At 60.3% G+C, this 422,236-nt stretch carries 392 protein-coding genes, 9 tRNA genes and 1 pseudogene; 236 read left to right on the forward strand and 166 right to left on the reverse strand.

Annotated elements, in window-relative coordinates:
- Window positions 1-532 precede the first annotated feature (532 nt).
- From WNY80_RS03275 to WNY80_RS03385, 23 genes are all read left to right on the forward strand, one after another.
- The gene (locus tag WNY80_RS03275; protein ID WP_269386589.1) at window positions 533-898 is read left to right on the forward strand and encodes an NADH-quinone oxidoreductase subunit A; all 366 of its coding nucleotides are present in this window, start codon (window positions 533-535) and stop codon (window positions 896-898) included.
- Window positions 889-1,464 (forward strand): NADH-quinone oxidoreductase subunit B, encoded by a 576-nt coding sequence (locus WNY80_RS03280; RefSeq protein WP_342885907.1) that lies wholly within the window; start codon window positions 889-891, stop codon window positions 1,462-1,464. The genes WNY80_RS03275 and WNY80_RS03280 overlap by 10 nt, the downstream gene beginning before the upstream one ends.
- A gap of 11 nt (window positions 1,465-1,475) precedes the next feature.
- A complete protein-coding gene (locus WNY80_RS03285) occupies window positions 1,476-2,078 on the forward strand; it encodes an NADH-quinone oxidoreductase subunit C (RefSeq protein ID WP_342885908.1) in 603 nt (200 codons plus the stop codon).
- A gap of 11 nt (window positions 2,079-2,089) precedes the next feature.
- Window positions 2,090-3,280, forward strand: a complete 1,191-nt coding sequence (locus WNY80_RS03290) for an NADH-quinone oxidoreductase subunit D (RefSeq protein ID WP_342885909.1) — start codon at window positions 2,090-2,092, stop codon at window positions 3,278-3,280.
- An 84-nt stretch (window positions 3,281-3,364) separates the two neighbouring features.
- Entirely contained in the window at window positions 3,365-4,516 is a 1,152-nt protein-coding gene (locus tag WNY80_RS03295) for an NADH-quinone oxidoreductase subunit E (RefSeq protein WP_342885910.1), read from the forward strand.
- 9 nt (window positions 4,517-4,525) lie between these two features.
- A complete protein-coding gene (gene nuoF, locus WNY80_RS03300; protein ID WP_342885911.1) occupies window positions 4,526-5,833 on the forward strand; it encodes an NADH-quinone oxidoreductase subunit NuoF in 1,308 nt (435 codons plus the stop codon).
- Window positions 5,834-5,911: 78 nt separating this feature from the next.
- Window positions 5,912-6,772: a hypothetical protein gene (locus tag WNY80_RS03305; RefSeq protein WP_342885912.1), complete on the forward strand. Its 861-nt coding sequence runs from the start codon at window positions 5,912-5,914 to the stop codon at window positions 6,770-6,772.
- 107 nt (window positions 6,773-6,879) lie between these two features.
- Window positions 6,880-8,961: an NADH-quinone oxidoreductase subunit NuoG gene (nuoG, locus tag WNY80_RS03310; protein WP_342885913.1), complete on the forward strand. Its 2,082-nt coding sequence runs from the start codon at window positions 6,880-6,882 to the stop codon at window positions 8,959-8,961.
- 14 nt (window positions 8,962-8,975) lie between these two features.
- Entirely contained in the window at window positions 8,976-10,022 is a 1,047-nt protein-coding gene (nuoH, locus tag WNY80_RS03315) for an NADH-quinone oxidoreductase subunit NuoH (RefSeq protein WP_342885914.1), read from the forward strand.
- Between the two features lie 58 nt (window positions 10,023-10,080).
- A complete protein-coding gene (nuoI, locus tag WNY80_RS03320) occupies window positions 10,081-10,566 on the forward strand; it encodes an NADH-quinone oxidoreductase subunit NuoI (RefSeq protein WP_342885915.1) in 486 nt (161 codons plus the stop codon).
- 143 nt (window positions 10,567-10,709) lie between these two features.
- Window positions 10,710-11,324 carry an NADH-quinone oxidoreductase subunit J gene (locus tag WNY80_RS03325; RefSeq protein ID WP_342885916.1) on the forward strand — a complete coding sequence of 205 codons (615 nt, stop codon included), beginning with the start codon at window positions 10,710-10,712 and terminating at the stop codon, window positions 11,322-11,324.
- 26 nt (window positions 11,325-11,350) lie between these two features.
- Entirely contained in the window at window positions 11,351-11,659 is a 309-nt protein-coding gene (nuoK, locus tag WNY80_RS03330; protein ID WP_047029814.1) for an NADH-quinone oxidoreductase subunit NuoK, read from the forward strand.
- A 7-nt stretch (window positions 11,660-11,666) separates the two neighbouring features.
- The gene (gene nuoL, locus WNY80_RS03335) at window positions 11,667-13,652 is read left to right on the forward strand and encodes an NADH-quinone oxidoreductase subunit L (RefSeq protein WP_342885917.1); all 1,986 of its coding nucleotides are present in this window, start codon (window positions 11,667-11,669) and stop codon (window positions 13,650-13,652) included.
- On the forward strand, window positions 13,652-15,163 hold the full coding sequence (locus WNY80_RS03340; RefSeq protein ID WP_342885918.1) for an NADH-quinone oxidoreductase subunit M: 1,512 nt from the start codon (window positions 13,652-13,654) through the stop codon (window positions 15,161-15,163). Before nuoL ends, WNY80_RS03340 begins: the two co-directional genes overlap by 1 nt.
- 20 nt (window positions 15,164-15,183) lie before the next feature.
- Entirely contained in the window at window positions 15,184-16,626 is a 1,443-nt protein-coding gene (nuoN, locus tag WNY80_RS03345; RefSeq protein WP_342885919.1) for an NADH-quinone oxidoreductase subunit NuoN, read from the forward strand.
- A gap of 18 nt (window positions 16,627-16,644) precedes the next feature.
- Window positions 16,645-17,388, forward strand: coding sequence for a biotin--[acetyl-CoA-carboxylase] ligase (locus WNY80_RS03350; protein WP_342885920.1), 744 nt, complete (start codon window positions 16,645-16,647; stop codon window positions 17,386-17,388).
- A 133-nt stretch (window positions 17,389-17,521) separates the two neighbouring features.
- Window positions 17,522-19,189 carry a ribonuclease J gene (locus WNY80_RS03355; protein ID WP_342885921.1) on the forward strand — a complete coding sequence of 556 codons (1,668 nt, stop codon included), beginning with the start codon at window positions 17,522-17,524 and terminating at the stop codon, window positions 19,187-19,189.
- A gap of 10 nt (window positions 19,190-19,199) precedes the next feature.
- A complete protein-coding gene (mce, locus tag WNY80_RS03360) occupies window positions 19,200-19,604 on the forward strand; it encodes a methylmalonyl-CoA epimerase (protein ID WP_342885922.1) in 405 nt (134 codons plus the stop codon).
- A gap of 11 nt (window positions 19,605-19,615) precedes the next feature.
- Window positions 19,616-19,897 carry a DUF1467 family protein gene (locus WNY80_RS03365; protein ID WP_342885923.1) on the forward strand — a complete coding sequence of 94 codons (282 nt, stop codon included), beginning with the start codon at window positions 19,616-19,618 and terminating at the stop codon, window positions 19,895-19,897.
- Window positions 19,898-20,003: 106 nt separating this feature from the next.
- On the forward strand, window positions 20,004-20,237 hold the full coding sequence (locus tag WNY80_RS03370) for a hypothetical protein (RefSeq protein WP_342885924.1): 234 nt from the start codon (window positions 20,004-20,006) through the stop codon (window positions 20,235-20,237).
- A 484-nt stretch (window positions 20,238-20,721) separates the two neighbouring features.
- The gene (gene proS / locus WNY80_RS03375; RefSeq protein ID WP_342885925.1) at window positions 20,722-22,065 is read left to right on the forward strand and encodes a proline--tRNA ligase; all 1,344 of its coding nucleotides are present in this window, start codon (window positions 20,722-20,724) and stop codon (window positions 22,063-22,065) included.
- Window positions 22,066-22,092: 27 nt separating this feature from the next.
- The gene (locus tag WNY80_RS03380; protein WP_342885926.1) at window positions 22,093-23,388 is read left to right on the forward strand and encodes a lipoprotein-releasing ABC transporter permease subunit; all 1,296 of its coding nucleotides are present in this window, start codon (window positions 22,093-22,095) and stop codon (window positions 23,386-23,388) included.
- Entirely contained in the window at window positions 23,381-24,082 is a 702-nt protein-coding gene (locus WNY80_RS03385) for an ABC transporter ATP-binding protein (protein WP_342885927.1), read from the forward strand. The genes WNY80_RS03380 and WNY80_RS03385 overlap by 8 nt, the downstream gene beginning before the upstream one ends.
- A gap of 66 nt (window positions 24,083-24,148) precedes the next feature.
- Here WNY80_RS03385 and WNY80_RS03390 read toward each other — a convergent pair whose 3' ends face one another.
- From WNY80_RS03390 to WNY80_RS03400, 3 genes are all read right to left on the reverse strand, one after another.
- Window positions 24,149-24,550 (reverse strand): ACT domain-containing protein, encoded by a 402-nt coding sequence (locus WNY80_RS03390; RefSeq protein ID WP_342885928.1) that lies wholly within the window; start codon window positions 24,548-24,550, stop codon window positions 24,149-24,151.
- A 205-nt stretch (window positions 24,551-24,755) separates the two neighbouring features.
- Window positions 24,756-25,301, reverse strand: coding sequence for a YaeQ family protein (locus WNY80_RS03395; RefSeq protein ID WP_342885929.1), 546 nt, complete (start codon window positions 25,299-25,301; stop codon window positions 24,756-24,758).
- A gap of 183 nt (window positions 25,302-25,484) precedes the next feature.
- A complete protein-coding gene (locus tag WNY80_RS03400) occupies window positions 25,485-26,162 on the reverse strand; it encodes an alpha/beta hydrolase (RefSeq protein WP_342885930.1) in 678 nt (225 codons plus the stop codon).
- Window positions 26,163-26,406: 244 nt separating this feature from the next.
- On the opposite strand from WNY80_RS03400, the gene WNY80_RS03405 reads away from it, so the two are divergent.
- The 7 genes from WNY80_RS03405 (at window position 26,407) to sufA (ending at window position 33,615) form a co-directional block, all read left to right on the forward strand.
- Window positions 26,407-27,579, forward strand: coding sequence for a cysteine desulfurase family protein (locus WNY80_RS03405; RefSeq protein WP_342885931.1), 1,173 nt, complete (start codon window positions 26,407-26,409; stop codon window positions 27,577-27,579).
- A 154-nt stretch (window positions 27,580-27,733) separates the two neighbouring features.
- Complete coding sequence (gene sufB / locus WNY80_RS03410; RefSeq protein ID WP_342885932.1) at window positions 27,734-29,203, forward strand: Fe-S cluster assembly protein SufB; 1,470 nt, start codon at window positions 27,734-27,736, stop codon at window positions 29,201-29,203.
- Between the two features lie 120 nt (window positions 29,204-29,323).
- Window positions 29,324-30,079: a Fe-S cluster assembly ATPase SufC gene (gene sufC / locus WNY80_RS03415; protein ID WP_342885933.1), complete on the forward strand. Its 756-nt coding sequence runs from the start codon at window positions 29,324-29,326 to the stop codon at window positions 30,077-30,079.
- Window positions 30,080-30,122: 43 nt separating this feature from the next.
- A complete protein-coding gene (gene sufD / locus WNY80_RS03420) occupies window positions 30,123-31,394 on the forward strand; it encodes a Fe-S cluster assembly protein SufD (protein WP_342885934.1) in 1,272 nt (423 codons plus the stop codon).
- Window positions 31,387-32,625 (forward strand): cysteine desulfurase, encoded by a 1,239-nt coding sequence (locus WNY80_RS03425; protein ID WP_342885935.1) that lies wholly within the window; start codon window positions 31,387-31,389, stop codon window positions 32,623-32,625. Before sufD ends, WNY80_RS03425 begins: the two co-directional genes overlap by 8 nt.
- A gap of 104 nt (window positions 32,626-32,729) precedes the next feature.
- Window positions 32,730-33,119 (forward strand): SUF system Fe-S cluster assembly protein, encoded by a 390-nt coding sequence (locus tag WNY80_RS03430; protein WP_342885936.1) that lies wholly within the window; start codon window positions 32,730-32,732, stop codon window positions 33,117-33,119.
- 106 nt (window positions 33,120-33,225) lie between these two features.
- Window positions 33,226-33,615, forward strand: a complete 390-nt coding sequence (gene sufA, locus WNY80_RS03435; protein ID WP_342885937.1) for a Fe-S cluster assembly scaffold SufA — start codon at window positions 33,226-33,228, stop codon at window positions 33,613-33,615.
- A gap of 97 nt (window positions 33,616-33,712) precedes the next feature.
- Here sufA and WNY80_RS03440 read toward each other — a convergent pair whose 3' ends face one another.
- Window positions 33,713-36,268 carry an FAD-dependent oxidoreductase gene (locus WNY80_RS03440; RefSeq protein WP_342885938.1) on the reverse strand — a complete coding sequence of 852 codons (2,556 nt, stop codon included), beginning with the start codon at window positions 36,266-36,268 and terminating at the stop codon, window positions 33,713-33,715.
- Between the two features lie 333 nt (window positions 36,269-36,601).
- On the opposite strand from WNY80_RS03440, the gene WNY80_RS03445 reads away from it, so the two are divergent.
- From WNY80_RS03445 to WNY80_RS03475, 7 genes are all read left to right on the forward strand, one after another.
- Window positions 36,602-38,542, forward strand: a complete 1,941-nt coding sequence (locus WNY80_RS03445) for an autotransporter assembly complex family protein (RefSeq protein ID WP_342885939.1) — start codon at window positions 36,602-36,604, stop codon at window positions 38,540-38,542.
- A gap of 1 nt (window position 38,543) precedes the next feature.
- Window positions 38,544-42,734, forward strand: coding sequence for a translocation/assembly module TamB domain-containing protein (locus WNY80_RS03450; RefSeq protein ID WP_342885940.1), 4,191 nt, complete (start codon window positions 38,544-38,546; stop codon window positions 42,732-42,734).
- 140 nt (window positions 42,735-42,874) lie between these two features.
- The gene (msrB, locus tag WNY80_RS03455) at window positions 42,875-43,324 is read left to right on the forward strand and encodes a peptide-methionine (R)-S-oxide reductase MsrB (protein WP_342885941.1); all 450 of its coding nucleotides are present in this window, start codon (window positions 42,875-42,877) and stop codon (window positions 43,322-43,324) included.
- Window positions 43,325-43,831, forward strand: coding sequence for a peptide-methionine (S)-S-oxide reductase MsrA (gene msrA, locus WNY80_RS03460; RefSeq protein WP_342885942.1), 507 nt, complete (start codon window positions 43,325-43,327; stop codon window positions 43,829-43,831).
- A gap of 113 nt (window positions 43,832-43,944) precedes the next feature.
- Entirely contained in the window at window positions 43,945-44,442 is a 498-nt protein-coding gene (locus WNY80_RS03465; protein ID WP_342885943.1) for a TlpA family protein disulfide reductase, read from the forward strand.
- A 52-nt stretch (window positions 44,443-44,494) separates the two neighbouring features.
- Window positions 44,495-45,973 carry a YdiU family protein gene (locus tag WNY80_RS03470; RefSeq protein ID WP_342885944.1) on the forward strand — a complete coding sequence of 493 codons (1,479 nt, stop codon included), beginning with the start codon at window positions 44,495-44,497 and terminating at the stop codon, window positions 45,971-45,973.
- A gap of 88 nt (window positions 45,974-46,061) precedes the next feature.
- Window positions 46,062-47,276, forward strand: coding sequence for a cation:proton antiporter (locus tag WNY80_RS03475; RefSeq protein WP_342885945.1), 1,215 nt, complete (start codon window positions 46,062-46,064; stop codon window positions 47,274-47,276).
- A gap of 17 nt (window positions 47,277-47,293) precedes the next feature.
- On the opposite strand, the gene WNY80_RS03480 is transcribed toward WNY80_RS03475, so the two are convergent.
- Complete coding sequence (locus tag WNY80_RS03480) at window positions 47,294-47,512, reverse strand: alkylphosphonate utilization protein (protein WP_339758983.1); 219 nt, start codon at window positions 47,510-47,512, stop codon at window positions 47,294-47,296.
- A gap of 87 nt (window positions 47,513-47,599) precedes the next feature.
- On the reverse strand, window positions 47,600-48,349 hold the full coding sequence (locus tag WNY80_RS03485; RefSeq protein WP_342885946.1) for a metallophosphoesterase: 750 nt from the start codon (window positions 48,347-48,349) through the stop codon (window positions 47,600-47,602).
- A gap of 336 nt (window positions 48,350-48,685) precedes the next feature.
- Here WNY80_RS03485 and WNY80_RS03490 point away from each other — a divergent pair, with 336 nt between their 5' ends.
- Window positions 48,686-49,015 carry a DUF6481 family protein gene (locus tag WNY80_RS03490; RefSeq protein WP_342886297.1) on the forward strand — a complete coding sequence of 110 codons (330 nt, stop codon included), beginning with the start codon at window positions 48,686-48,688 and terminating at the stop codon, window positions 49,013-49,015.
- A gap of 356 nt (window positions 49,016-49,371) precedes the next feature.
- Here the strand turns inward: WNY80_RS03490 and WNY80_RS03495 are convergent, their stop codons facing one another.
- The 8 genes from WNY80_RS03495 to WNY80_RS03530 all read right to left on the reverse strand — a co-directional run bounded on the left by WNY80_RS03495 (window position 49,372) and on the right by WNY80_RS03530 (window position 60,269).
- Complete coding sequence (locus WNY80_RS03495; protein ID WP_342885947.1) at window positions 49,372-50,106, reverse strand: DUF5677 domain-containing protein; 735 nt, start codon at window positions 50,104-50,106, stop codon at window positions 49,372-49,374.
- A gap of 7 nt (window positions 50,107-50,113) precedes the next feature.
- Window positions 50,114-53,911 carry a vitamin B12-dependent ribonucleotide reductase gene (locus WNY80_RS03500; protein ID WP_342885948.1) on the reverse strand — a complete coding sequence of 1,266 codons (3,798 nt, stop codon included), beginning with the start codon at window positions 53,909-53,911 and terminating at the stop codon, window positions 50,114-50,116.
- Window positions 53,912-54,633: 722 nt separating this feature from the next.
- Window positions 54,634-55,134 carry an NUDIX hydrolase gene (locus WNY80_RS03505; RefSeq protein ID WP_342885949.1) on the reverse strand — a complete coding sequence of 167 codons (501 nt, stop codon included), beginning with the start codon at window positions 55,132-55,134 and terminating at the stop codon, window positions 54,634-54,636.
- 253 nt (window positions 55,135-55,387) lie between these two features.
- Complete coding sequence (locus tag WNY80_RS03510) at window positions 55,388-57,106, reverse strand: methyl-accepting chemotaxis protein (RefSeq protein ID WP_342885950.1); 1,719 nt, start codon at window positions 57,104-57,106, stop codon at window positions 55,388-55,390.
- A complete protein-coding gene (locus WNY80_RS03515) occupies window positions 57,103-57,438 on the reverse strand; it encodes a hypothetical protein (protein ID WP_342885951.1) in 336 nt (111 codons plus the stop codon). Before WNY80_RS03515 ends, WNY80_RS03510 begins: the two co-directional genes overlap by 4 nt.
- A gap of 445 nt (window positions 57,439-57,883) precedes the next feature.
- Window positions 57,884-58,381 (reverse strand): xanthine phosphoribosyltransferase, encoded by a 498-nt coding sequence (gpt, locus tag WNY80_RS03520; RefSeq protein ID WP_342885952.1) that lies wholly within the window; start codon window positions 58,379-58,381, stop codon window positions 57,884-57,886.
- A gap of 200 nt (window positions 58,382-58,581) precedes the next feature.
- The gene (locus WNY80_RS03525; protein ID WP_342885953.1) at window positions 58,582-59,424 is read right to left on the reverse strand and encodes a universal stress protein; all 843 of its coding nucleotides are present in this window, start codon (window positions 59,422-59,424) and stop codon (window positions 58,582-58,584) included.
- 83 nt (window positions 59,425-59,507) lie between these two features.
- Entirely contained in the window at window positions 59,508-60,269 is a 762-nt protein-coding gene (locus WNY80_RS03530) for a competence/damage-inducible protein A (RefSeq protein ID WP_342885954.1), read from the reverse strand.
- Window positions 60,270-60,459: 190 nt separating this feature from the next.
- Between WNY80_RS03530 and wrbA the strand changes: the two genes are divergently transcribed.
- Together wrbA and WNY80_RS03540 are read left to right on the forward strand one after the other, a co-directional pair.
- Window positions 60,460-61,059: an NAD(P)H:quinone oxidoreductase type IV gene (wrbA, locus tag WNY80_RS03535; RefSeq protein ID WP_342885955.1), complete on the forward strand. Its 600-nt coding sequence runs from the start codon at window positions 60,460-60,462 to the stop codon at window positions 61,057-61,059.
- A gap of 143 nt (window positions 61,060-61,202) precedes the next feature.
- Window positions 61,203-61,289, forward strand: a tRNA-Leu gene (locus WNY80_RS03540).
- A gap of 84 nt (window positions 61,290-61,373) precedes the next feature.
- Here the strand turns inward: WNY80_RS03540 and WNY80_RS03545 are convergent.
- Window positions 61,374-62,876, reverse strand: a complete 1,503-nt coding sequence (locus WNY80_RS03545; protein ID WP_342885956.1) for a methyl-accepting chemotaxis protein — start codon at window positions 62,874-62,876, stop codon at window positions 61,374-61,376.
- Between the two features lie 89 nt (window positions 62,877-62,965).
- The gene (locus WNY80_RS03550) at window positions 62,966-64,420 is read right to left on the reverse strand and encodes a TrkH family potassium uptake protein (protein ID WP_342885957.1); all 1,455 of its coding nucleotides are present in this window, start codon (window positions 64,418-64,420) and stop codon (window positions 62,966-62,968) included.
- 134 nt (window positions 64,421-64,554) lie between these two features.
- On the opposite strand from WNY80_RS03550, the gene ilvA reads away from it, so the two are divergent.
- Window positions 64,555-65,769, forward strand: a complete 1,215-nt coding sequence (ilvA, locus tag WNY80_RS03555; RefSeq protein ID WP_342886298.1) for a threonine ammonia-lyase IlvA — start codon at window positions 64,555-64,557, stop codon at window positions 65,767-65,769.
- Here ilvA and WNY80_RS03560 read toward each other — a convergent pair.
- The 5 genes from WNY80_RS03560 to WNY80_RS03580 form a co-directional block, all read right to left on the reverse strand.
- A complete protein-coding gene (locus WNY80_RS03560; protein WP_342885958.1) occupies window positions 65,762-66,730 on the reverse strand; it encodes an alpha/beta fold hydrolase in 969 nt (322 codons plus the stop codon). The genes ilvA and WNY80_RS03560 overlap by 8 nt on opposite strands.
- 157 nt (window positions 66,731-66,887) lie before the next feature.
- Window positions 66,888-67,205, reverse strand: a complete 318-nt coding sequence (locus tag WNY80_RS03565) for a PilZ domain-containing protein (RefSeq protein ID WP_342885959.1) — start codon at window positions 67,203-67,205, stop codon at window positions 66,888-66,890.
- Window positions 67,206-67,565: 360 nt separating this feature from the next.
- Entirely contained in the window at window positions 67,566-67,874 is a 309-nt protein-coding gene (locus tag WNY80_RS03570) for a PilZ domain-containing protein (protein ID WP_342885960.1), read from the reverse strand.
- 180 nt (window positions 67,875-68,054) lie between these two features.
- A complete protein-coding gene (locus WNY80_RS03575; protein WP_342885961.1) occupies window positions 68,055-68,372 on the reverse strand; it encodes a PilZ domain-containing protein in 318 nt (105 codons plus the stop codon).
- Between the two features lie 148 nt (window positions 68,373-68,520).
- Complete coding sequence (locus WNY80_RS03580) at window positions 68,521-70,512, reverse strand: bifunctional 2',3'-cyclic-nucleotide 2'-phosphodiesterase/3'-nucleotidase (protein ID WP_342885962.1); 1,992 nt, start codon at window positions 70,510-70,512, stop codon at window positions 68,521-68,523.
- Window positions 70,513-70,720: 208 nt separating this feature from the next.
- Here WNY80_RS03580 and WNY80_RS03585 point away from each other — a divergent pair, with 208 nt between their 5' ends.
- Window positions 70,721-71,023: an HlyU family transcriptional regulator gene (locus WNY80_RS03585; RefSeq protein ID WP_342885963.1), complete on the forward strand. Its 303-nt coding sequence runs from the start codon at window positions 70,721-70,723 to the stop codon at window positions 71,021-71,023.
- A 61-nt stretch (window positions 71,024-71,084) separates the two neighbouring features.
- On the opposite strand, the gene WNY80_RS03590 is transcribed toward WNY80_RS03585, so the two are convergent.
- On the reverse strand, window positions 71,085-71,831 hold the full coding sequence (locus WNY80_RS03590; protein ID WP_342885964.1) for a siderophore-interacting protein: 747 nt from the start codon (window positions 71,829-71,831) through the stop codon (window positions 71,085-71,087).
- Window positions 71,832-71,911: 80 nt separating this feature from the next.
- On the reverse strand, window positions 71,912-72,376 hold the full coding sequence (locus WNY80_RS03595) for an Lrp/AsnC family transcriptional regulator (protein ID WP_342885965.1): 465 nt from the start codon (window positions 72,374-72,376) through the stop codon (window positions 71,912-71,914).
- Between the two features lie 167 nt (window positions 72,377-72,543).
- On the opposite strand from WNY80_RS03595, the gene ald reads away from it, so the two are divergent.
- Window positions 72,544-73,662 (forward strand): alanine dehydrogenase, encoded by a 1,119-nt coding sequence (gene ald / locus WNY80_RS03600; protein WP_342885966.1) that lies wholly within the window; start codon window positions 72,544-72,546, stop codon window positions 73,660-73,662.
- 87 nt (window positions 73,663-73,749) lie between these two features.
- On the opposite strand, the gene WNY80_RS03605 is transcribed toward ald, so the two are convergent.
- The 6 genes from WNY80_RS03605 to WNY80_RS03630 all read right to left on the reverse strand — a co-directional run bounded on the left by WNY80_RS03605 (window position 73,750) and on the right by WNY80_RS03630 (window position 78,331).
- Window positions 73,750-74,250, reverse strand: a complete 501-nt coding sequence (locus WNY80_RS03605) for a DUF1203 domain-containing protein (RefSeq protein WP_342885967.1) — start codon at window positions 74,248-74,250, stop codon at window positions 73,750-73,752.
- A gap of 70 nt (window positions 74,251-74,320) precedes the next feature.
- The gene (locus tag WNY80_RS03610) at window positions 74,321-74,902 is read right to left on the reverse strand and encodes a GNAT family N-acetyltransferase (protein ID WP_342885968.1); all 582 of its coding nucleotides are present in this window, start codon (window positions 74,900-74,902) and stop codon (window positions 74,321-74,323) included.
- A gap of 1 nt (window position 74,903) precedes the next feature.
- The gene (gene sseA, locus WNY80_RS03615) at window positions 74,904-75,767 is read right to left on the reverse strand and encodes a 3-mercaptopyruvate sulfurtransferase (RefSeq protein WP_342885969.1); all 864 of its coding nucleotides are present in this window, start codon (window positions 75,765-75,767) and stop codon (window positions 74,904-74,906) included.
- Window positions 75,768-75,925: 158 nt separating this feature from the next.
- The gene (locus tag WNY80_RS03620; protein ID WP_342885970.1) at window positions 75,926-76,297 is read right to left on the reverse strand and encodes a hypothetical protein; all 372 of its coding nucleotides are present in this window, start codon (window positions 76,295-76,297) and stop codon (window positions 75,926-75,928) included.
- A gap of 265 nt (window positions 76,298-76,562) precedes the next feature.
- On the reverse strand, window positions 76,563-77,294 hold the full coding sequence (locus WNY80_RS03625) for an alanyl-tRNA editing protein (protein ID WP_342886299.1): 732 nt from the start codon (window positions 77,292-77,294) through the stop codon (window positions 76,563-76,565).
- Complete coding sequence (locus tag WNY80_RS03630) at window positions 77,294-78,331, reverse strand: cysteine synthase A (RefSeq protein ID WP_342885971.1); 1,038 nt, start codon at window positions 78,329-78,331, stop codon at window positions 77,294-77,296. The genes WNY80_RS03625 and WNY80_RS03630 overlap by 1 nt, the downstream gene beginning before the upstream one ends.
- 272 nt (window positions 78,332-78,603) lie before the next feature.
- On the opposite strand from WNY80_RS03630, the gene WNY80_RS03635 reads away from it, so the two are divergent.
- Together WNY80_RS03635 and WNY80_RS03640 are read left to right on the forward strand one after the other, a co-directional pair.
- Window positions 78,604-79,248 (forward strand): ChrR family anti-sigma-E factor, encoded by a 645-nt coding sequence (locus WNY80_RS03635; protein WP_342885972.1) that lies wholly within the window; start codon window positions 78,604-78,606, stop codon window positions 79,246-79,248.
- An 85-nt stretch (window positions 79,249-79,333) separates the two neighbouring features.
- A complete protein-coding gene (locus WNY80_RS03640; protein ID WP_342885973.1) occupies window positions 79,334-80,137 on the forward strand; it encodes an SDR family NAD(P)-dependent oxidoreductase in 804 nt (267 codons plus the stop codon).
- Between the two features lie 9 nt (window positions 80,138-80,146).
- Here WNY80_RS03640 and WNY80_RS03645 read toward each other — a convergent pair whose 3' ends face one another.
- The 6 genes from WNY80_RS03645 to WNY80_RS03670 all read right to left on the reverse strand — a co-directional run bounded on the left by WNY80_RS03645 (window position 80,147) and on the right by WNY80_RS03670 (window position 86,843).
- Window positions 80,147-81,505 carry an MFS transporter gene (locus WNY80_RS03645; RefSeq protein ID WP_342885974.1) on the reverse strand — a complete coding sequence of 453 codons (1,359 nt, stop codon included), beginning with the start codon at window positions 81,503-81,505 and terminating at the stop codon, window positions 80,147-80,149.
- 145 nt (window positions 81,506-81,650) lie between these two features.
- A complete protein-coding gene (locus tag WNY80_RS03650) occupies window positions 81,651-82,901 on the reverse strand; it encodes a cyclopropane-fatty-acyl-phospholipid synthase family protein (protein WP_342885975.1) in 1,251 nt (416 codons plus the stop codon).
- A gap of 36 nt (window positions 82,902-82,937) precedes the next feature.
- On the reverse strand, window positions 82,938-83,789 hold the full coding sequence (locus tag WNY80_RS03655; protein ID WP_342886300.1) for a DUF1365 domain-containing protein: 852 nt from the start codon (window positions 83,787-83,789) through the stop codon (window positions 82,938-82,940).
- Between the two features lie 2 nt (window positions 83,790-83,791).
- Window positions 83,792-85,132, reverse strand: coding sequence for an FAD-dependent oxidoreductase (locus tag WNY80_RS03660; protein ID WP_342885976.1), 1,341 nt, complete (start codon window positions 85,130-85,132; stop codon window positions 83,792-83,794).
- On the reverse strand, window positions 85,129-86,589 hold the full coding sequence (locus WNY80_RS03665; RefSeq protein ID WP_342885977.1) for a deoxyribodipyrimidine photo-lyase: 1,461 nt from the start codon (window positions 86,587-86,589) through the stop codon (window positions 85,129-85,131). The genes WNY80_RS03660 and WNY80_RS03665 overlap by 4 nt, the downstream gene beginning before the upstream one ends.
- Before the next feature lie 179 nt (window positions 86,590-86,768).
- A tRNA-Asn gene (locus WNY80_RS03670) sits at window positions 86,769-86,843 on the reverse strand.
- A 172-nt stretch (window positions 86,844-87,015) separates the two neighbouring features.
- Here WNY80_RS03670 and WNY80_RS03675 point away from each other — a divergent pair.
- Window positions 87,016-87,318: a hypothetical protein gene (locus WNY80_RS03675; RefSeq protein WP_342885978.1), complete on the forward strand. Its 303-nt coding sequence runs from the start codon at window positions 87,016-87,018 to the stop codon at window positions 87,316-87,318.
- A 26-nt stretch (window positions 87,319-87,344) separates the two neighbouring features.
- Here WNY80_RS03675 and WNY80_RS03680 read toward each other — a convergent pair.
- Window positions 87,345-87,418, reverse strand: a tRNA-Cys gene (locus tag WNY80_RS03680).
- A 202-nt stretch (window positions 87,419-87,620) separates the two neighbouring features.
- Between WNY80_RS03680 and WNY80_RS03685 the strand changes: the two genes are divergently transcribed.
- The 6 genes from WNY80_RS03685 to WNY80_RS03710 all read left to right on the forward strand — a co-directional run bounded on the left by WNY80_RS03685 (window position 87,621) and on the right by WNY80_RS03710 (window position 97,005).
- Complete coding sequence (locus WNY80_RS03685; protein WP_342885979.1) at window positions 87,621-88,295, forward strand: protein-L-isoaspartate O-methyltransferase; 675 nt, start codon at window positions 87,621-87,623, stop codon at window positions 88,293-88,295.
- A gap of 183 nt (window positions 88,296-88,478) precedes the next feature.
- Window positions 88,479-89,831, forward strand: a complete 1,353-nt coding sequence (locus tag WNY80_RS03690; RefSeq protein ID WP_342885980.1) for a TolC family outer membrane protein — start codon at window positions 88,479-88,481, stop codon at window positions 89,829-89,831.
- Window positions 89,832-90,012: 181 nt separating this feature from the next.
- Window positions 90,013-90,846, forward strand: coding sequence for a DUF2497 domain-containing protein (locus WNY80_RS03695; protein ID WP_342885981.1), 834 nt, complete (start codon window positions 90,013-90,015; stop codon window positions 90,844-90,846).
- 357 nt (window positions 90,847-91,203) lie between these two features.
- Complete coding sequence (locus tag WNY80_RS03700; protein ID WP_342885982.1) at window positions 91,204-94,017, forward strand: valine--tRNA ligase; 2,814 nt, start codon at window positions 91,204-91,206, stop codon at window positions 94,015-94,017.
- Window positions 94,018-94,496: 479 nt separating this feature from the next.
- Window positions 94,497-96,221, forward strand: coding sequence for a dihydroxy-acid dehydratase (ilvD, locus tag WNY80_RS03705; protein WP_342885983.1), 1,725 nt, complete (start codon window positions 94,497-94,499; stop codon window positions 96,219-96,221).
- Between the two features lie 37 nt (window positions 96,222-96,258).
- The gene (locus tag WNY80_RS03710) at window positions 96,259-97,005 is read left to right on the forward strand and encodes a tetratricopeptide repeat protein (protein WP_342885984.1); all 747 of its coding nucleotides are present in this window, start codon (window positions 96,259-96,261) and stop codon (window positions 97,003-97,005) included.
- A gap of 66 nt (window positions 97,006-97,071) precedes the next feature.
- On the opposite strand, the gene WNY80_RS03715 is transcribed toward WNY80_RS03710, so the two are convergent.
- Genes WNY80_RS03715 through erpA form a run of 3 tightly spaced genes read right to left on the reverse strand, consistent with a single transcriptional unit; the run spans window position 97,072 to window position 98,608 of the window.
- Window positions 97,072-97,434, reverse strand: a complete 363-nt coding sequence (locus tag WNY80_RS03715; RefSeq protein ID WP_342885985.1) for a hypothetical protein — start codon at window positions 97,432-97,434, stop codon at window positions 97,072-97,074.
- A gap of 3 nt (window positions 97,435-97,437) precedes the next feature.
- Window positions 97,438-98,220, reverse strand: a complete 783-nt coding sequence (gene xth, locus WNY80_RS03720) for an exodeoxyribonuclease III (protein ID WP_342885986.1) — start codon at window positions 98,218-98,220, stop codon at window positions 97,438-97,440.
- A gap of 52 nt (window positions 98,221-98,272) precedes the next feature.
- Window positions 98,273-98,608: an iron-sulfur cluster insertion protein ErpA gene (erpA, locus tag WNY80_RS03725; protein WP_342885987.1), complete on the reverse strand. Its 336-nt coding sequence runs from the start codon at window positions 98,606-98,608 to the stop codon at window positions 98,273-98,275.
- A gap of 139 nt (window positions 98,609-98,747) precedes the next feature.
- Between erpA and WNY80_RS03730 the strand changes: the two genes are divergently transcribed.
- The 14 genes from WNY80_RS03730 to WNY80_RS03795 all read left to right on the forward strand — a co-directional run bounded on the left by WNY80_RS03730 (window position 98,748) and on the right by WNY80_RS03795 (window position 115,339).
- On the forward strand, window positions 98,748-99,953 hold the full coding sequence (locus WNY80_RS03730) for a deoxyguanosinetriphosphate triphosphohydrolase (protein WP_342885988.1): 1,206 nt from the start codon (window positions 98,748-98,750) through the stop codon (window positions 99,951-99,953).
- Window positions 99,954-100,018: 65 nt separating this feature from the next.
- The gene (argS, locus tag WNY80_RS03735) at window positions 100,019-101,779 is read left to right on the forward strand and encodes an arginine--tRNA ligase (protein WP_342885989.1); all 1,761 of its coding nucleotides are present in this window, start codon (window positions 100,019-100,021) and stop codon (window positions 101,777-101,779) included.
- A 60-nt stretch (window positions 101,780-101,839) separates the two neighbouring features.
- Window positions 101,840-104,944, forward strand: coding sequence for an SPOR domain-containing protein (locus tag WNY80_RS03740; RefSeq protein ID WP_342885990.1), 3,105 nt, complete (start codon window positions 101,840-101,842; stop codon window positions 104,942-104,944).
- Window positions 104,945-105,064: 120 nt separating this feature from the next.
- Window positions 105,065-106,081, forward strand: a complete 1,017-nt coding sequence (nagZ, locus tag WNY80_RS03745; RefSeq protein ID WP_342885991.1) for a beta-N-acetylhexosaminidase — start codon at window positions 105,065-105,067, stop codon at window positions 106,079-106,081.
- An 87-nt stretch (window positions 106,082-106,168) separates the two neighbouring features.
- Window positions 106,169-106,972: a ScpA family protein gene (locus tag WNY80_RS03750; RefSeq protein ID WP_342886301.1), complete on the forward strand. Its 804-nt coding sequence runs from the start codon at window positions 106,169-106,171 to the stop codon at window positions 106,970-106,972.
- 68 nt (window positions 106,973-107,040) lie between these two features.
- Entirely contained in the window at window positions 107,041-107,727 is a 687-nt protein-coding gene (gene scpB / locus WNY80_RS03755; RefSeq protein ID WP_342886302.1) for an SMC-Scp complex subunit ScpB, read from the forward strand.
- A gap of 32 nt (window positions 107,728-107,759) precedes the next feature.
- A complete protein-coding gene (locus WNY80_RS03760) occupies window positions 107,760-108,881 on the forward strand; it encodes an ABC transporter ATP-binding protein (RefSeq protein ID WP_342885992.1) in 1,122 nt (373 codons plus the stop codon).
- A gap of 39 nt (window positions 108,882-108,920) precedes the next feature.
- Window positions 108,921-109,124 (forward strand): twin-arginine translocase TatA/TatE family subunit, encoded by a 204-nt coding sequence (locus WNY80_RS03765; protein ID WP_342885993.1) that lies wholly within the window; start codon window positions 108,921-108,923, stop codon window positions 109,122-109,124.
- Between the two features lie 41 nt (window positions 109,125-109,165).
- A complete protein-coding gene (tatB, locus tag WNY80_RS03770; protein WP_342885994.1) occupies window positions 109,166-109,870 on the forward strand; it encodes a Sec-independent protein translocase protein TatB in 705 nt (234 codons plus the stop codon).
- Window positions 109,867-110,706, forward strand: a complete 840-nt coding sequence (gene tatC / locus WNY80_RS03775; RefSeq protein ID WP_342885995.1) for a twin-arginine translocase subunit TatC — start codon at window positions 109,867-109,869, stop codon at window positions 110,704-110,706. Before tatB ends, tatC begins: the two co-directional genes overlap by 4 nt.
- 81 nt (window positions 110,707-110,787) lie before the next feature.
- The gene (serS, locus tag WNY80_RS03780) at window positions 110,788-112,071 is read left to right on the forward strand and encodes a serine--tRNA ligase (RefSeq protein ID WP_342885996.1); all 1,284 of its coding nucleotides are present in this window, start codon (window positions 110,788-110,790) and stop codon (window positions 112,069-112,071) included.
- A gap of 25 nt (window positions 112,072-112,096) precedes the next feature.
- Window positions 112,097-112,855, forward strand: coding sequence for a 5'/3'-nucleotidase SurE (gene surE / locus WNY80_RS03785; protein WP_342885997.1), 759 nt, complete (start codon window positions 112,097-112,099; stop codon window positions 112,853-112,855).
- A gap of 3 nt (window positions 112,856-112,858) precedes the next feature.
- Window positions 112,859-113,512 carry a protein-L-isoaspartate(D-aspartate) O-methyltransferase gene (locus WNY80_RS03790; RefSeq protein ID WP_342885998.1) on the forward strand — a complete coding sequence of 218 codons (654 nt, stop codon included), beginning with the start codon at window positions 112,859-112,861 and terminating at the stop codon, window positions 113,510-113,512.
- Between the two features lie 282 nt (window positions 113,513-113,794).
- On the forward strand, window positions 113,795-115,339 hold the full coding sequence (locus WNY80_RS03795; protein ID WP_342885999.1) for a peptidoglycan DD-metalloendopeptidase family protein: 1,545 nt from the start codon (window positions 113,795-113,797) through the stop codon (window positions 115,337-115,339).
- Window positions 115,340-115,418: 79 nt separating this feature from the next.
- Here the strand turns inward: WNY80_RS03795 and WNY80_RS03800 are convergent, their stop codons facing one another.
- Window positions 115,419-116,288 (reverse strand): ATP-binding protein, encoded by an 870-nt coding sequence (locus tag WNY80_RS03800; RefSeq protein ID WP_342886000.1) that lies wholly within the window; start codon window positions 116,286-116,288, stop codon window positions 115,419-115,421.
- Between the two features lie 308 nt (window positions 116,289-116,596).
- Here WNY80_RS03800 and yajC point away from each other — a divergent pair, with 308 nt between their 5' ends.
- The 6 genes from yajC (at window position 116,597) to WNY80_RS03830 (ending at window position 122,418) form a co-directional block, all read left to right on the forward strand.
- A complete protein-coding gene (gene yajC, locus WNY80_RS03805) occupies window positions 116,597-116,926 on the forward strand; it encodes a preprotein translocase subunit YajC (RefSeq protein WP_342886001.1) in 330 nt (109 codons plus the stop codon).
- A gap of 93 nt (window positions 116,927-117,019) precedes the next feature.
- Window positions 117,020-119,590, forward strand: coding sequence for a protein translocase subunit SecDF (secDF, locus tag WNY80_RS03810; protein WP_342886002.1), 2,571 nt, complete (start codon window positions 117,020-117,022; stop codon window positions 119,588-119,590).
- A 3-nt stretch (window positions 119,591-119,593) separates the two neighbouring features.
- Window positions 119,594-119,980 (forward strand): Mth938-like domain-containing protein, encoded by a 387-nt coding sequence (locus tag WNY80_RS03815; protein WP_342886003.1) that lies wholly within the window; start codon window positions 119,594-119,596, stop codon window positions 119,978-119,980.
- Between the two features lie 2 nt (window positions 119,981-119,982).
- Entirely contained in the window at window positions 119,983-120,849 is an 867-nt protein-coding gene (locus WNY80_RS03820) for a phytoene/squalene synthase family protein (protein WP_342886004.1), read from the forward strand.
- A gap of 140 nt (window positions 120,850-120,989) precedes the next feature.
- Window positions 120,990-121,451, forward strand: a complete 462-nt coding sequence (locus WNY80_RS03825) for a hypothetical protein (RefSeq protein WP_342886005.1) — start codon at window positions 120,990-120,992, stop codon at window positions 121,449-121,451.
- Entirely contained in the window at window positions 121,444-122,418 is a 975-nt protein-coding gene (locus WNY80_RS03830; RefSeq protein ID WP_342886006.1) for a sterol desaturase family protein, read from the forward strand. The genes WNY80_RS03825 and WNY80_RS03830 overlap by 8 nt, the downstream gene beginning before the upstream one ends.
- A gap of 56 nt (window positions 122,419-122,474) precedes the next feature.
- On the opposite strand, the gene trmFO is transcribed toward WNY80_RS03830, so the two are convergent.
- The 4 genes from trmFO to WNY80_RS03850 form a co-directional block, all read right to left on the reverse strand.
- Window positions 122,475-123,908: a methylenetetrahydrofolate--tRNA-(uracil(54)-C(5))-methyltransferase (FADH(2)-oxidizing) TrmFO gene (trmFO, locus tag WNY80_RS03835; RefSeq protein WP_342886007.1), complete on the reverse strand. Its 1,434-nt coding sequence runs from the start codon at window positions 123,906-123,908 to the stop codon at window positions 122,475-122,477.
- A gap of 110 nt (window positions 123,909-124,018) precedes the next feature.
- On the reverse strand, window positions 124,019-124,165 hold the full coding sequence (locus WNY80_RS03840; RefSeq protein WP_342886008.1) for a DUF1127 domain-containing protein: 147 nt from the start codon (window positions 124,163-124,165) through the stop codon (window positions 124,019-124,021).
- Window positions 124,166-124,460: 295 nt separating this feature from the next.
- Window positions 124,461-124,604 (reverse strand): DUF1127 domain-containing protein, encoded by a 144-nt coding sequence (locus tag WNY80_RS03845; protein WP_342886009.1) that lies wholly within the window; start codon window positions 124,602-124,604, stop codon window positions 124,461-124,463.
- A gap of 430 nt (window positions 124,605-125,034) precedes the next feature.
- Complete coding sequence (locus WNY80_RS03850) at window positions 125,035-125,175, reverse strand: DUF1127 domain-containing protein (RefSeq protein WP_342886010.1); 141 nt, start codon at window positions 125,173-125,175, stop codon at window positions 125,035-125,037.
- 270 nt (window positions 125,176-125,445) lie between these two features.
- On the opposite strand from WNY80_RS03850, the gene WNY80_RS03855 reads away from it, so the two are divergent.
- The 4 genes from WNY80_RS03855 (at window position 125,446) to tig (ending at window position 129,000) form a co-directional block, all read left to right on the forward strand.
- Entirely contained in the window at window positions 125,446-126,558 is a 1,113-nt protein-coding gene (locus WNY80_RS03855; RefSeq protein ID WP_342886011.1) for a DUF2157 domain-containing protein, read from the forward strand.
- A complete protein-coding gene (locus WNY80_RS03860; protein WP_342886012.1) occupies window positions 126,555-127,163 on the forward strand; it encodes a GDYXXLXY domain-containing protein in 609 nt (202 codons plus the stop codon). Before WNY80_RS03855 ends, WNY80_RS03860 begins: the two co-directional genes overlap by 4 nt.
- Before the next feature lie 150 nt (window positions 127,164-127,313).
- Window positions 127,314-127,398, forward strand: a tRNA-Leu gene (locus WNY80_RS03865).
- A gap of 180 nt (window positions 127,399-127,578) precedes the next feature.
- Complete coding sequence (tig, locus tag WNY80_RS03870; protein WP_342886303.1) at window positions 127,579-129,000, forward strand: trigger factor; 1,422 nt, start codon at window positions 127,579-127,581, stop codon at window positions 128,998-129,000.
- A 132-nt stretch (window positions 129,001-129,132) separates the two neighbouring features.
- Here tig and radC read toward each other — a convergent pair whose 3' ends face one another.
- The 4 genes from radC to phaC form a co-directional block, all read right to left on the reverse strand.
- Window positions 129,133-129,996: a DNA repair protein RadC gene (gene radC / locus WNY80_RS03875; protein WP_342886013.1), complete on the reverse strand. Its 864-nt coding sequence runs from the start codon at window positions 129,994-129,996 to the stop codon at window positions 129,133-129,135.
- Entirely contained in the window at window positions 129,993-130,820 is an 828-nt protein-coding gene (gene map / locus WNY80_RS03880) for a type I methionyl aminopeptidase (protein ID WP_342886304.1), read from the reverse strand. The genes radC and map overlap by 4 nt, the downstream gene beginning before the upstream one ends.
- 46 nt (window positions 130,821-130,866) lie before the next feature.
- Entirely contained in the window at window positions 130,867-131,589 is a 723-nt protein-coding gene (sfsA, locus tag WNY80_RS03885; protein WP_342886014.1) for a DNA/RNA nuclease SfsA, read from the reverse strand.
- 90 nt (window positions 131,590-131,679) lie between these two features.
- Window positions 131,680-133,515, reverse strand: coding sequence for a class I poly(R)-hydroxyalkanoic acid synthase (gene phaC, locus WNY80_RS03890; RefSeq protein WP_342886015.1), 1,836 nt, complete (start codon window positions 133,513-133,515; stop codon window positions 131,680-131,682).
- A 163-nt stretch (window positions 133,516-133,678) separates the two neighbouring features.
- Here phaC and WNY80_RS03895 point away from each other — a divergent pair, with 163 nt between their 5' ends.
- From WNY80_RS03895 to recJ, 5 genes are all read left to right on the forward strand, one after another.
- The gene (locus WNY80_RS03895; RefSeq protein ID WP_342886016.1) at window positions 133,679-134,200 is read left to right on the forward strand and encodes a hypothetical protein; all 522 of its coding nucleotides are present in this window, start codon (window positions 133,679-133,681) and stop codon (window positions 134,198-134,200) included.
- A 78-nt stretch (window positions 134,201-134,278) separates the two neighbouring features.
- Complete coding sequence (locus tag WNY80_RS03900) at window positions 134,279-135,499, forward strand: LL-diaminopimelate aminotransferase (protein ID WP_342886017.1); 1,221 nt, start codon at window positions 134,279-134,281, stop codon at window positions 135,497-135,499.
- Window positions 135,500-135,587: 88 nt separating this feature from the next.
- Window positions 135,588-136,910, forward strand: coding sequence for a homoserine dehydrogenase (locus WNY80_RS03905; RefSeq protein WP_342886018.1), 1,323 nt, complete (start codon window positions 135,588-135,590; stop codon window positions 136,908-136,910).
- Window positions 136,911-137,105: 195 nt separating this feature from the next.
- Window positions 137,106-138,092 (forward strand): class II fructose-bisphosphatase, encoded by a 987-nt coding sequence (gene glpX, locus WNY80_RS03910; RefSeq protein ID WP_342886019.1) that lies wholly within the window; start codon window positions 137,106-137,108, stop codon window positions 138,090-138,092.
- Between the two features lie 195 nt (window positions 138,093-138,287).
- Entirely contained in the window at window positions 138,288-140,087 is a 1,800-nt protein-coding gene (gene recJ, locus WNY80_RS03915; protein ID WP_342886020.1) for a single-stranded-DNA-specific exonuclease RecJ, read from the forward strand.
- A 266-nt stretch (window positions 140,088-140,353) separates the two neighbouring features.
- Here the strand turns inward: recJ and WNY80_RS03920 are convergent.
- From WNY80_RS03920 to WNY80_RS03930, 3 genes are all read right to left on the reverse strand, one after another.
- Window positions 140,354-140,428, reverse strand: a tRNA-Glu gene (locus WNY80_RS03920).
- A 156-nt stretch (window positions 140,429-140,584) separates the two neighbouring features.
- The gene (locus tag WNY80_RS03925) at window positions 140,585-141,664 is read right to left on the reverse strand and encodes a D-Ala-D-Ala carboxypeptidase family metallohydrolase (protein ID WP_342886021.1); all 1,080 of its coding nucleotides are present in this window, start codon (window positions 141,662-141,664) and stop codon (window positions 140,585-140,587) included.
- 343 nt (window positions 141,665-142,007) lie between these two features.
- Window positions 142,008-142,448 (reverse strand): VOC family protein, encoded by a 441-nt coding sequence (locus WNY80_RS03930; protein WP_342886022.1) that lies wholly within the window; start codon window positions 142,446-142,448, stop codon window positions 142,008-142,010.
- Between the two features lie 190 nt (window positions 142,449-142,638).
- On the opposite strand from WNY80_RS03930, the gene WNY80_RS03935 reads away from it, so the two are divergent.
- From WNY80_RS03935 to WNY80_RS03970, 8 genes are all read left to right on the forward strand, one after another.
- A complete protein-coding gene (locus WNY80_RS03935) occupies window positions 142,639-143,214 on the forward strand; it encodes a cold-shock protein (RefSeq protein WP_342886023.1) in 576 nt (191 codons plus the stop codon).
- 7 nt (window positions 143,215-143,221) lie between these two features.
- Complete coding sequence (locus tag WNY80_RS03940) at window positions 143,222-143,689, forward strand: DUF192 domain-containing protein (protein WP_342886024.1); 468 nt, start codon at window positions 143,222-143,224, stop codon at window positions 143,687-143,689.
- 81 nt (window positions 143,690-143,770) lie between these two features.
- Window positions 143,771-143,847, forward strand: a tRNA-Pro gene (locus WNY80_RS03945).
- Between the two features lie 88 nt (window positions 143,848-143,935).
- Window positions 143,936-144,241 carry an ETC complex I subunit gene (locus WNY80_RS03950; RefSeq protein WP_342886025.1) on the forward strand — a complete coding sequence of 102 codons (306 nt, stop codon included), beginning with the start codon at window positions 143,936-143,938 and terminating at the stop codon, window positions 144,239-144,241.
- A 42-nt stretch (window positions 144,242-144,283) separates the two neighbouring features.
- Window positions 144,284-144,360, forward strand: a tRNA-Arg gene (locus WNY80_RS03955).
- Window positions 144,361-144,598: 238 nt separating this feature from the next.
- Entirely contained in the window at window positions 144,599-145,228 is a 630-nt protein-coding gene (locus tag WNY80_RS03960; protein WP_342886305.1) for a helix-turn-helix transcriptional regulator, read from the forward strand.
- 18 nt (window positions 145,229-145,246) lie between these two features.
- On the forward strand, window positions 145,247-145,678 hold the full coding sequence (locus WNY80_RS03965) for a response regulator (protein WP_342886026.1): 432 nt from the start codon (window positions 145,247-145,249) through the stop codon (window positions 145,676-145,678).
- A gap of 36 nt (window positions 145,679-145,714) precedes the next feature.
- Window positions 145,715-147,937, forward strand: a complete 2,223-nt coding sequence (locus WNY80_RS03970) for a PAS domain S-box protein (RefSeq protein WP_342886027.1) — start codon at window positions 145,715-145,717, stop codon at window positions 147,935-147,937.
- A 36-nt stretch (window positions 147,938-147,973) separates the two neighbouring features.
- Here the strand turns inward: WNY80_RS03970 and WNY80_RS03975 are convergent, their stop codons facing one another.
- The gene (locus tag WNY80_RS03975) at window positions 147,974-149,161 is read right to left on the reverse strand and encodes a cystathionine beta-lyase (protein ID WP_342886028.1); all 1,188 of its coding nucleotides are present in this window, start codon (window positions 149,159-149,161) and stop codon (window positions 147,974-147,976) included.
- 348 nt (window positions 149,162-149,509) lie between these two features.
- Between WNY80_RS03975 and WNY80_RS03980 the strand changes: the two genes are divergently transcribed.
- The 4 genes from WNY80_RS03980 to WNY80_RS03995 all read left to right on the forward strand — a co-directional run bounded on the left by WNY80_RS03980 (window position 149,510) and on the right by WNY80_RS03995 (window position 153,832).
- Complete coding sequence (locus WNY80_RS03980) at window positions 149,510-150,532, forward strand: amino acid ABC transporter substrate-binding protein (RefSeq protein ID WP_342886029.1); 1,023 nt, start codon at window positions 149,510-149,512, stop codon at window positions 150,530-150,532.
- A gap of 142 nt (window positions 150,533-150,674) precedes the next feature.
- Window positions 150,675-151,883, forward strand: coding sequence for an amino acid ABC transporter permease (locus WNY80_RS03985; RefSeq protein WP_342886030.1), 1,209 nt, complete (start codon window positions 150,675-150,677; stop codon window positions 151,881-151,883).
- Between the two features lie 3 nt (window positions 151,884-151,886).
- The gene (locus tag WNY80_RS03990; RefSeq protein ID WP_342886031.1) at window positions 151,887-153,020 is read left to right on the forward strand and encodes an amino acid ABC transporter permease; all 1,134 of its coding nucleotides are present in this window, start codon (window positions 151,887-151,889) and stop codon (window positions 153,018-153,020) included.
- A gap of 14 nt (window positions 153,021-153,034) precedes the next feature.
- A complete protein-coding gene (locus WNY80_RS03995; RefSeq protein ID WP_342886032.1) occupies window positions 153,035-153,832 on the forward strand; it encodes an amino acid ABC transporter ATP-binding protein in 798 nt (265 codons plus the stop codon).
- A gap of 156 nt (window positions 153,833-153,988) precedes the next feature.
- Here the strand turns inward: WNY80_RS03995 and WNY80_RS04000 are convergent, their stop codons facing one another.
- Both WNY80_RS04000 and WNY80_RS04005 read right to left on the reverse strand, forming a co-directional pair.
- Entirely contained in the window at window positions 153,989-155,164 is a 1,176-nt protein-coding gene (locus WNY80_RS04000) for an FAD-dependent monooxygenase (RefSeq protein WP_342886033.1), read from the reverse strand.
- Between the two features lie 33 nt (window positions 155,165-155,197).
- The gene (locus tag WNY80_RS04005) at window positions 155,198-155,443 is read right to left on the reverse strand and encodes a zinc-finger domain-containing protein (protein WP_342886034.1); all 246 of its coding nucleotides are present in this window, start codon (window positions 155,441-155,443) and stop codon (window positions 155,198-155,200) included.
- A gap of 178 nt (window positions 155,444-155,621) precedes the next feature.
- Here WNY80_RS04005 and WNY80_RS04010 point away from each other — a divergent pair, with 178 nt between their 5' ends.
- Both WNY80_RS04010 and WNY80_RS04015 read left to right on the forward strand, forming a co-directional pair.
- Window positions 155,622-156,413: an alpha/beta fold hydrolase gene (locus WNY80_RS04010; protein ID WP_342886035.1), complete on the forward strand. Its 792-nt coding sequence runs from the start codon at window positions 155,622-155,624 to the stop codon at window positions 156,411-156,413.
- Entirely contained in the window at window positions 156,413-157,303 is an 891-nt protein-coding gene (locus WNY80_RS04015; RefSeq protein WP_342886036.1) for an alpha/beta hydrolase, read from the forward strand. The genes WNY80_RS04010 and WNY80_RS04015 overlap by 1 nt, the downstream gene beginning before the upstream one ends.
- Before the next feature lie 4 nt (window positions 157,304-157,307).
- On the opposite strand, the gene WNY80_RS04020 is transcribed toward WNY80_RS04015, so the two are convergent.
- A complete protein-coding gene (locus tag WNY80_RS04020) occupies window positions 157,308-158,114 on the reverse strand; it encodes an enoyl-CoA hydratase-related protein (protein ID WP_342886037.1) in 807 nt (268 codons plus the stop codon).
- A gap of 173 nt (window positions 158,115-158,287) precedes the next feature.
- Between WNY80_RS04020 and cysE the strand changes: the two genes are divergently transcribed.
- Both cysE and WNY80_RS04030 read left to right on the forward strand, forming a co-directional pair.
- Window positions 158,288-159,112: a serine O-acetyltransferase gene (gene cysE, locus WNY80_RS04025; protein WP_342886038.1), complete on the forward strand. Its 825-nt coding sequence runs from the start codon at window positions 158,288-158,290 to the stop codon at window positions 159,110-159,112.
- Between the two features lie 116 nt (window positions 159,113-159,228).
- The gene (locus WNY80_RS04030; RefSeq protein ID WP_342886039.1) at window positions 159,229-159,435 is read left to right on the forward strand and encodes a DUF3126 family protein; all 207 of its coding nucleotides are present in this window, start codon (window positions 159,229-159,231) and stop codon (window positions 159,433-159,435) included.
- Here WNY80_RS04030 and WNY80_RS04035 read toward each other — a convergent pair.
- The gene (locus WNY80_RS04035; protein ID WP_342886040.1) at window positions 159,428-160,165 is read right to left on the reverse strand and encodes a hypothetical protein; all 738 of its coding nucleotides are present in this window, start codon (window positions 160,163-160,165) and stop codon (window positions 159,428-159,430) included. The genes WNY80_RS04030 and WNY80_RS04035 overlap by 8 nt on opposite strands.
- A gap of 105 nt (window positions 160,166-160,270) precedes the next feature.
- On the opposite strand from WNY80_RS04035, the gene WNY80_RS04040 reads away from it, so the two are divergent.
- Window positions 160,271-160,606, forward strand: coding sequence for a hypothetical protein (locus WNY80_RS04040; RefSeq protein WP_342886041.1), 336 nt, complete (start codon window positions 160,271-160,273; stop codon window positions 160,604-160,606).
- A 168-nt stretch (window positions 160,607-160,774) separates the two neighbouring features.
- Window positions 160,775-161,302: a gamma carbonic anhydrase family protein gene (locus WNY80_RS04045; protein ID WP_342886042.1), complete on the forward strand. Its 528-nt coding sequence runs from the start codon at window positions 160,775-160,777 to the stop codon at window positions 161,300-161,302.
- Between the two features lie 200 nt (window positions 161,303-161,502).
- Here the strand turns inward: WNY80_RS04045 and WNY80_RS04050 are convergent, their stop codons facing one another.
- The gene (locus WNY80_RS04050) at window positions 161,503-162,093 is read right to left on the reverse strand and encodes a transglutaminase-like cysteine peptidase (protein ID WP_342886306.1); all 591 of its coding nucleotides are present in this window, start codon (window positions 162,091-162,093) and stop codon (window positions 161,503-161,505) included.
- Between the two features lie 516 nt (window positions 162,094-162,609).
- Here WNY80_RS04050 and WNY80_RS04055 point away from each other — a divergent pair.
- A complete protein-coding gene (locus WNY80_RS04055; protein WP_342886043.1) occupies window positions 162,610-163,593 on the forward strand; it encodes a DUF2156 domain-containing protein in 984 nt (327 codons plus the stop codon).
- A 176-nt stretch (window positions 163,594-163,769) separates the two neighbouring features.
- Here WNY80_RS04055 and WNY80_RS04060 read toward each other — a convergent pair whose 3' ends face one another.
- Together WNY80_RS04060 and WNY80_RS04065 are read right to left on the reverse strand one after the other, a co-directional pair.
- Window positions 163,770-164,285 (reverse strand): PilZ domain-containing protein, encoded by a 516-nt coding sequence (locus WNY80_RS04060; protein ID WP_342886044.1) that lies wholly within the window; start codon window positions 164,283-164,285, stop codon window positions 163,770-163,772.
- A gap of 183 nt (window positions 164,286-164,468) precedes the next feature.
- Entirely contained in the window at window positions 164,469-165,095 is a 627-nt protein-coding gene (locus tag WNY80_RS04065) for a PAS domain-containing protein (protein ID WP_342886045.1), read from the reverse strand.
- 340 nt (window positions 165,096-165,435) lie between these two features.
- Here WNY80_RS04065 and WNY80_RS04070 point away from each other — a divergent pair, with 340 nt between their 5' ends.
- Window positions 165,436-166,158 carry a rhomboid family intramembrane serine protease gene (locus tag WNY80_RS04070; RefSeq protein ID WP_342886046.1) on the forward strand — a complete coding sequence of 241 codons (723 nt, stop codon included), beginning with the start codon at window positions 165,436-165,438 and terminating at the stop codon, window positions 166,156-166,158.
- Window positions 166,159-166,428: 270 nt separating this feature from the next.
- Complete coding sequence (locus tag WNY80_RS04075; protein ID WP_342886047.1) at window positions 166,429-166,857, forward strand: CBS domain-containing protein; 429 nt, start codon at window positions 166,429-166,431, stop codon at window positions 166,855-166,857.
- A 120-nt stretch (window positions 166,858-166,977) separates the two neighbouring features.
- On the opposite strand, the gene WNY80_RS04080 is transcribed toward WNY80_RS04075, so the two are convergent.
- The 3 genes from WNY80_RS04080 to folE form a co-directional block, all read right to left on the reverse strand.
- Window positions 166,978-167,889 (reverse strand): patatin-like phospholipase family protein, encoded by a 912-nt coding sequence (locus WNY80_RS04080; protein WP_342886307.1) that lies wholly within the window; start codon window positions 167,887-167,889, stop codon window positions 166,978-166,980.
- Between the two features lie 175 nt (window positions 167,890-168,064).
- Entirely contained in the window at window positions 168,065-168,514 is a 450-nt protein-coding gene (hisI, locus tag WNY80_RS04085) for a phosphoribosyl-AMP cyclohydrolase (RefSeq protein ID WP_342886048.1), read from the reverse strand.
- A 28-nt stretch (window positions 168,515-168,542) separates the two neighbouring features.
- Window positions 168,543-169,145, reverse strand: coding sequence for a GTP cyclohydrolase I FolE (folE, locus tag WNY80_RS04090; protein ID WP_342886049.1), 603 nt, complete (start codon window positions 169,143-169,145; stop codon window positions 168,543-168,545).
- Window positions 169,146-169,431: 286 nt separating this feature from the next.
- On the opposite strand from folE, the gene WNY80_RS04095 reads away from it, so the two are divergent.
- The 3 genes from WNY80_RS04095 (at window position 169,432) to thrS (ending at window position 172,385) form a co-directional block, all read left to right on the forward strand.
- Complete coding sequence (locus WNY80_RS04095) at window positions 169,432-169,881, forward strand: iron-sulfur cluster assembly scaffold protein (protein WP_342886050.1); 450 nt, start codon at window positions 169,432-169,434, stop codon at window positions 169,879-169,881.
- A complete protein-coding gene (gene yidD, locus WNY80_RS04100) occupies window positions 169,881-170,222 on the forward strand; it encodes a membrane protein insertion efficiency factor YidD (protein ID WP_342886051.1) in 342 nt (113 codons plus the stop codon). Before WNY80_RS04095 ends, yidD begins: the two co-directional genes overlap by 1 nt.
- A 159-nt stretch (window positions 170,223-170,381) precedes the next feature.
- Window positions 170,382-172,385 (forward strand): threonine--tRNA ligase, encoded by a 2,004-nt coding sequence (thrS, locus tag WNY80_RS04105; protein WP_342886052.1) that lies wholly within the window; start codon window positions 170,382-170,384, stop codon window positions 172,383-172,385.
- A gap of 234 nt (window positions 172,386-172,619) precedes the next feature.
- Here the strand turns inward: thrS and WNY80_RS04110 are convergent, their stop codons facing one another.
- On the reverse strand, window positions 172,620-173,549 hold the full coding sequence (locus WNY80_RS04110) for a hypothetical protein (RefSeq protein WP_342886053.1): 930 nt from the start codon (window positions 173,547-173,549) through the stop codon (window positions 172,620-172,622).
- 105 nt (window positions 173,550-173,654) lie between these two features.
- On the opposite strand from WNY80_RS04110, the gene WNY80_RS04115 reads away from it, so the two are divergent.
- Together WNY80_RS04115 and WNY80_RS04120 are read left to right on the forward strand one after the other, a co-directional pair.
- Window positions 173,655-174,233, forward strand: coding sequence for a nitroreductase (locus WNY80_RS04115; protein WP_342886054.1), 579 nt, complete (start codon window positions 173,655-173,657; stop codon window positions 174,231-174,233).
- 5 nt (window positions 174,234-174,238) lie between these two features.
- Window positions 174,239-174,853, forward strand: a complete 615-nt coding sequence (locus WNY80_RS04120; protein WP_342886055.1) for a flavin reductase family protein — start codon at window positions 174,239-174,241, stop codon at window positions 174,851-174,853.
- Between the two features lie 6 nt (window positions 174,854-174,859).
- On the opposite strand, the gene WNY80_RS04125 is transcribed toward WNY80_RS04120, so the two are convergent.
- Entirely contained in the window at window positions 174,860-175,759 is a 900-nt protein-coding gene (locus tag WNY80_RS04125) for a CoA ester lyase (RefSeq protein WP_342886308.1), read from the reverse strand.
- Entirely contained in the window at window positions 175,759-176,214 is a 456-nt protein-coding gene (locus WNY80_RS04130) for a MaoC family dehydratase (RefSeq protein ID WP_342886056.1), read from the reverse strand. Before WNY80_RS04130 ends, WNY80_RS04125 begins: the two co-directional genes overlap by 1 nt.
- A gap of 340 nt (window positions 176,215-176,554) precedes the next feature.
- On the opposite strand from WNY80_RS04130, the gene WNY80_RS04135 reads away from it, so the two are divergent.
- On the forward strand, window positions 176,555-177,694 hold the full coding sequence (locus WNY80_RS04135; protein WP_342886057.1) for a DUF2336 domain-containing protein: 1,140 nt from the start codon (window positions 176,555-176,557) through the stop codon (window positions 177,692-177,694).
- 12 nt (window positions 177,695-177,706) lie between these two features.
- Here the strand turns inward: WNY80_RS04135 and parE are convergent, their stop codons facing one another.
- Complete coding sequence (parE, locus tag WNY80_RS04140; RefSeq protein ID WP_342886058.1) at window positions 177,707-179,785, reverse strand: DNA topoisomerase IV subunit B; 2,079 nt, start codon at window positions 179,783-179,785, stop codon at window positions 177,707-177,709.
- A 97-nt stretch (window positions 179,786-179,882) separates the two neighbouring features.
- Here parE and WNY80_RS04145 point away from each other — a divergent pair, with 97 nt between their 5' ends.
- The 6 genes from WNY80_RS04145 to WNY80_RS04170 all read left to right on the forward strand — a co-directional run bounded on the left by WNY80_RS04145 (window position 179,883) and on the right by WNY80_RS04170 (window position 186,129).
- Entirely contained in the window at window positions 179,883-180,755 is an 873-nt protein-coding gene (locus WNY80_RS04145) for an alpha/beta hydrolase (protein WP_342886059.1), read from the forward strand.
- A gap of 136 nt (window positions 180,756-180,891) precedes the next feature.
- Window positions 180,892-181,338, forward strand: a complete 447-nt coding sequence (locus WNY80_RS04150) for a transporter (protein WP_342886060.1) — start codon at window positions 180,892-180,894, stop codon at window positions 181,336-181,338.
- Window positions 181,335-182,348: an NAD(P)-dependent oxidoreductase gene (locus WNY80_RS04155; RefSeq protein WP_342886061.1), complete on the forward strand. Its 1,014-nt coding sequence runs from the start codon at window positions 181,335-181,337 to the stop codon at window positions 182,346-182,348. The genes WNY80_RS04150 and WNY80_RS04155 overlap by 4 nt, the downstream gene beginning before the upstream one ends.
- 149 nt (window positions 182,349-182,497) lie before the next feature.
- The gene (locus WNY80_RS04160) at window positions 182,498-183,856 is read left to right on the forward strand and encodes an aspartate aminotransferase family protein (protein ID WP_342886309.1); all 1,359 of its coding nucleotides are present in this window, start codon (window positions 182,498-182,500) and stop codon (window positions 183,854-183,856) included.
- Between the two features lie 307 nt (window positions 183,857-184,163).
- Window positions 184,164-185,069 (forward strand): hypothetical protein, encoded by a 906-nt coding sequence (locus tag WNY80_RS04165; RefSeq protein ID WP_342886062.1) that lies wholly within the window; start codon window positions 184,164-184,166, stop codon window positions 185,067-185,069.
- 16 nt (window positions 185,070-185,085) lie between these two features.
- A complete protein-coding gene (locus tag WNY80_RS04170; RefSeq protein WP_342886063.1) occupies window positions 185,086-186,129 on the forward strand; it encodes a TAXI family TRAP transporter solute-binding subunit in 1,044 nt (347 codons plus the stop codon).
- 98 nt (window positions 186,130-186,227) lie between these two features.
- On the opposite strand, the gene glnA is transcribed toward WNY80_RS04170, so the two are convergent.
- The gene (gene glnA, locus WNY80_RS04175) at window positions 186,228-187,637 is read right to left on the reverse strand and encodes a type I glutamate--ammonia ligase (RefSeq protein ID WP_342886064.1); all 1,410 of its coding nucleotides are present in this window, start codon (window positions 187,635-187,637) and stop codon (window positions 186,228-186,230) included.
- 60 nt (window positions 187,638-187,697) lie between these two features.
- On the reverse strand, window positions 187,698-188,036 hold the full coding sequence (locus tag WNY80_RS04180; protein WP_047029994.1) for a P-II family nitrogen regulator: 339 nt from the start codon (window positions 188,034-188,036) through the stop codon (window positions 187,698-187,700).
- 382 nt (window positions 188,037-188,418) lie between these two features.
- On the opposite strand from WNY80_RS04180, the gene WNY80_RS04185 reads away from it, so the two are divergent.
- Window positions 188,419-189,882 carry an NAD(P)H-hydrate dehydratase gene (locus tag WNY80_RS04185; protein WP_342886065.1) on the forward strand — a complete coding sequence of 488 codons (1,464 nt, stop codon included), beginning with the start codon at window positions 188,419-188,421 and terminating at the stop codon, window positions 189,880-189,882.
- Window positions 189,883-189,899: 17 nt separating this feature from the next.
- Here the strand turns inward: WNY80_RS04185 and WNY80_RS04190 are convergent, their stop codons facing one another.
- Together WNY80_RS04190 and WNY80_RS04195 are read right to left on the reverse strand one after the other, a co-directional pair.
- Window positions 189,900-191,552, reverse strand: a complete 1,653-nt coding sequence (locus WNY80_RS04190) for a Na/Pi cotransporter family protein (RefSeq protein WP_342886066.1) — start codon at window positions 191,550-191,552, stop codon at window positions 189,900-189,902.
- 230 nt (window positions 191,553-191,782) lie between these two features.
- Window positions 191,783-192,523, reverse strand: coding sequence for a helix-turn-helix transcriptional regulator (locus WNY80_RS04195; RefSeq protein ID WP_342886067.1), 741 nt, complete (start codon window positions 192,521-192,523; stop codon window positions 191,783-191,785).
- 323 nt (window positions 192,524-192,846) lie between these two features.
- On the opposite strand from WNY80_RS04195, the gene WNY80_RS04200 reads away from it, so the two are divergent.
- Window positions 192,847-194,061 carry an MFS transporter gene (locus WNY80_RS04200; protein WP_342886068.1) on the forward strand — a complete coding sequence of 405 codons (1,215 nt, stop codon included), beginning with the start codon at window positions 192,847-192,849 and terminating at the stop codon, window positions 194,059-194,061.
- 116 nt (window positions 194,062-194,177) lie between these two features.
- The gene (locus WNY80_RS04205) at window positions 194,178-195,467 is read left to right on the forward strand and encodes a DUF2254 domain-containing protein (RefSeq protein WP_342886069.1); all 1,290 of its coding nucleotides are present in this window, start codon (window positions 194,178-194,180) and stop codon (window positions 195,465-195,467) included.
- A gap of 73 nt (window positions 195,468-195,540) precedes the next feature.
- Here WNY80_RS04205 and WNY80_RS04210 read toward each other — a convergent pair whose 3' ends face one another.
- The 4 genes from WNY80_RS04210 to uvrA form a co-directional block, all read right to left on the reverse strand.
- Window positions 195,541-196,311 carry a glucose 1-dehydrogenase gene (locus WNY80_RS04210; protein ID WP_342886070.1) on the reverse strand — a complete coding sequence of 257 codons (771 nt, stop codon included), beginning with the start codon at window positions 196,309-196,311 and terminating at the stop codon, window positions 195,541-195,543.
- A 107-nt stretch (window positions 196,312-196,418) separates the two neighbouring features.
- On the reverse strand, window positions 196,419-197,219 hold the full coding sequence (locus WNY80_RS04215) for a DUF72 domain-containing protein (protein WP_342886071.1): 801 nt from the start codon (window positions 197,217-197,219) through the stop codon (window positions 196,419-196,421).
- Between the two features lie 215 nt (window positions 197,220-197,434).
- A complete protein-coding gene (locus WNY80_RS04220; RefSeq protein ID WP_342886072.1) occupies window positions 197,435-197,920 on the reverse strand; it encodes an Hsp20/alpha crystallin family protein in 486 nt (161 codons plus the stop codon).
- 166 nt (window positions 197,921-198,086) lie between these two features.
- Window positions 198,087-201,008 carry an excinuclease ABC subunit UvrA gene (gene uvrA / locus WNY80_RS04225; RefSeq protein WP_342886073.1) on the reverse strand — a complete coding sequence of 974 codons (2,922 nt, stop codon included), beginning with the start codon at window positions 201,006-201,008 and terminating at the stop codon, window positions 198,087-198,089.
- Window positions 201,009-201,416: 408 nt separating this feature from the next.
- Here uvrA and WNY80_RS04230 point away from each other — a divergent pair, with 408 nt between their 5' ends.
- The 4 genes from WNY80_RS04230 (at window position 201,417) to WNY80_RS04245 (ending at window position 203,401) form a co-directional block, all read left to right on the forward strand.
- Entirely contained in the window at window positions 201,417-201,950 is a 534-nt protein-coding gene (locus WNY80_RS04230; RefSeq protein ID WP_342886074.1) for a single-stranded DNA-binding protein, read from the forward strand.
- A 60-nt stretch (window positions 201,951-202,010) separates the two neighbouring features.
- Window positions 202,011-202,436, forward strand: a complete 426-nt coding sequence (locus tag WNY80_RS04235; RefSeq protein WP_342886075.1) for a cupin domain-containing protein — start codon at window positions 202,011-202,013, stop codon at window positions 202,434-202,436.
- A gap of 65 nt (window positions 202,437-202,501) precedes the next feature.
- Entirely contained in the window at window positions 202,502-202,915 is a 414-nt protein-coding gene (locus WNY80_RS04240; RefSeq protein WP_342886076.1) for a VOC family protein, read from the forward strand.
- Window positions 202,916-203,008: 93 nt separating this feature from the next.
- Entirely contained in the window at window positions 203,009-203,401 is a 393-nt protein-coding gene (locus tag WNY80_RS04245) for a hypothetical protein (RefSeq protein ID WP_342886077.1), read from the forward strand.
- 34 nt (window positions 203,402-203,435) lie between these two features.
- Here the strand turns inward: WNY80_RS04245 and WNY80_RS04250 are convergent, their stop codons facing one another.
- Window positions 203,436-203,738 (reverse strand): DUF1905 domain-containing protein, encoded by a 303-nt coding sequence (locus WNY80_RS04250; protein WP_342886078.1) that lies wholly within the window; start codon window positions 203,736-203,738, stop codon window positions 203,436-203,438.
- A gap of 3 nt (window positions 203,739-203,741) precedes the next feature.
- A complete protein-coding gene (locus tag WNY80_RS04255; RefSeq protein ID WP_342886079.1) occupies window positions 203,742-204,371 on the reverse strand; it encodes a MarC family protein in 630 nt (209 codons plus the stop codon).
- 198 nt (window positions 204,372-204,569) lie between these two features.
- Here WNY80_RS04255 and gyrA point away from each other — a divergent pair, with 198 nt between their 5' ends.
- From gyrA to WNY80_RS04275, 4 genes are all read left to right on the forward strand, one after another.
- Entirely contained in the window at window positions 204,570-207,422 is a 2,853-nt protein-coding gene (gyrA, locus tag WNY80_RS04260; RefSeq protein WP_342886080.1) for a DNA gyrase subunit A, read from the forward strand.
- A gap of 310 nt (window positions 207,423-207,732) precedes the next feature.
- A complete protein-coding gene (locus WNY80_RS04265) occupies window positions 207,733-208,149 on the forward strand; it encodes a VOC family protein (protein ID WP_342886081.1) in 417 nt (138 codons plus the stop codon).
- Window positions 208,150-208,330: 181 nt separating this feature from the next.
- On the forward strand, window positions 208,331-209,032 hold the full coding sequence (locus WNY80_RS04270) for a YafY family protein (protein ID WP_342886082.1): 702 nt from the start codon (window positions 208,331-208,333) through the stop codon (window positions 209,030-209,032).
- A 96-nt stretch (window positions 209,033-209,128) separates the two neighbouring features.
- The gene (locus WNY80_RS04275; RefSeq protein ID WP_342886083.1) at window positions 209,129-209,500 is read left to right on the forward strand and encodes a VOC family protein; all 372 of its coding nucleotides are present in this window, start codon (window positions 209,129-209,131) and stop codon (window positions 209,498-209,500) included.
- 92 nt (window positions 209,501-209,592) lie between these two features.
- Here the strand turns inward: WNY80_RS04275 and WNY80_RS04280 are convergent, their stop codons facing one another.
- Together WNY80_RS04280 and WNY80_RS04285 are read right to left on the reverse strand one after the other, a co-directional pair.
- Window positions 209,593-209,718 (reverse strand): hypothetical protein, encoded by a 126-nt coding sequence (locus WNY80_RS04280; RefSeq protein ID WP_342886084.1) that lies wholly within the window; start codon window positions 209,716-209,718, stop codon window positions 209,593-209,595.
- A gap of 119 nt (window positions 209,719-209,837) precedes the next feature.
- Window positions 209,838-210,620 (reverse strand): transglutaminase family protein, encoded by a 783-nt coding sequence (locus WNY80_RS04285; protein WP_342886085.1) that lies wholly within the window; start codon window positions 210,618-210,620, stop codon window positions 209,838-209,840.
- Window positions 210,621-211,128: 508 nt separating this feature from the next.
- Here WNY80_RS04285 and WNY80_RS04290 point away from each other — a divergent pair.
- The 8 genes from WNY80_RS04290 (at window position 211,129) to tgt (ending at window position 216,029) form a co-directional block, all read left to right on the forward strand.
- Window positions 211,129-211,341 (forward strand): hypothetical protein, encoded by a 213-nt coding sequence (locus WNY80_RS04290; RefSeq protein ID WP_342886086.1) that lies wholly within the window; start codon window positions 211,129-211,131, stop codon window positions 211,339-211,341.
- A 117-nt stretch (window positions 211,342-211,458) separates the two neighbouring features.
- On the forward strand, window positions 211,459-211,599 hold the full coding sequence (locus WNY80_RS04295) for a hypothetical protein (protein ID WP_342886087.1): 141 nt from the start codon (window positions 211,459-211,461) through the stop codon (window positions 211,597-211,599).
- A 34-nt stretch (window positions 211,600-211,633) separates the two neighbouring features.
- Complete coding sequence (locus tag WNY80_RS04300; RefSeq protein ID WP_342886310.1) at window positions 211,634-211,894, forward strand: DUF1488 domain-containing protein; 261 nt, start codon at window positions 211,634-211,636, stop codon at window positions 211,892-211,894.
- Between the two features lie 140 nt (window positions 211,895-212,034).
- Window positions 212,035-212,532, forward strand: a complete 498-nt coding sequence (coaD, locus tag WNY80_RS04305; RefSeq protein WP_342886088.1) for a pantetheine-phosphate adenylyltransferase — start codon at window positions 212,035-212,037, stop codon at window positions 212,530-212,532.
- Window positions 212,533-212,629: 97 nt separating this feature from the next.
- Entirely contained in the window at window positions 212,630-213,196 is a 567-nt protein-coding gene (locus WNY80_RS04310; protein ID WP_342886089.1) for a peptidylprolyl isomerase, read from the forward strand.
- Between the two features lie 36 nt (window positions 213,197-213,232).
- Window positions 213,233-213,748, forward strand: a complete 516-nt coding sequence (locus WNY80_RS04315) for a peptidylprolyl isomerase (protein ID WP_342886090.1) — start codon at window positions 213,233-213,235, stop codon at window positions 213,746-213,748.
- Between the two features lie 71 nt (window positions 213,749-213,819).
- The gene (gene queA, locus WNY80_RS04320) at window positions 213,820-214,896 is read left to right on the forward strand and encodes a tRNA preQ1(34) S-adenosylmethionine ribosyltransferase-isomerase QueA (protein ID WP_342886091.1); all 1,077 of its coding nucleotides are present in this window, start codon (window positions 213,820-213,822) and stop codon (window positions 214,894-214,896) included.
- Window positions 214,893-216,029 (forward strand): tRNA guanosine(34) transglycosylase Tgt, encoded by a 1,137-nt coding sequence (gene tgt, locus WNY80_RS04325; RefSeq protein WP_342886092.1) that lies wholly within the window; start codon window positions 214,893-214,895, stop codon window positions 216,027-216,029. The genes queA and tgt overlap by 4 nt, the downstream gene beginning before the upstream one ends.
- Window positions 216,030-216,177: 148 nt before the next feature.
- On the opposite strand, the gene WNY80_RS04330 is transcribed toward tgt, so the two are convergent.
- Window positions 216,178-216,510 carry a hypothetical protein gene (locus WNY80_RS04330; protein ID WP_342886311.1) on the reverse strand — a complete coding sequence of 111 codons (333 nt, stop codon included), beginning with the start codon at window positions 216,508-216,510 and terminating at the stop codon, window positions 216,178-216,180.
- 225 nt (window positions 216,511-216,735) lie between these two features.
- Between WNY80_RS04330 and WNY80_RS04335 the strand changes: the two genes are divergently transcribed.
- Window positions 216,736-216,993 carry a hypothetical protein gene (locus tag WNY80_RS04335; RefSeq protein ID WP_342886093.1) on the forward strand — a complete coding sequence of 86 codons (258 nt, stop codon included), beginning with the start codon at window positions 216,736-216,738 and terminating at the stop codon, window positions 216,991-216,993.
- A gap of 52 nt (window positions 216,994-217,045) precedes the next feature.
- A complete protein-coding gene (locus tag WNY80_RS04340; protein WP_342886094.1) occupies window positions 217,046-217,237 on the forward strand; it encodes a hypothetical protein in 192 nt (63 codons plus the stop codon).
- Window positions 217,238-217,282: 45 nt separating this feature from the next.
- Here WNY80_RS04340 and greA read toward each other — a convergent pair whose 3' ends face one another.
- The 6 genes from greA to WNY80_RS04370 form a co-directional block, all read right to left on the reverse strand.
- Entirely contained in the window at window positions 217,283-217,765 is a 483-nt protein-coding gene (gene greA / locus WNY80_RS04345; RefSeq protein ID WP_342886095.1) for a transcription elongation factor GreA, read from the reverse strand.
- 204 nt (window positions 217,766-217,969) lie between these two features.
- On the reverse strand, window positions 217,970-218,404 hold the full coding sequence (locus tag WNY80_RS04350; protein WP_342886096.1) for a DUF4864 domain-containing protein: 435 nt from the start codon (window positions 218,402-218,404) through the stop codon (window positions 217,970-217,972).
- Between the two features lie 170 nt (window positions 218,405-218,574).
- Window positions 218,575-219,612 carry a zinc-binding dehydrogenase gene (locus tag WNY80_RS04355; RefSeq protein WP_342886097.1) on the reverse strand — a complete coding sequence of 346 codons (1,038 nt, stop codon included), beginning with the start codon at window positions 219,610-219,612 and terminating at the stop codon, window positions 218,575-218,577.
- A gap of 9 nt (window positions 219,613-219,621) precedes the next feature.
- Entirely contained in the window at window positions 219,622-220,587 is a 966-nt protein-coding gene (locus tag WNY80_RS04360) for an NADPH:quinone oxidoreductase family protein (protein WP_342886098.1), read from the reverse strand.
- A 6-nt stretch (window positions 220,588-220,593) separates the two neighbouring features.
- A complete protein-coding gene (locus WNY80_RS04365; RefSeq protein WP_342886099.1) occupies window positions 220,594-221,838 on the reverse strand; it encodes an acyl-CoA dehydrogenase family protein in 1,245 nt (414 codons plus the stop codon).
- Between the two features lie 24 nt (window positions 221,839-221,862).
- Window positions 221,863-222,522, reverse strand: coding sequence for a TetR/AcrR family transcriptional regulator (locus WNY80_RS04370; protein ID WP_342886100.1), 660 nt, complete (start codon window positions 222,520-222,522; stop codon window positions 221,863-221,865).
- A gap of 190 nt (window positions 222,523-222,712) precedes the next feature.
- Between WNY80_RS04370 and WNY80_RS04375 the strand changes: the two genes are divergently transcribed.
- The 7 genes from WNY80_RS04375 (at window position 222,713) to mmsB (WNY80_RS04405) (ending at window position 230,068) form a co-directional block, all read left to right on the forward strand.
- The gene (locus tag WNY80_RS04375) at window positions 222,713-223,546 is read left to right on the forward strand and encodes an SDR family oxidoreductase (protein WP_342886101.1); all 834 of its coding nucleotides are present in this window, start codon (window positions 222,713-222,715) and stop codon (window positions 223,544-223,546) included.
- Between the two features lies 1 nt (window position 223,547).
- Window positions 223,548-224,573, forward strand: coding sequence for a phosphotransferase family protein (locus WNY80_RS04380; RefSeq protein ID WP_342886102.1), 1,026 nt, complete (start codon window positions 223,548-223,550; stop codon window positions 224,571-224,573).
- A 3-nt stretch (window positions 224,574-224,576) separates the two neighbouring features.
- On the forward strand, window positions 224,577-225,353 hold the full coding sequence (locus WNY80_RS04385; protein ID WP_342886103.1) for an SDR family NAD(P)-dependent oxidoreductase: 777 nt from the start codon (window positions 224,577-224,579) through the stop codon (window positions 225,351-225,353).
- A 103-nt stretch (window positions 225,354-225,456) separates the two neighbouring features.
- Window positions 225,457-226,956 carry a CoA-acylating methylmalonate-semialdehyde dehydrogenase gene (locus tag WNY80_RS04390; RefSeq protein WP_342886104.1) on the forward strand — a complete coding sequence of 500 codons (1,500 nt, stop codon included), beginning with the start codon at window positions 225,457-225,459 and terminating at the stop codon, window positions 226,954-226,956.
- A 42-nt stretch (window positions 226,957-226,998) separates the two neighbouring features.
- Window positions 226,999-228,147 (forward strand): acyl-CoA dehydrogenase family protein, encoded by a 1,149-nt coding sequence (locus tag WNY80_RS04395; RefSeq protein WP_342886105.1) that lies wholly within the window; start codon window positions 226,999-227,001, stop codon window positions 228,145-228,147.
- Window positions 228,144-229,166 (forward strand): enoyl-CoA hydratase/isomerase family protein, encoded by a 1,023-nt coding sequence (locus WNY80_RS04400; RefSeq protein WP_342886106.1) that lies wholly within the window; start codon window positions 228,144-228,146, stop codon window positions 229,164-229,166. Before WNY80_RS04395 ends, WNY80_RS04400 begins: the two co-directional genes overlap by 4 nt.
- A gap of 47 nt (window positions 229,167-229,213) precedes the next feature.
- A complete protein-coding gene (mmsB, locus tag WNY80_RS04405; protein ID WP_342886107.1) occupies window positions 229,214-230,068 on the forward strand; it encodes a 3-hydroxyisobutyrate dehydrogenase in 855 nt (284 codons plus the stop codon).
- 73 nt (window positions 230,069-230,141) lie between these two features.
- Here the strand turns inward: mmsB (WNY80_RS04405) and WNY80_RS04410 are convergent, their stop codons facing one another.
- Entirely contained in the window at window positions 230,142-232,460 is a 2,319-nt protein-coding gene (locus WNY80_RS04410; protein ID WP_342886108.1) for a methyl-accepting chemotaxis protein, read from the reverse strand.
- Window positions 232,461-232,930: 470 nt separating this feature from the next.
- Here WNY80_RS04410 and hmgA point away from each other — a divergent pair, with 470 nt between their 5' ends.
- The 7 genes from hmgA to maiA all read left to right on the forward strand — a co-directional run bounded on the left by hmgA (window position 232,931) and on the right by maiA (window position 239,475).
- Window positions 232,931-234,262, forward strand: a complete 1,332-nt coding sequence (hmgA, locus tag WNY80_RS04415) for a homogentisate 1,2-dioxygenase (RefSeq protein WP_342886109.1) — start codon at window positions 232,931-232,933, stop codon at window positions 234,260-234,262.
- 183 nt (window positions 234,263-234,445) lie between these two features.
- Entirely contained in the window at window positions 234,446-235,456 is a 1,011-nt protein-coding gene (locus WNY80_RS04420) for a fumarylacetoacetate hydrolase family protein (RefSeq protein WP_342886110.1), read from the forward strand.
- A gap of 9 nt (window positions 235,457-235,465) precedes the next feature.
- Complete coding sequence (locus tag WNY80_RS04425) at window positions 235,466-236,416, forward strand: MBL fold metallo-hydrolase (RefSeq protein ID WP_342886111.1); 951 nt, start codon at window positions 235,466-235,468, stop codon at window positions 236,414-236,416.
- A 48-nt stretch (window positions 236,417-236,464) separates the two neighbouring features.
- Window positions 236,465-238,072 carry an FAD-dependent oxidoreductase gene (locus WNY80_RS04430; protein ID WP_342886112.1) on the forward strand — a complete coding sequence of 536 codons (1,608 nt, stop codon included), beginning with the start codon at window positions 236,465-236,467 and terminating at the stop codon, window positions 238,070-238,072.
- 3 nt (window positions 238,073-238,075) lie between these two features.
- Window positions 238,076-238,270, forward strand: a complete 195-nt coding sequence (locus tag WNY80_RS04435) for a DUF2783 domain-containing protein (RefSeq protein ID WP_342886113.1) — start codon at window positions 238,076-238,078, stop codon at window positions 238,268-238,270.
- A 16-nt stretch (window positions 238,271-238,286) separates the two neighbouring features.
- On the forward strand, window positions 238,287-238,829 hold the full coding sequence (locus WNY80_RS04440; RefSeq protein ID WP_342886114.1) for a VOC family protein: 543 nt from the start codon (window positions 238,287-238,289) through the stop codon (window positions 238,827-238,829).
- A gap of 10 nt (window positions 238,830-238,839) precedes the next feature.
- Window positions 238,840-239,475: a maleylacetoacetate isomerase gene (gene maiA / locus WNY80_RS04445; RefSeq protein WP_342886115.1), complete on the forward strand. Its 636-nt coding sequence runs from the start codon at window positions 238,840-238,842 to the stop codon at window positions 239,473-239,475.
- A gap of 37 nt (window positions 239,476-239,512) precedes the next feature.
- Here the strand turns inward: maiA and WNY80_RS04450 are convergent, their stop codons facing one another.
- The 7 genes from WNY80_RS04450 to WNY80_RS04480 all read right to left on the reverse strand — a co-directional run bounded on the left by WNY80_RS04450 (window position 239,513) and on the right by WNY80_RS04480 (window position 246,123).
- Window positions 239,513-240,100 carry an NAD(P)H-dependent oxidoreductase gene (locus WNY80_RS04450; RefSeq protein WP_342886116.1) on the reverse strand — a complete coding sequence of 196 codons (588 nt, stop codon included), beginning with the start codon at window positions 240,098-240,100 and terminating at the stop codon, window positions 239,513-239,515.
- Window positions 240,100-240,681 (reverse strand): NAD(P)H-dependent oxidoreductase, encoded by a 582-nt coding sequence (locus tag WNY80_RS04455; protein WP_342886117.1) that lies wholly within the window; start codon window positions 240,679-240,681, stop codon window positions 240,100-240,102. Before WNY80_RS04455 ends, WNY80_RS04450 begins: the two co-directional genes overlap by 1 nt.
- A gap of 10 nt (window positions 240,682-240,691) precedes the next feature.
- Window positions 240,692-242,089: an FAD-binding oxidoreductase gene (locus WNY80_RS04460; RefSeq protein WP_342886118.1), complete on the reverse strand. Its 1,398-nt coding sequence runs from the start codon at window positions 242,087-242,089 to the stop codon at window positions 240,692-240,694.
- A 3-nt stretch (window positions 242,090-242,092) separates the two neighbouring features.
- The gene (locus tag WNY80_RS04465; RefSeq protein WP_342886312.1) at window positions 242,093-243,397 is read right to left on the reverse strand and encodes a cytosine deaminase; all 1,305 of its coding nucleotides are present in this window, start codon (window positions 243,395-243,397) and stop codon (window positions 242,093-242,095) included.
- An 18-nt stretch (window positions 243,398-243,415) separates the two neighbouring features.
- A complete protein-coding gene (locus WNY80_RS04470) occupies window positions 243,416-244,270 on the reverse strand; it encodes an ABC transporter permease (protein ID WP_342886119.1) in 855 nt (284 codons plus the stop codon).
- On the reverse strand, window positions 244,257-245,042 hold the full coding sequence (locus tag WNY80_RS04475; RefSeq protein WP_342886120.1) for an ABC transporter ATP-binding protein: 786 nt from the start codon (window positions 245,040-245,042) through the stop codon (window positions 244,257-244,259). The genes WNY80_RS04470 and WNY80_RS04475 overlap by 14 nt, the downstream gene beginning before the upstream one ends.
- Window positions 245,043-245,112: 70 nt before the next feature.
- Window positions 245,113-246,123 (reverse strand): ABC transporter substrate-binding protein, encoded by a 1,011-nt coding sequence (locus tag WNY80_RS04480; RefSeq protein WP_342886121.1) that lies wholly within the window; start codon window positions 246,121-246,123, stop codon window positions 245,113-245,115.
- A 283-nt stretch (window positions 246,124-246,406) separates the two neighbouring features.
- Here WNY80_RS04480 and WNY80_RS04485 point away from each other — a divergent pair, with 283 nt between their 5' ends.
- Both WNY80_RS04485 and WNY80_RS04490 read left to right on the forward strand, forming a co-directional pair.
- Window positions 246,407-246,799, forward strand: a complete 393-nt coding sequence (locus WNY80_RS04485; protein WP_342886122.1) for a RidA family protein — start codon at window positions 246,407-246,409, stop codon at window positions 246,797-246,799.
- 11 nt (window positions 246,800-246,810) lie between these two features.
- A complete protein-coding gene (locus WNY80_RS04490; RefSeq protein WP_342886123.1) occupies window positions 246,811-247,605 on the forward strand; it encodes a creatininase family protein in 795 nt (264 codons plus the stop codon).
- A gap of 18 nt (window positions 247,606-247,623) precedes the next feature.
- On the opposite strand, the gene WNY80_RS04495 is transcribed toward WNY80_RS04490, so the two are convergent.
- From WNY80_RS04495 to WNY80_RS04535, 9 genes are all read right to left on the reverse strand, one after another.
- Window positions 247,624-247,986 carry a hypothetical protein gene (locus WNY80_RS04495; protein ID WP_342886124.1) on the reverse strand — a complete coding sequence of 121 codons (363 nt, stop codon included), beginning with the start codon at window positions 247,984-247,986 and terminating at the stop codon, window positions 247,624-247,626.
- A 345-nt stretch (window positions 247,987-248,331) separates the two neighbouring features.
- Window positions 248,332-248,646: an antibiotic biosynthesis monooxygenase gene (locus WNY80_RS04500; protein WP_342886125.1), complete on the reverse strand. Its 315-nt coding sequence runs from the start codon at window positions 248,644-248,646 to the stop codon at window positions 248,332-248,334.
- Window positions 248,631-248,864 (reverse strand): hypothetical protein, encoded by a 234-nt coding sequence (locus WNY80_RS04505; protein ID WP_342886126.1) that lies wholly within the window; start codon window positions 248,862-248,864, stop codon window positions 248,631-248,633. Before WNY80_RS04505 ends, WNY80_RS04500 begins: the two co-directional genes overlap by 16 nt.
- Window positions 248,865-248,868: 4 nt before the next feature.
- Window positions 248,869-249,852: a TonB family protein gene (locus WNY80_RS04510; protein ID WP_342886127.1), complete on the reverse strand. Its 984-nt coding sequence runs from the start codon at window positions 249,850-249,852 to the stop codon at window positions 248,869-248,871.
- Window positions 249,849-250,253: a biopolymer transporter ExbD gene (locus WNY80_RS04515; protein ID WP_342886128.1), complete on the reverse strand. Its 405-nt coding sequence runs from the start codon at window positions 250,251-250,253 to the stop codon at window positions 249,849-249,851. The genes WNY80_RS04510 and WNY80_RS04515 overlap by 4 nt, the downstream gene beginning before the upstream one ends.
- Before the next feature lie 8 nt (window positions 250,254-250,261).
- Window positions 250,262-250,606: a biopolymer transporter ExbD gene (locus tag WNY80_RS04520; protein WP_342886129.1), complete on the reverse strand. Its 345-nt coding sequence runs from the start codon at window positions 250,604-250,606 to the stop codon at window positions 250,262-250,264.
- 31 nt (window positions 250,607-250,637) lie between these two features.
- On the reverse strand, window positions 250,638-251,279 hold the full coding sequence (locus WNY80_RS04525) for a MotA/TolQ/ExbB proton channel family protein (protein WP_342886130.1): 642 nt from the start codon (window positions 251,277-251,279) through the stop codon (window positions 250,638-250,640).
- Window positions 251,276-251,731 carry a hypothetical protein gene (locus WNY80_RS04530; RefSeq protein WP_342886131.1) on the reverse strand — a complete coding sequence of 152 codons (456 nt, stop codon included), beginning with the start codon at window positions 251,729-251,731 and terminating at the stop codon, window positions 251,276-251,278. The genes WNY80_RS04525 and WNY80_RS04530 overlap by 4 nt, the downstream gene beginning before the upstream one ends.
- 18 nt (window positions 251,732-251,749) lie before the next feature.
- Window positions 251,750-253,873: a TonB-dependent hemoglobin/transferrin/lactoferrin family receptor gene (locus tag WNY80_RS04535; RefSeq protein ID WP_342886132.1), complete on the reverse strand. Its 2,124-nt coding sequence runs from the start codon at window positions 253,871-253,873 to the stop codon at window positions 251,750-251,752.
- Window positions 253,874-254,097: 224 nt separating this feature from the next.
- On the opposite strand from WNY80_RS04535, the gene WNY80_RS04540 reads away from it, so the two are divergent.
- The 7 genes from WNY80_RS04540 (at window position 254,098) to WNY80_RS04570 (ending at window position 260,950) form a co-directional block, all read left to right on the forward strand.
- On the forward strand, window positions 254,098-254,289 hold the full coding sequence (locus WNY80_RS04540; protein ID WP_342886133.1) for a hemin uptake protein HemP: 192 nt from the start codon (window positions 254,098-254,100) through the stop codon (window positions 254,287-254,289).
- Between the two features lie 8 nt (window positions 254,290-254,297).
- Window positions 254,298-255,371: a ChuX/HutX family heme-like substrate-binding protein gene (locus WNY80_RS04545; protein WP_342886134.1), complete on the forward strand. Its 1,074-nt coding sequence runs from the start codon at window positions 254,298-254,300 to the stop codon at window positions 255,369-255,371.
- Entirely contained in the window at window positions 255,368-256,285 is a 918-nt protein-coding gene (locus tag WNY80_RS04550; protein WP_342886135.1) for an ABC transporter substrate-binding protein, read from the forward strand. The genes WNY80_RS04545 and WNY80_RS04550 overlap by 4 nt, the downstream gene beginning before the upstream one ends.
- A complete protein-coding gene (locus WNY80_RS04555; protein ID WP_342886136.1) occupies window positions 256,275-257,366 on the forward strand; it encodes an iron ABC transporter permease in 1,092 nt (363 codons plus the stop codon). Before WNY80_RS04550 ends, WNY80_RS04555 begins: the two co-directional genes overlap by 11 nt.
- A gap of 1 nt (window position 257,367) precedes the next feature.
- The gene (locus WNY80_RS04560; RefSeq protein WP_342886137.1) at window positions 257,368-258,162 is read left to right on the forward strand and encodes a heme ABC transporter ATP-binding protein; all 795 of its coding nucleotides are present in this window, start codon (window positions 257,368-257,370) and stop codon (window positions 258,160-258,162) included.
- A gap of 243 nt (window positions 258,163-258,405) precedes the next feature.
- Window positions 258,406-259,554: an NADH:flavin oxidoreductase/NADH oxidase gene (locus tag WNY80_RS04565; protein ID WP_342886138.1), complete on the forward strand. Its 1,149-nt coding sequence runs from the start codon at window positions 258,406-258,408 to the stop codon at window positions 259,552-259,554.
- Between the two features lie 112 nt (window positions 259,555-259,666).
- Window positions 259,667-260,950 (forward strand): flavin-dependent oxidoreductase, encoded by a 1,284-nt coding sequence (locus WNY80_RS04570; protein ID WP_342886139.1) that lies wholly within the window; start codon window positions 259,667-259,669, stop codon window positions 260,948-260,950.
- 70 nt (window positions 260,951-261,020) lie between these two features.
- Here the strand turns inward: WNY80_RS04570 and WNY80_RS04575 are convergent, their stop codons facing one another.
- A complete protein-coding gene (locus WNY80_RS04575) occupies window positions 261,021-261,668 on the reverse strand; it encodes a hypothetical protein (protein ID WP_342886140.1) in 648 nt (215 codons plus the stop codon).
- An 84-nt stretch (window positions 261,669-261,752) separates the two neighbouring features.
- Window positions 261,753-261,828 (reverse strand) — tRNA-Lys (locus tag WNY80_RS04580).
- A 320-nt stretch (window positions 261,829-262,148) separates the two neighbouring features.
- On the opposite strand from WNY80_RS04580, the gene WNY80_RS04585 reads away from it, so the two are divergent.
- Complete coding sequence (locus WNY80_RS04585; protein WP_342886141.1) at window positions 262,149-262,898, forward strand: cytochrome c biogenesis CcdA family protein; 750 nt, start codon at window positions 262,149-262,151, stop codon at window positions 262,896-262,898.
- Window positions 262,899-262,931: 33 nt separating this feature from the next.
- Here the strand turns inward: WNY80_RS04585 and WNY80_RS04590 are convergent, their stop codons facing one another.
- On the reverse strand, window positions 262,932-263,861 hold the full coding sequence (locus WNY80_RS04590) for a DMT family transporter (protein WP_342886142.1): 930 nt from the start codon (window positions 263,859-263,861) through the stop codon (window positions 262,932-262,934).
- Window positions 263,862-263,968: 107 nt separating this feature from the next.
- On the opposite strand from WNY80_RS04590, the gene glmU reads away from it, so the two are divergent.
- The 3 genes from glmU (at window position 263,969) to WNY80_RS04605 (ending at window position 268,067) form a co-directional block, all read left to right on the forward strand.
- Window positions 263,969-265,348: a bifunctional UDP-N-acetylglucosamine diphosphorylase/glucosamine-1-phosphate N-acetyltransferase GlmU gene (gene glmU / locus WNY80_RS04595; RefSeq protein WP_342886143.1), complete on the forward strand. Its 1,380-nt coding sequence runs from the start codon at window positions 263,969-263,971 to the stop codon at window positions 265,346-265,348.
- A gap of 111 nt (window positions 265,349-265,459) precedes the next feature.
- The gene (gene glmS, locus WNY80_RS04600; RefSeq protein ID WP_342886144.1) at window positions 265,460-267,286 is read left to right on the forward strand and encodes a glutamine--fructose-6-phosphate transaminase (isomerizing); all 1,827 of its coding nucleotides are present in this window, start codon (window positions 265,460-265,462) and stop codon (window positions 267,284-267,286) included.
- Window positions 267,287-267,386: 100 nt separating this feature from the next.
- Window positions 267,387-268,067, forward strand: a complete 681-nt coding sequence (locus tag WNY80_RS04605) for a DUF502 domain-containing protein (RefSeq protein ID WP_342886145.1) — start codon at window positions 267,387-267,389, stop codon at window positions 268,065-268,067.
- Window positions 268,068-268,072: 5 nt separating this feature from the next.
- On the opposite strand, the gene recG is transcribed toward WNY80_RS04605, so the two are convergent.
- Window positions 268,073-270,190, reverse strand: a complete 2,118-nt coding sequence (gene recG, locus WNY80_RS04610) for an ATP-dependent DNA helicase RecG (protein WP_342886146.1) — start codon at window positions 270,188-270,190, stop codon at window positions 268,073-268,075.
- Window positions 270,191-270,283: 93 nt separating this feature from the next.
- Between recG and WNY80_RS04615 the strand changes: the two genes are divergently transcribed.
- From WNY80_RS04615 to WNY80_RS04630, 4 genes are all read left to right on the forward strand, one after another.
- A complete protein-coding gene (locus WNY80_RS04615; RefSeq protein WP_342886147.1) occupies window positions 270,284-270,607 on the forward strand; it encodes a succinate dehydrogenase assembly factor 2 in 324 nt (107 codons plus the stop codon).
- Window positions 270,604-274,119: a transcription-repair coupling factor gene (gene mfd / locus WNY80_RS04620; RefSeq protein WP_342886148.1), complete on the forward strand. Its 3,516-nt coding sequence runs from the start codon at window positions 270,604-270,606 to the stop codon at window positions 274,117-274,119. Before WNY80_RS04615 ends, mfd begins: the two co-directional genes overlap by 4 nt.
- 79 nt (window positions 274,120-274,198) lie before the next feature.
- Window positions 274,199-275,317 (forward strand): metallophosphoesterase, encoded by a 1,119-nt coding sequence (locus WNY80_RS04625; protein WP_342886149.1) that lies wholly within the window; start codon window positions 274,199-274,201, stop codon window positions 275,315-275,317.
- Between the two features lie 219 nt (window positions 275,318-275,536).
- On the forward strand, window positions 275,537-276,838 hold the full coding sequence (locus tag WNY80_RS04630) for an MFS transporter (RefSeq protein ID WP_342886313.1): 1,302 nt from the start codon (window positions 275,537-275,539) through the stop codon (window positions 276,836-276,838).
- Window positions 276,839-276,923: 85 nt separating this feature from the next.
- Here WNY80_RS04630 and WNY80_RS04635 read toward each other — a convergent pair whose 3' ends face one another.
- Entirely contained in the window at window positions 276,924-277,607 is a 684-nt protein-coding gene (locus tag WNY80_RS04635) for a DsbA family oxidoreductase (RefSeq protein WP_342886150.1), read from the reverse strand.
- 35 nt (window positions 277,608-277,642) lie between these two features.
- Window positions 277,643-279,466 carry an extracellular solute-binding protein gene (locus WNY80_RS04640; RefSeq protein WP_342886151.1) on the reverse strand — a complete coding sequence of 608 codons (1,824 nt, stop codon included), beginning with the start codon at window positions 279,464-279,466 and terminating at the stop codon, window positions 277,643-277,645.
- A gap of 301 nt (window positions 279,467-279,767) precedes the next feature.
- On the opposite strand from WNY80_RS04640, the gene WNY80_RS04645 reads away from it, so the two are divergent.
- Window positions 279,768-280,376 (forward strand): invasion associated locus B family protein, encoded by a 609-nt coding sequence (locus tag WNY80_RS04645; protein ID WP_342886152.1) that lies wholly within the window; start codon window positions 279,768-279,770, stop codon window positions 280,374-280,376.
- A 95-nt stretch (window positions 280,377-280,471) separates the two neighbouring features.
- Here WNY80_RS04645 and hspQ read toward each other — a convergent pair whose 3' ends face one another.
- On the reverse strand, window positions 280,472-280,801 hold the full coding sequence (gene hspQ / locus WNY80_RS04650; protein WP_342886153.1) for a heat shock protein HspQ: 330 nt from the start codon (window positions 280,799-280,801) through the stop codon (window positions 280,472-280,474).
- A gap of 135 nt (window positions 280,802-280,936) precedes the next feature.
- On the opposite strand from hspQ, the gene WNY80_RS04655 reads away from it, so the two are divergent.
- Window positions 280,937-281,902: an AEC family transporter gene (locus tag WNY80_RS04655; protein WP_342886154.1), complete on the forward strand. Its 966-nt coding sequence runs from the start codon at window positions 280,937-280,939 to the stop codon at window positions 281,900-281,902.
- A gap of 86 nt (window positions 281,903-281,988) precedes the next feature.
- Here the strand turns inward: WNY80_RS04655 and WNY80_RS04660 are convergent, their stop codons facing one another.
- A complete protein-coding gene (locus tag WNY80_RS04660; protein WP_342886155.1) occupies window positions 281,989-283,224 on the reverse strand; it encodes a UbiH/UbiF family hydroxylase in 1,236 nt (411 codons plus the stop codon).
- A 92-nt stretch (window positions 283,225-283,316) separates the two neighbouring features.
- Here WNY80_RS04660 and WNY80_RS04665 point away from each other — a divergent pair, with 92 nt between their 5' ends.
- From WNY80_RS04665 to WNY80_RS04700, 8 genes are all read left to right on the forward strand, one after another.
- Window positions 283,317-284,249, forward strand: coding sequence for a DUF2182 domain-containing protein (locus WNY80_RS04665; protein WP_342886156.1), 933 nt, complete (start codon window positions 283,317-283,319; stop codon window positions 284,247-284,249).
- A gap of 28 nt (window positions 284,250-284,277) precedes the next feature.
- Window positions 284,278-284,895, forward strand: a complete 618-nt coding sequence (locus WNY80_RS04670; RefSeq protein ID WP_342886157.1) for a DUF1326 domain-containing protein — start codon at window positions 284,278-284,280, stop codon at window positions 284,893-284,895.
- A 25-nt stretch (window positions 284,896-284,920) separates the two neighbouring features.
- Window positions 284,921-285,655, forward strand: a complete 735-nt coding sequence (gene pcsA / locus WNY80_RS04675; RefSeq protein WP_342886158.1) for a phosphatidylcholine synthase — start codon at window positions 284,921-284,923, stop codon at window positions 285,653-285,655.
- 45 nt (window positions 285,656-285,700) lie between these two features.
- Window positions 285,701-286,675, forward strand: coding sequence for a quinone oxidoreductase (locus WNY80_RS04680; RefSeq protein WP_342886159.1), 975 nt, complete (start codon window positions 285,701-285,703; stop codon window positions 286,673-286,675).
- Between the two features lie 331 nt (window positions 286,676-287,006).
- Window positions 287,007-288,551, forward strand: a complete 1,545-nt coding sequence (locus tag WNY80_RS04685; RefSeq protein ID WP_342886314.1) for an ABC transporter ATP-binding protein — start codon at window positions 287,007-287,009, stop codon at window positions 288,549-288,551.
- On the forward strand, window positions 288,541-289,626 hold the full coding sequence (locus WNY80_RS04690; RefSeq protein WP_342886160.1) for an ABC transporter permease: 1,086 nt from the start codon (window positions 288,541-288,543) through the stop codon (window positions 289,624-289,626). The genes WNY80_RS04685 and WNY80_RS04690 overlap by 11 nt, the downstream gene beginning before the upstream one ends.
- Window positions 289,626-290,546 carry an ABC transporter permease gene (locus WNY80_RS04695; RefSeq protein ID WP_342886161.1) on the forward strand — a complete coding sequence of 307 codons (921 nt, stop codon included), beginning with the start codon at window positions 289,626-289,628 and terminating at the stop codon, window positions 290,544-290,546. Before WNY80_RS04690 ends, WNY80_RS04695 begins: the two co-directional genes overlap by 1 nt.
- A gap of 51 nt (window positions 290,547-290,597) precedes the next feature.
- Entirely contained in the window at window positions 290,598-291,677 is a 1,080-nt protein-coding gene (locus WNY80_RS04700) for a BMP family ABC transporter substrate-binding protein (RefSeq protein ID WP_342886162.1), read from the forward strand.
- A gap of 94 nt (window positions 291,678-291,771) precedes the next feature.
- Here WNY80_RS04700 and WNY80_RS04705 read toward each other — a convergent pair whose 3' ends face one another.
- Both WNY80_RS04705 and WNY80_RS04710 read right to left on the reverse strand, forming a co-directional pair.
- A complete protein-coding gene (locus WNY80_RS04705) occupies window positions 291,772-292,890 on the reverse strand; it encodes an acyltransferase (protein WP_342886163.1) in 1,119 nt (372 codons plus the stop codon).
- Between the two features lie 104 nt (window positions 292,891-292,994).
- On the reverse strand, window positions 292,995-294,383 hold the full coding sequence (locus WNY80_RS04710) for an aspartate aminotransferase family protein (protein WP_342886164.1): 1,389 nt from the start codon (window positions 294,381-294,383) through the stop codon (window positions 292,995-292,997).
- A 148-nt stretch (window positions 294,384-294,531) separates the two neighbouring features.
- On the opposite strand from WNY80_RS04710, the gene WNY80_RS04715 reads away from it, so the two are divergent.
- On the forward strand, window positions 294,532-295,908 hold the full coding sequence (locus tag WNY80_RS04715) for a glutamine synthetase family protein (protein ID WP_342886165.1): 1,377 nt from the start codon (window positions 294,532-294,534) through the stop codon (window positions 295,906-295,908).
- A 187-nt stretch (window positions 295,909-296,095) separates the two neighbouring features.
- Window positions 296,096-297,313 (forward strand): 5-aminolevulinate synthase, encoded by a 1,218-nt coding sequence (hemA, locus tag WNY80_RS04720; protein ID WP_342886166.1) that lies wholly within the window; start codon window positions 296,096-296,098, stop codon window positions 297,311-297,313.
- A gap of 190 nt (window positions 297,314-297,503) precedes the next feature.
- On the opposite strand, the gene WNY80_RS04725 is transcribed toward hemA, so the two are convergent.
- Window positions 297,504-297,863, reverse strand: coding sequence for a metalloregulator ArsR/SmtB family transcription factor (locus tag WNY80_RS04725; RefSeq protein WP_342886167.1), 360 nt, complete (start codon window positions 297,861-297,863; stop codon window positions 297,504-297,506).
- Window positions 297,864-298,234: 371 nt separating this feature from the next.
- Between WNY80_RS04725 and WNY80_RS04730 the strand changes: the two genes are divergently transcribed.
- Window positions 298,235-303,688 carry an alpha-2-macroglobulin family protein gene (locus tag WNY80_RS04730; RefSeq protein ID WP_342886168.1) on the forward strand — a complete coding sequence of 1,818 codons (5,454 nt, stop codon included), beginning with the start codon at window positions 298,235-298,237 and terminating at the stop codon, window positions 303,686-303,688.
- Window positions 303,685-305,796, forward strand: coding sequence for a penicillin-binding protein 1C (pbpC, locus tag WNY80_RS04735; RefSeq protein ID WP_342886169.1), 2,112 nt, complete (start codon window positions 303,685-303,687; stop codon window positions 305,794-305,796). Before WNY80_RS04730 ends, pbpC begins: the two co-directional genes overlap by 4 nt.
- Window positions 305,797-305,826: 30 nt before the next feature.
- On the opposite strand, the gene WNY80_RS04740 is transcribed toward pbpC, so the two are convergent.
- Window positions 305,827-306,762: a LysR family transcriptional regulator gene (locus WNY80_RS04740; protein ID WP_342886170.1), complete on the reverse strand. Its 936-nt coding sequence runs from the start codon at window positions 306,760-306,762 to the stop codon at window positions 305,827-305,829.
- A 165-nt stretch (window positions 306,763-306,927) separates the two neighbouring features.
- On the opposite strand from WNY80_RS04740, the gene chvE reads away from it, so the two are divergent.
- From chvE to WNY80_RS04805, 13 genes are all read left to right on the forward strand, one after another.
- Complete coding sequence (chvE, locus tag WNY80_RS04745) at window positions 306,928-307,992, forward strand: multiple monosaccharide ABC transporter substrate-binding protein (protein ID WP_342886171.1); 1,065 nt, start codon at window positions 306,928-306,930, stop codon at window positions 307,990-307,992.
- 94 nt (window positions 307,993-308,086) lie between these two features.
- Window positions 308,087-309,607 carry a multiple monosaccharide ABC transporter ATP-binding protein gene (mmsA, locus tag WNY80_RS04750; RefSeq protein WP_342886172.1) on the forward strand — a complete coding sequence of 507 codons (1,521 nt, stop codon included), beginning with the start codon at window positions 308,087-308,089 and terminating at the stop codon, window positions 309,605-309,607.
- 4 nt (window positions 309,608-309,611) lie between these two features.
- Window positions 309,612-310,835: a multiple monosaccharide ABC transporter permease gene (gene mmsB / locus WNY80_RS04755; protein WP_342886173.1), complete on the forward strand. Its 1,224-nt coding sequence runs from the start codon at window positions 309,612-309,614 to the stop codon at window positions 310,833-310,835.
- A gap of 59 nt (window positions 310,836-310,894) precedes the next feature.
- Window positions 310,895-312,637, forward strand: a complete 1,743-nt coding sequence (araD, locus tag WNY80_RS04760; RefSeq protein ID WP_342886174.1) for an L-arabinonate dehydratase — start codon at window positions 310,895-310,897, stop codon at window positions 312,635-312,637.
- Window positions 312,634-313,575 (forward strand): Gfo/Idh/MocA family oxidoreductase, encoded by a 942-nt coding sequence (locus WNY80_RS04765; RefSeq protein WP_342886315.1) that lies wholly within the window; start codon window positions 312,634-312,636, stop codon window positions 313,573-313,575. The genes araD and WNY80_RS04765 overlap by 4 nt, the downstream gene beginning before the upstream one ends.
- Window positions 313,576-313,676: 101 nt before the next feature.
- Entirely contained in the window at window positions 313,677-314,594 is a 918-nt protein-coding gene (locus WNY80_RS04770) for a dihydrodipicolinate synthase family protein (protein WP_342886175.1), read from the forward strand.
- An 87-nt stretch (window positions 314,595-314,681) separates the two neighbouring features.
- Window positions 314,682-315,302, forward strand: coding sequence for a glutathione S-transferase (locus tag WNY80_RS04775; RefSeq protein WP_342886176.1), 621 nt, complete (start codon window positions 314,682-314,684; stop codon window positions 315,300-315,302).
- Window positions 315,303-315,507: 205 nt separating this feature from the next.
- Window positions 315,508-316,410, forward strand: a complete 903-nt coding sequence (locus tag WNY80_RS04780; protein WP_342886177.1) for a LysR family transcriptional regulator — start codon at window positions 315,508-315,510, stop codon at window positions 316,408-316,410.
- A 91-nt stretch (window positions 316,411-316,501) separates the two neighbouring features.
- A complete protein-coding gene (locus WNY80_RS04785; RefSeq protein WP_342886178.1) occupies window positions 316,502-318,556 on the forward strand; it encodes a hydantoinase/oxoprolinase family protein in 2,055 nt (684 codons plus the stop codon).
- On the forward strand, window positions 318,553-320,181 hold the full coding sequence (locus WNY80_RS04790) for a hydantoinase B/oxoprolinase family protein (RefSeq protein ID WP_342886179.1): 1,629 nt from the start codon (window positions 318,553-318,555) through the stop codon (window positions 320,179-320,181). The genes WNY80_RS04785 and WNY80_RS04790 overlap by 4 nt, the downstream gene beginning before the upstream one ends.
- Window positions 320,182-320,352: 171 nt before the next feature.
- The gene (locus WNY80_RS04795) at window positions 320,353-320,928 is read left to right on the forward strand and encodes a TRAP transporter small permease (protein WP_342886180.1); all 576 of its coding nucleotides are present in this window, start codon (window positions 320,353-320,355) and stop codon (window positions 320,926-320,928) included.
- Window positions 320,925-322,232 carry a TRAP transporter large permease gene (locus WNY80_RS04800; RefSeq protein WP_342886181.1) on the forward strand — a complete coding sequence of 436 codons (1,308 nt, stop codon included), beginning with the start codon at window positions 320,925-320,927 and terminating at the stop codon, window positions 322,230-322,232. Before WNY80_RS04795 ends, WNY80_RS04800 begins: the two co-directional genes overlap by 4 nt.
- 27 nt (window positions 322,233-322,259) lie before the next feature.
- Window positions 322,260-323,294, forward strand: a complete 1,035-nt coding sequence (locus WNY80_RS04805) for a TRAP transporter substrate-binding protein (RefSeq protein WP_342886182.1) — start codon at window positions 322,260-322,262, stop codon at window positions 323,292-323,294.
- Window positions 323,295-323,390: 96 nt separating this feature from the next.
- Here WNY80_RS04805 and WNY80_RS04810 read toward each other — a convergent pair whose 3' ends face one another.
- A complete protein-coding gene (locus WNY80_RS04810) occupies window positions 323,391-323,723 on the reverse strand; it encodes a hypothetical protein (RefSeq protein WP_342886183.1) in 333 nt (110 codons plus the stop codon).
- A 214-nt stretch (window positions 323,724-323,937) separates the two neighbouring features.
- Between WNY80_RS04810 and WNY80_RS04815 the strand changes: the two genes are divergently transcribed.
- From WNY80_RS04815 to WNY80_RS04885, 15 genes are all read left to right on the forward strand, one after another.
- Complete coding sequence (locus tag WNY80_RS04815; RefSeq protein WP_342886184.1) at window positions 323,938-324,705, forward strand: GntR family transcriptional regulator; 768 nt, start codon at window positions 323,938-323,940, stop codon at window positions 324,703-324,705.
- Window positions 324,706-324,725: 20 nt separating this feature from the next.
- Window positions 324,726-325,751 (forward strand): SIS domain-containing protein, encoded by a 1,026-nt coding sequence (locus tag WNY80_RS04820; RefSeq protein WP_342886316.1) that lies wholly within the window; start codon window positions 324,726-324,728, stop codon window positions 325,749-325,751.
- The gene (gene nagA, locus WNY80_RS04825) at window positions 325,751-326,917 is read left to right on the forward strand and encodes an N-acetylglucosamine-6-phosphate deacetylase (RefSeq protein WP_342886185.1); all 1,167 of its coding nucleotides are present in this window, start codon (window positions 325,751-325,753) and stop codon (window positions 326,915-326,917) included. The genes WNY80_RS04820 and nagA overlap by 1 nt, the downstream gene beginning before the upstream one ends.
- Complete coding sequence (locus tag WNY80_RS04830; RefSeq protein WP_342886186.1) at window positions 326,914-328,416, forward strand: FGGY-family carbohydrate kinase; 1,503 nt, start codon at window positions 326,914-326,916, stop codon at window positions 328,414-328,416. The genes nagA and WNY80_RS04830 overlap by 4 nt, the downstream gene beginning before the upstream one ends.
- 102 nt (window positions 328,417-328,518) lie before the next feature.
- Complete coding sequence (locus WNY80_RS04835; RefSeq protein ID WP_342886187.1) at window positions 328,519-329,259, forward strand: GntR family transcriptional regulator; 741 nt, start codon at window positions 328,519-328,521, stop codon at window positions 329,257-329,259.
- Window positions 329,256-329,984: an SIS domain-containing protein gene (locus WNY80_RS04840; RefSeq protein ID WP_342886188.1), complete on the forward strand. Its 729-nt coding sequence runs from the start codon at window positions 329,256-329,258 to the stop codon at window positions 329,982-329,984. The genes WNY80_RS04835 and WNY80_RS04840 overlap by 4 nt, the downstream gene beginning before the upstream one ends.
- Window positions 329,985-330,025: 41 nt before the next feature.
- Window positions 330,026-331,306, forward strand: coding sequence for an extracellular solute-binding protein (locus WNY80_RS04845; RefSeq protein WP_342886189.1), 1,281 nt, complete (start codon window positions 330,026-330,028; stop codon window positions 331,304-331,306).
- A 17-nt stretch (window positions 331,307-331,323) separates the two neighbouring features.
- Window positions 331,324-332,199 (forward strand): sugar ABC transporter permease, encoded by an 876-nt coding sequence (locus WNY80_RS04850; RefSeq protein WP_342886190.1) that lies wholly within the window; start codon window positions 331,324-331,326, stop codon window positions 332,197-332,199.
- Entirely contained in the window at window positions 332,196-333,023 is an 828-nt protein-coding gene (locus WNY80_RS04855; protein WP_342886191.1) for a carbohydrate ABC transporter permease, read from the forward strand. The genes WNY80_RS04850 and WNY80_RS04855 overlap by 4 nt, the downstream gene beginning before the upstream one ends.
- 17 nt (window positions 333,024-333,040) lie before the next feature.
- A complete protein-coding gene (gene ugpC / locus WNY80_RS04860) occupies window positions 333,041-334,126 on the forward strand; it encodes a sn-glycerol-3-phosphate ABC transporter ATP-binding protein UgpC (RefSeq protein WP_342886192.1) in 1,086 nt (361 codons plus the stop codon).
- A gap of 378 nt (window positions 334,127-334,504) precedes the next feature.
- Window positions 334,505-335,686, forward strand: a complete 1,182-nt coding sequence (locus WNY80_RS04865) for an integrase arm-type DNA-binding domain-containing protein (RefSeq protein ID WP_342886193.1) — start codon at window positions 334,505-334,507, stop codon at window positions 335,684-335,686.
- A gap of 3 nt (window positions 335,687-335,689) precedes the next feature.
- The gene (locus WNY80_RS04870) at window positions 335,690-336,526 is read left to right on the forward strand and encodes a hypothetical protein (protein ID WP_342886194.1); all 837 of its coding nucleotides are present in this window, start codon (window positions 335,690-335,692) and stop codon (window positions 336,524-336,526) included.
- Window positions 336,469-336,690, forward strand: coding sequence for a helix-turn-helix domain-containing protein (locus WNY80_RS04875; protein WP_342886195.1), 222 nt, complete (start codon window positions 336,469-336,471; stop codon window positions 336,688-336,690). Before WNY80_RS04870 ends, WNY80_RS04875 begins: the two co-directional genes overlap by 58 nt.
- Window positions 336,690-336,929: a hypothetical protein gene (locus WNY80_RS04880; RefSeq protein ID WP_342886196.1), complete on the forward strand. Its 240-nt coding sequence runs from the start codon at window positions 336,690-336,692 to the stop codon at window positions 336,927-336,929. The genes WNY80_RS04875 and WNY80_RS04880 overlap by 1 nt, the downstream gene beginning before the upstream one ends.
- Window positions 336,922-337,431, forward strand: a complete 510-nt coding sequence (locus WNY80_RS04885) for a hypothetical protein (protein ID WP_342886197.1) — start codon at window positions 336,922-336,924, stop codon at window positions 337,429-337,431. The genes WNY80_RS04880 and WNY80_RS04885 overlap by 8 nt, the downstream gene beginning before the upstream one ends.
- Window positions 337,432-337,740: 309 nt before the next feature.
- On the opposite strand, the gene WNY80_RS04890 is transcribed toward WNY80_RS04885, so the two are convergent.
- Window positions 337,741-338,439 (reverse strand): endonuclease/exonuclease/phosphatase family protein, encoded by a 699-nt coding sequence (locus WNY80_RS04890; protein ID WP_342886198.1) that lies wholly within the window; start codon window positions 338,437-338,439, stop codon window positions 337,741-337,743.
- A 115-nt stretch (window positions 338,440-338,554) separates the two neighbouring features.
- Between WNY80_RS04890 and WNY80_RS04895 the strand changes: the two genes are divergently transcribed.
- The 5 genes from WNY80_RS04895 (at window position 338,555) to WNY80_RS04915 (ending at window position 347,223) form a co-directional block, all read left to right on the forward strand.
- The gene (locus WNY80_RS04895) at window positions 338,555-340,123 is read left to right on the forward strand and encodes a class I SAM-dependent DNA methyltransferase (RefSeq protein WP_342886199.1); all 1,569 of its coding nucleotides are present in this window, start codon (window positions 338,555-338,557) and stop codon (window positions 340,121-340,123) included.
- Window positions 340,120-341,301 carry a restriction endonuclease subunit S gene (locus tag WNY80_RS04900; RefSeq protein ID WP_342886200.1) on the forward strand — a complete coding sequence of 394 codons (1,182 nt, stop codon included), beginning with the start codon at window positions 340,120-340,122 and terminating at the stop codon, window positions 341,299-341,301. The genes WNY80_RS04895 and WNY80_RS04900 overlap by 4 nt, the downstream gene beginning before the upstream one ends.
- 194 nt (window positions 341,302-341,495) lie before the next feature.
- Window positions 341,496-342,197, forward strand: coding sequence for a hypothetical protein (locus tag WNY80_RS04905; protein ID WP_342886201.1), 702 nt, complete (start codon window positions 341,496-341,498; stop codon window positions 342,195-342,197).
- 3 nt (window positions 342,198-342,200) lie between these two features.
- A complete protein-coding gene (locus WNY80_RS04910) occupies window positions 342,201-345,620 on the forward strand; it encodes a DEAD/DEAH box helicase family protein (protein WP_342886202.1) in 3,420 nt (1,139 codons plus the stop codon).
- A 1,147-nt stretch (window positions 345,621-346,767) separates the two neighbouring features.
- Window positions 346,768-347,223 carry a hypothetical protein gene (locus WNY80_RS04915; RefSeq protein ID WP_342886203.1) on the forward strand — a complete coding sequence of 152 codons (456 nt, stop codon included), beginning with the start codon at window positions 346,768-346,770 and terminating at the stop codon, window positions 347,221-347,223.
- A gap of 287 nt (window positions 347,224-347,510) precedes the next feature.
- Here the strand turns inward: WNY80_RS04915 and WNY80_RS04920 are convergent, their stop codons facing one another.
- The 10 genes from WNY80_RS04920 to WNY80_RS04965 all read right to left on the reverse strand — a co-directional run bounded on the left by WNY80_RS04920 (window position 347,511) and on the right by WNY80_RS04965 (window position 358,418).
- Window positions 347,511-349,019 (reverse strand): multicopper oxidase domain-containing protein, encoded by a 1,509-nt coding sequence (locus WNY80_RS04920; protein ID WP_342886204.1) that lies wholly within the window; start codon window positions 349,017-349,019, stop codon window positions 347,511-347,513.
- 58 nt (window positions 349,020-349,077) lie between these two features.
- On the reverse strand, window positions 349,078-350,478 hold the full coding sequence (locus WNY80_RS04925; protein ID WP_342886205.1) for a multicopper oxidase family protein: 1,401 nt from the start codon (window positions 350,476-350,478) through the stop codon (window positions 349,078-349,080).
- Between the two features lie 99 nt (window positions 350,479-350,577).
- Window positions 350,578-350,862 (reverse strand): copper-binding protein, encoded by a 285-nt coding sequence (locus WNY80_RS04930; RefSeq protein ID WP_342886206.1) that lies wholly within the window; start codon window positions 350,860-350,862, stop codon window positions 350,578-350,580.
- 39 nt (window positions 350,863-350,901) lie between these two features.
- On the reverse strand, window positions 350,902-351,384 hold the full coding sequence (locus tag WNY80_RS04935) for a cupredoxin family protein (protein ID WP_342886207.1): 483 nt from the start codon (window positions 351,382-351,384) through the stop codon (window positions 350,902-350,904).
- Between the two features lie 39 nt (window positions 351,385-351,423).
- On the reverse strand, window positions 351,424-352,791 hold the full coding sequence (locus tag WNY80_RS04940; RefSeq protein ID WP_342886208.1) for a copper oxidase: 1,368 nt from the start codon (window positions 352,789-352,791) through the stop codon (window positions 351,424-351,426).
- Window positions 352,792-352,812: 21 nt separating this feature from the next.
- Window positions 352,813-354,327, reverse strand: coding sequence for a TolC family protein (locus tag WNY80_RS04945; protein ID WP_342886209.1), 1,515 nt, complete (start codon window positions 354,325-354,327; stop codon window positions 352,813-352,815).
- A gap of 307 nt (window positions 354,328-354,634) precedes the next feature.
- On the reverse strand, window positions 354,635-355,039 hold the full coding sequence (locus WNY80_RS04950; protein ID WP_342886210.1) for a hypothetical protein: 405 nt from the start codon (window positions 355,037-355,039) through the stop codon (window positions 354,635-354,637).
- 102 nt (window positions 355,040-355,141) lie between these two features.
- Window positions 355,142-355,555 carry a cytochrome c gene (locus WNY80_RS04955; RefSeq protein ID WP_342886211.1) on the reverse strand — a complete coding sequence of 138 codons (414 nt, stop codon included), beginning with the start codon at window positions 355,553-355,555 and terminating at the stop codon, window positions 355,142-355,144.
- On the reverse strand, window positions 355,552-355,947 hold the full coding sequence (cueR, locus tag WNY80_RS04960) for a Cu(I)-responsive transcriptional regulator (protein WP_342886212.1): 396 nt from the start codon (window positions 355,945-355,947) through the stop codon (window positions 355,552-355,554). Before cueR ends, WNY80_RS04955 begins: the two co-directional genes overlap by 4 nt.
- A gap of 68 nt (window positions 355,948-356,015) precedes the next feature.
- Window positions 356,016-358,418: a heavy metal translocating P-type ATPase gene (locus WNY80_RS04965; RefSeq protein WP_342886213.1), complete on the reverse strand. Its 2,403-nt coding sequence runs from the start codon at window positions 358,416-358,418 to the stop codon at window positions 356,016-356,018.
- Between the two features lie 147 nt (window positions 358,419-358,565).
- Here WNY80_RS04965 and WNY80_RS04970 point away from each other — a divergent pair, with 147 nt between their 5' ends.
- On the forward strand, window positions 358,566-359,042 hold the full coding sequence (locus tag WNY80_RS04970; RefSeq protein ID WP_342886214.1) for a DUF305 domain-containing protein: 477 nt from the start codon (window positions 358,566-358,568) through the stop codon (window positions 359,040-359,042).
- A gap of 510 nt (window positions 359,043-359,552) precedes the next feature.
- Here the strand turns inward: WNY80_RS04970 and WNY80_RS04975 are convergent.
- Window positions 359,553-359,642, reverse strand: a tRNA-Ser gene (locus WNY80_RS04975).
- Between the two features lie 311 nt (window positions 359,643-359,953).
- Window positions 359,954-360,187 carry a hypothetical protein gene (locus WNY80_RS04980; RefSeq protein WP_342886215.1) on the reverse strand — a complete coding sequence of 78 codons (234 nt, stop codon included), beginning with the start codon at window positions 360,185-360,187 and terminating at the stop codon, window positions 359,954-359,956.
- Window positions 360,188-360,396: 209 nt separating this feature from the next.
- Between WNY80_RS04980 and WNY80_RS04985 the strand changes: the two genes are divergently transcribed.
- From WNY80_RS04985 to WNY80_RS05025, 9 genes are all read left to right on the forward strand, one after another.
- Window positions 360,397-360,792, forward strand: coding sequence for a hypothetical protein (locus WNY80_RS04985; RefSeq protein ID WP_342886216.1), 396 nt, complete (start codon window positions 360,397-360,399; stop codon window positions 360,790-360,792).
- A 252-nt stretch (window positions 360,793-361,044) separates the two neighbouring features.
- Window positions 361,045-362,019 (forward strand): septal ring lytic transglycosylase RlpA family protein, encoded by a 975-nt coding sequence (locus WNY80_RS04990; protein WP_342886217.1) that lies wholly within the window; start codon window positions 361,045-361,047, stop codon window positions 362,017-362,019.
- Between the two features lie 215 nt (window positions 362,020-362,234).
- Entirely contained in the window at window positions 362,235-363,335 is a 1,101-nt protein-coding gene (locus WNY80_RS04995) for a D-alanyl-D-alanine carboxypeptidase family protein (protein ID WP_342886317.1), read from the forward strand.
- Between the two features lie 125 nt (window positions 363,336-363,460).
- Window positions 363,461-364,141, forward strand: coding sequence for a dTMP kinase (gene tmk / locus WNY80_RS05000; protein ID WP_342886218.1), 681 nt, complete (start codon window positions 363,461-363,463; stop codon window positions 364,139-364,141).
- The gene (locus WNY80_RS05005; RefSeq protein ID WP_342886219.1) at window positions 364,138-365,157 is read left to right on the forward strand and encodes a DNA polymerase III subunit delta'; all 1,020 of its coding nucleotides are present in this window, start codon (window positions 364,138-364,140) and stop codon (window positions 365,155-365,157) included. The genes tmk and WNY80_RS05005 overlap by 4 nt, the downstream gene beginning before the upstream one ends.
- A gap of 112 nt (window positions 365,158-365,269) precedes the next feature.
- Window positions 365,270-366,814 (forward strand): methionine--tRNA ligase, encoded by a 1,545-nt coding sequence (gene metG / locus WNY80_RS05010; protein WP_342886220.1) that lies wholly within the window; start codon window positions 365,270-365,272, stop codon window positions 366,812-366,814.
- 5 nt (window positions 366,815-366,819) lie between these two features.
- Window positions 366,820-367,602, forward strand: coding sequence for a TatD family hydrolase (locus WNY80_RS05015; protein ID WP_342886221.1), 783 nt, complete (start codon window positions 366,820-366,822; stop codon window positions 367,600-367,602).
- Complete coding sequence (locus tag WNY80_RS05020) at window positions 367,599-368,423, forward strand: MBL fold metallo-hydrolase (protein ID WP_342886222.1); 825 nt, start codon at window positions 367,599-367,601, stop codon at window positions 368,421-368,423. Before WNY80_RS05015 ends, WNY80_RS05020 begins: the two co-directional genes overlap by 4 nt.
- Window positions 368,424-368,614: 191 nt before the next feature.
- A complete protein-coding gene (locus WNY80_RS05025) occupies window positions 368,615-370,429 on the forward strand; it encodes an EAL domain-containing protein (protein ID WP_342886223.1) in 1,815 nt (604 codons plus the stop codon).
- 37 nt (window positions 370,430-370,466) lie between these two features.
- Here the strand turns inward: WNY80_RS05025 and WNY80_RS05030 are convergent, their stop codons facing one another.
- Together WNY80_RS05030 and WNY80_RS05035 are read right to left on the reverse strand one after the other, a co-directional pair.
- Window positions 370,467-371,555 carry a CaiB/BaiF CoA-transferase family protein gene (locus WNY80_RS05030; protein WP_342886224.1) on the reverse strand — a complete coding sequence of 363 codons (1,089 nt, stop codon included), beginning with the start codon at window positions 371,553-371,555 and terminating at the stop codon, window positions 370,467-370,469.
- Window positions 371,556-371,812: 257 nt separating this feature from the next.
- The gene (locus WNY80_RS05035) at window positions 371,813-372,748 is read right to left on the reverse strand and encodes a hypothetical protein (RefSeq protein WP_342886225.1); all 936 of its coding nucleotides are present in this window, start codon (window positions 372,746-372,748) and stop codon (window positions 371,813-371,815) included.
- Between the two features lie 240 nt (window positions 372,749-372,988).
- Between WNY80_RS05035 and WNY80_RS05040 the strand changes: the two genes are divergently transcribed.
- Complete coding sequence (locus tag WNY80_RS05040) at window positions 372,989-374,473, forward strand: carboxypeptidase M32 (RefSeq protein WP_342886226.1); 1,485 nt, start codon at window positions 372,989-372,991, stop codon at window positions 374,471-374,473.
- Window positions 374,474-374,517: 44 nt separating this feature from the next.
- On the opposite strand, the gene WNY80_RS05045 is transcribed toward WNY80_RS05040, so the two are convergent.
- Together WNY80_RS05045 and WNY80_RS05050 are read right to left on the reverse strand one after the other, a co-directional pair.
- Entirely contained in the window at window positions 374,518-375,426 is a 909-nt protein-coding gene (locus WNY80_RS05045) for a DMT family transporter (RefSeq protein ID WP_342886227.1), read from the reverse strand.
- A gap of 123 nt (window positions 375,427-375,549) precedes the next feature.
- Window positions 375,550-375,990, reverse strand: coding sequence for a MarR family transcriptional regulator (locus WNY80_RS05050; RefSeq protein WP_342886228.1), 441 nt, complete (start codon window positions 375,988-375,990; stop codon window positions 375,550-375,552).
- Between the two features lie 225 nt (window positions 375,991-376,215).
- Between WNY80_RS05050 and WNY80_RS05055 the strand changes: the two genes are divergently transcribed.
- The 4 genes from WNY80_RS05055 to tmpT all read left to right on the forward strand — a co-directional run bounded on the left by WNY80_RS05055 (window position 376,216) and on the right by tmpT (window position 378,448).
- Window positions 376,216-376,653, forward strand: coding sequence for a YqaA family protein (locus tag WNY80_RS05055; RefSeq protein ID WP_342886229.1), 438 nt, complete (start codon window positions 376,216-376,218; stop codon window positions 376,651-376,653).
- Between the two features lie 70 nt (window positions 376,654-376,723).
- Window positions 376,724-377,092: a CidA/LrgA family protein gene (locus WNY80_RS05060; RefSeq protein WP_342886230.1), complete on the forward strand. Its 369-nt coding sequence runs from the start codon at window positions 376,724-376,726 to the stop codon at window positions 377,090-377,092.
- On the forward strand, window positions 377,085-377,801 hold the full coding sequence (locus tag WNY80_RS05065; protein WP_342886231.1) for an LrgB family protein: 717 nt from the start codon (window positions 377,085-377,087) through the stop codon (window positions 377,799-377,801). The genes WNY80_RS05060 and WNY80_RS05065 overlap by 8 nt, the downstream gene beginning before the upstream one ends.
- 11 nt (window positions 377,802-377,812) lie before the next feature.
- Window positions 377,813-378,448 (forward strand): thiopurine S-methyltransferase, encoded by a 636-nt coding sequence (gene tmpT, locus WNY80_RS05070; protein WP_342886232.1) that lies wholly within the window; start codon window positions 377,813-377,815, stop codon window positions 378,446-378,448.
- Between the two features lie 66 nt (window positions 378,449-378,514).
- Here tmpT and WNY80_RS05075 read toward each other — a convergent pair whose 3' ends face one another.
- From WNY80_RS05075 to WNY80_RS05105, 7 genes are all read right to left on the reverse strand, one after another.
- Window positions 378,515-378,742, reverse strand: a complete 228-nt coding sequence (locus tag WNY80_RS05075) for a formate dehydrogenase subunit delta (RefSeq protein WP_342886233.1) — start codon at window positions 378,740-378,742, stop codon at window positions 378,515-378,517.
- The gene (gene fdhD / locus WNY80_RS05080; RefSeq protein WP_342886234.1) at window positions 378,732-379,577 is read right to left on the reverse strand and encodes a formate dehydrogenase accessory sulfurtransferase FdhD; all 846 of its coding nucleotides are present in this window, start codon (window positions 379,575-379,577) and stop codon (window positions 378,732-378,734) included. Before fdhD ends, WNY80_RS05075 begins: the two co-directional genes overlap by 11 nt.
- A gap of 33 nt (window positions 379,578-379,610) precedes the next feature.
- Window positions 379,611-382,496, reverse strand: coding sequence for a formate dehydrogenase subunit alpha (fdhF, locus tag WNY80_RS05085; protein ID WP_342886235.1), 2,886 nt, complete (start codon window positions 382,494-382,496; stop codon window positions 379,611-379,613).
- 5 nt (window positions 382,497-382,501) lie between these two features.
- Window positions 382,502-384,073, reverse strand: a complete 1,572-nt coding sequence (locus WNY80_RS05090) for an NADH-quinone oxidoreductase subunit NuoF (protein ID WP_342886236.1) — start codon at window positions 384,071-384,073, stop codon at window positions 382,502-382,504.
- Window positions 384,070-384,549, reverse strand: a complete 480-nt coding sequence (locus tag WNY80_RS05095; RefSeq protein ID WP_342886237.1) for a formate dehydrogenase subunit gamma — start codon at window positions 384,547-384,549, stop codon at window positions 384,070-384,072. The genes WNY80_RS05090 and WNY80_RS05095 overlap by 4 nt, the downstream gene beginning before the upstream one ends.
- A 94-nt stretch (window positions 384,550-384,643) precedes the next feature.
- Window positions 384,644-385,540: a LysR family transcriptional regulator gene (locus WNY80_RS05100; RefSeq protein WP_342886238.1), complete on the reverse strand. Its 897-nt coding sequence runs from the start codon at window positions 385,538-385,540 to the stop codon at window positions 384,644-384,646.
- A 126-nt stretch (window positions 385,541-385,666) separates the two neighbouring features.
- Window positions 385,667-386,026, reverse strand: coding sequence for a helix-turn-helix domain-containing protein (locus WNY80_RS05105; RefSeq protein WP_342886239.1), 360 nt, complete (start codon window positions 386,024-386,026; stop codon window positions 385,667-385,669).
- Window positions 386,027-386,179: 153 nt separating this feature from the next.
- On the opposite strand from WNY80_RS05105, the gene WNY80_RS05110 reads away from it, so the two are divergent.
- Window positions 386,180-386,887: an MBL fold metallo-hydrolase gene (locus tag WNY80_RS05110; RefSeq protein WP_342886240.1), complete on the forward strand. Its 708-nt coding sequence runs from the start codon at window positions 386,180-386,182 to the stop codon at window positions 386,885-386,887.
- Between the two features lie 11 nt (window positions 386,888-386,898).
- Here WNY80_RS05110 and WNY80_RS05115 read toward each other — a convergent pair whose 3' ends face one another.
- The 5 genes from WNY80_RS05115 to cysG are packed head-to-tail and all read right to left on the reverse strand — an operon-like array spanning window position 386,899 to window position 391,225.
- Complete coding sequence (locus WNY80_RS05115) at window positions 386,899-387,234, reverse strand: 2Fe-2S iron-sulfur cluster-binding protein (RefSeq protein ID WP_342886241.1); 336 nt, start codon at window positions 387,232-387,234, stop codon at window positions 386,899-386,901.
- Window positions 387,235-387,251: 17 nt separating this feature from the next.
- Window positions 387,252-387,743, reverse strand: a complete 492-nt coding sequence (locus WNY80_RS05120; RefSeq protein ID WP_342886242.1) for a DUF934 domain-containing protein — start codon at window positions 387,741-387,743, stop codon at window positions 387,252-387,254.
- 21 nt (window positions 387,744-387,764) lie between these two features.
- Window positions 387,765-389,435: a nitrite/sulfite reductase gene (locus WNY80_RS05125; RefSeq protein ID WP_342886243.1), complete on the reverse strand. Its 1,671-nt coding sequence runs from the start codon at window positions 389,433-389,435 to the stop codon at window positions 387,765-387,767.
- 10 nt (window positions 389,436-389,445) lie between these two features.
- Window positions 389,446-389,769, reverse strand: coding sequence for a DUF2849 domain-containing protein (locus WNY80_RS05130; protein ID WP_342886244.1), 324 nt, complete (start codon window positions 389,767-389,769; stop codon window positions 389,446-389,448).
- A gap of 10 nt (window positions 389,770-389,779) precedes the next feature.
- The gene (gene cysG / locus WNY80_RS05135) at window positions 389,780-391,225 is read right to left on the reverse strand and encodes a siroheme synthase CysG (RefSeq protein ID WP_342886245.1); all 1,446 of its coding nucleotides are present in this window, start codon (window positions 391,223-391,225) and stop codon (window positions 389,780-389,782) included.
- A 178-nt stretch (window positions 391,226-391,403) separates the two neighbouring features.
- Between cysG and WNY80_RS05140 the strand changes: the two genes are divergently transcribed.
- From WNY80_RS05140 to mazG, 3 genes are all read left to right on the forward strand, one after another.
- Window positions 391,404-392,006, forward strand: coding sequence for a nucleoside deaminase (locus tag WNY80_RS05140; RefSeq protein WP_342886246.1), 603 nt, complete (start codon window positions 391,404-391,406; stop codon window positions 392,004-392,006).
- Window positions 392,007-392,020: 14 nt separating this feature from the next.
- Window positions 392,021-392,437 carry a GFA family protein gene (locus WNY80_RS05145; RefSeq protein ID WP_342886247.1) on the forward strand — a complete coding sequence of 139 codons (417 nt, stop codon included), beginning with the start codon at window positions 392,021-392,023 and terminating at the stop codon, window positions 392,435-392,437.
- Window positions 392,438-392,680: 243 nt separating this feature from the next.
- Complete coding sequence (gene mazG, locus WNY80_RS05150; protein WP_342886248.1) at window positions 392,681-393,502, forward strand: nucleoside triphosphate pyrophosphohydrolase; 822 nt, start codon at window positions 392,681-392,683, stop codon at window positions 393,500-393,502.
- A 33-nt stretch (window positions 393,503-393,535) separates the two neighbouring features.
- Here mazG and hflX read toward each other — a convergent pair whose 3' ends face one another.
- The 9 genes from hflX to dusB all read right to left on the reverse strand — a co-directional run bounded on the left by hflX (window position 393,536) and on the right by dusB (window position 405,912).
- Window positions 393,536-394,954 carry a GTPase HflX gene (gene hflX, locus WNY80_RS05155; protein ID WP_342886249.1) on the reverse strand — a complete coding sequence of 473 codons (1,419 nt, stop codon included), beginning with the start codon at window positions 394,952-394,954 and terminating at the stop codon, window positions 393,536-393,538.
- Window positions 394,929-395,177 carry an RNA chaperone Hfq gene (hfq, locus tag WNY80_RS05160; protein ID WP_152008829.1) on the reverse strand — a complete coding sequence of 83 codons (249 nt, stop codon included), beginning with the start codon at window positions 395,175-395,177 and terminating at the stop codon, window positions 394,929-394,931. The genes hflX and hfq overlap by 26 nt, the downstream gene beginning before the upstream one ends.
- Before the next feature lie 383 nt (window positions 395,178-395,560).
- Complete coding sequence (locus tag WNY80_RS05165) at window positions 395,561-397,030, reverse strand: hypothetical protein (protein WP_342886250.1); 1,470 nt, start codon at window positions 397,028-397,030, stop codon at window positions 395,561-395,563.
- Between the two features lie 4 nt (window positions 397,031-397,034).
- Window positions 397,035-398,411 (reverse strand): Trk system potassium transporter TrkA, encoded by a 1,377-nt coding sequence (gene trkA / locus WNY80_RS05170; RefSeq protein ID WP_342886251.1) that lies wholly within the window; start codon window positions 398,409-398,411, stop codon window positions 397,035-397,037.
- Window positions 398,412-398,465: 54 nt separating this feature from the next.
- Window positions 398,466-399,830, reverse strand: a complete 1,365-nt coding sequence (locus WNY80_RS05175) for a sigma-54 dependent transcriptional regulator (RefSeq protein ID WP_342886252.1) — start codon at window positions 399,828-399,830, stop codon at window positions 398,466-398,468.
- Window positions 399,820-402,078, reverse strand: coding sequence for a PAS domain-containing sensor histidine kinase (locus WNY80_RS05180; protein WP_342886318.1), 2,259 nt, complete (start codon window positions 402,076-402,078; stop codon window positions 399,820-399,822). Before WNY80_RS05180 ends, WNY80_RS05175 begins: the two co-directional genes overlap by 11 nt.
- Before the next feature lie 201 nt (window positions 402,079-402,279).
- A complete protein-coding gene (gene ntrC / locus WNY80_RS05185; RefSeq protein WP_342886253.1) occupies window positions 402,280-403,731 on the reverse strand; it encodes a nitrogen regulation protein NR(I) in 1,452 nt (483 codons plus the stop codon).
- Window positions 403,732-403,735: 4 nt separating this feature from the next.
- The gene (locus WNY80_RS05190; RefSeq protein WP_342886319.1) at window positions 403,736-404,890 is read right to left on the reverse strand and encodes a nitrogen regulation protein NR(II); all 1,155 of its coding nucleotides are present in this window, start codon (window positions 404,888-404,890) and stop codon (window positions 403,736-403,738) included.
- A 5-nt stretch (window positions 404,891-404,895) separates the two neighbouring features.
- Window positions 404,896-405,912 carry a tRNA dihydrouridine synthase DusB gene (gene dusB, locus WNY80_RS05195; protein WP_342886254.1) on the reverse strand — a complete coding sequence of 339 codons (1,017 nt, stop codon included), beginning with the start codon at window positions 405,910-405,912 and terminating at the stop codon, window positions 404,896-404,898.
- Window positions 405,913-406,118: 206 nt separating this feature from the next.
- On the opposite strand from dusB, the pseudogene ispF reads away from it, so the two are divergent.
- Together ispF and WNY80_RS05205 are read left to right on the forward strand one after the other, a co-directional pair.
- A pseudogene (gene ispF / locus WNY80_RS05200) lies at window positions 406,119-406,610 on the forward strand (2-C-methyl-D-erythritol 2,4-cyclodiphosphate synthase); the annotation flags it as partial.
- Window positions 406,607-407,161, forward strand: coding sequence for a CinA family protein (locus WNY80_RS05205; RefSeq protein WP_342886255.1), 555 nt, complete (start codon window positions 406,607-406,609; stop codon window positions 407,159-407,161). The pseudogene ispF and the gene WNY80_RS05205, both read left to right, overlap by 4 nt.
- Here WNY80_RS05205 and WNY80_RS05210 read toward each other — a convergent pair.
- From WNY80_RS05210 to eno, 13 genes are all read right to left on the reverse strand, one after another.
- The gene (locus tag WNY80_RS05210; RefSeq protein ID WP_342886256.1) at window positions 407,137-407,598 is read right to left on the reverse strand and encodes a type II toxin-antitoxin system RatA family toxin; all 462 of its coding nucleotides are present in this window, start codon (window positions 407,596-407,598) and stop codon (window positions 407,137-407,139) included. The two genes, WNY80_RS05205 and WNY80_RS05210, sit on opposite strands and share 25 nt — an antisense overlap.
- Before the next feature lie 4 nt (window positions 407,599-407,602).
- A complete protein-coding gene (lipA, locus tag WNY80_RS05215) occupies window positions 407,603-408,580 on the reverse strand; it encodes a lipoyl synthase (protein WP_342886257.1) in 978 nt (325 codons plus the stop codon).
- Between the two features lie 27 nt (window positions 408,581-408,607).
- On the reverse strand, window positions 408,608-408,886 hold the full coding sequence (locus tag WNY80_RS05220; RefSeq protein WP_342886320.1) for a GlsB/YeaQ/YmgE family stress response membrane protein: 279 nt from the start codon (window positions 408,884-408,886) through the stop codon (window positions 408,608-408,610).
- The gene (locus tag WNY80_RS05225; RefSeq protein WP_342886258.1) at window positions 408,886-409,137 is read right to left on the reverse strand and encodes a hypothetical protein; all 252 of its coding nucleotides are present in this window, start codon (window positions 409,135-409,137) and stop codon (window positions 408,886-408,888) included. Before WNY80_RS05225 ends, WNY80_RS05220 begins: the two co-directional genes overlap by 1 nt.
- Entirely contained in the window at window positions 409,134-410,579 is a 1,446-nt protein-coding gene (lpdA, locus tag WNY80_RS05230) for a dihydrolipoyl dehydrogenase (RefSeq protein ID WP_342886259.1), read from the reverse strand. Before lpdA ends, WNY80_RS05225 begins: the two co-directional genes overlap by 4 nt.
- Window positions 410,580-410,654: 75 nt before the next feature.
- Complete coding sequence (locus WNY80_RS05235) at window positions 410,655-410,891, reverse strand: YdcH family protein (RefSeq protein WP_342886260.1); 237 nt, start codon at window positions 410,889-410,891, stop codon at window positions 410,655-410,657.
- An 87-nt stretch (window positions 410,892-410,978) separates the two neighbouring features.
- Window positions 410,979-411,620 carry an SGNH/GDSL hydrolase family protein gene (locus WNY80_RS05240; RefSeq protein ID WP_342886261.1) on the reverse strand — a complete coding sequence of 214 codons (642 nt, stop codon included), beginning with the start codon at window positions 411,618-411,620 and terminating at the stop codon, window positions 410,979-410,981.
- Between the two features lie 39 nt (window positions 411,621-411,659).
- The gene (locus tag WNY80_RS05245) at window positions 411,660-412,208 is read right to left on the reverse strand and encodes an HdeD family acid-resistance protein (protein WP_342886262.1); all 549 of its coding nucleotides are present in this window, start codon (window positions 412,206-412,208) and stop codon (window positions 411,660-411,662) included.
- Between the two features lie 34 nt (window positions 412,209-412,242).
- Window positions 412,243-413,571: a pyruvate dehydrogenase complex dihydrolipoamide acetyltransferase gene (locus WNY80_RS05250; protein WP_342886263.1), complete on the reverse strand. Its 1,329-nt coding sequence runs from the start codon at window positions 413,569-413,571 to the stop codon at window positions 412,243-412,245.
- Window positions 413,572-413,586: 15 nt separating this feature from the next.
- Window positions 413,587-414,966 (reverse strand): pyruvate dehydrogenase complex E1 component subunit beta, encoded by a 1,380-nt coding sequence (locus WNY80_RS05255; protein WP_342886264.1) that lies wholly within the window; start codon window positions 414,964-414,966, stop codon window positions 413,587-413,589.
- 14 nt (window positions 414,967-414,980) lie between these two features.
- A complete protein-coding gene (pdhA, locus tag WNY80_RS05260) occupies window positions 414,981-416,018 on the reverse strand; it encodes a pyruvate dehydrogenase (acetyl-transferring) E1 component subunit alpha (protein ID WP_342886265.1) in 1,038 nt (345 codons plus the stop codon).
- A gap of 146 nt (window positions 416,019-416,164) precedes the next feature.
- The gene (locus tag WNY80_RS05265; RefSeq protein WP_342886266.1) at window positions 416,165-416,473 is read right to left on the reverse strand and encodes a septum formation initiator family protein; all 309 of its coding nucleotides are present in this window, start codon (window positions 416,471-416,473) and stop codon (window positions 416,165-416,167) included.
- A gap of 169 nt (window positions 416,474-416,642) precedes the next feature.
- The gene (gene eno, locus WNY80_RS05270) at window positions 416,643-417,917 is read right to left on the reverse strand and encodes a phosphopyruvate hydratase (RefSeq protein ID WP_342886267.1); all 1,275 of its coding nucleotides are present in this window, start codon (window positions 417,915-417,917) and stop codon (window positions 416,643-416,645) included.
- A gap of 591 nt (window positions 417,918-418,508) precedes the next feature.
- Between eno and WNY80_RS05275 the strand changes: the two genes are divergently transcribed.
- A complete protein-coding gene (locus WNY80_RS05275) occupies window positions 418,509-420,440 on the forward strand; it encodes a methyl-accepting chemotaxis protein (RefSeq protein WP_342886268.1) in 1,932 nt (643 codons plus the stop codon).
- A gap of 418 nt (window positions 420,441-420,858) precedes the next feature.
- On the forward strand, window positions 420,859-422,236 hold a 1,378-nt coding region (locus WNY80_RS05280), incomplete at its 3' end, for a methyl-accepting chemotaxis protein (protein ID WP_342886269.1).

Here is a 422,236-nt window from a genome sequence, read left to right on the forward strand (position 1 = left end):
TCGCGATTCGACCGTCGGGATGTCGACTGACGCCTGAATCTGCGTCGGGCAGAGGCTTTGTGCGGAGGAGACGGTTCCCTGGTTCTTCGCAAGCCCAACTTCTGCAGATCCGAATCGCGCCGGGGATGCGGCCGCGCTGGAAACGCTTCTTATCCAGTCAATGAATAGTGTGCGGGGAATCGCGACCTGCCGTGATGCGGCCCGGACCAATGCCGATTGGCTGGCAGAGGTGTTTTGCCGCGGGCTGAACCACGGCCGATTTGTGCGCGCCAGGTGATTCTTTCCGGAACGGCTGAATGTTCCTGCGTTCGCGCGAAATGGGAAAATGTGTTGCCTAACGACGGCGCAGCGAAACATTGAGTGGCGAAAGGTCCTACTATCTGATCAAATGCTTCGTGTGCTCTTGCGCCAGCTGGCGGGCTGCGCTAACCACGCCGCGTTGCAACATGATCAGCCGCACAGGTGAGGGGCCGGCTCCAGACCTTCGGGTAAGGCAGGGGCTTCGACTGTGACGGATACAGGAACGGACGTCATGACGGAACTTCTGGGCGCTTATGTGCCGATTGCCATTTTCATCGGTCTGGCTTTGGTTATCGGTCTGGCTTTGCTGATCGCGCCTTTCGCGATCGCCTACAAAAATCCCGATCCGGAAAAGCTCTCGGCTTACGAGTGCGGCTTCAATGCATTTGATGACGCGCGCATGAAATTCGATGTGCGGTTTTATCTGGTCTCGATCCTGTTCATCATCTTCGATCTCGAGGTTGCATTCCTGTTTCCCTGGGCGGTGTCGTTTGGCGATATCGGCTGGATGGGTTTCTGGTCGATGATGGCGTTCCTGGGCGTGCTGACGGTCGGCTTTGTATACGAATGGAAAAAGGGAGCCCTGGAATGGGAGTGAGCAACGCACCATTGGTGGCGCCTGCGCCCAAGGGAATCATTGATCCCAACACCGGAAAGCCGGTGGGCAGCAACGATCCGTTTTTCGGCGAAATCAACAACGAGCTGGCCGACAAGGGCTTCCTGGTCACTTCAACCGATGAGCTGATCAACTGGTCGCGCACCGGATCGCTGATGTGGATGACCTTCGGCCTGGCCTGTTGCGCCGTCGAGATGATGCAGATGTCGATGCCGCGCTATGACGCGGAGCGATTCGGCTTCGCGCCACGCGCCTCACCGCGCCAGTCCGACGTGATGATCGTTGCCGGCACGCTGACCAACAAGATGGCACCGGCGCTGCGCAAGGTTTACGACCAGATGCCGGAACCGCGCTACGTGATCTCCATGGGCTCCTGCGCCAATGGCGGCGGCTACTATCATTATTCCTATTCGGTGGTGCGCGGCTGCGACCGGGTGGTGCCGGTGGATATCTATGTTCCAGGGTGCCCGCCAACGGCCGAGGCGCTGTTGTACGGTGTGCTGCTTCTGCAGAAGAAGATTCGCCGCACCGGCACGATCGAGCGATAGGAGAGCGGACGATGAGCCAAGCCCTGCAAGAACTTTCCGACTATCTCTCGGAAGTCAAAGGCGATCTGATCGACCGCACCGAGCTTGCCTATGACGAGCTGACGCTGATTTCCGAGCCGGGTCATCTGATCGAGCTGATGACGTTTCTGCGCGACGACGCGCAATGCCAGTTCGTCAGCTTCATCGATATCTGCGGTGTCGACTGGCCGGGTCGGGCGGATCGCTTCGATGTGGTCTACCACCTGTTGTCGCCACGTCAGAATTTCCGCATCCGGGTCAAGATCATGACTTCGGAAGATGTGCCGGTGCCGTCGCTGACGCCGGTGTTTCCGGGCGCCGACTGGTTCGAGCGCGAGGCCTATGACCTCTACGGCATCCTGTTTACCGGCCATCCCGACCTGCGCCGCATCCTCACCGACTACGGTTTCGAGGGGCATCCGCTGCGGAAGGATTTCCCGCTGACCGGGTTTGTCGAGGTTCGCTACGATGACGAAGTCAAGCGAGTCGTCTACGAGCCGGTTGAGCTGAGGCAGGAATTCCGCAATTTCGATTTTCTCTCCCCCTGGGAAGGCACCGACTACGTGCTTCCGGGCGATGAAAAAGCCAAGGGTTGAGGACGGGTACCATGAACGAACACAACGTCCGTAACTTCAACATCAATTTCGGTCCGCAGCACCCGGCTGCGCACGGAGTGTTGCGGCTGGTGCTGGAACTCGACGGCGAGATTGTCGAGCGGGTCGATCCGCATATCGGGCTGCTGCACCGCGGAACCGAGAAGCTGATCGAAGCCAAGACCTACACGCAGGCGATTCCGTATTTTGACCGGCTCGACTACGTCGCACCGATGAACCAGGAGCACGCGTTCGCGCTGGCTGTCGAGAAGCTCGCAGGCGTGTCGGTGCCGAAACGCGGACAGCTGATCCGGGTTCTCTATTCGGAAATCGGCCGGATCCTGTCGCATTTGCTCAACATCACCACGCAGGCTCTCGATGTCGGCGCGCTGACGCCGCCTCTGTGGGGCTTTGAAGAGCGCGAAAAGCTGATGGTGTTTTACGAGCGCGCCTGTGGCGCGCGGCTGCATGCGGCCTATTTCCGTCCAGGCGGTGTGCATCAGGACCTGCCGCATGAACTGGTCGAGGATATCGGCAAGTGGTGCGATCCGTTCCTGAAGACCTGCGACGATATCGAAGGCCTGCTGACCGACAACCGGATCTTCAAACAGCGCAATGTCGACATTGCAGTGGTCAAGCTTGACGATGCATGGGCCTGGGGTTTCTCGGGCGTCATGGTTCGTGGCTCGGGCGCGGCATGGGATTTGCGCCGTTCGCAGCCTTATGAATGCTATTCGGAACTCGATTTCGATATTCCGATCGGCAAGAACGGCGACTGCTACGACCGCTACCTGATCCGCATGCAGGAAATGCGCGAGTCGGTGAAGATCATGAAGCAGTGCGTCGAGCAGTTGCTGGGCAAGGAAAAGGTCGGGCCGGTTTCTGCGACCGACGGCAAGATCGTGCCGCCGAAGCGCGGCGAGATGAAGCGCTCGATGGAAGCGCTGATCCACCATTTCAAGCTTTACACCGAAGGCTACCGGGTTCCCGAAGGCGCTGTCTACACGGCCGTCGAGGCGCCGAAAGGCGAGTTCGGCGTCTATCTTGTATCTGACGGTTCCAACAAGCCTTACCGCTGCAAGATCCGTGCGCCCGGATACGCGCATTTGCAGGCGATGGATTTCGTTTGCCGCGGCCACCAGCTGGCCGACGTGTCGGCGGCTCTGGGTTCGCTGGATATCGTGTTCGGGGAGGTCGACCGATGAGAGCCTCTCACAGGTTTTGCGTCCATGACCAGGTCGCCACTCGGCGAAATCCAATAGGCCGGAAATAAGACAGAAGAGTACATCATGTCCGTTCGTCGACTTGCCGAAGATAATGTCCAGCCAGCGGAATTCGCCTTCAACCGCGAATATGCCGCCAAGGCGAAGGTATGGATCAAGAAGTATCCGAAAGAGCGCGCTCAATCGGCGGTGATTCCGCTTTTGATGCTGGCCCAGGAACAGGACGGCTGGGTGACCAAGCGAGCGATCGAGACGATCGCGGACATGCTGGGCATGCCTTATATCCGTGCGCTGGAAGTGGCGACATTCTACACCCAGTTCCAGCTCAAGCCGGTCGGCACCCGGGCTCACATCCAGGTTTGCGGCACCACGCCGTGCATGTTGCGCGGCTCTGAAGCGCTGATGGATGTTTGCCGCAGCAAGATCCATCCCGAACCGTTCCAGCTTAACGAAAGCGGGACGCTGTCGTGGGAAGAGGTCGAGTGCCAGGGTGCCTGTGTGAACGCTCCGATGGTGATGATCTTCAAGGATTCGTTCGAGGATCTGACGCCTGAGCGCCTGGCCTATATCATTGACCGGTTCGAGGCCGGCCGTCCCGAGGACGTTCGTCCCGGTCCGCAGATCGACCGGATCTATTCGGCTCCGGCTGGCGGGCTGACAAGCCTCACCGAAGAAATCAAGCCGGGCAGCAAGGGCGGGGCGAAAGCATCGTCGGCCAAGGCCAAGTCGCCTGCTGCAACAAAGGCCGCCCGTCCGAAATCTCCGGCCACGCAAACCGCGACCAAGTCTCCGGCCAAGGCAAAAGCCAACGTGAAGGCCGATGCGAAGACAGCCACGGATGCGCCGAAACAGCGCGCTGCGTCCAAGGCCTCTGCCACGGTCAAGGCCGCCCCGGCGAAGGCTGCGGCCAAGCCGGCTGCTGCCGTTGCATCCGTCGATGACAAGAACCGCCCGGCAGGCATTGCCAAGCCGGCTCAACCGGATGATCTGAAGATGATTTCCGGTGTCGGACCGAAAATTGAAGGGACCCTGAATTCGCTCGGGATCTACACGTTCGCGCAAGTTGCGAAGTGGAAGAAGGCCGAGCGCGAATGGGTGGACGGATACCTGAACTTCAAGGGTCGCATCGACCGCGAGGACTGGGTCAAGCAAGCCAAGGCGCTGGCCAAGGGCGGCGAGGCCGAGTACATCAAGGTCTTCGGCAAGAAGCCGCGATAGAGGTGAATGATGTTAGCTGACAAAGACCGGATTTTCACCAATATCTACGGCGTTTACGACAAGTCGCTGAAGGGTGCGATGGCGCGTGGCCATTGGGATGGAACCAAGGGCATCCTGGAAAAGGGCCGCGACTGGATCATCAACGAGATGAAGGCCTCGGGCCTTCGTGGTCGCGGCGGGGCAGGGTTCCCGACCGGGCTGAAATGGTCGTTCATGCCCAAGGAAAGCGACGGCCGTCCGCACTATCTCGTCATCAATGCCGATGAGTCCGAGCCTGGCACCTGCAAGGACCGCGACATCATGCGGCACGATCCGCATACGCTGATCGAAGGCTGCGTGATCGCCGGTTTCGCGATGGGCGCGCATGCCACCTACATCTATGTGCGCGGTGAATACATGCGCGAACGCGAGGCGCTGCAGGCGGCGATCGACGAGTGCTATGACGCCGGCCTCCTGGGCAAGAATTCCAAGCTCGGCTACGACATGGATGTCTATGTGCATCACGGCGCCGGCGCCTATATCTGCGGCGAGGAAACGGCGTTGCTCGAAAGCCTCGAAGGCAAGAAGGGCCAGCCGCGGCTGAAGCCGCCATTCCCGGCCAATATGGGTCTTTATGGCTGCCCGACCACGGTCAACAATGTTGAATCGATTGCTGTCGCGCCGACCATCCTGCGCCGTGGCGGGGCCTGGTTCGCAGGCATCGGACGTCCCAACAATACCGGCACCAAGCTGTTTTGTGTCTCGGGTCACGTCAACACGCCGTGCACCGTGGAAGAGGCGATGTCGATTCCGTTCCGCGAACTCATCGATACCCATTGCGGCGGTATTCGCGGTGGCTGGGACAATCTGCTGGCGGTGATCCCGGGTGGTTCATCTGTGCCGATGGTTCCCGCAGCCGACATCATCGACACGCCGATGGATTTCGACAGCCTGCGCGATCTCAAGTCCGGTCTTGGTACCGCGGCGGTGATCGTCATGGACAAGTCGACCGATGTGGTCAAGGCCATCTGGCGGTTGTCGGCGTTCTACAAGCACGAGAGCTGCGGCCAGTGCACGCCGTGCCGCGAAGGCACCGGCTGGATGATGCGGGTGATGGAACGCATGGTCAAAGGCAATGCGCAGAAGCGCGAAATCGACATGCTGTTCGATGTCACCAAACAGATCGAAGGCCACACCATCTGCGCGCTTGGCGATGCGGCGGCATGGCCGATCCAGGGCCTGATCCGGCATTTCCGTCCCGAGATGGAAGCGCGGATCGACCAGTACACACGCAATGCCGTTCAGAGCCGCAATGTGCGGCTTGAAGCGGCGGAATAAGAGGTCCGTAACATCGGACCCGGTATGACAGGAAACGTCACAAGGGACGAGAACCAACACACGACTTAGGAGAGACTGATGTCGATGTTTTCTTTTCCCACCGATATGAACATGAGCGAGATGATGAAACCGGCGAGTGCCATGACAGACTGGACCAAAGCGGCAGACTTCCCTGTCTCGCCGCTGATGGTCTATCCGTTGGGTGCGGCGGCTGCGGCCACCGCGGTCGGTTTCGGCATTGCAGGTCAGATGACCGGAATGATGATGGGTGCCATGCAGGCAGCCATGCAAAACCAGAACGCGCTGCTGGGCGCACATCCGGATTTGAGCTGGATGGTGCCGACGCTGGCCGAGGATCTGGCGCCTGAAGAGGGCGAGGCTTCGGCTGCTGCAGACGTCAAACCGGCAGCGAAGGCGGAATCTGCGGATATCGTCGAGTTGAAGCCGGCGCCAAAGGCCGCGCCTGCCAAGGCAAAAGCCAAGGTGAGCGCTGCCAAAACGGCAAAGGCAAAAGCGGCGCCCGCGAGAAAGACGGCTTCGAGGACTGCAGCTCCGGCAAAGGATGCCGCGGTTGCTGTGGTCGAGAAGCTGAAGTCTGACGCCGAGGTTGCCGCGGCTGTGGCCGGTGAGCAGATGCCGGTGTCGGCTTCCGCACAGGCTGTGCCGGCCAAGGCGCTGGAGCCGGAAGATTTGCGCCGTCCGGCGGAAATCGAAAGGCCGGAAACGCCTGACGATCTCAAGCTGATCTCCGGTATCGGCCCGAAACTCGAGCAGGTGCTCAACGGGCTCGGCATCTGGACGTTTGAACAGATCGCGGCCTGGCAACCCGAAGAGGCGGCCTGGGTCGATGATTATCTGCAGTTTGGCGGCAGGGTGGAGCGTGACGGCTGGATTTCGCAGGCCGGTACGCTGGCAAAGGGCGGAGCAACCGCTCGATAGGAATGCAAAGCCGGGCGGTCTGACCGCTGCCCGGCGAAACACAATCAGGTCCCGTTGAGGGATGGTACGCGGTCGCTAGGACCGTTCGCAAAGGTAGGACTGCTTGCATGGCCAAGATCAAGGTTGATGGAAACGAGATCGAAGTGCCGGATCACTACACGCTGTTGCAGGCGTGTGAGGAGGCCGGCGCGGAAGTGCCGCGGTTCTGTTTTCACGAACGGCTGTCGATTGCCGGCAATTGCCGGATGTGCCTGGTCGAGGTGAAGGGCGGACCGCCCAAGCCGGCCGCATCCTGTGCCATGGGCGTGCGCGATCTGCGTCCCGGCCCGAACGGCGAGACGCCGGAAGTGTTCACCAACACGCCGATGGTCAAGAAGGCACGCGAAGGGGTGATGGAGTTCCTGCTCATCAATCATCCGCTCGACTGCCCGATCTGCGATCAGGGTGGTGAATGCGACCTGCAGGACCAGGCCATGGCGTTTGGCATGGACAATTCGCGCTATGCGGAAAACAAGCGCGCCGTCGAAGACAAATATATCGGACCGCTGGTCAAGACGATCATGAACCGCTGCATTCACTGCACGCGCTGTGTTCGCTTCACCACGGAAGTTGCGGGCATTTCCGAACTCGGCCTGATCGGCCGTGGCGAGGATGCCGAGATCACCACCTATCTCGAACACGCGATGAGCTCGGAACTTCAGGGCAATGTGATCGATCTTTGCCCGGTCGGTGCGCTGACCTCGCGGCCCTACGCCTTCCAGGCGCGTCCGTGGGAACTCAACAAGACCGAATCCATCGACGTGATGGACGCAGTCGGTTCGGCGATCCGGGTCGATACCCGTGGCCGCGAAGTGATGCGGGTGATGCCGCGCGTCAACGAGCAGGTCAACGAGGAGTGGATTTCCGACAAGACCCGCTTCATCTGGGACGGATTGCGCACGCAGCGCCTTGACCGGCCCTATGTGCGCCGCAACGGCCGGCTGGAAGCAGCAAGCTGGGGCGAAGCCTTCGGCGCCATCTCCACGGCGGTTGCCGGCGCCAAGCCGGAGCGCATCGGCGCGATTGCCGGTGACATGGCGACGGTTGAGGAAATGTACGCGCTCAAGGCACTGATCAGTTCGCTGGGCTCAACCAGCATCGATTGCCGCCAGGATGGCGCAGCGCTCGATCCGTCGCTTGGCCGCGCCAGCTACATCTTCAATCCGACCATCGAAGGCATCGAGGATGCGGATGCGATCCTCATCATCGGTTCCAATCCGCGCCGCGAGGCCGCGATTATCAATGCGCGTATTCGCAAGCGCTGGCGGATGGGCGAACTTCCGATCGGCCTGATCGGCGAGCAGGCGGATCTGCGTTACGGTCATGAGTATCTCGGTGCCGGTCCGGAAACGCTGAAGGATCTGGTCGACGGAACCAACAAGTTCGCCGCCAAGCTGAAGCGCGCCAAGAAGCCGATGATCATCATCGGGCAGGGCGCACTGGCACGCGGTGACGGCGCAGGCGTTCTGGCCAATGCGGCCAAGCTCGCCGAAGCGGTCGGTGCGGTGAAGGGCGACTGGAACGGCTTTGCGGTGCTGCACACGGCGGCAGCACGTGTCGGCGGCCTCGATCTCGGCCTGGTGCCGGGTGAGGGCGGGCTCGATGCGGCCAAGATGCTGACCGATACGGACGTGCTGTTCCTGCTTGGCGCGGACGAGTTGGACTTCACCAAGAAGACCGCCGGCTTTACCGTCTATATCGGCACCCACGGCGACAATGGCGCCCATCATGCAGATGTGATCCTGCCGGCTGCGACCTACACGGAGAAATCCGGTACCTATGTCAACACAGAAGGCCGGGTGCAGCTTGGCAACCGCGCTGCGTTCGCTCCGGGCGAGGCGCGCGAAGACTGGGCCATCCTCAGGGCGCTATCGGACGTTCTGGGCAAGAAACTGCCCTATGATTCGCTCGTCGCATTGCGGGCTGCGCTCTATGCCGAGTATCCGCATTTTGCGGAAATCGACATGATTTCCACCGGCGACAGCAGCGCAATTGCCGCAATTGCGAAGAAAGCGGGCCGGATGAACAAATCGGCGTTTGCGTCTGCGGTCAAAGACTTCTATTTGACCAACCCGATCGCACGCGCTTCTGCGGTGATGGCTGAATGCTCGGCCTTGGCGAAGACCGCCAAGGCAGTGGCGGCGGAATAAGGGCGGGAAACACCATGGACGGTTTCATCACAACTTATGTCTGGCCAGGGGCCATCATGCTGGCGCAGTCGCTGCTGGTGCTGGTGGCGCTGCTGCTGTTCATTGCCTACATCCTTTACGCCGACCGCAAGATCTGGGCTGCCGTGCAGCTACGCCGCGGCCCGAACGTGGTCGGTCCGTGGGGGCTGTTCCAGTCTTTCGCCGACCTTCTGAAATTTGTCTTCAAGGAACCGGTGGTTCCGTCGGGCGCCAACAAGGGCGTGTTCCTGCTGGCACCGCTGGTCGCCGTGACCCTGGCGCTGGCGACATGGGCTGTCATTCCTTTCGACGCAGGATGGGTGATCGCCGATATCAATGTCGGCATCCTGTTCGTGTTCGCGATCTCCTCGCTCGAGGTCTACGGCATCATCATGGGCGGCTGGGCTTCGAACTCGAAGTATCCGTTCCTCGGTGCGCTTCGTTCGGCTGCGCAGATGGTGTCCTACGAAGTCTCGATCGGTTTCGTCATCGTGGCGGTGTTGCTGTGCGTCGGTTCGCTCAACCTGACCGACATCGTGATGGCGCAGGCCGACGGCATCGGCACCCGGATCGGACTGCCCAATTCGCTGTTTGACTGGCACTGGTTCGCGCTGTTCCCGCTGTTCATCATCTTCTTCATCTCGGCGCTGGCCGAAACCAACCGTCCGCCCTTCGATCTGCCGGAAGCGGAATCGGAACTGGTCGCCGGCTTCATGGTGGAGTATGGCTCGACGCCCTACATGATGTTCATGCTCGGCGAGTATGCGGCGATCGTGCTGATGTGTGCGCTGACGACGATCCTGTTCCTTGGCGGCTGGCTGCCACCGCTTGACGTGTGGTTCCTCAACTGGGTTCCGGGCATCATCTGGTTCGTGCTCAAGGTCTGCCTGGTGTTCTTCATGTTCTCGATGGTGAAGGCATTCGTTCCGCGCTACCGCTATGACCAGCTGATGCGTCTTGGCTGGAAAGTGTTCCTGCCGATCTCGCTAGGCATGCTGGTGATCGTGGCCTTCGTTCTCAAGCTGACGGGGACCGCGCCGTGATCATGACCACCTGTTTTTCCATCCGGCTGATGCAGCCAAGCAAGAGCGGAGACTGACCATGTTGGCTCAAGCCGCAAAATCGCTGTTCCTGAAGGAATTCGTTGGCGCGTTCTTCCTGTCGATGCGCTATTTCTTCGCGCCGAAGGCGACCGTGAACTATCCCAACGAAAAGGGGCCTGTCAGCCCTCGTTTCCGCGGTGAACACGCACTTCGCCGCTATCCGAACGGCGAAGAACGCTGCATCGCCTGCAAGCTGTGCGAGGCGATCTGCCCGGCACAGGCGATCACGATCGAAGCCGGTCCGCGGCGCAATGACGGCACGCGGCGCACGGTGCGCTACGACATCGACATGGTGAAGTGCATCTATTGCGGCTTCTGCCAGGAAGCCTGCCCGGTCGACGCGATCGTCGAGGGACCGAATTTCGAATTCGCGACGGAGACACGCGAAGAACTCTACTACGACAAGGACCGGCTGCTCGCCAATGGCGATCGCTGGGAACGGGAAATCGCTCGCAATATCGCGATGGATTCGCCCTACAGGTAAGACACCGGAGCGGCGTACCAATCGGGCGCGCCGTTTTGAAATCACATGCGGGGGCAGGGGATGGCTTTGGCCAGTCCAGCCTCAATTCGGGGCGGGAACACGGGGTTCCTGTCACTCGGGGGAAAGACGAAAAGGCGCCGATCATGGGTCTGCAGGCTCTGTTTTTCTATTTGTTTGCCTTCGTGGCAGTGGCATCCGCCTTCATGGTGATCGCGGCGCGCAATCCGGTGCATTCCGTTTTGTTCCTGATCCTCACCTTCTTCAACGCGGCGGGGCTGTTTCTGCTCACCGGCGCCGAGTTCCTGGCTATGATCCTGCTGGTGGTTTATGTCGGTGCGGTTGCGGTGTTGTTCCTGTTCGTCGTCATGATGCTGGATGTTGACTTCGCGGAGATGAAGTCCGGGGCACTTGAATATGCACCGATGGGCGCGCTTGTCGGGATCATCCTGGCGGCCGAGCTGATCATCGTGCTGGCGGGCAACGCGTTTCATCCGGCAGCGGCAGGCAGCGGGGCCAGTCCGATACCGGCACTGAGCGAACGCACCAATACCCAGGCGCTCGGCGATGTGCTCTACACCGACTACATCTTCTACTTCCAGATCGCCGGCATGGTGCTTCTGGTGGCCATGATCGGCGCCATCGTGCTGACGCTCAGGCATCGTGAACACATCAAGCGGCAAGACATCAACCAGCAGGTTGCCCGGACACCGGAGACCGCCGTCGAGGTGGTCAAGGTCAAGCCCGGCCAGGGCATTTGAACGCGGCGACGTGAAGGAACTATCGCATGGAAATCGGACTCTCCCATTACCTGACTGTCAGCGCGATCCTGTTCACGCTCGGTATCTTCGGGATTTTCCTGAACCGGAAGAACGTGATCGTCATCCTGATGTCGATCGAGCTCATCCTGCTTGCCGTCAATCTGAACATGGTGGCGTTCTCGATGCATCTCAATGACATCGTCGGGCAGGTGTTCGCGCTGCTGATCCTGACGGTGGCCGCAGCGGAAGCGGCGATCGGGCTCGCCATTCTCGTCGTCTTCTATCGCAACCGCGGCTCCATTGCCGTGGAAGACGTCAACATGATGAAGGGCTGAGAGAGCCATGTACCAAGCTATCGTCTTTCTTCCTCTCATTGGCGCACTGATCGCGGGCTTCGGTGGCCGTGCCATCGGCGCCAAGGCGTCGGAGTATGTCACAACGCTGTTCCTGATCGTCGCCGCCCTGTTGTCATGGGTGGCCTTCTTCCAGGTTGCCATGGGGCACGGCGAGACTGTGCGCGAACCGATCATGCGCTGGATCGACTCGGGCTCGTTCAATGTCGAATGGGCACTCCGGATCGACACGCTGACCGCGGTGATGCTGGTGGTGGTCAACACCGTGTCCTGCCTGGTCCATGTCTATTCGATCGGGTACATGCACCATGACCCGCACCGTCCGCGGTTCTTCGCCTACCTTTCGTTCTTCACCTTTGCCATGCTGATGCTGGTGACGTCGGACAATCTGTTGCAGATGTTCTTCGGCTGGGAAGGGGTTGGCGTGGCCTCCTATCTGCTGATCGGATTCTGGTACAAGAAGCCGTCCGCAAATGCCGCCGCAATGAAGGCGTTCATCGTCAACCGCGTCGGTGACTTCGGCTTCCTTCTGGGTATTTTCGGGCTGTTCGTGCTGTTCGGTTCCGCCTCGTTCGACGCCATCTTCGCCGGCGTCGCGGATTATCTTCCGGCTGAAGGCGCGGAGCAGGGTGATGCCGTGATCACGCTGTTCGGAATGCATCTCGACAAGGCTCATGCGCTGACCGGTGTCTGCCTGCTTCTGTTCATGGGCGCGATGGGCAAGTCGGCCCAGTTCCTGCTGCACACCTGGCTGCCCGACGCGATGGAAGGCCCGACGCCTGTGTCGGCTCTGATCCATGCCGCGACCATGGTGACCGCCGGTGTGTTCCTCGTCGCGCGCATGTCACCGGTGTTCGAGCATTCGCCGGACGCGCTGACATTCGTGACCTGGATCGGTGCCATCACCGCGTTCTTCGCCGCGACCGTCGGTCTGGTGCAGAACGACATCAAGCGGGTGATTGCCTATTCGACCTGTTCGCAGCTGGGCTACATGTTCGTGGCACTCGGCATCGGCGCCTATGGCGGCGCGGTCTTCCACCTGTTCACGCACGCCTTCTTCAAGGCGCTGCTGTTCCTTGGCGCCGGCTCGGTGATCCATGCGGTTTCCGACGAGCAGGACATGCGGCGGATGGGCGGACTTCGCAAGAAGATCCCGGTCACCTACTGGATGATGATCATCGGCACGATCGCGCTGACCGGTGTCGGCATCCCCGGCACGATGATCGGTACCGCGGGCTTCTTCTCCAAGGACATCATCATCGAATCCGCCTATGTGGCGCACAATTCCGCAGCCGGTATCGCCTTCGGGCTGCTGGTGATCGCGGCGATGTTCACGAGCTTCTATTCCTGGCGGCTGATCTTCATGACGTTCCATGGCAAGCCGCGCGCATCGTCAGACGTGATGCATCACGCCCATGAATCACCTCCGGTGATGCTGGTGCCGCTGTTCATCCTGGCGGTGGGTGCGTTGCTGGCCGGTGTGGTGTTCAAGGAGTATTTCTTCGGCCATGAATATGCCGAGTTCTGGAAGGGCGCGCTGTTTACAGGCCCTGAGAACGAAATTCTCGAGGAATTCCACCACGTGCCGTTGTGGGTCAAGCTGAGCCCGTTCGTGGCCATGCTGCTTGGACTGGTAACGGCCTGGTACTTCTATATCCGCTCGCCTGAAACGCCGAAGCGGCTGGCCGAGGACCACCAGATGCTCTACCGGTTCCTGCTCAACAAATGGTATTTTGACGAGCTTTACGATTTCATCTTTGTCCGCCCTGCAAAATGGCTCGGCACCTTCCTGTGGAAGCAGGGTGATGGTCGCGTCATTGATGGTTACGGCCCGAACGGCGTTGCCGCACGGGTGCAGGACATCACCGGCCGGGTTGTCCGGCTGCAGACCGGATATCTTTACCACTACGCCTTCGTGATGCTGATCGGAATTGCAGCGCTTGTCACATGGATGATGCTCGGGAGTGCATTCTGATGACCGATTGGCCTCTTCTGTCAGTTGTCACCTTCATACCGCTGATTTGCGTGTTGTTCCTTCTGCCGATCAAGGATGATACCGAGATCGGACGGCGCAACATTCGCCAGGTCGCGCTTCTCGGTACGACCGCGACCTTCGTGATGTCGCTGTTGATCTGGGCGAGCTTCGATGTGAGCGACCCGGGCTTCCAGATGGTGGAAGCCATCGACATGCCGGGCGCGATGTTCTCCTACGCGATGGGTGTCGACGGCATCTCGATGCTGTTTGTCATCCTGACAACGTTCCTGATGCCGCTGTGCATCCTGGCAAGCTGGAAATCGGTCGAAACCCGCGTGCGGGAATACATGATCGCGTTCCTGGTGCTCGAGACCATGATGATCGGCGTGTTCTGCGCGCTCGATATCGTGCTGTTCTACGTGTTCTTCGAGGCCGGCCTGATCCCGATGTTCATCATCATCGGCGTGTGGGGCGGCAAGCGGCGCGTCTATGCCAGCTTCAAGTTCTTCCTCTACACGCTTGCCGGTTCGGTGCTGATGCTGCTGGCGATCATGGCGATGTACTGGGATGCAGGCACAACGGACATCCGTCTGCTGCTGGCACACAATTTCCCGGAATCGATGCAAACCTGGCTATGGCTGGCGTTCTTTGCCTCGTTCGCGGTGAAGATGCCGATGTGGCCTGTTCACACCTGGTTGCCCGACGCCCACGTCGAGGCGCCGACGGCGGGTTCGGTGATCCTTGCGGGTGTCCTGTTGAAGCTCGGCGGTTACGGGTTCCTGCGGTTCTCGCTGCCGATGTTCCCGCTCGCCTCGGCCGATTTCGCACCGTTGATCTTCACGCTGTCGGTTGTTGCGATCATCTACACCTCGCTGGTGGCGCTGGTGCAGGAAGACATGAAGAAGCTGATTGCCTACTCGTCGGTTGCGCATATGGGCTTTGTCACAATGGGTATCTTCGCGGCCAACGCGCAGGGCGTGCAGGGTGCGATCTTCCAGATGCTGAGCCATGGTTTGGTGTCGAGTGCGCTGTTCCTGTGTGTGGGCGTGGTCTATGACCGTATGCACACCCGTGACATCGCGGCCTATGGTGGCCTGGTCAAGAACATGCCGAAATTTGCCGTGGTGTTCATGCTCTTCACCATGGCCAATGTCGGGCTGCCGGGCACATCGGGCTTTGTCGGCGAATTCCTGACACTGATCGGTGTGTTCCAGGTCAACACCTGGGTGGCACTGTTTGCCGCCACCGGCGTGATCCTGTCGGCATGCTATGCGCTGTGGCTCTACCGCCGCGTGATATTCGGCGCGCTGGAAAAGGAAAGCCTGAAGGCAATGCTCGACCTGTCGGGCCGCGAGAAGGCGATCCTGTATCCGCTTGTCGCGCTGACAATCTTCTTTGGTGTCTATCCGGCACCGATCTTTGATGTGACGGCAGCCTCGGTTGACGCACTAATCAACAATTACACGGCTTCGCTGCAGGCAGCGCGCGACCTTGCGCTGTCGGTTAACTGAGCTACGGAGACTGCGGGACCATGACGCCAGAAATTCTCACTTCGAGCCTACAGCTTTCCGTACCCGAGCTCATGCTGGCCGTCGGCGCCATGGTGCTGCTGATGATCGGCGTGTTCTCCGGCGAGAAATCGGTGACGATGGTCAACGGTTTGGCGGTGGCGCTCTTGATCATGGCAGGGCTGGTGCTGGTGCTGGTGACCGGCAATGGCGAGGCCTTCAACGGTGCATTCCTGTCCGATCCCTTCGCCCGCTTCATGAAGGTGCTGGCGCTGATTGGCGCGATCACCGCAATGGTGATGACCGTCGGTCACGCCAAGGCGGAGCGGATCGACAAGTTCGAGCTGCCGGTGCTGTTCGTGCTGGCGACGCTGGGCATGATGCTGATGATCTCGGCCAACGACATGATCGCGCTCTACATGGGGCTCGAGTTGCAGTCGCTGGCGCTTTACGTGGTGGCGGCAATCAACCGCGACAGCCAGCGCTCGACCGAAGCCGGCCTGAAGTATTTCGTCCTAGGTGCGCTGTCGTCGGGCATGCTGCTATATGGCGCTTCGCTGGTCTACGGCTATACCGGTCATACCGGGTTTGACGAGATTGCCGCGGCTATTTCCGGTGGCGAGCGTTCGCTCGGCCTGATCTTCGGCCTGGTCTTCCTGCTTGCCGGCGTTGCCTTCAAGATCTCGGCCGTGCCGTTCCACATGTGGACGCCGGACGTCTATGAAGGCGCGCCGACGCCGGTCACCGCATTCTTTGCGGCTGCACCGAAGGTCGCGGCCATGGCGCTGTTCGTGCGCATCGTCATTGTCGCCTTCGAGCCGGTGACGCTTGACTGGCAGCAGATCGTGGTGTTCATCTCGATCGGTTCGATGGTGCTTGGCGCCTTTGCCGCAATCGGGCAGAAAAACATCAAGCGGCTGATGGCCTATTCTTCCATCGGTCACATGGGCTTTGCGCTGGTCGGGCTTGCCGCGGGCAGCCAGGCCGGTGTTCGCGGTGTGATCCTCTACATGCTGATCTACATGGTCATGACGCTGGGCACCTTCGCCGTCATCCTCGCCATGCGGCGCAAGGAGGACGGCAATGTCGAGCAGATCGACGATCTGGCAGGCCTGTCCTCGACCAACCCGTTCATGGCGCTGATGCTGACCATCCTGATGTTCTCGCTCGCAGGCATTCCGCCGCTGGCAGGCTTCTTCGGCAAGTACTTCGTCTTTGTCGCGGCAATCGAGGCCAAGCTCTATGGCCTCGCCATCATCGGCGTGCTGGCTTCGGTCGTGGGTGCCTATTACTACCTGCGGATCGTCAAGATCATGTGGTTTGATCAGCCGAACGGTTCGTTCGTGCCAGTTGCCGGTGAACTCAAGCTGGTGTTCGGCATTTCGGGACTGTTCGTGCTGTTCTACGTGGTTGTCTCCAATCCCCTGGGCCTTGCTGCCGACGTCGCCGCGAAGACATTCTTCTAAGATGCCGCGGCGGGCTGCATGACGGGGCCGGATTTCCGGCACATCGAGCTGGGGGATGTCGCGTCCACCAATCTCGAGTGCATGGAGCGGGCGCGGGCAGGCGATGCCGGTCATTTGTGGATCACGGCAGAGCGCCAGACCGGCGGCCGGGCGCGCCGGGGCCGGAACTGGGTCTCGGAGCCGGGAAACCTCTATTCCTCGTTGCTGCTGATCGATCCAGCTCCCTGGGAAGCCCTTGCCAGTCTGCCTCTGGCCGTCACCCTGGCCGTTCATGATGCGATTGCTTCGGTGCTGCCTGGCGAGGCGGCCGAATCGCTCAGGATCAAGTGGCCGAACGACATGCTGATTGACGGGCAAAAGACTTCCGGCATTCTGATAGAGGCTGAACAACTGGCTGATGGCCGCAGGGCGGTCGTCATCGGCTGCGGCGTCAATGTGGCGCATTTCCCGGAAGCCAGCCTGTACCCGGCAACCTGCCTTGCAGATCAGGGCAGTGCGGTCACGCCGCAGGATTTGTTCGCGCGGCTTGTGGTATCGATGGATCGTACGCTGAATGACTGGGATCAGGGGCGTGGACTGGCGGGCATCCGCGATGCCTGGATCGAACGTGCCCAGGGCATCGGCAAGCCGGTGACAGTGAATTTGCCAGACCGCCAAATCCATGGTCTGTTTGACGGAATTGACGATGAAGGCAGGCTGATGCTTGCAATGCCGGACGGGAGTAGACAGATGATTGCTTCGGGCGACGTGTTTTTCTCTTGAGAGAGCATGATTTTCACCTTGATCCGGTTCCGGATTGAGATGAAAACCATGCACCACCTTTGGGTTCTGCGCCGATTTAATGCCCCACATCCGGTGGCCGGCGCAGCAGTGATATGATCAGACAGGACAATTGATGACTAAAGACCAGGATCTCGTATTCGTACCGCTGGGCGGCGTTGGCGAAATCGGCATGAATCTCGCCCTTTACGGCTACGGTTCGCCCAAGCAACGTGAATGGATCATGGTGGATTGCGGCGTCACCTTTCCGGGGCCCGAGCTTCCGGGCGTCGATCTGATCCTGCCGGACATCGATTTCGTCAAGAGCCTGGGAAAGCAGCTCAAGGCGATCATCATCACCCACGCCCATGAAGACCATTACGGCGGCCTGGCCCAGATCTGGCCTCGGCTCAATGTGCCGGTCTTTGCCTCGGCCTTTACCGCAGGAATGCTTGAAGCCAAGCGCGCCTATGAGAGAACCCGCGCGGAAGTGCCGATCACGGTGTTCAAGGCGGGTGAGAAATTCACCGCAGGCCCGTTCGAGATCGAGCCGGTGGCCGTCAACCATTCGATCCCCGAGCCTTTCTCGCTGGCGATCCGCACGCCGCTCGGCAAGCTCATTCATACCGGTGACTGGAAGATCGACGCCACGCCGTCGCTCGGACCGCTGACGGACGAACACCGTTTCCGGCAACTGGGCGAGGAGGGCATCCTTGCCATGATGTGCGATTCGACCAACGCCATGCGCGAGGGGATTTCGCCATCCGAGAAGGAAGTCAGCGCCGGCTTGCGCGAGGTTATCGAACAGGCCGAAGGCCGGGTGGCGATTACCACGTTCTCCTCCAATGTCGGCCGTATCCGTTCCATTGCCGAAGCTGCGCGTGACGCGGGCCGCGAAGTTCTTCTGCTCGGCAGCTCGATCAAGCGGGTTGTCAACGTGGCGACCGAACTTGGCATGATGGAGGGCATCCCCGAGTTCCTGGCCGAAGACGAGTATGGCTACATTCCGCGTGACAAGGTTGTTGTCATCCTGACTGGTAGCCAGGGAGAGCCGCGTGCGGCGCTTGCCAAGCTGTCGCGTGACGAGATGCGCAATGTGGCACTGACCTCCGGTGACACCGTGGTGTTCTCGTCGCGCGCGATTCCGGGCAACGAGAAGGGCATCATCGACATCAAGAACGGGTTGATCGAGCAAGGGATCAAGATCATCACCGATGCAGAGGCCCTGGTTCACGTGTCGGGTCATCCGCGCCGCAGCGAACTGGTGCAGATGTACGAATGGGTCAAGCCGAAGATCCTCGTGCCCGTGCATGGCGAGGCGGCTCACCTGACCGCCCAGGCCGAACTGGCGCGGGCATCGGGAATCGAAATCACGCCGCGCGTGCGCAACGGTTCCATCCTGCGGTTGGCGCCGGGTATTCCGGAAGTCATCGGTGAAGCCCATCACGGCCGCATCTACAAGGATGGCCAGCTGATTGGCGATTATGACGAGATGGGCATCTCGGAACGCCGCAAGCTGTCGTTCGCGGGCCACGTGGCGGTCAATGTCGTGCTGGATCACCGGCTCGAGTTCCAGCGTGATCCGGTGGTCTCTGCCATCGGCCTGCCGGCATTCGATGCCGATGGCGATGACATGGAAGATATCCTCTATGATTCCGTGCTGGGTGCGGTCGAAAGCATCCCGCGTGGCCGGCGCAAGGACACAGACGGCGTGCGCGAGGCAATTCGCCGCTCTGTTCGTGCCGCCGCAAACGAGGTATGGGGCAAGAAACCTGTGGTGACGGTCTTCGTCAACAAGGTGTGAGGAAACGATCATGCTCGGACGCCTGAACCATGTCGCAATCGCTGTGCCGGATCTTGCCGCGGCAAGCGCCCAGTACCGGACCATGCTGGGCGCAGAGGTGACAGATCCGCAGGCATTGCCCGAGCATGGCGTCACCGTGGTCTTCATCGTGTTGCCGAACACCAAGATCGAGCTTCTCGAGCCGTTGGGGGAAGGATCCCCGATCGCGGCGTTTCTGGAAAAGAACCCCTCGGGCGGCATGCATCATGTCTGCTACGAGGTGGAGGACATCCTGGCAGCGCGGGATCATCTCAAGGCCGAGGGTGCGCGGGTGCTGGGTAATGGCGAGCCCAAGACCGGGGCTCACAACAAGCCGGTGTTGTTCCTGCATCCGAAGGATTTCAACGGTACCCTGATCGAACTCGAGCAGGTTTGAGGAGCGCGACAATGGGTTTTGGAACAGGCTTTGCGATCTACTTCATCATCTGGTGGGTGGTTCTGTTTACGGTGCTGCCGTTCTCGGCCCGCAGCCAGGCCGACGAGGGGGAAGTGACCTTGGGCACGACGCACAGTGCGCCGGCCGATTTTCGCTTCGGACCGATCTTCTGGCGCACGACGCTTATCTCGGCTCTGGTCTTCGGTGCCTATTTTCTCGTCACAGTGGTCGGCGGCTATTCGCTTGACGACCTGATCGCGCTGTCACCTGACTTCAAGCCTGCCGGCAACTGAGCCTGCTTGGCCCGGCGGGCGTCTTCTGCTTTCAAATCGCTCCGATGGAACTTTGCGTCCGTCCCTCCGTTGACGAGGGAACGCAACTGATCCACGGAGCTTTTACATGTCCACAAATCTGAACAAGACGGCACGGCTTACAGAGGCAGACCTCGCCCAGGACAAGATGGGTGACAATTCCCTGCAGGGCGACGACCAGGGAAATGTCCGCAACCAGCGCCAGGCCGTGCCTGACGTGAAGAAGAAACCCGATGACAGCGTGATCGAGAGTCTTGAGAAAATGGACAAGGATGTTCGCGCCGAAAAGGAACTCGGCAAGGGCGCACGCAAGCAAGGTTGAATGGTTTGGAATTGCCCGATTGGCCCGGTTTTCCGCAAGGAAGGCCGGGTTACCGGTGCAGGGATACTGCCGGCAAAAGCAACTTTCAGAAATCAGGTCAAAAAAAAACAAGGCATGAAGCCTTGTTATGCAGGTGTCGCGTGATCTGTTTCCCGGTTGCCCGGGGGCTGCGAACAAAGCGCGCCTGAGATCCTATCCTCCCAAGACTTTGACCGCGAATTGGGCAGCACCCAGTGGGTTTTGCCTCTTTAGTGAGCTTTATTTAGCCCAACAAAGCGGGCTTGTCACGCGTTTTGTGAAGACTGTGTGGCAGCTATTCCAATTTATGACTTGGATGTAGCGCAACATGCTCCTGACGGGCTGCGGAACGGGTTTTCTTTGCCTGGCGAAGAGGTTATGAACGCATGAGTCCTGACCTACGTCACGCCGACCCTCATTTTGCCCGATTCAGCCATCAAGGCTTGAAGCCAAACCGGATCATCCCATGCGTCTGTCCAAATACTTTCTGCCCATTCTCAAGGAAAACCCCAAGGATGCCGAAATCGTCTCCCACCGCCTGATGGCGCGTGCGGGCATGATCAAGCAGCAGTCCGCAGGGATCTATACCTGGTTGCCGCTCGGAAAGCGGGTCCTCGACAAGGTTTGCAATATCGTCCGGGAAGAGCAGAACCGGGCAGGGGCCATCGAGATCCTGATGCCGACCATACAGCCTGCAGACCTGTGGAAGGAAAGCGGCCGCTATGACGATTACGGCCAGGAAATGCTGCGCATCAACGATCGCAACGACCGCGAGATGCTTTACGGGCCGACCAACGAGGAAATGGTCACCGACATTTTCCGCTCCTACGTCAAGTCCTACAAGGACTTGCCGCTCAATCTCTATCATATCCAGTGGAAGTTCCGTGATGAACGCCGGCCCCGTTTCGGCGTCATGCGCGGCCGCGAATTCCTGATGAAGGACGCCTATTCCTTCGATCTCGATTACGAGGCGTCGAAGGCTGCCTACAACAGGATGTTCGTTTCTTACCTGCGCACATTCGAACGCTGCGGGCTCAAGTCGATCCCGATGCGCGCCGATACCGGGCCGATCGGCGGTGAACTCAGCCATGAATTCATCGTGCTGGCGGAAACCGGCGAAAGCCAGGTTTTCTGCCACCGCGACTTCGAAGATTTTGCCGTGCCTGGCGCGGACATGAATTACGACGACGCGGCCGCCGTTTCCGCCGTGGTGGAGAAGTGGACGACGCCGTTCGCGGCCACCGACGAGATCATGGAAAAGGAAGAGTGGGCGCGCGAGGCCTGGGACGGGCTTGGCGAGGATGCACGCGTCTCCGCCCGCGGCATCGAAGTCGGCCACATCTTTCACTTCGGCACCAAGTATTCCGAGCCGATGAACGCATTCGTCCAGGGCGCCGACGGCAAGCAGCATTTCGTATCGATGGGCTCTTACGGCATTGGTCCGTCGCGGCTGCTGGGCGCCATCATCGAGGCATCGCATGATGAAAACGGCATCATCTGGCCCGAAGGCGTGGCGCCATTCGATATTGGCCTGATCAACATGAAGCCCGGGGATGCTGCCTGCGACGCAGCCTGCGAAAAGATCGAGACGGCACTCGAGAATGCCGGGCTCGAGGTGCTTTACGACGACACCGACGAGCGCGCCGGGGCGAAGTTTGCCAAGGCTGATCTTATCGGCCTGCCGCTGCAGGTCATCGCCGGACCGCGGTCGGTTGGCGAGGGCAATGTGGAAATCAAGGTCCGGGCGACCGGCGAGCGGGAAACGCTCTCCATCGAAGACGCCATCAACCGCCTCGCGCAAGCCCGCTAGGCCAAGGATGGGCCAAAGGAAAAACCTATGACCGATCCGCAAACCGACGTCATCGCTGCCACCCCCGCGGCCAAGCCTTTTTCGGCATTCGAACGGATGGTTGCCTGGCGCTACCTGCGGTCGCGGCGCAAGGAAGCATTCATTTCGGTGATTGCCGGGTTTTCCTTTGTCGGCATCATGCTGGGTGTCGCAACGCTGATTATCGTGATGTCGGTGATGAACGGTTTCAGGGGCGAATTGATCACCCGGATTCTCGGAATCAACGGTCACATGGTGGTGCAGCCGATCGATCGTCCGCTTGATGATTACGCGGCACTGGCGACGCGCTTCAAGGCGGTTGACGGTGTTCTCAATGCGATCCCGCTGGTCGAAGGCCAGACGCTGGCGTCGGGAGCGGGCGGGGCAGGAACCGGCGCGCTGGTGCGCGGTATCCGGGCGGAAGACCTGCAATCGATGAAGATCGTTTCGGACAATATCCGCTCAGGCGACTTGGTTGGCTTTACCGCCGGCGAGGGCGTGGCGATCGGATCGCGCATGGCCCAGTCGCTGGGGCTGGGTGCGGGGGATCTGATTACCCTGGTGGCGCCCGAGGGCGATGTGACGCCCTTTGGCATGACACCCCGGGTGAAGGCCTATCCGGTTTCGGCGATTTTCGAAGTTGGCATGTCGGAATATGATTCCTCGATCATCTACATGCCGCTTGAAGAGGCGCAGCTCTATTTCAATGCCGAAGGGCTGGTGCAGTCGATCGAGATCTTTGTCGACAAGCCGGACGAAATCGACACAATTCGTCCGCTGATCGAGGCGGCAGCAGAGCGGCAGGTCTTCATCACCGACTGGCGGCAGCGCAACCAGACGTTCTTTTCCGCCCTGCAGGTCGAACGCAACGTGATGTTCATGATCCTGACGCTGATCATCCTGGTTGCGGCGCTCAACATCGTTTCGGGGCTGATCATGCTGGTCAAGGACAAGGGGCGCGATATCGCCATCCTGCGCACCATGGGGGCGACGTCCGGATCGGTGATGCGGATCTTCTTCATGACCGGTGCCGCGATCGGCGTGACCGGCACTTTCGCCGGCTTCGTGCTCGGCGTGGTGGTCTGTCTCAATGTCGAGAGCATAAGGCAGTTCTTCTCCTGGCTGTCGGGGACGACCCTGTTCAATCCGGAACTCTATTTCCTCAGCCAGCTGCCGGCCGACATGGATACGGGCGAAACCATCGTCGTCCTGGTCGTGGCGCTGGCACTGTCGTTCATCGCGACCCTGATCCCGTCCTGGCGGGCATCCAGGCTCGATCCGGTACAGGCGCTGCGTTATGAGTGATGGCATGGGCAACGGGGCGCATCCTGTTCTGCAGATGATCGGCGTCAGCCGTCACTTCGTGCAGGGCGAAAACCAGATTTCGATTCTCGACCAGGCGGACTTCACCCTGGCCGCCGGCGAAACGGTTGCGCTGGTGGCCCCTTCGGGCACCGGCAAATCCACGCTGCTGCACCTGGCGGGCCTGCTTGAGCATCCCGACGAGGGCGATGTGCTGGTCAATGGCGTGCCCTGCGGTGGACTGTCCGACGACCGGCGAACCGCGATCCGGCGTTCCGAGATCGGATTTGTCTACCAGTTCCATCATCTGTTGCCGGAATTCACCGCGCTTGAAAACATCATGATGCCGCAGCTGATTTCCGGGCTGCCGAAAGCCGACGCCAGGGAACGGGCCGAGCAATTGCTCGACTACATGCGCATCGGCCATCGCGCCGACCACCGGCCTGCGGAATTGTCCGGCGGTGAACAGCAGCGCGTGGCGATCGCGCGGGCGGTGGCGAACGCGCCGCTGGTGCTTTTGGCCGACGAGCCTACCGGCAATCTCGACCCGGAAACCGCAGGCTACGTGTTCGAAGCGCTCGATGCGCTGGTGCGCCAGTCGGGGCTGTCCGCCGTCATCGCCACCCACAACCACGACCTCGCCAGCCTGATGAACCGCCGGGTGACGCTGCATGACGGCAAGGTGGTGGAGGTTTAGGGGCGTTGGGTCTGGTGACGGGTTGAGGATATCCGGGCTTTGGATCGTTTCGGGATGCTTCCGGGGCTAAGCGGTAGATCCCGACATTTGCTGCAAAACACTCATGGCATCGTGCTCACGGCCATCCGGAACAAACAGGTGATCGTGGAAAAAGCCCGAGACGGGATTCACACCCATTTCATGTTTTGCGAGCTCCGAAGCAATCCGGGCCATGAAGCCCACCGCTTCCAGCGACGAATGAATGTTCAGCGTTATCATCCGGCAGGGGAACTCGTATGGTAATGCATGCGCCTCCGCTTCGGATTTCAGTAAAATAAGGGTGGTGCCTTCGGCCTCTTCGAAGACCATGCGAGGCGTGAGATTTGCCGGGCGTTGGTCAGATGGAACTGTGACAAAGACATACAGGCCTTCGACCAAAACGGCCGAAAGCGATCTGATGAGTTCGTCCAGGTTTGTCTCGCCGGTCATGCTTCGTCCGATCAGATGATTGGCCGAACCTTAGCATAATGCGGATTGATGGCCATCATATTGGCTTGGTGGTTTTGAGCGCCCATATGGAGGCTCTCGACGTTGCAACGCAGCTTCTTAAGTGCGGACATTGGTAAAGCCACACCTGATCTCGATGGGTGCCACCGAGCAGCTCAAGCCCATTTTTATACCAGAAACCCGCGAGTTATGCGGCGCTCTTCCATTTTGACGGGGTGACGTAAACGATGCTGTCACCAGCACTCACCATCACTTCGCCATCCTGAATGTTTACCTGAAGGGTCATTGCGCGGCTTGCCAGTTTTGCCAGTTCGCCCGTGTCTTTCTCGGAAAAATTTATCACGTGGAGATTGTCAAAACGGGAGGTGGTATTCTTGATCTTGTCCCACCACATCTCCGCCGTCCTGCCGCCGTAAGGATAGACGACCACCTTGCCGGCCTTGCCACAGGACTGGCGCACCATTTTTTCGCTGGGAAGCCCAAGGGCCACCCACACATCTAGTTCACCGCTGAGGCTTTTCTGCCAAATGTCCGGTTCGTCATCGGTTGAAAGGCCCTTCGTCATTTCCAGATGCTCATGGGCATTCAGCGCGAAAGCTACAATACGCAGCATCAGCCGCTCATCCGTCTCCGAGGGGTGTTTTGCAACGGTCAGCTTATGGGTGTCGTAGTAGTGACGATCCATGTCGGAGACTGAAAGTTCGACTTTATAAATGGTGGCATTTTGCGCCATGATATGTCCCAAAATTCAAAGATCAGGATGCTTACTGCGTCTGATGAGATTGTGAAAGTGGATAAAAAGCCACGAACAAAAGGGGACGGGATCAGGCCCTGCCCCAATACCAATTCCACGCATGTAAAAAGGGCATGGCGGATTTCTCTACCATGCCCTTTGCAGTCTGTTTTGTCGTTGGGGTCAGCGCAGGCGCTTGGCTGCTGTCTCGGGGACCAGTTCGCCGGCCAGGCGGCGGTCGAGATAGTCCTCGCATTCGGCCATCAGTTCATCGACCTTGCCGGTGAAGAAGTGGTTCGCACCCGGCATTGTCTTCTGGGTGATGAGAATGCCCTTCTGCAGCTTGAGCTTTTCGACCAGGCCGTTGACGTCCTTCTCGGGCGCGACCTTGTCGGCGTCGCCGTGAATGATCAGTCCCGATGACGGGCAGGGGGCCAGGAACGAGAAGTCATAGGTGTTGGGCTGCGGTGCAATCGAGAAGAAGCCCTCGATTTCCGGCCGGCGCATCAGAAGCTGCATGCCGATCCAGGCGCCGAAGGAATAACCTGCGACCCAGCAGCTTTTCGAATCCGGATGCAGGCTCTGCACCCAGTCAAGCGCACCGGCGGCATCGGAGAGTTCGCCCGCACCGTGGTCGAAGTCGCCCTGGCTGCGGCCGATCGAGCGGAAGTTGAAGCGAAGCGTGGTGAAGCCGCGCTGCTGGAACATGTAGAACAGGTTGTAGACGATCTGGTTGTTCATCGTGCCGCCGAACTGGGGGTGCGGATGCAGAATGATGGCGATCGGGGCGTTCTTTTCCTTGCCCGGCTGGTAGCGGCCTTCGAGACGTCCGGCGGGTCCGTTGAAAATGACTTCAGGCATTGATACTCCATGCATGGGCTGGGTTCGCTCGGCCTGCCGTCCGTTTGGAGAGGCTGGCGGGCGGTTGGATATCGCTTCCGCGGCCTTGACTGGCGCGGGGCGGCTCCGTAGAACCTAGTTTAGAATCGTTCGAAACTGCAGCGTTGTCGCTGAAAGTTTGTGTGTCTTACGGCATTGGGCACAGAAAATTCAAGAAAAATGCGCCTGCCATGGTGGCCGGCGTCATCCGCAGGCGAAGAGTACGATGGCCAAGGGGCGTCTCTATTTCGATTACAACGCGACTGCGCCGCTTCTGGCGGTGGCACAGTCGGCGATGGTCGATGTGATGCAGCTGCCCGGAAACCCATCCTCGGTGCATGCGGAAGGCCGCAAGGCCCGCGCGGTTGTCAGCAATGCGCGCGAATCCGTGGCGCGGCTGTGCAATGTTTCCGCAGCACAGGTAATTTTCTGTTCGGGCGCGACGGAAGCTGCCAATCATGTTCTGACCCCGGATTACCGGATGGGCCGTTCGCCGGTTCGGGTGTCGCGGCTGTTCGTCTCGGCGGTTGAGCATCCCGCAGTTCTCGAAGGCGGGCGTTTTGCCGCAGAGCAGATCACCGTGCTTCCGGTCGATGCGCAAGGGCGGCTCGATCTCGATGCGCTGGAAGCTGCTTTCGCCGGGCATGATCAGGCAAGCGGGCAGGCGATGCTGGGGCTGCAGCTGGCCAACAATGAAACCGGCGTGATCCAGCCGGTCCGTGAAGCTGCCGACATCGTCAAGGCCCATCACGGGCTGATGGTTGTCGACGCGGTACAGGGTGCTGGCCGCATGGCGCTTTCGCTTGAAGCACTCGGCGCGGATTTCCTGATCCTGTCAGGCCACAAGATCGGCGGCCCCAAGGGCATTGGAGCGCTGGTCAGTGCCGGCGAAACGCTGATGCCCGCGCCGCTGTTGCGCGGCGGCGGCCAGGAAAAAGGCCATCGCGGTGGAACCGAGAACCTGATTTGCATTGCAGGTTTTGGTGCTGCGGCGGATGCCGCGCGTGAAGCTCTGGATGATGTCGGGCGGATTGCCGCCCTGCGTGACCGCCTGGAAGCCGGGGTGCGCGATCTCGCGCCTGACGTGATCCTGCATGGCGAGGCGGTGAACCGGCTTGCCAACACGAGTTTCTTCTCGCTGCCGGGCCTGAAGGCGGAAACGGCGCAGATTGCCTTCGACATGGAAGGCGTTGCAGTTTCGGCCGGTGCGGCCTGTTCGTCGGGCAAGATTGGTTTGAGCCACGTGCTTGCAGCCATGGGTGCGGATGCCGATCTTGGTGCTATCCGGGTCTCACTTGGCGGTGAGCACACAGAAAATGACGTTGAGCGGTTCCTTGAAGCGTTCAAAGCGATTAATACCCGGCGGCTGGCCCGCATGAGTGCGCAGGTCGCCGCCTGACGCGGCGAGACGAATTTCCGTTCGCGAGACAGGAATTTTCGCGAATGACATAGCGTGGACAGATGTCCCGCCCTACATAGTGGTGAGCCATGAATGGCACATCACAAGACGTTAACAAGCTGCCGGCCTTGACCCGGCGAGATTGGAGAGCGCCATGCCTGCTGTGCAGGAGACCATTGATCAGGTCCGTCAGATCGACGTTGACCAGTATAAATACGGTTTCGAGACCGTCATCGAAAGCGACACGGCTCCGAAGGGTCTCAACGAAGACACCATCCGGATGATTTCGGCCAAAAAGAACGAGCCGGAATGGATGCTCGAATGGCGTCTTGATGCCTTCAAGCGCTGGCTGACGCTGGAAGAGCCGACCTGGGCGCGTGTCGACTATCCGAAGATCGATTTTCAGGACATTCACTACTACTCGGCGCCCAAGGGCACGGCCGGACCGAAGTCGATTGACGATGTCGATCCGGAGCTGCTCAAGGTTTACGAGAAGCTCGGCATTCCGTTGCGCGAACAGGAAATCCTGGCCGGCGTTCAGCAGTCGAAAATCGCAGTCGACGCCGTGTTCGATTCGGTTTCGGTGGTCACCACCTTCAAGGAAGAGCTGTCCAAGGCCGGCGTGATCTTCATGTCGATCTCGGAAGCGATGCGCGAGCATCCGGAACTGGTGCAGAAGTATCTCGGCACCGTGGTTCCGGTGACCGACAACTACTACGCCACGCTCAATGCGGCGGTGTTTACCGACGGGTCGTTCGTCTACGTGCCCAAGGGTGTGCGCTGCCCGATGGAATTGTCGACCTATTTCCGCATCAACGAGAAGAACACCGGCCAGTTCGAGCGCACGCTGATCATCGCAGAAGAGGGGGCATACGTGTCCTACCTCGAAGGTTGTACAGCGCCGCAACGCGACGAGAACCAGCTGCATGCTGCCGTTGTCGAACTGATCGCGATGGATGACGCCGAGATCAAGTACTCGACGGTTCAGAACTGGTATCCGGGCGACAAGGACGGCAAGGGCGGGATCTACAATTTCGTTACCAAGCGTGGCGATTGCCGTGGCAAGAACTCCAAGATCTCTTGGACCCAGGTCGAGACCGGATCGGCGATCACCTGGAAGTATCCGTCCTGCATCCTGCGTGGCGACAATTCGCGCGGCGAGTTCTACTCGATTGCGGTGTCGAACGGCTACCAGCAGATCGATTCGGGGACCAAGATGATCCATCTTGGCAAGAACACCTCGAGCCGGATCATCTCCAAGGGCATTTCCGCCGGGCATTCGTCCAACACCTATCGCGGCCAGGTTTCGGCCCACCGCAAGGCGTCGAATGCGCGCAATTTCACCCAGTGCGACAGCCTGCTGATCGGCAATGACTGCGGCGCACACACGGTGCCCTATATCGAGGCGAAGAACTCGACCGCACAGTTCGAGCACGAAGCCACGACCTCGAAGATTTCCGAAGACCAGCTGTTTTACTGCCTGGCCCGAGGCATTCCCGAGGAAGAAGCCATCGCGCTGATCGTCAACGGCTTCGTCAAGGAAGTCATCCAGGAACTGCCGATGGAGTTCGCCGTTGAAGCGCAGAAGCTGATCGGCATCTCGCTCGAAGGCAGCGTGGGCTAGTCAAGGCCGCCGGATCCGCGGGTGCCTGACCGGCAAGGTCAGGGCATCCGCCGGCAGCTTCGCAGTTTTTATCGCCGCTGGCACAAGTGGCTTGGAATTATCTAGGTATCGGAATCAGACATGCTGGAAATCAAGAACCTTCACGCCCGTATCGCCGAAGACGGCACGGAAATCATTCGCGGCCTCAACCTGACGGTCAAGGCCGGCGAAGTTGCCGCCATCATGGGCCCGAACGGCTCGGGCAAATCGACGCTGTCATACATTCTCGCCGGCCGTGACGACTACGAAGTCACCGAGGGCGACATCCTGTACAATGGCGAGAGCATTCTCGAACTGGACCCGGCCGAGCGCGCCGCCAAGGGCATTTTCCTGGCGTTCCAGTACCCGGTCGAAATCCCGGGCGTTGCCACCATGCAGTTCCTCAAGGTGGCGATGAACGAGCAGCGCAAGGCGCGCGGTGAGGAAGAGCTGAAGACGCCGGAATTCATCAAGCTGGTCAAGGAGGCTGCCGCCAGCCTGCAGATCGATCCGGCTATGCTCAAGCGCCCGCTCAATGTCGGTTTTTCCGGCGGCGAGAAGAAGCGCGCCGAAATCCTGCAGATGAAACTGCTGGCACCGCAGCTTTGTGTGCTCGACGAGACCGATTCCGGGCTCGACATCGATGCGCTGAAGATCGTTTCCGACGGCGTCAACGCGCTCCGCTCGCCCGATCGCGCGGTCATCGTCATCACTCACTATCAGCGCCTGCTCGAGCACATCGTGCCCGACACCGTGCACGTGCTTTACAAGGGGCAGGTGATCAAGACCGGGACCAAGGATCTGGCGCTCGATCTCGAAGCCAATGGCTATGCCGGGATCATCGAAGCCGCCGCTTGAGGCGACGCGGGACAGACGGGCCGCAAGGCCAGGAGAGACAGGCATGAACATGCAGACAAAGCCGCCACACACCGCAGCAGAGCAGGCGATCCTCGACAGTTTCGCCGAAATGATCGGCCAGTTGCCGGGTGATGCGCCAGTGACCGCAGCGCGCGACAAGCTGCTCAGCGGCATCGCCGATGCCGGTCTTCCGACCCGGCGCATCGAAAGCTGGCACTACACGGATCTGCGCAGCCTGCTGCGCGACGTCCCCAAGCCGGTCGGTGGTTCGGCCGCACGGGTTGACCCGCTGGTTCGCGGAAGCCTTGTGCTGCCGCTGGTCCAGGGGCAGAGCTCCGACTTGAGCGCGCCTGCGGGCATGGAGCTTGAGCCGTATATGGATCTTCTGGTTTCCGGTGCCGCGGCGAAGAGCCTCGCCGGGCGCGGGTTCGATGATCTGATCGGCCAGCTCAACGGCGCCTTCGTTGGCGACGGCTACAACTTCTCGATTGCTCCGGACCAGACGATCGGCGAGATCATCGAAATCCAGTCGGTCCAGTCCGGCGGCCAGGTGCACAACCGGTTCACGGCCGGGTTCGGGGCCAACTCGAAGGCGTCCGTGATCGAGCGGCACCTTGGCGACAAGGCCGCGGCCGGATTGTCGACATCGGTCTCCTCGCTTGAGCTTGAAGACGGCGCCGAGGTGACATGGATCATCCTTCAGGGATGCGGCGAGAACGATCAGCATCTGGGGCAGCTCAACGCACGGCTGGGCGCGGGTTCGACGCTGAAGGTCTACGTGGTCAATGCCGGCGGCAAGCTCGTGCGGCAGGAGTTGCATATTGAAGTTGCCGGCGAGGGATCTCATTTCGATCTGCGCTGCGTCAACCTGCTGGCGGGCGACAGCCACACCGATGTGACGCTGACTCTGGGCCACAATGTACCCAACACGACATCGTCGGAGATCGTGCGCAACGTAGTGCTCAACCGGGCACGGGGCGTCTTCCAGGGCCAGATCCGGGTGGCGCAGATCGCGCAGAAAACGGACGCGCAAATGGCCTGCAACACGTTGCTATTGTCAGACGATGGCGAGTTCGCGGCCAAGCCGGAACTTGAGATCTTTGCCGATGACGTTATCTGTGCGCATGGCGCGACGGTGATCGACATCGACCACAATCACCTGTTTTACCTGATGGCGCGCGGCATCAGCGAGAAGTCGGCGCGTGGGCTTCTGGTCAACGGATTTGTCGATGAGTTGATTGACGAACTCGACAATGAAGAACTGGTTGAGGCGCTGGAATCGCTGATAGAACAATGGCTTGTTGATCATGGCTGATATTCTGAATCAGGTTTATGATGTTGATGCGGTGCGCGAGGACTTTCCGATCCTGTCGCGCAGTGTCTATGACAAGCCGCTGGTCTATCTCGATAATGGCGCATCGGCGCAAAAGCCCCAGGCGATGATTGACGCGGTCTCTCATGCCTATTCGAACGAGTATGCCAATGTGCACCGGGGCCTGCATTTTCTCTCCAATGCGGCGACAGATGCCTACGAGAATGCGCGCGAGATCGTAAAGCGGTTTCTCAATGCGCCGTCGGTCGACAACGTGGTGTTCACCAAGTCGACCACGGAGGCGATCAACACCGTCGCCTATGGCTACGGCATGCCGCACATCGATGAAGGCGACGAGATCGTCATCACCATCATGGAGCATCACTCCAACATCGTGCCGTGGCATTTTTTGCGTGAACGCCAGGGCGCGAAGATCGTCTGGGTCGGTGTCGATGACCAGGGCAATTTCGATCTCGATGACTTCCGCAAGGCGCTGAGCGATCGCACCAAGCTGGTCGCCATCACCCACATGTCCAACGTGCTCGGAACGGTGGTGGATGTGAAGGAGGTCTGCCGCATTGCGCATGAGCGTGGCGTCAAGGTGCTGATCGACGGCAGCCAGGGCGCGGTGCACATGCCTGTCGATGTGCAGGATATCGATTGCGACTGGTACGTGATGACCGGTCACAAGCTCTACGGGCCGTCGGGCATCGGCGTGCTCTACGGCAAGGCCGAGGCGCTCAATGCCATGCAGCCTTTCATGGGCGGCGGCGAGATGATCGTCGATGTCAGCGAGGAGAGTGTCACCTACAATGATCCGCCGCACCGGTTCGAGGCCGGTACGCCGCCGATCGTGCAGGCGATCGGGCTTGGGGCTTCGCTTGAGTACATGGAGAAGCTCGGCCGCGCGCGGATTGCCGCGCATGAAGCCGATCTGGCAGCCTACGCATCGCAGAAATTGTCGGCCGTCAATGCACTTCGGCTGATCGGCACCGCGCAAGGCAAGGGCGCAATCTTTGCCTTCGAGATCGAGGGCGTGCATGCCCATGATGTCTCGATGCTGATTGACCGGTCGGGCGTGGCTGTGAGGGCGGGGACGCATTGCGCCCAGCCGCTGCTCAAGCGGTTCGGCGCGACCTCGACTTGCCGGGCCTCAATGGGGCTGTACAATACCCGTGCGGAAATCGATGTGCTGGTCGAAGCGCTCGAAAAGGCGCGGGCGTTTTTCTCCTAGATCTTGTCCGAAACGGGCAAGGTCCAGGTTTCTTGTTTTCGTTTGTCCTGCCGGGAAAACCGGTTTTCGGTTTTCCCGGACAAACTCCTGAAGGATATGAGCCAATGAGCGACGCATCCGAAACTGACACCGCTGGCGCAACCGAAACCGGCAATGCCGTGACCGAGTCAGCCATTCCGCGCGAGGAACTGGCGCGGCTGAGCGATGACATCGTCTCGGCGCTGAAGACCGTCTACGATCCGGAAATTCCAGCGGACATCTACGAGCTCGGACTGATCTACAAGATCGACATCGAGGATGACCGGATGGTCAAGATCCAGATGACGCTGACAGCGCCTGGCTGCCCGGTGGCGGGTGAAATGCCGGGCTGGGTGGAGAATGCCGTCAACACCGTCGAGGGTATCTCGGGTGTCGACGTGTCGATGACGTTCGACCCGCCCTGGACGCCGGACCGGATGAGCGAAGAAGCGCAAGTGGCGGTTGGCTGGTACTAGGGTCAGCCAGGCTTTGGCGTTGGCTTCTTGTTAAGTTGACTGCTCCACACTACATTCATGGAACGAAGCAGCGGGCCTTGAACCCGTGTGGCCGAAGGAGACCGTGATGGGTTTTGCCGTAATGACATTGACGCAGGCAGCCGCCGACCGCGTCAAGACGATCCTGAAGACGTCCGATGGTGCGCATGGCATTCGCGTGAGCATCAAGAAGGGCGGCTGCGCCGGGATGGAATATGCCATCGATATGGCGACAGAGGTCAATCCGAAGGATGACCGGATCGAGCGTGACGGGGCGACCGTGTTCGTGGCGCCGGAAGCCGTGCTCTATCTGCTCGGCACCGAGATGGATTACGAAGTCACCAAGCTGCGCTCGGGTTTCGTGTTCAACAACCCCAACCAGACATCGGCCTGCGGTTGCGGTGAATCGGTCGAGCTCAAGCCAGCCGATCTGGCCAAGCTGGCGGAAGCCGGCAACCCGGTGGTGCGGGCGGAGTAATCCGGTCGGCACCTCCGTCAGGTTGAGTGAAGACATTTGCAGGTTGAGTCTTGAAATGCCCGTAAGTCACTGACTTGGCGGGCATTTTGCCTTTTTGCTAGCTGCGCATCTTTTCGCCCATCGGATCAAACGGTGCTTCGAGCGCGATGCGGGCCGGACGGCGGATGCCGAGGATTTCGATCTCGAACATGTCAGCGTCGCCGTTCGATGCGAGAGCTGCCGGGATGTAGCCCTGGGCCATTGATGAGCCAATGGTGTGGGCATACCCGCCGGAGGTGATCCAGCCGACCACACGCCAGTCGCCATCGCGCAGGGTGCCGCCCTCGGGTTTGGCGATCTCTGTGCCATCCGAATTGAAGCGCGGCGCGCCGTAGCCATGCGGCGGTTCGACGGTGCCGTAATCGGTGTCGCCGACCCGGGCCCAGACCGGTTCGTCTCCCATCACATCGGCGTCAAGCGCGTCGACCAGGAAGGATGTCCGCATCAGTTTCGGGCCGTCGGCATGTTCCTTGGCGGCGGCTTCGCGGCCGATGAAGTCGTTCTTGGAAAGCTTGATGAAGCGGTCCATGGCGGCTTCATAGGGACCATAGATCGGACGCAGTTCGCGGAACCAGGTGGGAAAATTCTTCTCGAGCCGCATCGACAACAGCGCCCGCATGCCGAAATCGGCGATGCCGAACTCTTCGCCTGCGGCCTTGATGGCACGGTAGACGGCCTGCTGGTAGCAGGGTTCCATCCAGATTTCGTAGCCGAGGTCGCCGGTATAGGTGACGCGGTTGACCATGCAGGGTGCACCGCCGACATCCATCTGGCGGAAATCCATGAAACGGAAGGCCGCGTTCGAGACATCTACATCGGTCAGCTTTGCCAGCAGGTCGCGGGCGCGGGGGCCGGCGATCGACAGGCCGACAAGCGTCAGGTCATAGCGGTGAACCCGGATGGCGCTGTCAGTGGGCAGGTGGGTGTCAAACCAGCGCATGTGATAGCGCTGGGCTGCAGACGAGCCCCAGACCATGAAGTCCTCGTCGGCGACCTTGGCGATGGTGAAATCGCCGATCAGCTTGCCGAATTCATTGAGCATCGGGGTAAGAACGATGCGGCCGGTCTTCGGCATGGTGTTGGTCATCAGGTGCGACAGCCAGGCTTCGGCACCCTGGCCGCTGACACGATACTTGGCGAAATTGGCGATCTCGGTGACGCCGACACGCTCGCGCACCGCACGGACTTCATTGCCGATGTGCTTGAAATCATTGGAGCGGTGGAACGACAGCACGTCGTGGGCCTCTTCCGCGGAGGGAGCGAACCACAATGGCGTCTCCAGCCCCCAGCTGTTGCCCATGACTGCGTGGTTGTCGCGCACCATGACATCGTAGAGCGGTGTGGTCTGCTGCGGCCGGGCGGCGGGCAGTTCCTCGTTGGGAAACGAAATCGAGAAGCGGCGGGAATAGTTCTCGCGCACCTTGGCGTTGGTGTAGCGCAAGGTGGCCCATTCGCCGAAGCGGGCGACATCCATGCCCCAGATGTCGGCGCCGGGATCGCCGTTGACCATCCAGTTCGACAGCGCCAGGCCGACGCCGCCACCCTGGCTGAAGCCCGCCATCACCGCGCAGGCGGTCCAGTAATTGGTTAGCCCCGGAACCGGGCCGACCAGCGGGTTGCCGTCAGGCGCGAAGGTGAAGGGGCCGTTGATGACCTGCTTGATGCCGGCGTTCTCCATTGCCGGGAAATGCCTGAAGCCGACTTCCAGAGATGGCGCGATACGATCGAGATCCGGGGCCAGGAGTTCGTGACCAAAATCCCAAGGCGTGTCGACAGGCGACCAGGGCTTGCAGGCTCTCTCGTAGGTGCCGAGAAGGATGCCCGAGCGTTCCTGCCGGGTGTAGATCTCGCCCTTGAAATCAATGACGCCAATGAGTTCGCGGCCGGTTCTGGCGTTGAACTCGAGCACTTCCGGCATTTCCTCTGTGAGCAGGTACATGTGCTCCATGGCCAGTACAGGAAGTTCAAGGCCTGCCATGCGGCCGACTTCGCGCGCCCACAGGCCGCCGGCATTGACCACGTGGTCGGCCTTGACCGTGCCTTGCTCGGTGACGACGTTCCAGGTCCCGTCCGCTTCCTGGGTGAGCTCGATGACGCGGTTGCGCAGAACGATTTCCGCGCCGAGCTTGCGGGCGGCCTTGGCATAGGCATGGGTGGTGCCGGAGGGGTCGAGATGGCCTTCGACCGGATCCCACAGGGCGCCGACGAAATTGCTCTCGTCCATCAGCGGGAACATCGCCTTGGCTTCGGACGGGGTTATGAGTTCGGTTTCCATGCCGAGATAGCGGCCCTTGGCGTGGACCAGCCGGAGAAAGTCCATGCGCTCGGGGGTGTCGGCCATCATCACGCCACCGGTCAGGTGCAGGCCGCAGGATTGGCCGGAGAGCGCTTCAAGTTCCTCGTAGAGGCTGACGGTGTAGGCCTGCAGCTTGGCGACGTTGGGATCGCCATTGAGCGTGTGGAAGCCGCCGGCGGCATGCCAGGACGATCCGGAGGTCAGTTCCGAGCGCTCGATCAGCATGACGTCGCTCCAGCCGGCCTTGGCCAGATGGTAAAGCACAGAACATCCGACGACGCCGCCACCGATTACAACTGCCCTGACATGTGATTTCATTGTGTTCTCCCGGCTCGATCCGGCGGCAGATTGCGAAATCGAAACCGGGGGCACAAGAGATAATTGCGACATTACCTGCAAAGAAGTTTCCGTCTCGCCCGGCAAGCGCCATGCACCGCTGTGGTGATGGCCGGATTGGCGGCTTTCGAGATCGTCGGGAACCGGCAGATCACCGCATCGCGAGCGCAAGATTTCTTTGTTTGAAGCGCATCCGGGAGGGCGACAAAGTGGCTGATGGTTCTATATAAGGAAGTTGTGTGTTTGGCTGGCCGGGGGCATGGGTTTGGGGTCGCAACGTTCAGTAACCGTTCATAGTGGCCTGCTAGATTGGTGATGATGAAAAACGCGCAGGACATGATCTTCGGGGCGCGCGGCTCTTTGCGGCTGCGGACCCTTTCGGCTGTCCTGATTCTGGTGGGCGCAAGCAGTCTTGCCGTTGACCGGGCGCAGGCGTTTGAGCTGTTTGGCTTCAAGTTGTTCGAAAGCGACACTGCCGAAACGGTGGAAGTGGTTGATCCGCTTTCCTATTCGGTCACACTTGAAGTTGCGGGTGAAGATCCTGAAGGCGCACTGAAGGCCGAGCTGGAAGCCGCTTCGTCGCTGGTGCAAGGCGCCGGTCGCCCGGTCTCGGGATCTATCGGGTTGATGCAGCGGGCAAATGGCGATTTCGAGCAACTCATCGCCGCGCTCTATGAAAATGCCCGGTATGCCGGCGAAGTCCGTATTCTTCTCGATGGCAAACGTCTGGCAGACCTGCCGCCGGATGCGGATCTGAGCGGCAACGGGCCGGTTCCGGTTCGCATACTGGTCAAGCCGGGCAAGCAATTCCGCTTCGGCGATGTCTCGATCCGTGATGTTGACGGGCGTGTCTATGCGGCTGGCGAGCAGGGGCTGACATCCGGCGAGCTTGCGAAATCAACCGTCATTCTCGACGCTGAAAAAGCGCTGGTTCTGGAACTGGAAAAGAACGGCCATCCGTTCGCCAAGATCTCGGGCCGCGATGTCGTCGCCGATCATGCGCGCGGCGTCATCGATGTGTCGCTGCAACTTGAGGCCGGGCCGGTCGCGCTATTTGGCCAGACTGCGGTTGATGGGGCGGAAAGCGTGGATTCGGCTTTTATCGCCAGGATGGCGGGCATACGGCAGGGCGAGCAGTATGATCCGGCAGCGCTTGCGGCGGCAGAAAAGCGTCTGAGGGCGCTTGAAGTGTTTTCGAGCGTGACAGTGCGCGGCAGCGAAAGCCTGTCGGCGGACGGCTCCGTTCCGGTCGAGGTCAATGTTGCGGAGCGAAAGCACCGCTTCCTCGGGGCGGGTGCTACCTATTCGTCCACGGATGGAGGGGGGCTTGAAGCCTATTGGGGTCACAGGAACCTGTTTGGCCGGGCGGAAAAGCTCCGTATCGAAGGATCGGTAAGCAGCCTGGGCAAAACCGCCGATGCGAAGGACATGACCTGGCGCGGCGCGATGCTGTTTGAAAAGCCCGGCGTTCTCGGGCCAGCTTCGAAATTCACCTCAAGGCTTGAGGTCGAGCAGGAAAACCCCGATGCCTATCGCCGTTTTTCGGTCGAGGCATCGGTAGGAATTTCCTATGAGCTGACGCCGCAGCAGACGGTTTCTGCGGGCGTCAATGTCGAATATGCCAAGCTGACCGACAGCTTCAACGTCAATCTCGAAACCATCACGGTTGCGGTGCCGCTCGAATATGTTCGCGATACCCGCGACAGCAAGCTCAATCCAACGACGGGCACGCGCTTGTCGCTTCTGGTCGAGCCGACCTATGAGATCAATGGCGGCGCTACCTTCGTCAAACTGCGCGCCGAGGCTTCGGCCTACCGGGCGCTCGATGCGGAAAAACGCTTCGTGGTGGCCGGCAGGCTGGCCGCTGGAACGATTTACGGGGCCGACCTAGCCGCGATACCGGCCAACCGGCGATTCTATGCGGGCGGCGGCGGTTCGGTCCGCGGCTATGGCTATCAGGACATCGGTCCGCGCGATGCTGCGGGTTCGCCGACCGGTGGCCGCTCGGTCGTCGAGGCATCGGCCGAAATGCGCATCGGCGTCACCGAGACAATCGGGATCGTACCGTTTGTCGATGCGGGCCTGGTCAGTGCCAGCCAGTCTTTCTCGGGTGCGGAATTCAAGATCGGCGCCGGTATCGGCTTGCGCTATGCGACACCGTTCGGCCCGCTTCGTGTCGATGTTGCCGTGCCGCTGAACAAGTCCTCCACGGATCCCGATTACGGGATTTACGCCGGGATCGGGCAGGCATTCTGAGATGGCGAAGACGCAACGAGAGAAATCCCGTCCGGGCCTGATCCGGGGGCCGGTGCGCTGGCTTTCCATTGTGCTGCTGGTTCTTCTGGCAGCCGTCGTGCTGGTGTTCACCACGGCGCCGGGTGGCAAGCTGATCGCGCTGACGCTTAACCGGCTTGGCTCGGGGCCGTCGCAGAGCGTCGAGATCGACAGGATCACCGGATTGCTGTCAGGGTCGACGCGCATCGGCCACGTGCTTTTGCGGGATGCTGACGGTGAACCCTGGCTGCTTCTCAAGGGCATAAGGATCGACTGGTCGCCGCTGGCGCTGCTGAGTGCAGGGCTGGCAATCGATGACCTTTCGATCGATGCGGTCGAGCTGGCGCGGCTTCCGCAAGGCTCCGATGACCAATCGGATGGCGGACCGTTCGTGCTGCCGCTGGCATTCGACATCAAGCGGTTCACGGCACCCGATATCCTGGTCGGCGAACCGGTCGCAGGCCGTGTCGCCCGGTTCGAAGCCCGGGGCAGCGCGCGCGTGGATGCGTCGTTGTCGACCGGGCTTGCCGACCTGGTGGTGCAGCGGACCGATGGTGTTGGCGGCGAACTGACGCTGGATGCCGATTACCTGGAAGCGGAAGACCGGTTCAACATCTCGGCCAAGCTCTCCGAACCCGCCGGTGGCGTGATGGCACATCTCATGAGCCTTTCGCCCAAGGATGCCATCAGCCTGACGGCAACGTCGCAAGGTTCGCTGGCCGACTGGCGGCTGAATGCGGCGGGCACGATCAATGACGAGATCGTCGCGGAAGCCAGTCTGCAGATGGTTGCGGGCGAGGCGGGCGATGCCGTGTCGCTTGAGGCCAATGGCACGTTCGAGCGGCTGTTGCCGCCGTCTGTCGGCCAATTCCTGGCGGGACAAAGCAATCTTGTCCTCGAGGGGTTGCTTGAGCCGGAGCGCACCGGCGCGGTGATCGACATTTTCACCTTTTCGTCTTCACGGCTGTCTGCGCAAGGGCGCGGGCGTGTGGCGCGGGAAGGTCAGGTTGATCTGACAGCTTCCATCTCGCCGCAGCCTGGTGCCGCGGAATTGAGTTTTGGCGCGGGGGCGTCCGGGGTGAAGCTGACAGTTCCCGAGGCCCGGGTCCGTGTCAGCGGCAATGCGGAAGAAGCCGCGCTGCACCTGGAAATTTCCACCGACAGCATTTCGGGATCCGATTTCAGCGCAGACGGACTTTCTGCCGTCGTCGATTTCGACGGGTTTTCGCTCGATAGCCGCAGCGGAGCCGGGACAATCGACGTCAAGATCAATGCAGTCGGTTCCAGCAACGATATAGTCGCCCGGGTAGTCGCGGGTGGAGTGAACATGTCGGGCAACATTGCGCTCGCGGAAGATGGTTCTGTCTCCAGTGACGCGTTGCAACTCCAGACCGGCGTGACCACGCTGACGGTTGAGGATTTCTCGTTCGATGGCGAAGGCGGGCTGGCAGCAAGCCTGTCGGGCACAGTGCGCAACGCAGTCCTGTCCGCACAGGCACCTGAGTTCCTGGGACCCGATACGACCTTCGAAGGCAAGGTGTCGCGCGACGATGCCGGCGCGGTGACGGTAAGCGGTTTTGAGGCTTCTTCCGAGTTCGCCGCACTGTCTGGCGGACTTGTGCTGAAGAGTGATGGTGAGCTATCGGGCGAGCTCGAGGCCAATGTGACAAAACTTGCCGGTGCTGAAGACACCATCTCCGGCGGTCTGAACCTTACGGCAAGTGTCTCGGGTCAATCGTCCCGACTTGCCTTTGACTTGAAACTGTCCGGCGATCAGCTGAAGCTTGAAGGGCGCGATCTGTCGGATCTGCTGCTCACAGCCAACGGGGTGGCCGATCCGGCGTCTCCCCAAGCAGATGTGGAATTGACCGGGACGTTCGAGGGGCAACCGGTGAGCGGCAGCATGGTGCTTGGCCAGTCAGATGGCGTGGTGCGGATCAGCCCGTTGCGATTGCAGGTCACCGATAACCTGATTTCCGGGACGCTGGATCTCGATGATGCCTATCGGCCGAAGGGCGTGATTGAACTGGACCTGAAGGATATCGGATCACTGTCGGCATTGGCGCTGCAGGCGATCAATGGCAGTGGTGGTGGTTCGATCAAGTTCGACGTGCGCGAGGGCAAGTCTGTTGCCGATATCGGTATCGGGTTTCCGGAACTTTCAGGCGACGGATTCGCCATCCGTGACGCGCGGTTGAACCTCAGTGTTGCCGATCTGCTCGGCGCGCCCAAACCCATCGGTACACTGGATGTGGTACGTCTGAGCGCCGGTGGAACCGACGTGTCGGACCTTGCTGCGTCGTTCACCCAGTCTGAAGCTTGGACGGTTATCGAGGGCAAGGCGCAGGCAGCCGGGCTGCCGGTCTCCATCAATGCGCGCGTTCGCCAGGGCGATGAGGGGACCGAACTCGAGGTGGAAACCGCCAGGACAGCCTGGAAAGGCCTGGCAATCGATCTGAGCGAACCAGCGCGCGTGGTTGTCCGCGACGGAGTTGCAGAGATTGAGCGGCTGGTGATTTCGCCGGGCGGCGGTCGGGTGTCCGTCACCGGCTCGGCCGGTCAGGCGCTGGCTGTCGACATCGCCATAACGGGCTTGCCGTTGACTTCGGTCAACGCGGTTGCACCGGGCGCCGGGTTGTCCGGTGCGCTGTCGGGGACTGTCAGTCTGCGCGGAACAGCTTCGGCTCCGGTGGTTGAGTATGACCTGAATGCCAGCGATGTCCGGGCAGCTGCAGCCTCGTCGGTTGCCGATGTTCCCTTGTCGATCAACACCACTGGCGACTTCAGGGCAGACCGGCTGAGCTTCAACGCCAATGCGAGCGGCGGCGGGCTGGCCTTCACCGCCTCAGGTGGGCTGCAGACCTCAGGTACGCAGGCGATTTCGGCAAAAATCAACGGCAGTGTTCCGTTTTCACTGTTGTCGGGGGCGATCGCCCAGCAGGGACTGGCGCTGACCGGTACGGCCCAGGCCAATATCTCCGTCGACGGATCTCTCGGTGCGCCGCAGATTTCCGGGGCCATCACGACATCGGGCAGCCGCCTGGTCGATGGACGAACCGGCATCGCGATCGACAATCTGTCTGCCGATATCGGCCTGACTGCGGGGCAGGCATCGATCCGTTCGCTGTCGGGTGATTTGTCGTCGGGCGGCAAGATAAGCGGGTCTGGGACAGTGGGAATTGATCCGGCCTCCAACTTTCCCTCCAATCTCAAGTTGAAAGTGGCGCGCGGGCGCTATGCCGACGGCCAGATGGTTGCCACGCGCTTTGATGCGGACCTCACGCTGACGGGACCGCTGACCCTGTTGCCGCAACTGGGAGGCAGTGTCCGGCTTGATGAAACCACCATCGTTATTCCCGACTCGCTTCCGAGTTCGATTTCACGCCTCGACGTGACCCACAAGAATGCCCCTTCGAGCATTCAGTCGCAGGCAGAGCGTCTGTCCGGTGACGGCAGCGGCGGATCGTCGGGTGGGTTGGGGCTCGATGTGCAGGTTCAGGCGAGCCGTATCTTCATTCGCGGCAGAGGCATGGACGTGGAACTGGGTGGATCGCTGCGGCTGACCGGAAACACCGGAGCGCCTGTTGCCGCGGGCGGGTTCGATCTGGTTCGGGGCAGGCTGAGCATTCTGGGCAAAAGGCTTGATTTCACCCGCGGCACGCTTGGTTTTGCCGGCTCCGTTGTGCCGATCCTCGATCTTGCCGCCTCAAGCCAGTCGGGCAGCACCACGGTGACGGTCGAGATCACAGGGCCTGCGAATGCACCGGTCTTCAGTTTCAGCTCGAGCCCGGCGCTGCCCGAGGATGAAGTGCTGGCCCAACTGGTGTTCGGACGTTCGATCAGCAGCCTGTCGCCGCTGCAGATCGCCCAGCTTGCCGAAGCCGCCGGGCAATTGACCGGCGCGGTCAAGGGCGGCGGGGTGCTTGAGCAATTGCGCCGTGCAACCGGTGTCGATGACATCGACGTGCGCACCGACGAGGAAACCGGCGATACCTCGCTCGGGGTCGGCAAGTATCTCAATGACCGGACCTATCTCGGGATCGAGAGCGGATCGTCGGCCGGCTCGGGCAAGGCCCGTATTGACCTCGATATCGGCAAGGGTATCAAATTGCGCGGAGAAGCCGGCTCGGGCGGCGAAACCAAGGGCGGAATTTTCTACGAGCGCGAATACTGAGCCCAATCTGGCCGGGTTCACTGTAAATTGACCGCCTGCGGCGCGTTTCAGCCGGCTGCCGGCCATTGGGCGATTGAAAAACTGGCGATGGTGGCCCATCTCTGTTTTTGACATCACGTGCCTTCAGGAAGGGATCCGTCATGACCAAAGCCTTCAAGAAATCCGATGAAGCCATTGCCCGGCTGACGCCTGAACAGTTCAGGGTGACCCAGCAGAACGGAACCGAGCGTCCCTTTACCGGCGAATACAATGACAACAAGGCTGCCGGCATCTATGTCGACATCGTTTCCGGCGAGCCGCTGTTTGCCTCGTCGGACAAGTTCGAGAGCGGTTGCGGCTGGCCGAGCTTCACCAAGCCGATCGAGCCCGCCCATGTGACCGAACTGACCGATTCCACGCTCGGCATGGTCCGTACCGAAGTGCGTTCAAAGCATGGCGACAGCCATCTCGGGCACGTGTTCCCGGACGGTCCGCAGGACCGCGGCGGACTGCGCTATTGCATCAATTCCGCGTCGTTGCGGTTTGTGCCCAAGGCTGACATGGAAGCCGAGGGCTATGGCGATTATCTTGACCAGGTGGAGGATATCTAGATGAGCGAACGCGCAGTTCTTGCCGGCGGGTGCTTCTGGGGCATGCAGGATCTCATCCGCAAGATGCCCGGTGTGGAGAGTACCCGTGTCGGCTATACCGGCGGCGATGTGAAAAACGCCACCTACCGCAATCACGGCACCCACGCCGAAGGCATCGAGATCATTTTCGACCCGAACCGGATCAGCTATCGCAAGCTGCTGGAATTCTTCTTCCAGATCCACGATCCGACCACGCCCAACCGGCAGGGCAATGATGTTGGCATGTCCTACCGTTCGGCGATTTATTACACCAATGATGAGCAGCGCCAGACCGCGCTCGATACCATTGCCGACGTGGATGCCTCGGGTCTGTGGCCCGGCAAGGTGGTGACGGAAGTCGAGCCGGTGGGCGATTTCTGGGAAGCCGAGCCCGAGCACCAGGATTATCTCGAGCGGATTCCGCAGGGCTATACCTGCCACTTCGCGCGGCCTGACTGGGTGCTGCCGAAACGGGATGCGGCGGAATAGGCGTCAGCCGTTCGACGATGCCGCAACAAGACGATCGCGGGGGGTGATAGTCTCGCTGCGGTCACCTGCCTGAACGGGCAATACCCGTCCCCTGACTGCGGAAAGGACATGCCATGCAATTTGGGTCTTTGCACCGCACCGCGCCGGAACTCCGGGTGCAGCACTGGATTGACGGTGAAGGACAGGACAGATCGCCGCTGAGGCTCAAGGATCTGGGCGAGGGGATGAAAATCCTGTTCTGCTTTCAGCATGCCTGTCCGGGGTGTCATTCGCGCGGGTTCCCGGTGCTGCGCTATCTTCACCATCATCTTGCCGGCAGCGGCGTCGGTTTTGCGGCGATCCAGACCGTGTTCGAGGATTTCAGGGACAACACCGTCGACAAGCTCGCGATCAACCAGCAGCGTTATCAGCTTGCCATTCCCTTCGGACACGACGTGGCGCGGGAGGGCGAGACCTATCCGAGTTTCATGCAGGACTACCGTTCGGCGGGCACACCCTGGTTCACCATCATCGATGCGGACGACCAGGTGATCTATGCCGATTTCGGCTTGGACCCACGCCGTTTCCTCGAAGCGCTGGGGCACGAGAGCGTGGCGTTCGACGCCGACTAAATCTCTGCCGGTGACGCTTGCAGCGCGCCGGACGCGACAAAGGAACACAGCAATGAGCATCCCGGCTTTTGATTTTGACAATTCCTATGCCCGCGAGCTCGAGGGATTCTACGTGCCGTGGAAGGGAGCTGAGGTGCCCGCGCCGCGGATGATCCGTTTCAACCATGCGCTTGCGGACGAGCTGGGACTGGATGGCAAGGCGCTGGACACGGATGCCGGGGCGGCCATTCTTGCCGGTCATCAGGCACCCGAAGGCGCAGAGCCCCTGGCCATGGCCTATGCAGGGCATCAATTCGGCGGGTTTTCGCCGCAGCTCGGCGATGGCCGGGCGCTGCTTCTGGGCGAAGTGATCGACAGGCAGGGCAAGCGCCGCGACATCCATCTCAAGGGCTCCGGACGGACCCCGTTTTCGCGCGGCGGAGACGGCAAGGCGGTGCTCGGGCCGGTGTTGCGGGAATACATCATCGGCGAGGCGATGCATGCGCTTGGCGTGCCGACAACGCGGGCGCTGGCGGCGGTGGCGACCGGCGAGGAGGTCATGCGCCAGGACGGGCCGGAACCCGGTGCCGTGCTCGCGCGGGTGGCGTCGAGCCATCTGCGGGTCGGCACCTTCCAGTTCTTTGCCGCACGGGGCGAAACGGAGCGGCTGAGGCAACTGGCCGACTATGCCATTGCCCGGCACTATCCCGACCTTGCAGGCCAGCCAGACCGCTATCTCGGGCTTTTGAAAGCCGTGCGCGACCGGCAGGCGGCATTGATCGTCAAATGGATGCTGATCGGCTTCGTCCACGGCGTGATGAACACCGACAACATGACGATTTCGGGCGAGACCATCGATTATGGTCCGTGCGCCTTCATCGACGGCTATGATCCGGCGACGGTGTTCAGTTCGATCGACCAGCATGGCCGCTATGCCTATGGCAACCAGCCGAAGATTGCGCAGTGGAACCTGGCGCGGCTGGCCGAAACCCTGCTCGACCTGATCAATCCCGATGACAGCGACGATGCCGTGCGTCAGGCAGGCGAGGTCATCAACGGCTTTCCGCTGAGCTATGAGCGGGCCTGGATTGCCGGCATGCGGACCAAGCTGGGGCTGGTGCGTGACGAACCCGGTGACATGGAACTCGCTGTCGGGCTGCTTGCCGTTCTTGAAACCCAGAATGCCGATTTCACCCGCGTGTTCCGCAGTCTCTCAAGGGCTGCTTCGGGCGAGGTGTCGGAGACGCGACCGCTGTTTGCCAATCCGGCCGGGTTCGATGTCTGGCTGCCATTGTGGCAGGCGCGGCTGGCGCGCGAAGACACGCCGGCGGAAGAGCGGATTGCGGCGATGAACCGGGTCAACCCGGTCTACATCCCGCGCAATCACATGGTCGAGGCAGCACTTGCGTCGGCCACCAAGGGAGATCTCAAGCCGTTCGAGCGGTTGGTCGAGGTGCTGGCGGATCCGTTCACCGAGCGTGAAGGCCTGGAGGTGTTCGCGCTCGGTGCGCCGTCGGACTTCGGGCAGTACACCACCTATTGCGGCACCTGAGCTTGCGTGTCCGCCCTTGATGGCGGTGGATAAACGATCCCGGGCAGGCCATAGTCGGGGCTGATACGGCGGCGACGAGGCGGGGACAATGAACCAGGACATGCATTTCGATCTGGTGGTTCTCGCCATCCTGCTTGCTTTCATTGCCTATTCGCTTCTCACCCGCGCGGTCGAGCGATCGCTGCTGACGCTGCCGATCATCTTCATGTGTCTCGGGTATGTTCTGTCAGAACCGTTGCGCACGGCGGCACCACCTGAGGTCCTGCACGAGGGCAAGCGGCTGCTGGCGGAAATCACGCTCGTGCTGGTGCTGTTTTCCGATGCCTCGCATGTGCGGTTCTCGCAAATGAAGCAAAGCTGGCGCCTCCCGGCGCGGATGCTGGTGATCGGGCTGCCGCTGTCGGTTGCGCTTGGCACGCTGGTGACCTGGCTGATCAGTCCGGAAGGCGGCATCGCGATGGCGCTGCTGACGGCCGCGGTGCTGACGCCGACCGATGCGGCGCTGGGCCAGAGTGTTGTCACCAGCGGCAATGTGCCCGAAAAGCTCAGTGAAACCATCAATGTCGAGAGCGGCCTCAATGACGGCCTGGTGCTGCCGTTCGTGCTGCTGGGGGCCATCCTCGCCTCGGCCGGCATGGCGGGGGCGGACACCGGTGGACTGGCGCTCAATGCTGTTTTGCAGATCGTGCTCGGACCGCTGGCCGGAATTGTCACCGGATGGGTGGTGGCGCGGCTGATGGACGTGGCGCAGGCGCGACGGCTGATCGCGGCATCAGCGGAGGGCGTGGTGTTCCTGGCGGCAGCCTTTGCGGCCTACGTGCTGGCCAGCGCCATCGGTGGCAACGGCTTCATCGCAGCGTTTGTCGCCGGAATGATCTTCGGCAACAGCTACAAGCACAATATCCGCTTCGTGCGCGAATTCATGGAAGGTGCAGGACTGCTGCTGACCATGTCGTCATTCCTGGTGTTCGGCGCACTGCTGCTGCCAGACGGGCTGGCGCACGCGTCGACAAAAACCGTGGTGATCGCGGTGATGTTCCTCACCGTGGTGCGAGTGGGCGCAATCTGGCTGTCACTGGCCGGATCGGGGCTCAAGCCGCGCGAGAAGCTGTTTCTGGGCTGGTTCGGGCCGCGCGGGCTGGCCTCGATCCTGTTCACGCTGCTGATCATCGACACGTATGATTTTGCCAACGAGGCCGAGCTGCTGGCGTGCGTATCGATAACCGTGGCGCTGTCGATCCTCGTTCATGGTCTCAGTTCGACACCGCTGGCGAGATGGATCGGCAAGGCCGATGACAGCTGAGCGCAGGCCCGTACCGCTCAGGCCTTCTTGAGGAATTCGGTCCTGAGAACCAGGCCCTTGATCTTCTCGACCCGGCATTCAACCTCGTCGGGATTGCCGGTCAGGCGGATGCCCTTGACCATGGTGCCGCGCTTGATGGTCGACGAGGTGCCCTTGACCTTCAAGTCCTTGATCACGGTGACATTGTCGCCGTCGGCCAGCACAGTGCCATTCGAATCCCGGGTTTCGTCGCTCATCTGAGTCGCCTTTCATGTTGATTCGCGGTTTGTTTAGCGTGGGGGGCGGGGCAAGGGAATGGGTGGCTGGCGGAAAGCCGGCAAAATTTACCGGCAATCGAGTGGACGGATTTCACTTACCTCGATCGCGGCCCCGTGATCGTCGGTGGCGAGAAACCGGGGCGGGGCGCCGTCCTCAAAGATCGCGCAGGTGAGATGCCCCGTATAAACGGCCCCCGTATCCAGCGCGATGCGGTTGCCGTGAAGCTCGGGCAGCGCGGATTCGGTCATGGTGTGGCCATGGACGACGGTTTTCTCGAGCCGCCCCTTGAAAGCAAGGAATTTGTCGCGGATCCAGCGGGTGGTCAGCGCATCCTGACGGCCCAATGGCTGATGCGGATCGATGCCGCCATGAACAAAGGCGTGCGTGCCGGTTTCAACCATCCAGTCGGCCTTGTTCAGGGCTGTGATATGGGCGGGAAACTCTGCGGCCAGTTTTTCGGCAATCTTCTCATACGGCCCGGTATCGGCAATTCCGTAGGAGTTGAGGGTTTCGCTGCCGCCATTGGGCAGCCAGCGGTGGGCTGCGGTCTGCCGCTCTTCCGGCGTGCCGGCGCTCAGGAACGCCAGCATGAATTCCTCGTGATTGCCCTGGATCAGGCGGGAGCCGGGATTGGTCTCGAGCGTGCGGATCACGATTTCGAGGCAGTGCCTGCTTTCCGGGCCGCGATCGATGATGTCGCCGAGAAAGACGATCTGCGCTTGGCGCTGGCCGCGGTCATCGCTGATTGCTGCAAGCAGGGCTTCGAGCAGGTCGCGCCGGCCATGAACATCGCCGATGGCGTAGGTGAGGGGCATGCGGGGTTCCTTGCGGATCTGGTGCGGTTGCCAGGGTGATTTGCATGAGAGTGAGACTTGCATGAATAGAACGGGCGGCGCGGTCTGTAAAACATTGAATTCGGCTTGCAATCCTGCGCCACCGGAGCGCTGATCCGGGTTGTCGGCCGCCGGTTCGGGCAAAAGAGTTTCAGTCAAAATGGTGCTGCAGGGTTGCTAAAACGCGGCTGCAACGTCACATAACACTTGGATCGCCGCGTTTGGCGGCTTGCCGTACCGGCATTGATCTCAACCCAGGATGAATTTCGTTTGAAAAACTCACTACGCACTGCCTTCACCGATCGCCGCCAGGATGCCATGGAAGCCAAGAAGAAGCTTCTGGAGAAAATGAAGGCGGCGCCGCAGGCGGATGATCCCGAAGTCATTGCAAAGCGCGCCGAACGCGCGGCAGTGGCCAAGGCGCGCGAAGAGCGCCAGGCCGAACGGGCGCGGCTGAAGCTTGAAGAGCAGGAACGCAAGGCAGCCAAGGACGCTGCCGACGCCGCCGCCGCCTATGCGGCCGAGCACGCCGAAGCCATTGCCCGCGAAGCGGAAGAAGCCGCCCGCGCCGAACGCGCCGTCGCCGACATGGCCGCGATGAAGGAAAAACGCGACAAGCGCTATGCCGCCCGCAAGGCACGCGGCTGAGCCGACAAGACTGAATTGACTGGCAGCCTCGGCATTGAGGCAAGAACACGGGGTGTCGCGCACTCCGTGTTTTCTGTTGTCGACATGTCCGCTTGTGTTGTGCCTCGCTCTGCTTCTTGCCTCGCCACAGGATTGCGGAATGGATCGCAGGGCCAAGCCCTGGGATGACGAAGCGTGTGGGGCTTCCCTGTCTCCCGACAGCCCCTGTTAGCCATTAGACGCCAACCTCTCCGTCGTCATCCTCGGCCCCCGAGCCGAGGATCCATTCCGTGATGTGTAAGGTTATTAGCTGGTTTGCTTGGTCGTTGAAGACGGTTGGCTGTGTACCGGGTCGTGTTTCGGATGACGGGAATGTATCACGTCTCGCCTGCTTTTGGCGTCGCAGTATTCGGGGGTGCGATCGCGGGCCATGCGTCGAGGAAAAGCTTGCGTTCTTCAGTTAACAAATTTTGGAAGGGGACATCTATCGAAGCCTCCCATAGAAGCCTGCATACATCTGTCGCATGCCAGACCAAAGAGGCCAGATCCTTGTACGTGGCAGTATATAGGAATTCATTCACGTGAGGTCCGATATGGAGCTGATTGCCGTCTCTGTGGGCCATGATAGAGGCCGCCGATGGATGTCCGCCGTATTCTGAAAACGTGTCGAAACGTTCTTCAAACCAATCGAACTTGTCTCTCAAATCCGGAGTGCGTAATTTGCTCTTCAGTTTGCCGTGACCATACCGATTATATCGGTCTATCCCGCGTAAAAGTCGCCAGCTTTCGATGTGGCTTGGATCATCGGAAAATACGAGTAATAACTGCGCGGTTTCTGCAATGCTCCGCAATGGAGCAGCGGCCTGAAGGAAGTATCCGCGATCAATCATGACGCTTGATGCGCCCGCGTCATTGCAGATCCGCAACACGAGATGGGATGCTGCTAGCCAGCTTTCGCGAGCAAGTTTGTCTTTAAGTTGCAGCCCTTGGGACTTCTGAACACCTTCCCTGATGAGATTGGTGCAAGCAACCAAAGCGCCGTGTTGATCCAATACAAGTGTGGCGAGCCTTTGATGGCCCGCCACGACTTCGCTTTCGTCAAAAATACTCAATCTGACCTCAGCTGCAGCCACTCGTGCTTCCACACGTATCGCACTTCTCGCAGGTGCCGTTGCGCACCATGGTGAAGTTCTGGCATTCCATGCACATGTTGCCGGTGTAGCCCTGCATGATCGACTTGGCGCGGCGGTCGGCTTCGAGCTTCTTGGCGCTCGCTGCGGTCTCGGCGGCTTCGTCGGTGAACAGGGCTTCGTCCACCTCGATCTCGACAGACAATTCCTCGGCCTGTTCCTCGTAATCACGCTTGAAGGCAACGGCGCCGTCGGAGGCGATGGTTTCCTGTTCGGACTTGACCGCCAGATTGCTGGAGGACTTGCTGGACGAGGATTTCGCCGAGAACGAGGCGGTGATCACCGAAGAGCCGGAGGAGGGAGCGGCGGGTGCCGCCTGGCCCTTGGGCTCGGGGGTGCCGGCAACGCTGGCGCCGGTGACGACCTTCAGCGATGCGCCGCGGGTCAGGCCCTTGGAGAACGGCTGTGCCTTGCCTTCGGAAATGCCCTTGCCGAGCGCGGTGTTGCCAAAGTCGGACGTGTCGACATGGGCAAGATCGTGACGCGCCAGGTAGGAGACGGCCAGCTCGCGGAAGATGTAATCCAGGATCGAGGTGGCGTTCTTGATGGCGTCGTTGCCCTGCACCATGCCGGCGGGTTCGAACTTGGTGAAGGTGAAGGCCTCCACATATTCTTCCAGCGGCACGCCATATTGCAGGCCGAGCGAGATGGCGATGGCGAAGTTGTTCATCATGGCGCGGAAGGCAGCGCCTTCCTTGTGCATGTCGATGAAGATCTCGCCGAGGCGGCCATCGTCGAATTCGCCGGTGCGCAAGTACACCTTGTGGCCGCCGATGACGGCTTTCTGGGTGTAGCCCTTGCGGCGGTTGGGCAGCTTCTCGCGGTCGCGATAGAGCCGTTCGACCACGCGCTCGACGATCTTCTCGGTGACCGTGACGGCCTGGGCTGCGGCGGGCTGGGCCACCAGAGCCTCGATGGCGTCATCCTCGTCCTCGTCATCCTCGATCAGCGAGGAATTGAGCGGCTGGGAGAGTTTCGAGCCGTCGCGGTAGAGCGCGTTGGCCTTCAGTGCCAGCTTCCAGGACAGCATGTAGGCGTTCTTGCAATCATCAACGGTGGCATCGTTGGCCATGTTGATGGTCTTGGAGATCGCGCCGGAGATGAACGGTTGGGCGGCCGCCATCATGCGGATGTGGCTTTCCACCGACAGGTAGCGCTTGCCGACCTTGCCGCACGGATTGGCGCAATCGAACACCGGATAGTGCTCTTCCTTCAGGTGCGGTGCACCTTCCAGCGTCATGGCGCCGCAAACATGGATGTTGGCGGCCTCGATGTCTTTCCGGGAGAAGCCCAGGGCCGACAGCATGTCGAAGGAGAAGTCGTTCATCTGCTCGTCGGTGAAACCGAGAACATCCTTGCAGAACTCTTCGCCCAGCGTCCACTTGTTGAACACGAACTTGATGTCGAAGGCTGCCTTGGTGGCACCGTTGATCGCCTCGATCTGGGTGTCGGTGAAGCCCTTGGCCTTGAGCGAGCCGGGGTTGATGCCGGGGGCCTGGTTGATGTTGCCGTGACCGACGGCGTAAGCCTCGATCTCGGCCAGCTGGGCTTCGGTGTAGCCGAGAGTCCGCAGGGCTTCAGGCACCGCGTTGTTGATGATCTTGAAGTAGCCGCCGCCGGCGAGCTTCTTGAATTTCACCAGCGCGAAGTCGGGCTCGATGCCGGTGGTGTCGCAATCCATCACCAGGCCGATGGTGCCGGTCGGCGCAATCACGGTGGCCTGCGCATTGCGGTAGCCGTGCTTCTCGCCGAGCTTGAGCGCCTTGTCCCAGGCAGCCTTTGCGTGGGCGATCAGGTCCTGGTCCGGGCAGTCGTCATGCATCAGGGGGACCGGGTTGACCGAGAGGTCTTCATAGCCGGTGACCTCGCCGTGGGCGGCGCGGCGGTGGTTGCGGATCACCCGCAGCATGTTCTTCTTGTTTTCCTTGTAGCCCGGGAAGGTGCCGATCTCGCCGGCCATCTCGGCCGATGTGGCGTAGGCCACGCCGGTCATGATCGCGGTCAGCGCGCCGCAGATGGCGCGGCCTTCCTTGGAATCGTAGGGAATGCCGGTGGTCATCAACAGGCCGCCGATATTGGCAAAGCCCAGACCCAGGGTGCGATATTTGTAGGACCGCTCGGCAATCTGGTGCGAGGGGAACTGCGCCATCATCACCGAGACTTCAAGCACGATGGTCCAGAGCCGGACGGCATGCTCGTAATCGGCGATGTTGATGCGCTTGGTGTCCTTGTCCTTGAAGCGCAGCAGGTTGAGCGAGGCCAGGTTGCAGGCCGTGTCATCAAGGAACATGTATTCCGAGCACGGGTTGGAGGCACGGATCGGGCCTTCAGCCGGGCAGGTGTGCCAGTCGTTCATGGTGGTGTTGTAGTGCAGGCCCGGATCAGCCGAGGCCCAGGCCGCGTGGCCGATCTGTTCCCACAGGTCGCGGGCTTTCAGCGTCTTCATCACCTTGCCGTCCTTGCGGGCGGTCAGGTTCCATTCGCCGTCGGCCTCGACAGCCTGAAGGAAGTCGTCGCGGATCGAAACCGAGTTGTTGGAATTCTGGCCTGAAACCGTGAGGTAGGCTTCCGAATCCCAGTCGGTGTCATAGGTCTTGAATTCGATGTCGGTGTAGCCCTGGCGTGCAAACTGGATGACGCGCTTGACGTAGTTTTCCGGCACCTGGTCCTTCTTGGCAGCCTTGATCTCGCGCTTGAGCGCAGGGTTCTGCTTGGGATCGAAGCAGGCGTCGTTGTCGGCCTCGCAGTTCATGCAGGCCTTCATGATCGCCTTCAGATGACCGGCAACGATCTTCGAACCGGTGACGAGGGCGGCAACCTTCTGCTCTTCCTTGACCTTCCAGTTGATGTAGTCCTCGATATCGGGGTGATCGATGTCGACCACGACCATCTTGGCAGCGCGCCGGGTGGTGCCGCCCGACTTGATGGCGCCGGCAGCGCGGTCGCCGATCTTGAGGAAGCTCATCAGGCCCGACGACTTGCCGCCGCCGGAAAGCTTTTCGCCTTCGCCGCGCAGATGCGAGAAGTTGGAACCGGTGCCCGAGCCGTATTTGAACAGGCGCGCTTCACGTACCCACAGGTCCATGATGCCGTTCTCGTTGACGAGATCGTCCTCGACCGACTGGATGAAGCAGGCATGCGGCTGCGGGTGTTCGTAGGAGGATTTCGACTTGGTCAGCTTGCCGGTGAACGGATCGACATAGAAGTGGCCCTGGCCGGGGCCGTCGATGCCGTAGGCCCAGTGCAGGCCGGTGTTGAACCATTGCGGGGAATTGGGGGCAACGCGCTGGGTGGCAAGCATGTAGGCCTGCTCGTCCATGAAAGCACGGGCGTCTTCTTCGGTGGTGAAGTAGCCACCCTTCCAGCCCCAGTAGGTCCAGGTGCCGGCGAGCCGGTCAAAGACCTGACGGGCATCGGTTTCCGAGCCGTAGCGTTCGTCTTCGGGAAGTTCGGCGAGGGCCTCTTCGTCGGCGACGGAGCGCCACAGCCATGAGGGGACCGAATTCTCCTCGACCTTTTTCAGGCGTGCGGGAACGCCGGCCTTGCGGAAGTATTTCTGGGCCAGGATATCGGCTGCGACCTGACTGAACTGAACCGGCACATCGATGTCGGCGAGACGAAATACGATCGACCCGTCAGGGTTTCTGATCTCGCTGGTGGCCTTGCGGAATTCGATCTCCGCGTAAGCTGATTGGCCCTGCTTGGTGAACCGGCGTTCAATGCGCATTGTCGTCCTCTTTTTTGAATTCGCAGCCGAACGCATTCTTGCGTCACGACAATAACTTCCCCGCAAGCTGCACAATCATTGTACAGCCAGTTTCTCAACTCGGTCACTCTGTTTGATTCCCGCGTAGGAGAACCCTCTATCTTGTGGGTAGGTTGGCTGTAAACACTAAATATAGTGTTAACAACTCATTTATGCCAGTCCCCAATCATAGCGGCCCGCCGAAACTTTTCGGCATCAGAGCGCGCCCTCAAACCACCGTGATCGTCACAGTGAAAGATGCTCTGAACCGAAAAATGTCGGGATTTGACTGGCCTCTAAACATCCCAGCCCCGCTGCCGCCGCAACGTTCGTCCTATAAGCAGCGACTCGGGTGGATGCGTCAAGGGGTTGTCGGTGGCAGATTCTTGCACACCATATCTAGTGGATGAGGACTGTGGAAAACGAGGACAAACGGATGAATTGCCAGTTTGACCATTGCCCGGAGAAACACGAAGGAAATGGCGTTAACACTTCACCGGCTGTTCACGCTCGACTCAGGTCACGCCAGTTGCGTGGGCAATCAAGGGGTTAGGATCTGCTTTGAGGGCTGGTCTATATCGGCAGCCGGGTCAAGTAATCGGCAGCCTTCAAGCTTGGCGCCGCAAGCATGGCGCGGGCAATATTCGGCCAAGACTGGCTGCCCGCAGGAAAAAGAGGCCACAATAGTTTTGCGGCCGAACGTGTCAGGCAGCCTTGATGAACTGGAAGGCATCGCGGATGACATCCTTCAGGCCTTCTTCGGTGATCAGGCCGATCGCGGTTGCGACCGGAAACCATTTGCGCCGGCGCTGGCCCTTTTCCGGCCACTGGTCCTGCTCCTCGCGCAACATCAAAAGATAGACATCGACATCGCAGATCGCATCCCGGCGGCGTGCCCTTTGCTTGATGTAGCGGTAATGCCCGACAGGGCCGCCGGTCTGGACTTCGCCGATCACGCCTGCTTCTTCCCATGTTTCCCTCAGGGCAGCGTCTGCGCCGTCTTCGCCGTCTTCGATCCAGCCCTTGGGAACAATCCAGCGTCCGGTGTCGCGGCTGGTCACCAGCAGTAGCTCGCGCTGGTCGCCGGAGCCGCGGAATACCGCCGCTGCCGATTGCCGCTTGGGCTTCCTTTTCAGGCCTGGCCGGGTGTCACCGGGAAGCCTGAACAGGTCCAGCAGATGTTTGAGCCTGTCGAAAACGGTCATGTCGAGTGATTCTCCTCCCGGTCTGATCCTGTCATCGGATTGTGACCGGTTTGATACACGTGGCGGCTGTCAAAGCCTTTCCGCTCCGCAAGGGTGCGCAAATCGGCGGCCGGCGCGGTTGGTTTCGCGGATGGGGCCGGGGGCATCTGCGGACCAAAAAGGGGACACAGTGCGCACCGTGTCCCCAATATAGTGCTTCAAGGCGTCAGGCCAAGGTCCCGGCGTTCCGGGTGCTGGCCGAGCCGGGCCGGGATCAGAATTCGTCCCACTCCTGAGCCGCCGCGGCTGCTGCCCCGCCACCGCTGTGCCGGACTGCCTTCGGGGCCTGCGCCACCTGCTTTGGGGCCTGGGCAACCGGTTTGGCAGATGAAGCTGCCGGCTTGGTGTTGGCGGCAGGGCGCGACATTTGGCGTTCATTGACGCTGAACACTGCAAGTTTTGCCACAAGTCCGTCCGCGTCGGCCGCAAGGTTGCGGATCGACTTGGTGGTGTCGGCAACCAGCGCGGTGTTCTGCTGGGTGGTCTGGTCCATGTTGACCACCGCCGAGTTGATCTCGGAGATGTCGGCGGCCTGCTCGCGCGAGGTATCGACAATCTTGGCGATGTAGTCGTTGATGTGCTTGACCTGTTCGCCAATCGAGCGAAGCGCCTCGCCGGTCTGATTGACCAGGGTCACGCCGCTGCTCACCTGTGTCGACGAGGTTTCGATCAGGGCGTTGATCTCCTTTGCAGCACTTGCCGAGCGCTGCGCCAGTTCGCGCACTTCCTGCGCCACGACAGCAAAGCCCTTGCCGGCTTCACCGGCGCGGGCGGCTTCGACACCGGCATTCAGCGCCAGCAGGTTGGTCTGGAAGGCGATCTCGTCGATCACGGTGATGATCTGACCGATCTGACGCGAGGATCCTTCGATTTCGGTCATGGCGCTGACTGCCCTGGAGACGATCTCTTCGGAAACGGAAGCGTTCTTGGTTGCTTCGTCGACCAGAGCCCCGGCTTCGCCGGCACGTTTGGACGCGGTCTGGACGTTTTCGGTGATGCGGCCGATTGCAGCGGCTGTTTCTTCCAGGGAAACAGCCTGTTGTTCGGTGCGTTGGGAAATGCGCTCGGCATCGGCGCAGACACCATTCGAACCGTCGCTCATCTGGCTGGCGGACGTGCTCAGTTCGGCAACCAGCTGTTCGAGGGTTTCCATCGAGGAGTTGAAGTCCCCCCTGAGGTTTTCAAGCGTGCCGTCGAAGCTGTCGGTCAGGCGGAAGCGAAGGTCGCCCCCGGCCAGCTGGCGAAGGCCGCGGCCGAGCGCTTCCATGGCGAACTGCAGGCGTTCGGTGTCGGCGGCGCGTTCAGCTTCACGGCTCTTGGCGTCCTCGAGGTTCTTGAGCTGGGCTTCCTCGGCCTTGCGGGACATTTCGCCAGCCTGCTTGTTGGCGACCTCGGTTTCGCGCATTGCTTCTTCGTTCTGCGCAAAGGCACGGGCCAGGGAATGTCCCAGAACCACCAGGGCGCCGGCTTCGAGGATCAGGATGACGGCATGCAGCACCACCCGGCCAAAATCGGTCTCGCCGGGAAAGACCGCTGCCGGGATCAGGAAGAACAGCGCGAGATGGTGAACCGCGGTGAGGCCGGCGAAAGCGACAATTGGCTGCCAGTTTACCCAGGATGCGCAGATCGCAAGGCTGGCGAAGAAATACATGTGCATGTCGATCTGGAGCGGAGATCCGGAGAACGCATAGACCAGAAGCGCGACGCTCGCCGCATGGGCCAGCGCGGTCGAAATCTGCGTTGCCGTGCCGGTGCGGTCGCGCCACCAGGTCAGGGTCGCGACACCGGCGATGGCCGCGCCGCCACCCAGGACGATAACCGGATCGGCCTCCATGCCCCACCAGTAGCGGAGCGCCATCATGCCCAGGTTGATCCACAGCAGCGAGACGATGATGATGGCTGCACGGGTACGGAGAGAAGTCATATGGTTCATAGCGAAGATGTACTCCTGCAAAATAAAGCGAGACTGCCATCAAGAACCAGCATTGCGCCGGATGAAAACAGGCGGAAGGCGAAACCGGGTTCGTCCGAATACGCAATTGCCGCGTAGGGTGACCCGGTTCCGTTCATGATCGATCCACCGGCATCGGCGATGACATCGATGACCCGTCCCGGCTCACTCCACGGTGAAACAATCACCAGTGCCTTGCCATTGCGCGGAACGATGGCCGCCGCTGACAGCACGGCAACGATCACGGCAAGGTTGATGCCGATGATGCGGCATTGCCTGAAAAGGTTTTCGGATGGTGGTGTTGGTCGCTGCATGAATATGAATGATTTGCCAATAGGCTGCGATGCATGCCTCTCAAGAGGCTTTGACAAGCTGATATCATGCCAGCGTGGGTAGTAATTGATCGTCCCATATTGTCACAGATGTATATAGAGACGGTTAATTTTCTCTCATGGGTTGCGGGGCTGTTGCAGGCTCAAGCCGGACTGACACGGCATCGGGCGCGCTTCTGCGAAACGGCAGCAACAACCACAGCGAAATGAACGAAAATGGTGTGGGCGCGTGTCGCAGGGCAGGGATGCGCGGTGGGTTCCAACGGTGCGTCGCACCTGTCCTGCGCCAGTGGCTGCCGCCGCACCCGGACTGGATGCGGAGAACTTGGCGCCGGGGTGAAATCACCCGGGCGCGATTTGCATGTTCACCTACGACAGTGGCCAACCGGCCGGTGCGGGATGCGATGATCCTTCGGACGGAGCGGTGTCAGCCGCGCGAATCCTTGGCGATCGGCTCGACATAGGCAAAACCCATGTCCCAGGGGAAGTAGATCCAGGTATCCTGGCTGACTTCGGTGACGAAGGTGTCGACCAGCGGGCGGCCCTTCGGCTTGGCGTAAACGGTGGCGAAATGGGCCTTGGGCAGCATGGCCCTGACGATGGCCGCGGTTTTGCCGGTATCGGTCAGGTCGTCGATGATCAGAACTGCTTCGCCCTCGGTCTCGAGGATGTCGGAATTGATTTCCTTGAGAACCTGCATTTCGCCCTGATTGACATAGTCATGGTAGGAGGCCACCGAGACCGTATCGATGCGGCGGATATCGAGTTCACGGGAAATGATGGCGGCGGGAACCAGCCCGCCACGGGTGATGCAGACGATCGAAGTCCAGACCTGTCCGCTGCCGCTCAACCGCCACGCAAGCGCGCGTGCGTCGCGGTGAAACTGATCCCATGAGACTGGAAAGGCTTTGTCTGGAAGGGACATGGTTTGCTTCCTTGCGTGTGCAACAACCCCGATGGCTGCTTTGCTGAATGATCAAGGGCGGCAAATAGCCGGAATCCGGTACGGAACGCAAGTCTCACGCTGCCAGCATTCTGATTGTCCCGTGGCGTGAAACGGGTGGTGGCGGAACCACCTGCAGCCGGGCGCACAACCGTGACCGGCTGCGCGCCCGGTCTTGAGGATCAGCGTGACATCAGCACCGGAACAGACGAGCGCTCCATGAATGCGCGTGTGACGCCGCCGAACAACCATTCCCTGAGCCGCTGGTGTGTGTAAGCGCCCATAACCACCAGGTCGGCGTTGCTGGCGGAGACCTGGGCCGAAATGGCCTCAGCAGTGGAGCCAGAGCCCCTGGACACGGTCGTGACATTGGCGTGGATGCCGTGCCGCGACAGGCAGCTCGCGATGTCGGTGCCGGCAAGCGGTGCATCGATGTCCGGCAGCTTGTCGGCATCGACAATGACGATTTCCACGGCTTCGGCTGTCTTGAGCAGCGGCAATGCGTCATGGGTGGCGCGGGCGGCCTCGCGGGATCCGTCCCAGGCGACGAGAATGCGCTTGATCGGCGATGCGAGCTTGCCGCTGGAAGGCAGGAACAGCACCGGGCGACCGCCTTCAAACAACAGCGCTTCGACATTGGTGGCCATGTCCTCGTTGGCCTCCCGGTCGGGTTGGCGCACAACCACCAGATCAGCCGAGCGGGCGCTGACAAGCGCCGAGACGGCACTGTCTCCGCCGGGGGAGCGGACCGGACGCCATTCGTGTGACAGGCCTTGCTTTTCACACGCCTTGTCGAACGCATCGCCGACTTCGCGCATGCGGACGTCGGCCTGTTCGTACAGGGCGGCGATGGTGGCCGCGTCGGGCACGTCGATCGGGGCGGAAAGCACGACGAACTGGGACGGTTCCCCGTGGCAGCCGATCAGATGGACATCAGTACCGGCTGTGAAATTGGCAATGGCCGAAGTCACCGGCGCCACGTCAGCTTGTGTTGCGTAGACGGCGAGGATCGTATGGTAGGCCATAATGAAGTCTCCTTTAAGCGGCGCGAAAAATGCGTCTATGGTGACATCATGCTTTGCCGCTCGTGCGGGCGCATTGATCCTTATCAAACTGCCTTTGCGCCGAGCCTGGAACCCACGCTTTCCAGCATCGCCTCGACATCGCGCCGGGCGGCCTCGATTGCGCTTTTCTCGCGGCCGCGAATGACGATCTCGGTGGAGAAGCTGTCGCCGGAGAAGCGTGGATAGGAGCCGATATTGACCTCGGGATGGGCCTTGGCGATGGCGCTCAGCGGATCGCCGATGTCGCCTTCCCCATAGGGGCAGCTGACCTTGTCCGAGAGGATTTTCACGCCTGTGCGCAATGTCGGCAGGACATTGTCGAGCATGGCCTGGAATACGGAGGGAACGCCGGCCATGACATGAACATTGCCGATGACGAAGCCGGGTGCACGGCTGACCGGATTGTCGATGTGGCGGCTGCCCACTGGCATGCGGGCCATGCGCTTGCGCGCATCGGTGAATTCCATGCCGCGTTCCGCATAATGCGCGCCAAGCAGGGCAAGAGCGTCGGCGTCGTGGGTGCAGGCGACGCCAAAGGCGGCGGCGACCGCATCGGCGGTGATGTCGTCATGCGTGGGGCCGATGCCGCCGGATGTGAAGACGTAATCGTAGCGGGTCCTGAGCGCATTGAGTGCTTCGACGATGCGGTCCTGCTCGTCCGGCACGATGCGGACTTCCTCGAGATCAATGCCGGCGGCGGTCAGCAGTTCGGCCAGATGGCCGATGTTCTTGTCCTTGGTGCGGCCGGAGAGCAATTCGTCGCCAATGGCGAGCGCTGCAGCGGTTACAGGTCGGGCGTCGCTCATGATCATACTCCTTGGCGAAAACGCCCTGAATAGACCCGATTTCCCGATTTGCGCAAGGGAATACCGGCGCTCAAATTGCGTCAGATTGTGAACAATCCGTGCTTTGATTGTTGGCTTTCGGTGAACAGCAAAACGCTTATCTCTTGTCCATCGACCGCCGAACGCGGGGATTGTGAACAAGGATGCGATCATGACAAAAGTACTGGTGCTTTACTATTCGAGCTGGGGCCACATGGAGGCCATGGCGAAGGCTGCTGCGAAGGGTGCGGCTGCCGCAGGCGCGGACGTGACGATCAAGCGGGTGCCGGAGCTGGTGCCGGAGGCTGTTGCCAAGGCCGCGCATTACAAGCTCGACCAGGATGCCGCGATTGCCGATCCGCTCGAACTGGCCGACTACGACGCGATCATCTTCGGTGTGTCGACCCGCTACGGCATGATGGCCTCGCAGCTGAAGAATTTCCTCGACCAGACCGGCCCACTGTGGGCGGAAGGCAAGCTGATCAACAAGGTGGGGTCGGTGATGGTGTCGACTGCGACGCAGCATGGTGGCGCGGAACTGGCCATCATCAGCACGCAGGCTGCCTTGCAGCACCACGGCATGATCATCGTGCCGCTGTCCTACGCCTATCAGGACCAGATGGGCAATGACGTGGTGCGCGGCGGATCTCCCTACGGCATGACCACCACCAGCGATGGCGACGGATCGCGGATGCCGTCGGAACAGGAACTCGAAGGCGCTGAATTCCAGGGCAAGCGGGTTGCGGAAATCGCGGCCAAGATCATCGCCTGAAGCATATGACTGCAGCCGCGTTCATTCATGGCTGCGTAGCCTGCGCCCCGGTGTCCATGACATCGGGGCGTTCTGGTTTTTTGCGCAAACAGCGCCAGAACCCTTGCCTGCATGATGATCGTCGGCTACCGACTAGCTGACGTGCGGACGTGGCGAAACTGGTAGACGCAAGGGACTTAAAATCCCTCGGCCGCAAGGCTGTACGGGTTCGATTCCCGTCGTCCGCACCACTATCGTCTGCCGGTCCTGCATCGCTCCATGACGATGTGCCATTCGGTTTGCATTCCAGGCTCTGAGGAGCCGGGAGCATCCGGTCAAGTCGTGATCTTGAAGCCGATGCGCAGGCCGCCCCAGTGGCGTCCGTTGACGATGATCGGCGCCGAGAGATCCTTCATCAGGCTGAAATTGCCGCCGCCCATGTCGCGGCGGTAGGTTTGCAGCAGGAACGGCTTCTTGTTGCGGCCGGCCGCCAGGCCGGTGCGATCATTGAAGATGCGTCGGTTGCGGCAGTTGCCGGCATTCCAGACCGGATCGGCGCTCTGGGGTTGCGAGTAGATATGGTTGTGGGTGGGCAGGTAGCCGTTGCGGTCGATCGCCGCGCAGAAGGTAACCCGCGGATCAAACTCCAGCACTGCCTCCTGAACGGGCGGCAGCAGACGGTCGGTATGCCTGGTGAACCGCGCCATGTGCTGCAGCGGGTCGGTGCCGGGGATGGGGGTGTATTTCTCGTCAAACAGGTCATCAAGCGACATGACGCCCGAACCGATGGCCTGTTCGAAAATTGACGAGACTTCGTTGGCCCTGGCAATGCAGTGGCGGATGAGCGGCGTGTCTTCGGTTTCAATTCCGCTCTCGGCAACCTCACCGATAACATCTTCGGAGAAGGACACCAGGCGGTCGATCTTGGCGCTGGCGGTGGTCAACATGTCGGCGCTCAGGTGAACCTGCTTGTCGAGATCGGATACCTTGGCAAGCACCGTCGAGCAGGCCCGCGTGGTCTCTTCGACCGGGTCGCTTATCCGTTCGATTTCACTGATCATTCCGGCCACCGTCTGGCTGAAGCCGGTGAATTTCTGCAGTTCGCTGTCAATTTCGGTTGAACGCTGGTGCGCCGCTGTCGCCACCTGTTCGTTTTCGGCGTTCTGTTTCTGCAGCTTGTCGACAATCGCGCGCAGCGCTTCGAGCCGGGAGACAATGTCACGTGATACCGTGCCGGTCTTGTCGGCCAATTGCTTGACCGCGTCCGCGACCACGGCAAACCCGCGTCCTGCTTCGCCGGCATGGGCTGCCATGATGCCCGCATTGACGGCCAGAAGCTGGGTCTGGGTCGCAATCCCCTGGATCGATTCGGAGAAGGAATGGACTTCCCGGATCTGCCCGGAGACGGAATTGAGAACCCCGGTGATCTCGGTGGCGTTGGTCGCCATGGATTTGATGTCGGATACGGCGTTGACGAGTATGCCGTTGACGCTCTTCGTCGTGGTGTCGAGTCCGGCCTGTGTCGTCTTGGCAGCTTCGATTGCGCCACGCGAGGCTTCGGCCACGGTCTGGTTCGACCGGGCAATCATCGAAATGTCCTGGGTAAGGGAATGGAATTCCTCGGCCTGGCGCGACATCGAAGCGGAGACGTCGCCGACCATGCCGCTGGTGTCGGCGATGTTGACGGACAATTCGCCGATCTGCGATCCGATCACGTTCATGGCCCGCTCCAGCCTGGCCTGATCTTCCGCGGGCGGTGTCAATGCCTGCATATCTTCTGGTCCGGCAGCCGGTTGCGTGTCCGTCTCATCGGCAAGGGAAACCTGCAATGCGTGCATTCGAATTTATCCTCCATCTTGGATGGAAGGTAAGCAGATTTTGGTTAATCGTTGGATAATATGCAGGGCGCGGCAGACTATGGGGTGGACTATTCGCGCCAGAAAGCGGGCAGCAAAAGCACTAGCACCACCAATATTTCCAGTCGTCCAAGCAACATCAAGAAAACCAGGATAATTTTGGCCGGGTCGCCGAGTGAGCCGAAGTTGCCTGCTGGGCCGATGACCGGGCCTATGCCCGGTCCTACGTTGGCCAGTGCAGTAATCGAGCCTGAAACTGCTGTTTCGATGTCGAGGCCGGTGGCTGCCAGCGCGATCGAGCCGAGCGCCCAGATTCCGATATAGGCACACACGAAAAGAAACACGGTGCGCTGCATGTCCGGTTCGACGGCGACGGATCCATACCGCACCGGACGCACGCTGTTGGGGTAGAGCAGCCGCATCAGGCCCGAGCGGATTGAGCTTGCAATGATGACCAGCCGGTAGGCCTTGATGCCGCCCGAGGTCGATCCAGAGCATCCACCCAGAAAGGTCGCCATCAGCAGGATTGCAACGCTCAGCGGTCCCCACAAGGTGTAGTCGGTGCTGGCAAAGCCCGTTGTGGTGACAACAGAGACGACATTGAAGGCCGCATGGGTGAGGGCCATTCCGAAACTCTCGCCAAGGGACAGGCGAAGGCTGAGCGCGATGGTGAGGGTGAGCACAACCAGGATGCCGGCATAGGCGAGGATCTGCGGATCGCGCAATGCATCAAGGCGGCCGCGGACGGCAAACAGGATAAGGACGGAAAAGGGCAGGCCGGCAATCGCCATGAACACGGTCCCGGTCCAGACAAGGGCAGGCGAGGTGAAGGCCCCGAAGGATGCGTCATGGGTGGAGAACCCGCCGGTCGCCAGCGTTGTCATGGCATGGTTGAGAGCGTCAAAATCGCTCATGCCCAAAAACCTGTAGAGAATGGCGCAGGTTACCGTCAGGCCGATATAGATGGCGAAGAAGGCGCGGACAAACACCGCAAACCGGGCGAACGGCTTTTCCGATGTGTCAGAAGATTCCATCTTGAATACGGTGAAGCCGCCGACCTTGAGGTAGGGCAGCACCAGAAGCCCCAGGGCGACGATGCCAATGCCGCCGATCCATTGCAGCAGCGAGCGCCACAGCAGGAGCCCGGGAGGTGCCGAGTCGAGTCCGGAGATGACGGTGGCGCCGGTGGTGGTGACGGCGGAGACCGATTCAAACAGCGCGTCAGCCATGTCGAGCCCGAGCGAGGCAAGATAGAACGGGATGGCGCCCGTTACCGACAGCGTGATCCACAGCAGGTTGACGACAAGGAACCCGAGGCGTCGGGAGAAGGGGGCGTTGACGCCGCGGTTGGCCGCCGCAGACGCAAGGCAGATCGCACCAACTGAGAAAGACGAGACGGCAAAGACCTGCCAGTCGGGATTGCCGAAATAGAAATCCACCGCCGCCGGCGCCAGCATGGCGACCGACAGGTACAGCCCTGCCATGGACGCGATGAACACCGCGGATCGGAAAGTGTTGCCGTGCACCCCTTGCCCTCACAAAAGCCGGAGACCGCCGGATCTGGTTGGCAACCGGCACGTTCCCATGGCATAGACCCGTCATGACCGAAAAACAATCTCCCGATGCTTTCCGCCACTGCGTCGACAAGGCCCTTGCCGAGATGCGGGAGCTGTTCGCGGAAACGCCGCTGCAGCTCAATGACCACCTGTCCGCGCGGTTTGGCGCGCGGATCTGGCTCAAACGCGAAGATTTGTCGCCGGTCCGCTCCTACAAGATCCGCGGCGCGTTCAATTTCATCCGCAAGGCGCTAAAGGAAAATCCGCAACAGAACCTGTTCGTCTGTGCGTCGGCGGGAAACCATGCGCAGGGATTTGCCTATGTCTGCCGGCATTTCGGGCGCAAGGGCGTTGTGTTCATGCCGGTGACGACGCCGCAGCAGAAGATCGACAAGACGCGGATTTTTGGCGGCGAGTTTATCGAGATACGTCTGACCGGCGACTTTTTCGACGCCTGCTACGATGCGGCGCGTGAATTCGCCGTTACCGAGGGCGCATTGATGACGCCGCCGTTCGATCATGACGACATCATCGAGGGGCAGGCGAGCGTCGGAGCGGAAATTGCAGCGCAGTTGCCCGAGGGCGAAACGCCTGACCTGATTTTGCTTCCGGTCGGAGGCGGAGGACTTTCCGCCGGGACGGCGCGCTATTTTGAAGATCAGGTCGATACCGACCGGTTCGTCCTGGTCGAGCCTGCCGGTGCGCCGAGCCTGAAGGAGAGCCTTGTCGCAGGCCACAGGGTCAAGCTTGGCAAGATCGACAATTTTGTCGATGGCGCCGCAGTGGCCGAAATCGGCGAGCGCAACTTCGAGATCCTGCGCCGTTTCAGGGCCGACCAGGTGATGACAGTGTCCGAGAACGCCATCTGCCTGACCATGACGAGGATCCTCAATACCGAGGGAATCGTGCTTGAACCGGCCGGCGCGCTCTCCATCACGGCGCTGGAGGCGATGGAGCCTGAACAGCTGGCCGGGAAGACTGTGGTGGCGGTGGTGTCGGGCGGAAATTTCGATTTCGAGCGGCTGCCCGACGTCAAGGAACGGGCCATGCGCTACGCGGGCACCAAGAAGTACTTTATCCTGCGTTTGCCGCAGCGTCCGGGGGCCTTGAGGGACCTGCTGTCCTTGCTGGGTCCTGAAGATGACATTGCCCGGTTCGAGTACCTGAAGAAATCGGCTAGGAATTTCGGCTCTATCCTGATCGGGATCGAGACCAGCGCGCCTGAGAACTTCTCGCGGTTGATCGCGGCATTCGATCAGGCCGGTCTGAGCTATCAGGATATTACCGACAACGAGATCATCGCCAATCTGATCATCTGATCGGCAGGCTCTCGATCCATTCGATCGTCTCGGCTGCCAGTCTTTCGGTGGTGGACGGCGAAAGTGCGTCGCCGGCGATGACGTGATGGCTCGGATCGTCATCATCGACGACTTCGATGATCCTGGCCGGGCCGCCCCAATTGCCCGCCGTGGCCTCAACGAGGTCAGGCCGAATGACCTGATCGCGCGGCGAAAAGACAAACAGCGACGGAATCGCGATGCTGCGTGGATCAACGGAGTTGGCCAGCTTGACCAGTGCCGCCATAGGCAGCAAGGCGGCGCTTGGGTACTCCGATGTCCAGAACTTGGCGTGAAGTTCGTTTCTGGTCTTGAACGAACGGCGTTCGCCGACGCTCATCCGCAGTATCTGCGCGGCCCAGGGCATGGTCAGCAACTTCGAGCCGGCTGCCTGAACGCCATAATTGGGCGAAAACTGCACCAGGCCGGCAACGTCGCGCATCAACTCCGGTCGGGCTGCGGCCCAGGTGGCAAGCGATGCTCCGGTCGACGTTGCCATGACGACCACGCGTTCGCCCAGCCTGCGGCCGATGGCGACGGCTTCGGCAAAATCATTGATCCAGCCGTGCACCGATCCCTCAAGCATGGCGTCGCCACTGCGGCCGTGACCCCTGAGCCGGGCGTAATAAAGATTGGCGCCAAGGCGATCTGCGACGAGATCGGGCAACGGGCGCAATTCGCCCGGGCTGGCGGAAAAACCGTGAATGTAGACGATGGCAATCGGGGTTCGGGCCCGCGATGCCGGGTTGGCCCAGACGATCTGCCGTTGGTTTCCGGGGCGCAGATCGACAAAACGTGCTTCGGACGCCGCAAGATAGACATCGAGATTTCCGGGCAGGGTGCTTTCGTCAAACGCGACGGCCGTATCAGCAACCGGTCGCGGCCCGAGGGCGTAAGCCGCAAGAACCGCGACAATTGCAATTGCCATGAGATACAGCGCCATGCGCGTTCCTGATGCTGTCTTTGCCATTCAGCCAAAGCTGGCCAATACCCGAGTTTATGCAACCCTGTCCTGGCACGACATATCACGCAATGCTTCCTGGTTGGCGTCCAGCCTGCCGGGCTGCCGCATCAGGGACGTCGTTTTTGCTGTCCGGCCCTCATGCCGTCTTCAGGCGCCTGATGTGCAGCTTGTAGTAGCTTTCCACCTTGGCGGCTGTGTTGGATGACATGTGAAGTTGAGCACCAAGACGCGGCCGCCTGAACCAGCGGACCGTTCCGGTAAGAAAACCCATTTCCGCCGTTTTGATGATGATCTCTTCTCCTGGTAAAATGGGAATGTGTGAGTTGAGGTAAATGCACATGCCGCTTTGAGAAATATCAATAATGGTTGCTATGGTTGTTCGACCCATGTGAGTAATATTAGCCCGCAATTCAGTCGGGTCGCGCGGGTCTACACGTCGTGAGGTTCCACTCATGATCAATAGCCTTTGCAGTCTTAATACTCATAAATCTAGCTATTGCGCGTGAATGAAATCTTAACTTCTTCGCGAAAGATGTCCGGATCGTTGATTCGGGTGCGCGGGCTGGCTGCGCGTCCCGGTGAATCGGGCGAGATTTCCGGCATGTTAGGACGGGGATTGTCTGCGGTTATCGAACCGGGCGCAGCTTGAAATTGTGCCGACGGGTGAGGGCGCGCGGTGGCCGGCAGGTCTTCGCGTCAGCAAGGCTGTCGCCGGCAATTGGTGCAAGCGTTGGCGTGGTGCATGACCGGGGAGATTGAGGCGTGGGCCTGTCTGGCGTGGAGCGGCTGCCGCAATGCTTGATCGTCAGTTGGGCTATTTGGCTTCGCGCAACCGCTTGTAATAGCTTTCGACCTTGGCTTCGGTGTTGGATGATTCCAGCAGGGCAACGCCAACCCGTGGGCTGCGACTCCAGCGCACGGTGCCTGTCAGGTGGCCCATTTCTTCGGTCTTGAAGTGGATCTCGTCGCCAAAAGCGACAGGGATGTCCTGGGAGAGGTAAAGACCGGCGCCAAGCTTGGAAAGATCCAGAACCGATCCGCGGGTTTCATTTCCCTTGCAATCAATATGGGCGTGCATCCGGGTTTTGTCCCTTGGCTGTGCGCGGCCGACAAAATTCTTCATGACCATTCGCCCTTTGTTTTTGTTGAAGGCGAGAGTGTCATCTGTGCGTGTGCAAAGACTTAATGCCTGTCCCGTGCTTTTGTGCAGGTGGACGGGGTGTCATGAGCCATTGAAACGCATGACTGCGTGCGGTTCCGCAGGCGGTATCGAAGTTGTTGTGCGTGAGGACTCGTGCCGGGTTTATGCCGGCTGACGGTTGTGCAGGAACATCTTGTAGTAGCTTTCGACCTTGGCCCGGTTGTTCGAGGTCAGCACCAGTGCCGCACCGATGCGCGATCCCCTGATCCAGCGGATGGTGCCGATCAGCAGGCCCATCTCCTCGGTTTCGACGTTGATCTTGTCGCCGCGCGCCGTGGGGATATGCGCGTCAAGCTGCAGGCAAATGCCCTGCGGAGAGAGATCAATCACTGCACCGCCGGTCTTCTGCCCCATGCAGTCGATCCTTGCCTTCACTCTGGTCTTGTCCCGCTTGATGGCGCGGCCCGTCATTCCTGTCATGTCGAAACGTCCCCTCTGCTGACTGACTGGGAAGTCTCGCATTTCGGGGTAATCAAATTGTAAAGTGCGGTGAGGAAATCGGCGGGTCGGAAGCCGGACAGTTCAGTGTCTCCCGGCGCAACGGATGCGCCGGGAGAAGTTGGTTGCCCTAGAGCGTGATGCGAAACAGGGCAAAGCCGTCGGCGCCATCACCGGCGGGCTCGATCGAAACGCCCTTGACGCTGGACACGAAGTCCCGGGCTTTCGGGCCGCTCGAGAACAGCACGGTTGCACCTTCGACCGGAGCGAAACTCCAGTTGGCGTCGGCGGATGGATTGATCGTGCCTTGCTCGACGATGTAGCGGACAATGACATCGCGGTTGGTGTCGGGGGCCTGGAAGACCACCTTGTCGGGGCCAATTTCGGGGAAATTGCCGCCACCGCCGCCGCGGTAATTATTTGTGGCAACAACGAATTTCTGCTCCGGATCAACAGGTTGGCCGTTGAAGCTGAGGTTCTGAATCCGGCTGGCATCAGGGTTCTGGATCTCACCCTTCGATGTGTATTTGGCGGGCTGTGTGAGATCGACCTGGTAGGTCACGCCGTCGATGACGTCGAAATTGTAGGACGGGAAGTCGCCATTGATCAGTTCCGCGTCTTTCGCACCCGGCGCAATCTGGTTGAAGATGCCGGCCGACATTTCCAGCCATTCCTTGACTTGCGCGCCGGTGATCACCACGGCCTGCACCGTGTTGGGATAAAGATAGAGATCGGCCACATTCTTGATGGCGATGTCACCGGCAGGCACATCGGTGTAGTAATTCGCACCGCCGCGGCCACCGGCCTTGAAGGGCGCTGCGGCGGAGAGCACCGGAAGGTCCTTCCACACGGTGTCCTTGAGCATGTCGGTGATGTACCAGGTCTGTGCCTTGCTGACGATCTGGACGGAAGGGTCGTCTGCGACAAGGGCAAAATAGGAATGCAGAGGCGCGGATGTCTTGCCGACGGCGGTGCGGACATAGGCAAGGGTTGCCTCGTGATCGGCCTTTGCCGCGGCCATCACTTCGGGCTTGTCGGCCACCAGGGCGACAACCTTGCGGTCGACGCGCTCATAGATCGGTCTGGCTTCCGAAGTGTGGCTGACGATCTTCCATGAATTGCCATCGCGCTCGAGCATCAGGTCGATGAGACCGAGATGGGAGCCCCAGAAACCGCCCATGACGCCGGGCTTGCCCGAAATTGTTCCCTTGGCGTTGTCGACGCCGGCCATGCCTTCGAACTTCGGGCCGGGGAAATCGAGATGGCTGTGGCCGGTGACGATGGCGTCGATTCCGGAAACAGCGGCCAGCGGCACGGAGGCGTTTTCGAGGTTTTCGGCCCAGTCCTGCTGGCCGATGCCGGAGTGCGACAGGGCGATGACGACATCGGCGCCTTCCTCGCGCATCTGCGGCACCCAGGCTTCGGCTGCCTTGACGATGTCGCGGGTGGCGGCATTGCCGGTCAGGTGCCGCGAATCCCAGGTCATGATCTGCGGCGGGACAAAACCGATCAGGCCGATCTTGATCTTGTGCTCGGTGCCGGCGCCATCCTTGATGGTGCGATCGAGGATCATGTAGGGCTTGAGGAACAGGTCGTCGTCGCGTGGATTGGCAGCGAGCGTTCCCTTGGTCAGGTTGGCGCACACAAGCGGGAAATTGGCACCGGAAATGACCTTGAACATGAAGTCGAGGCCGTAGTTGAATTCGTGATTGCCGAGCGTTCCTCCGTCATAGCCAAGCACGTTCATGGCGGCGATGATGGGGTGCATGTCACCCTCCTTCATGCCGCGCTCATAGGCGATGTAATCGCCCATCGGATTGCCCTGGAGAAAGTCGCCATTGTCGACGAGAATCGAATTCTGCGCCTCGGAGCGGATCTGGTCGATGATTGATGCTGTGCGGGCGAGGCCCATGGTGTCGTTGGGCTTGTCGCCGTAATAGTCGTAGGCGAAGACATGCACATGCAGGTCGGTGGTTTCCATGATGCGCAGGTGGGCCTGGTTGGCCGCGGCGCGGGCGGTGAACGGATGCACCATGACCAGTGCGCTGGTGGCGGCAAGTCCGCCAAGCAAGGAACGGCGCGAGATTGGATGCATCATGTCGAGAACACGTTGGTCTTTCATGGACTTTCTCCCTGCAGTTGACCTAAAAAGGGTGCCTTGCGGATACATGCTGCATACATCCGCGTTCCGGCCTCCCGTCACGTCTGGCGGCAAGCCGTATATGCCAAGTGTGATCCTGACATGACACTTGTGCAACTGATTTGCTCGGCGGGCCCGGAAAGGCCGGCAGGGCCGGCAACAAGATGATTACGAGAGTGAGGAGCTTCACATGGCAGGCATTATGGACAGCATCCGCAATCTGTTCGGCGGCAAATCCGCGTCCAGCCCGCCGCAAGCCGCCAACGAGCCCGATACCTACAAGGATTGCCTGATCTACTCCGAGCCGATGGCCGAAGGTGGCCAGTGGCGGCTGGCCGGGCGCATCGTCAAGGGTGACGGCGAGGCGGCCAAGGAGCACAAGTTCATCCGTGCTGATATCTTCTCGAACCGTGACGACGTTGAAGCCGCGGCGTTTCGCAAGGCGCGACAGATCATCGACGAGCAGGGTGATGCCCTGTTTTCCGGCCGGTAACGCGATTGCTGTGCACCGGGCGTTTGTCCAGACGGTTCACAAGTGGAGCCGCCCGTTTGTTTCAGGCGCTCAGCGCGTTTGCGTCCTCGCGCTTGGCGATCTTGTGGGAGTCCTCGTTGATCCCTGATTTCCAGTAGCTGGAGATATAGAGGTTGCTGCTGTCCAGACCGCGCTCGCTGCGAAAATAGTCGCGCAGCTGGCGCATGGCGGAGAATTCGCATGCCGCCCAGACGGATGGATTTCCCGCAGCCCAGGTCACGCTTTTCACCCGGTCGACCAGGAGATGGCTGTCTTTGCAGGGATGCGGATTGACCACCCATTCGATGTCGAGCAGCTTCGGCTTTTTCAGATCCTGGATATCGGCTTCGTCCATGACCTCGATTACCGCCGTGCCCTTGGCGGTGCCGGGGAGCATTTCGAGATTGCCGGAAATCGCCGGAAGCGCCGTCATGTCGCCCACCAGCAGATACCAATCCGCATCCGCGTGGACCAGTTTGCGCGGGCCGGGGCCGCCAATGGTGATGCGGTCGCCGATCCTGGTGTTCAGTGCCCACAGCGTTGCCGGGCCGCAATCTTCATGCAGGGCGAAATCCACGTCGATTTCCGACTGGCGATGGGTGCGGACCGTATAGGTGCGAACGACGTCGCGGCCGGTTTCGGAATCGGGCAGCCGCAGCTTGATGTAGGCGCTGGTCTGATCGGCCGGGAAGCCTGCAAGGCCGGGGCCGCCAAGGGTAATCCGCAACATGTTGGGTGTTACCTGTGCCTTGCCGATGACGTCAAGTTCGCGGGGTTCCGGGCGTGCCATGATCTTGCTCCTGATCTTTCAAAGTTGGGAGCGTACCTAACAGATCACCTCGCAAATAAACATGACAAAAATTATCACATTTAATTCAACCCGACATTCGGACGATCGGTGATTTCGCGGAGCGCGAAGCTGGAGTTGATCTTGACCACATGGGGCAGGGCAGACAGCCAGTCCCGGTGGATGCGCTCGTAATCTTCCAGATCACGGGCTGCGATGCGAAGCACGTAGTCATATTCACCGCTCATCAGGTAGCAGACCAGGACATTGGGGCAGCGTTTCACCGCGGCTTCGAATTCGGCCAGTGTCTTGGCGAACTGGCCGGAGAGCGAAATATGGACGATGGCGATCATCCGGTAATCGAGCGCCTTGTGCGAGATCCGGGCATGATAGCCCTTGATGACACCGGATTTTTCCAGGATGTCGAGCCGCCGGGAGCAGGCGGATGCTGACAGCCCGACGCGCTCGGCAAGCGCTGCGTTGGAGATGCGACCCTGTGTTTGAAGCGTCTTCAAAATGGCGATATCGATGGTATCAAGGTCACTCATTCGCAGAAAATCCAGTATATTTGAAATTATGCGCAAGAATATTCGACAGGCGTGATCTGATCAAGGGTAGTTTGCAAGGACATCTCACCGGTCCAGTGATTGAATTGGGTGCATTGAAACTTCAACCGGCAGCCAAATAGCCGGCCATTCTCCCGGAGGAGACATCAATGCGTGTAGGTTGCCCCAAGGAAATCAAGAACCATGAATACCGTGTCGGCCTGACGCCTGGCGCGGTTCGCGAATATGTGGCGCATGGTCACGATGTGATTGTCGAGACCAAGGCGGGCATGGGGATCGACGCCGACGACGCAGCCTACCAGGCCGCAGGCGCACAGATCGTGGGCAGCGCCAGGGAAATCTTCGAACGCTCGGACATGGTGGTCAAGGTCAAGGAGCCGCAGCCTTCGGAATGGGCGCAGCTACGCGATGGCCAGCTCCTTTATACCTATCTGCATCTGGCGCCGGATCCCGAACAGACAAAGGGTCTGCTGGCATCGGGCTGCACGGCCGTGGCCTACGAGACCGTCACCGATGACCGCGGTGGCCTGCCGCTGCTGGCGCCGATGTCGGAAGTGGCCGGACGCCTGGCCATCCAGGCCGGTGCGACGTCGCTGCAGAAAGCCAATGGCGGACGCGGGATTCTTCTGGGCGGTGTTCCCGGCGTGCTTCCTGCCAAGATCACCATCATCGGCGGTGGCGTGGTTGGTCTGAATTCGGCCAAGATGGCCGTCGGCCTTGGTGCGGACGTGACCATTCTCGACCGTTCGCTGCCGCGCCTGCGCCAGCTCGACGATGTTTTTGGCGGCCGGGTTCACACCCGTTACTCGACCATCGAGGCTTTGGAAGAAGAAGTCTTCTCTGCAGACGTGGTGATCGGCGCGGTGCTGATCCCGGGGGCAGCCGCTCCCAAGCTCGTTACCCGCGAAATGCTGTCGGGCATGAAGAACGGTTCGGTGATCGTCGATGTGGCCATCGACCAGGGGGGCTGCTTCGAGACGTCACACGCCACCACCCATGCCGACCCAACCTATGTGGTTGATGGCGTGATCCATTATTGCGTGGCCAACATGCCCGGTGCGGTGCCGATCACCTCCGCCCATGCACTCAACAATGCAACGCTGCAATATGGTCTGCTGCTGGCCGACAAGGGCCTGAAGGCAATTGCCGAGGACCGGCATCTGCGCGCCGGGCTGAATGTGCACAAGGGCCGCATCACCAGCCGTCCGGTCGCCGATGCCCTGGGCTACGAACTGGCTGATCTCGATCAGGTGCTCAAGGTCGCCTGACGCGTTTCCGCGCACCCGGCTTCGTGGCTGTCTACAAGAGAAGAGTGGCCCGTCCGCATCGAGACATGCGGGCGGGCCTTTTTGTTGTCAGCCTGTCCGCGACCAGAGGTCTGGCTGCGTGGCAAGCACCGCCTTGCAATGGTAGCAATTGTTGCGTGATGAACGGATGTGGACTGCCTTCACCATAGGCTCGCCCAACAGCTTCTCGATGCGGTTCGGAATGGCTTCGAGCTTGATGACGCCACCGGTCCCATAAACGATGCGCTCATCGGCATCGTAACCGCGCAGGATGTAATCGGGACTCGTCAGGAAGGCCGGGAGTTCAGCCCGACCCAGTGGCTCGGCTGTACAGGGTTCGGCATGAAGGAACACAGGCCCGGTCTCGGCATAGGCGTGGGTAGTGGAAAACGGGCGCCAGGCGGCGATCAGGTAGGGCTCGTCCCGGCCTACCATCCGCATGCAGCGCCGGCAGGGCACGCCGGTTCCATCGGATAGTTTTCGTTCAGGTGAATTGCCATAGGAATCGCCGCCGCCCGAGCGGAGATGGGCGGCGGTTGTTTCGTCCATTGGTTCGAAAGTGAAAGCCATTGTTTCCTCGCATGTCGGGTCGACCATCATGCGAGTTTTGTCGTGCGTTCAGGTCGCATGCCACCCGATTTCAGCCAGCGGTTTGGTTTCCGGCTTTCATCAGGCTCAGGATTTCATCATCGGACAGCGGCCGTACGATGGCCTGGTTCTGGCTCACAGGTTCGAATCCCATCTTCTGGTAAAGCGGCAGGGCGGCAGGGTGATCGAGCGTGTTGGTCGAGACGATGACGCGTGCGGGCGTGGTTGCCCACGCGGTTGTCAGGGCCTGGCCCAGCATCCATTCGCCAAGCCCGCGTCTGCGCACATGCTCCATCAGGCCGAAATAGGACAATTCAACCGTGGAATCCTCTAGATCGGCCAGTTCGAAGAAACCGGCGGGCGCTCCGTCGACGCTGAGCACGAAAATGCTGGTGGTCTTGGCGTGAACGATCTTGGAAAGATGGTCATCGGTCATGCGCAGGCGGGCGACCCAATGCCATTCACGTCCGACCTGCCACTGTAGATAGCGGTAGAAATGCAACGGAATGTCCGTTGCCTTCATCAGCGTCGCATGCAGGTTGACGGGCAGAGGCGTGATAGCCCGCGGTCTGCGCTTCATTTCAAGATGCGTGACGGTTGCCTTGAGCGATTTCGTTTTTGCCGCTTTGGCCATTTCATGCCTCTCCGGTGACAACCGGGGTGTCATCACGACCACCCCATTCGGACCATGATCCATCGTAGAGCGTGTTGTCGCGGTGCCCGACCGAGTGCAGCGCAAGGGTGATCACCGCTGCTGTCACGCCGGAACCGCACGTGGTCACCACCGGTTTGTCGAGATCAAGCCCGGCGGCCTCGAGCGTCAGGCGCAGATCCTTGAGCGGCTTGAGTTTGCCTGCCTCGGAGAGGACGGAGAAGGGCACATTTCGGGCGCCGGGCATATGGCCGGAGCGCATGCCTTCGCGCGGCTCGGGTTCGACCCCGGTGAAACGGCCCGGTCCGCGCGCGTCGGCAATCTGCGACGAACGGCTTTCGACAATCGACACCATCTGGTTGAAGCCGGTGATCGCCTGGCGATTGAGCGTGGCGTTGAAGCGGGCGGGGGATGGCGTTGCAGGTGTTCCGGTTTCGACCGGCAGCCCTTGTGCCTTCCAGGCATCGAAGCCGCCATCCAGAACGTAGGTATTGCCGGCACCGAAAGTGCGCAGCAGCCACCAGACGCGGGGCGCGGTGAACATGCCCGGGCCATCATAGACCACGATCGTGTCGGTTTCAGACAGTCCGAGTTCACCGGCGGCGCGGGCAAAATCGGCTTCGGCTGCAATCGTGTGCGGCAGATCCGAGTCGGGCGCGACGATCTTATCCTGATTGAAAAACACGGCGCCGGGAATGCGTGAGGCTGCAAATTCAGTTGCGCCATCGCGTTTCTGGGCCGGCAGATACCAGGAGGCGTCGACGATCTTGAGGCATGTTTCACCTATGCGGCTTTTCAGCCAGTCAAACGAAACAACGAACGGGCTTTGATCGGGTGGCGTGTTCATGCAGTGGTCCTCAAATGCTGGGGCGGGCGTCAAGGCTGTGAACCTGCTGCCTGGCCGGCATGATATGCGATAGGCTTGGCTTGCGGCAATGAGAAGCACCGGTTTTACAAACAAAAACGGGCCGATGACCGGCCCGTTTCAATCCATCATTGATCAATCTAGTAGATTGAGGTCGGATAGTAGTTTTTGGCTTCGTCAAACAGGATCGCTGTGGTCGGCGTCTCCGTGTCTTCGTCAACTTCGGCGTCTTCTTCCGCTTCGGTTTCTTCCAGCAGCAGCAGGGCGGTTTCGCTTTCGCTGGTGGCTTCGCCTTGGCGAACTCCCTGCGAACCGCCTGCGCCACCCGGAGGCGGCGGCGGGCGATTGGGGCGCTGGGTGGTTTTCTCAGTCGCCGTATCGCTGGACAAAAATGCTGTCACACGATCCGACACCGTACGCGCCGCGTCCGATGGGGCGACGGAATCTGTCTTCTGGACAGATGTCTTGGTGTTGTTGGGGGCAGCCGGTGAAGGCACCGTGCTCGGTACCATTGCGGAGACCGGGTAGGTTCTTGCTTGAATGGAAGGCATCGGGTTGCTTTGCTAGGTTCGGCGCGAAGCCGGACAGGCCTCGATCACGGCGTTAAACTGTCTGCCGCCAGGCACGAAGGCTCCTGGTGGCGTAAATCAACAGTTACGCCGGCCGCCTTAATGACTTGTTAAATGGACATGTAAGGTTGTCCGGACCTGCAAAATAGTGGTCCCGTAGCCTTTTGAAACGACACGCGGTTTCCGTTCGCTGTCTCAAGCAGGGTGGTCAGGCGGGAAGCGGGCCGAAGCGGATGCGGAATCGGCGGTTTTCCTTACCCTTTTTCTCGATCTTGCCGATGTGGATTTCACCGACTTCAGCGGTTTCGCCGACATGGGTGCCGCCGCAAGGCTGGCTGTCGACGGATGACCCTTCACCGATGCAGACCAGGCGAATGCGTCCCTGGCCACGTGGAGGGCGCACGTTCTTGGATTTGACGAGATCCGGATTGGCTTCCAGCTCCTGTTCCGAAATCCACTGATGGAAGACCGGATGATTGGCGTTGACCAGTTCCATCAGCTTTGCGGTGACCTCGGCCTTGTCGATGGTGTCGGTCATGTCGAAATCGATCCGGCTGTCGGTTTCGCTGACCGCCGCGCCGGTGATCGGATAGGGACAGACCACCGACAATAGATGGCAGGCGGTGTGCATGCGCATCAGCCGGTAACGCCGGTCCCAGTCGATGTGCTGGACCAGTTTTTCACCGATGGCGGGCGCTGCCTGGCCGGGCGCCGGGATCAGGATGATCTCGGCCTTGGTGTCGCCGGTAACCGTTCCCGCGATCTCGATCTTGTCGCCGTTCTCGCGCTCGAGAAACCCGGTGTCGCCGGGCTGTCCGCCAGAGGTTGCGTAAAAGCAGGTCTGATCGAGCAGGATGCCGCCATCTTCGCGAACGCCGGCGACCAGCGCTTCGACGGTTGAGAGATAGGCATCTTCGAGAAACAGTGCGGTCATCGGGATTATTCGCTCACATAGGGGATGGACAGATCGCTCTTGCGGGTCAGCCATTCGGGCACCGGCAGATCCTTGGACGCCAGGAATTCGGGGTTGAACAGTTTCGACTGGTAGCGGTTGCCGTAATCGCAAAGGATGGTGACGATGGTGTGGCCTGGTCCCATCTCGCGGGCCATGCGAATTGCGCCGGCAACATTGATACCCGACGAGCCGCCAAGGCAGAGACCTTCGTGCTGCAGGAGATCAAACACCAGCGGGATCGCTTCCGAATCGGGGATGTTGAAGCTCATGTCGGGGGTGAACCCCTCCAGGTTGGCGGTGATTCGCCCCTGGCCGATGCCTTCGGTGATGGAGCCGCCGGAGGATTTCATCTCGCCGGTGGTGTAAAAACTGTGGAGAGCAGCGCCATCGGGATCGGCAAGGCCGATCTTGACGGACTTGCTCTGGCTGCGAAGCCCTTCGGCCACACCGGCAAGCGTGCCGCCGGAGCCGACGGCGCAGATGAAGCCGTCGACCTTGCCGTCGGTGTCGCGCCAGATTTCCGGTGCTGTGGTCTTCACGTGGGCGCGGCGGTTGGCGACGTTGTCGAACTGGTTGGCCCAGATCGCACCGTTGGGATCTGACTTGGCGATCTGCTCGGCCAGACGGCCAGACAGGCGGACGTAATTGTTGGGATTGCGATAAGGCGCCGCCGGGACCTCGACCAGTTCGGCGCCGAGCAGGCGAAGCGCGTCCTTTTTCTCCTGGCTTTGCGTCTCCGGGATAACGATCACGGTCTTGTAGCCAAGAGCGCAGGCCACCAGCGCCAGCCCGATGCCGGTGTTGCCGGCCGTCCCCTCGACGATCGTGCCGCCGGGGCGCAGCAGGCCCTTTGCCTCTGCATCGCGAATGATCTCAAGCGCTGCCCGGTCCTTGACCGACTGACCCGGATTGAGAAACTCGGCCTTGCCAAGGATAGTGCAGCCAGTGGCCTCCGACGCGGCTTTGAGGCGGATGAGAGGTGTGTTGCCGATGGCGTCGAGAACAGAGTTGATGGCTGGCATGGTTTTTCCTGTTATTGGCTGTGAGCGCACAGACTGCCCGAAACTATGCAGCCAGTTCTGGCTTCTCAAGGGGCATGTTGCAAGAAACCTGCTCTCCTGAGGTTGGAGTATAAGGGAAAATTTGCCTTCAAACGGCAAAAATGAGAAATGGCATGTTCCGGTGATCCGTATTGTGCCCGTGGGCGTAGACAGTGAAAATTGGATTGGCCGGGAACGGCCTTCGACTTCTGCAGCGTGCAGGGGCCGTTGAAAAAGAAGAAAGCTTGATACGCATGGTGCGTGAACATATCGATACGATCGACTCGCTGCTTGCCCGGTATGTCGCCGGGACTCTTCCGACCCCGGCGCGAGTGCTTGTCGAAGCCCATCTGGAACTGAAACCGAAAAGCAGGATCAAGGTTGCCAATCTTGAGGCCATGGCCGGGCTCGAACTGATGGCAATCGATCCGGTTGCGCTCGATGACCGCGATGCAATGCTGGCTGCCGTGCTCGGATCGGCAGCGCCGGAAGCCGCGGCTGCGACACCCGGGGCTGAAACGCGGGTCTTTCCCAAGGCGCTGCATGATTTCGTCGGCTTTGACGCAGATGAAGTGCCCTGGCGGACGCGCATGCCCGGCTTCAAGGAATATGATCTCGGCGACATCGAGGGGTGTCACGTCAACCTGTTCTGGATCAAGCCGGGCCGGACTGTACCTGCGCACACGCATGAAGGCAGCGAATTGTCGCTGGTGCTTGACGGGGCGTTCAGCGATGCGCGCGGGCATTACGGCCGCGGCGACATCTCGGTTGCCGACGATAGCGTCGATCACCGCCCGCATGCCGACATGGGCCGGCCGTGCATCGGTTTCGCGGTCATGGATGCACCCTTGAAGCTGACCGGTTCGTTCCGGCAGCTGATCGGCGACATTATCGGCTGACGCTGGTTTAACCGCCGACAAATTGAACCAAAAGGCCGTCTGGAACGTAACAGGTTCCAGACGGCCTTTTTGATTGGAGACACGCATGACCACTTTCACCGCCACCCCCGCAGACGGATCCGCCTGGGTCACCGGCGCCTCCAGCGGTATCGGAAAGGCGCTGGCGCTGGATCTGGCAGGTGAGGGGTTCACGGTCTATGCGACCGCGCGCAGCGAAGAGGCGCTGGCCGAGCTTGCGGCGTTGTCGGACAAGCTGAAGGGTCGAATAATCGCGACACCGGGTGATGTCACCAACGCAAAGGCGATGGCGGAGATCACGGGGCGCATCGCAAGCGAAGGCAACGGGCTGGCGCTGGCTGTCTTCAATGCCGGGGTCTACCTGCCGGTGCATGGCGAGACGCTCAAGGTCGATGACTTCGAGAAAACCTTCGCGGTCAACCTGTCGGGAGTGGTCAAGGGGCTTGTTCCCGCCATCGAACGGATGAAGGCCCGCGGGCGTGGACAGATTGCCATTGTGTCTTCCGTCACCGGCTATGGCGGCATGCCGACAAGTGCGGCCTATGGTGCGACCAAGGCGGCGCTGATCAACATGGCTGAAAGCCTGAAGTTCGATCTCGACAAGTTCGGGGTGCGCATCCAGGTGATCAATCCGGGTTTCGTCGACACACCGGCCACGGCGGACAATGCGTTTGAAATGCCGGCGCTGATCACGCCCGGGCAGGCGGCCAAACGGATTGCGCAAGGGCTCAAGTCGGGGGCTTTCGAGATCACCTTTCCGCGCCGCTTCACCTATGTTCTCAAGGCGTTGCAACTTCTGCCCTATCCCGCCTATTTCTGGTTGATGAATGCCGCGACCGGTTGGAAAAAGCGGCCGCTCGAAACCGGGTGAGCAAGAAGTTCAGGCCGTTTCGATGCGTTTGCGCAGCTCTTTCTGCGCCGTCTCGTCGAGCGGAAAATTCCACATGATGGCAATGCTGGCGAGTTTGGCCGCAATCGGGACCCAGGCATAGGCGACAGCCAGTGCCATCAGCCCGTCTCCGGTACTCGCACTTGACGCCGGGTCGAAGCCGAAAGCCGCAAGAACCGGAAACACGATACCGACACCGCCGGCAAGCGAGAGTTTAGTGGCGAGACTCCAGGCTGCGAAATAGGTGCCAGAGCGCTGCTCGCCCGAAGCTGCGGTGTCGACATCAATGACATCGGCCTGGATGGCCGGCGGCAAACTGAGGTCAAAACCAAGCAGCAGGCCGGTCACGGCGCAAATCGATGCGAAGGCGATCAGGCTGCCTTCGGGCAACAATGGCGCGGGTGCGAAGGCCGTGCAGGCTGCCAGCATGCCGTAGCACCAGGCCCGATGCTTGCCGACCCGGCGGGCAACCCAGGCGGCAAGCGGAACGCCTGCAATGGCGCAGAGAAAATAGAAAAACAGCAAGGGGCCGCGGGCGTCGGGAAGCCCGAGGCGGGCCGAGACGAAATACAGAAACAGGGTCGCCGGAATACCGTTGGCGAGCCCGTTGAGGAAAAACGCCAGGATCAGCCGGACGAAGGGCCGGTTGCGGACGAGATGCGACAGCCCTGCCTTGAGATCGACCCGGACACGTGAATGCTCGACGGGCTCGGGCGTCAGCGCCACGGCCACGGCGCCGAAAAGCGGCAGGCCGACCAGAATGGCGAGGCCAAGCGAGGCCAGTCCATGCACTCCACCGGCCTGGTCAAACCCGATCGAGAATGGCAGGGCGATGGCGATGAGGGTTCCGACAAGGGTGAGGCCTTCGCGCCAGGCAGTGATCCGTGAGCGGCCATGGTAATCCGTCGCCAGTTCCGCGCCCCAGGCCGAAAACGGGATCAGGGCTGCGGTGTAGCCCAGTGACAGCAGCAGGCCCCATGCGGCCAGCCAGAGCACGCTTGCGTCAACGGGTGGCCAGAACAGCATGAAGGCGGAAAGCGCGGTCAGTGGCAGGCTGATGGCGAACAATGTGCGGCGACGGCCAAAGCCCGGGCGGAACCGGTCTGCGGCCCAGCCGATCAGCGGGTCATTGACCGCATCGAAAACCCTCACGATGAGCAGTGCGAATCCGACAGAGGCCAGGGAAAGCCCGAGTGTCTCGGTGTAGAAAGTCGGAACCAGCACGTAGAGCGGCAGGGTGAGGGCCGCGAGCGGAATGGCCGGCAGCGCATAGGCGATGATGCGGGCAAGGGCCAAGGGAGCTGGTGTCGCCAGCTGGAGATGGGAGGCGATGTCGGGATTTGCGGCCAATGTTCCATCCACGCGTTTGGCCGAACCCTTGCGGTCAGGACCTTGAGACCTTCGATCATTGTGTTGAATACGTCCCAGACCCTGAAATGGTTCACCCCGCCGAGGCGATGCTTCGACGGGGTGGATTTCAAAAATACTGACCGGATCAGCTGTAAACGACCTGACGGACGTTGATGTGGCCGGAGCGGAAGCCGGCTTCGCAGTAGTACATGTAGAATTCCCACAGGCGCTTGAAGCGGTTGTCGAAACCCATGGGTTCGATTTCCTCCCAGGCGTTCCAGAAACGCTGGCGCCATTCGGCCAGTGTCCGGCCGTAGTCGGGACCGAATGCGCGGTGCCCGACCATTTCAAGTCCTGCTGCTTCCCCCAGCGTTTCGAGATGGTTCTCGGTCGGCAGCATGCCGCCGGGGAAAACATAGCGCTGGATGAAATCCGGGTTGGCGCGGTAGGATTTGTAGGCCTCGGGCTTGATGGTGATGATCTGCAGCCCGGCACGGCCGCCGGGTTTGAGGCATTGCCGCACCTTGGAGAAATAGGTCGGCCAGTATTTCTCGCCGACAGCCTCGAACATCTCGATCGAGACGACGCCATCATACTTGCCGGTTTCGTCGCGATAATCCTGGAAACGGAGATCGACCTTGTCGGACAGGCCGGCCTTCTCGATGCGCTCACGCGCAAAGGCCAGTTGCTCGCGGGAAATGGTGAGCCCGGTGACGTGGCAGCCGATCTCGCTGGCGGCGTATTCTGCGAAGCCGCCCCAGCCGCAGCCAATTTCAAGAACACGGTCTCCGGCTTTCAGGCCTGCTGCCTGCGCCAGCGCCCGGTACTTGGCGGTCTGCGCGCTGGCCAGATCATTTGCGCCATCGGCGTAGAGCGCCGATGAATAGGTCATCGTTTGATCCAGCCACTTGGAATAGAAGGCGTTGCCGAGGTCGTAATGGGCGGAAATGTTCTTCTTGGCCTGGGAGCGCGAGTTTGACCTCAGCCAATGGCGGATCAGTTCGACAACGCGGGCGATGCCGCGTGCGCCGCCGGCCAGGGTGTCTCCGACTTCGACATTGACCAGAAACAGCTCGAGAAACGCCGTCACGTCGGGGCTTTCCCAATCGCCGTCGATGTAGGATTCGGCCACGCCGATGGTGCCGCCGGTCAGGGCCCGGTGGGCAAGGTTCCAGTTGTGCAGGATCAGCGTCGCTTCGGGACCTTCCGCGCGGCCTTCAATCAGCACGGTACGGCCGTCCGGCATGCGGATCGACAATCGTCCGTGCCCCATGTGCAGGAGCCCGCGCAAGGCCATCTTGGCCTTGGCCGGCAGCCCGCGCAAATAGGCCGACACATTTTCCGTCGACAGCTTTTCAGCAGTTTGATGTTCGTTCCAGGTGGCTTCAGTCTTCATGAGCGCAGCCTCCGCCGTCTCGCATTGGTTCATCCGTCACGGCTTGGCCACCTGACGTTCGAACTTTCCCTGTTCGCGAAAGCTCGCACTGGGAGGCGGCGCCGGGCGCGGCACGTAACGCATCCCCTTGAGCCACAATTTGAGTGCCTCATAATGGATGCCGCCGACGATTTTCCACGTCAAAAGCGGAATCTGCAAGAGGCAAGCCAAAATTGATTCGCTCGACATGGCGCGCCGGGCGCCATTGTAGGTGGCGGCGAGCAGCGGACCGGACTGGTCGGTTTCCATGATCCGCCACTTCAATTGCTTGCCCGGAAGGTTCATCCGGAAATCGTAACGCGCATCCATTTCGACGAATGGCGAGACGTAAAACAGCTTGGAACGGCTCTGGCGAATGCCGGCCGCTGTCAGGTCTCCGGCCTCGATCCTGCAGACATAGGTGTGGTTTTCGCCGAAGGTGTTGCGCACTTCGTAGACCAGCGCGAGGGGCTGACCGTCGTTGTCGTAAGCATAGTAGACCGACAGCGGATTGAAGACCTGGCCGAAAATGCGTGGATAGCAGGCAAGCTCGATCCGCGCGGCGGGCTGGTCGAGGCCGGCATCTGCAAGCAGGGCGTCGATATGGGTGCGCAATGTTGGCTGCTCGGCGCCGCGCAAGTGATCGGCCTCGTGAAAGGACATCACGTTGGAGCCGTTGACCGAGAACAGTGGCGACAGGCGATCGGCTTCATCGAGACGATCGAGATCGACGAGTATCGAATAGACCTTGTAGCGGAACCGGTGACCGACGGGTTTCATGCGCTGGTGCATGACGTCGCCGGCATAAAGGCACGCCGGTGCTCTTGTCGTGTTCGCTTCCGCCGGGGCGGTTTGCTGGGCTGGTGTCATGCTCATGCGGCGATGTCCACGGTTTGGGCGGCGCCGGTCTGCCAGGGCAGGGTGGCGCCGAGGGCTTCTGCGGCCCGTATGCCGGAGGTCAGGCCGTCCTCGTGAAAACCGTAACCGGTCCAGGCGCCGGCAAAATAGGTGTTGTTGTCGCCCTGGATCTGGCCGAGACGAGCCTGGACTTCCATCGCATCGGTCCCGAATTGCGGATGATCGTAGCTGTATTCGCCGAAAACCAGTTCCGGACGCGGTTCACGGTCGGGATTGAGGGTGACGAACAGGGGCTTGGAGGGATCAATGCCCTGCAGCCGGTTCATCCAGTAGGAGACCGCGACATTTGCATCGCTGCGCTGATCGGACGAGCGCAGGTAGTTCCACGAGGCCCAGACCTTCTTGCGGGTTGGCATCAGCCTGTCGTCACGGTGCAGGATCACACGGTTGGGGCTATAGGGAATGGCGCCCAGGATCGATCGTTCCTGTTCCGTCGGCCGGTCGAGAAGGCGCAGCGCCTGATCGGTATGGCAGGCGAGAATCACCTTGTCGTAGGATGTCGTGGTTCCGGTGGTGTCGAGGATATCGACGCCGTCGGCGGTTCTGCGCACCGAGACGACGCCTGCATCGAGGCGAACCCGGTCTCCCAGCGGCGCCAGCAATTCGGTGAGATAATTGCGGCTTCCGCCGGTGACGGTGCGCCAGGTTGGCCGCTCCTGATAAATCAGACGGTGGTTTTCGAAGAAATTGACGAAATAGGTCGCCGGGAATTCCATCATCCGCTTGGCCGGGGTCGACCAGATCGCGGCTGCCATCGGCACCAGATAATTGTTCATGAAGCCCGGTGAAAAGCCGCGCCAGTTGAGATAATCGCCGATCGAGCGTGCTGCGAGGTGGCCTTCGGCACGGTCCTGCAGGCAGATCTTGTTGAAGCGGAGGATTTCGCGCAGCATCAACAGGAAGGAGGGGCGCAGCAGATTGCGTTTCTGCGCAAACAGGGTCGACAGGGTGTCGCCACCCCATTCCATCTTGCCGTGATCGAGCGACAGGGCAAAGCTCATGTCGCTGTCATGGGTCCTGACTCCGAGGTGATCAAACAACGCGGTGAGGTTGGGATAGTTGAGTTCGTTGTAGACGATAAAGCCGGTGTCGACCGACAGGGCTTCGCCGTCATAGTCGATGTCCACCGTGGCGGTGTGTCCGCCGGGGCGTTTTTCGGTTTCATAGAGTGTGACATCGTGCAACTCGCGCAATGCCCAGGCAGCCGACGAGCCGGAAATGCCGGAGCCGACGACGGCCACTTTCAAACGCTGCGGGCCGGTGGCGACTGGAAAAGGCTTCAAATGAACGTTCATGCGGCATCCTTGATCTGCTGATAGGCGGCCAGTGCGCGGTTGCGGGCCAGCTGATGGTCGACAATTGGGTGGGGGTAGGTGTCGCCGAGGTGGACGCCGGCGGTGTTTAGAACCTGATCCGGTGCGGCCCACGGCTTGTGGATGAATTTGTTGGGCATCTCTGAGAGTTCGGGGACAAAGCGGCGGACATATTTGCCGTCAGGGTCGAATTTTTCGCCCTGCAACACCGGATTGAAAATCCTGAAATAGGGGGAGGCGTCGGCTCCCGAGCCTGCGACCCATTGCCAGCTCGCGGCATTGGAAGCCGGGTCTGCATCGACCAGCGTATCCCAGAACCAGTCTTCGCCCTTGCGCCAGTCGATCAGCAGATGCTTGGTGAGGAAGGAGGCGACGACCATGCGCACGCGGTTGTGCATCCACCCGGTCTGCCAGAGCTGGCGCATGCCGGCATCAATGATCGGGTAGCCGGTCAGGCCCTTCTGCCACGAGGTGAGGGCAGCGGCATTGTCCAGCCAGGGAAAGCTGTCGAATTTGGGGTTGTGATTCTTCTCGGGCAGCGCAGGCTCATTGGCGAGCAGGTGCCAGGAGAATTCGCGCCAGCCGATTTCCTTGCGAAACTTGTTCCTGTCATCTGGGGCTGCATCGCTGTCGGTGGTTTTCAGCGCTTCGAAGATCTGTGCCGGGGTGATTTCGCCGCTGGCAAGGTGCGGAGACAGGCCGGACGTGGCGTCGACACCGGGAATGTCGCGGCGATCGGAGTATCCCTGCATACGGTCTTCAAGGAAATCGGCGAGCTGTGCATGAGCGCCGGCTTCGCCCGGTGTCCATGATCGCACCATGCCACCCGACCAGTCGGGTTTGCTGGGGAGCAGATCCCAGCTGTCGAGAGATTCGGTTTCCACCCCGGAAATTCCCGGAAAAGCTTCGAGGCTCGCCGGTGCATCAAGTGGCGGACGGTTTTCGACGTGCGGTTCGAGTGCGCGCCAGAAAGGGCTGTAGACCTTGTAGTATTTGCCGGAGCCGGTGCGCAGGCGTGTCGGCTCGTGCAGCAACTGGCCGGCAAAACTCTCGGCAACGATGGCCCTGGCCTGAAGTCGCGCCTTGAGGGCCGAATCAGCTCCGAGAAAGGCAGGGTCGTAGCGGCGATTCCAGTACACCGCCGTGGCACCGATGGAATTTACAAGTTGCTCTATGAGATCTGCGGGATCGCCGTTGCGCAAAACGAGCGGCGCACCAAGCTTGTCGAGCGTCGCGGACAGCGCGGATAATGAGTGGTGCAACCACCAGGCACGGGCAGCACCCAGCGGCCGGGCATGGGTGCCGGTTTCGCGAATGTAGACCGGAACAAGCGAAGCGTGCTGACTGGCGGCAACGAGCGCCGCATTGTCCCCGATCCGCAGATCATTGCGGAACCAGACAATCGCCGTGTCTTGTAAAATGGGGGTGGTGCGGTCCATCAGATGCATTTTTTCCGTTTGGGCGAAAATCGCCGGGGCTTTTGAATGTCTCTTACGGAGCTACGCAAAAGACGGATCAAAAGTTTCGCGAAAAAATGCGGATCATCGACTGAGTTGAGGGACGTGGCCTGAAATAAAAAAGGCCGCAATCCTCAAAAGGATGCGGCCTTTTTGAAATCTGGCTCCCCGGGCCGGATTCGAACCAGCGACCGATCGATTAACAGTCGATTGCTCTACCACTGAGCTACCGGGGATCACCGCGTTAAGCAGCGTGTGGGGCCTATAACAAATGCCTCTCTGATTTGCCAAGCTGTTTTTGAAGAAAATGTGTCGATCTTGCTCTGGCCACCGTCAAAGCCCATGTTTTGGGCTCAATTCAAGCGTCTATCAATGGACCACGAAACCACCAGAGGCAGATCCTCGCCCATGTTGCCGAAGCGTTTTTTCAATTTCCATGCCGGACGTGGCGAGGTTCATATCGGATCGAGGCTTTTTCGCCTGCCCGAGCGCGCCCCGGTGAGAATCGGGCTCGGGGCAGGCCTGCTGGTCGGCGGCAGCCTGGGATTTCTGCCGGTCTTGGGATTCTGGATGATTCCGCTCGGCCTGCTGGTGCTGTCGCAGGATTTGCCCCTGGTGCGCCGCTGGCGCCGGTCATTCGTCGTCAAGATGGAACGGCGCAACGGCAAAAGACCCAAGCGCAACAGCGCGCCCGCGGATACGGCTGAATAGAGCAATCTGGGAATGGCAGGTGGAAGTGGAGGCCTCGCCCGGAATCGAACCGGGGTGCAAGGATTTGCAGTCCTCTGCGTAACCACTCCGCCACGAGGCCTCATGCCGGTTTTTGACCGGACGGCTGGCAAATAGACGGAGAATCGCAGCTGCGCAAGGGGCTTGTTGGTTGTCAGGGTTGCTTTCTCGATGACTTGTTCGGTTGAAAACCTCTAATTCGACCGGCTTGCCTGCGGATCAGCTTGAATCTCGCGGTGCGGCGCTTTAATGAAGCGCGAGACAAGATGCATCGGAGAGACCGGATGGGCACCGACTATCAAGACGCGCGCCAGAAAATGGTGGACAACCAGATCCGCACCACGGATGTGACATCACATTCGGTGCTGAAAGCCTTCCTGACGGTTGCGCGTGAGGATTTCGTTCCCACACCGCTCAAGCCATTGGCCTATATCGATAGCGATATCCAGATTTCGGCCGGTGGCGCCGATGGGGTCGCGCGCTATGTGATGGAGCCATCGCCGCTGGCCAAGATGCTGCAACTGGCCCAGATCACCCGTGATCATGTGGTGCTCGAAATTGGCTGCGCATCCGGCTATTGCGCCGCGCTGCTGTCGTTGCTTGCCGGTTCGGTGGTCGCGGTCGAAAGTGATTCGGATCTGGCCGATGCGGCAAGTGAAAGATTGAGTGACGGAGGCTATGACAATGTGGCCGTCGTCACGGGCGATCTTGAAAAAGGCTATGCTGCCGAAGGCCCCTATGACCTGATTTTCATCAACGGTGCGGTTGAAATGGTGCCGCCGGCATTGTTCGATCAGTTGCGCGAAGGCGGGCGGCTGGTTGCTGCCGTCGGTTTGGGGCTTTCCGCGCAGGCCTATTTGTTCGTCAAGGACGGTGGCGTGGTGTCGGGCAGGCCGGCATTCAACATTTCTGTCAAGCCGCTGCCGGGCTTCCGCAAGACCGAAGAATTCGTTTTCTAGCCACCCCGGGGTGCGCGAGCCAGCTGTGCTGCCAATTGTCGCGCTGTTGCGCGATGGCAACTTGATGGGGATTAGTGCTCTATTCCGTGCGGTGTGTGATTGCGTCAGACGGCTCTAGCCATCATATGTTGATGCAACACCATGATAGTGTCCTGTGCTAGATCGGGGCCACCGTTTTCGCGCATGCTGGAGTACCCACTCGTGTCATTTGTCAAGAATTCACTCGCCTGCGTTGCCGTCGTTTCGATGATGGTGCTGGCGCCACAGCCGGTTTTCGCCGAGACGATCTACCAGGCGATGGCCAAGGCCTATGAGAACAACCCAGATCTCAATGCCGCGCGTGCCGGTTTGCGAGCGACGGACGAAGGTGTGGCACTGGCGAAATCGGGATATCGCCCGATCATCGGTGCTGAGGCCGTTACCACGTCGTCAAACACCGAGGGTGTGGTGACCAATTCTGCGAGCATCGGCGTTTCAATCACCCAGACGCTTTTTGATGGATTTCAGACCCGCAACAATGTGCGTGCGGCTGAAGCCGCGGTGTTTGCCGGCCGCGAGAACCTGCGTGGCACCGAGATCGATATCCTGCTGGCCACGGTTCAGGCCTATGCCAATGTCAACCGCGACAACCAGATCGTTGCCTACCGCAAGCAGAACATTGCCTTTCTGCAGGAACAGTTCTCGGCCGCGCGGGCACGGTTTGACGTGGGCGAGAGCACACGGACCGACGTGAGCCTGGCGGAAGCCGAGCTTGCGGGGGCGAAGGCCAGCCTGACGGCAGCGGTTGCCCAGGCCAAGTCCAGTGCCGCGGTTTATGCACAGATCGTCGGTTCGGTGCCGAAGAACCTCAAGCCGGTGCCGTTGCCGCGCAAGCTGCTTCCCGCTTCACTGGAAATGGCAGTGGCCCAGGGCACCAAGGAGCATCCGGCGGTGTTGGCGGCTCTTTATGGCGTCGATGCAGCCGATTTCAGCGTCAAGGCAGAAGAGGGGACATTCCTTCCCGGCGTCAAGGTTGTTGGTTCGGTTTCCGAAGCCGATGGCGGCGTTACCACAGGCGCAGTTCAGGCCAAGGTGACCATACCGCTTTATCAGGGTGGTGCGGCTGCAGCATCGGTTCGCCAGGCCAAGGAAAAACTCGGCCAGCAGCGTATTCTGGTTGATTCGGCTCGCCGTTCGATCGAGCAGTCGGTGGTCTCCTCCTGGACGCAGATGGAAGCCGCAATCGCCACCATTCAGGCCAACCGCGCCCAGCTGGCCGCGGCCAATCTCGCCCTGAACGGTGTTGTCGAGGAGCGCCGCGTCGGGCAGCGCACCACGCTTGATGTGCTCAATGCGCAGCAGACGGTGCTCAACGCCAAGGAAGCGATTTCACAGTCGGAGCGCAACGCCATCGTCGCAAGTTTCTCCGTGCTTGCCTCAACCGGCAAGCTGACCATCGACCGGCTTGGTTTGCAGGTGGCCAACTACAAGCCGGAAGTTCATTACGAAGCGACCAAGGACCGCTGGTTCGGTCTGCGCACCGTCGACGGCCGCTGAACCAAGAGCGAAGCAAGCAATCGCGCGAACAAACTGTATTTCGCGCTATTGACGTGAATTCCTGTGCATGAACGCCGAACCTTCGTCAGCTGCGATTCTCAAATCGTGGTCGATGCCATAAGCTGACAAGGTGATTCGCCGGTTGGCATGAGCCTGGCGACGATAGTAACGGAGCGTAATCATGGGACAGGCCGGCGCACAGCGCGAACCGTCGATGGAAGAAATTCTGGCTTCCATCCGCAGGATCATTGAAAACAACGAGCCTGGAGCGGACGGCAATCCGGTTGATGCCGGTGCGGCATTCAAGCAGTTCGATGCCGATGACAGCAGCTATGATGCGGAACCTGCGCTGCAGGAAGCCGAAAGCCAGCGGACCGCTGCCAATGATGCCCCTGTGGCTCAGCCTGTTTCGCTTGCCGATGTAGCGGCGCGGGCACGGGCGGTTCCTGATACCCATTCAGCCGATACATTCAACGCTCATGCTGACGCCGGCGACAAGGTTGCTGTCCGCGCGTTTGGCGGCGGAGAAGTCAATGGCTTCGAAACATCCGACAACGCATCCGAAGTGATGGATGCGGCTGCCGAGGAACTCCGCGAAGCACTGACTTCCGATGAGCCGGTCGAGGCGATAGCCCCGGCTGCGGCCGCCGCGGTCAAGCCGGTGGAGGCCGAACCGGTTGAGCAGCAACCTGAACCGGTTGCCCAGAAGCCTGAACCCGTTGCGCAGCAGCCCGAACCCGTCAAATCCGATACTCCTGCCGATGACCGGGAACCCCCGGCTGAAGAGGCAAGCGGCGGCCAGCTGGTTTCGCTGCAAACCGTCGAGAAAGTCGCTGCAGCCTTCGGTGAGCTTGACGCGGCAGTCGCGGCAGGCCAGCGGCGCTCGTTTGACGAGATTGCCGAAGAGATGCTGCGGCCGATGCTGACCCAATGGCTTGATGACAACCTGCCGACGCTGGTCGAGCGGCTGGTGCGGGAAGAAATCGAGCGGGTATCGCGCGGCAACCGCCGCTAGACACCATTTTTTCCGAACAGGTACTTGTTGCCGCAGCAGGCTGGTCGTCTGCTGCCTACCGTTTGTTTATTTGACCGGCTGCCGCCGTGCTTCTTGCGGTCGTGGATGTGAGAACGGCCGAGTGCAGTTTTGGTGCCGGCGTGGAACTCGTGCCGATTTGGCGACGGTATTGATCCAGAACAATGATATGGTTGGGAGCCGGTCTACATTGCGGTGTGGAAAGGACGCGCGGCCTGATCCGGGCTTGTGCGCCGTTGCCGGGCGATATCTGGTGCCCGGTGCGGGTCGTGTTGACTCCACCATTTCGTTCCGGTTTATGCCAATCCTGTCCCTTCAGATGCAAACGGTTACCCGATAATGCTTGAAAAAACCTATGACGCCGCGGCCGTAGAGCCTAAAATTGCGACACGCTGGGCAGAGGCGAATGCATTCGCCGCTGGTGCCGGCGCACAGCCCGAGCGGGATTCGTTTTGCATCGTGATCCCGCCGCCGAACGTGACCGGCTCGCTGCACATGGGGCACGCGCTCAACAACACGCTGCAGGATATCCTGGTGCGTTATCATCGCATGCTGGGCGAAAACGTGCTGTGGCAGCCGGGCATGGACCATGCAGGCATTGCCACGCAGATGGTCGTCGAGCGGCAACTGGCCGAGCAGAATATCGATCGCCGCGAGATCGGACGCGAAGCATTCGTCGAAAAGATCTGGGAATGGAAAGAGAAGTCCGGTGGAACGATCTTCAACCAGCTCAAGCGGCTTGGCGCCTCGTGTGACTGGTCACGCGAACGCTTCACCATGGACGAGGGGCTTTCGCGCGCCGTTCTCGAAGTCTTTGTCACCCTCTACAAGGAGGGGCTGATCTACAAGGACAAGCGGCTGGTCAACTGGGATCCGAAGCTGCTGACGGCGATTTCAGACCTCGAGGTCGAGCAGGTCGAGATGCAGGGAAGCCTTTGGCATTTCCGCTATCCGCTGGCTGATGGTGTCACCTATGAACATCCGGTGTCCTATGACGAGGAAACCGACACGCACAGCTATGAAACCCGTGACTACATCATCGTCGCCACCACCCGGCCGGAAACGATGCTGGGCGACACCGCCGTTGCGGTCAATCCCGAGGATGCGCGCTACAAGGATCTGATCGGCAAGGACGTTGTTCTGCCGCTGGTCGGACGGCGAATCCCGATCGTCGGCGACGACTATGCCGACGAAACGGCGGGTTCGGGTGCGGTGAAGATCACGCCGGCGCATGATTTCAACGACTTCGAAGTCGGCAAGCGTCACCATCTCAAGGCCATCAACATCCTGACCACCGACGCGCGCATGGCGCTCAAGGACAACGAGGACTTTCTCGAAGGTCTCAAGGTCGAGGGCAAGCTGATCGAGGTAATCGAAGAGCTTGATGGCATGGACCGCTTTGCCGCGCGCAAGGAAGTCGTTGCCAAGATGGAGGAAATCGGCTGCCTCGATCATATCGAGGCGCACATCCACATGGTGCCGCATGGCGACCGTGGCGGGGTTCCGATCGAGCCGTTTCTGACCGATCAGTGGTACGTCAATGCAGCTGAAATGGCCAAGCCGGCGATTGAAAGCGTGCGCGAGGGCCGGACCAATTTCGTGCCCAAGAACTGGGAAAAGACCTACTTCGAGTGGATGGAAAACATCCAGCCCTGGTGCATTTCCCGGCAATTGTGGTGGGGACACCAGATCCCGGCATGGTACGGACCTGACGGGCAGGTTTTCGTCGAGAAGGACGAGGAAGCTGCGCTCGAGGCTGCAATCCAGCACTACATTGCACATGAAGGCCCCTGGAAGGCCTGGGTCGAGGAGAAGCTCGAGAATTTCAAGCCGGGCGAGATCCTGACCCGCGACGAAGATGTGCTCGACACCTGGTTCTCGTCGGCGCTGTGGCCGTTTTCAACGCTGGGCTGGCCAGACAAGACGCCGGAGTTGGCGCGCTACTACCAGACCGATGTGCTGGTGACCGGCTTTGACATTATTTTCTTCTGGGTTGCCCGGATGATGATGATGGGGCTGCATTTCATGGATGAAGAACCGTTTCACACGGTCTATGTCCATGCTCTGGTGCGCGACAAGGACGGCGCCAAGATGTCGAAATCCAAGGGCAATGTCATTGACCCGCTGGAGCTGATCGATGAATACGGCGCCGATGCGCTGCGGTTCACACTGGCGATCATGGCGGCGCAGGGCCGCGATGTGAAACTCGATCCGGCGCGGATCGCCGGTTACCGCAATTTCGGCACCAAGCTTTGGAATGCGGCACGGTTTGCCGACATGAACGGTGCGGTTCTGGACCCGGCCTTTGACCCGTCGGCGGCAAAGCTGACGATCAACCGCTGGATTCTCACCGAACTGACCCGCACGGCGAACGAGGTGAAAACCGCAATCGAAGCCTACAAGTTCAATGAGGCTTCCAGCGCTCTCTACCGGTTTGTCTGGAACCAGCTTTGCGACTGGTACCTGGAATTGCTCAAGCCGGTGTTCAACGGGGAAGACGAGGCAGCCAAGGTTGAAGCCCGCGCCTGTGCCGCGCATGTTCTGGCGGAAGCCGTGAAGCTTTTGCATCCGTTCATGCCGTTCATGACCGAAGAACTCTGGGAGCATCTGGCCGGGACGGGCGCCGGGCTGGCCTGTCATGCCGCATGGCCAACGCCGGTGTTTGCGGACGAGGATGCTGCTTCCGAAATCAACTGGCTGATCGATCTGGTCTCTGGCCTCAGGTCGGTCCGCGCGGAAATGAATGTTCCGCCATCGGCGAAAGCTGCGCTGGTCATGGTTGGCGCGGCCGAGGTGACCAAGGAACGGTTGCTTCGTCACCAGCCGGCCATCAAGCAGATGGCCCGGGTGACGGACATTGTGCTTGAAAGCGAAGTGCCCTCGGGATCAGCCCAGATCGTTGTCGGGGAGGCCACGGCCTGCCTGCCGCTGGGTGATCTGATCGATCTGGAAGCCGAGAAGGCGCGGCTCGAGAAGGCACGCTCGAAGGTTGCCGCCGATGTCGACAAGATCGAGCGCAAATTGGCCAACGAGAAATTCGTTGCCAACGCCAAGCCGGAGGTGGTTGCGGCGGAGCGTGAAAAGCTGGTCGAACTGCTGGGGCAGAAGGACAAGCTGGGCGAGGCGATCGAGCGGCTTTCCCAGGCTGGTTGAGACCAAGACAACGAAAATACAGCAAGAGGGCGGTCCGGAGAACGGGCCGCCCTTTTTGTTGTCGGACCGGGGCGCTGGCGTTTGAACTGCTCCGGCCGTTTTTTAACCCGGCACTGCCACGTCGAGGTTGGTGACGGACCGATGGCGCAAGTTCCGGTTGCCGGGGGCACATCGCTCACGCCGCGCGCCCAAACAGAATCGCGGTCACGGCATAGGGTCGATTGGCTGGCAGGTGTTTGTTGCCGTGCCTGCGCAACGCCCCACGCGGGCCGGTTGTCCTTGATAAATCGACATGTTTTGCGTGTGATAGTGCTGGAGATCACGGAATGTGACGAATTCGCAACACATTTTTTCAAAGCATCTGCTATGAAATTCCACGGGCTTATTGTGCCCATTTCCCGCCACAAACGAGGCGCAGGGCAGGTCAACAGTTCAGCCCCGCGGTTCGGTCGATGAGGCCAAACGCGTCTGAGGATTTCATGAGCGCTACACCAGTCGACAAGTCCAAACTTCCAAGCCGCTATACAACGGTTGGGCCGGAGCGCGCACCGCACCGGTCATTTCTCTACGCCATGGGACTGTCGAGTGAGGAGATCGCCCAACCGCTGGTCGGCGTCGCGTCGTGCTGGAATGAAGCTGCACCTTGCAATATTTCGCTGATGCGGCAGGCGCAGATCGTCAAGAAGGGCGTGGCTTCGGCCAAGGGCACACCGCGCGAATTCTGCACCATCACCGTAACCGACGGCATCGCCATGGGGCACCAGGGCATGAAGGCGTCGCTTGCCAGCCGTGACCTGATTGCCGATTCGGTCGAGCTGACGATGCGCGGCCATTGCTATGACGCGATTGTCGGGCTGGCTGGTTGCGACAAGTCGCTGCCGGGCATGATGATGTCGATGGTCCGGCTCAATGTCCCGTCGATTTTCATCTACGGCGGTTCGATTCTTCCCGGGAACTTCCGCGGCCGCCAGATTACCATCCAGGATGTGTTCGAGGCCGTCGGCCAGCATTCGGTCGGTGACATGTCGGACGAGGATCTGCTCGAGATCGAACAGGCGGCCTGTCCGTCGGCGGGGTCGTGTGGTGCGCAATTTACCGCCAACACCATGGCCACCGTGGCCGAGGCGATCGGACTGGCGCTGCCTTATTCCTGTGGTGCTCCGGCTGCCTACGACATGCGCGACAAGTTCTGCTACGCGGCAGGCGAGAAGGTGATGGAACTGATCGCCAAGCAGATCCGCCCACGCGACATCGTTACCCGCAAGTCGCTCGAAAACGCGGCTGCCGTGGTTTCCGCAACCGGCGGATCGACCAATGCGGCACTGCATCTGCCGGCACTTGCGCATGAATGCGGCATCGAATTCGACCTCTTCGATGTGGCCAAGATTTTCGAGCGCACCCCGTACATCGCCAATTTGAAGCCGGGCGGCAAATATGTTGCCAAGGACATGTTCGAAGCCGGCGGCATTCCGGTGCTGATGAAAACCATGCTCGAGCATGGTTTTCTGCACGGCGACTGCATGACCGTGACCGGCCGGACCCTGGCCGAAAACATGGAACATGTCCGCTGGAACGACCAGCAGGACGTGGTCCATCCTGCCAACAAGCCGATCACCGTCACCGGCGGTGTCGTTGGCCTGAAAGGCAATCTGGCCGAGGACGGCGCCATCGTGAAGGTGGCCGGCATGTCGAAGCTGAGATTCAGCGGCCCGGCGCGTTGTTTCGATTCCGAAGAGGATTGCTTCAATGCTGTCACAAATCGCAATTACAAGGAAGGCGAGGTTCTGGTGATCCGCTACGAGGGCCCCAAGGGTGGTCCTGGCATGCGCGAGATGCTGTCGACCACCGCGGCCCTTTATGGGCAGGGCATGGGCGACAAGGTCGCGCTGATCACCGACGGCCGGTTCTCCGGCGCAACACGCGGCTTCTGTATCGGCCATGTCGGGCCGGAAGCCGCAGAAGGCGGGCCGATCGGCCTGCTCAAGGATGGCGACATCATCGAGATCGATGCGGTTGCCGGTACATTGAATGTGCAGTTGTCCGATGAGGAACTGGCTGCACGCAGGGAAAAATGGACAGCGCGGGAGACCGATTATGCATCGGGTGCGCTGTGGAAATACGCCCAGACGGTGGGGGCTGCGCGTTATGGTGCGGTAACCCATCCGGGCGGAGCGAAAGAAAAACACTGCTATGCAGACATCTAGCCGCACCCGGACGGGTCTTTTTGGTGTAGTGCTTGCCATGGCCATTGGTTGTGGCGGGCAGGCCTTGGCGTTGGATCCCAATGCCGGCGTCACCCGCGAATCCGGTCCTTTCGATCTCTTCAGGTTTGGCTTTTCCGCCTACAAGAAGGGCCGCAAGGACGAAGCTGTGGAAGCCTACAAATATGCCGCCGAAAAGGGCCATCCCGGTGCCCGCTGGGCGCTTGCCAACATGTATGCCTATGGCGACGGCGTGGTTGAAAACGACTACGAAGCCTTCAAGATCTACGATGATATCGCCCGTCAGGGTGTGGAGCCTGGTTCGCAGGACACCGGCTACTTCGTCAATGCGCTGCTGTCGCTGGCGACCTATTATCAGAAGGGCATTCCCGGCAGCCCGATCAAGGCCAATCTCGGAGCGGCCCGGCAGCTGTATTTCCAGGCTGCTTCCGCCTTCGGAGTGCCGGAAGCACAATACCGCCTTGGCCGCATGATCCTCGAGGGGCAGGGCGGTGCGAACGATATCCAGCAGGCGAAGAAATGGCTCAACCGGGCCCGCGTCAGCGGCCATCCGGCTGCGGCCGCTGTTCTTGGCAATGTGGTGTTCGAGGAAGGCCAGACCGTGCGCGGACTTGCCTTCATGACCACGGCACTTGAACGCTCACCGGCTTCCGACAAGGCCTGGATCCAGGCGATGCAGGAACGTGCATTCTCGCTGGCAGGCGAAGCCGACCGGCGCACTGCCATCGCGCTGGCGCAGGATATGCTGGCCAAGGGCCTGAACTGACAATTTTCCGGTTTTTGACTGTGAAGCCGGTGGTTTACGCGCTTGCGCGCGCTGCAACGGGGATGATCAGCCCTGAATCCGGGCTGCGGATTTTGAAGTCCAGGGCGACATTTGAGACACCGGACATCCGTCTGAAATCTTTTTCCAGCTTGTGTTGTTGAGATTGCGTTCACAGCGCGCCAGATAGCGTTGGGATGAACCGATCTGCAGGCAGATCACGCCGCCCTGCTTGATCCGTTTGCCATTGCCCAAACATTCGCAATCCTGCCCGGCGGATGCCGGTGGCACACAAAACAACGCCACGGCCAGAAAACCGATGCCCAAAGCAAATTGCCGGAAGAGAGCGTGTTTCATCCGCCGATGATGCGCCCTTTGGCGGTTTTTGGCAAGATTCGCGCAGTCGACGGGCAAGTTAGCGTTAGCTGTCATGGCTCAGATGGCGAGCGAAATCGCCACCGGTACATGGTCAGACGGCTTTTCCCAGCCACGGACATGCTTTTCGACCGTCGCCGACTGCAGCATGTTGGCAGCTTCCGGAGACAGCATCAGGTGATCGATGCGGATGCCATTGTTCTTTGGCCAGGCGCCGGCCTGGTAGTCCCAGAATGTGTAGGTTTCCGGCGCGTCGTTGACTGCGCGCAGTGCATCGGTAAAACCGAGATTTTCGAGCTTTCTAAAGGCGTTGCGGGATTCGGGGCGAAACAGCGCGTCGCCCTCCCAGGCCTTGGGATCATGGCAATCCACGGGTTCGGGAATGACATTGTAGTCACCCGCCAGCACAAGCGGCTCTTCCAGCGCAAGCCGGTCCTGGGCAAAGGCGTGCAGCCGGTCCATCCAGGCGAGCTTGTAGGGGAACTTCGGGGTGTCGACCGGATTGCCGTTGGGCAGGTAGAGCGAGACCACCCGCAACACGCCGCCATCGACGGAGAAGACTGCTTCGATAAAGCGGGCCTGCTCGTCGGTGTCGTCGCCCGGCAGGCCGCGATTGACTTCATCGGGGCTTTGCTTCGACAGGATCGCCACCCCGTTGAAGCCCTTCTGACCGTGGGTTTCGACGTGATAGCCGAGCGCCTCGATTTCCAGCCGCGGGAATCCTTCGTCGACCGACTTGATCTCCTGCAGGCAGGCGATGTCGGGGTTGCTTTCCTTCAGCCAGGCTTGCAGGTTTTCGATCCGCGCCTTGACGCCATTGATGTTCCAGGTGGCGATTTTCAAGGCAGGCATCCTCTTGCAGGCGATCCGCGCAAACGCGGATCAATTGGCCGGGTCAAATTGAAAAGCTGGTGCCGCAGCCGCAGGAGGCGACCGCGTTCGGGTTCCTGATCTGGAAGGCCTGGCCCATCAGGTTGTCGACGAAATCGATCTCCGATCCGGCCATGTAGACAAGCGACACCTGGTCGATGAGAACCTTGGCATCGTCCTTCTCAAGCACAATGTCATCCTCTGCCGGCTGATCGGCGAGGTCGAACTTGTAGGAAAAACCCGAACAGCCACCGCCTTCGACGGAAACACGAAGGGCCGACTTGCCGGATTCGGCGGAGACGATTTCCTTGATTCTGCGAGCGGCGGAATCCGAGAGCGTTACAGTAGCGGTTTCAGTCATTGTACCTCCTTGCCGGGGTCAAGGTCCGGAAGAGACATGTTTCAAATCAGTTGCTCTATAGGTATGAAGGCGCTGGCCCGGCGTCAATGCTTGGACGGAGTGAGTCGGGATCTGTTTGGCGCCTGTTGACGGGATAGGCATGGAAATTGATGTAAAACAACTTGGATTTGGAACCGCGGCACGTGCGCCCTGGGCGGTTGACCCGTGGTCCAGCCGCGGCCGGCTGGTTGCCGAACCTGTCAGCCCGACCCGTTCGGAATTTCAGCGCGACCGCGACCGGATCATCCACACCACCGCGTTCCGGCGGCTCAAGCACAAGACGCAAGTGTTTGTCGCCCATGAAGGCGATCATTACCGGACCCGGCTGACCCACACCATCGAGGTGGCGCAGATCGCCCGGGCGCTGGCTCGTGCGCTCAAGCTGGACGAGGACCTGGCCGAGGGCGTGGCGCTGGTGCACGATTTCGGCCACACGCCGTTTGGCCACACCGGCGAAGAGGCGCTGGACGAGCTGATGGCCGGTGCAGGCGGATTCGACCACAATGCCCAATCGCTGCGCATCGTCACCAAGCTTGAGCAACGCTATGCCGATTTTGACGGGCTTAATCTGACCTGGGAAACGCTCGAGGGGCTGGTCAAGCACAATGGTCCGCTGATCACCGAGGGCGGCAAGCCGGTTCCGGAACCTATCGCGCAGTACAACGCCGGCCACGACCTGTGGCTCTCCACCCATTCGAGCCTGGAATCCCAGGTTGCGGCGATTGCCGACGATATCGCCTACAACACCCATGATATCGACGACGGACTGCGTTCAGGTCTGATCACGCTGGAAATGCTGGAAGAACTGCCATTGATTTCGCAGTTGCTGGCCGAGGTCCGGGATCGCTATCCCGGCCTTGAGGAGCCGCGCCTGATCAACGAGGTGATGCGGCGCCAGATTACCCGGATGGTCGAGGACGTGATCGGTGTCGCCCAGGCGCATCTCCAGACGATCAAGCCGCAATCGGCCGATGATGTGCGTCATGCGGGCCGGACGATGGCGCATTTTTCGCAGGAATTCGTCGAGGCGGACCGGCACATCAAGGCGTTCCTGTACCGGCATCTCTACCGCCATCCCGACGTGATGCGGGTGAGGGCGTCGGCGACCCGGATCGTACGCGACCTGTTCAATGCCTTCATGGCAGACCCCTCGACGATGGGTGAAAAACACGAATATGCCGGCATCGAGGATCTTGCCGTGGAGCTGCGCGCGCGCAAGGTCCGGGATTATCTGGCCGGAATGACCGATACTTACGCCATTTCGGCGCACCGCCGGTTGTTTGACGATACGCCGGAATTGCGATAGGCAGCGCTCACCTTGGGCGAGCAGCCGTTTCGCCCCCGTTTTCCCGTCATATCCGGACTTTAGCCATGAATGTGTTCAAGGACTTCGAAAGCAGAATCAAGCAGGCCGTGCAGGCTCTTGATGTGGTCAAGGACAAGGATGGCGGCGTCAGCTTCGAACGATTGACCGTCGAGCCGCCGCGCGATCCTGCGCATGGCGATATCTCGACCAATGCGGCGATGGTGCTGGCCAAGCCGCTGGGCATGAACCCGCGGGCGCTGGCGGAGATGATCGCGGCGCAGTTTGCCGATGATGCCGATGTGTCGGAAACAACGGTTGCCGGCCCCGGCTTTCTCAATTTCCGGCTGACGGCCACGTTCTGGCAACGTCTGGCCTCGACCATCATCACCGCAGGGACGGAATTCGGCCGGTCCACCCTGGGTGAGAACCGCAAGGTCAATGTCGAGTATGTCTCGGCAAACCCGACCGGGCCGATGCATGTCGGCCATTGCCGCGGCGCGGTGGTGGGGGATGCGCTGGCCAACCTGATGGGGTTTGCCGGCTACCAGGTGACCAAGGAATACTACATCAATGACGCAGGATCGCAGATCGATGTGCTGGCGAAGTCGGTCTACCTGAGATACCGCGAAGCGCTTGGCGAGGATATCGGCGAGATTCCGGCGGGGCTATATCCCGGCGACTACCTGGTACCGGTCGGCAAAAAGCTTGCCGATGAATTCGGCACCTCGCTTAGAACAATGCCGGAAGCCGAGCGGATGGCGTTGATCAAGGACCGCACCATCGACGCGATGATGGACATGATCAGGGCCGATTTGAAGGCGCTGAACGTCGAGCATGACGTGTTCTTCTCCGAACGCAGCCTGCATGCGGACGGTGAGCGGGCCATTCGCCACGCGATCAACGATCTGACGTTCAAGGGGCATGTCTACAAGGGCAAGCTGCCTCCGCCGAAGGGGCAGGCGCCCGAGGATTGGGAAGACCGCGAGCAGACCCTATTCCGGTCGACCGAGGTTGGCGATGACATTGACAGGCCGCTGATCAAGTCCGACGGCAGCTACACCTATTTTGCCGCCGACGTTGCCTATTTCCGCGACAAGTTCGAGCGCGGCTTCAAGGAGATGATCTATGTCCTTGGGGCAGACCACGGTGGCTATATCAAGCGGCTTGAGGCGGTAGCGAAGGCTGTCTCCGGCGGCGAAGCAAAGCTGACGGTGCTGTTGTGCCAGCTGGTCAAGATCTACCGCGACGGCGAGCCCGTGCGCATGTCCAAGCGGTCCGGCGATTTCGTCACGCTTCGCGACGTGGTGGACGAGGTCGGCGTCGATTCCGTGCGTTTCATGATGCTCTACCGCAAGAGTTCTGAAACGCTGGATTTCGATTTCGCCAAGGTAACCGAGCACTCCAAGGACAATCCGGTCTTTTATGTCCAGTATGCCCATGCGCGCTGCGCGTCGGTGATGCGCCAGGCGCTGGAGACGTTCCCCGATCTCGATCTGTCGCCTGCGACGCTGGCTTCGGCCGATCTGTCGGACCTGACCCATGAGAGCGAACTGGCACTGATTGCAAAGCTCAGCGAATATCCGCGGATGATCGAGGCTGCGGCATCCGGACAGGAGCCGCACAGGGTGGCGTTCTACCTCTATGAGCTCGCCAGTCTGCTGCATGCGCACTGGAACAAAGGCCGTGATGAACCGGGTTTGCGGTTTGTTAATGATAAAAACAGACAATCAACAATTGCCAGGTTGGGTCTGGTGTACGCAGTAGCGTCGGTGTTGAAGTCAGGTCTCACGATTACGGGAACTGATGCACCGGAAGAAATGCGCTAGACGTCACCTTTTCCCCACATTGCTCTGGCAGTAGAGTACGCGAGAGTATGTGAGTGATGCATGGCTGATCAATTCGATAACAACGCCCGGTCCCCGCATCCGGATGCCGAAATCGATGATCCTTTGGCAGAGCTTGCCAGGATCATCGGCTATGAGCGGCCATCCGAGGATGTGGCGAAGACCGACGATGCCCCTGAGCCGAGCGAGTTCGATCTCGAGGCGGAATTGATGCGCGAGCTCGATGTGCCGCAGGCTCCTTCCATTGACGAGCTTGACCGGATCGAGGCGGACGAAGCCCTGGATGTCATGCTGTCCGATAACGTTTTCGATCCGGAGCCTGAGCCTGAGCCGCAGGTTGCTGAGGCGGAACTGGATTCCGGCCACGATTACCAGGCTGAAGCACCCGTCGACGATGTCCCCGAATTTGACAGCGCCGACTTCCTGTCGGTCGAAGGGCGGTCGTCTGACGATCTGCTCAGGGCCATAGAAGGCGAGTTTCCTGTCGACCTGGATGTGGATCCGGGTTCGCAGGAGTTGGTTGCCGATGATGAGTGGGCATTGAGTACAGAACTCGAACAAGCCGATTCTGCTCAACCCGAACCCGAGGATGCGGATGCGCCGCAGGATTTTGCCGCGGCGTCGGGTGTCTTCGGGCAAGCGGTCGTTGCCGGTCCCGCAGCCACGCAGGTCGCCGATGATATCGGTGATGACGTTCTTGCCGATATGGTTCGCTTCGATCTGGGTCCGGAATCAGCTGAAGCCCCGGACCACAGTGATGCGCCAAGGCTGGCGGACGAGCCCCAGCCAGAGGTTGCGGGCGATGAGGCCACGCTGGATTTCGAGGAATACCTGTCCACCGAGCTCGATGTCTTCAAGCATGAAGTCGAAATCGGCGGCAATCCCGATGAAGCCCATGAGGCTGCGCAGGCTCCGGTGCGCGATGATGATGGCGAATTCGATGTCGAAACGGCTCTGGACGCGCTGAATGACGCCACGCTCGATGATGAGGTCGCGGTTTTTGACGATGCTGCCGAAGAGTTGCTGGCCGCCATAAATGGCGATGTCGAATTCAGCGGCGATGCAGAGCCAGCGCTGGAAGAGCCGGTTCAAGAGGCTGGCGAGTGGTCACTTGACAGCATTGAGGAAAATGCGGCCGACGAGCTTGATGATGAACTTGGCGATATGTTCGGTTTGCCCGAACGTGCCGTGGATCCCGTCGCCGTCAAGGCGGATGCATCGGACGATTTCGAACTCGATCTGGAGCAGGTGCTGGCCGACAGTTTCGATGGTTCCGGTGATGACTGGGCCGAGCCGGTTGAGGTTGAAGCAGGTCCCCGCGGGGAGCAGGTAGCCGAGGCTGACGACTGGCTGTCGAGTGCCCCGGCAATTGATCAGCCGGTCGAGCGGGACGAGTTGACTGACGCATTTCTCGGGTTCGCGCCTGAAGGCTTGGATCAGGTTTCCCACGCGGAGCCTGTCGCCGGAAACGTGGGCAAGGGCCCGGCTGCGGTGCAGCGTTCAGCCGAGCCGGAGCAGGGTGACTGGCTCGATGGTTTTGAAACCGCCGAACACATCGTGGAGCCGGGGGCATCCCAGGCTACGTCGTCTGACTACTATTTCGATGCGGACCTGATTGCAGATTCCGACGAAACGGTCGAAGTCGTCTCCGATATCGATGTTCCTGAACTGCCGGTTGAAGAGCCTCAGGCGTTTGCACCGGATTACGATACCGAAATCGAACGCGAATTCGCAGACATTATCGATCGCAGCGAGCCTGGCCTGGACGAAAGACCAACTGATGGCGTCAGCGCCACCTTCGGTCCGGCGGAAGGCTGGAGCCGTGACGCGACAGCATCGCGTGGCCATGAAGTTTCGGATGATTACATCGCGCTTGAACGTGAACTCGATGCCGGGTTCGATGACCCCGGTTTTGCCACTGCAACACCTGCGGGTTATGTCGTGGATGGCATGGAAAACACCGATGACTTCCCAGGAGAGTTGAATGCTGCGCACGAGCGCGCAGACAACGGCTCTCGCGGTCCGGTTCTGGCCGTATCGGTGCTGGGACTGGCCTTGCTTGCCGGTGTCGCCGCATTCGGCTGGAGTATGTTGTCGGGTGACGAAACGACCGCTGACGGTGGGCCGCGGATCATCCGGGCTGACAAGGATCCGGTAAAGGTTCTTCCTGAAAATCCCGGCGGCGTGACAGTCCCCAACCAGGACAAGGCGGTATACGACCGTGTCGCTGGTGGAACCGGTGCGTCCACGGGGCAGCCGGCGCTGGTGAATTCCGCGGAAGAGCCGGTGGATGTCGTCCAGCGGACACTCGATCCGGAAATCCTGCCGCTTGAAGGGCGTTCGGACTTTGCCGGAAAATCGGAAGAACGGCTGTCCGCAAACGGAACTTCGGATGACACCGCTCCTGGCGGGACGGCTGCGCCTGTGGTGTCGCCGCGCAAGGTGCGCACCATGATCGTCAAGCCGGATGGCTCCATCGTGGCCAGAGAGGCCGCGACGCCTGAAGTGCCGGTTTCGGCTGAAACGCCGCAGACCCTGGCGGCAGCGTCACCAGAGGCTTCCACCACCACTCAGCCGGCACAGGCGCCCGAGCCGTTTGTCCGGCGGTCGGTTGAAACGGCAAATCCGGTTCAGGATCAGCCTGAAAGTGCCGAAAATCCGGCAACCGAAGGCACCGTGGCCCCCGTGCGTATCGTCAAGACCCAGCCAATCCGGCCGGTGGCAAATGCCCCGGTGCCGCAAGGCCGTCCCGCCGATCAGCCGGTTAATGTGGTCGGTACGGTCGGCCAGGATGGCCGGGTTGGTGCTGCGCCCGCTGCACCCGCCGCGTCTGCTGCATCTGCAACGTCTCAGCCGGTTGAGGTCGCATCGGCTCCGGCGGCTGCTGCACCCGCCGCCAATCCGGGTGGCTATTACGTGCAGATCGCGTCGCAGCCAACCGCGGAAGGCGCGCAGGCGTCCTGGCGCACATTGTCCAATCGCTACAGTTCGGTATTGGGCGGGCTCAGTGTGGACATCCAGCGCGCGGACATTCCGGGCAAGGGCGTGTTTCACAGGGTCAGGGTGCCTGCGGGCACAAGAGACCAGGCCAACGCGCTTTGCAGCCGCTACAAGGCTGCAGGAGGCAGTTGCTTCGTCTCGCGCTGATTGTCTGACCCGACACAAGATCTGACAAAAGGGCCACGCATGCCAGCGTGGCCTTTTTCACGTTTCAGGATCCGGTGATCGCTGACTGTCAAATGGCCGGGGTTCGACTACCATTGCGCAATGAGCGAATCACAAGCAGTCATTTTCGGATGCGCGGGACCGGAGTTGAGTTCCGAGGAAGCATCATTTTTTGCCGACACCAGGCCATGGGGTTTTATCCTTTTCGGCCGGAACATCGTCAGTCTGGCCCAGGTTGGTGAGCTGACTGCGAGCCTGCGCGAAAGCGTCGGCCGGCCGGATGCACCGATATTGATCGACCAGGAAGGTGGGCGGGTGCAACGGTTCAAGCCGCCACTGGTGCCGCAATATCCTTCCGGAGCCGATCTCGGAGCACTTTATCAGGCGAACCCGAAAGCCGGCCTTCGGGCGACCTGGATCATGTCGCGGCTGCATGCCTTCGATCTTTACCGGCTTGGGATCACCGTTGACTGCCTGCCGGTGCTGGATGTGCCGTCGCCTGGCGGGCACGAGGTCATTGGCAGCCGCGCCTACGGGATCACGCCGGATGTTGTTTCGGTGCTGGGAGCGGCGGCGTCGGAAGGGCTGAAGGCAGGCGGAATGCTGCCGGTGATCAAGCATATCCCCGGACATGGCCGCGCCGGTGCTGATACGCACCATGAACTGCCGCATGTCGATGCATCGCACGCGGAACTTTCCGCACATGACTTCATTCCGTTCAAGGCGCTTGCCGGTGAGGCGATGGCGATGTCGGCGCATGTGGTGTTCACCGAGCTTGATCCGGACAATCCGGCCACGACGTCGCGCCGTGTGATCGAGGAGGTCATCCGCTCCGAAATCGGATTTGATGGTCTGCTGATGTCCGATGACGTGTCGATGAACGCGCTTTCTGGGGATTTCGCCACAAGGGCCCGTGCAATTTTCGCCGCAGGATGCGATGTCACATTGCACTGCAATGGTAATCGGGCGGAAATGGAGGCGGTGGCTTCGGTCACGCCGGTTCTTACGGGCGATAGCTTGCGGCGGGCCGACGAGGCCATGGCGGCCTTCCGTAGCCCCGATGACAGTGACGAGGCAGCATTGCGCGAAGAATTCGAGGGGTTGATGGCAGCCTCCTAACCAGGGATCTGAAAGGCGGCAGGAGTGAACAACGGCAACCGGCAAGGCGCTGGCAATTCCGGCAAGACGGCCCAGGGCAGGACGCCCATGGACGTGATGTGGGATACTGCCAATGCGGCTGACCGGGCAACCGGGGACCCGGCGCTGGTGATCGATGTCGCCGGTTTCGAAGGTCCTCTCGATCTGCTGCTGCACCTGGCGCGGACCCAGCGCGTGGATCTGGCGCGGATTTCCGTGCTGGCGCTGGCCGAACAATATCTGCAATTCGTCGAAAAGGCCCGCGCGCTCAGGCTCGAACTTGCGGCCGACTACCTGGTGATGGCGGCTTGGCTCGCCTATCTGAAATCAAAGCTGCTGATCCCGCAGGTGCCCAAGGGCGACGAGCCAAGTGGCGAGGAGATGGCGGCACAGCTGGCCTTCCGGCTCAAGCGGCTGGAAGCGATGCGGGAAGCGGCAACCCGGCTGGTCAACCGCAACCGCCTGGGCCGCGACGTGTTTGCCCGCGGTGCGCCCGAGCGGATGGTGATCGACAAGACTTCGAGCTTCGATGCAACTCTATACGATCTGCTGACAGCCTACGCAGCACAGAAACAGCGCCAGACGGTCACCCAGGTGACAATTTCGCGCCGCCGTGTCTGGTCGCTGAGCGATGCCCGCGTGATCCTGTTCAGGCTGATCGGCGAACTCAAGGACTGGACGGCGCTGGACCAGTATCTGTTGCGCTATCTGTCCGATCCGGAAGAACGGACAACGGCGATTGCCAGTTCCTTTGCCGCCAGTCTCGAGATGGTGCGGGAAGGGCGGCTGGAAATTCGCCAGGATGGCGCGTTTCAGCCAATCTTCATGCGACGGCCGCAACAAGCCGCCGTCAGCGCAGGGAGCAAAGCATGACAATGGACCCGGGCCACGGCGCCGCTTTCGCCTTCGGGGCGGATGCGGAAGACGCAGAGGACAACGAGATGGGATCGGACGCCCTGGATGCGCTCAAGCAGCGCGCCGTGCACGAGGCGGAACGCATCGCCGAAGCGCTGGTGTTTGCCTCCAGCGAGCCGGTTGCGGAAAAACTGATCGGGAGCAAACTTCCCGAAGGCACGTCAGTGCGTGACGTGATGACGCGGCTGGCCGAAAGCTATGCCTCGCGCGGCATCAATCTGGTGCGTATCGGCGATGCCTGGGCTTTCCGGACTGCGGCTGACCTGGGTTTCCTGATCCGGCAGGATGAAACAGAGATCAAGAAACTGTCGCGCGCGGGCCTGGAAGTGCTGGCAACCATTGCCTATCACCAGCCGGTCACGCGTGCCGAGATCGAGGATGTTCGCGGGGTCGCAACCTCCAAGGGAACGCTTGATGTGCTTCTGGAGACTGGCTGGGTGCGCATGCGCGGCCGGCGGCGGTCGCCGGGACGGCCGGTGACCTATGGAACGACGATGGCGTTTCTCGATCATTTCGGGCTTGAAGACCTGCGCGACCTGCCGGGAATGGACGAGCTGAAGGGCGCAGGCCTGCTTTCCGGCAAGGTTCCCTCGAATTTCCAGCCACCACTTCTGCCATCGGGTGACGAGCTCACCGAGGACGAAGATCCGATCACCCAAATGGACCTTGAAGAACTTGGTCTCTTGACTCCGATGGGTGAAGCGGAGGACTAAACGTCCGGTCCCGGAGTGTGCCGGGGCAGTTGATGCTGATTGCAAGGGTTCCGACCATCGTTACACAGCAGACAAGAGCGGCGATCGCGCGCAGAACGGCCGGTGTCACATTCGCCGCGCGCCTGGCGTTTGAGGATGTTCATCATTCCTATGGTGAATTGCCGACGCTGCGCGGGGTTAGCCTGGCGGCTGAGCCGGGCGAGGTGTTGTGCCTGCTCGGCCCATCGGGTTCGGGGAAAACCACGCTTTTGAGACTTGCCGCGGGAATTGAACCGTTGCGCCGCGGTCGGCTGCTGCTCAATGACCGCGAAATTGCCGGGCCGCAGATCAACCTGCCGCCCGAACGCCGGGGCATTGGCCTGATGTTCCAGGACTTTGCGCTGTTTCCGCACCTGACCATCCTGGACAATGTGAAGTTCGGATTGACGGCCTTGTCGTCGGTGGATGCCAAGCGGGAGGCGCTTGCGGCACTGGACCGTGTCGGCATGGTGCATTACGCCGACAATTATCCGCACGCGCTTTCAGGCGGTGAACAGCAGCGCGTGGCGCTGGCCCGGGCGCTGGCGCCGCGGCCGGCAGTGCTGCTGATGGACGAGCCCTTTTCCGGTCTTGATTCGCGGCTCAAGGACAGTGTCCGGGCGGAAACGCTGGCGATTTTGCGCGAAGCGCGGGCCACGGCGATCGTGGTGACGCATGATGCGGAAGAAGCCATGCGGATGGGCGACAGGATCGCGCTTCTGAAGGATGGCGCGCTGGAGCAGGTCGGTACGGCGGAGGATCTCTACCATCGCCCGGCCAACCTGTTTGCCGCCGGGTTCTTTTCCGAAATCAATGTCTTTGACAGCACGGTCAAGGGCGAATTTGCACAAACTCCCCTGGGTCCGGTTGCGGCAAAGGGTTTTAGAGATGGTGCTAACGTCTCGATTGCCATAAGGCTTCCGGGCGTTGAAGTTACGGAAACGCCTTGCGGTGTTTCGGCACGGATTGTGGCGCGGCGGTTCCTCGGAGTCGAGGAGCTGGTGACGGTGGTGGTTGCGGGAGGAGAAAACCCGATTGACGCGCGCATTCGCGCTGGTCAATTGAGGGGCGGCATCCGCGACGTTTCGGTCACTGTCAACGCGCGTGACATTTTGGTGTTTGAAAGAAACGGATAAACACCCTAAATCAGGGTAGGATGCATACAGGAGAGTATCATGGGTTCATTCAGCATTTGGCATTGGCTAATCGTTCTGGTCGTCGTTCTGCTTCTTTTCGGTCGCGGCAAGATTCCGGAACTGATGGGCGACGTTGCCAAGGGTATCAAGAGCTTCAAGAAAGGCATGGGCGAGGATGAAGCCGCTCCTGCCGAGACGAAGACAGTCGAAAGCAAGGCTGAAGAAGCCAAGGATCGCGGCTGATATCCCAATCCCGTTGCCCTGACGGGTGAGGAGACGCCTGAATGTTCGACATCGGTTGGCCAGAGCTTCTGGTCGTTGCCATTGTGCTGATCGTCGTGGTTGGTCCGAAGGACCTGCCGCCTATGCTGCGTGCCTTCGGGCGGACTACCAAGAAACTCCGGGCCATGGCCTCGGAGTTTCGCGGGCAGTTCGATGACGCGTTGCGGGAAGCGGAGCTTGATGACGTCAAGAAGACGTTTGACGATGCCCGCAAGCTCAATCCAATGCAGAGCATTCGGGATGCCGTAAATCCGCTCAAGGATACGGCAAAGGATATCAAGGCTGACCTGGAAAAAGCGGTAAAGACCCCATCTTCGGCGGAAGAGCCGCCGAAGATGGCTGCTCCAGAGCCGTCGATGAAGCTTTCTGACGGTCCACCGGAATTCACGGCAGGCTGGCCAGCTACCAAGCCTGCCGAAGCAGCGGCAAAACCCGATCCAAAATCAACTGCGGCGAAAATGACGCCTGCTGCAAAGCCTGCCACGGCCAAAGCAGCCAAGGCTACGGCATCGGCAAAAGCAAAGCCTGCTGCCGCCAAGACCACCAAGGCTGCGGCCTCCACCAAAGCGGCCGCCAGCAAATCTCCCGCTCCGAAATCTGCTGCGAAGGCTGCGACGCCCGCATCCCGGGCCAAAGCGCCTGCAAAGCCGGTTGCGGCCGAAAGTGCGCCTCGCGCCAAGAAACCTAAAGGCGAGGGCCAGGCGTGACCGACGACATTGACGACAAGCCGCAGCCGTTGCTGACGCACCTGTTGGAGTTGCGCAATCGCCTGATGTGGGCAATTGGCGCGTTCTTCATTGCATTCCTGTTGTGTTTCTCCTTTGCGAAACCGCTGTTCAACATGCTGGTTCAGCCGTTTACCTGGGCTGTCGACTGGGCCGGGATGACGGACCGCAAGATCGAGCTGATCTACACCGCGCCGCAGGAGTTCTTCTTCACACAGATCAAGATCGGCATGTTCGGCGGTCTGGTGCTGGCGTTTCCGGTGATTGCCGCGCAGGTCTACAAATTCGTGGCGCCTGGGCTTTACAAGAACGAACGCGGTGCGTTCTTGCCGTTCCTGATCGCCTCGCCGCTGCTGTTCCTGCTGGGCGCGGCACTGGTCTATTTCTTCTTTACGCCAATGGTGATGTGGTTCTTCCTGTCGATGGAGCAGGTGGGTGGCACCGGCGAAGCGTCGATCATGCTGCTTCCCAAGGTGTCGGAATATCTCGGGCTGATCATGACGCTGATCTTCGCCTTCGGCCTGGTGTTCCAGCTTCCGGTGGTGACCACGCTTCTCGCCCGCGTCGGGCTGGTGTCCAGCAAGGGGCTCGCGGAAAAGCGCAAATACGCCATCGTCGCGGCCTTTATCGCGGCTGCCATTCTGACGCCGCCGGATCCGGTCTCCCAGATCGGACTTGCGCTGCCAACCATCCTTCTTTACGAGATTGCCATCTATTGCGCCCGACTCGTGGAGCGCCAGCGCGCCGCGAATGCGGCCTTGGCGGAAGCCGAAGACAAGCAATCGGCGGCAGCCTCTGATCCCGAAGGGGACGCCTGAGCTCCGGATTGATGTTTGCGCCGTGCCGTCTGACGGCACGGTTGCGGGTTTGGCGCTGCCATTCGAGTACCGGAACCTGCCATGCTTGACATCAAATGGATACGTGAAAACCCTGAAGCCCTTGACGCGGCGCTTGCCAAGCGTGGCGCCGAGCCGCAATCGGAACAGCTGATTGCGCTGGATGAAGCGCGCCGGAGCCATGTCGGTGCGCTGCAGGCGCTTCAGGAGCGGCGCAATGCGGCTTCCAAGGAAATCGGAAAGGCGATGGCGGCCAAGGACCAGGCCGCAGCGGACAGCCTGAAGACTGAGGTCGCCAAGCTGAAGGATGAATTGCAGGCCGGCGAGGCGAAGGAGCGCGAACTCGACGAGGCGCTCAAGCATGCCCTGTCGGTGCTGCCCAATATCCCGCTTGACGATGTGCCGGTGGGCAAGGACGAGAGCGACAACGTCGAAATTCGTGTCTCGGGCTCCAAGCCTGAGTTTGGTTTTGAGACAAAAGAACATTTCGAGCTTGGCGAAGCGCTGGGCATGATGGATTTCGAGCGCGCGGCGAAGATGTCCGGATCGCGGTTCACCATCCTGTCGGGTGGTCTGGCACGGCTCGAGCGTGCGCTCGGCCAGTACATGCTTGATCTTCATACCGGCGGGCATGGCTACACAGAGGTCAATCCGCCGCTGATGGTCAATGATGCGGCGGCCTACGGCACCGACAAGCTTCCCAAATTCGGCGACGACCTGTTCCGCACCACCGACGGCCGCTGGCTGATTCCGACTGCGGAAGTGCCGCTGACCTACATGGCTGCCGGTGAAATCCTTGCCGAGGAAGAATTGCCAAAGCGCTATGTTGCGCAGACGGCCTGTTTCCGCTCCGAGGCCGGTTCGGCGGGCCGCGACACGCGCGGCATGCTGCGCCAGCACCAGTTCACCAAGGTCGAACTGGTCTCCGTGACCACGCCGGAAACCTCGCTCGAGGAACATGAGCGCATGACCGCGAGCGCGGAAGCCGTGCTCAAGGGGCTGGGTCTGCACTTCCGTACCATCGTGCTGTGCACCGGCGATATGGGCTTCGGCGCGCGCAAGACCTATGACATCGAGGTGTGGCTGCCGGGGCAGAAGGCCTATCGCGAGATTTCCTCCTGTTCAGTGTGCGGCGACTTCCAGGCGCGGCGGATGAACGCGCGCTGCCGCAAGACGGGAGACAAGGCAACGCGCTTTGTCCATACGCTGAACGGATCCGGTGTGGCCGTCGGCCGCGCCCTGATTGCGGTCATTGAAAATTATCAGAACGCCGACGGATCGATTACCGTGCCCGACGTGCTGCGGCCATATATGGGCGGCATCACGAAAATCGAGAAGGCGGCATAACCTATTCATTTCAGGAGAGCTGGCAATGCGCATACTCATCACCAATGACGATGGCATTCATGCCGAGGGACTGGAGGTGCTGGAGCGCATCGCACGGACACTCACGGATGATGTCTGGATCGTTGCGCCTGAGACAGACCAGAGCGGTCTTGCGCATTCACTGACCCTGTCGGAACCGTTGCGGCTGCGCAAGGTTCGCGACAAGACCTACGCGCTGCGCGGCACGCCGACCGATTGCGTCATCATGGCAATCAGGAGCCTGATGGACGAAGCGCCGGACCTGGTGCTTTCGGGCGTGAATTCGGGCCAGAACGTTGCCGACGACGTGACCTATTCGGGCACGGTGGCAGGCGCCATGGAAGGCACGCTGCTTGGCGTGCGGTCGATTGCCATCAGCCAGGCCTACAATTTCGTCAATGGCCGTATCGTGCCGTGGGACGTGGTTGAAACACTGGCGCCGGATCTTCTGAAGAAACTCGTCAAGATCGACCTGCCGGCAGGCACCTTGCTCAATGTCAACTTCCCCAATTGCGCGGCTGATGAGGTCAAGGGCGTGGTCGTGACCGACCAGGGAGAAATGACCCATGCGTTGTCGATCGAGGAACGTCACGACGGCCGCGGATTCCCGTACTTCTGGCTGAAATTCGGCCGCCGGGATTTTTCCCAGGAAACCAACAGCGACATCAAGGCAATTTCGAACGGATATATTTCGGTCACGCCGTTGAAGATGGATCTGACCAATCACGCGGTTCAGGAGCAGATCGCTGCTGCACTGGAAGACTGATCGATGAATGTGCGCTTGGCAGAGAAGGAGGGCTTCGCGTCGCTTTTTCTGCGCCTGAGGGCAGAAGGGCTGGCCGACAAGGCGCTGCTGACGGCGCTTGAGCAAACGCCGCGGACGGTTTTCCTGTCAGCTGCCTATGCCGATGCCGCCTACCAGGACCGCCTGGTTCCGATAGACTGTGGCGGCTTTGCCGAAAGCGCCGATCTCGTCGCACGCCTGATAACCGCACTGATGATCGAGCCGGGCCACCGGGTTCTTGATCTGGGCACCGGCAGCGGTTTTCTGGCGGCGGTTGCGGCCCGGTTGGCCGAGCGGGTGATGACCATCGACCGCTACAAGACGCTGGTCCAGCTTGCACAGCAACGCTTTGCCCATCTCGGGCTCGGCAATATCGTCTCGCGTCAGGCGGATGGCCTCAAGGGCGTGAATGGAGAGGGCAATTTCGACCGGATCGTTGCGACCTGCGCCTTTGACGGAATGCCGCGGCAGTTTGTCGATCATCTGGCGTCGGGAGGCGTGATGCTGGCGCCGATCCTTCAGGAGAGCGGACGGGCGCAGATGGTGCGGCTGACAAAGATCGGCAGCCGGTTCGAGCGCGAGGATCTTTTCGAGGTGCCTTACAAGGCTTTCATCCCTGGCCTGGCGGCTGCGCTTTAGGTCCCGGACTGGCACAAAAGACATTCAATTGCCCCACCTTAACCGATGAGTAACACTAACGCGCTTTAATCATCGCAATTGGTTTTGCGTTGATTGGGTAGTGTTATGCGTCTCAGACAGACTGTCGTTTCCGGCACATCGGTAACTCGTTTGCTCGGTGTTGCGCTTTTGGCGGGCTCCGCCGCCGCATGCAGTTCGGACGCGAGCCGCTTTGCTTATCGAAACACTGACCAGCTGCTGACGGCCTCTGTGCCGCAGCCTTCGGCCGACAGGCTTGCGCCCATGGCGGCTGTCGGAGGCGGTGTTGCGCCGCAGGGTTATCCGCAAGCCCAGGCATATCCACAGGCTGCTGCCTATCCGCAGGCTCCGTCATCGGTGTCGCAGGCGTTTCCCGGTGATTATCGCTCATCGGCGCAAGCGGGCTATGATCCTGCATCGACCGGCTCCATTCCCGGTTCCTCCGCACGTGTTGCGTCTTCCTCGTCGAACCTGATTACCAGCGGCGTGCAGCGGGTGTCTTCTGTTGCCCGCAGTGTGTTGCCCTCGAGGCAGCCGGTTCAGCAGCAAGCCGCGGCCGCAGCTTCGCCGGTGCTCGAACCGATGACACGGCCTGCAACGGCTGCGCCGCAAGCCCAGGCGTTTCCAGAACGGCCACAGCAGTTGACCTCTTCGGTGCCGGTGAACCCGCGTTACCAGGATGCCGCTCCGGTGCTTGCGCCTGATCCGATCGTGACCGGTTCCGCGCCGCAAAGTGCAGGCTGGACCACGACGGGTGCAACGCGAATCACACTGGGCCAGGGCGAAACGATCTACAATCTGTCCAAGCGCTATGGTGTTCCGGCCAGCGAAATCATGAAGGCCAACGGCATTACCGATGCGTCGCGGGTCGAAAGCGGGCGGCAATTGCTGATCCCGATCTATGTCTATTCGCGCAAGGCGCCGGTTTCGGCACCGGACAACAATCCGAAGACGCGCGCTTCGCAATCAAGCTCCGGCCTGGTTGGCGAGGTCAAGCATGACAGGCTTCCCGTGCCGGCACCTTCTCCGGTTCGCGATGTGGCGGTTCTGCCTTCGGCGCCTTCGCTGCGCAATCCGGGCAATCAGACGGATACAAAACAGGCTGTTTCGGGAACTGCATCAAACTCCAGCGAAGCGGGCAGCGGCGTCTATGTCGTCAAGGGCGGAGATACGCTCAGCAAGATCGCGCGTGGTCACGGCGTGAGCGTTGATGCTCTGAAATCTGCCAATAATATTTCCGGCAGCAATATCCGCATCGGCCAGACCCTGTCCATTCCGGGCGCTTCCGGATCGACGCTCAATCCGTCGGCAACGGCTTCGGTCAGCAAGACGCCGGCACCCAAGGCCTATACGCCGCCGGTGAGTGCGGCTGAGGACAGCGTTGCAGCCAAGACCAAGGGCGATACCGCTTCCGTGGCCCCGGCTGCGACCGGTATCGGCAAGTTCCGCTGGCCGGCACGCGGTCAGGTCATCACCGGTTTTGCCAAGAGCGAAAACGGCAAGCGCAATGACGGTATCGATATTTCGATGCCGAAGGGCACGCCGGTCAAGGCAGCTGAAAACGGTGTCGTGATCTACTCGGGCGATGGCCTGAAGGAATACGGAAAGACGGTTCTGATCCGGCACGATGACGGTTTGGTCACGGTTTATGCCCATGCGGATGAGCTCAAGGTCAACCGCGGCGACAAGGTGGCTCGCGGCCAGGTGATTGCAAGTTCGGGCATGTCCGGCGTTGCCAAGACCCCGCGGCTGCACTTCGAAGTGCGCAAGAATGCATCGCCGGTCGATCCGACGAAATATCTCGAATAGACGCCCCTCCAGGCGAAAGTGGAAAAGCCCGGCACCTTGCAGTGTCGGGCTTTTTTGTTCGATCGGCGGATCTTGTCTTTTACAGCTTCTGCCCGCTGCGTCCGGCCAGATCCTGGATGAACTGCCAGGCGACGCGGCCTGAGCGTGCGCCGCGGGTGGTGGACCATTCGAGTGCCTCCGCCTGCAATTCCTCGGGCGTGATCTTCAGGTCAAAATGTTTCGCATAGCCGCGGACCATCTCGAGATAGTCGTCCTGTGAACATTTGTGGAAGCCGAGCCACAGTCCGAAACGGTCGGAAAGCGAGACTTTTTCCTCCACGCTTTCGCTCGGATTGATCGCGGTGGAGCGTTCGTTCTCGATCATGTCGCGCGGCAGCAGGTGGCGCCGGTTGGACGTGGCGTAGAGCACGACGTTTTCCGGGCGGCCTTCGATACCGCCGTCGAGTGCGGCCTTGAGCGACTTGTAGGCGGTATCATCATGATCGAACGACAAGTCATCGCAGAACAGGATGAAACGCTGGCGCGCGGGCCGCAGGATTGCCATCAGTTCGGGCAGGGAATTTATGTCTTCGCGGTGGATTTCGATCAGTTTCAAAGGCGCGATCGTTTCGCTTTCGGCTGCGAGTTCGGCGTGGGCGGATTTGACCAGCGACGATTTGCCCATGCCGCGCGCGCCCCACAACAAAACGTTGTTGGCAGGCAGGCCGCGGGCGAAACGTCTGGTGTTGTCGACCAGGATGTCGCGGACATGATCGACGCCCTTGATCAGGCCTATCTCGATCCGGTTTGGCTTGGCGACAGGTGCAAGATGGTGCGCGTCGGCGTTCCAGACAAAGCAGTCGGCTGCATCGAAATCGTTTTCCATGCGCGGCGCCGGGGCCAGCGATTCCACGGCGCGGGAAAGCCGGGCGAGTTCTGCGAGGATTTGCTGGGCGGTCTGGTCTTGCATGTCAGTGTCCGTAATCTGGATGATGGTCCGTCGGGGCGTGTGGTGCTGTGCTGAGACCGACAAAATTGCGGGCCTCCGCGCGGCACCGCGCAGGATTGCATTCGTCTCCGGTCCGGCGAAAAAGCTCCGGGCGGGAGATGTTCAGGTGCGGGTAGCACAGCGTGGTAAAGCCGAAAAGCGGTTTTGAGCGGGAATTCAGGTGGGAAGGCACCATGTTTGCGTTGCAATCGCCCATCTTGCCACTATATTCCGCTCGACCGCTGGAGGCCTCTTGAAGGGCTCCATGCCTTATCTTCAAGGAGTTTTTCATGTTTGTTACCCCGGCCTATGCCCAGTCCGCACTCGGCGGCGGCGGCGGCGAGATCCTGATGTCGATCCTGCCGTTCCTGCTGATCTTCGTGATCATGTATTTCCTCATCATCCGCCCGCAGCGGACCCAGATGAAGAAGCGCGAGGAAATGCTCAAGAACGTGCGGCGCGGCGACCAGGTGATTACCGGCGGCGGCGTGATCGGCAAGGTCACAAAGGTGGTCGATGATACGGAACTCGAAGTCGAGATTGCCGACGGCGTGAAGGTCCGCCTGGTCCGCAGCCTGATCGCGGATGTCCGCGTCAAGGGCGAGCCGGCCAAGGAATAGCCGTAATATGCGGGCAGGGCGCTGGTCCTGTCCGCAAACCGCGTTTCCTACAGTCTCACCCCATTTCGTCCCCGAGGATGAACCGAGAGCCCCATGCTTTATTTCTCCCGTTGGAAAACAACTCTCATCTGGCTTGCCGTTCTCGCCAGCGTGGTGTTCGCGTTCCCGAACCTTCTGAGCCAACAGCAGGCAGACAGCCTGCCGGACTGGGCGCCATCGAAGAAACTCACTCTGGGTCTCGATCTGCAGGGCGGTTCCTACATGCTTTTGCAGGTGGAACGTCAGGACATCATCAAGGACCGCTTGACCACAACGGTTGACGATGTACGGCGGCTCCTGCGCGAAGCGGGGATCGGCTACACGGGATTGTCCGGTACGGGCCAGATGGTCCAGGTCCGGATTCGCGACGACGCGAAAGTCGAGGAAGCCAAGACCATCCTTGCCGAGCTTTCACAGCCGGTGAATTCGGGACTGTTTGGTGGCGGCACCGTGGCGGAAGCGACAATCGAGGAAACCCAGCCGGGACAGTTGCGCATTCTTCTGACCGATGAAGGCATCAGCTACCGGGTTTCATCGGCAGTCGCGCAATCGATCGAAGTGGTCCGCAAGCGTATTGACGAGTTGGGAACCACGGAACCGGTAATCCAGCGGCAGGGCGATGATCGCATCCTGGTGCAGGTTCCAGGTCTTGACGATCCCGAACGGCTGAAGAGCCTGCTCAACCAGACAGCCAAGCTGGCCTTCCGGATGGTGGATACCTCCATGCCGGTGCAGGAAGCCATTCAGGGGCGTCCGCCGGCCAATTCTGAAATTCTCTACACAACCGATGACCCGCCTATTCCATATCTGGTCCAGCGCTCGGTTCTGGTGTCGGGCGAAAACCTTGTCGATGCGCAGGCAGGTTACGACCAGCGCACCAACGAGCCGATTGTCAGCTTCCGGTTTGATTCCAAGGGCGGACAGCGTTTCGGCCAGGCAACCACGCAGAATGTCGGATTGCCGTTTGCCATCGTGCTGGATGATCAGGTTGTCTCTGCTCCGGTGATCCGCGAACCCATTCTCGGTGGTACCGGACAGATTTCCGGCAATTTCGATGTCGAGAGCGCCAACGATCTGGCGATCCTGCTGCGCGCGGGCGCACTGCCTGCAACGCTGACTGTGATTGAAGAACGCACCGTTGGCCCCGGCCTTGGCGCGGATTCGGTTGCGGCGGGTGAAATCGCCGGCATCATCGGTGCGCTTCTGGTGCTGGCCTTCATGTTCGTCGCCTACGGCATGCTCGGCTTCATTGCCAACCTGGCGCTGATTGCCAACGTGACCATGATCATCGCGGTGCTGACGCTGCTTGGTGCGACGCTGACGCTGCCGGGTATTGCCGGTATCGTTCTCACCGTCGGGATGGCGGTGGACTCCAACGTGCTGATTTACGAGCGGATTCGCGAGGAACACCGATCGGGACGCTCGCTGATCCAGGCGATTGATGCGGGCTTCAGCAAGGCCTTCGCCACCATTCTTGATGCCAACGTGACCACGCTTATCGCTGCGGTTATCCTGTTCTATCTCGGCACCGGTCCGGTGCGCGGTTTTGCCGTCACGCTTGCCGTGGGTATTGCCACGACAGTGTTCACCGCGTTTACCTTCACGCGCTGGATGGTTGCGGAATGGGTGCGTCGCAGCCGCCCGAAGAACATGCCGCGGGGTGCGCTCGACGCGATCATCCGTGACTTCAATTTCCGCTTCATGAAAATCCGCCGCTTCACATTCGTGGCCTCGGCGGTGCTGTCGCTGGCTTCGATGGCGCTGTTTGCGACGATCAACATGAATTACGGCATCGATTTCAAGGGTGGATCGATGATCGAGGTTCAGGCCAAGGACGGAAATGCCGATGTCGGCGATATCCGTGCGCGGTTGTCGGAGCTCAATCTTGGCGATATCCAGGCCCAGGAATTCGGATCACCGCGTGAAGTGCTGATCCGGGTGCAGGCACAGGGTGGCGGCGAGAACGCCGAACAGTCGGTGATCACGCTGGTCCGTGGCGAACTGGAAGGCGATTACGATATTCGCCGTGTCGAGGTTGTCGGACCGACCGTCTCGGGCGAACTGGCGCAGGCCGGTACCATTGCGGTCATCGCGTCGCTGCTGGCCATTCTGGTCTATATCTGGTTCCGCTTCGAATGGCAGTTCGCACTTGGTGCGATCATCGCAACGGTGCACGACGTGGTGCTTACCATCGGCATTTTCGTGGTGTCGGGAATCGAGTTCAACCTGTCGAGTATCGCGGCGGTGCTGACCATTGTCGGCTACTCGCTCAACGACACGGTTGTGGTTTATGACCGTGTTCGCGAAAACCTGAGGCGATACAAGAAGATGCCGCTGACCAGCCTGCTTGATCTGTCGATCAACCAGATGTTGCCGCGCACCATCCTGACTTCGTTGACCACGCTTCTGGCGCTGCTCGCGCTGTTCATCTTCGGTGGCGAAGTCATCCGCTCCTTCACATTCGCCATGATCTTCGGCGTGGTGGTCGGAACCTATTCGTCGATCTTCATCGCGGCTCCGGTTCTGGTCCTGTTCAAGCTCAGGGCGGAAACCTTCCGCGTTGGACTGGACGAGGAAGGTGAAAAGGAAACTCCGCCGGAAGTCCCGGGCCAGAGCAGGGCCTGAGGAATGTCCTCGGGTATAGAGATCCGTGCTGCGCATTTTCCCGGCAGGCCGCCGATAGATGCGTATGGCAATGGCGGCTTCCGGTTCGCGGACATGTCGCATCGCGGTTCGATTTTCTGCCTGCCATCCGGCGTTCATGGCTGGGATGTGATTGAAGGGCAGCAGCTGACGATGGACCTGTTCAAGCAGGTTCTGGCAGAGACCAGGGACATCGAGTTTTTGCTGGTCGGCACCGGATTGTCGATCCGGCCCTTGCCGGCGGAGCTGAAAACGGCGCTGCGGGCAGCCAATGTCTCCTCGGATCCGATGAGCACCGGTGCGGCTGTGCGGACCTACAATGTGATGCTGGCCGAATCCCGGGCGGTGGCCGCCGCCCTGATCGCTGTTTGATCATGACAGCGGTGTCAGCCCTGAGCGCGGACTCCCGCTCACAATTGCTTGGTGCTCTGCGCGAGGCTGATATTGACCGCTATCTGGCACTGTTGCTGATGCCCGAGGACGTGCGGGACGATTTGCTCGCGCTGTTCCTGTTCAATGCCGAAATTGCAGCCATTCGTGACAGGGTGCGTGAGCCGCTGCCCGGCGAAGTGCGGCTTCAGTGGTGGCGGGATGTGCTGTCCGGTGAGAGGGACGGTGAGGCGAGGGCGCATCCCGTTGCTTCTCTGTTGCGGGAGCTGATCGACCGCCGCGCCATGCCGGTTGCTCCGCTGATTGCCATGTGCGACGCGCGGATTTTCGATCTTTACGACGACCCGATGCCTGACCGGACGAGTTACGAGGGCTATGCCGGCGAAACAGCATCATCGCTTCTGCAGATGTCCGCCTTGGTGATGGATCCGGCTGCTTCCGCGGAGACGTCGACAGCCAGCGGCCATGCTGGCATTGCCCAGGCCGTGGCGGGGCATTTGATGCTGTTGCCGATCTCGCAGGCCCGAGGGCAGGTCTTCATTCCCGGGGACCTGCTGTCTGCGACCGGGCTTGACCGGGACAGTTTCCTTTCGGGCAACACCCCGGAACGGGCGGCAAACGCGGTCCGCGCCTTTGCCGGGTTCGGGCGGGAGCATCTCAACAAGGCGAGAACTGCGCTGCGTGATATTCCCGATTCGGTGATGCCCGCCTTTCTGCCGGCAGCACTCGCCAGCGCAGTGTTCAGCCGGGCGGAGAGCAAGGGAGCGGACTGTCTCGTCCGCTCGGTGCGGATGCCGCAATGGCGCCGGCAAGTCCAGCTCTGGCGGGCTGCACGCCGTGGAAAAATCTGACTTTTTTCGCCGATAACGGTTCCGGGGACCGGCAAAACCGCTTCGCACAAGGATTCTGTGATGGCTTGCACCTCTATGGCTTGCACGGCATAGTCACGAAGCGTTGACGCGGTCGGGAGCTACGTCAGTCGGAGGAAAGCATGAGTCTCGGAGCCTTGATTGTTGTCGTCGCCTTTGCGGTCACACTGGTGATCGGCGCCGTACACTATACCGGCGGGTCCCGCGGCAAGAACAGTGGCCGTGATCATGGTGAGGTGATTCTGGAATTTGCCCGTGCCTATCCGGGCGAAGCGATCCGTTCCGTGACGATCACCAAAGACGGCAACGCCAGCTTCTTGCGGCTGGCAGACGGCAAGACCGGCTTTCTGCAAAGCATGGGGCGTTACAATGTGGCGCGGCTCATTCTGCCGGGCGATGTAAGCGTTCAACCGATCGATGACCGGCCGGGCCTGCGGATAGAGTTTCACGAATCTGCGCTCAAGGGCGGAGATTACGTGTTTGATTCGGCGGAAGACGCGGCGGAAGTCTCTTTGTGGCTGTGCGGCAGCTTTGCCCTCGCCAACCCGGATATGGAGACCCCCGAGGCGGACGGGAATGCCTGACCTCAAGGATTTTCCCGATGTAACCCAATTGGCGATTCCGTTTTTCGTTGTTGCCATCCTGATCGAGCTGTTCGTCATTCGCTGTTTCAAGGGGCGCGGCGACTATGAGACCCGTGACACGACGACGTCACTGCTGATGGGTGTCGGCAACGTGGTTTCCGGCCTGCTGCTTGGGTTCGTCGCTTTTGGTGTGCTGATGTGGGCCTGGCAATACAGGATCGTCGATCTTGGCACATCCTGGCCGGTTATCGCGTTGTGCTTCATTCTCGATGACCTGCGTTACTACTGGTATCATCGCATTGCGCACCGCTGCCGCTGGGTCTGGGCCGAGCATGTGATTCACCACTCCTCGCAGCATTACAATCTGTCAACGGCGCTGCGGCAGAGCTGGACCGGTACGTTTACCGGCATGTTCATCCTGAGAATTCCGCTGGCGCTGATCGGGTTTCACCCGGTGCTGCTGTTGTTCGTCGGCGGTCTCAATCTGGTCTACCAGTTCTGGATCCATACAGAGACAATCGGCAGGATGTGGAAGCCGGTCGAGTGGATCTTCAACACACCGTCACATCACCGGGTGCATCACGCCACCAATCCGCGCTATCTCGATTCGAACTATGCCGGCACGCTGATCGTCTGGGACCGCCTGTTCGGCACTTTCGTACCTGAGCTCGACGAGGACATGCCGCGTTACGGCATTGTCAAAAACATCGGTACATTCAATCCGGTGCGGGTGGCGTTTCACGAATGGATCGACATGTTCAAGGATGCATTCCGGCCAGGACTGAGTGTCAGGCAGCGGCTGGCCTATCTGTTCGCGCAGCCGGGCTGGAGCCATGACGGATCGCGAATGGGGTCGGAGGCGCTGAAGGCCGACTATGTGACGCGGCATCCCGATGCGGCAGGTACGCCCGGATTGCCCGGCAGCGGATTGGCCGAAGGCGGTCATCGGGCCGTGCCCTTAAAATAGCAGCCGCCGCAAGGAAAACGCTGAGAGCGGACAGACAAGACTGCCCGCGGCTTGACCTATTCAGCTGCCTGCTGAACACCGCCACCGAGCCATGAAGCAAAGTCGGTGAGTGCCCGCCGCGCCATGGCCTGTTTCTTGGCCTTGGCCTTGTCCTTGCCGCGGAAACGGCCGCCGCCTTCAGGGCGGACAATGGCGCCCGGATCGAGCGGTGGAAACAGGCCGAAATTCACATTCATCGGCTGGAACGAGCGCTTTCCCGGTTCGTCGTCGCTGACGATATGGCCGCCGGTGATGTGGTTGAGAAGGGCGCCGAAGGCCGAGGTCAATGGCGGCGGGGCCAATTCCTCGTGCAGCCGCTCTGCGGCGGCAAAACGTCCGGCGAGAAGGCCGATGGCGGCACTCTCGACATAGCCCTCGCAACCGGTGATCTGGCCGGCAAAGCGCAAGCCCGGGCGGCTTTTGAGCTGCAATGTGCCATCAAGAAGCAGCGGCGAATTCAGGTAGGTGTTGCGATGCAGGCCACCGAGGCGTGCGAATTCGGCATTCTCGAGGCCCGGGATCATCCGGAAAATGTCGGCCTGGGCTCCGTATTTCAGTTTTGTCTGGAAACCGACCATGTTGTAGAGCGTGCCAAGCGCATTGTCCTGGCGCAGCTGGACGACGGCATAGGCCTTGATGTCGGGCTTGTGGGCATTGGTCAGACCCATCGGCTTCATCGGTCCGTGGCGCAAGGTCTCGCGCCCGCGCTCGGCCATGATCTCGATCGGCAGACAGCCGTCGAAATAGGGAGTGCCTTCCCATTCCTTGAAGCCGGTGGTGTCGCCGGCGATCAGGGCATCGATGAACGCGTCATACTGGTCCTTGTCCATCGGGCAGTTGATGTAGTCGCGGCCGGTGCCGCCGGGACCGACCTTGTCGTAGCGCGACTGGAACCAGCAGACAGACATGTCGATGGAATCGGTGTGAATGATTGGCGCAATGGCATCGAAAAAGGCCAAGGCATCCTGACCGGTCTCGGCGCTGATGGCTTCGGCAAGGCCGGGTGCCGTCAATGGGCCGGTGGCGATGATGGTCTGGTCCCAGTCCGCGGGCGGCAGCCCGGTGATCTCCTCGCGGGCAACGGTGATCAGCGGCTCGGCCGCAATCGCGTCGGTAACGGCCTGGGCGAACCCTTCGCGGTCGACAGCAAGCGCGCCGCCGGCGGGAACCTGGTTGGCGTCGGCGCATGACATGATCAGTGAGCCCGCCATGCGCATCTCGGCATGAATGACGCCGACCGCATTGTTTTCCGCATCGTCTGAGCGGAATGAATTGGAGCAGACCAGTTCGCCCAGGCTGTCGGTCTTGTGGGCTTCGGTGCCGCGCACCGGGCGCATCTCGTGCAGGATCACCGGCAGTCCGCGCCGGGCGATCTGCCAGGCAGCTTCAGAACCGGCGAGGCCGCCGCCGATGACATGGATGGGGGAGTGGGAAGAATTGGTCTTGGTCATGACGTCCGTTTACCACGGGCGTGATCCCGTCTCAAAGGTGTTTGTGCAGGATCCGGATACGAAAACGGCGCCCCAGGGGACGCCGTAACGAACAGTCAGTGCTGCGGCTATTAGCGGTGACGAAGGCCGCGAGCCACATTGTCGATATCGAAACGGGTCAGGCCGATGTCAGCCAGGGTTTCGTTGGAAAGGTTTGCAAGTTCCTGTGCAGTCTGGCGGGTCTTCATCCAGCTGCGGGCTCTGCTGAGAAATTTCATGGCAGTCTCCTCGGGTTGGCCGGTGCGGGCCGTGATGACGATTTATGCAATCTGATGCCTGCCATATAGGCGTTTGCCGCCCATTTGTGCAGCGCAATAATCGCAAGTCTGATATGCGCGCGCCGAATGGCTGGATTATCGCTTTGTCAACGTTTCGGGTTTGCCGGGAAACATCTGATGGCTCGGCAGGCCAGTGGGCGTTGTCGGTGAAGCTTGCCGCTCAAACAGAAACAGCGCCCTGTTGCCAGGGCGCCGTTTTGATGTCCGGCCGTCGGCCGGGCAGAACGTAGCGTTGTTACTTGCCGGGACGGCGTGCAACGAACGGAATATCGCCGCGGGAAATGCCGAGGTCGTTGAGTTCGCGCTGCGACATGCGGGACAGTTCGTTGACGGTGTTGCGGTAGTCGCGCCAGTCTTTGTAAGCCTTACGGAAGTTCATGGTGTTTTCCTTTCTGAGTGGCGCCGCTCCGAAGATTGGCCGCCGTGTTTGGTTGATCCTGATATAGGTGCAGGTGATCTCATTGTGCAGTGCAAAAGATTGCAAAGGAGCCATGCGATTTCTGCAAGGCGCCTTAATAAACTCTTGTTAATGGTCGTTAATTTGCATGGGTCCGTAGTCCGCATGATCCTCACGCAGGCGGCTAACCCGCATCCTGCGGGCGCACCAGTGGCATCTCGCCAGGCGGTATGGTGGCGCTGGTCGTTGAGGTTTTGGGAGGGGGCGTTCTGACAAAAAAATAACGCCCACCGGGGGAGGAGGATCCGGTGGGCGTCATTTTGGGAGACTGATGCTCGGGAGGAGGATGAACACCAGTCACATCGAAGCGGCATTTTGGGAGGAGGAGGAGGCCGCTCCGAATTCTTGAATCTTATGTCGCGCGCCGTGCAGCGAATGGGATATCGTTGCGCGTCATGCCGATGTCGCTCAACTCGCGTTCCGAAAGCCGGTTAAGCTCTACGCAGGTTTCGCGATACTTCCGCCAGCTGGCGTAGGATTTGATCAGTTTCATTGGTGACCTTCCTCTGTCCCGCTGTTGTCCGGTTCACCACTGTGGCGTTCCGATGATTTGAATATAGGGGCATTCAATCGATTTGTGCAGTGCAATATTATCATGGAAGCTATTCCCAAATTGCATGGCTGAAGCTCGAAACCCCGATTTTTGCCTCAAAGCTGTGCAATCCAAGCATAAATGGAGGCAGACTGCCTTCATTCCAGCCGTTGTCCGTTTGCCCGCATGATGTAATCTCGAATTCGGCACCTTCAAGGAAAGAATCGCGACATGTTCCGCAGATATTTGTCCCGTGAGATCAACGTGTGGACGCAGAACGGGCTGTTGCAGCCGGGGCAGGGCGAAGCGCTGCTCAAGGACCACGACAGCCGCCATACAGGTTTCAACCTCTCCAGCGTGCTGGCTGTTTTGGCGGCGATCCTGTTTGGCGGGGCCGTGGTTGCACTGGTTGCCGCCAATTGGGAAGCCATTGCCCGGCCGATGCGGGTGTTGATGATCTTTGTCTTTATAATAGGCGGCCTGACTGCTGCAGCCTACGCTGCCCGCCGCAATGCCTACTGGGTCACGGAGGCGGCGCTTGTCTTCACATTGCTTTGTTACGGGGCCGGTATCGCCCTGGTTGGACAGATGTATCATCTCAGCGGCGATGAGGCTGGCTTCATGCTGGCATGGACGATGGGCGCCCTGGTGGTGGCGATCGGGTTTTCCTCGGCGATGGCAGCGGTCAGCGCCGGGGTGCTGGGACTTGGCTATATGGTGGCCGAATCGGCGGTCTTTGCCTCCGGATCGTCAGATGTGATCAATGTTTCGGGGTATGTCTCGGTGATGGCGGTGGCCATAGTCATTGGCGTTTCGGCCTGGCGCTCCCGCTCGGCCATGGCCGGGCATCTTTGCGCGTTGCTGATTGTCGGATGGTTCATCTGGCTCGTGGTCGAGACCACCGAGCAAAACCCGGGCTATGCACTCGCGGCATTTGGCGCCGCGGCCTTCGCTGCAGGGTCCATTGTTCCTTCGGGGTTGCGCGGGCTGATGTCGCAGCACGGCGTGGTGTCGGCCTATGGTGCGATCCTGCTCCTGTCCGGGCTTGGAATGATCCAGCTGGAGATCAGCGATGCGGGCCTTGCCGGGGAAATGGTTCTGGCCGGTATCATCCTTTTGGCGAGTGTTGCCGTCCTGGCGATTGCCGGCGGCGAGAACCGGTTGATTCGAAGTTTTGCCTATTTCGCCTTCGCTTGCGAAACCATCTACGTGGTTGGTGAAACCCTCGGGTCGCTGCTGGGCAGTTCGGGCTTCCTGTTTTTGGGCGGAGTGGTGCTGGCGGTCATCGCCTTTGTGGTGATGAAACTTGAAAGACGCTTCAAGGCCGGAAGGACTGTGTCATGAGCGGGTTTGGTCAATTTCTGCGCCGCGGTTTCAGCCCGGTGCTTGCAGCCATCGTCTGCGGCGTGGTTCTCGTCGGCACACTTGGCTTCATGATCCACAGCCGGGCGGCAATCCTGCGGGATGGTTCCGAGATCATCCTCAGGACAGCCCCGGTCGATCCGCGAGATCTGATGCGGGGCGACTATGTGAGGCTGCGTTATGGAGATATTTCCTCGGTAGACGGTGCGCTGCTTGCGGGCAGTTGGCCGAAAGAGGACATCCTTGTACCGCTGTGGCTGACACTCGTGCCCGGAGATGACGGGACGGCCAGGGTCAAGGCCGTCAGCCTTGAGAAGCCCGATGGGGGCAATCCGGACGCGGTATATCTCAAAAGCAAGCCGGTCATGCTTTACGGTGAAGATCATCCGCGGACAGGGCAGGTGCCTCTTCGGCTGAAATTTGGCATCGAACGCTATTACGTGCCTGAAGGTGAGGGGCTGGAAATCGAGAAAGCCCGAAATGCCGGACGGACGACCGTGGCGATCCGTGTATCCAGGGACGGAGAGCCGCAAATTGCCCGCCTGATGATCGACGGGCAAACACTTTATGAGGAGCCGCTTTACTGAAAAGCAGGCTTGAAATCGGCCCGGTCAGGGGGCGGGCCCCAAAATCGGTGATGCCCGGGGTTATTTTTCCTTTGATCACCGGCATTCGGGTGATATAGAGCGACCGCGTTCAGGGTCGCCTCGCGCGAGCGTGGTTTTGCGGCCCTAAGAGCGGGTATGGTGAAATTGGTAGACACGCCAGATTTAGGTTCTGGTGCCGTAAGGCGTGGGAGTTCAAGTCTCTCTACCCGCACCAGATTACAGTCCGGTCCGACCGCCGCATGGCATTGGATGGCAGGGCGAGCACGAAGGGCGTTCAGCCGGTTCATCCGGTCTGGGGCTTACAATGAAGAAAGCCACAAGCGACGCCGGAAAACCGGCCCAGTCGCGGGGCCAACCCGAACGGTCGCAGTCGCGAGGAAATGAAGGTTTGAACATGCAGGTTACCGAAACGCTTGCCGAAGGGCTGAAGCGCGAATTGAAGATTGTCGTTCCCGCTGCGGACATGACATCGCAGATGAACGAGAAGCTTGCCGAAGCCAAGGGCAAGATGCAGATCAAGGGTTTCCGGCCTGGCAAGGTGCCGATTTCGCACCTGAAGAAGGTTTACGGCAAGTCGATCATGGCGCAGCTGGTCAATGAAATGATCCAGGAAAAGCCGGCTTCGATCCTTGCCGAGCGTGGCGAACGATCCGCCACCCAGCCCGAGATCAAGATGACCGAGGACGAAAAGGAAGCCGATGCTATCCTTAACGGTGATGCCGATTTCGAATTCACCATGGCGTATGAAGTCATTCCGGCTTTCGATCTGGCTGACATGTCCAAGGTCAAGGTTGTTCGCGAAGTCGTCGATGTTCCTGCAGAGGAAGTCGAGGAGCAGGTGCTTCGGGTTGCCGAAAACAGCCGCACGTTCGAGCCCAAGACGGGCAAGGCTGTCGATGGCGACAAGGTGACCATCGATTACCTTGGCAAGGTTGACGGCGAGCCTTTCGAAGGCGGAGCGGATCAGGATGCCGAGCTGGTTATCGGTTCGAACCGGTTTATCCCGGGTTTTGAAGAGCAGCTGATCGGCCTCAAGGAAGGCGACGAGAAGGTGATCAAGGTCACGTTCCCGGCCGAATACCAGGCCGCGCACCTTGCCGGCAAGGAAGCCACCTTCGACATCAAGGTCAAGGCAATTGCCGCACCGGGCGAGCTGGAAATCAACGACGAACTGGCCAAGACGCTGGGTCTTGATTCGGCTGACAAGCTGCGTGAAATCATCCGGTCGCAGATCGAAGACCAGTATGGTCAGGTGACGCGCCAGAAGCTGAAGCGTCAGATTCTCGATCAGCTTGATGAAGCGCACAAGTTCGATACGCCGTCCAAGCTGGTCGATGCCGAGTTCGAGAGCATCTGGCGCCAGATCAACCAGGAACTGTCGGACAACGGCAAGACCTTTGCTGATGAGGACACCACCGAAGAAGCCGCTCGCGAAGAGTACCGTGCGCTGGCTGAACGCCGCGTCCGTCTCGGTCTGGTGCTGTCGAAAATCGGTGAAGAAGCCGGTGTCGAGGTCAGCGACGACGAACTGCAGCGCTCGCTGTTCGAGCAGGTTCGCAAGTTCCCGGGCCAGGAACAGGAAATCTACGAATATTTCCAGAAGACTCCCGGTGCCGTCGCTTCGCTGCGCGCTCCGATCTTTGAAGAAAAGACCATTGACCACCTGATGACCATCATCGACGTGACGGACAAGAAGGTGACCAAGGATGAGCTGATGGCAGAAGACGAAGCGGAAGCTTCGGAAAAGCCGGCAGCAAAGAAAAAGGCTGCGCCGAAGAAGAAGGCAGCCAAGAAGGATGAGGCGGCTTCCGAGTAAGCCCTGTCACATTCCGATGTTTGAAAACGCCGGGGCATTGCTCCGGCGTTTTTGCGTCGGGGATGGTTTGATTGGAGCTTGTTGCCTGAGATATCAGGCCCCGTCGGCGTTACATGGAACAGGCGGGCCCGGCTAGATCAGCTTCAGGCCCTTGAGGCTGGCATGGCCGTCCTTGCCGATGATGATGTGGTCATGGACGGTGATTCCCAGCGGGCGGGCGGTGTCGATAATCAGTTTGGTCATCTCGATGTCGGCGCGCGAGGGTGTCGGGTCGCCGGAGGGATGGTTGTGGACCAGGATGAGGGCGGTGGCGGAGAGTTCGAGCGCACGCTTGACGACTTCGCGCGGATAGACAGGCGTGTGGTCAACCGTACCGGTCTGCTGCACCTCATCGGCGATCAGGGCGTTCTTCTTGTCGAGAAACAGCACGCGGAACTGTTCGCGTGCCTCGAATGCCATTGCCGCACGGCAGTATTCGATCACGGATGTCCATGAGGCGAGGACCTGGCGGCCCTTGAGTTCCCCCTTGAGCATGCGGTGAGCAATGGAGGCGACGAGCTTGAGGTCTGTGGCGACGCTGTCGCCGACGCCTTTGACTTCGGTGAGCAAATGGGTCGGTGCGCCGAGCACTTCCGGCAATGAGCCAAACCGCGCCAGCAGAGCCTTGGCGATCGGTTTGGTGTCCCTGCGGGGTATCAGCCGGAACAGCAGCAGTTCGAGCAATTCATAATCAGCCAGCGCCCGGTCGCCGCCCTCGCGGAAGCGCTGGCGCAGCCGGTCACGATGGCCGTGAAAGTGTTCATCGGCAGCGGCCGGTGGCGTGGCCGGGCCTGTATCCAGCGGCCGCCCGCGGGTCTTGCCCTGGCGGCTTTCGGCAAAATAGGTGCGTTCGTCCTCGGGCTTTTGGTTCTGGTTCTCGCCGTCCTGGCCCTCATCGTTCAGGCCTTGCTCATCCAGACCTTTTTCATTCAGATCCGGGCGACGGCGTGATGTCATGCGGGCAGACCGGGCCGGTCCAGTCCGGCTGGCGAGAGGGTAAAGATCTCGCAGCCGGTTTCCGTGACGCCAATGGTGTGTTCGTACTGCGCTGTCAGCGAGCGGTCCCGCGTCACGGCGGTCCAGCCATCGGAGAGCACTTTGACATGCGGGCGGCCCAAGTTGATCATCGGCTCGATGGTGAAGATCATGCCGGGACGCATTTCCGGCCCTTCTTCTGCGCGACCGTAATGCAGGATGTTGGGCGCATCGTGAAACAGCTTGCCGACACCGTGGCCGCAGAAATCGCGCACCACCGAGCACCGTTCGGCTTCGGCGTATTTCTGGATCGCTTCGCCAATGGCGCCGGTCCGCGCACCGGGTTTGACGGCTTCAATGCCAAGCATCAGGGTCTTGTGGGTGATTTCAAGCAGCCGCTCGGCGGCCCGCTTTATCTCGCCAACCGGGTACATCCGGCTCGAATCGCCATGCCAGCCATCAAGCACGTAGGTCACGTCGATATTGACGATTTCACCTTCGCGCAGCGGCTTGTCATTGGGGATGCCGTGACAGACCACGTGATTGATGGATGTGCAGCAGGATTTCGTGTAACCGCGGTAATTCAGCGTTGCGGGCAGGGCACCGTGGTCCATGCCGAATTCGTAGACGAAGCGGTCGATCTCGTTGGTGGTCACGCCGGGGGCCACGCGGCTGACCAGTTCATCGAGGCACCGGGCGGTGATCTGGCTTGCCTTGCGCATGCCTTCAAAGCCTTCCGGGCCGTATAGCCGGATCTGGCCTGTGTTTTTCATCGGGGCCGAGGTGGCATCGATATAGGTAACCATGGCTGGCTCGCTTTGTCTTGTCATGGCCGGTCTGACCGGCCCAGCTTCATGATACGCTGTTTAGACCGGATTCCTCAACGGGAACCATCATTTCAGCGCGTATTTGCTCAGATGTGATCTTGCATCGTATGGCGCAAGCTTCAACCCCGCGCTTCATGGCGCGGTCAAAGGCCGCGGCGTAGGCGGGGTCGAGATCGCGGCACAGGCTGAGGCTGTCCACATCGCCGCGCTGGATGAGATAGACCATTATCGCGCGGTGTCCAGCCTCAACCATGTCGCCGAGTTCTTCAAGGTGCTTGGCGCCACGGGTGGTGACGCTGTCGGGAAATTCCGCCAGACGGCCGTTGCGGCGAAAATGGACATTCTTGACTTCGACATAGGCCAGGCCCCTGTCGGGGTCTCTCAAGAGAATGTCGATGCGGGAGTTTATGCCGTATTTCTGCTCGGCCTTGCGCTCGGCGTAGCCGTTGAGCGATCGGATCAGGCCTTCGTCGATTGCCTCTTCCACCAGCCGGTTGGGGCGGCCCGTGTTGATTCCCACCAGCGTGCCATCGGCCTCAACCAGTTCGAGTGCATGGGGATACTTGCGGGTACCGCCGGAATGGCGGGTGAGAAAACATCTTGATCCGGGCGTGGTCAGGCCGCGCATCGAACCGGTGTTCGGGCAGGAGCCGGTGATCAGATCACCGGTATCGAGCTCGGCATCGAAGAGGAACCGCTTGTAGCGGCGGATCAGGGTCGCAGGGACCAGAGGCGGATCGAATTTCATGGCTGCGCACTAGCACAAGGCAGACCGGCATGGAAACGCCGGTCCGCCAACTGGCGAACTGCGGATCAGTGCCGGATCATGCCTGACTGCTCAGACGCGGACGCGAACGTAGGATCCGGGGGCATCCTCGATCGGCTTTAGCTTCTTGCCGCCGGGCTTGCGTGCCGGCACCTCTTCACTGGAGCCGGACCGGATCCATTCGTGCCAGTGCGGCCACCAGGAGCCCGGGGTTTCCTTTGCGCCGGCCACCCAGTCGTCGAACTCTGCATTTTGCGGGCCGTCAGACCAGAATTGGTACTTGCCCGCTGCCGGCGGATTGACGACGCCTGCGATGTGGCCGGATCCGGCCATGACATAGGTGACGTCGCCGCCAAACAGCTTGCCGCCGATATAGGCGGAGCGAGCAGGGGCGATGTGATCTTCCTTGGCCGCAAGATTGTAGATCGGGATCTTGATGTCACCGAGCTTCAGGGTCTTGCCGGCCAGTTCCATGGTGCCCTGCGACAACCTGTTTTCAAGGTAGCAGTTGCGCAGATAATAGGAGTGGTTGGCCGCAGGCATCCGGGTCGCGTCCGAATTCCAGTAGAGCAGGTCGAAGGGCATCGGATCCTTGCCCTTGAGGTAATTGTTGACGACATAGGGCCAGATCAGGTCGGAAGCACGCAGCATGTTGAAGGCCGTGGCCATCTTCGAACCATCGAGATAGCCGTTCTTCTCCATCGCCTGTTCGATGGAGGCAATCTGTGCCTCGTCGACGAAGACCTTGAGATCACCCGCATAGGTGAAGTCGGTCTGCGTGGTGAAGAAGGTGGCGGTGGCAATGCGCGTGTCTTTTTCCTGGGCATGGAGTGCCAGGGTTGCGGCCAGCAGCGTGCCGCCGACGCAATAGCCGATCGCATTGACCTCGCGCTCGCCGGTGGCCTTCTCGATGGTGTCGAGGGCAAAGGAAATGCCTTCGCGGGAGTAGGCTTCCCAGTCCTTCCTGGCATGGCGCTGGTCGGGATTGACCCAGGAAATCACAAACACCGTGTGGCCCTGGTCGACGGCCCACTTTATGAAGGATTTCTTCGGATTGAGATCGAGAATGTAGAACTTGTTGATCCACGGCGGAACGATCAGCAGAGGCCGCTTCAGCACGGTTTCGGTCGAAGGCTCATATTGAATGATCTGGCAGATGTCGTCCTGGGCAATGACCTTGCCGGGCGAGACGGCGACGTTTTCCCCGACCTTGAACTTGGACGCATCGGATTGGCGAAGCCGCAGCTCGCCCTTGCCTGCAGCGATGTCCTCGGCCAGCATGTGCATGCCCTTGACCAGGTTTTCACCGTTCGAGGCAACCATTTCCTTGTAGAGTTCGGGATTGGTTGCGAGGAAATTGGCCGGCGACAGCGCGCTGGTGATCTGGCGAACATAAAACGCCGCCTTGTGGCGGGTATGCTCATCAAGCCCCTCACTCTCGTCAACGAGCTTGTTTGCCCAGTCGGAGGTGATGAAATAGGCGTTCTTCAGGAATTCGAAGAACGGATTGTTTTCCCAGTCGGGATCGGAAAACCGTTTGTCGTTGGTTTTTGGCTTCGGACTTTCGTCTTCGCCCGACATGCGTTTGACGGATTCATTCCACATGCCGAAATAGCTTGTCAGAAGTGATGTTTGGGCCTCGATGGCGCGCTTGGGGTCTGATAGCCAGTATTCGCCGACCTTGGAGAAGGTCTTGACCATGTCGGCCATCGGTTCGGAGACGGTGTCAGAGACTTCGCCCTTTTCACGGGGCTCAATCCAGGCAGACGCGGCCTTGCCCAGCTCTTCGAGCATGCGGGCGACATTTCGGGCAAATGCTTCGGGATTCTTGACAACATAGGCCTCGGCAGATGTTGTGCCGGTATCTGCCTCCTTGTTTTCGGCCGTCGTCTTGCCCTTGTCCACCATGGTGGCGCCTCCTCATTTGTTCCCGAGCTTGCCTCCGGGCCGTCTTCTGCCTTAAATCGGCTTACTTGCTTTGCTTGGATGCCGTTACTGGCATTTATCTTTCCTTGATACGGGCTTTTTTTGTCCATGTCATGACCGCCATTTGGTGGAGACCGGAATATTCGTGATCATGATACCTATTGTCCGCCCGGCGTTTGTTGCCTTGTTCTCTGTGCTGGCGGCAGGATGCCAAACAGCCTCGCTGGAGGATGCGGCGCCGCGTACCGTTCCAGTCGCTCGTGCCGCTGATGGCACGATTGCTGCCGATGGCCTTGTGGACGGGAGCGTGGCTGGTTCCGCTGAAACCTCTTCCGGCAACGCGCCGGCATTGACCGAGGTTCGCAGCAATCCCGGAATTCCGTCGCTGGTTCCCATCGAGCAGAGCGCGCCGGTAGCGACCAGGGAGTTCGTTGCCACGGGCGCCAGCAGAACAGGGCAATATCCGTCATTCGGGACGCAGCCGCGGGCGGCCAACACGCAGTTCTCCGATGCGGACAAACTGGCGGCGGAAGCGGAAATCACCGAGCTGTTGCGCAACCGGGCATCGACGCCGGATGCGCGGGCGCAATACGAGGCGCGGCTGAGGCGATTGCGCGCGCTGGCGGCCAGTCATGGCGATGACATGCAGCAGGAAATCGAGAATTAGAACTTGCGTTTAACTTGGTTTGGACGCAAATCCGTGGCATCAAACGCCATCATTCAGCCCACAATTCCGGGGAATTCCATGGAAGAGTTTCACAAGGTCCGCCGACTTCCGCCTTATGTGTTCGAGCAGGTCAACCGGCTGAAGGCGTCGGCGCGGGCCGGGGGCGCCGACATTATCGATCTCGGGATGGGCAACCCGGACCTGCCGACTCCAACGGCCATTGTCGACAAGTTGTGTGAAGCTGTCAGGGATCCGCGCACCCACCGCTATTCGACGTCGCGGGGCATTCCGGGGCTGCGGAGGGCGCAGGCGAATTATTACCAGAGGCGATTTGGCGTCAAACTCGATCCGGAAACCCAGGTCGTGGCGACACTGGGCTCCAAGGAAGGGTTTGCCAACATGGCGCAGGCGATCACCGCGCCGGGCGACGTGATCCTGTGCCCCAATCCGACCTATCCGATCCATGCTTTCGGCTTCATCATGTCGGGTGGCGTCATCCGCTCGCTCGATGTCGTGCCCGATGAGAGCTTCTTTGCGGCGCTCGAGCGCTCGGTGCGGCATTCGATTCCAAAACCGCTGGCGCTGATCCTGAATTATCCGTCGAACCCGACAAGCCTGGTGGCGACGCTCGATTTCTACAAGGACGTCGTGGCTTTCGCCAAAAAACACGACATCATCATCCTGTCCGACCTGGCCTATGCCGAAATCTATTTCGACGAGACGCCACCGCCTTCGGTTCTCGAGGTTCCCGGTGCGATCGACATTTGCGTCGAGTTCACGTCGATGTCGAAAACCTTTTCGATGCCGGGCTGGCGCATGGGATTCGCGGTGGGCAATGAACGGCTGATTTCCGCGCTCACACGGGTCAAGTCCTATCTCGACTATGGTGCATTCACACCGATCCAGGTGGCGGCTACCGCCGCGCTGAACGGTGATGGCGCCGATATTGCCGAGGTGCGTTCGATCTACAAGCGCCGCCGCGATGTTCTGGTTGAAAGTTTCGGCAAGGCGGGCTGGGATGTGCCGCCACCTCCGGCGACGATGTTTGCCTGGGCGCCGATCCCCGAACAGTTCAAGCAGCTGGGGTCACTGGAATTCTCAAAGCTGCTGGTGGAAAAGGCCGATGTGGCGGTCGCGCCCGGTATCGGGTTTGGCGAACATGGCGACGAACATGTCCGGATTGCGCTGGTTGAGAACGAACATCGCATCCGTCAGGCGGCCCGCAATATCAAGCGTTTCTTCGCAACTGCCGGCAATGGCGGCGGCGACAATGTGGTTTCATTGACCGCCCGGCGTTGACCGCCCGGTCCCTCGCCGGTAAACCCGCCCAGAGTTTCAAAGCTCCGCACTTTCGTTGCGGGCGATCCCATACAGGTGGAATTTTGACATGACTGATGCCCTCAAAATCGGCATTGCAGGACTTGGCACTGTCGGTGCGGCATTGTTTCGAATTGTCACGAGCCGGCACAATATGCTGAGCGAAATCTGCGGACGGGAAATCACGATCACCGCGGTCTGCGCGCGTGACCGTAACCGCGATCGTGGATTGGATCTCGATGGCGTTGCCTGGTTCGATGATCCGGTGGCCATGGCGCGTGATGCAGATATCGACGTTCTGGTGGAACTGATTGGCGGCGAGGGCGATCCGGCACTTGCTGCGGTAACGGCCGCGTTGACCGCGGGACGCCATGTCGTCACCGCCAACAAGGCGATGCTGGCCAGGCATGGCGTCGAACTGGCGCGGCTTGCTGAGGCCAACGGGGTGCTCTTGAACTTCGAAGCGGCGGTAGCCGGTGGCATTCCGGTGATCAAGGCGATGCGGGAATCGCTGACCGGCAATTCGGTGACGCGGATCTACGGTATTCTCAACGGCACCTGCAATTACATCCTGACACGGATGCAGCGCGACAATATGGGCTTTGCCGAGTGTCTCACTGAAGCACAGCGGCTTGGATATGCCGAGGCCGATCCGGCGTTCGATATCGAGGGCAACGACACCGCGCACAAGCTGTCGATCCTTACCAGCCTTGCGTTCGGCACCCAGATCGCGTCGGATGAAGTCTATATCGAGGGCATCACCAACATCTCCATCGATGATATCCACGCCGCCGACGAGCTCGGTTACCGGATCAAGCTGCTTGGCGTGTCACAGCGTACAGCGACCGGTATCGAGCAGCGGGTGCATCCGACCATGGTGCCGAAAGGCTCGATGATCGCGCAGGTCGAAGGTGTGACCAACGCGGTGACCATCGAAGCCGATATTCTCGGCGAACTGATGCTTTCAGGCCCAGGCGCGGGTGGCGACGCCACGGCATCGGCCGTGCTGGGCGATATCGCCGATATTGCCAAGAGCCGGCCCGGACACCAGCACGCACCGGCGCTCGGGCGGCCTGCCGACAAGCTCGAGCCTTATACGCGGGCCCAGATCCAGAGCCATGAAGGTGGCTATTTCATCTCGTTGAAGGTCGACGACCGGGCTGGCGTGTTTGCCTCGATTGCCCTGTCGATGGCGAAGAACGACATTTCGCTGGAATCGATTGTCCAGCGTGCGCGGCCATCGGGAACCGAAGCCGGACCGCAGACGGTCATTCTGGTAACGCACGCGACCACGGAGTCGCGGGTGCGCGCCGCCGTTGACGCCATCAAGAGCGAGGGCTACCTCTCGGGTGAGCCGCAGGTGATCCGGATTGAACGGACACGCGACAATTGATCACCAGGCAAATCCGGTTTTCGGACCCTGCCGGTCCGGACCGGGCGGGAGATCGCGCAACGCCTAATCGATTTAGTTTGGGTTCAGGCCAAATTCCTGAATAAACTACGGCTTTTGTTGCTGTTTTCACATTGCGTTGCATGCTTTGAAGGCTGTATGAGCGGCCAAACGACATACCCTGGGGGATATTAGGCCATGACAGGCACACCAACAGAAGCAAGTGGTCTGGACCGGATACTCACGCTGGAAATTGCGCGGGTCACCGAGCGTGCGGCAGTGGCCGCAGCCCGGCTTCGCGGTCGGGGCGACGAGATGGCGGCAGACCAGGTTGCAGTTGACGCCATGCGGCAGGAACTCAACCGGCTGCCGATCGATGGCACTGTCGTGATCGGCGAAGGCGAACGCGACGAAGCCCCGATGCTCTATATCGGCGAGGAAGTGGGCACCCGCGACGGCGCCAAGGTCGACATTGCACTTGACCCGCTCGAAGGCACCACGATCTGCGCCAAGAACCTGCCGAACTCGCTGGCTGTGATTGCATTCGCGGAAAAAGGCAGCCTGCTTTACGCGCCCGACGTCTACATGGAAAAGATCGCCATTGGCCCGGGATACCCGGCCAACACCGTGGCGCTCGACGCGACGCCGACCGAGAACATTCACGCCATGGCCCGTGCCAAGGGTGTGGCTGTGGGTCAGATAACCGCCTGCATTCTCGATCGCCCGCGGCATGCCCGCATGATCGAGGAAGTCCGGGCCACGGGCGCTGCCATCCGGCTGATTGGCGATGGCGACGTTGCCGGTGTCATCCATACGACGGATCCGGAGGAAACCGGCATCGACATTTATATGGGCATTGGCGGAGCGCCGGAAGGTGTGCTGGCAGCTGCAGCACTGCGGTGCATTGGCGGCCAGATGCAGGGCCGGCTCCAGCTCAACACCGATGAAAAGGTGGCCCGCGCCGCCAAGATGGGGATCTCCGATCCCAACAAGATCTACACGATGGAAGAAATGGCCCGGGGCGATGTGTTGTTTGCGGCCACCGGCGTGACCGACGGCAACCTGCTGCAGGGCGTTCGGTTTACCCGCGATGCCATCGTCACCCATACCATCGTGATGCGGTCGTCCTCGCGCACCGTGCGCGAAATCAAGGCGCGCCACCAGGATCTCGCCAAATTCGACTAGACGGCGGTTTTCTGCCCGCCGCCAGATCGTGAATTCGACTTCGCCCCGTTTTCCCCGGAAGCCGGGGCGAATTTGTTTTGGCAGGAACTGTCCCCGACAATCGCGCGTGTGCTTTGCCGCATCGTTCGGTTTGCGCTATGAGCAGTCTCTGAAAGCACCGTCAGGGCGGTGCGCCTGCAACAGGTTGGTGAGTGAATGACAGGCAACGGCGCATCAGACCGGGCGTTTCTCGGGGTAGAAGAGTCCCTGTCCGGCCAGAAATGGGTGTCACGGCTGGACATGGCTGGCGAGAACAAGGCGATCTCGATCGCGCAGATGACAGGACTGCCGGATGTCATTGCCCGCGTGCTGGCGGGCCGTGACGTGGCCATGGGGGATGCCAAGGCCTTTCTCGACCCGACGATCAAGTCGCTGATGCCCGACCCATCGCGGCTGACCGATTGCGACAAGGCCGCGGAGCGGATTGTACTGGCGATCTCGCGCGGCGAGAGGGTGGCGATTTTCGGGGACTATGATGTCGACGGTGCCGCATCCTCGGCACTGATGCAGCGGTTTCTCAGCCATTTCGGCGTCGTCAGCGAGATTTACATTCCCGACCGGATCTTCGAGGGCTACGGCCCCAATCCCACGGCCATCGGCGAGCTGATCGATCGTGGCGCAAAGCTGATCATCACGGTCGATTGCGGATCGACGAGTCATGAATCTCTCGAAGAGGCCGCCCGTCGCGGAATCGACGTGGTGGTGATCGACCACCACCAGGTGTCCAGCGAATTGCCTGTCGCCAAGGCTCTGGTCAATCCCAACCGCGAGGACGATCTGTCGGGCCTGGGGCATCTGTGTGCCTGTGGCGTGGTGTTCATGGTGCTGGCCGGGACATTGCGGCTGCTGCGCGGCAAGGGCGACGCCCGGGCCGCCGGTTTCGATCTTCTGAGTTGCCTGGATCTTGTTGCCCTGGCAACGGTCTGTGACGTGGTGCCGCTCAAGGGGCTCAACCGTGCCTTCGTGGTCAAGGGCCTTCTGGCGGCGCGGAGCATGGGCAATGTCGGGCTGGCGGCCCTTGCCCAGCGCGCCGGCGTCAACGGGCCGATTACGCCCTATCATCTGGGCTTCCTGATCGGTCCACGGATCAATGCCGGAGGCCGCATCGGTGATGCGGCGCTCGGCAGCCGCCTGCTGACGCTCGAAGACCGGGACGAAGCTGCAGCGATTGCCGAGCGGCTAGAGGAGCTGAACCGCGAACGCCAGGCCATTGAAGCCGCCATGCTGGAGGAAGCCGATGCTGAAGCCGCGGTCGAAATGGCCAGCGGCGACGGGCCTGCAGTCATCGTGACAGAGCGGCAGGGCTGGCATCCGGGCGTCGTTGGCCTGCTGGCCTCCAGGCTGAAGGAACGCTACCGGCGGCCGGCCTTTGCGATTGCCTTTGACGGCAATGGCAAGGGGACCGGATCGGGCCGGTCGGTGCCAGGCGTCGATATCGGCCGGCTGGTGCGCAAGGCTGTCGATGCGGGGCTTCTGGTCAAGGGGGGCGGGCATGCAATGGCGGCGGGATTGACGGTCGAGCAAAACCGGCTCGGCGAGCTGCGCGCCTTTTTTGAAGACAATGCGGCGGAAGCTGTGGCCGGTTTGACGCTGGCGCACCGGCTGAAGATTGACGGTGCGATCTCGGCCTCGGGCGCGACGCTCGACATGGTCGACATGATCGAGCGCGCCGGTCCCTATGGCGCGGGACATCCGCAGCCGGTTTTTGCCGTGCCTGCGCACACGCTCAAGGATGCGCGTGTTGTCGGCCAGAATCACATCAAGCTGTCATTTGCCGGACCTGATGGCGGCAGGCTCAACGGAATTGCATTCCGCGCCGCCGATACAGAAATGGGCGCCGCGCTGCTTGGTGGACGCGGCCAGGCGTTTCACATCGCCGGGTCGCTGTCTGCGGATTACTGGCAGGGCGTCCGGCGGGTTCAGATCCGTGTCATCGACGCGGCCGTGGCGCGTTAGGCAACCGCTCTTCCAGTCAGCGCGGGCATGGCTCCGAATACCTCAATGCCATCGCCATTGCGGGCAGGCTTCAGAGCCGGTCCTCTTGAAATGAGATCGTCGGATCGTAGGGATTTGGCAACCCGGCAAGGAGCGTGCGGTGAAGCGGTGCGAGCACCGTCAGCCATGCGCGGCATCATTTGAAATCGCGCTCAAACACCGAAGCGTTGCGCTTGTCCAAACCTTGAATTTCAAATGAGAAAATCAAGCGAAGTGCTTGATAACAGTGGTACGCCCTAGGGGAGTCGAACCCCTCTTTCCAGAATGAAAATCTGGCGTCCTAACCGATAGACGAAGGGCGCGTAACACTGTGGGCGTCTTATAGTCAGACGATTTTAGGACCGCAAGCGGATAATTGGTGTTGCAGACAAAAAAATGACGTCCCGGTGAAGATTTTTTTGTTGCCACGGAAACGCGCCTGTCAAACAGCGCCAGACACGGCTGTGACCGTTGCCAGATTACTTGCGGCGGCGGCAGCGCCAGTTCCAGTCACGGGTGTTGCCGATGTCGATGTGGACCGATTCCGTATGACAATAAGTGCCGACACCGCCACGGCCAGGCATGGAGCGGAGATATTTCGCCAGTTGCCATTTCGATACACCCTCGATCTGGATATCGGCGGCTTCACAGGAGGTGTGACGTGATCCGGATGCACCGCCGACTCGCCGGTTGTGCTTCGGACTGCGATATCCCGAGGTTACCACCAGTGGGCGTCCATAATGGCGCTCGATGGCCTTGAGCGTGCGTACCAGCTGGGGCTTGAAACAGTTGACTTCGACCTTGTCTGTCTGAAGATGCAATCCGTTGGGCGCGAGACGCGCCAGACCGGCAGCGGAGGCCAGTTGAATCTGACCCGAATCGGAATTTGCGGAACTGTTGTCCGAATCGCCGCCGAACATAGAGGCCACCTTGACGCCGGGCAGGGCATTGCCGCCGGCAGAGGCTACGGTGACCGGAGCGGTCTTTGGTTTTGCCACGCGTTTTGTGGTCCCGCTGGGCGCATTCCGTGCAGAGGTCTTTTGCGGTGCGAACATGCGCGCGAAAATCGACTTCTTCTTCGGTGGCGCGACCACGGCCAGTTCCTGAACCTGTGGATGGACTTCGCTCAGACCCGAATCCGGGCTGATCGATGTCAGTTCCTCAGTGGCCGGTTGAGGCGTCGTCCCGGTTTGAGACGGTGTGTCCGGCTGGACCGTAACAGTGGCTGCAGCCGCCGGCGTGCCATACAGATTGGCAATCGGCTGGGCAGGCTGGCTCTGGGTAATGCCGCGGTTGAGGGCGTCGACAGCGGTCTCGGCCATCACGACAGGCTGGCCAGAGGCGAATTCGTTCTGCGCCACCGCGGGCATTCGCGTGGATGCATCGGCTGCATTCGGGGATGGTACCGGCAGCGGAACGCCGGACGCGGTTTCCGCCGTACTTTCCTCGCCCATCGCCATCTCCGATGACGGGTCAACATAGGCGCTGTCGTCGGTGATTCCGGGAGTGCCCGGAGCGAATCCCTGGCTTTCAAAGATCGAGGGATCGGCGACTGACACGCACCCGCTGAGGAATGCTGCCGCACCGGTCAACAGCAAAGCCCGCGTTGTATTGCGTCCATTGCCTGCTTTGTTTCCGCCAATCTGCAAACTCTGGAGCCCCCGGTATCTTGCAACGGCAGACCCGAAGGTCCTGAAAGGATGCCTACTCATTTGCGGCGTTTTTGTAAACGAACAAAGCCGCCGTCCTGAGTACGCAAATCGGCATACTGGTCAAAATCCATGCGATGCTTGGTAAATAAGGCAAAAGCATGGCCCTATCCGTAGGTTAGGCGGCTTCCGTTGTGTGAGCCTTGCGCTGCGATGGCCCGGTCAAGAAATGTCCGGGCCCGTCGCGCAGTGCCTACCAGGTGCCGGTGTTTTTCATCGACAGCCAGGGCTCGACCGGCTCGAGGGGATCGCCTTTCTGCAGAAGCTCGATTGAGATCCCGTCGGGAGAGCGGACAAATGCCATGTGGCCGTCGCGGGGAGGGCGGTTGATGATGACGCCATTGTCGAGCAGCGACTGGCACAGCTCGTGTATGTTGTCGACAACGTAAGCCAGGTGGCCGAAATTCCGGCCGCTGTCATACTCCTGCGGGTCCCAGTTGTAGGTCAGTTCGAGCAATGGTGCCTGATCGGCCAATGCCCGTTCCTTGTCTTCCGGGGCAGCGAGAAAGATCAGCGTGAACCGGCCTGCCTCGCTCTCGTGGCGACGGATTTCCACAAGTCCCAATTTGTTGCAGTAGAAGTCGAGCGATGCATCGACGTCGGTGACGCGGACCATCGTGTGCAGATAACGCATTGGCTTTACCTCATGATTCTTGATGGACTTAACGATAGGCGGAAACGTCTGCGAGGCAATGGCAGCGCGATAGAAGGGGATGAATCAACAAGTTTTCCGGCAGGGCTTGCACTGGCCTCGCAATACAATGTTAATGTTTTGATCAAGAATCACTTCATTTGCTTGTGGCGCGTATTGGAGAGGCATCCGGATGGGGGAAAGGTCCTCAGAAAAGAACCAGGTTGATGCGGAAGCACTTGGAGACGCCGTTGATCTCATGGAGATCACAGGGGTTATAAAGTGGTTCGACGTCGCCAAGGGGTTTGGTTTCATCATTCCAGACAATGGAATGGAAGATGTGCTGCTGCATGTGACATGCCTGCGGCGTGACGGTTACCAGACCGTTCTGGAAGGCACCCGCGTGGTTTGCGAGATCCAGAAGAAAGAGCGCGGATACCAGACCTTCCGGATCCTCTCGATGGATACCTCAACCGCCGTTCACCCGTCGCAATTGCCGCCGGTGCGCACGCATGTACAGGTCAAGCCTTCGAGCGGACTTGAGCGGGCGATCGTCAAGTGGTTCAACCGCACCAAGGGCTTTGGCTTCCTGACGCGTGGCGAGGGAACCGAAGACATCTTCATCCATATGGAGACGCTCAGGCGGTACGGCCTGGCTGAACTGCGGCCGGGGCAGGTGGTCCTGGTGCGCTTCGGCGATGGCGACAAGGGCCTGATGGCTGCCGAAATCCATCCGGATATCGATTCGCCGATCCCCAATTCCCACTGACCGGGCGATGCGCATCTTCAAGCGATCCGCTTTCTTTGCCATTGTTGCGCTGATTGTTGCCATTCCGGCGCTGGCCATGGCGGCGCAATTGCCGACTGATTCCGAGCGTCTTGTCATCGAGACAGAGGATGGACCGGTTTCTTTCAGCGTGGAACTGGCGCTGACGCCGGAGGACCGGGCCAGCGGGTTGATGAACCGTCAGGACATGCCTGAAGACCATGGAATGCTGTTCAAATTCGAACAGGCCCGTCAGGTTCTGATGTGGATGAAGAACACGCCACTGCCGCTTGATATGATCTTCATCGATTCGGATGGAACGATCGCAAGGATTGCCAAGGATACGACACCTTTTTCCGAAACAATCATCCCGTCCGTCGCGCCGGTTCGCTATGTGCTGGAATTGAATGGCGGAACGGCGACGAAGCGGGGTATTTCGGTGGGCAATAAAGTGCGCCACCGGGTGATTGGCAAATGAATTGCCCGCAAGACAGAATAAGTCACGATTTGGAGTTGCGGGCCATGGCGTTCCGGTGTATCCGGATCACGCCTTAGGCATCGGAGCGTAGCGCAGCCTGGTAGCGCATCTGGTTTGGGACCAGAGGGTCGGGAGTTCGAATCTCTCCGCTCCGACCACTTTTTCAGCGTCCGGCTTCGGGCGTTAAGCAGCAGGGCGCCGCAATCCGCCTTTCGGGCGGAAGCCGCCATGAAGAGGGATTGGGACATGACTGCGAAAATCTATCGTCCCGCAAAGACTGCCATGCAATCCGGCAAGGCCAAGAGCCACGACTGGGTTCTGGAATTCGAGCAGGAAAAGCCTCGCAGCATTGACCCCATGATGGGCTACACATCTTCGGCCGACATGAAGAGCCAGATCCGCATGACATTTGAAACGCGCGAAGCGGCGATTGCCTATGCCACGCGCAACGGAGTTGCCTTCCGGGTTTACGAACCCAAGGAAAGCAAGCGCCGCCGGGTGGCTTACTCCGACAATTTCCGTTTCGATCGCCGTCAGCCTTGGACCCACTAAAATTTCCGTGGTTTGCCCGCACCATCAAGGCAAAGCGCTGCCGGCCCCTTAGCTCAGCTGGATAGAGCACCGGCCTTCTAAGCCGACGGTCGCAGGTTCGAATCCTGCAGGGGTCGCCAATCAAATATCCGGTGTTTTTTCCTTCGACAGGATCGCCGCTTTCGGCAGCCACAAATATTGCCTGGGCTCCTGTTGAATTTTATGCTTTTCGCAAATGCCCCATAAGTGTCCTTGTATGATACGGTGCGTAGGCAGCGATTAGTAAATTAGAGAACAATCCGATTCGAAAGTGACAAAATGCTGGTAACGGAAACCGCTTTACATCTGGGCTCTGAACTTGAGCGCGCCGTCAACCGGATGGACTTTTTCCGTTTGTTCAAATCCCTGGCCGGAAGCAACGGCTTTTCATATTTCGGCATAACCGAAATTGGCGGAGAAGAGCATGGACTGAATTTTCAGCATGTTCATGCGCTGCATAATTTTCCCGTGGCTTGGTTCGCAGACCCGAAGGAACAGGTGATCGGCAGTGCCGATCCGGTCGCGCAATACCTGCAGAAGGCATCCGCACCGCACCTGATGGACATCCGGCAGGCGTCATCTGACGTGTTGTTGTCGAGCGGTGCCGATTCGGCTGTCATTGTGCCGCTGCATGCGGCAACGGGCAAACGCTATGGTCTGATCATGGTCGGTGGCGACGCCAGTGAGGATCACCGGGCGCTGGCGCTGATCGCACTTGATGCCGCCCTGATCTTCCAGCGCTATTTTGAAGTGATCCTGTCGCTGGATTCCATCAGCGGCCTCAGTGACCGGGAAATCCAGATTGTCCGCTGGACGTCCGAGGGAAAGACATCAGCCGAAATTGCCATTATTCTTGGTTTGTCCGAGCACACCGTCAATTCGTATATTGCGGCCGTTTTGCGCAAGCTGCACGTGGTCAACCGGGCGCAGATGGTGGCGTCCGCCATCCGCAGCGGCCTGATAGCATAATTGGTCGGGAGGCCTTCCATGAGCACAACACAGGACCGCAAGCATTTGAGGGTTTTGCTGATTGACGATGATCCGGCCGAACACATCCTGCTGCAGCGAAAGCTGAAGAAGGCCAGCGAAACATCCATCGAGCTTGATTACGTCGGCGATATCGGCGGAGCCGTCGATATCGTCAAGGCAGGCGGGGTGGACATGGTGTTTCTGGACAACCGGCTTGTGCCCAACAATGATTTTCGTGAAACCGCGCCGCAATTGCGCGAGGCGGGCTTTATCGGGCCGATCGGGATCATTTCATCGGATATCAGCGGCAAGTATTTTGAGGAGTTCCGGGATTACGGTGTCGATTTCAAGATCGGCAAGGACGAGATCGACGCTACGGTAATCAGCTTCATCGTGGCGGAATATACCCGCGACCAACTGTCGGATACCTGTTCCGAAGATTACCTGTGAGCCTGTCTTGCCGGCTGCACATGGATTGCTAGCCTGATGCAGCTGTCGCCTGAAAACATGCTCAAGGCGTTGTACGACACGCTGCCGGATCCGGTGCTGGTCGTTGATGCCAGACGGCGTGTCTTGACGGTCAATCCCGCTGCAATAGAGAAGTTTGGCTATAGCCGTGAGGAGTTTGTCGGGATGAATGCTGCGGGCCTTTATGCCTCCAGCAAGGATGCCGAGGACGTCGGCAATGTTCTTTATCCGTTGAGCCGGGAAGCCAAGCCGATCCACCGGCGTCTCGAGCTCCGGCGCAAGGATGGCAGTGTTTTTCCAAGTGAACTGACCGTCAGCAGGATTGAAACTGCGGAAGGCGAAGCCTTTGCGTCGGTCGCGCTGGTTCGTGATCTCAGCGAGATCTATAGGGCGCAGGAAGAGCGGTTGCGTGCCGAAACGATTCTCAACACAGCGCTTGATACGATCTCTGAAGGTTTTGCCGTCTACGACGACCAGGACCGCCTGATGTTGTGCAATGATGCCTATCGGGAGATTTACTCGCTGTCCGCTCCGGCGATCAAGGTCGGGAACACCTTTGAATCGGTTATCCGCTACGGCCTGGAGCATGGGCAGTATCCGGATGCCGGTGACACGCCCGAAGCACAGGAGGACTGGCTTCGCAAGAGGATCGAGCAGCATGACCGGCCGGGCGAACCTTTCGTCCAGCATATCAGTCCGGACAGAACGATGCTGGTTGAAGAGCGCGTCACCAACGAGAATTTTCGGGTCGGTGTCCGGACAGACGTCACCGCGCTGAGCAAGATAAAGTCCGAGGCCGAACAGCTCGGCCTGATCATCGAAGGGGTGGAGCAGGAAGTCTATCTGGCCAGCCTGACAGACGGAAAAATCATCAGTGCCAACAGAGCCGCCCGCGACAACCTGCAATACAGCATGGACGAATTGCGCGGGCTTTCGCCGCGTGAATTCAACGTCGGCTTGACTGAAGATGAAATCAACGAAGTCATAGCCCCGATCCTGTCAGGTGATAGCAAGGTCCATGTCTTTGACACTCACCACCGGCGCAAGGATGGCAGCACCTACATGTGCAGGGTTCGCCTGGAGCGGCTGGCTGACGCAGCGGAGCCGGTTGCCCTGGCCTTTGTCGAAGACATTACCGAGCGGGTGGAGATCGAGCGCGCACTGGAGCGGAAAGAGCACGAGTTCACCACACTGGTGCAAAACCTTCCCGATTTCATCACGCGGGCGAAGCCGGATACCACCCTGACATATGTCAATGAGAACTACGCCCGTTTTGTCGGTCTCTCGGTCGATGAGATGATCGGGCGGAAGTTTCTCGACTTCGTGCCCGAAAGCCACAGGCAGGAATTGAGGGTTCACCTGTCCAGCCTTTCCCCGGGCAAGCCTTTGAAGACGAGCGAACAGGCACTGGTGAATCCCGCCGGCGAGGAAATCTGGTACCAGTGGTCAAACCTGATGGTGTTCGATAACGGCGAGCCGGTGGAGCTGGTTTCGGTCGGCCGCGACATATCCGAGATCCGCGACGCCCAGACGAGGATCGCAAGTCAGTCCCGTGCGCTTGAATTGCGCAACGACGCGCTCGAACAGTTCAGCGGTATCGTATCGCACGACCTCAAGGCGCCGCTTCGGCAGATACGGCTGTTTGCCGACATGATCGCCGAGGATGTGGGTGCCGGCAAGACTGAAGACCTGACCATGTTCTCTGGCTATATCTCCGAGCGCAGTGACTCGATGGACCGGATGATCAACAGCCTGCTCGCCTATTCCCAATTGGCCTATCAGCGGATCAATCCGGAAACCATCCGGCTGTCGGACGCGGTGAGTGCCGCTTGGGAAAACCTTGCGGTCAATGCGCTGGAGGCCGGGGCCGAACTGATTTTCGACGCGGACATCGCGGTGCAGGCCGATCTGCATCTGCTGACGCAGCTGTTTCAGAACCTGTTTGCGAATTCGATCAAGTACCGCCAGCAGGGAGAGCCTGCCGTGATCCGTGTGACCGGACGTGCCGATGAGGATGGGGTGACAATCGTTGTCGAGGACAATGGCATCGGCGTCGACCCGGCACAGTCAGAGCGGATTTTCGGTGTGTTTCAGCGGCTGCATATGGATGAAAAACTCTATTCGGGAACAGGCATAGGCCTGGCCCTGTGCCGCCGGATTGCCGAGAGCCACGACGGACGCATCGTGCTCGATACGTCCTGCGAGAGAGGCACGCGATTCATCGTCACGCTCCCGGCATAAAAGGTCAGAAATTTCTGTCCGGCGGTTTGAGGGCGGTTAGGCCGATTTGGCGGCGGCGAGCCCGCGTTCGATGTCGGGCATCAGGTCTTCCACATCTTCCAGTCCGATCTGAAGCCGGATGACCGGGCCTTCCCTTGGCGGAAGTGCTACCGTTCTGTCGGAGAGATTGGCGTGGACGGCGAGGCTTTCATAGCCGCCCCAGGAATAGCCCAGGCCAAAAATCTCCAAGGCATCGAGGAATGCATGCGCCTTGGCTTCATGGCGGCTGGCATCGGCCACATCGAGCACGATCGAGAAAATGCCCGAGGAGCCACAGAAATCGCGCTTCCACAAATCATGCCCGGGAAAGCTTTCAAGCGCGGGATGCAGGACCCTTGCCACGCCCTGCATGTCTTCGAGTGCCCGGGCGATTGCCAGTGCGCTTTCCTGATGCCGTGCCAGCCTTACCCCCATGGTGCGCAATCCGCGCAGGGTCATGTAGCTGTCGTCCGGACTGGCGCAGACACCGAGCATGGTGAAGGCTTTCCAGACGGCGGGCCAGGCCTGCTTGTTGGCCGATACCGTGCCGATCAGGATGTCTGAATGGCCGGCGGGGTATTTGGTGGCAGCATGAATGGAAATGTCGACCCCATGATCCAGTGGCTTGAAATACAGCGGTGTCGCCCAGGTGTTGTCCATCGAGACCAGCGCGCCGTGGGCATGGGCCACTTCGGCTATGGCCGGGATATCCTGCATCTCGAACGTGTTGGAGCCCGGGGCTTCGGTGTGGACAAGCTTGGTGTTGGGACGCATCAGGCTTTCGATGCCGGCGCCGATGGACGGGTCATAATAGGTGGTTTCGATGCCGAAACCCGCCAGCATGCCGGTACAGAAGTTCCGCGTTGGCCCGTAAACAGAATCAACCACGAGCACGTGATCGCCAGCGCTCAGCACGCCGAGGAATGGCACGGTAATGGCTGCAAGGCCCGAGGGAACCGCAATCGTCCCTTCCGAGCCTTCCAGTTCATTCATGGCCGCATTCAGGGCATCGGTGGTCGGGGTGCCGTAGGTGCCATAGGTGTATTTCTGATTGCGCGAGACCATGGTGGCCGAATCGGGAAACAATACGGTCGATGCGTGCACAACAGGTGGATTGACGAAGCCATGGAAACTCCGCGGATCATGGCCCGAATGCGCCAGCCGCGTGTTGATGCCTGCCTTCGATGTGTTGGATGTGTTGCTCATACTTGACCCGTTTTCTGGATTTGCATTATGGCGTCGCCGACCGGGTCGAAGATCTAACGCGAGTTGGGTGTGACCACAAGCACCGGCGGAGGTGCATGGGGCAGGTGCAAAAAGAGATTGGATTTATGCTCGAAGAGTGCTTCGCCGCTGAATTCAGTTAGTAGGCTCAACCTGGTTCGAGGATGCAAAACGGTTGATTTGCCAATTTTAGGCAAAGTGAGACTTGACCCATGACTGATTTCGGCATGGTATAAAGGGGTGCAAGGAGATACGGGCAGAGGGCAAAAAATGGCTCCTGTCGCTTTTGCAGCACCCAAAACAGGGCAACAGAAAAAAAGGTTGTATCAAATGAACAATAAGATTTTGTCGGCTGTCGTTGGTATCGCGACCGTTGCAGGCTTGGGAGCCTCTGCAGCTTCCGCCGCAACACTGGATGATGTCAAGGCAAAGGGATTCGTCCAGTGCGGCGTGTCCACGGGCCTCGCCGGCTTTTCCGCCCCGAACGACGCGGGTGACTGGTCAGGTCTCGACGTGGACCTTTGCCGTGGCGTAGCCGCGGCCGTATTTGGCGATGCGACGGCTGTGAAGTTCAGCCCGCTTTCGGCCAAGGAGCGTTTCACCGCGCTTCAGTCCGGTGAAATTGATGTGCTTTCGCGCAACACCACCTGGACCATGAGCCGTGACACCCAGCTGGGTCTCAACTTTGCCGGCGTCAACTACTACGACGGCCAGGGCTTCATGGTGCGCAAGTCGCTCGGCGTGAATTCCGCGCTGCAGCTGTCGGGCGCTTCGGTCTGCGTGCAGACCGGCACCACCACCGAGCTGAACCTCACCGACTACTTCAAGGCCAACGGCATGACCTACAACCCGGTCGTGTTTGAAAAGCTCGAGGAAGTCAACGCAGCCTACGACGCCAACCGTTGCGACGTTTACACCACCGACCAGTCGGGCCTGTATTCGATCCGTCTTGGCCTGTCGGCTCCGGACGAGCACATGGTTCTGCCTGAAGTGATCTCCAAGGAACCGCTTGGTCCTGTGGTTCGTCAGGGCGATGACCAGTGGTTCAACATCGTCAAGTGGGTTCACTTCGCAATGCTCAACGCTGAAGAAATGGGCGTCACCTCGGCCAATGTTGATGAAATGCTCGGCTCGACTGACCCGAACGTCATGCGTCTTCTTGGCAAGGAAGGCACCTTTGGCGAAGCCATCGGCGTGAGCAATGACTGGGCCTACAATGTGATCAAGCAGGTCGGCAACTACGGCGAAGTGTTTGAACGCAACGTCGGCGCATCGACCCCGCTCGCTATCGACCGCGGCGTGAACGCACTGTGGTCGAAGGGTGGCCTGCAGTACGCACCGCCGCTTCGCTAAGCGCTTGAACTGATGAAGCGGGCTCCATACAGGGGCCCGCTTTTTCCGGTCGCTTGAGGCGCACGGAAAAGGCCTGACGCAACGACGACAGGTTATCTAATGATCCGGCCAGAAGGTCCGGGCAACAGAGTTGGGGACAGATATGGCTCATCAGACAGGCGTCTCGGCCGACGCTGACGATTCCGGACGCGTATCGTTGATGAATGACCCGAAGGCGCGCGGCCTCTTATTCCAGGCATTGCTGATTATCGCCGTCATCTTTTTGGTTTATTCCGGCGTCACGAACGCCATCGACAACCTGGCGCGGGCAGGGATTGCTTCCGGTCTTGGCTTCTTCAGTGAACGCGCCGGTTTTGATATCGGCCAGTCCTTCATTCCCTACACCAATGACAGCACCTATTTGCGGGCGTTTTTCGTCGGCCTGCTGAACACGATGGTGGTGGCGTTTATCGGCATCTTCTTTGCCACCGCGATCGGTTTTGTCGTCGGGCTGGCGAGGTTGTCGAAGAACTACCTGGTGCAGAAATTCGCGACGGTCTACGTCGAAACCCTGCGGAACATCCCGCTGCTGCTGCAGCTGCTGTTCTGGTACAAGGCGGTTCTTTCGATCCTGCCATCTCCCAGGCAGGTTGGCCTGGAGCCAGGCACAGAGGTTATCTTCAGCTTGAACAACCGCGGCCTCTACATGCCGCGCATCGTGCCGGAAAGCGGAGCCCAGCTGGTCTTTTACGCAATTGTTGTCGCCGTGATCGCCTGGATTCTGATCGGGCGGTGGGCGAAGAAGCGGCAGATGGCCACCGGCCAGCAGTTTCCGGTGTTCCTGACCGGGCTGGGCCTGCTCATCGTCCTGCCGCTGATTACCTTCCTTGTTTCGGGACGGCCGCTGTCGCTTGAATATGCAAGCCTGCAGGGTTTCAACATGACCGGCGGCTGGGTGGTTCAGCCGGAATTCATGGCCTTGCTTCTCGGTCTGTCGCTTTACACAGCCTCGTTCATCGCCGAGATTGTCCGCGCCGGTATCCTGGCAGTTTCGCACGGACAGTCCGAAGCGGCGTTCGCCTTGGGACTGAGACCGAACCTGACCAGCCGTCTGGTGGTGGTGCCGCAGGCCATGCGGGTCATCATTCCGCCGCTGACCAGCCAGTACCTCAACCTGACCAAGAACTCGTCTCTGGCGGTGGCCATCGGCTATCCGGACCTGGTCTCGATCTTTGGCGGTACGGTGCTCAACCAGACCGGGCAGGCGGTTGAGGTGATCTCGATCACCATGCTGGTCTATCTCACCTTGTCGCTGCTAACGTCGGCATTCATGAACTGGTTTAACTCCAGTGTCGCACTGGTGGAGCGCTGAGCCATGAATAACAATGCAAAATCAATCGCATATGTGCGCACCCAGGAAAGCCCGACGATGGCGCCACCGGTCTCGACCGGGGGAGTTCTTGGCTGGCTCAAGGTCAACCTGTTTGCCACGCCGCGTGACACCATCCTGACCATCCTGACATTCCTGTTTCTGCTCTGGATCGTTCCGCCGATCATCAACTGGGCCTTTATCAGTGCTGTCTGGACCGGTGAAAACCGCGAAGCCTGCATCGCGCCGGGGACCGGCGCCTGCTGGGCCTTCGTCGAGGCCAAGTTCGGCCAGTTCATCTACGGGCGCTACCCGATCGAAGAACGCTGGCGGGTCAACCTGTCCGGGTTGCTTCTGATCGCGGGCCTGGTGCCGATTGCGATTCCCTCGGTGCCTTACAAGCGCGAGAACGCGCTTTACCTGCTGGTGGTCTTTCCGGTGCTGGCGTTCATTCTCCTGACGGGACAATTCGGGCTCGAACCGGTCGAGACTCCGCTTTGGGGCGGCCTTCTGGTGACGCTGGTTGTTGCCATTGTCGGTATCGTGGTGTCGTTCCCGCTCGGCATATTGCTGGCGCTGGGTCGGCGGTCGGAAATGCCGATCGTCAAGATGTTCAGTGTCATCTTCATCGAGTTCTGGCGTGGTGTGCCGTTGATTACGGTGCTGTTCATGTCCTCGGTGATGTTGCCGCTGTTTCTTCCAGACGGCGTGTCCTTCGACAAGCTTCTCCGGGCGCTGATCGGTGTAGCGCTGTTCTCGTCGGCCTACATGGCTGAGGTGATCCGTGGCGGTCTTCAGGCGATTCCGAAAGGCCAGTATGAGGCGGCCAATGCCATGGCCCTGACGTTTTGGCAGGGCACGCGGCTGGTGATTATGCCGCAGGCGCTCAAGCTGGTCATTCCAGGCATCGTCAACACCTTCATCGGCCTGTTCAAGGACACCAGCCTGGTGCTGATCATCGGCTTGTTCGATCTGCTGGGCATTGTTCAGCAGAACATGAATGACCAGAACTGGATTTCACCTGCAACACCGGCGACCGGCTTCGTCTTCGCCGCGTTCGTCTTCTTCATCTTCTGCTTCAGCATGTCGCGCTATTCCGCCTATATGGAACGGCGTCTCGACACTGGCCACAAACGATAAAAGGGAACTCAACCATGGCTGACAGTAACGCAGCAGCAAAAGAAGGCGCCGGTCCTTCGAAAATGACGGTTTCGGAAACCGATGTGGCGATCGAGCTCATCGGCATGAACAAGTGGTATGGCGAGTTCCATGTTCTCCGTGACATCAACCTGAAGGTCATGCGCGGCGAGCGGATCGTGATCGCGGGACCGTCCGGGTCCGGCAAATCCACCATGATCCGTTGCATCAACCGGCTGGAAGAACACCAGAAGGGCAAGATCATCGTCGACGGCATCGAACTGACCAACGATCTGAAAAAGATCGATGAGGTCCGCCGCGAAGTCGGAATGGTGTTCCAGCACTTCAACCTGTTCCCGCATCTTACCATCCTGGAGAACTGCACCCTGGCGCCGATCTGGGTGCGCAAGATGCCGAAGAAGAAGGCCGAGGAAATCGCCATGCACTACCTGGAACGGGTGAAGATCCCCGAACAGGCAAACAAGTATCCAGGGCAGTTGTCGGGTGGACAGCAGCAGCGCGTGGCAATTGCGCGCTCACTGTGCATGAACCCGCGTATCATGCTGTTTGACGAGCCGACATCGGCGCTCGATCCGGAAATGATCAAGGAAGTGCTCGACACCATGGTTGGCCTGGCAGAAGAAGGCATGACGATGCTGTGCGTGACCCATGAAATGGGGTTTGCGCGCCAGGTCGCCAACCGGGTGATCTTCATGGACCAGGGCCAGATCGTCGAGCAGAATGCGCCCGACGAGTTCTTCGACAATCCGCAACATGAGCGGACCAAGCTGTTCCTGAGCCAGATCCTTCACTAGGGTTTGCAGGTTGGCCTCATGTGCAGGCCAAGGCAGCTACATTTCTATAGAGCCCCGGAACCTGGTTTCCGGGGATTTTTTTTGATCATCGGATCTGGTTGGAAAGTGCGCGCCGGTGTTTGCGTTGCTGCAATCGGTCGGCTGTCGGTTGACCTGTTAAAGCCCTGTTGCGCGGTAGCCGTAGAGCCAGTCGAGTTCGGCAGCGAGGCTTTCGGGCTGCTTGAGGGCAAGAACCAGATCCCGGCCAAGGCGGATCGGGCCGCGGGCATGATAGGCAAACTGGTTGAAGGCGCCACGGGATCGTGCGCGGCCAATCCGGGCACGGCGGCTGGTCTCGTAAGTGTTGAGAGTTGCCGCGAGATCCCCGCTTATGCCGGTGCAGGCCTGGGCCAGCTCATATCCGTCCTCGATCGCCATGGCCGCACCCTGGGCGGCAAACGGTGTCATGGCATGGGCGGCATCACCGATCAGGACCGGGCTGCCGGTTTCGTGCCAGCGGCCGTCTGGCACCTCGAACAGAGGCCACCAGGTCATTTCAGGTGCCTGGCGAAGGATGGTGCGCAGATCCGGGTGCCAGTCGGCAAATGCGTTGAGCAGTTCCATGCGCCCATTCGGGTTTTCACGTTCAGCCCATGTTTCGCCGGGATCGGATCCTTGCGTGATCGCCACCATGTTGATGGTTTTTCCGTGTTCGAGCGGATAGGCAACCAGGTGGGTTCTTGATCCCAGGAATGCGGTGACGTTGGTCGGGTTGAGAACCGAACGGGTGGTTTCCGCCGCCACCTTGAAGCGCCAGGCGATCTGACCGGAGAATCGCGGTTTGGGCGCGCCCGGAACCAGCCGCCGCGCCTGTGACCAGACGCCATCGGCGCCGACAAAAAGGCCGGCACCGGGCAATCCCAACCGGTCCGGCAACTCCGTGATATCGGACGAGGTGATGTGCTGATCGAGATGCAGGCGGCAATGCGGATGCGCGATGACGGCTTCAAGCAGCATCGACTGGAGATCGGCGCGATGCATGACGCCATAGGGTGCGCCCCATCTGTCTGCCGCAAACTCGCCGCAGGGCACGTGGGTGATTTTGCGAAGTGACCTGCCTGACGCCAGGACGATCTCGTGCGGTCTGATCATGGCCTCGCGCAATGCATCGCCAAGGCCAAGCGCAATCAGGATACGGCTGGCATTCGGTGAAACCTGCAGGCCGGCGCCGACCTCGCTGAGGTTTGGCGCCTGCTCGACAATATCCACGCCATCGCCGTTGCGGGCAAAGGCGAGTGCTGTCGTCAGGCCGCCTATTCCGGCGCCGATGATCACAATGTTACGGGCTGTCACTGCGCCCTCCCGGAGCTGCAGCAGAAATTGCCCTCAGGCTGCCTGGTAAACCCATGAACATCCGGCCGGGATTGTTTCATCGCCGTGCAATGCCGGATTGTACTTGTAGAGCGTCGAGCAGTAGGGGCAGACCTTTTCATTGTCTGCACCCATGTCGAGAAACTCATGCGGATGGTCGAAGGGCGGATTGGCGCCCACGCACATGAATTCCTTGGCACCGATTTCGATTGCGGCGTGCCCTGCATCGTTCTGAAAATGCGGGATTTTGTGGTCAGCCATGCATCTCTCCGTCGTGGCGAACTCGATTTGGAGCGGACCTTATACGCTGACCTCGCAAAAGTGTAGCCGGTAATTCAACACCAAGCCGATACTTGCAAGTCATGGCGGCAAAAACGGTGGGCAACGACATTTGCATGGCGGCAGGATTGGGCTAGGTAAGGAGTGAAAGGGGTTTCACATGAATCTGGATCGGTTGCAGGCCGGGCGTTTCACGTCCGGGGATGTCGAGATTGCCTGGTACGAGGCGGGAAATCCGGACGGGTTTCCGATACTGCTGATCCACGGGTTTGCCTCCACCGCACATGTGAACTGGGTGTTTCCCGGCTGGTTCAAGACGCTGGATGAGGCGGGTTTCCGGGTGATTGCGCTCGACAATCGCGGACATGGCCAGTCCGACAAGCCGCATGATCCCGAAGCCTACCATCCTGAAATGATGGCGGCTGACGCTGCCGCGCTGCTCGATTCGCTCGATATCGGTTCCGCCCATGTCATGGGTTATTCGATGGGCGCGCGTATTTCGGCGTTTCTTGCGATTGCGCGGCCGGACCTGGTTCGCTCTGTGGTGTTTGGCGGCCTGGGGCTCGGCATGATCGAGGGCGTGGGGGACTGGGATCCGATCGCAGCGGCCCTGCTGGCTGATTCGCTCGATGATGTCAGTGACGAACGCGGCCGCATGTTCCGCGCCTTCGCCGAGCAGACCAAGAGCGACCGTATGGCGCTTGCTGCCTGCATCAGCACATCGCGAACACTGGTGCGCCAGGACGATCTGGCGCGCCTGACCATGCCGGCCCTGATCGGTGTCGGCACACGCGACGACATTGCCGGCTCGGCCGAGGAGCTGGCGCAACTGATGCTGCGCGCCCGTGCCGTGGACATTCCCAATCGCGATCACATGCTGGCGGTAGGCGACAAGGTCTTCAAGGCTGCGGCACTTGAGTTTTTTAATGACGTTGAAGCGGGTTCTATTTGATGAAAGACATGAAAAGGCAGATGGATTTCACCGGCGTCTCCGGCAACCGGCTGGTTGCCGATGTGCATGAACCTCGCGGTGCGGCGCACGGAAATCCGGTGCTGCTGCTGCATGGCGGCGGGCAGACGCGGCATGCGTGGGGTGGTGCCGCGCGCCGCATCGCCGATGCCGGGCACATGGCGTTCACGCTCGATCAGCGCGGTCATGGCGACAGCGCATGGGTCGAGGACAAGAGCTATGCGTTTGACGATTATGCCGCTGACGCCGTTGCACTGAGCCGCGAGATCGCTGAACTCACCGGCAAGAAGGTGGTTCTGGTCGGTGCCTCGCTCGGCGGTATTTCCGGTCTGATGGCCGAACACCTTGGCGGTCCGAACCTGCTTGCAGGCCTGGTGCTGGTCGATATCACGCCGCACATGGATGCCGACGGGGTCAGCCGTATCCAGGGCTTCATGGCCGAGCGGATGCGCGAAGGTTTTGCAACTCTTGAGGAGGCCGCGGCTGCGATTGCCGCCTATCTGCCGCACCGGGCGCCGCGGCGTTCACTCGACGGATTGGCGAAGAACCTGCGCCAGGGCGATGATGGCCGCTATCGTTGGCATTGGGATCCGGCCTTCATCGATGGGCCGCGCAACATCAATCACGGCTGGGAAACCGGCCAGCAACGGCTCATCGAAGCTGCCCGCGGCCTGACCATCCCGGTCCTCCTGGTGCGGGGACAGCAATCCGAACTGGTCACAGAGGAAGCGGTAAAGGCTTTCCGCGAAATGGTGCCGCATGCCGATTTCGTCGATGTGTCCGGGGCAGGGCACATGGTGGTTGGTGACCGCAATGACGCCTTCAATGACGCGATTTCCGGGTTTCTCGACAAGCTCGAGGGGCGCGGCTGACGTTTCAGACGCCCTTGAAGGCGGGTTTACGCTTTTCCATGAAGGCCCGGCGGCCCTCGGCGTAGTCGGTGCTGTCAAAGGTTGAGGCTGCCAGGAGTGCTGCCTGGTCATGATCTTCCCGGGAACCGCTTTGCACGGCCGAAATTGCGGCCTTCGAGGCGCGAACCGACAATGGGGCTGCAGCCGCGATCGAGGCCGCGAGGGCAAGCGCCTCCGTATCAAGCTCACCGGGTCCGCACAGCGCCATCAGGCATCCGCAGGCCAGGGCCTGTTCGGCAGACAGTTCCCGGGTGGAAAACAGGGCATGGCGCGCCTGCTGATCGCCCAGCGCGCGGACAAGATCCTGAACCGCGTCAAGCGGGTAGGCGAGGCCTAGCCGGGCAGCCGGAATGGCAAAGCGGGCGGTCGCATCGGCGAGCCTGATGTCGACCGCAGCGGCAAGGCCGAAGCCGCCGCCAAAACAGATACCGCGCACCGCTGCCACAACCGGGACGGGACAATTGCGCACTGCTGCGAAAGCTGCCGAGTTTCCCGCCTCGTAGGCACGTGCCGTGGTGGCGTCCTTTCGCAAGGTTGCGAATTCGCCAATATCGGCGCCCGCGGAGAAATCGCGGCCGCCGGCGCCGGACAGGATAATGACGCGGACATGCTGTTTGCTGACCAGCCAGTCGATCGCGTCTGGAACCGCGCGCCACATAGCATCGGTCAGGGCGTTGCGTTTGTCGGGTCGGTTTATGGTCAGCCGGCCGATGCGGTTGTCGGTGACAGCGGCGTCAATGCCGCCGTCTGCAAAGGATATGTTTACGTCCATTTCATCCGCCCATTTGTTTTTTCAGCGTTGTGTCTTATCTTTAATTGATGGCTGCGTTCAAATGTCTTCATTTGATCATCGGTCATGGAGACCTTATCAAGACGCTTCAGCGTACCCGGTGGGTTTGGAAAAAACTCGCGGGATTGAAGATGCAACAAAGCCCGGAGGCGGCAATGGCAGCGAATTCAGGCGTACAGGCGGGCAAATCCGTCAAGGCCATCGATCCCATCTGGGATACGATTCGCATGGAGGCCGAACGGTCGATTGCACAGGATCCGCTGCTGGCGGCCTTCCTGTATTCGACCGTTCTCAACCAGCCCTCGCTTGAGGAAGCGGTTATCCACCGCGTGTGCGAGCGACTCGATCACCAGGACCTTCAGGCCAATATCCTGCGGCAGACATTTCTGGAAATGGTCAATGACTGGCGGGAATGGGGATCGGTGCTGCGCGTCGATATCCAGGCCGTGTACGACCGCGACCCGGCCTGCACACGGTTCATCCAGCCGGTGCTCTATTTCAAGGGGTTCCATGCCATCCAGACTCACCGTCTCGCGCACTGGCTGTGGGGCAAGGGACGGATCGATCTGGCGCTCTACCTGCAGAGCCGTTCATCGGAAATTTTCCAGACGGACATTCATCCTGCGGCAAAGGTCGGCAAGGGGCTGTTCCTCGATCATGCGACTGGCCTCGTCGTTGGTATGACCGCCACGATTGGCGATAATGTGTCTATCCTTCAAGGGGTTACGCTTGGCGGGACGGGCAAGGAAACCGGTGACCGCCACCCCAAGATCGGGGATGGCGTGCTTGTCGGTGCCGGCGCCAAAGTGCTTGGCAATATCGAGATCGGCCATTGCAGCCGGGTGGCTGCAGGATCGGTCGTGCTCAAGCCGGTTCCGCCGAACTCGACCGTGGCAGGTGTGCCCGCGCGCGTCGTCGGCACTGCGGGTTGCGAAGAACCATCCCGGGCAATGAACCAGATGCTCAACAACGCCACCTGAGACCGGGTGGCGTTGGTGTTGCACAGCGTTATTAGCTTGAAAACCAGAACGCGGGTTTGATTTAGCCCGCCGTCCGTGCCAAAAGCCCGGCGAACCCAATTGCCCAGGAGAGCACTGTGAAACCGGACGAAATCATCAAGCTGAACGCTTATTTCAAGCGCATTTTCAATGACAAGATGGTGATCAAGGCCCGGCCGCGGAAGGATGATTCGGCGGAAGTCTATCTGGGCGACGAATTCCTCGGCATCGTCTTCCGTGACGATGAAGACGGCGACCTGTCCTACAATTTCTCGATGGCCATCCTGGACGTCGACCTTACCTGATCAACGCCTTTTCGAGGCGCTTGCGGACATCGTGCTCGATTTCCTGCCAATGCGGCAGAAGGTCGATCGAAAAGCGGTAGGTGACTGACAGGTCCTTGCCGATGAAGATGTCACGCTGGCAACCGGTCCGGGTGGTGAAGCTGCTGTCCGATCCGGCCGGTTCTTCCACCAGGCAGCGGACGGCATAGGGCCGTTCGCCTCCGGCGCGTTCCACATACATCAATTCATTTGCATATCCTGCACCCGGACGCAGCCTGAAGGAATCAAGGCCGCTTGGTCCGGCGAGCGGCGGGCCGTCGGTCAGTCTCTTGTAGATTGGCGTGAATCTGCCTGACATGTCGCGGGACATGGTGGCCTGCGCGATCCTGGCAAAGACAAGCCCGTTGGCTGAACGGATCTGGTTGAAAATATCGCGGCGGGCTTCGCTGTACCCGTTCATTCCCGGCCATGAAAAGTAGGTATCGACCGCGTTCTGGACGCCCGAGACACGCTGGCTTTCAAAGCGGATCACGTTTGATGGCAGGCTGATGACGTCATGGCCGATGATGATTTCATGCAATGTCCGGTCTGCGGTATTGCCGGCATAGGAAATGCTTTTCCCGATCATTCGTCCGGTGACCGCAATCGCCAGGGTGACAAGGCACATGGCCGTGATGACTGCCGTCAGTTTCCACACGAAGCGTGGCGACAGCAGCGGAGCATGTTCGATTGTGGATGATGTGTCGGACATGGGTGCCGGTTGTTTCGATCTGTGCCAAAATGGAGCATCCAGCCGCGGCATGGCACTTGCTAGATGATTGTCGAGCATCAACTCTGGACCGGGCATGGTTAACCAATGATTTATTCTGTCGATTTCCTCGCCGCGATTTTTGCAATGGCCACCGGATTTGCAGCCGCCTGGGTCGGGCTGGAGATTGTCCGGCTTGGCGGGTGGCGCGAACCTGAGGCTGCCGGAGTACCGGCGCGCCCGTTGCGGATCGGGGCTGAACTTGTTCTGGCCGCGCTGGTGGGACCGCGGCTCTTGCTGATCAACGGCTTCAGGAACTGGCGCGCCGGCCAGGTTTCGCTGCCGCTTTACGTGGTGCTGGCGCTGGTTGCTGCCGGCTGGTCGATGTGCTCAGGCGTCATCGTGCTTCAAATGGCTTTCGCCAGCGGCTATTTTCTGGCCTAGGGGCTATTACTGGACTGGTTCAATCAGTCTGTTTCGCTTCAATAACCGTCGTTGAAGGTCTGCGAGACGGCCGTCGGGAAACAGAATCATACCATTGGGCGGCCAAACGCTTTAATCAGTCTCTGGGACCGTGGTTGAAGACAGTGACGCAGAGAGAGGAAGATTTGAATGGCGATTTACAGCCTGGACGGGACGCAACCGAAGCTGCCTGAGGATTTCTATTTCGTGGCGGAAAGCGCCCAGGTGATTGGCAATGTCATTCTGGAGGAGGGGGCCGGTATCTGGTTCGGTGCGGTTCTTCGCGGCGACAATGAACCGATCACCATCGGCGAAGGCTCCAACATCCAGGAAAACTGCGTGCTGCACACGGATATGGGCTTTCCACTGGTCGTCGGCAATGGCTGCACCATTGGTCATTCGGCCATCCTGCACGGCTGTACCATAGGCAACAACAGTCTGGTCGGCATGGGCGCGACGGTGCTCAATGGTGCGAAGATCGGCGAGAATTGCCTGATCGGGGCAGGGGCGCTGGTAACCGAAGGCAAGGTCATTCCCGACAATTCGCTGGTGGTCGGTTCGCCGGCCAAGGTGGTCCGGAGCCTCGGCGCCGAGACGGAAGCGATGCTGAAGCTGTCAGCCAGCCATTATGTCGAAAACGCGAAGCGTTTTGCCAAGGGGCTGACGCGCATCGGCTGATGCGGGATCCCGCTGCCTGTAGCTGCAAATGAAGGAGCCGACCCCAGGGGACATTGGGATCGGCTCAAGGCCTGGCCGTTGCGGGGAAGCATGGGGACTCGACCAGAGCCTAACCCTGAACCACGCGCAATGGCTGCGAACGGTTCTTGTGACGGACGTTCCGGATGGCCCCCGCGGCCTTTGGTCCGGGACGTAACAGATCAGTTGCTGATTGTGCCGACGTTGGTGGCGGATCCCGGTCCAAGCTTGGTCCAGCGTGCAGCGTGCTCGGATGATTGCCGCTTGACGAAGGTGTAACCGGTTTCCGACCAGAGGCGGACATCGCCGCGCATGTTGTCGAGAATGTAGTCGCCGTAATCCGTCCGGACTGTCAGCACGGCATGGCCTTCGCCATTGGGCTGCAGAACCACGGTGATCAGCAGGTCATTGGGAGAAAACCCCTTCTCCATCAGCATGTGCCGCTTGAGAAGCACGTAGTCTTCGCAATCGCCGACGGCACGCGGATAGGACCAGAGTTCCTCGACGCCATAGATGTTGAGATCCGTGTCGGGCCGGATGCTCTGGTTGACGCGCGAGTTGACCTCAAGCATCGTCGCCCAGTGTTTTCGCGTCAGCGCCATGGGACCGCGGTCCCGGCCGAGCGATGTGCATTCATTCGGATAGGTCTTGCAAAACTCGAAATGGCCGATCGGCGGATTGGTGTTGCCGGTCGCCACAAGGTTCGTGGGAGCTGCCACGGCAGCAGTATTGACAGTGATTGCCAGGCCGAACGCCGCAGCAATTTTCCCCATTGCTTGAATGTGTTTGTGCATTGTCTTGTTTCCCCGTTATGGGACAACAATGCCATTCAGACTTTGAGGTTGCGCAAAAAACAGCAGTATAATTAAGTACTTAATTGAAACTAATGCAATTCAAACAAGTATAAAACTGAAGTAAAATTGGCGTAAAACGCGACTAAAATATACGCAATGGCATTCAGCGTTTGGCAACCATTGCAGCCGCACTCCTGTCAGCGCAACGGATGTATCGAAGATGGCCTGACGCAGTAGCGTCGGACCTTGATGAAGGCCGGTCCATGTCCGCTAAATAGTCATATCTGGGCTGACTGTGTGTAGCGAACCGGTGGGGCCGAGAATTGATAATGTCGTTTCGACCGGCTATTTTGGTTGCGGTCGGTGATTGAACTATTTAACCGGGATGGATTGCGCCCGCCCGAAGAATGGGTTGGTCGTTCCTGTTGCTGCTGTCGCTTGAAAACCACCAAGGCCAGCGGTCCAATTTTTCTCCAACCCTTTGTTCAGGCCAGTATGGAAAGTATTTCAGACGAAATTCGCCTCAAGCTGCTCAGGCAGTATGGCAATTTTCCGATCGCTTATTCGACTGCGTTCCAGCCGGGACTCCGCTATTTCGGAGATGAGCAAGGCTTTCTGGCCTACAAGAAGGTTGGAAGAACCGCGTTTGTGCTGGCCGATCCGATTGCAGACCGGAGCCGCCACGAGAGCCTCATCGACGCCTTTGTCGCCGAGCATGGCGATGTCGTCTTCTGCCAGGCTTCGCGCAATACAGCCGAGATCCTTTCCAGCCGCTCGTTCTTCGTCAACGAGTTCGGATGCGAAACCATAGTTGATCTTGAAACATTTTCCTTTGCCGGACCGCAACGGCGCAGCTATCGCACGGCGTCCAACCGGATGATCTCCCGGGGCTACCAGGTCCGCGAAATGTCGGCGGGGGAATTCAGTCCGGCGGACCTGAAGGCAGTTTCAGAGGGGTGGAAGAGCACGAAGGTCACCAAGAACAGGGATTTACGTTTCCTGGCCCGTCCGGTGGCGCTTGCCGATGAGCCGGGGGTCCGCAAGTTCTTCCTGCTCAACAGCGATGGTTCTCCGGAGGGTTTCGCTGTTTTCGATCCGGTTTATGAAAACGGGCGGGCGACCGGCTATCTTTCCGCCACCCGGCGGTGGCTACCGGGATCGGATCCGCTTGCCGCCTATTTCATCGTGCGCACGGCGGTCGAGACATTCCAGGCCGAAGGCGTGTCCAGTTTTCACCTTGGCCTTTCTCCGTTTCACCGGATCGAGGACAAGGATTTCGAGAAGAACTGGCTGGCGCGGCGCGGGTTTCGGTTCCTGTACACCAATTACCTCAGCAACCGTTTCTTCTACCCCTGGCAGAACCTGGCCAAGCACAAGGCGAGTTTTGGTGGAGAAGAACGCCAGACCTATTATGCGTTCAACACCTTGCCGAGCCTGCCGCGGCTTCTGAAGCTGATCTGGGCTTGCCGTTTGGTATGAAAATGGCCGCAGGTCCAGGTTCCGCATAGCCAGAGGCCATCCCAGACTGATGGTGAAGTCTGTTGGTTGAGCCAAGGGGACCGCAAGGCAGGCGAAGCATGTGGGATGTTTCAGGCAAAACAAAACCGGCCACGAAGGGCCGGTTGATGCAATGGGGGGGTATTGTTGTCCCTAGCTCATGACAGCTGGTTGATCGCGTCTTCCGGCTGAAGTGTCATGAATTCCATGGCGATGCCTTCCTGGAAATGGCGAACCACGCGTCCACGCATATTGCCGAGCAGCACCATGGTGCCGAAGGCCGGCCGGACGTCGATTTCGACCGCTGCGCCTGAAACCGACAGGTCGATGATACGGCACGGATAGCGACGGCCATCGTCAAGGCGGATTTCGGAAACCGGGTTGCTCGGCGAGACGCGCTCGTGGCGCCTGTCTTCGGGCAGCCCGAGTTCATGCTTGTTGGCAAGCCAGGTCAACTGCGCGGAGAGCTTGTCGCGTTTGCGGTCGGTGGCGTTGAGGGAAATGGTGAAGGAGCGCAGACCCGTCTCCGTCACCTTGCCCTCGATGCGGCCGATGTAATCGACGTAAGCGACGATGCGCTCACCCTTTTCCGGCCGGGAACCGGCGTTGATCACCGCGTCGAAGGGCGACATCGCGTCGACGATGCAGTCATGTTCGGAGTGATCCGAACGCATGAACCGGCCCTGCACCGAGATAGTCACACGGTGGAACTTCTGTTCCCCATGATCAGTTGTGTCGGTCGGGTGCGATGCGGAAGTTGCGGTCAACATGAGAGCCTTGTCGATTCCCTGGCAATTGAAGCCTCATGTTAATCCAGGCAATGTTAACAATGGGTAAGCGAAGCCCGATTACACCCGTTAATCGCGACGGCCTCCATCAAGTACAACCAGATGGCCGACCTTCTTGCGGTTGGCCGCGAAGCCGTTGGCAAAAATCGGGGTTGATGCCGGCAACCTGACCTCGGGACGGTTGGCCAGAAACACCGGTTTGCGCGTCTGGTCGATGAAGCGGATGCCGGTCGTTGAAAAACCGACAACCGGTTCGTGCCCAATCCAGTAGGGCGGGTCAAAGACCGACAGCAGCCCGATCAGCCTGTCGTTGAGACCGCTGGGGCCGGTGATCGGAAGCAGCAGCATCTCGGCTTGAGCCACCCGGCCGCCCTGGCTCAGGCAGTCCAGCGACATGATCGCCGGGATTGCGCCGGTTGCGACAGAAGCGCCGGTGCGGCCTGCGTTGCGGATTCCGTCGGCGAGCCAGAGCGACGAGAAGGCCGTTCCTTTGAGCTCCCGTCCGTGAAGAGCGCACAGGGCAGTGCCGGCGAGCCGGAAATTCAACTGGTTGTCATCGGCGAGATCGCAGATGAAGACATTCGGCAGCAGGGTGCGGATGTCGGCGGGTTCTATATCGGTTCGGCTGGGTGCGGCGCGCTGACCGCGCTTTTCGGTCCAGTAATCGAAGAGTTCAAAGCTGTTTTTGTGTTTCATCTTGTAGCCACCACATTTGCGGAGGCTGTCTGTGCCAGGATTGTGTGCCGTTTTGGCGCAATCGGTACTCGACAGCCGGTCATGGTGTTAACAATGCGAAAACCATGCCACGGCGGCGGCGTTAAGGTTAATGATCGGTTCCAATTGCCGGGGCGTTTGCGGCGTGCCATCTTGGGTCATCAGTTCTTGAAGGGACTTCCTTCAGCACAATTTTGGACGAGGGGACTCGACCAGCCGTTCGCAGCTTGCGAGCGGCTTTTTTTTGACCTGCGGTTGCCAGTGTGCTGCGCGGGTTCTACTGCTCGTCACATTGAAATCAGCACAGAAGAGACGGTTGCGGATGAGCCACGAGCACGAACCACCATTTCCCGGACCTCAGTCGCCGCCGAATGAACCGGTTTTCAATCTGCCGAATGTCGTGCTGGCGATGTTGCTGTTGATGGTTGCGATACAGGTGGCTCTCGACTCGCTGCTGCCGCGGGCCGCAGTGCTCGAGATCTATCTGCAGACCGCGTTCATCCCGCAGCGATATGCACTGGGTATTGCGGGGCAGGCCGGTCCCTATTTCTGGTCGCCCTTCACCTATTCACTGCTTCATGGTGGTTACGGGCATCTGGCGCTCAATTCGTTCTGGCTTGCAGCCTTTGGAGCGGTGGTTGCCCGCCGCATCGGCTGGATCCGGTTCCTAATCTTCTGGATGGCGAGCGCGCTGGCGTCGGCGATGCTCTTCCTCGTCTTCCATTGGGGCGACCAGACCGTCATGGTCGGAGCCTCCGGGGTTGTTTCTGCTTTGATGGGCGCGGCTGCACGGTTTGCCTTTGGCGATTCCGGCGGTTTCCGTCGGGATCACGCGCATTTGAACCGGAGACTGAGCGTCAAGCAATCGCTGAGCAACCGCACGGTCTTCTTTTTCTTGCTGGTCTGGTTCGCGATCAACTTGGCGGCTGCCATCGGCTTTTCATTCGGCATTGCCGATTCGGCGATTGCCTGGGAGGCCCATGTTGGCGGTTTCCTGTTCGGTTTCCTGGCGTTTTCCCTGTTTGATCCACTCGATCAGCACTGATCGATCTCCGCCTGATGTCGCATTGTGCTCGTGATCCTGCCGGCGAACGCTGCCGATCGGGACGGTGTTGAGGGCATGCGAACCCTTGATACCAGAGCATTTCAAGGGTGTTTGACCCGTTTTGCGACACATAGGCGAGCAGTCTGCGGCCACTCTGTGCAGGGGGTTTCACAGGGTTGCAAACGCCCGGGTTCGAGCGCACCATATGCTTATATTCGGGGCGTTGGGGAGCGTCCTGGACACCAAGGCATATGGCGGAAGGAGGATTGAATGACTGTAAAACAGATACTCGACCAGAAGGGGCGCAACGTCGTCACCGTTAATCCCTCTATGGGCACCGAGGAAGCCGTGCGTTTTCTCTCCCAGAACAAGATCGGCGCGGTGGTCGTGACCGGTGACGGGGGCAAGATTGCGGGCATTCTTTCCGAACGCGATATCGTGCGTGCAGTGGCATCGAAGGGTGCAGGCGCGCTGACCGCGCCGATTTCAGCGATCATGACGTCAAAAGTGACCACCTGCGGTGAGGATCATACCGTCAACCAGGTGATGGAGCTGATGACCAATGGCCGGTTCCGGCACTTGCCGGTCGAACGGGACGGCACCCTGATCGGCATTATCTCGATTGGCGACGTGGTCCGCCGGCGTATCGAGGATGTCGAGCGCGAGGCCGAGGAAATCAAGGCCTATATCGCGGGCTGATCACCTGAGCCCGAGTGCTTCAACGTGATTGGAAGTGTGTGTCCGGGGCGATGTCGGCCCGGACCAGAAATGGTGGCGTCACCGCTGAGCCGTGGTTCAAGCTGGAATTTGAGCCTGAACTCAGGCTGGCGCCAGAATGGACTGCATCCGCATGATCTCGCCGAGTTTCGCTGAGGCTTCCTGATAGCCGCGATCGATCGCTTCGCTGGCGCGATGGAATTCCGACAGGCCGATGTCTGACAGTCTCGGATGCAGCGAAAGATCGGGCGGGTCTCCGGCAAGGCGCGCACGTGAAATCCGGTCCTGAATGATGTTGAAAGCCTGAACCATTACCGAGGTCATGCCGATACGGCTCTCGCGCTTGTGCTTGCGGCGCTCGGGGCCATCATAGGCTGGCGCGGGCTCGCTGGCGGTGTGCTTGATCACAGCCGAGCGGCCATAGATGTCGTAATGAAGATTGACTGCCACCACCAGCGGCTGCTCATGGGCGCGGCAGACCGAAACCGGAACCGGGTTGACCAGCGCACCGTCGAGAAGCGTGCGGTTGTTGCAGCGGACGGGTTCGAAAATTCCGGGCAGCGCATAGGATGCGCGGATGCCGGTGATCAGCGAGCCGGATGAAATCCAGACTTCGTGACCGGTGTTGAGTTCCGCGGCCACGGCGACGAATGTGCGGTCGAGATCCTCGATGTTGACGCCGACCAGGTGTTCCTGCATGCGGTCGTTGAGCCGCATGCCGCCAAACAGGCCGCCGCCGCCGATGGCGAAGTCGAGAAGTCCGGCGATCCGGCGCATGGTCAGGCTGCGGGCGAAATTTTCGAGTTCGTCGAGCCGTCCTGCAAGGTAGCAGCCTCCAACAAGCGCACCGATGGAGGTTCCTGCAATCATCGAAACCTCGACGCCGGCTTCGTCCAGCGCGCGAAGGACGCCGATATGGGCCCATCCGCGTGCGGCGCCGCCGCCCAGCGCCAGTGCGATCTTGGGTTTTTCTGTTGGCTTGTGTTGCATCCCACCCACCGGTGTCATGGCCATAACGTCGCCTGTATCAGCGGCAGTAACCGGCTCTGTGGTGCGGCCCATGTTCCAGTTCAGCATTGTTTTCATCCTTCTCCGCCGAACACTCCCCCGCGTTCCAGTCAATCAGACCAGAGATGGGTTGCGAATTGGTGAAGGAGGCCAAAATCTGGTTCAAAATGGCGCAGCTTGCCTAATGACCGGTATACACCTTGGCAGGGTCGAACAGCGGCTCGGAGTCGATTTCAAGCCGGATATCGCCATCCTTGACGGTCACCTTGCGGAAAAAGCATGAGCGTCTTCCGGTGTGGCAGGTCGCATCCGCACCGCTGACACGGACCTTGAGCAGGATGGCGTCCTGATCGCAATCGATGCGGATTTCGTCGACCATCTGAAGATTTCCCGAGGTCTCGCCCTTTTTCCACAGCGCCTTGCGCGAGCGGCTCCAGTAGTGCGCTACGCCTGTATCGATGGTCAGCCGCAGGGCTTCGTCATTCATGTGCGCGAGCATCAGCACCGCGTTGTCACGGCTGTCGGTGACCACGGCCGTGATCAGGCCATTGGCGTCAAAGCGAGGTGTAAGCTCCGTGCCTTCTTCAAGCGCGGATTTGTCAGCGGGTGCGGGTTTGAATGAAGCCGTCATGAGTAACCCCTCAAATCAGGGTTCTCTCTCAACCCCGGATCAATGTCATGAAGCGGACCTGCTCGTGCGGATCCGACTTGAATGCGCCTGTAAAGGTCGTGGTGATGGTTGTCGAGCCTTGCTTCTTGATGCCGCGCATGGCCATGCACATGTGCTCGGCCTCGATCATCACCGCGACACCGCGCGGATGCAGGGCATCATCAATGGAATGGGCGATCTGTGCAGTCATGGTTTCCTGGATCTGCAGCCGGCGTCCGAAAATCTCGATCACGCGGGCAATCTTTGACAGGCCCAGAACCTTGCCATCGGGCAGGTAGGCGACATGCGCCTTGCCGATGATGGGAACCATGTGATGTTCGCAATGGGAAAAGAACGGGATGTCCTTGACCAGCACGATGTCATCATAGCCCGCGACCTCCTCGAAGGTGCGGCCGAGTTCTTCCTCGACGTCCTGATCGTAGCCGGAAAACAGTTCCCTGTAGGCTTTGACGACGCGCTTGGGCGTGTCGCGCAGGCCTTCGCGGTTGATGTCGTCTCCGACCCAGCGCAAGAGCGTGCGCACGGCCTCTTCGGCCTCGGCCTCGGTCGGGCGGTTGTCCTTGTCGTTCAGATCGTTGACGATGGCATCCATGGTCGTGGTCTCCAAAGGGAATTTCACCCCTTTACGTCGTTCGCATTCAATCGGACCACGCACTCGGTCAATCAGGCGGACAGCGCCGCTTTTCTTGTCCGGCGGGTTCCGGGGCTTTCGGGCGCAAGCCCTCCGGCACGGTTTCCCTCGGCACGCAGCAAACAGGTTTTGCCGAACGCCTGACAGGTACTATATAGTCATCCTGTCGTGCGCGTCGAGATGCGATACCGTCACGTCTTGCCGCAGGCCGAATGCCAATACCCGAAGCTGGGAAAGGTCCGAACCGATGATCGATGATGTTTACAATGCCCGGATTCTGGATTTTGCCGGTAATATTCCGCGCATTGGCAGCCTGGAAGATGCGGATGCGGAAGCCTCGGCGCACTCCAAGCTGTGTGGCTCGAAGGTCAAGGTCTGGCTGAAGATGGACGGTGATCGGGTTGCCGACTTCGCCCATGACGTCAAGGCCTGTGCGCTCGGCCAGGCGTCCTCGTCGATCATGGCGAGCAACATCATCGGTGCCAGCGCGAGCGAATTGCGCGAGGTGCGCGAGACCATGCGCAAGATGCTCAAGGAAAACGGCCCGGTGCCGGAAGGCCGGTTTGCCGATCTCAAGTTTCTCGAACCGGTCCGCGACTACCGGGCGCGGCATGCCTCGACGCTGCTGACCTTCGATGCGGTCTGTGACTGTCTCGACCAGATCGACGCGCGCAAGGCCAAGGAAGACGCCGCCTGATGAGCGGTGCGTCAACCGGCCGGAACTGGGGCGGTCCCTGGCCGAAAACCCCGGGCCGGCTTATGGGCACGGGCCTGATCCGGCTTTACCAACTGACATTGTCAGGCTTCATCGGCAATTCCTGCCGGCATCTGCCGACCTGTTCCGAATATGGCTATGAGGCAGTTGCCCGTCACGGTTTGTGGAAGGGCGGCTGGCTGGCCCTGTTCCGGGTCGGGCGCTGCGGGCCGGGGGGAACCCACGGCATCGACAATGTGCCTGAAATGCTTGATGCGCGGCTGGTCTGGTGGGCGCCGTGGCGGTTTGCCTCGGCAGGAAAGCGTTGTGGATCCGGAAAATAGGCATATCTATGTGTCAGCCACACGCTTTGCCGGCAGGAGTTGGACCCGGCAAACTGGCGATACTTGATGCACTGCGGCAAATCGCGTAAACGCCGCCCTGCACACAATAACCTCAACCACCCGCGTTCGTTGGCGGGACTGGATCAAGGAGAGACTGCCATGGCATCTGCCGTATCCCTCACATTTCCCGATGGTTCCAAGCGCGAGTACCCGGCCGGGACGACCGGTCGCGAAGTTGCTGAATCTATTTCCAAGTCGCTTGCCAAGAAGGCTGTAGCGATCGCGCTTGATGGCGAACTCACCGATCTGAGTGACCCGGTCCGCGATGGCGCGCTGGAAATTGTCACCCGCACCGATCCGCGGGCGCTGGAACTGATCCGGCATGATACCGCCCACGTGATGGCGGAAGCCGTGCAGGAGCTGTTTCCCGGCACGCAAGTGACCATCGGTCCGGTGATCGAGAACGGCTTCTACTACGATTTCGCCAGGAACGAGCCGTTCACGCCGGAAGACCTGCCGGTGATCGAGAAAAAGATGAAAGAGATCATCGCCCGCAACAAGCCCTTTACCAAGGAGGTCTGGTCGCGCGATGAAGCCAAGCGGGTGTTCGAGGAGAAGGGCGAGGCCTACAAAGTCGAGCTGATCGACGCAATTCCGGCCGACCAGGATCTCAAGATCTACAAGCAGGGTGACTGGTTCGACCTCTGCCGCGGCCCGCACATGGCATCGACCGGACAGATTGGCACGGCTTTCAAGTTGATGAAGGTTGCCGGTGCCTATTGGCGTGGCGATTCCGACAACACCATGCTGACCCGGATTTACGGCACGGCCTGGGCTGACCAGGCCGAGCTTGACGCCTATCTGCACATGCTCGAGGAAGCCGAGAAACGCGACCACCGCCGGCTCGGACGGGAAATGGACCTGTTTCATTTCCAGGAAGAGGGGCCGGGCGTCGTCTTCTGGCATTCCAAGGGCTGGCGCATGTTCCAGAACCTTGTCGCCTATATGCGGCGGCGGCTCGAGAACGACTATGAAGAGGTCAATGCGCCGCAGATTCTCGACAAGAGCCTGTGGGAAACGTCCGGTCACTGGGGCTGGTACCAGGAGAACATGTTCGCGGTGAAATCCGCCCATGCCTTTACCCATCCCGATGACGAGGAAGCCGACAACCGCATCTTCGCGCTCAAGCCGATGAACTGTCCCGGCCACGTGCAGATCTTCAAGCACGGGCTGAAATCCTACCGCGACCTGCCGGTGCGTCTGGCCGAATTCGGCAATGTGCACCGTTACGAGCCTTCGGGCGCGTTGCACGGGCTGATGCGGGTGCGCGCTTTCACGCAGGATGATGCGCATGTGTTCTGCACCGAGGAACAACTCGAAGCCGAGATCCTCAAGATCAACGACCTGATGATGTCGGTGTATCGCGACTTCGGTTTCGAGGAAGTCGTCGTCAAGCTTGCCACCCGCCCGGAAAAGCGGGTTGGCACCGACGAGATGTGGGATCACGCCGAGGACATTCTCAAGAGTGCGCTTGAACGCATGGCGCGCGAGGACAACCGCATCAAGACCGGTATCAACGAGGGCGAGGGGACGTTCTACGGTCCCAAGTTCGAATATACCTTGCGCGATGCCATCGGCCGGGAATGGCAGTGCGGCACGACGCAGGTCGATTTCAATCTGCCCGAACGGTTCGGCGCCTTCTACATCGGATCGGATTCGGAGAAGAAGCAACCGGTCATGGTACACCGGGCGATCTGCGGATCTCTCGAACGGTTCCTCGGCATTCTGATCGAAAGCCATGCCGGGCACATGCCGCTGTGGTTCGCGCCGCTGCAGGTTGTCGTTGCGACGATTACCTCGGAGGCGGATGAGTATGGTGCATCGGTCGCCCAGAAGCTGCGTGATGCCGGTCTTCAGGTGGAAACCGATTTCCGCAACGAGAAGATCAACTACAAGGTCCGCGAGCATTCGCTGGCCAAGGTTCCGGTGATCCTGGTTTGCGGCATGCGCGAAGCAGAAGAGCGAGCGGTCAATGTCCGACGGCTCGGCAGCCGCGATCAGGTGTCGATGACGCTTGATGAGGCGGTTGCGAAGCTGGTCGAGGAAGCAACTCCGCCCGACGTGTTGCGCAAGAACGCGGAGAAGGCGGCGCGGGCAGCCTGAACATTTCCGGCGCGGCGGACCTTGTCATGCCGCGCCGGTTTTCACACCGGTTTCACACCGGTTTCACATTGGTTCGGCATGGGACGCGGCCAAGGCCGTTCATGCGGGCAGGGTGCGCAAGGCAGATATTTGGCCGGTGGCACTGACCGGAGACAGCTTTCTGGCCCCGCATCACAGCGCGGTGTCTGATCCCTCAGAGCTGCAGGGATAGCCTGAGAAACATCTCAAGGCCTTTTAGTTCAACAGGACTTCGACATCCGCATTGCGGCCGGCGACAACGGTGAATTCACGCTGGTGAACGTTGGCCTTGTTGCGTGCGATGGCGGTGTAGTCGCCTTCAGCAAGAACGATTGTCGGGAAGGCGCCAACGCTTTCGGACACCACGTCTCCACCCGAAGTCAGGATCGACCAGGCCGTGTCGGCGATGGCCTCTCCACCGGGTTCGGCCACCAGCTTGAGGGTCAGCTGCGCCGCGCGGTGCTGAATGACGGCTTCGGTCAGCTTGCCGGCCTCGACGCGAATGTCGGAACGGATGACGGCGTTGACGGAGCCATATTCGGAAACGATGTGATAGGTGCCGGCATTGAGCCTGACGATGGTGTTCGGCTTGACGTCCTCGACCACGAGTTGCTGTTCACCGTCGATGCCTTCTTCGGCCTTGTAGATGTTGAAACGCAACTGGCTCGACGGGATACGCGCGTCGACCCCTGACACGGCGTTGAGGATCAACCCGCCGGCTTCCATGACAATATGCTGCTTTTCGATCGGGCCGTCGCGGGGCACGGTGAGCTTCTTGGTGACGCCGGCGCGTCCGAAGGCCACGTGCAGGAAATAGTCGCCGGGTTCGAATTCGAATTCCGCCGACCCGCCTTCGGAGCTGGCAAGCAGAGGCAACTTGCCATCAGGACCCGGGGTCGGGTGAAATATGCGCCAGGTCAATCCGTGTCTGAGCGGTTCACCGGTTTCGGTGAGTGCTGCTTCCATGTGTACGGTTCGCCGGATCGCCGCGCTGGCGCTGTCGGATTGGGCCGGTGCATATTCCGTCAGCCCGGGAAGCGCGATTTTCGGTTCTGCGTCGTTGCTGAAGGCATCCTGGGCGTTGGCAGCTATCGGCAGCGCCAGTAACGTCAGCGCGGAGAGAAGAGCAATAGACAGTCTGTTCATACGGCGCGGTCCAGTTGACTTCTGAATTTTGAAAGGTCACTTGGACCTCAAAGCCATGGCAAATTCATGACCGTTTTCGGTCAAACCTGAATGCACGAGGAAGACATGCCGGTCAATGCTGCCCTGAAAACCTATCTTGAAACCCGCCGTTCCATCCCCGCGTTCCAGATGTGCGAACCGGGGCCATCGCGGACGGAAATAGAGGAAATGCTGAGGCTTGCCAGCCGGGTGCCCGACCACGGCAAGCTGGCGCCATGGCGGTTCATTGTCTATTCGGGCGCGGTGCGCGAACGGATGTCGCTCGAACTCGCTGATATCGCCATGGCCAGGAACCCGGAAATGGCGGACGACATGATAGCGGTTGAGAAAAACCGTCTGACCCGGGCGCCGGTGGTGATTGCGGTTGTCTCCTGCGCAGCCCCCCATGTCAAAATACCCGAATGGGAACAGGTCTTGAGTGCCGGCGCGGTGTGTCTCAATCTGGTGATGGCGGCAAATGCGCTCGGCTATGCCTCCAACTGGCTGACCGAATGGTTCGCGTTTGATGAAAAGGCGCACCGGGTTCTCGGGATCTCGGGTGATGAAAAGGTTGCCGGGTTCATCCACATCGGAACCCCGAAAATGCATCCGGGCGAGCGGCCAAGGCCGGAGCTTGCCGACATCGTTACCTTTGCAGGGGAGTAAGCGGCTTGTTTTACGATACACAGGAAAATGCCCACGGCCTGCCGCATGATCCGTTCAAGGCCATCGTCTCGCCGCGTCCAATCGGCTGGATCGGCACCAGGGGCAAGGATGGCTCGGTCAATCTTGCGCCATACTCGTTTTTCAATGCGATATCCGATCATCCGAAAATAGTGATGTTTTCGTCGTCCGGACGCAAGGATACGCTGCGCAATGTCGAGGAAACCCGGGTCTTCACCACAAGCATGGTTGGCCGTGCGCTGACCGAGAAGATGAACATCTCATCGGCCAATGCGCCTTACGGAGAGAGCGAGTTTGATTTCTCCGGCCTGACCATGGCGGAAGCTCAGCTGATCAACGCACCGTTCGTGGCCGAGGCGCACGCGGCGCTTGAATGCAAGGTAACCGAAATCTTCGAGGCAAAGAGCCTGGAGGGAGAACCGAGCGGTTCCTTCGTGGTTATCGGCCAGGTGGTCGGAATCCACATTGACGAGGCGGCACTGGTCAATGGCCGCTTCGACATGGCGATTGTGGCGCCGCTGGCGCGTCTGGGCTACATGGATTACGCCGATGCGGCCCAGACCTTCGAGTTGCGGCGCCCGGCCTGGCCGCTCGACAAATAGAGGGGTCTACTTGATCTCCGGCACGGCGTCGGGTTCGAGGCCCGCGCGGCGCGCCACGCGTTCGGCCTGGCGCAGATGCGGCCGGTCGATCATCTTCCCATCGAGCGAGAGAACGCCGGCATCCGGTCCGGCGGCTGCGAACAATGCCAAAATCCTGACTGCGCGTTCCACGTCTTCGGGCGGAGGGGTGAAGGCCTTGTTGATGACAGCCACCTGGTCGGGGTGAATGGCCATCTTGCCGGTAAAGCCATCGCGGACGGCAGCGCGGCATTGCGCGTCGAGCCCTTCCATGTCGCGAAAGTCGGTGAACACGGTGTCGATCGCATCAACACGGGAATGGGCGGCTGCAAGGATTGTCAGGGTCCGGGCCAGGCGAAACACATCGGTATAGGCACCGGTCTCGTTCTTGTTGGACGAGGCGCCGATATCGGCTGCGAGATCTTCAGCCCCCCAGGCGAGGGCAGCGAGCCGTTCCGACTTGCAAGCGAATGTGCCGGCGGAAAGCATGCCCGCGGCTGTCTCTGTCATCAGCGCATGGATCATGATCTTGCCGACTTCCAGTCCGGCTTCGGCTTCGTGCACGCCGATCCGGGCGCTCAGATCCTGAACCTCTGCGCCTGAACCAGCTTTGGGCAACAGGATGGCATCGGGAGAGGCAGCAATCACCGCCGCGAGATCTTCATCGCTCATGCCGGTGTCGAGCGCGTTGACGCGCACGATCAGCCATTGTGCGCCCGCGCCTCTTTTTGCGTCCCTGAGAAACGCCGCGACGGTTTTGCGGGCTTCGGACTTGCGTCCCTTCGCAACCGAATCCTCGAGGTCCAGGATCAGCGCATCTGCGCCGGAGCTCGTGGCCTTGAGCATCTTGCGTTCCGAATCGCCTGGAACAAACAGCAAGGACCGCATCATTGTGCCGGCCTCTTGCGCATCATCGCCTGACGGACGCAGCGTGCGACCAGCTTGTCATGTTGATTGAACGCCTGGTGTTCCATCTCGACGATGCCGCGATCATCCTTGGATTTCGATTCGCGCACCGTCAGTATTCTGGTTTCCACCCGGACGGTGTCGCCATGAAACAGCGGGTTGGGGAAGGTGACTTCGCTCATTCCCAGATTGGCGATGGTGGTGCCTATCGTGGTGTCGTTGACCGAGATCCCGATCATCAGTCCGAGGGTAAAGAGGGAGTTGACCAGGGGCTGGCCGAATTCGGTGGATTTGCAGAACTCGTAGTCGATGTGCAGCGGCTGCGGATTGAGCGTCATGTTGGAAAACAACATGTTGTCCATTTCGGTGACAGTCCGCCGCAGGGTGTGGGATATCACAGCGCCCGGTTCGAATTCCTCAAGATACATACCGCGCATGTTTTACCCCCCATACAATTGCACGCGTATTGATGCCGCGTTCCAAACGGATGTGCAAGTTCGAGATCTTGAGGAATAGGGCAGTGCAGAGGTTTTGGCGCGAAGTCGTGGTTAATCAACCTTTGTCAATGTGGCGTCAGGCCGTGATACGGGTTTGAGCCATTGAAAGATTGCGGGAATTTCCACTGGTTCACATCGGCCCGCTGTTGATGCAAGTTGCAGGGCAGGGCGCGGGAATGGCCTTTTCAGCGCGGCTGATGCGTTAACAAGTATGGTGAACCGATCGTAAACCATTTGGCTCTAGTGTCGGGGCACTGGTACCGAGTGGGGTCGCATATTCATGATCGTAAGTTCCTTTTTGAAGTGGTCTGAAACCGCCAAGGTCGGAGACCGCTGCCTTGCAACCAGGGCCTTGACCCAGGCCTACGCAGAAGGCCGGATGGACCAGTCGGAACGGCAGGAAGCCGAAGCGGCGCTGGCGCTGCTGCTCGAAGACCCTTCTCCGAAAGTCCGCCTGGCGCTTGCAGAGGGCCTGGCCCTGGTGGAACACGCGCCGCGCAGCATCTTGCTGGGGCTGGCGGGCGACCAGATCGAGGTTGCGGGCAGGATCATCGCGCTGTCGCCGGCGCTGGCCGACAATGACCTGATCGAGATCGTTGCCGGTGGACGTTCGGCGCTGCAACGGTTTGTTGCATTCCGGTGCCCGGTTTCGGTGTGTGTCGCGGCGGCACTGGCCGAGGTCGGGGAGGCGGATGCTGTTGCCGACATGCTGGATAATCCCCACGTTTCCATCGCGCGGATTTCGCTCCGGCGGATTGCCGAGCGGTTTGGTGACGACGCGGAAATCCGTGCCCGCCTGTTTGAACGCGGGGACCTGCCCTGCGATGTGCGTCAGGCGCTGGTCGAGCGGCTGGGTGCTGCGCTGGCCGGGTCGGATTTCGTCCGCTCTGCGATTGGCGGCAGCCGCGGCCGCAAGATCACGGAAGAAGCCTGCATGAACGCTACGCTCAGGATGGCCGAGACCGTGGTCCAGGACGAAATTCCCGCACTTGTCGAACATCTGCGGATTTCCGGGCGCCTGACCCCGGCATTTCTGATCCATGCCCTGTGCGCCGGCAATGTCGATTTCTTCGCCGGAGCGGTGGTATCGCTGTCGGGCATGAGCGATTCGCGTGTCCGGGGCATACTGATCGACGGGCGCGAAACCGCGATGCGGGCGCTTTACCGGTCAATCGGATTGGGCAGTGATCTGGCACCGGTTTTCGTCACCGCGACTCAGATCTGGCGTGCGGCATCGCGGCTGAATGCCAGCGTCGATACCGGGCGGGTGACCACGGAACTCCTGCGCCGTCACGCCGAAGATGCCGCGCGTCAGCCGTCTGTTGCCGAATTGCTCAGGCTGGTCGAAGCCATGCACATGAGCTGGCACCGGCACGCCTCACGCGATTATGCCCACAGCCTTGCGGCGCAGGCTGCCTGACCTTAGCGCTTGTCAGATGTCGAGATTTTCGGCGAAAGCCGCGTGTTCCTGAATAAAGCGGAAGCGGGCGTCTGCCTTGGTTCCCATCAGGTTGTCGACCGTTTCCCTGGTTGATTCGGGATCGCTGACATCGACCGCAACCTTCAGCAGGGTTCGTTTGGCCGGGTCCATGGTGGTCTCCTTGAGCTGCGAGGCCATCATTTCGCCAAGCCCCTTGAACCGGTTGATCTCGACCTTGCCGCGGCCGGTGAATTCGGTTTCGAGCAATTCCACCCTGTGCGCGTCGTCACGGGCATAAAGCGATTTGGCGCCCTGGGTCAGCTTGTAGAGCGGCGGAACGGCGAGATAGAGATGCCCCTGACGGATCAGTTCGGGCATCTCCTGATAGAAAAAGGTGATCAGCAGCGAGGCGATGTGGGCGCCATCGACGTCGGCATCGGTCATGATGATGATGCGCTCATAGCGCAGTTCTTCTTCACGGTATTTCGACCGGGTGCCGCATCCCAGTGCCTGTATCAGATCGGCGATCTGCTGGTTGGCGCCGAGCTTCTCGCGTCCGGCACTGGCGACGTTGAGGATCTTGCCGCGCAACGGCAGGATCGCCTGATTGGAGCGGTTGCGGGCCTGTTTGGCCGAGCCGCCAGCGGAATCACCCTCGACGATGAACAGTTCTGCTCCCGCAGCGGTCGTCTGGCTGCAATCGGAGAGTTTTCCAGGAAGCCGCAGTTTTCGCACCGCGGTCTTGCGGTTGACTTCCTTTTCCTTGCGCCGCCGGACCCGTTCATCGGCGCGGTCGATCACCCATTCAAGCAGCTTGTCGGCTTCGCCCGGCGAATCCGCGAGGAAATGGTCGAACGGATCGCGGATCGCGTTCTCGACTATCCTCTGGGCCTCGACGGTTGCCAGCTTGTCCTTGGTCTGGCCGACAAATTCCGGTTCACGGATAAACACCGACAGCATGCCGATCGACGAAATCATCACGTCGTCGGTGGTGATGGCGGCTGCGCGCTTGTTGCCGGTGAGCTCGGCATAGGCTTTCAGGCCCTTGGTCAGCGCAATCCGCAAGCCTGCTTCATGGGTGCCGCCGTCAGGTGTCGGGATGGTGTTGCAGTAGGAACTGATCGACGAATCCCCGCCATACCAGGTGATTGCCCATTCGAGCGAGCCATGGCCGCCGGGCCGTTCGGTCTTGCCGGCGAAGATATCGCGGGTGACGCGGTGTTCCTTGTCGAGCGACGCCTCAAGATAGTCCTTGAGGCCGCCGGGGAAGTGAAACACGGCCTTTTCCGGCGTGTCGGTGCCTTCGACCAGGGACGCGGCGCAGACCCAGCGGATTTCGACACCGCCAAACAGATAGGCCTTGGAGCGCGCCATGCGGTAGAGCCGGCCCGGGTCAAATCGGGCGCCGGCACCGAAGATATCGGGATCGGGATGAAAACGGACCTTGGTGCCGCGACGGTTGTGTATGTCGCCCAAGTCTTCCAGGCCGCCCTGGGGGATGCCGCGGGAAAACGTCTGCCGGTAGAGCTTCTTGTTGCGTGCAATCTCGACCACGAGATCGTCGGACAATGCGTTGACCACCGAAACACCGACGCCGTGCAGACCGCCCGAGGTTTCATAGACCTTGCTGTCGAACTTGCCGCCGGCATGCAGCACGGTCATGATCACCTCGAGGGTGGATTTGCCGGGAAATTTCGGGTGGTTCTCGACCGGGATGCCGCGGCCGTTGTCGGTGACGGAGAGATAGCCCTCTTCGTCGAGCTCGACTTCGATGAAATTGGCATGTCCGGCAACGGCTTCGTCCATCGAGTTGTCGATGACTTCGGCAAACAGGTGATGCAGCGCCCGCTCGTCGGTGCCGCCGATATACATGCCCGGACGGCGGCGAACCGGTTCGAGGCCTTCCAGGACCTCGATGGTCGAGGCGTCATAATCGTCACCACTGGCCGGCGCACCCGCCTTGGAAGCAGCCGGGCGGGCCGGCTTCGGTGCTGCCGCAGCAGGTTTTTGTGCCGCGGTGCTTTCCGGTTTTGGCTCGGGTGTTGCCGTTGATGTGCCAGTTGTGGAAAAAAGATCGTTGGAATCGTCCATATCGCCGTAATGCCTGATGTAGATTGGGGAAACGAATCAGCCGGAGTGTGCCAGAATCCATTCCTTCAATCGACTGTGTAGCATTTGGTTTGCGGCTTTGCGCGGCGTTCTTGCCTCGCGGGGAGCGTTATCCCTTGTCCTGACGACACTCGTCACCTCGTTTGTGCCCGCTCATGCACTTGAACTCAGGGGCCACAAGGACCGGCTTTTCGCCTACCCGGGTATCCTGTCGGCTTCGGAAGGCGGCGCGTTCATGGTCGTCGAGTACGACAAGATGCGTGACATTCACCGCCGTGACGTGGAGCCCGAGCGGCGGGTGCGCTCGAACTACATCTCGCTCGGGGTGAAGAAGAAGAGCCGGTTGGCGTTGCATGAAGCAAACGGACGGTCGATCGAAACCGGTGTCACGGGCGATTATTCGCGGGCGCGGCTGGCGGTGATTTTCGTGCATGGCCGGGGCGGGGATCAGCGGCTCGGCATGAACGACTACACGTTCGGCGGCAATTTCAACCGGCTTAAGAACCTGATGCTGCTCAATGGCGGCGCCTACCTGTCGCCGACAGTGAAGAGCTTTGACGAGGCCGGCGCGGGCGACATCAGGGAACTGGTCCTGGCCGGGAAGGCACCGGTGGTGCTGGCCTGCGCCTCGATGGGCGCAATCATCTGCTCGAAACTTGCCAATGACCCGGCGGTGGTGCCCCGTCTCGGCGGCATGGTTCTTCTCGGCGGGGCGCCCGACATGGGAATTGCCAAGAGCCTGGCTGTGCGATCAAGGGTTCCTTTTGTCTTTACCCACGGCAGCTATGACACGGTTTATGACTGGCAGGATCAGAAGTCCGTGTTCGATGCGGTCCGGCGTGCAGGCAATCCCTATCCGGCGCAATTCATCCTGTTCGATACCGGCTCGCACGGCACACCCATGCGCATGACCGACTGGAAACAGACGCTTGAATTTGTCCTGAGCCGGTAGCAACGGCGCCGAATTTGATCTGCAAAACGCTTCATTTCGGGAATAGATACAATTTAAGGAAAAATTGACCGCACCGGTCAACCGGATGTTGGGGAAATAAGACTAGTAACGATCCCATCCTAATTCGGAGCGGGACATGAAATATATAGCCTTTATTCTTTTCACGGTGCTGACCAATGCCGCGGCGCAGCTGATGCTGAAGCAGGGCATGATATCGCTGGGGCCGGTGTCATTTACTGCCGACACGATGATCACGCGCATTTTCCAGATTCTGTTCAACCCCTGGGTTTTTGCCGGGCTGGCAACCTTTGTCATCTCGATGGCGTCGCATCTGTATGTGCTGTCGAAGGTTGAACTGTCGTTCGCCTATCCCTTCCTGAGCCTGGCTTACGTGGCCGTGGCGGTCTTTGCCTATGTCCTGTTCAAGGAAGACCTCAACAGCTGGCGAATTGCCGGCATCGCCTTCATTTGCGTCGGAACCGTCCTGATCGCCCAGTCGGGCCGTGACGGGAAGGCAACCGGAACGCAGGAAACAGCTCAACTTTCCAAAATCAACGTAGCAGCAAACGAGATTTCGCGATGAAACACATTCTTTTCGGAGGCGACGGCTTTGTCGGCCGCCATCTTGCACAGAAACTTCTTGCCGACGGCGAAGAGGTTGTCGTCGCGGACATCGTCAACGACAACAAGGCGTTTTACCGGGATGCGACCATCGTCAAGTGCGATGTGACCAGGCCTGACATGGTTGCCGGCGTGCCGATCGCTGCCGGGGACATGGTCTACAACCTGTCGGCCAAGATGCTGTCGCCGTTGCAGATCCGCTCCAAGCGTCATGATTTCTTCTACCCGGTCAATTACGACGGTACGAAGAACATCATGGAGGCGATGGACAAGGCAGGCGCCAACCAGCTGGTGCATTTCACCACCGACATGATCTATGGTCACACGCTGACGTTTCCGATGACCGAGGAACATCCTGTCGCGCCGCTCGGCGAGTACGGCCAGTCCAAACTCGACACCGAGGTTCTGGCAGCCGAATGGCGCAAGCGCGGCATGTCGATCTCGCTGTTCCGGCCGCGGCTGATCATTGGCCCGGGCCGTCTCGGCATCCTTGAAAAGCTGTTCAAGCTGGTCGACGCCAACCTGCCGGTGCCAATGATCGGATCGGGCAAGAACCCGTATCAGTTCATCTCGGTCTTCGATTGCGCCGAGGCTGCGCGCCTGGCCTGGAAGGCAGGTGTACCGAACGAGGCCTACAATCTGGGCTCGATCAATCCGCCACCGGTGCGCAAGCTTCTGGGCAACCTGGTCAGGCATGCAGGTTCGAAATCGTTCCTGATCCCGACACCAGGCTGGGCGGTCAAGCGCACGCTGGATCTGTTCGATCTCATCAACATGCCGATCATGGATCCGGAACAGTACCTTATCGCGGACGAGAACTGCGTTCTCGATGTCTCCAAGGGCGAGCGCCAGCTCGGCTGGGTGCCGCAGTACCGCGATGAAGACATGCTGGTCGCCGCCTATGACGAATATCGCGCAACCAAGGCACGCAGCGGTTCATCCGCCTCTGCCCAGGTCGCACCGGCCGAATGAATCGTTCCGAGGGAGCCCAATCAATGCTTGATACACCTACCCGCGTCGCCGTCGACGCTCCGCCGTTGTCCGATACCACGCCTGCTTCGCCGGCTGCGAGCGGCAGCTTTCGGCGCCCGGACCTGTTGACGGTCTCGGATGCCAAGGCGATGTCGGTCGCTGAAATGACCGAGCTGTTCAAGGATCACATCAATCCCGGCCAGCTGCATTTCATGAAGCTTCTGGGCTTCCACAAGATCAAGATCGAAACCGCTTCGGGCATGTATTACACCGATCAGAACGGCCGGAAGATCCTGGATTTCTTTGGTGGCTTCGGATCGCTGGCGCTCGGCCACAACCATCCGCGGATCATCGAGGCGCGCAAGCAGTTCCAGGATGAGGACCGGCACGAAATCGCCATCGCGTTCATGAGCCAGTATGCTTCGGCGCTGGCCAAGAACCTTGCGGCGATCGCTCCGGGTGATCTCGACATGGTGTTCCTCGGCTCGTCCGGGTCGGAAGCCATGGAGGCTGCGATCAAGGTGGCGGAACGTGCCGTCGGACCGAAACGTCCGAAGATCGTCTATGCCGAGAATTCGTTCCACGGAAAGACCAAGGGCGTGCTGTCGCTGACCGATTCCGAGCTGTATCGCGGCGAATTCCAGCTGACCGGCAACACCGTCAAGGTGCCGTTTGCCGACATCGATGCAATCCGCAACGCTTTCGAAGCGGATCCGGAAATCGGTGTCATCGTGCTCGAAACCATCCAGGGCGGCGGCGGTATCGTCGAGGCGCCGGTCGAGTTCTGGCGGGAATTGCGCGCATTGTGCGACAAGCATGGTGTCTTGTGGATTGCCGATGAAGTGCAATGCGGCATGGGCCGTTCGGGTCACTTCTTCGCGTTTGAAAAGGCAGGCGTCGTGCCTGACGTGACGGCGCTGGCCAAGTCGCTCGGCGCCGGTAAATGCGCCATGGCTGCGATGATTGCCTCTCGCGATGTCTACATGAAGGCCTATGGCACGCCCAAGACCGCGATGATCCATGCACAGGCGACCTTCGGCGGCATCGGCGAGGCCTGTGTCACGGCGATCGAAGGTCTCAACGTCATGTATGACGAGGACCTGATCGGCAATGCCGAACGGGTCGGCTCCTACCTGATCGAGCGCCTCAATGGCCTGAAGGACAAGTATCCGCAGATCATCAAGGATGTGCGCGGCAGCGGCTTCATGGTCGGGCTCGAGTTCCAGGATTTCAGCCAGACCCTGCCGGCACTGCTCAGGCCGATGGTGGCGTTGCTCGACGACAAGCTCAAGGGCTCGCTGTCGGGCTTTGTCGGGGCCGAATTGCTGCGCGATCACAATGTGCTGGTGGCGTTTACCGAGTACAACCGCAATGTCATCCGGCTTGAACCGCCGCTGATCTGCGGCCGCGAGCATGTCGACGAGTTCATCACCGCGCTCGATGCGGTGCTCGGGCGGGGTATCGTGCGTATCGTACGCGACTTCATCGGCAGCCAGGCGAAGAAGTAAACACTCGTCCTCAAGACGGTGAATTCAGCAGGGAACCGGGGCGTGGTGACACCATGCTCCGGTTCTTGCATCTTCCGCACGACCATTGTGCCTTGCGGACTTGCGTCATCATGACGGACTAACCAGATAGAACCTGACAGGGCTTCCGCGTTGAAGGTGACTGGCCGGTTTGCTTGCGTGCTGGCCCGATTGCCGGTACCCCTTTGGCAGCAATGACCGGGCGCGGGGGATCCGCGGTCAGCAGATCACGGTTGGCCACCGCTTGCGTTGGTAACCGGCAGCAAGCCCGGACAGGAGAGGCGACAAATTGGCCAATCAATGGGGCAGGGACAGCGGGTTGCAATCCGGCAGGAAGCGCGGCAGCGGTGTGCTCAGTGTCATAGGAATTGTCGTCGCGCTCGCTGTTGGTGCTGCGGGCGGATACGCTGCCTCACATTTCAGTCAAGCCGACAGTAGTGCTGCAGCAGATACAGCAAGCGCGCAATCAGCAGAACTGGACGAGGCCCTGCGTGCAGCGCGTGAGGAATTGAAAGCCGCCCGTGCCCGCGGGGCATCAAGTTCGGCTGAGGTGGAAGAGCTGAAGGCCGATATCTCCCGGATGGCTGCTGACCTTGATACGATGGCGGAGAAACTGGCTGCCAACAGCGGACCGGTTGAGACGGCTGCGGATGGGAATGCTGCGATTGAGGCCATCAACGATGAACGTGACTTGCTGGCCGCGGAAAATCAGACGTTGAAATCGAACCTTGCGGCGCTCGAAGCTGAACGGGATCGTTTGCAGCAGAAAATCACCATGATGCTGACAGATCAGGCCACCCTCAGGGAAAGGATCAAGCAGGCATCGGATGCAAAGGCTGCGGATGCAGACGTGATAGACAGCCTTCAAAAAGGGCTTGCCGACGCGGAACGCAGCCTGAAAATTTCGCAAGAGGCCGCGGAAGATATGAATGCCAAGTCATCCGAGAGCGCTGTCCCGGCGACAGTGCCCGAACAACAGGGCAGACCGGCGACATCTCCGCGTGATCGTGATGCCGTCGCGGCAGCCTTGCGTTCGGCGCCGGGGCTTGAAGCCTTGTCGGATGTGGAGAGGCAAACACTGTCCGGCAGACTGGTCGAGGGTGAATGCGTGACGAGCGCGCTTGAATCCGTTTTCGAGCGCGTGCCGATCCTGACCTTGCGCGACCTGATCCGCGATCTGAACAGCGACTGCTGACCAAAGGAGAACGCCCTTGAAACCCGTTGTCATCACCCTTCGAGGCCTGCTTGTGGCGGCTGGCGTGTCGCTGCTGGCCGCAGGTCCGGGCCAGTCGGCCGAATTTGAACGCAACATCATGACCGGTGGGCCGACCGGTACCTATATCCGCATTGGCCAGGACATGGCCGCGCTGGGCGCCGAATGCGGATTGATGCTCAACGTGGTGGAGAGCGCCGGTTCGCTGGAAAATTTCGTCGGGGTGCGCAAGCGCCGCAACACCCAGTTCGGCATCGTCCAGAGTGACGTTCTGGAATATCTCAAGACGTTTGAGGCCAACGACGCCGAAATTCAGGATGCGGTGCGCGGCGTGCGGATCATGTTCCCGCTCTATAACGAGGAAGTGCATGTTCTGGCGCGCGCCGGGGTTGAAGGGATCAAGGATCTCGAGGGAAAGAAGGTCGCTGTCGGTGTAAAGGACAGCGGTACGTTTCTGACCGCTTCGCTGATCCTCGACATCCTGCAGGTCAAGGGCGCGGAGCGGTTGCCGCTCAATCCGGACGAGGCGCTGCCGAAACTTCAGGCGGGTGAAATCGACGCCTTCTTCTATGTCGCCGGGGCTCCGGCGTCCCTGTTTGCCAAGGCCGATATCGATCCGGAAAAATTCCATCTGCTGCCGATTACCGAAGCGCCCTTGCTGGCGACCTATACCAGGACAAGCATTCCTGCCGGGACCTATGGCTTTCAGTCCGACCCCGTCGATCTCGTTGCGGTCAAGGCGGTGTTGATGACCTATGATTACGACCCGAAGAAAAATGCCTATCACCGCGAAAGCTGCACGGCGGTCTCGGATTTTTCCAGCCTGGTGCTCAATGGCATGGACGAGTTGCGCGAGACCGGACATCCGAAATGGAAATCGGTCGACCTGGCCGCGGTGCCGCCGGGCTGGCAGGTCGGTTCCTGCGTCAAGGCCGGCATGGCGCTCGACTATGCGCCGACATGCACCAAGGCTGCGGACGTGGCGCCTGCCGACAGCAACGAGGAATACCTCAACTTGCTCAAGCAGCGATTGAAGAACTGAATCCAAGCATCAGGCCTTGCCAACAAAAAGCCGGCGAAACCAAGATGGTTCCGCCGGCGTTTTTGTGCCGGGCCGCCTGAGCAGCCCGGTTTGGTCAATCAGACCGAGTAGTACATGTCGAATTCGACAGGGTGCGGGGTCATTTCGAAACGCATGACTTCCGCCATCTTCAGTTCGATGAAGCTGTCGATCTGGTCATCGTCGAACACGCCGCCAGCGGTCAGGAACTTGCGATCCTTGTCGAGGCACTCGAGCGCTTCACGCAGCGAACCTGACACGGTCGGGATCTTCTTGAGTTCCTTGGCAGGAAGGTCATAGAGGTCCTTGTCCATGGCCTTGCCGGGATGGATCTTGTTCTTGATGCCGTCGATGCCGGCCATCAGCATGGCTGCGAAGCACAGGTAAGGGTTCGCGGTCGGATCGCCGAAGCGGACTTCGACGCGCTTGGACTTCGGCGACGACCCGAACGGGATACGGCAGGAGGCCGAACGGTTGCGTGCCGAGTAGGCCAGCAGAACCGGTGCTTCATAACCCGGGACCAGACGCTTGTAGGAGTTGGTCGACGGGTTGGAAAACGCGTTGATGGCCTTGGCGTGCTTGATGATGCCGCCGATGTAGAACAGGCAGTTTTCAGACAGACCAGCATATTCGTCACCGGCGAAGGTCGGCTTGCCGCCCTTCCAGATCGACTGGTGGACGTGCATGCCCGAGCCGTTGTCGCCGAACACCGGCTTCGGCATGAAGGTTGCTGTCTTGCCGTAGGCATGGGCAACCTGGTGGACGCCATACTTGTAGATCTGGGTCTTGTCGGCCATGCGGGTCAGGGTATCGAACACCATGCACAGTTCGTGCTGGGCCGAGGCCACTTCGTGGTGATGCTTTTCAACGACCAGGCCCATTTCGGCGAGGACGGTGAGCATTTCCGAACGCATGTCCTGGCAGCTGTCGACTGGCGGAACCGGGAAATAGCCGCCCTTGACGCGCGGACGGTGGCCCATGTTGCCGACCTCGTAGTCGGTGTCGTCGTTGGACGGGAGTTCGGAGGAGTCGAGCTTGAAGCCGGTGTTGTACGGATCGGCCTTGTACTTGACGTCATCGAAGATGAAGAATTCGGGTTCGGGACCGATGTAGACCGTGTCGCCGAGACCGGAGGCCTGCAGATAGGCTTCAGCCTTCTTGGCGGTGGTGCGCGGGTCGCGGTTATAGGCTTCGCCGGTGATCGGATCGAGAATGTCGCAGAAGATGACCATGGTGGACTGCGCGAAGAACGGGTCCATGTGGGCGGTTGCCGTGTCGGGCATCAGAACCATGTCGGATTCATTGATGGCCTTCCAGCCCTGAATCGAGGAGCCGTCGAACATGACGCCATCGGCGAACAGGTCTTCATCGACGCATGAGACGTCCATGGTCACGTGCTGCATCTTGCCCTTCGGGTCGGTGAAGCGCAGATCAACGAACTTTACGTCGTTGTCCTTGATTTGCTTGAGAATTTCAGTGGCTGTCGTCATGTTCGATATTCCCTGTAAGTAAATGACGATGAGTGCACGGCAACCCGCCGCACACAGTGGTCAGATGGCGTCGTTGCCGGTTTCACCGGTACGGATACGGATGACTTCCTCAACGTTTGACACGAAGATCTTGCCATCACCGATGCGGCCCGTCTGGGCTGCGTTGCGAATTGCATCTATCGCTGCTTCCGCCGTCTCGTCCGCAAGGACGATTTCGACTTTCACCTTGGGCAGAAAGTCCACGACATATTCTGCACCGCGATAGAGTTCGGTGTGGCCCTTCTGGCGACCGAAACCCTTGGCTTCGGTCACAGTGATACCCTGCAGGCCGACTTCCTGAAGGGCTTCCTTCACTTCATCCAGCTTGAACGGCTTGATGATCGCTTCGATCTTTTTCATGAGAACCAATTCTCCGCTCTGTCCTGTGAAAGCGGGCAGCTCGGCTGACGCCAAATACCCACTCGCGTATATCAAAGCACACACCGTGCCACTTTGTGGGAAAATTACCGGATTGCCGCGAAATATTCGGGCTCCCGTCCGATTTCGTTGGAAAACATGGCCCGGAATGCCCTAACTTGGCTGTGCAGTGGCGATTTTCTCCCGAAATGCCACTGATTTGCAAAATGGCTTTTACAAGGTGATGAATTTTTAAGCGCCACCATCTGCCTAGAAAACATCCGGCATGCGCAATTATTGTGCAGATGTTCGCCTTATGCTGAGATCAATTTTGCGCACGTTTTGCCATCTTGACCGCAGCGCGGGGCGCATGCGACGAACGCTTATGGCGACAAACCCTACACTGCTGGTATCCCCCGCTGCCATGGGCAAGATCGACAGGGCTGCGGCTGACAGCGGCATCGACAGCTTTGGCCTGATGCAGGCAGCCGGCGCCCATGTGGCGGCGGTTTTTCTTGCGCATTTTCCCTCCGCCCGGCGTGCCGTGGTTCTGTGCGGGCCTGGCAACAATGGCGGCGACGGTCACGTGGCGGCACGGTTGCTGGCGCAAAGCGGCGTTGACGTTGTCCGCTTCGGCATGGAACCGAAACCCGGCGGTGATGCGGCGAAAGCCCGTGCTGGCTATTCAGGTTCGCTGCAGCCGCTTGATCACTGGAACCCCGAAAATGGCGACGTGATTGTCGACGCATTGTTTGGCGCCGGTCTCGACCGGCCGGTTGATGCGGATGTTGCGGGCGTAATCGAGCGCGCGCGGGAAGCGAAGACACCGGTGATTGCCGTCGATCTGCCGTCGGGGCTGTCGGGTCGAACGGGTGTTCCGACAGGGGCGTGTTTTTCTGCCGAACACACTGTGACATTCGCCGCGCTAAAGCCGGGGCATCTGCTGATGCCGGGCAGGGTGCTGTGCGGTGATATGCACCTGTGCGACATCGGAATTCCGTCCCGGCTGATTGCCTGCGACGAGGGCGTCTGGAGAAATCATCCCGGTCTTTACCAGGCACAACTGCCAACCGACGATCCTTCTAGCCACAAATATGGCCGGGGTCATCTCGTCGTGTTTTCTGGCCCGCTGATTGCCACCGGGGCTGCCCGTCTGTCGGCTATGGCCGGGTTGAGAAGTCGCGCAGGGCTGGTGACGATGGCGAGCGCGCCCAGTGCGGTGATGGTTCAGGCCGCGCATCTGACCGCGATCATGCAGCGCACCATCCGGGATGAAACCGATCTGGCGGACTGGCTCACGGACACACGGCTGTCGGCCTTTGTCGTCGGACCGGGGTTCGGGGATCTCGACAAGGCCCGCAGCTTCACGGAAAAGCTGGCGCAAACCGGCCGGCCGCTGGTGCTCGATGCGGATGGGCTGACGGCATTTGCGAAGGATGCCGGCCGGCTGGGCGACATGTTTGCCGGTGACGCGCGTCTGGTCATGACACCGCATGAGGGTGAATTCCGCAGGCTGTTTGCCGATCTTGCCGCCGATGCGGCGCTGTCCAAGATCGACCGCGCGCGGGCGGCGTCACGGATGTGCAATGCAGTGGTGGTCTACAAGGGTGCGGACACGGTGATTGCCGCACCGGATGGCCGGGCGGCGGTCAATGCGGATGCGCCGGCCTGGCTTGCCACGGCCGGTTCAGGCGACGTGCTCTCGGGTATCATTGGCGGATTGCTGGCCCAGGGCATGCCCGGGTTCGAAGCTGCATGTGCCGGAGTGGCGCTGCATGGCGACGCCGCAAACCGCGCGGGCAGGGGAATGACTGCGGAAGACCTGCCGGGCCATATCACCCTGTCGTAGAGCGTCTTGCCCGAACACTACAGAAGGCGGCTCTTGCGAAGCATGCCGGCGTTGGCCAGAACCGGATAGGCAATCGACGCGAACAGCGAATTGATCTCCTTGAGATCACGCATGGTATCGATGTGGATGGAACTGCTGTCGTAGCTGTTGTCGTTGCCGTCGCGAAGCCGCTGCATGTGCTGCTCCTCGCTGTTGCGAACCATGGTGCGGACCAGCTCTTTCTGAGCCACCAGCTGCCGTGCCAGTTCGACATCGCGATTGACGAACAGGTTGAAGGCCAGCCGGGCATTTCGCATGACTTCCTTGTGCAGATCCTTGAGCTCGTGCCAACCCTCCTCGGAAAACTCGATCTTGCGTGCATGCTTCTTGCGGACCCGTGTCACCATGTTCTGGGCGATGATGTCTGCGGCTTGCTCGAGCTTGATGGTTGCGCCCAAAAGATCCTGCAGCATGGCGGCTGATTTGTCATCGAGGTCGGTCTGGGAGATTTTGGCCAGATAGAACTTGATCTCCCGATGGGTCTGATCGATCTCGTCGTCGAGTTCCTCGATCCGCGCGATTTTCTGCTTGTCCGGCTTGTCGAGCACATCGAAAATCCAGGTCAGCATCAGTTCTATCCGTTCGCAGACGGTCAGGACTTCACGGGTGGCATCGGCAATCGCTTGCTGAGGGTTGGACAGATGTTCCGGCTTGAGCGCGGACATGCGCTTTTCGGCAATGGGTTCATCGGCCAACTCCGCCGGTCTCAGCCAGTTCTGCAGCAGACGTCCGACGAGACCGCAGAACGGCAAGCCGAATATGACGACGGCGAGATTGATGACGAGATGGGCAATAACCACAGCATCGCCGGGGTGGGCTGAGAAAACGCTGCTCTCAAGCTCGAAGGTCAATTGTGCGGCAAGCGCGATCAAAGTGCCGAGGCCGCGAATGGCGACGTTGCCAAGCGGCACGATCCGCGCATCGACACGCTCGCCACGGGTCAGAACCGCACCGATAATTGCAGCGCCGAAGTTGATGCCAAGCACCAGCGGAATGATCAGGACCGGCGGAATCAATGCCCGGTCGGCCAGCGAGGCGAGCAGCAGCACTGCCGCGACACTGGAGTGAAATGCCCAGGCGAGCAAGCCCGCAAGAACGAATGCGGTGATCCAGTCGCGGGACAGGTAATTGATGATGACCGGCAGGATCTCGCTGGTCTTGAGCGGGATGGATGCCTCTCCGATCAGCCGCAGCGAGAGCAGCAGCAGCCCAAGCCCGAACAGGATGCGGCCGATCTGCCGCCAGTTGCGTTGTTCGCTGGCCCTGAAGGCAATGGTGCCGGCAAGAAGCAGCACCGGGATGAGCAGGGAGAGATCCTGGCGCAGGATGCGCACGACCAGGGCAGAGCCCAGATCGGCGCCAAGCAATGTGGCGATGCCGATTGCCGTCGAGACATAGCCGCTGGCGACAAAACCGGCGACAATCAACGCGACCGCGGTGGCGCTCTGCAGGGCGATGGCGAAGAAAAATCCGGCGATTGCGGCGGTGACACGGTTGCCGATCGCCCGCCGCAGCTTTTCGCGCAGCACATTGCCGTAGGCCCGTTCAATGCCGGTACGGACCATGCGCGTGGCCCAAAGCAATAGCGCGACCGCTCCGGCAAGATTGATAAAGACGACCATTCCGGACATGAAACACCTGAAACCTGCAGAGAAATGGCAGTCCCCTGGCGCGTCGGAATGGTGTGCCTTGAGAAGCACAATATTCACAATCGCCGGGTCTGACGGGAATGCGAATCAGATTATCGCATTTTCACAAATGTCACAATTTGTGCCGGCATGGCTACGAGGCCGACAGATATAACCCCGGAAGCTGCCCCTTTGGGCAATGTCCAGCCCGGACAACCCGATCAGCCGGAAGCTTAATGAGCCTTCTGGTTGCGCAGGTAGGTTCTGGGGGGGGAGCCCATGACGCGTGAAAACATGGTGGTGAAGGCCGGCATGCTGTCGTAGCCCAGATCCATCGCCACGATGGTGACCGGGTCGCCGTTGCTGAGCCTGGGAAGTGCGGCCATCACGCAAGCCTGCTGGCGCCAGGCGGAGAGGCTGAGGCCGGTTTGCTGACGAAAGATCCGGGTAAATGTGCGGCGGCTCATGCCGACCATTCCGGCCCAGTCATCGATTTCGAGGCGGGCTGATGGTGAGGCGACAAAACCGCGGCACAATTGTGCGATCCGGGGGTGTTGCGGAAGCGGCAGGCCGAGCGGGCGTTCGGGCAGCAAGGCGATCTCGTGCAGCAGGGCGGCCTGGATCAGCTGCGCCCTGGCATCCATTGCGTCAGGTCCGATACTGATGGTTTCGGCCAACAAGCTGCGCATCAAGCGTGTCATTCCCGTGACATGCAAATGGGTGGGCAGGCCTACAATTGCATCCGGCTTGACGTAGGCCGAGTGCATCTCGACCTGGCCGATGATGTCCACCGCATGCCGGATCCCGGCGGGTATCCACAAGGCATGATCCGGCGGAACCATCCATCGACCGATCCGTGTGGTGACGATAACCACGCCGGTTATGGGATGGAGAAGCTGTGACCTGCTGTGTTCGTGCTCCGGGACATATTCATCCGTGTCGTAGCTATGGGCGAATGCGACCGCGGGGGTCATCGCGGTTTCCACCACAATCCGGCTTTGCTGCGAACCGACTGGTGTTTTCTGCGATTGCTGGACCGGCGGAGCGATGGAGTTATGAAACATGATTTGGCCCAAATGCGAAAGAAATCGACCAAACCACGAAAGCGGGCTTCAAACAAGGCGTGTACCAATCGCATAAGGCATGCTGCTGGCAGTCTGTGCGAAGTCCCCGGATGACGGGCTTTTGGACAAGCTGGCAAATTGCAATTTGAAGCTTTTGAATTTCGAGATGCTCTGCGGGCACATCGCTCCCCACGTGTTGAGACCGCATCTTGCTGAGACCTGAAGGAACCGCCATGCGTGTGATCCCCGAGAATACCGGCTCCGGGGCCGTGACCAAGGCTGCAGCTCCTGCAGCGTTTTCGGTGGTGGTGGCGCTCAGCATCTGCCATTTTCTCAATGACACGATGCAGTCCGTGCTGGCGGCGATCTATCCGATCCTGAAGGTCAATTATGATTTGAGCTTCACCCAGATCGGCTTTTTGACATTTGCCTTCCAGTTCACCGCTTCGCTGCTGCAGCCTGCCATTGGTGCATACACCGACAAGCGGCCAATCGGCTATGCGCTGCCGGTTGGCATGGGTTTCACCCTGGTCGGTCTTCTGCTGTTGGCTTCAGCGGGGTACTATTTGTTGTTACTGCTTGCGGCTGCGCTGGTCGGGTTCGGGTCCGCCGTGTTCCATCCGGAATCCTCGCGGATCGCACGGCTTGCATCCGGCGGAAGGCACGGCACGGCGCAATCGGTGTTTCAGGTTGGCGGCAATGTCGGCACAGCCGCCGGTCCGTTGCTGGCCGCGTTCATCATCGTGCCCAATGGCCAGTCCTCGGTTGGCTGGTTCGGCCTTGCCGCCCTCTGCGGCATGGTGATCCTGACCTGGGTCAGCCGCTGGTACGCTGCCTTCCGGCGCGCTTCGGCCGGACGTCCGGCACCCGATACGGCGCTGCTTCACAGCAGGCGCCGGGTCATGATTGCTCTGGTGGTCCTGGCCTTGCTGGTCTTTACAAAGAACATCTATGTCGCCAGCTTCACCAGCTTTTACACCTTCTATGTGATCGAGCGCTTTGGTGTGAGCGTGCAGGATTCGCAGCTGATGTTGTTCGTCTTCCTGGGCGCAATGGCTGCGGGTACACTGATCGGCGGGCCGATTGGCGACCGGATCGGGGCCAAGGCGGTCATCTGGGTATCGATCCTGGGCATATTGCCGTTCACGCTGATGCTGCCATATGCGGATCTGTTCTGGACTGCGATCCTGACCGTGATCATCGGTGTGGTGCTGGCGTCTGCTTTCCCGGCGATCATCGTGTTCGCGCAGGAGCTGGTGCCAGGCCGGGTCGGGCTGATTGCGGGCGTGTTCTTTGGTTTTGCCTTCGGCATGGGCGGGATTGCGGCCGCAGTGCTGGGGCAGGTGGCCGACGCAAAAGGCATTGTCTATGTCTACCAGATCTGCGCGTTCCTGCCGTTCCTTGGATTGTTGACGATCTTTTTGCCGAAGAGGACAGCTGCATCCTAGGGGCCGTGCCCCGGGCGACAAATGGCGGCCGCTGCGCGCTGCGCGTGTCGCCATCACAGGGAAACCAGCTTACAACATCCGTTTGGTGATGCCGCCAATCCGAACGGAGCCGTGCAGTGAAGTTTCTTTACAAGTCCCTGAAGGTCTATCTCGCCGAGCGGTTGTGGCTGAGACCAGCCATTTTCGGCATCGTGGCGGTGTTCGCGGTTGTGCTTGCCTTCGGGGTCGATCAATGGATCAAGCTGCCTTTTGATTTCAGCATCCGGGAACAGACGATCCGTGGCCTGTTGACGATCATGGCATCGGCGATGCTGACGGTCGCGACATTTTCGGTTTCGGTCATGCTGTCGGCCTATGTGGCGGCGATTTCATCGAGTACGCCGCGGGCTTTTTCCGTTGTGGTGACGGATTCCACCTCCAAGCAGGCAATCTCCACCTTCATCGGCGCCTTCACTTATTCCGTGGTCGGTCTGATCGGCCTGAATGTCGGGGTGTTTCAATCCAGCGGCCGGATCGTGCTGTTTTTCACCACGCTGTGGGTGTTTGTCTGGGTGGTGGGCACGCTGATTTACTGGATTGATCACGTCGCCCGGATCAGCACGGTATCGTCTACCATTTCCAAGGTTTCCGACCGTGCCAAGGGCAGGCTCACCCAGCATCTGCTTCACCCCGGCCACGGCGGGACGCCGATTTACATCAACATGCTGCCGGTCGAAGGTGCAGTGCCGGTGATATCGGGTTTCACCGGGACGGTTCAGTTTATTGATGTAGCCGCATTATCGAATGTGGTTGAAGCGGCGGGCATGAAGATACAGGTGGCGGTGCGGCTTGGTGACCTCATCGGTCGCGACAAGGTGGTTGCCTGGATTTTCGAGGCGACGCCGGATGCGATCGATCAGGAGGCGGTGAAGCAGATCCGCAGCGCGATCCGCATCGGACAGAGCCGCAATCGCGGTGAAGACCCGGTGCTCGCCCTGCAGACCCTGTCGGAAATTGCCGATCGCGCCTTGTCGCCCGGTATCAATGATCCCGGCACCGCAAACGATATTCTGGATTCCCTGGTCGAGGTGTTTGCGGAGGCTTCGGCCTCGATTGAGCAAGCCGGCACATCATTGCAGCATGCACGCGTACTGGTTCCGATTGTTGAACCGGATGTGATCCTGACTGCGGCTTTCGAACAGATCGCGCGGGATGGAGCCGGGTTTGTCGAGGTTGCGGTGCATCTTCAGAAAGCAATGTCGGCGATCGCGCCGTGTCTGCCCGCAGCATGGACGGATGCGTTGCGGGTACAATCCTGCCGGGCACTGGAGCGCTCGAAACATGCGATGGCCAACCCGCATGATTTCGCCCGTGTCGAAGCTGCGGCGCAGTTGGCGACGCCACGCGCTGCCAGAGCATTGACCTGAAACCTGGCGTTCCGCACCGGGCGTGATCTGGAGCCACAGCGCTTTGTGAGGTGGCTCCAGAATACCATGCTTTTTACTGGGCGACGTAGCCGCCATCGACCGGGACAATTGCGCCGAGCATGAACGAGGCCTCTGGAGAAGACAGCCAGACGATCAGGTTTGCCACTTCCTGTGGTGTGCCGATGCGGCCGAGCGGGTGCAGCGGGTCCATCATCTGGTTGCTGTTCTGCGCGCCGGCTGAGGCCTGATCGGCAAGCGAGTCCAGCATTCGTGTGTCGATGCCGCCGGGGCAGACCGCATTGACCCGGATTCCGGCCTTGCCGTATTCGAGCGCGACATTCTTGGTCATGCCGATCACCGCATGCTTGGAAGCCACGTAAGGTGACAGACCCGGGAACCCGATCAGGCCTGCGATCGAAGCCAGATTGACAATTGTGCCGCCACCGGCTTCCAGCATGTGCCGGATTTCAGCCTGCAGGCACAGGAACGTGCCCTTGGCATTGACGCGCATGATGGCGTCGTAATTGGATTCGGCCTGATCGGCAAAAGGCGCAATAGTGCCCTCGATGCCGGCATTGTTGACGGCGCAGTCAAGCCGCCCGTACTGGTCCACCGCACCGGCCACCAGTGCCGCGACGTCGGCGGGATTGGAGACATCGGCATGCTGGAACATGGCGGTTCCGCCGGCGGCATGAATCATCGCCACGGTTTCCTCGCCCCCCGGTGCGTGGATATCGGATACCACCACATTGGCGCCTTCTGCGGCGAATTTCAGCGCCGTGGCACGACCGATGCCGGCGCCGGAACCGGTGACAAGGACTGTCTTTCCAGAAAAAGCTGCCATTTCCATTCCTCCTGCGTGGTTGCGTTAAGCGGAATGGTACACGCAAGAGTGCGAAGTCGCCTTGATGCCGGTCAAGACAGTTAGCGAAACCTGAAACGGCTGCCGGGTCAGACCTTGCCTTGAAGCGCCATGGCGCCCGCGGGGGCATTGACCTTGCCGCCGGTGATGAAGAAGGCAAAGACATCGCGCGGCCGTTTTTCAACCGTGCGCTCAGCCGCAATCAAGGGCAGTTCTGACGGAACAGAGCCTTCGGCATAGGTCTTCAGCCGCCTGGCCCAAAGATCTATGTCTTCAGGCGGATAGCAGGTTGGCACCTCATCCGAACCACGCTGCAGCCGGGCATAGACAAAGTCGGACGTCACATCGGCGACCATCGGATAGGTCTCATGGTCGGCGCAGACCGCCGCCACATTGTGCTTTGCCAAGAGCGAGATGAATTCCGGTGTGCAAAAACTCTCGTGACGGGCTTCGACGACATGACGCAGCGCGATGCCGTCCTGCTCTTTAGGCAGCAGCGCGAGAAAGGCTGCGAAATCATCAGGTTCGAATTTTTTCGTCGGCATGAACTGCCACAGGATTGGCCCCAGCCGGTCGCCCAGCTCAGTGATGCCCTGGGTCAGGAACTTGGTGATCGACGGTTCACTTTCAGCCAATATCTTGCGGTTGGTGCAGTAACGGCTGGCTTTCAGCGAGAAGACGAAACCATCCGGCACGTCGGCCGCCCATTTGGCGAATGTCGCCGGTTTCTGGCTGCCGTAGTAGGTGCCGTTGACCTCGATGGTGCGCAGCTGGGACCCGGCATACTGCAAGTGTTTGGTCTTGGGCAGTTTTGGCGGATAGAAGCTTTCGTTCCAGGCATCAAAGACCCAGCCACCGATGCCGGTGCGGATTGTTCCGTGTGTGGTCAAGAATGCCTCCCTGGCTTGCTGAAACGGCTCTGCCGCCGCGGTGATTCATAATGGCAGAGACAGAGCCAATCATCCATATCCGGCTGAGCGCTGCCACCCGTTTTCCGTGGTAGAATTCTGCGCGCTGCTTGCCGGACATGCAAAAGACCGGTCGGACCAAGAGGGAGGCGGGGGCGGATCCGACCGGCTGTTACCGCTAGTCGCGGTAAACCTGATTAGGCGTCGATCTTGATCTTGCGACCCTTGGTGTCTTGGCCGGGTTTCTTGGGCATGACGACCTTGAGGACGCCTTTTTCGAATTTCGCATCGATCGCGTCCTGGTCGACCCGGTCGGGGACAGGGAACGAGCGGTAGAACGAGCCGTAATTGCGCTCGACGACAATGCTGTCGTCATTTTTCGATTCATGCGAGACGGTTTTCTCGCCCTTCAGCGTCAGCATGCCGTCGGCAACGGTCAGATCGACTTCGTCTTCCGACATTCCGGGAAGTTCAGCGGTCAGGGTGATCGCCTTGTCGTTTTCGGTGATGTCGATGGCCGGGCGCACTGCACCAGCCGTCATCAACGAGGGAAAGCCTGTCCTGGTTGCCGCAGTTTCGACGTTGCCGAAAAAGCGCTCCATCATCTTGTCCATTTCCTCGCGGAAGTCATCGAATACGTTGGATGACCGTGTCGCGGGGAGGTGTTGCTTCGTGTCTGCCATAATATTCTCCTTACTATCCCGGTTGTCTTGGGAACGAGGGAATTATGCCAGCAACGCGGCGCCGGAAATTGACCAAAATCAAAATGCGAAAACCACGACCCAACAAAAATCACCGGGTCGTGATGCGTGGCTTTAGCCGCACAAACCCGGTGAGGTGATGCTGGTGCTACTCCGCAGTCTCGACCCGTCTTCCCGGGCGCCGCTCAAGCAGTTCCTTGAGGAAATGGCCGGTGTAGCTGCGGTCGACCTTGACGATGTCCTCGGGGGTGCCTTCGGCAACGATCTCGCCGCCGCCATCGCCGCCCTCGGGGCCAAGGTCGATGACCCAGTCGGCAGTCTTGATGACTTCGAGATTGTGCTCGATGACGGCGACAGAATTGCCCTGGTCGACCAGTTCGTGCAGCACTTCCAGCAGCTTGGCCACATCGTGGAAATGCAGCCCCGTGGTCGGCTCGTCGAGAATGTAGAGCGTGCGGCCGGTGGAGCGTTTTGACAACTCCTTGGCCAGCTTGACGCGCTGCGCCTCGCCGCCCGACAGCGTGGTCGCCTGCTGGCCAACCTTGATGTAGCCCAGCCCGACGCCCTCGAGAGCCTGCAGCTTGTCGCGGACTGCCGGGACGGCAGCGAAGAACTCGACGCCCTCCTCGACCGTCATGTCGAGCACGTCGGCGATCGACTTGCCCTTGAAGGTGACGTCGAGAGTCTCGCGGTTGTAGCGCTTGCCGTGGCAGACGTCGCAGGTGACGTAGACATCGGGCAGGAAGTGCATTTCGATCTTGATGACGCCATCGCCCTGGCAGGCCTCGCAGCGGCCGCCCTTGACGTTGAACGAGAAGCGGCCCGGCTGATAGCCGCGCGCCTTGGCTTCGGGCAGATTGGCAAACCAGTCGCGGATCGGTGTGAAGGCACCGGTATAGGTGGCCGGGTTGGAGCGCGGTGTGCGGCCAATCGGTGACTGGTCGATGTCGATGACCTTGTCGATGTGCTCGAAGCCATCGATCCGGTCATGATCCGCAGGGTTTTCGCGCGCGCCCATTACCCGCCGCGCGGCGGCCTTGTAGAGCGTCTCGATCAGGAAGGTCGACTTGCCGCCGCCCGACACGCCGGTGACCGCGGTGAACAGGCCGAGCGGGATCGAGGCGGAGACGTTCTTGAGGTTGTTGCCGCGGGCGCCGACGACCCTGAGTTCCTTCTTCTTTTTCGGCTTGCGGCGCTCGGACGGCACCTCAACCGCGAGCTCGCCGGAAAGATATTTTCCGGTGATCGAGCGCGGATTGGCCATGATGTCGGCGGGCGTCCCCTGGGCGATGATCTCGCCGCCATGGATGCCGGCATGCGGGCCGATGTCGACCACGTAATCGGCTGTCAGGATGGCGTCCTCGTCGTGCTCGACCACGATCACCGTGTTGCCGATGTCGCGCAGGTGCTTGAGCGTGTCCAGAAGCCGGGCGTTGTCGCGCTGGTGCAGGCCGATCGACGGTTCGTCGAGCACATAGAGCACGCCGGTGAGGCCGGAACCAATCTGCGAGGCCAGCCGGATGCGCTGGCTCTCGCCGCCCGACAGCGAGCCGGAATTGCGCGACAGCGTCAGGTAATCGAGGCCGACGTCGTTCAGGAATTTCAGCCGGTCGCGGATTTCCTTGAGGATGCGGACCGCAATCTGGTTCTGCTGGTCGTTGAGCTGAGCGGGAAGCGCTTCGAACCAGTCGCCGGCGACGCGGATCGAAAGCTCCGTGACCTCGCCGATGTGGCGGCCGCCGATCTTGACAGCGCGCGCCTCCGGCTTGAGCCGGTAGCCGCCGCAGGCCGGGCAGGGCGCGTTCGACATGTAGCGCTCGATTTCCTCGCGCGCCCAGGCGCTGTCGGTTTCCTTCCAGCGCCGTTCGAGATTGGGGATGATGCCCTCGAAGGTCTTCGACGTGGTGTAGGAGCGCAGCCCGTCGTCATACTTGAAGGCTATCTTCTCCTCGGTGCCACGCAGAATGGCGGCCTGGCCCTTGGCCGGCAGTTCGTCCCAGCGGTCGCCGAGCTTGAAACCGAAATGCTTGCCCAGCGCTTCAAGCGTCTGGGTGTAGTAGGGAGAGCTCGACTTGGCCCAGGGCGCCACCGCGCCGCCGCGCAAGGTCAGGTTCGGCTCGGGAATGATCAGCGCCTCGTCAATGGTCTTCTGGGTGCCAAGCCCGTCGCAGGTCGGACAGGCGCCATGCGGATTGTTGAACGAAAACAGCCGCGGCTCGATTTCGGAGATGGTGAAGCCGGATACCGGGCAGGCAAATTTCTCCGAGAACAGCATGCGTTCATGGGTCTCGTTGAGTGATTTGTTGGCCGAACCGCCTGCTGATGTTTCGGCATCGGGCAGAGGCTTGTCGGCGAATTCGGCGATGGCCAGTCCGTCGGCCAGCCGCAGGCAGGTTTCCAGGCTGTCGGCCAGCCGCGCCGAGATATCGGGGCGCACCACGATACGGTCGACGACAATGTCGATGTCGTGCTTGTACTTCTTGTCGAGCGGCGGCACGTCGGCGATCTCGTAATACTGGCCGTCGACCTTGACCCGCTGGAAGCCCTTTTTCATGAACTCGGCGAGTTCCTTGCGGTACTCACCCTTGCGGCCGCGGACCACCGGCGCAAGGATATAGAGCCGTGTGCCTTCTTCCATCTCCAAAACACGGTCGACCATCTGGCTGATGGTCTGGCTTTCGATCGGCAGGCCGGTGGCCGGCGAATAGGGCACGCCGACGCGGGCGAACAGCAGCCGCATGTAGTCATAGATCTCGGTGACCGTGCCGACGGTGGAGCGCGGGTTGCGGCTGGTGGTCTTCTGCTCGATGGAGATGGCCGGCGACAAGCCGTCGATCTGGTCGACGTCGGGCTTCTGCATCATTTCGAGAAACTGGCGCGCGTAAGCCGACAGGCTTTCAACATAGCGGCGCTGGCCCTCGGCATAGATGGTGTCGAATGCCAGCGAGGATTTGCCCGAACCGGACAGTCCGGTCATCACGATCAGGCTGTTGCGCGGCAGGTCGATATCGACGTTCTTGAGATTGTGCTCGCGGGCTCCGCGAATGGTGATCGATTTCAGTTCAGTCATGATGCCGCCGATTTGGAGTGCAGTGTCCCGTGCGCTCTGTTCGCACGCATGGACAGCTCAGTTACCTGTAAGCCCCGCAGGTTCGATTTCACCTTCGAGGTATCTGATCGCATCCCGCACACTATGCTGTCCTTGAGGAACACCGGACGTCAGTTATGGTTCCAGGGCAGATCAGATCCATACATAAGCACCTCACCGGCAATGTCGAGACACCGCATGGGATGATGGTGTTGGGAAAGCCGAATCTCTTGACAGAAACTGACACAATAAATAGAACATATAAAGAACAAAAAAAGGCCTGTGGATTGTCCATGCCCGCGTGACTGGCGGATGGCTGATCCTGTAAGGTGCAAATCGATTTGGACGGGGCGGCGCAAGGCCGCCTGAAGTGTTGGAAGGTGAAACATCATGGCGGGTAGCGTCAACAAGGTCATTCTCGTCGGCAATCTGGGCGCGGACCCGGAAATCCGGCGCACCCAGGACGGTCGTCCGATCGCCAACCTGTCGGTGGCAACATCGGAAAGCTGGCGTGACAAGAACTCCGGCGAGCGGCGCGAAAAGACCGAATGGCACCGGGTCGTGATCTTCAATGAAGGCCTGTGCAAGATCGCCGAGAACTATCTCAAGAAGGGCTCGAAGGTCTATCTCGAAGGCCAGTTGCAGACCCGCAAATGGACCGACCAGTCGGGCCAGGACAAGTACTCCACCGAGGTGGTGCTGCAGGGCTTCAACGGCAATCTGACCATGCTCGATGGCCGTAACGAAGGCGGCGGTGGCGGCGGTGGTGGCCGCGGCGGCGATTACGGCGGCGGCGGCGACTTCGGTGGCGGATCGTCCGGCGGTGATCGTGGCGGTTCCGGCGGCGGCGGCGGCGGCGGATTCGGTGGCGGCGGTGGTGGTGGCGGTTCATCCCGCGATCTCGACGACGACATTCCGTTCTGATCTGAGCGTGTTTCGTCTCCGTTGGTCAGTTCTGCTTGCGAGCAATTGGAGTGGTGTATCGTGACAACGAAGAACGACGTACTGGAACTCGGTCCCGGGCAAGGGCGGCAATACGCTCTTGGCCGGATGCAGGCGGTATTCAAGGCTGATCACGGCGAGAGTGGTGACCGCTACTCGATCTCGGAATGGTGGCTTGAGCCGCACTGCAGCGGGGTGGGTGCTCATTCGCACGATGCCAATGAAGAGATCTTCTATGTGCTCGAAGGTACAGCCTCGTTCCTGGTGGGCGATGCATGGCGCGTCCTGGAGAAGGGCAGTTTTCTAAGAATTCCGGCCGGCGTTACACATGATTTCGAGAACCGCACCGATGCACAGGTCGGGCTTTTGAACGTATTCATGCCCGGAGGCTTCGAGCAGGCGATGCCCGGCATCGTGAAATGGTTTGCGGACAATCCGCAGGGCCATGTGGGTTCACCACCGGCCTGAGACATTTGGTTGTCATGGGTGTAAAATCAGGATAAAGGCCCTGCTGTCGGGCACGGGAGGCTGTATTGCGCCAATCCATCACCCACGTCGCACTTGTGGTCCGCGATTATGACGAGGCCATCGGCTTTTATTGCGGTGTGCTCGGATTCGATCTTCTGGAAGACAGCTATCAGGCCGAGCAGGACAAGCGCTGGGTGGTTGTCCGGCCCAAGGGCAGCCAGGGGACGTCGATCGTTCTGGCGCGTGCTTCGAAACCGGAACAGGAGCCGTTCATCGGCAACCAGACCGGCGGCCGGGTGTTCATGTTCCTCAATACCGATGATTTCTGGCGCGACTACAATCGCCTGATCGCACAAGGTGTCGAATTCATCCGTGAGCCCAAGACCGAAGACTATGGCACGGTGGCGGTGTTCCGCGATATCTACGGCAATCTGTGGGACCTGCTGCAACTGGCCGAGGGGCACCCGGCCGCGAACTGACATTTGGAGTTGTCGACTCGTGCGAGGGTCCACAGGGCGGATTGCACGGAATCGTGATTGGCGCCGGGATCTGGATCCGGGCAAAAATTGGCGATGATGATCAAATTCCTGAAGATACGCACCCGGTCACTGCCCATCGCGCTGATGGCCGGTATTCTTTCCTGTCTGCCCGTCCATGCCGGAGAAGCGGACGTTGTTGCCGCGAAGTACACCAAGGCCGCCGACGGGACCTACCGGTTCGATGTGAGCGTGCGCCATGCCGACGAAGGCTGGGAGCATTATGCCGACAAGTGGCAGGTGACCGGGCCGGACGGCACGGTCTATGGCGAACGGGTGTTGCTGCATCCGCATGTCAACGAGCAGCCGTTCACGCGCAGCCAGTCGGGCATAGCCATTCCCGCCGGTGTGAAAAGCGTCATTCTCCGCGCCCATGACAAGCAGCATGGCTGGGGCGGGGCAGAACTGACCATCGTGCTCGACGAATAGATCCAGGGCGTCCGGCGGGCGGCTCTCGCCGAAATCAGCCGATCAACAGTTCAACGCTGACACGGTCGCCCGCGGCAATGGCGGCGCGACGGCGCACGTCGGCCTTTACCGGCAGAAAATACGATCCCGTGGCCTTGTCCGGAAACAGCGACGTCGCCCAGCTGGTTTCACCGATGCGGGCGCGGACCCGGATGAAGCCGAAGCCCCGCGTCTTGCCCGCCATGAACCGGATCTGGCTGGCGACATCGGCAGGAATGGTGATGAAATGCCAAGGAGCCCTGGCTGCGGCGTAAAGCCAGAGCTCGGCGTCGAATTGATAGTGCTGTTCGGGAGGCATCGTTCAGGCGGTCATGAATGCCTGCTTGATCCCGTCGACAACGAACTGCACCGAAAGGGCTGCCAGAATGACGCCGAGCAACCTGGTCAGGATGGTTCGGCCGGTGTCGCCCAGAAACTGGTCAATGCGCTCGGCAATCACCAGAAAGGCAAACAGCAGCACCGAAGCGGCGATGATCACGCCGATCAGCCCGGCGCGTTCGACAGGCGCATAAAAGGAGCCTGCGAGCAGGATGACCGCGGAAATTGCTCCGGGGCCAGCGATCAGCGGGATCGCCAACGGGAACACGGCGACATTGGAGATGTGATCCTTGGTGATTGCCCGTTCGGCGCTTTTTTCCTGCCGTTCGTGGCGCTTTTCGAAAATCATCTCGAAAGCGATCCAGAACAGCAGCACGCCACCGGCAATGCGGAAAGCGCCGAGCGAAATCCCGAGCAGGTTGAGAAGGCTGGCGCCGGCTATGGCAAAGACGGCGAGGATACCGGCAGCGGTCACCGTGCCGCGCAGCGCCACCTGGAGCCGCTGGCTGCGGGTCATGCCGGTGGTGAGGCCGAGAAAAATTGCCGCCAGGCCGGGCGGGTCGAACATCACGATGATCGTGACAAAGGCATTTACAATGAGTTCAATGTTCATGAAGCGTCCCCCGCCAGCCCGGTGAAAAAGCCTTTTACAAGGACTTACGACACCCCGGGCCGGTTCGAAACCCCTGTCTTTGGCCGCAACGGTGGAGAAAGTGGCCTGAACGGCTGATTCAGGGCGTGAAAATTGGCGACAACTACGGCTTTCGGCTATAACGCAGATAATGATTCCATTTAATTATCGTGGACCGCTTTGACAGACCAGAACACACCCGCCGGACCTCTGACGCCAGGCATTCAACCGGTTTCGATTATCGAGGAAATGCAGCGCTCCTATCTCGATTACGCCATGAGCGTGATTGTCAGCCGGGCGCTTCCCGATGTGCGCGACGGGCTCAAGCCCGTGCATCGCCGTATTCTCTATGCAATGCATGAGGGCGGCTACCACTGGAACCGCAAATATGTGAAATCGTCCCGCATCGTCGGTGACGTGATGGGTAAATATCACCCGCATGGCGACCAGTCGATTTATGACGCCATGGTGCGCATGGCGCAGCACTGGTCGATGGGCGCGATGCTGGTTGACGGGCAGGGCAACTTCGGCTCGATCGACGGCGATCCCCCGGCTGCGATGCGTTATACGGAATCGCGCCTGGCCAAGCTCTCGCATGAAATGCTGGAAGACATCGACAAGGATACCGTCGACTTCCAGGAAACCTACGATTCATCCGGCTCCGAGCCGAAGGTCGTGCCGGCACGGTTTCCCAACCTGCTGGTCAACGGCGCCGGCGGCATCGCGGTGGGCATGGCCACCAACATTCCGCCGCACAACCTGGTGGAAGTGGTCAATGGCTGCATCGCCATCATGGACAATCCGGCGATCGACCTGCTTGAGCTGATGAACATCATTCCGGGCCCGGATTTCCCGACCTCGGGCATCATCCTGGGGCAGGCGGGTATCCGGCAGGCCTTCGAGACCGGCCGCGGCTCGGTGATGATGCGCGGCAAGGTTCATGTCGAGCCGATGCGCAATGACCGCGAAGCCATCATCATCACCGAAGTTCCCTACCAGGTGAACAAGGCGACGATGATCGAGAAGATGGCCGAACTGGTGCGCGACAAGCGCATCGAGGGCATTTCCGACCTGCGCGACGAATCCGACCGCCAGGGCTACCGGGTGGTGATCGAGCTCAAGCGCGATGCGGTTGCGGACGTGATCATCAACCAGCTTTACCGATACACGCCGCTGCAGACCTCGTTCGGGGTCAACATGGTGGCGCTCAACGGCGGCAAGCCGGAGCTGATGACGCTGATCGACATGCTCAAGGCCTTCGTGGCCTTCCGCGAGGACGTGATCACGCGGCGGACCAAATACCTGCTGCGCAAGGCGCGCGAACGGGCTCACGTGTTGGTTGGCCTGGCAATTGCCGTTGCCAATATCGACGAAGTGATTGCCCTGATCCGCAGCGCGCCGGATCCTGCGACCGCGCGCGAGCAGTTGATGACCCGGCGCTGGCCGGCCCGTGACGTGGAGCCGCTGATCCTTCTGATCGACGATCCGCGCCACCGCATCAACGAGGAAGACGGAACCTACAATCTTTCCGAAGAGCAGGCGCGCGCCATTCTCGAACTGCGCCTGGCCCGCCTGACCGCTCTTGGCCGTGATGAAATCGGTGACGAACTCGGCAAGATCGGCGAAGAAATCAAGGACTTCCTCGAAATCCTCGGCTCGCGCCTGCGGGTCCAGCAGATCGTCAAGGACGAGCTGATTGCCGTGCGTGACGAATTCGGCGTGCCGCGCCGCACCCAGATCATCGAGGGTGGCGCGGACATGGACGACGAGGACCTGATCGCGCGCGAGGACATGGTGGTGACCGTGAGCCACGCGGGCTACATCAAGCGGGTTCCGCTCGCCACCTACCGGGCGCAGCGCCGCGGCGGCAAGGGCCGCTCGGGCATGTCGACGCGGGACGAGGATTTCGTCACGCGGCTGTTCGTCGCCAACACGCATACGCCGGTGCTGTTCTTCTCCTCGCGCGGCATCGTCTACAAGGAGAAGGTCTGGCGCCTGCCGATCGGCACGCCGACCTCGAAGGGCAAGGCGCTGATCAACATGCTGCCGCTGGAAAAGGGCGAGCGGATCACCTCGATCATGCCGTTGCCGGAGGACGAGGACAGCTGGGCCAATCTCGACGTGATGTTCGCCACCACGCGCGGCACCGTGCGGCGCAACAAGCTCAGTGATTTCGTCCAGGTCAACCGCAACGGCAAGATCGCCATGAAGCTCGATGACGAGGGTGACGCCATCCTCAATGTCGAGACCTGCAATGAGTTCGACGACGTGCTGCTGACCACGGCACTGGGTCAGTGCATCCGCTTCCGGGTGGATGATGTGCGCGTCTTCGCCGGACGCAACTCGATTGGCGTTCGCGGCATGAACCTGGCCGAAGGCGATCACCTGATCTCGATGACCATCGTGCATCATGTCGATGCGGATGCCGCCGAACGCGCGGCCTACCTGAAACGCGCCATGGCCGAGCGCCGGGCAGCCACCGGTGAAGAGGCCGATGATGTCGGTCTGGTGGGCGAGGAGACCGAAGAGATCGGCGAACTGTCCAACGACCGCTACGAGGAGCTCAAAGCCCGCGAGCAGTTCATCCTCACCGTTTCGGAAAAAGGTTACGGCAAGCGCTCGTCGAGCTACGAGTTCCGGATTTCGGGCCGGGGCGGCAAGGGCATCCGCGCCACCGACACCTCGAAGACCGGCGAGATCGGACCTTTGATTGCGGCCTTCCCGGTCGAGCAGGGCGACCAGATCATGATGGTTTCCGATGGCGGCCAGGTGATCCGGGTTCCGGTCGGCGGCATCCGCATGGCCGGCCGCGCCACCAAGGGCGTCACCATCTTCTCGACCGCCAAGGATGAGCGTGTGGTCTCTGTCGACCGGATCAGCGAACCGGAACATGATGACGAAGAGCTGGAAGAGGGCGTCGAGGGCGAGACCGCGGAAGGTGTGGTCGATGCAGCATCCGGGGCCGCCAGTGATGACCCGGCGACGGGTTCCGATGGGCCAGACACCGACATCGGAGAAGAACCGCAGGCCTGACCTGTCACTAGAGACTTGAGAGAAGCCGGGGAGAAATCCCCGGCTTTTTTGTTGGCGGCCCGGAATAGCCTGATGCGGACTTGGTCAGGAACGATGTTCGCTGCCATGCGCCAAAAACTGGATGGCTGCGGAATGTGGACAAAGCGAAATTGTGCCGCGGTTGTACCAAATGCCGGCCCAGGTGCTGCGGTCAACAACGGTTGACCATCTGCGATTTCGTGTAGCTGCTATTGTGCGCAATTGTGTGCTGGTCTACCAAAATGCAGAAAACCCCGTGCCATTGCTAAACGTCGGGAGAGGATTACGCAGCATGATTGCCTACGTCACCGTCGGCGCTGATGACATGGTTCTCGCCAAACGGTTTTACTCTGCGTTCCTGCCGGCGCTTGGTTATGGGCTGAAAGAAGGGCCCGAGGGCCTGAGCTATGCGCTGCCCGTAAAACCTGGCCAGTCTCCCGTTCTGCCCGATTTTTACGTCAAGCCACCCTTCGATGGACAGCCTGCCTCGGCCGGGAACGGCACCATGACCGCCTTTGAGGCCCGCAGTCAAAGGCAGGTTCGCGAGCTTCACTCCGCCGCACTGGCGGCAGGTGGCTTTGACGAGGGCCGGCCCGGCTTCCGTGACTCGTATGGGCCTCAATTCTATGTCGGCTACCTTCGCGACCCTCAAGGCAACAAGATTGCACTGTTTTCCAGCGATCCGAATGAACCAGGACGCGACGGGTAGCCTTGGCGGCGGCAGCGCATTGTTCGCATGCCGGGCATGGTGATCGCGCAGCCAAGATGCTGAATTTGCATCGTAAACGTCAACAGTTAGATCAATCGCTTGCGACCTGGATCATGCTGCCACAATCTGTCAGCATGATCTGCTACACTCCGCCGTCATCGTCCCACCTCCGGAGCCAGATTTGTCCCGCGCCGTACGTCTTCTCGATCTTTTGCAAGTCTTCCGGCGTTACAAGCGGCCGGTCAGTGGTGCGGTGCTGGCGGAAGAGCTGGGTGTGTCGCTCAGGACCATCTACCGCGACATCGAGACCTTGAAGGCGCAAGGGGCGGCGATTGACGGTGAGGCAGGGGTTGGCTTCGTGCTCAAACCCGGGTTCATGCTGCCGCCGCTGATGTTTTCCGAAGACGAGATCGAGGCGCTTGTGCTTGGGTCGCGCTGGGTCGCGGAACGCACCGATCAACCGCTGGGGCAGGCGGCGCGCAACGCTCTCACCAAGATTGCCGCGGTGCTGCCGGCCGATCTCAGGGCGGGCCTCGATGACAGCACATTGCTGGTGGGGCGCGGTGCGCCGCTGGCCGCGGGCGAGAGCGAACTTCCGGCTATTCGTGACGCCATCCGGCGGCAGCGCAAGCTTGAGATTTCCTATGCCGATGTCAATGGCGCCTGCAGCGAGCGCGTGATCTGGCCAATTGCTCTGGCATTTTTCGATCGTGCGAGAGTGATTGTCGCCTGGTGTGAATTGCGCAATGATTTCAGGCATTTTCGCGCCGACCGGATCATAAGTCTGACTGTGGATGCCAAGGGATATCCGCAACGTCGTGCCGTGTTGATGAAGCAGTGGCAGGCGAAGGAAGGCATCCATCTCAGGTCGCGTTCCGATTGAATGCTCTGTTGATGCTGACATATATTGGCAGTATGAAATCGTAATCTCCGTACATGACCTGAGGGTCAGGTTTCAACCAAATGACGGAGAGAGAAGATGCTGAATTTCGATTTCGTGCTGTTGCATGTCGCCGACCCGCTGGCGAGTGCCGGGTTTTATTCCGGATTGCTTGGCAAGCCGGTTGTCGAATCCAACCCCGGATTTGCCATGCTGCCGCTCAGCGAACAGGTCATGCTCGGGCTTTGGCTGGCTGACGAAGTTGCGCCGGGAGCACCGGGAAAACCGGGTGCAAGCGAGATTTCATTCAATGTCGCCGATGTGCCGGCGCTGGAAAAATGCCATTCGGACTGCATGGAAAAGGGGATGCCGATCCTCGTCGACCTGGTTGAAATGCCGTTTGGACATACTTTCGTGGCCGCTGATCCCGATGGCCACCGGATCCGTGTGGTTGCAAACGCCAGAGCCTGACAAGCGGTTCCGGAGTCAAAAGCAAAGCCCGGCCAGCGGATCGTGCCGCGGGCCGGGCGTGAATTGAGCGGGAGGATGCGGTTCCCGGTCTTCTAGCGATTGCGGGGCCAGACCGGGTCCGTGGTCTTGCCGGGTATTTCCTGGCGCAGGGCGCCAAGTATCAGGCCGCTGAAGAGTGCAACGATCAACAGGGCAAGCAGGGCGAGAGCTATTGTCATCACGGTTGTCCTTTCGTCACATCAAACCTTGATGCAGACACCATGACAAATTCTGAATGAACCCAAGCTGAATGGATTCATGGCTAACAAATGGTGAGACGCCGTGCGGCAATTGTGCCTTAGAACAGGTGGACCGCGCCGGGAACAGCGAGGCCGAAATCCGGACCGCCCGGGCGTGGCGGCGGCAGGGTTTGCAGCATCGCGTGGATGTCCTGATCACTGGTTCCGTCCTCAATCAGGGTGGTCCAGACCCTGAACGACGACAGCTGATAGGAGCCAAACGAGGTGATCATCGCCACATCCGATGCATCCGAGCCGCGCACCATCAGGATGCGGCCGATGCGGGGAACGTTGTAGCGCGCATCGACCGTGTGCCAGCTGCCGCCAAGGAAAACCTCGAACCAGGCGCAGAAATCGTCAAAGCCGGAGTCGGGCACGCCAATATCGCCGAGATAGCCGCTGGCATAGCGCGCCGGAATGTTCATCGCCCGGCAAAGACTGACGCCCAGATGGGCAAAATCGCGGCAGACACCGGATTTTTCCTCCAGCACATCGCGGGCTGTCTTGTCGGGGCGGCCGAACTTGTAGCCGAAGGTAACGTGGTTATGGACGAAGTCACAGATCGCCTGTACCCGCGGCCAGCCTTCCTGGGTGTTGCCGAAATTGGCCCAGGCGAAATTGCCCAGACTGTCGGAATCGCAATATCGGCTCGCGCCGAGGAAATCGAGTGTGTCGCTGGGCAGATCCTCGATCCGGTGCTGGATGGCGAATGTCGGCCAGATGTCCGGGACACCGGAGACTTCGGTGGCGCAATCGCTCCAGAAGGTGGTTCGGCCCTGGTCGGCGACGGCGCGGGAAATCCGGTTGCCGTAGCGGTCCACATAGACGGATATGGGTGTCATGCTGGTTGACCTGACATAGTCAGCGCCAATCAGCCGGCCGTTGAATTCCGTGTGCGTTGACAGTGCCAGCAGCATCGGAACCGGTGCCGGGCAGTCAACCATTATCTCAAAACCAAACCTGATCAGCATGCCGGTACCTTATGTGATGAACCCCGGTAACGCCTGGCGCGTGACCTTGTTCCAATGCCGGGCCAGACTATCTGGCCAGCGGCGCGGCCCCGAAATGGGCCCAAGACAGTATGGCACGGCTGGCGGCAATTGGCTTTGTCCTTTTTCGCAAACGCACAATGGTCCGCCTGGTCGCGGCCAGGCCATGAGCGTGGATGCAGTTTCGCCTTTGATAAACCGCAATAGGGGCGTATGGATAAGGCGTAATAATTCAAGCGTTGCGCAGGAACGTTCAACGCGGGCTCAGCGCCACTTCGCTTGCATCTCGTATTTGAATTGAAAATCGCCGTTCGGTGGGCAGCAGTGCTGCGCCGGGCGCAGACAGTATCGGATAGTACCAATGACCAAGAATGTATTCACCAAGGGACAGCATGTCTCGCTTCAGTCACGTGTCGGACTGTCACCCCGGACTCCGATGGAGTTCACCGTATTGATGCGGTTGCCTGACAACCAGGGCAAGGCCCAGTACCGGATCCGCAATGACGAGCAGGGGCATGAACGTGTCGAACAGGGCAGCAACCTGGAACTCGTCGCGTCGGTTACCAGCGCGTAGCAGGAATTTCAGGCCGCCAGCATCATGCGGGCCGCGCCATAAATCCATCATTCGCGTTCACATTCCGGATGCGGCCAATCCCGGCCAACCGGATGAAACGCCCGAACAGGAAACACCATGGCCAAGGGCCAAATGAGATCAAGTAAGGAAATTCGCAAACCGAAGAAGGACAAGGCCGCAGCCAAGACTGCAGCGCCTCTCGGTTCCGCGGTCAAGCAACTGGAAACAAACCCGTTCCAGAAAAAAGCCAAGAAGTGAGCGCGGGACGGATTGACGAACTGCGTACGTGGCGATGATCAACTTTCCCAATCAGAGCCGCAGTTTCGACGAGGATGCGGGTATCATACGGTTTTCCGGCTATGACGGCGTGATGGAAGTCCGCTTTGTTCTGGAAGCACCTGCCCTCGAACGGCTCGCCGGACTGACCCGTACACCGGAAACGGCCTATCTCGATGCGTTCGATCGTTTCCGTTCGAAAATCGAGGCGGTTGCCGTGCGGGCCTATCAGAAAAAGCGCAACTCGATGGTCCGGCTGTCCTACGACGACTTCTGACATTGCCGCATTGCCGTTTGCCGGTTTGATTTTGCGTCCACGGATGGCGTATTTCTGGCCTGACAGGGATGGATCGGGCCAATCATTGCTTGATGCGCCCTGTCTGTCATGACAAAAGGCGACCCAAAGAGGGGGTTGCCATGCGGATTGCATTTTATCCCGGATCATTTGATCCCATGACCAATGGCCATATCGATGTGCTCGAGCAGTCGCTGGCGCTGTGCGACCAGCTGGTTGTCGGCATCGGGGTGCATCCGGGCAAAACGCCGATGTTCTCGTTCGATGAGCGGGCAAGCATGATCGCGGATGTGGTCAAAAGCAAATTTCCACAGCGCTCAGGCGACGTTAGCGTTGTCTCCTTCAAGAACCTGGTGGTCGAGGCCGCACAGGAGGCAGGTGCCAGCGTGCTGGTGCGGGGCCTGCGTGACGGGACCGATCTTGATTACGAGATGCAGATGGCGGGCATGAACCGGGCGATGGCGCCGGGGATCACCACCGTGTTTGCACCAGCCTATCCGGAATCCCGCCACATCACCGCCACGCTTGTGCGGCAAATCGCCAAGATGGGCGGCGATACCACGCCGTTTGTTCCGGTTGTCGTGCAAAATGCACTGAAAGCGCGGTTGTCGGAAGCCTAACCCGCTTCGCCGTGGCGTTGCCAAGCCAGCGGCGGTGTGTCAAACGATTGCCGCCGGGCCGTTGAGCCGCCTGGCTGCCGCATTTATTGGAGCCATCATGCGTCCTTCACGTCTGTTCATCGCCGCGACCCTGGCCCTTGGCCTGGTCTCGACATCCTTTGCCGCCGCTGCCGAAATGCTGACCATCACGCTGAAAACCGGCGATGTGGTCATCGAACTCGCCGACGACGTGGCGCCACAACATGCCGCGCGCCTGAAGGCGCTGGCCGATGCCGGTGAATACGACAATGTCGCCTTTCACCGCGTGATCGAAGGCTTCATGGCCCAGACCGGCGACGTCGAGTTCGGCGACATGGAAGACGGCTTCGTACCGCAGCGCGCCGGAACCGGCGGGTCTTCGCAGCCAGACCTGAAGGCAGAATTCTCCGACAGGCCGTTCGAACGCGGCACGGTCGGGATGGCCCGTTCGCAGAATCCGAATTCGGCGAACTCGCAATTTTTCATCATGTTCGCACCGGCGCCGCATCTGAATGGCCAGTACACGGTGGTAGGCAAGGTGATCAAGGGCATGGAACTTGTCGACCAGATCAAGCGCGGCAGTGCCAGCAACAATGGTTCGGTCAGCGATCCGGATCGGATGATCAAGGTTCGCTCCGGCGGCTGACGAGACACGATACTCAATCAACACAGGAGAGACCCCATGGCGGAGATCAAGGATCCCGAAAACACACTCATCATGGAAACCACGCAAGGTGAGGTGATCATTGAACTGCTTCCGGATCTGGCCCCCGGCCATGTTGCGCGGATCAAGGAACTGACGCGCGAAGGCGCCTATGACGGCGTGGTGTTTCACCGCGTGATCGAAGGCTTCATGGCGCAGACCGGAGACGTCAAGTTCGGCAAGTCCGGCGGCAAGGATTTCAACCCGGGCCGTGCCGGTATGGGCGGCTCGGAAAAGCCCGACCTGAAGGCGGAATTCTCCAACATGAACCATGCGCGCGGCACCTGCTCGATGGCGCGTGCGCAGGATCCGAACTCGGCCAACTCGCAGTTCTTCATCTGCTTTGACGACGCCGGCTTCCTCAACCGCCAGTACACGGTCTGGGGCCAGGTGACATCGGGTATGGACAATGTCGACAAGATCAAGCGCGGCGAGCCCGTGGTCGATCCGGACAAGATCGTTTCGATGAAGGTCGCGGCTGACGCCAAGGCTTAATCCTTTTTACGCGCGGAATTCGCTGGCTTCAGGCCATCTGAATTCCGCGCGTTTGTTTTTGGGGTACGCAGGTGCGGGTAGACCTTTTCGATTTTGACCTTCCCGACGAGCGGATCGCGCTCCGGCCGGCAAACCCGCGCGACAGTGCCCGGTTGCTGCATGTCGGGGCCGATGGCACGCTTGCCGATCTGAAGGTTGGCGATCTGGCCGGCCTGCTTGAGCCCGGCGATGCGCTGGTGTTCAACGATACAAAAGTTATCCCGGCTCAGCTCGAAGGCTTTCGCATCCGTGGTGAAAACCGGCAACGCATCTCGGCCACATTGCATATGCGTTCCGGTTCGGACCGCTGGAAGGCCTTTGTCCGCCCGGGAAAACGTATCAAGCAGGGCGACCGGCTGTCGTTCGGCGGTGATGGCGCAACCTGCCTTTCAGGCGTGCTCGATGCCACGGCGGGTGAGCGCGGCGAGGGCGGTGAACTTGAACTGGTCTTCGATCTGAGCGGCCCGGCGCTGGATTTGGCGATCATGGCCACCGGTCATATCCCGCTGCCGCCCTATATTGCCTCCAAACGCGGCGAGGACGATCAGGACCGCAAGGACTACCAGACAATTTACGCCCGCGAGGATGGCGCCGTTGCCGCGCCGACCGCAGGGCTGCATTTCACGCCCGACCTGTTCGCTCAGCTTGATGCCCGCGGCATCTCCCGGCATTTCGTCACGCTTCATGTCGGTGCAGGCACCTTTCTGCCGGTCAAGGTCGACGACACGACCGAACATCTGATGCATTCCGAAATCGGCTATGTCAGTGCCGAGACCGCTGCAGCGCTCAATGAAGTGCATGCGCGGGGCGGCCGGGTTGTTTCGGTCGGCACCACCTCGTTGCGGCTGCTGGAAAGTGCCACGGACGAAGCCGGAACCATCAAGGCATGGTCCGGCCCGACCGACATCTTCATCACGCCGGGTTACAGGTTTCGTGCCGTCGATGTGCTGATGACCAATTTCCATCTGCCGCGCTCGACGCTTTTCATGCTGGTTTCGGCATTCTCAGGCCTCGACACCATGCGCGCCGCCTATCAGCATGCCATCGATGACAACTACCGTTTCTATTCCTATGGCGATGCCAGCCTGTTGTTCCGGAGCGAACCGTGACCACCGATCATTTCCAGTTCAAATTGCTTGCCACCGACGGCAAGGCGCGGCGCGGCGAAATCACCATGCCGCGTGGCGCCATCCGCACGCCGGCCTTCATGCCGGTCGGCACCGGCGGCACGGTCAAGGCGATGTATATGGACCAGGTCAGTGACCTGGGCGCCGACATCATCCTGGGCAATACCTATCATCTGATGCTGCGTCCCGGTGCCGAGCGGGTTGCGAAACTTGGCGGCTTGCACGAATTCGCCCGCTGGCCAAAGCCGATCCTGACCGATTCAGGCGGGTTTCAGGTGATGTCGCTGTCGGCCCTGCGCAAGATCAACGAGCAGGGCGTGACCTTCCAGTCGCATATCGACGGCTCGCGCCACGAGATGAGCCCGGAACGCTCGATCGAAATCCAGGGCCTGCTCGATTCCGACATCCAGATGCAGCTCGATGAATGCGTCCGGTTGCCGGCCAGCGAGACGGACATCGAGCGCGCCATGGAAATGTCGCTGCGCTGGGCAGAGCGCTGCAAGGTTGCGTTCGGCGACCAGCCCGGCAAGGCGATGTTCGGCATTGTCCAGGGCGGCGATATCCCGAAATTGCGCGAGCGCTCGGCCAAGGGGCTGTCGGGCCTCGATCTCAAGGGCTATGCCGTTGGCGGTCTGGCTGTAGGGGAGCCGCAAGAGGTGATGCTCGACATGCTCGATGTTACCTGTCCGCTACTGCCGGCGGAAAAGCCGCGCTACCTGATGGGTGTGGGCACACCCGACGACATGCTCAAATCGGTCGGCCGCGGCATCGACATGTTCGATTGCGTGATGCCGACCCGTGCTGGCCGCCACGGCCTGGCCTTTACCCGCCACGGCAAGATCAACATCAAGAACGCGCGCCACGCCGAGGACCACCGTCCGCTGGATGAGGAAAGCTCATGCCCGGCGGCGCGTGATTATTCGCGCGCCTATCTGCATCATCTGGTCCGCTCCAACGAGATATTGGGCATGATGCTGATCACCTGGAACAATTTGTCCTACTATCAGGACCTGATGGCCGGGATCCGCGCTTCAATCGAGGCGCAAAGGTTCGAGGCCTTTTCCACCGAAACGCAAGAGGCCTGGGCCAGGGGCGATATTCCGCCGCTGGGGTGAGGGGAGTTTTTCCCCTGTGCATGTCCTCGTGAATGCCGCCGCCATCACCCAGGCTCAGGTCCTGGGGCACGGCGGCGGCATAATCCTGTCATTCAATTTGTAGGCAGGGGCCGGCTTCTCAACTGACGCCCGGCGCTGCACACCAACCTCAAACGGCGTCGAGCGTTTTTTCGCAATGCGACGGCCCGCCCTTCGGATCAATGTGATCGGAGACGGCGTTGATGGTCTTGATGGTGTAGTCCTTGCTGACCGTCAGCTCGACCAGGCAGCGCTTGCCCCGGGCATAGCCGCCGCGCCAGCGGTACTGCGTGGTGCCGCCCATACCCACGGTGTCGGATATCGGAGGTCCATAGGCCGCGAAGAACGCGCCTGCCGACTTGCCGTTCCAGCGCTTCTGCAGCGGGTTGGACGGGACCGATGCGGTGGTGCAGGCAGTGAGGGCAGCGGCGGAAACCGCTAGGATTGCAAGCCGGAATTTCATGGTCGACATTTCCTTGGACATCCTTTGATGGTTGGCGGCAACAGCCGCTGTCATCCGTCATAGCGGATTTCGCGCGGAGGGAAAATCGTTTGTCCGGGAGGATCGAACGGAGAGGCGTTTCTGGCGGCCGCCGGCTTGTGCTTGACCGGCGTTGCTATCGGATGCACCATCACGCAAGGGATTACGCACAGGGATCCCTGACATCAATGGAGTGAGGGTTGGTCGATGAAAATTCTGAAATTGGCAATCGTCATCGTCGCGGCAGGAACACTGGCTGCCTGCACGACAACCGAGAAAACGGCCAGTGGCGCAGGGATCGGCGCGGCAGTGGGTGCGATTGCATCAAACAGCGTCGGCGGTGCCGTTGCAGGTGCCTTGATCGGCGGCTTTGGTACGTTTCTGATCGAAACCGCGGATGGCCGGTGCCAGTACCGCAATTCCAGAGGCCGGGTTTACACCACACGGTGCCATTGGCTGAGATAGGCTGAAGCCCCAGGTATCGGGCGTCGGCGGTAAGGTTGGAGACGGGACCGTCATGAAACTGTTTGCGATCTTGCTCGTGCTTGTGAGCCTCGCGGGGATGATCTTCGGCTGGTGGGGTGTCGAGACCGTCTCCGGACGGCGTCATTTCGATGAGATGGCAGGGATCATCCCGTTTGTGACGGGCATTGCCTCGTTCGTCCTGCTGTTGATTGCCGGGATTGTCTACTATTTCGCAAGCCGGTAGGCGCAGGCGCGGCCATGTGTTCCGCGCTTGCCTTGCAATATCGCCCTACGAGATCGAGATAATCTCGATTTCCTGCTCGCCAACTTCAACCACATCGCCCACCGCCTTGCCCATCAGTGCGCGGGCCACCGGGGAGGCAAACGAGATGGTGCCGGTCCTGGGATCGGCCTCGTCCTCACCGACGATGCGATAGGTCTGCGGTGGTCGCTCGTCGCGGCTATAGGTGACGGTGGAACCGAAGGCGACGACTTCATGTGAAGTCGGGTCCGGCATCACTTGCGCGGTGCGAACCCGCTCGGCGAAATAGCGGGCATCGCGCAAGGGGGTGGCCTGCTGGCGGCGCTTTTCATTGACGTCCTCGATGGTGTTTGCTGCCTCATAGGCAGCGCGCGCGGCGTCGAGTTGCGCCTGCAACTGCTTCAGTCCGGTCAGTGTCACCAGATTGGGGTTTTGCGAAATCGGCCGGTCCGGCAGCAGGGTTTCGGCTGCGGTTTCGGAACTCTCTTCCTTGGTGAAGGCAACGCTCACTGCAAGTCTCCATTCGGCTGTTCCCTGCGCACATGGCGAATGCCTGACAGGCGGGAAAGATCGAGCATAAGTTGAATCGGCGCAGGCAGGCAATGCCCGTCCCGTGATCGTTCAACGCGCTCGTGACGGCCTTGTTCCAGCTGTCGAAAACGCAGGAGATCAGAGATCACCTGATCTGTCATTCACAGGTAGATGACCCGGAGGTCAGGTCTGGGGTGGCGCAGCCTTGATCATCTGGACGCCATTGATCTTGAGGCTGCCGTCGGGCTGGCGTTCAAGCGAATAGAGCGCCGTCCAGTCCTGACCGTCCGGTCCGGCAATCAGAACTTCCTGAACGATACCTGCGCCACCGGCTGCCGTACTGGAGCGTCCGAACGCGAAATTGCCGGGGCGGTAAACCGGCTGGTAGCCACGTTTGACCATGTCGAAAAAGCGGCTTTCATCCGGATAGATTTTCCGGATCGAGGGCGAGGCAAAGGAATAGGCTGCCGTCATGTCATCGGCGAGAAACGCGTTGATCTGGCTTTCGATGACAGAGCGGGCGTCTGCCGCCTCATCGGCGTGCGCCGGCGTCAACGCCAGCAACAGGGCCCCGAGTGTCGTTGCCAACAATGCATTCAGGCGGTTGGGATTTGTCATGGCGAGCCTCCGTCCGCCTCTAGATAGGGCGGTACAGGCAAATGGAAAGTCGCGACGGGCCGGCGTTGATGCGCAAGTTCATCCAGCACGTTAAGTGAAGCAACAATATGCAATCATTGCATTAGCATAGCGGTGTAAGCTAATGTTGCGTCGCAAGATTGATATCTGTCCTAAGGGACAATCATGATCTTGCCGTCACCGATTTTCAGCGCCTCTGGCAACTCCCGCATCGCTTCGGACAGCTTGACCGTTGCCACCACTTCGGTGCTCCAGGCACCGGAGATGAAACGGTTCTGGACGGCACGCAGGGTTTTCAGTTTCTCGATAATCGAGGCCTTGCGGAACCAGTTCATCAGCCAGTAGCCCTCGATCTTCTTGTTCATGAAAATCAGCTGGCCGGGTTCCTTGAGAGCCGGCGCTTCGGTGTCAAGCTTGCCGTAGACGACCCAGCGGGCGCGCGCTGGCATGGCGGTGAAGATGTCGGCAGACAGCTGGTTGGCCACCGCATCAAGCAGCACGCGCGGCTTCTCCGATTTCAGCAGCGCAGCGAGCCTCGAGGTGAACTCCGGGTCGGACTGGACCAGCACGTGTTTGGCGCCGAGTTCCCGCAGATGGGCTGCCTGGCTTTCCTTGCGGATGACGGCGATCATCGCATAGCCGTTGTCACGCGCCAGACCGGCTATCAGTTTGCCGAGTTGCGAGAAGGCGGCGGTAAAGACGAAGCTCTTCGAGCCGGATGCCTTGACGATGTCGAACATGGTCCAGGCCGTGACCGGGTTGACCACATGGCCCGCCGCATCCTCGTCGCGCATTGCCGGTTTGACCACCACGCACATGGCGGCTTCGACTACTATGTAGTCGGCCCAGGCGCCCGACCCGTTGACGCCGCCGACGAAAGCCACGCGCTTGCCCTTGAGGTAGCTTGCATAAAAACCCTTGCCTTCGACCACGTCACCAACGCCCTCGAAGCCGGCGGCTGCACCCTTGATACGCGGCTGGCCGTATTCACCCTTGATGAAATAGAGATCGGACGGGTTGACCGAGGCCATGCGCACCTTGATCAGCACCTGGCCTGGTCCGGGTTTCGGGACCGGCAGGGAGCCATATTCGAGATAGGGCTCAAGCGTCTCGATTGCGGCCCCGGTGCGGGTGTTGCCGAATCCGTCTCCCTTGAGGATCAGGGCGTTCATGCTCGATGGCAAAGTCATTTCATGTCCTTACGGGGTGAGGATGGTCTTGCCGATGGCGCCTCGGTCGAGAATGCGCTGCAAGGCGATTGCCGCATCGGCCAGCGGGCGTTGTTCATCGATCCGTGTCTTGATGCGGCCTTCTGAATGCCAGGCGAACAATTCTCGATTGTTGGCGGCATAGACTTCCGGTTCCTTGGCGACGAATGCGCCCCAGAACACGCCTACCAGCGAATACTCCTTCAACAGCACCAGGTTGACCGGCAGCTTGGGGATTTCACCGGAGGCAAAGCCGATGACCAGCAAACGCCCGTTGCGGGCCATGGCGCGGGCAGCGACATCAAAGGCCGCGCCGCCGACCGGATCAAAGGCGACATCGACGCCGCCCGGCGCATGCTGCTTCAGCGCTTCGCGCAAGCCGTCATAGGGCAGGGCGATATCCGCACCGGCCTCAAGGCAGGCCTGCTGCTTTTCCTCGCTGGATGCCACCGCGATGACGCGCGCGCCCATGGCCTTGCCGATCGATATGGCGGCAAGCCCGGTGGAGCCGGCAGCACCCAGCACCAGCAGGGTCTCGCCCGGCTGCAGTGCAGCGCGTTGCTTGAGCGCGTGATGAGAAGTGCCCCAGGCACACATCAGCGCGCAGGCACCGGCAAAATCCATGCTGTCGGGGATCGGGAACGCCCGGTTGGAAGGCGCCAGCACCTTTTCGGCATAGCCGCCATTGGTCAGCATGACCACAGCGCGGTCGCCGGGCTTGAGGTGGCTGACGTTTGCGCCAACCGCCTCGACAATGCCGCCGGCCTCCATGCCCGGCACAAACGGTGTCTCGGGCTTCATCTGGTAAAGCCCCTGGACCAGCAAGCCGTCGGGGTAATTCAGGCCAATGGCTTCGGAGCGAAGCACAATCTCATCGGCGCCGGGGACCGGATCCGGCAGGTCGCGAAACTCGAGGTTGGAGATCGGGCCATATTCGGGACAGACAATCGCCTTCATGACCGATCACACCTTTTCCTGCGTGTAGCGCTTGAGCTCGGTGCGTGCGACCTGGCGGCGATGCACGGCATCGGGACCATCGGCGAGCCGGAGGGTGCGCAGATGCGTCCAGCTGCGGGCCAGCGGCGTGTCCTGGGAGATGCCCTGAGCGCCAAACATCTGGACCGCTTCGTCGGTGACCTTGAGCGCCACCCGGGGTGCGACCACCTTGATCTGGCTGATCCACGGTGCGGCGGCAACGGCGTTGCCCTGATCCATCATCCACGCGGCCTTGAGGCACAGCAGCCGCGCCTGTTCGATTTCCATGCGGCATTCGGCGATGATGTCGTAATTGGCGCCGAGCTGGGCGAGCTTCTTGCCAAATGCCTCGCGTTCGAGCGAGCGCTTGCACATCAGCTCAAGCGCCATTTCAGCCTGGCCGATGGCGCGCATGCAGTGGTGAATGCGGCCCGGTCCGAGCCGGCCTTGCGCGATCTCGAAGCCCTTGCCCTCGCCAACCAGCAGGTTGCTTGCAGGGACCCGGACGTCGGTGAACCTGAGATGGAAATGGCCATGCGGCGCGTCGTCCTGGCCGTAGACCTGCATCGGCCGCAGCTTTTCGATTCCGGCCGTGCCGGCAGGGACCAGGATCATCGAGTGGCGGGCATGCTTCGGCGTGTCTTCGTCACCGGTGCGGACCATGACGATGTAGATCTTGCAGCGCGGATCGCCGACGCCAGAAGCCCACCATTTCTCGCCATTGAGCACATATTCATCGCCATCACGGACGCAGGACATCGACACGTTGGTGGCGTCGGACGACGCCACATTCGGTTCGGTCATCAGGTAGGCGGAGCGGATTTCGCCGTTGAGCAGCGGTTCGAGCCACTGCTTCTTGTGCTCGGGCGTGGAATAGCGGTCGAACACTTCCATGTTTCCGGTGTCGGGCGCCGAGCAGTTGAAGGTTTCTGCACCGAGATGCGCCTTGCCCATTTCCTCGGCGAGATAGGCGTATTCGACGGTCGTCAGTCCGCGGTCGGACTGGGTGCGCCAGAGGTTCCAGAGGCCGCGCTGCTTGGCCTTGGCCTTGAGACTTTCAAGGATTTCGGTCTGGCGGGGCGTGTAGCTCCAACGGTCTCCCTTGGAACCGACTTCAGCGAGGAATTCCTCGTCCAGCGGCATTATCTCGTTGCGGACCATGTCACGCACCGCCTCGAGAATGGGTTGCAGATGCTTGGTAACGCCAAGATCCATCGGCTTTGCTTCGGTCATGGATATCCTCCTCCAGATGTTCGTTCAGGGCATCTTGCCCGTGTAGCCCAGAAGCCGGATCGCGTAGAGAACGCACTCGTCCGCAATGGCTTCAATCTCTTTTTCGTCCTGACCCTTTCGCGGCGTGAACCAGACGATGGGCCCGTTGATGCACATGAAGACCGAGTTGAGCGCGATCTTGATGTTGTTGTATTCGATCTCGCCATCGGCCATGGCGTCCTCGAGCACCTTTCTGAAGTGCTCGGAATAGGCGTCGCGCAAGCCGGCCAGCTGGCGGAGTTCCGCGTGTTCGTTGGCGGGCATGGTACCATGCCTGAGCATGTCGACGCCCTGGCCGACGACGTTCTGGAAAGCCTTGGTTCGGATGACGCACAGAACATGCGCCTTGAGGACGGCCTTCAACCTGTCGATGGCCGGCATGTCGAGCTCAAGGATCGGCTCCACGGCCTCGAAATTCATCATCATTCCGGTGCGGTAGACATCCAGGAACAGCTCGGCCTTGGAGGCGTAGTGGTGGTAGATGCGGCCCTTGGTCGACGAGATCCGGGCGGCGACTTCATCCAGGCTGGTGGCGGAATATCCGCGCGCCTCGAAGCACAGGGCCGCGCCTTCCATGATCTCCATGCGGGAAAGGTCGGTGTCGCTCTGACGACGGTATTTGGTCGATCGCGCCGCGGTCGCCATTGTTTGGCCTGCCTCTGTCCTGTTTCACGGCATTCGCGCCGGTTGATGCGAAGAATATTTTCAAAGCGTCTTGCAGTCGCCAAGGACTTGAACATACTATCGAGTATGTTGTCAATCGACGAGACAACGCTATTGTTATTGAGCGATGAACAGGCGGAAATGCCGTCAATCGCGGGGGGAGGGAAATACAATGAGTGAAGCGAGCGACAGCTATCTGGGCAGTCTTTTCGGGGTGAAGGGCAAAACGGCTCTGGTCACCGGTGGCGCGACCGGCATCGGCCGGATGATCGCGACGGGGCTGGTGCAGGCCGGTGCGCGTGTGATGATTGCTTCTCGCAAGGGACTGGACTGCATCCATGTCGCCGACGAAATCAATGCCATGGGAGCGGAGGGTTCAGCCGAGGGGTTTACCGGTGACGTGGGGACTGCAGAGGGTGTGGCGGCACTGGTCGATGCGGTTCAGGCGCGGACTGACCGTCTCAACATCTTGGTCAACAATGCCGGTGTCTCCTGGGGTGCGCCGTATGCGGAATTTCCCCATGCCGCCTGGGCCAAGGTGATGTCGGTCAATGTTGCAGGCCTGTTCACGCTTACCCGTGACCTGACGCCGCTGCTGCATGCCAGCGCAAGTGATGCTGATCCGGCGCGGGTGATCAATCTTGGTTCGGTGATGGGCACGCAGCCCGCAGCCGACGGCGCCTATTCCTACTCGGCATCGAAAGCCGCGGTGCATCACCTGACCAAAATCCTGGCCGAGGAACTCGCTGGCCAGCGCATTACCGTCAATGCCTTCGCGCCGGGGCCGTTTCAAAGCCGCATGACCGCGTTTGCCACCGCGAAGGAAGAGCAGGTGGAACGGGTTGGTGCGGGCGTTCCGCTTGGCCGCATCGGCGGACCCGATGACGTCGCCGGCGCCACGATCTATCTTTGCAGCCGGGCAGGGGCCTACATTACCGGGGCGATCCTGCCGATCGATGGCGGCCTTTCGGTGCAACACGACATACGTCTTTTCAAGGATGCATGAAATGGAAGAGCAACCGTTTGACATGGAAGCGCTTGCCGACGAGTTGCACGAGCTCGTGCCCGGATTCTCCGGCTTGCATGCGATCGAGAAATTCAACACCGGCCAGTCCAATCCGACCTACCGGGTGGAAGCCGACAGCGGCTCCTATGTGCTGCGCGCCAAGCCGCCCGGGACCCTTTTGAAATCGGCCCACCAGGTTGACCGCGAGTACCGGGTGATGAAGGCGCTGGCCGAAAACAACGTGCCGGTGCCGAAGGTCTATGGCCTGTCAGGCGAGGACAGCGCCATCGGACGGATGTATTTCGTCATGGAACTGGTCGAAGGCCGGATCTTCTGGGACCCGGCGCTGCCGGAAGTCGGCAGGCAGGAACGGGCGGCGATCTATGACGGAATGAATGATGTTCTGGCGCGGCTTCACAAGGTTGATGTCGAGGCCGCCGGATTGGCCGACTACGGCCGTCCGGGCAATTATTTCGCGCGGCAGATCCGGCGCTGGAGCGAACAATACATTGCCAGCAAGACCGAGGAACTTCCGGAGATGGACCGGCTGATGGAGTGGCTCTGGGACAACCTGCCCGACGATGACGGGATTGTCTCGGTGGTGCATGGCGATTACCGGCTCGACAACATGATCTTTTCCGCCCATGGCGGGGAAGTGCTGGCGTTGATCGACTGGGAACTGTCAACGCTGGGGCATCCGCTGGCGGACCTGTCTTACCAGTGCATGCAGTGGCGGCTGCCACACAAGAGCGGCTTCCGCGGGCTGGGCGGACTTGACCGCAATGAACTCGGAATTCCCAGCGAAGCCGAGTACGTGGCGCTTTACTCCGAGCGCAGCGGCATTGCGGTCGACAACTGGACCTTCTGCCTGTCGTTCTCGTTCTTCCGGTTGGCGGCGATCCTGCAAGGCGTCTACAAGCGCGCGCTTGATGGCAATGCATCCAACCCCGAACGCGCCCGCGAAATCGGCGCGGCGGTGCCGCAGCTGGCATCGATGGCCAACGATATCATGTCCGGAAAGGCATAAAACATGGCGGATTTTGCAGGACGGGTTGTCATACTGACCGGTGCGACCGGCGGTTTCGGCCAGGCCGCGGCGCGGTATTTCGCCAAGGCCGGGGCCAGGCTGGTGATCAGCGATCTGGCTTCGGCGCGGCTTGACGCCCTGGCGAAAGAGCTGGGGGACCAGACCGTCGCGGTGAGCGGCGACATTTCCGATCCGGAGTTGTCCGAGCAGCTGGTCGAAAAGGCATTGTCGGAGTTTGGCCGGCTCGACATTGCCATCAACAATGCCGGCATCGTGCATGACATGATGCCGCTTCCCAGAACGCCGGTCGACGAGGCGCGGAAAATCATCGATGTCGACCTGATGGGCGTGTTCTATGCCATGCGGGCGCAACTGCCGGCGCTGGAAAAACGATTCCGCGAGAGCGGGGAAACCGGGGCGATCGTCAATGTTGCATCCGTCGCCGGGGTGGTGGCGGCGCCGATGCTCGCCGTTTATTCGGCGGCGAAACACGGTGTTGTCGGACTGACCAAGTCGGCCGCAATCGAATATGCGCGCCGCGGCGTGCGGGTCAACGCCTTGTGCCCTTCATTTGCACGAACCCCGATGGCCACCGATTTTCTCGACAAGGCCGGCAAGGATCGTGACGCAGCGGAAGCGGCGATGGTCCAGGCAATTCCCATGCGGCGGCTGGCGGAAGTCGACGAGGTCATTGCCGGTCTCATCTATCTTGCTGATCCTGCATCAAGTTTCGTCACCGGCCAGACATTGCAGGTAGACGGTGGATTGTCTGCAGCCTGACCGCGCTTTAATTTTTGCACATCGGTTGAGCAATCTGGCTGATTGAACATCAAGATCAGTGAGCGCAAGATGCCTTCAACGTAATCATAGCGGAGGCAGGACCATGCAAGAACTCACCCATTTTATCGGCGGCCAGCATGTCAAAGGCAAGTCGGGCCGTTTTGCCGATGTGATGAACCCGGCAACGGGCGAAGTGCAGGCGAAGGTTCCGCTGGCCTCGAACGAGGAACTTGCTGAAGCGGTTGCAGTTGCTGCCAAGGCGCAAGTGGGCTGGGCTGCGACCAACCCGCAAAAACGCGCCCGGGTGATGATGAAGTTTGTTGAGCTTTTGCATCGCGACATGGACAAGCTCGCCGAAGCGCTGTCGCGCGAACATGGCAAGACAATTCCCGACGCCAAGGGCGACGTGATGCGTGGCCTTGAAGTGGCCGAGTTCTCCTTTGGTGCGCCGCATCTGCTCAAGGGCGAGTTCACCGAGGGCGCCGGTCCCGGCATCGACATGTACTCGATCCGCCAGCCGCTTGGCGTGGTCGCCGGCATCACGCCGTTCAACTTCCCGGCGATGATCCCGATGTGGAAATTCTGCCCGGCGATCGCTGCAGGCAACGCCTTCATCCTCAAGCCATCCGAGCGTGATCCGTCCGTGCCGATCATGCTGGCCGAACTGATGAGCGAAGCCGGCGCTCCGGACGGCATCCTCAACGTCGTCAACGGCGACAAGGAAGCGGTCGATGCGATTCTGGATCATCCGGAAATCATGGCTATCGGCTTTGTCGGCTCGACGCCGATCGCGCAATATATCTATGCCCGTGGTTGCGCCAACGGCAAGCGCGTTCAGTGCTTTGGCGGGGCCAAGAACCACATGATCATCATGCCGGATGCCGATATGGACCAGGCAGTGGACGCCCTGATCGGCGCGGGCTACGGTGCTGCCGGCGAACGTTGCATGGCAATTTCGGTCGCTGTGCCGGTCGGAGAAGAGACCGCAAACCGGCTGATCGAAAAGCTGACACCGCGCGTCGAGTCCCTGAAAATCGGGCCTTACACTGCCGGCAATGATGTCGATTTTGGTCCACTGGTGACCCGCGAAGCCCGCGACCGGGTTCTCGGACTGGTCAATTCCGGTGTGGAGCAGGGTGCCAAGCTGGTGGTGGATGGCCGTGACTTCAAGCTGCAGGGCTACGAGAACGGCAACTTCATGGGCGGCTGCCTGTTCGACAACGTCACCCGTGACATGGATATCTACCAGCAGGAAATCTTTGGGCCTGTGCTGTCGGTGGTACGTGCGCCGAACTACGAGGAAGCGCTGCGCTACCCGATGGAACATGAATATGGCAACGGCACGGCGATCTATACCCGCGATGGCGATGCGGCACGTGATTTTGCCAGCCGCATCAATATCGGCATGGTCGGCATCAATGTGCCGATCCCGGTACCGCTGGCCTACCACACCTTTGGCGGCTGGAAGAAGTCCGGCTTCGGTGACCTCAACCAGCATGGCCCGGATTCTTTCCGGTTCTACACGCGCACCAAGACAGTGACCGCGCGTTGGCCTTCGGGTATCAAGGATGGTGCCGACTTCAACATCCCGACGATGGGGTGAGGAAACCAAGCATAGAGCGAGCGACCGGGAGGCAGAATTGCCATGGACTTTGAACTGAACGAGGAACAACAGGCGATCTTCGATATGGCGCGGGATTTCGGCGCCGAGAAAATCGCCCCTTTCGCGGCACAGTGGGAAAAGGAAGAGGCGATTCCGCGCTCGGTGCTCGAAGAGGCCGCAGCCCTCGGGCTTGCCGCTATCTATGTGCCGGAGAAAGACGGCGGCTCGGGGCTGACCCGGCTGGATGCAACGCTGGTGTTCGAGGCGCTGTCGATGGCCTGTCCGTCGGTCGCCTCGTTCCTGTCGATTCACAACATGTGCACCTGGATGGTGTCGTCCTACGGTTCGGACGAGATGAAGGCGCGGTTGCTGCCCGATCTCGTCTCGATGACCAAGATTGCCTCCTACTGCCTGACCGAACCGGGCTCCGGGTCTGATGCCTCGGCGCTGCGGACACGGGCAGAGCGGACCAATGAGGGCTACAAGCTCAATGGAACCAAGGCCTTCATCTCCGGCGGCGGCTTTTCCGATCTCTACCTGGTGATGACACGGACCGGTGCGGATGGCCCCAAGGGCATCTCCGCTGTCGTTGTCGAGGACGGCACGCCGGGTCTTTCCTTCGGTGCGCCGGAGAACAAGATGGGCTGGCGGTCGCAGCCGACCTCGCAGGTGCAGTTCGATGATTGTGTGATCCCGGCCGACAATCTGCTGGGCGAAGAGGGGGCAGGTTTCCGCTACGCGATGAGCGGGCTTGACGGCGGCCGGCTCAACATAGCGGCATCAGCCCTTGGCGGTGCGCAATCGGCGCTCGACAAGACGCTGGCCTATATGGGCGAACGCGAAGCCTTCGGGAAAACCATCGATCAGTTCCAGGCACTGCAGTTCCGGCTTGCCGACATGGAAACCGAGATGCAGGCGGCACGGATTTTCCTGCGCCAGGCAGCCAGCAAGCTCGACCGCAAGGCCCCGGACGCGACCAAGTTCTGCGCCATGGCCAAGCGGTTTGTCACCGATACGGCGTTCAATGTTGCCAATGACGCGCTGCAGCTGCACGGCGGCTACGGCTACCTGGCGGACTACGGCGTTGAAAAGATCGTTCGCGATCTTCGCGTGCACCAGATTCTGGAAGGCACCAACGAGATCATGCGGCTGATCGTTTCGCGGGCGTTGCTGGCGGAGCGCGCTGCATGAGCATCCGCATCCGCAAGATCGGGCGCATCGGTCAGATCACGTTGCAGCGGCCCGAGGCGCTCAATGCCGTGACCTACGACATGGTGCTGGCGATTGAAGCCGCACTTGATGGCTGGCGCGATGACGATGATGTCGTCTGCGTTCTGATCGACGCGGAAGGACACAAGGCGTTCTCCGCCGGCGGCGATCTTCAGTTCATGTATGACACCGCCTCCAAGGGCGACTTCGATGCGGGCCGGACCTTCTGGCGTGACGAATACCGGCTCAATGCCAAGATCGCGGCCTATCCCAAACCCTATATCGCGCTGTGCCAGGGGTTCACCATGGGTGGCGGTGTCGGGGTGTCGCTGCACGGCTCGCACAGGGTCGTGGGTGAAAGCTCGAAGATTGCGATGCCCGAATGCGCGGTCGGGCTTGTGCCCGATGTCGGCGGGACGCTGCTTCTGGCGCGGGCGCCGGGGCGGCTGGGCGAATATCTTGGCGTGACCGGTTACCGGATGAACGCATCTGACGCGATCCTTGCCGGTTTTGCAGACTATTTCATCCCCGAGGCCGAATGGCCCGGATTGACCGAAACGCTGATCGAAACCGGCGATTGGTCGGCGGTGACGTCGTTGGCGCGCGATCCGGAAGACGGTCCGCTGATGGGGTTGCGTGCGCAGGTGGATGCGCATTTCGGCAAGGACACGCTTGCGCAGATACTGGCCTCGCTGCCTGGAGACGAGTGGGGTGCGGCAACCGCCAAGGCCATACGCGCCGGCTCGCCGCTGTCGACAAACTGCACCATTGAGCTCGTGCGACGGGCGCGTGAAAGCAACGATATCGGTTCAGCCCTTTGCCACGAATACCGCTTTACCTCGCGCAGTGCGTCCGAGGGTGATTTCGTCGAGGGCATTCGCGCCGCGATCATCGACAAAGACAGAAACCCGCGCTGGCGTCACGCGAGCGTCGAGGACGTGCCGGCCGAGACCGTGGCGGCAATGCTGTCTGCACCAGCTGGCGGCGATATCAGTTTCTAGCGCGGCTGTTGCCGTCAAATACCGGAACAATTGGCAGGGAGGACGTCATGAAAATCGGATTCATCGGACTTGGAAATATGGGCGCACCGATGGCGGCCAATCTGATCAAGGCCGGCCACCATCTGACCGGCTTCGATGTCGCGGGTGTGAGCGTTGAAGGCGCTGCGAGCGCCGGATCGGCGGCGGAAGCAGCCACCGGACAGGATGCGGTGATCACCATGCTTCCCAACGGCGACATCCTGCGGTCCGTCTATGCCGAGATCGTTCCGGCCGGCGCAAAGGGCGCGGTCTTCATCGATTGCTCGACCGTCGATGTCGACAGCGCAAAGGCGGCGCACGAGATGGCGAAATCTGCAGGGTTGCTTTCGGTCGACGCGCCGGTTTCGGGCGGCGTCGGCGGGGCGGCCGGTGGGACCCTGACATTCATGGCCGGCGGCAGCGACGAAGCCTTTGGCCGTGCTGCGCCGCTGTTTGACATCATGGGCCAGAAAGCCGTGCATTGCGGCGCGGCGGGTGCAGGACAATCGGCCAAGATCTGCAACAACATGTTGCTCGGCATTTCGATGATCGGCACCTGCGAAGCCTTTGCGCTGGCCGAAAAACTGGGGCTTTCGGCACAAAGCCTGTTCGATGTGGTCTCGACCTCGTCGGGTTCCTGCTGGTCGGTCAATACCTATTGCCCTGTGCCCGGTGTCGGTCCTCAAAGTCCGGCTGACAATGGCTACAAGCCGGGCTTCGCGGCAGAACTGATGCTCAAGGATCTGAAGTTGTCGCAACAGGCAGCTTCGAGCGTTTCGGCGCAGACGCCGATGGGGGCCCGGGCCACGGAACTTTATGACGCGTTTGTCGCCGGTGACGGCAAGGGGCGCGATTTCTCTGCAATGATCGAGAAGCTGAAGTAATATTGACACGTAAAAAAAGGGGCCATCCGGCCCCTTTTTTTTGTCGTGGTTCGTTACGCTGGAAGCTTTCCTCTCAGAATTCGCTCCAATCAGCGCCGACCACAGCTTTGCCACCGGAACTTGTCCGTGCCGGTGCCTTCGACGTCACGGGATGTGCGCCCGGTTCGCGCATTTTCGTGGCCATGGCAGCCAGATCCGAGGATGAGGGTGTCCCGGAGAGCTGGAAGTTGGAGACAAGTTCACCAAGTCCCCGGGCTTCATTGTTGAGCGCGAGGCTGGCAGCGTTTGTTTCCTCCACCATGGCGGCGTTCTGCTGGGTCACCTGGTCCATCTGGTTGATGGCCTGGTTGATTTCCTGGATACCGACGGCCTGCTCGGATGCCGACTGGGAAATCTCCTGGATCAGGCTGTTGATCTTGACCACCTGGGCTGAGATGTCACGGAGCGCTTCACCGGTCTGGCCGACAAATTCGACGCCCTGTTCAACCTCACTGGCCGACGTCTTGATCAGGGTGGCGATTTCCTTCGCGGCCGAAGCTGATCGCTGGGCCAGTTCGCGCACTTCCTGTGCGACAACCGCGAAACCGCGGCCGGCTTCGCCCGCACGAGCCGCCTCGACACCGGCGTTGAGGGCCAGCAGGTTGGTCTGGAACGCGATTTCGTCGATCACGCCGATAATCCGGCTAACCTCCTGGGAGGATTGCTCGATGGCGGTCATGGCGTGAACGGCCTTTTCAACGACGGCGCCTGACTGGTTGGTGCTTTCGTTGGTGTGTTGGACCGTTTGTGCCGCCGTTCTGGCGTTTTCGGCGCTGGCATTGACCTGCGATGTCAGCTGGTCCAGGGCGGCGGCGGTTTCTTCGAGGCTTGCAGCCTGTTTCTCCGTGCGCATCGACAGGTCGTTGGCCGCCGTGCTCATTTCTCCGGTGCCCGACGTGATGTTGGCCACCGAAGTGTTGACCGTCTTGAGGGTCTGCTCGAGGCTTTCCATGGCGGAGTTGAAATCCTCGCGCAACTGGGCGTACTCGCCGGGGAATTCATCGTGAATCCGATGGGTCATGTCACCAGCCGAAAGCCGGGAAAGACCGGTGCCCAGACGGGTAACAATCCGCTTCTGCAGGGCTGCCGAACTGGCGCGCTCGGTTTCCGTGGTTTCACGGGCGCGCTCCGCACTCTCACGGTCTCGTGCAGCCTGGGATTCAAGCTGGTCTGATTCAGCGAGACGATGGCGGAACCCTTCCAGCGCGCGGGCGACGGCTCCGGTTTCATCCGAACTCGATTGACCGTTGATCGGCTTTTCGTAGTCGCCGTTGCTGAGGATCTTCACATCGGCGACGAGCTGATCGAGCGGACGTTTGACGAGCCGGTTTACCGAAGCGAAGATGCCCAGCAGCACAGCACCGAGAACGATCAGGCCGCCAATGATCATCATGTAGGTCTGCTGCATGACCGGACCTGCAATTGCAGCATCCGGGATATCGACGAGAACAACCCAGCTTGCATTCACGCCGGGAAGTTCGAACGGATACACAAGACGGTGGATGGTGGCGCCGCCTTGACCTGCAAGGTCACGGAGCGTGGCTGATACGCCGCGATCGAGGGCGGCCTTGACCTCTGCTTGACCCTCGGCGTCGAAATCGGTCATCATGGCGTCCTGTGTCGGACCGACAAGCCATTTGCTGTCCTGTGAGACCAGCATGACGCGGCCGGATTCGAACGGGCGCATTTTCGACAGCTTGTCCGAAAGCGAGGCGAGCGAAACGTCGATGCCCGACACGCCGATCAGTTTGCCGCCGGATTTGACCGGGAAAGTGATCGAACTCAACGTGGTCGGAACAGATGCGCCCTGAGCCAGGTATGGCGGTGTGATGGCGCCTTTGCCGCTGGTTGCCGACATTGCGTACCATGCGGCGGCAGGATCGATGTCGAAAGTCGAGAAGTGGATTTCACCGCTGCTGGTCTTGGTCCAGTACGGGCTGAAGGCTCCTTTCGAATTGCCGCCCATTTCCTTGTTGTCGATAAAGTCGGCCTGGTGGCCGTCAAACTGGTTTTCGGCTTCCGCAAACCAGGCGCCAAAGGCCATGTCATGCGTCTGCATGGTGGCTTTGGCCAAATTGATGATCCCGGTCCTGTCGAGGTCACTTTCGGCATGACCATTTCCGGTGATCGCTGCCATGGTGGCTGCGGCAGTTGCAAGACCACCGATTTCGCCGGCAATGTTGGCCGCAATGGCTTTTGCTTCGACCTGGGCCTGATCAAACACGAGTGCTTCAACGTGTTGTTCCGTGCTGGAGATCAGGACGTAGTTCGAGATGAGAAGGACAGATGCGACGGTAGCGCCGGCAACTGCAATGAGTTTTGTCGAGAGAGATCTGTTGGTAAAGCCGAGCATGCGACTTGTCCTCAAATTGCGCATTCGCGGGTAGCGAAATGCAGACCGAACAAATTGTGAGAGGATCCATCATGGTTATTGCAGGCCCGGTGGCGACTACATCTCGCACCTTTGTTTAGCCTCGAATTTTCCGATATTGTTTTATCGTTTCCGAAAAATGAATCGGCCCCTTCGAAATTTAGAAGTGCAACGGCTATCCTATTGGAAGTTATCGTTTTAATTATGATCTCAGCAACGCAAATTGCGAAGATTCATCAAGGGAACTGGCTTCCTGAGAGGGCCCAAAACGGGTCCGGCGCCGGAACGGCAAAACCTGCCGCCCTGTGCCGGACAAGAGCGCACGCCGCCTCAGACCAAATTCCACGCGACAAATGCAGGTTTGTAGCCGCCGTTCAAACTTTCAAGCCTTGATAGTTACATTTACAACTGATTTTATAGCCACTGATTTGAACAGTTATCGGAGTGCTCCAATGTCGCTTGCCTATATGCCGGGTTTTGGAAACGACTTTGAAACCGAAAGCCTGCCTGGCGCTCTGCCGCAGGGGCAGAATTCGCCGCAGCGCTGTGCTTACGGCCTGTATGCCGAACAGCTTTCCGGCTCGCCGTTTACCGCGCCGCGCGGAACCAACGAGCGCTCATGGCTGTACCGGATCCGTCCCAGCGTGCGCCACACCACCGATTTCCGAGTGATTGACCGGCCTTACTGGCTGTCGGCGCCGAAACAGGAGCCCGATATCCTCTCGCTGGGCCAGAGGCGCTGGGATCCGATGCCCTATCCGGATAGTGCGGTGAATTTTCTCGATTCGATGCGCACCATCACCACTGCCGGCGATGTGGTCGGGCAGACCGGGATGGCCACCCATATCTATGCGCTGACGGCGGACATGGAGGATGACTATTTCTTCGATGCCGATGGCGAGTTGATGATCGTTCCGCAGGAAGGCGCACTGACAATCTTCACCGAGATGGGGATCATCGAGGTTGCGCCGCTGGAGATCGTGGTGCTGCCGCGCGGCATGATGTTCAAGGTGAAGCGGGCCGAGGGTGTTGAGCGGGCACGTGGTTATGTCTGCGAAAACTACGGCGCCAAGTTCTCTCTGCCCGAACGCGGACCGATCGGCGCCAACTGCCTGGCAAACCCGCGCGACTTCAAGACGCCGGTAGCGGCTTATGAAGACAAGGAAACCACATGCCTGGTGCATATCAAGTGGTGCGGCGTGTTCCATGTCACTGCAATTGGCCATTCTCCGCTCGATGTGGTGGCTTGGCACGGTAATTACGCGCCCTACAAGTATGACCTGAGAACCTTCTCGCCGGTGGGTGCGATCGGCTTTGACCATCCTGATCCGTCGATCTTCACCGTGCTGACGGCGCCTTCGGGCGAGGCGGGGACGGCCAATATCGATTTCGTGATCTTCCCGCCGCGCTGGATGGTGGCCGAGCATTCCTTCCGTCCGCCTTGGTATCATCGGAATATCATGAGTGAATTCATGGGCTTGATCGAAGGTCAGTACGACGCCAAGGAAGAAGGCTTCGTGCCCGGCGGTGTCAGCCTGCACAACATGATGATGCCGCACGGCCCCGATCATGATGCCTTCGAAAAGGCCTCGACGGTTGAGCTCAAACCGGTCAAGCTGTCGGATACGATGGCGTTCATGTTCGAAACCCGTTTCCCGCAGATGGTGACCCGTTATGCGGCGGAACTTGAAACGCTTCAGACCGGCTATGTGAATTGCTGGGAGGGGATCGAACGCAAATTTGACGGCACGCCGGAAGCCGGCGGCTGGTCGGGCGCCAAGTGAACCGTCGCCGGGTCTGACCGGGCTGCGAAAGCGGGCCGGCACTCCCGGCGTGCTGACACTGGCCCGCGCTCCTGTTGACCGGGGCCGGTTTATCCCGCTCCGGGAAGAGACCCGGGAAAAGACAATGGGGCGTGATGGACCGGACCTGCCGGTCGCATCTGCCGAACCACAAAGGAACATCGCATGAAACTAGCCACTCTTCGTGACGGCAGCCGGGATGGACGTCTGGTCGTCGTCTCGCGCGACCTGACGCGCGCCTCCGGGGTTCCGCACATCGCGCGTACGCTGCAGGCGGCGCTGGATGACTGGAAGCATGTGGCGCCCCGGCTTCAGGATGTGGCACAGATGCTGGAAAGCGGTGGGGAACCGTCCGAGCGGTTTCATGAGCGCGATGCGCTGTCGCCGCTGCCGCGGGCCTATCAATGGGCCGACGGTTCGGCCTACGTCAATCACGTCGAACTGGTGCGCAAGGCACGCGGCGCCGAGATGCCTGCCAGCTTCTGGGAAGAGCCGCTGATGTACCAGGGCGGTTCGGACGCCTTCCTGGCTCCGCGCGGACCGATCCGGATGGCTGACGAAGCCTGGGGGATCGACTGCGAGGGCGAAGTGGCGGTGATCGTCGGCGACGTGCCGATGGGTGCCGACATCGATACCTGCCGCGAGGCAATCCAGCTGGTGATGCTGGTCAACGATGTCAGCCTGCGTGGACTGATCCCGGCAGAGCTGGCAAAGGGCTTCGGTTTCTTCCAGTCCAAACCGTCCTCGGCGTTTTCGCCGGTGACAGTCACGCCTGACGAGCTGGGCGACGCCTGGGATGGCGGCAAACTCAGCCTGCCGCTGGAGGTTGATCTCAACGGCGAAGCCTTCGGACGCGCCAATGCCGGGGTCGACATGACATTCGATTTTCCGCGGCTGATCGCGCATGCGGCGAAAACCCGCGCACTGTGCGCCGGCACGATCATCGGATCGGGTACGGTTTCAAACAAGGGACCGGAGGGAGATCCGGGCAAGCCTGTCAGCGAAGGCGGCGCGGGCTATTCGTGCATTGCCGAGATCCGCATGATCGAGACGATCGCGTCGGGCAAACCAGTGACACCGTTCATGCGCTTCGGCGACACGGTGCGCATCGAGATGAAAGATGCCGATGGAAATTCCATTTTCGGCGCCATCGAGCAAACAGTTGAGAAAGCTTAGGATATATCAATGAGCAAGAAATTCGCATCCGCCGGTGACATGACGGAAAAGAACATCTCCTTTACCGAGATCGGCCGCGACATCTGGGCATTTACCGCAGAGGGCGATCCCAATTCGGGAGTGATCATCGGCGATGACAGCGTCATGGTGATCGAGGCACAGGCCACCCCGCGGCTGGCAGGCAAGGTGATCGAAAAGATCCGCTCGGTCACCGACAAGCCGATCAGCCATCTGGTGATGACACACTATCACGCCGTGCGCGTGCTCGGCGCGTCCGCCTACCAGGCGCCGACGGTGATCATGGGCGATGTTGCCCGTTCGATGGTCGAGGAACGCGGCCAGGAAGACTGGGACAGTGAATTCCAGCGTTTCCCGAGACTGTTTCAGGGCCATGAGAGCATTCCCGGCCTGACCTATCCGACCACCACATTTTCCGAACGCATGACCGTGTATCTGGGCAAGCGCAAGGTTGACCTGATGCATCTCGGACGTGCCCACACTGCTGGCGACATCGTTGCCTGGGTGCCTGATGAAGAAGTGATGTTTACCGGCGACATCGTCGAGTATCACTCCGCCTGCTATTGCGGCGATGGCCATTTCGACGACTGGGGCGATACGCTGGACATGATCCGCTCGTTCGATCCTCAGGCGATCGGACCGGGCCGTGGCGACGCACTCGTCGGCCGCGAGATGGTGGATGCCGCCATCGACAGCACACGTGATTTTGTCGATTCCACCTATCGTCCGGTCGCCAAGGTCGTGGCGCGCGGCGGGTCGCTGAAGGAAGCGTGGGATGCGGTGCGGGCCGAATGCGATCCGAAGTTCAAGGACTTCGCGATCTATGAACACTGCCTGCCGTTCAATGTCGCCCGTGCCTATGACGAGGCCCGCGGCATCGACACGCCACGGATCTGGACCGCGGAACGCGATGCGGAGATGTGGGCGAAGTTGCAGGGCTGAGGACTTTCGGGGGCGGCGTGGTCCGCCCCTTGCCGTCCGGGAGGTGTCATGAGCAAAATATTTGAAGTACCGCTGTATCCCTATCAACGATCGGCCGATCAGGATGCCGCAACGCCGGTGCACCATCCGGTGGTGGTGGTCGGCGCCGGTCCGGTAGGACTGGCTCTGGCAATTGATCTTGCGATGCAGGATGTGGCCGTCGTCGTGATCGACGAGAACGACAAGGTCAGCTGGGGATCGCGGGCCATCTGTTTTGCCAAGCGCCCGCTCGAGATCCTCGACCGGCTGGGGTGTGGTGACCCGATGGTCGACAAGGGCGTGGTCTGGAACCTCGGCAAGGTCTATTTCGACGAACGTCAGGTGTTCGGTTTCAACCTGCTGCCCGAGCAGGGACACAAACGCCCGGCCTTCATCAATCTGCAGCAATATTATCTCGAGCAGTATCTGGTCGAACGGGTGCGCGAACTGCAGGCAGCCGGCAAGCCGATCGAGTTGCGCGGCGGCAACAAGGTTGTCGACGTATCCCAGGACGAGAACAGCACCGAGCTGACAATCAGCACGCCCGACGGCCCATACAGGCTGCGTGCCGACTTTGCAGTCGCGTGCGACGGGGCGGCGTCGCCGATCCGGAACCTGATGGGGCTGGATTTCGTCGGCCGGGTGTTCGAGGACAACTTCCTCATTGCCGACGTGGTGATGGAAGCCAAATTCCCGACCGAACGCTGGTTCTGGTTCGACCCGCCGTTCAACCGCGGCCAGTCGGCGCTGTTGCACAAGCAGCCGGACAATGTCTGGCGCATCGATTTTCAGCTCGGCTGGGACATCGACCGCGAGGAAGAGCTGAAGCCCGAAAACATCGACCGGCGTCTCAAGGCCATGCTCGGCGAGGAGATCAGCTACGAGCTTGAATGGAGTTCGATCTACACCTTCCAGTGCCGCCGGATGGACCGGTTCCATGAAGGACGGGTGATCTTTGCCGGTGACGCCGCGCACCAGGTCTCGCCATTCGGCGCACGCGGTGCGAATTCCGGGCTGCAGGACACAGACAACCTCGCCTGGAAGCTGAAGCTTATCCTTGATGGTAAGTCTTCAATTACGTTACTTGACAGTTACGACGCGGAGCGGATCCACGGAGCAGAGGAAAACATCCTCAATTCGTCGCGCTCGACCGACTTCATCACGCCGAAATCGGAAATCAGCCGGATCTTCCGCGATGCGGTTTTGGATCTGTCCGAACGCTACGAGGCGACGCGGCCGATGGTCAATTCGGGCCGTTTGTCGGTTCCTTGCACCTATGACGGCTCTCCGCTCAACGGCCCTGATTGCACCGGAATGCCAGAGCGCACCCGCCCGGGTTCGCCAATGGTCGACGCACCGGTTCCGGCCGGATGGCTGCTTGATCAGACCGGGTTCGGTTTTCAGCTGATGTCAATCGGCGAGACGGTGCCTGATGCGCTCGTGGTCGATGGGGTGAAGGTTACGTCGCTTGCTCTTTCAACCGCCGATGATGCCGATGGTTACCTCCGGCAGCGTTATCTCGGCGATGCCCCGAAGGCGGTCTACCTGATCCGGCCGGATCAGCACGTGGCGGCGCGCTGGGACCATTATGACGAGACGGCGGTCAAGGCGGCGGTTCTCAAAGCGATCGGGAGATAAGGGATGACTGCGCTCAAAACCGAGGCCAACATCAAGGGGCCCGATGAATTTTACGCCGAGCTGCTCTCGGTCCACGAAGGGCTGAGCAAAGAGCAAAGCGACGCATTGAACGCCCGGCTGATCTTGCTGCTCGCCAATCATATAGGCGACCGAGAGGTGCTTTCCGAAGCCCTGAAAGCGGCAGCCCTGAAAGATTGAACGGAGGAGAAACGCCATGAAAATCGAGCAGATCCACCATGTGGCCTATCGCTGCAAGGACGCCAAGGAAACCGTCAACTGGTATGTCGACAATCTGAACATGGATTTCGTTCTCGCCATTGCCGAAGATGAGGTTCCTTCGACACATGAGCCCGATCCCTACATGCACGTGTTCCTTGATGCCGGGAACGGAAATGTGCTGGCGTTTTTCGAACTGCCGACCAAGCCGGAGATGGGGCGCGACGAAAATACCCCGGTCTGGGTTCAGCATATTGCCTTCAAGGTGAAGGATCGCGACACGCTGCTGGCGTTCAAGGAGAAACTCGAGGCCAATGGCATCGAGGTTCTGGGCGTGACCGACCACTCGATCTTCCATTCGATCTATTTCTTCGATCCGAACGGCCACCGGATTGAGCTGGCTTGCCCGGATCCCGAGGAAGAAGCGATGATCAAGCGGCTCGATGAGGTCAAATGGGACATGCTCGAGGAATGGTCGAAGACCAAGCGGGCGCCCAAGCACGCCGATTGGCTGCACGCCAGGGAATTGTCAAAGGCATGAGGACCAGTTGATGGACACGCCCGTTCTTTACGACTACTGGCGCTCGACGGCGAGCTACCGGGTTCGGATCGCACTCAATCTTGCCGGTATCGACTACACGCCGGTCGTCGTGAACCTGCTTGACGGGGAGCACAGGGGGGACGCCCATCTGGCACGAAATCCGCAAGGGTTGGTGCCGGCGCTGGAAATCGACGGGCTGATGCTGACCCAGTCGCTGGCCATCATCGAGTATCTGGTTGAAACCCGCGGCGTTTCGCTGCTGCCGGATGATGCGGCGGACCGGGCGCGGGTACGGGCGCTGGCGCACTCCATCGCCATGGATATCCATCCTGTCTGCAATCTGAATGTAGTTGCACACGTGATGGAACTCACCGGCGGCGGCGATGCGGTGCGGCTGGCCTGGATGCAGAAATTCATCGGCCAGGGCCTGGCGGCTTTCGAAAAGATGCTCGATCATCCATCAACCGGCGTATTTTGCCATGGCGATACGCCGGGGCTGGCCGATATCTGCCTGATCCCGCAGCTTTTCAATGCCGACAGGTGGGGCGTTGATCTTTCGGGTTTCAAACGGATTACGGCAATCCGGGCTACCTGCGATCAGCTGCCAGGCTTTGCCAACGCGCATCCGGACAAGAACAACTTCTAGGGCATCGGGCCCGTGATCGGGATGTTCTGGCTTGCCATCACAGCCTTGCTAGCCGTTTCTCGACGGCTGCAAGGTATCTTGCGCGGCTTTCCGGCGTTGATTTGTCCATCAGATAGTGCGCCATGAACAGGCGCTGGCAGCGTTTGCCGCATAGTGCGCGCATGCCGCGCAGGATCGTGCGCTTTCCGGGATGGGCCACGACATAGGACCACCAGCGCGGCGCACCGCAGGTGGTGATCACGCCCAGGAAATTGATGTGGGTCATCAGCGGCTCGATCGGCCCCGGTCCATCGGGGATCCGGAATGTCAGGTCCGGCGTCCAGACCCGGTCGAGCCAGCCCTTCAGCATGGCTGGCAGGCCGTACCACCAGGTTGGATAGACGAACAGCAAGCCCTCTGCCGCCTGCAACCGTTCGGCATGACCGGGGAACGGGTGGTCGGCCAGTTTCATTTCGTTGTAATGGCGGCGCTCATCGGCCGGCATTACCGGCTCGAAGCCCTCGGCATAAAGATCGAGAAGATCAACCTCGTGACCGGCCTTTGCAAGGGCCTGCATGGCCGTGTCGCGGACGCTGGCGCAAAAGCTTTCGGGCACAGGGTGGCAATAGACGAGAAGAATACGCATCAGATTTTGTCCAGGGCACGTTCCACCTTCGACATGAAGGCATGCCGCGTCTTGTCGGTGGACAGGTTCATTTCATAATGGGCGAGGTAGCCCACCGGCGCACCGGGCTTGACCGTTGCACGCAACATGCGATTGGCAATCCTGCGCGGTGGATCGCCCATCAGCCAGGAGCGAAAGCGGGATCCGCCATAGGAGGTGACGACCAGGATTTTGCCGATGTTGTGCAGTGTCGGGCGGACCTTGCCATTGACCAGGCCAAAGGAAACGCCGGGCAGGAACACCCGGTCGAACCAGCCCTTGAGAATGGCCGGGAAACCGTAGTTCCACACCGGATAGACCAGCACCAACGCTTCGGCCTCAAGCAGTCGCTCGACATAGGTTTCTACCGGCTGCCGGTTGGTTTCGGGATCATGGTAGTTGAGCCGTTCGGTCTCGCTCATGACCGGGTTGAAGCCATCCTGATAAAGATCGATGGCATCGACCTCGTGGCCGTTGGTCTTCAGCTTTTCGACGGTCAATCGAAACAGGCTTGCATTGAAGCTCGATGCCACAGGGTGGGCATGGACCACGAGAACGCGCATTTGAAGTGCCTCAGCTTGCCTGTTTCAGGCCCTTGAACAACCAGACCTTGCCGGCATCGAAATCATAGTCCGGGTCATCCCATGCAATCATCTTGCCGGGATTGAGCAGGCCCTTGGGGTCGGACTGGCGCTTGAAGGCCAGCTGGATCTCGTCGGTTTGCTTCATGCCGCCTTCTTCCAGTGTGTAGCGGTGCGGATTGAAGACAGGGCAGCCATTGGCATTGTGCAGATCGATGATTTCGTCGAGCCGTTGTTCGGTGGTGAAACGGATCAGGGGCAGGCCGAAACAGGTGATGTCACCATCGAACCGGACGAATTCGAGATGCGAGATCATTTCGCCGGGGAACATGCGGTCCATCTTCGATGTCAGTTCAAGCTGGTTGGGAAACGGGTAAAGCGTCTGCAGATAGGTCCAGGCCGGATCAACCCTGAGCGCACGCAGGGTGGTGTGGTTCCAGGCCAACTCGAACACCGGCGGCAGGCCCTTCAGATCGCCCGCGGTTGTGGCGTCAAAAACGATCTCGCCCTCGTTACGCGCAGTGAACGCCTTGAAGGCGTCGTGGCTGTGCGGTGCCACCATGACCAGAACCACGCTCTGGCCTCCGGAGACGAATTTCTGGTGACGCTTGAAATAGTCAAACGGACAGGGGGCGGCGATCACCGAGATCAGCTTGGTCAGGATGCCATCCTGGCGCGCCAGTGCGTTGGCGTAGATGGTCGCTTCGTCAAAGCTGTCAAAGCCGACAATGGCATCGACCCAGTCATAGGCAGGCGCCAGCGGCATTTCGATTTCGGTGATGATGCCATTGGTGCCGTAGGCGTGGGTGACCTTGTGCAGGTCTTCACCGGTGAGTTCGAGGACCTGCGGTTCTTCCTCCATGGTGACCACGCGCAGGCGGATGACATTGCCGAAATCGCGCAATCCGCCCCAGGAAATCGAGCCGACACCGCCCGAGCCACCTGCAATGAAACCGCCGATGGTCGCGGTGTGGGCGGTGGAGGGATGCATGCGCATTTCCTGGCCCGACGCGGCGCGGGCGGCCTTGTCGAGGTCGGAACAGATGACGCCGGGTCCGCAAATCACCCGACCGAGGGATATCTCTTTGATCTCATTGAGGTCTGCGAGGCTCAACACCACGCCGCCGGAAAGCGGCATGGCCTGGCCGTAATTGCCGGTGCCGGTGCCGCGCGGGGTGACGGGAACATTGTGGCGGTAGCAGGCCTTGAGAATGCGGATCAGTTCCTCTTCGCTCCGGGGCGAGGCGACAAGGTCTGCAGTGACATGATCGAGCTGGCTTTTGAGCACCGGCGAGTACCAGTAGAAATCCCGGCTCTTCTGCTGGATGATCTTGTCGTTCTGCTCGATGCGGATGCCGTCCAGATCGGCGATCAGTGCGGTCATGTCCATGGCTCAGGGCTCCATCAAATCATCAAGGTCGGAATAGTCGGGCAGGGTGCTCTCGATTGCCTTGCCATCCCGGATCACGGTTCGGTTGCTTTCCGGGCGCGACAGAAGTTCGGTCAGGCTACGTCCGCGAAACAGCACCAGGTCCGCCTTCGCGCCGATTGCCAGCCTGCCCGCCCCGTCCAGCCGCATGGCCTGCGCCGGGTTGGCGGTCACGGTTGCGGGCCAGTTGCCGACCGGATGGTCAAAATGCAGGATCCGGGTGGCCTCGCGGTAGACTTCCAGCACGTCGAGGTCGCCATAGGCGTAGAACGGGTCGCGGGTGTTGTCGGAGGCTACGCAGACATTGATGCCGCGGGCCGCCATTTCGTGCAGCAGCGTCACTCCGCGCCAGCGCGGTGTCGTTGCGTCCGCGCGGCGGTCCTGCAAATACATGTTGCACATCGGCAGCGAGACCACGGAGAGGTTTGCGCGGGCAACCTTGTCCAGCGTCGCCTTGACCATGTCATCGGGTTGCCGGGCGAGCGAACAGCAATGGCCGACAAGCACCTTGCCCTCAAAACCATGGCGCAAGGCGGCATCGGCAATACGGTCGAGCGAAACGGCGTTTACGTCATCGGTCTCGTCGGCATGGAAATCGAGGTCGAGCCCGAGCTCGATGGCCTTGGCGAACATGCGGTCGAGCAGCGTATCGAGATCGGGCACCATGTAGGTGACCGCTCCAAGAATGCCGCGGTGGCGGGCAACGGTTTGCGCCAACCGGTTGAACCAGCTCTCGTTTCGCGCTTCATCGATGCCGAAGAGGCAGGCGGCCTGCAACTCAACCCTGCCTTGCCAACGCTGCCTGACGGTGTCGAAGACAGGCCAGGAGATATCTTCCTGCGGCGGAACGGAATCGAGGTGGGTGCGGAGCGCCCTGGTGCCGTGGGCATAGGCGCAGGCAAGGGAGAACTCCATCCGCCGATCGACATCTTCCGCTGTCCAGCGGGCCTTGCGGTCGTCGCCAACTGCGCTCAACGCGCCCGGAAAGGAGCCGTCTGGGTTGGGTTTGCGGGCCCAGATGTGGCCCTTGTCGATGTGGGTGTGGCAATCGACGAAGGCCGGATAGGCGATGCCGCCCCGGCAATCGACCGCAAATGTGTCCACGGGCTTCGTACCGGCTGCATGAATTGCCCTGATCGCACCGTCAGCGATTTCAATCGCTGCCATCGAGAACCCTTCGGTATCGAAGTCAAAGCCTTCGATATTATCCAGGTGGGACCGGTGCAGCCGGAGATTGCTCAGCGTGTAGGTGCCATTTTCGGGCAGGATCAAGGTATGCGGTGTCACTCACTGCTCCTGTTTGAGCGCGCTCTCATGCCAGCGGTGCAGCACGAGGTGGGAGATCCAGGACAAGGCAAGAAATATGACGATCCCGGTCAGGGAGATCAGGATCAGGGCGGCGAACAGCCGCGGCGCATTGAGCCGGTATCCCGCCTCGATGATGCGCGAGGCGAGGCCGGAGGACTGGCCTGCGGTGCCGGCTACGAATTCGGCCACCACGGCGCCGATCAATGCCAATCCGCCGGCGATCTTCAACCCTCCGAGGAAATAGGGCATCGCTGCGGGTAGGCGGAGGTGCCACAGGGTTTGCCACCGGGTGGCACCGTTGAGCTTGAAATAGTCGATCAGGTTGCGGTCGACCGAATTGAGCCCGAGCGTGGTGTTGGACAGGATCGGGAAGAAGGCAACGATCCAGGCACAGAGCAGCAGCTTTGTCGTCTGGTCATCGACATAGATGTTGATCAGCGGAAAGATCGCCACGATCGGGGTCACCTGCAGCACGATGGCGAAGGGAAACAGGCTCATCTCGACCCAGCGCGACTGGGTAAACAAAACCGATAGCCCGACGCCGCCGAAAACGGCCAGCGCCAGCGACAGAACGGTGATCCGCAAGGTGACCAGCAGCGAAGAAAACAGCAGGCCTGCGTCTTCGATCAGGGTGTCGAGAACCATGCCGGGGCGCGGCAGGATGTATTTCGGGATTTCGTTCCAGACGCAGATGCGATCCCACAGGATGATGGCCGCTGCCATGATCAGGAGCGGCAGCAGCCAGCGACCGGTGCGTTCGAGCTTGCGGCTGCGCTCGCGGCGGGCTTCTTCAGCGTCAACCACGACGGGCGCAGGTCTTTCAGTGGACGGCATCAGCAGCCTCCATGCCCATGGCGCGTGAGAGTGTGTCGGAGGTATTGCGGCATAGCTCGGCATAATGCGCCGATGTTCTGAAATCCGCGCCGCGCGGGTAGGGGGCGTCAATCGTCAATTCCTCAAACACCCTGCCCGGATGGGCGGCCATGACGGTGATGCGGTTTGACAGGAAAACGCTTTCGAACACCGAATGGGTGACGAAGAGCACGGTGAAACGGCGTTCCTGCCAGAGTTCGAGCAAATCGTTGTTGAGCTTGAACCGGGTGATTTCGTCGAGTGCGGCGAAAGGCTCGTCCATCAGCAGGATGCGCGGCCGGGTCACCAGTCCCCGGGCAATGGATACGCGCATCTTCATGCCGCCGGACAATTCGCGGGGAACGGCGTTCTCAAACCCTGTCAGGTGAACCCGCTCGAGCACTTCGGCGATCTGCGGTTCGGCCTGTTTGCGCGAGACGCCACGCAACCGCAGCGGCAGCCAGACATTGTCGTAGACACTGGCCCAGGGCATCAGCGTCGGTTCCTGGAAGACAAATCCGATGTCGTTCTGCTCAAGTGGCGCCCCGCGCCAGTCGACCACGCCGGAAGTGGGCGATGACAGTCCGGCAATGATCCGCAAGGCCGTCGACTTTCCGCAGCCGGAAGGGCCGAGAAGGCTCATGAAGTCGCCATCGTTGACGGTCAGGTTGACCTTGTCGAGCGCCGTGACGCCGGATGCGAAGGTCTTGCCAATGGATTGCAGGATCAGGAAGGGATGTGTCCGGTCAGGCATGGGTACCCAGATGGTCGTCTTGAAGGATGAGAAACCCGCCCGGGCCTTGTCGTCCGGGCGGGATGTCGTGTTACTTCTTCAGATCGAGCCCGACGCCATTGTTGACGTAGTCGAGCGTGTAGGAGGCCTTGATGTCGATGCCGTCCTTGGCCACGCCGGCCTTGACCATCTTGGCGTAGAAACTCTCCATCCGCGCGTCGGTCATGGCGCCGATGCCCATGGTCTCGGTGTCGCCGGAATCGACGATGCCGTATTCCTTGAGCTTGTCGATCGAGAAGGCGATCTGCTCGTCGGTCATGTCCGGATTGTCTTCCTGGATCATGGCATTGGCGGCAGAATTGTCGCCATAGAGGTAGTTGTACCAGCCCTTGATTGAGCCATCGACGAAGCATTTTACCACTTCGGGTTTTTCATCGATTGTTGCCTGCATGGTCTCGATGGTGGTCGAGTAGGTGTCAAAACCGTAATCGGCAACCAGGAACAGGTTCGGCTTGAACCCGCCTTCACGTTCAACTGCGAACGGCTCGGAGGTGATGTAGCCCTGCTGTGCCGATTTCGGGTTGGCGATGAAAGGTGCGGGGTTGAAGGTGTAGGGGACCCGCTTGGAGGCATCAAAACCGTATTCGGTGATCATGTATTGGAAATAGCTCTGGAACCCGGCATCGCCCAAAATGAATTGTTCGGCATTCTTGAGCTCTTCCCAGGTATCGAGGCCCTGACCGGGATGGGTCATGATAACCTGCGGTTCCTTCTGGAAGGAGGCTGCGACAACCTTGACCGGAATTTCCTGCTCGACCGCAGAGAAAGCCTCGAGCATGTTGCCGCCCATGTGAAACTCGATCTTGCCGGCCAGCAGCAATGCGCGGTTGTTCACCTGGGGCCCGCCCTGGGCGATTGTCACGTCAAGGCCGCAGGCGGCATAGGTGCCATCGGCAACTGATTGATAGAATCCGCCATGTTCCGGCTGCGCCAGCCAGTTCGTGCCAAATGTGACCTTCTCTGCAGCTGAAGCCTGGGCACCCATGGCCAGGACAACCGCCAGTGCGGCTGAAGAACGAAGTAGAAGCGTCATGTACACCATCCCTTGGTTTTGGTCCGGGGGTCGAATCACCCCTGCATTTTTACTGACAATCGATCCAAGCAAGCGTCATGCCACCACTGGCCAGACCGGCCTTGTCACGGGTTTCGGCCCCCCGTTGATTACACTGCTTGGGAAACTGCCTACGGAGTAAACTGATTGCCCAAAAACATGCCTGAAAATGCCGACATTCCGCAGAGTGACCCATTCCCGCCCGGTTTGGAATAGACGGGGAAAACTTTGTGGGCTTAATAGGCGATGATCTGATCTGCCTGGGATAGCCGCCATGAAACACCATACGCCATCGTCCATAAGGGCGCCGTTCGCCCGTTACAGCCATGGTGTGGAAGTCCCGCCGGGACACCGTCTGGTGCTTTGTTCGGGGCAATTGTCGATAGATATTGACGATCACGTTCCCGAAACAGCAGAAGCGCAAACCGAACTGTGCTTCAATAATGTCGCCGCAATACTGCAGTCGGCGAACATGTCGCTGGCAGATATCGTGCGGATCAATTCCTACGTCACGGATCGGGCTCATTTGCCCGGCTACATGAAAGTGCGCGACCGCTTGTTTGGCGATCCGGCGCCGGCCTCGACCCTGATGATCGTTTCGGGCTTTGCCCGCGAGGAATTCAAGGTGGAAATCGAAGTCATTGCCGCTGCGCCTGACGAAGAGTGAAGGAAGAAATCATGACGCGGAAAATCTGGTGGGGCGATTTCACGACACGCGAGTTCGAAGGGCTTGACCCGGAATCGACGATTGCAGTGCTGCCGGTGGCGGCCGTCGAGCAGCACGGGCCGCATTTGCCGGTTTCGACCGACAGCTCGATCATGCAGGGCATGCTCGAGACAGTGATCGGGCAGGCGCCGGACGACCTCGATATCAGGATTTTGCCGATCCAGTGCATCGGCAAATCAAACGAGCACCAGCATGCGGCCGGCACGCTGACAATCCCTGCAACCACGCTGATCGAACACTGGGTGGAACTGGGACACTCGATCGCGCGCGCGGGGATCCGCAAGGTGGTTCTGGTCAATTCCCATGGCGGCAATGAAGAGGTGATGGGCATTGTCGCACGCGAGTTGCGGGTGCGGGCCAGGATGTTGGCGGTCAAGACATCCTGGATGCGGTTCGGTTTGCCTGAAGCAATGTACAGCGAAACGGAAACCGCCTACGGCATCCATGGCGGCGATGTCGAAACATCACTGATGCTGCATTTCCGTCCCGATCTCGTAGCCTTCGACAAGGCTGAAAATTTCGTCTCGGCGGTGACGCGTGCGGAAAACGAGTTCGAGCTGCTCCGGCATACGGGACCCCATGCGTTCGCCTGGATTGCAAGCGACGTGAACCCCTCGGGTGCGGTTGGCGAGGCAGCACTCGCGACAGCTCAAAAGGGCGAGGCGACAGCCCGGCACCAGGCCGAAGGCTTCCTCAAACTGATGTCGGATGTCAGGTCAGCCAAACTTGATGATTGGTTGGTCTGACCGGCCTTGCCGGCCATGTCAGCTCTTGGGAATCGTCTTGATGCGGCCGACCATATCGACGACCTCGACCTTGAGCAGTTTCGAGAACTTGACGTTGATGGTGAATTTGCCCTGAGACCTGGCCTTGCCGCGCACTTTCGTGGGGATGCCGGGAATGGTCAGGCTGACGTCTTCGACCTTGCGGGGGAAATAATCCGAGGTCAGCAGACAGCCGTCCTCGCACAGATTGACCATCCAGCACGGCACTGAAAGTTCGTCCTCGCGTCCGCGCTGACGGATGCGGGCAATTACCGGGCAGTTCGCATCCCGCCGCGGATAAACGCGCCGTTCCGGCTTGGCCTCGCCAATGGATTGGGTGATCAGGTAATTTTTCGGCTTCATGGACAATTCCTCACTTAGCCGCAGTTAGCTAAGTCTGAGTTTTGCCGAACGGAAGCTAATTAAGTGTTTATTTGTTTACTTGATAGTGAGGGGTAATCTAACGATTGCGCCCGAATACCATGGGAAATGTCCGCATTTTGACGGGTTGCCAGATATAAACTGGGCATGATCTGCGGTGGCCGTGCAAGCTACATCCGACTGGTCTTTTCCGGGGCTTCGACAGTCTGCACGGACGCGAAGAGCGTCCCCGCCGCGAGCGGGTCTGGTTGTTCCACTTGAACCGAATGGCCGGGCGTGAACCACACCCGGCCATCGGTCCTGGATATCAAATCCGATTCTGCAGGATCAGGCGTCGAGAACGGCCTCGAACCCCTCGAAATTCGGGTGGCCGGCATACATTCCCTTGTTGTTGCCGGCATTCTTGTGGGCGTTGCGGAAATTCTCTGAATGGGTCCAGTCGATGAAGCTTTCATGCGACTGCCAGACGGTGTGGGAGGCATAGAGGGTTTGCCCGGTCTCTTCGTTCTTCGGGCCCTTGAGCAGGTGAAAGGTCTTGAAGCCGGGTACCTCTTTCAGGCTTGAATCCCGGTTGCGCCAGACATCCTCGAAAGCTTTCTCATGGCCTTCATTGATGATGAAACGGTTCATTGCGATAAACATGTTGTCTTCTCCTTTGTGATTTGTCGAACCGGGAAATTTGCTTGTCGTGACAAGCCGCTTTCCGGGAAAGGGCTGCTGGTGGCGGCGTTGCTATCTCCGTCCTCATCCCGAGCGAGATGCGCGAAGTGGAGGCATTCGATGAGCGCCGGGTCACCGGTCAGCTGTTCGCTGACGAGCTTGTGCAGCTGCAACCGGCACAAGGTCTGGAAACGATGCATCCGACTACCTCCGAAACTCGATTGGTATGACAAAACGGGTCCGGGCGCCCGCAGGTGGTTTGGGGAAGGGGGCTGCCCTTTTGATGTGGGCGAGTGCGGCCTTGTCGACGCGGGTACTGCCTGAACTTTTGGAGACGGCCACACGGACGGCCTGGCCGCTGGCCGTGACGTGGAAACTGACATGGGTCACGCCCCTGCCGCCGGCATTTCTCTGTCTCGTTCTGGCAATCTTGGCGTATACCTTGCCGGGATAATTGGCCGCCGCGGCATTGCCGGAATTGGCCGATCTCGGTTTCGACTTGCTCTTGCCGCTGGACGACGCCCTGGCCTTGGCCTTGCCGTCCTGAGACCCGGCCTTGGCGTTGACTTTCGAGCTGGACGTCTTGCTGCCGGCACTGGCTTTCTGGCGTGGTTTTTTCTGTCGTTTCGGCTTTGCAACGGGCTTGGGAACATCTGCCGGAGCGTTGGCCACGACAGGCTCGGTCCTTTCCACCGGCGCGACGGTTTCGGCTGGCTTGACCGGGACGGTGCTGGTTTCCACCGAAGTTGGCTTGATCGGTCGCGGCGTTTCCGGTTCCTGCTGGTTGGCGGGTGCTTGAGGAGTCGAACTCTCCACCCGCTCCGAGGCGGATGGAGAGATCAGGCTCTCGTCCTGCGAGGGGTCCAGCCTGAAAGAAGATGGAGAAACCGCGCTTTGGGCAGAGATCACGGGCGCCGTCGCCTTCGCAGGCGTTGCGACCGGCCGGGTGAGCTTTGGAGTTGTTGTTGCCTCGGTCTCTTGCGTCTGCACAGGCTCAAGCCTGTCGCCGGCCTTGATCAGGTCGGCAAAGTCGCTGCCCAGTACCGCTTCCTGCTCGTTGTCTCCTCCCTCGACCAGTATCTCCTGGCCGAATTCGGGCGAGATTGCCATTGCGGCAACGTGCAGCAGGGACGAAGCCAGCAAAGCCGCAACAGCCGTCAGGCGCAATCTGGAGGCCGGGGAGATCAACGACTCACTCCCTGTTCGGTCACGAGCATGATCTTCTCGGCACCAAGGCTGCGCAATTGCCGGCCGATGTCGATGAGTTTGACGGCGGGTAGCTCGCGGTCCGGAACCAGCCTGATTGCCTTGAGATCATCCGGAGCGGATTCCTGCTTGATGGTGACATAGTGGGCCGGGGTGACGAGTGCGCCACGGTATTTCATCAAGCCGTCCGGCATGATCACCAGTGCATCCGGCGGCTCCCGGTTTTCGAGCTCCGCGGTGGAGACAAGCCTGACATCGCCGTCGAGCGGCGGGGCAATCTGGGCGGCCACGATGAAAAAGATCAGCATCAGGAAGACGATGTTGATCAGGGCGATTGTCGGTTCGGGCTTTGCCCGCCCGGATGGTCTTGGTGCCAGTCGCATCAGTGATCCTACCGCACAATCTGCAAGCTGATGCCGGTGGAGCGCCTGAGAACCAGCAAGGTATCGACAAGTTGCTGCGAGCTGGCGGTCTCGTCGACAGACAATATGACTGCGTTGACATTGGCCGAGGTCCTGAGCCGCTCGATTTCGGCCTGGAGTGCCTGGTTGGTCAATTCCGACCCGTTGAGCAGCAACCGGTCTGCCGACAGTTTCAGGAACGCCGGTACGCTTGCTTGGCGTGCCGGGTTGCCGCCGCCCGAAGCGCCGAGCTCGACGTCGGCAAAACGGGAGAAGGTTGAACTGAGCATGAAGAACAACAACAGCAAAAAGATGATGTCGATGAGCGACGTCATCGAGATCTGCCGCCTTCTGTATCCGGAAGCTTCAAGCCGCATCGGCGGGAACAGGCCAACTGCCTGCCATTGAAACGGGCGCGCGCGGATCGTCGAAAGACTGATGCGCCACCGGATTGAGGATGCGGGTCACGGCCATTTCGATGGCCAGTTGATGGCGCTCGACCCGGCTTTCGAAATAGGTCAGCGCAATGCTGGTCGGCATGGCGACGGCCAGTCCGACGGCGGTGGTCAGAAGCGCCACCCAGATTCCCCCGGCCAGAATCGATGGGTCAACGCTGTTGCCGGATTGCTGCAGTGCCTGGAAGGCGGTGATCATTCCCAGCACGGTGCCGAACAGGCCTATCAGCGGGGCGATCTGGGCGATGGTGTCGAGAACCCTGAACCCGCGCTGCAGCGTCTTGATCTGCGCATTGGCGTTGACCGCCACCACATCCTCGATGTCGGCACGGGAAAGGTTATGCTCGGCGGACTGGCGCTTGAGGCGAACCGCCAGCATCTCGATGCTGTGGACACCCTTTCTTGTGCCCAGCCTGAGCGATCCGAATTGCCAGAACTTGAACAAGGTCATGGCAACGGCAATTACCGACAGCAGGAGCAGCAGGACCACCACCGGACCGCCGATTTCGATGAGCTGATAAATCCGGGCGAGGGGGTTTTCGAAAAAACTCATCCGACAATCTCCGTCTTGGAGGAACTCTTGAGTCCAAGGAGATCCATGCATTCAGATCCCTTGAGTGACGGCCCTTTGCAGGACGCAGCACCGTTGACGAGAACACGGCCGATATCGGCGCAGCTGATATCGGGCAGGTCAAACTGGCGGACCCGCGTCTTGCCCCGGGGCAGGGACTGGAAGTCGAACAGCGCAAAACGATCGACCGTACCGCCGGTGTTGAACAACACGGTTTCCAGCGACATCTCGTCGATTGCTGCACCGGTTGCGTTGGTCGCCACGAACACAAGGCGGCAGGCCTGACCGACCTGTTCCAGCGCGTTGAGGTCGAGCGACAGCGCCGGCTGATCTTGCGCGATCCGGCCTTGCTCCTGGGCCCGCCCGGGTGTGGCAGCAACCGCAAGCCCCAGAGCGAGCGAGAGAATTGCAAGTTTAGGGCTTACGATTGCCATTTTCAGTCTCCCAGGTTGTTACCAGCCGAACTGCTTGGCGAGGCTGACCTTGAAAGTCCGGCCCTTGCCGTTGTCGTTGGAGAGGAAATCCCGGTACTTGGTGTCGAAGACGTTCTCGACCCGGAACGATGCTTCCCATCCGTTGAACTGGCTTTCCTGGTCCGGCCGCCAGTTGATGTAGACATCATGGGTGTTGAAGGATGCGCGTTTGAGCGTCTCAGCCGCCAAGTCCGTTGTTGCCGAGGTGGGAACGGGGACGCGGGTTTCGGCGAACACGAAGCGGCCTTCCCAGCCAAAGCTCAGCCCACGATCGGGCAGGCGGTAACCGGCGCCGATGTTGATCTCAGCCGGTGCGACCTCCGTCAACGCCGTCTTGTTGGTGAGATCAGTCCCGACCGTCAGGCCAAGACCGGCGTCGGCGAAGAAGTTGTTGCTCTCATAGCCTGCTTCAAATTCGACGCCGTAGATTTCCGCACGGCCGATATTGACGTATTGCGGATACATGTTGCGCTGACGGACGATGAGATCGTCGATCTTGTTGTAGAAACCGGTGGTCTTGAAGTCGAAATTGTCGCCGGCCTGGATCAGGTCGGACGTCGAAACGACAAAGCCGATTTCATAGTTGTTGGATTTTTCCTTCCTCAGGTCGAGGCTGTAATTGGGCGTGACGCCAGCGCCGTAGTCGTTGGAATAGATCTCGTCGATCGAGGGAAACCGCTCGGTGTGGGCATAGGAGCCGAAGACCGAGAAGTTGTCGGTGAACTTGTAGAGAGCGGCGATTTTCGGAGAGAATGCCGTATCGGTCTTGTCATCGGGAACCGCGGCACCCGCAAGTGTGCCAACTGAATCGCTGCCACTGAGCCGCTGATAATCGAACCGGACGCCGGGTATCAGCGTCAACTTGTCGTTCCAGATAAACTCGTTCTGGACGAAGATCCCGGTCTGGAAATCTGTGCCTTCGGGGTGATGGCCGAGTGGGGTGGCCGTGCCGGTTGTCCGGTTCTGGCGGATGACCTGGCCGCCGACGGTGAGATAGTTCTCATAGGAGTCACCGGTCCACTCGAAGGTGTTCTGTCCGAGGAACTGGTAGCTTTCGTAGCCGTAGGTCGAATCCTGGCCGATGGAATTGCCACCAAGCGACGCATTTGTCTGCTCGTTGGTGATGTTGTTGTAGGATAGCGTCAGCTTCAGATCGAGCCATGGATTGTCGGTCGCCGCATCCTCGTAGGAAATCTGCGCCTGCCTGTTGTTGACCACACGGTCGACCGTTCCGAACGTGCCGGTCGGCTGCAGCTGTGAATAGGCCTGGTTGTCCTGATCACTGGTAAACTGGCTGTAGCTGAGCTGGACTTTGCGCTCCTTTGCTTCATCCAGATAGAATGTGCCCTTGGCAAGTCCGTTCGGCGTGGTGAACTCGGAGCCTTCCACCAAATCGCCCGCACCGTCCTTGAATGCGCCGGCCTTGCGGTAATTGCCGGTCAGCAGCACTTCGGCGTAATCGCTCAGGCGAAGCGCGAGAATGGCGCTGGTGAGATAGCCGTTCGGGTTGGAATCATAGGTACCCTTGAGCTTGAGCGCGCCGGTCTGGCCTTCGGCGAGAAAGTCGGACGCGTCCTTGGTGGTGAAATTGACGACGCCGCCAAGCGCACCCGAGCCATAAAGCGTCGACGAGGCAGGCCCGCGCAACACTTCAACCCGTTTGAACAGTTCCGGGTCATTGAAGAAACCGCCCATGCGGTACTGTTCGAAGAACTGGGGAACACCATCGACATTGACGAGGATACGGCCTTCATCTGAAGCCGATTCGCCCTTGCCGATGCCGCGGATGTTGAAGGACTGGCCCAGGGCACGATTGGAACCGCCGATCACGCTGACGTTGGGAATGTCCTTGAGCAGATCGGTGACGGTGGAGGCCTGTTTTTCATCGATGTCGGTCTGCTCGAGAGCGGTGACCGCCTGCGGCGTATCGGTGGCGACCTTGGCGCGACCGGCACCGAGGACAAGCCGTTGCAGCAGGGTAAAGCCATTCTGCGGCGGGGCCTCCTCCTGTGCATGGGCGAACGGCACTGCCGTGAGTGCGGTGGTGGTGCACAGTGCCAAAGTCACCGCGGTGCGAGTTATGTTTGTTCTGATAGCAGTCATAGCGCCCTTACCTGATTCAAATGATTGAATAGCTGGCTGGCGGTACGCTCGCTCGCTTGCTGACGGCTCGATCAATTTGACATCAATATCAAACTTGACAATTCCGATCAGCTTATGCGAGACACCGATTACTAAAAGTGGAGTGCTTTAGTCAAGATAAAAACACGCAACAAATTTCGCCAAGCCAGCTTGCAGCCAGCCAGGCCAACACACGGATGTTGACCATGGACAAAAACACCCCCGAAAACAGCGCACCAGACCGCCGGTTTCAGCTTTCGCAAGCCGACCGCGGGACCGACCGGGTCATCGATTCGCGGGCGCTGTTCGGAGAGCGCAAGGAGATTGCCATCGAACACGATGGCGCCGTCTACCGCTTGAAAATCACCAAGCAAGGCAAATTGATCCTCAACAAGTGAGCTGGCAAATGAACACGACACCACACCCCGACAACGCCGCCATCCGGGAGGCGCGACGCAACAACCTGAAAATGCGCGAGCGCGATCTCGCTACCCAGCTCGGTATATCCGAAGCCCGGTTCCTCGACGCCTTCGTTGGCGAACATGTCGACCGGATCGAGCCTGATCTGGATGTATTTTTCCCGATGCTCAATGCAGCCGGCGAAGTCATGGCGCTGTCGCGCAATATCAACGCAGTCCACGAGAAAACCGGGGTTTACGAGAAATTCTCCGCTGGCAAGCATGCATCCGTGGTGCTTGGAAAAGACATCGACCTGCGCATTTTTCCGAAACACTGGCGGCATGGCTATCACGTCGCCAAGCCGATGGACGACGGATCTGTGCAGCGCAGTTTCCAGTTCTTCGATGTGCGCGGCGATGCCGTGCACAAGGTGTTCGCCCGCGAAACCACAGACATCGCGAAATGGAACCTGATCCGTGAGCACCTGTACAAGGATGACGCCGGTCCCGCCTTCAGGGCGGCTCCACCCGCAAAGCCTGCAACAACGCCGACGCATGAGGCCATTTCCAGTTTGCGGGAAACATGGGCGGGCATGGAAGACACGCATCAGTTTCAGTCGATGCTGCGCAAGACCGGGATCTCCCGTCACGACGCCATTCGCCTGATCGGCGAGGATTATGCAGAAAGACTGACGGAGGACTCCGCGGATATCCTGTTCGAGCGGCTTTCAAAGGATGAGGTGCCGATCATGGCATTTGTCCGCAATCCCGGAATCCTGCAGATTCACTCCGGACCGGTTCGCAACATCAAGCAGGTCGGGCCGTGGCTGAACGTACTCGACAGCGGATTTCACCTGCATCTGCGCAAGGACAAATTCGCCGCGATCTGGGTTGTCCGTAAGCCGACCAAGAGCGGCGATATCTATTCGATCGAGATTTTCGACGAGCGTGATGAGCAGGTTCTCCTGATCAATGGCGACCGCCGTGGCGGCGATGTTTCAGACAGCGTGTCGCGCTGGGATGACGTGATCCACGCGCTTCCGCGCGCCCAGGCTTCAAAACACCCGGAGGTGATGCAGTGAGCGACTTGCAGATCCGACAGGGCAGGCGGCTTGGCCGCCGGAGCGCAATTCTTGCCGGTTTGGCATCTGCCGTGGTGATGGCTTTGCCATTCACATCCGGCACCGTTTTCGCTGAGGAGAGTAAAGCGCAACGGGTTCTGGCGATCGGCGGCGCGGTGACCGAGATCATCTACGCGCTGGGCGAACAGGACCGGCTGGTGGGACGGGATTCGACCTCGACCTATCCACCTGAAGCCACCGCATTGCCGGATGTCGGCTATATCCGCGCGCTGTCGCCTGAAGGCGTGCTTTCGGTCAAACCGGATCTGATTCTTGCCCGCGAGAACAACGGTCCGCGCGAAGCGGTCGAGGTTCTCAAGAGCACCGGCGTGCGCTGGGTCGATATTCCCGATGATTTCACGCTGGAAGGCATTGACGAGAACATCACCATCATCGCCCGCGAACTGGGCGTTGAGGACAAGGGCGAAGCCCTCAAGAGCAAGGTAGCAGCCGACATTGCAAAGGCCCGCGCGCATCTTGCAGGTGTGGACGGCAAGCTCAGGGTGATGTTCGTGCTGGCCCTGAACGATGACAAGATCAACACCTCGGGCACCAATACAGCGGCGAGCAAGATCATCGAGCTGGCAGGGGCCGAAAACGTCATCACCGCGTTCGAGGGCTACAAGCAGATCAGCAACGAAGCAGTGATCAATGCCGCCCCCGATGTCATCCTGATGATGAACGGGCGCGGCGTTTCCGCCGATCATGAGGCGATGAATGCGCTGATCGAGGCTCATCCGGCTCTATCCACCACGCCGGCGGTGAAGAACGGCAGGATCATCCGGATGGACGGATTGCTGATGCTCGGTTTCGGGCCGCGCACGGGCGAAGCGATCACCCAACTGGCGGAAGCGTTTTACGGCCATGAGCATTAGTCTTGAAGCCAACATGAGCGGGTCTCCCGGCATGCAGGCGGGCGACCGGACGATATTCGCCCGCAGGATGCTGCTGGTGCTGGTGATCGTGCTGACGCTGACCGCGATGTTCAGCATCGCCTCCGGGGCCACCGACACGTCGGTGGTTTCGGTGGCCTGGGCGCTGATTACGGGGCGGGATGATCTGATCAGCGCCGTCGAACGCGTGGTCATCCTCGACATTCGCATGCCGCGGACCTTGCTCGGCATGCTGATCGGCGCGTCGCTGGCGGTTTCGGGGGCGACCATGCAGGGCCTGTTCCGCAATCCGCTCGCCGATCCCGGGATCGTCGGTGTCTCGGCCGGCGCCAGCCTCGGGGCGGTGACCTTTATCGTGCTCGGGGCAGGGGCGCTGGCGCCTGTCGCAAGCCTTCTGGGCATGTACCATGTCCCGTTCGCGGCCTTTGTTGGCGGTCTCGTTTTTACCATGGCGCTTTACAGGATCTCGACCCGGAACGGCAGAACCTCGGTGGCGACCATGCTGCTTGCCGGCATCGCCCTGGGGGCGATGGCAGGCGCTTTCACCGGGCTGCTGGTTTTCTGGGCCGATGACGAACAGTTGCGGGATCTCACCTTCTGGGGACTGGGGTCGATAGCGGGCGCAACATGGCTCAAGGTTTTCGCGGTTGCCCCGATCATCATTCCCATCCTGGTGTTCTCACCGTTCATGGCGCGCGCCTTGAACGCGATGACGCTGGGCGAGGCGACGGCGCAGCATCTCGGAATCAATGTGCAGGTGTTCAAGCGCGTGGCGATCGTCATGGTTGCCGCTGCGACCGGGGCATGCGTGGCGGTGTCAGGCGGCATTGGTTTTGTCGGCATCGTCGTGCCGCATCTTTTGCGGTTGCTGATCGGGCCGGACCACAGGTTCCTGTTGCCGGCCTGCGCGCTGCTCGGGGCGGTCATGCTGCTGTTTGCCGACGCCATCGCGCGGCAGATCGTTGCGCCGGCCGAACTGCCGATCGGCATCGTGACCGCGGCCATTGGTGCGCCGTTCTTTCTCTGGATCCTGCTGCGCAGGCGCGGGCTGATGGATATCTGACATGCTGGAAGCAAAGAACATTCATGTCCGGCTGGGCAAGACCCCGATCCTGCATGGCATCGACATGCAGGCGGCCAAGGATCAGTTCACGGTCATCATCGGCCCGAACGGTTCGGGAAAGACCACCCTGTTGCGGGCCCTGACCGGGGAGATCGGGTTTGAAGGCGAGGTGCGGCTCAACGGTATCGACATTGCCAGCGCCCGTCCGCTCGACCTTGCCAGCCTGCGCGGGGTACTGCCGCAATCGGCCAGTCTTTCCTTTCCCTTCACCGTGCACGAGGTTGTGCGCCTGGGGCTGACCACGGGCATCCAGACCATGGTCGATGCCGGCGGCCGCGTCGAGGAAGCACTGGCTGTGGTCGATATGGACGGGTTCGGCGGCCGTTTCTACCAGGAACTATCCGGCGGAGAGCAGCAGCGGGTGCAACTGGCGCGGGTTCTCACCCAGGTCTGGGAACCGGTGTTTGACGGCAAGCCGCGATGCCTGTTCCTCGATGAGCCGATATCCAGTCTCGACATCAAGCATCAGCTGCAGATCATGCAGATCGCGCTGCGCTATGCCAATGCCGGTGGCGGCGTCATCGCCATCCTGCACGATCTCAACCTGACGGCGCATTTCGCCGATCATGTGGTGTTGATGAACCAGGGCAGGGTGCATGCCAGCGGTGCCCCGCAGGAGGTTCTGACGCCGTCAAACCTTGAAACGGTCTATGGCTGTCCGATGGCGGTTGGCAGCGTGCCGGAAGGAATGGACTTCTTCGTGCTGCCCCTGATTTCGACGGGACAGCGGGGCTGATCAGCGACCGGTCATCAACGCAGCCAACCGTTGCCACCGCACGGTTACGACCCGATGTCCCCCATGCATCGGGTCGACCAGATGCATGTGGCCCCGGTACGGGCTGCCTGCATCATTTCAAATGCTGGCAGCGGCGTTCGCTCACTCCGTCAGATGCTTTGCACTGTTGATTTTACTCGACAATCGATTGCCACTTGCCGAACCAAGCGATAGCGTCCGGCGAAAATCATGCAAGGATCGACGATGACCGCTGTACCGCATCTGTTTCAACCGCTCAATTTGCGCGGAATTTCGACCCGCAACCGGGTCGTGATATCTCCCATGTGCCAATACTCGGCCCATGACGGACACATGGACGACTGGCACCTGACCCATCTTGGCCGTTTTGCCATCGGTGGCGCCGGGATCGTTTTTACCGAAGCAACCGCGGTACAGAAACGCGGCCGGATCACCCATGGATGCCCCGGCCTGTGGACGGACAGCCAGATACCCGGTCATGCCCGCGTCGCCCAGTTTGCACTCAGAAACGGCGCAATCCCCGCCATCCAGCTCGGCCATGCCGGCCGCAAGGGCGGGATGCAGCGGCCCTGGTTTGGCAACGGCCCGCTGAACGATGCGGATTTTGCACGCGGCGACATGCCCTGGACTCCGGTCGGTCCGTCCGAATTGCCGGTGGCCGAGGGCTGGCCGGTGCCGCATGCGCTGACGGCAGCGGAAATCGGCGAGCTGATTGACGACTACGAGGCAGCCGCGCGGCGCGCACTTGCCGCAGGCTACAAGATTGCCGAAATCCACGGCGCGCATGGTTATCTGGTTCACAGTTTTCTCTCGCCGCTGTCCAACAAGCGCACCGACGCCTATGGCGGCAATCTCGCCGGACGCATGAAGCTGGCGCTGGAGATTGCCGAACGGCTGCGCGCCGTTTGGCCAGAGGAACTGCCGCTGTTCTTCCGCACCTCTGCCGTTGACGGTGCGCCGGAGGGCTGGACGCTCGACGACACGGTGGTGCTGGCGGGCGAACTCAAGCGCATTGGCGTTGACGTGATGGACTGCTCGTCGAGCGGCATTGCCGGCGCTGCAACGGCCAGCGGTCACCAGAAACGGCAACCAGGCTTCCAGGTCGGTTATGCCGAGCGGGTGCGAAAGGATGTCGGGATGACAACGATGGCCGTGGGCCTGATTACCCACCCGCAACAGGCCGAGGATATCCTGGCACAAGGCCGCGCCGACCTGATAGCCATTGGCCGCGAGGCGCTTGTCGACCCGAACTGGGCGTTGCATGCAGCGCGCGATCTCGGCCACGACACGCTGTTTGAAACCTGGCCGCAGCAATCGGGCTGGTGGCTCGCAGGCCGGCAGAAGACCTCCGACTTCTACCAGCCTGCCAGCTGACAGCGGCATAGAACGCGGGTGCGGCCGCATCCCTGCTGTCGACAGGTCGGGCCGATATGGTATTGGGTGGCGCACGCGCGAACAGGACAAAGAACGGGTGGAGTTTCAAGCCATGTCAGACAACAGGGTAATCATCGCCGGTGGCGGAATCGGCGGTCTTGCGCTGGCGCTGACCTTGCACCAGATCGGCGTGGACTGCGTGGTGTTCGAGGCCGTCAACGATCTCAAGCCGCTGGGCGTTGGCATCAACCTGCAGCCCAACGCCGTGCGCGAACTGTTTGATCTCGGTTTCACGGCCGATGAATTGAATGCGCTCGGAGTGCCGGTGAAGGAGTGGGCGCTGGTCGGGATGAGGGGGCAGGACATCTATTCCGAGCCGCGCGGGCTTGAGGCGGGTTACGACTGGCCGCAATATGCCGTGCACCGGGGCGAGTTCCACATGGCGCTGTACCGCCGCCTTGTCGACCGTGCCGGGCTCGATGCCGTTCGGCTTGGCTGCCGCGCGACGGGCTATTCGGTGAACCCCGACGGCGGCGTCACCGTTACGCTCGAAACACAATCCGGCGAGATCCGTGAAACCGGCAGGCTGCTGATCGGGGCTGACGGAATTCATTCGGCGATCCGGGCGCAGATGCACCCCAACCAGCCGCCGATCCACTGGGGTGGCGCGGTGATGTGGCGCGGCACGTCGCTGGCCAAGCCGGTGCGCACCGGATCGTCCTTCATCGGCCTGGGAACGCACAAGCACCGTATGGTGATCTATCCGATTTCGGCGCCCGACCCAGAAACCGGGCTGGCGCTGACCAACTGGATTGCCGAAGTGACCTATGACGATCCGTCCGCGCACGAGACCATGGGCTGGTTCCGGCCGGTCGGAATCGACGATTTCATCCACCATTTCGAGAGCTGGACCTATGACTGGCTCGATGTCCCGGCGCTGATCCGCGGCGCCGACATCGCCTTCGAGAACCCGATGATCGACCGCGACCCGGTGCCGACATGGGTGGATGGGCCGGTGGCGCTGATGGGCGACGCTGCGCATGCGATGTATCCGACCGGGTCGAACGGGGCCAGCCAGGCGATCATCGATGCCCGCATTCTGGGCGCGAAATTCCTGGCGCATGGCGTCGCCCCCGATGCGCTGGCCGCCTTCAATGCGGAACTGTGCGAACCGGTATCGGCACTCATTCTGCGCAATCGCGGGGCAGGGCCGTTCGGACTGCTCAACATGGTCAATGACCGCTGCGGCGGCGAGTTCGACGACATCGAAGAGGTCATCCCACAGGCGGAACGGGCCGAGTTCATGGCAAAATACAAGGCTGCTGCCGGGTTTGCACGGGATACGTTGAATGCGGCACCTTCAACGATTGCAGCGGGTGCCCGGGTAAACGCATGAGCGATAGATGATATTGTAAAAACGTCTCATGAGTTGAGATGCAATACCGACAACATAATTCACATCTAATTCAACTGCCGGACAATGAAAACGTCTCTACGTCAAAATGCTTTCGGGTCATTATCAGAGGAATTTTGTCAGTTTTCGGATCGTTCATCAATTCGATGTTTTGTCGCGCTTTTTGGCATACTCGACGCAGTATCCACTTCGCTTCACTCAGCGGAAGCTTGTCTATATTCTCGAACTCTTGGAATGGATTAGGTAGCAGATTTTTGTTTCCCATACGCAATGGGTACCATATTTGGAAAACCTGCGCCTCCGGAGGTGCACTTTCGGCGGCCACAAGGTAATCAAACCATGCAAAGAATAGGTGATGAGCATTTGTATCATCATTGAAAGATACAAATGTCTCCCACGAGTTTCTTTCTTGTTTTTTATAGTCGAGCGGATGTTTGAATGAATTTGCAAATTCATTCATCAACTTCTTCATCTGGAGGTCATCCAGATTGGGGTTAGCTATTTTTTGGTAGTATGACCAAGGTATTTTTCCGGCGGAACTAGCGGCGTAACCTGCGATTTCCCTGGCTGCACTGGTTAAAATTTGCACCGATATTGGATCATCATCATCGATAAATAGCTTTAATGCCGTTCCAAGTTGGTAGCGCGCTATTCGCAATCGTGCCATCTGATTCCGCTTATCCAAAGTTGCTTTGTGCATTTCAAGAACCCCGAGTAACCCCGACGATATAGCAATAGTCAATCGACGGAATGCGGCCAATGCAATAAAGGAAATTGACGTTCTTGGTGAGAGCGCAGGGGTTCGAACCCTGGACCTACTGATTAAAAGTCAGTTGCTCTACCAACTGAGCTACGCTCTCCCAAAGCCCGTTGCGCACGTTGGCGAAACCGGCTCGAATGGCGCGGAACATAGGGACGCATCTGCCTATGGTCAACAGCAAATGCCAAGCCGCAACAGTGTTTTTTCAGGGGGCTTTCACGGCTGCCTTCGGCTTACGGGCAAGGCGGACCGGAGCTGGTCCTTCGCGACGGCCCCGGACTGCCGCCGGGCGTCAAAATATCACGGCTTTCACTCGAAAACGTGACTGGCGAAGCCCGGGACTGGCGGTTAGATAGAGGCCTGCGGACGGGCCGGCCGGTTCCTGTCCAACCTTTGGCCCGGCAAGGGGAACCTGATTTCGTGATCATCGCCGATATTTCACTCCTCACTGTTATCCTGGCGGGCGCATTGTCGTTCCTGTCGCCCTGCGTCCTGCCATTGGTGCCGCCCTATCTTTGTTACATGGCGGGCGTGTCGGTCGAGGATTTCCGCGGCAGCGGGGCTGAAACGAGAGCAAGGGACACGCGGCGTGCGGTGTTTGTTGCCTCGCTGTTTTTCACCTTTGGTTTTGCCACCGTCTTTGTCGCGCTCGGGGCAGGGGCCTCAAGCATCGGCGCTGCCCTGCGGCAGCATATGGACCTGCTGGCCAAGCTCGGCGGCATTGTCATCATCCTGATGGGGCTGCACTTTCTCGGCGTGTTCCGGATCGGACTGCTAGCGCGTGAAGCCCGCTTCGCCGGCGGCGGCAAGCCGGCCACCCTGTCCGGGGCCTATCTGATGGGGCTGGCATTTGCCTTTGGCTGGACGCCCTGCATCGGACCGGTGCTTGGCGCCGTGCTCGGGGTTGCGGCAGGCCGGGAGACGGTGAGCGCCGGCGCGATCCTGCTCGCCGCCTATTCGCTCGGCCTGGCAGTGCCGTTCTGGATCGCGGCGTTGTTTTCAGAGCGTTTCATGCGATTCTCGCAGAAATTCCGCAAGCATCTCGGCACCATCGAGAAAGTCACCGGCGCGCTGCTGGTGCTGACCGGCATCCTGTTTCTGACCGGCGGCATGGCCACCATGGCCTACTGGCTGCTCGAGACATTTCCGGCACTGGGCATGATCGGCTGAACCCGGCAGCCTTTCGGGGCACGCAGACCGGGATCAGCGCTTTCGTTTTGGAGCCGTTGCCAGCACCAGCCCGGTCAGCACGGTGCATATGCCGAGCGCATGGTGTGCCTCGAACGGTTCACCCAGAACCAGGACAGCCAGGCCGACGCCATAGGGTGGCAACAGATACATGAAGACGCTGGCCGTCGATGCGCCAAGCCGGGCGACGCCATACTGGTAGCCGGAAAATGCAAGCAGTGACGAGAACACGACGATGCCGGCAATCCCGCCCCAGGCGCTCAAGGTATGCGGCATCATGGCGCCGGTGAGGAATTCCCAGAGCGCGAATGGCGCCAGCAACAGCGATCCGGAAAGCGTGACAACGGCAAACAGTGCGGAAACCGGCAGTCCGGCCGTGCGCTTGCCCTTGAGCAGGACCGAATAGCCGGCCCATGACAGGGCCGCAGCGATGAACATCAGGTCACCCCAGTTGAAGGACGATTCGGCGATACTGGTGAAATCCCCCTTCAGCACGATGATTGCCACGCCGAGGAAGCCGACCAGAATGCCGGCGACTTCGCGCCAGCTGGTGGCCCGGCCGAAAAACAGGCGTTCAAGGATAATGATCATCAGCGGCGACGTGGTGTAAATCAGCGTGCCATTGGTGGCCGTGGTGAATTGCAGGGCATAGTAGACACCCGCGCCGCAGATCCACATACCGAGGAAGCCAAGCACCAGCCAGTGAACCGGATAGTTGGTTACATAGGTCCGGACCCGATCCCGCGCCATCCACAAGAACGGCGACAGCACCAGCGCGGAGGCTGTCCAGCGCAGGAAGGCCAGCGTGAAGGGAGCCACCTCGGGAATCGTCGACCGGCCAAAGATCAGGTTCGACGAAAAGAACAATGGTGTCAGCAGCATAACGACCAGAGGAATGAAACGCGCGAGTGTGGGTTTCGCAGCAGGTGAGGCGGCGGCAGTCATGGGGGCTTCCATATCGGGACAATGTTTGCTTCAAGGAGAATGATCGAGGTTCCGGTGCTATAGCGTCCGGTACGAGTAAACAAGCGATTCGATAATGAGGTGAGCGAATGGCACGAACTTGTCTGGCTGTCGTGCTTGCGGCTGGCGATGCGACACGCATGAAGTCGTCAAAATCCAAGGTGTTGCATACCGTTGGCAACCTGCCGCTGATCGCGCATGTGACCCGCGCGGCGGCAGCTGCGGGCGTCAACAAGGTTGCGCTGGTGGTGGGCCGGGATGCCGCCAGGGTTTCCGAAGCGGCCCGGATCGGGCTGGAAGTTCCGGTCACCTCTGTCGAACAGACCGAGCGCAAGGGCACCGGACATGCCGTGCTGATGGCGCGAGATGTGATTGCCGAAGGATATGATGACGTTGTCGTGCTTTATGGCGATGCGCCGCTGATCAATCCGGATAGCCTTGCGGCGGCGACTGCGGAGCGGACAAGCGGCGCCGACGTGGTTGTTCTGGGATTCCGCGCCGCCGACCCGACCGGCTACGGCCGGCTTCTGGTCCGCGATGGTGAACTGGTCGCGATCCGCGAGCACAAGGAAGCCTCGAGCGAGGAACTGGCGGTTGATTTCTGCAATGGCGGCATCATCACCTTTTCCGGTGCCCAGGCCATCAGCCTGCTTGAAGCCATCGGCAACGACAACGCCAAGGGCGAATACTACCTTACCGATATTGTCGAGATCGCCCGCCAGCGCGGCCTCAAATGCGTCGCCATCGAGGCTCCCGAAGAGGACATGATGGGCTGTAACACCCGCGCGGAACTTGCCGAGATCGAACAGGTCTGGCAGAGGCGCGCCCGGCATGCGGCGATGCTATCAGGTGTCAGCATGGTCGATCCCTCCAGCGTGTTCCTGTCGCATGACACGGTGTTGGGCAACGACGTGACCATCGAGCCCAATGTCTGGTTCGGTCCCGGCGTCAAGGTGGGGCCCGGTACGGTCATTCATGCTTTCAGCCATCTCGAAGGGGCGGATATCGGGGCAAACGCCACCATCGGCCCCTTTGCCCGGCTGCGTCCCGGGACCGAGCTGGGGGAAAAGGTCAAGGTCGGCAATTTCTGCGAGATCAAGAAGGCCAGGGTCGGCGCCGGCGCCAAGGTCAATCATCTCAGCTATATCGGCGACGCCGTCATCGGGGATGCGGCCAATATCGGAGCGGGCACGATCACCTGCAATTATGACGGCCAGAACAAGCACTTGACCGAAATCGGGGCCGGGGCCTTCATCGGTTCGAATTCATCGCTTGTCGCGCCGATCAGCATCGGTGACGGTGCTTATGTCGGTTCGGGAAGCGTCGTGACGATGGATGTTCCCGCCGATGCGCTGGCCATTGCCAGGGCAAGGCAGGAGACAAAACCCGGCCGGGCGCATCGGCTCAGGGAGAAGATCGCGGCCATCAAGGCACTGAAGAAAAAGGCGCAAAGCGGACCGGATGCATAGGTCCGGTTACGCGATGTCACGAAAATTGAGCGGTCCCAACACTTTGGGGCACTGGTCTAAACAGGCGTTGCTGGGTAAGAGCTTGGCCAACACGTTACCCAGGAGAGACGCATGTGCGGCATAGTCGGGATAGTTGGTAAGCGCGAAGTGGCTCCGCTGCTGGTGGACGCGCTCAAACGGCTTGAATACCGCGGATATGATTCCGCCGGTGTCGCCACGGTTCATGACGGCCACCTGGATCGCCGGAGGGCTGAAGGCAAGTTGGCCAATCTCGACCGCCGTCTGGGCGAAGAGCCCCTGGCAGGACAGATCGGCATCGGCCACACGCGCTGGGCCACACATGGTGCGCCGACGGAAAGCAATGCGCATCCGCATTTCTGCCAGGGCGTGGCCGTCGTCCATAACGGCATCATCGAGAATTTCGCGCCCCTTCGTGCCGAACTGACCGCCAAGGGCGCCACGTTCTACAGCCAGACCGACACCGAAGTGGTTGCACAGTTGCTTTCGGCCTACCGGCAGGAGGGCCTTGCACCGCGCGAAGCGATGCAGAAGGCACTGAGCCGGCTGGAAGGCGCCTATGCGCTTGCAGTGCTGTTTGAAGACCAGCCCGACATGATACTTGGCGCCCGTTCCGGGCCGCCACTGGCGGTCGGGCATGGCGAGGGCGAGATGTTCCTGGGTTCCGACGCGATCGCACTGGCACCGTTTACCGACGAGATCACCTATCTCGATGATGGCGACTGGGTGGTCATTACCCGCGACACGCTCGAGATCTACGATCACAGCGGCAATGCTGTCGAGCGCAAGAGACAGAAATCGCAAGGTGCCGCCTATGTCGTCGACAAGGGCAATCACCGGCATTTCATGGAAAAGGAAATCTACGAGCAGCCGGAAGTGGTCTCGCATACGCTCAGCCACTACATCGACTTTGCCGAGGGACGGGTGAAGCTCGACAGTTCAAGTATAGATTTCGCCAATCTCGACCGATTGGCGATGTCGGCCTGCGGCACCGCCTATTACGCCGGGCTGATCGGCAAATACTGGTTCGAACGTTTTGCGCGGCTGCCGGTGGAAATCGATGTCGCTTCGGAATTCCGCTACCGGGAAATGCCGCTCACCGGCAAGATGGCGGCGCTGTTCATCTCGCAGTCCGGGGAAACCGCCGACACGCTGGCGTCGCTGCGCTATTGCCGCGACAACAAGCTGACCATCGGCGCGGTGGTCAATGTGCGCGAATCGACGATTGCACGTGAATCCGACGATGTGTTTCCGACCCTTGCCGGTCCGGAAATCGGCGTGGCCTCAACCAAGGCATTCACCTGCCAGCTCTCGGTTCTGGCGGCGCTGGCGATGATCGCCGGGCGCGCGCGCGGCACGCTTTCCGCCGAGGAAGAAACCGCAATGGTGCAGGCGCTGGTCGGGGCGCCGCGGCTGTTCAACGAAGTCCTGCAGTCGATCCAGCCGCAGATCGAGACCTTGTCGCGCGAACTCTCGCGCTTCAAGGATGTGCTGTATCTCGGCCGCGGAACCAGCTTTCCGCTGGCGCTGGAAGGCGCCCTCAAGCTCAAGGAAATTTCCTATATCCATGCCGAAGGCTATGCCGCGGGCGAACTCAAGCACGGTCCGATCGCGCTGATCGACGAGAACATGCCGGTGATCGTGATCGCACCGCATGACCGGCACTTCGAGAAAACCGTCTCCAACATGCAGGAAGTGGCGGCGCGCGGCGGACAGATCATCCTGATCACCGACGAAAGGGGGGCTGCGGCGACCACGCTTGAAACCATGGCAACCATCGTGATGCCCGAGGTCAACGAGATCGTGACGCCGATCCTCTATGCGCTGCCGGTTCAGCTGATCGCCTACCATACCGCGGTCTTCATGGGCACCGATGTCGACCAGCCGCGCAATCTTGCGAAGTCGGTGACCGTCGAATAACCGGCGCATCACTGTTGAACTTGTCTTCGCCTTTGTGCGTTCCCTATATAGTGGGGACTGCAGGACGAGGTGTCTTGCGTGCCATGAGGCAGGGTGAAGAATGACCGAGAAGATAAAACGGATAGGCGCGGGGCGGCGGCTGAGAAACTATTTTCTCACAGGCCTGATCATCGTTGCGCCGCTCGCCATCACCGCCTACCTGACATGGACCTTCATCGGTTGGGTCGACAGCTGGGTGAAGCCTTATATTCCGGCGATCTACAACCCCGACTACTATCTGCCGTTTGCTGTTCCCGGCTTCGGCCTGGTGACAGCGCTTTTCCTGATCACGATGATCGGCTTCCTGACAGCCAACCTGGTTGGCCGGTCCGTGATTTCCTTTGGGGAATCGCTGCTGGACCGGATGCCGCTGGTGCGCAGCCTCTACAAGGGCCTCAAGCAGATATTCCAGACCGTGCTGGCAGAGCAGAGCGGCTCTTTCAAGCAAGCGGCGCTGATCGAATATCCACGCCGGGGTTTGTGGTCGATCGTCTTCATCGCCACCGACACCAAGGGCGAGGTCAACGCGCGGCTGCCCGAGGATGATTCAATGTCGGTGTTCCTGCCGACGACGCCCAATCCGACTTCGGGTTTCCTGCTGTTCGTGCCGCGCAAGGATGTCATCGTGCTGGACATGAGCGTGGAGGAAGCCGCGAAGATGGTTATCTCCGCCGGTCTTGTGTCACCGGACTATCCAAGGACGCTTCCGGTCAAGTCGAAGCCGAAAACCGCGGCTGACTGATCGTTTCAGCCGGCGCGCAGGAACCTGATAGCCTCGTCGCGCCGCATCAGATAGAGCAGCATCCTGAGCGCTTCGCCCCGCGGCCCGGCCAAGGCCGGGTCGGATTCGAGCACATTGCGGGCATCGCTGCGGGCAATTTCCAGCAGATCGGCGTGGGCGCTGAGATTGGCGAGCCTGAAGCCGGGCATACCCGATTGCCTCGTGCCCAGCACTTCGCCTTCCCCGCGCAGCTTGAGATCTTCCTCGGCGATGCGAAATCCGTCTTCGGTCTCGCGCAGAACCTGTAGCCGCGCACCGGCGGTTTCACCCAGCGGGCCGTGGTAAAGCAGGATGCAGCTTGATGCGCCATCGCCGCGGCCGACACGGCCACGCAACTGGTGCAATTGCGCCAGACCAAACCGTTCGGCATGCTCGATCACCATGATGGTGGCGTCCGGCACGTCAACACCGACCTCGATCACCGTGGTGGCGACGAGCAAGCGGGTCTGACCGTTCTTGAAGGCGCTCATCGCCTGGTCTTTTTCCTCCGACGTCATGCGGCCGTGAACCAGCGAGACAAGAGGTGCCAGATCCTTGCCGAAAGCCTTTGCCAGGCTTGCATGACGGCTTTCCACCGACATCAGTTCGCTCTGATCGGAATCCTCGACAAGCGGGCAGATCCAGTAGGCTTTTTTGCCTTCCTCAAGCGCCTTTTTCAGCCGATCGACGATCTCGCCAAGGCGCTCGTCGGGAATGGTCACGGTGGCTATGGGCTGCCGTCCTGCAGGTTTTTCGGTGAGTTTGGAGACATCCATGTCACCGAATGCGGCAAGCACAAGGGTGCGTGGAATCGGCGTGGCGGTCATCACCAGCATGTGCGGTGCGGTGCCCTTTGCCGTCAGCCTGAGGCGCTGGTGAACGCCGAAGCGGTGCTGTTCATCGACCACAGCCAGCGTCAGGTTCTTGTAGATCACAGATTCCTGGAACAGCGCATGCGTGCCGATAACGATCTGGGCCTCGCCACTTGCGATGCGTTCGAGCAGTTCGGTGCGTTCGCGGCCCTTGGCACGTGCGGTCAGGACCGCGACCTCGATGCCCGCGGCCTCGGCCATTTTCCTGATCGTGGCGTGATGCTGACGGGCGAGAATTTCTGTCGGCGCCATCAGCACGGCCTGACCGCCGGCTTCCACCGCATCGGCCATGGCGAGCATCGCCACCGCGGTCTTGCCGGAGCCGACATCGCCCTGCAGCAGGCGCAACATGCGATCCTTGCCGGCCATGTCGGCGAGGATTTCCTCGACAGCCGTCGTCTGGCTGCCGGTCAGGGAGAAGGGCAGGGCGTCGAGAATCGCCTGGCGAAACCGGCCTTCCGCCACCACCGGATGGCCGGGCAGCTTGCGCAATGTCTGGCGCACAAGCGCCAGGGATAGCTGGCCCGCCAGCAGTTCGTCATAGGCCAGCCTGCGCCGCGCGGGCGTTTGCGGCTCTATATCAAGGGCTGTTTCGGGATGGTGCAGTTCGCGGACCGCATCGGCAAAAGACGGGAAACTGTTCTTACTGACCAGATGCGGGTCCGACCATTCGGGCAGTTCGGGCAGGAGTTCAAGCGCCGAATCGATCGATCGTCGCAGTATTTTCGGCGACAGGCCGGCGGTCAGCGGATAGACCGGCTCGATCAGCGGAAAGTTAGCCGCATCGGATTCCAGCGCGATATGGTCCGGATGGACCATCGACGGCCTGCCATTGAACCATTCGACCTTGCCGCTGACCAGAACGGTTTCGCCCACCGGCAGGATCTTCTCGAGCCATTGCTGCTTGGAATGGAAAAAGGTCAGCGCCAGTTCGCCGGTGTCATCATGGACAAACACCCGATAGGGCGCGCTTCTGCGGCCCGGAGGCGAAGGCTGGTGGCGGTCCACCCTGACCTTGAGTGTGGCAATGGTGCCTTCCGGTGCTTCGGTGATGCCCGAACGCAAAGTGCGATCGATCAATCCGTGCGGCGGCAGCAACAACAGATCGAGGGCGCGGGTGTCTTCCGGACCATCCCGGCCGGTCACCCGGGCCAGCGCCTCGGCCAGCTTGGGGCCGATCCCGGGCAGGCTATCAACGGGTTTGAACAGGGGATCGAGTTGAAGTGGTCGCATGAATCCAGATGAACGGCAATTTTGAGCCAAAGGCAAGGCTGACATTTGCGCGTCGACAGGATAAGGAAACCGTCCAACCAAAAAAGGCTCATCATGACCGGTACAACACGTTCAAGCGCCGACCTTGATCCGCGCCGCCGCCGCATTCTGGTGCGGGCCTGGCGACGTGGCATCCGGGAAATGGATCTGGTGATCGGCGGATTTGCCGATGCCGAAATCGGGGACCTGAGCGAGGCGGAACTCGATCAGCTCGAATTGCTGATGGCCGAGGAGGATGCCGACATTTTCCGCTGGGTCACCGGCGAAGCCGAAACGCCGGAGCGCTTCCGCACCGACCTGTTTGACCGGATGCGGGCCTATGTTCCGGATTTCGATCCGCAGGAAACGGGGCCGGAAGGGCCTGCGAGCAAACCATGAAACCCGTTATTCCGGTTGCCGAGATCTCCGGCGCGGTAACGCCGGTCACTCTGTCGGGCGTGCCGCAGGGCATGGAAGCCCTGGCGCTGGCGGAGATGGCGCGGTCTGCGGGTCCGCTGGCCCACATCATTTCCGATGGTCAGCGGATGGCCGATCTTGAGCAGAACCTGGCGTTTTTCGCGCCGGACATCCCGGTGCTGACCTTGCCCGGCTGGGATTGCCTTCCCTATGACCGGGTGTCGCCGGGCGCCGACATTTCTGCCCGCAGGCTCGCTGCCCTGTCTTCGCTGGCGCATTTCTCGGAAAATCCGCATCCGGCGATCCTGCTGGTCACCGTCAACGCCATGCTGCAGCGGGTTCCCTCCCGATCGGTGGTTTCCGGGCTCGGCTTCACGGCCCGCGCCGGCAACCGGCTGAAGATGGAAGACCTCTCAGGCAGCCTGATCAAGAATGGTTTCGAACGGGTGGATACCGTGCGCGAAGTCGGAGAATACGCCGTCCGTGGCGGTATTCTCGATGTCTTCGTTCCCGGCGCGGAAGAGCCGGTGCGGCTCGATTTCTTTGGCGATACGCTTGAAAGCGTGAGGTATTTCGATCCGGCGTCGCAGCGCACCACCGGACAGGCCAAGGAATTGGCACTCAACGCGATGAGCGAAGTCACGCTCGAGCCGGAAACCATCAGCCGGTTCCGCACCAATTATCTCGCCATGTTCGGGGCAGCAACCCGCGATGACGCGCTCTATGTCGCCATCAGCGAAGGTCGCCGTTACCCGGGCATGGAGCACTGGCTGCCACTGTTTCACGACGAAATGCAGACGGTGTTCGACTATCTCGACGGTTTCCGGATTTCCAGCGACCACATGCTGGCCGAAGCCGCGAGTGAACGCCGGGCGCAAATCGTTGACCATTACGAGGCACGGCAGGCGGCACAAAGCATCGAGAAAGGCCGCGGTGTCCAGGCCACGCCGTACAAGGCAATTGAACCGGATCTTCTGTATCTCGACGCGCCGGATCTCGTGGCAATGCTCGAGGCATCGAATGCGATACGGCTGACGCCATTCCACGAACCTGAGAATTCGGCGCGCCGGGTGATCGATCTTCCAACCCGAACAGGGCCGCGCTGGGCAGCAGATGCCGAGGCCGACAAAACGGAAGAGGGTGGCCGGACCAACCTGTTTGAAAAACTGGTCGCCCATGTCGGGGTGAAACGCACCGAAGGGCGCAAGGTCCTGATCACGGCCTGGACCGAAGGCTCGCTCGACCGGTTGTTGCAGGTCACCGACGAGCATGGGCTCAAGCGCGTGGTCCGGGTCAACAGCCACGCGGAACTCGACAAGCTCAAGCCCGGTGAAGCCGCAGCCGCGGTGCTCGCAATCGAGGGCGGCTACGAAATCGATGACCTCGTCGTCATCGGCGAGCAGGATGTGCTCGGCGACCGGCTGGTGCGGCGCGCCAAGCGCAAGCGCCGCGGTGCAGACTACATTTCCGAGGTGTCCGGACTCGACGAAGGCAATTACGTTGTCCACGCCGAACACGGCATCGGCCAGTTCATCGGCCTGCGCACGATCGAGGCTGCCGGGGCGCCGCATGCCTGCCTTGAATTGCATTATGCCGGCGATGCCAAGCTGTTCCTGCCGGTCGAGAACATCGAGCTTCTGACCCGCTATGGATCGGACAGCGCCGAAGTTCAGCTCGACAGGCTCGGCGGCGTTGCCTGGCAATCGCGCAAGGCCAAGCTGAAAAAGCGGCTTCTGGACATGGCCGAAGGGCTGATCCGCATTGCGGCGGAGCGGCATATGCGCTCTGCGCCGGCGCTGGCTGCCCCAGAGGGGCTTTACGACGAATTTTCCGCCCGTTTTCCCTATGACGAGACCGAAGACCAGATGGCGGCGATTGAGCGGGTGCGTGACGATCTGGCGGCCGGGCAGCCGATGGACCGGCTGGTCTGCGGCGATGTCGGCTTCGGCAAGACCGAGGTTGCACTGCGCGCGGCCTTCATCGCTGCGATGAACGGGGTTCAGGTGGCGGTGGTGGTTCCGACGACGCTCTTGGCGCGGCAGCATTTCAAGACCTTCACCGAGCGGTTGCGCGGTTATCCGGTCCGGATCGCCCAGGCTTCGCGGCTGGTCGGCGCCAAAGAACTGGCGTTGACCAAGGCGGAACTGGCAACGGGCAAGACCGATATCGTGGTCGGCACCCATGCGCTGCTCGGCTCGTCGATCCAGTTTGCCAACCTGGGTCTGCTGATCATCGACGAGGAGCAGCATTTCGGGGTCAAGCACAAGGAACGGCTCAAGGAGCTGAAGAGCGACGTGCATGTGCTGACGCTTTCGGCAACCCCGATCCCGCGCACGCTTCAACTGGCGATGACCGGCGTGCGGGAATTGTCGCTGATCACCACGCCGCCGGTCGACCGGATGGCGGTGCGAACCTTCATCTCACCGTTCGATCCCGTCACCGTGCGCGAGACGCTGATGCGCGAACACTATCGCGGCGGGCAGAGTTTCTACGTCTGTCCGCGGCTCGCGGATCTCGAGGATGTGGCGGCCTTCCTGCGCTCGGATGTGCCGGAACTGAAATTCGCTGTCGCCCACGGCCAGATGGGGGCAGGCGAACTCGATGACATCATGAACGCGTTCTATGACGGCCAGTATGACGTGCTGTTGTCGACGACGATCGTTGAATCGGGTCTTGATGTGCCAACCGCCAACACGCTGATCGTGCATCGTGCCGACATGTTCGGTCTGGCCCAGCTCTACCAGCTTCGTGGCCGCGTCGGCCGGTCCAAGGTACGGGCGTTTGCGCTGTTCACGTTGCCGGTCAACAAGCTGCTGACCGCAACGGCCGACAAGCGGCTCAAGGTGCTGCAATCGCTCGATACGCTCGGCGCCGGCTTCCAGCTTGCAAGCCACGATCTCGATATCCGCGGTGCCGGCAACCTGCTGGGCGAGGAGCAATCGGGCCACATCAAGGAAGTCGGTTTCGAGCTCTACCAGCACATGCTGGAGGAGGCGGTTGCCGAGGTGCGTGGCGAGAACGAACTGGTCGACACCGGCTGGTCGCCGCAGATCACGGTCGGCACGCCGGTGATGATCCCGGAAGACTATGTTCCGGATCTGCATTTGCGGCTTGGGCTTTACCGCAGGCTGGGCGAAATCACCGATGTCACCGATATCGACGGTTTCGGAGCCGAGATGATCGACCGTTTCGGACCCTTGCCGACAGAGGTGCAACACCTGCTCAAGATCGTCTTCATCAAGGCGCTCTGCCGCAAGGCCAATGTCGAGAAGCTCGATGCCGGGCCGAAGGGCGTGGTGGTGCAGTTCCGCAACAAGGAATTCCCCAATCCTGCCGGCCTGGTCCAGCACATTTCCAAGCAGGGCAATCTCGCCAAGATCCGACCCGACCAGAGCGTGGTGTTCATCCGCGACCTGCCGACACCGGAGAAGCGGCTCAACGGCGCTGCCGTCGTGATGACCCATCTCGCGGAACTGGCGGGCAAGAGCGGGTGAGGGCGGCGCTGGGCTCCTTTCCCGGTCATGCGCGGCGTCCGCTGGCGCAGGTTTTCTCGCTTCAGCAAAGGCGAATGTGATGTTCAAAGTTGTAACCGGGCTGTTGTGGCTGATCGTGCTTGTCCGCTTCATCCTGCCGATGCCCTGGCCCTGGACGCTGAAGGTTCTGCTGGGTCTGGTTCTGCTGATTGCTTCGCAATACCACTTTTTCAGCCGGCTTTCGTCAGGCTCGGTGTTTGCGCCCGAGTTTCCCAGGCCTCTGGTGATTGCTTTCAACGTGCTGTTTGGCGCCATCTTCCTGCTGGCCGTGTTCCAGCTAGCGCTGGATGCAGGCTCGCTTGTGGTGATGGTTTTCACCGGCAATTTCCCTGCCGTCGCACCGGAGCTGCGCTATGCGGCAGGTTTAGCAGCCCTTGCCCTGGCGTCGTTCGGTGTGAACCGGGCCATTATGGTTCCGCCGCTCAAGGATATCGAGATCGCCATTCCGGGGCTTGACCCCGCGTTTGACGGATACAAGCTCGTGCAATTGACGGATCTGCACATCAGCCGGTTGTTTCCGGCTGCCTGGACAGAAGCCATGGTGGCAAAGACAAACGCTCTTGATGCCGATCTTGTTGTCATCACCGGTGACTTCATCGACGGAAGTCTCGAACACCGGCGTGCCGACGTCGAACCGTTGCGCGAACTCTCCGCCCGTGACGGCATTTACGCCATTTCAGGCAACCATGAATATTTCTTCGACGCCGGCGCCTTCATGGAACACTTCGAAGCCATGGACATGCGGTTGCTTGCCAACAGCCACGCCGTCATCGAGCGCGGTGCAGCCAGGCTGGTGGTTGCGGGTGTTCCTGACCGGTCGGCTGGACACAATGGTTATGCTGCTCCGGATCTTGCCGCGGCGCTCGACGGTGCGCCTGACGCGACGCCGGTGATCCTGCTCGACCATCAGCCGATGCAGGCGAGAAAAGCCGCGGAAGCGGGGGTGGCGCTGCAGCTGTCCGGACATACCCACGGCGGAATGATCCGCGGCATGGACAGGCTGCTGGCGCGGGCCAACAACGGTTTTGTTTCCGGGCTTTACCAGGTCGGCTCGATGCAGCTTTACGTGAGCAACGGCACCGCGCTTTGGCCGGGCTTTGCCCTGCGCTTGGGACGGCCGGCCGAGCTCACGCGCATCACCCTGCGGAAAAAGACCTGAAGGGTTTCTTTCCGGACTGCCTGCCGCTGTGTTGGCGCAGCTGCAGGGGGCGCATGTGTCTGCACCACGACAAAACTCCAGCACTGATCTGGCGGAATCGGTGAGGTGCGGGTATCGCTGGATTGACCAGAAGATGAATTGATCGAAATGCCTCAGCCAACACTTCTCGAACCAACCGACGACGGGCTGCCTGCGCCCCGGCGACAGCTTGCTGTTGCCGTGCTGCTGCTTTCACTCGTTCTCGTCGTCCTTGACGGCGCAATTGCCAATGTCGTATTGCCGTCGATCGCCACTTCACTCGGCGCGCATCCCAGCGATACGGTCTGGGTGGTCTCAAGTTATCAGCTCGCCGTGCTTGTCGCACTTCTGCCCTGCGGCGCGCTGGGTGAGATCTACGGGCCGCGGCGCGTCTTCCTCTTCGGGGTGGCGCTGTTCACCCTGGCATCGGCGGCCTGTGCGCTGGCTGGAAGCCTGCCAGTGCTGGTGGCCGCGCGATTTGCCCAGGGATTGGGCGGCGGCGCCATCATGGCATTGGCGGCAATGAACCTGCGTTTTGCGGTTCCACAGCGGATGCTCGGAACCATCATCGGTTTCAACGCCATGACCATCGCGATTTCGGCGGCTGCGGGACCAGGTGTGGCGGGAGCCATCCTTTCGGTAGCGAGCTGGCCCTGGCTGTTTGCCGTCAACATCCCGCTGGGAGCCGTCATCCTGCTGCTTGGTGGTTTCCTGGGGAACATGGACGGCGTGAAGCGGCGGCTCAATGTTGGTGCATTGCTGGTCAACACGGCGATGTTCATCCTGTTCTTTTCAGGAGCGGAACAGATTGCCAGCGCGCCCATCAGCGGCGCCGTGCTGATCGGAAGTTCGATCCTGTGCCTGTTTGTACTGCTGCGGCTCGAACGCAACACAACGGCACCGATCGTGCCGACCGATCTTTTGGCCGAGCCCGGCTTTCGCGTCGCCGTCATCGCCTCGGTTGCCTGCTTTACCGGTCAGATGCTGGCCTATGTCGCGCTTCCGTTCTACCTGCATCACACCATGGGAATGACTCCGGCGCTGACCGGGCTCTACATGATGCCATGGCCCATCGCCACGATCATCGCGGCTCCGATTTCCGGTCGGCTGGCCGATCGCATCAAGACGGCATGGCTGTGTGCATCGGGCGGCGCGCTGCTGGCGACTGGACTGCTGATTGCCGGCCTGTGCCCGCCCGATGCAAAGGCCATTGCTTTCCTCATCGGCACAACGCTCGCCGGTATCGGCTTCGGTCTTTTCCAGACGCCCAACAACCGCATATTGCTGCTGTCGGCGCCGAAGGCCCGCAGCGGTGCGGCGGGTGCCATGCAGGGGACCGCACGGCTCCTGGGCCAGACAACGGGTGCCATCTCGATGTCGATCATCTTCGCGCTTGTGCCTCTGGATCATGCGCCCAAAATCGCGCTGGTGCTTGCTGGCCTGTGCGCGGCCGTATCGGCGGTGATCAGTCTCAGCCGTGCACGTTACGAGACCGCGGGTTAAGCGCGGTCTCGCCATCTGCCGGACCTTGCCCGAGCAGAGTCCGGAACAGGGTTCGTTGTTTGAGTGAGTGTGCCGCAGGCGCGGCTCAGTCCTTGGCCGGAGCTTCCGCCTCGTTGGCCCGGCTGGCAACGATCTTGCGCATTGCATCAGCCAGCGCCTCGGCTGACTGGGCGCCGACAACGGCATACTGCGTGTCGATGATGAAGCAAGGCACACCGGTGACACCCATCTGACGCGCCTGGTCGATTTCGGCGCTGACGGTATCGCGGTCGGCGTCGCCTGCGAGCAACCGCTCGACCACGGGGGCTTCAAGTCCAACCTGTTCGGCGGCCTCGATCAGCACGCTGTCGTCGCCGAGGCTCTTGCCGTCCTCGAAATAGGCCTTGAACAGCAAGTCGACCATCTGGTGCTGCGCCGGCAGACCCAGCGCACTGGCCCAGCGGATCAGCCTGTGGGCATCATGGGTGTTGGCGGAGACCTTTATCTTGTCGAAGGCAAAGGGAATGTCTTCATCCGCACCGGCCTGGCGGACCGCGGCATAGGCCTGTTCCGCACCGGCGGCACCGCCGAACTTGTCCTCGAGATATTGCTGCCGGTCCTTGCCTTCCTTGGGCAATGTCGGGTCGAGCTGATAGGGCCGCCAGCGCACCTCGACATCAATCTCGTCGCGGACGTCGTCAAGTGCGGCTTCAAGCCTGCGCTTGCCGATGTAGCACCAGGGGCACATCACATCGGAGACAACATCGATGGTCAATGTGGGAGCAGTCATGACATCACCTTTCGGGTGTTTACAAGGTCAGTATCTTAGCGTGCGGCGGTCGTATCCCACCAGGCCGGCAAATAATAGCCGTACAGCGGCGGTTCGCCCTCCGGTTCGGCGATCCGGCTGCGGTGCGCAACCCAGGATTTGCCGAGATGGAAGGCGGGAATCACGTAGTGGCCGGACAGCAAAACACGGTCATAGGCGCGCACCGACGAGCGGAAATCATCAGCGGTGCGGGCGTTCAGCATGGCATCGATTGCGGCATCAATCGCCGGGCTGGCGGCGCCGGCAAAATTGAACGATCCCTGAATGTCGCGGGATGCCGATCCCCAGCGGTTGAGCTGTTCCGCGCCGGGCGACAGCGACGATGAAAACGCCTTCATGATCATGTCGTAGTCGAAGGTCTGCGAGCGCTGCTGGTACTGCGCGTCGTCGACCGTGCGGATCGACATATCGATACCGAGCGCTGCGAGCGAGCGCTGGAAGGCAATCGCCAATTTTTCCTGCCCCTCGTTCTGGGTCATCAGGTCAAAGGCGAAATGCCTGCCGTTCGCGTCGATCAGCTTGCCGTCCTTGATCCGGTAACCCGCCTCCTGCAGCAGCGTCAGCGCCGCGCGCTGCACCTTGCGGTCGCGGCCCGAGCCGTCGGTGACCGGAAGCTCCCAGGTTCCCTCCAGAATGTCTTTGGACACAGCGTCCGGGAAGGGGGCCAGGATCTCGCGTTCACGCGCATCTGCGGGCTTGCCGTAGCTTGACAGCTCCGAGCCGTCCCAGAACGAATGGGTGCGCTTGTAGGTGTTGTCATAGAGGCTGCGGTTGGCCCATTCGAAATCGAAAAGCATCGTCAGCGCGCGGCGGACCCGGACATCCTCGAACAGCGCCCTGCGCGTGTTGAAGACAAAACCGTACATGCCCGATGGCGTCTGGCTTTCATATTCCTTGCGGACTATCTCGCCCGAGGTGACGGCGGGGAAATCATAGCCGCGTGACCAGTTGGTGGCGCTGCCGTCGGGATAGACGTCGAAGACACCCTTCTTGAACGCCTCGAACTGGGCCGTTTCGGAGAGGAAGTACTCGATGGCGATCTGATCGTAATTGTCGATGCCGCGCTTGATTGGCAGGTCTTTGGCCCAGTAATCATCGCGGCGCGTGTAGGTGATGCGCTCGCCGGGTTTGACTTCGCTGACCAGATAAGGACCGGAACCGATCCCCGGCGTCAGCGTCGACTGGTCGAAGGTTTCGACATCGGTGGCATGTTTCGGCAGCACCGGCGAGAGTGACAGGATCAGCGGAAACTCCCGGTTGGAACTGTCATTGAAGGTGAAACGCACGGAGAGGGGGCCGACCTTTTCCATGCTGGCGACCCGGTTGAGACGGGTGGAGTAGGGTGGGCGCCCCTTGTCCCTGAGCAACTCCATGGTGAAGATCACGTCATCGGCAGTCACCGGTTCGCCGTCAGACCAGCGCGCGGCGGGATTGATGTTGTACTGGATGAAGCTGCGCTCTTCGTCCCACTCAACCGTCTCGGCCAGCAATCCATAAAGGGTGAAGGGTTCGTCCTGGGAGCGTTGCATCAGGGTTTCGTAGACGAGATTGCCGAAGACAGGGTCTGCAAGTCCGCGGGCCGTCGTGCGCATGCTCCTGACGATGAAGGGCCGGACGCTGTCGAATGTGCCGACGACGCCATAGGTTACCTTGCCGCCCTTGGGCGCATCGGGATTGACGTAGGGCAGATGGGTGAAGTCGGCCGGGAGCGCAGGTTCGCCGTGCATGGCGATGGCATGGACCGGTTCGGCACGCGCACCTGCAAGCGTGCCGGTCAGAACGCCTGCAACCACGGTCAATGCCGCCAGCAATTGTTTCATTGTCCATTCTCCAAGGTCTGACAGGCGGCAACGATGCGGGAGACGATGCCGCCGAATCCAAGTCCGGAGGATATACGGGCCTGCCCAGACAGACCACCATTGACCGGGCAGGGGCCGATTTTTTTGAGCTAAGCCGCCCTCCGGGCTGGATATTGGCGTCTCCACGCGTTAACAGGAACGCGAAACAAGCCTTGCTGTTGCCGCATTTTCAATCGAGAAGGCGCGCTATATACATGAGGGCGCAGAGTACGCGCGAACCCTTCGCTGCCCCGGGGCCGCATTTCAGGAGTAATGGAAACAAATGAACGCCATCACAAAGACCCTTTTCGCATCTTTCATGTCGGTTGGCGTCGCCGCCGCATTCATGCCGGCGACTGCTTCCGCTCAGGGTGCAAACCAGGGCTGGTACAAGACCTGCACCAAACAGGAAGACAATGATGTCTGCATCGTGCAAAACATTGTCACGGCCCCGACAGGTCAGCTGCTGACAGCCGTCGGCCTGATCAAGGTGACCGGCAAGGTCAACCGCATGATCATGCAGGTAACGGTCCCGACCGCCCGCATGATCCAGCCGGGCATCAACCTGCAGGTCGATGGCGGACAGGCCCAGCGCCTGGAGTATGCGATCTGCATGCCTGAAACCTGCGTTGCCGAAGTGCCTCTGACCGACGCCATGGTCGCTTCTTTCAAGAAGGGTGGCGAACTGGTTCTGACTTCGATCAACTACCAGCGTACGCCGAACCCGCTGAAGATCACGCTGGAAGGCTTCACCCAGGCCTATGACGGCGACCCGATCGCCCAGTCCGAGCTTCAGGAACGCCAGCGTCTGCTGCAGGAAGAAATGGCCAAGAAGGCCGACGAAGCCCGCAAGAAGCTGGAAGAAGCACAGGCCGCAGCCAAGAAGAACTGATTGCCTCAGAATTCAACTGAAAAGGCCCGGATGCGTCCATCGCATCCGGGCCTTTTCACTTCGTACATGCCGACGCTGTCAGCGCCCCTCGGGGATCAGTGGCTGACCCGCTCCTTGGGCTTGTAGGTGCCATCGACCTGAGCCTCAAAGAACTCGGCCAGCTGCGGATGACGCACCGGGTGGTCGCTGTCATCGATCAGCAGGTTCTGCTCCGACACGTAGGCGACATATTCAGTCTCATTGTTTTCGGCCAGCAGATGATAGAACGGCTGGTCCTTGCGCGGTCGCACGTTCTCGGGAATGGCGTTCCACCATTCCTCGGTATTGGCATAGACCGGGTCAACATCGAATATAACGCCGCGGAACGGGAAAATCCGGTGCTTGACGATTTGACCGATGTGAAATTTGGCTTGTTTGACCTGCATGTCTCTCTTCCTTTGGTCAATTACATGGGAAGTTTGACCAGGAGTTCAACTGTTTGGCCTTGACGACGATGCGTCGGGAACCTACCCCCTGCAAAGGCTGAAGCATTGTATTAACAGCTCTCGCAGGTATCAAGTATGGCTGAAATCACTGGTCTTGTGCTGCCGTTTTTCGGCCTGATCCTGCTCGGTTACATTACGGCCCGGATCACCAAACAGCCGCACGAGGCGATGGGCTGGCTCAACACCTTCATCATATATGTTTCGCTTCCGGCCCTGTTTTTCAAGCTCCTGGCACGCACGCCGATCGAACAGCTGGCGCGCTGGGACTACATCGTGACCAGCATGGTGGTGACCTATACGGTGTTCGCGCTGGTGTTTGCCGCGAGCATCCTGATCCGCCGCGCCCCGATCGGCGAGGCCACGGTGCAGGGACTTGCAGGCGCCTATGGCAATATCGGCTACATGGGCCCGGGCATCGCCATTCTCGCATTCGGCGAACCGGCAGCGGTTCCGGTGGCGCTGATCTTCTGTTTCGAGAACATCATGCATTTCACCATCGCACCGATGATGATGGCGCTTGCCGGCGGGGATCACCGCAGCGCGCGGGCTCTGGCACTCGGGGTGACGCGCAAGATCGCCTTTCACCCCTTCATCCTTGCGACCGTTGTGGGTGTGGCGGCGGCCTGGCTGGAATTCGTGCCGCCGGTGCCTGTCGGACGCCTGATCGACTATCTTGCACAGGCGGCAGCCCCCTGCGCGCTGTTTGCCATGGGAGTCACGCTGGCGCTGAGGCCGCTCAAACGGGTGCCGGTCGAGCTCGGCTACATTGTACCGATGAAACTGATCGCGCATCCGGTGATGATGTATGTCGGCCTGAGCGCCATGGGCAATTTCGATCCGGTGTGGGTTTACACCGCGGTGTTGCTGGCATCCCTGCCGACGGCCACCAACGTGTTCGTAATCGCGCAGCAATATTCGACTTGGGTCGAGCGGGCCTCGGCCACGGTGCTGGTCACCACCGTCAGCAGCGTGTTGACCGTGTCGGCGCTGCTCTGGCTGATTACCAGCGGAACGCTGCCGCCGGACCTGTTTCCCGGCTGACCAGCATGCCCAAGCGCCAGCGCAGCTTTAATTAGTGACATATAATATATGCATTCAAGGGCTTGCAGCAGTCTCTTGATGTGTTGTCACACGCGCGTTGCGGCTGGCTTGGCGGCATCGTTCTTGCGCCAGCCCGGTGTCATGCCTTCCCGCATCGCCAGAAGCCTGAGCGGGGGAATCGCCGACAGGGCCGCAAGACCACCTGCGCGCAGGGCCTGAACCGGCAGGAACGAACTCAGCAGCGCCCTGTTGAGCAGATCGACCCCGGCGGTCCGGCTGGTCACATCGGTACGGCGCTTGCGGTTGAACGCGGTAACGGCCTCGGGCGCATTTTCCGGCCCGCCTGCATCGATGATGCACTGGATGGCCTGCATGATGTCGCGCAGCCCGAGATTGAGACCCTGGGCGCCAATGGGGGGGAAGGCGTGTCCGGTTTCACCGACCAGCATTGTCCGCCCCTTGCCGAAGCTTTCGGCGATCAGGCTGGACAGCGGCCAGGCCTGTACCGCGCCCTCGACCTCGACCGCGCCAAGTATCGAGCGCATCCGGGTTTCGACCTCGGCGTTGAGCGCATCGCGGGGCAGGGCGAGGATTGCGTCGACCTCGCCGGGCTTGACGGCCCAGACCAGGCTCGAGCGGTTGCCGGGCAGCGGTACCTGCGTGAACGGACCTCGCTCGGTGTGGAACTCGGTCGAAGTATCAGCATGCCCGATACGATGGGAAAAATTCATCACAAGAGCTGTCTGCGGATACGACCAGGTCTTGACCTTGATACCGACCGCCTCGCGCAACTTCGAGCCACGGCCGTCAGCCGCCAGCGCGGTAAGTGCGGTTACCCTGGTGCCATCCTCCAGGATGAGCGTAACGCTTTCATCAGACTGGTCGGCTTCGACCATAGGGCTTTCAAAGCGGTCGATCTGTCCGGATTGACGCGTTGCGGCCTGCAGCACATCAAACAGCGGCTGGTTGGGAATGTTGTAGCCGAAGGCATCGAGATCGATCTCGCTCGAGCGGAAGGAGACCGGGGGGGCGCGGAACAGCCGCTTGGTTCCATCGAGAATGCGCATGGTGCGCAATGGCGCCGACACGGGTCTGACATCTTCCCATAGGCCGAGACGGGCCAGGAAATCGATTGATTCGGACAGGAGTGCAGTGGTCCGTCCGTCCTGACGCGGGGGTGGCGGCGCGATGAATGCGACCCGCCATCCTTCCGCCGCTGCCGCAAGTGCTGCAACGGACCCGGCAAGGCCACCACCGATGACCGCGATGTCATAGTGTTCAAGCAATTCCTCGCCCTTTCGCAATTCTCCACCCTTGCCCAAAACTTCACCTGTTCAATGCGTTGCCGATTGCCTTGCAGCCCTTCCTTCCTTTACATCGCCAGACGAACGAACTCCATGGGATCATTTGGCGCATGTTCACGCCCCGTGCAAACACAGATCCGCTCGACGGCCGGTTTGACCAGCTCGACCGGTCGGGGCGCGCTATCGCCGGAATGGCGCGCCGGCCGGTATGGCCTGTGCTGGCAATGGTTGCGTTGACCGCGGGAATGGCCTGGTGGTTCCTGATGTCGATGGCCGGCTCGGTCGTCGCGCTGCAGGGAACACCGCGTCCGCTCGGGCCGGGCATGTCGGTCATTTCGCGTTTTCTCCCGGTGGAGCCGGGCTCTTTTGCTGCAATCATTGCCGATCTTTGCCTTTCGGGAGACACGGGCATTGTGCTGGCCAGCGGATCCTTTCTGTCTGTTGCACTGGCGCTGTTCGTGATGTGGTTTGCCATGTCCGCGGCGATGATGCTGCCGACGGCCGCACCGATGATCCGGACTTATTCCGAGATCGCCGATACCGCCGCAGCGCGCGGTGAAGCGGTGATCCATCCTGCCATCCTGACGGCAGGTTACCTGTTCGTCTGGACGCTGGCTGCGGTCGGTTTCATGCTGGTCCAGTTGGCGATAGCACGGATCACCGGAACCTCTGCCACCGGCCCGGTTCAGGGCGTGATCGCGGGCATGATCCTGCTGTGCGCCGGGGTTTACCAGTTTACATCGTTGAAGGCGGCGTGCCTGACCAAGTGCCGCAACCCGTTCACGACGTTGTTCGCGCGGTGGAAAACAAGCACGGGTGGCGTGTTCCGTCTCGGGATGGAACAAGGCCTGTGGTGCCTGGGCTGTTGCTGGGCACTGATGCTGATCATGCTTGCAGTGGGCAGCATGAATGTGGTCTGGATGGCGGCGCTGACCCTGTTTACATTTCTGGAGAAAACCGGGACAGGACAGGTGACAACGAAAGTTGGCGGCGCGATAGTATGCGTCTGGGGAGCGGCGTTGATCTGGGGCGCCCTGGTATGACAATAGGGACTTGAGGGAGAAGAGCTGAATGGCTGATGTTGAGTGGGCATTGAAAGGTGAACTGGTGCTTTCGTGCAATTGCACCGTTTTCTGTCCATGCGTGATTTCGCTCGGCCAGCATCCGCCCACGGAAGGCTATTGCCAGACCTGGGCCGGTTTCAGGGTCGACAACGGCTATTACGGCGACACCGATCTTTCCGGCCTCAACCTCGGCCTGATCATGGAAATTCCCGGCTACATGAGCCGCGGCAACTGGACCGCCGGTCTGTTTGTCGACAAGCGCGCGTCGATCTATGCCACGAAGGCCTTCACCAAGATTTTCACCGGCAAGGCCGGCGGCACCACATCGCTGCTGTCGATCCTGGTGGGCAATTTTCTTGGTGTGCAGCAGGAGCCGATCAGCTACGAGGTCGAAGGCAAGAAGCGCATCGTCAAGATCCCGAAGATCATCGACGGCGTTGTCTCGCCGATTCCGGGCAAGACCCACGGCGAGGACACCGTGATCTCCAACTCGGAATACTGGATCGCGCCGGAAATCATCGTGGCGAAATCCGAGAGATCAAAAATGCGTGCCTTTGGCCGCAACTGGAACTTCGCCGGCCGGTCGGCGGAAATATGCGCCCTCGACTGGAGCGGCCCGAACTGAAATTGCGCTGGGAGGCGCAGGCGGCATGAAGCTTCCATTTAACTACCGCCGCGTTCCCTACGCGGAAATCAGGGCGTTTTCGGTTCATATCCTGACCGCCAGCGGTTCCTTCATGGCGTTTCTGGCGCTGGTGGCTGCAGCCGAAGATCGGTTCGTCGACATGTGGTGGTGGCTTGCCGTCGCCATGCTGATCGACGGCATCGACGGCCCGATCGCGCGCAAGCTCAATGTCAAGGAAGTGCTGCCGAACTGGTCCGGCGTCATGCTCGACAATGTCATCGACTACGTCACCTACGTGCTCATTCCCGCATTCGCGCTTTATCAAAGCGGGATGATCGGCCAGCCTCTGTCGTTTGTCGCGGCCGGGCTGATCGTGGTTTCGAGCGCGATCTATTACGCGGACATGGGCATGAAGACCGACGAGAATTTCTTCTCGGGCTTTCCCGTCGCCTGGAACATGCTGGTGTTCACGCTGTTTGTGACGCACCCGTCCGAGATCGTGGCTTTCGTGATCGTGCTGGTTGCCGTCATCATGACATTCCTGCCGATCCATTTCCTGCATCCGGTTCGCGTCAGCCGGCTCAGGCCGGTCAACCTCACGGTGTTTTCTATCTGGTCGGTTCTGTCGGGCTATGCGCTGCTGCTGCATTTCCTGAGCCCGGACTGGCTGATGTGGGCGGTCATGCTCACCGGCAGCTACCTGTTTGTCATCGGCGGGATCATGCAGATGTTTCCCGGCCTTGGGCAGCAGCGCCCGTAACGCACCGGACGGCTTCGGGCCCTTATCGCATTGGAGTAGACCAACATGAAGGCAATCCTTGTTTCACAACATGGCGGACCGGAAGTGCTGGAGTGGCGCGATCACGAGGTCGGCAAGCCCGGCCCGGGTGAAGTGCGGATCCGGCAGGAAGCCGTCGGCCTGAATTTCATCGATGTCTATTATCGGACCGGTCTGTATCCCGCGCCCAATGGCTTCCCGCTGATTCCGGGCAACGAGGGGGCGGGCGTCGTCACAGCCGTGGGCGAAGGTGTGACGCGGTTCAAGCAAGGCGACAGGATTGCCTACGCCGGACCGATCGGCGCCTATGCGCAGGAACGGGTTATCGAAGCCGAGAAGATCGTCAAGGTTCCCGACGGGATCGGGCTTGATGTCGCGGCAAGCATGATGCTCAAGGGGATGACCGCTGAGTATCTGCTCAGGCGCACCTATGACGTCAAACCGGGCGATACAATCCTGTTTCATGCCGCTGCCGGTGGCGTCGGCCTGATTGTCGGGCAATGGGCAAAGGCGCTTGGCGCGACGATCATCGGGACCGTCGGCTCGAAAGAAAAGGCTGCGCTGGCCTCGGCCCATGGCTACGATCATGTCATCAACTACCGGACCGAGGACTTCGTCGAACGGGTCCGCGAGATCACCGGCGGCAAGGGCGCCGATGTGGTCTATGATTCGGTCGGTAAAGATACCTTTCCAGGCTCGCTCGACTGCCTGAAGCCACGCGGATTGTGGGCCAGCTTCGGCCAGTCGTCGGGCCCGATCGAATCGTTCAATATCGGCATTCTTTCACAGAAGGGCTCGCTCTTCGCCACCCGCCCGACGCTGTTTACCTACATCGCCAGCCGCCCGGATCTTGAAGCGTCGGCCAATGCACTGTTTGACGTCGTCTCGCGCGGGATCGTCAAGATCGACATCAATCAACGCTACCCGCTGGCCGAGGCGGCGCGGGCGCACTCGGACCTTGAGGCGCGCAAGACCACAGGCACGACGGTTCTGCTGCCCTGACGCATAGGAAAATCAGCGTTCCGGTTCAGAAACACTGTTAGGATAATCTTGAGAACGCGCCCCGGTAAACGCGTTTTTCGAAAGATGGAAATTGGGGAACATTGAAAATGCTTGACGTTTTCAGTCCTCGCCCCCTTGTGCAACGCACAATAATTGCGTCTGATGACTATCGGATGCGACGACACGGTTGGATTTCGGCCTCTTGAATTTTGTGGCCATATGATGAAGCTTGTTTCTTGTGCTTCCAGAAGAAATGCCTCGATAGAAGGCAAGTCCGGAATCGCGGAATCCAGGGGGTGACGTGAACAATCAGCAAACCGAAACACCGCTTTTGGAAACAAAAGGGCTTACAAAAATATTCGGCAGCCTGAGGGCATGCGACGGGATCGACCTCGCGATTGCTCCGGGTGAAATTCACGCACTGCTCGGTGAGAATGGCGCCGGCAAGTCAACACTGGTCAAGATGCTGTTTGGCGTGCTCGATCCGAGCGCCGGCGAGATCCTGTGGAAAGGCAAACCAGTCAGGATCGGCAGCCCCGGGGAAGCCCGCGCCACCGGCGTGGGCATGGTGTTCCAGCATTTTTCGCTGTTCGAAGCCCTGACGGTTGCCGAAAACATCGCACTTGCACTCGACGGCAACGTCGCGATCGACCGTATCTCGGAAGAAGCCCGGCGGCTCTCGCTCGAATATGGCTTGCCGCTCGATCCGTCCGCCCATGTCGCTGATCTTTCTGTTGGCGAACGCCAGCGCATCGAGATCGTCCGATCGCTGCTGCAGAACCCCGAATTGATCATCCTTGACGAGCCGACCTCGGTGCTGACACCGCAGGAAGCCGACAAGTTGTTTGAGACGCTCGCCAAGCTGAAGGCCGAAGGGCGCTCGGTTCTCTATATCAGCCATCGCCTCGAGGAGGTTCAGCGCATCTGCGACCGGGCCACCGTGCTGCGCCACGGCAAGGTCACCGGAGCATGCGATCCTGGTCAGGAAACGCCTTCGTCACTGGCACGGATGATGGTTGGCGGCGAAGTGGCCGAGATCTCCGGCACCGGTCTTGGCGAACCGGGTGAATTGCTGATTGAAGTCAACAAACTCAGTGCACCGTCGCGGTCGCCCTTCGCCGTGGCGCTCAAGGATATCGACCTGTCGGTGCGGGCAGGGGAAGTGGTTGCGATCGCAGGCGTGGCCGGCAACGGCCAAAGCGAACTCTTCGACGTGCTGTCGGGAGAAGAGCGGGTCAGCAATGCCGATGCGATCCGGATCCGCGGCAAGTCGGCGGGCCAGATGGGGATAACCCAGCGAAGACTGCTGGGCTGCGGTTTCGTTCCCGAAGAAAGACACGGCCATGCGGCGGTCACCGAAATGCCGCTGACGGCCAATCTCGTGCTCTCCCGTCATGCTTCTGACCGTTCGACGTTTCTTTCCGGCGGGCCCCTTGGCCTGATCAACACCGATGCGGTGGCGAAAGCCTCCCGGCGTATTTGCGAGGCGATGGATGTGCGCAAGGCCGGCGAAGATCCGGCCGCGGGGTCGCTATCGGGCGGCAACCTGCAAAAGTTCATCGTCGGGCGCGAACTCGACCGGCAACCCGTGGTGCTGGTGGTCAACCAGCCGACATGGGGAGTTGATGCGGGCGCGGCCAGCCGCATTCGCCAGGCCCTGATCGATCTGGCCAAGAGTGGTTCCGCCGTCGTCGTCATCAGTCAGGATCTTGATGAAGTGTTTGAAATTGCAAGCCGCATTGCGGTGATAAACGAGGGACGGCTTTCCGCGCCAGAGCCTGCGTCCTTGATGACGCGCGAACGGATCGGGTTGCTGATGGGCGGGTTCCACGACGGAACCGGCCATGCGCATGCGGAGGCCCTCCATGCGCATTGAGCTGAAAAAACGCGAAAACATGTCGTCGCTGTTTTCGGTGCTGTCACCCTTCATCGCGTTGGGACTGACCCTGATCGCCGGGGTCATTCTGTTCATTTCGCTGGGCAAGGATCCGGTAGCAGCTCTTTACAGCTTCTTCATCGAGCCATTGACGGAAGTCTGGTCGCTGCACGAACTGGCGATCAAAGCGGCTCCGCTGATCCTGATCGCGGTGGGCCTGTCGATCTGCTACCGCTCCAACAACTGGAACATCGGCGCAGAAGGCCAGTTCATCATCGGCGCGATGGCAGGGTCGGTGCTGCCGGTGGTCTTCCACGGCTGGGAATCGCCGCTGATGCTGCCGCTGATGCTGATCTGCGCCATGATCGGCGGCGGGGCCTATGCGGCGATACCGGCTTTCCTGAAAGCGCGGCTCAACACGAACGAGATCCTGACCAGCCTGATGCTGGTCTATGTCGCGGAACTGTTCCTCGACTGGACCGTGCGCGGCCCGTGGCGCAATCCGGAAGGTTTCAATTTCCCGGAAACCCGCAATTTTGCCGATAATGCGGTGCTGCCGCGGATCATCGAGACCGGCAAGACCCATTGGGGCTTCGGCTTCGCGCTGATTGCGGCCATCGTGCTCTGGTTCATCATGCGGCGCACGCTCAAGGGGTTCGAGATCACCGTGCTTGGCCAGTCGGCGCGGGCAGGGCGGTTCGCCGGCTTCTCCGACAAGAAGATGGTCTATTTCGCCTTTATCCTGTCCGGCGCGCTGGCAGGGCTTGCCGGCATATCCGAAGTATCCGGAGCCATCGGGCAGTTGCGCCCGGTGATTTCGCCCGGTTACGGCTTTACCGCCATCATCGTGGCGTTCCTCGGTCGGCTCAATCCGCTCGGGATTGTCGCTGCGGGCCTCATTCTGGCGCTCACCTACCTGGGGGGCGAAGCCGCGCAGATTTCAATCGGCATCACCGACAAGGTGACGCGCCTGTTCCAGGGGCTGCTGCTGTTCTTCGTGCTGGGCTGCGACACGCTGATCCATTACCGAATCCGGCTGATCTTCGGAGCGGCACAGAAAGGGAGTGCTGCCTGATGGACATGACCCAGGCAATCATCCTGACAATCATGACAGCGGCGACGCCGCTGTTGCTGGCGGCCATCGGAGAGCTGGTTGTCGAGCGCTCCGGCGTGCTCAACCTCGGCGTCGAGGGCATGATGGTGATGGGCGCGGTTTCGGCTTTTGCGATCGCCCAGCTGACCGGTTCTGCCGGTCTCGGCGCCATCGCCGGCCTCATCGCCGGCATGCTGTTTTCGCTGCTGTTCGGGTTCCTGACGCTGACACTGGTGGCCAACCAGGTGGCAACGGGGCTGGCGCTGACCATCCTCGGGCTTGGCTTGTCCGGGATGATCGGTGAATCCTTCATCGGGCTTCCCGGCCTGAAGCTCGCTTCTGTTCCTATTCCGCTGCTGTCTGACATTCCGTTCATCGGCCGGTTGCTGTTTGACCAGGATCCGATCTTCTACACTTCGATCATCGCGGTCGTCGGCGTGAACTGGTTCCTGTTCAGAAGCCGCGCCGGGCTGAGGTTGCGGGCGATTGGCGACAGTCACACATCAGCGCATGCGCTCGGGGTGAAGGTTGTCCGGACGCGCTATCTCGCGGTGATGTTCGGCGGCGCCTGTGCCGGTCTTGCCGGAGCACATCTTTCCATCGTCTACACTCCGCAATGGGTGGAGAACATGACGGCCGGACGCGGCTGGATCGCGCTGGCGCTGGTGGTGTTTGCCTCATGGCGGCCGACCCGGGTTCTTGCAGGGGCCTACCTGTTCGGCGCGGTCTCGATCGGACAGCTGCACGCGCAAGCTTTGGGCATTGGAATTCCGTCGCAATTCCTGTCAGCTCTTCCCTACCTCGCCACGATTGCGGTACTGGTAATCATATCGCTGAATCGTAGGATGACGCTCATCAACACGCCGGCTTCGCTCGGCAAATCTTTTGTGCCGGAAAGGTAGGCAATTTACCTCCGGTATGATGTCAACAACCAACCAGACAGGGTGAACCCAATGAAAAAAACACTTCTTCTCCTTGCCGCAGCCACGATGCTTGCCGGCATCAGCGCTCCGGCAAGCGCTGCAGGCATGGACAAGGTCAAGGCCTGCTTTATCTACGTCGGACCGGTCGGCGACTTCGGCTGGTCGTACCAGCACGATCAGGGCCGCCTGTATGCCGAGGAAAAGCTCGGCGACAAGCTGGAAACCGCCTATCTTGAAAGCGTTCCGGAAGGTGCTGATGCCGAACGAGCCATCGAGCGTTTTGCACGCTCGGGCTGCAACATCATCTTCACCACCTCGTTTGGTTACATGGACGCGACCAACAAGGTCGCCAAAGACTTTCCGGATGTGAAGTTCGAGCACGCCACCGGCTACAAGCGCGAACACCCGAATGTTTCGACCTATGATTCCCGGTTCTACGAGGGCCGCTACGTGCTCGGGCAGATCGCCGCGAAAATGTCCAAGGTCGGCACTGCAGGCTACATCGCCTCGTTCCCGATCCCGGAAGTGATCCAGGGCATCAACTCGTTCATGCTCGGTGCGCAGTCTGTCGACCCGGACTTCAAGCTCAAGGTCATCTGGTCCAACACCTGGTTCGACCCGGGCAAGGAAGCCGATGCTGCCAAGGCACTTCTCGACCAGGGTGCCGACATTCTGACCCAGCACACCGATTCGACCGCACCGATGCAGGTTGCCGCCGAGCGTGGCGCCTACGCCTTCGGTCAGGCATCCAACATGTATGACTTCGGCAAGGAAACCCAGTTGACCGCAATCGTCGACGAGTGGGGTCCCTACTACGAAGAGCGGATTTCCGCTGTACTCGAGGGAACCTGGGAACAGTCGGCAACCTGGGGCGGCATGGCCGATGGCCACGTCGTGATGGCGCCATACACCAACATGCCTGATGACGTGAAAGCCATGGCCGAAGCAACCGAGGCACAGATCAAGTCCGGCGAACTGCATCCGTTCACCGGCCCGATCATGAAGCAGGACGGCACTGAATGGCTGGCTGACGGTGTGGTTGCCGAGGACGGCGAACTCGCCGGCCTGAACTTCTACGTCAAGGGTGTCGACGACCAGCTTCCGCAGTAAGCGGGCTCACCCAAGAGACAGGCATATGCCTTGCAAAAGCGGGGGCGGCTTCATAGGCCGCCCCTTCTTGTTATTCCCCGCGTCTTATCAGCCATTATTCGGCTGGCGCAGGGTATCTCGATGCGGTGCGTGGCAGGAACCGGCCAACGGGCGAGAACAGCGCGCGGATGATGGCGCGCCCGGCTGGTTCAATGCGGGCGAAGATCCACCAGCTGACACCAAGCGACAGCGCAAGAGCCAACGCGAAAGCACCCCATTTGCCGAACATGGGTTCGGTCGCATTCATAAGGATGTAACCGGCGTTCTGATGGATCAGGTAGAACGGGTAGCTGATGCCGCCAAGCGCCAGAATCCAAGGGCCGGCCTTGATGTGGTGGCCGAACACGGCGCAGAGAACAAACGCCGCAATGATCCCGGCATTCGCCAGCGCGACAACCTGGGCGCTTGAGGCTTCACCCAAACGGGCAATGACGTCGAGCCGTTGCACTTCGGCGGCATGAAAGGTCATGGCCAGGGCAATTCCGGCAATCAGCAGCCGCAGCAAGCTGCCGCCTTGCGAGTTGATCCGCCAGACCATTACCCCGAGTGCGAAATAGCTGCCATATTCGGTCAGGAACAGCAGTTCGACCGGGCGGGAGCCGAGCATGGTGTTGTTGACCATGACAAGCAGCATCCAGATTGCCACCGCAGCGTCGGTGTGGCGGGGAAGCGCGCCGGAGAACAGCCCTATGGCCACCCAGCCATAAAAGAGGATCTCGATGACAATGGACCAGTAGGCGCCATCCATGAAATCCGCACCGAACATCGGTGCCAGCATGGTCAGGTTTGCCAACCATTCGAAGATGTCGGTGGAGTAGGGCGGCTGCGACCACCACGTGATTGTCAGGAAAGTGATGGTCATGGCCACGAGATGTGCCGGATAGAGCCGCGCCAGCCGGCTGACAGAGAAGCCATACCAGTCCCGCCCGGTGGCCGACCAGATGATGACGAAGCCCGATATCATGAAGAACAGATTGACGCCGAGATAGCCGAGCGAAACAGCTATTCCCGCCGCACCGAATGCAAAGTCGAGGTAACCGCCGTCCTGGGCGCCACGATAGAGGAAATGATAGACGGCAACGGTCAGGGCTGCCGCAAAGCGCAGCAGATCCAGCAATCCGTTCCGCTGGCCAGTGCTTACGACTGGCCGGACTGGTGCTTGATGATCGCGCATTGTGATCTCCTGTTGAGGCGGGGATCATAGCGCAATTGAAAACGCCGGGTTCGACAACCCGGCGTTAAGCTTAAGCGTAAAGGTTAAATCCGGCCCGTCCCGGTTCAGGCAAGGCCCTGCTTGCGGATATCATCCCAGGCTTCGTCGAGTGTCTTCCTGGCCGAAGCAATCAGGACATCGACCTCTTCCTCGGTGATGCTCAAGGGCGGCGAAATGATCAGCGAATCGCGCACCGCACGCATCACCAGACCGTTGGCGAAGGAGTGATCACGCGCAATGGTGCCGACCTTGCCTTCATTGTCGAAGCGTTTCATCAGGTCGTTCTCGTCGGGAACTAGTTCCAGCGCACCGAACATGCCGACCATACGGGCCTGGCCGACGAGCGGATGTTCTTCCAGCGCCTTCCAGCGCTTCTGGAAATAGGGGCCGATATGATCGCGGACGCGCTCGACCAGGCCTTCGCGCTTGATGATGTTCAGATTGGCGATGGCGGCGGCACAGCAGGCCGGGTGACCGGAATAGGTGTAGCCGTGGAAAAACTCGACGTTTTCGCGGTGCAGGACTTCGGCGATTTCGTCGGACACCAGAACGCCGCCCATCGGCAGGTAACCTGATGTCAGGCCCTTGGCGATGGCCATCAGGTCGGGTTTCATGTCGTAATAGCCGGAGCCGAACCATTCGCCGGTGCGGCCGAAGCCGCAGATGACCTCGTCGGAGACAAACAGGATGTCGCGGCTTTCGAGGATTCGCTTGACCTCGGGCCAGTAGGTGGCGGGCGGAACGATGACACCGCCGGCGCCCTGGATCGGCTCGGCGATGAAGGCGGCAACGTTTTCCTCGCCGATTTCCTCGATGGCGCGTTCGAGTTCACGTGCGGCCCAGAGGCCGAACTCATCCTCGCTCATGCCGGTCTTCATACCTTCACCAAACCAGTAAGGCTGGTCGATGTGGTGGATGTCGGGGATCGGCAACCCGCCCTGGCTGTGCATGGCGCCCATGCCGCCGAGCGAAGCACCGGCCATGGTCGAGCCGTGATAGGCATTCTTGCGGCTGATCACCACTTTCTTGTTTGGCTGGTCCTTCAACGCCCAGTAGGTCCGCACGAGACGCAGTATCGTGTCGTTGGCCTCGGAGCCGGACCCGGCATAAAACACCATGTTGATGTGTTCCGGCGCGAGATCGGCGAGCATTTGCGACAGTTCGATCACCGGAGGATGCGTGGTCTTGAAGAAGGTGTTGTAATAGGACAGCTCGCTCATCTGCGCGCGCACGGCCTCGACGATTTCCTGGCGGCCATGACCGACATTGACGCACCACAGGCCTGCCATGCCGTCCATGATGCGGTTGCCGTCCGTGTCCCAGAGCCAGACTCCATCCGCACGGGAAATGACCCGCCTCTCGTCAACGCCCAAGGTGCCATGTTCGGTAAAGGGATGAAGGTGGTGCTTGTGATCGGAAACCTTGAGATCATGGGAAGACACATTGACGCGCATTGTTTTATTCCTGATTGTTTTTCAGAGTGGTCGCGACGAAATCGATTTGACCTTTATTTGAGTGTGTGCACAAAACTCGGGTGCGGACAAGCACCGCGATAACCGCTTTGCGCGGGAACAGAAAGTCCTGAAGGGGCATGGTGACATTATGCGCGAGGGCGCCGGTACTGGAAAGCAAGACGCAAGTCTTCCCACGAATGATGAAGCCGAACGGTTCCTGGCCGACAATCCCGATATTGAATCGGTCGATTTCCTGATCCCCGACATCAACGGCATCATGCGCGGCAAGTGGGGCCCCACCGAGGCACTGGCCAAGGCCGGGTATCCGGGCATCAACATGCCGTTGTCGATCTTCGGGCTCGACATCTGGGGCAGGGAGGTCGAGTCGACCGGCATCCACATCGAAACAGGCGATATTGACGGTTACTGCCGGGCAATTCCGGGGCGGATCAACCGTGCGCCCTGGGCACCGCGGCCATCGGCACAGGTGCTGATGTCGATGTACACCGAAGCGGGCGAGCCCTGCGAGTACGATCCACGCAATGTGCTGCAACGTATTGTCGACAGGTACACGGCCAAGGGGCTTCAGCCGGTCACCGCATTCGAACTCGAATTCTACCTGGTCGATCCGGCGGTGTTCCAGAGATCCGGCCGGATGAGCAAGGATCTTGGACCTGGCCCCGATCAGCAGCAGATGTATTCGCTGTCCGAATTGCGCGGACAAAGCGACCTGTTCGCCGAAATCCGTGCAGCGGCGGTTGCGCAGGGCCTGCCGATCGACACTATCATCAAGGAAGCCGCGCCGGGCCAGTTCGAGGTCAATCTCAAGCATCGTGCCGACGCGATGGCGGCTGCCGACGACACGGTGCTGCTGCGCCGGCTGATCACGGAATCGGCGCACAAGCACGGACTGCGCGCGACTTTCATGGCCAAACCGTTCCTGGAATGGCCGGGCAACGGCATGCATGTCCATGCCAGCGTTCTCGACACCGACGGAAACAACATCTTTGCAGGCGAGGCCGGTGACTTGCGGCTTCAGCATGCCGCCGCAGGTCTCCTGGAAACCCTCAAAGACACCTTGTTGCTCTATATTCCCGGGTTCAACGGCTATCGCCGGCTGCAGCCGGGATCATATGCGCCGACCCGGATCGCATGGGGCCGCAACAACCGCTCCGTGGTGGTGCGCGTACCCGCATCCGACGACAAGGCACGGCGGCTGGAACATCGCATGTCGGGCGCCGACGCCAACCCGTATTTCGTTCTGGCCGGTGTTCTTGGCGGGATGCTGGAAGGACTTGAGAACGCGAAACTGCCACCGCCGCCGGTGGAGGGCAACGCCTACAATGTGCCGCTGCCGCAACTCTCCGATGACATGGATGACGCGATCGAGGATTTCGAAAGGTCGGATTTCATCCGCCGCCTGTTCGGCCCGGAACTGCGCAAGATCTTCGCCGAAATCAAGCGTGAGGAACTCAAGGCATTCGACAATGAAATCACGCCACTGGAGAGATCGACCTACCTTTGATCGCGGGTTTGCCCGCGGTCTGAAGAAAAATTTGCTGCCTCGCCGACATTGGTCAACGATTTGACATAGGACAAGGAAACGCCGGTTCAGCCCGTGCGACCATATGACTGCCTTTGATTATTTGATTTTCGGGTTGACGAAGGCGGCGATGTTTCGCATCTTGGAAGTGACACATAGGAATAATACAATGGATTTTGAAGCGTTCTTCGAAGACAAGCTTGGTGGCCTGCACAAGGCGGGCAACTACCGGGTGTTTGCCGATATCGAACGTAAGGCCGGCGGTTTTCCGCGGGCAACCCGTTATCGCGCCGATGGTTCTACGCAGGACGTAACTGTCTGGTGTTCCAACGATTATCTGGGCATGGGTCAAAATCCACTGGTCACCGAAGCGATGAAAGAAGCCATTGATCGCTGTGGCGCAGGCGCTGGCGGGACCCGCAACATTTCCGGCACGAATCACTACCATGTGCTTCTGGAAAACGAACTGGCCGATCTGCACGGCAAGGAAGACGCCCTGATTTTCACGTCAGGCTACGTTTCCAACTGGGCAGCGCTGGGGACACTGGCAGGGAAAATTCCCGGCCTGATCGTCTATTCAGATGCGCTCAACCACGCCTCGATGATCGAGGGCATTCGCCACTCGCGTTGCGAGAAGCGGGTCTTCAAGCACAATGACCCGGAAGACCTGCGCCGGCTGATGGCCCTGGACGATCCGGCTGCGCCGAAAATGGTGGCATTCGAGAGCGTCTACTCGATGGACGGCGACGTGGCCCCGATCGCGGCGCTGTGCGATGTGGCCGACGAATTCGGCGCTATGACCTATCTCGATGAAGTTCATGCGGTTGGGATGTACGGCCCGCGCGGCGGCGGCATCGCCGAGCGCGAAGGCATCATGGATCGCCTGACCGTGATCGAAGGCACGCTCGGCAAGGCCTTTGGCGTGATGGGTGGTTACATTACCGGATCGCGCCACTTGTGCGATTTCGTGCGCAGCTTCGCATCCGGCTTCATCTTCACCACAGCGCTTCCGCCTGCGCTCGCCGCAGGTGCCGCAGCCTCGATCCGCCACCTCAAGGCAAGCCAGCTGGAACGCCGGCGGCATCAGGATGCGGTCGCCAAAGTGCGACGCGCGCTTGACGCACATGGCATTCCGCACATGGAAAACCCGAGCCATATCGTGCCGGTTATGGTGGGCAACGCGTCGAAGTGCAAATGGATTTCCGACGTGATGATGGATAACCACGGCATTTACGTGCAGCCGATCAACTACCCGACGGTGCCGGTGAAGACCGAGCGTCTGCGGATCACGCCGACGCCGATGCACAGCGATGCGGACATCAAGCATCTTGCAGGTGCGCTGAGCGAGCTGTGGTCGCAATGCGCTCTGGCGCGGGCGGTCGCATAGGCTGACCGCCGCCTGAAGCCTTGAACCCGGATTCTGCCTTTTTGAAATGAATGCATTTTGCGAACCTGGTCAGTGATGCTGATCAGGTTCGTTTCGTTTCGATGGCAGGTAATTGACGGGCCTGGTGACAATCGATCTGGCAACGATGACCCGGTATATGTCCGCCGGATTGCGATATCCCGGAAGTCGGTCAGCCGGTCTGGTCGGCCTCGTCCCGCACAGGGGCGCAAAACAGCGAATACAGCGTTCCGATGACTGACGAGACCTCGTGATTGAGGATCGAATAATAGATCATCCGGCCTTCGCGCCGGGTGTCGACAAGGCCGTCGAGACGCAGCCGAGCCAGCTGCTGCGATACCGCGGCCTGTGGCATGGCGAGAATTTCCTCAAGCTCGGAAACCGACTTCTCGCCTTCAGACAGGATGCAAAGAATCATCAGCCGGGTCTCGTGGCTGAGCGATTTCAGCAGGTCGCTGGCCTTGCGCGCCTGAACAAGCAGGAGGTTCATTTCTTCCTGGTTCATATTGGTCTTGATCTGAGGCAATGTCATGTGATGCGAGCTCGATGGATGATGAACAGTATATAGTGCATATGCCATCTGGAAAAGGGCGTTGCTGGCAGGTAGCCGGAGTGTCTTGCCAGCAGGACGTTGGCCTCGCGCGACAAATGCAATTTCCAAGATGCATATTCTTCCTAGCTTAATTGCACAACGCATTGCAACAATCAGGGTCAATTTCCTCCCGTTGGCTTCGGGCAGGGCTTCAATTCCGCTGTCATGGATGGAAAATCCTTGCCCGGAGCCATGCTCCGGTCCTACTCTGACAAGAAAAATCTGCCGTATCTGCACGATCAATGCGACCGGCGGCAGCGGAGACCGGAGATTTCACATTTGCCCGTTTTGCTTCGGGCGCGGGAGGTTCCATGTTTGCACTCAACCGCATGCTTGTCTGTCTTTTGATGCTGGTCCTGCCAGCAACAGCGATGGCGCAGGACGGATCACGGCGCATCGAAACCACTGAAAATGCAGATTACTTCGGCTTCGATTTGCGAACGGTGCAGAATATCGGCCTGGAAGAATGCAAGGCCGAGTGCCTTGGTGACCGGCAATGCAAGGCGTTCACCTACAACGTCAAGGCCGGCTGGTGCTTTCTCAAGTCGGACTACAACACCATAAACCCGTTTGCCGGAGCGGTTGCGGGCAGGGTGGTTGCGGCAGGCGGGGAACCCGATCTCGGTGCAGCCCCCGATCTCGACTTTGTCGCTGCATCGTTGCTCGACGAGGCACGCGCCTACCGCGAGCGGACACTTGCGCGCTACAGCGGCAGCGGTGCGGGCGTAACCAGCCTGATGCGGCAGGGCGAAGCCTCGATCGCGGCAGGTGACATGGAAAGCGCCGTGCGCAACTACGCCATGGCGGTGGCCACGGCGCCCGAACGCAGCGATCTCTGGGCGGAATTGTCACGCGCTGCACTCGCCTATACGCCCAAGGATGCCAATCTGCGGCGCAGCCTTCTCTCGGTTTCCGTTTCTTCTGCCATCAACGCCTATCAGACATCGCGGAGCCTTTCGGCACGTGCAGATTCGCTTGCGGTCCTGGCCGAAGCATTCACAGGCGTCAAAAACTGGCGTCCGGCACTGTCTGCCTACCGGGCAAGCCTTGATCTCCGCGAAGTTCCGGCTCTCCGCGCAGCATACACACAATTGCGGGCAACACACGGTTTCCGGGTTGTCGACAACACGGTTGACGCGGACAGCGAAACGCCGCGGGTTTGCGTCCAGTTTTCCGAAGATCTCGTCAAAAGCCAGGACTATTCCGGATTCGTGAATATCGATGGTGCGAACGACGTTGCCATTGATACAGACACCCGCCAGATTTGCGTCAACGGGCTGGAGCACGGCCAACGCTACCGCCTGGTGTTGCGCCAGGGGCTGCCCTCATCCGTGGGTGAAGTGCTGGAAGCTCCGGTGGAGCTGTCGGTCTATGTGCGCGACCGCTCACCGGCGGCCCGGTTTACGGGCTCGAATTTTGTGCTTCCGGCAAAATCGCGGCTTGGCATTCCACTGATTACCATCAATGCGCCATCGGCGGATCTCAAACTGTTCCGCGTCGGCGACCGGGCACTGTCGCAAATCATAACCCGGTCGGACTTTCTCAGGCAGCTCAACAGCTATTCGATCGATTCGATCGTGCAGGATCTCGGCGCCTCGATCTGGGACGGTTCAATCGAGATTGACAGCGAGCCAAACCGGGACGTGACAACCAGCATCCCGGTCGACACGCTGCTGCCCGAACGCCAGCCCGGCGTATATGTGCTGACCGCCACACCGTTCGGAGACAAGAGCGAAAACTGGGATTCGCGCGCCACGCAATGGTTCGTGATCTCCGATATCGGGATGAGCACCTTTGCGGGCGAAGACGGGTTGTCGGTGTTCTTGCGCTCGCTCGACACGGCCACACCACTTGGCTCGGTTGCGCTGACCCTGCTTGCCCGCAACAACGAGATCCTTGGCGAGGCCGTCACAGATGACGATGGCCGGGCCACGTTCCAGCCGGGGCTTATTCGGGGACAGGCGGGACTTGCGCCGGCGGCCCTGCTTGCCAAGGGACCGGGTGGCGATTTTGTCTTTCTCGACCTGACGCGTGGCGGCTTTGACCTGTCCGATCGCGGTGTTGCCGGGCGTTCGTCGCCGGGCGGTGTCGATGTCATGGCATGGACCGAGCGCGGCATCTACCGCGCTGGCGAGACCGTACACCTTTCAGCGCTGGCCAGAAACGACAAGGCAGAAGCGCTCACCGGTCTGCCGCTGACACTGATCCTGCAACGCCCCGATGGCGTCGAGGACCGGCGCGTGGTCTCCGATGGTGCTGCCCTTGGCGGCCACGCACTGGCGCTGGCGTTGCCGGAGAACGCCATGCAGGGCAGCTGGCGCGCGGCGCTGCACACCGATCCGAAGCGTCCGGCGGTGGCAGAGGTTTCATTCCTGGTCGAGGACTTCCAGCCGGACCGGATCGAGATCGAACTCGATGCCGGAAATGCCGAGGTGAGCCCGGCCGCACCGGCCAACATTGCGGTAACCGGCCGCTATCTCTATGGCGCGCCTGCCGGCGGGCTCGCCACCGAGGGCGAAATCGTGCTCAGCCGCACCCGGAACCTCGACGGATACAAGGGATTTGAATTCGGCCTGGCCGACGAGGAATTCGAGAACTCCCGGATCCTGCTCGACAATTTGCCGCCGCTCGACCAATCCGGCGAGGCCGTGGTTGAGATCGACGTTGGCGCGTTGCCGGACACGACCCAGTTCCTGACCGCGAAAGTCACGATCCGTGCGTCCGAAGGCGGTGGCCGTGCGGTGGAACGCTCGGTCGACCTCAAGGTCGCTACCGAGGGGCCGCGTATCGGCATCAAGCCATTGTTTGAAGATCACCAGGTTCCGGAAGACAGCGAGGCCGGTTTCCAGCTGATCGCAGTGGATGCAGCCGGGTCACGCATCGCCATGCCCGGTGCCTCATGGTCGCTGGTCAAGGTTGAACGGAATTACCAATGGTACCGGCAGGGAAATTCCTGGAACTATGAAGTCGTTGATTTCACCACAGAAATAGCAGATGGCGAAATCGATATCGCCAGCGATGCACCGGCATCGATCTCTGCCAATGTCGATTGGGGCCGCTACCGCCTTGACGTGACGGGAGCGGACGGGATCGAAACCAGCGTGCTGTTTGATGCCGGCTGGTATGTCGAGGCCAAATCGATCGAAACCCCGGACGGTCTGGAAATCGCGCTGGACAAGGACCGGTACGAGGTCGGTGAAACAGCACAGTTGCGGATATCGCCGCGCTTTGCAGGCGAGGCGTTGATCACGGTCGGCTCGGAGCGGCTGATTGAAACGGTGACCGCCTCGGTGGGTGCGGATGGCACGACCATCGACCTACCGGTGACCGAGGAATGGGGTGCCGGCGCCTATGTCACCGCGACACTTTACCGTCCGGGCGAAGCAGAATCACGCATGCCGAGACGCGCCATCGGGGTGAAATGGCTGACGGTGGATCCGGGCAGCCGGCAATTGCCGGTTACGCTCGATCTGCCTGAGCAGACGACACCGCGCGGGGCGTTTACGGTTCCGGTCAAGATTGCCGGCCTGACGCCGGGGGAGGACGCTTTCGTCTTAGTATCCGCGGTCGATGTCGGCATTCTCAACCTGACCCGGCACAAGGTTGCCGATCCCGAGGCCTGGTATTTCGGCCAACGTGCGCTGGGGCTTGAAATCCGCGACCTCTATGGCCGCCTGATTGACGGCTCGGCAGGCGTGACCGGACGGATCCGCTCGGGTGGCGACGGCGCCATGATTCGGTCCGAAGGCAGCCCGCCGCGCGAGAAGCTGGTGGCTTTCTTCGAAGGCCCGGTCCAGGTCGCATCCGACGGCACGGCCAGCGTGACGTTCGACATGCCTCAGTTCAACGGGACGGTGCGGGTCAATGCGGTTGCCTGGAGCGCAAGCTCGCTGGGCCACGCGACACGCGACGTGATCGTGCGCGATCCGGTTGTCATCACCGCGAGCCTGCCGCAATTCCTTGCACCGGGTGACCGCTCTCAGGTTCTCATCGAACTGGCCAACACCGATGGTCCGGCGGGTGAGTATGGTGTGGAGCTGTTCACCGCGTCCGGCAGGGTGCAGGGCGGCAACGGCCTGCGCCAGACGCTCAACCTGCCCGCAGGGGCACGCAGCAGCCTCGTGATGCCGCTCGAGGGACTTGCAAGCGGTGCCGACACGCTGACAATCGCGATTTCAGGACCGGACGGGCTGTCGCTTGCGCGCGAGGAGTCCATTACCGTGCGGCCCGGCGCCATGCCGGTAACCACCAAACGCGTTGTCAGCCTTTCGGGTGGTGGCGGCACGCTGCGCATCGATGGTGAATTGCTTGCCGACAGTCTGCTGGACGGCGCGTCCGTGACCGTCGGCGTGACCCGAAATGCGGCGTTCGACGTGGCGTCGTTGCTGATGGCGCTTGACCGCTATCCCTATGGCTGCGCGGAACAAACCGCCAGCCGGGCGTTGCCGCTTCTGTATCTGAGCGAGCTTGGCGATCCGGCCGGCGGCGATGATGCGCAGACAATCTCCAAGCGGATCAATGACGCGATCACGCGGCTTGTCGCCTACCAGTCGGCGTCGGGCAGTTTCGGGCTTTGGGGGCCGGGATCGGGCGATCTCTGGCTTGATGCCTATGTCACCGATTTCCTCACACGGGCCATGGAGAAGGGCTTCTCGGTTCCGCCTGTGGCAAGCCGGCTGGCGCTCGACAACCTGCAGAACACGCTGGCCTACACCACGGATGTCCGCTCGGACGGCAGCTCCATTGCCTATGCGCTGTATGTGCTTGCGCGCAATCGCAAGGCGGCGGCGACCGACCTGCGGTATTATTCGGACAGCCAGATCGACGCCTTCGACCAGCCGCTGGCGCGGGCGCAGATCGGGGCGGCACTTTCGCTCTATGGTGACGCGCAACGGGCGGCGGAAAGTTTCCGCTCGGCCTTTGAACATGCCCGCTCGACCGCAACCCTGATCGGCGCGCGCAACGACTACGGCTCGGCGCTGCGGGACGGGGCGGCAATGCTGGCGCTGTCTGCGGAATCGACGCCTACACCGGGCATCGTGCCGGAACTGATCCGCTTTGTCGCTGACGCCAAGACCGCGCGGCAATCCACCAGCACTCAGGAAAATGCCTGGATGGTGCTGGCCGCGCGGGCGATTTCCGCAGGCAACCGGTCGATCTCGGTCAATGTCAACGGGCAGGCATTCGCCGGGGCCTACGAGACCCGGATGAGCGGCGAGGCGATCCGGGACAATCCGCTGACCATCGTCAACCAGGGCGAAGAACCTGTCGACGCAGTGGTGACGACGATAGCGGCTCCGGCGCAACCCTTGAGCGCCGGCGGCACCGGCTTCCAGATCAGCCGCAGCTACTACACGCTCGACGGTCAGCCCGCATCGATATCCTCGGTCAGGCAGAACGAGCGTTACCTGGTGGTGTTGCAGATGCGTGAAGCCAATGCATGGCCGTCGCGGGTGGTTGTCACCGACCTGCTGCCTGCCGGTTTTGTCATCGACAATCCGCGGCTGGTGGACAGCGCCGAACTCGCCAACTTCCCCTGGCTTGGCGAGGTTTCAGCCAGTCACGCCGAGTTCCGCAGTGACCGCTTCATGGCTGCGTTCGACCGCGGGGCCACGTCCAACCGTGATTTTGTCGCGGCCTATGTGGTGCGTGCGGTGACGCCGGGAATCTACACCCATCCGGCCGCTGTCGTTGAGGACATGTACCGCCCCGAACTCGCGGCCCGCACGGCGTCCGGGTTCATGGAGGTGCTTGGCGCGCCATGACGATGTCGCGGCGCACCCGGCTGTGGCGTCTGGCGGCCGGCGGTCTGGGTGGCTTCGTCCTGATAGCCGGGCTGGTTGTGTTTGGCCTGGAGCGGGCTGACCGGGCCTATCCGCCCCCCTTGGATATGGCTGCCGAAGTGTCGCGCGAGGTTCTGGACCGCAACGGGAAGCTGTTGCGCGCCTACACCACGCCTGAAGGCGTCTGGCGGCTGCCGGTTACACTCGATGCGGTCGATCCCGACTATATCAACATGCTGCTTGCCTATGAGGACCGGCGTTTCAGAACCCATTGGGGCGTCGACCCGGTGGCGCTGGTACGTGCCGCCGTGCAATTCGTTGTCAATGGCGGACGGATCGTCTCGGGCGGTTCGACCATCACCATGCAACTGGCGCGGCTGATCGAGCCCAGGGCCGAACGGTCGCTTTCGGCCAAGCTGAGGCAAATGGCCCGCGCGCTGCAGATCGAGCGACGGCTGGGCAAGGACGAGATCCTATCGCTGTACCTGACACTGGCCCCCTATGGCGGTAACCTCGAGGGCATTCGGGCGGCGAGCCTTGCCTGGTTCGGGCGGGAACCGAGGAAGCTTAGCCTGTCTCAGGCGGCACTGCTGGTGGCCTTGCCGCAATCTCCCGAGGCCAGACGCCCTGACCGTCGGCGTGCGCAAGCGCTGTTGGCTCGAAACCGGGTGCTGGCCCGGATGAAGGATGCCGGGCTGATTCCCGAAAGCGAAATTGCCCGTGCCTCCGCAGCACAGGTTCCGGGCCGCCGCCTCGCCATGCCCGATCTCGCGGCCCACACGGCTGACCTGGCAATACGGCAGCGATCAGATGAGCAAACAACCACGTTGACCCTCGACTCCGATATCCAGCAACGGCTTGAAACGCTGGCGACGGAGACAGCGGGGCGCCTGGGCACCAGGCAATCGCTCGCCATGGTGCTGGCCGACGGCAGAACCGGCGAGGTTCTCGCCAGTGTCGGATCGACCGGACATCTCGATGCGGGCCGCGCAGGCGCCATCGACATGACCCATGCCGTTCGCTCGCCCGGGTCGACGCTCAAGCCCTTCATCTATGGTCTTGCCTTCGAGGACGCTTTGGTGGTGCCGGAAACGCTGATCGACGATACGCCTGCCGATTTCTCGGGCTACCGGCCGCGGAATTTCGATCGCGGCTACATGGGCGAGGTCAGCATTCGCCAGGCGCTCCAGTTTTCGCTGAACGTTCCGGCCGTGCGCCTGCTCGAGGCGGTCGGGCCACAACGGCTGCTGGCGCGGCTGCGGCGCGGCGGCACCCGGCTGGACCTGCCGCCCGGCGGTGCGCCAGGGCTGGCAATCGGTCTGGGCGGGGCCGGGATCAGCCTTCGCGACCTGGTGCAGCTCTACACCGCCTTCGTCAACAACGGCACGGCGCAATCGCTGAACGACGGCACCGGCCCCGTTGCTCCGAAGCAGCTGGAGCAGCCGGTGTTGGCAGCGGACGCCAGTTGGCGCGTAGCCGAGATTCTCTCCGGCGTGAGCGCACCACAGGGCGCGCCGCGTGTTGCCATCGCCTACAAGACCGGAACATCCTACGGCTACCGCGACGCCTGGGCTATCGGGTTCGACGGGCGGTATGTGCTGGGCGTCTGGGTGGGACGGCCAGACGCAGCGCCGGTTCCCGGCCTTTCCGGAATCGAGACTGCGGCGCCCTTGCTGTTCGAGGCGTTCGTACGCGCAGGGCTTGAGCGAGTAGATTTTCCCGCGCCTCCTGCCGGGCTGGTGGTGCGATCGCGCCGCAGCTTGCCCCATGCCTTGAAAAGGTACCGGGGCCGGGATGCAGCAATCAGCACTGTGGCGGATGGTTCGCTGCCGCCGCAGATCGTCTATCCGCCGCAAAATGCGCGCGTGGCGCTGGGTTCAGGCGGTTCCGGCCCGCTGATGCCGCTGGTGATCAAGCTGCAGGGCGGCGCGGGGCCTTACCGGCTGATAGCCAATGGACGGGCCTTGTCCAAACCGACGCGGCGACGGGTGTTGAACTGGACGCCGGACAGTCCGGGCGCCTCGACACTGACGGTCATGGACGCGGAAGGCAGGGCCGCGAGCGTCAATGTCTTCATTGACGCCAATTGACGAGGTTTTGGGATATCAGCCCGGGTTTCGTCAGGCCGCCGGCTGGTTCATTGCCGCAAAGACAAGTTCGCGCAAACGGGCCGCCACCGCGCTGATGATCACGTTCTTGCGCGAGATGAGGAAATAGGGGCTGACCAGGATTTTCTCTTCCGGCTCGACCGTCGCCAGTCCGGCAGCCGGGTTGTTGGAGACAAAGAGATCGGCAACCTGTCGCGGGATCGGCGCAAGCGCGTCCGATGACGCAAGATAGGCGACCATAACCAGCATGGATGTTGTGTTGACGATGTCGCGCGGCAGATCCGTCCCGGATGAGACGAAAACGGCTTCCACCGCCTGACGCAAGGGGGTGTGCGGCGCCTGGATCACCCATTCATATGCTGCAAGGCTCGGAAGGGATGCGGTCGCGGTGCGGGACAAGGGATGCCCGGCCCGCATCATGAAACAGATGTCTTCGTGCCGACCACGGCGAACATCGAGCTGACGCTTGTCATATGCCGGTGGAATCCGCGAGAGCACGAAATCATGCTCCCCGCGAAACAATCCCTCGACGAGCACATCGCTGGGCGCAACATCGACATGGATGTCCGCGCCGATGGCTGTCTTTTTCAATTCCTGGATGGCAGGCACGACAAAGGCGACAGACCCGTCGGTGACCGAGCCCACCCGCGCGGTGCCGGCAAGCCCCTTGCTGACTGACGAGATCTCCCGGAGTGTCTGATCAAGACCATTGAGCAGATTGTGACCGTTGCGGATGAGGGTGTCGCCAACCGGTGTGGGAGACATGCCCTTGGGGTGGCGCAGGAAAACCGGACCACCGACGGCCCGCTCGATATTTGCAAGCATGCGCGATGCGGCGGGCTGCGACAGCGCCAGTTGCTCTGCGGCCAGCCCCAACTGGCCGGTGTCGTGGACCGCCTGGATCAGGAGGAAGTCCTTCAGCTGCAGATTGCGTGTTTTCGAAGCCATTTTCTGCTTATCAATTTTGATATGCAGATTGTCAATCTATTCATTTGAACTGCATGTTGCAGACCCGCTAGGTTGGTTTCGGGTTCAGATGAATCCTAATGGCTGGCAGGGCTTGACCTCGGAGGAAAGGTCAGCCGCTGCATGGCGCTGTCTCGGGAGGACTCTATGAAGAAGCTTACATCAATTTTGGCGACAGTTGCGCTCGGCGTCGGTCTGATTTCGACGCCCGCAATTGCGCAGGACAAGGGCACCGTCGGCATTGCCATGCCGACCAAGTCATCGGCTCGCTGGATTTCTGACGGCAACTCGATGGTCGAGCAGTTCACCGCGGCCGGTTACGCCACCGACCTGCAATATGCAGAGGACGATATTCCAAACCAGCTGGCGCAGATCGAGAACATGATCACCAAGGGCGTCAATGTTCTGGTGATTGCCGCCATTGACGGCACGACGCTTTCCAATGCACTGGAAAACGCGGCCGCTTCGGGCATCAAGGTTATCGCCTATGACCGGCTGATCCGTGAGAGCGGCAATGTCGACTACTACGCGACATTCGACAACTTCAAGGTCGGCGTGCAGCAGGCCAGTTCGCTGGTTGCGGGCCTGAAGGAGCGCTTCGGCGACGGGCCCTACAATGTTGAACTGTTCGGCGGGTCCCCCGACGATAACAATGCCTTCTTCTTCTACAATGGTGCGATGAGCGTGCTGCAGCCGCTGATCGATTCCGGCGAGGTGGTGATCGTCTCCGGCCAGATGGGCATGGACAAGGTTGGCACGCTTCGCTGGGACGGCGCCGTGGCCCAGGCCCGCATGGACAACCTGCTGTCGGCTTACTACACCGACAAGCCGGTTCACGGGGTTCTTTCGCCCTATGACGGCCTTTCGATCGGCATTCTTTCATCGCTCAAGGGCGTCGGTTACGGCTCCGGCGACCTGAAGATGCCAATCGTTTCCGGGCAGGATGCCGAGGTCCAGTCGGTCAAGTCGATCCTTGCAGGCGAACAGTATTCGACGGTGTTCAAGGACACCCGCGAACTGGCCCGCGTCACCGTCGGCATGGTCGATGCGCTGCTGCAGGGCGGCACACCGGAAATCAACGACACGACCACTTACGACAATGGCGTCAAGGTGGTCGAATCCTACCTGCTGGAGCCGGTGTCGGTCGACAAGTCGAACTGGGAGGAAATCCTTCTCGGTTCGGGCTACTACACGATGGATCAGATCAAGTAGGCTGACCCAAGCAGCCAGAATGCAGTCCGGGCCACGCGTAAAGACCGCATGGCCCGGACACTGATCCCAATTCCATCGATACCGAGATTGTGCAATGAAACCGCTTCTGGAGATGCGCTCCATAACCAAGACCTTTCCGGGCGTGAAGGCTCTCAATGCGGTGAACCTCACTGTCATGGAGGGCGAAATCCATGCCCTGGTCGGTGAAAACGGAGCGGGCAAATCGACCCTCATGAAGGTCTTGTCCGGGGTTTACCCGTCAGGTTCCTACGAGGGAGACATCCACTACGACGGCTCGGTTGCAGCCTTTTCGGGCATTCGCGAAAGCGAGTCCGTCGGCATCATCATCATTCACCAGGAACTGGCGCTGGTGCCGCTGCTGTCGATTGCCGAGAACCTGTTCATCGGCAATGAACGCGCGAGCAGGGGGGTGGTTGACTGGCATGAAACATTCCAGCGGACCGAAGCCCTGCTGAAGAAGGTCGGGCTGTCGGAAGCTCCGGGCACACTTGTCGATCGTATCGGCGTAGGCAAGCAGCAACTGGTCGAAATCGCCAAGGCGCTGTCCAAGGATGTGCGACTGCTTATCCTGGACGAACCGACATCCGCCCTGTCCGAAAAGGACAGCCAGGCACTGCTGGATCTGCTGCTCGAGCTCAAGGCGCAGGGCGTCACCTCGATCATCATCAGCCACAAGCTCAACGAGGTGCGCAGCATCGCCGACCGGGTCACCGTGATCCGGGATGGCGCCACCATCTCCACGCTTGATGCCCGCAGTGACGAGATCACCGAGGACCGCATCATCCGCGACATGGTCGGCCGCGACATGGCGCAACGGTTCCCCGAGCGCGAAAGCCACCCCGGCGACATGCTGCTGGAAGTGCGCAACTGGAATGTCTGGCACCCGGAACACAGCGAGCGGCAGGTCATCCGCGATGCCAGCCTGAATGTCCGCGCCGGCGAAGTGGTCGGCATTGCCGGACTGATGGGCGCAGGCAGGACCGAACTGGCCATGAGCATTTTCGGGCGCAGTTATGGCCGCCGGATCTCGGGGGAGGTGCTGATTGACGGATTGCCCGCGGACGTCTCCACCGTCGACCGCTCGATTGCCGCAGGCCTTGCCTATGTCACCGAGGACCGCAAGCATCTCGGCCTGGTTCTCGACGAAACCATCCAGCGCAACATCACGCTGGCCAACCTGCCGGAAGTGGCCTCGTTCGGTGTCATTTCCGAAGCACAGGAAATCAACGTCGCCGAAGGGTACCGCAAGGCGATCAATATCCGCACGCCCGGTGTCTTCCAGAAAGTCGGCAACCTCTCGGGCGGCAACCAGCAGAAGGTGGTGCTTTCCAAGTGGCTGTTTGCCAACCCGAAAGTGCTGATCCTGGACGAGCCGACGCGGGGCATCGACGTTGGCGCCAAGTACGAAATCTACGGAATCATCAACAAGCTGGTCGCCGACGGCAAGGGCGTGCTGATGATCTCATCGGAGCTGCCTGAACTGTTGGGCATGTGTGACAGAATCTACGTGATGAATGAAGGCGCCCTCGTGGGCGAGCTGACCGCCGCGGAAGCGAGCCAGGAACGCATCATGTCCTTCATTGTGAGGAGTTAAGACCATGGCGAGCGAACCCGCTGAAACACCCGTCGCACAGCAAGGCCGGTCTGCCGGACAATATCTGGCCGGCCATTTGCGCGACTACGGCATGGTGCTGGCACTGATCGCCATCATGGCGTTTTTCCAGGTGATGACCGACGGGACGCTGCTCAGGCCGGTCAACATCACCAATCTGTTCCTGCAAAACAGCTACATCATCATCATGGCGCTGGGCATGCTGCTGGTGATCGTCGCCGGGCATATCGATCTCTCGGTCGGTTCGGTGGTCGGGTTCGTCGGTGCGCTGGCGGCGGTGATGATGGTGAACTGGGACTGGTCGATCTACCTTACGATTCCCTGCTGCCTGCTGGTGGGTATCCTGATCGGGGCCGCGCAAGGCTACTGGATCGCCTATTGGCGCATTCCCTCCTTCATCGTCACGCTTGCCGGCATGCTGGTGTTCCGCGGTGCGTCGCTGTGGCTGCTTGCCGGGCAGTCGGTGGGGCCTTTCCCGCGCCAGTTCCAGGCGCTGTCGACCGGGTTCATCCCCGACATGCTGCCCTTTGTCAAAACCATGCTCGGGGTGGAGCGGATGAACGGTTTTGCGGTCGTGACCGGTCTTGTGATCGCCGGGCTGATTGTTTGGCTCGGGCTGCGCGCCCGCAACCGCAACCGTGCCTACGGCATGAGTGCGGAACCGATGAGCTTCTTCATCATGCGCAACCTGCTGGTGGCGGGCGCCATCGTCTTCGTGTCCTACAAGCTCGCCACCTTCCGCGGCCTGCCCAATGTGCTGATCACCATGGGCGTGCTGACGATCATCTACGCCTTCATCACGGAATCGACGGTGCTGGGGCGGCGCATCTATGCGCTGGGCGGCAATGAAAAAGCTGCCAAGCTGTCGGGCATCCGCACCGAGCGGCTGACCTTCCTGACATTCGTCAACATGGGAATGCTGGCAGCGCTTGCCGGACTGATCTTCGCGGCCAGGCTGAACACCGCGACGCCGAAGGCAGGTGTGTCGTTCGAACTTGATGTGATCGCCGCAGTTTTCATCGGCGGAGCGTCGATGTCCGGCGGTGTCGGCAAGATCGTCGGCGCAGTGGTCGGCGCCTTCATCATGGGAGTGATGAACAACGGCATGTCGATCATGGGTATCGGCATCGATTACCAGCAGGTGATCAAGGGCCTGGTGCTGCTCGCTGCGGTGATTTTCGATGTCTACAACAAGAACAAACAGAGCTGATACAGAAGGGAGAGGCTGCTTGCTGCCGTGTTCAGGCGGCAGCAGCTTCGGAAACAAAAATGACATTCAAACCAGCTACATGGCCGCGAAAACTCAGGTCCCAGGAATGGTTCGGCGGAACCGGGCGTGACCAGATCTATCACCGGGGATGGATGAAGAACCAGGGCTTCCCGCACGACATGTTCGACGGGCGGCCGGTGATCGGCATTCTCAACACATGGTCGGAACTGACCCCGTGCAACGCGCATTTGCGCGACCTGGCGGAACGGGTGAAAAACGGTGTGCTTGAGGCTGGCGGTTTTCCGGTCGAGGTGCCGGTGTTTTCGGCGTCCGAGAGCACGTTCCGGCCGACAGCGATGATGTTCCGCAATCTCGCGGCACTTGCGGTCGAGGAAACCATCCGCGGCCAGCCGATGGACGGCGTGGTGCTGCTGGTGGGTTGCGACAAGACCACGCCGAGCCTGCTGATGGGCGCGGCGTCAACCGACCTGCCGTCGATCGTGGTGACCGGCGGTCCGATGCTCAACGGCTATTTCCGCGGCGAGCGGGTCGGGTCGGGCACGCATCTGTGGAAGTTCTCGGAAGCGGTCAAGGCCGGCGAGATGACACAGGAGGATTTCCTGGAGGCAGAAGCCTCGATGTCGCGTTCGGCGGGATCGTGCAACACGATGGGGACGGCCTCAACCATGGCCTCGATGGCGGAAGCGCTTGGCATGGCGCTTTCGGGCAACGCCGCAATCCCTGCCGTCGACAGCCGCCGCCGGGTGATGGCGCAGATGTCGGGCCGGCGCATTGTCGACATGGTCAAGGATGACCTCAAGCCATCCGATGTCATGACCAAGCAGGCATTCGAGAACGCCATCCGCACCAATGGCGCCATTGGTGGCTCGACCAATGCCGTCATTCACCTGTTGGCGATTGCCGGGCGGGTTGGTGTCGACCTGACACTCGACGACTGGGACCGGTGCGGGCGCGACGTGGCGACGATCGTCAACCTGATGCCCTCGGGCGAATACCTGATGGAAGAGTTCTTCTACGCCGGCGGCCTGCCTGTGGTGCTCAAGCGGCTTGGCGAGGCGGGGCTGCTGCACAAGGATGCGCTGACGGTCAGCGGCACATCGATGTGGGACGAGGTCAAGACTGCCGTCAACCACAATGAAGACGTTATCCTGCCGGTCGAAAAAGCCTTGACCGCCCAGGGCGGAATTGCGGTGCTGAAGGGAAACCTCGCGCCCCGGGGTGCAGTGATCAAGCCATCGGCGGCGTCACCGCATCTGCTCAGGCATCGCGGCCGTGCCGTGGTGTTCGAGGACATCGACGACTACAAGGCCAAGATCAATGATGACGCGCTCGACATCGACGAGACGTGCGTGATGGTTTTGAAAAATTGCGGCCCCAAGGGTTATCCGGGCATGGCCGAGGTCGGCAATATGGGGCTTCCGCCCAAGGTTCTCAAAAAGGGGATCAGCGACATGGTGCGGATTTCAGACGCGCGGATGTCCGGGACGGCCTATGGCACGGTGATCCTGCACACCTCGCCCGAAGCGGCAGAAGGCGGACCTCTGGCCGTTGTCCAGAATGGCGACATGATCGAACTCGACGTCGGCGCGCGCAGCATCCGGATCGACATTTCCGATGAAGATCTGGCAGCGCGGCTGAAGCACTGGAAGCCGAACATTGAAAAGGCGCCGTCGGGCTATGCCTGGCTGCACCAAACCCACACGCAAGGCGCCGACACCGGTGCGGATCTCGATTTCCTCATCGGGTGTCGCGGCTCTCCGGTCGGAAAGGATTCGCACTGATGTCAGTCAAGATCGCCCTGGCGGGCATAGGCAAGATTGCCCGCGACCAGCATGTTCCGGCCTTGATGGCGTCGCCGGACTGGGAACTGGCCGCAACCGTGTCGCGGCACGGGAGCGTCGATGGTGTTCAGGCGTATGATGATTTTGACGCGATGCTGAAAGCGCGACCGGACATCACCGTTGTCTCGCTGTGCATGCCACCGGTGCCGCGGTTTGACTATGCAAAGGCCGCCATTTCGGCCGGACGGCATGTGATGCTGGAAAAACCACCCGGCGCGACACTGTCCGAGTGCCATGCCCTCGAGGAGCTGGCGCGTGCGGCCGGCGTTTCGATATATGCTTCATGGCATTCGCGCGAAGCCGCAATGGTCGCGCCCGCAAAGGCCTGGCTCGCCGGCAAGACGCTCAAGAGCCTTGTGGTGACCTGGAAGGAAGACGTGCGCAAATGGCATCCGGGCCAGACCTGGATCTGGCACGCCGGGGGCCTGGGCGTTTTCGATCCGGGCATAAACGCGTTGTCCATCGTCACCGAGATCCTGGCTGATCCGATCCACATCTCTTCGTCAGAATTGCTGATTCCGGAGAATTGCGAGACCCCGATTGCCGCCAGTCTGACATTCACCCATCCGCAGGGCGCGCAAATCGGTGCCGAATTCGATTTTCGCAAGGAGGGTGACCAGTTCTGGAATATTGCGATCGAAACCGATCAGGGCAGCATGGTCCTGTCTGAAGGCGGCGCCAGCCTTTCGATCAATGGCGAGGCGCAAAGTGCAACCGGGGGGGACAATGCACTGGCCGGCGAATATCCGCGGCTCTACGCCAACATGGCATCGCTGGTGCGGGTGAGGGGCATCGACATGGATCTTTCTCCCATGGCGCATGTCGCCGACGCATTTCTCCTGGGCAAGCGGATCACCGTCGAGCCTTTCGTCGAGTGAGACGTTCAAGCCATTGAGCTGAACCGGGACCAAAGCTTTGGCAACCAGGCCTGCGCCCCCGGCTGTAAACCCGTGAGACCATTTCCCGAAAGGATGAAACGATGAAGCAACCGCTCGCCAATATTCTCCCCGTGGCTCCGACACCCTTTCATTCCGATGGCAGGGTGGATGAAGAGGGCATGCGCAGGGTGATCGACTGCATGATTGACCAAGGCGTCGATGCGATTTGCATCCTGGCCAATTACTCCGAACAATTCCTGCTGTCGGACGAGGAGCGCACCCTGCTGATGCGCCTGAGCCTCGAGCACGCGGATGGCCGGGTGCCGGTGATTGTCACCACCAGCCATTTCTCGACCGAGATCGCCACTCAGCGCGCCAAGGCGGCCGAGGCGATGGGCGCGGCGATGATCATGATGATGCCGCCCTATCACGGGTCGGGTCTTTTCCCTGCACCGCAGGGTATTTTCGAGCATTTCGAAGCGGTCAATGCTGCCATCTCGATACCGGTGATGGTACAGGACGCTCCGCTGTCCGGGGTGACGATGCCGGTGGATCTGCTGGCACGCATGGCCAGGGAACTGGAGAATGTTTCCTATTTCAAGATCGAATGCCCCTTTGCCGCCGACAAGCTGGCAGCGCTTATCGAGGCCGCCGGCGAGCATATCGAAGGACCGTTCGACGGCGAGGAAGCGGTGACGCTGCTGGCCGACCTTGATGCGGGTGCCACAGGGACCATGACATCGGCCCTGTTTCCCGAACTGATCCGTCCGATCGTTACCAGCTACAGGGCAGGCGACAAGGGCGCGGCGCTGGCGCAATGGCAGAAATGCCTGCCGCTGATCAACCACGAAAACCGGCAGTGCGGACTGCGTGCGGCCAAGGTGGTTTTCAAGCAAGGTGGCGTAATTGGCAGCGATCATGTCCGCCATCCGCTCAAGCCAATGTCGGAACGGACCAGATCCCGCCTGCTGGAGCTTGCCGGAGACCTCGATGTGTTGGCATTGAAATGGGGCAAATAGGCTGAACGAGGCCCACGCCTGCGGTCTATGCCGCAAGGCCTTGGCCGCGGGATTTGAAATCCGGGCGGAGTTTGCTACAGCGGGAGCGTGAAAAAGCCCGTTCTCTATTCTTTCCGCCGGTGTCCCTACGCCATGCGTGCGCGTCTGGCCGTGGCCTCGGCCGGGCTCGAGGTCGAGTTGCGCGAGATCCTGTTGCGTGACAAGCCTGCGGCCTTTCTTGCAGCATCCCCGAGCGGCACCGTGCCGTGTCTCGTCACCGGCGACGGCGTGATAGACGAAAGCCTTGATGTGATGATCTGGGCGCTCAGTCAGAAGGATCCGGAGGGCTGGTTGAAGATGCCGGAGGAGGGGGCCGACTTGATTGCCCGCGCCGACGGTCCCTTCAAGGATGCACTCGACCGGACCAAATATGCCAACCGCTATCCCGGGGTCGACCGCGATGCGCAGCGCGACATTGCCGCCCTGTTCCTCGGCGACCTCGATACGGCAATTGACGAGTGGATCTTCGATCGTCCAACACTTGCCGATTTCGCAATCCTGCCCTTCGTCCGGCAGTTTGCCTTCATCGACAAGCACTGGTTTGACACCCAGCCCTGGCCCAGCCTGCAAGGCTGGCTCGAACGGTTCCTGGTCTCCGACCGCTTCGCCCATATCATGGAAAAATACCCGCAATGGCAGGAAGGCGATCCGCCAACACTGTTTTCCTGACACCGGGGGCGATGAAGCCGATCAGATCCAGGGACGAAGACATGCCCCATGAATTGGATTTGGGGGACTGCTGGTGGCCAGCCACTGGGGACGTCAATCGCGACTTTTAAGCGATATTGCGCTTTTACATCCGGCCGCTGCCGCGTACCGTCGCGTCAGTCCCCGATGACGTTTTTTTTCGAATTTGCAATCTAGGCTGCCTTTCATGTCCCGTCTCAATATCGAACAGCTGCGCACGTTTCTCGAGGTTGTTCGCCTGGGCGGAGTGCGCAAGGCGGCACAAAGCCTGAGCATCACCCAACCCGCGGTCAGTGCAAGGATCAAGTCACTTGAGGACTCGCTGGCGGTTGAACTTTTCTACCGCAACTCAGGCGGCCTGAGCCTGACCAAGCGCGGTGAAATGCTGATCCGCTATGCAGAACAGTTCGAGCATCTGTCGGAACAGGTGACCGCCAACATCATTGCCCCCGACGCGATAGAGCAGCAGCTTCGCCTTGGGGTCGCCGAAACCGTGGCGCAATCCTGGTTGCCGGACTTTGTCTCTGCGCTGCACCACAGGTTCCCCAAGGTCGAGATCGAGATTGATGTCGATGTCTCCACCAATCTGCGCGAACGGCTGCTCGACCGGGAGATCGACCTTGCCATCCTGCTAGGTCCGGTGTCGGAGGCGACGATCAGCAACATCATCCTGCCCGGGTTTGACATGGCCTGGTACGTGGCAGCGGACACGAGAAGCCCCGACGACGACGATGGCGCGCTGATTGCCACGCGCCCGGTGATCACGTTCGCCCGCAACACCCGTCCCTACCGCGAGCTCAAACGCGCCCTGTTCGAAAGGGTGGGGCCGCGGGTGCAAATATTTTCATCCTCGTCGCTGTCGGCGTGTTTCAGACTGGTCGAGGCCGGGCTCGGTGTGGCGGCATTGCCCAGAATTCTGGGGCATGAACTCGTGGCGCGTGGTGCACTGCGCACCTTTGATCCCGGCTGGTTGCCATCGCCGCTGCAGTTTACCGCATCCTACCTTGGCGATCCGAAAAGCCATGTCGTGGAAATCGCGGGACAGCTGGCACTGGCCACAGCACGCGATCATGGCTATAAAAATATTTGATCAGTTTTGCCAAGAATTTTCAATTTGATTTGATTGAGCATGCTTGCGACGCTGCCGTCATAACGTCCCTTGCCGGAAGATGTAGAACTTGATGCCAAGCCCCCGCATTACAATTGCAGTCGACATCGGTGGCACGTTCACCGATCTGGAGTTCCGTGATTCCGGCACAGGTGCCGCCCACAGCCTGAAATCGCCGACGACCCCGGACAACCCCGCGCGCGGGTTGACCGATGCCATCGCATTGGCAGGGACACGGTTTGGCTTCACCACCGCCGACATCGCGCTGATCCTGCATGGCACGACCATTGCGACCAACGCCGTTCTGACCCGCGATCTGCCCGCGGGCGCCCTCATCACCACCGAAGGGTTCGAGGATGTGCTTGAAATCGGGCGTCATGCCCGGAGCGATATCTACGCCTTGCGCGGTCCCGACCGCAGCATCCTGATCCCCCGGCGTCACCGGTTCGGTGCACCAGGGCGCATCGGTGCATCCGGCGAGGTTGTGCGCGAGATTGACGTCGCAGCACTTGATGCCATGATTGAGCGTGTGGCCGCCTCCGGCGCCAAGGCCACTGCGATCTGTCTGCTCAATGCCTACGCCAACCCGACCCAGGAAATCGAGATTCGCGACCGCCTGCAGGCCCGCTGTCCTGACATGGCCGTGTCCTGCAGCCATGAAGTGTCGCCCGAAATCCGCGAGTTCGAGCGGACAGCAACCACCGTGCTGAATGCTCTGCTGGTTCCCGTCATTGCCCGCTATGTCACCGCCCTGCGGGCGCGGCTGACGGAGGCGGAGATCACCGCACCGGTCTATCTGATCCAGTCCAACGGCGGCGCGATCAGCCTCGATGCCGCCGTGCAAGCCCCGGTCAAGCTGCTGCTCTCCGGCCCGTCGGGTGGCGTTCTGGCCGCACAGAAACTGGCCAATGCCCTCAACACACTTGATGTCGTCGGCGTCGACATGGGCGGCACCAGCTATGACGTGGCGGTTGTGGCGGGAGGTGAACGCACGGTTGTCACCCAGGGCGAGATCGACGGTCTGCCGGTCCGTGTGCCGATGGTGGAAATGAACACTATCGGGGCGGGCGGTGGTTCGATCGCCTTTGTCGATCCTTCGGGCCGCCTGCAGGTGGGACCGCGCAGTGCGGGGGCCGTGCCGGGGCCGGTCTGCTACAACCGAGGCGGCACAGAACCGACCGTGACTGATGTAAACCTGATCCTGGGGCGGCTTGACCCGGCCACCTTCCTGGGTGGGCGCTTTGCGCTTGATCTGGACGGCGCACGGGCCGCATTGCGCGACAGGATCGAGCAGCCGCTTTCGCTGTCACCTGATCATGCCGCCGCCGGCATCCTTGCCGTGGTCAACGCCAAGCTCGCCGCCTCGATCAAGTTCTCGCTCTTTGCCAAGGGGCTAGATCCGCGTGATTTCGCGCTGATGAGCTTTGGCGGGGCAGGCGGCCTGCACGCCATCGAGGTGGCAGAAGAACTCGGCATCACCCAAGTGATCTTTCCACGCGATCCTTCGACCTTTTCGGCGCATGGCATCCTGTTTTCCGATATCCAGCACGATCTTTCGCGCACAGAAATCCTGCCGCTGGCTCCCGACAGCCTGCCTGCCTTGAACGCCATGGCCGACGATCTGCGCACGCGCGGCAGTGCGCTGCTGGACCAGGACAGGATGGCTGAAGACAACCGCATCCTCACCCTAACCGCTGATCTGCGCTATCGGGGTCAGGCCTTCGAGTTGATGACCGCCGTACCCGACGGTCCCTTGAACGTGGACACCCTTGCCATCTTGCGCGACCGTTTCGAGGATCAGCATCGTCAGCGTTTTTCCTTCGATGACCCGAAGGAGGCGGTCGAACTTGTCACCCTGAGATTGACCGCGATCGGCGTGCTGCGCGATGCGGATCTGCCATCCGTGCCCTATGCCCCGAGCGAAACCGCACCTGTCACGCACCGGCCTGTGCATGTGGATGGCGCCTGGTTCGACACACCGGTGCATCGCCAGCTTTCGCTTGCACCCGGCGCCAGCGTAACCGGCCCGGCAATCATCGAACAGGAATACACAACTTTGCTGATCCCCGGCCGCTGGACCCTGACCATGACCGCGACCGGCGACATGACCGCAAGGAAACAGCCATGATGCGCCCCGATCCCGTCCTTCTGGAAATCGTCTCCGCCGCGCTTGTGTCGGTGGCCGAGGAAATGTCGGTGACCGTCTGGCGCACGTCGCGGTCGACGACCGTGCGCGAGTTGCTGGATTACTCCACCGCCGTGTTCGACGGTCAGGGCCGCAACGTGGCCCAGGCCGCGCGAATGCCGGTGCACCTCAATTCGATGGAGCTGTGTCTTCATCACATCGCCGCCGACCATATTCCGCTGGACGAATGGCGGGACGGCGAAGTGATCGTGACCAACGATCCCTATTGCGGTGGCCAGCACCTGCCGGATTTCATCGCCTTCAAGCCGGTGTTCAAGGACGGTCAGCGCATTGCCATCACCTGCGTTCTCATTCACCACGTCGATGTCGGTGGCGGGGCGGCGGGCGGCTACAACGCCAAGGCGGTCGAGGTTTTCCAGGAAGGTTTGCGCCTGCCGCCGGTGCGGATCGTTCGGGACGGCAAAATGCAGGAGGATCTGTTCGCAACCATCCTGCAAAACGTCCGCGAGCCGGAAACATTCCGCGGCGATTTTCTGAGCCAGATCGCTGCACTTGACGTCGGCGCGCGGGCCATGCTCCGGCTGGCTGACCGCTATGGCGTTGAGGCGCTCGACGAGATCGGCGCGGCCCTTCTCGACCACGCCGAGCACGAGATGCGCAACGCGCTTGAAGCCTTGCCCGATGGTACCTACACCGCCGAGGATTTCGTCGATGGCGACGGGATCGAAGACGGCGCCAAACGCATATCGGTGGCGCTCACGATCAAGGGCAGCGACATTGCGCTGGATTTCAGCGGCACATCTGACCAGGCCAAGGGCCCGATCAATGCGACCATGGCGACGACAACCTCGGCTGTCTATTACGCCGTGATTGCGGCCTGCGGTGTGACTGCAACGGTCAACGCCGGCTGTTACCGGCCGATCAGCGTAACGGCGCCCGAGGGATCGCTGGTCAACGCCAGTTTCCCGGCGCCGGTGTCGATGCGGATGCTGCCGGGGCACAAGATCGCCACCGCCGTGCTGCGCGCCTTTGCCCAGGTGCTTCCCGAGCGCATTCCGGCAAGCTATTACGGCACCACGTTCAATCATGCGGTCAACATCCGTCACGCCGACGGCCGCCGCCAGGTCTATTTCGATTCCGAACTGGGTGGCTGGGGCGCGCACCCCGAACGCGACGGGCCAAACGGTCTCGCCGCCGGTTTTCACAATGGTCAGAATACGCCGGTCGAAATGATCGAGGCGCTGTTTCCACTGCGCTTTACCCGCTACGGCCTTGTGCCCGGCTCGGGTGGCGCAGGCCGCATGCGCGGCGGCCTCGGCATCGTGCGCGAGTGGGAATTCCTGGCCGAGAGCGGATTGCTGAACTCGGCCTTCGATGCCTTCCAGTCGCTGCCTTACGGTTTGGAGGGGGGCGAGCCCGGACGGGGCGGCAGCTTGAGTGTAACACGCGATGGCGTGACCACCCCCTTGGCTGCCAAGACCATCGGCCATGCCCTGCGCCCCGGTGATATCGTGCGGATGGAAACCCCGGGCGGCGGCGGGCATGGCGATCCGGCGCTGCGGGATGCTGCGGCGATCGCCGAGGATCAGGCAGATGGCTATGTCTGATCCCGGCGACCTGGAAGACCGCAGCGGCAGCGCAGCATTGTTTTACCCAAGCAAAACATTCGCGCCCGGCGAGATAAGTCGCCGCAGGGATTGTAAATTCGGCGCAACATCTGCGAAGGTCTTGAAAGATCAGCACTTGCGCGATCGGCTTTGCATCTTGGGAGACAGGAAATGACCGAACCACTGCCACAACGTGTGTCGCGCTGGCTGGCATGGGTGGCAGGGGCAGTAATCTTGTTTGGCTGTGCGGTGCCGATCACCATCGATGTTCTGGCGCGGTATTTCCTCAACCGCGGTCTGGTGGAGAGTTTCGAGATTTCGGGATACGGCCTTGCCGCCTGCATCGGCCTTGGCCTTGCATACACGGTCACCACCAAGGCCCATATCCGGGTCGATTTCGTGGTCGCCAAGATGCCGTTTCCGGTCCGCGCCGCCTGTGATTTGCTGGCCGCCTGTGCCCTGGCCGTGGTGGCGGCGGCGCTGGCCTGGTTTGCATGGGGCACGGTTTCGCAGTCCTGGGCAATGGGGGCACGGTCGATGTCGCAGCTGCAAATACCCATCGTGATCCCTCAGGGCCTGTGGTGGATCGGGCTGTTCTGGTTTGCCTGCATGGCTGTCTTGGCCCCCATTCAAGCCGTGATCCGCTTGATCAAGGGCGATCGCGCCGGGTTTGAGGCAGCGATCGGGTCAGCCGACCTGAATGCCGAGATTGATGAAGCCGTGCATGCCGTGGAGGAACTGCGATGATCGCCGCCGCCTTCCTCCTGCTGCTGGGCATGCTGGTTCTGAGCCTGCCTGTTGCGGCGGTTCTGGCCCTGACCGGCTACATCCTGTCCGAAAACTACGCGTTTTTCCCCATGACGGGGGCAGCGGGTGAACTGGCCTGGAACTCGTCCGAGGATTTCATCCTGATCGCAGCCCCCATGTTCATCATGATGGGCGAACTGATGCACCGCTCAGGTGTGTCGGGGCGGTTGTTCAACGCGCTGACGCCGTGGTTTGCCCGTCTTCCGGGCCGGTTGATGCACACCAATATCGCAGCAAGCGCGGTCTTTGCGGCGACCTCAGGATCTTCCATCGCCACAGCTGCCACGATCGGCACTGTTGCCATTCCGAACATGGACAAGGGCGGCTACAATCGGCCGCTGTTTCTTGGCTCCATCGCCGCCGGCGGCACCCTGGGCATTCTCATTCCGCCTTCGATCAACATGATCATCTACGCGGTGCTGACAGACACCTCGGTTGCCGATCTCTACGCCGCGGGATTTATTCCCGGCTTCCTGCTGGCCACATTGTTTTCCGGCATCGTTCTGGCGCTGGTGCTGTGGCGGCCGCATTGGGGCGGGCCCAAGGTGCTTGAGGGCTCGCTGTGGCCCGAGCGACTCAGGGGGCTGCCGCACCTTCTGCCGCCCTTGGGCCTTTTCGCAATTGTCGTGGGCAGCATCTATGCCGGTCTTGCCACCCCGACGGAAGCTGCGGCCCTGGGCCTGATCGCCACCGTGATCCTGGTGGCGCTGAACGGCAAGCTGACCCTGCCGGTGTTGCTGACCGCGTTTGAAGGCACCGTGCGGACCACCTGCATGATCATGCTGATCGTGATCGCGGCGTTCTTCCTGAACTTCGTCATGGTCTCGATTGGCCTGGTCGGCGCGATCACCGATGCGGTGCTGTCGCTCGGCTGGCCGCCATTGGGCATGCTGCTGGCCATCGTGGTGTTCTACCTGCTGCTGGGCTGCTTCATGGAGACGCTCTCGATGATGATCGCCACCACTCCGATCATCGTGCCGGTGGTTGTCGGGCTGGGCTATTCCCCGGTCTGGTGGGGCGTGGTTTTCGTGATCCTGATCGAGGCGGCACTGATCACTCCGCCGGTCGGCATGAACCTCTACGTGGTGCAGGCGGTGCGCAAGGGCGGCGGCGCGTTTACCGACCTCTTCAAGGGGGCCGCACCATTCCTCGTAGCCATGCTGATCATGATCAGCCTGCTGATTGCCTTCCCGCAGCTGGCGCTCTGGCTGCCCACAATCGTCAATCCGAAAACCGGCGGATAAAACCGCTTCAACCCAAGGGAGACTATGATGAAACTTCTTATGACAACAGCGCTCGCTGCGCTCGTGGCCGTGCCGGCCATGGCCCAGGACATGCCTGCCACCGAGTTCAACGTGGTTGGCTCCATCGGCAGCCTGTCGATGTACACCGACAAGGAATTGCCGTTCTGGTCTGAACAGGTTCCTGCCGAAACCGGCGGCAAGATCACCGCCAATGTCAAACCCTTCACCGAACTCGGCTTCAAGGGTGGCGAGATTTTCCGGCTGGTCAGCAACGGCACTCTGCAGCTCGCAACCACCGTGCTGGCCTACAATTCGGGTGAGGTTCCACGCAACGAGGCCACCGACCTGGTCGGCGTGCTCAGCAGCGTCGAGCAACTGGCCGAAGTGGCCGATGCATGGCGGCCGTCCTATTCCGAGTTCCTGGAAAAGGAACACAACATCAAGCTTCTCGGTTTTGGCACCTATCAGGCCCAGGTGATCTATTGCCGCGATGAATTCACCTCGCTCGCCGACCTGGCAGGCCGCAAGGTGCGCGCATCCGGTGCCTCGCAGCAGGCTTTCGTCAGCCATCTGGGTGGCTCGCCCTTGTCCATCGCTTTCGCCGAAGTGCAGCCTTCGCTGGCCAGCGGCGTGGTTGATTGCGCAATCACCGGTGCGCTGTCAGGCTACAAGGCCAAATGGCATGAGAGCGCCAAGTTCATCTCGCCGATGCCGGTCAACTTTGGCCTTGCAGCACAGCTTGCCAACCTGGATTGGTGGAACGGTCTCGATGCGTCTGTGCAGGACTACCTGACAACAGGACTTCGCGGGCTCGAAAAGTCGATCTTCGAACTGGCGGCCACCGAAACCGAAACAGGTCTCGCCTGCAACACCTCGGGCCCGTGCCCCGAGGGCGAGCCGGCCGGCATGACGCTGGTTCCGTTTACCGAAGCTGACGAAGCCCTGCGCGCCGAAGCTGTGAAGATGGCAATCCTGCCCGCATTTGCCGAACGCTGCGGCGCAGACTGCGTTTCTGCATGGAACGCAACCATCGGCGAAAAACTGGGCGTTGCCATCGAATAGGACAAACGGGGCGGCAGGTTTTCTTGCCGCCCCGCTCCAGGCTTCGCGAGCCAACACCTCGGGAGCGGGTCCGGACCGACCTTGACGGGAGATGGGCTAGACGTCGACAATTCCCGTAAGATCAGTGGTTTGGGCCTGAAGAAATGCCTTCGTTCCATCAACGAAATAGGCCTGGGCGATGCCTGGCCCGAGGCTTTTGAGGTTGAAGGAATGGGTTTCGCCGTTCCGGAACTTCTCGTAGCGCGTCCAATAGGCATCTCCGTCGAAACCATAAACGCCGACGTCTGCCTCGCCTGTTGAAAACCGGAAGGCACAACGGCCACCCTTCTCGTAGTTGACGACCGCCACGAGGGTACGCGTATCGGGCTCAAAGACGTAGATTTCCTGGCCTTCCAAAAACCGTCTTACATCGTCGGCTTGCATCATCATCCACCTCTATTCGTTACGTCTTGTTGCTGAACCAGGATTTGGCGAGACGATCTCCAAGTCACCGAAATTGCTCTGTGAAAATGAGGCGCGGTTGGCTGACAGTCAAACCTGTTCTGCAGGTCTGTGTCCGGATGATCGACGCGCGATCCGCCCGGTGTGCGCTTTCTTGCGATAAGGATTGAAATTGGACCCTCTTTGGTTCTAGATAGGTCCCATGATTGAGACCACATTGATCGAACAGCTGCGAAGCGTATCGCTGGGTGAGAGCCGGGATGGCGGGCCGCTCTACATCAAGCTTGCCCGGGCACTCGAAAAACTCATATCCACGCAATGGCTGGCGCCTGGACAGGCCTTGCCGCCCGAGCGCGAACTGGCCGAAGGTCTTTCGGTGGCCCGGGTTACGGTACGCAACGCCTACAAGCTGCTCCTTGAATCGGGAGACCTCGAGGTTCGCCGGGGCAGCGGTACCTTTGTCACCAATCGGCCGGTGCACATCGAACAGCCGCTGTCGGATCTGTCGTCGTTTTCCCAGGACATGAAACTGCGCGGCATGGAACCGGGCGCGGCCGTTCTTGGCTGCGATACCCGTCCGCCGTCGTCGGAAGAGGCCCTGCTGTTCGGTGTGGCGCGCCAGGACATGATGATGGCTCTTGACCGGTTGCGCCTGGCCGACGGGATCCCGGTGGCCGTCGAGCGCGCCGTGGTCCCGCACCGCCTGATCGGTGGCGAGCAAATTGGTGAGGGGTCGCTTTACAGCGCCTTGGCACGCCACGGGCACCGGCCGGTGCGGGCGGTGCAGAAACTCACGGCCATGATTTTCGAACCCATCGAGGCCGAGCTGCTTGGCGTTCAGCCAGGGACAGCCTGCCTGCTGATCGAGCGGGTTTCGCGCAGCGCCGACAATCGCGTTGTCGAGCACACACGGTCCCATTATCGCGGCGATATCTATGATTTCGTCGCTGAACTGACCACAGGAGAGTAGATGTGTCCGAATCATCGCTGATGTTGCGCGAGGCCAACCAGTCTCCGGCGGCGGTCGAGCGTCTGTTGCGGGACGAAGCCAGGGGGATCGCCGAGGTCGGTGCCTGGTTGCGTGACAATCCGCCGGCGCTGGTGACGATGGCAGCCCGCGGATCTTCCGATCACGCCGCGACCTTCTTCAAGTATCTCATGGAGGTGACTAGCGGGATTCCCGTGGCCTCGATCGGGCCATCGGTGGCGTCGCTCTACAAGCAAAGGCTTCGGTTGCCGTCCGCGGTGCATTTCACGGTTTCGCAATCCGGGGCGAGCCCGGATATCGTCGCCTTGCAGGCAGCGGCGAAAGCAGGTGGTGCGCGCACAGTGGCGATCGTCAATGTGCCCGACAGTCCGGTGGCAAGAGAGGCCGACCTGACCATTCAACTCGGTGCCGGGCCCGAAAAAAGCGTGGCTGCGACCAAGAGCTTCATCACCTCTGCTGCGGCGCTGGCGGCCATCGTCAGTTGCGCGGCGGGTGACGCGGGTTTTGATCGTGGCTTGGCGGCTTTGCCGGAGGCTTTGTCGCGCACAGGCACGATAGACCTGTCGGGACCGCAAGAAATCCTCGCCTCGGCCCGATCGCTTTTCACCTGCGGGCGCGGCCCCGGTTTGGGTATCGCAATGGAAGCGGCACTCAAATGCAAGGAAACCTCCGGGCTGCACGCGGAAGCGTTTTCCACCGCGGAAATCATGCATGGACCGCTGCGGCTGGTTGAACGCGGCTTCCCGGTGCTGGGATTCGTCCAGGACGACATGAGCTTCGACGCCAACTGCAACGCCATGCAGAAACTAACCGCGCTTGGTGCCCGAACCATCACGTTTTCCTCCAGAGAGATGCCGGGCGAACAGACACCGGGCACTTCGGTACTGCTCCCGTCAACCGGACATGGTTTGCTGGATCCGCTGGTGGCGCTGCTGCCTGCCTATCGCCTGATAGAGGCCGTGACCCGGCAGCGGGGCCTTGATCCCGATCAACCCGCCAATCTTCGCAAAGTGACAGAGACCCTGTGATGACAAGACAAGCACTCACCGGAGCCCGCATTTTCGACGGCACACGGTTTCATGAACAAAGTACGCTCCTGATCGCTGACGGGAAGATCGAGGCAATCGTGCCCGCCGGCGAGACAGTCGGCGATTGCGAGCAAATCGATCTGGCCGGTGGAACTCTTGCGCCGGGGTTCATCGACGCCCAGGTCAACGGCGGCGGCGGACGGATGCTCAATGATGAGCCTTCGCCCCAATCCATGTACATGATTGCCGAAGGTCACCGTCCGTTCGGAACTACCAGCCTGTTGCCGACCCTGATCACCGACGCCGAAGGCGCAGTTGAAAAGGCCATAAGTTCTGCGGCAGAGGCGGTTTTGGCAGGCCGCGGGGTCGCGGGCCTGCATCTGGAGGGGCCGCATCTTGCGCCGTCGCGCAAGGGGACGCACCTGGCGAAATACATGCGACCGCTGGAAGCCGCGGATGTAGAGCTTCTGTCGTCCGCCGTCCTCAAGGTCGGCACGCTGGTTGTGACGCTGGCTGGCGAGCAGGTGACGCCAGCCCAGGTCACCCAGCTCACCAATGCTGGCGTCATTGTCTGCCTTGGCCATACCGACACCGACGCGGCGCGCGCCCAACAGCTTTTCGATGCCGGCGCGCGCGGCGTCACGCATCTTTTCAACGCCATGAGCGGGCTTGGCCACCGCCAGCCGGGCCTGGTTGGCGCGGCGCTTGACCACCCTGATGTCTGGGGCGGCATCATCGCCGATGGCCATCATGTCGATCCGCTGGCGCTCAGGGTCGCGTTGCGGGCCAAGCGCGGTCCGGGACGGCTGTTCTTCGTCACCGATTCGATGTCGCTTGTCGGTCAGGAGCGCGATCACTTCACCCTCAACGGGCGAACGATCTGGCGCAGGCAGGGCGGCTATTGCTCGCGGCTGGCGCTGGATGACGGAACGCTCGCCGGATCGGACCTGGACATGGCGTCCGCGGTTCGGTTCGGGGTCAGTTATCTCGATCTGCCGCTCGGAGAGGCCTTGCGGATGGCCTCGGCCTATCCCGCGGATTTTCTGCGCCTGAATGATCGCGGTCGTTTGCTGCAGGGCTTGCGCGCCGATCTTGTCCATCTTGGAGAAGACCTGCAGGTGCGGCAAACCTGGCTGGGCGGCGTTGCTTCGGGGCAAACATCATGAGCACAACCGGTTTCCTGCTTGGCATCGACGCCGGATCGTCACGCTGCAAGGCTGCGGTGTTTGATGCGGAAGGGCGTGAAATCGCAACGGCTTCCAGGCCGACGACGTTGTTGCGTCCGCAGCCGGGCTGGAGCGAACTCGATCCGGAGGAAGTCTGGAGCGCAGCGGTTGCCGTCATCGGAGAAGCTTTGGAAAACGCGGCAATCGATCCCGCCTCGATCAGAGCCATCGGGCTGTCTGCGGCGATGGTTGGAGCCTGGGTGCTCGATGCGAACGGAGAGCCGTTGCGGCACGGCATCGTCTGGGAAGACAGCCGAAGCCAACCGATTATCGACGAGATGCAGCAACGCGATCCTGCGGTGATGTCACAGATATTCCAGTCTTCCGGCTCGGTCATGCAGCAGGGGTGTACTCTGCCGGTTCTTGCATGGCTGAAGCGCCACGAGCCGGACCTGATCAAGCGGGCAGCACATGTTGTCAGTTACAAGGATTTTCTGCGTTTCCGGCTGACCGGGCTGATTGCGACCGATCGCAGCGAAGCCTCGGTGATTCCCGGCGATGCCAGGTCCCGGTCGCGCAGCGACCAGATGATCGAGCTTTTTGATCTTGCCGATTGCGCCCATCTGCTGCCGCCGGTTCGGGATTCCGAAGAGATCATCGGAGGGCTTTCGCCACGCGCGGCGGCACTGACCGGCCTGCCGGAAGGGACACCGGTCGCCATCGGGGCAGGGGATGTGGTGTCTACGGTCGTGGGGGCGGGCGGGTTCGATACCGATATCGCCACGGCTGTGCTGGGCACCACCTGTCTGGTCGGGACCTGCCATGACAAGCCGGTGTTTGAGCCCAGGGATCTGGGCTTGCTGTTCTCGATGCCGGGAGATTTCTGGTATCGCGCGATGGTCAATGTCGCCGGCACGCTCAATCTGGATTGGGCGATCGGCGTGCTTGCACCGGATCTGCAGGGCAAACCCGATTGCTACGACCAGGTGACCGCTTTGGTAGATGGTGTGGAGATCGGCGCCGGGGGCGTCAGTTTCCTGCCCTATCTGAGCGAGAGCGGAATTATCGCGCCGGTGGTGGCGCCGGAGGCGCGGGCACAATTCTCCGGCCTGTCTCCCGTCCACGGGCGAGACCATATGCTGCGTGCCGTTTATGAAGGCGTGGCGTTCGCATTGCATGACCTGGTGTCGGCTCTCGGCTTTGAAGGCAGCCGTATCAGGTTGACCGGCGGCGGCAGCCAGAGCCCTGTCTGGTGCCAGATGATCGCAGACATGCTGCAAATGGAGGTGATCGTTCCGGCGGGAACCGAATTCGGAGCACGCGGTGCCGCGCTGATCGCCGCGACGGCCCTGGGCGACTTCACCGGGGTCCGGGCGGCATCGATATCGGTCAACGCGGAGGGGCGGCATTACCAGCCCTCGAGCGAGAACGCCGTGGCCTACCGGAAGGCCTACGAGGTCTACGCCAGACGGCGTAACGCACTGATTTCAGGCCTTTAAATCGAAAATTCCCGCACCTGTCACAAATCAGTTGCAATTCCGAAATTGGTATATACCATTATCGGCATGGACTATACCATAACCCACACTTGCTGAGGTCCCATGAGTGAACCGACTGGCCCGGTCTACCGGCGGATCGCATCCGCGCTTGAAGCGGATATCGCGTCCGGCAAGCTCAGCGTGGGGGACAAGCTTCCTTCCGAACGGGTCATGGCGGAAGAACTGGGCATCAGCCGGATGACCGCCCGCCAGGCGCTCAAGCACCTCACGGATCGCGGCATTCTGGTGACGCGAACCGGGCATGGCACTTTTGTCGGCCGGCCGATGATCCAGCAGAAACTGTCGACGCTGACCGGTTTCACGGAAGAAATCGAGCAGCAGGGCCGCAGGGCATCGAGTGTGGTGGTGGAATCGGGTGCGCACAGGGCCGATGAGCAATGTTCGTCCGCGCTGAACCTGCCATTGGGTGGCGATGTGCACCGTCTGGTGCGCGTCCGTCTTGTCGACGGCGAACCGGTAGCGATGGAAACGACCGAAATTCGCGCAGATGTGGCGCCGGGGCTGTTTGATGTGGCCGATTTCGCCCAGACCTCGCTCTACGACATCCTGCGCAAGCATTACCGCATTCTGCCGGCATCGGCCGAACAGACCCTGCAGGCGGCGCTTTCCAGTCCCGCTGTCAGCCGGACGCTGCAGCTTGGCGAACATGCGCCCGTTCTCGAGCTGACCCGCAGAACCTGCGATTCGAACGGAAACCCGTTCGAATATGTGCGCTCCATTTACCGCGGCGATTCCTTCGTCATGAAAGCAAACCTTACCCTGGGAGCCGAGGCCACCCAATGACCTCCATGATCGACGGCTATTTCGACAATCTCATCGCGCGCCTGACCGCGCTCAAAAGCGATATATCTGAGCAGATGGAGGCTGCAGCGGCAGCTGTCGCCGCAGCCGCCAGGGCCGACAACCGGGTCTATATCTTCGGGACCGGCCATTCACATGTGATGGCCGAGGAAATGCACTACCGGGCAGGCGGGCTTGCCATCACGGTCCCGATCCTGGCGGCGCCGATCATGCTGCACGAAGGTGCGATTGCCGGAACGGTCTACGAACGGACAGAAGGCATCGTCGGGCCGATCATGGATCGTTACGACATCCGGCCGGGAGATGTGCTGTTTGTCATCTCCAATTCCGGCGTCAACGCCGCACCGCTGGAAGCTGCCCGCATCGGCCGCGAACGCGGCTGCACCGTGATCTGCATCACCTCCGTTGCCTATTCGACCGCGACCGCCAACGGGCGCGAGCGCCTGGCTGACCTGTCCGATATCGTGCTCGACAACGGCACGCCTCCGGGAGACGCGGTGATGTCGGTGCCGGGCTCCGAGCTGAAGGCCGGGCCGATGTCCACGGCCATCGGGGCAACAATCCTGAACGCAATCTTTGTCGACGTCGCAGCCCGGCTTGCGGCGGATGGCGACGCGCCAATCTACCTCAGCGCCAATATGCCGGGCGCCAAGGAGATCAACCGGAAGCTGGTCGAGCGGTTTCGGCCACGCAACCCGCATCTATGAGGGAACAGGGCAGTTCTGCCCGCAAACGGGAGTTTGACGACATGAGAAGATCACTGACGACACTACTTACGAGCGCAGCCCTGCTGCTTCCGGTTTCCGCGTGGGCGGCACCGGTCGAAATCACCCTGTGGCACATGGAACAGCCGCCGCACCGGGTCGAGCGCATCCAGCAGCTGATGGATGAATTCAACGCCGCCCATCCGGACATCGTGGTGAGCCAGGAGCCGCAGAACTGGGGCGAGATCTATGCCAAGGCACCGGCCGCACTGTCCGCGGGCGCCGGCCCGGACATGCTCTTTGCCATTCCCGACTTCACACCGATCCTCAAGGACATCGGCGCACTGACTTCGGTTGCCGACTTCGTGACCGAGCTCGACAAGAAACATGATTTCCTCGACAGTGCGCTTGAATCCTACACCTATGACGGCGGTGTCTGGGCGGTTCCGCTGTACAACATGTCGATGAACCTGTGGTACCGCAAAAGCGTCTTCGCGGAAGCCGGCCTCGAGGTGCCAACCACCTGGGCAGACTGGAAGGCTGCGGCTGAAAAGCTGTCTTCGGATCAAACCTATGGCATCGGCTTGCCGGCCAACAAGCAGCTCTACACGGACCAGACCGTCTATTCGGTCATGGCCAATGGCGGAGCAACGGAAATTTACGACGAAAACGGCAAGCTGCGGTTCGACAACCCGCAAACCGTTGCAGCTTACGAATTCTACGCCGACCTGCAGAAACTGTCGCCGCCCGACAACACCTCGTGGACCTGGGGTGAGGCGGAATCCTGCTTTGCCTCGAAAAGCTGCGGCATGATTTTGCAGTTCTCGGTAATTTCGTCCTACGACACCCAGGCGGAAGGCGATGCGAACGACCTCGGCGTTGCAGCCATCCCGCATGCGGAAGGCGAAAGCCAGCACAACACCATCGCATATCCCAATGCGGTGATGATGCTGTCCACCGACGAGGCCAAGCGCAAGGCATCGGAAAAGTTCGTCAGCTTCCTTCTGGAGCCCGAGAACTACGGCCGGTTCCTGAACATGGAGCCGGGCCTGTTCATGCCGGTCACCGCGGATGGCGCCAAGGCCGAGAGCTTCTGGAATGACGCAACCGTGCAGAAGTATCGCAGCCAGATCGAAACCGTGATTGCAAACTCCGGCAACGGCAAGCTGTTCGGCTTCACCAGTGGCCGCGTGTTCCCGGCGATTGCGGCGATCTCGGCACAGAACATCCTCGCGGAAACACTTCAGGCCATCGTGGTCGGTGGAAAGACGGCTGCAGAAGCAGTGTCTGACGGCCAGGCGCGCATGACCGAAGTTTCCGAGTAAGGGAAAGATCGAGCCGGATGCGACAATCACGATTTTACGCCTTCGTCTTTGTTGCCCCGGCATTGCTGATGCTGGTGGCCATCCTCGGATGGCCACTGCTCTCTGCCGTTCTGCTCAGCCTGCAGGATGTCCGCTCTGTCGGATCCGAAGGAAGCTGGGTGGGATTGGCAAACTATCGCAAGGTTCTCTCCAACACGGCCTTCTGGAATGCCTCCTGGCTGAGCATTGTATGGGTAGTTGCCAATGCGGCAGTGCAGACTGTTCTGGCACTTGCAGCCGCTCTTGTGCTGAACCAGCGGTTTCCGGGCGTGCGTATCGCACGGACCTGGATCATTCTGACCTGGATTGTCCCGACCGTGGTGGTGGTGATGATCTGGAGATGGCTGTTTTCCACCTCCGGCGGAATGATCAACCCGTTGCTGATCCAGATCGGCATCATCGACCGGCCGATCGGCTTCTTCTCATCGACATGGTCGGCGATGGCGACGCTGGTGTTCATCAATTCCTGGCGCTGGTTTCCGTTCATCGCGCTGATGATGCTTGCCGGGCTGACCCGCATTCCCTCTGATCTCTACGAAGCTGCGCGCATAGATGGCGCAGGCACGATCAAGCGCTTCACGCGCATCACCTGGCCGTTGCTGGCGCCGACGCTTGGCGTTCTGGTGATCGTGGGAACGCTGCTTTCGTTCAATGTCTTTGACATCATCTGGTTGCTGACAAGCGGCGGACCGGCCGGCGGCACCCGAACGCTGCCGATTCTGATCTACGAGACGGCATTCAAGGGCTACCGGCTCAGCGAGGCGGCCACAGTGGCGGTTCTGGCTTCGGTCCTGCTGATGGCCTTTGCCTTTTTCGCCACGCGTTCGCTGGCCAAGCAGGGAGACGAGCGATGAGGCGCGGCGTCGGCTGGAACATCGTGCTTGGCGGCGTGGTGCTGTTTTTCGTGCTGATCATTACCCTGCCGTTCTGGTGGGTGATGTCGGGCTCGTTCAAGCTCCCGCAGGAGATCATCGCGCGGGTGCCGACGATGATCCCGCAATCCTTCACGCTGCTGCATTACGTCAAGCTGCTGTCGAGTTCCGACTATCCGACCTACATGATCAACAGCCTGGTGGTCGCCTCGGTTTCCACCCTGATCACGCTGGCTCTGTCCGTACCGGCCGCCTACGCGTTCTTTCGCTTGAGGTTTCCCGGCAGGGAAGCGCTCTACAGGATGATCCTGCTGGCCTACGCGTTTCCGAGCATCGTCGTGCTGATTCCGCTGTTCGGAATGTTCGCCAAGCTCGGGCTGGTCGACACCCGCACCGCGCTGGTGGTGATCAATGTCAGCTTCGCGTTGCCGTTCGCAATCTGGATGCTGCGCTCCTTCTTCGGCTCGGTGCCGATGGAGATCGAGGAGGCGGCGGTGATGGACGGCGCGCCGCCGCTGGTGATCCTCAGACGGGTTATGATTCCGCTGATCGCGCCGGGCATCGCCAGTGTCGGCATCTTCGCCTTCATCATGTCGTGGACTGAATATGTGTTTGCGTCCGTGCTGATCCTGTCGGACGCCAAGCGCACCGTTCCCGTTGGTTTTTCTGGAATCATCGGACAATACCAAATCGACTGGGGTTTGCTGCTGGCAGGCGCCAGTCTCGCCACCCTCCCTGTTATCCTGCTTTTCGCGCTCATCGGCCGCTGGTTCGTCTCCGGCCTGACTGAAGGCGCGGTGAAGTAAAGCGTCCGGAGCCACCCATGGCAGACATCCAGCTTTCCGCCCTGCAGAAGACCTTCGGGCCAGTCGAAGTCATCCGGTCGATTGATCTGAAGATCAAGAGCGGCGAATTCATCGTCTTTGTCGGCCCCTCGGGATGCGGCAAGTCAACCTTGTTGCGGATGATCGCGGGCCTGGAGAACGTGACCGCCGGCACGGTCTCGATCGACGGAGCCGACGTCACCCGCGCAGAACCGAGCAAGCGCGGCATCGCAATGGTGTTTCAAACCTATGCGCTCTATCCACACATGAGCGTGGAGGAGAATATGGCGTTTGGTCTGGAGATGGCCGGGATGCCAAAGCAGCAACGCCTTGAAGCCGTGCGAAAAGCTGCAGAAACGCTTCAGCTGGTGCCTTATCTCGACCGCAAGCCCAAGGCGCTTTCGGGTGGTCAGCGTCAGCGTGTGGCGATTGGCCGGGCAATTGTGCGCGATCCCAAGATCTTCCTGTTCGATGAACCGCTGTCCAATCTTGATGCCGAACTCAGGGTGCAGATGCGGCTTGAAATTGCCAAGCTGCACAACGAACTGGGAGCGACGATGATCTACGTCACCCATGACCAGGTCGAGGCGATGACGCTGGCAACGCGCATCGTGGTGCTGCGCGACGGCCGTATCGAACAATATGGCACGCCCGACGAGCTCTACTCCGATCCCGACAACATGTTCGTCGCCGGCTTCATCGGCTCACCGAAGATCAATCTCGTGCCGGCCCGCGTCAGCGGAAGAAGCGAACAGGGGGCGCTCATCCTGGATGTGCCGGAGCTGGGTTTGTCGGGGCTCGCGGTGATGCCGCGCAGTCCGGGCGCCGATGTGCCTCAGGACCTCATTCTGGGCATTCGCCCGGAGCATTTCCATGCCGGACCGGGCGAGCACAATGTTGAGCTCAAGTGCAGCATCATCGAGCGGCTTGGCGGTGTCTCCTATGTCTATACCGACCCGGGCCGGGACAATGCGGTGACCATGGAATTGCGCGGGGCGACACCCGTCAGGGCGGGGGACACCGTGTCGGCTTCCATCGACCCGGGCGATTGCTTCCTGTTCACACCGGATGGCGCACGCCTGTAAAAGGTTGCCCTGACGCCAGATCCTGCACCGCCGGATGCCAGTTTTCCCCGCCTCCCATTGCAGTGGCGGGCTGGTATCAGCGCGCCGTATATGCAGGGTGTGTCTCATTTCAGGTGGGCACACCAAAAATGGTGGCCGAAATACCGGCCAGCAGACACGCCACCAAGCGCAGCCTTCTGCTTTTCGGATTATGCTCGTTTTTTCAATGTGGTAAACGAAGCCAATGGCGGAGGGGGTGTCCGAAATACTCTTGTGTTAGATCGCGCCAGATTGTTGCTGATAGCGCTGAAATAGTATGAATTTCGGCTATTTCAGAATTGACTGTTCTCTAATTGTTCTCCATTGTTCGTGATCATCCACAAACGGGAGTGCACCCAAATGTGCACACTGGCAATGGCGCGAACACTAAACAAGCTGACAGACGCCCGTATCAAAGCGGCTGATTTGAAGCCCGGACGGCACAGCGACGGTGGTGGGCTCTATCTCAACGTGAAGCCCGAAGGGACAAAGAGTTGGCTCTTCATGTTTCATCGTGAAGGGAAACGGAAAGCGGTTGGAATTGGCCCGTATCCTGCGATGAAGCTCGCCGCTGCTCGTCAGCGCGCGGCCAACTTCCGTCAGTTGATTGCCGAAGGCGGCGACCCCCAAGAGGCTAAGCGACAGGAAAAGGGGCCCACCTTCGAAGAATGCACGCGTCAGTTTCTCGATTCGATGGAGCGCCAGTGGAGGAATGACAAGCACAGGGCGCAGTGGCGTACGACGCTGGGCGAGGCCTACTGCGGCCAGATCCTCCAGAAACCCATCGATCGCATTTCGACCGATGACCTTCTCGCTATCCTCAATCCGATCTGGAACGAGAAGAATGAAACCGCCTCCAGGCTCCGAGGTCGGATCGAGCGGGTTCTCGATTATGCAAAGGCGAGGGGATGGCGGGAGGGGGAAAATCCGGCACTCTGGCGTGGTCACCTGAAAAGCCTACTACCGGCCCGTCAGAAGCTGCAGCGTGGCCATCATCCTGCGATGCCCTACGAGATGGTTCCCGCCTTCTACGTTCAGCTGTGTACCAAGCAAGCAATGGCGGCGCTTTGCCTCCGATTGGTTATCTTGACCGCCTGCCGATCAGGAGAAGCGTTTGGTGCAACGTGGAGCGAGATTGATCTAGCCAATGAAGTCTGGACTCTGCCTGCCGAGCGGACCAAGGCCGGTCGCGTGCATCGTGTACCGCTCACCGATGAAGCGCTCGCTATCCTAGGGCCACTTCATGAGATGAGACGTTCCGATCTGGTGTTTCCTGGAAACAAGAGTGATCGCCCGCTTTCGATCATGTCGATGGCGATGCTAATGCGCCGCATGAAGCTCGGCCACTACACGGTGCATGGTTTTCGCAGTTCCTTCAGAGACTGGGCTGGAGACGAAACGAGCCATTCCAGGGAAGTGGCCGAGGGCGCGCTGGCCCATGTCTCGGGTGACGCCACGGAAAGAGCCTACCGAAGAAGCGATGCGCTGGCGAAACGCCGCCTGCTGCTCGAGGATTGGACAAGATACGTATCAAGGGCGTGAGTCATGTCAAATGACAAAATCATAGTAATTGCGTACTTGTACAGACGATTTCTCGATCTTTTACCACGCAATCCTAAGAAATATAATTTGCCTAATAATTTCCTCGGGCTTATTGACGATAATGAAATCTCTATAAGTAATCAAAAAGAAATTAGTTCAGATTATATCCTTATTGAAGAGTTTAGAAATCATATAAAAAATCGAATTGATATTTTATGCATAGATGAAAAAGAATATTTAGATTATAAATGTGATAATATGTTTGATTTTAGATTGAGAGAAATTGCATATGACCTGGAAATTGAATTAGAAAAAGACAATTCATTTTTGGATTTACTTATTGCACTTGCTGTCGACAACGATCGAATTTTTGCAGAAAAACGTCCGCGTGGAAAGCCGTCCCTGCGAGAAGGCAAGGGGTTAAGAGAGGTTCAGGAATACTTGCTTCTGGCCAATCAACTCCGAGCCTTCTTACAGATTATTCGAAGAACGCAAAATGTGAGCAATGGGCAGCTTGCAAAAGAAATCATTGCACGCAAGCTCGATCCAAACCGTCGTGGCCTAGAATGCCAGATCGCACCTCTCATTGATGACGAAGAGTATCGCGCAACAGAGCAGAAGCTTCGTCGATATCACAGGCGACATCAACAAGAATTTGGCGACGGTGAAAAACGACCGAAGCGATCTGCTACAAATAATATGCCATTAAATGTAACTTGTGAACGCGGTATTTCTGCGTACCCATGGCAGCTATCCGAAACAGAAATCAAAGGAGCTGACGGATGGCAAGAGGAATACAAGCGAGTGAGAATGAAGTGGCTACCGGTGGGCCGAGAATAACACTTACGATTCGCGAAGCATGCGAATGTACCGGACTTTCGAGGACTTTTTTGTATAGGGAGATGACCGGAGGAAGACTGAAGCGCCTGAAGGCTGGCAAACGGGTTCTCATCCTCAAGGCAGATCTGGAGGACTACCTGTCCTCGATCCGGGAGGGCACGTGATGGACGATTTCAAAGCGATCGAGGCAATTCGGCCTTTCCAATCGCGTGACGCTATCGACCGGAAACCACCTGACAAAAATAATGAAAACGCCGGCCCTGTTACAGCAGGGACCGGCGTTGGAAAGAAGAAAGCTATGTGGGCATATCTTCACTCAATTGCTAGCACGATTGTGGAGCAAATTCCATACATCGAGATTGATGATGTCTTCCCCGGAATTGTGGAGGAAGGTCATGCGTAGCTTCCACAAGTTTCCGCCTGAGATCTGGCGTGACCCGCGGTTCCGCAAGTTGAAACGGGAGGCACAGCTGATCTATCTGTATGTTCTCTCCGGGCCACATCAAATGAGTTCCGGTTTGGCATATCTTCCAGCCAGCTATATTGCTTCAGACCTTTCCTTTGACGAGGATGCAGTCGAGCTGATTATCAATGAGCTCGTGGAAAAAGGCCTGGTAGCTGTGAACTCCACTCATAATCTCGTGTATACGATGGGGTGGTTCGGTTCCAATGGCCCGCAAAACGAAAAGCACCACAAAGGCATTCTGAAGGAATTGGATCGACACCCTTCTTGTGATTTGGTGAATATGGCTCGTGGTGATGCTGAAGCCGCAGAAGAGCGCCGAAAGGAAAAAGCCAAGAGCTTGAGAAATGCCAAGGAGCATGAAGAGGCTGCGAAAGCTAGTTCATACCTCCTGAAAACGACCTACTTGAAATCTGGCTCTCGCTTTGCGAACGGCCACTGAAGCATTGATAGGGTATCGATACCCTATCGATACCCTATCCCTACAAAACCCAGACCATACCAAAACAATACAAAAACTTCTGCAACGGCCTTGATGAGATTGCGGTTGCAGATCTTGGCTAACACCATTTTTTGCTGAATTCAGATGGCAGGTGAATGGGCTGATTGCATTCCAGAATTCTTATGGAATTTGAAGAAGTTGGAACTGCGCCGAATGCTTCTCACCGATCGAAAACAGACTTTGCGTTCCGGTCAGGATTTGCAGGAGGCTGTGGCACGGAATGCAGTGTGAAGGGCATGCCCTCGGGATCTATCCCACAATTTGATGAATATGCCCTTGATGATCGCTCAGGCGCAATCCGTCGACACTGGCGGGCAGTTCGTACCGCTGGGTAACCAGAAGCCCGCGTGAGACCAGCGTGTGGCAGACCGTCCGGTTCTCGATGTTCATAGGCGGGGCCAGATCAAACCTATCCAGCAAGGCCAGCAGCAGGTTTCGGGCTTCTTCCGGCGCACGCTTCGGTGGCAAGGTCTGATTGAAATCTCCGACGAGGATCGTTGGATGCACCGGATCGACCAGTCCGTCATGGGCCATGAGCGCCGATAGGAAGGTGATATGGTCTTCCCATGCTTTCCTGTCCCTTCGTCCGCTGGACACATGAGCATGAGACCACGGCACGCAGACACCATGCACTCTGACAGGCCCGATCGAACTGTCCGTCAGTCCGCTGACAAATCTCCCTGTTAGTGCGGTGTCGAGATCTGTCACCGTTTCGGTCCAGGGTGACTTGCTGCCCAACATGACCTTCCGCCGGCCTTCCTTGGTTGGGTAGCCGCTGTCGCCGTCAGGGCAAATGCTTTGCCAGGACGTTGGCTCCAGAATTTGGTCATAGGCTTCCGTCAGGCAGGCAATGTCGGGATTCGCATTCCCAATCATGCGCACGATCTCGCGTCCTGAGCGGCTTTTTGCCGTCTTCCATTCTAGATTCCAGTTAAGAATGGTGAGCATGAAAACCTCTTTCGGCTGGGAAATGAAGGATCTGCGACATTGAGGTGCCGCACATAGTTGCCGTTTCGGGATCACCGGGTAAAGTCCGCCCATATTGATTTGCAAGGAATGACGCATGCTTAACGGGGAAATCCGCTCCAAGGTCGACCAGGTCTGGAATGCCTTCTGGGCGGGCGGGATCGCCAATCCGCTCGAGGTGATCGAGCAGATTACCTACCTGTTGTTCATGCGCGGCCTTGATGACATCCAGACCCGCGAGGAGAACAAGGCCAACACGCTTGGCCGGCCGATCGAGCGGGTGATCTTTCCCGAAGGCGTCTATCGCACCGTGCGCGACGAAGAGACGGGTGAGGTGAAGGAAGAAATCCCCTATTCGGCGTTGCGTTGGTCACGGTTCAAGAATGACGACCCAGCCCGAATGTTTGCCATCGTCTCGGAGAGTGTTTTCCCGTTCCTGCGCGACATGGCCGAAAAGGGCACGGCGCATGCCGAGCACATGAAGGGCGCGCGCTTCACCATCCCCACGCCGGCGCTTCTCGCCAAGGTGGTCGACATGCTGGCCGAGATCCCGCTCGAGGACCGCGACACCAAGGGCGATCTCTACGAATACATGCTCGGCAAGATCGCGTCGGCCGGGCAGAATGGCCAGTTCCGCACGCCGCGCCATATCATCCGGATGATGGTCGAGATGACGGCGCCGACGCCGAAGGACACGATCTGCGATCCGGCCAGCGGCACCTGCGGCTTCCTGGTCGCCGCAGGCGAGTATCTGCGTGACAACCATCCGGCGCTGTTCCGCGACAAGGAGCTGCTCAAGCATTTCCACGAAGGCATGTTCCACGGCTATGACTTCGACAGCACCATGCTGCGCATCGGCTCGATGAACATGCAGCTGCACGGGGTCGAGAGCGCCGATATTCGCTACCGCGATTCGCTTGCCACCGGCCACGCCGACGACGCTGACAAATATTCGCTGATCCTCGCCAATCCGCCCTTTGCCGGATCGCTGGATTACGAGACCACGGCTGCCGACCTGCTGTCGATCGTCAAGACCAAGAAGACTGAACTGCTGTTCATGGCGCTGTTCATCAAGCTGCTCAAACCCGGCGGACGGGCGGCGGTGATCGTGCCCGACGGCGTGCTGTTCGGCTCGTCCAAGGCGCACAAGGCGATCCGCAAGATGCTGGTCGACGATCACAAGCTCGACGCTATCGTCAAGCTGCCCTCGGGCGTGTTCAAGCCCTATGCCGGGGTGTCGACGGCCATCGTCTTCTTCACCAAGACCAATTCCGGCGGCACCGATCATGTTTGGTTCTACGATGTCCAGGCCGACGGCATGAGCCTCGATGACAAGCGGCAGCTGCTGGTGGCGGAGGACAAATTCGGTCCGTTGCCGAAGGTGGGCTTGAGCGAAGACGAGCACGCCAAAAACAACCTGCCGGATGTCGTTGCCCGCTGGGCCGAGCGTGCAGGCGCCGAGCGCGACAACCCGCGCACCGGTCAGAGCTTTACCGTGCCGCGCGAGGAGATCGCCGAAGCCGGCTACGACCTGTCGCTCAACCGCTACAAGGAAGTGGTGCACGAAGCTACCGACCACCGACCGCCGAAGGAGATCATTACCGAGCTGCTGGCGCTGGAGGACGAAATTACTGCCGGTTTGAAAGAGCTGGAGGCGATGCTTTGAGTGTTCGCGCAGCTCGCCTTGGTGATGTATGCGAAGTGAACCCGAGGACTCCTAAGGGCATTTCGGACGATACAGTCGTATCGTTCCTTCCTATGAGTGCTGTTTCTGAAGGTGGCTTTGTGTCGTCTGAGGAGACCCGCACATTTGGCACCGTCAAAAAAGGATACACCTATTTTGAGCGTGGTGACGTTCTTGTCGCGAAAATCACCCCCTGTTTTGAAAACGGAAAAGCTGCGCCGACAGATAAAATCACCAATCAACTCGGGTTCGGCTCAACCGAGTTTCATGTTGTTCGCCCATCTAGGGAAGTAGACGCCAAATACGTTTTTTATCTTCTGTGGAACGATAAATTCCGGGCAGTTGCGGGAAAGGGCATGACCGGCAGTGCAGGCCAAAAACGCGTTCCCGCCGATCTGCTGAAACGTCTCGAAATTCCTCTCCCGCCGCTCGATGAGCAGAAGCGGATTGCGGCGATCCTGGATAAGGCCGATCTGCTCAGGCAGAAGCGCCGCCAGGCCATCGCGCTCCTCGACAACCTCACCCAGTCGATCTTTTTGGAGATGTTCGGGGATCTGAGGATCAATGAAAGAAAGTGGCCGGTCGAAAATTTGGACGCTCTCTGTAAACGGATTACCGTTGGCATTGTGGTCAAACCGGCTTCTTACTACCAAGATCAAGGTGTTATCGCGATCAGATCGCAGAACATTGAGGTCGAAGGTTTCAACTTGCGAGAAGTGGTCTATTTCTCTAAGGAAGATAATGAGGGTCCGCTTGCAAAGACACGCATTTTTGCGGGAGATGTTGTGATCGTTAGAACCGGCCAACCAGGAAAAGCAGCGGTTGTAGACCATCAACTTGACGGTTCAAATGCAATTGATGTTCTGATCGTTACTCCTGATTTTTCAAAAATTGATCCTCAATTCTTCAGCACTTTCATCAACTCGCCGGTCGGAAAGCAAATAGTGCTTTCCGAGCAACGCGGTCAAATACAGCAACATTTGAATGTGGGATCATTAAAAAAAGCTGCGATACCCCTTCCGCCACTTGTCAACCAGCAGCACTTCACAGCAGCTTGGCGAAAGCTCAGGACCAATTTGGCGATGTCGACAAATCACAGGGACAATTTGGAGTTTTTGTTCGCCTCCCTCCAACACCGCGCCTTCTCCGGTCAGCTCTGAGGCACCATGTCCAACTTCGCCTTGCTCGCCGCTGAATTTCCCGATGTCTTCGACAGTGTCAAGCGCAGAAAAGAGAAAGGCGGACCGCTTGCGCGATCCGCCCCATATCTATCTCGTCTCAAGGGGGTGTGCGTCGATGCGCAGTGACCGTTTCCTCAAGCTCACATCACTCAAAATATGCGAAAATCGCAAATATGCAAGATATTTTCAAAGATAATCCAGATGGTCGTTCCGAATTCATCGCGCTGGCCAGCCGCGAACGGTTCGCGCGTTACCTTCAGGCGACCAACGGAGACGAAGCAAAAGCAGTCGCCCTGTATTGCTGGAACATGCGCATTGGGCAATCCCTCTATGTGTATTTGCACTGTTGGGAAATAGCGTTGCGCAACCGGTGCAACGGCTTCCTGAGCTGGAAATACAACAAAAACTGGCCTTATGATGATGCTCGCTTTTTTCGCAACCTCACGACCGATGACAAAAGACGTTTGAGCGAAACGAAAGCACGGCAGGAGCGGGATAGAAAATCAAAACCTGCCTCTACACCTGCAATCGTGGCTGATTTATCGGCTGGCTTTTGGGTATCGCAGCTCTCAAAGCGCTATGAAATTCCATATGTTTGGCGGCACAATCTATCTCGTGTCTTTCCCCACGATAAAGCACTGGACCGTCAAGCAGTTTGGGAAAAGTGTAATGGGCTTTTAACATTACGCAACCGTATTGCGCACCATGAGCCGATCCATGGTCTGCCGCTACAAGAGTTGTATGCAGATCTCCAGACGTTGGTCGGCGCCATGTGCCCTGCAACGAGGCATTTTGCCGAAGCGTCTTGCAACTTCAAGGAAACGTGGGAACTATGGCACCCGCAGGTCACCGATGATCCTGGGGATACCGATTAGTCCATGTCCAACTTTGCCTTCCTCTCCACTGAATTTCCCGAAATCTCCGACAGTGCGAAGCGGGCGGAAGGCTATGCGGCGAGCGATCCGCGCACGGCGGCGTTTCATGCCAGGCGCACGGTGGAGCTGGCCGTGCAATGGGCCTACAAGAACGACAGCGGAATTCACTTTCCCTATGATGATCGCATCTCGACGCTGATCCATGAGCCGAGCTTCATCAAGCGCGCCGGCCAGGCGGTCTTCACCAAGGCCAAGCTGATCATCCGCATCGGCAACCGTGCGGTGCACGAGGCAAAGGAGACCTCGGCCAGGGACGCCGGTGATGCCGTGCGTGAACTGTTTCACTTCACATTCTGGCTGGCGCGGACCTACGCCAAGGCACCGCCGCCCGATGGGCTTGTCTTCGACCCGGCGCAGCTGACCCGCAAGGATGATCTGGTCCGAAAGGCTTTTGCCGAGCTGACCCGGCTGAAAGCGGAGACGGAAGAAAAGGACAAGGCCTTTGCGGCACTGCTGCGCGACAAGGGCGATCTCGACGCCGAGTTGTTGGCCGCCCGCGCCGAGCGCGACCGGATCCGCCGCGAAAACGAAGCCCGGCCCGACACCCACGACTATTCGGAAGCTGAGACCCGCGATCTCTATATCGACCTGCTGCTCAAGGAAGCTGGCTGGCCGCTCGATCAGGTGCGCGACCGTGAATATCCGGTCGAGGGCATGCCGAACAATGAGGGCAGGGGTTTTGTCGATTATGTGCTGTGGGGTGACGACGGCAAGCCGCTGGCGCTGATCGAAGCCAAGCGCACAAAGCGCGACCCGCGCGCCGGCCAGCAGCAAGCGAAACTCTATGCCGATTGCCTGGAGCAAAAATTCGGGCAGCGGCCGGTGATCTTCTACACCAATGGATACGACCACTGGATCTGGGATGATGCCGCCTATCCGCCGCGCGAGGTCTCCGGCTTCTACAAGAAGGACGAGCTTCAACTGCTGGTCCAGCGGCGCACGACCCGCAAGCCCGTGGCCGGGCTGCCGGTCAACACGAAGATCGCCGGGCGCTACTACCAGACCCGCGCCATCGCCAAGGTGGCGGCGAGCTTCGAGACAGACCGGCAGCGCAAGGCGCTCCTGGTGATGGCCACCGGCAGCGGCAAGACCCGCACGGTGATCGCGCTGGTCGATCTGATGATGCGGGCGGGCTGGGTCAAGCGCGTGCTGTTCCTGGCTGACCGGGTGGCGCTGGTCAACCAGGCGGTCAAGGCCTTCAAGGCGCATCTGCCGGACGCAGCACCGGTCAATCTGGTCACGGAAAAGTCCGGCGAAGGCCGGGTGTTTCTCTCCACCTATCCGACGATGATGAACCTGATCGACGACCGCCAGGCAGGCCATCTTCGCTTTGGGCCTGGGCATTTCGATCTCGTCATCATCGACGAGGCGCATCGCTCGGTCTATCAGCGCTATGGCGCGATCTTTGATTATTTCGACAGCCTGTTGGTCGGACTGACCGCCACGCCGAAGGACGAGATTGACCACAACACCTACGGGCTGTTCGAACTTGAAGACGGCGTGCCGACCGATGCCTATTCACTCGACAAGGCCGTGGAGGACGAATATCTGGTGCCGCCCGCGGCGGTCTCGGTGCCACTCAAGTTCCAGCGCGAGGGCATCCGCTATGACGATCTGAGCGAAGCGGAAAAAGAGCAGTGGGACATGCTCGAATGGGACGAGGAGGATGGCGATCCGCCCGACAGTGTCAACGCCGAAGCGATCAACAAATGGCTGTTCAATGCCGACACGGTCGACAAGGTGCTGGCCCATGTGATGACCGAGGGGCTGAAGGTGGCGGGCGGCGACCGTCTGGGCAAGACCATCATCTTCGCCAAGAACCAGGCCCACGCGGAGTTCATCGAAGAACGCTTCAACATTGCCTATCCGCACCTGGCCGGTCACTTCGCCCGGATCATCACCTTCAAGACCGAATATGCCCAGAGTCTGATCGACGATTTCTCCAAGAAGGAGTCCGATCCGCATATCGCAATCTCGGTCGACATGCTCGACACCGGCATCGACGTGCCGGAGGTGGTCAATCTCGTTCTGTTCAAACTGATCCGCTCGAAGACCAAATTCTGGCAGATCATCGGCCGCGGCACGCGGCTGTGTCCGGACCTGTTCGGACCCGGTGAGGACAAGGAGTTCTTCCGCGTCTTCGACTATTGCCAGAACCTCGAGTTCTTCCAGCAGAACCCCAAGCCCGACGAGGGCCGCAACGCCAAGAGCCTGGGCGAGCGGCTGTTCGCGGCGCGCTTCGACCTGGTCCGTGCGCTGGACGACAAGCACCGTCTGGAGCGGCCGCCGGGCGCTGCGGAGGAGGGCGCGCCCTATGATGCCGGCGGCGATGCCGCCCCTGATGAGAAGGCCATACGTGAAGGTGCGCTGACAACGCTCAGGGACACGGTCGCGGCGATGAATCTCGACAACTTCATCGTCCGGGGCAAGCGCCGCCTGGTCGAAAAGTATCAATCACCGCAAGCATGGAGTGAGCTGACCGACGACGTCCGCACTGAGTTGCTTGATGAAGTGGCGCCGCTGCCCAGCGAGCGTAGCCATGAACCCGAAGAGGCCAAGCGCTTTGACCTTTTGATGTTCAATCTGGAGCTCGCACTGCTGAAGGGCTCCAAGCGGTTCGACAAGCTCAAGAAGCTGCTGGTCGAGATCGCTTCGGCGCTGGACGAGCAGGTAACGATCCCGATCATCGCCGCCCAGCATGCGCTGATCCTCGACATTCTCTCCGATGCCTGGTGGGAGGGCATCACCGTGCCGCTGCTTGAGCTTGTCCGGCTTCGGTTGCGCGGACTGGTGCAGCACATCGACAAGAAGAAGAAGGCGATCGTCTACACCAATTTCGAGGACCAGCTTGGTGACGGCGCTGACATCGACCTGCCGGAGGTGGGCGAGGTCGACTTCGGACGCTTCAAACGCAAGGCTCGGCATTTCCTGCGCGACCACGAAGACCACATTGCTCTGGCCAAGCTCAAGCACGGCAAGCCGTTGACGCCGACCGATATCACAGAGTTGGAACAGATGCTGCTTACTGCCGGCATTGGCGATGCAGAGCACATCGAAAAGGCTTCCGAAATCGCCCACGGTCTCGGCCCGTTCATCCGCTCACTCGTCGGTCTCGACCGCGGCGCTGTTTCTGAGGCCTTCAGCGAGTTCCTCACCGACAAGGCTGCCAGTGCCGACCAGATCGAATTTGTCGACATGGTCATCGAACACCTGACCGAGAAGGGGGTGATGGATCCTGGCCTGCTCTACGAAAGCCCCTTTATCGACATTGCCCCGAGCGGTCCGGAGCAGGTGTTCGATATTGATCGCGCGAAGAAGCTCGTCGGTGTCATCAAGGGGTTGAACGAGAGCGCTGCGGGGTAGGTTGTTTCCGAGGCGTTTTTGACCCGATCCAGAGACTTTCAGTGAACGTTGATCTCGGTTTCTGGCCGCCACCGCAGAGCATCCCTTTGGCGATCATGCCATTGTGCGCATGTTTGGCGCAAAACCGGGTATTGATTGCAGAATGCAATCAATTATTGGTGCGAAATTCTGAACAGTTCTAATGATTGCAAATTGAATTGAGAAAGGAATTTCAGAAACTTATTTCCTCATGTTTTCGGAAGGTCAATCGCCCCGGTCCACCCGGAGAAACAAGATCTTTTGCATTTCGGCTATGATCCATGAAAATCCACAATGTAGACAAATGTAGACAAATCGTCTCCCGCGCGCGCGGGCGCGCGAGACGGTTTCGCATTTTCCGGTATATCCGCTGAGCAAAATAGTCGAGTCCCACAACGGCGTCACCAATTTGGAGTCATCTCTGATTGGGACGCGCATCCCCTTTTGATCTTTCATCAATCAACCAGCCAGGCGGCGGACATGTTTTTTGGGCCCGGCTGCCATGTCAAAGCGGCGAGAGGTTCCCTGAGCTGGACGTGCGTTCGCAACTGATTGTCCATCAACCCACACGGAGGCTTTTCAAGCACAACGAGAATATATGTCGTCTATGGAACTTGGTCTTGTGACGGATAGAAGGCTCCCGCCTCCGGATGAGCCAGGCGGGAATGCGCCCTCGTTTCGGCCATTGGGGGCCGCGGCAGCTCTTCTTGAAAGCCGACATTACTAATAACCTGAACAGCTGACTTGGCTACTGATAGCTCATACCATTTCTGATCATTGAATCTGTTCTGACAAGCCAGTGCCTAGCTAGGCAGGCTTGGCATTCTGCGTTCTGCGCTACCATGTCCGTGTTGGCATCAATGCGGTCACCGATCTGTTTTCGCAACGAGCCTCTACGTGTCATCAAGGACCGGCCAAAAGACTTCAGATTCCTGCGTATGGAGGCATCAGGCGGATCGGATCAGCTTTTTTGTTCGGCAATAATCATGCTTGTCCGGTAGCACAGTGCATGATCGCTGTCCTCTTTGAGCAAATCACGAAGGTAGCTTGACCTTCCCCCTGCAGTAACCATTAGGGTGTCAGGAGTGGAGGCGTACACTCTGCGCTTCTTGAAACGAGACCAGACAACATGACACGCCTGCCCGAATTTTCAGTGATCGTATTTTCCTTCCTGCTCCACTTCGTCTGGGAGTTCTGGCAGGCACCCACCTATGCGGGCATGATCGAGATGAACCATTGGGATGGCATCAAGCTCTGTTCTTCGGCAACATTCGGGGATGTCGGATTCGCCTTGACTGCATTCTGGATTACCAGTGCTGCCGCACGATCCCGCTTTTGGTTTGAAGCACCCAAAGCCTGGCAAACGCTCTTGTTCATCGGGGTCGGGATCGCTCTGACAGTTGGTTTTGAATATTACTACACCAACATATCGGAGCGCTGGACCTACTCCGATCTCATGCCACTGGTGCCGCCGTTCGGAACAGGACTGAGCCCGCTGCTGCAGTGGATTTTCATCCCGCTTGGCGTGGTCTGGCTTACACAACGGCAAACCATAGGGGCCAAAGCTACGGGGGCAGGAAAATGATGAACGACACAATGGGAAGTGGGTTTATGGGGCTTGGCGGTATCTGGATGCTGCTGATTGCCATTCTGGTAATCCTGGCCATTGCCGCTCTGGCCAAATACCTCATGAAGTGAGGTTGCAATCCGCTCCGTCGATGTCTTGACAGGACGGACGTGCGGTCAAGATTTTCCATTCCCTTCTGCCATTAGCCTGCGGGCCGCGGCAAGCCATAGACGGCAAATCATACCGGACGATGCGGGCTATAAGCAGTTGCCAGACTCTACGTTGTATCAAGCCGCCCCGCGTGGTTAGCTCACTGTGAATTGCCCCATCATGCCGGCATCTTCATGCTCAAGAATATGGCAATGATACATGAATGGGGTTTCCTCGGATGCCGGCTGCGTGAACTGAACAAGCAGCTCCGTTTGGCTGTCGACAACGACCGTGTCCTTCCATCCCAGGCTCTCCGGCCGCGGTTCTCTTCCGTTCTCACTGACCACCTGAAAGGAGACACCATGAACATGAAATGGATGCGCGAGCATGCTGGTGCTGATCACCCACTTCTCGGTGGCGCCGAGGCGCACGCGTTCGTTGATTGTACTCATGTCGAATGGCTGCCCGTTGATGGCCATGCCGCCCATCATGCCGCGACCCATTCCGCCTGATCCCATCATTCCGCCTCCCATGCCCATATCGAGAGAGAAGTTGCGCAGCTTTGAGACCCTGGCGGCTGTGAGGTCAGGTTGATCTCCACCGAGCACATCGGGGATGCGGGTGACTTTGGCGGGAAGCCGCTCGTCGACCAGGAACGGAAGCACTTCGAACCGCCTGCCTCCGGTTATATCATCGAGCAGGCCGCGGGCCCTTCCCATCATGCCGCCCATACCCGCATTGGGGTCACCCTCACTCATCAGCGACATGCCATGACCATCCGAGAAGTCGACCAGAATCTCTGCACGTTCTCCCGGTCCGAGCCGGAGCGTCTCAAGCTGTACCGGGGCTGGCAGATATCCACCGTCCGTTGCGATCAAATGAATGGGTCGATCGTCGCTGGAAAACAGTGAATAGATCCGCGCATTCGAACCGTTGATCAAGCGCAGCCGCACGACTGCCTTCGGTACAGCGGCAACTGAACCTACCTGACCATTGACCACGATCGTATCGCCGGTCATGCCATGCATGATGTCCATCATTGAGTTGGCGTAGACAAGCTGGCCGTCGCTGGAGAACCGGCGATCCTGAAGCAGCAGCGTCAGGTCATCGGCACCGTAAGTGTCCGGTAGGCCTCGTTCGCGGTCTAACCCGTCTGCAATGTGCAGTACGCCAGCCAGACCGGCGTATACATCGCGCGCGGTTCGACCATGGATGTGGGTATGAAAAAAAGCGGTACAGGGTCGCTGTCCAATTTCCATGTCCGGTGACCATACCTCTCCCGGTTTGACGGGAAGGTGTGGACCTCCGTCGTGATTGCCTGGCACCACCAGGCCATGCCAGTGCGCGCTGACCGGCCATGACAGTTCGTTTTCCACGCTCGGCTGCAGCGCGCCGTTCCTTATCCGAACCACGGGTCCGAGATAGGCTTGATTAAAGCCAATCGTTTTTGCTGGATGGCCCGGCAAGAAAGTTGTTGTGCCTGACTGGGCGGTGACCAGAAACTTGCCGGTATCGACCGTGTCGATCAGCGGCGGAAACTGCAACACTGGACGACCTGCAGCATCAGATGAGGGTGAGATGAAGCGGCTATCTGCCCAAGCGTAGAGGGCGCTGCTGGCTGCAAGTGCCGCGCCACCGGCGAGCAGGTTTCTTCTCTTTATCATTGATATGTTCCTTTCGGCAGAATTCGTCTGGTTCCAAGGTCATCAGTTCGCTTGCCCATCAGACCACCTCGAACCAAGTGTTCATGCCGGCGGCCGCATGTTCAAGCATGTGGCAATGGAACAACCATTTCCCAGGATTGTCGGCCACAAAAGCTATTTCCGTCGTCTGATCCGGTCCGATTAGAAAGGTATCCCGCCATGGCTTTCCCTCATCAACAACAGATCCGGATCGGTTGAGGATCTGGAAATGATGACCATGGACATGCATGGCATGAACCCAGGCGGTCCGGTTTACGGTTTCAAGCAGAATGGTTTCGCCCTGCCGGGCGTCGAAAAACGGTTCCTCGGCGAGATTGGCCACCCCGTTGAAGGCCCAGGCCTGTCTCGTGGTACGGATATCATCCCCCTTGAGCTTCTTTCCCTTGTAGGTGATGTCAGTCATGCCCCCCATCGCACCACCCGTCATTTCCAGGCGGATGCGCCGGGCCTTGGAAAGGTCAGGTGCGGGCAGAACATTGGGCTGCAGCTTGATGGCGGGTCTGGCCGGTTGCGAGGCCTCAGCATCCAAGACAGAGAATCCCGCCATAGGATAAGGCGTGTCCCCGGAGATTTCTTCAATAATGAAATCGCTTTCGGCCACGACCATCAAATCCACGCGCTGGGCTGGCCCCAGCAAGAGCGGCGCATAGTCCAGCCTGGCAGGCTCGGTGAATGATTGGCCATCAAAGCCCAGGAGCGTTGCGCCGAAACGGTTTGGATCTATTTCAAAGATACGCGCATTGGCGGCATTGATGAGCCGGAGGTGATAGATCTGGCCTCGGTCAAGATCAGTCACCGGGCGGCTTTGACCATTAACCGTCAACCAGTTGCCCAGCCGTCCACCGTGGGCCCATTCCATCATCGATCCAAGGCTTGCTACATCAAGCACGCCTTCGCCAGCCAGCCGCCAGTCATCAAGGACAAGGGTAATGTCGTTTGAGCGCTCGAAAGCAGGTTCAACCTCATCGACAATGAGGGGTCCATAAAGACCTCGCGCAACCTGGTTCCAACTCTTGTTGTGGGCGTGGTACCAGAAGGTGCCTGCATCAGGCGCGAAAAAGTCATAGACGAATGTGCCGCCCGGCTCGACCGGCTCCTGGGTCAGCCCGGAAACGCCGTCCATCGCATTGTCGATGCGAATTCCATGCCAGTGAACCGACGTCGGCTCGTCCAGCTTGTTGGTGAAGCGTACCTGCACACGCTCACCCTTTTTCACCCTGATTTCGGGCCCGGGCGCAGATCCGTTGTAGGTCCAAAGATCCGATGTGGGTGCATCGGGCAGGTAAAGCCGCTGTTTCGAAGGCGCGGCAATGAGGTCAAGGAACCCATCCTGTGATTTTGCCAGTGACAGACTCGGCAACTGGGAGGCGACGAGACCAGAAGAGAAACCGGCGAGCAAACGGCGACGGGAAAGTTTCATCAGAGCCTTTCAGCCCGGCAATCCGGGAGCGGTCTTGGCGATAATCAGTAAGTGCAAATGGCGGGAAGCCTTGATTTCCCGCCATTTGCTTCTCGGTTGCTACTTCAGCTCGGTCACGGTCAGCTTGCCCTTCACCCGGTCGGCGACGAATTCGATGTCGTCACCAGCCTTCATCTTCTCCAGCATGGCCGGATCAGCGGTGCGGAACACCATGGTCATGGCCGGCATGTCGAGATTGGCCAGTTCCTCATGAATGATGGTGACTTTGCCGGCCTTCATGTCGACTTTCTTGACTGTGCCTTTTGTATACTCGGTGGCAAAAGCTGCCGAACTGCCGGCAACAGCGAACATGGCTACGAACATGAGTGTCGTGAATTTTCGCATATGTCTTACCTCGGTTTGTGTCAGAATCGCTCGGTTTGATCAGTGGCCGGTGACGGTGAGCATGCCCTTCATGCCGGAATCGTAATGGCCGGGGATCAGGCAGGCGAATTCGAATGGACCGGCATTGGCAAAGCTCCAGATGACTTCGCCATCCATGCCCGGATCAAGGCGCACGGAATTGGGATCGTCATGCTCCATTTCGGGCATGCGTTCCATCAGTTCCTTGTGCTCCATCACGCCGTCATGATCATCAAGGACGAACTCATGTTCGAGTTCGCCCTTGTTCATCACCATGAAGCGAATGGTCTCGCCTTTCTCGACGTTGATCTCCTTGGGCTCAAAGATCATTTCGCCGTCGTCGGTTTCCTTCATGATCACTTCAATTGTGCGGCTGACTTCGGACGCCTTGCCGGGGTTGCCGATGGCCATCATGCTGTCATGCCCGCCGGAATGGGTTCCAGCGGCAGTAGCCAATGCTGTCATCGCGAGGAAGGATGCGGATGCAATCAGGAGAGTTTTCATGGGTGTTGTTCCTTTCGTGAACATTTCGGGTCGAAGAGGTTAACCATTGCTGCCGGATTTCACCGGCGCTGGCGTGATTGTTGTTGTTGCGTCTGTTGCCTTGGCGAATTCCGGCAGCTCGCCGGTCCATTCATAGGCCTGGGTTCCGGGCGGGTTTTCGTACCAGCCGGGATCGCTGTAATCGCCGGCCGAGATGCCCTCACGGACCTTGACGACGGAGAACATGCCGCCCATTTCAAGCGGTCCGTAGGGCCCCCAGCCGGCCATCATCGGCACAGTATTGTCGGGCAGCTCCATCGACATTTCGCCCATGTCTGCCATGCCCGCTGTGCCCATCGGCATGTATTCGGGCTGCACCACCCGGATCTTCCTGGTGACCTTGGACTTGTCGACACCTATGAAGGTTGGCACGTCATGGCCCATGGCATTCATCGTGTGGTGGGATTTGTGGCAGTGGATGGCCCAGTCGCCCAGGTGCACGGCGTCAAATTCATAGGCGCGCATTGCCCCCACCGGGATATCAATCGACACTTCCGGCCATCGGGCTTCGGGCCGCACCCAGCCCCCATCGGTGCAAGTCACCTCGAAATCATAGCCATGCATGTGGATCGGGTGGTTGGTCATGGTCAGGTTGCCGACGCGCACCCGGACGCGGTCGTTCTTCGACACGACAAGCGGATCGATGTCGGGGAAGATGCGGCTGTTCCATGTCCACAGGTTGAAGTCCGCCATGGTCATGATCTTCGGCACATAGGAGCCTGGGTCGATGTCGAAGGCGTTGAGCATGATCAGGAAATCGCGATCAACCGGCATGAACGCCGGATCCTTCGGGTGGATGATGAAGAACCCCATCATCCCCATCGCCATCTGCACCATCTCGTCGGCGTGCGGGTGGTACATGAAGGTCCCCGACTTCACGAGATCGAACTCGTAGATGTAGGTCTTGCCGGGTGGGATCGCCGGATGGGAAAGCCCTCCCACGCCGTCCATTCCCGATGGCAGGATCAGCCCGTGCCAATGCACAGAGGTATGCTCGGGCAACTTGTTGGTGACGTAGATCCGAACCCGGTCGCCCTCCACGGCTTCGATGGTCGGGCCGGTGGATTGGCCGTTGTAGCCCCACAGATAGGCGGTCATGCCGTCTGCCAGCTCACGCTCCACCGGTTCGGCCACGAGGTGGAATTCCTTGACCCCGTTGTTCATCCGGAATGGCAAGGTCCAGCCGTTGAGCGTCACAACCGGATTGTAGTCTGGCCCTGTCGAAGGCATCAGCGGGGCCTGGGTCAGCGGGCTTTCCATAAGTGCCGCGTCAGGCAGCCCCATGTTGGTTGTTTTCGACCACGCGGTCGAGGAGACAAGGGCCGCTCCGGCAGCGCTGGCACCTAGCAATTGACGTCTGTTCATCATGGTCTTTTCCTTTCCGGAAAGTTAGTGGCCGCCGCCGCCAGCATCGCCAACGGTTGGTGCCCCAGCGGCGCTGCTTGCACCGGTTCCGCCGCCATAGATCGCCGCCGACAGATTGACATCGGCCAGCCAGAACTCGCGTTTGGCGTTGATCGCCAACATCAGGGTTCCGATCTTGGCGCGGGTATCGGCGAGGAGTTCAAATGTGTTGGAGATCATGCCGTTATAGGTCAGCAGCGACTCCGCCTCGATCGTGGTGCGCAACGGCACTACGGCATTGAGATAATGCCGGGCGATCTCATGGGTCGAACTGTAGGCTGTATGCGCTGACCGCGCCTCGGAGCGGATGTTGACTGCTTTTTCCGCGAGCTGGTTGGCTGCCTGCATGTAGGCAAGTTCAGCCTTGCGCAATCGGGGTTTGCCGCTGTCGAAGATCGGAATCACGAACTCCAGTTCGAGCTGCGGCGTAACCACTGTTTTCCGGCTCTTGCTCTCTTCAAGATTGCCGCCAACAATTTCGTATTCGGTCTCGATCTCACGTTCGGCTTCAAAGCCCGAGATGATCTCAAGATCCGTGACAAAGCGTGTGGCTTCGGTCAGACCATAGCTCTTGGCAACGGATTCCAGCTCCAGTTTTGCGACACGAAGATCGACGCGGTTTTCAAGAGCCTCCTGCTCGATCCGGTTTTTCCTGATAACCCCGCGCGGCAGCTGCGGTAGTTTGTCGGGGACGTAGTAATCAACCTCGCTTCCCCAAAGCCCCATGATCCGTGTGAGCTCTTCCTTGGCCAGCCGCGACGCCAGCCGGGCTTCGGCCATCTGTCCGGTCAGTTCGGCATAGAAGGCGTGCTCTCTCGCCTGCCCTCCCTTTGGAAGCGCACCGCTTTCGCCGAGTTTCTGAGCAAGCTCGGACGCTGCATCGGCTGCGACCTTGGCCTGATTGAGATAAGCGACAGTTTCGAACGCTGAAACAGTATTGACCCAGGCCCGGCGTGTGTCATTTGCGACCTTGAGGGTTGCATCGACCGCCCGCATTTGAGCCTGCCGGAAGCGTGTATCGGCGATGTCGACGCGTGCCCGTCGCGTTGCGAGCGACAGGATGTTGGCCGCGATCATTCCTTCGATGGCCCGATAGGCCCCAAGTTCAGGTGCGCCGATACCGAGCAGGCCGATCGAAACCGTTGGGTTTTCAGGCAGGCTTTGCTGCCAGGCTTCTGCTGCGTTCATGCCTATGTCGGTATAGGCTGCCTGCAGGCCCTTGTTGTTGAGAAGCGCCACCTGAACAGCGGTGTCGGCATTGATGGTTTTTTTGTGCACCAGGGCATGGACGCGCTTGGAAACCGCCTTTGCCTGATCCTTGTTCTGAAGCCAGACCGCTTCCTTGCCTTTGGTGCTGATGGAGACGGATGCTGCGACGACGCCAAAACCGGCTTCTTTCGCCGAGTATCCGGCAAGCTCCTGATCGCTGACGCACCCGGCAAGGACCAAGGCTGCCGACGACGTGATCACTATGGATCTGGTTGTTCGCGAGATCCTCATGAGCTTTCTCCCGCGCCGGGAGCCTGGCTGTCATTTTGCTGACGCCAGGGTTTGGGACCCACAGGCACACGATGGGTGTATCCCTCAAGAACTGTGTGATGGTGGGTGTTGCGGATACCTGAGACGGAATCCGCCGGAGAACTGCCCGGCATGATATCGGCAGGCCTGCCCGCAGCCGTGCAAGCGGCGAGCACCAGCGGCATTCCAGCCGCAAAGAGAGTACGAAACATGATTGTCCTACTGCGATAGAAGTGCGGTTGGCCGATTGAAACCGGCCACGGAGCCCGATGACGGGCGCAGTTGCACTTCAGGCGCGGGGAGGACGTTCCGGCAAAGCCATGGTGGTAACGACAAAGCCTGGCAGAGGTGTGATCTTAAAACTGTCGGGAATGAAAACAGCTTCCCTCAACGGGGCGACCGAGCAGAGGGCAGAGGAGCAGGATATCGGGCAGCACTGGTCTTGCATGTTGGCGTGATCTGTCTGCATCGGATCCTGAACGGCACCAGAATGAGTATCCTCAGCCTGATGATGGTTCATCATCGAATGGTCAACGGAGGCGCCATTGCCGATGTGATGCACTCCGCCGCTGACGGCTGCCGATCCAGCCATCGCAGCAGCATGCACAGCACCCGGCACAATGCTCGAAAATACGAGCATCAACACCAGAAACACATGCCCGCGACCGGGTAGATGGCGATTGGATTTCTTCATCGTAAACAGTGTTGCCCCAACAGACCTTGCAGGGCAAGCGTTGGTCCCTTCACAAACCGGTGAGGATGTTTCCGATATTGGTGCGCCGGTCCGGACATCAACTCAGTACACCCCATTGGCGCGTTGCAGCTCGCGTATATAGAAAACGATGCTGTCGAGTTCGGGATCGGTAATGCCTTCAACCGGCGGCATGTTGCCGAATTGCCAGTGATGCGCGCGCACGCCATTCTTGGCTGCCAGGTGGAATGACGCGTCCGCATGATGGTTGGGTTCGTAGATCTTGTGGACCAATGGCGGTGCAATTCCGTCCTGCCCGGCCGCATTGGTGCCGTGACAAGAACCGCACGATCGAGTGAACAGCCTTTCGCCCTCTTGGGCGCCTAGCGACAGATCCGGAACCTGAACATGGGCCAGCGCGGCCCCGGTCGCGATCGGAGCGGACGGCGAGAGCACGCGGTAAAGCAGAAGCCCGGCACCCAGAACGGCAACGGCAATTACGATGGAGCGCGTGTTCATGATCGGTTTCTCCCCGCAATCTCGTCGATGATCGGGCAGTCCGGCCGGTCATCACCGTGGCAATGATCAGCCAGCGTCTTGAGCGTGCTGCGCAGGGATTTAAGCTCCTTGAGCTTGCGGTCGATCTCAATGATCTTTTCCAGTGCCAGTGCCTTTACATCGGAACTGGCCCGCGCCTTGTCTTCATACAACGAGAGAAGTGAGCGGCATTCATCAATGGTGAAGCCGAGGCTTCTGGAGCGTTGAATGAAGGCCAGGCGGTGTACATCGTTGGCGTCATAGTCGCGATAGCCATTTGCTGCACGAATCGGCTTGATGAGGCCGATATCCTCGTAGTAACGGATTGTCTTGGCCGGAAGGCTGGTCGCGTCAGCCGCTTCACCGATGTTCATGTCTGCCTCCCTGACTTGATGCTACATTGCGATCTGAACCACTCATAAGACTTCCACCTGCTGGAAGGTCAAGCGTCAAGCTTGACCGACCGGAGACGCAGCGCGTTGGAGATGACAGACACCGAAGACAGGCTCATGGCCGCGGCCGCAATCATCGGTGACAGCAAGGTTCCCGTGATCGGATAGAGCAGTCCTGCGGCAATTGGTACGCCGACGCTGTTGTAAGCGAAGGCGAAGAACAGGTTCTGCTTGATGTTGCTGAGTGTTGCCTCGGACAATCTGCGGGCGCGGAGGATGCCGCCGAGGTCGCCTTTGAGCAGGGTGATGCCTGCACTTTCAACAGCGACATCGGCCCCAGTTCCCATGGCGATTCCTACCTCGGCTGCTGCCAGCGCAGGCGCATCATTGACGCCGTCTCCGGCCATGGCAACCTTGTGACCGGCCCTGTGCAGCTCGTCCACCAGTGCCTTCTTGTCCTCTGGCAGGACTCCGGCACGGACTTCATCGATGCCCAGCTGATCGGCCACCGCGCGGGCCGTGGTCTCGTTGTCGCCTGTCGCCATGATGATCTTGAGACCGGCCTCATGCAGCGCCCGGATGGCGTCACTTGTGCTCGCCTTGATCGGGTCTGCCACAGCGATGAGGCCCGCAAGTCTGCCATCGATCGCGACATACATCGCGGTCTTTCCATCCGAGCGAAGCGCATGGGCCTGCTCGTCGGCAGCGGCGCAGTCGACACCCGCAAACTCCATCATGGCCGCATTTCCAAGCGCCAGCTTCCTGTCCCCTGACCGTCCCGACACGCCTTTTCCGGTGACCGCCTCGAAGTCCGACACCGGTTTCGCCTCGATCCCGCGTGCGGAAATCCCTCCGACGATGGCTTCGGCCAGCGGGTGTTCCGATCCGGATTCAAGACCCCGGACAAGCGCCAGCATGTCGGTTTCAGCAATTTTCCCGAAGGTCACGACATCGGTCAGCGTCGGCTTGCCTTCGGTCAGTGTGCCGGTCTTGTCGACGACCAGAACATCGACCCTTGCCATCCGTTCGAGTGACTCGGCGTCTTTGATCAGAACGCCTGCCTGCGCGCCACGGCCGGTGGCTGTCATGATCGACATGGGCGTCGCCAATCCCAGCGCACAGGGGCAGGCAATGATGAGAACCGAAACCGCCGAGACAATGGCAAATACAAAGGCCGGATCGGGACCGATCAGCAGCCAGATCACGAACGCCAGGACAGCAACGATAACCACCGCCGGCACGAAATAGGAGGCAACACGGTCTGCGAGCCCCTGGATGGGGGCGCGGGATCTCTGCGCCGATGACACCATGGCAACGATCCGCGCCAGCATGGTCTCGTCACCAACCTTCTCGGCCTCAACGATCAGCGATCCGTTCTTGTTCAGGGTGCCGCCGGTGACATGATCGCCTTCGGCCTTTTCCACCGCAAGCGGCTCGCCGGTGAGCATGCTTTCATCAACGGAGCTGTGGCCCTCAACGACGATTGCATCCACCGGGATGGCTTCGCCGGGACGAACCCGCAGCCGGTCTCCGCCAACAATGTTTTCCAGCGGCGCGTCATACTCCTCGCCATCCGGCAGGATGCGGCGGGCGGTCTTGGGCGCCAGGTCAAGCAGCGCGCGGATCGCGTCACCGGTACGTTCGCGGGCTCTCAGTTCAAGCACCTGGCCGACAAACACCAGCGCGATAATCACCACGGCCGCCTCGAAATAAACCGGCATGTGGCCGCCGGCCATCTGCAGCCCGGCTGGAAACAGATGCGGAAGGAAGGTCGCGACGGTGGAATAGAGATAGGCCGCACCAACGCCGATCATGATCAGCGTCCACATGTTCAGGTTCCAGGTCTTGATCGAGGTCCAGCCGCGGTGAAAGAACGGCCGCGCCGCCCAGACGACGACGGGCGTTGCCAATGCAAATTCCAGATACAGGGCAAGCGTTTCGCCAAGCCACTGGCGGACGGGAAGTCCCAGCATCGGCGCCATTGTCAAGATCAGCAGCGGGATGGCAGCGCCGGCGCTGACCCAGAGCCTGCGGGTGAAATCCACCAGCTCATGGTTGGGACCGTCGGCCACGCCATCCATCGGCTCCAAGGCCATGCCGCAGATCGGGCAGGTTCCCGGGCCTTCCTGCACGATCTCCGGATCCATCGGGCAGGTGTACATGGCGTTTTTCGGAGCCGTCTTCTTCTTTCTGGCCTTGTTGCCCGACAGATAGAACCAGGGATCGCGCTCGAACTTGTCGTGGCAACCGGTCGAGCAGAAATGAAACGCGTCGCCCTTGTACTCAAGCGTTGGCTTGCCCTTGTCGAGCGCGACATCCATGCCGCAAACGGGGTCCTTGACCTTGCCATCGCGCGGTACGGTGGCCGCCTCGAACAGCGCGTCGGTGTCGACTTTCGGCTCCTCGCCGTGATCTTCCGGATGCGCGTGATTGCAGTGTTGATGATGGTCCATGATGCCGATCCTTGCTGACTTCAGGTGACCCTAATTCTTCCAGTCACTGGAAGGTCAAGCGATGTTTTTCAACTATTTCTGATTCCGGTTGGAACCCTCCAGCACGGGAAGGTCGTTTAGTCCACATCAAGATATATGGAGAATGGAATGGCATATTCACGATTTCTGGCGATGATTGCGACATCCACGATCATCATGTTTGGCCTGATGTATCTCAACACCTGGGACATCAGCCACGTATGGTTTAGCCAGACCAGGATGTGGATGGCGCTGTATATGGGCGCTGCAATGGCCCTGGTCATGCTGGCCTTCATGCTCGGAATGTACACCAACAGGAAAGCCAACATTGCGATCCTAGTCGGATCGGTGATCGCCTTCGGCGCGGGCCTCTACCTGGTACGGAGCCAGGATACGGTTGGCGACGTGGCCTGGATGAAGGCAATGATCCCGCATCATTCCATCGCGATCATGACAAGCACGCGCGCCGATATCAGCGACCCGCGGGTGCGCGACCTCGCAGACGAGATCATTGAGGCTCAGAAACGGGAAATTGCCGAAATGGAAGCCCTGATCGCGGATTTGAATGGCGGCCCACCGGCAACACCGGAAATTGATGGCAGATAACGCCGGGTCTTAGTGCATGCAGCATCCCCAACTGGCCGGTCAGTGGATCGTACCGGTTTCGGCGGCATGGGTCGTTGAAACGGAAGCAAAACATTTTGATCTGTCAGAAGCCGACCGTCTGTTTGCGGCCCCATCCTTGCCGTTAAAATGAGCTTTCTATTTTTCCCAAGAACAGCCGTCAATCTGAAGCGGTTGGTTCGTTGAATATGCCAGCACGCAATTCATGCGGCGGTCCGGCGCATGGCATGAGAAAATCTAGTTGATACAGTGCCCAGTAGTCTCGCAATGCGACCCCACCTGCAGGCGCCGTTCTACGAGGCCCAGCTCGAATTCGTCGAGGATAATGGGGCTGCTCGAGGCCTTAGTCTGGTTTGAGGCTTGTGCGCGCCGTGATGCAGGCAAAAATCTGGCCGTCAGTGCTGTGCACCGCACCCATATTGCACACATATGTGCACTCCATACACTAAAGCAAAATTATTCATATATTTTACAATATATTACAGGCTTGTATGGCGGAGGGGGTGGGATTCGAACCCACGGTACGGTCTCCCGCACGCCGGTTTTCAAGACCGGTGCCTTAAACCGCTCGGCCACCCCTCCAAGATATTGATATGATATCGCATTCCGGTTGTGGCAAACGTGCGGTCTGAAGCGCTTGCAGCCGGTATGCTATCGAATATCTTTCGAGGGCGCTTCTACAGCGTTCAGCGCGCTGCAGTCAACGGCAATTGAGTGGCGCAGCCACGGTAATCCCTTTCGCAATCAGGGATCGCCAAACCTCTCCAATTCAGGTGGCGCAGGATCACGCCACAGTCACGGCCCGGACTGCCCATCGGCCGGCGGCCACTCCAGGTCCGGCAGGGGCGGGCAGGCGCCCGTCAGGAGAAAGCGGTACAGGAGCAAACCGACAATCAGGCCGGGCGGCGACGCTTCAGGATCCGCCATCCGCCGGCGATCGTGAGACCGATACCAAGAAGGAAAGTGGGCGCGAACAACTGCAGCGCCTCCCAGTCTTGCCAGTTCAGGGTCACCCCCTTGCAACCGGTCGTGTTCATTGCGCAGCCAAGGGCGTTGAGCCAGTACCATGCCCCGAACGTCACACCGAAGATCAAGGCTCCCGAGACAAGGAGAAGGGTTGTTTTCATGGTTTTCGTCTCCTGCTGGCTCATTCCCTGGAATCGCACCCCGGTATCGCCTCTGTCTAAGGGGTCAAGAGCAATGGTTCATCCCACCCTGACAGACGTTGACGCGGCAAGTCCGGACGCCCGCCGCAAAAGAAATTTTGCAGGCAAACCAAACCAGCCGCGATTTTGAAGCGTACCACGGGTACCTGACAACCTCATGGAGAGCAAAAATGCGCGGTGAGACCAAGATTCTCGGCATCCTTTCGGTGCTTGCACTATCGCTTGTGCCGGTTGCGGCCAATGCGGAACAACTGGCCGGCAACGATCTGAAGCAATTCGTCTCCGGCAAGCGGGTCTATCTTGCGACGCCGTTTGGCGGCGAGTTTCCGCTCAATTACAAGCAATCCGGCATCGTCACCGGCGACGGGTCGGCCCTCGGCCTGGGTAAATTCCTCGCGCCCAAGGAAAGCGGCAAATGGTGGGTGCGGGGCGAAAACCTGTGTCAGCAATGGCCGACATGGTATGACGGAAAGGCAACCTGCTTCCAGATCAGAAAGACAGGCGAGCGGTCACTCAACTGGGTCCGCGACGATGGCCGGAAGGGAAAGGCCCGGATCGAAGGCTGATATTTACGGAATATTCACCACGTCAGCCACATTGAGGCCATCGACCGGGCAGGCCATCGCAATTTCGCCATCTTGCCCGGCGATCTAAACCTTCGATTAGCATATCAAACGCATTGATCGAAGGGGACGGCTTTGCAGGGGACATACTGCCAGGCCATATTGGCGACCGCCAGAGTATCGGGTAGCGGTGTGGGACACAGACTGATGTATCGAACCGGGACTCGGCTGCAACATGCTGCGTGTTTGACGTTGATGGCGGTTCTTGCATTAGGGCTCGCCGGATGCAGCTCGACGTCCTCGTCAAAGGGCAAGTCTTCCGGATCCTACATCAACACCAAATCAAAATTCTCGGTTTCCGAATACGGTGTCGCCGCAAGCCCGCGCATGAGCACTGCCAAGCGCCCGAAAAAAGGGGGAGGGCGGTCGATTGTCGGCAAGCCCTACCGCGTTCGCGGCAAGTGGTACACGCCGAAGGAAGACCCGGATTACGACAAGGCCGGCCTCGCCTCATGGTACGGCCCCAATTTTCATGGCCGGCTGACCGCCAATGGCGAGATCTACGACCAGTTTCACCTGTCCGCCGCACATCCGACATTCCCGCTGCCGAGCTATGCCAGGGTCACCAACAAGAAGAACGGCCATTCCGTCATTGTCAGGGTGAATGACCGCGGCCCGTTTGCGCATGGCAGGATCATCGACCTGTCCAACAAGGCTGCCGAACTGCTGGACATGAAACATGATGGCGTCGCCGCTGTTCGCGTGCAGTATGTCGGACGCGCGCCCGTCGAGGGTGACGACACCCGTTACCTGATGGCGAGCTACCAGCCGGGCGGCTCGAAATCACCGGCCGGAGGCGTGATTGCCTCGGGCGTCATGCTGGCCATGAATGCGGTGGATGCAGCGCTTCCGGGCGTCAATTCCGCCCCGGCAGCGGTCGCGCCACCCTCCGGGTTGAGCGCAGCTTCCGCAGCCGCGCTTCAATCAAGTACGGCAAGCCAGCCAGGCACGGCAAGCGCCTTTGCCGGCTCGCCGATTGACATTCCGTTCGGTTTCGCGCTGCCCGACATCGGCCCGGTGCTTCCCGAGCGGCCGTCTTTCGGGGGGCCCGTTGCCGCCAATGCGGAAACCGGCATGCGCAATCTCGGCACGGCGTTCTGGGGCGGCCGGGTGACATTGCAACGGAATCCATTCCAAGCCGTGCTCGGCACTTCGCCCAGGGTGCAGTGAGCACCGCTTGCCGCGCCCCACAGCATCCGGTGTTTTCGCGCGGTCGGACAGGCGCCGGGCCCGTGCGCATTGCTCAATCATCTCAAAGCATTGATTAGATACGGTTCGGTTGCTAAGTTTGGCGCAATTCCGGTTTTCTCCGTTAATGGATGGCTCCAATGACCCGGACGGTCTTCGCCCGCCTGTTCCTCGTTCTGGCGCTGCTGTTTTGCGGCATGAATTCGTCTGCGCTGGCGCAGCTTTTCGAAACCCGCGCCAAGCAGGCTTACCTGATCGATGCAGACACCGGCACGGTGCTGTTTGCCAAGAATGAAGACGAGCTGGTTCCGCCTGCCTCGCTGGCGAAGCTGATGACCATGGAAGTGGTGTTCAACGCGATCCGTACCGGCCGGCTGACGCTTGACGACACGTTTCAGGTCTCCGAAAACGCTTGGCGAACAGGCGGCGCAATTTCCCGCACGTCGACAATGTTTGCCGAACTCAAATCCTCCATCCGGCTTGAAGACCTGATCCAGGGCGTGATCGTGCAATCGGCCAATGACGGCTGCATCATCATTGCCGAAGGCATGGCCGGCTCGGAAGAAAACTTTGCCCGGCTGATGACCGAACGCGCCCGCGAAATCGGACTGACCAAATCCGTGTTCGGCAACTCGAACGGTCTGCCGCATCCCGATTCCAAGGTCACCATGAAGGATCTGGTGACACTGGCCCGCCACATCCAGTCCACCTATCCCGAATTTTACAAGTACTATTCCCAAACCGAATTCACCTGGAACAACATCCGGCAACGCAACCGCAATCCGCTGCTGGGGCTGGATATCGGCGTTGACGGGCTGAAGACCGGTTTCACCGAGGAATCCGGCTACGGCATCGTCTCCTCGATCAGCCGTGACGGGCGGCGGCTGTTCCTGGCGATGAGCGGCATGGCGAGCGAGCAGGAACGGGCAGAGGAAGCGCGCAAGATGCTCGAATGGGGTATTCGGGCCTTCGAGCGCAAGACCTTGTTCGCTGAAGATGAAACCATCGGCGAAGTCAGCGTCTACGGCGGTGCGGACAGCGCCATCGTCAAGGCAAAGGGTGCGGTCGACATTTTGCTGCCGATCACCAATCCGGATCGCCTGACGGCGCGAATCACTTACCGCTGGCCGCTGCGCGCGCCAATCGAAGCCGGCGCCCAGGTTGGCGTCCTCAAGGTGTATATCGGCGACACGCTGTCCCAGGAAACGCCGCTTTTTGCCATGGAAGCGGTGGACAAGGGGCCATTGCACACCCAGGCGCTTGATGCGCTGATCGAACTTGCGCAATTCTGGCTGTAACACCTTTGCCAAGCGTTCATTTCTGATTTGAATTGCTTTAGACAATGATGAGCCGGAAACTCCCGGTGACCTCATCAATATGTTCCGTGCGCAATCTGTGCCTGCGGCGACAGGGAAAATGAAACGTGACGAACAGCACAGGGCGATTCATTACATTCGAAGGCGGAGAGGGGGTCGGCAAGTCGACCCAGATCCACCGTCTGGCCAATGTGCTCAGGCGGCGTGGCCATGATGTGCTGGTCACGCGGGAACCCGGTGGCTCGCTGGGTGCGGAAGCGGTGCGGCATGTGCTGCTCTCAGGCGCGGCGGAAGAATTCGGCGTGCGCATGGAAGCCATGCTGTTTGCCGCCGCACGCAGTGACCATATCGAGGAAGTGATCCGCCCGGCGGTTGCCGAAGGCACGATCATCCTGTGTGACCGGTTCATGGATTCAAGCCGTGTCTATCAGGGTGTTACCGGCAATCTCGAACCGCAATTCATCCAGAACCTTGAACGGATTGCCGTCAACGGCATGATTCCGGACCTGACCTTGGTGCTGGACCTGCCAGCAGCCGAAGGGCTTCGCCGTGCCAAGGCGCGGGAGGGCAAGAACGTAACGCCCGACCGGTTCGAGAAGGAAGAAGTGTCAACGCACGAAAAGCGCCGCGAGGCCTTCATCGACCTGACACGAACCGAACCGAACCGGTGCAAGCTGATAGACGCCAACCAGTCGGAAGACGCGGTGGCACTGGCAATCCTTGCCGCGGTCGAGCCGATCCTGCACGACGCTGAAGCCGGCGAACCGGCCAAGGGCCGGAAGGCATGAGCGCAGAGCAACCTGGTTTGCTGGAGGGTGCAATTCCGCCCGAGCGCAACACGGTGCTCTACGGGCATGATTCCGCACAGGAGTTTCTGGCCCACGCCTACAGGTCCGGCCGGATGCATCATGCCATCCTGATCGAGGGGCCGGAGGGGATCGGCAAGGCCACGCTGGCCTACCGCTTTGCCCATCATGTGCTCAGCCATCCCGATCCGCTGAGCGCTCCGGAGCGCATTGCCGATCCGGACCTTGATGATCCGGTGGGCCGCCAGATCTCCAGCGGCGCCTCGCACAATGTGCTGCATCTGGCGCGTCCGGTGGACGAGAAGACCGGCAAGGCGAAATCCGTCATCACCGTTGACGAGGTCCGCCGGGCGGGAAAATTCTTCGGCCAGACGTCAGGCACCGGCAACTGGAGGGTGGCTATCATCGATCCGGCGGACGATCTCAACCGCAATGCCGCCAACGCCATTCTGAAGATCCTCGAGGAACCGCCGAAACGGTCTCTGTTTCTGGTGCTCTCGCACACGCCGGGGCGGTTGTTGCCGACGATCCGCTCGCGCTGCCTGTCGCTGAAACTGCAGCCGCTGTCACCGCCTGACCTCGATCTGGCACTGGCGCATCTGGGTGCTTCGCCCGGCGAAACCGATGCGATCATCCGGCTCAGCGAAGGCAGTGTCGCGCGGGCCCTGCTGCTGAGAAACTATGGCGGCGTCGACATCGCCGAGGCCTTTGTCGACATCCTCGAACGCGGCAGCCTCAACGACCGGGAACCGATCTACAAGCTCGCGGAAACGCTTGCGGGACGCGACCGGGACGTGGCCTATGATTTCTTCACCGGCTTTGCCGTCGACCGGGTCCAGCAGATGGCCAGAGATGCAGGAGCTGCGGGTGATCTGGCCGAAGCCGACCGACTGGCGCGGATGTCGACCAGGCTGGCCGAGCATTTCGCCACTGCGGCAACTTATAACCTTGATCGCAAACAGACCGTACTGCATGTATTTTCCATATTTTTCGGCTAGCGGGTTTCGGTTGGCACCGGGCATGGCATCCTGCGGCTTGATCACTTAAGACGACAGCGCGTATAGACCCCAGACGACGATCCGACACCGGATATGGAATTCGAAGGCAATCATGAGCACCGAGCGTTTCTACATCACCACCCCGATCTTCTATCCCAACGGGGTGCCGCATATCGGCCACGCCTATACGGCGATCGCAACCGATGTGCTGGCGCGTTTTCAGCGGCTTGATGGCAAGGACGTGTTTTTCCTGTCCGGCACCGACGAGCATGGCCAGAAGATGCAACAGACCGCAGAGAAGGAAGGCATCAAGCCGATTGAACTCGCGGACAAGAACTCCGCCGTCTTCCGCGACATGCTGGCCCAGCTCAACTGTTCCAATGATGATTTCATCCGCACCACCGAGGAGCGTCACAAACGATCCGTGCAGGAATTGTGGAAGCGGATGGAAGCCAATGGCGACATCTATCTGGGCAATTACGGCGGCTGGTATTCGGTCCGCCAGGAAGCCTATTTCGACGAGAGCGAAACCACGGTTGGCGAAGACGGCGTTCGCCGCGAACCGCTTGGTTCGCCGGTCGAATGGGTCGAGGAGGAAAGCTATTATTTCCGCCTGTCGGCCTATGAAGACAAGCTGCTGGAGCTTTACGAGAGCAATCCCGATTTCGTCGCTCCGAGCGAGCGGCGCAATGAAGTGGCGAGCTTCGTCAAATCCGGCCTGAGAGACCTGTCGATTTCGCGCACGACATTCGACTGGGGGGTGCCGGTACCGGGCAATGACAAGCATGTCATGTATGTCTGGGTTGATGCCCTGACCAACTACATCACGGCCGCGGGCTTTCCCGACGTGACGTCAGACAAATGGAACTACTGGCCGGCCATCCACATGATCGGCAAGGATATTGTGCGTTTCCACGCCGTCTACTGGCCAGCCTTTTTGATGTCGGCCGGGCTGGAACTTCCGGCCAAGGTGTTCGCGCACGGCTTCCTGCTGGTGAAGGGCGAGAAAATGTCGAAGTCGATCGGCAACGTGGTCGATCCCTTCGCCCTGATCGAGGCTTACGGGCTGGACCAGGTGCGCTATTTCTTCATGCGCGAAGTGCCGTTCGGCCAGGATGGCAGCTACAGCCCTGAATCGATTGCCACCCGGATCAATTCCGACCTCGCCAACGGCATCGGCAATCTCGCCAGCCGGTCCTTGTCGATGATCAACAAGAACTGCGATGGCAAAATGCCGGCTTGCGGCGAACTGACGGATGACGACAAGGCGCTTCTCGCCACAATCGACACTGTGATCGCAAGCGCGCGTGCGGATATGGCCAATTTCCAGATCCACAAGGCGCTGGCTTCGATCATCGACGTGGTGGCCGATGGCGACCGTTATTTCGCCAGCCATGAACCCTGGGCGTTGAAAAAGACCGATCCGGCGCGGATGGAAACCGTGCTCTATGTCACGGCGGAAACCGTGCGCCAGATTGCAATCCTGTTGCAACCTTTCATGCCGGAATCGGCAGGCAAGTTGCTGGATCTGGTCTCTGCTCCCGCAGACAAGCGCGATTTCAAGGCCCTTGGTGAAGCCGGACGCCTGGTGGCCGGCACACCGATTGACAAGCCCGCGCCGATCTTCCCGCGCTACGTCGCGCCCGAGGAGGAGTGAGACGCATGCTGATCGACAGCCATTGCCATCTGGACTTTGCCGATTTCGACGCCGAACGCGATGAATTGGTCGATCGCGCCCACGCCGCCGGCATCAAGCAGATGGTGACGATCTCGACCCGGGTCAGGAAACTCGACACGCTGCTGGCGCTGACCGAGCGCTACCCCAGTGTGTTCTGTTCCGTCGGCACCCACCCCAACAATGCCGACGAAGAGCTCGACGTGACGGCGGACGAGCTGGTTCGCCTCGCCGAAGCCAACACCAAGGTGGTGGCCATCGGTGAAGCCGGGCTCGACTATTTCTACGACACGCAGAAGCCCGATGACCAGAAGACAGGCCTGCGCCGCCACATCGAGGCAGCGCGGCGGACACAACTGCCATTGGTCATTCACAGCCGCAGCGCTGACGAGGACATGGCGGCGATCCTGACCGAGGAAACAGGGAAGGGGGCCTTCCCCTTCATCCTGCATTGCTTCTCGTCAGGCCAGGCACTGGCCGACACCGGCGTGGCACTCGGCGGCTACGTGTCATTCTCCGGCATTCTGACATTCCCGAAATCGACCGAGTTGCGCGACATCGCCAAGACCGTGCCGATGGACCGGCTGCTGGTGGAAACCGATGCGCCCTATCTTGCGCCCAAACGCTGGCGCGGCAAGCGCAACGAGCCGTCCTACGTTGTCAACACGGCGGAAGTCCTGGCCGAGGTCAAAGGCGTCTCCTACGAAGAGATCGCCCGGATTACGACCGAGAACGCATTCCGCTGCTTTTCGAAGATGCCGAAGCTGTGACGGGGCAGGTTCGTCGCCAGTTCACGATTCTGGGCTGTGCCTCGTCTCCCGGGGTGCCGCGGGTCAATGGCGACTGGGGTGCGTGTGATCCGGAGAACCCGAAAAACCGGCGATCCCGGGCCGCCTTCATGATCCGGCAATTTGGCGCCGACGGCGGCGAAACCACGATCGTGGTCGACACCGGTCCGGATTTCCGCGAGCAGATGATTGCCAACAAGGTCCGGCACATCGACGCGGTGCTCTACACCCATTCGCATGCCGATCATGTGCACGGCATCGACGACCTGCGCGGTTTCGCGCTCACCCAGCGCAAACGCATCCCGATTCACGCCGATCCCGAAACCATGGCGAGAATCCGTGCCGGGTTCGGATATTGCCTTGAGACACCGGCGGGAAGCGATTACCCGCCGATCACGTCGCCGATCCTGATCAACTCGTTCGATGAGCCGATCCGGATCACGGGCGAGGGCGGAACAATCGAGGTGCAACCGCTTGAGCAGGTGCACGGCTCTATCCGGTCGCTGGGCTACCGTATCGGCAATCTGGCCTATTGCTGCGACGTCAGCGATTTTCCCAGGTCCACCGTCGAGAAGCTGCAGGGCCTTGATGTTCTGATCATCGACTCGCTGCAATACAAGCCGCACCCAAGTCATCTTTCCATTGACCAGGCGTTATGGTGGATCGAGAAACTCGGCCCCAAGCGCGCCATCCTGACCCACATGCATGTGCCGCTCGACTACGAGACCGTGCTTGCCGAAACGCCGGACCATGTCGAACCGGGCTATGACGGACTGACCATTGAAACCGTGCTGGAAGGCTGAGCGCTGACGCCAGTCGCCGTTTGTCCCGGGCCGTCAACCTGCTGCGCCCGGGAGGCTGGAAAGATGCCGAAATCAATCGTCACCAGTCATTTTTCCGGGCATTCTTACGGGTTTCAAGGCATTTGAAGACGCGTTTTAAGCAGATTTCAACTTAGAATACCCTAAAACACCTCTATCTCAAGGAGGTTTCCATGCTGGCTGGACTGCAAAACAGCATACTCAAAATGGTCGCGCAAGGCGACGATCTTGACGTGATGTTGACGCGGCTCTGCCGCGAGGTCGAACAGCTGTTGCCGGGAACCTATGCCTCGATCCTGAGCCTTGATGACGCAAATCTGCTGCATCCCTGCGCGGCGCCAAGTCTTGCGGATGAATACTCGAAAGCGCTCGACAATATACCCATCGGACCAATGGCCGGCTCCTGCGGAACGGCGGCCTTCCTTCGGGAGAGCGTCGATGTCATCGACATCGAGCATGATCCGCGCTGGACCGCCTATAAGGATCTTGCACTGTCCCACGGGCTGAAAGCCTGCTGCTCGAGTCCGATCTTCGGCAGCAAGGGCACGGTGCTGGGCACGTTTGCGCTGTATTTCCGCGAGCCGCGGGCAGCAACCCAGCTGGAGAAGAACATAGTCGTCGGCTGTCTTCCCCTGTGCATGATTGCGCTCGAGTGTCACGAGCGTTTGCAGGAGCATCGTCGGCTGGCATTTACCGACGCCATGACCCTCCTGCCAAACCGCGGCAAATTTGGCGAGGACGTCAAGAAGCTCAAGCCTGACGATGACTGGTCGTTGCTGCTTGTCGATGTCGACAATCTCAAGGCCGTCAACGATACATTCGGACATGCAACCGGCGACGATCTGATCACAACCGTCGCCTCACGCCTGCTCGACGCGGTTGCCCCGTTGCCAGCCTATCGTCTGGGCGGGGACGAGTTCGCAGTCATTCTCGATCACTCCTGTGCCACACGTATCGACAAACTTGTCAGGCAGATCATTGCAACCACCAACCAGCCTGCGGTGTGCGGGGGACACACGGTGCTTCCCACGGCCACCATCGGCATTGCCCGGTCCGGTGACGGCAATACTGTCGCCGATATCCACCATCATGCGGATGTCGCGCTCTATCATGCCAAGGAGAGAAAACGCGGCAGCTACGCGTTCTATGATGCGACGATCGCGTCCGCGATCTCGAAGCGTTCGGAAGCCATCAAGGCTGTTGCGGCGGCCCTGGAGGAAAACCGGATCGAGGCCTGGTATCAGCCCATCGTGCGCCTCGACACGGGGGAGGTCGTGGGCGTCGAAGCCCTGGCCCGCATGCGGCTGAATGACGGCTCGATCGTTGCGGCAGCGCAGTTCCACGAAGCCACCAAGGATGCGCAGGTGGCGGCAAACCTGACGCGGCACATGATCAAGTGCATCAGCAAGGATGTCGGCAACTGGCTGCAGGTCGGCATCCCGTTCCAGCATGTCGGCATCAACCTGTCCGCGGCTGATTTCAGGGGGACGGAGCTCCAGGGCATAATCGAAACGGCGTTTGCCAAGGAAAATGTGCCGCTTCAACATGTGATCCTTGAAGTCACCGAGTCAGTCTATCTTGGTGAAAAGGATCAGGGGGTTTCGACCAGTGTCAGCGCGCTTCGTGATGCGGGGTTCAAGGTGGCGCTCGACGATTTCGGCACCGGATTCGCCTCTCTCACCCATCTGATTACCGTTCCTGTCGACATCATCAAGATCGACAAGTCCTTTATTGACAGGCTGGGGCCAGAAGACGTTGGCACCGGTATTGTCGAAGGCATTCTCCACATCGCCAATCACATGGGCATCCGGGTGATTGCGGAAGGCATTGAAACCGTGGCGCAAGCTGATCTTCTGGTCGAGCGCGGCTGTGTCCTCGGGCAGGGCTATCTCTATTCGAAGGCACTGCCTGTGGATGAGATGACAGTCCTGCTGCTAAGACGCGGGCAGAAGCCGGACCACGCCGTCAAAGCCAAGCGCCACGCCTGACAACCCGCGCTGCGGCTACCGCGAGCGCAATTGGGTATCACTGTCTTTTCAGCCACTCGAGAACAGCGTCAGTGTGCTCGCCGCGCGCCGGAATGCCGTGCGGGGTGAGTTGCGCCCGAGTCGAAAACCGCGGCGCGGCGGCGGCCTGCAGCACGCCATCAATATCCTGCCAGACGCCACGCGCGGCCATATGCGGTTCCGCTTTTGATTCCAGCGGGTTAAGGGCAGGGGCCACGCAAGCATCCGATCCCGCAAACACGCTTTCCCAATGCGACCTTGGATGCCTGGCAAAGATGCCTGCCAGCAGCGCGGTCTGCTGCGGCCAGCGGGAAGCATCGAATTGCGCAGCGAAATCAGCATCTTCAGTCAAACCAAGGCGCGCGAGAAACTCGGCGTAGAATTTGGGCTCGAGGCATTGAACCGACATGTAGCCACCATCCGCGCAGGCATAGCAGCGGCTCCAGTGCGGGCCGTCAAGCAGGCTCTGGCCACGCGCCATCGACAGTCCGCCGGTCTGGGCCAGCGCCATCAGAAGGTTCATCATGTGGGCCGACCCGTCGACGATCGCGGCATCGACAACCGTGCCGCCACGGCCCGAACGCGCCGCCATGACGCCGGCCAGAATGCCGGTCACCAGATAGAGCGCGCCGCCGCCGATATCGCCAACCAGCGTTGGTGGCGTGAATGGCGGTTCACCCTGGTTGCTGGCATACCAGGCAGCACCGGAGAGCGAGACGTAGTTGAGATCGTGGCCAGCGGTCTGGGCGCGCGGTCCGGTCTGGCCCCAGCCGGTCATGCGGCCATAGACAAGGTCCGGATTGACCGTCGTGAGGTCGTCCGGGCCCAGCCCAAGCCGTTCCATCACGCCGGGCCGAAAACCTTCGACCAGAGCTTCGGACCGGCTGACAAGTTTCTTGAGAACAGCAACGTCACCGGCGGATTTCAGATCGAGCTCGATCGAGCGTTTGCCGCGATCGATCAGTGAACGTTCAGGCATGCCAGGCGCCGGCCGGCCGTTCTTGCGATGAACGACGATAACATCGGCGCCGAGATCGGCCAGCAGCATGCAGGCAAACGGCGCCGGTCCGAGACCTTCGATTTCAATGATCCGCAAACCTTCAAGCATGCCATCCTCACTCACTGCGCGCCACAAACCGCTGTGGCGTCATCATAGAGCAACTAGATCAGATTCTGTTAGCGGGTACACTTTCAAGACATGTCCATGAGCGAAAAATGTGGTGCTCACAGCTTCGGGCGAAGTGCAGGAAATGGCGGCATCTGCTTGATTTTCAACTGCTAATCAAGCCCAGCCATACCGGTAGCCTCACCCGCATCAGTTCCATAATCCATGTTATGCGATCTTTGTATGCAGCAAATGAGAGGTCAGAAAAACAGCGTTCTCGACGTGGTCTGCTCGGCCGGCACCTGGTCGACAAACATCTGCCACGCCTTCTGGTAAGCCGGCAGATAGTTCAGCTCGTGATCATCGCCAAGTTGTTCGAGTTCTAAGTATGCTTGCAGCAGCATGTCCACGAACTTGAATCCCGAAGACAGGTCTTCCGGCTCGATGCCGGACTGCTGGGCGGCGTTCTCGTAAAGGTACTGAGCTGCGGCGCGCTGCTCCATCCAGTCGGCCAGCGTGGTCTTTTCTTCCTGGCTGACCCGGTCAAGCCAGAGGGCACCCGCCTTCCCCACCGCCATGTGGTCTGACGGATCGATGCCTCCGATTTCAGCATAGGTTCCGGCCAGACGCTTAGGGCCATGATACATGCCCATGGCGAGCGACTGCTGCTGGGTCATGATCGACTTGGCGATTTCCTTTTCGACACCGGAAAAGAAACCGGATTCATCCGTCCGGATCGCGCTCAGCGCACGCCGGTCAAGATCGCCGAACGCGGTGTACCAGTCGACAGCCTCATTGGTCCTGGTGCGGAACGGCTTGCCGCTCTCGGCCATGCTGATGATTCTCGCGTCAATGGCCTTGCGGGCCGCATCAACCACCTCGGACTTGGTCTTTCCCGACGAGAACGGCTCGGCGGACGGATCGGTAACGGCAATTGAGAGATTGGTGGAGGAATAGCCCGGGCGCACAGGCATGTAGATCTCGTAGCCATTTGGCTCCGATACGCTGAATACGGCTGCGATCGGCGCAATGTTGCCGAACAGATCGTAAGTCCCGGTGGCTTCCACGCCGCTGACCGGTCCCAAATCCTGATAGGATTGAATAACATAGGCATGGATGGTCGGCACGGAATCCTTGACGGTTCCCGTGCGACTAACGGTTCGAATATTCGAATGGCTAACGCCTTCGATATTCATGCCTGTCTCCCAATAAATAATTCTGACAATCGCCGGGCAGCCTTGCTCGAAACTGTCGATTCATTTGATTTATACATTTTGTATTCAACGCCTGGATGACAAAGCCGTCGCTGTCTGAGCTGATGCCGTGGCCCGTGCGATCAGGGATGAAAGCCAGATGGACCCAGATCCGCTTTGCTCTTGCGGGTTTGTGGGGCTTGGCCTATCCCATGCACGTTCCCCAATCACCGGAGTGATCTCATGTCCTACGCCAAGCTCGATGCCCATTGCCGCGCTCTGGGCGCGCTGGAGCACGCGCTCTCCATTCTCGGCACTGATGAAGCGACCAACATGGCGCCCGGCGGCGGCGAGAGCCGCGCCGAAGCAATGGCAACACTGTCGGGCATGTATCACCGCCAGGCCACCGACAGCCAGGTGCGCGACTGGATCGAGGCAGCAAAGGCTGAACCGCTTGAACCGGAACAGAAAATTGCACTTGGCGAACTGGAACGCAGCTTCATCAACATGACCTGCCTGCCGTCGGATTTCGTCGAACGCAAGATGCGCACCGGCATGCGCTCGGAGCAATTGTGGCGTTTGGCACGCCCCAAGGGCGACTGGCAGGCGTTTCAGCCGGCGCTGGAAGGCATCGTCTCGATGCTACGCGAGGAAGCCGCGATGCGGGCCGAGGTGCTCGGGCTGGCGCCTTACGATGCGCTGATGGAACAGTTCGATCCGGGCAACCGCACCGCGCAGATCACACCGGTTTTCGCCGAACTCAAGGCGTTTCTTGTCGACTTCCTGCCCACGGCGCTTGCGGCCCAGGAAGAGCGGCTGGCAAAACGGCCACTCAAGCCTCTCTCCGGCGATTATCCGGTCGAGCGGCAGAAGGCGCTCGGCATCGAGATGATGAAGGCGGTCGGGTTCGACATGAACCACGGCAGCCTCTCGGTCTCGGACCACCCGTTCTGCGGCGGCGTTCCCAGCGATGTGCGGATGACGACACGCTACCGGACTGATGAATTCCTGCCGGCCCTGATGGGTATCCTGCACGAGACCGGGCACGGGCTTTACGAGCAGAACCTGCCCAAGGACTGGGCGCACTGGCCATCGGGCAAGGCCCGCGGCATGTCGATCCATGAAAGCCAGAGCCTGTTTGTCGAAAAACAGATCGGCCGCAACCCGGCTTTCTGGCGCTTTGCCCTGCCGCTGGTCGATGCGCATCTGCACGAGAGCTGGACCATGGAAGACCTGCTGCCGCATGTGCACCTGATCAAGCGCGGCAAGATCCGGGTCGATGCCGACGAGGTCACCTACCCGCTGCATGTGATCCTGCGCTATGAGCTCGAACAGGATCTGCTTTCTGGCCGGCTCGAGGTCAAGGACCTGCCGGAAGCCTGGGACGCGAAAATGCAGGCTTCGCTCGGCATCTCCACGCTTGATGATCCGAAGAACGGACCAATGCAGGATGTGCACTGGTCATCGGGATCGTTCGGTTATTTCCCGTCCTACACGCTGGGCGCACTGATGGCGGCACAGCAATGGGCTGCGATCCTCAAGATCAATCCACGCGTCAACGAGCAGATCGCGTCGGGCGATTTCGACCAGGTCAATGCCTGGCGGCGCGACAACATCTGGTCAAAGGCATCGACGGCTTCAACGCCCGAGATCCTGCGCCAGGCCACCGGCGAAGACCTCAACCCATCCTATTTCATCGCCCATCTGGAAGCCCGCTACGGGCAGTGAAACGATGGAGGCAAGGTTTTGTTGCCTTGCCCCTTGTCGCCCGTTCAGCCGATTGTCTGGTCGGCAAGTACGGCCTTTGCAAGTGCTGCTTCCTGGCGGCGGCGCTTGCGCTCGCGCATGATGGTGTAAAGCCCGGTGGCGATGATGATGCAGGCGCCGGCCAGCGTGTAGAAATCCGGGAATTCGGAAAACACCAGGATGCCGACGATGGTGGAAAACACCAGCCGCGAATAGCGGAACGGCGTCACCACGGAGATCTCGCCGATCCGGGTGGCTTCGGTCAGCGCCCAGTAGGCCAGCACGCCCACCGACAACGCACCAGCCAGATACATCGCCTCGGTTACATTCGGCATCACCGCCTCGCCGGTGATGGCCATCAGCGCGACACCGGATATGCCGACCGCGAAGAAGCCCCAGGCCGACAATTGCAGCGAGGAAGTGGTCTTGGGCACTTTGCGGCTGGCCAGATCACGGATCCCGAGGCCAACCACCCCGGCGACTGCCCAAAGCACTTCCGGCTCGAAGCCTTCCAGGCCTGGGCGAATGACCAGCAGGACACCACAAAATCCGACCAGAATCGCGGTCCAGCGGCGCCAGCCGACCGCCTCGCCGAGCACCAGTGCGGCTCCCATGGTCACCAGCAGCGGCGTCGCCTGCAGGATGGTGGTGGCTGTTGCCAGCGGGATCAGGCTCAGTGCGGTGACGAAGCACAGCCCGCCGATCATTTCCGAAAGATTGCGCAGCACCACCGCGGGATGAAAGAAGCCGCGTGAAAACACGCTGGTGCCGCTGAGCCGGGCATAGATCGCGAAGATCAAGGCTCCGACAAAGCCGAGTACCAGCAGGATTTCACCGACTGGCAATCCGGAAGCGGCCAGCTTGATGAACATGTCTTCACCGGCAAACCCCGCCATGCCGAGAACCATCAGCATGATGCCGCGCATATTGTCCATGAAAACTGATCCCCGTCGGGCTGGTGTGAGGTGGCCGGACGATGCGGCCGATTTCCTGCCTACTCCGTTTGGTTTGGCCGCGAAACCCCTTTCTCATCCCGCGACAGATACGGCCACCAAGCCTCACTCCGGCCTGGCGTTGCGCAAGTTCGACAGGATGCGGCCCAACATGCTCAGGAACAGTTCGCGTTCGGCTGCGGGCAGTCCTGCCGCGACAAGGTCGTTGGCCTTGTCCGCAGCGTCAATGGCCGGCGCCTGCAGCCCGCGTGCAGCCTGCGTCAGCCAGACCTGCTGCGAACGCCTGTCATCGGGATGCGGCCTCCGCTCCACCAGCCGGTCGCGTTCCATGCGGGCAAGGGTATTGGCCATGGTTGCCTGCTCAACCGCCAGACGCCGGGCCAGATCACGCTGGGTCAATCCGTCATCGCTCCACAATTCATTGAGCGCGAGGAATTGCGCAGGCGAGAGTTTCAAAGGTGCAAGCCCGCGCTGCAAGGCAGCCGCGTAAAGGCGGGTGATTTCGCTGGTCAGGGCGCCGGCAGAGCGGTCTTTGTCGAACATCATGCGTCCTCTTACAGCAATATAGCTAGCTATTCAATAATGCATAGCAAGCTAACAAATTGATATGAAACGCACCCTACCCGCCCAACAATCTGATAACGCAGAGCAATTTGGAATCCCCCTGGTCGGAGGCAAAAACGGATCGAGATAACAAGCTAGGCGTGATGCCCTGTGTTCTGTAGGCAGGTTGATGACCTCCGAAACCGCTTGGCAAAGGCCCGCAGCCGCATGACCGATCTAGCCGCCTATGGCAGCCTGTTTCTCGCCGCCCTGCTGGCAGCGACGCTGATCCCGGCGCAATCGGAAAGCGTACTGGGCGGCCTAGTCGTTCTCGGCGAGCAACCGGTCGCAGCCCTTGTTGCGGTTGCCAGCCTCGGCAACATTCTGGGCTCGGTGCTCAACTGGCTGATCGGGCGCGGCGTCGAACGGTTTCGAGACCGGAAATGGTTTCCGGCCAGCAAGAGCCAACTCGCGCGGGCGCAGCTGCGTTATCAGCGTTTTGGCTACTGGTCGCTGCTTCTTGCCTGGGTGCCGATCATCGGCGACCCGCTAACACTTGTGGCAGGCATCATGCGCGAACCGTTGTGGCGGTTTTTGATCCTGGTCTCGATCGGCAAGACAGGGCGCTATGCCGTGCTGGTCGCCGGGGTTGGCGCGTTCACATAAAACGGTTGGGGCGGATGCGGGGAATCTGGCAGTATCCGCTTCAAGTGCCCTCACCTTTCAGGTTTCGCCCATGTTATCAGCCCTCACGCTTATCCTGACCTGCCAGTTGATCGGCGAGCTGTTCACCCGGTTCTTCGGCCTGCCGGTGCCCGGACCGGTGGCGGGCATGGTGATATTGTTTGCGCTGCTGGCCATTCATGGCTCCGTGCCCAGGGATGTCGGCACGGTTGCGGATACCTTGCTCAAGAACCTGGCGCTGCTGTTCGTGCCGGCCGGTGTCGGGGTGATGGCGCATTTTGGCCTGCTCGGTCAGGACTGGCTGCCGATTTCGGTGGCGCTGATCGGCTCGACACTGGCGACAATCGCGGTAACGGCCCTGGTGATGAGCAGGCTCGCGCGCGCCGGCAAGTCTGCGGACGGGGAAACACCCCATGGCTGACATCTCCGAAGTCTGGGTCTATCTGAGCGCCAGCCCGCTATTGTTCCTCACCCTGACACTGGCAGCCTTCCAGGCCGGAACCTGGCTCTATGATCGCTCCGGCCACAAGCCGCTTCTCAATCCGGTGCTGACGGCCGTGATCCTCGTTGTCGGCCTGCTGACCTTGAGCGGTACGACTTACGAGACCTATTTCGAAGGCGCGCAGTTCGTGCATTTCCTGCTGGGTCCGGCCACCGTGGCGCTGGCGATCCCGCTCTACCGGCAGTTTGACCGGGTCCGCAGTTCGGCGCTGGCGCTGATCACCAGCGTGCTCTGCGGCTCTCTGACGGCGATGGGCACGGCGGTTGGCCTTGGCTGGCTTCTGGGCGCAAGCCGCGAGACACTGATGTCGCTGGCGCCGAAATCTGTCACAGCGCCTGTTGCCATGGGCATCACCGAGCAATTGGGCGGATTGCCGTCGCTGACGGCCGTACTGGTGATCCTCACCGGAATCCTGGGTGCCGTGCTCGGCCCTCTGCTGCTCACGTTGATCGGCGTCAAGGACTGGCGCGCCCGTGGACTGGCGCTCGGCACCGCCAGTCACGGCATCGGAACGGCGCGCGCGCTGCAGGTCAACGAACTGGCAGGCGCGTTTTCCGGCCTTGCCATGGGGCTCAATGCACTGGCCACGGCCATTCTGCTGCCGATCCTGTGGCGGCTGTTCTTCTGAGGGAAACTGGAATGGAACACAATTTTTGGCATGACCGCTGGGAAAGCGGCAGGATCGGCTTTCACGCGCAGGCGCCCAATCCGCTGCTGACAACCCATTTCCCTGCCCTGTGTCTGACGGAGGGATCACGTGTCTTCGTTCCGCTTTGCGGCAAGACACTCGACATCGGCTGGATCCTGTCCCGCGGCTGCATAGTGGCGGGCGCAGAACTCAGCGAGATGGCAATTGAGCAATTGTTTGAAGAACTTGGCGTTGAACCGGAGATTTCGGACCTGGGCAAGCTCAAACGCTACAGCGCGACAGACATAGACATTTTCGTCGGTGACATCCATGCGCTCACCCCGCAAATGCTCGGACCTGTCGATGCGATCTTTGACCGCGCGGCGCTGGTTGCCCTGCCCGAGAAGATGCGCAGCGCCTATACTGCACATCTTATCTCGCTGACAGGAACCGCACCGCAACTTCTGGTCTGTTTCGCGTATGACCAGAGCCTGATCAGCGGTCCGCCGTTCTCGATTACCAAGGACGAGGTTCACCGGCACTATGACGCCGCCTACGAGATAACCGAGCTTGCAAACCAGGAAGCGGCGGGCGGCATGAAGGGGATCGCAGCGACCGAAAGCGTCTGGTTGCTCAAGCCGCGTTGACCCTTCGATCGTTTGGGGTGCGAAGCGAGGCTTCACAGCATTCAGATGACTGGCGCTCTGCCCTTCTCACCGGGCAGCCATCTCCGGCCGCCGGATCTTTTCCAACGCTGCCACCACCATCGGTTTGAATCCTTCGGTGCTTTCGTCGGTGATCTCGAACAATTGCGCCCGCATGCGCGGATCCCAGAACTTGTTGATGTGATCGGCAACGCCCTCGATCTGCTCACTCTCGGGCTGCGAGGCGAAGAAAGTGGCAATCTGGTTGGCCTGGTAGCACAGTTTGTCAGGCGACATCGCTCTCAACTCCTTGTTTGATCCGGCCAGTCTTGATCCTGTCGGGCCGGGTGAAAATTTCGAAATCCGCACCGCGGGCGACGCCGACCAGCGTCAGGCCGGAGGCCTCGGCGGTTCTGACCGCAAGCGCTGTCGGCGCAGATACCGCGATCAGCAGCCCGGTGCCGGCGATCACCGCCTTCTGCACCATGTCGACCGAGACGCGGCTGGTGATCACGATCGCACCGTCCGCGGCAGTTGACCCCGAGCGGGCGATGGCGCCGATCAGCTTGTCGAGCGCGTTGTGGCGGCCGACATCCTCGCGCACGCAGAGCATGCCGCGGTCCGGGTGAAAAAATCCAGCCGCATGCACCGCCCCGGTTTCGGCCCTGAGCTTCTGGTGGATCGACAGAGACCTGACGGCTTCGCGGACATCTTCGGCATTGAACGCCAGCTCCACCGCCTTGCGGTCCGGCAAGGTTCTGAGTGCCTCTTCGATGGATTCAATGCCGCACAGGCCACAGCCGACCGGTCCGGCCATCTTGCGGCGGCGGTCGGACAGGGCTGCCTGGAGGCCGTCGGCAAGCCGCATCTGCACATCAAACCCCTGATCCGCCTCGACAATATCGAGCGAAACAATATCGTCAGGCGTCCGGACAAGGGCCTCGGACAGGGCAAAGCCAACGCCGAAATCATGCAGATCGGCGGGCGTTGCCATCATCACCGCCTGGGTGGTTCCGCCAAAGGACAGCGCAACCGGAACTTCCTCGGGCAACGCCCGGGACCCCGGGGTTACCACCCCTGCCCTGACCGCGATACGGGGGGCTATTGCCGTGCTGGAATTGACTTTCGCCATATCCGCTCTTCTCCCCTTAGCCGGTGTCAGCGCCTATTCGGCCGGCTCAAGCGTATCGACGCTGATGATCCGGCGCGATTTTTCGGCATGCGCCTCATATTCCTGCTGCCAGTCGGTCGGCCCGTTAGAGGGCGTCACCTGAACTGCCGTCACCTTGTATTCCGGACAGCTTGTCGCCCAGTCGGTGTAGTCGGTGGTGATCACGTTGGCCTGGGTGCCGGGATGGTGGAAGGTGGTGTAGACCACGCCGGGCGCGACGCGTTCGGTGATCGTGGCGCGCAGCGCCGTCTCGCCCGAGCGGCTCGACAGCTTGACCCAGTCATCCTGGTGCACACCGCGCTGTTCGGCGTCATGCGGGTGGATCTCGAGCCGGTCTTCGGCATGCCAGGCGACGTTCTCCGTGCGGCGGGTCTGGGCGCCGACATTGTACTGGCTGAGAATCCGGCCGGTGGTCAACAGCAGCGGGAAGCGCGGGCCTGAGCGCTCGTCTGTTGCCACATATTCGGTTCGGATGAACTTGCCCTTGCCGCGGACAAAACCATCCAGATGCATCACCGGCGTGCCTTCCGGATTGGCGTCATTGCAGGGCCACTGCACCGAGCCTTTTTCTTCCAGAAGCTGATAGGTCACATTGGCGAAACTCGGCGTCGTGGCGGCGATTTCATCCATGATTTCAGACGGATGATTGTAATCCCAGTCAAGCCCCATTGCCTGCGCCAGCTTCAGCGTGACTTCCCAGTCGGCCAGACCGTTCTTGGGTGACATCACCTTGCGCACGCGGTTGATGCGGCGCTCGGCGTTGGTGAAGGTGCCGTCCTTTTCCAGAAAGGTCGAGCCGGGAAGGAAGACATGGGCAAAGTTGGCGGTCTCGTTGAGGAACAGGTCGTGGACCACAACGCACTCCATCGCCTCGAGACCCGCCTTGACATGCTTGGTATCGGGATCGGACTGCAGGATGTCCTCGCCCTGGATGTAGATGCCGCGGAAAGTGCCGTGAACGGCGGCATCGAGCATGTTGTTGATCCTCAGACCGGGTTCGGGGTCCAGCTCGACACCCCAGAGCTTTTCAAAGACGTCGCGGACTTCATCGCCGGAGATATGCCGATAGCCGGGCAGTTCATGCGGGAACGAGCCCATGTCACAGGCGCCCTGGACATTGTTCTGGCCCCTGAGCGGGTTCACGCCAACGCCGGGGCGGCCGATATTGCCGGTGGCCATGGCAAGGTTGGCAATCGCCATCACCGTTGTCGAGCCCTGGCTGTGTTCGGTAACGCCAAGGCCGTAATAGATCGCGCCATTGCCGCCGCGGGCATAGAGCCGGGCTGCGCCGCGCAGTTCTTCCGCCGGCACACCGGTGTAGGCCTCGGTGGCCTCGGGGGAATTTTCGGGTTCGGCAACGAAGCTTGCCCAGTCCTCGAATTCAGACCAGTCGCAGCGTTCGCGAATGAATGCCTCGTCAAACAGGCCCTCGGTGACGATTACATGCGCGAGTGCGGTCAGCACCGCGACATTGGTGCCGGGCTTCAAAGGCAGATGGTGACTGGCCTCGACATGGGCCGAGCGCACCAGGTCGATGCGGCGCGGATCGATGACGATCAACTTTGCCCCGGCCCTGAGGCGCTTCTTGAGCCTTGAGGCGAACACCGGATGGCCATCGGTCGGGTTGGCGCCGATCAGGATGACGACGTCGGTGTGTTCGACAGAATCGAAATCCTGGGTGCCGGCGGAAGTGCCGAAAGCCTTGCCGAGGCCGTAGCCGGTCGGCGAATGGCAGACGCGGGCACAGGTGTCGACATTGTTGTTGCCAAAACCGGCACGGACCAGCTTCTGCACCAGGAAGGTTTCCTCATTGGTGCAACGCGACGAAGTGATGCCGCCGATGGCACCGCGGCCGTGCTGGAACTGCAGACGGCGGAATTCCTTGGCGACATGGGCGAAGGCTTCTTCCCAGCTGACTTCGCGCCATGGATCGGTGATTTTCTCGCGCACCATCGGATTGAGTATCCGGTCCTGGTGGGTGGTGTAGCCCCAGGCGAAGCGGCCCTTGACGCAGGAATGGCCGCGATTGGCCTTGCCGTCTTTCCACGGCACCATGCGGACAACTTCCTCGCCGCGCATCTCGGCCTTGAACGAGCAGCCGACGCCGCAATAGGCGCAAGTCGTGACCACCGAATGTTCCGGCTGGCCGATTTCGATGACGGATTTTTCCTGCAATGTCGCCGTCGGGCAGGCCTGTACGCAGGCGCCGCAGGAGACGCATTCGGAATTCATGAAGCTCTCGTGCATGCCGGGCGAGACGCGGCTTTCAAAGCCCCTGCCCTCGATGGTCAGCGCGAAGGTGCCCTGCACTTCCTCGCAGGCCCGGACGCAGCGCGAGCAGACGATGCACTTGGCAGGGTCATAGGTGAAATACGGGTTGCTTTCGTCCTTTGGCATGTAGCGCGGATTGGCCTCGCCGTTCTGCCGCGCCTTGACGTGGTTTTCGCCCTCATAGCCGTAGCGCACATCGCGCAGGCCAACGGCGCCGGCCATGTCCTGGAGTTCGCAATCGCCATTGGCCGCACAGGTCAGGCAGTCGAGCGGATGGTCGGAGATATAGAGTTCCATCACGCCACGGCGGATGTCCTTGAGCCGTCCGGTCTGGGTGTGGACCACCATGCCTTCGCTCACCGGCGTGGTGCAGGATGCCGGCGTGCCGTTGCGGCCTTCAATCTCGACCAGGCAGAGGCGGCAGGAGCCAAAGGCGTCGACCATGTCGGTGGCGCAGAGCTTGGGCACCTGGATGCCGGCTTCCATCGAGGCGCGCATCACCGAGGTGCCTTCGGGCACTTCAATGGTGTTGCCGTCGATGACGAGGCGAACGGTCTTTTCAGCCTCGGAAGCCGGGGTGCCGTAGTCAATTTCCTGGATCAGTGCCATTTCACTCACTCCGCAGCCTGGTTCATGGGACTTGCCATCCGGGGCCCCGGACGGAAATCCTCCGGGAAATGCGTCAGCGCACTCATCACCGGATACGGCGTGAAGCCGCCCAAAGCGCAGAGCGAGCCGAATTTCATCGTATTGCACAAATCTGTCATCAGCGTGATCTGGCTTTCGGGCTCTATGCCATCGCGGATCCTGTCGACGACCTCGACTCCGCGGGTCGAGCCGATGCGGCAGGGCGTACACTTGCCACAGCTCTCGATGGCGCAGAATTCAAAGGCAAACCGGGCCTGTTTGAGCATGTCGACGCTGTCGTCAAACACCACGATGCCGGCATGGCCGATCAGCCCGTCCTTTGCGGCGAATGCTTCATAGTCAAACGGCGTGTCGAAAAGCTCACGCGGGAAATAGGCGCCCAGAGGTCCGCCGACCTGTACTGCCCTGACCGGGCGGCCGGTGGCGGTTCCCCCGCCAATATCCTCAACCAGTTCACCCAGTGTCATGCCGAAGGCTGCTTCGAACAACCCGCCATACTTCACGTTCCCGGCGATCTGGATCGGGATCGTTCCGCGCGAGCGGCCCATGCCGAAATCGCGATAATATTCGGCGCCCTTTTCCATGATGATCGGCACCGAGGCGAGAGACACCATGTTGTTGACCACTGTCGGCTGGCCAAGGAAGCCCTTGTGGGCCGGCAGTGGCGGCTTGGCGCGGACAACGCCGCGGCGGCCTTCAAGGCTTTCAAGCAGCGCCGTTTCCTCGCCGCAGACATAGGCGCCTGCACCAACGCGGACTTCCATATCAAAGGCGTGGGATGAACCGAGAACAGAGGTGCCGAGGATCTTGTTTTCCCTGGCCACTTTCACGGCCCGGTTCATCATGTCGACCGCATGGGGGTATTCGGAACGAAGGTAGATATAGCCCCTGGTCGCGCCGGTGGCGATGCCGGCAATAGCCATGCCCTCGATCAGTACGAAGGGATCGCCTTCCATGATCATGCGGTCGGCAAAAGTGCCTGAATCGCCTTCGTCGGCGTTGCAGATAATGTATTTCTGCGCGCCTTGCGCTTCCAGCACGGTCTTCCACTTGATGCCGGTGGGAAATCCTGCGCCTCCGCGTCCGCGCAGACCTGACTCGGTGACTTGCGCGACAATGGCCTCCGGCGCCATGGCGATGGCGTTGGTCAAGCCGGTCAAACCGCCATGCTCACGGTAATCCTCAAGCGAAAGCGGATCGGTGATGCCGCAGCGGGCAAAGGTAAGCCGTGTCTGACGCTTGAGATAGAGGATCTCTTCGGTGAGACCAAGGCTCAACGGATGATTCCCGCCTTCAAGCAAACCCGCATCGAGAAGGCCGTCCAAATCCGATGTCTTGACCGGACCATAGGCGACCCTGCCCCTGTCGGTCTCGACCTCGACCATCGGCTCAAGCCAGTACAGTCCACGCGAGCCGTTGCGAATGATCCGGGCGTCGAGGCCGCGGGCCTTGAGTGTTTGGGCCATGCGCGCGGCGACTTTGTCGGCACCGACGGCGATTGCGCCGGAATCTCCTGGAATGTAAATCTTCACGCTCATGCCTGCACCGCCTTTGCCAGCTCGCCGACCATCTCGTCATCGAGCCTGCCGATCACGTCGCCATCAACCATCGCTGCCGGCGCACAGGCGCAAAGCCCGAGACAGTAGACGGGCTCAACGGTTACGGAACCGTTGGCGCTGGTTTCATGCCAGTCGAGACCGAGCAGCGAGAGCAGGCGCTCCGCCAGCTGATCGCCACCCATCGACTGGCAGGCCTCGGCCCGGCACAGCTTGATCACGTGGCGGCCCGCAGGCGCCTCGCGGTAATCATGGTAGAAACTGACAACACCATGAACCTCGGCGCGTGACAGGTTGAGCCCGCTGGCAATCACCGGGAGTGCGGCCTGCGGAACATAGCCAAATTCTGTCTGAACTTCATGGAGGATTGGCAGAAGCGGACCTTCGAGTGGCTTGAGCCGTCCGACGATGGCTTCGGTTCGCGAAGCGATGTCCGCGTCCAGCATACGTGAATGCATTACAAACCCCTCCCGACGGCGTAACAAAGTTTGCAATAAGCTGCCAACAACCCCTTGAATCAAGTCAGCATATTCGTTGTGCGATAGAAAACTTCTATCGTTGCAACAGGGTGTGGGCGAAAACCCTCGCCTCATGCAGCAGCGCCGAAACGATCGGCGTGTGCGGCTCCCGCGGTGCGGCGATCATTCCAACCACGTGGTGCGCATCCGGCTCGACAATGGGAATTGACTTGATGTCGTCGCCAAAGCCGAGCGTATCGGCCAGGTTGACGGGCATGATCGAGGCCCATTTGCCGGTGCGGATATGGGAAAACAGCACGATCATCGAGTTGGATTCAAGCGTCGGCTTGGCGGTCGCGCCGGCCTCGGTCAAATGCTGGTTGATGATCCGGCGGTTCTGCATGTCCGGCGTCAGAAGGCACAGCGGCAATGTTGCAACTTCCTTCCACGTCACCTTGTCGCGGTCGGCAAACGCCTGGCCTTCGGAGGTGATCAGCTGGTAGCGCTCGGCATAGAGCGGCACCGTGGCGACACGCCCCGTGGGCTCGTTTTCGAGATAGCTTATTCCGACATCGATCTCGAAGTTTTCCAGCCGCGAGAGCACCTGGTAACTGGTGCAGGAGGTCACAGACAACGTGACAGCCGGGTGTTTTTCGGTAAAGGCCATGGTCAGGTCGGTGACCATGTAGGTTGCCGTGGGGATGACGGCGATCCGGGCATGCCCGGACAAGCCCTTGCGAGCGGCCTTCATTTCCTCGCGCATGGTACGGGTGTCGCCGACAATCCGCCGGGCCCATTCCAGCACGCGCTGACCTTCCGGCGTCAGCCCCTGAAAGCGGGAGCCGCGCAGGACGAGGGTTACGCCCAACTGTTCTTCAAGCTGCTTGAGCGAAGCCGACAGGGTCGGCTGGGTGACGCCGCACTCCTGCGCGGCACGGCCAAAATGGCGTTCCCGCGCCAGCACTATGAAAAACTCGAGCTTGTCGATCATGGCGCACAAAGTCGCATGGCGACCATGCCTGGCGCAAGAAGCGCAAACGACGCCAAGCTGTCGGGATTGCGCCGCCCGGGACTTCCCAAGGCGATGCGTATGATTGCTTCGTTCCGGCCGGGAGGCTCAGGCGTTGCTCCAGCGTTTTGACTGCTCGTAGCCGCCGCCATCAATGGCCCAGTCGTAGAGCCGACCCAGAATGGCTGCAAGTTCACGGCCTCGCGGCGACAGACCATAGCGCACGCGGCCGAGCGCATCGCCTTCCTCTGTCCTGACCAGGATCTCAGCTTCGATCAGCGACCGGAGTTCGGCCGTCAGCACCTTGCGGCTCACATTCGGCAGGGCGCGGCCGAGTTCGAGAAAGTGCAAATCGCCATGAACGAGACAATGCAGGATCATCGTCGTGTGCTTGCCACCCAGCAGGCGGAGCGTATCAGACAGCGGACAGTCATCGTCGCCAATGCCGCGCCAGGGTTTCGTTTCCATCAAAATCACTGATCACGTCCTCCATGCTGTCGATGTCACGGAAACCCAGCCCCGAGGCGCCAACCGGTATCAAAATTGTGCCTAATTGTAATCCGTCTGCAGGCCAGAGAGAAAGGCCGGACAGTATCCACGCCAGTCACCAAAGGTCTTGCCATGCATTTCTCGATCAGAACCATTCCCATCCTGCCCTGGGGCATGCTCAATGCATTTCTTGTCACCGGACCCGGCGGCACCATTCTCGTCGACACCGGACTGCCAGGTTCGGAACGTACCATTGACCGGGCCCTGCAAGCCGAAGGGCTGGGATGGCAGGACATCAAGCTGATCATTCTGACCCATGGCCATATTGACCACGCGGGATCGGCAGCAAATATCCGCAGGTTAAGCGGCGCGCAGGTGCTCTATCATGCCGCTGAAACAGACTACTGCATGGGGAAAAAGCCTATCCTGCGCCCGACACGGCTCTTCGGCAGGCTGTTTCGCCTGACCGGTGCGATCGAGCGTCCCTTCCCGCCAGTGACAGCCGATATCGCGGTGGAGGGCAAAACATTTGATCTGGAGACCCTCGGCCTCTCTGGAACTGTCCTGCATACGCCGGGCCACACCACCGGGTCGGTTTCGCTGATGTTGCCGTCGGGCGATGTGCTGGCCGGCGATCTGGCCGCCTCCGGCATTCTGCTCGGAGGCATCGCCTTGCGGGGGCGGCCCGAACGGCCACCGTTCGAGGAAGATCCACGGATCGTCGCCGGTTCACTCGAAGAGTTGTTGTCGGCGGGTGCAGTGCGGTTTCATCTCGGCCATGGCGGGCCACTCGGAGCAAAGGCCATCGCGAACCATGTTCGCCGGCTCAAAAGAAGTTGACGCGGAGCGGCTCAGGCCGCTGCGCGGTCTCCATCCTCGGTGCCGGGGGCCAACGTCACTTCAAGACCGTCAAGTTCTTCGCTCATCAAGAGCTGGCAGGACAATCGCGAATTGTCGCGCACGTCAAAGGCCTGGTCGAGCATGTCCTCTTCCTCGGCCTCCATCGGGTGCAGCTGACCGGTCCATTCCGGAGCGACATGGACGTGACAGGTGGCGCAGGCGCAGGCTCCGCCGCACTCGGCCTTGATGTTGAGCCCCCAGTCGCGAATGATCTCCATCACCCGGAAACCCTCAAGCGCTTCAAGCGTATGACGGGTTCCGGTCTGGTCGGTGACGTGTATTTGCATGCTGATGTCTCCCCGGATCAGCCGTTCAGGATTGCGGTGCGGCGCCAGCTGTAGCCTGGCGTTGCCGCGGCCTTGTCTGCCGCAGGCTGGTAGTGCAGATCAATACCGGGCAGCCGTTTTTTGCTCAACCGTTCGATCGTCGGGACATGCTCGACCTCGAAACTGTCAAACCCGGTGCGCAGCATCAGCGGAACCTGGTCAAGCAGCACTGTGCCGACCGCGCGAAGCTCTCCGGTATAGCCGAGCCGCTGCCTGAGCAGCATGGCCTGTGAAAAACCGCGACCGTCGCTGAAAACCGGAAAGGTCAGCGCGACGATGGCGACCCGGTCGAGAATCGGTTCCAGCTTGCGCACATCATCGGCGGGCTGCAGCACCACGCCAAAAGCCGCATTGTCCTGCGCATGTTCGAGCGCTTCGGCCAATCCCAGCAGCTTTGGCGGATCTTCTGCCGCGCCCGAAACCCACGGATCGTTTTCGACAATCCCGTTTTGTGTCCAAATGACAGTCATGACTATTCTCCGGGCCCTGTCTCAGGCGGCTTCGGCTTCGCTGCTGTAGAGCGCCGCCTTGAATGGATCGGCACCAATGCGGCGGTAGCACTCGATGAAGGTCTCGTCGGCGCTGGAGCGGCTGGCGAGATAGGTTTCGACAACGGTCTCGATGGCATCGGTGATCTCGTCGGGACCAAAGCCGCGGCCGGTGATCTGGCCAATCGAGGCATTCTCGTCACCCGACCCGCCAAGCGAGATCTGGTAGAGTTCGGTGCCCTTCTTCTCGACGCCGAGGATTCCGATGTGGCCGACATGGTGATGCCCGCAGGCGTTGATGCAGCCCGAGATCTTGATCTTCAGATCGCCGATTTCGGCCTGCCGGGCCGGATCGCCGAAACGGTTGGATATTTCCTGCGCCACCGGAATCGAGCGGGCATTGGCAAGCGCGCAATAATCCAGCCCCGGGCAGGCGATGATGTCGGTGATCAGGCCGGCATTGGCTGTCGCCAGACCATCAGCCAGCAGCGCACGGTACAAGGGTTCGAGATCGGCCAGCGCCACGTGTGGCAGCACCAGGTTCTGCTCATGGGTGACGCGGATCTCGTCATGTCCGTATTCCCCGGCGAGGCGCGCGACAGCATCCATCTGGTCGGCCGAGGCGTCACCAGGAATGCCGCCGATGGGTTTGAGCGAGATTGTCACCATGGCGTAGTCGGGATGCCGGTGCGGGGCGACATTGCGGCCAACCCAGTCGGCAAATCCGGGGTCGGATTTCTTCCATGCAGCCAACTCGCCCCAGCCTTCGGCGCGGTCAACAAGCTCGGGCGGGGTAAAATAGGCATTGATCGCGGCAATGTCCGCCTCAGGCAGTTTCAGCTCGCCATCCCTGATATGCGCCCATTCGGCATCAATCTCGCGGGTCAGCTCTTCAACGCCGGTTTCATGCACCAGGATCTTGATCCGCGCCTTGTACTTGTTGTCGCGGCGACCATGCAGATTGTAGACCCGCACGATCGCCGTCACATAGGACAGCAGATCGGATTCGGGCAGGAAATCCTTGATCTTCTTGGCCAATAGCGGCGTGCGCCCCTGCCCGCCACCAATCCAGACGGCAAAGCCGAACCGGCCCTGATCGTCCTGCTTGAGCTGCAGGCCGATGTCATGGGTCTGGATCGCGGCGCGGTCGTGCCCGGACGCGATCACCGCGATCTTGAACTTGCGCGGCAGATAGGAGAATTCCGGATGCACCGACGACCACTGCCGCAGGATCTCGGCATAGGGCCGCGGATCGGCCACCTCGTCGGCGGCAGCACCGGCAAAATGGTCGGCGGTGACATTGCGGATGCAATTGCCCGAGGTCTGGATGGAGTGCATCTCGACTTCGGCCAGTTCCTCAAGAATTGCCGGGACATCGGACAGGGCGGGCCAGTTGTACTGGATGTTCTGCCGGGTGGTGAAATGGCCGTAGCCGCGATCATAGGTGCGGGCGATATGGGCGAGCTTGCGCATCTGGCGGCTGTTGAGCGTGCCATAGGGGACTGCAACGCGCAGCATATAGGCATGCAGCTGCAGATAGACGCCGTTCATCAGCCTGAGCGGCTTGAACGCATCCTCGGAAATCTCGCCCGAAAGCCGGCGCTCGACCTGGTCGCGAAACTGGCTGACACGCGCTGCCACAAAGGCGTGGTCGAATTCATCATAACGATACATCGTATGGTCCTTATGCGGCTTGAAAGGCCTGCGCGGCGGAAGCCGGCGCATAATCGATTGTTGGTCCGTCGGCGCGGATGCGTTCGCGCAAGCGGAACGGGCGCGGTCCGCTCGACGTTTCCTCGATCTCGATGACATTGACATCGACCACGCGGTTATCGGCCAATGCCTGGTCACCGGCTGCGGTGATTGCCGCGACGGCATCCTCATGGCGTGCCAGGAACGCATCCTTGAGCGAAGTGGTCCATTCGCCATTGGCGCCGAGCCATACGGAGATACCGTCGGTCAGGCGGTTTGCGGTGAGAACCTTGGTTTTGGTCTGAGTGGTTTTCATCGTGGCCTCCTCAGGCGGCTTGGGTTCGGGTGGCGGGCGCAGTGTTTTGCTGACCGGCCGCGATGGATGTCGAATGGTCGAAATTCGCACCGGCAACGGCATCGCCGATCACCACCATGACCGGCCCGGCAAGCTCGGTGCGGTGCTCAAGTGCCGGCAGATCGGCAAGCGTTCCGTGAAACAGGCGGCGGTCGCCGCGCGATGCGCTCTCGACGATGGCGACAGTCATGTCAGCGGGCAGTCCGGCATCGATCAGCCTTGAAGCGACGCTGGCGGCAACCGTGCGGCCCATATAGACGCAAAGCGTGGCGCCGGAGACGGCCAGGCGGGCCCAGTCAGGCAATGCTTTACCGGTGAGATCATGGCCGGTGGTGAACACCAGTGACGAAGCAACACCGCGAAGCGTCAGCGGCAGTTCGAAATCGGCGGCAGCCGCGAATGCAGACGTGATACCCGGCACGATTTCGAACGAGATGCCAGCATCCCGCAGTGCTGCCATTTCCTCGCCGGCACGGCCGAAAATCAGCGGGTCACCGGATTTGAGCCGGACCACGCGCTTGCCTTCACGGCCGAGACGGACCAGCAAATCATTGATCTCGTTCTGGCTTTTGGAATGGCAACCCTTGCGTTTTCCGACGGAGAGGCGCTCGGCGTCGCGACGGCCAAGAGCGACAACCGCTTCAGGCACCAGCGCGTCATAGACAATCGCGTCTGCTTCCATCATGGCGCGCTGGGCGCGCAGCGTCAGCAGATCCTCCGCACCAGGTCCGGCGCCGACCAGCCAGATGTGACCCGGTACCGGTTCGCGGCCGCGCAGCATGCGGGTGGCGGCACGGCGGGCCAGAGACACGTCACCATTGTCGACATGGGTGGCGACATCGGCTTCAAAGAAACGGCGCCAGAAGACGCGTCGCGCCACACCGCGCGGCAGCAAGCGATCAACGGCAACACGGTAATCGGCGGCCAGGCGAGCGAGTGTTCCAAGCGACGGCGAGAGCATCTGGTCGATGCGGGCGCGGATCATCTGGGCCAGAACCGGGCCTGCGCCCTCGGTTCCAATGGCAATGGCCACCGGCGCGCGGTTGACCAGCGCCGGGGTCAGGAAATCGCAATAGTCGGGCTGATCGACAGCATTTGCCGGGATCCGCCGTTCCCTTGCGGCAGCGACGATGGCGCGGTCCTGCGCGGCATCACCTGTTGCGGCAAACACCAGTGTCGAACCATCCATCTGATGGGCGGCATAGGGTTCGCGCACGGCTGCAAGGCCCAAACGAGCAAGACTGTCGAGGAGTTCTGTTTCAGGTGCATCCGCATAGATCGAGATCTCGGCCGACGTGTTGGCGACGAGGCGCGCCTTGGCCGCTGCCTCGGCGCCATTGCCGAAGATCGCCACCTTTTTCGCGTCCACCCGCATGAAGGCGGGAAATGTGGTCAGTTGCGCCGATTGCGTCGCCATTTCGATCAAACTCCTGATTTGGAGCCATTTTCAGGAAATCGGCGAAACAAATGAAGGAACAAACATTTGCCGTTCGGGGCGAACAGATATTCTTTTACCTCTAAATTCCGGTTATGGAGAAAGCGTAACCGCGATGCCTCAAGCTCATGCGGTCGGACGAAACAAACTGGACCCTCACATGGAGATCAAGGAAAACGCAGACCTGGTGCGCAGGCTGCTCGACGTCATGGAACACGACATCCTGCCGCTGACCGAAACCGGCGTGGCAAAAGGCAACAAGGTTTTTGGCGGCGCATTGTTGCGCAAGTCGGATTTGTCGCTGGTTATGGCGCAGACCAACAACGAGACCGAGAACCCGCTGTGGCACGGCGAAGTGCATCTTCTCAAGTGCTTTTACGAGAGCCCTGTCTCAAAGAGTGAATCCACCAAGGACATGATTTTCCTGTCGACGCATGAGCCCTGCACCATGTGCATGTCGGCGATTGCCTGGGCCGGGTTTGACAATTTCTTCTATTTTTTCAGCCATCAGGATTCACGCGACAGCTTTGCCATTCCGCATGACCTGAAGATGCTGAAGGAAGTCTTCGGTCTGGAGCCGGGCGGCTACAATCATGACAATGCGTTCTGGAAGAGCCGCGGCCTGTTCGAGATCATGGCCGCCCTGCCCGATGCGCAGGCGCAGCCGCTGCTTGACCAGGCCAAACGCATTCGCGACCGCTATGCGGCGCTGTCGGAAGCCTACCAGGCAAGCAAGGACGACAACGCGATACCGCTCAACTGAATGCAGGATACGAGATGACCACTACATGTCAGGGTGAATGCCTGTGCGGTGCCGTCAGTTTCGAGATGTCGGGCAGCATCGACGGTTTCTTTCTGTGTCACTGCCGGCGCTGCCGAAAGGACACGGGAACCGCCCATGCGGCCAACCTGTTTTCGGCCAACGCCACCCTCATCTGGACAACCGGCAAGGATCTGGTCAGAACCTTCCGGCTTCCGGGGACGCGGCACCAGAAGAGCTTTTGCAGCACATGTGGTTCGGCAGTTCCGAGTATCGACGCCGACAGCGGACTGGTGACGGTCCCGGCCGGCTGCCTCGACAGCCCTGTCAGCCGCCGGCCCGATGCGCATATCTGCTGTGCGGACCGGGCGGAATGGGACCGGCAACTGGAACAAATCCCGACTTTGGCCGGGCTTCCCGGAGCGTCGCAATAGGCCGGCAGAGTAACCTGGCAGGCCAGCTGACGGACACTCCAGTGCCTGGATCGGTGACTGATCTGTGGACAACACCGGTGCCCGCGGCAGAACGGTCGCGGGTGCGATGCGGCTCGGCTAGTCTCGCCTGAGCACGCCATAGTGTGCGAAGCTTACCGAGAACTGCGCACATGGCCTGCAATCAAACGCTGCCTCACTGTCCTCAGTGAACACATCAAATCCTCCAGAACGCGGCATGCTGACATGAAACCCTCACGCGACATTTCCGGCCTCATCGAGATCATGGCGGCGCTCAGGCATCCCGAAACCGGGTGCCCGTGGGACATCAAGCAGGATTTCTCCACCATCAAGCCCTACACGATCGAGGAAGCCTACGAGGTTGCAGATGCAATCGAGCGCAACGATCCCGAGGATCTCTGCGACGAACTCGGCGATCTTCTGCTGCAGGTGGTGTTTCATGCCCGCATGGCCGAGGAACAGGAGCTGTTCTCGTTCGAGGATGTGGTCGAGGCGATCACGCGAAAAATGATCCGGCGGCATCCGCACGTGTTCGAACGCTCGGACGCCGACACGCCGGACAAGGTCAAGGCGCAGTGGGCCGAGATCAAGGCCGAAGAGAAACGCGAGCGCGCATTGCGCCGCGCCGCGCGGGGCTTGCCGGAGACAGAGACACCGGGGCAACTCACCGGGGTGCCGCGCGCCCTGCCCGCACTGATGGAAGCGCTGAAGCTGCAACAGGCTGCATCCCAGGTCGGCTTCGACTGGGGGGCTGCAGGCCCGGTGCTCGACAAGATCGAAGAAGAAATTTCGGAATTGCGTGCAGAGATTGCCAGCGGTGAGACCGACAAGGCGGCAGGCGAACTGGGCGACGTGATCTTCGCCGTCGCCAACCTGGCCCGGCATCTCAAGGCCGATCCGGAAGACGCGTTGCGATCAACCAACACCAAGTTCCGGACACGGTTTGCCCACGTCGAGGCGGGCCTCGCAAAACAGGGCAAGACGCCAAATGAGGCTACGCTGGAAGAGATGGAAGCGCTCTGGCAGGCGGCCAAGTCCCCGACCTGAGACCGGCACCGTCGCCAGTCACAAAAACCATTCTCAGAAATCGTCTTCCGGCTTCGGCCCCAGGCCAAGCTGGCGGTCGAGATCGTTGTTGTCGGAGAGGGTAAATTCGGCGGTGATCTCGACCGAGCCGTCCTCGTGGTCGACGCGGTCCTTGACCCGGCCGCGCTCGTAGATCCACGACATGACCGGCAGTTGCCCGGCTGACAGCCGCACGGTTCGCGTGGTCAGCTCTCCGGAAATCCGTTCCTCGATGACCGACAGCAGCGTATCGACGCCGTCACCTTTCAGCGCCGAGACCACGATGGCTTCGCTCGAAGCGGCGCGCGCTCTCAGGCCCTCGGCGGCCTCGGGCTCGAGCAGGTCAACCTTGTTCCAGACTTCCAGCATACGCTTGGGTCCGCTCTCGCCGACACCGAGGCTTTTCAGGATCGATTCGACGTCATCGGCCTGGGAATTGCGGTCCGGATCGGACATGTCGCGCACATGCAGGATCAGGTCGGCCTCGACCACCTCTTCCAGCGTAGCGCGGAAGGCTGCGACCAGATGGGTAGGAAGATTGGAAATGAAACCAACGGTGTCGGACAGGATCACCATGGCGCCATGCGGCAGCTTCATGCGCCTGAGCGTCGGATCGAGCGTGGCAAACAGCATGTCCTCGGCCAGAACTTCTGCGCCGGTCAGCCGGTTGAACAGCGTCGATTTTCCGGCGTTGGTGTAGCCGACAAGCGCCACGATCGGGTGCGGCACCTTCTTGCGCTTGGCGCGGTGCAATTGGCGGGTGCGGCGAACCTGGTCGAGTTCGCGCTCGAGCTTGATGATCCGCTCCTGCAGCAGGCGCCGGTCGGCCTCGATCTGGGTTTCGCCCGGACCACCCATGAAGCCGCCGCCGCCACGTTGCCGCTCAAGGTGGGTCCAGCTGCGAACCAGACGGCCCTTCTGGTAGTTGAGATGGGCAAGCTCGACCTGCAGCACACCTTCCTTGGTGGAAGCGCGGCGGCCGAAAATTTCGAGAATCAGTCCGGTGCGGTCAATCACCTTGACCTTCCACTCGGTTTCCATGTTGCGCTGCTGCACCGGGGTCAGCGGATGGTCGACGATGACCAGTTGCGATCCGGTCTCGTCGATCAACGCCTTGATCTCGAGCATCTTGCCCTTGCCGAACAGCGTCGAGGGCCGCGGATCGGATATCGGGACGATCAGCGCTTGGGCAACCTCAAGGTCGATGGCGCCGGCGAGGCCTATCGCCTCTTCGCGGCGATGCGTGTCGGGCCGCTTGGCCACATTGCCGCCGTCGGGGCCGCTGCCGGGCGCAGCATTGCGCGTGCGCAAGGCCGGAACGAGCACAATTGCACGGGTGACGCCGGACTTGCTGTCCGCGTCGTTGAAATTGCCAGAGCTATCTACGGTTTCTATGTTGGTTGTCCTGTCAGGCGCCGTTTGCGGCGTCCTCATTTTCAAACATCTGCACAGGCTGGCTTGGCATGATGGTCGAAATCGCATGCTTGTAGACAAGCTGCGAGTGACCATCGCGTCTCAACAGGACACAGAAATTATCAAAAGACGTGACCACACCGGTCAGCTTCACCCCGTTGATCAAGAAGATCGTCAGGGAAATTTTCTGCTTCCGAACCGTGTTGAGAAAAAGATCCTGCAGGTTTTGTGAACGCTCCGCCATTGCGCTTTTTCATCCGTCTTTTTCTTGCCCGCTAACCGCAGGTCATTACCGCACTTGTCCGAACCTTGCTGACAAACGCCTTTTTCCTAGAATGAAAAAGCCGCACCGAAGCCCCGAAGGCTTACGTTACGTCAAGTCCCGAACATTCCCACTCCCTCTGACAGACAGATATGGTCGTCTTGCCGCTGACAGAAATTCGCTTGTCCGAACAGCGCACAGAAGACCATTGTTGCGGAGTTTTGTAAACACTTGATTTCGCGGGTGCAGTACGCCGCAGCATTTTCCACGTGGCGCACTTACAGATTTTTTGTGCAGTTCCCGCAAATGCGCCGATTGCGGGACGGAGCGCGAATTCCTGCAAGTGCAGAGACCCGGGAAGAATTCTAGCGGCTCATCCAATAGCGGACATTCAGGACGGCAAACACGATCATGACTTCCAGCCGTCCCAGTGTCATGGCCACCACCGCTGTCACCTTGGCGGACACAGGCATCGCCTGGAACTGGGGCCAGAGCTGGTTATCGGGCGCGGTGACATAGGAAGGCGGAATCAGCGCTTCATAAACCGGGCCGGCATTGGAGAAAAACGCGATTGCCATGGTGATACCGCCTTCGAAGTCGGTGGCCTCGAATGTCAGTGCCATGGCGGTGAAGGCGATGATCAGCAGCGACAGCGAAAAATAGGTCCAGATCGCCCGCATGCTGGTTTCGTCTATGATTTCCTTGCCAAAATGCAGGTTTGTCACACTGCTGGGATAGATCAGCTGATTGAGTTCTCGGGCCGAATGAACCGCCATCGCAACAATCCGGTATATCTTGAAGCCGCCGGTTGTCGAGTAGATGCCGCCGCCAACAAGCACGATCATCAGCACGGCGAGATCAGGCCAGAGCGCGATTACGCCGGGCCGGCTCTCGATGCCGCTGGTGGCGACAAGGGAGGTCGAGGCAAGCAGGCCTTCTATGAAGATCGGCACCAGGGGGGCGCCGCCGGACACCGACGACAGGCGGGCGGCGTAGAGCACCGCGACCACGACAATAACGGCGGCAATCACCACCACTTCCGGATTGCCGGTGAAAAACTGCTTCGGCGCGCGCAGCAACCGGCGGCGCCAGAAGACACTGATGGTGCCCACCACCAACCCGATCGCCAGCACCAGTTGCGCCAGCGGCCCGGCATGATTTTCGAGCGCCCCTTCGAAGGGAAGAAATCCGCCTGTGGCAATCACGATCATCGACAACATCGCCGAATTGGGACCGTTCACACCAGCCAGCATCAGGCCGACGAAAATGATGATGGTGACGAGCAGGTACTGCCCGAACACTTCACGGAAATCTCCAAGATCAACCGTCATGTTTGCCGCATTGCCGGTGATCACCCTGCGGTCGCCGGCGGGCAACCCGCCAAATCCGCCAGGAGCCAGCACGTGGATGATCGACAGCAGCGTCAGGAAACCGCCATACCACTCGACCGTGGCGCGCCAGAACAGGATCGCCTGCGGCGCGGTTTCGCGCGACAGAAGCGTTGCTCCGGAGGTGGTCAGCGCCGAGACCGCCTCGAACCAGGCATCGATCCAGCTCATCCCGGCGAGTGTCTTGAAAGAGACCGCGGCGATTACCGGCACCAGTACCCACATGGCGACGAGCGCCAGATACCCCCAGGCCCGGCCCAACGGGCGCCTGAAGCCCGAAATAGAACCCAACACCATCAGTGCCGCAAAAACCCCAAGCGCGCCGACCAGCAGCATCGACAGCGCCAGGTCGCGCATGCCGTCGGCTATGGCGAACAGGACCGCAGGCACGATGAGCGCGAAAAGCCCCGCGACCGCGACTGCCAGGACGTGCAGGACACCAAGCATTTGCTCAGAAGAACTCGAGGCTTACGCGGAACATCTGCTCGACATGACGGACGGATTCGAGCGCCGCGAACATCACCACCCGATCCTTCGCCTTGATCTTGACCGAGCCATCGGGACGCAGCACCTGCTTGTCACGGTAAATGGCGCCGATACGCACACCGTCGGGCAGATCCAGGCTGCGCAGCGGCTTGCCCACAAGCGGAGAGGTTTCGAGCGCTTCGGCCTCGATGACTTCCGCAGCCCCCTTCTGAACCGAATAGACGGCGCGGATGCGGCCACGGCGGACATGTTGCAGGATCTTGGAGATGGTGACGGCGCGCGGGTTGATATGGGCGTCAATGCCCAGCGTCTTGGTGAAGGTCTGGTAGGACGGGTTGTTGATCAGCGCCAGATTGGCCTTGCAGCCAAGCCGCTTGGCCATCACCGAGGACAGGATATTGACCTGGTCGTCGTTGGTCAGCGCCACCATCAGGTCGGCATTCTGGATATCGGCTTCGACCAGGATGTTCTGGTCGAGCGACGATCCGTTGAGCACGACGGTGCGGGAGAGTGAATCGGCGATGGAGACCGCGCGGGTGCGGTCGGCTTCGATGATCTTGACCTTGGTCTTGGGCTGACGCTCCTCGATTGCCGCGGCAACATAATAGCCGATATTGCCGCCGCCGGCGATGACGATGCGCCCGGCTTCCTGCTCTTCATGACCGAACAGGCCAAGCGTGCGGCGGACGTGATCCTTGTCACACACGACATAGGCCAGATCGCCGGTTTCAAGCTGGTCGGAGGAATGCGGCACGAACAATTTCTCGTTGCGCCAGACGCCGACCACGGTAGCCAGCAGATCGGGGAACAGCTCGCTGAGCTGAACCAGCGGCGTGTTGACCACCGGGCAATCCTCGAGACACTCGATGGCAACCATCGCCACCTTGTCATCGGCAAACCGGACCGCGTCGGTCGCGCCCGGCAGCGCGATGCGGCGCAGCACCATCTGGCCGACCTCGACTTCCGGCGAGATGATCACGTCGATGGGCATGTGGTCACGGGAGAACAGATCCGCCCAGTGCGACTTGAGATAGGACTGGGCGCGGATACGGGCAATCTTGGTGGGCACGTTGAACAACGAGTGCGCAACCTGGCAGGCCACCATGTTGATCTCGTCATAGAGCGTGACCGCGATGATCATGTCGGCCTGATCGGCGCCCGCCTGGGCGAGCACATCGGGATGCGCTCCGTGACCGACATAGCTTCTGACATCAAGCGTGTCACGGATGGCCTGGACCAGAGTGGCCGAGGTGTCGATCACCGAGACATCGTTGTCCTCGGCCGCCAGCCGTTCGGCGATACCGTAACCGACCCGTCCCGCACCGCAAATGATGACCTTCATAGACGACCCCTGTTGCGCCGTTGAAATGATGCGGCTTAAACCGCTTCGCGCCGCTTATACGCCAAGCGATTTCAATTTGCGATGCAGAGCAGACCGTTCCATCCCCACAAATTCGGCGGTTCGGGAAATGTTGCCGCCGAACCGGTTGATCTGGGCGATGAGATAATCACGCTCGAACAATTCGCGCGCCTCGCGCAAGGGAAGCGTCATGATGTGATTGGATCCCGCAGCCGAAGTCTTGGGCAGCATATCAGAAACGTCATCGGGCAGCATATCGGCGCTGATGACGGTATCCGGACCATCGGAACGGGCCAAAATCATCAGCCTTTCCATATAGTTGCGCAATTGCCGGATGTTGCCCGGCCAGGTATGGGCCTGGATCACGGCCAGCGCATCGTCGCCGATCCGCCGGTTTCTGATGCCCGCCTGTTCGGAGATCTGGCGCATGAAGGTATCGACCAGGAAGGGAATATCCTCGCGCCGTTCACTGAGCGAGGGCACCCGGACAGGCACCACCGCAAGGCGGTGATACAGGTCTTCCCTGAACTCGCCTGCGGCAATAAGCTCCTCAAGGTTGCGCGCAGTCGATGACAATATGCGCACATCCACCTTGACCCGCTTGGTTCCGCCAACGCGCTCGAACTGCTGGTCAACCAGCACCCGCAGGATCTTGCTCTGGGTGCCGCGCGGCATGTCGGCCACTTCATCGAGGTAGAGAATGCCGCCATGCGCTTCTTCCAGCGCGCCGACCTTGCGCTCGTGGCTGGCCGCACTTTCGGTACCGAACAGCGCCACTTCCATGCGCTCGGGCGTAATCGCCGCCGCATTGAGCACCACGAACGGCCCCCCTGCCCGCGTCGACTTGCGGTGAATGAGCCGGGCAACCAGCTCCTTGCCGGACCCGGAAGGCCCGAGGATCATCACCCGGCTGTTGGTCGGCGCAATCTTGTCGATCGACTGCTTGAGCTGGGAGACAGCGACCGAAGTGCCGATCAGTTCGACCGGATCGCCAGAGCGTTTCTTGAGTTCGGTGACTTCCCGCTTGAGATTGGATGTTTCAAGCGCCCTTTCGGCGACCAGCAGCAAGCGGTCGGCCTTGAATGGCTTTTCGATGAAATCATAGGCTCCGCGCTGGATTGCCGAGACCGCGGTTTCGATGTTGCCGTGACCGGATATCATCACCACCGGCAGATCGGGATAGCGCGCCTTGATCTCGTCAAGCAGCGCCAGACCATCGAGACGGCTGCCCTGCAGCCAGATATCGAGAAAGATCAGACGCGGGACGCGGTCCGAAATCGCAGCCAGTGCGGAATCACTGTCTGCCGCGGTTCGGGTTTCATGCCCTTCGTCATCCAGAATGCCGGATACGATTTCGCGTATATCGGCTTCGTCATCAACGACCAGAATGTCAGACGCCATCTGCCGGTTCCCTTTCGTTTTCTTCTTGTTCTTTGCTGGCCTGCGCATCCACCGGTAGGCGGACGGTGATCATTGCGCCCTTGCCGTCGTCGACGTCGGCCGGCGCATCCCGCAGCTGGATTGTGCCGCCATGGTCATCAATGATCTTCTTGACGATGGCCAGGCCCAGGCCGGTGCCTTTGTCGCGCATCGTCATGTAGGGTTCGAGCAGCCGGTGCCGGTTTTCACCAGGCAGGCCGCGGCCATTGTCGATGATGTCGACGATGTACTCCCGCTCGTCAGGCGAGAGTTGCGCGCGCAGGATAATGACCTTGCCCGTGCGTTCCTGATCGGAGGGAACAGCGTCGATCGCCTCGGTGGCGTTCTTGACGAGATTGCCGAAGGCCTGTCCCAGCATCCGCGGGTCGAACTCGCCTTCAAGCGGAAAGTCGGGAAACTCGCTCTTGAATTCAATATCGGACCGGCTGACCTCGCGCAGGAATGCCGCATCCTTGAGGATATCGCGCAAATCGGTGTGCACCTTGGAGGGCTTGGGCATGCGGGCAAAAGACGAGAACTCATCGACCATTCGGCCGATATCCTCGACCTGGCGGACGATTGTGTTGGTGCACTGGTCGAAAACGGCACGGTCATCGTCGGGGATCTGCTTGCCATAGCGGCGGCGGATGCGTTCGGCGGAAAGCTGTATCGGCGTCAGCGGGTTCTTGATCTCGTGGGCGATGCGCCGGGCCACATCAGCCCAGGCTGTCGAGCGCTGGGCGATCAGGAGGTCGGTGATGTCATCGAGCGTGACAACGAAGGATTCAAGCCCGTCGTGGCTTTGCTCGCGGGTGACCTTGACGTTGAGCGTGCGCTCCTTGCCGCCACGGTGCAGCGTGACCTGTGCCATGGCAGCCGTGCGCGGCCGCATCGAGGCTTCCGCCATGACGGTCTCGAACTCCGGCGCCAGCTGCGTGAAATGATGGCCGATGACCTCGGCTTCGCCGCCGCCGAGAATTTCGCAGGCGGAGCGGTTGGCGATTGTGACTGAGCCATTGTGATCGACGCCGACGACACCGGCAGAGACCCCGGACAGCACGGCTTCGGTGAACCGCCGCCGGTCATCGATCTGGTCTTTTGCCGACAGGATCTCGTCACGCTGGGTGCGGATCTGCACGATCATGTTGTTGAATGTCTGCGCCAGTGACCCGACATCGCCGTCCGAGGCGTGCACCGGCACCACCACATCGAGATTGCCGCTGGCAACATCGTCGGATGCACCGATCAGCACCCGGATCGGGCGGACAAGCCGGTCAGCGACAGCGATCGCGGTCCAGATCGCCGACAACAGCACGATCAGCGCAAAGCCCAGGTAGAGAATGCCGAAGGCCAGTTGCAGCGATGTCCGCCCCTGCTCCAGCGTCTGGTATTCCTGCGTCGCCTCTTCCATCTGCCGCATCGACCGCATGACTTCGGGATCGACCACACGCACCGTGTACAGAAGCGCGCCGCTGATCTGCTGCAGCGGCATCAGCGCGCCAACCAAATTGGTGACACCGGGCGGGATCAGCGTCGGCTGTCCCTTGACCGCATCCTGAAGCGCCTGTTCAGGCACGGCCGGTAGCGGCCGTTCGGTCTCGATGTCGGCCTGCATGATGACGCTGCCGTCCTCGCGGACAAGAAAGGCGCCGAGCAGGCCGCGGCCGGTGGCCTGGCGTGTCATGAACTGGGAAAATCCGACCCGGTCGAGCGAATAGAGCGAGCGCGCATTGTCCAGGTCATTGGCCATGGACACCGTTTGGCCTTGCAAAAATCGCGCATTTTCAAGAACATAGGCTTGAGCAACCGACAATGACGAGTTGACGATCGACTTGGTGCGAATCGAGAACCAGCGGTCGAGCCCGACATCGAGCGTGATCGAGGCAACAATGGCGACAAGGATCGCGGGCAGGATTGCCACGATCGAAAACAGACCGACAACCCGGATGTGCAGCTTGGCTGCGGCCTTGCCCCGCTTCCGCGCCTTGAGCAGCGAGCGGATTTCGAGAAACACCAGCGTCACCAGCCCGATGACGAAGATCAGGTTGATCACCACGGCCCCGAGCACGACCTGATCGACCGGTTCGATGGGGGTCAGCCCCAAAAGGATCGCGAACGAGACCAGTGCACTCAGGAATGCCGAGACAACAAGCGCAATACCGGGAAGCGTGAACAGATTGCGGCGGCGGCCGGTGGTTTCCCCGCGAATATCCATGGCTTCAGGCCCCATGGAATCGCGCCCCGGTTCGCTGGAAATCCGGCTGGTTTCTGTCAAACCGGCATGAGCCGGTCCGGACGCCGTGTCGATTGCCATCTATTGCCTGCCACTCCATTTGCCCTCGGGCTTAACCGTTGCGAACAAGCAACAGAATGTGGCGAAAATGCAACTTTCAGGCAAGATCTGTCAAGCGGTTCCCGGCTGGCGGCCAAGTCAGACCGGACGGGGCGAGCGATAGACGGTCACTCCGAGTTCACGGATCTTCTTGCGCAGGGTGTTGCGGTTGAGACCGAGCAGATCGGCAGCCTTGATCTGATTGCCGCGGGTGGCGGTGAGCGCCGCCAGGATCAGCGGATACTCCACCTCCTCCAGCACTCGCTGATAGAGGCCCGATGGCGGCAGATCCTCACCGAAACCGGCGAAGTATCGGCGCATGTTTTCTTCCACCGACTGGGCGATCGTGGCAGGTCCCATCGAGGTCGAGCCCTGCGGCGATGGCGGTTCGGGCGACTCAATCCTGAGCTCGTTGTCGATGATCTCGCGGGTGATGACGTCCTGCGGATAAAGCGCCATCACGCGGCGGACAACGTTTTCCAGCTCGCGCACGTTGCCCGGCCAGGGATAGGCCTTGAGCAGCTCCAGCGCCTCGCCGTCGAACCTCTTGGCATCAAGCCCCTCGCCGACCGCTCCGCGCACGAAATGGCGCACCAGGTCCGGCACGTCCTCGGCTCGGTCCCTCAGCGCCGGCAGGCGCAGGGGCACGACGTTGAGCCGGTAGAAAAGGTCTTCGCGGAACAGGCCCTGATTGATCAGGATCTTGAGATCCTTGTTGGTGGCGGCGACAATCCTCACATCGGTCTTGATCGGTGTGCGGCCACCCACCGTGGTGTATTCGCCCTGCTGCAGCACGCGCAGAAGCCGGGTCTGGGCATCCATCGGCATGTCGCCGATCTCGTCGAGGAACAGGGTGCCGCCCTCGGCCTGCTCAAAGCGGCCGGTCGACTTGTTCTGCGCGCCGGTGAAGGCGCCCTTCTCGTGGCCGAACAGTTCGGACTCGATCAGGTCGCGCGGGATGGCGGCCATGTTGATGGCGACAAACGGACCGTTGCGGCGCTTGCCGTAGTCGTGCAGCGCACGGGCGACCAGTTCCTTGCCGGTTCCGGACTCGCCGGTGATCATCAGGGTCAGATCGGTCTGCATCAGCCGGGCCAGAACCCGATAGATCTCCTGCATGGCCGCAGAACGCCCGACCAGCGGCATGCCCTCGGTGGTTTCCTCGGGCTGTGCGGTGAGTTTGCGCGGCTCCGCCAGCGCCCGGCCGATGGTGCCGATCATCTCGGTCAGGTCAAACGGCTTGGGCAGGTAATCATAGGCGCCACCTTCCGACGCCTTGATCGCGGTCATGAAGGTGTTTTGCGCGCTCATCACCAGCACCGGCAAATCCGGCCGTGCCCGGCGGATCCGGGGCAGCATGTCAAAGGCATTTTCGTCCGGCATGATCACGTCGGTGATGACAAGGTCGCCATCGCCGGCCGAAACCCAGCGCCACAGCGTTGCAGCATTGGACGTTATGCGCACATCGTACCCTGCCCGGGTCAGCGCCTGGTTGAGAACGGTACGGATCGCCGCGTCATCGTCGGCAACTAGAATGGTGGCTTTGCCCATCGGTTCAGTCCTTTTGGTCCGGCGTCCAGCCCGTGGATGAGGGCAGCGGCTTTATTGGCCGGCCGTCGGGCGAAACCGGCATCAGAATGCGGAAAGTGGTTTTGCGGCTCTGGCTGTCGCATTCAACGATGCCGCCATGGCCGCCGACGATTTTAGCGACCAGGGCAAGCCCGAGGCCGGATCCGTTGGTCTTGGTGGTGACGAACGGATCGAACAGATGCGAGACCAGATCGGCAGGAACACCGGGGCCGTTGTCCTGGACGCAGAATTCGAGCGGCAGCGAGACCTTCTCACGGGTCCCGGCAACCGAAAGCCGTATGCCGGGACGATAAGCCGTGGTCAGGACGATTTCACCGTCGGGATCGTCACCGATGGCTTCGGCGGCGTTCTTGACCAGGTTGAGGAAGACCTGAACCAGCTGGTCGCGATTGGCATAGACCGATGGCAACGACGGATCGTAGAGCTCGACAAACTTGATCTTGCGGGCAAAGCCAGCCTTGGCCACCGCCTTGACGTGATCAAGAACGGAATGGATGTTGACGGGAACCCGGTCGACCGGGCGCTCGTCGGAGAAGATCTCCATGCGGTCGACGAGAGAAACGATGCGGTCGGTCTCGTCGCGGATCAGCCGGGCGAGCGCGCGATCCTCGTCACCGACAGACATTTCCAGAAGCTGCGCTGCGCCGCGAATGCCCGACAGCGGGTTCTTGATTTCATGGGCCAGCATCGACGCCAGCCCGGTCACCGAGCGTGCCGCGGCACGATGGGTGAGCTGACGGTCGATCTTGTCGGCCATCGAACGTTCCTGGAAGACCACCACGACATTGCCGGGCAATCCCGCCACCGGCGCTACGTAGAGATCGACCAGCTTGTCGCTTCCCAGTCTCGGGGAACTCAGATCAACCCGGTATTCGTTGACCGCGGCGCGGCGTTCCCGCACCTGTTCGATGAGTTCAAGAAGCGGGCTTCCAAACGGGATGAAGGCGTCGAGCTTGTGCCGGCCAAGATGGGCAGCGCTGGCGGCGAAGAAGGATTCGGCTTCCCAGTTGGCAAAACAGACAACACTGTCGCCATCGACCATGATCACCGGGTGCTGAATGGCGTTGAGCACCATGCTGGCGGTATCCGCATCGGCTGCGGCAATTTTTTCGGGAAATATGTCGGTCACGCCGCACTCTCCATCATTGAAGGCGAATCGGCGGCGGCTTCGAGCACATCGGCGAATATGCCCAATACTTCATCGGCGCTGCCGGAGGTCATCAGTCTGGCCTTGTGGGCAGCAGGTGTGTCGGGCGCCAGTGTTTCAAGATACCAGCCGATATGCTTGCGGGCATGGCGAACACCGACATCATCGCCGTAATGGGCGATCATCAACCGGTAATGCTCAAGCGCGACTGCATTTCGTTCAGCCGGACCAGCAGGAATGTCGCTGGACCCGGCCAGCGCACCGCAAATCCACGGCTGGCCCTGAGCGGCGCGCCCGATCATCACCGCATCGGCGCCAGACCGGAGCAGGCACTCGTCAATATCGGCGCGGGAAGTGACATCGCCATTGGCGATCAATGGCACGGTGACAGCCTCGCGCACGCGGGCGATGGCGTCCCAGTCGGCCACGCCCTTGTAGAACTGCATGCGGGTGCGGCCGTGAATGGTGATCATCCGGACGCCGGCAGCCTCCGCCCGGGCCGCGATCAACGGCGCATTGAGCGTGTCGTGATCCCAACCAAGCCGCATCTTGAGCGTTACCGGTACGGAGACCGCGTTGACCGTCGCCTCGATCAGCCCAAGCGCATGGTCGGGATCGCGCATCAGCGCCGATCCGGAATAACCGCCCGTCACCTTCTTGGCGGGACACCCCATGTTGATGTCAATCATCGCGGCGCCGGAATCCTCGGCAATGCGGGCCGCCTCGCCCATCCAGCGGGCCTCGCGGCCGGCAAGCTGGACCACATGCGGATCGATACCGTCACCGCGCAGGCGAGCGAGCGATTCGCGGTTATCGGTGACCAGTTCGCGGCTTGCCACCATCTCGGTGAACACCAGCCCTGCCCCATGCCGCCAGGCCAATTGCCGGAACGGCAGGTCGGAAATGCCCGACAGCGGTGCCAGAAACACCCGGTTCCGTGCAGTTACCGGCCCGATCTGAAGCGGCTGGTCGAGTATCGTGTCGATTTTTTGCATGCGTTTCGTGCAGCTTTCTCTGTTGCCGCTTTTTTAGACACATATGCGGGGATTGCCAAGGCGAATTCATTCTACAGTCGAGAAAAATGCAAAAGATCTTTTTTCCGGTTAACTCACGCCCTAAACACGGCGTGAGCACACGCCCACCACAAGCCCAGCCTCCGGAGGAGACAGCCATGGTCAACGAAACACCAGCCCCCTATCGATTGCCCGATGTCCGCACCGGCAATGGCTATGATGTGCACCGTCTTGTTCCCGGCGACTTCGTCACCCTGTGCGGGGTCGAAATACCGCATGATCAGCGGCTCGACGGGCATTCCGATGCCGATGTGGGCCTGCATGCACTGACAGACGCGCTGCTGGCAACCTGTGCGGCGGGCGATATCGGCGATCATTTCCCGCCGTCGGATCCGCAGTGGCGCGGGGCCGCGTCCGACATGTTTCTCGCTCATGCAGTCACAATCGTGCGCGAGGCGGGCGGCGTCATCATGAATGTCGATGTCACACTGATTGCGGAAGAGCCGAAAATCGGGCCGCACCGGCTTGAAATGCGCCAGTCGCTTGCCCGCATTCTCGGCATCTCCGTCGACCGATGCTCGGTCAAGGCCACCACCAACGAGACCATCGGCTTCATCGGCCGCCGAGAGGGCATCGCCGCGATTGCCACGGCCACCGTGGTGTTGGGGGAACCGGCATGAGCGAGGCTGCCACTCTCGACGGCATGCGCGCGGATTGCCGCCGCCTGGCACAGCAGATCATCGACACGTTCCCCGGTTTGGGCGCAATGGTCGCAACCGCCGAATCGTGCACCGGCGGTCTGATTGCTGGCGCGATCACCGACATTGCCGGATCGTCTGCGGTGTTTGACCGCGGGTTCGTGACCTACTCGAACGAGGCCAAGCAGGACATGCTGGGCGTTCGCGAAACAACCCTTGAAGCCTTCGGCGCCGTTTCGGCGCAGGTGGCGACAGAGATGGTGCTTGGTGCACGCCAGCGGTCGCGGGCAGATTTTGCCGTGTCGGTGACCGGCGTTGCCGGACCCGGCGGCGGCTCGCCGCAAAAACCGGTGGGGCTGGTGTGGATGGGGCTGTCAGGCCCGGGCGATCTGACCAGCGCAGTTGAATTGCGCTGGGATGAAGACTGGAGCCGTGACATGATCCGCGCGGCCACGGTGCGCGCAGCGCTTGAAGCACTGATCGGCCGCACAATGCTGGGGGCCGGGTCTCAGGATACCCCCGCTTCGCCGTAAATCGCCCGGGCGCGCTTTTCGAAAGCCTCGGAAAACATGCGGAAGGCGCGGTCGAACATCGCGCCCATCAGTGCGCCGAGCATCATGCTCTTGAATTCATAGTCGATGAAGAAGCCAACTTCGCAGCCACCGGACGGGCTCTCCACGAAGCTCCACTTGTTGTCGAGATATTTGAACGGGCCATCGAGATATTTGACGTCGATCGCCAGATCGTCCGGCTTGAGCAGCACCTGGCTGGTAAAGGTCTCCCGGATCTTCTTGTAGCCAACCGTCATGTCGGCAATCAGCAAAGCCTTGCCGTCACGTTCCTTGCGCGAGCGGACGCTCAGCGCCTCGCACAACGGCAGGAACTCCGGATAGCGTTCGACATCGGCGACCAGATCGAACATCTGGCGTGGCGAATGCGGAACGTGGCGCTTGGTTTCGTAGGTTGGCATCGTGTCAGCTGGCAGCCATTTCGCCCGCAAGCTTGGCGTCACGATTGGCTTTCAGCCTGGCGAAATCATCCCCCGCATGGTGCGATGAGCGTGTGAGCGGGCTCGAAGAGACCATCAGGAAGCCCTTGGTGTAGGCGATCTTCTCGTAGCTCTTGAACTCTTCCGGCGTGACGTAGCTCATCACCTCGTGGTGCTTGCGGGTCGGCTGCAGGTACTGGCCGATGGTCATGAAATCGACATCGGCCGAACGCAGGTCATCCATCAGCTGCAGCACTTCGTTGCGCTCTTCGCCCAGCCCCACCATGATTCCCGACTTGGTGAACATGGTCGGGTCGAGTTCCTTGACCCGCTGCAGCAGCCTGAGAGAGTGGAAATAGCGCGCGCCGGGGCGCACGGTCAGATAGTTGCCAGGCACGGTTTCAAGGTTGTGATTGAACACGTCGGGCTTGGCCGCGACCACGCGCTCCAGCGCACCGGGCTTGCGCAGGAAGTCAGGCGTGAGGATTTCAATCGTGGTTTCCGGCGAGGCTGCGCGGATGGCCCAGATCACCTTTTCGAAATGTTCGGCGCCGCCGTCGTCGAGATCGTCCCGGTCGACCGAGGTGATGACGACGTGCATCAGCCCCATCTGCCTGACCGCCTTGGCGACGTTTTCAGGCTCGTTCGGATCGAGCGCGTTGGGTTTGCCGGTGATGACATTGCAGAAGGCACAGGCGCGGGTGCAGATTTCGCCCATGATCATGAAGGTGGCGTGCTTCTTGTCCCAGCATTCGCCGATATTGGGGCAGCCGGCTTCTTCGCAGACCGTAACGAGGTTGTTCTCCTTCACGATCGAGCGGGTTTCCTGGTAACCCTTGGACGTGGGCGCGCGGACGCGGATCCACTCCGGCTTGCGCTTGACCTCGGTGTCGGGCCGGTTCTGCTTTTCCGGGTGCCGAACGCGCTTGGCGACGGGAGTGGTGACATCGAGGATGGTGACCATGATGCGGTCCTTTACATGCGTTATGGTTCAGCTGCGCTTGGAGCGGCCGAAGATCCAGAGGATAAGGACAGCACCAATGATGGCGACGACCAGATTTCCGGCGAATCCGTAATAGTTGATGTTGAGCACACCGGCGAGCGCGCTGCCGACGAACGAGCCGGCGATACCGACGAGGATGTTGGTCAACAGGCCATGGTCGCGATTCATGGCCCGTTCGGCGACATAACCGGCGATCAGGCCGACCAGCAGCAGACCGAAGAAACCGAGCCCCGGCATTGCCAGAAAGCCCATGTGATATTCCATCATCATCGTCTGTCTCCCTTTGCCGCAGCGTGAAGCGCCCGCATGATCAACCAGAATGTAAGACCGAGCATCAGCCCCATCAATGCCAGGATGACGGAAACTGCCGCGATTCCCGCCATTCCCTCAAGCCGAAGCGATCCGAACTCGACCGCTCCGCGGCCGCGAATGGCGGCAAGACCGGCCAGGGCGCCGAGAGCAGCGCCGCCGATGACCGGCAGCACCACGGCGCGCGGAAGCCGGCGGATGCCGGTCACGCGTTCAGCGCCCGCCCATAGGCGTCAAGCACGCTTTCCTTCAGCGTTTCCGAGATCGTCGGATGCGGGAAGATGGTGTGCATCAGGTCTTCCTCGGTGGTCTCGAGGTTCATCGCCACGACAAAGCCCTGGATCAACTCGGTGACTTCCGCCCCGACCAGATGGGCGCCGAGTAATTCGCCGGTTTTCTTGTCGAAGATGGTCTTGACCATGCCCTGGTCCTCGCCCAGCGCAATGGCCTTGCCATTGGCGACAAACGGGAAGCGGCCGACGCGGATGTCGCGGCCAAGCTCTTTCGCCTTGGCTTCGGTCAGGCCAACGGAAGCAACCTGCGGGTTGCAATAGGTGCAGCCGGGGATCTTGAGCTTGTCCATCGGGTGGACATTGGGCAGACCGGCGATCTTCTCGACGCAGATGACGGCCTCGTGCTCGGCCTTGTGGGCCAGCATCGGCGGACCGGCGACATCGCCGATGGCATAGAGGCCGGGCACATTGGTCTTGCCGTATCCATCGATGACAATGCAGCCGCGATCGGTCATCACACCAAGTGCCTCAAGGCCGATGTTCTCGATGTTGCCCTGCACGCCGACAGCCGAAATCATCCGGTCAGCAGTGATCTTCTCGACCTTGCCGTCCTTGAGTTCAACATGGGCGGTGATCGAGTCGGCGCCCTTGTCGACCTTGGTCACCTTGGCTTCGAGCAGGATCTTCATGCCCTGCTTGTCGAACTGCTTCTTGGCAAACGCCGAGATTTCGGCGTCCTCGACCGGCATCACGGTTTTCATGACTTCGACCACTGTCACATCGACACCCATGGTGCGATAGAACGAGGCGAACTCGATGCCGATGGCGCCGGAGCCCATGACCAGCAGCGACTTCGGCATCTTCTCGGGCTTCATCGCCTCGAAATAGGTCCAGATCAGCTTGCCATCGGGCTCGATGCCCGGCAGTGCGCGCGGCCGTGCGCCGGTGGCGATGATGATGTGCTTGGCGGTGTAAGTGCCCTCGCCAAGCGTGTTCTTGGGGACAGGGCCCTGCGGCTCGACAATCTTCTTGGTGGTCTTGGAGACGATGATTTCACCGGGCTTGGTGAGCTTGGCTTCCCCCCAGATCACATCGACCTTGTTCTTCTTCATCAGGAAGCCGACGCCGCCGTTCATCCGCTCGGCGATGCCGCGCGAGCGCTTGACGATGGCCTCGATATCCGGCGTCACAGTGCCTTCGAGCTTGAGGCCGTAATTCTTGGCATGTTCGGAAAGATGCAGCACTTCCGCCGAGCGCAGCAGCGCCTTGGTCGGGATGCAACCCCAGTTGGAGCAGATGCCGGCCAGATGCTCACGTTCGACCACGGCGGTCTTCAGACCGAGCTGGGCGGCGCGGATGGCCGCGATATAGCCGCCAGGGCCGGAACCGATGATGATCACGTCGTAATTGTTTGACACGCCTCGTCTCCTCTAAGTCAGGGCGGACGGATCAGCATCCGCCCTGCCATCTTTACGGGGCTATGTCAGGCCGTTTCAGCCCGCCAGCATCCCGTAGATTTCGTCCTTGAGCTTCAGACGCTCCTTGCGCATTTCTTCCATGTGCAAGTCATCCGTCGGCTCGACATCGGTCTCGGCACGGTGAATGGCCCGGTTGACCTCGTGATATGCATCAAAGAGTTTGGCGAAATGGGCATCGCTCTGTTTCAACTCATGCATTTTCGCGACGTGCTCGGGAAATTCCTCTGCCAGTTCGTGGGGCGTGTTCGACATCAGCCGTCTCCTCGTTGGTTTGGTGATGTCTGCACTGTATCCGCCCTAAGCCATTGCTCTCCTTGACCTTGGTCAATTGCTCCAAATTCAGTGCCCCAGCAGCAACCGTGCTACCGGCGACAGTCCGCGCCCTATGGCGCGGGTGTTCTTGGCGTCCAGATGCACTCCGTCGACGGAGGAGCACTGGGCCACCGATCCCGCATCGAAGAACCCTGCCCCCATTTCATCGGCCAGGTCGGCGTAGAACGAGGCCAGCATTGCCGACTGCTCGACACCGCCCTCGAACATCGCGGCAAAATCCGGGTCGGCGGTTTCAACCAATGGCGGCGGTGCGACCACCAGTGTCTGCGGCGGGTCCTGCTCGACCGGCCACGCGTGCAGGCGGACCAGTTGCAGCAGGCGCCTCAGCCCCTTGGACGCGGCATGAGCGGTCCCGGCGACAGCGGGTTTCATGTCGTTGGATCCCAGCATGATGATCACCAGATCAAGCGGTGCATGGGCATGCAGTGCGGTCGGCATCGTGCGCGTGGCGTTGCGGTCGCAATCACCGGTGAAATCGTCAAACGCGGTTGTGCGGCCGTTGAGCCCGTCAGCCACCATGTGCACGCCTTCGCCAAGGCCTGCCGCCAGCGCTGTGGGCCAGCGATCCTCGAGCGCATGCCGGGCGCGATTTTCCGGATCATAGCCCCAGGTAAGCGAGTCGCCGTAGCACAGAACGGTTTTCATCATTCCACCTCTCGACGGGAGACGGGCGTCCCCGCACTTGTGCTAGCTGCCTAGCTTGCGAAGCCCAAGCGCCACGAAAAGGAACAGGATGCCATTGGACACCAGCTCGATACCGAGCAGCAACCCGAGAATCGTGGTCGAGGACTGGGGGAAATCGGCGAGGATGAGAACGCCCAGCAGCACCGAGACCAGCCCCGAGCCCAACACCCAGCCCCAACCGCCGAGAGGGCGCAGGGACAAGGCAAACATGGCCTTGGTAATGCCGGTGACAAGGAACAGGATCGCAATCAGCAGGGTCAGCGATATGCTGCCCGCCAGCGGGTTTGCCACGAGCACGACGCCAACCAGCAGGGTCAGCACGCCGATCCCGAGCGACCAGATGAAACCGGACCAGCCGCGGTCGCGGAATGCAGACACCACCTGAATTGCGCCCTGGATCAGGAAGACCCACCCGGCAAGCGTGACCGCGAAGATGGTCGCACCGAACGGATTGGCCAGCGCCAGCACCCCGCCGACGATGCAGAGCACGGCAAGCGCCGCCATCCATTTCCAGATCCTGCCGAAACTCTCGTTTACATCAATGTCAGCCATATCACGCACCCTTCAGTGTCGATTGTCATGCGTCTCAGACCAGCATTCCCATCGGGTTTTCGATGTAGCCCTTGAAGGCCGCCAGCAGTTCAGCGCCGAGCGCACCATCGACGGCGCGGTGGTCGGTCGACAGTGTCACGCTCATCACGGTGGCGATTGCAAGGGCGCCATCCTTGACCACGGGACGCTGCTCTCCGGCACCGACTGCCAGAATGGTCGCATGCGGCGGGTTGATGACGGCGGCAAAATCCTTGACGCCCATCATGCCCATGTTGGAGACCGAGGTGGTGCCACCCTGATATTCCTCGGGCTTGAGCTTGCGGTCCTTGGCGCGCTTGCCAAGATCCTTCATCTCGTTGGAAATGGCAGACAGGCTCTTGAGTTCGGCCGAGCGGATGATCGGGGTGATCAGGCCACCGGGGATCGAGACGGCGACGCCGACATCGGAATGCTTGTGCATCACCATGTTCTCGTCGGTCCAGGAGACATTGGCATCGGGCACGTCACGCAGTGCAAGTGCCAAGGCCTTGATCACCATGTCGTTGACCGAGAGCTTGTAGGCCGGCTTGTCATCCTTGAGCGGGGCCGCCTTGTTGAGTTGCGCCCTGAGCGCCAGAAGCGCATCAAGTTCGCAATCGACGGTGACGTAGAAATGCGGGATCGTCTGCTTGGATTCCTGCAGGCGCCGCGCAATGGTCTTGCGCATGCCGTCGTGCTTGACCAGCTCATAGGAGCCTTCGGCGAAGTTCTTGAGTATGGCGTCGTCCGACATGCCCTTGGCGGCGGCGGCCGGTGCAGCGGACGCCGCAGCGGCGGCAGGCGCCTTGCCGGTGCCCGAGGCAATGGCGGATTCGACATCCTTCTTGACCACGCGGCCATGCGGGCCGGAGCCCGAAATCGCCGAGATATCAAGTCCGGCATCCCTGGCGATGCGACGGGCCAGCGGCGAGGAGAATGTGCGTTCGCCGGAGGCTGCCGGCGCGGCAGGTGCAGCCGTCGTTGCTGGCGCGGGAGCGGCCGCAGGAGCGGCTTCGGCTTTCGGGGCCTGAGCCGGTGCTGCGGCAGGAGCCGGCGCAGGGGCAGCGTCGCCGCCGCCCTTGGCTGCCTCTTCCACACTCTCGCCGTCGGCGGCGAGAATGGCAATCAGCGCATTGACCTTGACGCCTTCGGTGCCGGACGGAACAACGATCTTGGCAACCGTGCCTTCATCGACGGCTTCGACTTCCATCGTCGCCTTGTCGGTCTCGATCTCGGCGATCACATCGCCGGGGCCGACCTTGTCGCCTTCCTTGACCAGCCACTTGGCGAGGTTTCCCTCTTCCATGGTTGGCGAAAGAGCAGGCATTGTGATGTTGATAGGCATCTTCCAGTCCTCCCCTTAAGCCGTGTAGGTGACGGCTTTGACCGCATCGACAATCTCGGCGACGTTGGGCAGCGCGAGTTTCTCGAGATTGGCTGCGTAGGGCATGGGAACATCCTTGCCCGCGATGGTGATGATCGGCGCGTCGAGATAGTCAAACGCCTGCTGCTGCACGCGCGTGGCGATCTCGGTTCCGACGGAGGACTGCGGATAGCCTTCCTCGACGGTGACCAGGCGGCCGGTCTTCTTGACACTTTCGATCACGGTCGGAAGATCCATCGGACGGATGGTGCGCAGATCGATCAGTTCGACATCGATGCCGAGACCGGACAGCTCTTCGACTGCCTTGACCGCGTAATTCATGCCGATGCCGAAAGAGACGATGGTGACGTCCTTGCCCCGCTTGTGGATGCGGGCCTTGCCGATCGGCAGGACGAAATCATCGAGCTTGGGCACGTCGAAGGTGTGACCGTAGAGGATCTCGTTTTCGAGGAAGATCACCGGGTTCGGATCGCGGATCGCGGCCTTGAGCAGGCCCTTGGCGTCGGCTGCCGTATAAGGCATTACCACCTTGAGGCCGGGAATGTGGCTGTACCAGGCGGCGTAGCACTGAGAGTGCTGGGCACCGACACGGGCAGCCGCACCATTGGCGCCACGGAAGACAATCGGCGCGCCCATCTGGCCGCCGGACATATAGAGCGTCTTGGCGGCGGAGTTGATGATCTGGTCGATCGCCTGCATGGCGAAGTTGAAGGTCATGAACTCGACGATCGGCCTCAGGCCGGCCATCGAAGCGCCGACACCGATGCCGGTGAAGCCGTGTTCGGTGATCGGGGTGTCGACCACGCGCCTGGCGCCGAATTCCTGCAGCAGCCCCTGGGAGATCTTGTAGGCGCCCTGGTACTCGGCCACTTCCTCGCCCATGAGGAAGACATCTTCATTGGCGCGCATTTCCTCGGCCATGGCGTCGCGAAGCGCCTCGCGCACCGTGGTCGGCACCATTTCCGTGCCCTCGGGGATTGCCGGATCGGCTACAGCCGTGTTGGCGACAGGGGCAGCAGGAACAGGTGCGGCCTTGGCAGGTTCGGATGCGGCAGGCGCCTCGGCAGCGGGTGCCGGGGCCGATTTCGCCGAATCGATGTCGGAAGCGCTTTCGCCCTCCTCCAGCAGCACGGCGATAACCGCATTGACCTTGACGTTCTCGGTGCCGGCGGGGACCACGATCTTGCCGATCTTGCCCTCGTCGACGGCTTCGACTTCCATCGTCGCCTTGTCGGTTTCAATTTCGGCGATCACATCGCCGGCGGCGACAGAGTCACCTTCGTTCTTGAGCCATTTCGACAGCGTGCCCTCTTCCATGGTCGGGGACAGCGCAGGCATCAGGATATCAATCGGCATGGTGTTCCCTCCCCTTACAGCAGAATGTCGGTGTAGAGCTCGGACGGATCCGGCTCCGGGTTGTTCTGGGCGAAGTCTGCCGAATCCGCCACGATGTCCCGCACCTTCTTGTCGATGGCCTTGAGATCGTCCTCGGTGGCATGCTTGAGCTCGAGCATGCGCGCCTTGACCTGTTCGATCGGGTCGTGCTCGGAGCGCATCTTCTGCACCTCGTCCTTGGACCGGTACTTGGCCGGGTCGGACATCGAGTGGCCGCGGTAGCGGTAGGTCAGCATCTCGAGGATGATCGGACCCTTGCCGGAGCGGCAATGGGCGACAGCCTCGACGGCTGCGGCATGCACCGCACGCACATCCATGCCGTCGACCTGGTGACCGGGGATGCCGAAGGAATTGCCGCGGAGCGAGAAATTCGACTGTGCCGAGGAGCGCGCCGTCGAGGTGCCCATGGCGTAGCGGTTGTTCTCGACGATATAGATGATCGGCAGCTTCCACAGCGCGGCCATGTTGAAGCTCTCGTAGACCTGGCCCTGGTTGGCAGCGCCATCGCCGAAATAGGCGACCGAGACATTGTCGTTGCCACGGTACTTGTTGGCAAAGGCAAGGCCGGTGCCGAGCGACACCTGGGCACCGACGATGCCGTGGCCGCCGTAGAAATTCTTTTCCTTGGAGAACATGTGCATGGAGCCGCCCTTGCCATGCGAATAGCCGTCCTTGCGGCCGGTCAGCTCGGCCATGACGCCGCGGGCTTCCATGCCACAAGCCAGCATGTGGCCGTGATCGCGGTAGCCGGTGATGACCTGGTCACCATCCTTGAGCGCCATCTGCATGCCGACAACAACGGCTTCCTGACCGATATAGAGGTGACAGAAGCCGCCGATGAAACCCATGCCGTAAAGCTGGCCGGCTTTTTCCTCAAAGCGGCGAATGAGAAGCATCTCGCGATAGGCTTCAAGTTCGGTTGCCTTGTCGAAATCTGTAAATCCGCCGTTCAGCCCGCTCTTTTCAGCCGGCTTCTTGCGGGATGCGGCAGTGGCGCTTTTACGTGTAGCCATCTCGTCCTCCCAATGGTCTCGTGGGTTGACCATAGGGAAATTGAAGCCTGTCAGCAAGCGCATAAACGCATAGCTGATATTCCATCTACATGACTGATTTTATTGTATATAATTAGAATTAACTGAAATCCGGTTAATTCATCGAATCAGTTGAAGTACACAACCTCATCCTCGCGGGCGACGTTCAGCAAAGCCCGCGCCCGTTCATCCAGCATGTCAGCCTCGACCGCGCCATCGCTCAGCAGCATGACCTTGCGTTCAAGATGTTGCCTGCGTTCGCTCAGGGTTGCAAGGCGTTCCGACAATTCAATACGCCTCGCCTCGAGCGCCTCGGCCGATTCCAGACCGTAGGCTCCCGACCATGAATGAAACCCGAAATAGGTGAAACAGGCAGCCGACAATACCGGAACAACCCAACGGCTCCAGAAACGCTGCTTTTTAAACTGTGTCCGCATTCGAAAAACGCCTTACCCCTGCGAGGGGCAAAGGATGGCAGGTCATACTTAAGATAGCGTTAGCCGGTTGCGCTAATTGCTGCATCGCAAAACAAAGGGCCCGCATTTTCATGCGAGCCCCCTGCCTGTTCAGATTGCCCGTGAACATCTGCGGGCATGGACAGCTCTGTTATCCGCGCAGCACCGAAGCACCGGCATAGGCCGCTTCCACGCCGAGCTCTTCCTCGATACGGATCAGCTGGTTGTACTTGGCCAGCCGGTCCGAACGCGACAGCGATCCGGTCTTGATCTGTCCGCAGTTGGTGGCAACCGCCAGATCGGCGATGGTCGAATCCTCGGTCTCGCCGGAACGGTGGCTCATCACCGCGGTGTAGCGCGCCTTGTGCGCGGTCTCGACGGCGTCGAGCGTTTCCGACAGGGTGCCGATCTGGTTGACCTTGACCAGGATCGAGTTGGCGACACCCATCTTGATGCCGTCGCGCAGCCGGGCCGAGTTGGTGACGAACAGATCGTCGCCGACCAGCTGGCACTTGTCGCCGATCTTGTCGGTCAGCGCCTTCCAGCCGTCCCAGTCATCCTCACCCATGCCGTCCTCGATCGAGATGATCGGATACTTCGCCTGCAGTTCGGCGAGATAATCGGCCATGGCTTCGGGCTCAAGCGCACGGCCCTCGCCTTCGAGCTCGTACTTGCCGTTCTTGAAGAATTCGGTCGCGGCGCAGTCGAGCGCCAGATGAATGTCCTCTCCCGGACGGTAACCGGCCTTTTCGATCGACTGCATGATGAAGTCGAGTGCAGCGGGCGCACTTTTGAGATTTGGCGCGAAACCGCCTTCATCGCCGACATTGGTGTTGTGACCGCCGTTGGCGAGTTCCTTCTTCAGTGTGTGGAAGACTTCCGAGCCCATGCGCACGGCGTCGCGGAGGGTCTCGGCGCCGACCGGCATGATCATGAATTCCTGGAAATCGATCGGATTGTCGGCATGGGCGCCGCCATTGATGATGTTCATCATCGGAACCGGCAGCAGACGCGCATTGGCGCCGCCGACATAGCGGTAGAGCGGCAGGCCACTGGATTGCGCGGCGGCGCGGGCGGCGGCCAACGAGACGCCGAGAATGGCATTGGCGCCGAGCTTGCTCTTGTTGGCGGTGCCATCGAGCGAAATCATCGCCATGTCGAGCGCAATCTGTCCCTCGGCATCCATGCCGCAGATGTTGTCGCGGAGCGCGCCGTTGACCGCAGCCACGGCCTTTTCAACGCCCTTGCCCAGATAACGGCTGCCGCCGTCACGCAATTCAACAGCCTCATGCGCGCCGGTTGACGCGCCTGACGGCACCATCGCGCGCCCCATTGACCCGTCTTCGAGATGCACGTCGACTTCCACCGTGGGGTTTCCGCGGCTATCGAGGACTTCCCGTCCGACAATATCTATAATGGCGGTCATGGTCTGGTTCCTTCTTGAGGTAGGGCTAAGGTTTGGCATGTCGCCGGGCGGCGTTGCGCCGTCTTACCGCACTGCGCCGAAAAATCAATTGCGGCGCCGCCGGACAGCCAGGGAAACGTGCGGCACGACCGCATTCCCGCGCAGGCTCGCCGCCAGCCCGGACGGGCTGCCACCGCCTTCACTCCAACCAACCGCACCTGCATTCCAAAGAAACCTGCAGCCCTAAAAATTGTTTTCAAATTTCGAACCACTTTCAATGCCAGCGTTAATTTTTAGCCACACCTAATGCAACCTGCCCCGGAAATGGCGCCCAAGATTTTTGGCATTCCATTCCGCAAAGCGCAGACGAATTTTATAATTCACAGAGAAACGCGCCATTTGCGTGGAATATTTTTTCCCGCCACTGCAAATTTCATATTCAAGAACTCGCCACTCTCGTTAACGCCTAATTTACATTTAAGTAATGCGTTTTGGCTATCTGTTGGGGCGACCGAACGGAAAGTTGCCGCGCGTCAAGCGGCTCTCTGCATGATGCAAAACCGTTTTGAAACATGATCTCACCCTTAAGACGGTATGTAGCGGAGCAGTTGCATGAAATTGAATATCGGACGCAGCCTGGTCATCTTCGGAGTGGTGGTTTCACTCGGGCTTATCGGCTCGATGGCCCTCAAGAAGTACATCTTTGAAGAGCTGAAGGTAAACGGTATCGTTTACCACGACATCGCCCTGGGCAAGGACCTGGTGGCGGACATTGTGCCAAATGCCCTTTATGCAATTGAGCCTTACATGCTGGCAAACGAGATGGTGGTCTATCCCACCATTGTCGACAAGAACAAGGCCAAGATCGAAACCCTGCATCAGGAATACGAGGCGCGAAAGGCGCATTGGCAGAAGTCCGACCTCGCCCCGGCCCTGCTGAGCAAGCTTCAGCAGGATGTGCTGGTCAAGGGCGATGCTTTCTGGGCGATCATGGACAAGCAGTTTCTGCCTGCCGTGACCTCCGGGGATGCGACCGCCGGCGAGATTGCGCTGGGGGAACTCTACAAGGCGTTCCACGACAAGGAAGTGTCTGTGCACGAGCTTGCCGTTTCGGCTCTTGAGTACCGGGACGGTGCGGAAACACTCGCCGCAGAAGAGGACGCATTGTTCTCGAAGATTTCGCTGGGCGCCAGCATCCTGTCCATTGTGCTGTTTATCGGCGGGCTGTTTGTGTTCCGCCAGAGGGCAGTCGTGCCGCTCACCGCGATGAAAGACTATATGGGCATGCTGGCCGCGGGCGACTACTCCAACGATGTTCCCTACGCCCAGCGGGACGATGAAATCGGCGAGATGGCGCAATCGGTTGCCTATTTCCGCCAGGGCGAAATGGACCGCAAGGATGCCCGCGCGAAGTCCGCGGCCGAGCAGGCCGAGATCAAGCGTCTCGAGCAGGAGGCCGCGGAGCGGCAGGCCGCAGAAGACGCGGAGCGGGTCCGGGTCATCGAAGCGTTGACCACCGGGCTCGAGAACCTGTCGTCGGGCAACCTCGGCTACCGGATCAACGCAACCTTTGCACCGGCCTACGAAAAGCTGCGCACGGAGTTCAACGCTGCGGTCGGCTCCCTGAGCGAGACCATGACCGAGATCTCGACAACCACCGAAGCCGTCCGCCTCGCCTCGTCGGAAATCGGCTCGGCTTCGGACGACCTGTCAAAGCGCACCGAACAGCAGGCTGCCTCGCTCGAGGAAACGGCTGCTGCCCTCGACGAGATCACCTCGACGGTCAAGAGTTCGTCGCAGCGCGCCGAGGAAGCCAGCACCATGGTCGGCACCGCGAAAACCGGCGCGGAGAAATCCGGCACCGTGGTCAAGAACGCCATCTCGGCCATGGAACGGATCGAGGAATCCTCCAGGCAGATCAGCCAAATCATCTCGGTGATCGACGACATCGCCTTCCAGACCAACCTGCTGGCGCTCAATGCCGGCGTAGAAGCGGCTCGTGCCGGCGAGGCCGGCAAGGGGTTCGCGGTCGTCGCCCAGGAAGTACGTGAACTGGCCGGACGGTCGGCCAATGCCGCCAAGGAGATCAAGACCCTGATCGAAACCTCGTCAACCCAGGTCGGCACCGGCGTGACGCTGGTCAACCAGACCGGCACGGCGCTCGGCGAAATCGAAGGCCAGGTCGGCAAGATCAATGACCTGATCCAGTCGATCGTCACCGGCGCGCGTGAGCAGTCGACCGCCCTTGCCGAGATCAACTCGGCGATCAACCAGATGGATCAGGTTACCCAGCAGAATGCCGCGATGGTGGAAGAAACCAATGCGGCGACGCAGGGCTTGTCGGGTGAAGCCGTCAAGCTCGAAGGCCTGGTCGGTCGTTTCACCACCGGCGGCGGCGCAAGCCATTCCGCACCGGTGGCTGCCAACACCAGGTCCCAGCCAGCCCCCTCCCCGGCACGGGCATTGGGCGCCAAGATCGCCTCTGCCTTCGGCCGTGGCGGTGCGGCAACCGCCCAGAAGGAAGAGAGCTGGAGCGAGTTCTGATCCAGGCCGCCAGCCAAATCCAGACTTCGACCTCAATCGAAACCGCCGGACCTCGTGTCCGGCGTTTTTTTACCTTTCATGCCTGAGCCAGTTGCAGGGCAAGACCGGACGCGTCCCGCCTGCCTCCCGGTGACTTCCGGGTCTGACAGGCATCGCCCGGAACAAGAAAAACGCTCCCGCACCACCCCGACCACACGGGCTTGGTTAACAGCTATGTATTTTTTTATGCGCAATTAAGAATCTTCTAACCTTTCAAATTCTATTTATTGTACGAGAGATGAGCGCAGCACGTGATGCGCAAGCAGTCGGCATGAAGCCAAGCCCTTCCACCAAATCAGTTCCAACTCCGATCAGAGCAACAAAATCCGTGTGATTTTGCCGTTCCTTATTGTCTTGCGTCCACTTCTGAGGGAATACAATGAACATCAGCATTTCGCGTAGCTTGGTATTACTTGCCGTTACCGTCACTCTTGGCCTCGTCTTCGTATTCGGACTACAGAAATACATCTACGAGAAGCAAAAGGTCACGGGCCCGACCTACACCGTCATCGTCGACAGCAAAGATCTTCTCGCCGACATCCTGCCGCCGCCGCTCTACGTGGTGGAATCCTACATGCTGGCCAACGAGGCAGTGGTGCACCCGACAATCGCGGAGATCAACGCTGCGCGGATTGCCGAGCTGGAGGCAGAATACAATGCGCGCAAGCAATACTGGCTCAAATCAAGCTACGAGAAACCGCTGGTCGAGCAACTCGGTTCGGGCATTCTCGCCGCGGGCGAAAAATACTGGACGGTCATGAATGACAAGTACCTTCCTGCCATTCGCGCCGCCGACAGCGTTGCCGCTACCATCGCACTGGGAGAGCTGCGGTCGGCGTTCACCTCCAGCGACGCCGCAGTCAAAGCCCTGGTCAACGACGTTTCCAGCTTCGATGAGCAGGTTCGTACCGACGCGGAGGCGGAGGATTCATTCTTCTCCACCATCACTCTTGTTGCGAGTACCGTCTCGATCGGCATTTTCCTCGCCGGCCTGTTCGTTTTTCGCCAGCGCGCCATCGTGCCTCTGACGGCTATGAAGGACTATATGCAGGTGCTTTCGGACGGCGACTTCGCACGTGACGTCCCTTATGCAGAGCGGTCCGATGAAATCGGCGAGATGGCAAAATCCGTTGCCTATTTCCGCGACGCGGCCATGGAGCGTGACAATGCCCGTGCGCAAAGCGAAACGGCTCGCAGGGAAAAAGCGGAACAGGACGCAGAGATTGCCGAACGCAAGGCGGCCGAAGATGCCGAACGTGTCCGTGTCATCGATGCCTTGACCAAGGGGCTGGAAAACCTTTCGTCCGGCAATCTGACCTACCGCATCACCGAACCTTTCGCTGCTGACTATGTGAAGCTGCGAAGCGAGTTCAACGCCTCGATCGAGCAATTGAATGCGACGCTCGGAGATATCGCGCTTACTACCGAGGCAGTCCGCCTCGCCTCGTCGGAAATCGGTTCGGCGTCGGACGATCTGTCCAAGCGCACCGAACAGCAGGCTGCCTCGCTCGAGGAAACGGCTGCCGCCCTCGACGAGATCACCTCGACGGTCAAGAGTTCGTCGCAGCGCGCCGAGGAAGCCAGCACCATGGTCGGCACCGCCAAGGAGGGTGCTGAAAAATCCGGCACGGTGGTCAAGAACGCCATCTCGGCCATGGAACGGATCGAGGAATCCTCCAAGCAGATCAGCCAGATCATCTCGGTGATCGACGACATCGCCTTCCAGACCAACCTGCTGGCACTCAATGCCGGCGTCG

This window comes from Hoeflea sp. AS16 (genome assembly GCF_038900095.1).
GTDB lineage: Bacteria > Pseudomonadota > Alphaproteobacteria > Rhizobiales > Rhizobiaceae > Hoeflea.

Excerpts from the sequence above, each read along its gene's own strand:
- WNY80_RS03275 (WP_269386589.1), top strand. The coding sequence starts at position 533 with ATGACGGAACTTCTGGGCGCTTATGTGCCGATTGCCATTTTCATCGGT.
- WNY80_RS03280 (WP_342885907.1), top strand. The coding sequence starts at position 889 with ATGGGAGTGAGCAACGCACCATTGGTGGCGCCTGCGCCCAAGGGAATC.
- WNY80_RS03285 (WP_342885908.1), top strand. The coding sequence starts at position 1,476 with ATGAGCCAAGCCCTGCAAGAACTTTCCGACTATCTCTCGGAAGTCAAA.
- WNY80_RS03290 (WP_342885909.1), top strand. The coding sequence starts at position 2,090 with ATGAACGAACACAACGTCCGTAACTTCAACATCAATTTCGGTCCGCAG.
- WNY80_RS03295 (WP_342885910.1), top strand. The coding sequence starts at position 3,365 with ATGTCCGTTCGTCGACTTGCCGAAGATAATGTCCAGCCAGCGGAATTC.
- nuoF (WP_342885911.1), top strand. The coding sequence starts at position 4,526 with ATGTTAGCTGACAAAGACCGGATTTTCACCAATATCTACGGCGTTTAC.
- WNY80_RS03305 (WP_342885912.1), top strand. The coding sequence starts at position 5,912 with ATGTCGATGTTTTCTTTTCCCACCGATATGAACATGAGCGAGATGATG.
- nuoG (WP_342885913.1), top strand. The coding sequence starts at position 6,880 with ATGGCCAAGATCAAGGTTGATGGAAACGAGATCGAAGTGCCGGATCAC.
- nuoH (WP_342885914.1), top strand. The coding sequence starts at position 8,976 with ATGGACGGTTTCATCACAACTTATGTCTGGCCAGGGGCCATCATGCTG.
- nuoI (WP_342885915.1), top strand. The coding sequence starts at position 10,081 with ATGTTGGCTCAAGCCGCAAAATCGCTGTTCCTGAAGGAATTCGTTGGC.
- WNY80_RS03325 (WP_342885916.1), top strand. The coding sequence starts at position 10,710 with ATGGGTCTGCAGGCTCTGTTTTTCTATTTGTTTGCCTTCGTGGCAGTG.
- nuoK (WP_047029814.1), top strand. The coding sequence starts at position 11,351 with ATGGAAATCGGACTCTCCCATTACCTGACTGTCAGCGCGATCCTGTTC.
- nuoL (WP_342885917.1), top strand. The coding sequence starts at position 11,667 with ATGTACCAAGCTATCGTCTTTCTTCCTCTCATTGGCGCACTGATCGCG.
- WNY80_RS03340 (WP_342885918.1), top strand. The coding sequence starts at position 13,652 with ATGACCGATTGGCCTCTTCTGTCAGTTGTCACCTTCATACCGCTGATT.
- nuoN (WP_342885919.1), top strand. The coding sequence starts at position 15,184 with ATGACGCCAGAAATTCTCACTTCGAGCCTACAGCTTTCCGTACCCGAG.
- WNY80_RS03350 (WP_342885920.1), top strand. The coding sequence starts at position 16,645 with ATGACGGGGCCGGATTTCCGGCACATCGAGCTGGGGGATGTCGCGTCC.
- WNY80_RS03355 (WP_342885921.1), top strand. The coding sequence starts at position 17,522 with ATGACTAAAGACCAGGATCTCGTATTCGTACCGCTGGGCGGCGTTGGC.
- mce (WP_342885922.1), top strand. The coding sequence starts at position 19,200 with ATGCTCGGACGCCTGAACCATGTCGCAATCGCTGTGCCGGATCTTGCC.
- WNY80_RS03365 (WP_342885923.1), top strand. The coding sequence starts at position 19,616 with ATGGGTTTTGGAACAGGCTTTGCGATCTACTTCATCATCTGGTGGGTG.
- WNY80_RS03370 (WP_342885924.1), top strand. The coding sequence starts at position 20,004 with ATGTCCACAAATCTGAACAAGACGGCACGGCTTACAGAGGCAGACCTC.
- proS (WP_342885925.1), top strand. The coding sequence starts at position 20,722 with ATGCGTCTGTCCAAATACTTTCTGCCCATTCTCAAGGAAAACCCCAAG.
- WNY80_RS03380 (WP_342885926.1), top strand. The coding sequence starts at position 22,093 with ATGACCGATCCGCAAACCGACGTCATCGCTGCCACCCCCGCGGCCAAG.
- WNY80_RS03385 (WP_342885927.1), top strand. The coding sequence starts at position 23,381 with ATGAGTGATGGCATGGGCAACGGGGCGCATCCTGTTCTGCAGATGATC.
- WNY80_RS03390 (WP_342885928.1), bottom strand. The coding sequence starts at position 24,550 with ATGACCGGCGAGACAAACCTGGACGAACTCATCAGATCGCTTTCGGCC.
- WNY80_RS03395 (WP_342885929.1), bottom strand. The coding sequence starts at position 25,301 with ATGGCGCAAAATGCCACCATTTATAAAGTCGAACTTTCAGTCTCCGAC.
- WNY80_RS03400 (WP_342885930.1), bottom strand. The coding sequence starts at position 26,162 with ATGCCTGAAGTCATTTTCAACGGACCCGCCGGACGTCTCGAAGGCCGC.
- WNY80_RS03405 (WP_342885931.1), top strand. The coding sequence starts at position 26,407 with ATGGCCAAGGGGCGTCTCTATTTCGATTACAACGCGACTGCGCCGCTT.
- sufB (WP_342885932.1), top strand. The coding sequence starts at position 27,734 with ATGCCTGCTGTGCAGGAGACCATTGATCAGGTCCGTCAGATCGACGTT.
- sufC (WP_342885933.1), top strand. The coding sequence starts at position 29,324 with ATGCTGGAAATCAAGAACCTTCACGCCCGTATCGCCGAAGACGGCACG.
- sufD (WP_342885934.1), top strand. The coding sequence starts at position 30,123 with ATGAACATGCAGACAAAGCCGCCACACACCGCAGCAGAGCAGGCGATC.
- WNY80_RS03425 (WP_342885935.1), top strand. The coding sequence starts at position 31,387 with ATGGCTGATATTCTGAATCAGGTTTATGATGTTGATGCGGTGCGCGAG.
- WNY80_RS03430 (WP_342885936.1), top strand. The coding sequence starts at position 32,730 with ATGAGCGACGCATCCGAAACTGACACCGCTGGCGCAACCGAAACCGGC.
- sufA (WP_342885937.1), top strand. The coding sequence starts at position 33,226 with ATGGGTTTTGCCGTAATGACATTGACGCAGGCAGCCGCCGACCGCGTC.
- WNY80_RS03440 (WP_342885938.1), bottom strand. The coding sequence starts at position 36,268 with ATGAAATCACATGTCAGGGCAGTTGTAATCGGTGGCGGCGTCGTCGGA.
- WNY80_RS03445 (WP_342885939.1), top strand. The coding sequence starts at position 36,602 with ATGATGAAAAACGCGCAGGACATGATCTTCGGGGCGCGCGGCTCTTTG.
- WNY80_RS03450 (WP_342885940.1), top strand. The coding sequence starts at position 38,544 with ATGGCGAAGACGCAACGAGAGAAATCCCGTCCGGGCCTGATCCGGGGG.
- msrB (WP_342885941.1), top strand. The coding sequence starts at position 42,875 with ATGACCAAAGCCTTCAAGAAATCCGATGAAGCCATTGCCCGGCTGACG.
- msrA (WP_342885942.1), top strand. The coding sequence starts at position 43,325 with ATGAGCGAACGCGCAGTTCTTGCCGGCGGGTGCTTCTGGGGCATGCAG.
- WNY80_RS03465 (WP_342885943.1), top strand. The coding sequence starts at position 43,945 with ATGCAATTTGGGTCTTTGCACCGCACCGCGCCGGAACTCCGGGTGCAG.
- WNY80_RS03470 (WP_342885944.1), top strand. The coding sequence starts at position 44,495 with ATGAGCATCCCGGCTTTTGATTTTGACAATTCCTATGCCCGCGAGCTC.
- WNY80_RS03475 (WP_342885945.1), top strand. The coding sequence starts at position 46,062 with ATGAACCAGGACATGCATTTCGATCTGGTGGTTCTCGCCATCCTGCTT.
- WNY80_RS03480 (WP_339758983.1), bottom strand. The coding sequence starts at position 47,512 with ATGAGCGACGAAACCCGGGATTCGAATGGCACTGTGCTGGCCGACGGC.
- WNY80_RS03485 (WP_342885946.1), bottom strand. The coding sequence starts at position 48,349 with ATGCCCCTCACCTACGCCATCGGCGATGTTCATGGCCGGCGCGACCTG.
- WNY80_RS03490 (WP_342886297.1), top strand. The coding sequence starts at position 48,686 with ATGGAAGCCAAGAAGAAGCTTCTGGAGAAAATGAAGGCGGCGCCGCAG.
- WNY80_RS03500 (WP_342885948.1), bottom strand. The coding sequence starts at position 53,911 with ATGCGCATTGAACGCCGGTTCACCAAGCAGGGCCAATCAGCTTACGCG.
- WNY80_RS03505 (WP_342885949.1), bottom strand. The coding sequence starts at position 55,134 with ATGACCGTTTTCGACAGGCTCAAACATCTGCTGGACCTGTTCAGGCTT.
- WNY80_RS03510 (WP_342885950.1), bottom strand. The coding sequence starts at position 57,106 with ATGAACCATATGACTTCTCTCCGTACCCGTGCAGCCATCATCATCGTC.
- WNY80_RS03515 (WP_342885951.1), bottom strand. The coding sequence starts at position 57,438 with ATGCAGCGACCAACACCACCATCCGAAAACCTTTTCAGGCAATGCCGC.
- gpt (WP_342885952.1), bottom strand. The coding sequence starts at position 58,381 with ATGTCCCTTCCAGACAAAGCCTTTCCAGTCTCATGGGATCAGTTTCAC.
- WNY80_RS03525 (WP_342885953.1), bottom strand. The coding sequence starts at position 59,424 with ATGGCCTACCATACGATCCTCGCCGTCTACGCAACACAAGCTGACGTG.
- WNY80_RS03530 (WP_342885954.1), bottom strand. The coding sequence starts at position 60,269 with ATGAGCGACGCCCGACCTGTAACCGCTGCAGCGCTCGCCATTGGCGAC.
- wrbA (WP_342885955.1), top strand. The coding sequence starts at position 60,460 with ATGACAAAAGTACTGGTGCTTTACTATTCGAGCTGGGGCCACATGGAG.
- WNY80_RS03545 (WP_342885956.1), bottom strand. The coding sequence starts at position 62,876 with ATGCACGCATTGCAGGTTTCCCTTGCCGATGAGACGGACACGCAACCG.
- ilvA (WP_342886298.1), top strand. The coding sequence starts at position 64,555 with ATGCGGGAGCTGTTCGCGGAAACGCCGCTGCAGCTCAATGACCACCTG.
- WNY80_RS03560 (WP_342885958.1), bottom strand. The coding sequence starts at position 66,730 with ATGGCGCTGTATCTCATGGCAATTGCAATTGTCGCGGTTCTTGCGGCT.
- WNY80_RS03565 (WP_342885959.1), bottom strand. The coding sequence starts at position 67,205 with ATGAGTGGAACCTCACGACGTGTAGACCCGCGCGACCCGACTGAATTG.
- WNY80_RS03570 (WP_342885960.1), bottom strand. The coding sequence starts at position 67,874 with ATGAAGAATTTTGTCGGCCGCGCACAGCCAAGGGACAAAACCCGGATG.
- WNY80_RS03575 (WP_342885961.1), bottom strand. The coding sequence starts at position 68,372 with ATGACAGGAATGACGGGCCGCGCCATCAAGCGGGACAAGACCAGAGTG.
- WNY80_RS03580 (WP_342885962.1), bottom strand. The coding sequence starts at position 70,512 with ATGAAAGACCAACGTGTTCTCGACATGATGCATCCAATCTCGCGCCGT.
- WNY80_RS03585 (WP_342885963.1), top strand. The coding sequence starts at position 70,721 with ATGGCAGGCATTATGGACAGCATCCGCAATCTGTTCGGCGGCAAATCC.
- WNY80_RS03590 (WP_342885964.1), bottom strand. The coding sequence starts at position 71,831 with ATGGCACGCCCGGAACCCCGCGAACTTGACGTCATCGGCAAGGCACAG.
- WNY80_RS03595 (WP_342885965.1), bottom strand. The coding sequence starts at position 72,376 with ATGAGTGACCTTGATACCATCGATATCGCCATTTTGAAGACGCTTCAA.
- ald (WP_342885966.1), top strand. The coding sequence starts at position 72,544 with ATGCGTGTAGGTTGCCCCAAGGAAATCAAGAACCATGAATACCGTGTC.
- WNY80_RS03605 (WP_342885967.1), bottom strand. The coding sequence starts at position 74,250 with ATGGCTTTCACTTTCGAACCAATGGACGAAACAACCGCCGCCCATCTC.
- WNY80_RS03610 (WP_342885968.1), bottom strand. The coding sequence starts at position 74,902 with ATGGCCAAAGCGGCAAAAACGAAATCGCTCAAGGCAACCGTCACGCAT.
- sseA (WP_342885969.1), bottom strand. The coding sequence starts at position 75,767 with ATGAACACGCCACCCGATCAAAGCCCGTTCGTTGTTTCGTTTGACTGG.
- WNY80_RS03620 (WP_342885970.1), bottom strand. The coding sequence starts at position 76,297 with ATGGTACCGAGCACGGTGCCTTCACCGGCTGCCCCCAACAACACCAAG.
- WNY80_RS03630 (WP_342885971.1), bottom strand. The coding sequence starts at position 78,331 with ATGCCAGCCATCAACTCTGTTCTCGACGCCATCGGCAACACACCTCTC.
- WNY80_RS03635 (WP_342885972.1), top strand. The coding sequence starts at position 78,604 with ATGGTGCGTGAACATATCGATACGATCGACTCGCTGCTTGCCCGGTAT.
- WNY80_RS03640 (WP_342885973.1), top strand. The coding sequence starts at position 79,334 with ATGACCACTTTCACCGCCACCCCCGCAGACGGATCCGCCTGGGTCACC.
- WNY80_RS03650 (WP_342885975.1), bottom strand. The coding sequence starts at position 82,901 with ATGAAGACTGAAGCCACCTGGAACGAACATCAAACTGCTGAAAAGCTG.
- WNY80_RS03655 (WP_342886300.1), bottom strand. The coding sequence starts at position 83,789 with ATGACACCAGCCCAGCAAACCGCCCCGGCGGAAGCGAACACGACAAGA.
- WNY80_RS03660 (WP_342885976.1), bottom strand. The coding sequence starts at position 85,132 with ATGAACGTTCATTTGAAGCCTTTTCCAGTCGCCACCGGCCCGCAGCGT.
- WNY80_RS03665 (WP_342885977.1), bottom strand. The coding sequence starts at position 86,589 with ATGGACCGCACCACCCCCATTTTACAAGACACGGCGATTGTCTGGTTC.
- WNY80_RS03675 (WP_342885978.1), top strand. The coding sequence starts at position 87,016 with ATGTTGCCGAAGCGTTTTTTCAATTTCCATGCCGGACGTGGCGAGGTT.
- WNY80_RS03685 (WP_342885979.1), top strand. The coding sequence starts at position 87,621 with ATGGGCACCGACTATCAAGACGCGCGCCAGAAAATGGTGGACAACCAG.
- WNY80_RS03690 (WP_342885980.1), top strand. The coding sequence starts at position 88,479 with ATGCTGGAGTACCCACTCGTGTCATTTGTCAAGAATTCACTCGCCTGC.
- WNY80_RS03695 (WP_342885981.1), top strand. The coding sequence starts at position 90,013 with ATGGGACAGGCCGGCGCACAGCGCGAACCGTCGATGGAAGAAATTCTG.
- WNY80_RS03700 (WP_342885982.1), top strand. The coding sequence starts at position 91,204 with ATGCTTGAAAAAACCTATGACGCCGCGGCCGTAGAGCCTAAAATTGCG.
- ilvD (WP_342885983.1), top strand. The coding sequence starts at position 94,497 with ATGAGCGCTACACCAGTCGACAAGTCCAAACTTCCAAGCCGCTATACA.
- WNY80_RS03710 (WP_342885984.1), top strand. The coding sequence starts at position 96,259 with ATGGCCATTGGTTGTGGCGGGCAGGCCTTGGCGTTGGATCCCAATGCC.
- WNY80_RS03715 (WP_342885985.1), bottom strand. The coding sequence starts at position 97,434 with ATGACAGCTAACGCTAACTTGCCCGTCGACTGCGCGAATCTTGCCAAA.
- erpA (WP_342885987.1), bottom strand. The coding sequence starts at position 98,608 with ATGACTGAAACCGCTACTGTAACGCTCTCGGATTCCGCCGCTCGCAGA.
- WNY80_RS03730 (WP_342885988.1), top strand. The coding sequence starts at position 98,748 with ATGGAAATTGATGTAAAACAACTTGGATTTGGAACCGCGGCACGTGCG.
- argS (WP_342885989.1), top strand. The coding sequence starts at position 100,019 with ATGAATGTGTTCAAGGACTTCGAAAGCAGAATCAAGCAGGCCGTGCAG.
- WNY80_RS03740 (WP_342885990.1), top strand. The coding sequence starts at position 101,840 with ATGGCTGATCAATTCGATAACAACGCCCGGTCCCCGCATCCGGATGCC.
- nagZ (WP_342885991.1), top strand. The coding sequence starts at position 105,065 with ATGAGCGAATCACAAGCAGTCATTTTCGGATGCGCGGGACCGGAGTTG.
- WNY80_RS03750 (WP_342886301.1), top strand. The coding sequence starts at position 106,169 with ATGGACGTGATGTGGGATACTGCCAATGCGGCTGACCGGGCAACCGGG.
- scpB (WP_342886302.1), top strand. The coding sequence starts at position 107,041 with ATGGGATCGGACGCCCTGGATGCGCTCAAGCAGCGCGCCGTGCACGAG.
- WNY80_RS03760 (WP_342885992.1), top strand. The coding sequence starts at position 107,760 with ATGCTGATTGCAAGGGTTCCGACCATCGTTACACAGCAGACAAGAGCG.
- WNY80_RS03765 (WP_342885993.1), top strand. The coding sequence starts at position 108,921 with ATGGGTTCATTCAGCATTTGGCATTGGCTAATCGTTCTGGTCGTCGTT.
- tatB (WP_342885994.1), top strand. The coding sequence starts at position 109,166 with ATGTTCGACATCGGTTGGCCAGAGCTTCTGGTCGTTGCCATTGTGCTG.
- serS (WP_342885996.1), top strand. The coding sequence starts at position 110,788 with ATGCTTGACATCAAATGGATACGTGAAAACCCTGAAGCCCTTGACGCG.
- surE (WP_342885997.1), top strand. The coding sequence starts at position 112,097 with ATGCGCATACTCATCACCAATGACGATGGCATTCATGCCGAGGGACTG.
- WNY80_RS03790 (WP_342885998.1), top strand. The coding sequence starts at position 112,859 with ATGAATGTGCGCTTGGCAGAGAAGGAGGGCTTCGCGTCGCTTTTTCTG.
- WNY80_RS03795 (WP_342885999.1), top strand. The coding sequence starts at position 113,795 with ATGGCGGCTGTCGGAGGCGGTGTTGCGCCGCAGGGTTATCCGCAAGCC.
- WNY80_RS03800 (WP_342886000.1), bottom strand. The coding sequence starts at position 116,288 with ATGCAAGACCAGACCGCCCAGCAAATCCTCGCAGAACTCGCCCGGCTT.
- yajC (WP_342886001.1), top strand. The coding sequence starts at position 116,597 with ATGTTTGTTACCCCGGCCTATGCCCAGTCCGCACTCGGCGGCGGCGGC.
- secDF (WP_342886002.1), top strand. The coding sequence starts at position 117,020 with ATGCTTTATTTCTCCCGTTGGAAAACAACTCTCATCTGGCTTGCCGTT.
- WNY80_RS03815 (WP_342886003.1), top strand. The coding sequence starts at position 119,594 with ATGTCCTCGGGTATAGAGATCCGTGCTGCGCATTTTCCCGGCAGGCCG.
- WNY80_RS03820 (WP_342886004.1), top strand. The coding sequence starts at position 119,983 with ATGACAGCGGTGTCAGCCCTGAGCGCGGACTCCCGCTCACAATTGCTT.
- WNY80_RS03825 (WP_342886005.1), top strand. The coding sequence starts at position 120,990 with ATGAGTCTCGGAGCCTTGATTGTTGTCGTCGCCTTTGCGGTCACACTG.
- WNY80_RS03830 (WP_342886006.1), top strand. The coding sequence starts at position 121,444 with ATGCCTGACCTCAAGGATTTTCCCGATGTAACCCAATTGGCGATTCCG.
- trmFO (WP_342886007.1), bottom strand. The coding sequence starts at position 123,908 with ATGACCAAGACCAATTCTTCCCACTCCCCCATCCATGTCATCGGCGGC.
- WNY80_RS03840 (WP_342886008.1), bottom strand. The coding sequence starts at position 124,165 with ATGAAATTTCTCAGCAGAGCCCGCAGCTGGATGAAGACCCGCCAGACT.
- WNY80_RS03845 (WP_342886009.1), bottom strand. The coding sequence starts at position 124,604 with ATGAACTTCCGTAAGGCTTACAAAGACTGGCGCGACTACCGCAACACC.
- WNY80_RS03850 (WP_342886010.1), bottom strand. The coding sequence starts at position 125,175 with ATGAAACTGATCAAATCCTACGCCAGCTGGCGGAAGTATCGCGAAACC.
- WNY80_RS03855 (WP_342886011.1), top strand. The coding sequence starts at position 125,446 with ATGTTCCGCAGATATTTGTCCCGTGAGATCAACGTGTGGACGCAGAAC.
- WNY80_RS03860 (WP_342886012.1), top strand. The coding sequence starts at position 126,555 with ATGAGCGGGTTTGGTCAATTTCTGCGCCGCGGTTTCAGCCCGGTGCTT.
- tig (WP_342886303.1), top strand. The coding sequence starts at position 127,579 with ATGCAGGTTACCGAAACGCTTGCCGAAGGGCTGAAGCGCGAATTGAAG.
- radC (WP_342886013.1), bottom strand. The coding sequence starts at position 129,996 with ATGACATCACGCCGTCGCCCGGATCTGAATGAAAAAGGTCTGGATGAG.
- map (WP_342886304.1), bottom strand. The coding sequence starts at position 130,820 with ATGGTTACCTATATCGATGCCACCTCGGCCCCGATGAAAAACACAGGC.
- sfsA (WP_342886014.1), bottom strand. The coding sequence starts at position 131,589 with ATGAAATTCGATCCGCCTCTGGTCCCTGCGACCCTGATCCGCCGCTAC.
- phaC (WP_342886015.1), bottom strand. The coding sequence starts at position 133,515 with ATGGTGGACAAGGGCAAGACGACGGCCGAAAACAAGGAGGCAGATACC.
- WNY80_RS03900 (WP_342886017.1), top strand. The coding sequence starts at position 134,279 with ATGGAAGAGTTTCACAAGGTCCGCCGACTTCCGCCTTATGTGTTCGAG.
- WNY80_RS03905 (WP_342886018.1), top strand. The coding sequence starts at position 135,588 with ATGACTGATGCCCTCAAAATCGGCATTGCAGGACTTGGCACTGTCGGT.
- glpX (WP_342886019.1), top strand. The coding sequence starts at position 137,106 with ATGACAGGCACACCAACAGAAGCAAGTGGTCTGGACCGGATACTCACG.
- recJ (WP_342886020.1), top strand. The coding sequence starts at position 138,288 with ATGACAGGCAACGGCGCATCAGACCGGGCGTTTCTCGGGGTAGAAGAG.
- WNY80_RS03930 (WP_342886022.1), bottom strand. The coding sequence starts at position 142,448 with ATGCGTTATCTGCACACGATGGTCCGCGTCACCGACGTCGATGCATCG.
- WNY80_RS03935 (WP_342886023.1), top strand. The coding sequence starts at position 142,639 with ATGGGGGAAAGGTCCTCAGAAAAGAACCAGGTTGATGCGGAAGCACTT.
- WNY80_RS03940 (WP_342886024.1), top strand. The coding sequence starts at position 143,222 with ATGCGCATCTTCAAGCGATCCGCTTTCTTTGCCATTGTTGCGCTGATT.
- WNY80_RS03950 (WP_342886025.1), top strand. The coding sequence starts at position 143,936 with ATGACTGCGAAAATCTATCGTCCCGCAAAGACTGCCATGCAATCCGGC.
- WNY80_RS03960 (WP_342886305.1), top strand. The coding sequence starts at position 144,599 with ATGGACTTTTTCCGTTTGTTCAAATCCCTGGCCGGAAGCAACGGCTTT.
- WNY80_RS03965 (WP_342886026.1), top strand. The coding sequence starts at position 145,247 with ATGAGCACAACACAGGACCGCAAGCATTTGAGGGTTTTGCTGATTGAC.
- WNY80_RS03970 (WP_342886027.1), top strand. The coding sequence starts at position 145,715 with ATGCAGCTGTCGCCTGAAAACATGCTCAAGGCGTTGTACGACACGCTG.
- WNY80_RS03975 (WP_342886028.1), bottom strand. The coding sequence starts at position 149,161 with ATGAGCAACACATCCAACACATCGAAGGCAGGCATCAACACGCGGCTG.
- WNY80_RS03980 (WP_342886029.1), top strand. The coding sequence starts at position 149,510 with ATGAACAATAAGATTTTGTCGGCTGTCGTTGGTATCGCGACCGTTGCA.
- WNY80_RS03985 (WP_342886030.1), top strand. The coding sequence starts at position 150,675 with ATGGCTCATCAGACAGGCGTCTCGGCCGACGCTGACGATTCCGGACGC.
- WNY80_RS03990 (WP_342886031.1), top strand. The coding sequence starts at position 151,887 with ATGAATAACAATGCAAAATCAATCGCATATGTGCGCACCCAGGAAAGC.
- WNY80_RS03995 (WP_342886032.1), top strand. The coding sequence starts at position 153,035 with ATGGCTGACAGTAACGCAGCAGCAAAAGAAGGCGCCGGTCCTTCGAAA.
- WNY80_RS04005 (WP_342886034.1), bottom strand. The coding sequence starts at position 155,443 with ATGGCTGACCACAAAATCCCGCATTTTCAGAACGATGCAGGGCACGCC.
- WNY80_RS04010 (WP_342886035.1), top strand. The coding sequence starts at position 155,622 with ATGAATCTGGATCGGTTGCAGGCCGGGCGTTTCACGTCCGGGGATGTC.
- WNY80_RS04015 (WP_342886036.1), top strand. The coding sequence starts at position 156,413 with ATGAAAGACATGAAAAGGCAGATGGATTTCACCGGCGTCTCCGGCAAC.
- WNY80_RS04020 (WP_342886037.1), bottom strand. The coding sequence starts at position 158,114 with ATGGACGTAAACATATCCTTTGCAGACGGCGGCATTGACGCCGCTGTC.
- cysE (WP_342886038.1), top strand. The coding sequence starts at position 158,288 with ATGGCAGCGAATTCAGGCGTACAGGCGGGCAAATCCGTCAAGGCCATC.
- WNY80_RS04035 (WP_342886040.1), bottom strand. The coding sequence starts at position 160,165 with ATGTCCGACACATCATCCACAATCGAACATGCTCCGCTGCTGTCGCCA.
- WNY80_RS04040 (WP_342886041.1), top strand. The coding sequence starts at position 160,271 with ATGATTTATTCTGTCGATTTCCTCGCCGCGATTTTTGCAATGGCCACC.
- WNY80_RS04045 (WP_342886042.1), top strand. The coding sequence starts at position 160,775 with ATGGCGATTTACAGCCTGGACGGGACGCAACCGAAGCTGCCTGAGGAT.
- WNY80_RS04050 (WP_342886306.1), bottom strand. The coding sequence starts at position 162,093 with ATGGGGAAAATTGCTGCGGCGTTCGGCCTGGCAATCACTGTCAATACT.
- WNY80_RS04055 (WP_342886043.1), top strand. The coding sequence starts at position 162,610 with ATGGAAAGTATTTCAGACGAAATTCGCCTCAAGCTGCTCAGGCAGTAT.
- WNY80_RS04060 (WP_342886044.1), bottom strand. The coding sequence starts at position 164,285 with ATGCGTTCGGATCACTCCGAACATGACTGCATCGTCGACGCGATGTCG.
- WNY80_RS04065 (WP_342886045.1), bottom strand. The coding sequence starts at position 165,095 with ATGAAACACAAAAACAGCTTTGAACTCTTCGATTACTGGACCGAAAAG.
- WNY80_RS04070 (WP_342886046.1), top strand. The coding sequence starts at position 165,436 with ATGAGCCACGAGCACGAACCACCATTTCCCGGACCTCAGTCGCCGCCG.
- WNY80_RS04075 (WP_342886047.1), top strand. The coding sequence starts at position 166,429 with ATGACTGTAAAACAGATACTCGACCAGAAGGGGCGCAACGTCGTCACC.
- WNY80_RS04080 (WP_342886307.1), bottom strand. The coding sequence starts at position 167,889 with ATGGCCATGACACCGGTGGGTGGGATGCAACACAAGCCAACAGAAAAA.
- hisI (WP_342886048.1), bottom strand. The coding sequence starts at position 168,514 with ATGACGGCTTCATTCAAACCCGCACCCGCTGACAAATCCGCGCTTGAA.
- folE (WP_342886049.1), bottom strand. The coding sequence starts at position 169,145 with ATGGATGCCATCGTCAACGATCTGAACGACAAGGACAACCGCCCGACC.
- WNY80_RS04095 (WP_342886050.1), top strand. The coding sequence starts at position 169,432 with ATGATCGATGATGTTTACAATGCCCGGATTCTGGATTTTGCCGGTAAT.
- yidD (WP_342886051.1), top strand. The coding sequence starts at position 169,881 with ATGAGCGGTGCGTCAACCGGCCGGAACTGGGGCGGTCCCTGGCCGAAA.
- thrS (WP_342886052.1), top strand. The coding sequence starts at position 170,382 with ATGGCATCTGCCGTATCCCTCACATTTCCCGATGGTTCCAAGCGCGAG.
- WNY80_RS04110 (WP_342886053.1), bottom strand. The coding sequence starts at position 173,549 with ATGAACAGACTGTCTATTGCTCTTCTCTCCGCGCTGACGTTACTGGCG.
- WNY80_RS04115 (WP_342886054.1), top strand. The coding sequence starts at position 173,655 with ATGCCGGTCAATGCTGCCCTGAAAACCTATCTTGAAACCCGCCGTTCC.
- WNY80_RS04125 (WP_342886308.1), bottom strand. The coding sequence starts at position 175,759 with ATGCGGTCCTTGCTGTTTGTTCCAGGCGATTCGGAACGCAAGATGCTC.
- WNY80_RS04130 (WP_342886056.1), bottom strand. The coding sequence starts at position 176,214 with ATGCGCGGTATGTATCTTGAGGAATTCGAACCGGGCGCTGTGATATCC.
- WNY80_RS04135 (WP_342886057.1), top strand. The coding sequence starts at position 176,555 with ATGATCGTAAGTTCCTTTTTGAAGTGGTCTGAAACCGCCAAGGTCGGA.
- parE (WP_342886058.1), bottom strand. The coding sequence starts at position 179,785 with ATGGACGATTCCAACGATCTTTTTTCCACAACTGGCACATCAACGGCA.
- WNY80_RS04150 (WP_342886060.1), top strand. The coding sequence starts at position 180,892 with ATGAAATATATAGCCTTTATTCTTTTCACGGTGCTGACCAATGCCGCG.
- WNY80_RS04155 (WP_342886061.1), top strand. The coding sequence starts at position 181,335 with ATGAAACACATTCTTTTCGGAGGCGACGGCTTTGTCGGCCGCCATCTT.
- WNY80_RS04160 (WP_342886309.1), top strand. The coding sequence starts at position 182,498 with ATGTCGGTCGCTGAAATGACCGAGCTGTTCAAGGATCACATCAATCCC.
- glnA (WP_342886064.1), bottom strand. The coding sequence starts at position 187,637 with ATGACGACAGCCACTGAAATTCTCAAGCAAATCAAGGACAACGACGTA.
- WNY80_RS04180 (WP_047029994.1), bottom strand. The coding sequence starts at position 188,036 with ATGAAAAAGATCGAAGCGATCATCAAGCCGTTCAAGCTGGATGAAGTG.
- WNY80_RS04185 (WP_342886065.1), top strand. The coding sequence starts at position 188,419 with ATGGCGACAAACCCTACACTGCTGGTATCCCCCGCTGCCATGGGCAAG.
- WNY80_RS04190 (WP_342886066.1), bottom strand. The coding sequence starts at position 191,552 with ATGTCCGGAATGGTCGTCTTTATCAATCTTGCCGGAGCGGTCGCGCTA.
- WNY80_RS04195 (WP_342886067.1), bottom strand. The coding sequence starts at position 192,523 with ATGACCCCCGCGGTCGCATTCGCCCATAGCTACGACACGGATGAATAT.
- WNY80_RS04200 (WP_342886068.1), top strand. The coding sequence starts at position 192,847 with ATGCGTGTGATCCCCGAGAATACCGGCTCCGGGGCCGTGACCAAGGCT.
- WNY80_RS04210 (WP_342886070.1), bottom strand. The coding sequence starts at position 196,311 with ATGGCAGCTTTTTCTGGAAAGACAGTCCTTGTCACCGGTTCCGGCGCC.
- WNY80_RS04220 (WP_342886072.1), bottom strand. The coding sequence starts at position 197,920 with ATGGCAGACACGAAGCAACACCTCCCCGCGACACGGTCATCCAACGTA.
- uvrA (WP_342886073.1), bottom strand. The coding sequence starts at position 201,008 with ATGACTGAACTGAAATCGATCACCATTCGCGGAGCCCGCGAGCACAAT.
- WNY80_RS04230 (WP_342886074.1), top strand. The coding sequence starts at position 201,417 with ATGGCGGGTAGCGTCAACAAGGTCATTCTCGTCGGCAATCTGGGCGCG.
- WNY80_RS04245 (WP_342886077.1), top strand. The coding sequence starts at position 203,009 with ATGATGATCAAATTCCTGAAGATACGCACCCGGTCACTGCCCATCGCG.
- WNY80_RS04250 (WP_342886078.1), bottom strand. The coding sequence starts at position 203,738 with ATGCCTCCCGAACAGCACTATCAATTCGACGCCGAGCTCTGGCTTTAC.
- WNY80_RS04255 (WP_342886079.1), bottom strand. The coding sequence starts at position 204,371 with ATGAACATTGAACTCATTGTAAATGCCTTTGTCACGATCATCGTGATG.
- WNY80_RS04265 (WP_342886081.1), top strand. The coding sequence starts at position 207,733 with ATGATTGCCTACGTCACCGTCGGCGCTGATGACATGGTTCTCGCCAAA.
- WNY80_RS04275 (WP_342886083.1), top strand. The coding sequence starts at position 209,129 with ATGCTGAATTTCGATTTCGTGCTGTTGCATGTCGCCGACCCGCTGGCG.
- WNY80_RS04280 (WP_342886084.1), bottom strand. The coding sequence starts at position 209,718 with ATGACAATAGCTCTCGCCCTGCTTGCCCTGTTGATCGTTGCACTCTTC.
- WNY80_RS04285 (WP_342886085.1), bottom strand. The coding sequence starts at position 210,620 with ATGACACCCATATCCGTCTATGTGGACCGCTACGGCAACCGGATTTCC.
- WNY80_RS04290 (WP_342886086.1), top strand. The coding sequence starts at position 211,129 with ATGACCAAGAATGTATTCACCAAGGGACAGCATGTCTCGCTTCAGTCA.
- WNY80_RS04295 (WP_342886087.1), top strand. The coding sequence starts at position 211,459 with ATGGCCAAGGGCCAAATGAGATCAAGTAAGGAAATTCGCAAACCGAAG.
- WNY80_RS04300 (WP_342886310.1), top strand. The coding sequence starts at position 211,634 with ATGATCAACTTTCCCAATCAGAGCCGCAGTTTCGACGAGGATGCGGGT.
- coaD (WP_342886088.1), top strand. The coding sequence starts at position 212,035 with ATGCGGATTGCATTTTATCCCGGATCATTTGATCCCATGACCAATGGC.
- WNY80_RS04310 (WP_342886089.1), top strand. The coding sequence starts at position 212,630 with ATGCGTCCTTCACGTCTGTTCATCGCCGCGACCCTGGCCCTTGGCCTG.
- WNY80_RS04315 (WP_342886090.1), top strand. The coding sequence starts at position 213,233 with ATGGCGGAGATCAAGGATCCCGAAAACACACTCATCATGGAAACCACG.
- WNY80_RS04330 (WP_342886311.1), bottom strand. The coding sequence starts at position 216,510 with ATGAAATTCCGGCTTGCAATCCTAGCGGTTTCCGCCGCTGCCCTCACT.
- WNY80_RS04335 (WP_342886093.1), top strand. The coding sequence starts at position 216,736 with ATGAAAATTCTGAAATTGGCAATCGTCATCGTCGCGGCAGGAACACTG.
- WNY80_RS04340 (WP_342886094.1), top strand. The coding sequence starts at position 217,046 with ATGAAACTGTTTGCGATCTTGCTCGTGCTTGTGAGCCTCGCGGGGATG.
- WNY80_RS04350 (WP_342886096.1), bottom strand. The coding sequence starts at position 218,404 with ATGACAAATCCCAACCGCCTGAATGCATTGTTGGCAACGACACTCGGG.
- WNY80_RS04355 (WP_342886097.1), bottom strand. The coding sequence starts at position 219,612 with ATGACTTTGCCATCGAGCATGAACGCCCTGATCCTCAAGGGAGACGGA.
- WNY80_RS04360 (WP_342886098.1), bottom strand. The coding sequence starts at position 220,587 with ATGAAGGCGATTGTCTGTCCCGAATATGGCCCGATCTCCAACCTCGAG.
- WNY80_RS04365 (WP_342886099.1), bottom strand. The coding sequence starts at position 221,838 with ATGACCGAAGCAAAGCCGATGGATCTTGGCGTTACCAAGCATCTGCAA.
- WNY80_RS04370 (WP_342886100.1), bottom strand. The coding sequence starts at position 222,522 with ATGGCGACCGCGGCGCGATCGACCAAATACCGTCGTCAGAGCGACACC.
- WNY80_RS04375 (WP_342886101.1), top strand. The coding sequence starts at position 222,713 with ATGAGTGAAGCGAGCGACAGCTATCTGGGCAGTCTTTTCGGGGTGAAG.
- WNY80_RS04380 (WP_342886102.1), top strand. The coding sequence starts at position 223,548 with ATGGAAGAGCAACCGTTTGACATGGAAGCGCTTGCCGACGAGTTGCAC.
- WNY80_RS04385 (WP_342886103.1), top strand. The coding sequence starts at position 224,577 with ATGGCGGATTTTGCAGGACGGGTTGTCATACTGACCGGTGCGACCGGC.
- WNY80_RS04390 (WP_342886104.1), top strand. The coding sequence starts at position 225,457 with ATGCAAGAACTCACCCATTTTATCGGCGGCCAGCATGTCAAAGGCAAG.
- WNY80_RS04395 (WP_342886105.1), top strand. The coding sequence starts at position 226,999 with ATGGACTTTGAACTGAACGAGGAACAACAGGCGATCTTCGATATGGCG.
- WNY80_RS04400 (WP_342886106.1), top strand. The coding sequence starts at position 228,144 with ATGAGCATCCGCATCCGCAAGATCGGGCGCATCGGTCAGATCACGTTG.
- mmsB (WP_342886107.1), top strand. The coding sequence starts at position 229,214 with ATGAAAATCGGATTCATCGGACTTGGAAATATGGGCGCACCGATGGCG.
- WNY80_RS04410 (WP_342886108.1), bottom strand. The coding sequence starts at position 232,460 with ATGCTCGGCTTTACCAACAGATCTCTCTCGACAAAACTCATTGCAGTT.
- hmgA (WP_342886109.1), top strand. The coding sequence starts at position 232,931 with ATGTCGCTTGCCTATATGCCGGGTTTTGGAAACGACTTTGAAACCGAA.
- WNY80_RS04420 (WP_342886110.1), top strand. The coding sequence starts at position 234,446 with ATGAAACTAGCCACTCTTCGTGACGGCAGCCGGGATGGACGTCTGGTC.
- WNY80_RS04425 (WP_342886111.1), top strand. The coding sequence starts at position 235,466 with ATGAGCAAGAAATTCGCATCCGCCGGTGACATGACGGAAAAGAACATC.
- WNY80_RS04430 (WP_342886112.1), top strand. The coding sequence starts at position 236,465 with ATGAGCAAAATATTTGAAGTACCGCTGTATCCCTATCAACGATCGGCC.
- WNY80_RS04435 (WP_342886113.1), top strand. The coding sequence starts at position 238,076 with ATGACTGCGCTCAAAACCGAGGCCAACATCAAGGGGCCCGATGAATTT.
- WNY80_RS04440 (WP_342886114.1), top strand. The coding sequence starts at position 238,287 with ATGAAAATCGAGCAGATCCACCATGTGGCCTATCGCTGCAAGGACGCC.
- maiA (WP_342886115.1), top strand. The coding sequence starts at position 238,840 with ATGGACACGCCCGTTCTTTACGACTACTGGCGCTCGACGGCGAGCTAC.
- WNY80_RS04450 (WP_342886116.1), bottom strand. The coding sequence starts at position 240,100 with ATGCGTATTCTTCTCGTCTATTGCCACCCTGTGCCCGAAAGCTTTTGC.
- WNY80_RS04455 (WP_342886117.1), bottom strand. The coding sequence starts at position 240,681 with ATGCGCGTTCTCGTGGTCCATGCCCACCCTGTGGCATCGAGCTTCAAT.
- WNY80_RS04460 (WP_342886118.1), bottom strand. The coding sequence starts at position 242,089 with ATGGACATGACCGCACTGATCGCCGATCTGGACGGCATCCGCATCGAG.
- WNY80_RS04470 (WP_342886119.1), bottom strand. The coding sequence starts at position 244,270 with ATGCCGTCCACTGAAAGACCTGCGCCCGTCGTGGTTGACGCTGAAGAA.
- WNY80_RS04475 (WP_342886120.1), bottom strand. The coding sequence starts at position 245,042 with ATGCCTGACCGGACACATCCCTTCCTGATCCTGCAATCCATTGGCAAG.
- WNY80_RS04480 (WP_342886121.1), bottom strand. The coding sequence starts at position 246,123 with ATGGTGTACATGACGCTTCTACTTCGTTCTTCAGCCGCACTGGCGGTT.
- WNY80_RS04485 (WP_342886122.1), top strand. The coding sequence starts at position 246,407 with ATGAAACACCATACGCCATCGTCCATAAGGGCGCCGTTCGCCCGTTAC.
- WNY80_RS04490 (WP_342886123.1), top strand. The coding sequence starts at position 246,811 with ATGACGCGGAAAATCTGGTGGGGCGATTTCACGACACGCGAGTTCGAA.
- WNY80_RS04495 (WP_342886124.1), bottom strand. The coding sequence starts at position 247,986 with ATGAAGCCGAAAAATTACCTGATCACCCAATCCATTGGCGAGGCCAAG.
- WNY80_RS04500 (WP_342886125.1), bottom strand. The coding sequence starts at position 248,646 with ATGTTTATCGCAATGAACCGTTTCATCATCAATGAAGGCCATGAGAAA.
- WNY80_RS04505 (WP_342886126.1), bottom strand. The coding sequence starts at position 248,864 with ATGCATCGTTTCCAGACCTTGTGCCGGTTGCAGCTGCACAAGCTCGTC.
- WNY80_RS04515 (WP_342886128.1), bottom strand. The coding sequence starts at position 250,253 with ATGCGACTGGCACCAAGACCATCCGGGCGGGCAAAGCCCGAACCGACA.
- WNY80_RS04520 (WP_342886129.1), bottom strand. The coding sequence starts at position 250,606 with ATGACGTCGCTCATCGACATCATCTTTTTGCTGTTGTTGTTCTTCATG.
- WNY80_RS04525 (WP_342886130.1), bottom strand. The coding sequence starts at position 251,279 with ATGAGTTTTTTCGAAAACCCCCTCGCCCGGATTTATCAGCTCATCGAA.
- WNY80_RS04530 (WP_342886131.1), bottom strand. The coding sequence starts at position 251,731 with ATGGCAATCGTAAGCCCTAAACTTGCAATTCTCTCGCTCGCTCTGGGG.
- WNY80_RS04535 (WP_342886132.1), bottom strand. The coding sequence starts at position 253,873 with ATGACTGCTATCAGAACAAACATAACTCGCACCGCGGTGACTTTGGCA.
- WNY80_RS04540 (WP_342886133.1), top strand. The coding sequence starts at position 254,098 with ATGGACAAAAACACCCCCGAAAACAGCGCACCAGACCGCCGGTTTCAG.
- WNY80_RS04545 (WP_342886134.1), top strand. The coding sequence starts at position 254,298 with ATGAACACGACACCACACCCCGACAACGCCGCCATCCGGGAGGCGCGA.
- WNY80_RS04555 (WP_342886136.1), top strand. The coding sequence starts at position 256,275 with ATGAGCATTAGTCTTGAAGCCAACATGAGCGGGTCTCCCGGCATGCAG.
- WNY80_RS04560 (WP_342886137.1), top strand. The coding sequence starts at position 257,368 with ATGCTGGAAGCAAAGAACATTCATGTCCGGCTGGGCAAGACCCCGATC.
- WNY80_RS04565 (WP_342886138.1), top strand. The coding sequence starts at position 258,406 with ATGACCGCTGTACCGCATCTGTTTCAACCGCTCAATTTGCGCGGAATT.
- WNY80_RS04570 (WP_342886139.1), top strand. The coding sequence starts at position 259,667 with ATGTCAGACAACAGGGTAATCATCGCCGGTGGCGGAATCGGCGGTCTT.
- WNY80_RS04575 (WP_342886140.1), bottom strand. The coding sequence starts at position 261,668 with ATGCACAAAGCAACTTTGGATAAGCGGAATCAGATGGCACGATTGCGA.
- WNY80_RS04590 (WP_342886142.1), bottom strand. The coding sequence starts at position 263,861 with ATGACTGCCGCCGCCTCACCTGCTGCGAAACCCACACTCGCGCGTTTC.
- glmU (WP_342886143.1), top strand. The coding sequence starts at position 263,969 with ATGGCACGAACTTGTCTGGCTGTCGTGCTTGCGGCTGGCGATGCGACA.
- glmS (WP_342886144.1), top strand. The coding sequence starts at position 265,460 with ATGTGCGGCATAGTCGGGATAGTTGGTAAGCGCGAAGTGGCTCCGCTG.
- WNY80_RS04605 (WP_342886145.1), top strand. The coding sequence starts at position 267,387 with ATGACCGAGAAGATAAAACGGATAGGCGCGGGGCGGCGGCTGAGAAAC.
- recG (WP_342886146.1), bottom strand. The coding sequence starts at position 270,190 with ATGCGACCACTTCAACTCGATCCCCTGTTCAAACCCGTTGATAGCCTG.
- WNY80_RS04615 (WP_342886147.1), top strand. The coding sequence starts at position 270,284 with ATGACCGGTACAACACGTTCAAGCGCCGACCTTGATCCGCGCCGCCGC.
- mfd (WP_342886148.1), top strand. The coding sequence starts at position 270,604 with ATGAAACCCGTTATTCCGGTTGCCGAGATCTCCGGCGCGGTAACGCCG.
- WNY80_RS04625 (WP_342886149.1), top strand. The coding sequence starts at position 274,199 with ATGTTCAAAGTTGTAACCGGGCTGTTGTGGCTGATCGTGCTTGTCCGC.
- WNY80_RS04635 (WP_342886150.1), bottom strand. The coding sequence starts at position 277,607 with ATGACTGCTCCCACATTGACCATCGATGTTGTCTCCGATGTGATGTGC.
- WNY80_RS04640 (WP_342886151.1), bottom strand. The coding sequence starts at position 279,466 with ATGAAACAATTGCTGGCGGCATTGACCGTGGTTGCAGGCGTTCTGACC.
- WNY80_RS04645 (WP_342886152.1), top strand. The coding sequence starts at position 279,768 with ATGAACGCCATCACAAAGACCCTTTTCGCATCTTTCATGTCGGTTGGC.
- hspQ (WP_342886153.1), bottom strand. The coding sequence starts at position 280,801 with ATGCAGGTCAAACAAGCCAAATTTCACATCGGTCAAATCGTCAAGCAC.
- WNY80_RS04655 (WP_342886154.1), top strand. The coding sequence starts at position 280,937 with ATGGCTGAAATCACTGGTCTTGTGCTGCCGTTTTTCGGCCTGATCCTG.
- WNY80_RS04665 (WP_342886156.1), top strand. The coding sequence starts at position 283,317 with ATGTTCACGCCCCGTGCAAACACAGATCCGCTCGACGGCCGGTTTGAC.
- WNY80_RS04670 (WP_342886157.1), top strand. The coding sequence starts at position 284,278 with ATGGCTGATGTTGAGTGGGCATTGAAAGGTGAACTGGTGCTTTCGTGC.
- pcsA (WP_342886158.1), top strand. The coding sequence starts at position 284,921 with ATGAAGCTTCCATTTAACTACCGCCGCGTTCCCTACGCGGAAATCAGG.
- WNY80_RS04680 (WP_342886159.1), top strand. The coding sequence starts at position 285,701 with ATGAAGGCAATCCTTGTTTCACAACATGGCGGACCGGAAGTGCTGGAG.
- WNY80_RS04690 (WP_342886160.1), top strand. The coding sequence starts at position 288,541 with ATGCGCATTGAGCTGAAAAAACGCGAAAACATGTCGTCGCTGTTTTCG.
- WNY80_RS04695 (WP_342886161.1), top strand. The coding sequence starts at position 289,626 with ATGGACATGACCCAGGCAATCATCCTGACAATCATGACAGCGGCGACG.
- WNY80_RS04700 (WP_342886162.1), top strand. The coding sequence starts at position 290,598 with ATGAAAAAAACACTTCTTCTCCTTGCCGCAGCCACGATGCTTGCCGGC.
- WNY80_RS04705 (WP_342886163.1), bottom strand. The coding sequence starts at position 292,890 with ATGCGCGATCATCAAGCACCAGTCCGGCCAGTCGTAAGCACTGGCCAG.
- WNY80_RS04710 (WP_342886164.1), bottom strand. The coding sequence starts at position 294,383 with ATGCGCGTCAATGTGTCTTCCCATGATCTCAAGGTTTCCGATCACAAG.
- WNY80_RS04715 (WP_342886165.1), top strand. The coding sequence starts at position 294,532 with ATGCGCGAGGGCGCCGGTACTGGAAAGCAAGACGCAAGTCTTCCCACG.
- hemA (WP_342886166.1), top strand. The coding sequence starts at position 296,096 with ATGGATTTTGAAGCGTTCTTCGAAGACAAGCTTGGTGGCCTGCACAAG.
- WNY80_RS04725 (WP_342886167.1), bottom strand. The coding sequence starts at position 297,863 with ATGACATTGCCTCAGATCAAGACCAATATGAACCAGGAAGAAATGAAC.
- WNY80_RS04730 (WP_342886168.1), top strand. The coding sequence starts at position 298,235 with ATGTTTGCACTCAACCGCATGCTTGTCTGTCTTTTGATGCTGGTCCTG.
- pbpC (WP_342886169.1), top strand. The coding sequence starts at position 303,685 with ATGACGATGTCGCGGCGCACCCGGCTGTGGCGTCTGGCGGCCGGCGGT.
- WNY80_RS04740 (WP_342886170.1), bottom strand. The coding sequence starts at position 306,762 with ATGGCTTCGAAAACACGCAATCTGCAGCTGAAGGACTTCCTCCTGATC.
- chvE (WP_342886171.1), top strand. The coding sequence starts at position 306,928 with ATGAAGAAGCTTACATCAATTTTGGCGACAGTTGCGCTCGGCGTCGGT.
- mmsA (WP_342886172.1), top strand. The coding sequence starts at position 308,087 with ATGAAACCGCTTCTGGAGATGCGCTCCATAACCAAGACCTTTCCGGGC.
- mmsB (WP_342886173.1), top strand. The coding sequence starts at position 309,612 with ATGGCGAGCGAACCCGCTGAAACACCCGTCGCACAGCAAGGCCGGTCT.
- araD (WP_342886174.1), top strand. The coding sequence starts at position 310,895 with ATGACATTCAAACCAGCTACATGGCCGCGAAAACTCAGGTCCCAGGAA.
- WNY80_RS04770 (WP_342886175.1), top strand. The coding sequence starts at position 313,677 with ATGAAGCAACCGCTCGCCAATATTCTCCCCGTGGCTCCGACACCCTTT.
- WNY80_RS04780 (WP_342886177.1), top strand. The coding sequence starts at position 315,508 with ATGTCCCGTCTCAATATCGAACAGCTGCGCACGTTTCTCGAGGTTGTT.
- WNY80_RS04785 (WP_342886178.1), top strand. The coding sequence starts at position 316,502 with ATGCCAAGCCCCCGCATTACAATTGCAGTCGACATCGGTGGCACGTTC.
- WNY80_RS04790 (WP_342886179.1), top strand. The coding sequence starts at position 318,553 with ATGATGCGCCCCGATCCCGTCCTTCTGGAAATCGTCTCCGCCGCGCTT.
- WNY80_RS04795 (WP_342886180.1), top strand. The coding sequence starts at position 320,353 with ATGACCGAACCACTGCCACAACGTGTGTCGCGCTGGCTGGCATGGGTG.
- WNY80_RS04800 (WP_342886181.1), top strand. The coding sequence starts at position 320,925 with ATGATCGCCGCCGCCTTCCTCCTGCTGCTGGGCATGCTGGTTCTGAGC.
- WNY80_RS04805 (WP_342886182.1), top strand. The coding sequence starts at position 322,260 with ATGAAACTTCTTATGACAACAGCGCTCGCTGCGCTCGTGGCCGTGCCG.
- WNY80_RS04810 (WP_342886183.1), bottom strand. The coding sequence starts at position 323,723 with ATGATGATGCAAGCCGACGATGTAAGACGGTTTTTGGAAGGCCAGGAA.
- WNY80_RS04815 (WP_342886184.1), top strand. The coding sequence starts at position 323,938 with ATGATTGAGACCACATTGATCGAACAGCTGCGAAGCGTATCGCTGGGT.
- WNY80_RS04820 (WP_342886316.1), top strand. The coding sequence starts at position 324,726 with ATGTTGCGCGAGGCCAACCAGTCTCCGGCGGCGGTCGAGCGTCTGTTG.
- nagA (WP_342886185.1), top strand. The coding sequence starts at position 325,751 with ATGACAAGACAAGCACTCACCGGAGCCCGCATTTTCGACGGCACACGG.
- WNY80_RS04830 (WP_342886186.1), top strand. The coding sequence starts at position 326,914 with ATGAGCACAACCGGTTTCCTGCTTGGCATCGACGCCGGATCGTCACGC.
- WNY80_RS04835 (WP_342886187.1), top strand. The coding sequence starts at position 328,519 with ATGAGTGAACCGACTGGCCCGGTCTACCGGCGGATCGCATCCGCGCTT.
- WNY80_RS04840 (WP_342886188.1), top strand. The coding sequence starts at position 329,256 with ATGACCTCCATGATCGACGGCTATTTCGACAATCTCATCGCGCGCCTG.
- WNY80_RS04845 (WP_342886189.1), top strand. The coding sequence starts at position 330,026 with ATGAGAAGATCACTGACGACACTACTTACGAGCGCAGCCCTGCTGCTT.
- WNY80_RS04850 (WP_342886190.1), top strand. The coding sequence starts at position 331,324 with ATGCGACAATCACGATTTTACGCCTTCGTCTTTGTTGCCCCGGCATTG.
- WNY80_RS04855 (WP_342886191.1), top strand. The coding sequence starts at position 332,196 with ATGAGGCGCGGCGTCGGCTGGAACATCGTGCTTGGCGGCGTGGTGCTG.
- ugpC (WP_342886192.1), top strand. The coding sequence starts at position 333,041 with ATGGCAGACATCCAGCTTTCCGCCCTGCAGAAGACCTTCGGGCCAGTC.
- WNY80_RS04865 (WP_342886193.1), top strand. The coding sequence starts at position 334,505 with ATGTGCACACTGGCAATGGCGCGAACACTAAACAAGCTGACAGACGCC.
- WNY80_RS04870 (WP_342886194.1), top strand. The coding sequence starts at position 335,690 with ATGTCAAATGACAAAATCATAGTAATTGCGTACTTGTACAGACGATTT.
- WNY80_RS04875 (WP_342886195.1), top strand. The coding sequence starts at position 336,469 with ATGGCAAGAGGAATACAAGCGAGTGAGAATGAAGTGGCTACCGGTGGG.
- WNY80_RS04880 (WP_342886196.1), top strand. The coding sequence starts at position 336,690 with ATGGACGATTTCAAAGCGATCGAGGCAATTCGGCCTTTCCAATCGCGT.
- WNY80_RS04885 (WP_342886197.1), top strand. The coding sequence starts at position 336,922 with ATGCGTAGCTTCCACAAGTTTCCGCCTGAGATCTGGCGTGACCCGCGG.
- WNY80_RS04890 (WP_342886198.1), bottom strand. The coding sequence starts at position 338,439 with ATGCTCACCATTCTTAACTGGAATCTAGAATGGAAGACGGCAAAAAGC.
- WNY80_RS04895 (WP_342886199.1), top strand. The coding sequence starts at position 338,555 with ATGCTTAACGGGGAAATCCGCTCCAAGGTCGACCAGGTCTGGAATGCC.
- WNY80_RS04905 (WP_342886201.1), top strand. The coding sequence starts at position 341,496 with ATGCAAGATATTTTCAAAGATAATCCAGATGGTCGTTCCGAATTCATC.
- WNY80_RS04910 (WP_342886202.1), top strand. The coding sequence starts at position 342,201 with ATGTCCAACTTTGCCTTCCTCTCCACTGAATTTCCCGAAATCTCCGAC.
- WNY80_RS04915 (WP_342886203.1), top strand. The coding sequence starts at position 346,768 with ATGACACGCCTGCCCGAATTTTCAGTGATCGTATTTTCCTTCCTGCTC.
- WNY80_RS04920 (WP_342886204.1), bottom strand. The coding sequence starts at position 349,019 with ATGATAAAGAGAAGAAACCTGCTCGCCGGTGGCGCGGCACTTGCAGCC.
- WNY80_RS04925 (WP_342886205.1), bottom strand. The coding sequence starts at position 350,478 with ATGAAACTTTCCCGTCGCCGTTTGCTCGCCGGTTTCTCTTCTGGTCTC.
- WNY80_RS04930 (WP_342886206.1), bottom strand. The coding sequence starts at position 350,862 with ATGCGAAAATTCACGACACTCATGTTCGTAGCCATGTTCGCTGTTGCC.
- WNY80_RS04935 (WP_342886207.1), bottom strand. The coding sequence starts at position 351,384 with ATGAAAACTCTCCTGATTGCATCCGCATCCTTCCTCGCGATGACAGCA.
- WNY80_RS04940 (WP_342886208.1), bottom strand. The coding sequence starts at position 352,791 with ATGATGAACAGACGTCAATTGCTAGGTGCCAGCGCTGCCGGAGCGGCC.
- WNY80_RS04945 (WP_342886209.1), bottom strand. The coding sequence starts at position 354,327 with ATGAGGATCTCGCGAACAACCAGATCCATAGTGATCACGTCGTCGGCA.
- WNY80_RS04950 (WP_342886210.1), bottom strand. The coding sequence starts at position 355,039 with ATGAAGAAATCCAATCGCCATCTACCCGGTCGCGGGCATGTGTTTCTG.
- WNY80_RS04955 (WP_342886211.1), bottom strand. The coding sequence starts at position 355,555 with ATGAACACGCGCTCCATCGTAATTGCCGTTGCCGTTCTGGGTGCCGGG.
- cueR (WP_342886212.1), bottom strand. The coding sequence starts at position 355,947 with ATGAACATCGGTGAAGCGGCTGACGCGACCAGCCTTCCGGCCAAGACA.
- WNY80_RS04965 (WP_342886213.1), bottom strand. The coding sequence starts at position 358,418 with ATGGACCATCATCAACACTGCAATCACGCGCATCCGGAAGATCACGGC.
- WNY80_RS04970 (WP_342886214.1), top strand. The coding sequence starts at position 358,566 with ATGGCATATTCACGATTTCTGGCGATGATTGCGACATCCACGATCATC.
- WNY80_RS04980 (WP_342886215.1), bottom strand. The coding sequence starts at position 360,187 with ATGAAAACAACCCTTCTCCTTGTCTCGGGAGCCTTGATCTTCGGTGTG.
- WNY80_RS04985 (WP_342886216.1), top strand. The coding sequence starts at position 360,397 with ATGCGCGGTGAGACCAAGATTCTCGGCATCCTTTCGGTGCTTGCACTA.
- WNY80_RS04990 (WP_342886217.1), top strand. The coding sequence starts at position 361,045 with ATGGCGGTTCTTGCATTAGGGCTCGCCGGATGCAGCTCGACGTCCTCG.
- WNY80_RS04995 (WP_342886317.1), top strand. The coding sequence starts at position 362,235 with ATGAATTCGTCTGCGCTGGCGCAGCTTTTCGAAACCCGCGCCAAGCAG.
- WNY80_RS05005 (WP_342886219.1), top strand. The coding sequence starts at position 364,138 with ATGAGCGCAGAGCAACCTGGTTTGCTGGAGGGTGCAATTCCGCCCGAG.
- metG (WP_342886220.1), top strand. The coding sequence starts at position 365,270 with ATGAGCACCGAGCGTTTCTACATCACCACCCCGATCTTCTATCCCAAC.
- WNY80_RS05015 (WP_342886221.1), top strand. The coding sequence starts at position 366,820 with ATGCTGATCGACAGCCATTGCCATCTGGACTTTGCCGATTTCGACGCC.
- WNY80_RS05025 (WP_342886223.1), top strand. The coding sequence starts at position 368,615 with ATGCTGGCTGGACTGCAAAACAGCATACTCAAAATGGTCGCGCAAGGC.
- WNY80_RS05030 (WP_342886224.1), bottom strand. The coding sequence starts at position 371,555 with ATGCTTGAAGGTTTGCGGATCATTGAAATCGAAGGTCTCGGACCGGCG.
- WNY80_RS05035 (WP_342886225.1), bottom strand. The coding sequence starts at position 372,748 with ATGAATATCGAAGGCGTTAGCCATTCGAATATTCGAACCGTTAGTCGC.
- WNY80_RS05040 (WP_342886226.1), top strand. The coding sequence starts at position 372,989 with ATGTCCTACGCCAAGCTCGATGCCCATTGCCGCGCTCTGGGCGCGCTG.
- WNY80_RS05045 (WP_342886227.1), bottom strand. The coding sequence starts at position 375,426 with ATGGACAATATGCGCGGCATCATGCTGATGGTTCTCGGCATGGCGGGG.
- WNY80_RS05050 (WP_342886228.1), bottom strand. The coding sequence starts at position 375,990 with ATGATGTTCGACAAAGACCGCTCTGCCGGCGCCCTGACCAGCGAAATC.
- WNY80_RS05055 (WP_342886229.1), top strand. The coding sequence starts at position 376,216 with ATGACCGATCTAGCCGCCTATGGCAGCCTGTTTCTCGCCGCCCTGCTG.
- WNY80_RS05060 (WP_342886230.1), top strand. The coding sequence starts at position 376,724 with ATGTTATCAGCCCTCACGCTTATCCTGACCTGCCAGTTGATCGGCGAG.
- WNY80_RS05065 (WP_342886231.1), top strand. The coding sequence starts at position 377,085 with ATGGCTGACATCTCCGAAGTCTGGGTCTATCTGAGCGCCAGCCCGCTA.
- tmpT (WP_342886232.1), top strand. The coding sequence starts at position 377,813 with ATGGAACACAATTTTTGGCATGACCGCTGGGAAAGCGGCAGGATCGGC.
- WNY80_RS05075 (WP_342886233.1), bottom strand. The coding sequence starts at position 378,742 with ATGTCGCCTGACAAACTGTGCTACCAGGCCAACCAGATTGCCACTTTC.
- fdhD (WP_342886234.1), bottom strand. The coding sequence starts at position 379,577 with ATGGCGAAAGTCAATTCCAGCACGGCAATAGCCCCCCGTATCGCGGTC.
- fdhF (WP_342886235.1), bottom strand. The coding sequence starts at position 382,496 with ATGGCACTGATCCAGGAAATTGACTACGGCACCCCGGCTTCCGAGGCT.
- WNY80_RS05090 (WP_342886236.1), bottom strand. The coding sequence starts at position 384,073 with ATGAGCGTGAAGATTTACATTCCAGGAGATTCCGGCGCAATCGCCGTC.
- WNY80_RS05095 (WP_342886237.1), bottom strand. The coding sequence starts at position 384,549 with ATGCATTCACGTATGCTGGACGCGGACATCGCTTCGCGAACCGAAGCC.
- WNY80_RS05100 (WP_342886238.1), bottom strand. The coding sequence starts at position 385,540 with ATGATCGACAAGCTCGAGTTTTTCATAGTGCTGGCGCGGGAACGCCAT.
- WNY80_RS05105 (WP_342886239.1), bottom strand. The coding sequence starts at position 386,026 with ATGGAAACGAAACCCTGGCGCGGCATTGGCGACGATGACTGTCCGCTG.
- WNY80_RS05110 (WP_342886240.1), top strand. The coding sequence starts at position 386,180 with ATGCATTTCTCGATCAGAACCATTCCCATCCTGCCCTGGGGCATGCTC.
- WNY80_RS05115 (WP_342886241.1), bottom strand. The coding sequence starts at position 387,234 with ATGCAAATACACGTCACCGACCAGACCGGAACCCGTCATACGCTTGAA.
- WNY80_RS05120 (WP_342886242.1), bottom strand. The coding sequence starts at position 387,743 with ATGACTGTCATTTGGACACAAAACGGGATTGTCGAAAACGATCCGTGG.
- WNY80_RS05125 (WP_342886243.1), bottom strand. The coding sequence starts at position 389,435 with ATGTATCGTTATGATGAATTCGACCACGCCTTTGTGGCAGCGCGTGTC.
- WNY80_RS05130 (WP_342886244.1), bottom strand. The coding sequence starts at position 389,769 with ATGAAAACCACTCAGACCAAAACCAAGGTTCTCACCGCAAACCGCCTG.
- cysG (WP_342886245.1), bottom strand. The coding sequence starts at position 391,225 with ATGGCGACGCAATCGGCGCAACTGACCACATTTCCCGCCTTCATGCGG.
- WNY80_RS05140 (WP_342886246.1), top strand. The coding sequence starts at position 391,404 with ATGGAGATCAAGGAAAACGCAGACCTGGTGCGCAGGCTGCTCGACGTC.
- WNY80_RS05145 (WP_342886247.1), top strand. The coding sequence starts at position 392,021 with ATGACCACTACATGTCAGGGTGAATGCCTGTGCGGTGCCGTCAGTTTC.
- mazG (WP_342886248.1), top strand. The coding sequence starts at position 392,681 with ATGAAACCCTCACGCGACATTTCCGGCCTCATCGAGATCATGGCGGCG.
- hflX (WP_342886249.1), bottom strand. The coding sequence starts at position 394,954 with ATGAGGACGCCGCAAACGGCGCCTGACAGGACAACCAACATAGAAACC.
- hfq (WP_152008829.1), bottom strand. The coding sequence starts at position 395,177 with ATGGCGGAGCGTTCACAAAACCTGCAGGATCTTTTTCTCAACACGGTT.
- WNY80_RS05165 (WP_342886250.1), bottom strand. The coding sequence starts at position 397,030 with ATGCTTGGTGTCCTGCACGTCCTGGCAGTCGCGGTCGCGGGGCTTTTC.
- trkA (WP_342886251.1), bottom strand. The coding sequence starts at position 398,411 with ATGAAGGTCATCATTTGCGGTGCGGGACGGGTCGGTTACGGTATCGCC.
- WNY80_RS05175 (WP_342886252.1), bottom strand. The coding sequence starts at position 399,830 with ATGGCGTCTGACATTCTGGTCGTTGATGACGAAGCCGATATACGCGAA.
- WNY80_RS05180 (WP_342886318.1), bottom strand. The coding sequence starts at position 402,078 with ATGGGGCCTGAAGCCATGGATATTCGCGGGGAAACCACCGGCCGCCGC.
- ntrC (WP_342886253.1), bottom strand. The coding sequence starts at position 403,731 with ATGGGCAAAGCCACCATTCTAGTTGCCGACGATGACGCGGCGATCCGT.
- dusB (WP_342886254.1), bottom strand. The coding sequence starts at position 405,912 with ATGCAAAAAATCGACACGATACTCGACCAGCCGCTTCAGATCGGGCCG.
- WNY80_RS05205 (WP_342886255.1), top strand. The coding sequence starts at position 406,607 with ATGAGCGAGGCTGCCACTCTCGACGGCATGCGCGCGGATTGCCGCCGC.
- WNY80_RS05210 (WP_342886256.1), bottom strand. The coding sequence starts at position 407,598 with ATGCCAACCTACGAAACCAAGCGCCACGTTCCGCATTCGCCACGCCAG.
- lipA (WP_342886257.1), bottom strand. The coding sequence starts at position 408,580 with ATGGTCACCATCCTCGATGTCACCACTCCCGTCGCCAAGCGCGTTCGG.
- WNY80_RS05220 (WP_342886320.1), bottom strand. The coding sequence starts at position 408,886 with ATGATGGAATATCACATGGGCTTTCTGGCAATGCCGGGGCTCGGTTTC.
- WNY80_RS05235 (WP_342886260.1), bottom strand. The coding sequence starts at position 410,891 with ATGTCGAACACGCCCCACGAACTGGCAGAGGAATTTCCCGAGCACGTC.
- WNY80_RS05240 (WP_342886261.1), bottom strand. The coding sequence starts at position 411,620 with ATGATGAAAACCGTTCTGTGCTACGGCGACTCGCTTACCTGGGGCTAT.
- WNY80_RS05245 (WP_342886262.1), bottom strand. The coding sequence starts at position 412,208 with ATGGCTGACATTGATGTAAACGAGAGTTTCGGCAGGATCTGGAAATGG.
- WNY80_RS05250 (WP_342886263.1), bottom strand. The coding sequence starts at position 413,571 with ATGCCTATCAACATCACAATGCCTGCTCTTTCGCCAACCATGGAAGAG.
- WNY80_RS05255 (WP_342886264.1), bottom strand. The coding sequence starts at position 414,966 with ATGCCGATTGATATCCTGATGCCTGCGCTGTCCCCGACCATGGAAGAG.
- pdhA (WP_342886265.1), bottom strand. The coding sequence starts at position 416,018 with ATGGCTACACGTAAAAGCGCCACTGCCGCATCCCGCAAGAAGCCGGCT.
- WNY80_RS05265 (WP_342886266.1), bottom strand. The coding sequence starts at position 416,473 with ATGCGGACACAGTTTAAAAAGCAGCGTTTCTGGAGCCGTTGGGTTGTT.
- eno (WP_342886267.1), bottom strand. The coding sequence starts at position 417,917 with ATGACCGCCATTATAGATATTGTCGGACGGGAAGTCCTCGATAGCCGC.
- WNY80_RS05275 (WP_342886268.1), top strand. The coding sequence starts at position 418,509 with ATGAAATTGAATATCGGACGCAGCCTGGTCATCTTCGGAGTGGTGGTT.